Consider the following 455990-nt stretch of genomic DNA (forward strand, 5'->3'; position numbering starts at 1 on the left):
GACGATACCGTCATCGAAGGCGAAATCGTCGAGGCCGAAGAAGTCGTCGAAGCGGTTGAAGGCGAGGAGGGCGATACCCCCGAACTGGTGGCCGAGCCTACCGGTGCCTACATCTTCATGGCGACGGCCTTCGGTACGGTCAAGAAGACGCCGTTGGCACAGTTCGCCCGTCCGCGCTCCAGCGGCCTGATCGCCTTGAAACTCAAGGAAGGCGACACCCTGATCGCTGCGGCCATCACCGATGGCGCCAAGGAAGTCATGCTGTTCTCCGACGCCGGCAAGGTGATCCGCTTCGCCGAAGGCGTGGTGCGGCAGATGGGCCGTGGTGCCCGCGGTATCCGTGGCATGCGCCTGGGCAAGGGCCAGCAGCTGATTTCCATGCTGATCCCCGAGTCCGGCGCACAGATTCTCACCGCCTCCGAGCGCGGCTTCGGCAAGCGCACGCCGTTGAGCAAGTTCCCCCGTCGCGGCCGTGGCGGCCAGGGCGTGATCGCCATGGTCACCAAGGAGCGCAACGGCAAGCTGGTGGGTGCGATCCAGTCCCAGGAAGGCGAAGAGATCATGCTCATTTCCGACCAGGGCACGCTGGTGCGGACCCGTGTCGGCGAAGTCTCGAGCCTTGGCCGCAACACCCAGGGCGTGACCCTGATCAAGCTGATCACCGACGAGAAGCTGGTGGGCCTGGAGCGAGTCCAGGAGCCATCGGAAGTCGAGGATGACGAGCTGGAGGAGGGTGTCGAAGCCGTTGAGGGTGCCGAAGGCGTCGATGCGGTCGATTCCGAAGTGGACCAGGATGATGTCAAGCCCGATGCCGCCGACGATCTGCCGGAGGAGTAAGCTGTAGGGCAGGGGATTGGGCGGTGCGCCCGTTCGCGGCCGCTGACCGCTCCCACAAGGGATTCCCACAGGTGGTCTCAGATTCTGTGAGCATTCCTTGTGGGAGCGGGGCGGGCGGCGAGCCCTCTGCCCGCGAAGGCATCACTGCCGATCTTCCGGCGGACACACCCGGGCCAGCCCCGAATTCAAGCAGAGCGAGAGTGGATGTGAGCAATCGAGCCTTTAACTTCTGCGCAGGCCCCGCTGCGCTTCCCGAAGCCGTACTGCAGCGTGCCCAGGCGGAACTGCTGAACTGGCGTGGCAAGGGCCTCTCGGTGATGGAGATGAGCCATCGCAGCGAGGACTACACCGCCATCGCCGAAAAAGCCGAACAGGACCTGCGCGATCTGCTCGGGGTCCCGTCCAACTACAAGGTGCTGTTCCTGCAAGGCGGTGCCAGCCAGCAGTTCGCCGAAATCCCGCTGAACCTGCTTCCCGAGAATGGCACGGCGGACTACGTCGAAACCGGCATCTGGTCGAAGAAGGCCATCGAGGAAGCGCGTCGCTACGGCAACATCAACGTCGCTGCCAGCGCCAAGCCCTACGACTATCAGGCCATTCCGGGCCAGAACGAATGGAAACTGACGCCCGGCGCGGCCTACGTGCACTACGCCTCCAATGAAACCATCGGTGGCCTGCAGTTCGACTGGGTGCCGCAGACCGGTGATGCGCCACTGGTCGTCGACATGTCCTCGGACATTCTCTCGCGCCCTGTCGACGTGTCGCAGTTCGGCCTGATCTACGCCGGTGCGCAGAAGAACATCGGTCCCAGCGGCCTGGTCGTGGTGATCGTCCGCGAGGACCTGCTGGGCAAGGCCCGCAGCGCCTGTCCGACCATGCTCGACTACAAGATCGCTGCCGACAACGGCTCGATGTACAACACCCCGGCGACCTACTCCTGGTACCTCTCGGGCCTGGTGTTCGAGTGGCTCAAGGAGCAGGGCGGCGTTGCGGCCATGGAAGCGCGCAACCGTGCCAAGAAAGACCGCCTGTACGGCTTCATCGATGCCAGCGACTTCTACAGCAACCCAATCTCGCTCAACGCCCGGTCCTGGATGAACGTGCCGTTCCGCCTGGCCGACGAGCGTCTGGACAAGACGTTCCTGGCCGGCGCCGATGCGCGCGGCTTGCTCAACCTCAAGGGTCACCGTTCGGTCGGTGGCATGCGCGCCTCCATCTACAACGCCCTGGGCCTTGACGCCATCGAAGCGCTGGTCGGTTACATGGCGGAGTTCGAAAAGGAAAACGGCTGATGTCCGAACATGAACTCAAGGCGCTGCGGGTACGCATCGACAGCCTCGACGAAAAGATTCTCGAACTGATCAGTGATCGCGCCCGCTGCGCCGAAGAAGTCGCGCGGGTCAAGATGGCTGCGCTGGCCGAAGGCGAGGTGCCGGTGTTCTATCGGCCCGAACGCGAGGCGCAAGTGCTCAAGCGGGTGATGGAGCGCAACAAGGGGCCGCTGAGCAACGAGGAAATGGCGCGTCTGTTCCGCGAGGTCATGTCATCCTGCCTGGCGTTGGAGAACCCGCTCAAGGTCGCCTATCTGGGCCCAGAGGGCACGTTCACCCAGGCAGCCGCCATGAAGCACTTCGGTCACGCGGTGATCAGCAAGCCCATGGCGGCGATCGACGAAGTGTTCCGCGAGGTGGTTGCAGGCGCGGTGAACTTCGGTGTGGTGCCAGTGGAAAACTCCACCGAAGGCGCGGTGAACCACACCCTCGACAGCTTTCTCGAACACGACATGGTGATCTGCGGCGAAGTCGAACTGCGCATCCACCACCACCTGCTGATCGGCGACAACACCAAGACCGACAGCATCAGCCGCATCTATTCCCACGCACAGTCACTGGCGCAATGTCGCAAGTGGCTGGACGCGCACTACCCGAACGTCGAGCGCATCGCGGTCGCCAGCAATGCCGAGGCGGCCAAGCGGGTCAAGGGCGAATGGAACTCGGCGGCCATCGCCGGCGACATGGCGGCCGGCCTGTATGGCCTGGAGCGCCTGGCCGAGAAGATCGAAGACCGTCCGGACAACGCCACGCGATTCCTGATCATCGGCAGCCAGGAAGTGCCGCCCACCGGCGACGACAAGACCTCGGTCATCGTTTCCATGAGCAACCGGCCGGGTGCGCTGCACGAGCTGCTGGTGCCGTTTCACGACAACGGCATCGACCTTACCCGAATCGAGACGCGGCCATCGCGCAGCGGTAAATGGACCTACGTGTTCTTCATCGATTTCATCGGCCACCATCGCGACCCGTTGATCAAGGGCGTGCTGGAGCAGATCAGTCAGGAAGCCGTGGCACTCAAGGTGCTGGGCTCATACCCCAAAGCGGTTCTTTAACAGAAGGGTTAGTACGCATGACCGATTTCCTTGCCCTGGCCCAGACCGGCGTTCAGCAGCTGTCCCCCTACGTTCCCGGCAAGCCGGTGGATGAGCTGGCCAGAGAGCTGAACCTGGATCCCGCCAACATCATCAAGTTGGCCAGCAACGAGAACCCGTTGGGTGCAAGCCCCAAGAGCCGTGCCGCGATCGAGCGCGAACTGGCCGAGCTCACACGCTACCCCGACGGCAATGGCTTCGACCTCAAGACCCTGCTGGCGCAGCAGTGCCGCGTACAGCTCGACCAGGTGACGCTGGGCAACGGCTCCAACGACATTCTCGAACTGGTCGCGCGGGCCTACCTGGCGCCTGGCTTGAACGCGGTGTTCAGCCAGCACGCCTTCGCCGTCTATCCATTGGTCGTGCAGGCCGTGAATGCAGGTGCGCGGGTCATCCCGGCCAGGCAGTTCGGCCATGACCTGCCAGCGATGCTGGCAGCGATCGACGACAAGACCCGCGTGGTGTTCCTGGCCAACCCGAACAACCCGACCGGCACCTGGTTCGGCCCGCAGGCGCTGGAAGACTTCCTTGCTGCTGTGCCGCCCAGCGTGGTCGTGGTGCTCGACGAGGCCTATATCGAGTACGCCGTCGGTGGCGAGCTGCCCGACGGCCTCGACTACCTGGCGCGCTACCCGAACCTGCTGGTCTCGCGCACTTTTTCCAAGGCCTACGGCCTGGCCGCGCTGCGGGTGGGCTATGGCTTGTCTTCGCCGGTCATTGCCGATGTGCTCAACCGTGTCCGCCAGCCGTTCAACGTGAACAGCCTGGCATTGGCTGCCGCCTGCGCGGCGCTGACGGACACCGACTACCTGCAGCGCAGCCGCGAACTCAACAGTGCCGGCATGCAGCAGCTGGAGGCAGGTTTCGCCGAGCTGGGCCTGGAATGGATCCCCTCTAAGGGCAACTTCATTGCCGTGGACGTTGGGCGCGCTGCCGGGCCGGTGTATCAGGGCCTGCTGCGCGAAGGTGTGATCGTGCGCCCGGTGGCCGGCTATGGCATGCCCAACCACTTGCGCGTGACCATCGGCCTGGCCACGGAAAACAGCCGTTTCCTGCAGGCGTTGCGCCAGGTGCTGGCCAGTGTCTGAGTTCACGCAATTGCAACCGGGCACTGCCAGAATAGGCCGCCTGGTGGTTGTGGGGCTGGGACTGATCGGCGGCTCGTTCGCCAAGGGCATCAAGCAAAGTGGTTTGGCCGATGAAGTGGTGGGGGTCGATCTCGATTCGCGCGCCTGCCTGCGGGCAGTCGAGTTGGGCGTGGTCGACCGCTGCGAAGGGGAGTTGGCCCGTGCCTGTGTCGGCGCCGACGTGATCCAGTTGGCGGTGCCGATCCTGGGCATGGAAAAACTGCTCGCGGCCCTGGCCCGGCTAGACCTGGGCCAGGCCGTGATCACCGATGTCGGCAGCGCCAAGGGCAATGTGGTGCGGGCCTTTCGCGACGCCTTTGGCGGGGACCTTTCACGCTTCGTCCCAGGCCATCCGATTGCCGGTTCCGAGCAGAGCGGGGTGGAGGCGGCCAATGCCGAGCTGTTCAAGCGGCACAAGGTGATCCTCACGCCGCTGGCCGAAACCGCGCCCCATGCGCTGCAACGCGTCGATGGCCTGTGGCGCGCCTTGGGTGCGGACGTCGAGCACATGCAGGTCGAGCGCCACGACGAGGTGCTTGCCGCCACCAGCCACCTGCCGCACCTGCTGGCGTTCGGTCTGGTCGATTCGCTGGCCAAGCGCAGTGAAAACCTGGAAATCTTCCGCTACGCTGCTGGCGGGTTCCGTGACTTCACGAGGATCGCCGGCAGCGACCCGGTCATGTGGCACGACATCTTCCTCGCCAACCGCGAGGCTGTACTGCGCACACTCGATACATTTCGCAGCGACCTCGACGCCTTGCGCGACGCGGTCGATGCAGGGGATGGGCATCACCTGCTGGGCGTGTTCACACGCGCCAAGGTAGCCCGCGAGCATTTCAGTAAAATCCTGGCCCGTCGGGCCTATGTGGACGCTATGAACTCCAACGACGACCTGATCTTCCTGGGCAAACCCGGCGGCAGCCTTAAAGGCCGCATTCGCGTACCGGGTGACAAATCCATTTCGCACCGTTCGATCATGCTCGGCTCCCTGGCCGAGGGCACTACCGAAGTCGAAGGCTTCCTCGAAGGCGAGGACGCCCTGGCGACCCTGCAGGCCTTCCGTGACATGGGCGTGGTCATCGAAGGCCCGAACCAGGGCCGCGTGACCATCCACGGTGTCGGTCTGCACGGATTGCAGGCGCCGCCGGGGCCTATCTACCTGGGCAACTCGGGGACCTCGATGCGCCTGCTCGCCGGTATTCTTGCGGCGCAGAGCTTCGACACAACGCTGACCGGCGATGCCTCGCTGTCCAAGCGCCCGATGAACCGCGTGGCCAACCCGCTGCGGGAAATGGGCGCGGTCATCGAGACGGCTGCCGAGGGTCGTCCGCCGATGGTCATTCGCGGCGGGCAGCGGCTCAAGGCGCTCGACTACACGCTGCCGATGGCTTCCGCACAGGTCAAATCCTGCCTGCTGCTGGCCGGCTTGTGGGCCGAGGGCAAGACCACCACCACCGAGCCGGCACCGACCCGCGACCACACCGAGCGGATGCTGCGCGGCTTCGGCTATCCGGTGGAGGTCAATGGCCCGCAAGCGTCGGTCGAGTCCGGCCACACGCTAAAGGCGACCCACATCGAAGTGCCCGGCGATATCTCGTCCTCGGCATTCTTCCTGGTGGCCGCCTCGATCGCCGAGGGCTCGGACCTGACCCTGGAGCACGTGGGCATCAACCCGACGCGTACCGGTGTCATCGATATCCTGCGCCTGATGGGTGCCGACATCACCCTGGAGAACCAGCGTGAAGTGGGTGGCGAGCCGGTTGCCGACCTGCACGTGCGCGCGGCGCGCCTCAAGGGTATCGAGATTCCCGAAGCGTTGGTGCCGCTGGCGATCGACGAATTTCCGGTGCTGTTCGTGGCCGCGGCCTGCGCCGAAGGACGCACCGTGCTGCGCGGTGCCGAAGAGCTGCGGGTCAAGGAATCCGACCGTATCCAGGTCATGGCTGACGGCCTGCAGGCGCTTGGTGTGAAATGCGAGCCCACTGCCGATGGCATCGTCATCGACGGTGTCGGTCATGGCGTGCCGGCCATGGGCGGCGGCGAAGTCCACGGCCACGGCGATCACCGCATCGCCATGGCCTTCAGCGTTGCCTCGCTGCGCGCCAGTGCGCCGATCCGCATCCACGACTGTGCCAACGTCGCCACCTCGTTCCCCAACTTCCTCGGTCTCTGCGCCCAGGTGGGTATCAACGTGGCCGAAGAGGGCGCGTCGTGAACCAGGCGCCGGTCATCACCATCGACGGCCCGAGCGGTTCGGGCAAGGGCACCATTGCCGGTATCCTCGCCAAGCGCCTGGGCTGGAAGCTGCTCGATTCAGGCGCGTTGTATCGCTTGCTGGCCTACGCGGCACGCAACCATGGGGTCGACCTGAGCAACGAAGCGTCGCTGATGGTGATGGCGGCGCACCTCGATGTGCAGTTCATTGCCGCCGCCGATGGCCAGCCGCAGCGCATCGTGCTGGAAGGCGACGACGTCACCCGCGACATCCGCAACGAACAGGTCGGTGCCGGTGCCTCTCAGGTCGCGGCGCTGCCGGCGGTGCGCGACGCGCTGTTGCAGCGCCAGCGGGCATTCCAGGAGTCGCCGGGCCTGGTGGCCGACGGTCGCGACATGGGCACGGTGGTGTTCCCCGACGCGGCGCTGAAGGTGTTTCTCACCGCCAGCGCCGAGGAACGTGCCCGCAGACGTTACTTGCAGTTGAAGGCTGCGGGCAACGATGTTAGTCTGTCGAGTCTGCTAGATGAGATACGTGCACGCGATGAGCGTGACACCCAGCGCGCAGTGGCCCCGCTCAAGCCGGCGGCCGATGCCATACAGCTGGATTCCACGGAGTTGTCCATCGAGCAGGTGTTGGAACGCATCATGAGCGAGATCGCACTACGCGACATCGCCGGGTGACGAAGAAGCCATACGGGAACCCAGTCAACATCCCGGTGGCTTTCTTTTACTTGAACGAAACCCACGTTGTCTGGAGCGTGGCTGATGGGCGTATGTTTCGCCCAAATCTACAGGAATTAAAATGAGCGAAAGCTTTGCAGAACTCTTTGAAGAAAGCCTAAAAACTCTCAATCTTCAGCCAGGCGCAATCATCACCGGTATCGTTGTCGATATCGACGGTGACTGGGTTACTGTCCACGCCGGCCTGAAGTCCGAGGGTGTCATCCCGCTCGAGCAGTTCTACAACGACGCTGGCGAACTGACCATCAAGGTCGGTGACGAAGTTCACGTTGCGCTGGACGCGGTAGAAGACGGCTTTGGCGAAACCAAGCTGTCCCGCGAAAAAGCCAAGCGTGCCGAGTGCTGGATCGTTCTGGAAGCAGCTTTCGCCGCCGAGGAAGTGGTCAAGGGCGTTATCAACGGTAAGGTTAAGGGCGGCTTCACTGTCGACGTTAACGGCATCCGTGCGTTCCTGCCTGGTTCCCTGGTCGATGTCCGCCCTGTGCGCGACACCACCCACCTGGAAGGTAAAGAGCTCGAGTTCAAGGTCATCAAGCTGGACCAGAAGCGCAACAACGTTGTCGTTTCCCGTCGTAGTGTCCTGGAAGCCGAGAACTCCGCCGAGCGCGAAGCTCTGCTGGAATCCCTGCAGGAAGGTCAGCAAGTCAAGGGTATCGTCAAGAACCTCACGGATTACGGCGCATTCGTCGATCTGGGTGGCGTCGATGGCCTGCTGCACATCACCGACATGGCCTGGAAGCGCATCAAGCATCCATCGGAAATCGTCAACGTTGGCGACGAGATCGATGTCAAGGTCCTGAAGTACGACCGCGAGCGCAACCGTGTTTCCCTGGGCTTGAAGCAGCTGGGCGAAGATCCATGGGTTGCCATCAAGGCACGTTACCCAGAGAGCACCCGCGTCATGGCGCGCGTTACCAACCTGACCGACTACGGCTGCTTCGCAGAGCTGGAAGAAGGCGTGGAAGGCCTGGTACACGTTTCCGAAATGGACTGGACCAACAAGAACATCCACCCTTCGAAAGTCGTACAAGTCGGCGACGAAGTGGAAGTCATGGTTCTGGACATCGACGAAGAGCGTCGTCGTATCTCCCTGGGCATCAAGCAGTGCAAGTCGAACCCGTGGGAAGACTTCTCTGGCCAGTTCAACAAGGGTGACAAGATCTCCGGCACCATCAAGTCGATCACCGATTTCGGTATCTTCATTGGTCTGGACGGCGGCATCGACGGCTTGGTTCACCTGTCCGACATCTCCTGGAACGAAGTGGGCGAAGAAGCCGTACGTCGTTTCAAGAAGGGCGACGAGCTCGACACCGTCATCCTGTCGGTAGATCCAGAGCGCGAGCGCATCTCCCTGGGCATCAAGCAGCTGGAAGACGATCCGTTCTCCAACTACGTTGCTGTCAATGACAAAGGCGCTATCGTTCGCGGTATCGTCAAGGAAGTTGACGCCAAGGGCGCTGTAATCACCCTGGCCGACGACATCGAAGCCACTTTGAAAGCTTCCGAAATCAGCCGTGACCGCGTTGAAGACGCGCGCAACGTTCTGAAGGAAGGCGAAGAAGTCGAAGCCAAGATCATCAGCGTCGACCGCAAGTCCCGCGTCATCCAACTGTCGATCAAATCGAAAGACGTTGAAGACGAGAAAGAAGCTATCCAGAGCCTGCGCGAGAAGCCAGCCACTTCGGATATCGCTGCCGGTCCGACCACTCTGGGCGACCTGCTGCGTGCTCAGATGGAAAAGCAGAACTAAGTTCTGTTTGACCTGTAGAAAAAGGGCGACTTCGGTCGCCCTTTTTTATGCCTGCGATTTGTACCACGCCGGGGCTGAAAATAGCGGAGGCCGAACTAACCACGGCCTTGGATGCTCAAAGGTACAAGTGAATACCTAAGGATCTCCAGGGATGAAAACCGTAGTAACCGCAGTCCTGTTCGTAGTAGTTGGTTTGACGTCCGCGTGCTCCACCACCTCGGTGGTCAAACGGGATTATCGGGGCATGCAGGCATTGCAGATCAATTGCAGTGGCCTGGGCTCGTCCTGGGGCAAGTGCTATGACAAGGCGCAGCACGCCTGCCGGGCGACCGGCTACAAGGTCTTGGCAAAGACCTCGGATATCAAGGAAGAACCAGAGGATGGCTTCCTTGGCTGGAATCCGGGCATGGCCAGTCGAACCATGTTCGTGCGCTGCAATGATCAGGGTTGAGCAGCCACTGAAGATCTTGTGCGGTCCGGGCTGATGCATGGCCGCGAAGTGACATACGAATGGTTACAAACTTTCCCGTCACCTTACTGACACCCGCCTGAAGTAAATTGGCAATCGGCGACCTACTTGGATAGGGTAGGTGGCGTGTGGCTGACTGTCGATTTCGATGTCGCCCCTGAAGTCCTGCCCCTTGAACCCGTGTCCCTCCAAGAAGTAGACAAGGCCCGAGTCATGAAATTTACCCTGCTCATCGCAGCATTGCTGCTGGTGACCGCCTGCGCTGCCACCTCGACTTCCCACGGCAAGCGCGGCAGTCGTGGATTGCACATCAATTGCTCCGGGCTGACCTCGTCCTGGGCCCAGTGTGAGAAAGAAGCCGAATCGGCCTGCGGCCCTGCCGGTTATCGCACCCTTGCCAAGTCCAGCGACGTCAAGGAAGAACCGGACGACTATGTATTCGGTCTCAACCCCGCCGGTTATTCCACGCGCAGCATGATCGTCAAATGCCGCAAGAGCACTGCGTTCAAATAGTGCGCAGACAACTCATTTTCAAGAAGTCAAGAGTCGGGCTGTTCAAATCTGCCAAGCCATGCTAAAACCTTCTAAGCACTGATCTAGCTGCTTGATAAAGAAGGGAAAAATATGACGAAGTCGGAATTGATCGAACGTATTGTCACCCATCAAGGTCTACTTTCATCCAAGGATGTGGAATTGGCCATCAAGACCATGCTCGAGCAAATGTCGCAGTGCCTGGCCACAGGTGACAGGATCGAGATCCGCGGTTTCGGCAGCTTTTCCCTGCACTATCGCGCACCGCGGGTCGGGCGCAATCCGAAGACGGGTCAGTCGGTGAGCCTGGATGGCAAGTTCGTTCCGCATTTCAAGCCGGGCAAGGAATTGCGCGACCGGGTGAACGAAGACGAAGAACTCGCTTGATCGACGTTGAAGGAGAAGGCTTTGCGTAATCTCAAGAAGTTGCTGCTGGTGCTGATTTTCCTGGCAGTCGCTGCTGTCGTGCTGGTGTTCGTACTGGAGAACCAACAGGCCGTTGCGTTGAGCGCTCTTGGGTGGTCCAGCCCGTCGTTGCCGGTGTCGGTGTTCGTGCTGGCGGGAGTGCTGGCAGGCATGCTGATCGGCCCATTGTTCGGTTGGTATATCGCGCTGAGCAGCAAGCAACGTTGGCGCAAGCAGCTGCGCGCCAAGGCCCGGGCGGAGCAACGTGCAACGCTTGCGACCGCATCCACTGATCCGAATACCACTGTTGCCGCACCCCAGCAGCCAGTGGCGAAGTAACACGCCTTGGCGACACGGCGTCAAATACGGAAACATCACGTATTACCGAGTGTCCTGATTGAGCGGCATTTCCTGCGCCGTGTTTGCGTGTTCTGTTGCACAATAGCCGCAGACCGTTTTCCAGGACCCACAATGTCATTTTCATTCCGTTACGGGCGTCACCTTTCAGGTGCCATGCTGGCTCTTGCATGGCTAAGCCTGGCAGGGTGTTCTTCCCCCAAGACCGCCATCTACGAACACGAGAACTTTGCCGATTCCGGTACGTTTTCTCGCAACTACCCGGTCAGCGATATCGCCTCCTGTGAAGCCGCGCGCCGAGCATTGCTCAGCCAGGGCTACATCATCACCAGCAACGATCCGCGCCAGGTCAGTGGGCACAAGAGCTTCCAGCAGACCGGCGAGAGCCACCTGGAGATCAGTTTCAACGTGGTCTGCGTCGCCGATGCCAGCAGCGAGCACAGCTCTACGCTGTTCGCCAATGCCCTGCAGGATCGCTATGCGCTGAAGAAGGTCAACAACTCGGCGAGCGTGGGCGTGGGGGTGTTGGGTTCGGTCTCCATGCCAATCGGTTCCACCGACGATTCCATGGTCAAGGTGGCCAGTGAAACAGTGGCGTCGGATAAATTCTATGACCGCTATTTCTCTTTGGTAGAAAGCTTCATGCCGGTGTCGGCGAAAAAGACCGTATCGACCCCGCCGGCAAAGGAAGAGCTGGGTGTGCCGGACACGGCGCCTGCGCCACTTGCGGCTCCGACTGCATCTACGGCAGCTGCGACTGCGAAGCCAGTCGTGCCGGTGGCCGCGCCGCTGGTTCAGCCGACTCCAGCCGCCGCCCAGGTGCAGCAGGCAGAGGCGGTGCCCGAGCAGGAGGCTTCGCAGCCTGTCGCGCCCCCGGCACAACCGGCACCCATAGAAGTCATCCCGGTTCCCGAGGCCACTGAGGCTACGCCTGAAGTGGTACCGCAGGCGCCCGCTGTAGAGGCGCCCGTTTCGCAGCCTTGAGCGGGTGCGCTTGGGTCACTGACGGCTCGCGCGGCGGTACTCGCCGGGCGTCATGGCGCACCAGCGCTTGAAGGCACGCTGGAACGCCTCGGCCGACGTGAATCCCAGCAGATAGGCTATTTCGCCGAACGCAAGTTCGGTATCGCGGATGTAGGTCTGTGCCAGGTCACGGCGGGTGTCGTTGAGAATCGAGCGGAACTGCGTGCCCTCATGGGTCAGCTTGCGCCGCAAGGTCCAGGCCGGCATCTTCAGGCAGGCAGCGATTTCGTCCAGCGTCGGCTCGCGTCCGCCGTTGAGCAATGAGCCCAGTAGTTGTGTGACCCGCTCACCGACGCTGCGCACGCGCGTCAGCCGCTCCAGTTCCTGTTCGCACAGCTGCAACAAATGCTGCCAGGTGCTTGGGCAGTGCTCGGGGTTGCGCAGGTTCAGGCTGGCGTGGGTCAGACGCAGTTGATTGTGCTCGCAATTGAAGGCGGTATGCGCCGGGTAGTGCGCCGCGTAGCCAGGCGGGTCGAATTCGATTTCCATCCGCTGTGCAATCACGGTCTGGCCGGCAAGTGCACTCAGTTGCTGCAGCCAGCCGGTCAGCAGCGAGTCCACCACAAAACGGTTGTAGGCGTTGTAGGGGCTGATCGAATAGAACCGCAGCCAGGCGCCTTCGCGGTCTTCGTGAAAACTCGATTGCCCACGATAGTTGGCGGCGTACAGGCGTTCGAAACGAATCAGCGTGCGCGCCGCCTCGCGCACCGTCGGTGCCTGAGCGGCCGTGACGCCGGCCAGGCCTGCCTGGCTCAGGCGGCTGGCCTGGCCGATGCGCAGTCCCAGCGCCGGGTCGCCGGTAAGCGCGATCGCCGCATGGCCCAGGCGCATATAACGCGCGATGCTTAGTCGCGCTCCGGCAACGTTGAGCCGGCTTGGCTCCAACCCATACTGCGCCAACAGTGGCAATGGGTCGTGGCCGTGGCTGCGCACCGCCTGCGCCAGGCTGTGCGCGAAGCCGACCGACAGGTCACCGAGTTTGATGCGCTGGCCGCTCACGCGCCTACAGCCATAGATTGATCAGCCGCGCACCACGCCCGTCGCCGACCTGGCCGAAACGCTCGCGCTGGCGGGCAAAGCTGTGCCCTTCGTAGAACTGATTCCAGAAGTGCCCGCCCATGAACACGGTCATGCTCGCGAGCGGCGCGCTCTCTGCGACCAGCCGTTGCCAGGCCTGTGCCTCGCTGACCTCGCCGGGCAGCAGGGCGGCATCGCCTGGCGTTGGGTCAATGCGAAAGCCGCGCCAGGGTTCGGACCAGCGCCCACGACCGAGCACCGAAGCGGGCACTGCGAGCAACTGCACGTCTTGCTGGCGCAACTGTGCGTGACTCGCCGGATGCCAGCTGTCGGTGCCGATCAGCACGGCCAGTTTGCCTGCAGGGGTGTCGAACACGTTGAACGGTACATCGCCCAGGGGTTGCACGTAGCGGCGAGTGGGATGGCTGGTGAAATGCTGGAGCTGTGGCTGACCCAGGATGGAGCCATCGGCAGCGAACACGACGCTGGTGTTGTACAGCGGGCCGTTGTCGGTGCGCAGGCGACCATCAACGACCGAGGGTTTGGGCAGAATGATCGAGCCTGCCACCAAGGTCACGCCGAACTGCCTGGCGAGTCCGCCAAACAGCTGCTGGTACTGCTCGGCCATGCTCGCGGCCTTCATGCGCAGGTAGGCGTCGGCAAAGCGGTCTTCGCCCTGGGCCATGGCCCAGCCGCCAAGCAGGCGCAATGGATTACTGGCGGCCAGCCATTGTTCGGCATCGTGACGCTGCACGACCTGGTAGAACTCGTTCTTCTCGCCCACCGCCCACAACCAGGTGCCGATGTGCTCGGGCAAGACCACGATGGTCTTGCTACCGATCAAGCCTGCGTCCCGGGCATGTTGCAGGTATCCGGCCAGTTTCAGGCGCAGGCGCTCGACGCTCTGGTAGTCCGCAGGGAACAGTTCGGGCTGGATTCCCAACAGGTTGCCGCGCTCGGAAGGGACGCCGTCTACCCCATCGAGCTCGATGCGCAGGTCGGACAAGTAGTGCCCGGCGGGGCGCTGGGTCGTCCACAGCGCGTAGGTACTCAACGCCGCGAGGCAAAGCAGGGCAACCACGGACATCAGGATTTTGCGCATGAGGGACAACAACCAGCTCCTGTTCGTGAATCCGCACTAGGGTAGACGTCGCGTGCGGCATGATCAATGACTTGTCATTTCGGGTCATTGAGGCGCGCGGCTCGGGTGTCTACTGTTTGACCCTACCCGTGACCGAGCCCGCCGAAAGAGGCTTGGCACTTTTCCGTGATCCCGCCTGTGGAGTTCCCATGGCCGCTGCTTCCTACCCTCATCTGCTGGCACCGCTGGACCTGGGCTTCACCACTTTGCGCAACCGCAGCTTGATGGGCTCGATGCACACCGGCCTCGAAGAAAAGCCCGGTGGCTTCGAGCGCATGGCGGCGTACTTTGCCGAGCGTGCGCGGGGCGGGGTCGGTCTGATCGTCACCGGCGGCATCGCCCCGAACGAAGAGGGCGGGGTGTATGCCGGGGCGGCGAAGTTGAGTACGCCCGAAGAAGCCCAGCGGCATGAAATCGTCACCCAGGCGGTGCACGCGGCGGGCGGCAAGATCTGCCTGCAGATACTGCATGCCGGTCGTTACGCCTACAGCCCCAGGCTGGTGGCGCCCAGCGCCATTCAGGCGCCGATCAACCCGTTCAAGCCTCTGGAACTGGACGAGGAGGGCATTCAGAAACAGATCGCCGATTTCGTCGGCTGTGCCCGACTGGCGCAGTCGGCCGGCTACGACGGCGTTGAAATCATGGGCTCGGAAGGCTACTTCATCAACCAGTTCCTGGCGGCTCACAGCAACCAGCGCAGCGATCGCTGGGGCGGCAGCTACGCCAATCGCATGCGCCTGGCGGTGGAGATCGTCGGTCAGGTGCGGCAAGCGGTCGGGCGCGAGTTCATCATCATCTTTCGCCTGTCGATGCTTGACTTGATAGAAGGCGGCAGCATCTGGGAGGAAGTGGTCGAGCTGGCGCAAGCCATCGAGGCTGCCGGCGCCACCTTGATCAACACGGGCATCGGCTGGCACGAAGCGCGCATTCCAACCATCGCCACCAAGGTGCCACGTGCGGCGTTCAGCAAGGTCACCGCCAAGCTGCGCACGGCCGTGCGCCTGCCGTTGATCACCACCAATCGCATCAACACCCCGGAGGTGGCGGAACGCATCCTCGCCGAGGGCGACGCGGACATGGTTTCGATGGCCCGGCCGTTCTTGGCCGACCCCGAATTCATCAACAAGGCCGCGGCCAATCGCGGCGACGAGATCAACACCTGCATTGCCTGCAATCAGGCCTGTCTGGATCACACCTTCGCCGGCAAATTGACCAGTTGCCTGGTCAACCCGCGTGCCTGCCATGAGACCGAGCTCAATTACCTGCCCGTGACTCAGGTGCGCAGGATTGCCGTGGTCGGCGCCGGGCCGGCCGGGCTGGCTGCAGCGACCGTGGCAGCCGAGCGCGGTCATGCAGTGACCCTGTTCGATTCGCGCGATGAAATCGGCGGTCAGTTCAACGTGGCCAAGCGCATTCCCGGCAAGGAAGAATTCAACGAAACCCTGCGTTATTTCGACCGTCGGCTGGCGCGCCTCGGCGTCGACGTGCGCCTGGGTGCGCGGGTCGATGTTGCCGCGCTGGTGAACGGCGGTTTCGACGAGATCGTACTGGCGACCGGGATTGCCCCGCGGCTGCCCGACATCCCGGGTATCGACCACCCCATGGTGCTCGGCTACCTCGACGTGCTGCTCGAGAGGCAGCCCGTGGGCCTCCGTGTGGCGGTGATGGGTGCCGGTGGCATCGGCTTCGATGTCAGCGAATTCCTGGTCCATCAAGGACCGTTCACCAGCCTGGATCGCGAGGCGTTCTGGAAGGAGTGGGGCATCGATCTGACCCTGCAGGCCCGCGGCGGCGTGGCCGGTGTTGCCGCGCAGAGCCATGCACCGGCGCGCGAGGTGTATCTGCTGCAGCGCAAGGCCGGCAAGGTGGGCGACGGCCTGGGCAAGACCACCGGCTGGATCCATCGCGCCGGTCTGAAGAACAAGGGCGTGCGCATGGTCAACAACGTCGAGTACCTGAAGATCGACGACGACGGCCTGCACGTTCGGGTCGGCGGTGGCGAGCCGCGGCTGCTGCCAGTGGACAATGTGGTGATCTGCGCAGGGCAGGATCCGTTGCGCGAGCTGGAGCAGGGGCTGCGCGAAGCCGGGCAGCGCGTGCACCTCATCGGCGGCGCCGACGTGGCCGTCGAACTGGACGCCAAACGCGCGATCGATCAAGGCTCGCGCCTGGCGGCGGTGCTGTAGAATCCGCCGCTGCGTCGCCTTTTCTTTTCTTCGGCTGGTCAGGCATCCATGCTTCTCGATCTACCGCGTGCACCGCTGCAACCCTTGCGACTTTCCTGGCTCGGCGCGGCCGGCGTCGAGGCTGCCGTGCTGCGCCTGGACCTCGTTGATCCGCTCATCAGCGGCAACAAGGCATTCAAGTTGCAACATCACCTGCTGGCCGCCCAGGTCAGTGGCTGCAGCGGCATCATCAGCCTGGGCGGCGCCCATTCCAATCACCTGCATGCCCTGGCCGCCGCCGGCAAGCGCCTGGGCCTGCATACGGTCGGGCTGCTGCGCGGCCATGCTCAGGTCACACCGACCGTGACCGACCTGCAACGATGGGGAATGCAGCTGCACTGGTTGGGCTACGAAGGCTATCGCCAGCGCCACCGGGACGATTTCTGGGTCCCCTGGCAGGCGCGCTACCCCGATCTGCTGCCGGTACCCGAGGGCGGCGGTGGGCTGCTGGGGGCCAAGGGCTGCGCGGTCCTGCCTCCGCAGGTACAGGCGCAGCTCGCAGACATTGGGTGGGACGACTTCGATGGCTGGTGGCTGGCCGTGGGTACCGGTACGACATTGGCCGGCCTGGTCCTCGCCGAAGTCGGCCGCCGCTGGGTGTACGGGGCGGTGGCGGTAGGGCCGAAGCATGGCGTGAACGAGCAGGTGAGCGCACTGTGTGGCGACCAGGGTCACAGCTTGATCGACGCCAGTCGTGGCGGCTTTGCCAGGATGGACAGCGAACTGCTCGCGTTCATGCACGCCTGCGAAGCCGAGTCGGGCATCCCGTTGGAGCCGATATACACGGCCAAGGCGTTGTGGGCCTTGCGCGATGCCTGTGCGGCAGGCTCGCTGCGGCCAGGTTGTCGTCTGGTGTTCGTACACACCGGCGGCCTGCAGGGATGGCGCGCCGCCGCCTGAACGGTCAGTCGCGATGCGGCAGCATGCGTCGCAGGGTGTTGTCTTGGCGCAGGTAATGGTGGGCCAGGCCCAGCACGCCGTGCAGGCCGATCAACCAATAGCCCCAGCCGGCAATGCTCATGTGCCATTCCTGCAAGCGTCCGCCGAGGTCGCGGTCCTCGGCGATCAGGTGGGGCAGTTCGATGCCCCAGAACGATACGGACCTGTTCTGTGCGCTGAGGATCAGCCAGCCCAGCAGCGGCAGGCCGATCATCAGTGCGTAGAGTGCGGCGTGCATCAGGCTCGCCAGACGCGTCTGCCACACCGGCAGCGGCGGCACGATGCGCGGTGTGACACCCAGGCTGCGCACCAGCAGACGCAGCCAGACCAGCAGCCCCACGCTCAGGCCCAGCATGAAGTGGAACTGCACGATCAGCGCGCGTGCGCCACTGCCTCTGACGAACTGGCCACGCAGCTCGATGCAGGCATAGGTGGCGGCCAGCAGGACCAGCATCGACCAGTGCAGGGCAATGGACAGGCTGCCATAGCGGGCGTGGGTGTTTCTCCAGTTCATCGGGTGACTACTCGGGCGGTCATGCACAGGGTATCGGGCCGGCCATGGACATCTTTAGCCGCCCCTGCGATTCATACGCCCGGCAGGGCCGGCCAGGCATCGGCGACCAGGAAAACCCGTTCGGCTTCCTGCCAGTCGCCGTGGTCGTCGCGGGTCAAACGCACGAGCATCTGCGCCGCGGCGAGCGGGTCCAGTTGCTGCATCCAGGCCTTGAGCTGGTCGGGTGCCCAGGCGTCCGCTGCGGCGAGGCGAGCCGGCGCCAGCCAGGCATCGCGCGGCAACGGCTGCCAGCGCCCGTCCGGGCGTTGCTCGACGAAAATCGGCCAGTCGCGCTGATGCACCCAGCGTCCGCGCAGATGATCAGGGTGGGCATGCTCGGGGGCATGGGCCTGGCCGGGCCAAGGGTAGAACAGGTAGCCGCCGAGCCACAGGTGCGCGTCGAACTGCTCGATGCCCAGCGCCAGCATGGCCTCGCGACCCTCGCTGGAGGTGGAGATGGGCAACTGGTGCTCGGTCAGGTGAGTCAGCTTGCGACCCAGCCGATCCTGGCTGTTGGGGCCCAGCCACTGGAAAACATCGCGACCGTCGGCGGCCACCGGGCCCAGGTAGAGCTTGATCGCCAGTTCCAGATGATGCACCCCATCACGGTCGCGGATCACCATGTCGAGTTCGCCCAGGGTGTGCTTGTCACGGCGGATCGGCAGGTTGGCCGCCAGTGGCTCGATACCGGGAGCCTGCTGCAGGGCGAACTGCCAGAGGCGCTCGTAGTACAGGCCCAGACGCCGGGTAGGGGCCTGCGCCAGCCAGTCGAGCAGCGGTTGGCTGGCGTTGTCCAGACCCTGCAGCCACGCCTGCAGGTGCTCCGGCTGTTCGGCCCAGGTGCTGCCTGCCAGTGGATGACGTTGCTGCCAGGGCGCCGTGTGCAGCAGGGGCGGGGCGAGGATCACCCACGCCAGGTCGCGCACCTGGGGCTGGCGCAGGCGGCGCGGGAAGTCGGCAAGGGCGGCGAATGGATTCATGGGACGGTCCCGGTCAATGGCGCGGTGGTGGAAAGGGTTTTGTGCAGCAACGGCTTTACTCCATAATCCAGGTCCGTATTTGTGTCCGCAATCGACGGTTGCGCGACAGCGTTGTGGAATGTGCCTGGCGCATCCCGATAGCCAGACCAGACCCAAGCAGGAGCCTCATGGAGCAATTTCGCAACATCGGTATCATCGGCCGCCTCGGCAGCTCGCAGGTGCTCGATACCATTCGCCGCCTCAAGCGCTTCCTGCTGGACAGGCACATGCATGTCATTCTCGAGGACACGATCGCCGAAGTGCTGCCGGGGCACAACCTGCAGACGTCATCGCGCAAGATGCTGGGCGAAGTCTGTGACCTGGTCATCGTGGTCGGCGGCGACGGCAGCCTGCTGGGTGCAGCGCGGGCGCTGGCGCGACACAATACGCCGGTGCTGGGCATCAACCGCGGCAGCCTGGGGTTTCTTACCGACATCCGCCCCGACGAGCTCGAGGTCAAGGTGGCCGAGGTGCTCGATGGTCACTACCTGGTCGAAAACCGTTTTCTGCTCGAGGCCGAGGTTCGCCGCCATGGCGAGGCCATCGGCCAGGGCGACGCGCTCAACGACGTGGTGCTGCACCCCGGCAAGTCGACCCGCATGATCGAGTTCGAAATCTACATCGACGGCCAGTTCGTTTGCAGCCAGAAGGCCGACGGCCTGATCCTGGCCACGCCGACCGGCTCCACCGCCTACGCATTGTCGGCCGGCGGGCCGATCATGCATCCCAAGCTCGATGCCATCGTGATCGTACCCATGTACCCGCACACCCTGTCGGGGCGGCCGATCGTCGTCGATGGCAACAGCGAGATGAAAATCGTTGTCTCAAAGAATATGCAGATCTACCCGCAGGTCTCATGCGATGGCCAGAACCATTTCACCTGCGCCCCGGGCGACACCGTCACGGTGCGCAAGAAATCGCAGAAACTGCGCCTGATCCACCCCCTGGATCACAACTACTACGAAGTGTGCCGGACCAAACTCGGCTGGGGCAGCCGGCTCGGCAATACCGGAGGCGATTGATGCTTGACCCGGCGCGAAGTTATGACCTGATCGGCGATGTGCACGGCTGCGCGCATACCCTCGAACATCTGCTCGACCGGCTGGGCTATCACAAGCAGGGCGGCGTATGGCGGCATGCCTCGCGCCAGGCGCTGTTCCTTGGCGACATCATTGACCGCGGGCCGCGCATCCGCGAGGCGCTGCACATCGTCCACGACATGGTCGAGGCCGACCAGGCGCGCTGCATCATGGGCAATCACGAGTTCAATGCGTTGGGCTGGAGCACCCCTGCATTGCCCGGCAGCGGCAAGCAGTACGTGCGCGAGCACGTGCCGCGGCACGAGCGCCTGCTGCAGGCGACGCTGGACCAGTTCGTCCACCACCCCGGTGACTGGCACGATTTCCTCGGCTGGTTCTACGAGTTGCCGCTGTTCCTCGATGCCGAGCGCTTTCGCCTGGTGCACGCGTGCTGGGATGCTGGCCTGATCGAACCTTTGCGCCGCCAGCACCCGGATGGCTGCATCGACGCCCATTTTCTCCAGGCGTCTGCGGTCAAGGGCAGTTTTGCCTGCCAGGTCTTCGATCGACTGTTGCGCGGCACTGACATGCGCCTGCCCGACGGCCTGACCTTGACGGGCGCCGATGGCCTGAGCCGCGCGTTCTTTCGCACCAAGTTCTGGGAAGACGACCCGCAAACCTATGGCGACGTGGTATTCCAGCCCGATGCATTGCCTGACGATGTGGCCTGCGCGCCATTGAGTCAGGAACAGAAAAGCGCTCTGCTGCGTTACGGGGTCGATGAGCCGTTGCTGTTCGTCGGTCACTACTGGCGCAGCGGGCGACCGGCGGCGATACGCCCGAACCTGGCCTGCCTGGACTACAGCGCGGTGCTGTACGGCAAACTGGTGGCGTACCGCCTGGATCAGGAAACCCGCATCGATCCGCGCAAGTTCGCGTGGGTCGATGTCGAGCGCCCGGAGGCGTTTTGATGAGTGCCATTGCTGTATTGCGTCTGCCACTGAACGCCGACTTGAGTGGCTTCGTGGGTCTTCTGCGGCGTTTGAAGGTGCCCCATCGCGTCAGCGAGGAGCAGGGCAGCCAGGTGTTATGGGTACCCGACGAGCGTCTGGCGCAGGATGTTCGCGAGCTGTACCAGCGCTACCCTGAGGGCAGTGCCGAGGTCGATCCTGAATTGATGGCGCGGCATGCGCCGGTGCGCGGTCCGGGTTTCGCCCAGCAGCTCAAGGCCAGCCCTGCCACTGCCCTGGTGCTGCTGGCCTGTCTGGTGGTGGCGGGGTTGACGCTTCTAGGCGAGAACCTGGGCAACCTGCGCTGGCTGACCTTTCTCGATTTTCAGGTCAACGGTGAATACATTTATTTCACGCCTCTGGCCGATACCTTGGCCAGTGGCCAATGGTGGCGGCTGTTCAGCCCCATGCTGATTCATTTCGGCTTGCTGCATCTGGCGATGAACGCCTTGTGGTACTGGGAGCTTGGGCGACGCATCGAGGCACTGCAGGGGCGCATCAATCTGATCGGCCTCACCCTGTCTTTCAGTCTGGTCTCCAACGTGGTTCAGTACCTGGTCAGCGGGCCCAGTCTGTTCGGCGGGTTGTCGGGGGTGCTGTATGGCTTGCTGGGGCACTGCTGGCTGTACCAGTGGCTTGCGCCCAACCCGATCTACCGCCTGCCGCGCGGCGTGCTGGTGATGATGCTGGTGTGGCTGGCGCTGTGCATGAGCGGGCTGGTCAGCGTGCTGGGCTTCGGCGAAATCGCCAATGGCGCGCACGTCGGTGGCCTGCTGATCGGCTGCGCGACCGGCCTGGTCGGCGGCTTTCTGGCCCGCCGCAAGGTTCGCTGAACCCGGCTCGTGCGGCTCTGTAGCAGCGGCGCAAGCCGCGTCGGCGGTGGGTGCGGTGTGCCTGATGTTCCGCGGTGTCCGATTCGCGGTCACAGACCGCTCCTACAGAGTATCAGAAAGGATGCACCGTCCCTGTAGCAGCGGCGCAAGCCGCGTCGGCGGTGATTGCGGTGTGCCTGATGCTCCGCGGTGTCCGATTCGCGGCCACAGACCGCTCCCACAGAGTATCCGCAGGAATGCACCGTCCCCGTAGCAGCGGCGCAAGCCGCGTCGGCGGTGGGTGCGGTTGGAAACTGGTCGGCTGCTCTTTCGGTCCGGGGTAACTGCGGGCACAATGCGGGTCCTTTTTTTGGCTGGCCATGCCTGGGGCCTCGAAATGATCAACACGCCGTATTACCTCATCGACAAACAGAAGCTCTTGGGCAACCTGGAAAAGATCGCCTACGTGCGTGAACACTCCGGGGCCAAGGCGTTGCTGGCGCTCAAGTGCTTCGCCACCTGGTCGGTGTTCGACCTGATGGAGCAGTACATGGACGGCACCACGTCGTCGTCGCTGTACGAGCTCAAGCTGGGTCGGCAGAAGTTCGCCGGCGAAACCCACGCCTACAGCGTGGCCTGGGCCGACAACGAGATCGAGGAGATGCTCGCCAACTGCGACAAGATCATCTTCAACTCGATCGGCCAACTGCAGCGTTTCGCCCAGGCGTCCCAAGGCAAGACCCGCGGCCTGCGGGTCAACCCGCAGGTGAGCAGCTCCGACTACCTGCTGGCCGACCCGGCGCGTCCGTTCAGCCGTCTGGGCGAATGGGACCCGGCCAAGGTCGAGACAGTGATCGAGCAGATCTCCGGCTTCATGTTTCACAACAACTGCGAGAACGGTGATTTCGCCCTGTTCGACCAGATGCTGGGGACCATTGAAGAACGTTTCGGTCATCTGCTGCACAAGGTCGAGTGGGTCAGCCTCGGTGGCGGCATTCATTTCACCGGCGAAGGCTACGCACTTGACGAATTCTGCGCCCGGCTCAAGGCCTTTTCGCAGAAGTACGGCGTGCAGGTCTACCTGGAGCCTGGCGAGGCGGCGATCACCAACAGTGCCTCGCTGGAAGTCACCGTGCTCGACACCCTCTACAACGGCAAGCAACTGGCCGTGGTCGACAGCTCGATCGAGGCGCACATGCTCGACCTGCTGATCTACCGGCTCAATGCGAAGCTGGCGCCCAGCAGCGGCGAGCACACCTACATGGTGTGCGGAAAATCCTGCCTGGCTGGGGATATTTTCGGCGAATACCCCTTCGAGCGCCCGTTGGCCATCGGTGATCGCCTGTCATTCATCGATGCGGCGGGCTACACCATGGTCAAGAAGAACTGGTTCAACGGCTTGAAGATGCCGTCCATCGTAGTGAAACAACTCGACGGTACAGTCGAGGTGGTTCGTGAGTTTGGTTTCGAAGACTACCTGTCCAGCCTTTCGTAAGCGGACAGCCGAGGAGAAGTGAATAAATTGAAGAAGAACGTTCTTATCATTGGTGCAGGAGGTGTTGCCAAGGTGGTGGCCCACAAGTGCGCGCAGCACAACGATGAACTTGGTCGTATTGCCATCGCGTCGCGCAACATCTCCAAATGCCAGGCCATCATCGACAGCGTCAAGGCCAAGGGCAGCCTCAAGCAGCCTGCCGACATCAAGGCTTTCGCGCTCGATGCGCTGGATGTCGAGGCGACCAAGGCGCTCATCGTGGAAACCGAATCGCAGATCGTCATCAACGTCGGCTCCGCCTTTCTGAACATGTCGGTACTGCGTGCCTGCATCGACACCGGCGTGGCCTACCTGGACACCGCCATCCACGAAGAACCGGGCAAGGTCTGCGAAACGCCGCCCTGGTATGGCAACTACGAGTGGAAACACCTGGAAGAGTGCCAGCAGAAAAACGTGACGGCCATTCTGGGTGTGGGCTTCGATCCGGGCGTGGTCAATGCCTATGCCGCGCTGGCGCAGCAACAGCATTTCGATCGTATCGATTCGATCGACATCCTCGATGTCAATGCCGGCTCCCACGGCAAATATTTCGCCACCAATTTCGATCCGGAGATCAATTTCCGTGAGTTCACCGGGCAGGTCTGGAGCTGGCAGAACAGCCAGTGGACCAGCAACACCATGTTCGAAGTCAAGCGCACCGATGACCTGCCGGTGGTGGGTTCGCAGAACCTGTACCTGACCGGGCATGACGAAGTGCATTCGCTGTCGAAGAATCTCGATGTGCCCAACGTGCGCTTCTGGATGAGCTTCGGTGAGCATTACATCAATGTGTTCACGGTGCTGAAGAATCTCGGCCTGCTGTCCGAGCAGCCGGTGACGACTGCCGAAGGCTTGCAGGTGGTGCCGCTCAAGGTGGTCAAGGCAGTCTTGCCGGATCCGTCGTCGCTGGCACCGGGCTATACGGGCAAGACCTGCATCGGCGATCTGGTCAAGGGCACTCGCAACGGCCAGCCGCACGAAATGTTCATCTACAACGTGGCGGATCACGAAGACGCCTACGCCGAAACCGACAGCCAGGGTATTTCCTACACCGCGGGTGTGCCGCCCGTGGCTGCGGCCCTGCTGGTTGCCCGCGGCGAATGGGACGTGCAGCGCATGGCCAACGTCGAAGAGCTGCCGGCCGAGCCGTTCCTCAGGGCGCTCGACGCCATGGGCCTGCCGACGCGCATCAAGGACGCCTCCGGCGACCGTGCCTGGGATGCCAGTGCGTAATCTGTTGTAAATGCTGTTGTAGGAGCGGTCTGTGGCCGCGAAAAAGGGCCCCGCGGATTGTCTGGTGCACCGCGGTGCCTGGTTCGCGGCCACAGACCGCTCCCACAGAAAGCTGGGGACTGTCTGGTGTACCGCGGTGACTGCTTCGCGGCCGATGACCGCTCCCACAGGAAGCTGCGGGTTGTCTGGTGCACCGCGGTGTCTGGTTCGCGGCCACTGGCCGCTCCTACAGGACGGTGTGCAGAGTGATTCCCGAGAGCAGCAACTGGGGTCGCGGTATTTAGTGGATTAACCGTTCGTCTGGCGCGAGTCGGGAATTTTGGAACGTCAAGTTGCTATCACCGGCCTGATATTTCGTAACGTTCCCACTCTCGTGCGAGGCAATGACAATGATCAAGACTGACCGCAAATGGATGGTGGCGCTGTGCGCCGCCGGCGTGGCAATGGCGTTGAGCGGTTGCGCTCGCGATCCGGAAAAACGCTCGGTTTCCGAACTCGCCGTAAGCGGCACCAAGAGCATGTTCCGCACCGATTCGGACATGCAGACCGTTCTGAACAAATTCGCCAGCTTCGATGCCAAGGCCGTGGAGAAGATCACGGCAGTCGAGGCACGGCAGCAACCTACCATTGCCGACGCCGTGAAAGGCGTGCTCGCCGATGAGAAACGCGACAGCACTCCGACTGCACTGGTCCCCGGCGTTACCACCCGCGACATCACCGTTTCCGGCGCCGCAGGTTCGTTGCCAGCAACCGTCTACACGCCTGAAGGCACCGGCCCGTTCCCGGTGGTCCTGTATTTCCACGGTGGTGGTTGGGTATTTGCCGATCGCAAAGTGTATGACGGCGGCGCACGCGGGATCTCCAAGCAAGCCAATGCCGTGGTCGTCTCCGTGGACTACCGCCGCGCGCCCGAAAACAAGTTTCCTGCAGCTCATGAAGATGCACTGGCTGCCTATCGCTGGTTGAGCAAGAACGCCGCCTCCGTCAACGGTGACGCGAAGCGCCTGGCGCTGGCCGGTGAAAGCGCTGGCGGCAACCTCGCCGTGGCAACCGCTGTGGCCGCACACAAGGCCGGGTTGACCGCGCCCAAGCACGTGCTGTCGGTCTATCCGGTCGCTCAGTCCAACACCGAAACCGAGTCCTATCGCAAATACGCCGACGCCATGCCGCTCAACCGCCCGATGATGCTGTGGTTCATCGACAACGTGACCAAAGGTCCGGCCGACGCCAAGGATCCACGTATCGACCTGGTGCATGCCGACCTCAAAGGCCTGCCACCGGTCACCGTGATCAACGCCGAAATCGACCCACTGCGTGACGATGGTGCCCAGCTGGAACAGGCGCTGCGTACTGCAGGTGTCAGCGTCGAGCGCAAAGTCTATCCAGGCGTGACCCACGAATTCTTCGGCACCGCAGCCGTGGTGAAAAAAGCCGAAGAAGCGCAGGCCTATGCCGGTGAGCGTCTGAAAGCCGACCTGGCCAAATAACAAGAACATCCACCGTGATAAAGACCTGAACCGAGCCGAGGTGTGCACATGAGCCATTCTTCAGACACTCAATATCCAGACAGTCAATTGCCAGACAATCGACTGACCGTCACTCCACTGGTGTTTCAGCCCTCATTCGAGCAGGTGCCCGACGACGAGGAAGACACCAGCCGAGAGCTGACGGAAGTGATGCGCAGCATTCTGGACACCACGTTCGAAGATGGCGGCCACGCGTTGCGTGGCGTGCATGCCAAGGCTCATGGGTTGGTACGCGGGCACATCACGGTGCTCGATGGCCTTCCTGCGCCGTTGGCGCAGGGGGCTTTTGCCACCCCTGGAAGGTTGCCCGTGGTAATGCGTTTTTCCACCAATCCCGGTGATCTGCTGGACGACAAGGTTTCGACCCCACGGGGCCTTGGCTTGAAGATCGTTGGGGTACAGGGTGCGCGTTTGCCGGGCAGCGAGGGGGACGTCACCCAGGATTTCGTCATGCAGAACGCCAAGGCGTTCACGGCAGCCACACCCAAGGCTTTCCTGAAGAATCTCAAGCTGCTGGCCAAGACCACCGACAAAGGTCCGGGCTTGAAGAAAGCTTTTTCGGCGCTTCTGCGCGGTGTGGAGTCGGTGATCGAAACCATGGGCGGCGAGAGCGGCACGCTGAAGAGCATGGGTGGGCATCCGCTGACCCATGTGCTCGGTGAAACCTTCTACAGTGTGGTGCCGTTTCTGTATGGCGAGCATTACGCCAAGCTGGCGGTGGTGCCGGTAGCACCGACGCTGACCGAGTTGACGGATCAACCTGTCGACCTGGACGATAAACCGGACGGCCTGCGTGAAGCGGTCAGTCATTATTTTGCAAGCCATGGGGGTGCGTGGGAAGTGCGTATCCAACTGGCCACCGATCTCGACGAAATGCCGATCGAGGACGCTTCGAAAGTCTGGTCCGAAGAGTTGAGCCCCTACGTCACCGTGGCGCGAATCGAGGTGCCGGCGCAGGAGGCCTGGAGCGAAGAGGCTATTCAGACCATCAACGAGCAGATGTCATTCAGCCCGTGGCACGGTCTGGCCGCGCACCGTCCTCTGGGTGGCGTCATGCGCGTGCGCAAGCCGACCTATGAAATGTCCGCAGGCTTTCGCGCCCAGCACAACGGCTGCCCGATTCACGAGCCGCGCTGAACCATTTGGCCTGGGGTCAATGCCCGGCTGACGCGTAGGCGGGAAACCGGGTGGTAAAGGTGGTGCCGGCCTGAGCGCTGGACACTACCTCGACGATACCGCCATGGGCCTTGGCAATCTCGCTGACGATGAACAGGCCAAGGCCCACGCTGCGTACTTCGCGGCCTGCCTCCGAGCCCCGTGTCATGGGCGAGAAGATCGAGCTCAACTGCGCTTCGTCGATCGCTTTGCCCTGATTGTGCACGGTGATTTCGACTGCGCCCTGGGCTGCCGCGACTCGGACCTCGATCGGACTGGTGCCATCGCCATAGGTCATGGCGTTGGACACCAGATTGCCCAGCAACTGTGCCAGACGGTCTGCATCGGCCTGGCAGAACAATGCTTCGTCGCTGGCGCTGAAAACAATCGTTCGCTGCGGGTACAGCAGGCGCAGTGAATCCACGGCGGCGGCAATGGCGCGGTCCAGCTGCACCGGCGCCCGGCTCACGGCCAGGCCCTGGCCGATGCGAGCCTGGGTGAAGTCGAGAAGATCGTTGATCAGCCGCTGCGAACGGGCGGTGGCGTCGCTGATATGACCCAGCATCGCGCTCTGGCGCTCGGACATGTCCAGCGAACGCAGGTACTGCGCAGCCATGGATACCACTTGCAGCGGGTTGCGCAAGTCGTGGCTGACGATGCCGATCATCTGCTCGGAGAACAGGGCGCGGTCGACGGCCAGTTCACGTTGCCGATTAAGTTCGTGCTCGAGCGCGACATGACGCTGCAGGGCGTCTTCGGCCTGCCGCTTGGCTTGCAGCAGTTCCTGTTCGAAACGGATTCGGTCGGCGACGATGAACGCCGATATCTCGTCGAATACCTCGCCGCAGTGATCGCGGCGACTGGCATTGAGCACCATCGGCGTGACCTTGCCGGTGGCCGTCAGGAAGTCCAGCTTGACCTCGACAATCGAGCGCTGCATCACCAGCAACGGCATCCAGTGCGTTTGATAGAAGATGCGGCCGCCCACAGTCAGCAACTCCTGCAGCTTGCGCACCCCGATCAGTTGTTCGCAGGTATAGCCCAGCCAGTTGCAGAAGGTATGGTTGACCTTGAGAATCAAGCCTTTGTTGTCGGTCAGCAGCAGGGCGCATGGCGCTTGCTGGTAGAGCGCCTCGGCATCGGGGATGCCTGGGGGCTCGGCGATCATGCCGGCAAGCGGCCGTAGGTCTGGGTCAGGAACGCCTCGATGGCGCCGATGCAGGCTGCAGGCTGGCTAAGGTGTGGGCAGTGGCCTTCGTTCTCGATGACGACCATCCGGCAGTCGGTGATTGCTTCGGTCAGGTACTGGCCAACGGCTTTGGGCGCGATGAAGTCGTCCGAAGACTGGATCACCAGCACCGGCTCGCGTAGCGCGCGCACGTCCGTGCGGCTGTCGGTGAGGAATGTGACGCGGGCAAAACGCTTGGCGATGTCGGGGTCGGTCTGGCAGAAACTGTTGGTCAGCTCGGCGCCCAGTTCCGGGTGTTCGGGATTGCCCATGATGCTCGGCGCCATGGCGCTGGACCAGCCCAGGTAGTTGCTTTCGAGGGTCGCGAGCAGGGCGTCGATGTCGTCGCGGCTGAAGCCGCCGGGGTAGTCCGCATCGGTAATGTAGCAGGGCGATGGACCGACCATGGCATGGGCGCCGATCAATCCGGGGCTGCGGTTGGCGGCCATGGCGCCGGCCATCGCGCCGACCGAGTGACCGATGAACACCACCGGGCCCTCGCCGAACTCCTGGATGATCTCGACGATGTCGTCGGCGTAGCCTTCCAGTGTCGAGTACTTGTCGATGTCATAGGCGCTGACATCCGAGTTGCCGCAGCCGACCATGTCGAACAACACGGTCCGGTAATGCCTGGCAAACGTCGGCTCGACCAGCCGCCACATGTTCTGGTCGCAGCCAAAACCATGGGCGAACACCAGCGTCAACGGACCTTGGCCCCTGACCACCACATTGTTGCGAGCCTGAACCGACATCCGTGAAATTCCTGTTTTCGCAAGCGAGCATGCGGGGTCAATCGGACCGCTAGTCTACCGGAGCATAGCCACCAGCGTCAGGCTCGCCAGCGTTTTCAAACGGTGTTTTTTCTCACGTGTTCGAGCAACGCCTGCAGCGGGTGACGGACCGTGTGGCCTTCTTCGCGCTTGACCTGGCTGCGGCAGGAGTAACCGTCGGCAAGCAGATTGCCAGCGTCATGATAACGGGCCAGCAATGGCTGCCAGGACTGCCCGTAGATGACCTTGGAGGTGGCGACATTGCGTGCTTCATGGCCGTAGGTACCGGACATGCCGCAACAGCCACTCGCCAGCACCTGCAGGGTCGCGCCCAGGCGGCTGAACACCTGTTGCCAATGGGTGATGCTGCCAGGCTCGTTGGTTTTCTCGGTGCAGTGCGGCAACAGCTGGTAGACCCCGGCGGTGCCGGGCTGCTCGGTCTGTGGCAGCACCTGGGCAAGCCATTCCTGAGGCAACAGTACGGTAGGGGCGTTGTCCTGGCCCAGGGTCTTGGCGTACTCCTGGCGATACACCAGGGTCATGGCCGGGTCCAGGCCGACCAGGGCGATACCGCTTGCCTGAAGCTGGCGCAACGACTGCGCATTGTGCCGCGCGGCCTTGTCGAAGGCACCGAGAAAGCCCTGTACCTGTAGCGGCTTGCCGTTGGCCGCGAAGGGCGCCAGGTAGATGTCGAAACCCAGTCGTGCGATCAGTTCGAGCCAGTCGGCCATGACCGGCGTGTCGAAGTAACGGGTGAAGGCATCCTGCACCAGGACCACGCTGCGCTGACGCTGCTCGGTGGTCAGCCGGGCGAGCTGCTCGGCGCTCGCCGGGCGTACGTTCCAGTCCCGGCAGTGAGCCTGGAAATCGACCAGGCTGAGCAACGGGCTGTCGACCATGCCGGCCACGTGTTGCAGCGCATGACGCACCGGCGAGAACGACATGACCGCGTTGTAGGCCCTTGGAAAGCGTGCCAGGTACGGAATGCTGAATTCCAGCGAACCGATCAGGTAGTCCTTCAGCGGCCGTAGGTAGCGGCCATGGTAGAGCTGCAGAAAGCGCGAGCGGAATTCCGGTACGTTGACCTTCACCGGGCACTGTCCTGCGCACGACTTGCAGGCCAGGCAACCGGCCATGGCGTCGTAGACCTCATGGGAAAAATCTTCGCGGCCCATTCGCCGGGCCAGGCTGTTGCGGGCGCGTTCGAACAGGCTGCCGCTGGCGGTGTGCAGTACGTTGGCGCCGTGCAGGCCCTGCAGGCGCAGCCATTCGCGGATCAGCGAGGCGCGTCCCTTGGGCGAGTGAATGCGGTTGCGCGTGGCTTTCCATGACGGGCACATGGCGTCGTTCGGGTCGAAGTTGTAGCAGGCACCGTTGCCGTTGCAGTGCAGCGCACTGTCGTAGCTGCGCCAGACGCGCTCGTCGATGCGGCGATCCAGTTCGCCGCGCAGGGTGACCTCGTCGACTTGGGTAAGGCGTGCACTGGCAACGCTGGCCGGCGTAGCGATCTTACCCGGATTGAGCTGGTTGAACGGGTCGAAAGCGGCCTTGAGCGCCTGCAGCGCCGGGTACAGCTCGCCGAAATACTCGGGTACGTATTGCGAGCGCAGGCCCTTGCCGTGCTCGCCCCAGAGCAAGCCGCCGTGGCGTTGCGTGAGGGCCGCGACCTGGTCGGAAATGGGCCGGATCAGAGCCGCCTGGTGCGGGTCCTTCATGTCGAGGATCGGCCGCACGTGCAGCACCCCGGCATCGACATGGCCGAACATGCCGTATTGCAGGCCGTGACTGTCGAGCAAGGCGCGGAATTCGCCGATGTAGGCTGCCAGGTTGTGCGGCGGGACTGCGGTGTCCTCGACGAACGGCTGCGGCCGGGCTTCGCCCTGGACGTTGCCGAGCAAGCCGACCGCCCGCTTGCGCATGGCATACACGCGACCCACCGCCAGGGCCCCGACCGCCAGGGTGTGCCCCAGGCGCCGTACCGTGGTGTCCTGCTGCAAGTGGGCGATGAACTGCTCGACACGCTGCTCGACCACGTCGAGGTCGTCGCCGCTGAATTCCACCAGGTTGATGCCCAGGGTCGGCGCCTGTGCGTCAGTGGGGAAGTATTCGGCCACGCCATGCCAGACGATGTCGTTCATCGCCAGCAAAAGCACCTTGGAGTCGACGGTTTCGATCGACAGCGGCTGGTGCGCCATCAACGCATTGGCGTCATTGAGCGCGTCCATGAAGCCGGCGTAGCGCACGTTCACCAGAATCGAATGCTTGGGGATCGGCAGCACGTTCAACTTGGCCTCGACGATGAAGCCCAGTGAGCCTTCCGAACCGCACAGCACGCTGTTCAGGTTGAAGCGCCCGTCGGCCTCGCGCAGGTGGGCCAGGTCGTAGCCGGTGAGGCAGCGGTTGAGCTTGGGGAACACCGCGTCGATCAGCTCGGCCTGCTCGTCGGCGATCGTCGCTGCGCAGCGATAGACCTCGGCGATGCGCCCGCCGCCATCACGGTTCGCCTGCAATTGCGCGGCATCGAGGGTGTGGCTGTGCAGGCGCTCGCCACCCAGCAGCAGGGTGGTCAGTTCCAGCACATGGTCGCGGGTCTTGCCGTAGGTGCAGCTGCCCTGGCCGCTGGCGTCGGTGTTGATCATGCCGCCAATGGTTGCGCGGTTCGAGGTCGACAGCTCGGGCGCGAAGAACAGGCCGTGAGGTTTCAGAGCCGCGTTGAGCTGGTCCTTGACCACGCCGCTCTGCACCCGCACCCAGCGCTGCTCGACGTTGATCTCCAGCACTTGGTTCATGTGCCGGGAGAGGTCCACCACCAGGCCATCGGTCAGCGACTGGCCGTTGGTGCCGGTACCGCCGCCGCGGGCGGTCAGTACCACGCCGCGGTGTTCCGGCTGGCTGGCCAGACGCGCCAGCAACTGCACGTCGGCCTCATGCCGGGGAAACACCGCTGCCTGGGGCAGGCGCTGGTAGATCGAGTTGTCGGTGGCCAGGACCGTGCGGGTGGCGTAATCGTCGACGATCTCGCCCTGGAAGCCTGCACCTTCGAGCTGGCGCAGCAGTGCCTGGTAGGGCGCAAGGGGGGCTTTTTGGCGGGACAGTTCGGCGATCATGGCAGTCGGTATCCGGCTGGGTTGATGGTCTGCATTCGAAATGTGCAGGCAGGCAGGGGACACTGCTCGCCGCGGTCGCTCTGCAGAGAGGGGTCCGCTCAGGCTGCAAGTCGCTTGCAACGCTGGGGGTGTGGACGTATTTTCCCGAATGCAAGGCAAGCTGGCAAACGTATATCCTTCGGTTTTTGCATGAGTTCAATGAATGAATCCCAGACGGCTCACGCCCTCCATGTCGTTGTTGCTGGCGTTCGAAGCGGCCGGCCGCCACGGCAGTTTCACTCGGGCGGCGGCCGAATTGGCCCTGACCCAGAGTGCAGTGAGCCGACAGGTGCAGGCGCTCGAAGCGCTGCTGGAAGTGACGCTGTTCAGGCGTGAAGGCAGGCACATCGAGCTGACGGCGGCGGGCGCGCTGTATCAGCACGAACTGGCCGGAGCGCTGGCGCGCATTCGTGGCGCTACCCTGCAGACCATTTCGCACCGTACCGAGGCCGATACCCTGCACCTGGCGGTGCTGCCGACGTTCGCTTCCAAATGGCTGATGCCGCGGATGGGCGATTTCTACGCTCGTCATCCCGGCAGCCTGGTGCATATCCATTCGCGAATCGTGCGTGGAGACCTGTCCGAAGGCGCGCAGGACATGAGCGCGATCATCTGCGCGGGGTCGGGACAGTGGCCGGGTTATATGGCGCACCGGCTGCTCTCGGAGAAGCTGGTGGTGGTGGCCAGTCCCAGGGCTCTGCCTGGGCATGCGCAGGTGTCGCTGCAGGACGCCGCTCGGCAGCTGTTGCTGGGTGTGGTATCGCGCCCCCACGCCTGGTCGGACTGGTTCGCCAGCGTCGGGCTGGCAGGCTCGCCGAGCATGCGCCTTGGGCCGAGCTTCGAGCACACCGCGCATTTGATTCAGGCCGTCATCGCCGGGATCGGGATCGGCCTGGTGCCGCGCATCCTGGTGCAGGACGAGATCGCCCAGGGTGAGTTGGTGACCCTCTTCGAACCCATGGAAAGCGGGCGCGGGTACTACCTGGCGTACCCGACGCACAACCAGCACTTGCCGTCGCTGGCGGCGTTTCGCGAGTGGCTGTTGTCCATTCCGTTTCCGGACAGTTGATCGGATACCCGATCCCCTTTGGGAGCGGTCATCGGCCGCGAAGGGGCCCCCTGCGTATTATCTGTCGCGCCGCGGCGCCCCTTTCGCGGCCACAGACCGCTCCCACATGTTCTGTAGCAACTTTGTCGACAAACCATCGAAGCGGCCAGCTGTCAGAGTGCCACTGACTATGAGGAATAGCCGTGTTCCATATCTATGCGACTGTCGCCTTTCTGTACGTTGCGCTGCGCTTCGTCTACCCATTGCCGCTGGCCACCGGCTGGCGCGTGCTGATCGGCCTGGCACTGCTGGCCGCGTCCAAATACCACATGCTGATCCTCGCCTTCACCGGGACGATGTACTCGCCCGAAGTGCCGTACGCGGTCGCCTATGGCGCTGGGTGGGCCTTCACCGCGTTTGCCCTGTTGTTCGTGTTCGTGCTGGTGCTGGACCTTGGCATCCTGTTGACCCGTCTGGTCCGGCGCCATCGCCCGTCGCGTGAAGCCCTGGCCAAGTGGCGCTGCGGCGTCGCGGCCCTGGCGATAGCAGTCTCGGGTTTTGGCGTGGCCCAGGCCACCCGCGTGCCCGAGGTGCGTCAGCTGGAGCTGGAGATTCCCGGGCTTGCCGCGTCGATGGACGGCTTCAGGCTGGTGCAGCTGTCCGACCTGCACATCAGCGTGCTGTTTCCCGAGCCTTGGGTGGAGGAAGTGGTCAAGCGCAGCAACGCGCTCAAGCCGGACCTGGTGGTGATCACCGGCGACCTCATCGACGGGACCCTGCAGGCGCGTGCCACGGATGTGCGGCCGTTGGCGCAACTGCGTGCCCGCAACGGCGTGATCGCCATTCCCGGCAACCACGAATACTACTTTGGCAACGAAGGGTGGATGGCCAGGTTCCGCGAAGCCGGCATGCACAGCCTGATCAACCAGCATGAAGTGGTAGGCGAAGCGCGTGGGCAATTGGTCATCGCCGGTATCACCGACAAGGTCGCCACGCAGTACGGCGGCAGTGCGCCGGATCTGGAGCTGGCCCTGCGCGGCGCACCGGCCGGGGCACCGATCGTCTTGCTCAACCATCGTCCTGCAGGGATCGATCAGGCGATCGCCGCGGGTGTCGACCTGCAGCTTTCCGGGCACACCCATGGGGGGATGATTCGCGGCTTCGACCAAGTCGTGGCCAAGGCCAACGAAGGCTTCGTCGCGGGTCTGTATCGGCGCGCCGGCCTGCAGTTGTACGTCAGCAACGGCAGTGGGTTGTGGAACGGCTTTCCAATCCGCCTGGGCGTACCGTCCGAGATCACCGAGTTCACCTTGCGCGCAGTACCGTCCGGCCAATGAAACGGCAGCGCAGGGGAATCAACGGCGCAGGCCGTACTCACTTGTCTGACGCGTGTTCAATCACAACAGGGGCGAGCAGATGAGCAATGCATTCAAGGTCGGCGATGCGGTGCGCTGGAATTCCGAAGCAGGGGAGATTCACGGCAAGGTGACCAAGGTCCACGTCAAGGATGTGGAATTCATGGGCAAGCACCGCCCGGCGTCCAAGGACGAACCGCAGTACGAGGTGAAGAGCGACAAGACCGGGCATTCGGCGCTCCACCATGCCGATGCCCTGCACAAGGCGTGATGCGGCGCAGGGCTGTCGGCGATCTGTAGGAGCGGTCTGTGGTTGCGAACTGGGCAGCGCGGTGGGTCAGGCAGTGCGCGGGGCCTTTTCGCGGCCGCTGACCGCTCCCACAGGTGACGGGTGAGGGCGGACGCGGCTTGCGTCGCTGCTACAGGGATTGCGCAAGCCGCGGCGGGGATGCATGCCCAGGGGCAAGCCCGAGGGTTATTTGAAATCTGCGGCGCTATGACGCTCGGCCACTTGGGTCGCTTCATCGCCCCAGGTGCGGTTGACCCGCTGGCCGCGTTGCACCGCAGGACGTTGGGCGATCTCTTCGGCCCAGCGCTGTAGATGAGGGTACTCCTCGACCGACAGAAACTGCGCCGCATCGTACAGGTTGCCGCGTACCAGTTGCCCATACCAGGGCCAGATGGCGATATCGGCGACGGTGTAGTCATCACCGGCCACATAACGGGTCTTGGCCAATTGCTTGTCCAGCACATCGAGCTGGCGCTTGGCTTCCATGGTGAAGCGGTTGATCGGGTATTCCAGCTTCTCTGGCGCATAGGCGTAGAAATGCCCGAAGCCGCCGCCCAGGTAGGGGGCTGCGCCCATTTGCCAGAACAGCCAGTTCATGGCTTCGGTACGCGCCACGAGGTCTGTGGGTAGAAACGCACCGAATTTCTGCGCCAGATACAACAGGATGGATCCCGATTCGAACACACGCATGCCGCCGCCTTCGCTGCGGTCCAGCAGGGCAGGGATTTTCGAGTTCGGATTGATTTCCACGAAACCACTGGAGAACTGATCGCCGTCGCCGATGCGAATTGGCCAGGCATCGTATTCAGCCTCGGCGTGGCCCATTTCCAGCAGCTCCTCGAGCATGATGCTGACCTTCACACCATTGGGCGTCGCCAGTGAATAGAGCTGCAGCGGGTGCTTGCCCACTGGCAATGGCTGTTCGTGGGTGGCGCCGGCAGTGGGGCGATTGGTCTTGGAGAACTGGCCGCCGGAGTCTGCGTCGTTTTTCCAGACCTTGGGCGGAACGTAGGGGGTAGGGCTCATGCAGTGCGCCTCCTGATGGGCTTGAGATGTGTCTTCACGGTGCTTGAACACCCGTGCCTGACATGGGAAGTAAGTGGTGAAGATAGGACTTGGCCCGGGCCGGTACAGTTCATCCTCGTACCGTTCGGGACCCGTTACAGCACCGTCGAATAGCAACCAGCTGTTTTTCAAGAATATTTGTTGCGCATGGGGTTTCCTGTGGAAAAGAAACCTGATAAATTCCCGCTCGTTCATGCAGAGGCCAGCAATTGGCACTTCTTGCACCGGATACAGGGGCGTCGCCAAGCGGTAAGGCAGCAGGTTTTGATCCTGCCATGCGTTGGTTCGAATCCAGCCGCCCCTGCCATTAACCGGTCACATGAACCAGCCTCCTCGTTCCATCCTCTCTCGACTCACAATATACTGCGCATTGGCCACGTTGCGACCGCTTCTATTGACGGCGCCCCAAACAGTGCTTGGCGAAACGCTCGTGGGCGCTACCCTGGCGTTCTGGTACCACTTGCGTCGGGAACTGCGCGGTCAGGCCACTGCCTATAAGGCATGGCAATGCAACCGTTGATATCACCTTGATAGGGTAGTTGGAGGCGTTCTGAATCACACGACAAACGTGGCAACTGCTTCCCAGGTCGAGCGCCTGCGCCGAGTGTTGGAGGAAGCAGGTTTTGATCTGAGCGACACTCGGACTCATGCCGCGCTGGAACAGCTGCAAGCGTCGGTTGCGCATCCAAGCCTTGCAAGCGATGCCCGTGAACGCGCGGCACTCGAAAATTTCAAGGAAACCCAGGAGCGTTACCGCCTGGCCGTCAAGGCCACCAACGACGCGATCTGGGATTGGGACCTGAGCGGCAATCATGTGGTGTGGAACGAGGCGCTGGAACAGGCCTATGGGCATCGTCTGGCTTCGGTTGAAGCGACAGGGGAATGGTGGATCGAGCACATCCATCCAGATGATCGCGGCCGCGTCGACAGCTCCATCCATGCAGTGATCGACGGCACGCTGTCGGCGTGGTCCGGTGAATACCGTTTCCAGCGACACGACGGCACCTATGCCGAAGTACTCGACCGTGGCCATGTGATCCGCAACGCCGAAGGCGCGGCGGTGCGCATGATCGGCGCGATGCTCGACCTGACCCGCACCCGTGCCGCCGAGAGCGCGCTGCGCGAGAGTGAAGAGCGCTTCCGCAAGATCCTTGAAAACATCGAATCGGCCTTTGCCATCGTCGAGGTGAAGTTCGACGAGCAGGATCTGCCGGTCGATTACCGGTTCCTGGAAGCCAACCCGGCGTTCGAGCGTCAGGCCGGGGTGAACCTGCGTGGGCGCTGGGTGACCGAATTCGCCCCGGACCTGGAGCAGTTCTGGTTCGACACCTATGGCCATGTGGCCAAGACCGGCGAGCCCGCAACGTTCGAGAACTACGCCGAAGCCTTCAAGCGCTGGTTCGATGTGCGTGCGGTCAAGGTTGGTTCCAGCGACGAGCGCATCATTGCCATCATCTTCAGCGACGTCACCGAGCGGCGCAACGCCGAGGAGCGCCTGCGCACCAGCGAGGCCGTGGCTCGGGAAAACATCGAGCGCGTCCAGCTGGCACTGGCGGCCGGGGCCATCATTGGCACCTGGCACTGGCATCTGCCGACCGATCGCTTTGCCGTCGACGAGGGATTCGCCGCCGCGTTTGGCCTGGACCCTACGCTGGGCCGCGAAGGCTTGAGCCTTGAAACGATCGTGGCCACGGTGCATCCCGATGACCGGGAGGAACTGAGTGCCGCCATCAATGAAGTGATCCAGCGCGGCGGCAGTTATTCCCATCAGTATCGCGTACGCCGGGCCGACGGCCACTACTACTGGATCGAAGCCAACGGTCGCGTCGAGAACGATGCCCAAGGCAAGCCACTGCGTTTTCCAGGCGTGCTGATCGACGTCGAAGCGCGTCGCTCGGTCGAGGCCGAGCGCGATCGGGCGCTGTCTGCCTTGCGCGCGCTCAACGATACGCTGGAGCAGCGAGTGACCGAACGCACGGTGAAGCTGATCCAGGCCGAAGAGAAACTGCGTCAGTCGCAGAAAATGGAAGCGGTCGGTCAGCTCACCGGTGGCCTCGCCCATGATTTCAATAACCTGCTGGCGGGCATTTCCGGCGCGCTGGAGCTGATGAGCACGCGCATCGCCCAGGGCCGCTGGATGGAAACCGACAAGTACATCAGCACCGCGCAGGGTGCTACCAAGCGCGCGGCGGCGTTGACCCACCGTTTGCTGGCCTTCTCGCGGCGGCAGACCCTCGACCCTCGACCCACCGACGTCAACGTGCTGATGGAAGGCATGACCGAGCTGATCCAGCGCACGGTAGGCCCCAGCATTCGCGTGGAGACGGTCGGCGCCATCAACCTGTGGCCGACCCTGGTCGATGTCAGCCAGTTGGAAAACGCCCTGCTCAACCTGTGCATCAACGCCCGCGATGCCATGCCCGACGGGGGGCTGATCACCATCGAGACGGCCAACCGCTGGATGGACCGGGAGGCGGCCCGTACCCATGACATTCCCGAAGGGCAATACCTGTCGGTCAGCGTCACCGACACCGGCACGGGCATGTCGCCGGATATCATCGCCAAGGCGTTCGATCCGTTTTTCACCACCAAGCCCATCGGCCAGGGCACAGGCCTGGGCCTGTCGATGATCTATGGCTTCGCCAATCAGTCGGGTGGCCAGGTGCGGATCTATTCCGAGCTGGGGCAGGGCACCACTATGCGCATCTACCTGCCGCGCTATTATGGCCAGGTCGATGACGAACCGCCGGAAACCCGCGAATCACTGGCCGCAGCCGCCCATGCGGGAGAAACCATCCTCGTCGTGGATGACGAACCGACGGTGCGCATGCTGCTGACCGACGTGCTCGGCGATCTGGGCTACACCCTGATCGAGGCGGCAGATAGCCTGGCTGGGCTCAAGGTGTTGCAGTCGGATGTACGCATCGACCTGCTGATCACCGACGTCGGTTTGCCGGGCGGCATGAACGGTCGACAGATGGCCGATGCCGGGCGCGAGGTGCGCGCCGATCTGAAGGTGCTGTTCATCACCGGCTATGCGGAAAATGCGGCGATCGGAAACGGCTATCTGGGGCCGGACATGCAGGTCCTGACCAAACCGTTCGCCATGGACACCCTGGCTGCCAGGGTGCGGGAGCTGATGAGCCCTTGAGCCGCGCGCCCTTAGGCGCGCGCTTTCGCAGGAGTTGCCGATGAACCTACTCTGTACCGCTGCGGCAGATCTGCAACCCGGCTGGCAGTCGCGATTCCGCCTCGGTTCGGTGGAAATCCCCGTGCACTACATGCGTGGTGGTACGTCGACTGGCGTTGTCCTGTGGGAGCCGTTGCTGCCTGCCGACAGCGTGCTGCGCGAGCAGCTTTTGCGCCACTTGATGGGCGTGCCTGCCGTGGGCAGCCACCCCGGCAATCGACAGATCACCGGCCTGGGCCGTGGCCCGGCGACCAGCAATAAGGTCTTCGTGATGAACACTGAACGCGTGGGTGATGCCGTGCGTTTGGTCAGCACCCTGGCGCAGCTGGCCAGCGATCACGCGCAGGTCGACTGGAGCGTCAACTGCGGCAATATGTCCAGTGCATTGCTGCTGTGGGCACTGGACATGGGGCTGGTGGAAGCGTCGGCCGGCGGCCTGTGTGAAGTCGACATTCGCAATACCAACACCGGCGTGATCACCTCGGCGCGCATGCAGCGCGATGCGCAAGGTTGTTTCGTCGAGACGGCGATTCCCGGCGTGATGGGCGAGTACCCGGCGGTCGATCTGTTTCTCCATGCGCCGGTGGGCAACAAGACCGGCGCCCTGCTGCCGACCGGAGCGGTAATCGACCACATCGAGGGCATCGAGGTGTCCTGCGTGGACGTAGCGGTGCCGATGGTCATCGTGGAGGCGCGCAGCCTGGGCAAGACCGGCCATGAACCTGTCGCGACACTGGCGGCCGATCAGGCGTTCATGGCGAAGCTTCGCACCCTGTGGACCCAGGCCGGATTGAAAATGGGCTTGCGCCGCAAGGATGGCATGTTGATGACCGCCGCCGAACTGGCGCGCAGCGAGACCATTCCCAAGGCCTGCATCGTCGCCGCCCCGCGTGACGGCGGCAACATCGCCGTGCGCTACTTCACGCCCCAGACCGGCCACGCCTCCATGGCCGTATCCGGCGGTTGCTGCCTGGCCGCCGCCTGCCTAGTGCCGGGCACCACTGCTCACCGAGCGGCCTCGGGTATTGCCACGCCGGGTGTGTCGTGGGCGGATATCCAGGTCAGCATCGAAAACCCGGCCGGACGCCTGGACACCACCGTGGTCGCTGCGCTGGGCGATGAGCATCTGCAGATCCACAGCGCTGCCTACCGCCGCAGCACGCAGATTCTCATGCGCGGCCATGTGCCGCTGTATGGGGCTTCGAGTGAGCTGCAGCAGGCACTGCTCGCCGTTCGATCCTGAGCCACCGAGCCCTGCAGGGCCCGGCAGCAGCGGGTAGCTACGGCATGCCCAGCCAGTTCGGCAGCGCCAGGGAAATGAACGGCACGTAGGTCACCAGCAGCAGGAACATCAGCAGGATCGACAGCCACGGCAGGGCGGCGCGTATGGTCTGGCCCAGGGTCAGTCCGGTCACGGCCGAGGTGACGAACAGGTTCAGGCCTACCGGCGGATGGACCAGGCCGATCTCCATGTTGACCACCATGACGATGCCCAGGTGAATCGGGTCGATGCCCAGCTCCATGGCGATCGGAAAGAAGATCGGCGCCAGGATCAGAATGATCGCCGAAGGCTCCATGAAGCTGCCGGCCACCAGCAACACGATGTTGACCATGATCAGGAAGCCCAGTGGCGTCAGCCCTTCGGACAGCACCCAATTGGTGATCTGCTGCGGTATCTGTTCGGTGGTCAGCACGTGGGCGAAAAGCATGGCGTTGGCGATGATGAACAACAACATGATCGTCAGGCGGCCCGATTCGAGGAGCACCTTCGGGCATTCGGCAAGGCGCATGTCCTTGTATACGAACAGCGCGATGAACGCCGAGTAGACCGCCGCCACGGCGGCCGCTTCGGTGGGAGTGAACATGCCGCTGTAGATGCCGCCGAGGATGATCACCAGCAACAGCAGGCCCCAGAAGGCACGGCGGGCAGTGCTCAGCCATTCGCGGAAGGTAGCCCTTGGCTGCGCCGGCAGTTTCTTGATCCGCGCAACGATGTAGATCACCACCATCAAGATCACGCCGAGCAGGATGCCCGGAATCACCCCGGCCATGAACAGCTTGCCCACCGAGGTCTCGGTTGCCGCCGAATACACCACCATCACGATCGAAGGCGGGATGAGGATGCCCAGGGTACCGGCGTTGCAGATGATGCCGGCGCCGAACTCGCGTGGATAGCCGGAGCGCACCATGCCGGCTACGGCAATCGAACCGACCGCTGCGACGGTGGCCGGCGACGATCCGGACAGCGCGGCGAACAGCATGCACGCCAGCACCGCAGCGATCGCCAGGCCGCCGCGGATATGGCCCACGCAGGCGTTGGCGAAATCGATCAGCCGTTGTGCCACGCCGCCGGTGGTCATGAAGGCGCCGGATAGCAGAAAGAACGGGATCGCCAGAAAGGTGTAGCTGTCCGAGGTCTCGAACAGTTTGATCGCCAGCGAACTCAGCGAGTCCTGGCTGAACAGCAGGATCGACACCGCGCCGGACAGGCCCAGCGAAATGGCGATGGGCACGCCCAGGAACATGAACACGAACAGCAGCAGGAACAGGCAAATAACGGTCATCAGCGTTGCTCCTCGCCAGGGTGGGCCAGCTTGCTGGCTTCAGCAGCCTCGTCGGCCAGGCCCAGCCCGGTCTGCCGATGACTGTAGATGCGGTACATGATTTCCAGGTAGCGGGCGATGATCAGGGCGAAGCCGATCGGCACGATCAGCGCGATATGACCGACTTCGATGCCGTAGCGATCCAGGTCCTCGGCACCGATGCCGGCCACCAGAACCGCCGACACCCACTTGATGCTGGCGACCAGAAACAGACCGGCATACACCAGGCAGCAGCCGCAGGCGATCATCGCCAGGACACGCTGAGCCGGCTTGCTGGTTTTCTTGACCAGCACGTCGACTCCCAGGTGGCCGGCAGTACGCACGCCATAGGCGATGCCGAAGAAGATCAGCCAGCCGAACAGTGCTTTGGTCAGCGCGATGCTCCAGGTCATTTCCTGGGCGTAACCCATCAGGTGATCACCGATACCGGCGAACAGATCGCTGCTCCACGCCCATTTGTCGCTGAGGACGTAGAACATCGTGTAGAGGTTGTTGAGCGCGACGTAAGTGAACGTCACCAGTGTCATGGCAGCCAGCAGGAAGGCGATCATGCCTTCTTCGAAACGCTCCCAGACTTGCCTGAGCGATTGCATAGGAATTCTCCGAACGTCGTGAAAGCGACCGCCGCCCACCGGGCAGCCGCGCGTCCATCACCGCTGGCCCTGGCCAGCGGATGCAGGGTACGGGACAGGCGCTTAAGAGGCCTTGTTGGAGGCTTCGGCTGCCTTGATCAGGTCGGGTCCGATCTGCTCGGAGAATTTATCCCAGACCGGGCGCATGGCTTCTCGCCATTGCTCACGTTGCTCGGTGGTCAGTGGGTCGATCTCACTGGTCTTGGCATCGATGATCTTCTGCCGGGCGGTCTGGTTCAGGGCCTCAGCCTGCTTGTTCACCTCGACCGTGACCTGGTCCATGAGCGTTTGCAGTTCGCCGCGGACATCGTCGGGCAGGCCGTTCCAGAACTTGGAATTGGTGATCACCATGTAGTCGATCAGACCATGGTTGGTCTCGGTGAAGAACGGCTGGACCTCATGGACCTTCTGGCTTTCGTAGTTGGACCAGGTGTTCTCGGTGCCATTCACGGTGCCGGTCTGCAAGCCCTGATAGACCTCGGCGAAACTCATCTTGCGAGGGTTGGCGCGGATCGCCTTGAACTGCTCTTCGAGCACGCTGGAGGCTTGCACACGGAATTTCAGTCCGCGGGCGTCCTTGGGCAGGATCACCTTCTTGTTCGCCGACAGTTGCTTCAGGCCGTTGTGCCAATAGGCCAGGCCATGAATGCCCTTGTCGTCCATCGAGGTCAACAGTGCCTTGCCCTGAGGCCCCTGCTGGAAGCGATCGACCGCCGCCAGGTCATCGAACAGGAACGGCAGATCGAAGATCTGCACCTGTTTGGTGTAGTGCTCGAACTTGGCCAGCGATGGCGCAAGCATCTGCACGTCGCCCAGCAGCAACGCTTCCATCTCCTTGCCATCGCCGAACAACGAGGAGTTGGGATAGACCTCCACTTTCACCTTGTCCTTGAGTTTGGGGTCGGCGGCCACCAGCTTCTGGAACAGCAGCGCGCCTTGGCCCTTGGGGGTGTTCTCCGCCACCACATGGGCGAACTTGATGACGACGGGATCGGCGGCCTGGGCCAGGGTTGCCATCGAAACGGCGGCGGCGCAGAGCAGCGCCTGGGTCAGCTTGAACATCGAGATCACCTTGTTATTGTTGTAGGACAATCCATTTTCGGCGGCTGTTTCGAGCCCACCGGCCCGATGCAGCGTAGAAGTGTTTTCAGCTTCAGGGTGGCTCAATCGCGCCTGTGGCGAAAATCTGTATTTGCATAACCCGGCGTTCGGCTCCGGCGAACGCCAACGTGCAGGCTAGCCGCCCGGCGATTGCACCAGGCGTCTGGCACGCAGCAGCACCGGTGCGTCGATCATCTGGCCGTCGAACTGGAACGCCCCCGCACCGCCCGCGGCGGCACTGGCCGCCAGCACTGCATGAGCCCATTCGAGCTCCGCTGCACTGGGCGCCAGTGCGGCATGAATGACCGCCACCTGCCTGGGATGAATGCACAGTGCACCGCCGTAGCCGAGGTTGCGCGCGTGTTCGATAGCGCGCCGCAACCCCGGCGCGTCGTCCAGGGCGGCGAACACACCGTCCAGCGGCGGCAGCAGTGCGGCGGCACGCGAGTGCAGTTGCACACTCATGCGGCCCTGATCCAGAAACGCCTCCGCCGCGGGCGTACCGTGGCCCAGGCCCAGGTCCAGGGCCAGGTCCAGACTGCCGAAGCACAGGCGCTGCACCCCGGGGCCGTGAGCGATCGCCTGCAGCGCCAGCAAGCCTTTGGCGCTCTCGATGATCGGCCACAACGGTTTGCCGCTCTGGCAGGCCGTGGTGAGTTGCGCGCAGGTCTCGGTCTTGGGTAGCACCACGCCTGCCACGCCAGGATGGCTCGCGCAGAAGGCCAGGTCGTTGGCGTGCTCGGCATGCCCGGGGGCGTTCACTCGAACCATGACCTGCGCCGTGTCGGTGTGCCGCAGGAAGTGTGCAAGGTGCTCACGCGCGCGGGGTTTGAGTGCTTCTTCCACGGCGTCTTCGAAATCGACGATCACGGCGTCGGCGCCAGCGGCCAGGGCCTTGGCGAAGCGTTCGGGGCGGCTGCCCGGCACGAACAGCGCCGAGCGAAGGGTAGAGGTCGGCATGGCTCGCAATCCCGTGTTGGTCGTGGCACGCCGCGCCAGGGGCGGCGATGCCGAAGGTGCCGGTTGGCGCGTCAGATCACGCCGCTGGCGCTCATCTGCGCCTGTTGATCGGCGGAGTAACCCAGTTCCTCGAGAATCCCTGCTGTGTGCTGCCCCAGCGCGGGCACTGCGTCCATGCGCGGGACGAACGCGGTGCTGCTGGCCGGCGGCAGCAGGGCGGGAAGCTTGCCCGAGGGGCTGTCCACCTCACGCCACCGCTGGCGTGCGGCCAACTGCGGATGCCGCCAGACGCCGGCCATGTCGTTGACCTGGGCATTGGCGATCTGTGCGGCTTCCAGGCGAGCCAGCACCTGTTCGACCGACAGCTGCGCAAAGCTGTCGACGATGATCTGCCGCAGTTCATCGCGGTTGCGCGAGCGTTCGAAGTTGCTGGAAAAGCGCGCGTCATCGGTCAGCGACGCATCCAGCAGCACCTTGTCGCAGAACAGCGCCCACTCACGCTCGTTCTGCAGGCCAAGCATGATGGTCCCGCCTTGCCCGGTCGGGAACGGCCCGTACGGATAGATCGTGGAATGCGCCGCACCGGCGCGTGCGGGCGGTGGCGCACCGTTGTAGGCGTAATACAGCGGATAGCCCATCCACTCCACCAGGCTTTCGAGCATCGACACGTCGATCCGGCTGCCCACCCCAGTCTTGTCGCGCAGCATCAACGCCGAGAGCACCCCGGTGTAGGCGTACATGCCGGCGGCGATGTCGGCGATCGAGCAGCCGGCCTTGGCCCGCTCGTCTTCGCCGGGGCCGCCGGTCACCGAAAGAAAGCCGCCTTCGCTCTGGATCAACAGATCGTAGGCTTTTTTCTTCTCATAGGGGCCGCCTTCGCCGTAGCCGGAAATATCGCAGACTATCAATCGCGGATAACGCGCGTGCAACGCCTCGAACGACAGGCCCATCCGCGCTGCAGCGCCGGGTGCCAGGTTCTGCACCAGCACGTCGGCCTTGCCCAGCAGGCCGTGCAGGACTGCGTCCGCGGCTTGCTGCTTGAGGTCCAGGGTCAGGCTTTCCTTGGAGCGGTTGGTCCAGACGAAATGCGACGCCAGGCCGTCGACACGCTGATCGTAGCCACGGGCAAAGTCACCGCTGCCGGGGCGTTCGATTTTCACCACCCGCGCACCGAGGTCGGCCAGTTGGCGGGTGCAGAACGGCGCGGCGATGGCGTGTTCCAGGCTGACGACGGTGATACCGTCCAGCGGACGCGGATTGAGCTCGGTCATGGGATCACCTGTGGGTCAGAACAAATCGTTCAGGGTCGATGCGTCGCGCAGGTGCCAGATCTTGTCGATCAGCACACGCGCCTGGCTCGCCGTACGTGCACCGGAAAAGGCCAGCAGACGCAGGAACTTGTCTTCCAGTTCTGCGCGCGAAAGGGTATTGCCGGGGTCGCCCTTGGGCTCGTCGATCGCGGCGCTCAAGGTGCGGCCATCGGTGGTGGTAACGACGACCCGTCCCAGCCAGCGCGCGGGGTAGGCGGCGTCGACCTCGCGGTCCAGCTCCATGCTGACCTTCTCTCGGAAGCCGTCGACAGCAGGGTCGGTCAGCGCCAGATCGCGGAACTCGATCAATTGCGCACTGCCGTGTACGGCAATCAGGCCCAATACCGCGCCCATGGAAAACTTGGCCTGGTGCACCGTGCTGGGCTTGACCACCCGTCCGAGCACATCGAGGGCACCCTGGTGGACGCGAGTGACGACCTTGGCGATCTGTTCGTGCTGCAGGCCCTCGCGTTGCATCAAGTGCAGCAAGGCGTCGGCGGCAGGGTGGGTGTGGCGGCACGATGCGTGGAACTTGAACGAGGTCTCCGCCAGCGCCCAGCGGCTGCCGAGCCGATCGTCCAGGCGCGTGGCGTCGGCGTCGCTGGACATGCCGGCGGCCAGGCCTTGCTCGCCTTCGAGGATGTTGCGCGCACCGCTAAGACCGTCTTCGGTCATGTACGCAGCCAGCAAGCCATCGGCAGCAGCCTTGGCGGCGTGCAACTGCTTGGAATCGGCCGCATCGCGCAGGAACTCCCAGAGCCCGGCGGCCTGGGTGCCGGCAGTGCCCAACAGGTTGATGAACTGTTCGCGGTCGAACCCCAGCAGCTTGCCCACGGCCACGGCGGCAGCCAGGGTGCCGACCGTGGCCGTGGTGTGGAAGATCCGGTAGTGGGAGCGGCCCATGAACTCGCCGATGCGGATGCCGGCCTCGTAACCGGCCACGGCCGCCAGCAGCAGCTCGCGCCCGGACTTGCCGCGATCCTGCGCTGCGGCCAGGACGGCGGAAAACACCACCGTGGCCGGGTGCAATACCGAGCTGTTGTGCAGGTCATCCTGCTCGACCAGGTGCGATGCGGCACCGTTCACCAGCGCCGCGAAGTAGGCCGAAGTGCCTTGGCCGCTGCCCAGCATCCTGGCAGGGCCGTCGCCGGGCCCCATGCGCCTCGCATAGCGCTCGAACACGGGAATGGGATGGGCACCCTGGCTGGCCAGCGCCGAGCCCATCCAGTCCAGAAACAGGTCTTCGCAACGGGCGAGGACGGGCTCGGGGATGTGTTCGTAGTGAAGGTCGGCGAGAAAGGTGGCCAAACGGTGCGTGGCGTTCATCGACGGTTCCTCAGAAACTGCGTGGCAATTCGAGCAGATGCTCGGCCACGTAGGACAGGATCAAATTGGTGGAGATCGGCGCGACCTGGTACAGGCGGGTTTCGCGAAACTTGCGCTCGACGTCGTATTCACAGGCGAAACCGAAGCCGCCATGAGTCTGCAGACAGGCATTGGCGGCCTCCCACGAAGCCTTGGCCGCCAGGTACTTGGCCATGTTGGCGCTGGCGCCGGCGTTCTGCCCGCTGTCATATTCGGCACAGGCGCGCCAGCGCATCAGGTCAGCTGCTTCGATCTCGATGTGCGCTTCGGCAATCGGGAACTGCACGCCCTGGTTCTGTCCGATCGGCCGGCCGAAGACCACTCGATCGCGGGCGTAGGCACTGGCCTTTTCGATGAACCAGCGACCATCGCCGATGCATTCGGCGGCGATCAGCGTACGCTCGGCATTGAGGCCGTCGAGGATATAGCGAAACCCCTTGCCTTCTTCGCCGATGAGGCTGTCGGCGGGCAGTTCGAGGTTGTCGAAGAACAGCTCGTTGGTCTCGTGGTTGACCATGTTGGCGATCGGCTGGACGGTCAGCCCCTTGCCGATCGCTTCACGCAGATCGACCAGGAAGATCGACATGCCTTCGGATTTCTTCGTCACCTGGGCCAGCGGCGTAGTCCGCGCCAGCAGAATCATCAGGTCCGAATGCTGCACTCGGGAAATCCACACCTTCTGCCCATTGATGACGTACTTGTCGCCCTGGCGCACGGCGGTGGTCTTGATCTTGGTGGTGTCGGTGCCGGTGGTCGGCTCGGTCACCGCCATCGATTGCAGGCGCAATTCGCCACTGGCCAGCTTGGGCAGGTAGTGGCGCTTCTGCGCCTCGCTGCCGTGGCGCAGCAAGGTGAACATGTTGTACATCTGCCCATGCACGGTGCCCGAGTTGCCGCCGCAGGCGTTGACCTCTTCGAGGATCACCGAGGCCTCGGCCAGGCCCAGGCCCGAGCCACCGTATTCGCTGGGAATCATCGCCGACAGCCAGCCGGCATCGGTCAGGGCCTTGACGAAGGTTTCGGGGAAGCCCTTGTCCTCGTCGATCTTGCGCCAGTAGGCAGCGTCGAATTCTGCGCACAGGGCACGAACGCCCTCGCGGATGGCATTGAGGTCTTCTTCATCGTAGACGGGCATGGCGTGGTTCTCGGAGTCGATGATGGGTTCGCGGTCAGTGGCCGGACTGGGGCGTGGCGCTGGAATCGAAGGTGACATCGGCGCTTTGCGCGACGCCGGCCTCGTTGCCGGCCCACAGCCGCGCCTTGCCCTCTTCGAGCAGGCAGCCGCCGAGCTGGAACGGGGTGGGTAGGGTCAAGGGGCGTACGCCGCGGTAGGCGAAGTGGCGCACACGCTTTCGAGGGTTGGCGCGGATGAAGCTGCGCAGCAGCAACGTGGCGATCAGCGGCCCGTGCACCACCAGGCCAGCGTAGCCTTCGACGCCGGTCACGTAGGGGTGGTCGTAATGAATCCGATGGCCGTTGAAGGTGACGGCCGAGTAGCGAAACAGCAGGGTCGGGGTCGGCGCTACGGTTTCACTCCACTGCGCAGCGACCGGTGCAGGGTCACTGGACAGTTTGGGAGGATTCGGCTCGCGGTAGACGATGTCCTGTTCTTCGCGCAGGCACAGGCGGCCACCCTGGGTGTAGTCGTGGCGCACGGTGACGAACAGCAAAGCGCCGGTGTGGCCGTGCTTCTCCTCGATACGCAGGATGGTCGACAGGCGCTCGGCAGCGCTGCCGACCGTCAGGGGCTGGATGAACTCCAGACGGCCACCGGCCCACATGCGGTTGCGATTGTCGGCGGCGGGCAGAAAGCCGCCGCGCAGCGGGTGGCCATCCGTGCCCAGCTGGTTTTCCGCAACCGGCGCCTGGAAAAAGCACCACTGCCACAGGGGCGGCAGCGGCTCGCCGTCTGTTGGCGCAGGTTCGCCGAAGGTCGCGGCGATGCGCTCGGCGATGTTCTGGCTGAGCACATCGTGCGCCTGCTCGGTGCGGCCCATCCAGGCGCTGTAGTCGATGGCTGAATCTGATGCGCTCATGGGTGCCCTCTGCTTTTTTGTTGTGCAGCGATGATGCGAGGGCCGAGGCATTCTGTGAATTTGCATTTGCGTAAGGCGGCGTTCATATTTGCCGAACGCTTGAAGGTAGGAGCCCCACCATGCATTTCGACCTGGCCGACCTGCGCCTTTTCATCCATATCGGCGAATCACCCAGCCTGACCCAGGGCGCGCGCCGGGCGTTCCTCTCGCCGGCTGCGGCCAGTGCGCGGATCAAGGCACTGGAGCAGCAACTGGATACGCGCCTGTTGTACCGCGACAGCCGCGGCGTGGAGCTCACGCCGGCAGGGCAGAAGCTGCTCGTGCATGCCCGGCTGATCATGCGTCAGGTCGACTACCTCAAGGCCGACTTCACCCACCTGGGCGCCGACTCGGCCGGGCACATCCGCATCTTCGCCAACACCACGGCGGTGACCGAATTCCTCCCCGAAGTGCTGGCCGGCTTTCTCGCCCGGCGGCCCGGGGTAAGCGTAGATCTGCAGGAGCGCCTGTCGCGCGACATCGTTCGCGGCGTGCTCGACGGCAGTACCGACATGGGCATCATCGCCGGCCCGGTCGAAGCGGCGGGGCTGCAGGTGATGCATTTCAGCACCGACCGCCTGGTGCTCACCGTGCCTGTGGGGCACGAACTGGCTCAGTGCAAGCGCATCAGCCTGAAACAGACCCTGGCGTTTCAACACATTGCCCTGCATGAAGGCAGCACCTTGCTCAGCTTTTTGCGTGAACACGTCGAGCGAATCGGCCAGGGGCTGTCGCTGCGCATCCAGGTGTCGAGCTTCGAAGCGATCTGCCGGATGGTCGAGGCAGGGGTTGGCATCGGTATCATTCCGGAATCGGCGGCCCTGCGGCACAGCCGCACCATGCGCCTGGTGACCATCGAACTGGACGAGCCCTGGGCGATACGCGAGCGCAGCATTCTGGTACGCGAGCTCGAGGCGTTGCCCGGTACGGTTCGCGCACTGATCGCCACTTTGATGCCGACACCGGTGCCGGATTGAGATGATGCGTTGCAACTTGGCCTCAGGCTTTCTATCATCGCCGCGGGTGCACCGCTGCATACGGCAGGGGGCAGGTTAAAGTTCAGCGTTGGTCGGGCCGCCAGCGGAGAGTTACCGTGCCTGCAAAAAGACCGGCGACACCTGCCATTCCCCGTCCTCAACAGCTCACCGAACGCGCCCTGGCGGCGCTCGAACGCTTCTCGCACATCGAAGCCGTCAGCGGCATCGTGTTGCTGCTCGCCGCGATCACCGCACTGGTCTGGGCCAACAGCTCGGTCGGTGATTCCTACGAGCACTTCTGGCATACCCAGGTCACCTTGGGCCTAGGCGATTTCAGCGTTTCGCAGTCCCTGCATTTTCTGGTCAACGATGGCCTGATGACCATTTTCTTTCTGGTGGTGGGTGCCGAGATACGCCAGGAAATCAAGGATGGCGCGCTGGCCAACCTGCAGCTGGCAGCCCTGCCGCTGGGTGCGGCACTGGGTGGCGTGCTGATGCCTGCCTTGCTCTACCTTGCCCTCAACCACGGCACTCCGGCCAGTGCCGGCTGGGCAGTGCCGACCGCCACCGACATCGCCTTCGCCGTCGGCGTGCTGGCGCTGCTGGGTAAATCCATTCCCGCCAGCGTGCGGATCCTGCTGCTGGCCCTGGCGATCATCGACGATATCGTCGCCATCCTGATCATCGCGGTGTTCTATACCGCCAGCCTCGACTACCTGGGTCTGCTGGTGGCCGTGGCCGGGTTGCTGCTGGTGCTGCTGTTCCAGCGCATGGGCATCAGCAAGGCGTATGCCTATGTGTTGCCGGGCGCGATCGTCTGGTTCGGCCTGCTCAAGACGGGCGTGCATCCCACCCTGGCCGGGGTGATTCTGGGCTTGATGACGCCGGTCTATTCCAAGCCGATGAGCGAGCGCCCGGTGGATATCATCCGCCGAAACTTCAACGAGCTGATGGAACGCTTCACCCCCGGCACGGACAACCGCGAGGCGGTGGCCGAGCCGCTCAGGCAATTGCGTGATGCGCAGCGTGAAGTGCTGCCGCCGGTGCAGCGGATACAGGTCGGGCTGCACCTGTGGGTGGCGTTCGGCGTCATGCCGCTGTTTGCCCTGGCCAATGCCGGGGTCAGTTTCGCCGGCGCCAACCTCAGTGACGCGGTGTCGCAGCATGTGTTTGGCGGTGTGATGCTGGCCCTGGTGCTGGGCAAACCGCTGGGCGTGCTGCTGATGAGCTTTCTGCTGGTCAGGCTGAACATCTGCAGGCTGCCCGAGGGTGTGACCTGGAGTGGGGTAGGGTTGGTCGGTCTGCTCGCCGGGATCGGCTTCACCATGTCGATCTTCATCGCTTCGCTGGCGTTCTCCGACCCGACCCTGCTGGCTTCGGCCAAGCTCAGTGTGCTGGCGGCCTCGACAGTGGCGGCGGTGCTGGGTCTGGTCTGGGGCAAGCTCACGTTCGGCAAGAAGCGGCCTGCGTGAAATCGAAGGCCTGAGTTTGCGTTCGCCTTGGTGAAAGGCCTGAGCTTGTTCTGGCTATTCTGGGAGCGGGCTCTGCCCGCGAAGAGGCCAGCGTGGACCTCTTCGCGGGCAGAGCCCGCTCCCACATGAATCTGCTGCAGCCCGCATGAGTCTGCTTTGGCAAGAGTTTGCGTGTTCATGGAAGCTCGCGGCTGGCCGATAGCCCTGTATCGGTTCCGCGCATTCTCTTTCAGGCCACTCATGCTCAAGTCCAGCTTCACCTCTCCGGCATCCTCCGCCAGGCCCGCGAGCAGTACCTCCCTGGCGCAGGCCTCGTTGGTCACCTTTTGCGCCAGTCTCACCGTGGTCTTTGCACTGGCGGTCGCTCTGTCCCTGTATTTCGCCCACGGTCTGGATCGCACCGAGCGCGTCCAGGGTCAGTCGATGGTACAGAAAAGCATCGAGGCCGAACGCCGGCTCCTGCAACTGACCATCAAGGACTACTCGTTCTGGGGTGAGGCCTATCGGCACCTGCACCTCAAGGTGGACATGGAATGGGCCTACGTGCGGGAAAACTTCGGTCCGGCGTTGTACGACGATTTCGGCTACCAGGCCGCGTTCGTCATAGGGCCGGGCAACCGCTCGGTGTATGCCGTGATCGACGGCAAGTATGAAACCATAGCGGCTGCGGATTGGCTGGGCCGCCCCGTCGATGAGTGGGTCGCCGCCGCGCGCGGCCTGGCCGACGACGAAAAAGTCTTCACGATGCTGACCAGCCTGGCCGGTACCCCAGCCCTGGTGGTGGCGGCAGCAATCACACCCAGCACCGACCCTACGGTGCAGACCGACGACCGGCCGCCGTCAGTCATGCTGGTGGTCAATCGTCTCGATCCGCAGCGGCTTCAGGCGCTGGGCGAGAACATGGGCCTGCGCGGGCTGCGTGTGGCTCGTGCCGACGATGCCACGGCCGCCCATGCACGGCTCGAAGCCGAGCACGGCACCAGCCTGGACCTGCAATGGGACGCGGCAAGGCCTGGGCGGCAGATGATCATCGTGGTGTTGCCCCTGATCATTCTGGCGACGCTGATCATCCTCGGCATGACCTGGGTCATGTTGCGGCGCAATACCCGCGCTGCGCGCGCCCTGGACGGCAGCCACGAACTGCTGCGCGACAGCCAGGTGGCGCTGGCGCTGAGCGAGTCGCGCTTTCGCGACGTGGCCGAAGCCAGCTCCGACTGGATCTGGGAAACCGACGGCGAAGGTCATGTCACCTACCTGTCCGATCGCTTCGAGACGGTCACTGGCGTGGGCAAGGCGCAATGGCTGGGCATCTCGATCGACGACCTGGTGGAATTGCCCCAGGGCACGCTCCTGGCGTGGTTGCGCGGCAATCCAGGGCAGGGCAACCTGACCACCGAATGCAGCTATATGGACGTGCACCAGCAACGGCGTACCGCGCTGATCGCTGCGCGGACCATCGGCGATCAAGGCTTTCGGGGTACCGCCACCGATGTCACCGAGGAGATCGAAGCGCGGCGAAGGGTCGAGTACCTGTCGCGCCATGACGTGCTGACCGGCTTGCCCAACCGCAGCCAGCTGCGCGACTACCTGGAAAGCCGTCTGGAAAACGCGCTCGCCGCCCGCCAGCCCCTGGTCATGCTGACCATCGACCTGGATCGCTTCAAGCCGGTCAACGATCTGCTCGGCCATGCGACCGGCGACCGCGTGCTGTACCAGATCGGCGAGCGCATCAGGCAATGCGTGCGCAGCCAGGACATCGTCGCCCGGGTCGGTGGCGACGAGTTCGTCATGGTCGTGGCGGGCGCGGTCGGGCATGCCGAGATCGAGGCACTGTGTCGACGGCTGATCGAGCTGATCGAGCAGGTCATCGAGGTCGACGATCATGATATCCATGTCAGCGCCAGTATCGGCATTGCCGTGTCGCCGGGCGATGCGGCGCACGCCCCTGAACTGCTGCGCTATTCGGACATCGCCTTGTACGAGGCGAAGGCGAGCGGGCGCGGCACCTGGCGTTTCTATGATGGCGACATGAATGAGCGGATCATCGAGCGTCGGCGTCTGGAAAGCGACCTGCGCTATGCCATCAAGCATGGCGAGTTACGCCTGCAATACCAGCCGCGCTTCCGTATTGCCGACGGCCAGATGGTCGGGGCCGAGGCGCTGGTGCGCTGGCAGCATCCACAGCGTGGCCTGCTGGCGCCCGATGCATTCATTCCGATCGCCGAAGACACGGGCTTGATCACCGCACTTGGCGACTGGGTGATGAACGCGGCCTGCCGACAGGCCAGTCAATGGCCCGAAGAGCTGTTCGTGTCGGTCAACGTATCGTCCAAGGAATTCCAGGGCGGACAGCTGGTGGAGCGGGTCAAGGCCGCCTTGTTGCGGTCGGGTCTGGCGGCGGCGAGGCTGGAGCTTGAGGTTACCGAAAGCGTGATGCTCGAAGATGCCGACAATGCGTTGACCCTGATGCGAGCGCTGAAGGGTTTGGGCGTACGGCTGGCCATGGATGATTTCGGCACCGGCTATTCATCGCTGAGCTACCTGCGCACGTTTCCCTTCGATGGGCTCAAGATCGACCGCAGTTTCGTCGGCAGGCTGGGCGACAGCCAGCCCGACCTGGCCATCATCGAGGCCGTGATCGGCCTGGGGCGGGCACTGTCGCTGACAGTGACGGCCGAAGGCGTGGAAACGCAGGAGCAGCTGCAACTGCTGGACTCGGTGGCGTGCGACGAGGGCCAGGGTTATTACCTGAGTCGACCCCTGGACAGCGCGCGGTTCGAAGAGCTGCTGCTGGCCAGTTGTTCGCAATGATCGACCAGGCCGACCATCCAAAGCCAGCTGGTATCGCAGGCACCGCCGACGCGGCTTGCGCCGCTGCTACAGGGACTGCGGTGGTGTGTGGGGGCGCCTGCACTCTCCGTGGGAGCGGTCATCGGCCGCGAAGGGGCACTGCGGATTATCTGGCACACCACGGCGACAGCTTCGCGGCCGCAGACCGCTCCCACGAAGGCCCTCGAGGAACGCCTCCATCCCCTGTAGCAGCGGCGCAAGCCGCGTCCGGCCACGCCGCGGTGTAACAGCCGGATAGCATGCACCGCCGACGCGGCTCGCGCCGCTGCTACAGGGGCTGCGGGAGTGTGTGGGGCGCCTGCACTCTTCGTGGGAGCGGTCATCGGCCGCGAAGGGGCACCGCGGATTATCTGGCACACCGCGGCGACAGCTTCGCGGCCACAGACCGCTCCCACACGGGCCCTGCAGGAACGCCTCCATCCCCTGTAGCAGCGGTGGTGTGTGGGGGCGCCTGCACTCTCCGTGGGAGCGGTCATCGGCCGCGAAAGGGCCCTGCGGATTATCTGACACACCGCAGCGACGGCTTCGCGGCCACAGACCGCTCCCACGGAGGCCCCTGAGGAACGCCTCCATCCCCTGTAGCAGCGGGGCAAGCCGCGTCCGGCCACGCCGCGGTGTGACAGCCGAACCGCATGCACCGCCGACGCGGCTTGCGCCGCTGCTACAGGGCTGCGGTGGTGTGGGGGGCGCTTGCACGCTCCGTGGGAGCGGTCATCGGCCGCGAAGGGGCACTGCGGATTATCTGGCACACCGCGGCGCCGGCTTCGCGGCCACAGACCGCTCCCACACGGGCCCTGCAGGAACACCTCCGTCCCCTGTAGCAGCGGCGCAAGCCGCGTCCGGATACGCCGCGGTGTGACAGACGGACCGCATGCACCGCCGACGCGGCTCGTGCCGCTGCTACAGGGGCTGCGGTGGTGTGTGGGGGCGGCTGCACTCTCCGTAGGAGCGGTCATCGGCCGCGAAGGGGCACCGCGGATTATCTGGCACACCGCAGCGACGGCTTCGCGGCCACAGACCGCTCCCACGGAGGCCCTCGAGGAACACCGCCGTCCCCTGTAGCAGCGGTGGTGTAGGGGGATGTGCGTGATGAGCCCTCCGTCGCCAGCAGCCTTTGTGGGAGCGGTCATCGGCCGCGAATGGGCGCTGCGGATTATCTGGCACACCGCAGCGACAGCTTCGCGGCCACAGACCGCTCCCACGGAGGCCCTCGAGGAACGCCTCCGTCCCCTGTAGCAGCGGGGCGAGCCGCGTCCGGATACGCCGCGGTGTGACAGCCGAACCGCATGCACCGCCGACGCGGCTCGCGCCGCTGCTACAGGATTTCAGTGCATCGGTTCGCTGCGGGGTGTTGAACACCCTGCAGCACTTGGATTTACAACACCATGCTCGGCAGCCACAGGGAAATGGCCGGAATGTAGGTGACCAGCATCAACACCATGAACAGCGCCAGGTAGAACGGCAGCAGCGCCTTGACCGTGGCTTCGATGGTCACCTTGCCGACCGCCGCACCGACGAACAGCACCGCGCCCACCGGCGGCGTGATTAGGCCTATCCCCAGATTGACCAGCATGATCATGCCGAAATGCACCGGATCCACACCCACGCTGACGATCACCGGCAACAGGATCGGTGTCAGGATCAAGATCAGCGGCGCCATGTCCATGATCGTGCCCAGCATCAGCAGCATCACGTTGATGCACATCAGGATCACGTAGCGGTTGTCCGACAGCGTCAGGAACGCCGTGGTGATCTTCATCGGGATTTCCATCAGCGTCAGGATGTACCCGAAGCTGGCGGCGAAGCCGATCAGAATCATCACGATGGAAATGGTCCGTGCCGCCCGGTGCATCAGCTTGGGCAGGTCGCGCCACTTGTAGTCGCGGTAGATGAACATGGTGACGAAGAACGACCAAAGCACGGCAATCGCTGCCGACTCGGTCGCGGTGAACACGCCCGAGAGGATGCCGCCGAGAATGATCACCAGCGCCATCATTCCCCACAACGCCTCACCGGCGATCTTCAGCGCCTGGCGCATCGGAATGACTTCGCCCTTGGGATAGTTGCGCTTGCGCGCAAAGATCATGCACAAGCCCATCATCACCGCACTGAGCAACAGCCCCGGCATGATCCCGGCCATGAACAGCGAAGCGATCGACACCGAGCCGCCGGCGGCCAGCGAGTACAGCACCGAGTTGTGGCTCGGTGGCGTCAGCAGGGCCTGGACCGAACCACTGACGGTAACGGCCGTGGAAAAATCGCGCGGATAGCCGGCGCGTTCCATTTCCGGAATCAAGACCGAACCCACCGATGCGGTATCGGCGACCGACGAACCTGAGATGGCCCCGAAAAAGGTCGAAGCGACGATGTTGACCAGCGACAGGCCTCCGCGCACGAAACCCACCAGCACGCCGGCGAAGGCCACCAGCCGGCGTGACATGCCGCCTTCGGCCATGATCGCACCCGCCAGCACGAAGAACGGAATGGCCAGCAGCGAGAATTTGTTCACCCCACCGGCAATCTGGATCATCAGGGCGTCGGCCGGGATGTCGATCCACCAGGCACCGATCAACGCCGACAGGCCCAGCGCATAGGCCACCGGCATGCCCACCAGGATCAAGGCGATGAAGCTGCCCAACAGTATGAGAGCATCCATTTACGCGGCACCTTCACTGGCTTCTACGACGTCGAACCGCATCACGGCGCGGTGGCTCTGGTCACCCAGGAACAGCTTCTCGAGGATGAATACCAAAGTCACGATGCCGCCGATCGGGATGGGCAGGTAGGAAATGCCTACCCGCATGGAAGGAATTTCACCCAGGTACTGGTTCCAGGTGTTGGCGCACAGCTTGAAGCCCTTGAAGATCATGAACAGCGCGACCACCGCCATCAGGAGCTGAACCGCGAATGCCGCCACTCGGCGAATCTGCGCCGGCATGCGGTCCACGGCCATGGCTACCGCCATGTGTGCGCCGGCGCGGTAGCTGGCGGCGGCGCCGAAGAAGGTGAAGACCACCATCAGCAGGATCGCCACAGGCTCCGGCCAGCTGGAACCGCTGCCCAGTGCGTAGCGGGTAAAGATGCCCCATGGAATGATCAGGGTCATGGTCAGGACCGACAAGCCGGCGATCCCGATGCACACCCGGTAAAGCAGGTCGTTGAAACGCAGCACAGTGTTTTTCATGAGGCTCACCCAGCGGCGGGGGAGCGGGCACATGCCCGGTCCCCCGTGGTGTTGACGGACAGGCTTACTTGACGGCTTCGATGCGGGTGATCAGCTCTTTGTACGGCGCGCCATACTTGTCGCGTACTGGCTGGGTCGCATCGTAGAACGCTTTCTTCTGCTCGGGCGTCAGGGTGATGAACTCCACGCCACCGGCCTTGAGCTTGGCTTCGGCTTCGCTGGATTTCTTGTCCCACAGCACGCGCTCTTCCATCTGTGCTTCGCGGGAGAGCTTTTTCACCAGCGCCTGTTGCTCGGGGGTGAGCTTGTTCCAGGTGATCTTCGACATCACGATCGGCTCGGGGAGGATCAGGTGTTCGGTGAGCGTGTAGAACTTGGCGTTCTGGTAGTGGTTGTGTTCGAGCATGGTCGGCGGGTTGTTCTCGGCGCCGTCGATCACGCCGGTCTGCAGGGCGCTGAAGATCTCGCCGGTGGCCATGGCGATGCCGTTGCCGCCCATCTGGTTGATGGTGTCGATGAACACCGGGTTGCCTTGCACGCGGATCTTCATGCCCTTGAGGTCACCGATCTGCCGTACCGGCTTCTTGGTGTAGAGGTTGCGCGTACCGCCATCCATCCAGCCCAGCGCGACCAGGTTGAATTCGGAGTTGGTGATCTTGTCGAGAATCTCCTGACCGATCTCGCCGTCGATGATGCTGCGCATGTGGGCCTGGTCGCGAAAAATGAACGGCAGGTTGAACACGTTCACGTCCGGTACTACCGGGCCGACGATGCCCAGGCTCACGCGAGTCATCTGCACCGCGTTGCTCTGCACCTGCTCGACCACTTCCTTCTCGGAGCCCAGGACACCGCCTGCGAACATCTTGAAGCTGATCTCGCCCTTGCTCTGCTCTTCGAGTTTCTTGCCCATGGCCTGCTCGGCCACCACCGGCGGGTAGCCGGCCGGGTGCACTTCGGCGAACTTGATCTTGATCTCGGCTTGCGCCAGCCCGGACAGGCAGAAGGCGAGCGGGAGGGCGGCTACGAGTAACGTGCGTTTGAAATCCATGGAATAGCTCCAGCGTTGTTGTTGTTTTAAAGTCGCAAAGGATTCAGTTGTCGCCAAACGGCCCGGCGGCAACGAAGGCGCCGCCCTGATAGACCCTCGCCGGGTCGTCGGCGGCAGGCATCGGCTGGGCTTCGATCTTGTCGCGGAACACTTCCGAGCTGTCCTTGGGTGTGAAGCCCAGGTGCGCGGCAAAGCGGTTGTCCCACCACAGATCGCGGTTGGCCGAGGCGCCATAGACCACTGTGTGGCCGACATCCGGGGTGAACAGGCTCAGCTCGATGAGGCGGGTCAGGTCGTCGAAACTGAGCCAGGTGCTCATCATCCGGCGATTGGCTGGCTCGGGAAACGAGGAGCCGATGCGGATGCTGACGGTTTCGATGCCGTAGCGATCGAAGTAGAACGTCGCGAGGTCTTCGCCGTAGGACTTGGACAAACCGTAATAGCTGTCCGGACGCCGGGGCGAGTGGGCGTCGATGGTCTGGTCCTGCTTGTAGAAACCGATCACATGGTTGGAACTGGCGAACACCACGCGCTTGACGCCATGCCGGCGCGCGGCTTCGTAGATGTGGAAGACCCCGCAGATATTGGGCCCCAGGATGTCTTCGAACGCGTGCTCCACCGACACCCCGCCAAAATGCACGATGGCGTCCACGCCTTGCACCAGCTCGTGCACTGCCTGCTTGTCGGCGAGGTCGCACAACTGGAATTCTTCCTGGGTATCGGAACGAGTAGCTGTATCGGTAGAGGCGGGAAGCGGGACGATGTCGGAGAGCCGCAGGGTGCGGGCGAAGGGTTTCAGACTTTCTCGGAGCACCTTCCCCAGACCGCCGGCGGCGCCGGTCAGGAGAAGGCGATCGAAGGGATTCTGGACGGAGTGAGTGCCTGTCATGAGCGAGTCCTTTTATCGTTATTATTTTGTCATCTGTTGTCGTATGACTTATTTCGGATTATCGGCAGCTCTCGGCGATCTTGTCAACGCGACTAATGTAGAAATACACCAAGGTCGAATGCCGCTTGCGGTCAGCAAGGACTTGCTACAGGCGAATCCAGCGTTGGCGCATCCAACCACTCAGTGCATCCACTGCCAGCACCAGGGCCAGCATGGCCAGAATGAGCGTGCTGGCGCGTGCTTCCTGGAACAGGCTCAGGCTCACGTAGAGCATCTGTCCCAGCCCGCCGGCACCGACGAAACCGAGGATGCTGGCCATGCGAATGTTGTTTTCCCAGCGGTACAGGGTGTAGGCCAGCAATTGCGGCCACAGATTGGGCAAAGTGCCGTAACAGAAGGCCAGCCAGGCATTGCCGCCTTGCAGGCGGATGGCGGCGGCGGGTGCGGCAGGGGTGTTTTCCAGGGCCTCGGCAAACAGACGGCCGAGTACCCCGGCGGTGTGCAGCGCCAGGGCCAGGGTGCCGGCATTCGGCCCGAGGCCTGCGGCGAGCACCATCAACACCGCCCAGACCAGTTCGGGAATGGCCCGCAGGGCATTGAGCACCAGTTTTGTCACGCCTTGCGCCAGCCAGCCCAGGCGCCCGGCCGCGGGGACGGCCAGCAGCAGACCGGCGAGTGCCGCCAGCAGGGTACCCAACGCCGACATCGCCAGGGTTTCCAGCGCGCCATGGCCCACCGCTCGCAGGTGCGTCGCACTGAGGTCAGGCAACATGAAGCGTGCCGCGTCGCTGGTCATGTGCCGCAGGCTGTCGGCACTGCCCAGGGTGAACAGGTCCAGCCCCAGATAGACGAAGGAGCCGACCACTGCCAGCACCATCGCCAGTACCAGCAGCAGGTTGCCCAGGCGCCTCATGCGAAGCGTCCCCTGAGCAGGCGGCTGAGCAGGTCCGCGAGCAACACCAGGGCAATGAACGTCAGCAGCATGCTGGCCACCTCGGCCGAGGCGAACATGCGCATCGACAGGTCGATCTGCTGGCCCAGGCCGCCGGCGCCGACGAAGCCCATTACCACCGAGGCGCGCACCGCGCATTCCCAGCGGTACACGGTGTAGGAGGTCAACTCGGCGGCAGCGGCCGGGAGAATGCCATAGGCGAACGCGGCCAGCCGCCCGGCCCCGCCGCGCAGCAGCGCCTGGGCCGGGCGCTGGTCGACCGACTCGCAGATCTCGGCATACACCTTGCCGAGCATGCCGGCGTAGGTGATGGCGATGGCCAGAACGCCGGCCGTCGGGCCCAGGCCGACGGCGCGGACGAACAGCAGGGCCCAGACGATTTCCGGCACGCTGCGCAGAAAAATCAGCACGCCACGCACCGGCCAGCGTACGCAGGTGCCGGCCCAGCCGGGCCTGGCGCCGAGGCTGGCAGCGGACAGCGACAGCGCGCGGCTGGCCAGCAGGCTGGCGGGGATGGCCAAGGTCAGCGCCAGGGCCATGCCGGCCGTGGCGATGGCCAGGGTCTGCAGGGTGGCGTCCAGCAGCAGCGCGAGAAATACCGGGTCGTGGGCGGGCGGCCAGAAGTCGGCGAGAAAGGCTCCCATGGATTGGGTGCTGGCCGGGTCGAACAGCACCCATGGATCGAACTCGGCCAGGCGTATGCCCGGCCACAACAACAGTACCGCCAGGGCGGCAAGCAGAAAACGCGGCAGCGCGGCAGGGTCGCGTCGGTCCCTGCTCAGCATCGCGGCAGCCAGTGAGCAGGGGGATCGGCCGGCGTTTGCACGCGGCTCAGGTGCGCGTTGGCGTACAGCTCTTCCAGGCGCTGCGCGGTGACCTGCGTGGCCTCCAGGTCGAAAGCGATCTGGCCGTCACGCACGCCGACGATCCGTGGGAAGCAGGCCAGCGCCAGCTCCACCGTGTGCAGGCTGGCCACCAGCGTGACGTGCTGTTCGCTGGCGTGCTGACAGAGCATGTTCAGCGTGTGCCTGGCCAGTCGCGGGTCCATTGCCGAGACGGGCTCGTCGGCCAGCAACAGCTCCGGCGCCTGGTACAGGGCGCGGGCGATGCCGACGCGCTGCAACTGGCCACCGGACAATTGCTGGCACTGGGCGAACAGCTTGTCGTCCAGGTCCAACCGCGCCAGCAGCGCGCGGGCACCGTCGATGTCCACCGGGTGCAGCAGGTTGAGCAGGCTTTTGCCCAGCCCCCATTGCCCCAGCTTGCCGGCCAGCACGGCAGTCACCACCCGTTGCCGCGGGGGCAGGGGCGGGGCCTGATGGATCAGCGCGATACGTGCGCGCAGACGCTGGCGCGCGCGACTGCCGAGGCGCCAGGGCTGCATGCCCAGCACCTGCAGCTCGCCGGCGCTGGGCGGCTGGGCGGTTGCCAGCACGTTGAGCAGGCTGGACTTGCCAGCGCCCGAAGGGCCGATGATTGCCACGCGCTCGCCGGGCTCGATGCTCAGGTTGACATCGCGCAGGGCCTGCACACCGTTGCGGTGGCGCAGGTCGATGGCCGACAGGCGCAGGGTCATTTCAACAGGTCGGCAGCGCGAGCGGCGTCCTCGATGCCCTTGTAGTTCTCAGGCTTGGTGGCGATGAAGCGGCTGGCCGCCTGCAGGTCGAGAATGGCCTTGTCGTCAGGCTTGGCCGGGTCGAGGGCGAGGAAGGCCTGTTTGATCTTTTCTGCCAGGGCCGGGTCCAGGGTGCCGCGCACGGTCCAGTTGTAGTCGAAGTAGGTCGGCGTGGTGGCGAACACCTTGACCTTGTTGGTATCGACCTTGCCGCTGTTGACCAGCTTGTCCCATACGCTGGCATTGAGAACACCGGCGTCGACCTTGCCTGCCTGCACCCACGCCGCGGTGGCGTCGTGGGCGCCGGAGTAGGCAACCCGGCTGAAGTAGGTTTCCGGCTTGATGTTGTCCTGCAGCATGAAGTAGCGCGGCATCAGGCTGCCGGAGGTCGACGAGATCGAACCGAAGGCGAAGGTCTTGCCCTTGAGGTCGGCCAGCGATTTGACGTTCGGGTCGCTGGTGATGAACTTGCTGGTGAACTGCGCATCCTGCTCGCGCTGCACCAGGGGAATGGCGTTGCCGGTCTTCAGGTTTACCTGAACGAAGGTGAAACCGCCCAGCCAGGCCATGTCCAGGCGGTCGGTCGCCAGCGCCTCGACCACGGCAGGGTAGTCGGCCACCGGCACGAACTCGACCTTCATGCCGATCTTCTGCTCGAGGTAGGCACCCAGCGGCTTGAACTTGCGCAGCAGTTCGGTGGGCGCCTCGTCCGGGATGGCCGAAACCCGCAAGACATCGGCAGCGAAGCTGGTGACGGCGCTGGCGCAAAGAGCGAGGCCGGCTACCAGTGACAGGGAGCGCTTGAACATGGTGGGTCTCCGAAAGATGACGCAGGCAGCGCGGGCAAGGCCCGGCACGCGTGGCGCGTGGATAGAGGTGGCGCGATTATAAGAGTCACTGCAGGAAAGGCCAGCTTTGATAGAATTCGCAGCCTGATTCCAGGACGTCGAGAATGCTGCCATGAATTCGCCTATTCGTTTGACCCAGTACAGCCATGGAGCCGGTTGCGGCTGCAAGATTTCGCCCAAGGTATTGGAGGTGATTCTGGCCGGCAGCGGCGCACAGAACCTGGACCCGAAGTTGTGGGTCGGCAACGCCTCGCGCGACGACGCTGCGGTGTATGCCATCGACGAAGAGCGCGGGGTGGTGTCGACCACCGATTTCTTCATGCCCATCGTCGATGACCCCTTCGATTTCGGGCGCATCGCCGCTACCAACGCCATCAGCGACATCTATGCCATGGGCGGCGATCCGTTGATGGCCATCGCCATTCTCGGCTGGCCGGTCAACCTGCTGCCCCCGGAAGTAGCCCGCGAGGTGATCCGCGGCGGTCGGGCGGTGTGCGATGCGGCGGGGATTCCCCTGGCCGGTGGGCATTCGATCGACGCTCCCGAACCCATCTTCGGTCTGGCGGTGACCGGCCTGGTCGACAAGCGCCACATGAAGCGCAACGACACCGCTCAGGTCGGCGACCGCCTGTACCTGACCAAGCCGCTGGGCATCGGCATTCTTACCACTGCGGAGAAGAAATCCCGCCTGCGCGAAGAAGACGTGGGCGTGGCCCGCGACTGGATGTGCACGCTGAACAAGCCCGGCAGCCGCTTCGGCAAGCTGCGCGAGGTCACCGCGATGACCGACGTCACCGGTTTCGGCCTGCTCGGGCACCTGGTCGAAATGGCCGACGGCGCCCAACTGACTGCACGCCTGGAGTACGCCGCCGTGCCGCGCCTGCCGGGCATCGACCACTACCTGCGCGAGGGCTGCGTGCCTGGCGGCACCCAGCGCAACTTCGACAGCTACGGCGAACGCATCGCTGCCCTGAGCGACGAACAGCGTGACCTGCTCTGCGATCCGCAGACCAGTGGCGGCCTGCTGGTTGCCGTCAGCGCTGCCGGCGAAGCCGAGTTCGTCGCGCTGGCTGCCGAACTGGGTCTGCAACTGGCGCCCATCGGTACCCTGATCGAGCGTCAGCCCCACGCTGTCGAGGTGTTCTGATGCGCGACGACAGCAGCGACTACCGCGCGTTGTTCCTCGGCGAGGTGCCGATGATGGATGCGCGCGCCCCGGTCGAATTCGACAAGGGTGCATTTCCCGGCGTGCACAACCTGCCATTGATGGACGACCTGGAACGGCAGAAAGTCGGTACCTGCTACAAGCAGCACGGCCAGCAAGCCGCCATCGAACTGGGGCACCGGCTGGTGTCCGGCGAGATCAAGGCACGCCGGGTCGACGCCTGGGTGGCATTCGCCAAGGCCAATCCCGAGGGCTACCTGTATTGCTTCCGCGGCGGCCTGCGCTCGCAGACCGTACAGCGCTGGTTGCGCGAGGCGGGCGTCGAGTACCCGCGGGTACTGGGCGGCTACAAGGCCATGCGCAGCTTTCTGCTCGACACCCTGGAACAGGCCGTCGAACAGTGCCAGTTCGTCGTGCTGGGCGGCATGACCGGCACCGGCAAGACCGATGTACTGGCGCAATTGAGTAATGCCCTGGACCTGGAAGGCCACGCCAACCACCGCGGTTCCAGCTTCGGCAAGCGTGCGACCGGGCAGCCTGCGCAGATCGATTTCGAGAACAGCCTGGCGATCGACGTGTTGAAGAAGCGGGCCGCTGGCATCGAGCAGTTCGTGCTCGAGGACGAAAGCCGCCTGGTGGGCAGTTGCAACGTGCCGTTGAGCCTGCATCAGGGCATGCAGGCCTATCCGTTGGTCTGGTTGGAAGACAGCTTCCAGAATCGCGTCAAGCGTATCCTGCGCGACTACGTGGTGAACCTGTGCGCAGACTTCGTCGGGCTGTATGGCGAGCGCGGTGAAGCGCTGTTTGCCGAGCGTCTGCTGCAGAGTCTGGACCGCATCCACAAGCGCCTGGGCGGCGAGCGTCACCAGCGTCTGCAGGGCCTGATGCAGGCCGCGCTGGAAGAGCAGCGGCGCTATGGCCTGGTCGACCTGCACCGTGGCTGGATCGAAGGCTTGCTGCACGAGTACTACGACCCGATGTACACCTATCAACGCGAGAGCAAGGCGGCGCGCATCGAGTTCGCCGGCGAACAGGCCGCCGTCGTTGACTATCTGCGCGAGCGTCTGGCCAGGGGCTGAAGACGGCGAGTGCAGCCTTCAGCCTGGCCAGCCTTGGCTCAGTTGATCCGCGGGTGCTGTTGCACCAGCACTTCGCGCTTGGCTTGCAGCGCGGCGATCTCGCTGTCGATGTCCTCGATCTTCTGCTCGATGTTGTCGTGGTGCTCGACCAGCAGTTCACGCGCTTCTGCGATGTCCGAGGCCGCTGGCGCAGCACCGCGCAATGGCTTGTTGGCCGTTTCCTTCATGGTGATGGCGGTGATGAAGCCGACCACGGCGAACACCATCAGGTAATAGGCAGGCATGTACAGGTCGTCGGTGCTTTCCACCAGCCAGGCCACGGCCGTCGGTGTCAGGCCGGCGATCAGTACTGATACGTTGAATGCACTGGCCAGGGCGCTGTAGCGGATGTGCGTGGGGAACATCGCCGGCAAGGTCGAAGCCATGACGCCGATGAAGAAGTTAAGCACCACCGCCAGCATCAGCAGCCCGGCGAAGATCCAACCGATCTGGCCGCTGTTGATCAGCATGAAAGCCGGGATGGCCAGGAAGAACAGGCCGATGCTGCCGAACAGAATGAAAGGCTTGCGGCCGAACTTGTCGCTGGCGAAGCCGATCAACGGCTGGGCGAACAGCATGCCGACCATGATCGCAATGATGATCAGCACGCCATGGCTTTCACTGTAGTGCAGGTTGTGCGACAGGTAGCTGGGCATGTAGGTGAGCAGCATGTAGTAGGTGACGTTGGTCACCGCCACGATGCCGATGCAGGTCAGCAGGCTGCGCCAGTGCTTGGTCGCCACTTCCTTGAACGATACCTTCGGGCCGCCGGCCAGGCCTTCGCGGTCACCTTGTTCGAGCTTTTCGACATGCTGCTGGAAGGCTGGGGTTTCTTCCAGCGCATGGCGCAGGTAGAGGCCGATCATGCCCAGCGGCAGGGCCAGGAAAAACGGCACGCGCCAGCCCCAGTCGAGGAACTTCTCCTCGCCGATCACTGCAGAGATGCCCACCACCACGCCGGCACCGAGCACGAAACCGGCGATCGAGCCGAAGTCCAGCCAGCTGCCGAGGAAGCCGCGCTTGCGGTCCGGAGCGTACTCGGCGACGAAGATCGAGGCGCCGGTGTATTCACCGCCCACCGAGAAGCCCTGGGCCATCTTCGCCAACAGCAGCAGGATGGGTGCCCAGATACCAATGGAGGCATAGGACGGAATCAAGCCGATCGCGAACGTACTCAACGACATGATCACGATGGTGGCAGCAAGGACTTTCTGTCGTCCGTACTTGTCGCCCAGGGCGCCGAAGAACAGGCCACCCAGCGGGCGAATCAGGAAGGGCACGGAGAAGGTGGCCAAGGCCGCGATCATCTGCACGCTGGGATCGACGTCCGGGAAGAACACTTTGCCCAAGGCGTAGGCCACGAAGCCGTAGACGCCGAAGTCGAACCATTCCATGGCATTGCCAAGCGCGGCGGCGGTGATCGCCTTGCGCATCTTGACGTCGTCGACGATGGTGATGTCGTTCAACCCGATCGGGTTGACGGTTTTTCTGCGAGATTTCATGGGTGTTTCTCTTGTGTCAAAGCGGCTTGTCCCCATGAGATACAAAATGACACTAAATAATTCACTGATGACGGCGATTTAGTATCGCAGTGGTTGTCCGGGCGCCAGCGTACCCAGGGTACTGACAGATCCTCCAAGACGAAGACGACAAAAAACCGGATAATGCCGGCCATTCGTTTTAGCTGTCATCAGGTGCTGCCCCATGGAAATCAAGGTCAATTTTCTCGACAACCTTCGACTTGAAGCCAAGTTCGACGATTTCACGGTGGTGGCCGACCAACCGATCCGCTACAAGGGCGACGGCTCGGCGCCGGGCCCGTTCGACTACTTCCTGGCATCCTCGGCGTTGTGCGCGGCGTACTTCGTCAAGCTCTACTGCAGCACCCGCAATATTCCCACCGACAACATCCGCCTGTCGCAGAACAACATCGTCGACCCGGAGAACCGCTACAACCAGATCTTCAAGATCCAGGTCGAACTGCCAGCGGACATGTCGGCCAAGGATCGCCAGGGCATCCTGCGCTCGATCGACCGCTGCACCGTGAAGAAGGTCGTGCAGACCGGCCCGGACTTCATCATCGAGGAGGTCGACAACCTCGACGCCGATGCCCAGGCCTTGTTGATGCCCGCGCAGGCGGAAGGTGCGAGCACCTATGTGCTGGGCAAGGACCTGCCGCTGGAGCAGACCATCGCCGATATGTCCGCGATCCTCGCCGGGCTGGGGATGAAGATCGAGATCGCCTCTTGGCGCAACATCGTGCCCAACGTCTGGTCGTTGCACATCCGCGATGCCTACTCACCGATGTGCTTCACCAACGGCAAAGGGGCGACCAAGGAAAGCGCGCTGGCGTCGGCCCTCGGTGAATTCATCGAGCGGCTCAACTGCAACTTCTTCTACAACGACCAGTTCTGGGGCGAAGACATCGCCAATGCGGCCTTCGTGCACTACCCCGACGAGCGCTGGTTCCAGCCGGGCCGCAAGGATGCGCTGCCTGCCCAGATACTCGATGCCCACTGCCTGGCCATCTATAACGCCGACGGCGAACTGCGCGGTTCTCACCTCTACGACACCAACTCGGGCAACGTGGAGCGGGGCATCTGCTCGCTGCCTTTCGTGCGTCAGTCCGACGGCGAGACGGTGTATTTCCCGTCCAACCTGATCGAAAACCTCTACCTGAGCAACGGCATGAGCGCCGGCAACACCTTGGCCGAAGCCCAGGTGCAGTGCCTGTCGGAAATCTTCGAGCGCGCGGTCAAGCGCGAGATTCTCGAGGGCGAACTGGCGCTGCCCGACGTTCCGGCCGAGGTGCTGGCGCGCTACCCCGGCATCCAGGCCGGCATTCAGGGGCTGGAAGAGCAGGGCTTTCCGGTGCTGGTCAAGGATGCCTCTCTGGGCGGCCGTTTCCCGGTGATGTGCGTAACCTTGATGAACCCGCGCACCGGCGGCGTGTTTGCCTCGTTCGGCGCCCATCCAAGCCTGGAAGTGGCGCTCGAGCGCAGCCTCACCGAGTTGCTCCAGGGCCGCAGTTTCGAGGGGCTCAACGATTTGCCGCAGCCGACCTTCGAAAGCCATGCGCTGATGGAGCCGAACAACTTCGTCGAGCATTTCATCGATTCGAGCGGGGTGGTGTCGTGGCGCTTCTTCAGTGCCAAGGCCGATTTTGCCTTTGTCGATTGGGATTTCACCGCACAGGGTGAGAACGCCAACGCCGCGGAAGCGGCGACGTTGTTCGGGATTCTCGCCGACATGGGCAAGCAGGTGTACATGGCGGTCTATGAGCACTTGGGCGCCAAGGCGTGCCGGATCCTGGTGCCGGGGTATTCGGAGATCTATCCGATCGAAGATCTGATCTGGGACAACACCAACAAGGCGCTGTTTTTCCGCGAAGACATTCTCAACCTGCACCAGCTCGATGACGATGCACTGGGCAATCTGTTGCAGCGCCTGGAGGAGTCGGAGCTGGATGACTACACCGACATCCGCACCTTGATCGGTATCGAGTTCGACGAGAACACCGTGTGGGGGCAACTGACCATTCTCGAGTTGAAGGTGCTGATCCAGCTGGTGCTCGAGCGCTTCGACGACGCCAAGGAGCTGGTCGAGATGTTCCTGCAGTACAACGCCAATACGCTGGAGCGCGGTCTGTTCTTCCAGGCGCTGAACGTGGTGCTCGAGGTGCAGCTGGACAGCGACCTGGACATGGCCGACTACGAGGTCAATTTCCGCCGTATGTTCGGAGACGCGCGGATGGAGGCGGCGCTGGGGTCCGTGGATGGCAGCGTGCGTTTCCACGGCCTGACCCCGACCAGCATGAAGCTCGAAGGGCTGGACCGTCACCTGCGCCTGATCGACAGCTACAAGAAACTGCACAGCGCCCGCGCCAGGGCCTGATCACCGCGCTGCGCCCTTTTCGCGGCCACGGACCGCTCCCACAATAAAATGGCGGCATCCTTTGGGAGCGGTCATCGGCCGTGAAGAGCGCGCTGCGGATTGTCTGATCCCCCGCGGTGCCCTTTTCGCGGCCACGGACCGCTCGAACAATGAAATGGCGGCATCCTGTGGGAGCGGTCATCGGCCGCGAAGAACCCGCTGCGGATTGTCTGATCCACCGCGGGGCCCTTTTCGCGGCCACGGACCGCTCCCACAATAAAATGGCGGCATCCTTTGGGAGCGGTCATCGGCCGCGAAGAACCCGCTGCGGACTGTCTGATCCACCGCGGTGGCTGTTTCACGGCCACGGACCGCTCCCACAATAAAATGGCGGCATCCTGTGGGAGCGGTCATCGGCCGCGAAGAACCCGCTGCGGATTGTCTGATCCACCGCGCGGCCCTTTTCGCGGCCACGGACCGCTCCCACAATAAAATGGCGGCATCCTGTGGGAGCGGTCATCGGCCGCGAAGAACGCGCTGCGGACTGCCTGATCCACCGCGCTGCCCTTTTCGCGGCCACGGACCGCTCCCACAAAAAAATGGCGGCATCCTGTGGGAGCGGTCATCGGCCGCGAAGAACGCGCTGCGGATTGTCTGATCCACCGCGCTGCCCTTTTCACGGCCATGGACCGCTCCCACAAAAAAAGTGGCGGTATCCTGTGGGAGCGGTCATCGGCCGCGAAGAACGCGCTGCGGACTGTCTGATCCACCGCGCCACCCTTTTCGCGGCCACGGACCGCTCCCACAATAAAATGGCGGCATCCTGTGGGAGCGGTCATCGGCCGCGAAGAACCCGCTGCGGATTGTCTGATCCACCGCGCTGCCCTTTTCGCGGCCAAGGACCGCTCCCACAATAAAATGGCGGCATCCTGTGGGAGCGGTCATCGGCCGCGAAGAACGCGCTGCGGACTGTCTGATCCACCGCGCCACCCTTTTCGCGGCCACGGACCGCTCCTACGGAAAAAGGGCAGCACCGACTTCATGGCGCGGCAGGCAGGTAATGATCCAGCAGACGCTGGATGGAGCCGTTGCGGTGCAGCGTTTCCACCGCCTTGCGCAAATTGCTCACCACGCGCGGCGAGCACGTCTTCGAACACGCCAGGTAAAGGTCCGTGGTCATCAACACCGGGCTCATCAGCAGCGGCTGCTCGGAGACCTGGCGCCAGATGTACTGCGATTCGGGCACCCCGTTGAACCAGGCATCGACACGCCCCAGCAGCAGCATCTGCGCCGGGTTCTCACCGATGCGCAATGGGTAGATCTGCGACGCATCGAACCCCTCGTCGTACAGCTTGCGCTCCTGCGCGCTGCCCATGCCCACGGCGATCCGTCGATAGGTCCGGCGTGCCTGGGCAAAGCTGTCGACGCGCTTGTCGAGGGTGAAAAACGCCCGGTCCATGCTCATGATCGGGGCGATCCAGGTGTAGCTGGTTTCCCTGTCGGGAGTCCGCGACAGCGGCACGATAAGCATGTCCTGCCCATGCTGCACAGTCCGTTGCGCGCGAAGCCAGGGCAGCACGTTGGTATTCATGCGATAGCCCGCCAGCGTCATGGCCTGCCGGGCGGCGTCAGCAACGATGCCTTGCTGGCCCGCGTCGCCCGCCATGCTCAACGGCGGCGCCTCGGGCATGTACAGATCGAAGGTGCGCGGGTGCGCGGCCCAGGCAGCAGGGAGGAGGGCGCTGCACAGCAGCAGACCGCAGACAGACTTCAACAGCAATCCGCAAGTGCGGTTCAGATGACCCATGGCAACGATCCGATGACTTTCAATGGCAGGCTCCAGGACGGCCAGCATAGTCGCTAATGGCGCTACCTGCTCGCGTGGGAACCGCGTCGACCTCAGCCGCTCCATATCCGATACATACCTACGCACTGAGGACACTTCAGGTGGAGACCGAGCAAAGCTGGTCGTTCGACCCACTACAGACCGCGCAGGCGCAACGCTTCAACAAGACCCTCGAGCGTCTGCCGCGGTTCCGCATTCGTAACCGCATCACGCCGATGCTGATCCAGACACTGCTGCGTGCAGGCCAGCTGGGCAAGGCGCTCAAGCCTGTCAGGCATGGCCTGGCCATCGAGACCCGTGTGCTGGTCAGCCCCGATGGCGTACCGGTGAGCGTGCGCATCATCCGTCCGCAGGGGCCCGCCAAGGGCTTGGTGCTGGATTTCCATGGCGGCGGCTGGGTGATCGGCAACGCGCAGATGAACGATGACGTGAACATCGCCCTGGTTCAGGCCTGCGACGTGGCGGTGATATCGGTGGACTACCGGCTGGCCGTGTCGACCCCGCTGCAGGGCTTGCTCGACGACTGCCTGGCGGCTACTCGCTGCGTGCTGGGTGGCGGCTTCCCCGAGTTCGAGGATCTGCCGGTGATCATGGTCGGTGAGTCTGCCGGTGGTCACCTGGCAGCGTCCACATTGTTGCAGCTCAAGCGGTGGCCGGCGTTGCTGCAGCGCGTCTGCGGGGCGCTGCTGTATTACGGGGTATTCGATCTGACTGGCACGCCCAGCGTGCGCAATGCGGGCCCCGAGACCCTGGTGCTGGACGGGCCGGGCATGCTCGAGGCCTTCCGCCGACTGACCCCCGGCCTGGAAGACGAGCAACGGCGGCAACCCTCGCTGTCGCCGCTGTATGGCGACCTGGATGGACTGCCGCCGGCGCTGATGTTCGCAGGTGAACTGGACCCGCTGCGCGACGATACCCTGCTGATGGCCGAACGCTGGGGCAGGGTGGCGACCGTGGATCTGTGCCTGTTGCCGGCCTCGCCCCATGGCTTCATCCACTTCCCCACGCCCATGGCCGACAAGGCTTTGGCCCACAGCCGTGAGTGGATCGTCCGACGGTTGTCGGCACACGCTGCCCAGGCTCCTGCCCGATGAGTTGAAATGCCCGAGCGAGCCCGCCAGAATGCCCCCCCCTGCGGGCCTGAACGGCGCGCGTCGAACCTGGAGCATCGTTCCCTCGTGAACCCGCAGAGCTTGTCTCACCGCCTGGAGCGGGTGGCCGCCCAGGTCCCTGTTGATGCGCGTTTGGCTGACATCGGTTCGGATCATGCTTATCTGCCGGTGGCCTTGGTCCTGCGCGGCATCGTCCCTTGGGCCGTCGCCGGGGAGGTCGCCCGGACACCGTTTCTGGCGGCCCGGCGCAGCGTTGACGAGAACGGGCTGGCGCATTGCATCAGCGTGCGTCAGGCCGACGGCCTGGCGGCAATCGAGGCGAGCGACCGGATCACGGCCGTGACCCTCTGCGGAATGGGTGGCGAAACCATTCGCGACATTCTGCAGGCGGGCAAGGCGCGTTTGAGCATTCGCGAGCGGTTGATCCTGCAGCCCAATGGCGGTGAACGCCACCTGCGCCAGTGGTTGATGGACAATGGCTATGGCATCCGTCATGAAGAAGTGCTGCGGGAAAACCGCTTCGACTACGAGATCATCGTCGCCGACCCTGGCGAGTCGGTCACGTACAGTCCACGGGAACTGTTTTTCGGGCCCTTGCAACTGCAGCAGCGCACGCCGGCGTTCCTGGCCAAATGGCAACGCCTGCTGCACCTCAAACGCCGCACCCTCGAGCGCCTGGCCCACGCCCGGCAGAACGGACTCGAAGGCAAACGCTTGGAGCTGGCCGAACACATCGAGTGGATCGAATCCCTGAATCCCCGCTGACCCTACGCAACTGCCTGCTCGAGCAGATCCCGTGTGGGAGCGGTCAGCGGCCGCGAAAAGGACGCCGCGGTGTACCAGACACACCGCGGCGGCCTTTCGCGGCCGCTGACCGCTCCCACGCATACAAGCACGGATCTACCAATCAATCGCCTGGCCATCCCAGGCCCAGAAGCTGCCGGTCTGCGTCGGTCCATGTTGGCCGATCAATTCGAGCAAGCAGCGCGCGGCGAAATCGGGGTCGAACAGTTTGCCGGCCGGGACATTGGTTTGAAAGGGCTGGGACAGGCGGGTGTCGGTGGTGCCCGGGTGCAAGGCCAGGACCGTGGCGGCGGGGTTCAAACGCTTGAGCTCGATGCTGGCGGTGCGCAGCAGCTGATTGAGCGCCGCCTTGCTGGCGCGATAGCTGTACCAGCCACCCAGACGGTTGTCGCCGATCGAGCCGACCCGGGCCGACAGCGCCGCAAAGGTCGCCGGCTGTTTGCGCAATAACGGCAGCAGATGCTTGAGCAGCAGCACCGGCGCAAAGGCATTGGTGGCAAAACTGGCCTGCAGACTGCTCAGCTCCAGTTGCGCCAGACCTTTTTCCGGCCGCGCGCCGTCCTGATGCAGAATGCCCAACGTGCTGATCACTAGGTGCAAGTGCGCGCAATCCGCGCCTACCTCTGCCCCCAGCCGTTGCAAAGCCTGCTCATCGCGCGCATCGCAATCCAGGGCTGTCAGACGAGGCCCATGGCGCCCGGCCAATACCGCCAGCTCGGCGCTGGTTGTGGCCTGCCGGGAAACCGCAAACACCTTCGCCACATCGTTGCGCTGCAGCAACTGCTCGCACAATGCCAGGCCAATACCCTGGCTGGCGCCACAGACCAGCACGCAAGCATCGTCGGAGAGATCAGGTATCAAGGCCATGGTGCACCGTGCAGGAAGGGGTCAGTACCGATAGGACCCAGCGCACCCGCCGAACGTTCTCGGGTGCGCGGGCGCTTCTTGGGCGACAATTGCCAGACAGCGCGCGCTATGCAATGGTGCTCCGCCTTTTTCAGGAGAGACGCCATGGCTGCCCACATTCATATCGCCGCAGCATTGTTGCTCGATGCCCAAGGTCAAACCCTACTGGTGCGCAAGCGCGATACGCTTGCTTTCATGCAGCCCGGAGGGAAGATCGAGCCTGGCGAGCAGCCTGTCCAAGCGCTGGTTCGCGAGTTGCAGGAAGAATTGGGCATTGCTGTAGACCCCGCCGAAGCCTTCTTCCTGGGCACCTACAGCGCCCCAGCAGCCAACGAGCCGGATCATCAAGTGCACTGCGAGCTGTTTCAGGTACGCATTCAGGTCCCGGTCGCCCCTGCCGCCGAAATCGAGGAAGTCCGCTGGGTCGATGCCGCAACAGTAGGCCAGCTTGAACTGGCACCGCTGACCCGCGATTGGATACTGCCGCTGCATTTCCTGTGAGCGCTGCCCGACCCAGTGTCAGTCCGGCTCGGGGACCGGGCTCGGGGTGTCTGCCTCCAGCGCCAGTTTTGCGCGGTCCGCCTTGCTGACATAGCGGTCCTTGCTCTGCGGCGCCAGCTTGGCGCTGGCCTTCTTGGCATGTGCCTGCAACAGCTGTTTGATTTTCTTGCGGCGATTCATGGCGTGGCCCAGGCGGAAAGTGGGGCGATGATACCAGTACGGCTCATCGGCCCGCTCGCCGCGCCCGATCAGAAGCTGTACTTGGCCGTCAGCATCAGGTTGCGTGGATTGCCGTAGCTGTCGCCGCCATAGCTGGCCGAGTTGGCGATGGCATTGTAGTACTTGCGGTCGAACACGTTGTTGGCATTCACCTGCAGGTCCAGGTTGCGGTTGACCTGATAGCCGGCCATCAGATCGGTGACGGCATAGCCGCCCTGTTCCAGGCGGTAGCGGCTGCCGTCGGCCAAGTCGATGTCGTTGTACAGGCGGCTCTGCCAGGAGAAGGTGCCACCTACGCGCAGTTTTTCCAACGGGCCCTGGAAACGGTAGCTGGTGGTGACCTTGAACAGATGCTCGGGAATGTCGGTGTCGAAGCGCTGGTTTTCGTTCGCCGGGTTCGCGTTGTCCTTGAGCGTGTGTACCCGCGCGTAGGTGTAGCCACCGCCCACCTGCCAGTTCTCGGTCAGCGCCCCTTGCAGCTCGAAGTCGATACCCTGGCTGCGCACCTCGCCGGAGGCTTCGTAGCAGCTGAGCTGCGGGCAGTTCTCGACGAAGATCTGCACCGCACGGTTTTCCTGGTCGACCCGGAACAGCGCCAGGCTGGCGTTCAGCGCGCCGTCGAAATACTCACCCTTGATGCCGATCTCGTAGTTCTTGCCCACGATCGGCTTGACCGGCGTGCCGCTGGTGTCCTGCGCGCTCTGCGGGGTGAAGATATCGCTGTAGCTGGCATACACCGAGTGGTGGTCGTCCAGCGTGTAGATCAGGCCGGCGTAGCGGGTGACGTTGCGGGTCACCTTGTAGTCGCCTTCGCCGTCGCGATTGTCATAGTCGTACCAGTCCACCCGACCGCCCAGAATCAGCTTCAGCGGGTCGGCAAGGCTCAGCCGCGTGGTCAGGTAGACGCCATCCTGGGTGGTCACCTCGCGGCCGTTGTCGGTGTGGGTGAAGTTGGGTTTGCCGGCGTCGATCGGCCAGTTGGTGTCGTAGGGGTCGTAGTTGTGGGTGGTCATGTCGTAGATGCGCTTGCTGGCGCCCACGACCAGTTCGTGGGTCCGCCCGAACGCCTGGAAAGGGCCGCTGGCAAAGGCATCGAGGCCGGCCTGGTTTTCATCGTGGGCGGACTGGTACACGGTACGCGCCAGCGTGTTGTTGACCCAGCGCGATTGATACGAACCGGAGAACAAGCCGTTCTGTTCGGCATAGTTGGCGTTGACCTGCAGGTTCCAGTCGTTGGCCAGGCGCTGGCGCACCTCGGCGAACACGGTATTGATCTCCTGGTCCTTGTTCTCCCATTTGGTGCCTGGATTGTAGGACCGCGGCAGGTCCAGATGATGGCCGTCCTGACCGATCATCGAGGAACCCCAGAAGTAGTTGGTCTTGTCCTTCTGATGGGAAAAACCGAGGGTCAGCAGGGTGTCTTCACCCAGGTCCGCCTCGGTGACGGCGTAGAACAGACCATGATCCTCCTCGACGCCGTCGATGAAACTGTTCGCGTCTCGGTACGAACCCACCACTCGGCCCCGCAGCGTACCGGCCTCGTTGAGCGGGCTGGACGCGTCGATCTCGCCACGGTAGTCGTCGTGGCTGCCGGCAGCGCCGGTCAGGGTCACCTTCTGCTCGGCCAATGGCCGTTTGCGCACCAGGTTGATCGCCGCCGAGGGATTGCCGGCACCGGTGACCAGCCCCGTCGCACCGCGCACGACCTCGACCCGATCGAACATGGCCAGGTTGGGCTGGGCACCGATGGTGACGCCCGAATAGCCGCTGGGTATGCCGTCGTACATCAGGTTGTCGATGTCGAAGCCGCGTGCCGAATAGGCCTGGCGGCCGGGGCCGTTGGCATAGTTGAGGAACAGTCCCGGGGTGGCGCGCACCGCATCGTTGATGCTGGTCATGGCCTGGTCATCCATGCGCTGACGGGTGATCACGGTCACCGATTGCGGCGTTTCGCGCAGGCTCAGCGGCAGCTTGGTGGCGGTTGCCATCGCGCCGGTGGTGTAGGACTGCGAGCCTTCGGTGAAGCTGCCCAGCTGGAACGAATCCGAGGTGATCTGGCTGGCACCCAATTCGATGACGCCCGGGGCCGTCTGTCCTTGGGTCTGGGTATCGTCGGCGGCCATTGCCGGGGCCATCGTGGCCATGCAGATGGCCACGGCCAACAGATTGCGCGGAGCGTGGGGGCGTTGCAGCGGGGTAGGGCGTGACATGTAAAGCTTCCTGGCCAGACAAGGTTAATGCGAATCGTTAGCACTATTGTCTCAGAAAATTCCTACACATGGCGCAGGCGTATCAAAAAAACCATTTTCCTTTTTGCGAATTGCTCGCTGGCTTGTAGGAGCGGTCATCGGCCGCGAACCCGGCGCCGCGGTGCATCAGACGATCCGTGGCGCTCCATTCGCGGCCGATGACCGCTCCCACGGGTATCAGACGCAGCAGTGTTCGCGGCCGATGACCGCTCCTACGGGTTACCAGATAGTCCGGTGGTCGCGGCCAGGGCCTACAGGGCCGGCGCGTCACCCATATGTCACATTTCATGTCTAGCTTCAGTCATCACACCCCGGGCGCCGGCCAACTCCTCTACCGCAAAGAGCCGCCATGGAAATCGATATCTTCAAAGACCTGCTGGTCCCCGTCATCGGTGGTCTGGGCATCTTCATGCTCGGCCTGGAGTTCATGTCCGACGGCATCAACAACCTGGCGGCCAATCGCATGCGCGCCTGGCTCGCCAAGCTGGCCGGCACACCGGTCAAAGGCTTGGCCGCCGGCACCGTGATTACCGGCGTGCTGCAGTCGAGCACGGCCATGACGGTCATGGTGGTCGGCCTGGTCAACGCTGGCGTGGTCGGCCTGCGACCCGCCATCAGCGTGATCATGGGGGCCAACATCGGCACGACCCTGGGCAACGGCCTCATCGCCATGCCGCTGGGCCCACTGGGGCTGATCTTCGCCGGGGTGTTCGCCCTGGTCTATGTGTTCAGCAAGAGCGAGAAAACCCGTCATCTGGCGCTGGCCATCATTGGCTTCTCGTTGATCTTCTACGGCCTGAACCTGCTCACCGGCGGCCTCAAACCCCTGCGCGGCCTGCCCGAGGTGATGTCGGTCATTTCCAGTCTGCAGGCCGACAGCTACACCGGCCTGGCCATCTGCGTACTGACCGCCGCAGGCATCACCGCCATGATCCACTCCTCGTCGGCAACCATCGGCATCGTCATGGGCTTGGGCGCCGCGGGCATTCTGGACTGGCAGACCGCCGTGGCGTTTTCCCTGGGCGCCGATCTGGGCACCACCGTCACCTCATGGCTGGCCTCGCTGAACCTGTCGAAGAACGCCAAGCGCGCCGCTTACGCGCACATCGCCTTCAACTTCATCGGCGTGGCGGTGATGTTTCCGCTGTTCTTCCTGTCCATGGACATCCTGCAGGGCGCCATGGGCCTGTTCGGCATGGACGTCGCCCGCTCGGAAATGGTCGACGGCAAGGAAAGCTTCCCGCTGGTGCCCGTGGCGGTGGGGCTGTATTCCATTGGCTTCAATATCTTCAACACCGCGCTGATGTTTCCCTTCATCGGCGTGTTCGACCGCGTGCTGTCGCGCATCGGCGCCAGCCGCAGCGACGAAGAGGACTACGCCGTGCCGCGCTATCTCGACCGCGCCGCGCTGGCCAGCGTGAACACCGGTGTCGCGGCGGTCAGCCACGAACTGACCCGCCATGGCCAGGGCATGGGTTTGCTGCTGGATGCGGCGCGCGGCCAGTCCCGGGCGCTGAAGAACGCCACGGAACATGAGCACGCGCTGGACACCCTCAGCCAGGAGATCCGCGGCTACACCGCGCAGATGTTCAAGAACGATCTGACTGCGCGCCAGACCAACCTGCTCGCCAGCCTCATCGAGGAAGAGGATTTCAGCGCGAGCCTGACCCGGACCCTGTCGCAGATCACCCGCCGCATCGAGCGCCAGGTGTTCAGCGCCAACGCGCGCAAGATCATCGACGCCATCCTCGATATCGTCGAGCCGGCAGTGCGCAAGGGGCCGCAAGGGGTCTACCTGCCGAATGCCCACGCCAAGGACCTGCTGGCCCTGCGTGAACGTTGCCTGCAGGGCGAGCAGAAGCTTGGCTGGGATGAGCGCGGCGCCATTCTGGCGTTGCTGGGCAGCGCCGAACGGGCGTTGAATCTGGTCCAGCGCATCACTGAGGAACGCCTGTCGGTGTCACGCGAGCTGGACCAGGTCGATCCCGCCGCAGCGGCCGACCACGCCCCGACAGGGGTGTTGGCCAAGCCGCTGTAACCGACCTCGGTGCTAGCGGGCAGCGGCCGCTGGCGAGGCGTGGTACCAGGGCCGCAGCAGGCTGAGCAGGCCCAGCAGCGCCATGCCTGCACCCACCCAAAGGGGTGCTCGCAGGCCCAGGCCGGCATCGATCACCGCGCCGCCGGCCCAACTGCCCAGCGCCAACCCGGCAGTGATCACCGAGGTGTGCAAGGTATTGACCAGCGCGCCGGGCTCGGCGGCTTTCATCACCCGCGCGACCATGGCCGGGTTCAATGCCACCCCGGTCAGGCCGACCGTGAGGAAACACGCCAGGTTGAGCCAGAACACCTGGCCGGCCAGGGCGAATCCGCCCAAGGCCAGCACCAGCAGCGCCAGGCCCCAACCCAGCGCCGCGTAGGTATGCCGATCGGCGATGCGGCCCACCACCATGTTGCCGAGCACGTTGGCCACGCCGTACAGCGCCAGCAACGGCGCCACCTGGGCGGGCGCCACGCCGACCTCCTCGATGAGGATCGGCGTGCAATAGCTGAACGCAGCGAAGGTGGCGCCGATGATCAGCCCGCTGGTGACATAGGCACCCCACAGGCTGCGGTTCTTCAGGCTGATCCACTGGCTGCGCAGCGAGGGCTCGTCTCCAGCCTCGGCGCGAGGCAGGCGGGTGGCAACCAGCACCGTGCACAGCGAGGCCAGCGCCACTACCAACCAGGCACTGGCACGCCAGCCATAGTGATGTTCGACCCAAGCGGTCGCCGGCACGCCGGCCACCGGCGACAGCATGAGCCCGGCCAGCACCACCGAAATGGCCCGGCCGCGGTCCTGCAGGCTGACCAACCCCGCGCACAGGGTCATGCACAGGCCAATGCAGGCCGCGCTGGAAACCCCCATGACGATCCGGGCCAGTGCCAGCACCGTATAGGTGGGCGCGGCCGCGGCCAAGGCACCAGCCAGCACATACACCGCCAGCAGCCCGACCAACGCCCGCTGATTGCTGATCCCGCGCGACAGCAGCAGAACCGTGACCGGTGGCCCGCCCAGGGCCATGCCCAGCGCATACAGGGCAATCAGGTTGCCGACCTGAGCCAGGCTCACGGAAAACGCCGAGGCCAGGGCAGGCATCATGCCGGCTACCATGAACTCGGCGGTCACCAGCGAGAAAATCGTCAAACCCAACAGGTAGACGGTCGGCGGAAGCTTGGAACGGGTGGTCATGAGCATCTCGGACAAAAATGAAGCTGGCTACCCTAGGGATTCTTGAACGAATGGTCAAATAACCATTGGCGCTGTACCCATGCTCGACGACCGTCGGCGCCGACGCTTGCATCGCGCGGGCGGCGCGGCGATGCTCACAGGCATTTCCCACCGAGAGCGCGCTGTCATGCCCTGCGTAATGCAAAGCCCTGCCGAATTGGCCATGGATGAAACTTTCTGGAAGGACGTTGCAGCGCGTTATCCGCGCGACGACGGGCCGATCAACCTCGACGGCGGCTATTTCGGGCGCATGAGCGAAGGCGTGGTGAGCGCCTATGAGGACGCGATCCGTCACGTCAACCGCAGCAACTCGGTGCACGTGCGCCAGCACTTCGACAAGCATGAGGCCGACGCCATCCGCCAGCAGCTCGCCGAGCTGATGGGCGTGCCTGCAGGTGAACTGACCTTCGCCCGCAGCGCATCCGAAGCCCTGTATTCGCTGATCCGCAACTACACGCGCCTGCAGCCGGGCGATCAGGTGTTGATCAGCGACTTGGACTACGGCTCGGTGCAGGGTGCCTTCGACTGGTTGCAACAGGCCCGCGGCGTCGAGCTGGTGCGTCTGGTCCACGAGCACCCCGCCAGCTACGAGGGCTTGCTTCAGACCTACCGCCAGGCCTTCGCTGCCCACCCACGGCTCAAGCTCATGGCACTGACCCACGTCACCCATCGCACCGGCCTGGTCATGCCGGTCAAAGCCATCGCCGCCGAGGCCCGGGTGCACGGGATCGACGTGATTCTCGACGGCGCGCACTCACTGGGCCAGATGGAGGTCGATCTGGCCGACATGGGCGTGGAAATGGCTGGCTTCAACCTGCAGAAATGGATCGGCGCGCCGCTCAGCCTCGGGGTGATTCACGTACGCCGCGAGCGCCTGGCCGATTTCGCCCCCGACATGGGCAACCCCAGCTACCCGGCCGACGACATACGCTGTCTGACGCCCTACGGCACGCCCAATGTGCCCGCGCTGATGAGCCTGCCGACCGTGTTTGCCGAACATCAGGCGCTCGGCGGCTGGCAGGTCAAGGGTGCGCGCCTGCGCTACCTGCGCGACCTCTGGTTGCCTGCGGTGCGCGCGCTGCCCGGCATTGAAGTGCTCACGCCGGACGATCCACGGCTGGCGTGCGGCATCGCCGCGTTCCGCTTTCGCGACGTGGAGGACCAGCAAGGCAAGATCGATCAGTTGCTGGCGCAGTTCAACCTCTTCACGGTTGCCCGTGCCGGCTCGGCCTGTGGGCCCTGCATACGGGTAACGCCCGGCATCAACAGCACGCCGGCCGACATGCACGCCCTGGTGGACGCCTTGACGCTGATGAGCCAGTGAGTGAACGCGGTTGCACTACAAGATCCGCGCGGCGGGCGCCGCGCAGATCCAAATCACCCAAGGGCAGGGCGCCCCCAGGTCGGCCTCAACGGTTGGGGGTTACCCGCCAGATGGTGTTGGCCAGGTCATCGGCGATGATCAGCGCACCACGCGGATCGACCGTTACACCGACAGGGCGGCCGCGGGTCTTGCCATCGTCGCCGCGGAAGCCGGTGGCGAAGTCGATGGGCTCGCCCGCAGGTTTGTCACCGGCGAACGGCACGAAGATCACCTTGTAGCCCACGGGATTGTCGCGGTTCCAGCTGCCGTGCTCACCGACGAATGCACCCTGAGCAAATTTTTCGCCCATGGCCGGAATCGAGAAGTCCACACCCAGTGCAGCGACGTGGGAGCCCAGGCTGTAGTCGGGCTTGACCGCGGCGGCGACTTTCGCCGGATTCTGCGGCTGAGCGCGGGAATCGACGTTCTGGCCCCAATAACTGTACGGCCAGCCATAGAATTGGCCTTCACGTACCGAGCTCAGGTAGTCGGGCACCAGGTCCGGGCCCAGTTCGTCTCGTTCGTTGACCACTGCCCATAGCTGGCCGGTCCCCGGCTGAATGGTCAGCGCCGTCGGGTTGCGTATACCGGTCGCGTAGGGCTTGTGCGCACCGGTCTGCGCATCGATCTGCCAGACCATGGCGCGGTCGATCTCGACCTCCATGCCGCGTTCGGTCACATTGCTGTTGGAGCCGATGCCCACGTACAGGTAGCGCGCGTCGTCGCTGATGGCCAGCGCCTTGGTCCAGTGGTGGTTGATCGCCGAGGGCAGGTCGGCCAGTTTGGTCGGCGCCGCGCTGGCTTTGGTCTGCCCGTCGGTGTAGTCGAAGCGCACCAGCGCATCCTGGTTGGCCACGTACAGTTTGCCATTGGCATAGGCCAGGCCGTAGGGCGCGTTGAGGTTTTCCGCGAACACCGTTTTCAGCTCATAGGTGCCGTCGCCATCGGCGTCGCGCAGCAGGGTCAGGCGGTTGCCGCCTTTGACCTGGGTATTGCCCTGGGCCTTGATGTAGCTGGCGATCACGTCCTTGGGCTTGAGCTTGGCGGCGCTGCCACCGCGACCCTCGGCTACCAGGATGTCGCCGTTGGGCAAGACTAGGGTCTGCCGCGGGATGGCCAGGCCGGTGGCGATCGCGCTGATGGTATAGCCCTGCGGCACGGTCGGCTTGCTATCACCCCAGGCCACCGGCTCGGCGATCTTCATGCTCGGCAGCAGGCCGCGCTGCGCTTCCGGCAGCTTTGGGTCGGGCCCGCGTGCCTGGGTGCTGTCGGCTTCGCTGCCGCAGCCAGCGAGCAGCAACGCCACGCTCAAGGCCGTCAATGCGCCTGAATATTTCATCGAACACCTCCCGAACGCAGATTGCTCAAACCGACCCATGCCGCCACCAGCGACAGTACGGTCACCACCACCGACATGACCAACCCGGTGGGCATCACCGCCCAGGCATCCTTGGCGTGCTCGAAGGCGTTCACCAGCCCCAGCACCCACGTGACCAGCAACAGCAGAAAATACAGCACCGCACGGCCGCCCTTGTGCTCGGCACGGACCAGATTGATCAAGGCGAAGACCAGCGCCAGTCCGCAGAACACCAAACCCCCGGCGATGAGCCAGGCAGCGAAGTTGCTCCATTGGATCTGATAGCTCTGGTAGTAGGCGATATCACTGAGCAGGGCGCCGAGAAACAGCGGTACGGTGCCGGCCAGGAAAATCGCATGCAGCGGGCCTGGCCTGTGTCTATAGGCGAGTTGGGTAGAAGTGGTCACGATTGTTCCTCATCGTTGGACAACATCGGCACGGGTGTACCGGCTCGTCAGGGGCGCAGGGTGCGCATAGAAAGGGATCGTCGACGCCAACCGTTAGTTCACCAGGCTTCGTGTCGAAATATTTTGCGCGACACCTGCGCAGCCAAGCGCAATGGCCCGGGCCAGACACCACCGGCCGTCGGCCGCCGCGATCTTCCTTCAAGCAATCGCCTCGAATGGCCGATACAACGCCAGCCCATGCTTTCGCAGGGTTTCCCTTCTCGAGGTCTGTCATGTTCAAAACGTCTCTGCGCGCACAGGTCCTGGCGCTGCTGGCCAGCGGGTTGCTCATCCTGCTGCTGATTGCCCTGGGCAGCTTCAAGTTTCTTGCGGCCAGCCTGGACGACTACACGGCGCTGGTGGCGGGGCCCCTGCGCGCCACTGAACTGGTCGACCGGGCCAACGTTCAGTTCAAGACCCAGGTGCAGGAATGGAAGAACGTACTGCTGCGCGGGAAGGATGCCAAGGCGGCGGACAAGTATTGGGCGCAGTTCGAGGAGCAGGAACGCGCGGTGGCGGCGACCCTGCAAGCGCTCGGCGAGCTGCCGGGGGTGCCCGCGGGCATCAGCCAGAATGCGCAACGCCTGCGCGCCGAACATGCCACATTGGGTGCGGCCTATCGCAAGGGTCGCGATGCCTTTCTGGCCAGCGGCGCCGATGCTGCCAGCGGCGACCGCGCCGTGGCAGGCGTCGACCGCGCCACCAGCGAGCAGCTCAATGCTCTGGTAACCGAACTGCGGGCACTCGCCGACGAACAATCCCTGCTGATCAACCAGCAGGGCCACCAGGCGATCACCTGGGGCATCGTCATCATGCTGGCGTCGGGCCTGTTGATCACGGCCCTGAGCCTGTGGCTGGTCAACCGCAATCTGGTCACCCCGGTACGCGATCTGATCGACTACGTGGCACGCCTGAGCCAGGGGCAGTTGGCCGAGCGGGTGGTCAGCCATCGCCGTGACGAGCTGGGTCGCCTGGCCGTGGCGGCGAACACCTTGCGTGATTTCCTCGCCGACACCTTCACCCGCCTGCAACGCAGCACGGCCAATCTGGACCAGGCCAGCGGCGAGCTCAACACCATCGCTGCGGTCATGCTGCAAGGCACCAGCGAGCAATTCGAACGCACCGATCAGGTGGCCACGGCGATGCAGGAGATGTCTGCCACCGCCCAGGAAGTCGCACGCCATGCCGCCGGCGCGGCCACTGCGGCGGATGACGCCGACCGCGAAGCGCAGAGCGGCGAGCAGGCAATGCAGGCGACCATCCATACCATCACCCGCATGCGCGGCGAAATTGCCGTGACCGGCGACGTCATCCGCCAGTTGCGTGACGACAGCGGCCGCATCGGCAAGGTATTGGAGGTGATCCGCGGGATTGCCGACCAGACCAATCTGCTGGCGCTCAATGCGGCCATCGAAGCCGCGCGCGCGGGCGATGCCGGCCGCGGGTTTGCCGTGGTGGCCGACGAAGTGCGCATCCTGGCGCAGCGTACTGCCGCGTCCACCCAGGAAATCCATCAGATCATCGACACCGTGCAGACCGGCGCGGTGAACGCCGTGCAGGCCATTGAAAGCGGGCAGAAGCGCAGTGACGAAGGCGCCGAGCAGGTGGTCGCGGCAGGCCAGACCCTGACCCGCATCACGCAGACCATCGAAGCGATCAGAGACATGAATCGGCAGATCGCCACCGCCGCCGAGGAACAGAACGCCGTGGTCGACGACATCGCGCAGAACCTGGTGGAAATCACCGCCATCGCCACCACCAACCAGGGCAACGTCGATAGTACCCAGGCAGCCAGCAGCCACCTGCATCAATTGTCGGCGGAACTGGCTCAGGTCACCGCGCGCATCAAGGCGGCCTGATCAACCGCCTTGCCACCAGCTGGCGCTACGTGCCTTTGGGCAGCAGCCGCGCCAGCTTGCGCATTTCCACCTCGGCCTTGGCCAGTTCCGCGGCCGAGGCCTTCTCCCAGATTCGCTGCAACGGTTGCAGGTCGGTCTCGACCTTGGCCTGAATGCACCACTGGTGATGGTCGTGCCATGAACCGAGCGCCGACTGCACCGCCTTGAGGGATTTCTCCGCCTTGGGCGAGAGCGGCGACAAGTCTCCGAATGCCTGGATCAGGTAGCGCGTACGCTTGACCAGGATCCGCAGCTCGTGGCGGTCGAAGTCGCCATCCTTCAATGCCCGCCGCAGCTTGCGCACGTGTTTGTCGAGCGTTTTCACCACGCGTTTTTCGAACGCTCGCGAGCGGCTGCCCAGGTCGCTGGCGCGGAACGCGGCCGACCAGATGTCCAGAGCATCGAACAGAGCGTTCACGCTCGAATGGTCGACGATCACCCGATGCTCGCCGGCAAGGCGCGCGCGACGTTTGTCGGCCGCGTCCTGCAGCCCACGCCGTTCCAGCTCCTGGACCATGACTTCCAGATCGCGGGTGGGCGTGGTGAAGCGGCCCACGTCCTTGGCTGCGGTCAGCAGAGGCTGCATCGCCGGCAGTGAACGGACAGGTATCAACAGGCTGCGGATGCGCCGTACGGCAATGCGCAGATCGTGCAGAGCCTCTTCGTCGGTCGCTGCCTGCAGACGCACCCGCGCATGAAAGAGCGCCACTTCCAGTGCGATGATCTCTTTCACATAGCTGTCGACAAATGCCATCGAATCCTCCAGTAGATAGTCACGCAGCGTCGTCGAGAACGCCTGTTCTGGGATAGACACGGAGGCCAGAACAACGTTGCCCAAGTGCCCTGATGAATATGTTTGCAAATACATCAGTCGCAAACGGATAACCGATTTCCCCGTCTGCTAAACCTCGAGAGCCCGGTGCGGTCACACCTACACTTTCCATTGCAGGCATGCGCTGCACGTATCACCAGGAGCTTTTCGATGACTGTGAAGTCAGACCCCGTCAAACCCTCGACCTTCAACCCACCGGTATTCTGGATATCGGCAATCCTGCTGTTGCTGCTGGTACTGTTCGCCAGCTTGATGCCACAACAGGCGCAAACGTTCTTCGCCGTGGTGCAGGAATGGATCTTCACCAATGTCAGCTGGTTCTACATCCTGGCCGTGGCGATCATCCTGGGCACCGTGGTGTTCCTGGGCGTCAGCCGCTACGGCGACATCAAGCTGGGCCCGGACCACAGCACCCCCGACTACAGCAGCATGACCTGGTTCGCCATGCTCTTCTCGGCGGGCATGGGCATCGGCCTGATGTTCTTCGGCGTCGCCGAGCCCGTCATGCACTTCCTCAATCCGCCCTACGGCGAAGGTGACACCGTTGCCGCCGCGGGCGAGGCGATGAAAATCACCTTCTTCCATTGGGGACTGCACGCCTGGGCCATCTACGCCATCGTCGCCTTGATCCTGGCCTATTTCAGCTTTCGTCACGGCCTGCCGCTGACCCTGCGTTCAGCGCTTTATCCGCTGATCGGCGAGCGCATCTACGGCCCCATCGGGCATGCCGTGGACATCTTCGCCATCATCGGTACCGTGCTGGGTGTGGCCACTTCGCTGGGCTTCGGCGTGGCGCAGATCAACACCGGCCTCAACGCGCTGTTCGGCGTGCCGGTGTCGATCCCGATCCAGATCGCCCTGATCATCGGCACCACGGCGCTGGCCACTCTTTCAGTGGTGTCGGGGCTGGACAAAGGCATCCGCCGACTGTCCGAACTCAATCTCGGGCTGGCCGTTCTGCTGATGGCCATGGTGATGATTCTCGGCCCCACCGTGCTGATCCTGCAGACCTTCGTGCAGAACACCGGCGGGTACCTGAGCGAGATCGTCAGCCGCACGCTCAACCTCAACGCCTACCAGCCCACTGACTGGATCGGCGGCTGGACCCTGTTCTACTGGGGCTGGTGGCTGGCGTGGTCGCCGTTCGTGGGGCTGTTCATCGCGCGCATCTCGCGCGGCCGGACCATCCGTGAATTTGTCACCGGCGTGCTGCTGGTGCCCACCGCGTTCACCCTGTTGTGGATGACCGTGTTCGGCAATACCGCGATCCACATGATTCTCGACCAGGGCATGGTGGACCTGGGCATCGCCGTGGACAAGGACACCTCCCTGGCGCTGTTCGCGTTTCTCCAGCACTTCCCGTTTTCCGGGGTGATCAGCGCGCTGGCGATCATCATGGTGGTGGTGTTCTTCGTGACGTCGGCGGACTCCGGCGCCATGGTGGTCGACATGCTCGCGTCCGGCGGCGCGGAGAACACCCCCGTGCGCCAGCGCATTTTCTGGGCCTCGAGCATGGGCCTGGTGGCCATCGCGCTGTTGCTGGCCGGCGGCCTCAAGGCCTTGCAGACCGCGACCATCGCCAGCGCGCTGCCCTTTACCCTGGCGCTGTTGCTGAGCATGCGCGGCCTGCTGAAGGCGCTCAAACTCGACGCTACCAAGCGTGACCTGCGTCACCAGGCACTGGCCATCTCGCCAAGCACGCCGCGTACCGGCGGCACCTGGCAGCGCCGCCTGCGTACCTTGGCGATGTTTCCACGGCGTGCTCACGTGGTTCGTTTCATCGAGGACGTGGCGCGTCCGGCGTGCCTTGGCGTCGCCGAGGAGTGGCGTCTGCAGGGGTACGACTGCACCGTGGAAGACGGCGAGGAGGGCGGGGTGCGCCTGAGCGTCGGTCCCACCGACACCGCCTTCATCTACGAGATCAGGCCTCATGCCTATGCCACTCCCAGCTTCGTCATGAGCGGGCCGCCGGGCGAAGAACGCAAGTACTTCCGCGCTGAAGTGCACCTGCGCGAGGGTGGCCAGGATCACGACGTGATGGGCTGGTCCCGTGACGAGGTGATCGGCGACATTCTCGATCACTACGAGCGGCACATGCACTTCTTGCACCTGGTGGGTTGAGCTTCACGCCGTTTCATTTTGCAATGGCCGGGCGGTAACATGCCGGCCATTGCCAATCGCTGATTTGAGGAACATTCCATGGCCCATGACGACATCACGTTTCTGCCGGACCCCGACCCCGAGTCGATTTCCTCGGACGTCGCAGGTTTCGGCGGCCTGCTGGTGACCACCCAGATCCCGACCCGCTCCGACGGCAGCCTGGAGCTGGGCAGCATCACCGAACAGAGCGAGTGCACGCTGCAGGCGCTGAAAGTGGCATTGGAAGCAGCGGGCAGTTCGCTCGATCGTGTGCTGCACCTGACCATCTACCTGACCGACATGGCTGATCGTCCCGCCTTCAACGAGGTCTACCAGCGCTTCTTCGCCAAGCCTTGGCCAGTGCGCGCGGCGGTGGGCATCACCGCACTCGCTGCCCCAGGCATGCGCGTGGAAGTCACCGCCATGGCGGCCAAGGGCTGATCGGGCAGGAGAGCAGCATGATCGAAGTCACCGAGGTTTCCATCGCGCAACTGCGCGCTGCGCTGGAAAGCGGCCAGACCACCGCAGTCGAGCTGGTCCAGGCCTACCTGGACCGCATCGCCGCCTACGACGGCGCCGACACGCCCACCGCGCTGAACGCGCTCGTGGTGCCAAACCCCACGGCGCTGGCCGAAGCCCGCGCAGCCGATGCGCGCCGCGCCAGTGGCCAGCCACTGGGGCCGCTCGATGGCATCCCCTACACGGCCAAGGACAGCTACCTGGTCAAGGGCCTGACCGCAGCTTCCGGCAGCCCGGCCTTCGCCGGGCTGGTGGCGCAGCGCGATGCCTTCACCGTCGAGCGCCTGCGCGCGGCCGGGGCGATCTGCCTGGGCAAGACCAACATGCCGCCGATGGCCAATGGTGGCATGCAGCGCGGCGTCTACGGACGCGCCGAAAGCCCGTACAACGCCGACTTTCTCACGGCGCCTTTTGCGTCCGGCTCGTCGAATGGCGCCGGTACCGCAACCGCCGCGAGTTTCGCCGCCTTCGGCCTGGCCGAAGAAACCTGGTCCAGCGGGCGCGGCCCGGCGTCCAACAACGGCCTGTGCGCTTACACACCCTCGCGCGGGATCATTTCGGTGCGTGGCAACTGGCCGCTGACGCCGACCATGGACGTGGTCGTGCCCTTCGCTCGCACCATGGCCGACCTGCTGGAAATCCTCGACGTGGTGGTTGCCGACGACCCCGACACGCGTGGCGATCTGTGGCGCCTGCAACCCTGGGTGCCGATACCAAACGTCGCCAGCGTACGTCCGGTGTCCTACCTGGAACTGGCCGCGCCTGCGCAGGCACTGGCGGGCAAGCGTTTTGGCGTCCCGCGCATGTACATCAATGCCGACCCGCTGGCAGGCACGGCCGCGCAACCGGGCATCGGCGGCCCGACCGGGCAGCGCATTCACACGCGTGCTTCGGTGATCGAACTGTGGCAGCAGGCACGGCGTGCCCTCGAGGCGGCTGGCGCGGAAGTGGTCGAAGTGGACTTTCCCCTGGTATCCAATTGCGAAGGCGACCGACCGGGTGCGCCGACCGTGTTCAACCGCGGCATCGTCGACCCGGCGTTCCTCCACCATGAGCTGTGGGACCTCACGGCCTGGGCGTTCGACGATTTCCTGCGCGCCAATGGCGACCCGGCGCTCAACCGCCTGGTGGACGTCGATGGGCCGCTGATCTTTCCGCACGACCCTGGCACGCTGCCCAACCGCGAAGGCGACCTGGCCGCCGGCATGGACGAGTACGTGAAGATGGCCGAGCGGGGCATCACCCCGTGGGACCGGATCGACACCCTGGCCGACGGCCTGCGTGCACTGGAACACACCCGCAAGATCGACCTGGAAGACTGGCTGCAGGCACTGCAGCTGGATGCCGTAGTGTTCCCTACCGTCGCCGATGTGGCGCCGGCCAATGCCGATGTCGACCCGGCCGCGGCGGACATCGCCTGGAGCAATGGTGTCTGGGTGGCCAACGGCAATCTGGCGATCCGCCATTTGGGCGTTCCGACCGTGACCGTGCCGATGGGCCTGATGGCCGACATCGGCATGCCGGTGGGGCTCACGTTTGCCGGCCGCGCCTACGACGACACGCAACTGCTGCGTTTCGCTGCGGCCTTCGAAGCAACGGGCAACCGCCGGGCGATTCCGCCGCGCACGCCACCCCTGCAGCGCTGAGCGTACGGATGACACCCGGGCGTCATGGCGCTCCGGTGTCAGCCGCCGCGCTGGCCATCGGTGCGGTCCATGAGCTCGTTCCAGATGTACATGACGGCGTAGGCACGCCATGGCCGCCAGTCTTGGCTGCGCAGCCGTTGATGGCCGGGCTTGAGCAACTCGGGATGCGCGCGCGTGATCTCCTGCATGATCACCAGATCGCTGCCCGGCCACGCGTCGGCGTCGCGCCAGGCACGCATCGCCACGTATTCGACCGTCCACGGGCCAATGCCCGGCAGTGCCAGCAGGCCTTGGCGCAAGGGTTCCAGGTCGGTACGTGTGTGTTCATCGACGAACGCTTCGATTTGCAGCTGATTGCAAGCCACTGCAGCGGCGAAGTTCTGCAGCGCGGCCACGCGCTTGCCGGGCATGCCGATGCGGTCGAGGTCGACTGCGGCGAGGGCGGCCGGGGTGGGGAATTGCCATGCGACCTGAGGATGCTGGGCCTGCGCCACCGGCCGCCCGGCACGCTCGGCCAGACGCCCGGCAATGGTGGTGGCCGCCTTGACGCTGACTTGCTGGCCGACGATGGTGCGCACGATCAGCTCGAAAGTCGACCAGGTGCCAGGCACGCGCAGTCCCGGCGTCTGCAGCAGCAGACGGCCTAGCCAGGGGTCGCTGTCCAGAGCGGCGTGCAACTGCCGAGGATCCAGATCCAGATCGAACATGCGCCGCAGGCGTGGCACCAGAGCGGGCAGGTGAACGCCGGCCGGGCCCTCGATACGCGCGATCAGGCAGTCACGGGTCGGGTCCTGGCGGACACTGAGCAGGCCTTCGTCACCTCGCCATTCGACGGTACGCAGGTACACGCCGTCGATGACGGTTTCGACCAAGGCACTGGAACGCCCGCCGAAGAACCTGAGCAGGCGCTGCCAGTCGAAGGGCGGCTGGTAGAACAACTCGATGTCGGTACTGAGTGAGGGCATGGTGAAAAACTCCTTGTCGGTTCAGACCGTGCATCCCTCCAGTTTGCTGCATCCACAGCCGACGCGGCTCGCGCCGCTGCTACATTCAATTCCCGTCGACGCTGCTTGGCGCATTCCCTGTAGCAGCGGCGCAAGCCGCGTCCGGCCTCACCGCGTTCATCCAGACACACCGCCTTGCCCGCCGACGCGGCTCGCGCCGCTGCTACATTCAATCGCCGTTGAGGCTAAAGCAGCGGCGCAAGCCGCGTTCATCCAGACACACCGCTTTGCCCGCCGACGCGGCTTGCGCCGCTGCTACACTCAATCGCCGTTGAGACGGCATACCGCAGTCCCCTGTAGCAGCGGCGCAAGCCGCGTCCGGCCTCACCACGTTCATCCAGGCACACCGCCTTGCCCGCCGACGCTGCTACATTCAATCGCCGTTGGGATGGCATACCGCATTCCCCAGCAGCGGCGCAAGCCGCGTCCGGCCTCACCGCGTTCATCCAGACACACCGCCTTGCCCGCCGACGCGGCTCGCGCCGCTGCTACAGTCAATCGCTGTTGAGGCGGCTCACCGCATTCCCTGTAGCAGCGGCGCAAGCCGCGTCCGGCCTCACCGCGTTCATCCAGACACACCACCTTGCCCGCCGACGCGGCTCGCGCCGCTGCTACAGACATGTGGTTACCTGGCTGCTGCGGGGCGCTTGATCATCAGCAGCGCCACGATCAACGCCAGCACTGCCACGCCGGTGGCCAGCAGGCCCAAGGATTCCAGGCCGAATTGACGAATGCCCAGGCCACCGAAAATAGCGCCCAGACCAATGCCGGCATTGGCCGCCGAGATGTTCAGCGACGCCGCCAGGGCCTGGGCCTTGGCGCCAGCCTGCATGACGCGCACCTGGCAGATCGGAAACAGCGCCGTATAGGCGATGCCCCAGGCAATCAGCGCCGCGATCAGCCAGGCGCGCTGCTCGGCGAACGCCACGGCAGCGGTCATGCCCGCGCCCAGCACCAGCAGAAACACCACCATCGCGCCCAGCGGACGCCGGTCGACCATGCTGCCACCCAGATGATTACCCAGCATACCGACTGCGCCGAAGCCCATCAGCCACCAGCCGACCTGACCCGCTGGCACGCCGCCCAGGCGCTCGAGGATGTCGGCCAGGTAGGTGTAGGCTGTGAACATGGCGGTAAAGGTCAGCACCGACAGCAACACATGGGCCAGGAAACGTGGCTGACGCAGGATCGCCGTCTGTTTCTCGCCGACCGCGGCGGCGGGCGAGCCGGGCAGTTTCGGCATTACCAGATGCATCAACACGCCAATCAGCAACGACACCGCGGCCAACACCCAAAAGCTCCCGCGCCAGCCGATCAGGTCGGCGGCCACGGTGCCCAGCGGCACGCCGAACACCAGGGCTGCGGAAATACCCAGATAGACCTTGGCCACAGCCTTGCCCGATTGCCCAGGCGCAGCCAGTTGCCCTGCGGTTTCACTGGCGGTTCCCCAGAACACTGGCAGCGCCAGGGCCGGAATGAAGCGAGCGATGGCCAGCACCCAGATATTGGTGGACACCGCCGCCAGCACATTGGACGCCGCGAACACCAGCAGAATCAGGGTGAACAGCTTCTTGCGCTCGACGTGCGCCAGGCGCGCCGTCAGATACGGTCCGAAGAGCATCACGGTGAATGCGAACAGGGTCACCACCTGACCGGCCAGGGCAATGGAAATGTCCAGGTCCCGCGCCAGGCTCGGCAACAACCCAACGATCAGGAACTCGGTGGTCACGATGATGAAGGCCGCTACGGCCATGATCAGGATCTGCACGCCGGAAGCGCTGCTGCGCGAGGCAGACGGCGCGGCTTCGGCCATGTGGGAAGAAGACATCGAACTTAACTCCGGAAAGATTTTGTAATAGCCTATTGGGGAAGCGCTGGAAAATCCCGGCCATTAATTACCTTGTGAATTGAACTGAATTCACCAATCGGAGGTGCAATGTTTTCCTCGGAGCGCCTCAAGGGCATCGACGTCTTCGTCAGCGTCGCTGACCTGGGCAGTTTCACCGCCGCCGCCGAACGCCTGAACCTCAGCAACTCGGCGGTCAGCAAGGGCGTTGCGCGTCTGGAAGCGCGGCTCGGCGTACGGCTGTTCCAGCGCACCACGCGGCGCCTGGCGCTGACCGAGGCAGGACAGACGTTCTACCGCACCTGCACAAGCGTGCTGGCCGACCTCGAAGAGGTCGAACTGGCCATGAGCGCCGAGCAGCGCGAACCCCATGGCCGCCTGCGCGTCGACCTGCCTGCGTCCTACGGTCGATTGCACGTGCTGCCACTGATTCTCGAGTTCGCTGCCCGGCATCCGCGGCTGCAACCCCATGTGTCGTTCTCGGACCGCTTCGTCGACCCTGTCCAGGAAGGCATCGACATCGTCGTGCGCATCGGAGGTTCGGACGCCTGGCCGAGCAACGTCGGGCGACGCTTCCTCGGGCGCCAGCGGCTGGTGTTCTGCGCAGCACCCGCCTACCTGCACGCGCACGGTACGCCACAGGGCGAGCGCGAGCTGGAACAACACCGCTGCGTTGGCTATGGGCAGACCGATGGCACGGTCTATCCGTGGTACTTCAAGGGCCGCCAGGCCGGCGACATGGAGCGGCGGACCATTCATCCGCACGTGGCCGTTGGCGACGGCGAAGGGCAGGTGATGGCCGTGCTTGCCGGGCAGGGCATCGCCCAGCTGCCGACCTGGCTGATCCAGCGGCATCTGGACAGCGGCGCCTTGGTCGAAGTGCTCGCGCCATTGGCCACCGATGGCCTGGCGATGAACCTGGTGTGGCTGAAAAGCCGTGAGGCCCTGCCCAAGGTCCATGCGCTGCTGGAATTCCTCACAGCGCGACTGACCCCGGCCGGCTCGGTTGCCTAGTGGTCTATTGCCTAGGGCCGGGATTTCGCTTTACGCACTCGGTACACCGTTTAAAATGCCAGCATCCATTGGAGGCCTCCGCATGTCGTCATTCGCCCACATGATCGAAAACATCACCCCTGATATCTACGAAAGCCTCAAACTGGCCGTCGAAATCGGCAAATGGTCCGACGGCCGCAAGCTGACCGCCGAGCAGAAGGAACTGACCCTGCAGGCCATCATCGCCTGGGAAATGAAGAACCTTCCCGAAGATCAGCGTACCGGCTACATGGGTCCGCAAGAGTGCGCCTCGAAGTCCGCGCCGGTCGAAAACATCCTGTTCAAGTCGGATTCGATCCATTGACCTGCGATCTCTTTGCGCAAGACACCCTGCAGGAGCTCGGCCGCGGTGCGGCCAGCAAGATGTCCGCACAGCTCGAGGCGCCAGTGGTGCAATACCAGCTGCGTCTGGGCGATACGCAGATTGCCGTCAACCCCTTGATCGGAAGCAAGCTGCGCCTGGAGTTTCTCGGCGCCATCCACTGCGTGAACTGCGGCCGCAAGACCAAGACCAGTTTCAGCCAAGGCTACTGCTACCCTTGCATGACCAAGCTGGCCCAGTGCGACGTGTGCATCATGGCTCCGGAAAAATGCCACTACGACGCCGGGACCTGCCGCGATCCGGCCTGGGGCGAGCAGTTCTGCATGACCGATCATGTGGTCTATCTGGCCAACTCTTCAGGGGTCAAGGTCGGCATCACCCGGGCCAGCCAGCTGCCTACCCGCTGGCTCGACCAGGGCGCCAGCCAGGCACTGCCGATCATGCGCGTGGCGACCCGCCAGCAATCCGGGCTTGTCGAAGACCTGTTCCGCTCGCAGGTCGCGGACCGCACCAACTGGCGTGCGCTGCTCAAGGGTGACGCCCCGGCGGTGGATCTGGTGGCCATCCGCGAGCAACTGTTCGACAGCTGCACGGCGGGTATCCACATGCTGCAGGATCGCTTCGGCCTGCAGGCCATCCAGGCTCTGAACGATGTCGAGCCCATCGAGATCCGCTATCCGGTACACACCTACCCGAGCAAGATCGCCAGCTTCAACCTGGACAAGAACCCGATTGCCGAAGGCACGTTGCTGGGCGTCAAGGGTCAATACCTGATCTTCGATTCCGGCGTCATCAATATTCGCAAGTACACGGCTTACCAATTGGCCGTGCATCAGTAGAAGGATTTTCGCATGCGTACCGAACAACCGAAAATGATCTACCTGAAAGACTATCAGGCGCCCGATTATCTGATCGACGAGACGCACCTGACCTTTGAGTTGTTCGACGATCACAGCCTGGTCCACGCGCAGCTGGTCATGCGCCGCAACCCGGCGCATGGTGCCGGGCTGCCACCGCTGGTGCTCGACGGCGAGTTGATGGAGCTGCTCGGCGTCAAGCTCGACGACAGTGACCTGGATGCTGCCGACTACCAGCTGACGGCCGACAGCCTGACCCTGCAGCCGCGCAGCGATGCCTTCACCGTCGACACCAGCGTGCGCATCCACCCTGAAACCAACACCGCACTGGAAGGGCTGTACAAGTCCACGGGCATGTTCTGCACCCAGTGCGAAGCCGAAGGCTTCCGCAAGATCACCTACTACCTCGACCGTCCCGACGTGATGAGCCGCTTCACCACCACGTTGATCGCCGACCAGCAGCAGTACCCGATCCTGCTGTCCAACGGCAACCCGGTCGGCAACGGCCCCCAGGAAGATGGCCGCCACTGGGCCACCTGGGAAGACCCGTTCGTGAAACCGGCCTACTTGTTCGCGCTGGTGGCCGGTGACCTGTGGTGCGTGGAAGACAGTTTCACCACGGTCAGTGGTCGCGATGTGGCCCTGCGCATCTATGTCGAGCCGGAGAACATCGACAAGTGCGCTCACGCCATGACCAGCCTGAAGAAGTCCATGCGTTGGGACGAAGAAGCCTACGGCCGTGAGTACGACCTGGACATCTTCATGATCGTCGCGGTCAACGACTTCAACATGGGCGCCATGGAAAACAAGGGCCTGAACATCTTCAACTCCAGCGCCGTGCTGGCCCGCGCCGAAACCGCCACCGACGCCGCCCACCAGCGGGTCGAGGCCATCGTCGCCCACGAATATTTCCACAACTGGTCAGGCAACCGGGTGACCTGCCGCGACTGGTTCCAGTTGTCGCTCAAGGAAGGCTTCACCGTCTACCGCGATGCAGGCTTCAGCGCCGACATGCATTCGCCGACCGTCAAGCGCATCCAGGACGTCGCCTACCTGCGCACCCACCAGTTCGCCGAAGATGCCGGCCCGATGGCCCACGCGGTGCGCCCCGACAGCTTCATCGAGATCTCCAACTTCTACACCTTGACCGTGTACGAGAAGGGCTCGGAAGTAGTCGGCATGCTGCACACCCTGCTGGGCGCCGAAGGCTTCCGCAAGGGCAGCGACCTGTACTTCCAGCGTCACGATGGCCAGGCCGTGACCTGTGACGACTTCATCAGTGCGATGGAAGACGCCAACGGTGTCGAGCTCAAGCAGTTCAAGCGCTGGTACAGCCAGGCGGGTACGCCGCGCCTTCACGTCAGCGAACACTACGATGCGCAAGCTCGCACCTACAGCTTGACCCTACGCCAGAGCTGCCCCGAGACACCGGACAAGGTCGAGAAGCTGCCATTCGTGATTCCCGTGGCGCTGGGCCTGCTCGACGCCAATGGCCAGGAGCTGCCATTGCGTTTGCGCGACGAGGCCGCAGCGGTCGGTACCAGCCGTGTGCTGGCGGTGACCGAGGCCGAGCAGACCTTCACCTTCGTCGACATTGCCGAGCAACCACTGCCGTCGCTGCTGCGCGGTTTCAGTGCGCCGGTCAAACTGATCTTCCCGTATACCCGTGACCAGTTGATGTTCCTCATGCAGCACGACAGCGACGGCTTCAACCGCTGGGATGCCGGCCAGCAGCTGTCGGTGCAGGTGCTGCAGGAAATGATTGGCCAGTACCAGCGCGGCGAGCCATTGTCGATGGATTCACGCTTGCTCACGGCGTTGGCCAGTGTGCTGGAAGACACCGAACTGGATCAGGCGATGGTTGCAGAGATGCTGTCGCTGCCCAGCGAGGCCTACTTGGCCGAGATCAGCGAAGTGGCCGATGTCGACGCCATCCATGCCGCCCGCGAGTTCGCTCGCAAGCAGCTGGCCGATGGTCTGTTCGATGGGTTGTGGGCGCGCTACCAGGCCAATCGCGAGGTCTCCAGGGCTACTGCGTACGTGGCCGAGAAAGAGCATTTCGCCCGCCGCGCGCTGCAGAACATCGCGTTGTCCTACCTGATGCTCAGCGGACGTCCCGAAGTGCTCGCCGCTACCCTCGAACAATATGATGCCTGCGACAACATGACCGAGCGCCTGACGGCCCTGGCGGTGTTGGTCAATTCGCCGTTCGAAGCGGAAAGGGCGCGTGCGCTGCAAGCCTTTGCCGAACACTTCAAGGACAATCCACTGGTCATGGATCAGTGGTTCAGTGTGCAGGCGGCAAGCGGTTTGCCGGGTGGGTTGGCACGGGTCAAGGCGCTGATGCAGCATCCGGCATTCACCTTGAAGAACCCGAACAAGGTCCGTGCGCTGATCGGTGCGTTCGCGGGTCAGAACCTGATCAACTTCCATGCAGCCGATGGCTCGGGCTACCGTTTTCTGGCCGATCTGGTGATCGAGCTCAATGCCCTGAACCCGCAGATCGCCTCGCGACAACTGTCGCCGCTGACCCGCTGGAGAAAGTACGACAGCGCCCGTCAGGCACTGATGAAAGCCGAGCTTGAACGGATTCTCGCTTCCGGCCCGCTGTCCAGCGACGTCTATGAAGTGGTCAGCAAAAGCCTGGCGTAACCCGCGTGACAGCGGCGCTCCCGGACGCGGCTTGCGCCGCTGCTACAGACAACTCAATCCCTGTAGCAGCGGCGCAAGCCGCGTCGGCGGCACCCACGGTATGTCAGACTCAGACAGCACACCGTAGACCGGGACGCGGCTCGCGCCACTGCTACAGGATCAGGTACTTACCTTCAACCCCACCAACCCCAGGATGATCAGACCCACACTGACCATCCGCATCAGCGCCATCGACTCGCCGAACAGCACGATACCGGCAATCACCGTACCCACTGCACCGACCCCGGTCCAGATGGCGTAGGCTGTGCCCAAGGGCAGCTCACGCATGGCCAGGCCGAGCAGGCCGAGGCTCGCCGCCATGGCGGCAACGGTCAATACGGTAGGAAGGGGGCGGGTAAAGCCGTCGGTGTACTTCAGGCCGATGGCCCAGCACACTTCGAACAGACCGGCGAAAAACAACAGTAACCATGACATGGAAAAACCCTCATCGAAGATGGGGTCGTCCCCGTTTGCAGGAAAAGTGGCGCCGGGTCGTCCCGGCGCCGAACACCATGTTGCCCATCCTTGCCCGATGGATCAAGTGCGGCGGATCATGGTTCGGTCTTCAACGCGCCTGGCTCGGTGCCTTCCATGCGCCGGAAGTAGGTCGAGAGCAGTGCCCCGGAAATATTGTGCCAGACGCTGAACAAGGCGCTGGGCACCGCCGCCAGTGGCGAGAAGTGCGCACTGGCCAGGGCCGCGCCCAGTCCCGAGTTCTGCATCCCGACTTCCAGAGCCAATGACTTGCGCTGCGCCAGCGGCAGCTTGAACAGCTTGCCGGTGAAGTAGCCGAGCAGGAAACCGAAACTGTTGTGCAGAATCACCACCGCCATGATCAACAGGCCCGACTCGGCGATGCGTGCCTGGCTGGCCGCGACCACGGCGCAGACGATCAACACGATGCTCACCACAGATACCAGCGGCAGCACATCGACCGCCAGCTGTACCCGCGCACCGAGCAGCTTCTGCGCAACGACGCCCAGAACGATCGGCAGCATGACTAGTTGCAGGATCGACCAGAACATCTCCATGAACGATACCGGCAGCCAGGCCGAAGCCAACAGCCAGATCAGGGCAGGGGTGAGCAGCGGGGCGAGCAGGGTGGTCACTGCCGCGATCGCCACCGACAGCGCCAGGTCGCCCTTGGCCAGCCAGGTCATCACGTTGGACGAGGTGCCGCTCGGGCAGCAACCGACCAGAATCACGCCGACGGCGATCTCCGGCGGCAGATGGAACACCTGGCACAACAGCCAGGCCACGCCTGGCATGATCACGAAGTGCGCAACCACGCCCAGCGCCACGCGCCACGGATGACGCCCGACCTCGGCAAAATCGTCGAGCTTGAGTGTCAGGCCCATGCCGAACATCACCAGACCCAGCAGCGGCACGATCAGCGGCTTGAGGCCGATGAACCATTCAGGCGCCAGAAACGCCAGTATGGCGAACAGCAGAACCCAATAGGCAAACGTATTGCCGACGAAGCGACTCAAAGCGGCCAAGGCGCGCATGGGGTAGTTCCTTCTTATATAGAATCATCATGTTGGTACCGCAAGCTGCCCATGAACCCCTGTAGGAGCGGTCCATGGCCGCGAAAGCCACACCGCGGTCTGCCAGACACACCGCAGCGCCCCTTCGCGGCCGATGACCGCTCCCACAGAAAACGCGCAACCCCCGTAGGAGCGGTCCGTGGCCGCGAAAGCCACACCCCGGTCTACCAGGCACACCGCAGCGCCCTTTCGCGGCCGATGACCGCTCCCACAAAAAAATGCGCAACCCCTGTAGGAGCGGTCCATGGCCGCGAAAGCCGCACCGCGGTCTGCCAGACACACCGCAGCGCCCCTTCGCGGCCGATGACCGCTCCCACAGAAAACGCGCAACCCCCGTAGGAGCGGTCCGTGGCCGCGAAAGCCACACCACGGTCTGCCAGACGCACCGCAGCGCCCCTTCGCGGCCGATGACCGCTCCCACAGAAAACGCGCAACCCCTGTGGGAGCGGTCCGTGGCCGCGAAAGCCACACCGCGGTCTGCCAGACACACCGAAGCGCCCCATCGCGGCCGATGACCGCTCCCACAGAAAACGCGCAACCCTGTGGGAGCGGTCCGTGGCCGCGAAAGCCACGCCGCGGTCTGCCAGACACACCGCAGCGCCGCTTCGCGGCCGATGACCGCTCCCACAAAAAACGCGCAACCCCTGTGGGCGCGGGCTCTGCCCGCGAAGGGCACGCTGCCGATCAAATCCCCTGAGGCAGCTCTTCGCCACCCAGGGCCTCGAACAGCACTGGCAGGAATTCACCGAACGTCAGCATCATCAAGGTAAAGCTGGCATCCAGCTGCCCCAGCGCTTCCTCGCCACCGTCCTGCTCGGCTTGATCCTGCAGCAATTCCTCGAACTTCAGGCGCTTGACCACCATCTTGTCGTCCAGCACGAACGACAGTTTGTCCTGCCAGGCCAGCGACAGCTGGGTGACCTGCTTGCCGGTGCTCAGGTGCAGCTGGATCTCGTCGCTGGTCAGGTCCTGGCGCTTGCAGCGCACGATACCGCCATCTTCATGGGTGTCGCGCAGCTCGCACTCGTCCAGCACATGGAAGTCATCAGCCGCTTTCTGTGTCTTGACCCACTCGGTCATGGTCGCGGTCGGCGCAACCTTTACGGTCAGCGGGCGCACCGGCAACGAGCCGATCACTTCACGCAGGGTCGACAACAGGTCCTCGGCGCGTTTCGGGCTGGCCGAATTGACCAGGATCAAGCCTTGCTTGGGCGCAATGGCAGCGAAGGTCGACGAGCGACGAATGAACGCGCGCGGCAGGAAGGCCTGGATGATCTCGTCCTTGATCTGGTCGCGTTCCTTCTTGTAGACCTTGCGCATCTGCTCGGCCTCGATTTCCTCGACCTTCTCCTTGACCGCGTCACGCACGACACTGCCCGGGAGGATGCGCTCTTCCTTGCGTGCGGCGATCAGCATGAAATCCTGGCTGACATGCACGAACGGGGCGTCTTCGCCTTTGCCGAACGGCGCCACGAAACCATAGGTGGTCAGTTCCTGGCTGGCGCATGGACGTGCCGGTTTGCTCGCCAGTGCGGTTTCCAAAGCCTCGGCGTCGAAGGGGATATCCTGGGTAAGACGATAGACAAGCAGGTTTTTGAACCACATGGGGTGAAGCACTCCTCAACATTAGGCAGGCATTATTCTCCGTGTGCGGAGCTGACGCCATCCCTGTGCTAAGTGTTTGGAAGGCCTCGAAAATTTTTTTGAAAAAGTGCTTGCCAGAGTTTAGGTCGCTCCGTAGAATGCGCGCCACACCGAGAGACAAAGGGTGATTAGCTCAGCCGGGAGAGCATCTGCCTTACAAGCAGAGGGTCGGCGGTTCGATCCCGTCATCACCCACCAATCTCTCTCAGTGTTACGCGCAGCGGTAGTTCAGTCGGTTAGAATACCGGCCTGTCACGCCGGGGGTCGCGGGTTCGAGTCCCGTCCGCTGCGCCATTAATTCCGCCTCAGAGCCCTTGAACTCTCTGAAGCAAAAAACAAGCGACCTTCGGGTCGCTTTTTTTTGTCCAGAATTCCTGCCCGCAGGCAATTGGTGGGAGCGATCTGTGGGAGCGGTCAGTGGCCGCGAAGCAGGCGCTGCGGTGTGTCAGAAGCAGGCGCTGCGGTGTGTCAAAGGTACCGCAGCGCGCCCTTCGCGGCCACTGACCGCTCCCACAGGGTTTCGTGCACCCCTTCGCGGCCACTGACCGCTCCCACAGGATTTCGCGCACCCCTTCGCGGTCACGGACCGCTCCCACAGGGTTTGCTACGCTAGCTGTTTCATTCGCCCCTGATGTACTGCTGCAATTGCTCGATCAGGCTGGCCTGTTCGGCGATCGCTTCCTTGACCAGGTCACCGATGGACAGCAGCCCCAGCAGCTGGCCGTGGTCGACCACCGGCAGGTGGCGCAAGCGACCCTCGGTCATCAACGCCATGCAATGATCAATGTTCTGTTGGGGGGTCACGGTGATCACATGGGCGCTCATGATCTCGCTGACCGGCGTGCCAATGGACGAGCGCCCCAGCAGCACCATCTTGCGCGCATAGTCGCGCTCGCTGACGATACCTACCACGCGCCCCTCGACCACCACCGGCAGGGCGCCGACGTTCATCTGCGCCATGAGCTTGAGGGCGTCGAACACCATCTGTTGCGGCTCGATGGTGTGCACCTGCTGGCTGTGCTGGACTTTACTCTTCAACAGTTCCGCGACGGTTTTCATGGGCTATGGCTCCAGGGAAAGACGAGTGCAGCTAAAGCGCCCCCGTGTTCCGTGGCGCCATGTCAATTAGTCCACGTTCGACGCCGTGCGCTGCATCCCCAAAGCGAACACCACATACCCACCTGCGTATTCAGACCGCCGACGCGGCCCGGCACTGTCGGCAGACATGCTTGCCATTGCGATTGGCCCAGCCCAGCTCGGCAATGCGGGCTTGCGCTGCAGGTTTCTGCGCCTTGGTACCGAGCTTGGCGTCCACCGCAAATTCGAAGTCGAGGACCTTGCCGCAGCTGTCGCAATTGACTTTCCACTGATGGATCGCCAGTTCGCCGAACACCGGGCCGGTGGCCACGGCCACCCACTGGCCAGGCGGATTGATCAGATGACGGACCTTCTCCACCACCAGGCGCATGGACAGATCCTTGCTGCCCTTGAGGGTGACCAGCAGGGTGTCGGTATTGTGGATCGAGCCGCCGTTGCCGGTGACCTGGTAACGCCCGGGCATGAGCGCGCGGCACTCGATCAAGGTGTGCTGCGGGTTGAGCAGGCTGAAGCGGAAATCGTGTTCGACCATGGGTCCTCCAAATAGACGCGCCATGCTAGCACGCCGGCCACGGCGCGGCCTCAGGCCATCGCGCGGGCCTGCTCCTCGAGGCGAGTGATGGCTTCATCCAGTTCATCCAGCGCCGCCAGGGCTGCCGGATCGTTCTGCTTGAGCAAGGTTTCGCTGCGCAGGCAGGCAGCGCGCAATTGCGGCACCCCGCAGTAGCGGGTGGCGCCGTGCAGGCGGTGTACCCGCTCGATCATGGCGTTCTGATCGGCATTGATCCGCGCCAGTTGAATCGCTTCGCGATCGGCCTGCAGCGACGCCAGCAGCATTGCCAGCATGTCCGCGGCCAGATCGGCCTTGCCTGCCGCCAGGCGCAGGCCCTCGGCAGCATCGAGCACCTGCAGGGTATTGCTTTCCAGTGGCAGGTCCGCGGTCTTGTCCAGGCTTTGCGCGCTCAATGCCAGCCCCGTCCATTTCAGCACGACCTGGGCCAGCTGGCGTTCGCTGATGGGCTTGGTCAGGTAGTCATCCATCCCACTCTGCAGCAAGGCACGCTTTTCATTGGCCATCGCATGGGCGGTCAGCGCCACGATGGGCAGGGCGGTACCGGTCTGGGCACTTTCCCACAGGCGGATGCGCTCGGTGGTTTCGCGGCCGTCCATCTCCGGCATCTGCACATCCATCAGCACCAGGTCGAGCCCGCCTTCCTGTACCGCCTTGATCGCCGCCGCACCGTTGTCCACCGCACGCACTTCGGCGCCGAGGTCTTCGAGCAGGGTCTGCACCAGCAGCAGGTTGGCCGGGTTGTCGTCCACGCAAAGCACGCGCGGCGCGCGCTCGCCGCTGCCCTCGGGGCTTTCGTAGCGCAATTGCTTGGGGTTGATGAGGTCTGCCAGCGCGCGGCGCAGCCGGCGCGTGCAACTGGGCTTGGCCTGCAACTGACGATCCGCGTTGGGCACGGCGGCATGAAACAGCGCCTGTTCGGTCGTCGGGCACAGCACCAGCACCTGGCAGCCGCTCTGCTCGATCTCGCGGATCTGTACGGCGAGACGTTCCGGCGATATCTCGTGCGCGGTGATGCCCAGCACGGCCAGGTCCAGCGGCTGCCCTGCCTGACGCGCGGCGTGGGTGGCCAGCACCAGCTTGTCCAGCGACTTGAAGTCGGTGACGTCTAGGCCACAGTCTTCGAGCTGATGCTGCAACGCTTGGCGCGCCAGTTCATGGCCATCGACGATGGCGATGCGGCGGCCGAGCAGGGGCGCCGAGGGCAGATCTTCGGCATCGTCGCGAGCCTTGGGCAGATTCAGGCTGACCCAGAATTCGGAACCCTCGCCAGGTGTGCTGTCGACACCGATCTCGCCACCCATCTGCTCGACCAGACGCTTGGAAATCACCAGCCCCAGGCCCGTGCCGCCGGGCTGCCGCGACAGCGAGTTGTCGGCCTGGCTGAATGCCTGGAACAACGCCCGTACATCCTGACCGGACAGGCCGATACCGGTGTCCTGGACACTGATGCGCAGTTGCACGCTGTCTTCGTTCTCGTCCTCCATCATGGCGCGCGCGACGATGGTGCCCTCGCGGGTGAACTTGATGGCGTTGCTGACCAGGTTGGTCAGGATCTGCTTGAGCCGCAGCGGGTCGCCGATCAGTGACAGCGGGGTATCGCGGTAGACCAGGCTGACCAGTTCGAGCTGCTTGGCATGGGCGGCGGGTGCGAGGATGGTCAGGGTGTCCTGCAGCAGGTCGCGCAGATTGAAGGGAATGTTGTCGAGTACCAGTTTGCCGGCCTCGATTTTCGAGAAGTCGAGAATTTCGTTGATGATGCCCAGCAGGCTGTCCGCGGATTTTTCGATGGTGCCCAGGTAATCCAGCTGGCGAGGGGTGAGCTCGCTTTTCTGCAGCAGGTGGGTGAAACCCAGTATGCCGTTGAGCGGGGTGCGGATTTCGTGACTCATGTTGGCGAGGAATTCGGACTTGATCCGGCTCGCTTCCAGCGCTTCCTTGCGCGCCAGGTCCAGTTCGATGTTCTGAATCTCGATGGTTTCCAGATTCTGCCGCACGTCTTCGGTGGCCTGGTCGATGCTGTGCTGCAGTTCTTCCTGAGCATCCTGCAGGGTTTCGGCCATGCGATTGATGCCGGCGGCCAGGGCGTCCATTTCGTGGCTGCCCATGGCCGGTACGCGGCTTTCCAGATTGCCGTCCTTGATTTGCGTGACGGTGTCCTTGATCTGTCGAATCGGCGCACTGATGCTGCGGCTCATGTGCGCCGCGAGCAGCGCGGTGATGCTCAGCCCGGTGAGAATCAGCAGCAGGCTGGCGAACAGGCTGCGGTAGCCACGCAGCAAGGTGCCGTCATGAGACAGTTCCAGTTCGACCCAGCCCAGCAGATGATCGACTTCGCCGGGCACCTCGTCACTGGCCAGATCGCGATGGCGGCCGAACACGGGCATCAGATAGCGCGTGGCGTCGAAGCCGCTGCGCTGCAACGAGTGTGTGCTGTTGCCGATCGGCACGGCGTTGAGCATCATCGGCCCGGCATGGGCGAGCAGGGACCTGTCCGCACCCAGGAAGGTCACCGAGCGCACGTCCGTCAGCTCCAGGGATTGTGCGGCGATGCGCTCCAGGCGCTCGCGGTCCTTGGCCGCCAGTGCCGGGGCGGCCAGCGGCGCGAGCTGTTCGGAAATCATGTCGCCGCGCTGCAGTAACTGCCGCTGCAGGTCGGATTGCTGCATCCAGGTGAAGTAACCACCCAGGATCAGCGCCATGCAGGTGGCCGGAATGAGCGCGAGCAGCAGCACGCGGGTTTTGATACCGAGTTTCTTCAACACGCCGCAGGCGCCTTTCTGACTGAGCAATGGTGGGAAAATACAGCGGGCCGTGACGATGCGCCAGTCGCGTGCGCCGAGGGGTTGGGCTCGCGGGCATGTGCAACGTCGCGACGGGCCGAACCAGAGCCACTCAATGTCACAGGAGGGCATTCGACTTGCCGGTATAAAAGCCGCCTCCCGGCTGCTTATGCTTTCACGCTATAAGGTGCGCACTTTGCGTGATATGGGTAGGCCGCGTTTGCCGGTATGATAGGCCACCCCCGCAGTCTGGATTGCGAATACGCCATGACCCCGCAGTACCTAACCATCGCCGACTGCGTCGGCAACACGCCGCTGGTGCGCCTGCAGCGCCTGGCTGGCGAGACCAGCAACACCTTGCTGCTCAAGCTGGAAGGCAACAACCCGGCCGGTTCCGTGAAGGACCGCCCGGCGCTGTCGATGATCAGCCGCGCCGAAAGCCGTGGGCAGATCCAGCCCGGCGACACCCTGATCGAAGCGACCTCCGGCAATACCGGCATCGCCCTGGCCATGGCGGCTGCGATCAAGGGCTACAAGATGATTCTGATCATGCCCGACAACTCGACGGCCGAACGCAAGGCGGCCATGACCGCCTATGGCGCCGAGCTGATTCTGGTCACCCGCGAGCAGGGCATGGAAGGCGCGCGCGACCTCGCCGAACGCATGCAGCGGGAAGGGCACGGCAAGGTCCTCGACCAGTTCGCCAACGGCGACAATCCCGAGGCGCACTACCGCAGCACCGGTCCGGAAATCTGGCAGCAGACGGCCGGTACCATTACCCATTTCGTCAGCTCCATGGGCACCACCGGCACCATCATGGGCACTTCGCGCTTTCTCAAGGAACAGAACCCCGCGGTGCAGATCGTCGGTCTGCAACCCATGGAAGGGGCCGCCATCCCCGGCATCCGCCGCTGGCCTGAAGAGTATCTGCCGCGCATCTACGAGGCGGATCGGGTCGATCGGATCATCGACATGGCGCAGCATGAAGCCGAAGACACCACCCGCCGACTGGCGCGTGAAGAAGGCATCTTCTGCGGCGTGTCGTCCGGTGGCGCGGTGGCGGGCATGCTGCGCCTGTCGCGTGAAGTGAGCAATGCGGTCATCGTCGCGATCATTTGCGATCGCGGCGACCGCTACCTGTCCAGCGGCATCTTCGACGCGCCCAACTGATGGCCAGAACTAAACCTGGCCTGCGCTTCCAGCCGACAGGCGGCACCCGTGCGCCGCAAGTGCCGACCGGCAAGAAACAGCGCCTGCCGATCGAGCGCCTGGCCAACGACGGGCGCGGCATTGCCTTCCTCGAAGGGCGAACCTGGTTCGTCAGTGGCGCTTTGGCCGGCGAGCAGGTCGAAGCCCGGGTGCTCAATGCCCACGGCAAGATCGTCGAAGCGCGCTGCGAGCGCGTGCTCGTGGCCAGCGAGCTGCGACGACCGGCGCCTTGTCCGCACTTTGGCACCTGCGGCGGTTGCAGCATCCAGCACCTGCCGCACGACCAGCAACTGGCGCTCAAACAGCGTCTGCTGGCCGAGCAGTTGTCGCGCGTGGCCGGTGTCGAGCCGCAGGAGTGGGCAGCCCCACTGAGCGGGCCCGAGCTGGGCTATCGCCGGCGTGCCCGCCTGGCGGTACGCTGGGATCCCAAGGCGCGTCATCTGGCCGTGGGCTTTCGTGCCGCGGCGAGCCAGGACATCGTCGACATCAGCCAGTGCCAGGTCCTGGTGCCGGCGCTGCAGCCGGTCATCGAGCAGCTTCCACAGCTGCTGCGCAGCTTCGTCAAGCCCCAGGCGCTGGGGCACGTCGAGCTGTACGCGGGTACCGCACTGGCCTTGCTGCTTCGTCATACCGCCGCGCTGGCCGATACTGACCTGGCAGCCTTGCAGGCCTTCTGCACGGCGGCGAACCTGCAGCTGTGGCTGCAGGGCGAAGGCGAGCCGGCGCCGGTGCAACCGGACGCATCGCTGGGGTTCGCTCTGGCGCCCTGGAAGCTTGAGCTGGCCTACCGACCGGGCGACTTCGTCCAGGTCAATGCGGCCGTCAACGACGCAATGATCGCCCAGGCGCTGGCCTGGCTGGCACCTGAACCGCACGAGCGAGTCCTGGATCTGTTCTGCGGGCTCGGCAACTTCGCCTTGCCACTGGCACAGCGCTCGCGCGAAGTGGTGGCGGTCGAAGGCGTGGCGGCCATGGTGCAGCGCGCTGCCGACAATGCCGCTGGCAACAATTTGCATAACACCGGCTTTTACCAGAGCGACCTGTCGCAGCCTCTGGACGCCGCCGAGTGGGCCGGTGAAGGTTTTTCTGCGGTACTCTTGGATCCACCTCGCGACGGTGCTTTCGAGGTGGTGCGCACGATCCGCGCACTGGGTGCGCAACGTCTGGTGTATGTCTCCTGTAACCCGGCAACTTTGGCCCGCGATACGGTCGAATTGTTGAGGCAAGGCTACAGGCTAAAACGAGCCGGGATCCTCGACATGTTTCCGCAAACTGCGCATGTCGAGGCCATGGCGTTATTCGAAGCGGGCCAGGATGGCCCGTCCAATCCGACTGGCGCGCGAAACGCCTGATCACTGCCGGCCCAGCATTGGTCATAGCCAGCGACTGTTGATGCGCTTCGGCGTGTTGTAGGGAAAGGTAAGCAAGATGGTACAGGTGAGAGCACGCCAGCCGATCAACACCGACGGCAGTATCAATCTCGATGCATGGCTGGATCATATCGTCAGCGTGGATCTGGTGCTGGATCGCGAGGCCTTGAAGCAGGCCTGCGAGTTCGCCCAGGCCGCCGAACTGGTGGGCAATCCGGCCCAGCATTCCTGGGCCGACGGCACGTCCTGTTTCCAGGCGGGGCTCGAGATCGCCGAGATTCTCGCCGACCTCAAGCTCGACCAGGACTCACTCATGGCCGCGGTCATCTACCGCGCGGTCCGCGAGGGCAAGGCGAGCCTGGAAGAGGTCGGCAGGCGCTTCGGCAGTACGGTTTCCAAGCTCATCGACGGCGTGCTGCGCATGGCGGCCATCAGCGCCAGCCTCAGCCCGCGCCAGTCCATGGTGCTGGGGTCGCAGGTACAGGTCGAGAACCTGCGCAAGATGCTCGTGGCCATGGTCGACGATGTCCGCGTGGCGCTGATCAAGCTGGCCGAGCGTACCTGCGCGATCCGCGCGGTGAAGAGCGCCGACGACGAGAAGCGCAACCGCGTGGCCCGCGAGGTGTTCGACATCTATGCGCCGCTGGCGCATCGGCTGGGCATCGGCCACATCAAATGGGAACTCGAGGACCTGTCGTTTCGCTACCTGGAGCCCGACCAGTACAAACAGATCGCCAAGCTGTTGCACGAACGCCGCCTGGATCGCGAGCGTTTCATCACCGACGTGATGAGCCAGCTGCACAACGAGCTGCTCGACACCGGGGTCAAGGCCGACATCAGCGGGCGGGCGAAACACATCTATTCCATCTGGCGCAAGATGCAGCGCAAGGGCCTGGAGTTCAGCCAGATCTACGACGTGCGCGCGGTTCGCGTGCTGGTCCCGGAAATGCGCGACTGCTATACCGCGCTGGGTATCGTGCACACCCTCTGGCGGCACATCCCCAAGGAGTTCGACGACTACATCGCCAACCCCAAGGAGAACGGCTATCGCTCGCTGCACACCGCGGTCATCGGCCCCGAGGGCAAGGTGCTGGAAGTGCAGATTCGCACCCACGCCATGCACGAAGAGGCGGAGCTGGGTGTTTGCGCGCACTGGCGCTACAAGGGCACCGACGTCAAAGCCGGGTCCAACCAGTACGAAGAAAAGATCTCCTGGCTGCGCCAGGTGCTGGAATGGCACGAGGAACTGGGCGACATCGGTGGCCTGGCCGACCAGTTGCGGGTCGACATCGAGCCCGACCGGGTCTATGTGTTCACCCCCGACGGCCACGCCATCGACCTGCCCAAGGGCGCGACGCCCCTGGACTTCGCCTACCGCGTGCACACCGAAATTGGCCACAACTGCCGCGGCGCCAAGATCAACGGCCGCATCGTCCCGCTCAACTACAGCCTGAACACCGGCGAGCAGGTCGAGATCATCACCAGCAAGCACGGCACGCCCAGCCGTGACTGGCTCAACTCCAACCTTGGCTACGTCACCACGTCCCGCGCACGGGCGAAGATCGTCCACTGGTTCAAGCTGCAGGCGCGCGACCAGAACGTCGCCGCCGGCAAGTCGCTGCTCGAACGCGAGCTCAGCCGCCTGGGCCTGCCTCAGGTCGACTTCGACCAGCTCGCCGAAAAAGCCAACCACAAGGGCGCCGAAGACATGTTCGCCGCCCTCGGCGCGGGCGACCTGCGCCTGGCGCATCTGGTCAATTCGGCTCAGCAACTGGTCGAACCCGAGCGCGGCAACGAGCCGATGGAGCTGGTCACCCGCAAGGCCACCGGTTACAAGCCGGGCAAGCGTGGCGATATCCAGATCCAGGGCGTCGGCAACCTGATGACGCAGATGGCCGGCTGCTGCCAGCCGCTGCCCGGCGATGCCATCGTCGGCTACATCACCCAGGGTCGCGGTGTGAGCATTCACCGCCAGGACTGCGCATCGGTGCTGCAACTGGGTGGGCGCGAGCCGGAACGGATCATCCAGGTCAGCTGGGGCCCGGTGCCGGTGCTGACCTATCCGGTCGACATCATCATCCGTGCCTACGACCGCTCGGGCCTGCTGCGCGATGTTTCGCAGATCCTGCTCAACGAGCGGATCAACGTGTTGGCGGTCAATACCCGCTCGAACAAGGAAGACAACACCGCCTTGATGTCGCTGACCATCGAGATCCCCGGCCTCGACGCCCTCGGGCGCCTGCTCGGACGCATCTCGCAGTTGCCGAACATCATCGAGACACGCCGCAACCGGACGCCGTGAGCCGGCGGATCCCGACACTTTTGCAAAGAGCCCGAGCATGTACACACTGCAAGACCTGCTCAACCTCATGGCCCGGCTGCGAGACCCGCAGCACGGTTGCCCGTGGGACGTGAAGCAAACCTACGCGAGCATCGTGCCGTACACCCTGGAAGAAGCCTATGAGGTGGCCGACGCCATCGAACGCGAGGACTTCGAGCATCTTCAGGGCGAGCTTGGCGACCTGCTGTTCCAGGTGGTCTATTACAGCCAGCTGGCGCGCGAGGAGGGCCGTTTCGAGTTCGACGGCGTGGTCGATGGCATCACCCGCAAGCTGATTCGCCGCCACCCCCACGTGTTCCCCACCGGCGATCTGTACGCCGCGCTGGACACGCCGCAGCTGGACGAGCAACAGGTCAAGCAGCGCTGGGAGGAAATCAAGGCCCAGGAGCGTGCCGAGAAGGGCGGGGCGGGCGAGCAGCTGTCGCTGCTTGACGACGTGCCCGCAGCGCTGCCGGCCTTGTCGCGTGCCGCCAAGTTGCAGAAGCGTGCCGCGGTTGTCGGTTTTGACTGGCCGGGACCGCTGCCGGTGCTCGACAAGGTCCGTGAAGAACTCGACGAGGTGCTGGAGGCCATGGCCGCCGACGATGCGCCCGCGGTGGCCGAAGAAATCGGCGACCTGCTGTTCAGCGTGGTCAATCTGGCCCGCCACCTCAAGGTCGACCCGGAAAATGCCCTGCGCGGCGCCAACGTCAAGTTCGACAGGCGATTCCGCTTCATCGAGCAGGCATTGCGCGACACCCATACCAACATCCAAGATTGCACCCTGGAAGACATGGACGCCCTGTGGGGCGAGGCCAAACGTCAGGAACAGAATCTGCCCAGCTGTGGCTGAGCCGTTTTATAAGTGAGCAGAACACCATGAGCCTTTCCCTCCGCGACCAATTGTTGAAAGCTGGACTGGTCAACCAGAAGCAGGTCAAGCAAGTCAGCAAGGACAAGCAGAAGCAGAAGCGTCTGGAAAACAAGGGCCAGGTCGAGGTGGACGACACGCAGCAGCGTATCGCCCAGCAAGCCATGGCCGAGAAGGCGCGCCGCGACCAGGAGCTCAATCGCCAGCAGCAGGACAAGGTCGAGGAGAAGGCCCGTGCCGCGCAGGTCAAGCAGTTGATCGAGGCGACCCGGCTGCCCAAGCTCACCACCGAGGACTACTACAACTTCGTCGACGACAAGAAGGTCAAGCGCCTGTCGGTCAACAACCTGATGCGCAGCAAGCTGAGCAACGGTTCGCTGGCGATCGTGCAGCATGGTGGAGGCTACGAAGTCATTCCGCGCGAGGCCGCGCTCAAGGTCCAGGAGCGTGCGCCGCAGCGCATCGTCATGCTCAATGTGGCCACCGAAGAAGTCGAGTCGGCAGAAGATCCATACGCCGCCTACAAGATTCCGGACGACCTGATGTGGTAACGCCCTGAAACGACAAACCCCGCCTGAGCGGGGTTTTTCTTGCGCGGCGAACGGTCAATTCGAAGCGCGTTGGCTTTCGAGTGTTTCCAGTTCGTTCTTGTAGCTGTGGGCATCGTTCTCGTTGTGGAACATCCCTACCAACAGGTCCTGCTGGTAGACATCCCAGATCTGGATGCCTGCCGCCACGCCTTCGTGGGACATATGGGCTTCGTCGCGTTCGGTCACTTTTACAGTCATGGGAAAGCTCCTTTCTCGAATATCTGCAACTTGGCGTGTGCAGGTCTTTGTTATAGAGTTGGGTAGCTTGCTAAGTAAACAGACAAATCCTGCAACAGTTTTTTACTGAAACTGCCGCAATCGGCAAACGCCCGTGGGCCGTGCGCTGCGGCGGATTGTCGCAGTGGGTTCAGTGCTGTGAAACAAATTTCATCCAATAAAAAACCCATCCGAAGATGGGTTTTTTTATCACTGCACGGGATCAGCGCAGGGTAGTGCTCTGCGGCGCGGTGTCGGCATCACGGCCTTCGGCAACGCCCAGGTCGTCTTCCGGGCGACCGTCGACGATGGCGCGGCCACCGGAAGCCAGCTCGGTCTGCAGGACTTTCTCGTCCAGCTCGCCTACCCACTTGGCAACCACCAGGGTGGCAACCGCGTTACCGACCAGGTTGGTCAGTGCGCGTGCTTCGGACATGAAGCGGTCGATACCCAGGATCAGTGCAAGGCCGGCGACCGGCAGTTGGCCAACGGCCGACAGAGTAGCGGCCAGCACGATGAAGCCCGAACCGGTGACACCGGCAGCGCCCTTGGAAGACAGCAACAGCACCAGCAGCAGGGTGATCTGGTGAGTCAGGTCCATGGTGGTGTCGGTCGCCTGGGCGATGAACACGGCGGCCATGGTCAGGTAGATCGAGGTACCGTCCAGGTTGAACGAGTAGCCAGTCGGAATGACCAGGCCTACGACCGACTTCTGCGCGCCCAGGCGTTCCATCTTGATCAGCATGCGTGGCAGTGCCGATTCCGAGGAAGAAGTGCCCAGAACGATCAGCAGCTCTTCACGGATGTAGCGGATGACCTTGACCACGCTGAAACCGTGAGCGCGGCAGATGGCGCCCAGCACCAGCAGCACGAACAGTACGCAAGTGACGTAGAAGCAGATCATCAACTGGCCCAGCTGCACCAGCGAACCCACGCCGTAGGCGCCGATGGTGAAGGCCATGGCACCGAACGCACCCAGCGGCGCCAGCTTCATGATCATGTTGATGATGTTGAACATGGCGTGGGCGAAGCGATCGATCAGGTCCAGCAACGGCTTGCCGTAGGCACCCAGGCGATGCAGGGCGAAACCGAAGATCACCGAGAACATCAACACCTGAAGGATATCGCCGTTGGCGAAGGCGCCGACGATGGTGTTCGGGATCACGTTGAGGATGAAGCCAACGATGCTCTGGTCAGCGCCCGCCGAAACGTAGCTGGCGATCTTGCTGGCGTCCAGGGTCGATACGTCGACGTGCATGCCGGCACCGGGCTGGACCACGTTGACCACGACCAGGCCGATGATCAGCGCCAGGGTCGAGACGACTTCGAAGTACAGCAGGGCGTAGCCACCGGTCTTGCCGACCGACTTCATGCTCTGCATGCCGGCGATGCCGCTGACCACGGTGCAGAAGATGATGGGGGCGATGACCATCTTGATCAGCTTGATGAAGCCGTCGCCGAAGGGCTTGAGCTTGACCGCGAACTGAGGGTAGAAGTGGCCGATCAGAATACCGATGATGATCGCGACGATCACCTGGAAATACAGCGATTTGTACAGCGGCTGACGAGTCGTCATTTTGCAAGTTCCTCAAGTGTATCGCCTGGCACCCGTTCCGGAGTGTTCGCGACACCTAAAGCACGAACCCTCCTGTCTGGAGGGATTTGTTGTGGGCGAGTTGCACGGTGGCAAACCTCTGCGGAATGTATTGCAGGTGCCGTGCCATAGTCGCGCACTGATGGCACAACACGGGTGGCTGCGGGCTGGGCAGGGGTATGGTTGTCGTCACATAGCTGTACAAGTGGCGGGAATCCGCCCGGCGCAGCGCTGTGTGCCGAAACCATGGCGGATATCCGCCCACGAAAAAGGGCCCCGCAGGGCCCTTGGCATTACCGCAAGGCAGTTGCTCAGCTGCCCTTGACCGATTTGCCGTCCACCGTGCCGTCCTGCAGCATGATGTTGTATTCCTTGCCGTCGGTCTCGACCTGCTGCAGACGCACCAGCAGGTAGTCCCAATCCTTGGCGAACCAGAGCACGGTGATGCGCTTGCTTTGAGTGGGATCGCGCACGCGCTCGACCTTGATCGCATCGACCTGACCCGCCTTGGTCTCTACTTTCTCGGTGCCCAGCACGCGGAAATCATAGGTGTCGATTTCGTCGCCATCGACCACCTGGTAGCTCATGCTCTTCTTGCCTGCGGCGACGTCGTGCTGCAAAGCCAGCTGGTAAGTGGATTTGTCCAGCACACCCGTGTTGAGGGGCAGGCTGATCGGGTCGCCACGGTCGGTGCCGGTGACTTTCTTGGCCGCCCAGTCGAAGTCGAGGTTGACCTTGCGAGCCTTGCCCAGGCCGCCACGCTCGAAATTGTAGGTCTCGGGCAGCATGGTTTCCTTGTCGACACGCAGGGTGCTGACTTCGCTCAGGCTGGCGATCATCATGGAGGCCTTGAACGCCAGGGTCCAGTCGCCGTTGGCGCCCTTGCTCAGGCTGCGCTCGGCAGTACCGCTCATGGGCAGCTGTTTCCAGTCGGCCGTGTAGCTGGCGGAAAAGGGCTTGAGCTCTGCGGCGTGAAGTGGAAGGGCCAGCAGGGCAACGGCGAAGAGCAGGGCGCGACGCATATAAACTCCTAGAGTCGAATCAAATGGCCACAAGCCGGTAACGGCTGGCCATCGAGCAGTGCGCCCTGTTCGCCCAGGCGCACACGGCCTTCGGCGAACCAGCGCACTGCCAGCGGGTAGATCTCGTGTTCCTGGGCATGCACCCGTTGCGCCAGCGTGTCTGGCGTGTCGGTCGACTGTACCGGAATCACTGCCTGTACGACCAGTGGCCCGCCATCGAGTTCCTCGGTGACGAAGTGCACGCTGCAGCCATGCTCCCGGTCCCCTGCCTCGAGCGCGCGGCGGTGGGTGTGCAGGCCTTTGTAGCGCGGCAGCAGGGAGGGATGGATGTTGAGCAGACGGCCTTGGTAGTGGCGCACGAACGACGGGCTGAGGATGCGCATGAAGCCGGCCAGGACCACCAGATGGGGTTGATACTGGTCGACGAGGTCGATCAGGGCAGCATCGAAGGCTTCGCGGTCGGCGAAGCCCTGATGCTCGAGTACTCGTGCCTCGATGCCTGCATCGCGTGCGCGCTGCAGGCCAAGGGCATCGGCCCGGTTGGAAACCACCGCGGCGATGCGGGCGGGGTTGCCTGCCTGCAGGCTGTCCAGCAAGGCCTGCAGGTTGCTGCCGGTGCCCGACAGCAGCACCACTACGTTACAGGTCGAAGGCATCAGTGAGCCTTGAGGTTCTTCAGTTCGACCTGCGCGGCACCTTCAGCGGCCTGGGCGATTTCACCGATGACCCAAGGTTGCTCGCCGGCGGCGCGCAGGGACGCCAGGGTTTTCTCGACATCGGCCTGGGCCACGCAGATCACCATGCCGACGCCGCAGTTCAGCACGCGGTGCATCTCGTGCTCATCGACGTTGCCCTGCTGCTGCAGCCAGTCGAACACCGCAGGACGCTGCCAGCTGGCGACGTCGACCACGGCCTGGGCGCCCTTGGGCAGGACCCGCGGGATGTTGTCGAGCAGCCCGCCGCCGGTGATGTGGGCCATGGCCTTGACGGCGCCGGTGTCCTTGATCAATTGCAGCAGGGGTTTGACGTAGATGCGCGTCGGTGCCATCAGCAGGTCGGTCAACGGCTTGCCGTCGAGCTCGACGGTCTCGATGTCGGCACCGGCGACTTCGATGATCTTGCGCACCAGCGAATAGCCGTTGGAGTGAGGGCCCGAAGACGGCAGGGCGATCAACGCGTCGCCGTTGGCGACCTTGCTGCCGTCGATGATTTCGGCCTTCTCGACCACACCCACGCAGAAGCCGGCCAGGTCGTAGTCTTCGCCTTCGTACATGCCAGGCATCTCGGCCGTCTCGCCGCCTACCAGGGAACAGCCGGCCAGTTCGCAACCAGCGCCGATGCCGGTGACCACGGTGGCAGCGGTGTCGACGTTGAGCTTGCCGGTGGCGTAGTAGTCGAGGAAGAACAGCGGCTCGGCGCCACACACCACCAGGTCGTTGACGCACATGGCAACCAGGTCGATGCCGATGCTTTCATGGCGATTGAGGTTCAGTGCCAGGCGCAGCTTGGTGCCCACACCGTCGGTGCCGGACACCAGCACGGGCTGCTTGTAGCCGGCCGGGATTTCGCACAAGGCACCAAAACCGCCCAGGCCGCCCATGACCTCGGGGCGCGCGGTACGCTTGGCGACGCCTTTGATGCGTTCGACCAGTGCTTCACCGGCGTCGATGTCTACACCGGCGTCCTTGTAGCTCACGGAGGGTTTATTGCTCATGATCCAGGCCTTTAAAGGAGGGAGTCGGGGGAGTCGACCGTCGTCGATCCACGAAGGCGCGCGATTTTATCAGGCTTGTCCGAACGTCACCAGCGTGGTTCGACGGTTGTGCCATTGCCGGCCTGCGCCCGCCCGCAGCCAAGGCGCGCGCGGGCATGCTACATTGGGCGCCGAGATTGACCACTGAGCTTTTTGCCGATTGTACGGTCACAGCCTCAATCCGCTATTACCGTCGGGAAACGTCCATGCGTCTGCGCCATTACCTGCTAGCCACCTGCATCACCCTGTCGAGCGTGTCGCTGCACGCCGAAACCATCAGCAACCTGTATCAGGTGCGCGAGCCCGTGGCCAGCCAGACGCCCGAAGAGCGTACCCAGGCCACCCAGCGTGCGCTGGAAACCCTGGTGCTGCGCCTGACCGGCGATGCCAAGGCGTTTGCCAGCCCGGGCCTGGCCAGCGTGCGCAAGGATCCGCAGCAGATCATCAGCCAGTACGGCTACGATGCAGGCCCGCCCGAGTCGCTGCAGGTCGATTTCGACATGGCCAGCACCGACACCGCCTTGCGCTCGGCCGGTCTGCCGACCTGGGGCAGCAACCGTCCTTCGATCCTGGGCTGGTGGCTGAGCGACAGCGTCGAGGGCAGCAGCCTGGTCGGTGACGGCCAATCCGCTGCCGAGCCGCTGCGCCGCGCCGCCCAGCATCGCGGTCTGCCATTGCGCCTGCCGCTGGCCGACCTCGGCGAACAGGGCGTGGGTACGGCGCAGAACATCGAAGCCAGCGACCCGGCGGCGCTGCGTGGCGCGTCCGAGCGCTACGGTGCCGATGGCTTGCTGGCTGTGCATGCGCGCGAAGAAGACGGCAAATGGTCCGGCACCTGGCGCCTGTGGCTGGGCAGCCAGCGCGAACAGGGTAAAGCCGAGGGCGCCGACCAGGCCGCCCTTGCCGATGCCGTGCTGCTGGCCGTCAGTCAGCGCCTGGCCACGCGTTTCGTGGCCAAGCCCGGTGCCAGCAGCGAAATGACCCTCGCGGTCGAAGGCATGAACCTGGAGCGCTACGCGCAGATGGGTCGCCTGCTCGAATCCTACGGTGCGCGCCTGCGCACGGTGGACGGCGACAAGGTCGTCTACCGGGTGACGGGCAGTGCCGAGCAGCTGCGCGCGCAACTGGGCCTGGCCAAACTGCAGGAGGTGCCGTACCAGGCGCCCGTGGTACCGGTCGATGCCCAGGCGGTTCCCGGTACGCCATCGCCAGCGCCCCAGCCTGCGCCAGATCTAAGCTTCCGCTGGTAAGCCGACAAAGGGCGTGCGGCGCAACACTGGTGTCGCACCCCGAGCCTCCCAATTCCCGTTTTGTCTCTTCTATATATAGCTGGGCTGCCCGATGACTGATATGCGCCGTTGGTTCTGGCTGGGAGCAGTGCTGCTGCTCTGCGTGTTCTTCTACCTGCTGCATCCGATTCTCTCGCCTTTTCTGGTGGGTATCCTGCTGGCTTATCTGGCGGATCCGCTGGTCGACCGACTGGAGAAATGGAAGCTGTCGCGCACCTGGGGCGTAGTGGTGGTGTTCGCCCTGTTCACGCTGGTGTTAGTGCTGGCGCTGTTGGTGCTCATCCCCATGCTCGCCAAGCAGTTGGTCAGCCTGTACCAGATGGCCCCACAGATGCTCGACTGGTTGCAGCATTCCGCGCTGCCATGGGTACAGACGCGGCTCGGTTTGGCCGAAGGGTTCTGGAAGTTCGACCAGATCAAGGCCGCCATCAGCAGCCACATGGGGCAGACCACCGACATGGTCGGGGTCATCCTGTCCCAGGCCACGGCGTCCGGTCTCGCGTTCATGGCCTGGCTGGCCAATTTCGTGCTGATCCCCGTAGTCGCCTTCTACCTGTTGCGCGATTGGGACCTGATGATGGCGAAGATCCGCGGTCTGCTGCCACGGCAACGGGAAGGGCAGATCGTGCGCCTGGCGGGTGAGTGCCACGAGGTGCTGGGCGCGTTCGTGCGCGGCCAGCTGCTGGTGATGCTGGCCCTGGGTGTCATCTATGCCACCGGTTTGATGCTGGTGGGCCTGCAGTTGGGTCTGTTGATCGGCGTCGTGGCCGGGCTCGCGGCCATCGTGCCGTACATGGGTTTCGTCATCGGCATCGGGTCGGCGATCATCGCCGGCCTGTTCCAGTTTGGCCTGGACCCGTTTCACATGATCGCCATCGTTGCCGTGTTCATGATCGGCCAGGCACTGGAGGGCATGGTGCTCACGCCTTTGCTGGTGGGCGATCGCATAGGCCTGCACCCGGTGGCGGTGATCTTCGCCATTCTCGCCGGCGGCGAGCTGTTCGGTTTCACCGGCGTGCTGCTGGCGCTGCCGGTGGCTGCGGTGATCATGGTCCTGGTGCGGCACATGCACGACCTGTACAAGGACTCGAACATCTACGCCGGGTCCGAGGATCCAGACCTGTGAGCGCGGCGGGCCCTGCGGGGCGCGCTGCAGCCAAACTGTAAACCTTTGATTTTCCAAGCAGTGTTGCGCATTGTGCGGCTGCCCGGGCAGGTATAGACTTTGCACACTTCACATTGAGGCCCGTTGCAGCTCGATCCCAGGGCTGTTCAGCCAGCATGAAACCGATTCAGCTGCCCCTAGGTGTGCGTCTGCGGGATGACGCGACCTTCATCAATTACTATCCAGGCGCCAATGCCGCGGCACTCGGCTACGTCGAGCGCCTGTGCGAAGCCGACGCCGGCTGGACCGAAAGCCTCATCTACCTGTGGGGCAAGCACGGGGTAGGGCGCACCCATTTGCTGCACGCAGCCTGCCTGCGCTTCGAGCAACTGGGCGAGCCGGCGGTTTACCTGCCGCTGGCCGAACTGCTCGATCGCGGCGTCGGCATCCTTGATGACCTGGCCCAGTACGAGCTGGTGTGCCTGGATGACCTGCAGGTGGTGGCCGGCAAGCCGGAGTGGGAAGAAGCCCTGTTCCACCTGTTCAACCGGCTGCGTGACAGTGGCCGCCGGCTGCTGATCGCCGCCTCCCATTCGCCTCGCGAACTGCCAGTGAAGCTTGCCGACCTGAAGTCGCGCCTGACCCTCGCTCTCATTTTCCAGATGCGCCCGCTGTCCGACGAGGACAAGCTGCGCGCCCTGCAGCTGCGTGCGTCGCGTCGCGGCCTGCACCTGACCGATGAGGTCGGCCATTTCATTCTCACCCGTGGCACGCGCAGCATGAGTGCACTGTTCGAGCTGCTCGAGCGCCTCGATCAGGCCTCGTTGCAGGCGCAGCGCAAGCTGACCATTCCTTTCCTCAAGGAAACACTGGGGTGGTAGAAAGGGCGGGTCGATTCAGCCGCTCTATGACCTGTTTCATGGGTGTTCCAATCGGTTCTAAAGCTGTGATTGCAGCATGCTTATCTGTATAGGCGTCCAGTCATCATGGTGGCATTTTGAGATTATCTTTCAGCCAATGAATCCGGGGATTCAGCGTCATTATCGTGCAATTGGGTGCGAGCAGGGCTGCAAAATGGGGCGTTAGATGTCACCGTAATTCTCCTGAGTCACATTTCGTTCGATTGAATTTGCAAATAATCGCGATACAGGTATAGTCGCCTCTCCTTCACTATTCCTCGTCACGGTCGTGCCCATGCTCAATCGCTTAGCACCCCTCGTGCCCATCGCACTGTTGACCCTGTTGGTCGGTTGCGCGGCGCAAGCGCCGGTCTCCCAGCAGCAGGTTCTGGACCCAGTTACCGCCGTCCAGCCGCACCAATCCCCCTCGAAGGCTTCGCTGCTGTTCGAAGAAGAAATCACCACCGAAGACGAACTGGTCCAGTTCGACGGCAGCAAGGCGTACAGCCTGCCGATCCTGGCCGACAGCATTCTGGAGCGTGGCAAATCCCTGATCGGCACTCGCTACCGTTTCGGTGGCACCGACAAGGCTTCGGGTTTCGATTGCAGCGGTTTCATTGGTTATCTGTTTCGCGAAGAGGCGGGCATGAACCTGCCGCGCTCGACTCGTGAAATGATCAACGTCAAGGCGCCGTTGGTCGCACGCAACAAGCTCAAGCCGGGTGACCTGCTGTTCTTCAGCACCAATGGTCGTGGTCGTGTCAGCCACGCGGGCATCTACCTGGGCGATGACCAGTTCATCCACTCCAGCAGCCGCCGCAGCGGTGGCGTTCGGGTCGATAGCCTGGGCGACAGCTACTGGAGCAAGACCTTCATCGAGGCCAAGCGGGCCTTGGCCATGGCGCCGGCCACGATGATCTCCAGCAAATAACGGATGCAGTGCGACAAAGCGGCGGTGAGGTGAAAACCTCAGCGCCGTTTGTGTTTTCGGGTAATGAATCTAGTCTATTACGGCAGTCGGCTCAGGATGGTTCGGTACATGTCTACCCAGGCACGCGTTTTCGCTTCAATCGCAATGGCCGCCTTGCTTGCCGGCTGCGCCAGCGCGCCTCCGGCCAAGGTTGTCAGGCCCAAAGTCATCAATCCGATCGTCATGAACCCCAACAACGACATGGTCGGCGCTGCCGATGACGTGCTGTTCAGGGCCTTGGGATTGGTGGGCACGCCGTACCGCTGGGGTGGCAATACGCCCGACTCGGGGTTCGACTGCAGCGGCCTGATCAGCTTCGTTTATCGCGATGCGGCCGGCATTGCGCTACCGCGCTCGACGCGGGAGATGATCGTCATGCGCTCTCCTGATGTCGACCAGTCGCACCTGCAGTCCGGGGACCTGGTGTTCTTTGCCACCAGCGGTGGCTCGCAGGTCAGCCATGCCGGGATCTATGTAGGGGAGGGGCGCTTCGTCCATGCCCCGTCGAGCGGCGGCACGGTCAAGCTCGATTACCTGAACAAGCCCTATTGGCAGAAAGCCTATCTCAACGCCAAGCGGGTGCTGCAACCTGGCCAGTTGGCGCGCAATCCGTGACTGCAACAGGGCGAGTTTCCTCGCCCTGTTCAGGCCAGATCACTTGGCGGCAGTGACTCGCCAGATCTTGTTGCCCACATCGTCTGCAACCAGCACACCGCCTTTGTGGTCGGGCAATACCGCAACCGGGCGACCCATGGCTTTCTCGTCGCCATTGAGGAAGCCACTGAGCAGGTCGATGGGCTGGCCGCTCGGCTTGCCGTCCACGAACGGTACGAACACTACCTTGTAGCCGCTGTGCGGCTTGCGGTTCCACGATCCATGCTGGCCGATCAGTGCGCCGGTGGTGAAGGGGGCAGGCAGCCCGCTGCCGTCGGCGAAGCTCAAGCCCAGCGATGCCGTGTGCGGCCCGACTGCATAGTCAGGCGCGATGGCCTTGGCCACCAGGTCGGGGTTCTGCGGCTCGACCCGTACGTCCACGTGCTGACCGTAGTAGCTGTAGGGCCAGCCGTAGAAGCCGCCATCCTTGACCGAGGTGATGTAGTCCGGCACCAGGTCGCTGCCGATCTCGTCGCGCTCGTTGACCGCCGTCCACAACTTGCCGGTCTTCGGTTCCCAGGCCATGCCGTTGGGGTTGCGCAGGCCCGAGGCGAAAATCCGATGCTGGCCTGTAGCTGCATCGACTTCCCAGATCGCCGCGCGGCCTTGTTCCTGATCCATCCCGTTCTCGCCCACGTTGCTGTTGGAGCCAACGGTGACGTACAGCTTCTTGCCATCCGGGCTGGCAATGACGTTCTTGGTCCAGTGGTGGTTGAGCGTGCCACCTGGCAGGTCGGTGACCTTCTCGCCGGCGCCAGTGATCGAGGTGGCGCCATCGGTGTATTTGAAGCGCAGCAGCTTGTCGGTGTCCGCCACATAGAAATCGTTGCCGACCAAGGTCATGCCGAACGGCGAATTGAGGTTGGCGATGAAGACGGTACGGGTCTCGGCTACCCCATCACCGTCCTTGTCGCGCAGCAGCGAAATCCGGTTGGCGCTTGGCACGCCAGCGCCTGCCCGGCTCATCACTTTCTCCATGACGAAGCCGCGAATGCCCTTGCTGTCGTCGGGCTTGGCCGGCGAATTGGTTTCCGCCACCAGCACGTCACCGTTGGGCAACACATAAAGCCAGCGCGGATGGTCGAGGTCTTCGGCGAAGGCCGCCACCTGGGTGCCCGGCGCGGCCATCGGCTTGCCGCCCGCTGGCCAGCCCACCGCCGGCGCGATGTTGACGGTAGGGATCAGGGTCTTGTTGGGCTCGGGCAGCTTGGGCGAGGGGCCCGTCCCGTCGCTGACCTGCAGTGACGATGTTTCGCCACAGGCGGCGAGGCCGGCAGCCAGCAGGATCAATGTAGCGAGGCGGGTCTTGTGCATGGTCGGGCTCTCTGAGGTTTTGTTCACAGAAGGTAGAGGCACTGGCGGTTGGCAAGGTTCAACCGCGTTGCCGGTCAGCGGCAGCAGGGATCGGGTGCAGGGGATCAATTGACGCTCTTGGCGCAACCCTCTAACCTGCGCGGCTGTTCCAGGTGCTCGGCGATCGGACGATCGACGCGAGTGAAACAGGGAAGCCGGTGCGCAGCGTTCGACGCGCCATTCCGGCGCTGCCCCCGCAACGGTAGACGAGTCAAGGCCGCACACGGTGCCACTGAAGCGATTCGGGAAGGCGTGAGGCCTGGGTGTGTACAGCCCCGCTCGTGAGCCCGGAGACCGGCCTGGTCCACTTTTACGGCACACTGCAGGGCCGGCGCTCATCTTCGGGTGTCGTTGCGCCTGGGTCGTGCCCTGACCCATGTACTGTCGCGCGGGGAGAGCGGCATTGACGTTCACTGTTCGGCCAACCGGCCGCGGTGTCGCGTCGATGCTGCCTGCGTGCAGGTGTAGCGGAGAGCCACCATGAACGAAACCACCGAACGCGACGCACGTCACCTGGCGCGCATGCTGCGCAAGAAAGCCGTGATGGACGAACGCATCGCCAATTCTCCCAATGAATGTGGCTTGCTGCTGGTGCTCAGCGGTAACGGCAAAGGCAAGAGCAGTTCGGCGTTCGGCATGCTCGCGCGAGCCATGGGCCACGGCCTGCAGTGCGGCGTGGTGCAGTTCATCAAGGGGCGCAACAGCACCGGCGAGGAACTGTTCTTCCGGCGCTTTCCCGAGCAGGTGCGCTACCACGTGATGGGTGAAGGGTTCACCTGGGAAACCCAGGATCGGCAACGAGACATCGCGGCGGCCGAGGCTGCCTGGGAAGTCTCCAGGCAACTGCTGAGCGATCCGGCCATTGGCCTGGTGGTGCTCGACGAACTCAACATTGCCCTCAAGCACGGTTATCTCGACCTGGACACCGTGCTGCATGATCTGCAGGCCCGTCCGCCCATGCAGCATGTGATCGTCACCGGTCGCGGGGCCAAGCCCGAGCTGATCGAACTGGCCGACACGGTCACCGAAATGGGCGTCGTCAAGCATGCGTTCCAGGCCGGCATCCGTGCCCAGAAGGGCATCGAACTATGACCGAGCCGCGCCAGTGCCCGGCGGTGCTGATCGCCGCCCCGGCCTCCGGGCAGGGCAAGACCACCGTGACTGCCGCCCTGGCGCGCCTGCATCGCAATCAGGGTCGGCGGGTACGGGTGTTCAAGTGCGGCCCGGACTTTCTCGATCCGATGATCCTCGCCCGCGCCAGTGGCGCGCCTGTCTATCAGCTGGACATGTGGATGGTCGGTGAGCAGGACAGCCGGCGGCTGTTATGGGAAGCGGCGCAGGAAGCCGACATCATCCTCATCGAAGGCGTCATGGGCCTGTTCGACGGCACGCCGTCCAGCGCTGATCTGGCCCGTCATTTCGGCGTTCCGGTGCTGGCCGTGATCGATGGCACGGCCATGGCCCAGACCTTCGGCGCTCTTGCCCTGGGCCTGGCCTGTTACCAACCCGACCTGCCGTTCGCCGGCGTCCTGGCCAACCGGGTCGGCACGGTGCGTCACGCGCAATTGCTCGAGGGCAGCCTGACCCAGGGTCTGCGCTGGTACGGCGCGTTGTCTCGGGAAACCGGGATCGAACTGCCTAGCCGCCACCTGGGGCTGGTGCAGGCCAGCGAGCTCAACGATCTGGACGCACGCCTGGATGCCGCTGCGGCCGCCCTGGCACAGACCTGCCAGGTGGCATTGCCTCCTGCAGTTACCTTTGCAGCTCCGGCGCCACATACAGTGGCGCGCCTGCTCAATGGCGTGCGCGTCGGCGTGGCCCGTGACGCCGCGTTCGCTTTCGTCTACGACGCCAGCCTGGATGTCTTGCGCGACATGGGCGCCGAGTTGGTGTTCTTCTCGCCGCTGCACGACCCGCGTCTGCCTGCCTGCGACAGCCTTTACCTGCCCGGTGGCTATCCGGAGCTGCATCACCTGGCGCTGGCCGCCAATGCCTCGATGCTCGACGACATCCGCGCCCACCATGCCGCGGACAAGCCCCTGCTGGCCGAATGTGGCGGCATGCTCTACCTGCTCGACGCACTGACCGATGTCGAAGGGGCCCGCGCGCAACTGCTGGGTCTGCTGCCCGGCGAAGCGGTCATGCAGAAGCGTCTGGCAGCCCTGGCATTGCAAGCAGTCGAGCTGCCGGAGGGGGTACTGCGCGGGCACACCTATCACCACTCGCTGACCAGTACCGAGCTGCAGCCGATTGCCCGTGGCGTGAGCCCCAACGGCGGTCGTGGTGCCGAGGCGGTTTACCGCCAGGGGCGGATGACGGCCTCTTACGTGCATTTCTATTTTCCGTCCAATCCGACGGCGGTGGCCGCACTGTTTGCGCCCGATGAGTGCGCGCCTGCAGCCGGGCATCGGATCGCGTCATGAACCAGCCCTACAGCGACAGCGAGCGCGCCGCCATCTACCGGGTGATCGCCGAACGCCGCGACATTCGTCATTTCACCGGTGGCAGCGTGCCGCCGGCGCTGCTTGCGCGGCTGCTGGCAGCCGCCCATCAGGGGCCAAGCGTGGGCCTGATGCAGCCCTGGCGTTTCATCCGCATCAGCGATGCCGATGTGCGCGGTCGCATCCAGGCGCTGGTCGAGGAAGAGCGACTGCGCACCGCGCACGCCATGGGCGAGCGCTCGGACCAGTTCATGCAGCTCAAGGTCGAAGGGATCGCGGACTGCGCGGAGGTGCTGGTGGCGGCGCTGATGGACGATCGCGAGCGCCATGTGTTCGGCCGCCGGACCTTGCCGGAAATGGATCTGGCCTCGGTGTCCTGCGCCATCCAGAACCTGTGGCTGGCGGCGCGCGCCGAGGGTTTGGGCATGGGTTGGGTGTCGCTGTTCGATCCCCTGGCCCTGGCCGAGGTACTGGGCATGCCGGCTGGAGCCAAGCCGGTGGCGGTGCTGTGCCTGGGGCCGGTCGAGCGTTTCTATGAAGCGCCGATGCTGGAACTCGAAGGCTGGGCTGCCGCTCAGCCGCTCGAACACATGCTGTACGAAAACCAATGGGGAAAATCGTTGTGAGTATTGCGTTGATGACGGCGGCCGGGGTCGCGCTCGATGCCCTGTTGGGCGAGCCGCGCAGGCACCATCCGCTGGTTGCCTTCGGCCGCCTGGCCAACCGGATCGAAGCACGTTTCAACCGCGCCGGGCGTGGCTGGCGCAGCCACGGTGTCACCGCCTGGTTCCTGGCCGTGGTGCCCCTGACCCTGTTGGCGACATTGTTGTCCTGGCTGCCGCTGGTCGGCTGGCTGGTGGAGATTGGCGCGCTGTACCTGGCGCTGGGCATGCGCAGCCTGGGAGAGCACGTGATGCCCGTGGCCCAGGCCTTGCGCAGCGATGACCTGGCCAGCGCCCGTCAGCGTGTCGGTTATCTGGTCAGTCGGCAGACCGATGAGCTGGACGCCGAAGCAGTGGCCCGTGCCGGCATCGAATCGGTGCTGGAAAACGGCAGTGACGCGGTGTTCGCGGCGATCTTCTGGTTCGTCGTGGCCGGCGCGCCTGGGGTTGTCCTCTACCGTTTGAGCAATACCCTGGACGCCATGTGGGGCTACCGGAACGAGCGCTTCGAGCGTTTCGGTTGGGCTGCGGCGCGGATCGACGACGTGCTCAACTACATCCCGGCGCGTCTGGTCGCGCTCACCTATGCCGTGCTGGGCAAGACCCGCCTGGCCTTGCGCTGCTGGCGTCGCCAGGCACCGCAGTGGGACAGCCCCAACGCCGGCCCGGTGATGGCGGCAGGCGCCGGCGCATTGGGCGTGCAACTGGGCGGACCGGCTATCTATCACGGCGAGTTGCATGAGCGGGCCGTGCTGGGCGAGGGTGCGCCGGCAGATGCCGACAGCATCGAGCGCGGCTGGAACCTGGTCCAGCGCGGCGTGTGGCTGTGGCTGTTGGTGCTGTGTCTGGGAGGCTTGCTCGATGCTTGAACACGGAGGGCGCTTGCGCCAGGCGGTGCTCGAATACGGGATCGCCGAAGACAACTGGGTCGACCTGTCCACCGGCATCGCGCCATGGGCTTTCCCCCTGCCCGAGATCGCGGCCCGCGCCTGGGCGCGGCTGCCGGAAAACGAAGATGGCCTGGAAGATGCGGCACGCAGCTACTACGACTTCGACCACGTCTTGCCGGTACCAGGTTCCCAGGCCGCGATCCAGACCCTGCCACGGCTTCGCCGCAGCGGACGGGTGGGGGTGCTGTCGCCTTGCTACGCCGAACATGCCGAGGGCTGGCGACGGGCGGGGCACGTGGTACGGGAAATCAATGAAGACGAGGTCGAGCATTTCATCGACAGCCTCGACGTGCTGGTTGTCGTCAACCCGAACAACCCCACTGGCCGGCTGCTGTCCGCCGAATGCCTGCTGGCCTGGAATGCACGTCTGAACAGTCGTGGTGGCTGGCTGGTGGTCGATGAAGCGTTCATGGACAACACGCCGCGTGCCGGCCTGGCTCGCTACGGCGTGCAACCCGGGTTGATCGTGCTGCGCTCGTTCGGCAAGTTCTTCGGTCTCGCAGGTGTACGGCTGGGCTTCGTCCTCGGCGAGCCGCGCCTGCTGCGCCTGCTGGCCGACCTGATCGGGCCGTGGGCAGTGAGCGGGCCGACACGCCAGCTGGGGCAAGCCTGCCTGCTCGACGAGGCCACTCAGCAAGCGCAGATCGCTCGCTGCGCAGCGGCCAGCGAGCGCCTTGGCCAATGCTTGCGGCGCCACGACCTGGCGCCCCAGGGCGGCTGCGAGCTGTTCCAGTCGGTGGTGTACGAGCAGGCCGAGCACCTGCAGGATTTCCTCGCCCATCGCGGCATCCTCGTGCGGCTGTTCAAGCAGGACAGCCGCCTGCGCTTCGGTTTGCCTGCCCGCGACGGCGACTGGGCACGACTCGAGTCCGCCCTGAGCGACTATCGCAAGGAGCATGCATGAGCACATTGATGGTCCAGGGCACCACCTCCGATGCCGGGAAAAGCACGCTGGTCACCGCGCTGTGCCGCTGGCTGACCCGTCAGGGCGTGGCGGTGGTGCCGTTCAAGCCGCAGAACATGGCCCTCAACAGTGCGGTAACTGCCGACGGCGGCGAGATCGGTCGCGCCCAGGCCGTGCAGGCCCAGGCCGCGTACCTGCAGCCGCACACCGATATGAACCCGGTGTTGCTCAAGCCCAACAGCGACACCGGTGCCCAGGTGATCATCCACGGGCGCGCCGTGACCAGCATGAACGCCGTCGCGTATCACGACTACAAGGCCATCGCCATGCAGGCGGTACTGGCTTCGCACCAACGGCTGAGCGCAAGCTACCCGGTAGTGGTGGTCGAAGGGGCCGGTTCACCGGCCGAGATCAACCTGCGCGCCGGCGACATCGCCAACATGGGTTTTGCCGAGGCGGTCGACTGCCCGGTGCTGCTGATCGCCGACATCAATCGCGGCGGCGTATTCGCCCATTTGGTCGGCACCCTGGAACTGCTTTCGCCCACCGAACAGGCGCGGGTTCAGGGCTTCGTCATCAACCGCTTTCGCGGTGACATCGCCTTGCTCCAACCCGGCCTGGATTGGCTGGAGGCCCGTACCGGCAAGCCGGTGATCGGTGTGCTGCCGTATGTGATGGACCTGCACCTGGAGGCCGAAGACGGCCTGGATCGGCGTCAGTCGGGCAAGGCCGACAAGGTGCTCAAGGTGATCGTCCCGGTGCTGCCGCGCATCAGCAACCACACCGATTTCGATCCGCTGCGCCTGCACCCGCAGGTCGATCTGCAGTTCATCGGCGCGGGCGATGACATCCCCCCGGCCGACCTGATCATCCTGCCCGGCTCGAAGAGCGTGCGGGCCGACCTGGCTCACCTGCGTGCCCAGGGCTGGGAACAGGCGATCTCCCGCCACCTGCGTTATGGCGGCAAGGTACTGGGCATCTGCGGCGGGTTGCAGATGCTCGGCACGCGCATCGACGACCCGCTGGGCCTCGAAGGCGCGGCCGGTTCCAGCGCGGGCCTGGGCCTGCTGGAATTCACCACCGAACTGCAGGCGGAAAAGCAGCTGCGCAACGTGACCGGCCAGTTGACCCTCGAACAGGCCGCCGTCAGCGGCTACGAGATCCATGCCGGGGTGACCGTCGGGGCGGCGCTGGATCATCCGGCGGTGCAGCTGAGCGACGGTCGCCGCGATGGCGCGATCAGTGCCGACGGGCAGATTCTGGGCACCTATCTGCACGGCTTGTTCGAAGCGTCGCCGTCTTCGATGGCACTGCTGCGCTGGGCGGGGCTGGCCGACGTGCAGTCGGTGGATTACCACGCATTGCGCGAGGCCGACATCGAGCGCCTGGCCGACCTGGTCGAGCAGCACCTGGACACCGCGCGGTTGCGCGAGCTGTGCGGCTTGCCCGGGGGAGGGGTCTGACATGCTGCAACTGATCCTCGGCGGCGCCCGCTCGGGCAAGAGCCGCCTTGCCGAACGGCTGGCCACCGACAGCCAGCTGCACGTCGTGTACATTGCTACCAGCCAGCCGGTGGATGGCGAGCTTGACCAGCGTGTGGCCTTGCACCGCGAGCGCCGTCCCGATCATTGGGGGCTGGTGGAAGAGCCACTGGCCCTGGCCGACGTGCTGCGCGCTCAAGCGCGTAGCGATCGCTGCCTGTTGGTCGACTGCCTGACCCTGTGGCTGACCAATCTGCTCATGCTCGACGAGCCCGAACGCTTGCGGGCAGAACGTGAAGCCCTGCTCGAAACACTGCCCGGCCTGCCGGGAGAAATCCTCTTCGTCAGCAACGAAACCGGCCTGGGCGTCGTGCCTCTGGGTGAACTGACCCGCCGCTACGTCGACGAGGCGGGCCTGCTGCACCAGGCCCTGGCCGAACGCTGCGAGCGAGTGGTGCTCACCGTGGCCGGCCTCCCCATGATATTGAAAGGACCCGCGCTATGAACTCAGCCTGGTGGCTGCACACTGCCCGTACCGCCGATGCCCGCATTCATCGCGAGGCGCTGGAGCGTCAGCAGCAGTTGACCAAGCCGGCCGGCTCGCTTGGCGCACTCGAGCAGACGGCGGTGCAATTGGCGGCGCTGCAGGGTCGCCTCAAACCCTCGGTCGAGCAGGTATGGATCACGGTGTTCGCTGCCGATCACGGCATCGTCGCCGAAGGTGTCTCGCCCTATCCGCAGGAAGTCACCGCGCAAATGGTGCACAACTTCGTCAACGGCGGTGCGGCCATCAGTGTATTGGCCCGGCGCCTGCAGGCGCGCCTGGAAGTGGTGGACCTCGGCACCGCCACGCCGCTGGGCGATCTGCCTGGCGTGCAGCATGTGCGGATCGCTGCCGGTACGCGCAATTTCATCGACGCGCCGGCGATGAGTTTCGAGCAAGGCACGCAGGCACTGCAGGCCGGTCGCGACAGCGTGCTGCGGGCGAAGGCCAGCGGCACCGAGCTGTTCATCGGCGGTGAAATGGGCATCGGCAACACTACGTCGGCCACCGCGCTGGCCTGCGCCTCGCTGGGCTGCGCCGTGGTCGATCTGGCCGGGCCGGGCACCGGTCTGGACGCCGCCGGCGTGATCCGCAAGGTGCAGGTCATAGAGCGCGCCTTGCAGGCCCATGCCGGGCTGCCCGACGAACCGCTGCAACGCCTGTTCTGCTACGGTGGGTTCGAGGTTGCCGCGCTGGTCGGCGCCTACCTGGCCTGCGCCCAGGAGGGCATCGTGGCGCTGGTGGATGGTTTCATCTGCAGTGTCGCGGCGCTGCTGGCGGTGCAGTTGAACCCGTCCATCCGGCCATGGCTGTTGTTCGCTCACAACGGCGCCGAACCCGGGCACCGCCATGTACTGGCAGCCCTCGAGGCGCAACCGTTGCTGCAACTGGGCCTGCGTCTGGGCGAAGGCAGTGGCGCCGCCCTGGCGGTGCCGCTGTTGCGCCTGGCGTGTGACCTGCACGGGCAGATGGCAACCTTCGCCGAAGCGGCCGTCGCGGACCGTCCGGCATGACCCTGCACCTGGATCTGCTGCGCCATGGCGAAACCGAGATCGGCGGGTTTCGCGGCAGCCTCGATGACGCCCTGACCGAGCGCGGTTGGGCCCAGTTGCACGCTGCGGTTGCCGACCGTTCCGGTTGGGACCGCATCGTCAGCTCGCCGCTGCAGCGATGCGCACGCTTTGCCGAGGTGCTGGCCGAAGAGCGCGGGCTGCCGCTGAGCTTCGATGCCGATCTCCAGGAGCTGCATTTCGGCGCCTGGGAGGGTCTGAGTGCGGCGCAATTGATGCAGACCGACGAAGCCGGCCTGGGTCTGTTCTGGAACGACCCCTATGCGTTCACGCCGCCCGACGGCGAGCCCATGCAGGCCTTCTCCGCGCGAATCCACGACGCCTTGCACAGGTTGCAGGTCACCTACCCGGCCCAGCGGCTGCTGCTGGTGGTGCACGGTGGGGTGATGCGCTTGTTGCTGGCCGAAGCACGCGCCCTGCCACGCGAACAGCTGCTTCAAGTCGAGGTCGGACACGCTGCCTTGTTCAGTGTGGTGATGGCAGCCGATGGCAGCCTGAGCGAGCCGTCCTGAGCATGCTGCCGTTCTGGATTGCCTTGCAGTTTCTCAGCAGCTTGCCGGTGCGCTTGCCAGGCATGCCCAGTCCAGAAGCTTCCGGGCGCTCGTTGTTGTTCTATCCTGCCGTGGGGCTGCTGTTCGGCGTGCTCTTGTGGGCCGCCAGTGCGCTGCTCGCCGGAACGCCAGTGCTTCTGCACGCCGCGCTGTTGCTGGCGCTGTGGGTGGTGCTCAGCGGTGGCCTGCACCTGGACGGTCTGGCGGACAGCGCCGATGCCTGGCTGGGCGGATTCGGCGACCGCGAACGCACCTTGCTGATCATGAAGGACCCGCGCAGCGGTCCCATGGCCGTGGTAACACTGGTGCTGGTGCTGCTGCTCAAGTTCTGCGCGCTGCTGGCCTTGCTCGAGCAGGGCCAGCAGGCCGCACTGGTGCTGGCCCCGGTACTGGCGCGGGCCGCGATGCTCGGCTTGTTCATGGGTACGCCCTACGTGCGCGCTGGCGGGCTGGGCCAGGCCCTGGCCGACCACCTGCCGCGTCGTGCCGGCGCCTGGTTGCTGGCAGGCGTGGCGCTGGTCAGCCTGGCGTTCTGCGGAGTAGGGGTCAGCCTGCTGGTGCTGGCCGGCTTCATGGCGCTGCGACGCCAGATGATCAAGCGTTTGGGCGGTACCACCGGTGACACCGCCGGCGCCATGCTCGAGTTGCTCGAACTGTTGGTGCTGCTGGGCGCTGCGCTGTAGAACCTGCCTCGCAGATGCTTGCATGCGGCGCTGCCTGTCGGCGGTGAACAGGCATACAATCGAGCGGCCTGTCCCTTCCTGCCCGGAGCACACAATAATGACATCGGTATGGCGTACCAGCGGCTGGGTTCTGCTCGGCGCAGCCCTGATTCTTGCCCTGTCCCTGGGCATTCGCCACGGCTTCGGTCTGTTCCTGGCGCCCATGAGTGCGGAGTTCGGCTGGGGCAGGGGTGTATTCGCGCTGGCCATCGCGCTGCAGAACCTGATCTGGGGCCTGGTCCAACCCTTCGCCGGCGCTCTGGCGGATCGCTTCGGCGCCGGGCGCGTAGTTGCGTTGGGTGGGGTGCTCTACGCGGTCGGCCTTGGCTGCATGGGGCTGGCCAACTCCGAGTTGAGCCTGAGCCTCAGCGCTGGCCTGCTGATCGGCCTGGGGCTCTCCGGTACGTCCTTCTCGGTGATTCTGGGCGTGGTCGGGCGAGCCTTGCCCGCCGAGCACCGCAGCATGGGCATGGGGATCGCCAGCGCTGCCGGCTCGTTCGGGCAATTCGCGATGCTGCCCGGCACGCTCGGCCTCATCAGCTGGCTGGGCTGGTCGACGGCCTTGCTGGTGATGGGCGTACTGGTGGCGTTCATCGTCCCTTTGGTGCGCATGCTCAAGGACCGGCCACTGCCAGCCCAGGCCCACGATCAGACCCTTGGCCAGGCGCTGCGCGAGGCGTGCGGCCATTCAGGATTCTGGCTGCTGGCGCTGGGCTTCTTCGTCTGTGGTTTCCAGGTGGTATTCATCGGTGTACACCTGCCGTCCTACCTCGTCGACCAGCACCTCCCGGCAAGCGTGGGCACCACGGTCCTGGCGCTGATCGGACTGTTCAACATCTTCGGCACCTACATCGCCGGCTGGCTGGGTGGACGCATGTCCAAGCCGCGCCTGCTGACCGCCTTGTACCTGATGCGCGCCGTCGTGATCGTGCTGTTCCTGTGGTTCCCGGTCACTACCGTCAGCGCCTGCCTGTTCGGCATGGCGATGGGGTTGCTCTGGTTGTCCACCGTTCCCTTGACCAACGGCACCGTCGCAACGCTGTTTGGCGTGCGCAACCTGTCGATGCTCGGTGGCATCGTGTTTCTCTTCCATCAGCTGGGCGCGTTTCTGGGAGGCTGGCTGGGCGGCCTGGTGTATGACCAGACCGGCAGCTACGACCTGGTCTGGCAGCTGTCGATCGCGTTGAGCCTGCTCGCCGGTGCGCTCAACTGGCCGGTGCGCGAACGCCCCATTGCCCGGCTGCAGGCACAAGGAGCGAGTGCATGAACAGGCTTCGAAGCGTGCAGCTCGCCACGGCATGCGCACTGGCGGCGCTGCTGGGTCTGGCGTGGTGGGGCTGGCAGCAGGGCGGACTGGCCCTGCTGCAAATGAACATGAGTCTGTGCTGAGGCCACATATGAAAAAGCCCCGAACCGGTCGGGGCTTTTCGTGTTGCTCGATCAATCAGAAGCGATAGGTCATGGAAGTGCCGAAGCCATGTGCGCTGTTCTCGTACTTGGCCTGGTACGCACCCTTGGTAGCACTGACAAGATTGATCTTCGCGTCTTCTTCCTTGAGGTAGGAATAGGCGAAGTCGAAGGTCAGGTCGTCCGTTGGGCTCCACCCTGCGCCGAAGCTGAGGATGGCGCGGTCACCGGTGGGTATGCGTGGCGAACGATCGGTGTTGTTGGTCGGCGACTGGTCGACCGAGAACCCCGTACGCAGCGTCCACTGCTTGTTCAGCTTGTAGGCGGCGCCCACGGCATGGGACCAAGTGTCGTGCCAGTCCTGCTCTTCGGTGATGGTGCCGATGGAAGGGCGCAGTGGTGCAGGCACGCCGTCGTTCTCGACCGAGATTTCCTTCAGGCGGCTCCAGCGTGTCCAGGTACTGCCTGCGTATAGGGTCCAGTCCTCATTGAGCTCGTGGGTGACCGAGAAGTCCACCGACTCCGGTGTGTCGATGTCCAGCGAAGCATCGTACTTGCTGCCGTTGAACGGCCCGAACCCCGAACCCTCGACCTTGGTATGGCCGTCCAGCTTGTACTTGACCTTGGAGTGGTAGGTCAGGCCCACGCGGGTATCATCAGTGGCCTGAACGAGCACGCCGACGTTGAAGCCCACGGCGGTATCGTCGCCCTTGATCTTGACTTCGCCATCGTTGCGGCCAGGCGTAGCGCGGTTCAGCGTGGCCGAGGTCAGCTCGCCTTCGAGGCGGTTGATGGTCGGGCCGAAGCCGATGGACACGCGGTCATTGAATGCATAGCTGATGGTGGGCTGCAGGGTGACGACGGCCACATGGCTCTTGTCGCCCCAGTAGCGGCCGGCGAAACCGCTTTCGTAGTCGGTGACCAGGCCAAACGGCGCGTACATGCCGAACCCGAAGGTCCAGTTTTCATCGAGCGGCTTGACGTAGTAACCCATCGGTACGCCGACGAACGGCACCATGTCACCGTCGTTGCTGCCCCCGAACGTACCGCGCCCGCTGATGTCGGTCTTGGCGACGATGGCCGCAGCGCCGACGCTCACTTGTTCACGTTTGATGCGGGACATGCCAGCAGGGTTGCCATAGACAGTGCTGGCGTCCTCGGCAGACGACGAGCGACCGGCGAAACCGGTACCCATGCCGCTGATGCTTTGTTCATTGAGGGCGAAGCCGGCAGCGAAAAGCTGGCTGGATGCCAGGGTGACAGCGAAGCCGAGAGTGGTCTTGAGCATTGGTCTTTTCATTGTTTTAACTCTAGGGGGGCACTGAGGCGCAAGCTACCAACATTTTCACTGCAACGCTATAGCCTGAAACACTCTGGCTAGAGCGGTTTTGTAGGACAATCCGACCAGATTTTGCGACTGCCTGAAGGTTGTGATGGTGGGCTGCGCACCTGCCAACCCTGTGCCTGGGCAACGGTCGCCTGCTCGGCAGATTTCACGAAGCTGTCTAGCTCGGCCAAGAGCGGGCTGTGGGGAAGCAAAAAAATGGCGTCAGACTTTCGCTCGCACGACAACGGACGGCATCCGGGGTTCACCCGCCCAGCTTGCAAACTGTAATCTGCGTTTACAGTTGCCCCGGCGAAAGTCTTCAAATGCATGCACGCGGGTACAAATCGCAGGCATGAAAAAGCCCCGACGGGTCGAGGCTTTTCTATACAGCGCATCGTTGTGCATCGCCGCGGCGATCAGGCAACCAGGGCCTGACGCGTACGGTCGATCACGGCCTGCAGCGGTTCGGCACTGGAGTACTGTTCCGGGTACAAGCGTTCGCTGTGACGGGCGATACCGTGCTCATTGACGATGGTGAAGCTGAAGCAGCCTTTGCGCGCGGCCATGATCAGGCAGTTCATCGGAGCGAAGGCGTGGGTGAGGGTGCGGATGGCATCCTGGGTCTGGATATGAGTCATGTTGTTGTATGTTCCTGCAATGGTCACGACTTGGAGCCGTGATCGATAAAAACGTTCCAGTAGCGCGGGCCTTTGGGCCGGGCGAAGAACCTGTCTGGAACAAGACAGCCAGTGAACAGCGCTTTATCGTTTTGGCTGTTGGGCTGACTGGTAGGTACTTAGGAGGGCAGGCAACATTCCGGGCTAAGGTTCGGGGCCCTGGATGCAGATCCTGATCAATCGTAGGTTGGTCGGGGCAGAGTAATTCGCTTGATGCCGGACTTGTTCGCAAGTCGGGGGGCGTTACCTGGAGACCATCATGTTGGTCGAGCCCGTGTGAACAGGGTTGTCGACCTGAATTGACTTTCAGCTTGGTACTAACGGGTCGAAGACTATCGCATCGGCTATGAGGCGCGCAAGCGCTATTCCAAAAAAATACGTTATCAGCACCTAGAAAACCCAAACGAAGGCCTTGTCACTGCAAGTGCAAGAAGACGTGTCTGTACGGTCTGACCGTGCATCTTCGATCATGGCTACTCGGTATGACTCACGCAAGTCAATGAAAAAAAACGTCTTTTCGAGTTGGTGAAAAAATCGACAGTTTGACTTCAGGCCCCATTCCATATGGGTTTGCGAGGGGCAGGGGGGGGTTGTCCACTGACTTATCCACAGCTTCTGTGGATTGTCCCGGCGGCGCGCTCTGGGCCGGGGCTGATTGGGTTCGAGCAGGTAGACATCTGTCATGCAGGGCTAAACCCTCGGCCATTGCCGCCGATAACACGACCATGACCCTGATGCCGGTGCCTTATGTTCAACAACAAACTCAAGCAGCAACTCAGCGCACAAGCCGATGAACTGGTGGAATTGCGTCAATTGGTAGCCGGCATGACCCACGAGATGCTCAGCCTGGACATCGATGCGTCGCTGCGCATCATCGCCTGCAACGACTTGTTCGCCACCACCCTGGGTTACACCGAAGCGCAGCTGGTTGGCAGGCTGATGACCGAATTGGTCCCCACCTACGTGACCAAACTGCCGTGCTACAACAACTTCCGGGCGGCGGTGGCGGCAGGCACTTCGGTGTCGGACAACTATCGCTACCTTAAGGCGGACGGCAGCCTGGTCTGGGTCAATGCGCACTGGAAGCCCATCCGCAATGCGGCGGGTGTGCTGATGCACATCAAGTGCTTTGCCACCGATGTCACCCAGAGCATGGAGAAAGCCGCGGAGAACGCTTCGTTCATCGACGCCTTGCTGCGTTCCACGGCGGTCATCGAGTTCGACTTGAAAGGCACCGTGCTGTCGGCCAACGACCAGTTCATGCGCGGCATGGGCTATACCCTGGCGCAGGTGCAGGGCAAGCATCACCGCCTGTTCTGCCACAGCGAAGAAACCAGTTCGCCGAGCTACACCGAATTCTGGGCAAACCTGAACCGCGGTGAATTCGTCGCCGGCCGCTTCAAGCGTCTCGACAGCATGGGCCGTACCGTCTGGCTCGAGGCGACCTACAACCCGGTCTACGACACCGAAGGCAAGCTCTACAAGGTGGTCAAGTTCGCCACCGTGGTCACCGAGCAGGTCGAGCGCGAGGCCGAGGTCAATCAGGCCGCGCAGACCGCCTATGAAATCTCGCGCAGCACCGACATCAGCGCCCAGCGTGGCGCGGTGGTAGTGACCGATACCGTGCAGACCATGCGCAAGATCGCCGACGACATGCAGTCCGCGTCCAGCGGTGTCGAAGCGCTGGGCAAGCAATCGCTGCTGATCAGCTCGATCATCCAGACCATCAGCAGTATCGCGCAACAAACCAACCTTCTCGCGCTGAACGCCGCCATCGAAGCCGCACGTGCCGGCGAGCAGGGGCGCGGGTTCGCCGTGGTGGCCGACGAAGTCCGGCAACTGGCAGGTCGGACCAGCACCGCCACCGACGAGATCGCCGCCGTGGTGCAGCAGAACCAAGCGTTGGTCGATGGCACCGTGCGCGACATGGCCAACAGCAGGCAGCAGGCCGAGCAGGGCGTAGAACTGGCCGGCCAGGCCGGTGACGTCATCGTCGAAATTCAGGACGGGGCGAAGAAAGTGGTGGAGGCAGTGGCGCGTTTCACTAACCTCTGACGGCCTGTACGGCGCCTTCGCAGCGGTTGTATTAGAATGGGCCACGTTCATTCAGCGAAGGTAATCGATATGACAGTCCAGACCGAAACCGCTCTGCTGGCGGGTGGCTGCTTCTGGGGCATGCAGGACCTGATCCGTCGTTATCCGGGCGTCCTGCAGACGCGGGTCGGGTACAGCGGTGGCGATGTCGCCAATGCAACCTACCGCAACCACGGCACCCATGCCGAAGCCATCGAGATCGTGTTCGATCCCAGCGTGATCGGCTATCGCCAGATCCTCGAGTTTTTCTTCCAGATTCACGACCCGTCCACGGCCAACCGCCAGGGCAACGATGTGGGCCTGAGCTACCGCTCGGCAATCTTCTACAACACCGAGGAGCAGAAACGCGTCGCACTGGAAACAATCGCCGACGTCGATGCCTCGGACCTGTGGCCCGGCAAGGTCGTCACCGAACTGGCCCCGGCAGGTGATTTCTGGGAAGCCGAGCCCGAGCATCAGGATTACCTGGAGCGTATTCCCAACGGCTACACCTGCCATTTCATACGTCCCGACTGGGAACTTCCCGCGCGCGGCTGATCCGGTTGCGCCAATAGCTAGACATATCCAGTAATAATTTCCCGGCGGTGGTGTTCATCACTGCCGGGACATCCATCCTGACGCCCCCTGCAACGACCCCTCTCCATCGTGCAGCCCGCACGCTCTGCGCTCTTCATACGCACTCATCCAGCCTGCGCGCTCGCTGGCAAAGACCAATGCTTCTGGTTGGCAGCCGCGAATGCTTGCCAAGTGCCATGAATTATCATTTACATTTTTTTGACATTTGCATAGCCTTGCGCCGCTTCCGCATTCAACGCGGTTTCGCACACAAGTTTGCGCGGCTTCCTACAGCCCGCATTCGAGTCTTCGCCCGGGGGGGGCAGACCGCCTTGTGTGGGTTCCTGAGGTCATGCCATGAATCACTTTCCTTTGCGCAGTGTTGCGCTGTGCATCTCTTTGTCCATCGCCGGCTTGGCACAGGCTGCGCCGATCGCCGTGAACCTGCCCGCACAGCCCTTGGGCGAAGCATTGAACAAGCTGGGTCAAGCCAGCGGCCTGCAAGTGCTGGTCGAACCGGCGGCGATTGCCGGCAAGACGGCACCTTCGGTCACCGGTCGGATGGAGCCTGCCGTGGCACTGCAACGCCTGCTGGCCGGCAGCGGCCTGGTGGGTACGGTGCAGGGCGACGTGGCCAGCGTCACCGCCCCCGCTACAGCATCCAATGGCGGCGCAGTGGAGCTGGGCGCGACGGCCGTCTCGGCCGCCACCAGTTCCATTGCCGGCACGGCCACTACCGAACACTCAGGTTCCTACACCACCGGCAGCATGAGCACCTCGACCGGGCTGCCGCTGTCGATCCGCGAAACCCCGCAGTCGGTCAGCGTCATCACCCGCCAGCGCATGGACGACCAGGGCATGAACGACCTCAACGATGTGGTCAAGTACGCGCCCGGCATCACCTTGCGCAAGTTTGGCGGCGACCGTCAGGCGTTCCAGGCGCGCGGGTTCAACATCGACAACATCATGTACGACGGGCTGCCGACCAGCATTGGCCAGTTCACTCTGGACACCATTGCCGGTGCCGACCTGGCCTTGTACGACAGGGTTGAAGTGGTGCGCGGTGCCACCGGCCTGATGACCGGTGCCGGCAGCCCGTCGGCAACCCTGAACCTGGTGCGCAAGCGTCCTACCGCCACCCCTCAGGTCAGCATCACCACCAGCGCCGGCACCTGGGACCGCTACCGCACGCAGGTCGATGCATCGAACCGGCTCAACGAATCCGGCACTTTGCGGGGCCGGGTCGTGGCCGCCTACGAAGACGACAACAGCTACATCGACGAGCGTGAGAAGCAGCGCCAGACCTTCTATGGCGTGTTCGAAGCGGACTTGAGCGAGGCGACCACCCTGACCCTCGGGGCTTCCAAGCAGCGCGATGACGCCACCTCGGATTGGGGCAGCCTGCCGTCAGGCCCGAATGGCGAAGACCTGCATCTGTCGCGTTCCACCTTCCTGAGCAACGATTGGGCTTACTGGGATAGAGACAACGTCAGCGTGTTCACCGACGTCACCCACCGCTTCGACAACGGCTGGACTGCCAAGGCTGCGGCCGCGAAGATATGGGCCGAGTCCAACACCTTTTCCAGCTATCTGACGGCACCCCGCAATGGCGTGTACGGGCAGGCGACGGGCGCCTACGACACCACCGACGTGCAGACCAACGTGGATGCCTCGCTGGCTGGCCCGTTCCAATTGTTCGGTCGCGAGCATCAGTTGACCGTCGGTGCCAGTCGCCGCCAGGAGAAGTTCGACCAGACGGGTGGCTACTGGAATGACTCCACGCCTGTCGATATCTACAACTTCGATCCGGCTGTCATCGCCAAGCCTTCGCGCACTCGCAGCGATTATCGCCTCTATGAGAGCAAGAACACGGCGACTGAAAAGGGCGTCTACGCCGCCGCGCGTTTCAACCCGCTGGACCCGTTGCACATCATCGTCGGCAGCCGGGTCAGTTGGTATGACTACGATAACCGCTCGGGCATAGGTGATTACAAGGTGACCCAGGAAGTCACGCCCTATGCCGGCATCATCTACGACCTGAACGACACCTACTCGGTCTATGCCAGCTACACCGAAATCTTCAAGCCGCAGACGCAGCAGGATGTCGGCGGCACGGTGCTGGACCCGATGACCGGCGAAAGCTATGAGATCGGCATCAAGGGCGAGTACTTCGATGGCGGCCTGAATGCGTCCGTGGCCATGTTCGACATGACTCAGCAGAACCGCGCCTATGTCATTCCCGATCAGCCGGCCAGCTGCCGAGCCACCAACCGCACCTGCTATGAGGCCGCAGGCGAGGTACGCAGCCGTGGTCTGGATACCGAGATCAGTGGCGCCTTCACGCCCAACTGGCAGTTCTCGGCCGCCTATACCCTGGTGCTCAGCCAGTACGTGAAAGACCGTACCTACGAGAAGGGTAATCTGTTCGCGCCCAATCAGCCCAAGCACCTGTTCAAGGCCGCGACGACCTACCAGTTCGAAGGTGCCTTGGACCGGCTGCGTATCGGCGCCGACGTGCTGGCGCAGAGTGCGACCTATGGTCGTGTCGGAACCGGTCATGCCGAGCAGGATTCCTACGCGGTATTGGGCTTGATGGCCGGCTATCGCTTCGACGAACACTGGGACGCCCGGGTCAACTTCAACAACGTGCTGGACGAGAAGTACTGGCAGGGTATTCCCACCGCAACCGGCAGTGGCACGTACGGCGACCCGCGCAACCTGATGTTCTCGCTGAAATGGTCGCTGTGACCCAGTGAGCGAGAGGGCGGGCGTGCAATGCGCCCGCCCGTCGATCATCACAGGCATTCGTAGCAGATGCACATACGTGTAAAGGCCGAAAGGGCGTGGACAGCTGGAACTGTGCCAATTCGCGCAACCCCGTATTCACCTTGAAACGGACGCTGTAAGGTCTGGCATGCGTCAGCTGTGAAGAGAGGCCTGCATCGGCACTGCCATAGGCGCGTTGTAGTGAACTGTCCGCGGAGCACTTTTGAAAACACTTCTCATCATCGGCATCGGCGCTGGTCATCCCGAGCACATCACGGTGCAGGCGGCGCGTGCCTTGGCGCGGGTCGATGTGTTCTTCCTGATGGACAAGGGCGATCACAAAGGCAAGCTCAATGCCCTGCGCAAAGAGATCCTCGAGCGTCATGCAACGCCTGGGGCGTATCGGGTAGTCGAGGTTCTGCAGCCCGAGCGTCCGGCCGGGCCGGACTATCGGACGTCGGTGGATACCCTGAACGCGCGCAAGCAGGCGGCCTTCGAGCGGTTGCTCGATAATCAAGTGGCGGACGGGGAGTGCGCGGGCGTCCTGGTGTGGGGCGATCCGTCGCTGTACGACAGCACGCTGCGCATTGTCGAGGCGATCGCTGCCAAAGGCGCGCGAGCGGTGCAGTATGAGGTGTTTCCCGGGGTGACCAGCATTCAGGCGCTGACCGCAGCGCACCGCATCACCCTCAACAGCATCGCGGGTGCTGTGCAGATCACTACCGGTCGACGCCTGGCGGCGAGGATGCCCGAGGGGGTCGACACGGTGGTGGTCATGCTCGATGCACAGGACAGCTTCAAGGCGCTGGTCGGCCAGGATCTGGATATCTATTGGGGTGCTTACGTCGGTACGGCCGATGAAGTGCTGCTGGCCGGAAGGCTGGATGACATGGCGCAGATCATTGCCGATGCGCGGCAGCAGGCGCGCAGCCGGCATGGCTGGATCATGGACAGTTATCTGCTCAGGCGCCGTGTCTGAAGTTACGCGGGGTTGCCGGACGCGGCTCGCGCCGCTGCTACAGGGGCTGCCTGAAGTTGCGCGGGGTTGCCGGACGCGGCTCGCGCCGCTGCTACAGGGGGTGTCTGAAGTTGCGCGGGGTTGCCGGACGTGGCTCGCGCCGCTGCTACAGGGGTTGTCTGAAGTTGCGCGGGGTTGCCGGACGTGGCTTGCGCCGCTGCTACAGGGGTGGGGTTTTGTGGGTGGCGCCGTCTTTGGTTTCCGTGGGAGCGGTCAGTGGCCGCGAAAAGAGCGCTGCGGATCCCCTGGCGCACCGCGGCGTCCGTTTCGCGGCCACCGACCGCTCCCACGCAGAATCTGCCGCAGTCCATCTGCAACCGTGTACGGATTTCGCGCTGTGCAGGCTTGTATTACCCAAACGCCGACGTCACCATCAGGGCACCCTGCGTTCCGCTGCGAGCCGATATGCCGACCCAGCCTCCCGAACACCTTCGCGACCCTTTCGTACCTGAGGAGACACCTGCCCAGGATGCAGCCGAATGCCTGCAGCTGGCCCTGGATACCGGGGCCATCGTCGGTACCTGGGTGTGGGATGTGGCGGCCGACCACTTCAGTGCCGACGAGCGCTTCGCCCGCACCTTCGGTCTTTCCGGCAAGGTGTGTGCCCAGGGCCTGCTGCTGGAACAAGCGATGGCCAGCGTCCATCCGCAGGATCGCCCGCGGGTCGAGGCCGCCGTGTTCGAAACCCTCGGCAATGGCGGTCACTACCGTTGCGAGTATCGCGTGCTGCAGAGCGACGGCAGCTATCGCTGGATCGAAGCCAACGGCCATGTGGAATTCGACGAGGCGGGCCGTCCGCACCGTTTTCCCGGCGTGCTGCTGGACATCCAGCAACGCCGCAGCGCCGAGGCCGAGCGCGATCGCATGACTCACCTGCTGCGCACCTTCACCGCCGCGGTGCCAGGTGTGGTGTACGCCAAGGATCGCGAGGGGCGGATGCTGGTTGCCAATCGAGGCACCACCGAACTCATCGGCAAACCGCCCGAGCAGTACATCGGCCGCACTGATGTCGAGTTCCTGGAAGACAAGGTCCAGGCCCGGGTGATCATGGAAACCGACCGGCGCATCATGGAAGGCCGGCACACTCAGGAGGTGGAAGAAGAGGTACGCCAGGCCGACGGCACAGCGGCGACCTGGCTGTCGCTCAAGACCCCCCTGCTCGACGAAAACGGCGAAGTCATCGGGTTGATCGGCTCCTCGATCGACGTTACCGCGCGCAAGAAGGCCGAAGCTGCGGTGCGCGAACTCAATCAGACCCTGGAAGAGCGCGTGCGCATCGCCATCGCCGAACGGGAAAAAGCCGAGGCGGCGTTGCACCAGGCGCAGAAGATGGAGGCCGTGGGCCAGCTTACCGGAGGTATCGCCCACGACTTCAACAACCTGCTGGCGGGCCTGTCCGGTAGCCTCGAATTGATGCACATGCGCTTGAAACAGGGCCGTACCGATGACCTCGAACGCTACCTGGACGTAGCGCAGGGGGCGGTCAAGCGCGCCGCGTCGCTGACCCATCGGCTGCTGGCGTTCTCCCGTCGGCAGACCCTGGCCCCGGTGCCCACCGACGTCAACGCGTTGATCCACGGCCTGGAAGAACTGGTGCGGCGTTCGGTCGGACCTTCCATCGAGGTGAGCGTGCGCGATACCCAAAATCTGTGGACGGCGCTGATCGACCCGACCCAGTTGGAAAACGCCTTGCTCAACCTGTGTATCAATGCCCGCGATGCCATGCCGGCAGGTGGGCGGATCAGCATCGAAACCGGCAATCAGTGGCTGCCCCACAGCGATGCGTTCAATCATGAAGTACAGGCCGGCGAGTACCTGGTGGTTCACGTTACCGATAACGGTTCGGGGATGAGCGAAGAGGTCATGGCCAAGGCGTTCGAGCCGTTCTTCACCACCAAACCGGTCGGCGAAGGCACCGGTCTGGGTCTATCGATGATCTACGGGTTTGCCAGGCAATCCGGCGGACTGGTGAAGATCCAGTCACGGCCAGGGCTTGGCACGACGGTCAGCCTGTACCTGCCCAGGCATTGCGCAGGTCTCGAGACAGAAGCGGTCGTGCCCAGCCAGGCGCCCATCGACCTCGGTGGCAGCGGCGAGACCGTGCTGGTGGTGGACGACGAAGCCTCGGTGCGCGGTTCCGTGGCCGAACTGCTGGAAAGCCTGGGCTACGTGGTCCTGCAGGCCGGCGACAGCGCCCAGGGGCGAGAGCTGCTGCAATCGGCAGCGCGCATCGACCTGCTGGTGACGGACGTGGGCCTGCCCGGTGGCCTCAATGGTCGACAGATGGCCGAGCTGGGGCGGTCGGCCCGACCTGGCTTGCCGGTGCTGTACATCACCGGCTACGCGCAGAACCTGGCACTGGACCAATGCCATCTGCAGCCCTGCACCGAAGTCCTGACCAAGCCGTTCGCCCTGGAAGCATTGAGCGAGCGCGTGCGCACGCTGATCACGCAGCGCCAGCCGTGAAACCTGTTCTGCGGCCATGAAAAAGCCCCGCCATGGCGGGGCTGCTCACAACCAGCAGGCTCATCGAGTCAACCTGGCATTCAGGATCGCGTCGCGCACCAACGGACGGCAGGCTTCGACGAAAGCGATCAACTGACTGGCCGGGATCGAGCCCAACGCACTGACAGGGGTATGGCGGATGGTGTTATATTCCTGCGCTGACATGGCGGATACCTCTCAAGGGTTTCATTCGATGTGTCACCCGAGCCGCCGGGACTCTCACCTCCCGGTGGCTCTCCTTTACTTGGTTCGCCGGCCGCGTGAAATTGTTCAATCTTTAAGATGGCCAGTCGCCGTACGGTATGTTAGGGCCTGAGCCAGTGTGATTCGGCGATCACTCCCGCACGAACACCATTGCCTTGAGGCCGCTGGCCGGGTCTATATCGGCAAACTCCGGTGGGTTGTCCAGGCGCCGCCGCAGGCGCAGCGCAGGTGCCTCGCGGCGCAGCTCGTCGACCAGAAATTCAGGGCCCAGCGCGGGGTCGTTCATGCACGCCAGCACCACGCCCGATTCGCTGAGCAGTTCCGGCAGGCGGCGCAGTACCCGCTGGTAATCCTTGGTCAGCATAAAGCTGCCTTTCTGGAACGACGGCGGGTCGATGATCACCATGTCGTACGGACCGTCCTTGCCGACCCGGCCCCAGGACTTGAACAGATCGTGGCCCAGAAAGCTGACCTTGCCCAGGTCGTGGCCGTTGAGGTGATGGTTCTCGCGTCCTCGGGTGAGGGCGGCGCGAGACATGTCGAGGTTGACCACACGGGCCGCGCCGCCGGCGATGGCAGCCACCGAGAACCCGCAGGTGTAGGCGAACAGGTTGAGCACACGTCGACCCTGGGCGTTTTCGCGTACCCAGTCGCGACCGTGGCGCATGTCGAGAAACAAGCCGTTGTTCTGTTTACGTCCCAGGTCGATGCGGTACTGCAGGCCGTTCTCGACCAGGACCACCTGCTCTTGCGCTGCGCCGATCAACCAGTGCACGTCGCTGCCGGGCAGATAGCGGTGCTGCAGCGCCAGACCGCGCGCGCCGCTGGCTGCCCAGACCGGCTGCTGCGCGAGGCCGGCAAGCAGCTGTTGCAAGCCTTTCAGGTGTTCGGGAAGCGGCTCCTTGAACACCGACACCAGCACGATGCCCTGCAGCCAGTCCACGGTCAGTTGCTCCAGCCCCGGCCAGCGCCGACCGCGGCCGTGAAACAGCCGACGGGTTTCAACCGGCGGCTGGGCGAGGGCTTGAAGCAGGTGTTGATGCAAGGTGGCGAGGGCGTCGGCGTTCATGGCAAGGATCACGGCTACGGCTGCAAAGGGCCGGCATTCTACGTCAGCTCAGGTATTTTTCGAACCAGCCCAGCGTGCGTTCCCAGGCCAGGTCGGCTGCGGCCTTGTCATAGCGCGGGGTCGAATCGTTGTGAAAACCATGGTTGGCGCCGGGATAGATGTACGCCTCGTAGGTTTTGCCTGCCGCCTTGAGCGCGGCCTCGTACGCGGGCCAACCTTCGTTGATGCGCGTGTCCAGTTCGCCGAAATGCAGCAGCAGCGGCGCCTTGATCTTCGCTACATCCTTGGCGTCGGCTTGACGTCCATAGAACGGCACCGCGCACGCCAGCTCGGGATAGGCCACCGCCGCCGCATTGGACACACCGCCGCCATAGCAGAAGCCGGTCATGCCGACCTTGCCGGTCACACCTTCATGCGCCATCAGCCAAGGGATCGCGGCGAAGAAGTCATTCATCAATTTGGTCGGGTCGACCTTCTCCTGCAGCGCCCGGCCCTTGTCGTCGTTGCCCGGATAGCCGCCGACCGAGGTCAGGCCATCCGGGGCCAGGGCCATGTAGCCAGCCTTGGCGACCCGCCGTGCGACGTCTTCGATATAGGGGTTGAGCCCGCGGTTCTCATGCACCACCACCACGCCTGGCACCTTGCCGGTGGCCTGGGCCGGTCGCACCAGATAGCCGCGCACCTGGCCATGGCCGTTGGGCGAGGGATAGGTGACGTATTCGGCCACGATCTGCGGATCGGTGAATTCCACCTGCTGGGCCAATGCATAGTTCGGGCTCAGACTGGCCAGCAACGCGCCTGCGGTCAGTCCTCCGAAGGTGAACAGCGCCGCGCGGTCGAGGAACTCGCGGCGGTTGATCTTGCCATGGGCATAAAAGTCGTACAGTTCCAGTAACTCTGGGGAAAAATCCTTGGCACTGAGACGATCCATCGGGCACTCCTATAGGAAGACACCAAGCGGTGAGGGTTGCACTCATTAAAGCAGCGTTTCACACCCTGGCCACCGCATCGCGTCAACGCGGATGCATCAGGTTCCAGTGGTCTGCGACCTGACCCATGGTCTTGGCTTGGCCACTTTTGAGCCAGGCCATGAAAGGACGGTCGAAATGAAAGTTGGGGCCGCACGCCTCGGTCAGGAAACGCCGCACGTTCTGGGTGTTGCGGTAGCCTCTGTCCAGCGGGGTGTAACGGGTGATGGGCGCACTGTGCCAGTCGAAGTTCATGAATCGCTATCCTTCGCGAAAAGATCAAAGAGTATGGGGAGGTTGGAGCCGTACCTGCAGGCTGGCGCAGTGTACGCCATCATGCACCGGGCACTTTTCCTGTGCCGCGTTTTGCCTCAGAGTCTGTAACTCGCCAATAGTGCCAAATGTCGACGGAAGGATGATGAGCGAAGATCAGTGGACCCAACGCATGCAAGACAACGGCTGGCTGTGGAACCCCGCCCAGACCGGCGCGCAGGCGCCGTGCCTGATCCTGGCGCACGGTGCCGGCGCGCCGATGGACAGTGCCTTCATGAACAGCATGGCCGGGCGCCTGGCCGCTGGCGGTGTCAGCGTGGTGCGCTTCGAGTTTCCCTACATGGCCCAGCGCCGCAGCGGCGGTAGCAAGCGTCCGCCCAGTCCGCAGGCAAGCCTGCTGGAAAGCTGGCGACAGGCCTATGCCCTGGTGCGACCGCTGGTGACGGGCACCTTGGCAGTGGGGGGTAAATCTATGGGCGGACGGATGGCCAGCCTGCTGGCGGATGAATTGGGCGCCGATGCGCTGGTGTGCCTGGGGTATCCCTTCTACGCGGCCGGCAAGCCGGAAAAACCGCGAGTCGAACACCTGGCCGACCTGCGTACACCGACCCTGATCATCCAGGGCGAGCGCGATGCGCTGGGCAACTGCGAGACAGTGGCAGGCTATGAGTTGTCGGAGGAAATCGAGCTGTACTGGCTCAGCGCCGCCGACCATGACCTCAAACCCTTGAAGTCATCCGGGTTCAGCCACGACCAGCATATGCAGACCGCGGCTGACCGGATCGTGGCCTTCCTGTCCTGACACGCCTGGCCGACAGGCAGCCAGCCACGCAGGCTTGGCTGCCAGGGCGAGGGTCGCTCAGCGGTTGAAGCGCTCCACCAGCGAGTACTGGCTGTTGGCGGTCTTGGTCAACTCTTCACTGAGCAGTGCCGAGTTCTGCGCCTGTTCGCTGGTTTCATCGGCCAGGTGCGAGATGGTGGTGATGTTGCGGCTGATCTCCTCGGCCACTGCACTTTGCTCTTCGGTGGCTGCGGCGATCTGGGTGGTCATGTCAGTGATGTTGGCAACCGCCTCGCTGATGCCGATCAACGCTTTGTCGGCTTCCAGCACACGGGCCACGCCTTCCTCGGCCTGACGGTGGCCGGCATCCATGGTCTGCACGGCATTGTTGGCGGTCTGCTGCAGCTTGGCGATGAGCCCGTGGATCTGCCCGGTCGACTCGCTGGTGCGTTGTGCCAGTTGGCGCACTTCATCGGCGACCACGGCGAAGCCGCGGCCCATTTCACCGGCACGTGCCGCTTCGATGGCCGCGTTGAGCGCCAGCAGGTTGGTCTGGTCGGCGATGCCTTTGATCACATCCACCACGCCGCCGATTTCGTCGCTGTCCTTGGCCAGTTGGGTGACGGTCTGCCCGGTTTCCCCGACGACCACCGACAAGCGCTGGATCGCTTCGCGGGTTTCGCCGGCGATGTCGCGACCGCGGCTGGTCAGGCGGTTGGCCTCCTGGGTGGCGTCGGCAGTGCGCTGCACATGGCTGGCCACTTCCTGGGTAGTGGCCGCCATCTGGTTCACCGCAGCGGCCACCTGTTCGGTTTCCAGGCGCTGACGGTCGAGGCCCTGGGAGCTCTGGTGCGCGAGGGCGTCGGATTGTCGGGCTTGGCCGGTCAGGTGCTCGGCGGTGTCCTGCAAGCGGGTCAGGCAGGTCTTCAAGCGCGCTTCCTGGCTCAGAATGGCCATTTCCAGGCGCGCCTGGGCGCCCCGGCTGTCGGTGTACATCTGCGCGATGAGCGGATCCGAGGTGGTCTGGTCCGCCAGTTTGAGCAGGCGCTTGATACCGCGCTGCTGCCAGCTCAGGCCCATCAGGCCCAGTGGCAGCGACAGCCCGGCGGCCAGGGCGAACCCCCACGAGGTATCCAGCCAGGTGCCGATCATGAAACCAACCTGGCTGACCAGAATGAACGGCACCCAGTTCTGCAGCACCGGCATCCAGCGATCGCGGCCGGGTACTGCGGATCTGCCGTTGTTCAAGCGTTCGTAGAGCGATTGGGCACGGCGGATCTGCTCGGCCGTCGGCTTGATCCTTACCGATTCGTAACCCACCACCTGCTTGTTTTCAAGTACCGGGGTGACGTAGGCGTTGACCCAGTAGTAGTCGCCGTTCTCGCAACGGTTCTTGATGATGCCCATCCACGGCAGGCCCTGACGCAGCGTCGCCCACATGTGCTCGAACACCGCCGAAGGTACTTCCGGGTGGCGCACGGTGTTGTGTGGCGCGCGAATCAGCTGCTCGCGGGTAAACCCGCTGATCTCCACGAAAGCATCATTGCAGTAGGTGATCATTCCTTGGGTGTCGGTCGTGGAAATCAGGCGCTGCTGGGCAGGAAAAGTCCGTTCGCGCTGAGTGATAGGCTGATTGTTACGCATGAGTGTCCATTCATTCCGTGGGGCTTTGACAGGTTCTCGGCCAGGTCGGGAAAAGATTGAATCGGATATCGGCGAAGGGAAGGGGAGCGGCTTGAAAGTGGTCGCCGAGCAGGCCCGGGAACCGCAGCCTGCTCACGATAGTGAAGGGTCAAAGGGCCTGGATGACGGCGCTCATGTGAGCCTGCAGGTCGGCGATCGGGTCGTCGCTTTCCTCGGCCAGCACCAGCAGCTTGCTGCCTGCGGCCGTGATCACCGCCTTGACCGCTTCGGGCGGTTGGCGATGGTCGATGACCAGGGCTACGTCGTTGTCCTTGAGCGTCATGCTCAGGCTTTCCAGCTGTGCGGTGTCCCACTGTTCGTCGTTGAGCACCTGGGTGGCCACCGTGTCCAGATTGAGACCGGCTGCAAGGTAGGCGAAGCGATCACTGAGGCTGACCACGCTGACGTTGTCCGCCTTTGCCAGGCGTGCCTCGCTGTCGGCGCTGAGCTTGAGCAGTTGCTGCTTGAGCGCGGCCAGGTTGGCGTCGATCCGTGGTTTGGCGGTCGGGGCCAGGCGTACCAGGTCGGCAGCCATGACATCGGCCATGCGCCCCATGTTGTTGCTCGACAGCCACGGCTGGCTGTTCAGTCCGCCCACGCCTGGCTGTACCGCGATACCGGGCAGCACACCGTCGACCGGGCGCGCCGCGTCGATCTCGACGATGCGAATGTTGCTGCGGCGCGCCAGCGGGTACAGGGAATCGTCCGGCCATAGCGAACGCAGCCCGATCACCGCGTCGGCAGAGCCGGCCAGTCCGGCCAACGCTTCTGCGCCGCGGCCGGTGAAATAGGCGTTCTGCCGGGAGCCGGGCAGGTTGGCAGCGGCCGCGCGTTGCAGTTGCACGCCGCTGTCCTTGAGCAGCAGTTGGCCCAGGCCGTAGGTGATCGGCAGGCTGGCGAGGACTTTCACCGGCTCCGCCGCCTGGATCGCAGGGGCGAGCGCCGCACACAGGGCCAGGGCCGCTGTCAGTTTGCGCAGAGTAGGCATTTATCCGATGTTCCCTTTGAGGCTGGGCAAGGTGCCGCGGGCGATGGCGGCGAGAGCGAAGGCGATGCCTGCGACCAGGATGATGGCGGCCCCGGAAGGCACCGGCAGGTCGAAGAGGATCGGCAGCAGGATCCCGCACAGGGTGCTCACCGTGGCAATGATCACCGAGATCCAGAAGAAGCCCTTGAGCGACTGGCTCAGCAGCCGTGCCGCCGCTGCCGGAATCACCAGCAGCGCTCCGACCAGGATCGCGCCGATGACCTTGACCGCTGCCACGGTGATCAGCGTCACCAGAATCACGAACAGGTAATCCAGGGCTTTCACCGCCACCCCGCGCACGGCGGCCAGCTGCGGATTGAAACTGGCCAGCATGATGCGGTTGTACAGCGGCAGGCTCAGGCTCAGGACCAGGGTACCGACCACTGCCAGTACCAGCAGGTCGTTGCCGTTCACGGTCAGCACAGAGCCGAACAGCACGTTCTCGAGGATGTGCACGTTGATCTTGCCGGCCAGGGTCAACAGCAGGCTGGCACCCAAGGCCAGCGAGACCGACAGAAACACGCCGATCAGCGTGTCCGGCGCCAGGCCGGTGCGATTGCGCAGGTAATTGAGCACGATGCCGAACAACAGGCAGTAGCCGAACAAGCTGCCATAGGGCCCGGTATAGGGTTCGCCGAGCAGGATGCCGATGGCCACGCCGGTCAGCGCGGCATGCCCCACCGCTTCGGAAAAGAACGCAAAGCGCTTGACCACCACCAGCGTTCCCAGGCCTCCCAGTACCGGGCCGATCAGCAAGCCGGCGATCAAGGCGTTGACCACGAAACCATAGGCCAGTGCAGCAGGCAGATAGCCGTCCGAGGCAAGGCCCTGGATGGCCAGGCGGAACTGTTCGTAGTCCATCAGGCAAGGCCTCCGGCGCGTGGATGGGTGGAGAACAGCGTCAACAGCCGGTCTGGCGTCAGTGCATCGGCTGGCTTGGCGTCGAACAGCACGCGTCGATTGAGCCCGGTGACGTGGTCGGCCAGACGCTTGACCGCTTCCAGGTCGTGCTCGATCCACATGACCGTGATGCCAGCCTGCTGCCAGTCCAGCAACAGTCGCTCGAACACCTGGATGCCGGCTTCGTCGAGCGCCGACATGGGCTCGTCGAGGATCAGCAGCTGTGGCGCCGGGATCAACCCCTGGGCCAGCAGCACGCGCTGGCGTTCGCCGCCCGACAACGCGCCCATGCGCCGCTTGCGCTTGTCCTGCATGCCGACGCGCTCCAGCGCATCGCCAATGGCCCCGGCATAGCGTTTCGACAAGCCGAGAAAGGCTGGCCGACGCTGGCACATGGCAGCCATGAAATCGTCGACTGTCATCGGCAGGCCGCGGTCGAATTCCAGTGCCTGCGGTACGTAGCCGATCACTCCGGCACTGCCCGGCCATTCCAGGCTCAGCTGGCCACGGTGAGGCATCTGCCCCAGCAGGGTCTTGATCAACGAACTCTTGCCGCCGCCGTTGGGTCCGACCAGCGCATGCACGCTGCCGCTGGCCACGCGAAAGGAGACCTGGTCGAGAATCAGCGTGCGGCCCAGCACCAGGCCCACTTCGGCGAACTCGATGGCGGGGCCGCTGCGGGCGAGGGCGAGTGGTTCGGCCGCCGTCATGCGCCGGCCTCCTGGATGGCGCGGACCACGGTGTCGAGGTTGCCGCCCATTTCCTTCTCGTACTTGTCGGCGCTGTACTCCCCATAGGAGATGTGCGAGAGGGGGTACATCTTCACCCCCGACTCGCGCTGGATGGTTTCGACATAGGTCGAAGGGAAATCCATTTCCGAGAAGATCACCTTGACGTCCAGTTCACGCAGTTGGTCGATGGTCTTCTTCAGCTGGCTGGGGCTGGGCTTGATGCCGTGCGCCGGCTCGACCACGGCGGTCACTTCCAGACCGAACTCGCGCAGCAGGTAGTCATAGGCTGCGTGCACCGTGGCCACCCGCAGCTCGGCGTTGGGCGCCTGGGTCAGCTTGGCCAGGGCGTCGGCGCGCAGCGTGCGCAGGCGCTTGCCGTAGGCCCGGGCATTGGCGGTGTAGAACTTGGCGTTGTCCGGGTCGAGCTTGCCCAGCTCGCGGGCAATGTTGTTGACCTGGGCGATCGAGGCGCTGATCGACAGGAACGTGTGCGGGTTGACCACTTTGCCCGCGCCACGCGCCATCGTGCCGGTGGCCGCCAGCAGTGGCACATCGGCATTGGCCTCGATCACGTGGATATCGGGTTTCTCGCTGGCTTCGATCATGCGGTCGGCAAAGTCGTCGTGGCCAACGCCGTTGAGCACGATCACGTCCAGGCTGCCGATGCGTTTGATGTCGTCGGCGCGCGGCTCGTAGGCATGGGGGTTGAACCCGGCCGGGATCAACGGCACCACTTCGGCCTTGTCGCCGACGATGTTCGCCACATAGCTGTAGTAGGGGTGCAGGGTGATACCGATACGCAACGGCTTGCCGTCGGCGGCCCAGGCGGTGCTGGTGAACAGGGTGCCCAACACGGCAACGGACAGGAGTCGCAGCAACGGACGGCGGGCGATAGATCTGGGCATGAAGAATCCTGGTGAAGAGGGCGTATTCAATGGCGATGCTGGCGGGTGACACCGGTGTCGAACTGGGCGATGACCTGCTGCCAGCCGGTGTCGGCAAGCGACGTGTCATCCAGCTGCGCCGGCGCACTGGCGGAGGGTGCGCGGTTGAGCCAGACATCGGCGTCCGCGCCGTTCACGCGCAGCAGGAACGAGCCCGCCACCTCTGGCGCCTGGCTCAGGCCCACGTAGGCGCCCTGGACCATCTGCCAGGCGTGGCTGCCGCGGCTGACCGAGCTGGCGTCCTGGGCGAAGGGTGGGAAGCCCTCGCGGGCCAGTTGCTCGGGCGTGACCGGATCGGACTGTTCCTCGGCCAGCAGGCGGACCTCGTCGAGGGTCACTCGCAGGTCGGCGTAGATGCCCTGTTCGGCGGCGCTCAGGTCGCGCCTGGCGTCGAGCTGGTGGGACGGTACCGCGACGGCTTCGTGGCTGACCCCGTGCCAGGACACGACGCCGGCCGCCGCCAGCAGGATGAACAGGCAGAGCAGGCCGACGTACAGGGTTTCATGGCCCGCCCCGGCAGGGCGCACGATGTGCGTGACGGGCGTGCTCATGGTGCCTCGATGTCGGCTTGGTCGATTTCGACGACATGGCCCGGGCCGGCATCGAACAGCACGTAGAATTCGGCATCCGGACGCTTGAAGGTCACGGTCGAATCGCTGCCCAGCTTGCCGGGTACCAGGATGCTCTCGTCATAGCCGACTACGTCCAGGGTCACCCCCGGCGCGCCGCTGCCATCGGAAAATCCGCCGGTGCAGCGGATCTGCTGGTCGTCGATCTGCTTGCATTCGCACATCGGGTTGTGCGCCAGGGCCAGGCCGCTGCAGGCGGCAGCGAGCAGCCCGAGTGCCAGGGCGGGCCAGCGGATGAATGAAACGCGGGTCATGGTCGGGTTCCTTGACGGTTCAGCCAGGCCACCGTCGCGGGTGATGCCTGGCTCAATGGAATGGAGGTCTGGTGCATCGAGCCGTCCCAGCCTTCCATGGTGATCCACAGCTGAGCATCGACTTCGGTTTTGCCCGGCACCGGCAACCCGGCGAACATGCGGTAGCCACTGCCGAAGAAGATCACACCCGCAGCCCTCAGGCTGCGTGGCTTGCCGATGCGCAGGTAGGTGGCCTTGACCTGATCGACACAGGTCTTGCACAGGGCGGCGGTGAAGTACTTGATGTCCTGGCCGCTTTCGGCGGTCGGGCCTTCGATGCGGCGTTCGGCCAAGGTCAGGCTCCACGGCCCGACAGCGATGTCGCCCACTGTCCGCTCGCCCAGGCCGCTGTCGCCGCGATCCATGGCGTTCTCGGCGAAATAGTGCGGCATGAAGCTGAGCGGGATGAACACCAGCAGCACGTTGATGTGGAACCGCCACTTGCGCCAGAAACGCGACAGGGGCGAAGGCGTGGGGGCACTGAGGACTCGGCTCACAGGCTGCGCTCCGCGGTCTTGTGGGCAATCGGGTGCAGGCTGCCGGCGGGCGTCTGCGCAGTTTCGTGGCGGGCGCCGCGCTTGAACGCCTGGGCAGTGGCGAGGGCGGTGCGCTTGCTCCAGATCATCAGGCCGCTGAGCACCATCATGCTCAGCAGCAGGCCGAAGAAGGCCCAGATCAGCTTGATCCACAGCCCGCCGAAGTCACCGGTGTGCAGCGGCCGCATGGACTCGGTGACGAATTCCAGTGCATTGCGGTCGCCCAGCAGGTGCGAGCTGATCAATTGTCCGGTGTAGGGGTTGATGCTGGCGGTCTGGAACATCAGCGGGTACCAGCTGCGGCCACCTACCTCCATCGGGCTGTAGGCGTTGAGCGGCAGCGACACGTAGCTGGCATCGAGCCCCGGCACCTGTTGCTTGACCACGGCGATCGCCTGTTCTACCGGGATCATCGGCGCCGGCGTGCCGTCGGCCACCAGCGGTACGTCGGCCCGGGCGATGACGGAGGTGACCGGCGAATAGCTGGAGATGCTGATCTGGTTGTCGTAGAGGATAGCGCGAATCAGGAACCACACGCCGGTGATGGCGATCACGGCGATGAACCAGATCGACCAGATACCGCTGAGGCGGTGGAAGTCGCCCCAGAACACCCGTGCGCCCTGGTTCAGGCGCAGGGTCGGCTTGAGAAAGCCTTTCCAGAACTTTTTGTAGACCACCAGGCCGGTGATCAAGGACACCAGCAGCGGCAGGCCGAGGAACGATACCAGGTACCAGCCCCACGAGAAGCCGTTGGTGAACGGCACCAGCCACCAGCCGTGCAGGGCGCGGGTGAAGGCCGGGAAGTCGAACGCCGGGCTGACCCCTTGCAGGACGCCGGTGTAAGGGTTCACGTAGACCGTGGGCGAGCGGCCGTCCGGGTAGGTGACACTGGCATTGACGGCAAAGTAGTCGCCATCGGGGTGAATGAGGTTGCTGACCCGCAGTTCGGGATGATCGCGTTCGATGGCGGTCATCAACTGGTCGTAGTTCAACGGCTGGGCGTCGTCGGACGGTTTGTTGGCGCGCATTTCCGGGTTGATCAGCCACATGATCTCGGTGCTTACCACGGCCAGGGTGCCGGTCACACATACGATCAGCACGAAAAACCAGATCGGCAGGGCCAACCAGCTGTGCACCAGGAACCAGATTTTCGAGCGGGACTTCTTGGACATGGGAAAACATTCTCGATTCACGAAGCCGGTCGCCTGACAGGCAGGTTCCGGATCCAGCGAACAGGTGGCCACGGATTTGGATGGCGGCTATTGCACTGGATAAACAAGAATGAGAACAAGAACCAAATGAGTATTAGGTGCGTTTATTTGAAACTGAATGTTTCAATCAAGCAGTAGTACCCGGACGCGGCTTGCGCCGCTGCTACAGAAACATGATATCCCTGTAGCAGCGGCGCAAGCCGCGTCGGCGTCACACGCGGCGTCGCAGATTCACCACGTACAAACGAGGCGTGGCTCGATCACACCACCGGGTTGCCGATCAACTGCCGCAGCACATAGTGCAGGATACCGCCGGAGCGGAAATACTCCACTTCGTTGAGGGTGTCGATCCGGCACAGCAGCTCGACCGTTTCCTGCTGGCCGTCCTCACGGCGGATGTGCAGGTCCAGGCGCATGTGCGGCTGCAAGCGGGTACCACTCAAACCGATGATGTCCAGGGTCTCCCGCCCGGTCAGGGCAAGGCTCTTGCGGCTCTGCCCGTTGGTGAACTGCAGTGGCAGTACGCCCATGCCGACCAGATTGGAGCGGTGAATGCGTTCGAAGCTCTCGGCCACCACCGCTTTGACGCCCAGCAGATTGGTACCCTTGGCAGCCCAGTCGCGGCTCGAACCGGTGCCGTACTCCTGGCCGGCGATCACCACCAGCGGTGTTCCGGCCTGCTGGTAGCGCATGGCCGCATCGTAGATCGGCAGTTTCTCGCCCGTAGGAATGAACAGGGTGTTGCCTCCTTCTTCACCCCCGAGCATTTCGTTGCGGATACGGATGTTGGCGAAGGTCCCGCGCATCATCACTTCATGGTTGCCCCGGCGCGACCCGTAGGAGTTGAAATCACGCGGTTCCACGCCCTTGTCGCGCAGATAACGCCCTGCCGGACTGTCAGCCTTGATGTTGCCTGCAGGGGAGATGTGGTCGGTGGTAACCGAATCCCCCAGCAAAGCCAGAATGCTTGCGCCCTGCACGTCGGCGATGACTGGCGCAGGGCCAGCGATGTCCTCGAAAAACGGTGGATGCTGGATGTAGGTCGAATCGGCCTGCCATACATAGGTAGGCGCCTGCGGCACTTCGATTGCCTGCCATTGCGCATCGCCGGCGAACACCTCGGCGTACTCCTTGTGGAACATGGCCGTGTCGACCTTGGCCACCGCGTCGGCGATCTCCTGCTGAGTCGGCCAGATATCGCGCAGATAGACCGGCCGGCCATCGCTGCCGGTGCCCAGGGATTCACTGCTGATGTCGGTACGCACGCTGCCGGCCAGGGCGTAGGCAACCACCAGGGGCGGTGAGGCCAACCAATTGGTCTTCACCAGCGGGTGTACCCGGCCCTCGAAGTTGCGGTTGCCCGAGAGCACCGAAGCCACGGTCAGGTCCGCGCTCTGGATGGCCTGCTCGATAGGCTCGTCGAGCGGCCCCGAGTTGCCGATGCAGGTGGTGCAGCCATAACCGACCAGGGCGAAGCCCAGCGTGTCCAGATACTCCGTCAGGCCTGCGGCCCGATAGTAGTCGGTGACCACCTTGGAACCAGGGGCCAGCGAAGTCTTGACCCATGGCTTGGTGGTCAGGCCTTTCTCGACCGCCTTCTTCGCCACCAGACCGGCGGCCATCATGACGCTGGGGTTGGAGGTGTTGGTGCACGAGGTAATGGCCGCAATGACCACGGCGCCATGCTGCAGATTGTGCGTCTGGCCGCGCCAGGTATACGGCGTACCCTCGGTCTGGTCGGCGTTGCCCACCGCCACGCCGCCACCGCCCTCGCTTTCCAGGCGGCCTTCTTCCTTGCTGGTCGGCTTGAGCTGCAGGCCGATGAAATCGTCGAACGCCGCGCTGACCTTGGGCAGTGCCACGCGATCCTGCGGGCGCTTAGGTCCGGCCAGGCTGGCCTCGACCTCGCCCATGTCCAGCCCCAGGGTATCGCTGAAAACCGGCTCCTGACCGGGCAAACGCCACATGCCCTGCGCCTTGCAATAGGCCTCCACCAGTTGCACGGTGGCCTCCGGCCGTCCGGACAGGCGCAGGTAACCCAAGGTCACGTCGTCCACCGGGAAGAAACCGCAGGTGGCGCCGTACTCCGGCGCCATGTTGGCAATGGTCGCGCGATCGGCCAGGGGCAGATCGGCCAGGCCATCACCGTAGAATTCGACGAACTTGCCCACGACGCCTTTCTTGCGCAGCATCTGCGTCACGGTCAGCACCAGGTCGGTGGCCGTGATGCCTTCCTTGAGCTTGCCGGTGAGCTTGAAGCCGATCACCTCGGGAATCAGCATCGACACCGGCTGGCCAAGCATGGCGGCTTCCGCTTCGATACCACCGACGCCCCAGCCCAGTACCCCCAGGCCGTTGATCATGGTGGTGTGGGAGTCGGTGCCCACCAGGGTGTCGGGAAAGGCGTAGGTGCGGCCGTCCTCTTCCTTGGTCCAGACCGTACGGCCCAGGTATTCGAGGTTGACCTGGTGACAGATGCCGGTGCCCGGCGGGACCACGCTGAAGTTGTCGAACGCGCTCTGACCCCAGCGCAAGAACGCATAGCGCTCGCCATTGCGCTCCATCTCGATGTCGACGTTTTCCTCGAACGCCTGCCCGGTGGCATAGCGGTCGACCATCACCGAATGGTCGATCACCAGGTCGACCGGCGACAGCGGATTGATGCGCTGCGGGTCACCGCCAGCCTTGGCCACGGCGGCGCGCATGGCGGCCAGGTCGACCACCGCGGGTACCCCGGTGAAATCCTGCATCAGCACCCGTGCAGGGCGGTATTGAATCTCGCGATCGGAGCGGCGCTCCTGCAGCCAATCGGCCAGGGCCTGCAGATCGGCACCGGTCACGGTCTTCCCGTCTTCCCAGCGCAGCAGGTTTTCCAGCAGGACCTTGAGCGACATCGGCAGTTTCTGCAGGTCACCCAGGCTGTTGGCGGCATCGGGCAGGCTGAAGTAGTGATAGGACGTGCCCGCGACGTCGAGCGTCTTCAGGCTTTTCAGGCTATCGAGGGAGGACATGGATCAGCTCCTTTTCAGGCCCGCACGGCACGGGCTGGATAAACAGGTTCTTTCAGTCAGGGACTTCCAGTGCATGCTCAGGGTTCCGATTTCCTTTATCATGCGCCGATTTGAGCCCCCCGGCGGTGAAAGTCCCTTTATGAATACGCTGTTTATGCATTGCCGCCCCGGCTTCGAAGGCGAGGTCTGCTCGGAGATCGCCGAACACGCCGCACGGCTGGGGGTTGCCGGGTATGCGAAGGCGAAGCCGCTGACCGCCTGCGCCGAATTCATCTGCCATGAACCGGCCGGTCCGGCGCGGCTGATGCGTGAGTTGCGCTTTAGTGACTTGATATTTCCGCGGCAGTGGGCAAGGGGCGATTTTGTGCAGTTGCCCGAAACCGACCGCATCAGCGTGCTGCTCGACCACCTGGCGACCTATCCAGTGTGCGGCAGCCTGTGGCTGGAAGTGCTCGACACCAACGATGGCAAGGAGCTGTCGAATTTCTGCAAGAAGTTCGAGGCGCCGCTGCGCAAGGCCTTGCTCGGTGCTGGCAGGCTAGTGGACGATCCTGCCTTGCCGCGCCTGTTGCTGACGTTCAAGAGTGGTCGCGAAGTCTTCCTGGGTGTAGCCGACGCGGGTAATTTCGCCATGTGGCCCATGGGCATCCCGCGGCTCAAGTTCCCCCGCGAAGCGCCCAGCCGCTCGACCCTGAAACTCGAGGAGGCATGGCATCACTTCATTCCCCGCGAGCAATGGGACGAACGCCTGCACGGCGACATGACCGGTGTCGACCTGGGCGCCGCACCCGGTGGCTGGACCTACCAACTGGTACGCCGCGGCATGTTGGTCACTGCCATCGACAACGGGCCGATGGCGCAGAGCCTGATGGACACCGGACTGGTCACCCATCTGATGGCCGACGGGTTCACCTATCGGCCCAAGCAGACGGTGGACTGGATGGTCTGCGACATCGTCGAGAAGCCGGCGCGCAACGCCGCCTTGCTGGAAACCTGGCTGGGCGAGAACCTCTGCCGCGAAGCGGTGGTCAATCTGAAGCTGCCGATGAAGCAGCGCTATGCCGAAGTGCGGCGTTTGCTCGAACGCATCGAGGACGGTTTCAAGACGCGCGGCATCAAGGTGCAGATTGGCTGCAAGCAGCTCTACCATGACCGCGAGGAAGTCACCTGCCACCTGCGTCGACTCGACGGTGGCCGGCGCTGACCGATCCGGGCGCTGCGGCCTGACGTCGCACGCTGCGCCCGAACCGCGCGCCAGCGCTACACTATTGGTTTCGAACGTGCGCCTGAATGCCCGCTTGACCTGGAGCTTTTCATGACCCAAACCTTGCCTGCCGACCGTACCCTGGATGCCACCGGCCTGAGCTGTCCGGAACCGGTAATGATGCTGCACCAGCATGTGCGCGACCTGCCTGCGGGCGGCCTGCTGAAAGTCATTGCCACCGACCCCTCGACCCGTCGCGACATCCCCAAGTTCTGCGTATTCCTGGGCCATGAGCTGGTTCAGCAGGACGAGGAGGGCGGTACGTACCGCTACTGGATCCGCAAGAAAAGCGACTGATCGCCTCGCAGCGCCTGTCGTTCGGCGCACATACCCAGTTGCAGGCGAGCTGGGTATAATCGCCCCCTTTTTTCCAGGTGCCTGGCCATGTTGTCTGAAATTCATGCCTTTCTCGGCTGCCCCACGCCCGATGCCTGGGTCCAGGCCGCGCTGGCCGACCAGCAGACCCTGCTGATCGACCACAAGAACTGCGAATTCAAGGCAGCCTCCACGGCCCTGAGCCTGATCGCCAAGTACTGCACCCATGCCGACCTGATCAACATGATGTCGCGCCTGGCTCGCGAAGAGCTGGTGCATCACGAGCAGGTCCTGCGTCTGATGAAGCGCCGCGGAGTCGAGTTGCAGCCGCTGTCGGCGAGCCGTTATGCCTCGTCGCTGCGCAAGCAGGTGCGCAACCACGAGCCCGTCAAGCTGGTCGACACTCTGGTAGTTGGTGCTTTCATCGAAGCACGCAGCTGCGAGCGTTTCGCTGCCCTGGTGCCGCATCTGGACGAAGAGCTGGGCACCTTCTACAACGGCCTGCTCATGAGCGAAGCGCGGCATTACCAGGGCTACCTGAAACTGGCCCATCAATACGGCGATGCCGCCGATATCGCCCGCACCGTCGACAAGGTTCGCGTGGCCGAAGCCGAACTGATCGAAAGTCCCGATCCTGAATTTCGCTTCCACAGCGGTGTGCCGGCCTTCGCCTGACCGCTGCCGATGGCGCGCTCCCAGGATCGCGTCCCGAGACTTCCCGCCCCTCGATAGCACAGCTGCGTGTATTGACAGGTCTTTCGCTGACGTTTACGTTAACGTAAAGCACCAGGAAGTCGATTGACGTGAGCGCGACCTACAGCATTTCCGATATAGCCCAGTTGTTGGACGTAACGCCCAGAACCCTGCGCTTTTATGAGGAACAGGGCATGGTGACGCCCACGCGCCGTGGCCAGGAACGGATCTATGCGCCGCGCGATCTGGTGGCGATGAAACTGATCCTGCGAGGCAAGCGCATCGGTTTCTCGCTGGCCGAATGCAAAGAGCTCATCGACATGTACGACCCGTCGGGCAACCGCAAGCAACTCGACCGTTTTCTGGAGAAGATCACCGAGCGCCGGGCGCAACTGCAGCAGCAGATGCTGGACATCGAACAGATGCAGGTCGAGCTCGACACCGCTGAAGAGCGCTGCCGCGCCGCGCTGCAGACTTGACCGGAGCGCGCGCCTGCGGCGCACCGTGCACTCTGTAACACTTCCTGCAAGATCATTGTGGTCAACAGCTTTCTCCCCAAAAAAAACAACAAGTGGGTGGCGAACATGATTTCAGTACCGGGACTGGATTTCTTCCTTGGCGAAGACATCGACATGCTGCGCGACTCGGTCGCGGCTTTCGTGGCGCGTGAAATCACACCGCGTGCCGCCGAGGCCGATCGCAGCGACCAGTTTCCTGCCGACCTGTGGCGCAAGTTCGGCGACATGGGCCTGCTCGGCCTGACCGTGGCCGAAGAGTGGGGCGGGACGGGCATGGGCTACCTGGCGCACATGGTCGCCATGGAGGAGATCTCGCGCGGCTCGGGGGCCATCGGTTTGTCCTACGCCGCCCATTCCAACCTCTGCGTCAACCAGATCAACCGCAACGGCACTGCCGAACAAAAGGCCCGCTACCTGCCAAAGCTGATCAGCGGCGAACACATTGGCGCACTCGCCATGAGCGAGCCCAACGCCGGTTCGGACGTCGTCTCCATGCGCCTGCGCGCCGACCTCAAGGGCGACCGCTACGTGCTCAACGGCACCAAGATGTGGATCACCAACGGCCCGGATTGCGACGTGCTGGTGGTTTACGCCAAGACTGACATGGCGGCCGGCGCCAAGGGCATCACCGCGTTCATCCTCGAAAAAGGCGCGCCCGGCTTCAGCGTTGCGCAGAAACTCGACAAGCTCGGCATGCGCGGCTCGCACACTGGCGAGCTGGTGTTCCAGGACGTCGAAGTGCCGGTGGAGAACGTGCTGGGCCAGCCGGGGCAGGGTGTTGGCGTGCTGATGAGTGGCCTGGACTACGAGCGCGCCGTGCTCAGTGGCGGCCCGCTGGGGCTGATGCAGGCGGCCATGGACCTGGTGCTGCCGTACATCCACGACCGCCAGCAGTTCGGCCAGAGCATCGGCGAGTTCCAACTCATCCAGGGCAAGCTGGCCGACATGTACACCACCCAGCAGGCATGCCGCGCGTACCTCTACGCCGTGGGCCGGCACCTCGATGCACTGGGCCAGGCACCCGTGCGCCAGGTACGCAAGGACTGCGCCGGGGTCATTCTGTATGCCGCCGAGAAAGCCACCTGGCTGGCCGGTGAAGCGATCCAGATCCTCGGTGGCAATGGCTACATCAACGAATTTCCCGCCGGGCGGCTGTGGCGTGACGCCAAGCTGTACGAGATCGGCGCAGGCACCAGCGAGATACGTCGCATGCTGATCGGCCGCGAGCTGTTCGAGCAGACCCGCTGAGCCCGCGACCGCTGAGACGTCCCTTTGGTGCCGTATTCGCACAGGAAATGCCCATGGCCATTCTGCACACCCAGGTCAACACCCGCTCCGCCGAGTTCACCGCCAATCGTGACGCGATGCAGCGGCAGCTCGACACGCTGCAGCAATGCGCGGCGCAGATTCACCAGGGCGGCGGTGAAGCGGCGCAGGCGCGGCATGTCGCGCGCGGCAAGCTGCTGCCGCGGCAGCGTATCGACGTGCTGCTCGATCCGGGCTCGGCCTTCCTCGAAGTGGGCCTGCTGGCCGCCCACGAGGTGTACCCCGAACAGGTCGCCGCTGCCGGCTTGATCACCGGTATCGGGCGGGTATCCGGCGTGGAATGCATGATCATCGCCAACGATGCCACGGTCAAAGGCGGCAGCTATTACCCGCTGACCGTGAAGAAGCATCTGCGCGCCCAGGAAATTGCCCAGCACAACCACCTGCCCTGTTTGTACCTGGTCGACTCCGGGGGCGCCAACCTGCCGCGTCAGGACGAAGTCTTTCCAGACCGCGAGCACTTCGGGCGGATCTTCTTCAACCAGGCCAACATGAGCGCCCAGGGCATCGCCCAGATCGCCGTGGTGCTGGGCTCGTGTACGGCCGGTGGCGCCTATGTGCCGGCCATGAGTGACGAGACCATCATGGTTCGCGATCAGGCGACCATCTTTCTGGCCGGCCCGCCCCTGGTCAAGGCCGCCACCGGCGAGGTGGTCAGCGCGCAGGCGCTCGGTGGTGCCGACCTGCATTGCCGGCAGTCGGGGGTGGCGGATCACTACGCCGAAAACGACCAGCACGCACTGGCCATCGCCCGGCGCTGCGTGGCCCATTTGAACGGACGCAAGCAGGGCTGGCTGGCCTGTATCGAGCCGCGGCCGCCACGCCATGCCGCAGACGAGATCTACGGTCTGGTCCCCACTGACCCCAAGCAGCCCCTGCCGATCCACGAGATCATCGCGCGCATCGTCGACGACTCGGCCTTCGACGAGTTCAAGGCGCTGTTCGGGTCAACCCTGATCTGTGGTTTCGCCCATATCCATGGCTATCCGGTGGCGATCCTGGCGAACAACGGCGTGCTGTTCGCCGAAGCCGCGCAGAAGGGCGCGCACTTCATCGAGCTGGCGTGCCAGCGGGGAATCCCCCTGGTGTTCCTGCAGAACATCACCGGCTTCATGGTCGGCCAGAAATACGAGGCCGGCGGTATCGCCAAGCACGGCGCCAAGCTGGTCACGGCGGTGGCCTGCGCCAAGGTGCCCAAGTTCACCGTGATCATCGGCGCCAGCTACGGCGCGGGCAATTACGGGATGTGCGGGCGCGCCTACGATCCGCGCTTCCTGTGGATGTGGCCGAACGCCAGGATCGGCGTCATGGGCGCCCAGCAAGCGGCCGGCGTGCTGGTCCAGGTCAAGCAGGAGCAGGCTCAGCGCCAGGGTCAGGCGTTCAGCGACGAACAGGCCCGGCAACTGGCCAAACCATTGGTAGCGCAGTACGAACAGCAGGCCCAAGCGTTCTATTCCTCGGCACGCCTGTGGGACGACGGCGTGATCGATCCGGCGCAAACCCGAACCGTACTGGCGCTGGGCTTGTCGGCGGCGCTGAACGCACCGCTGGCCGAAACCCGCTTCGGCGTCTTCCGCATGTAGCCCATGCACTCATCAGGAATCGGGGATCAGGGTATGCACGAATTCTCCACGATACAGCTGCACATCAGCGCCGAACACGTGGCCAGCGTCTGGCTCGATCGACCGGACAAGAACAACGCATTCAATGCGCTCATGCTGGAGGAGCTGCGCCAGGCCTTCGACCACATCAGCCAGCGGCCAGGGTTGCGCTTCATGTTCCTGCGTGGCCATGGGCGACATTTCAGCGCCGGTGCCGATCTGGCCTGGATGCAGGCGAGCGCCCGTTTGAGCTACGCCGAAAATCTCGCTGAAGCCGAGCAACTGGGCCGCCTCATGGAGCAACTGCAGCAGTTGCCGCTGCCCACCGTGGCAGTGGTTCAAGGGGCTGCCTTCGCCGGGGCGATGGGCCTGGTCAGTTGCTGCGACATGGCCATCGCCGCCGACGATGCGCTGTTCAGTCTCAGCGAGGTGCGCCTGGGCCTGGCCCCGGCGGTGATCAGCCCTTACGTGGTCCAGGCCATCGGCCCGCGCGCCGCGCGTCGCTATGCGCTCAGCGCCGAGCGTTTCGATGCCGTGCGGGCCCGCGAACTGGGACTGCTCGACGAAGTGTATCCGCGCGCCGAACTTGAACACGCGGTACAGGCGTGGCAACGACGTCTGCTGGGCAACGGTCCCGACGCGATGCGCGCCTGCAAGGCGCTGCTGCTGGCTATCGGCGATGGCCAGGCCACGGCGCCACGCCAGGCCCAGGCGCAGGCCCTGATCGCTCGGCTGCGCACCGGCCCTGAGGGCCAGGAAGGCATGCAGGCGTTCTTCGACAAACGCGCGCCCGCCTGGGCGGAGGTGACCCCATGAAGCCACTCCCGCAGACCGTGGCAACGCTGCTGATCGCCAACCGTGGCGAGATCGCCTGCCGGATCATCCGCACCGCCAGGGCCATGGGCATCCGCAGCGTGGCCATCTACAGCGACGCCGACGCCGATGCCCGCCATGTGCACGAGGCCGATCTGGCCATCCCCTTGGGTGGCAGCAAACCCGCCGACAGCTACCTGCAGATCGACAAAGTGATTGCCGCAGCCTTGGCCTGTGGCGCCGACGCGGTCCATCCCGGCTACGGCTTCCTGTCGGAAAACGCCGCCTTCGCGCGGCGCCTGGCGCTTGAGGGCATCCTGTTCATCGGCCCGCCTCCCGAGGCCATCGACGCCATGGGCAGCAAGTCAGCGGCCAAGGCCCTGATGGAACGCGCCGGAGTACCGCTGGTGCCGGGATACCACGGCCAGGCCCAGGACCTGTCGACCTTCGCCGATGCGGCGCAGCGCATCGGTTACCCGGTGCTGCTCAAGGCCGCTGCCGGCGGTGGCGGCAAGGGCATGAAGGTGGCTGAGTCCGCCGCCGAACTGGCGCCTGCCCTGGACTCGGCGCGGCGAGAGGCCGTGGCAGCCTTCGGCGACGGTCATATGTTGGTCGAGAAATACCTGGCGGCGCCACGGCACGTCGAGATTCAGGTGTTTGCCGACGCACAGGGGCACTGTCTCTATCTGCACGAGCGAGACTGCTCCATCCAGCGACGGCATCAGAAAGTGCTGGAGGAAGCACCGGCACCGGGGCTCGATGCCGCCCTGCGCCAGGCCATGGGCGAAGCTGCCGTTCGCGCAGCCCAGGCGATCGGCTATGTGGGCGCAGGTACGGTCGAGTTCCTGCTCGATGAACAAGGCCGCTTCTACTTCATGGAGATGAATACCCGCCTGCAGGTCGAGCATCCGGTAACCGAAGCGATCACCGGGCTGGACCTGGTGGCCTGGCAGATTCGCGTCGCGCGCGGTGAAGCTCTGCCGCTGACTCAGGCACAGGTTCCCCTGTTCGGACACGCCATCGAGGTGCGCCTGTATGCCGAGGACCCGGCAGGCGGGTTTCTGCCCGCCAGTGGGAAGTTGGCACTGTATCGAGAACCGGCAGCTGGCCTCGGTCGGCGGGTGGACAGCGCGGTGCGCGAAGGCGACGTGATTTCGGCCTTCTATGATCCGATGATCGCCAAGCTCATCGCCTGGGGCGAAACCCGTGAAGAAGCTCGGCTGCGCCTGCTGGCGATGCTCGCCGAAACGGCGGTCGGCGGGATCAAGAGCAACCTGGCCTTGCTGCAGCGCATTCTCGCCACACCAGCTTTCGCCCAGGCCCGAATCGACACCGGTTTCATCGAGCGTCATGCCGAGGTGCTTCTGCCCACGCCCCCGGTGCTGACCGAAGCGTTCTGGCACAGCGCCGCGCGTGCCTATCTGCGCTCGGCCCCGCGTATGGCCTGTGAACAAGACCCGCATTCACCCTGGAGCGCCGCCACCGGATGGCGTCAGCTGACGCCTGCGCAAGCCACGCTCGACCTGCGCTGTGGCGCCCATACGCAGTTGTGCACGGTGGCTTTGACCAGCGCTGGCGCCGGCCCGGATGAAACGCGGCTGATCGGCCGGCGCGGCGACGTCGTCTACCTGCAGTGGCAGGGCGACCCCTACGAGGTCGCGCTGGTCGACGCCCTGGCAACGGGCGCGACCGCCCATTCGCCCAATGACTCGCTCGCCGCGCCCATGAACGGCAGTATCGTCCGGCTGTTGGTCAGCGCGGGCCAGCAGGTGGCGTTGGGCGATGGCTTGGTCGTACTGGAGGCCATGAAGATGGAGCACACCGTGCGTGCCAACCGGGCCGGGGTGATTCAGGCGCTGTGCTGCGAAGAGGGCGAGATGGTCACCGAAGGCACCGTGCTGATCGAGTTGCAGGAGGCCGAACATGCTGCCTGAACGGGTGCGAATCGTCGAGGTCGGGCCCCGTGACGGGTTGCAGAACGAGCCCGGCCGTGTGTGCGTCGAAGACAAGGTTGCGCTGGTCAATGCCTTGGTTACAGCGGGCCTGCAGCACGTCGAGGTCGGCAGTTTCGTGTCGCCGCGCTGGGTGCCGCAGATGGCTGACAGCGCAGCGGTGTTCCATGCCATCGAGCGCTCGCCGGGGGTGACCTACGCGGCACTGACGCCGAACCTGCAAGGCTTCGAGGCTGCCATCGAAGCCGGGGCATCGGAAGTTGCGGTGTTTGCCGCGGCGTCTGAATCCTTCTCCCAGCGCAACATCAATTGCTCCATCGCACAGAGCCTGCAGCGCTTCGAACCGGTGCTTGCGGCCGCTGCCCGGCGCGGCATCAAGGTGCGCGGTTACGTGTCATGCGTGCTGGGGTGTCCGTACGAAGGCGAGATCGCTCCGGCGCAGGTACGCGACGTTGCCAGCGCCATGCTGCAGATGGGCTGCTACGAGATTTCCCTGGGCGATACCCTCGGCGTCGGTACGCCTGGGGCGGCGCGACGCCTGATCGAGGTGGTTGCACAGCGCGTGCCCCGAGCGCAACTGGCCGGACACTTTCACGATACCCATGGCCAGGCTGTGGCCAACATCTACGCCTGCCTGCTGGAAGGCCTGCAGGTGTTCGACAGTTCCGTGGCGGGGCTGGGCGGCTGCCCCTACGCGCCGGGCGCCAGCGGCAATGTCGCTACCGAGGACGTCCTCTACCTGCTGCACGGGCTGGGCATCGCTACCGGCGTGGATCTGGCGCAAGTCGTGCGGGCAGGGCAGTCGATCATGCTTGCACTGGGCAGGCAGAGCGCATCGCGCGTAGCGCGGGCCCACGCCGGCACAGCGGGACCCCGTTAGCGAATCGCGCTCACAAAAAAGGCCATCCGAGGGATGGCCTTTTTCAGCGGTACATCAAGCTGCCGAGTTGATCGGCTTCTCTGGGTACCAGGCGTCCAGCAACGGGCTGACTTCGACGCGGGTCAGTTCGCTGCGACCCTTGAGCCAGGCTTCGACGATAGCGCGCTGTTCTTCGGTGACCGAACCACGGTTGGCCAGGCAAACCAGACCGAAGTCGTCGCCGCCAACATAGTCGAGGCCGTTGGCGTCCATGGCTTCGGTCAGGAACGAATCGAGGAATGCGTCGATCTGCTCGTCAGCCAAATCCTCCTTGAAGTCCAGGTTCAATTCGAAACCCAATTCCTGGAATTCGTCGACGCACAGTTTTTTGCGCAGACGACGGGAGCGGTTAGTGGCCATGAAACAATCCTCTTAGGTAATATCGCGGCGCAGTTTACCAGTTAAGCCAGGCGCCTGCCTGACTCAGTGACAAATGACTCGCCCCGCACCTACTCGTCCAGCCCGGCGAGCGTCTGCCGCAGCTGTGCCTGCAATCCCAGCAACGCCAGGTGCAGGGCCTCACGTCCTGGCCGCAGATCGTCCAGCGGGCCGCTCGTTTCCAGTGCCAGGCACGCTTCATAGACGGCGTGTGCCTGGACGATGCGAGCGGCGCCATTGATCTTGTGCGCCATCTCCACCACCCCCTGATGATCGTCGTCGGCAATGGCGAGCAGTTGCTGGCCATCGGCCGTGCAGCTGCGCAGGACTTCCTCGAGTAGTCGCCGCGTGAGCATGCTGTTGCCACCAGTCAAGGCGTCGAGTTGGTCGATCATGTTCATGCAGGCAGTCACACCAGCGCGTTGCGCTTGGCCATTTCGATAAGTTCCACCAACGAGTTCGCCTGAAGTTTCTGCATCAGACGCTTCTTGCAGTTCATCCGTATGTATACAATTGAGACTGCCACGTCTCGGAGGCATTTATGCCGACTGCATTCAGCTACGCAAGGTTTTCCAGCGTCACCCAGAAACGAGGCTCAAGCCTTGAAAGACAAGCAGCCATGGTTGCCAACTGGCATGCCCAGCACCCGGATTATCAGCGTAGTGAACTGCGGTATGAGGATCTCGGTAAGTCGGGCTGGAAGGGTGAGCACATAAAGGAGGGCGGTGGGTTTGCCAAACTCCTAGCAGCTGTCAAAGCCGGTGCGATCAAGTCCGGAGATGCTGTGTTGGTGGAGTCAGTCGACAGGGCAGGGCGTTTAGATACCCTCGCAATGCTCGACATCCTAGGGCCGATCCTCCGCAAAGGCGTAGACATCATCACGCTTGATGACAACGTGGTCTACACGCGAGAGAGCTTGAATGGTGGCCATATCTACATCCTGCTTGGGAAGATTCAGGCCGCAAGACAATACAGCGACAACCTTTCCCGCCGTCTTAAGGGCTCTTATGAGTCTCGTCGTAAGCTTGCAGCGGTGGGTACAACCCCCAAGCGAAACACTCCGGTTTGGCTCACCTCTGAGGGAGTGGTTATCCCCGAGATCGCCGCACAGGTCAAAACTGCGTTTGAGCTATACGCATCGGGCCTAGGCAAAACGGTCATCGCCAAGCGTATGAGGGATTCGGGAGTACCCCAAATCGCAAAGACTGCTGGCCCAACCGTCGAGGCGTGGCTACGTAACGAAGCCGCCATAGGCCGGTGGAACGGCAGTGATGTATACGAGCCTATTATCGACATGTCCTTGTTTCATCGTGCCCAGATCGAAGCAGCCAAACGCAAGACAGCTCCGCGAAGCAAGACACCGACCCACTTTTTGGTGGGCTTGGTGAAGTGTGGTTGCTGTGGTCACAACTTCATCATGCGAACCATTCGAGGCGTTCAGGTTTCGATGCGATGCAGGAAGCGGCAGGAGCTTCAAGGCTGCGAGAACATACGCGTCATACCAAAAGAAATCATCGACGCGGTGTACAGCTACACATCAGCTCGGGCAGCCCGAGAAGCAATAGCCCAAGAGCGCACTGGAGTTAATGAGACCGCTATCGTTGCTGCTGAGGCGAAGCTCCTCACCCTAAACAAACAGGCTGAAGACCTCGCTGCTGCGATACGTGAGATCGGTCCAGTGCCGGAGGTGCTTAGCCAGCTCAGGGCTGCGAGTGAGGAGCGGACTGAGACACAAGGAGCACTGGCGATGCTCAAGTCCACTGTAGTGCCCGTAGCTGCTGATGGATGGCTGCAACGAGGCAAGGTATGGGCAATGGAAAGGAACGATTCCCAGCGGTTGGCTGCGATGCTCAGAGGCGTCGGCTACAGCATGACGGTGCATCTGGACAAAACCATCACCTCCACGCACTCAGACACGACGTATCGTTTCGCCAGCGTTGACCGCAAGTCAGGTAGCTACCGACTCTATGCGGGCGAGGAGTTGATCTTGATCCCGAAGGGGGTAGGGGACGATGAGCGATATTCCGAGCCTTTCACGCCTGATGAACCGGCTAGTTCTACTTGGGATGATGCAGATTATGAGAATCTTCGTAGTCAATACGAGTAGGCAAGTACCGGAGATGGTTTCCTAGTTATTTTGATTGGTTCTAGGAATGCATTGGGCTAGCTGGGCTTTATACTGGAAGTTATCAAAAATAGTTGACATATTAGTTGATGTAACTATTGACAAACTGGGATTCCGGGGTAGAATAAGCTATAGGGCAAGGAAATATTCTAAACCCTCTACTAGTTCTCTGTTGCTGGCCTTCTCAACCAACAATCGCCGGTCCATCCTTACCGGCACCTTTTCGATAGTTCCACTCCACAAGTGGTGCTTCTAAGTCCTCGCTGGTTTCCGAGGCATGCCCTGCAAGAGCCTCCACTCTTGTATCCTCAGCGCCGCCAGTCTTTGGGCACACTGGTCCTAATTCCTGCATGCTAGTTCCTTCGAAAGCTTGAGACCATTTTATGGTCTTTTTTTTCGTCGAACTTAAAGAAAACACCACATCCGATATATCACGTGAATCAGAGGGAGGCATTTATGCAACCTGTAACTCGTGAGTGCGAGTGCTGCGGCGCTCCATTCATTTCACTTACCGCAAAGGGCAAAGCTTGCTCTCGCCGGTGTCAACGTATCCTAACAAAAAGGAAAAAAAGTAATGCCATTAATCTACCGCAATTGCAACTACTGCCAGCACCGCTACATCAGCATGACGTGCCGGTCTCAGTATTGCCACGAATACTGCCGGAAGGCAGCAGCCCGCAAGAGAAAACGTGATGCAGCAGCCCTTGGAGAGACAACGCGATGATGATCGCCGTTCTTCTCAGTCTCACGTTCCACACCGTATTAACAATGATCTACCTAACTCACACAAACTAATATAGGAGCAATACTCATGAACTCGTTTAATAAAGAAACTCTAGCTGAACGCCTTGCCGAAGCCAAATTTGCATACCATGTCTCTGTTGTAATGGATGGAGCGCTAGAAGCCAGTAAAGCTAAAACAATCTCCTTCGTTATGGGTTCTCCCGGACAAATGGTCGACTTCCTTCAGTCAAAAATCATAGACGGCTGGCGTAAGAATCCTAGTCACGACCCAATCGCATACCCAAACGGGGTAGGGTTTGTTTTGCATCTCGACAAGCCTTTCGATCAACAGTCAGCAGATCTCGAACAGATCTTGGGAGCGGTTGAAACTACTTATCTTGCTGAGTGCGAAGCTAAAGATGCAGAGCTAGCAGCAGCAGAGGAAGCTAGTCTGATTGCACGAGTTACGGCGGAAGTCGAAGCTGAAGAACGTGCAGAACGTATGGCGAAGATTGAAGCAGCTGCTACCGCTCAAAGAGCTGTCATCGCCGCTCGTGTAGCTGAATCCCAAACGGCCAAGCCGAATAAAGCCAGCAAGTAACAATCCTCGGGGGCATCGCCCCCACTACCTACCTGCTTTTCCCCACCTACTTTTAAGGAGATGTCACTGTGCATCAGATTCGAGAATTACCACATGTAGCTGCTCGCCACCTCATGGCTCTATTGGAGGCTGGCAAGCATTTCAATATCCACCACGTCGAAGCGACAGCCCTAGACCAGATCACCCGATCCCTTACCCGCTTCCTGAAGCAGCGGATGGGGACGTCACCTCGATTCCACCTGTTCTGGTTTGCTGTAGATGACGGATTCTATGTAGCCATCAGCAGCACCATGGCAGTACGTAGGCTCATCCCAGAGTTCTACGAGAACGGCATCAAACGGGGGTATGTCCAAGCTGCCGACCAAATTTACGTTGGCGCCAGCAAAGAGACCCTTGCGACAAAGATTCCAGCACTGCTGGCAGAGCATCGGAATGTCATAGGGAAACGTAGCATTGGCGGAACCATCGTCAGTCCCGAAGCGGACTTGAAAGCAGCTCAGCTTCTGGCAGGTGCAGCATGAGTATGCAAGCAGAGATCGCGAGACTGACAGGCAGGCTGATCTTCGACGTTGATAACCGTGGCTTGATTCGATTCCAGCGAGGGCTAGAACAGGCCCAGCAGAAGATGCAGCAGATTGGTCAGACCTACACGGCCATGGCTGCACAGCTGAGCAAGAATCTAAAGCTCACTATCGACACATCAGCTATCGACAAGGCCAAGAAGAAGCTTGATCAGGCACTGAACCGGGAGCGCCGCTCCGAGGTAGCACTAACGAATCAAAAGCGTCTGACGTTCTCAGCAGAGCTGGCACAGCAGAAGCTGAAGTATACCGGCGCCATGGAACAAGCCGGTCTGGTCAGTGCATTGGTTCGCAGTCAGCAGGAAGGCGCTGTGATAGCTGCTAAGGCGTTTGCAGCACAGACGAAGGCCAACGGTATAACCAAGCAACAATTGGCCTCCCAAGACGCTCTCACCGCCTCCAAAGCGAAGCAGGCTCGTCTAGAAGCGATCCTAGTCAAGACTCGTGCAACATCTCAGAAAGCCGATGATGCTCACCTGCTGAGCATGACCAAAACTCAGCGGATTCAAGAAGTGATGAACCGGGCAGCTAGCAAAGCTGCGACCGACCAGATCAAACATGATGCCCGAGTCCAGTCTCAGAAACGTGCTGAGGCACGTAAGACAATCGTTCAAGAGCGTCAGGACCAGCGATGGGCGTGGAGCCAGCAACGTCAGTCCCAATGGGAAGCCAATCGGAACGCTCCGAAGCCATCTGGTGGTATCGGTATAGGCGGTGGAATGATCGCTCTAAGCGGTCTTGGTGCTGCAATCGCTGGACTGACTGCCGCTGTCGGTTTGATTGGTGATCGTATCCAGAAGCGGCAGGATGATGCGTCTGAAGCTGAGCAATACACCAGTCTGTTCAAGCAAGCAGGTGGTGCGAGTCAGTTGAACGCTGACAGGCTGCGTACAGGGTACGAGAACAGTTCAAAGACCAACGGGACAATCGTCGATCTTGAGAGCGCGAAGATGTTCAGGACCTTTGCTCTGAGTGAACAGCAGCGAGGTACGAGCATTGATGACATCCTCAAGAAGTACGAGACGCAGCAGCAGGCGTACCGGATTGCAGGACTAACGACCGAAGAAATCAAACGGAGCAACATCCAGCAGCAACAGATTCGTGGGAAAGGGTATGCCGATACGGAAGACCTCAACACCCTGACTGAAGCCAACCCGCTGCTACGCCCCTACATGATGAAGGCATGGGCCGAAGCTACGAAGTATAAGAATGCTGGTGACCCCAAGAAGCTCGAAGCAGCTTTCATGCAGGCTCTGCCGAAACGTGGTCTGACGCGTGACATTCTGGACCGAGGGCAACAGCTTCTAGTCCAGGACAACAAACCCACCCTCGAACGTCAACAGCAATCTATCCAAGCCAATCAAGCTAGGAACGACAGCGAAGCCTACCTGACGAAGAATCGGATCAACACCGATCCTGAATTGGTCGACGCGGTGAAGGACAACATCGAGGCACACCGTCAGCTGGCAAAAGCTATGGAGCCGGTGAACGCAGCCCTTCGAACCTTCGATACCGTCCTCACAAAGCTTTCTGCCGGGATGCTCGGCAAGTTCTTTGGGATGGACAGTGACGGCAAACGGCTCTCACCAGAGCGACAAGCTGAAGCTGGAGCTACGGCTGGAGGGGCTGAGGGCATCGGTATCAACCCAGCAGCATTGAATGGGACGATGTCTCCACCTTCGCAGCAGCAGATTCTTGCAGCACAGGCTAACGACCCAACCAACAGGCTAGCGAACTGGCTCGGGATTGGTACACAGGCTCAAGTCCCGAAGGAATATGGTCTGGGTGCTCCGACCTCAGAATCTGATGCAAAACCCAACCCTTTCGCGATCAATCTGGAAGGATTGGATGGGATGAAAGACGGCTTCAATCGCTACAGTGCTCAAGCCGCTTCAGCGACAGCATCCAACACTTCGACCAAGCCGAGCATAGCTCCGGCCATCCAGAGCACTACCAACATCACAGTGGAACCTTCGACAGTCCATATCGAGCTGAAGGGCGAAGGCTCTGCGGTTGATCGACAGCAGGTACTGGATTCCTTCCAAGCCCAGCTCCAGCAACGAAATGAGGAGCTTCCTCAACTCATCAAGAAGGCAGTTGGTCAGGAGTTCGGAAGCATCATCAGCGAAGCTCGCTCTATGACTAAAGAAATCAGAAGATAAATACCCGCCATAACTTATGAAAAACAAGTCATCACTATGGCTTCTTGCGGCTGCTTTGTTCTTTGCTTGTTGTATCTGGTTTGGGTTCTACATCCAGAGAAGCAGTGAGATCAATAGTGCTCTGACTCTTGCCTCCTCAATGTCTTATACAGATGTGCGAGTCTCAGAGAGTCAAAGGTTAACAAATGAAGCTTTCCAAGAAGTCGCCAAATCAAACTCGGCCCTAGCCCGTATTCTTTGTGAGAAAGCGATAGGGTCTGAGAGGTGCGACGTAATCAACCAAGATAGGAGTTACGACAATGAATAAACAAACAATAGTAAAGGTGCAATATGGAGCGATCAAAGAAGCCCACTCTCTCGCTTCGTAGGAAGCGTGTAGAGCAACTTGTAGAGCCAGTCCCTACCGAAGTACCAGATACTGAGTATCGTCCTCTAGAAGAGCTTGCAGCGCTTCCTGTGCTAGAAGATATTGAGTATCTGGATTACATCACTACCCGCAAGCACAACCGTGCAATGGCCCGCAAGCGGCCAGCTTACACAGAGCCCACCCGTAAAGAGGAAAGATGGAAATGAAACCTGAATATAACCGAGAGGAGGCAGTCAAGGCGTTGATGTTCCCTGTAGCCAGTCGCCCACTCACTCAGCAACAGCTAGTAAAGCAGGCAATTAGCAAAGCCAATGATACAGGTCTTAATTTAGAACTCAACTGGGGCTCGCCTGAAGAAATTGAATCGGCCTTGCTCACTCTTGAAATACTAGGGTTGATCAGTCCCACTCAGATGAATAGTGGATTATAAATGAACCAACTTATATATGACTCCTACGGCCTCCTGCAAGACGTTATGAGGGCACTCAAAGACAATGCCAACCTCATCCCGCTCCATGTCAGAACAGAGATCGCTAGACGCTTCGTAGAGGCTCTAGGAGACGATCCAGAGGCCCTGTCAACGACGGCAATACCTACGCTGCTTCCCCACGATATCTATCGCCAGAAAGCTTCGCAGAGAGCTACAGCGAAAGATATCAACCCTCCAGAACTGTCAGTTTTGGGCAAGACCCTAGCTTACTAACCCAAGCCACATTCCGTGGCAACCCAAGGCAATATTTCCTCCAACCAATAAGAGTTGATCGACCCGTATTGCCTTCTCTTTCGAAGGAACTATAAAAATGAAATCAAGATTTGGTAACCCATCTACCCCCACCGAAGCATTTCCTCCCTCTGATGTCTACTTCACCCTTGAGGGTGTCGTATGCCTGTCCCTTGCTGAACGCTGGCAGATGATCCCTGACTTCACGCGCTACGAAGCCTCCACGGGTGGCCGTATCCGAGACAAGGCTACGGGTGAGCTGCTCAGGCTTAATTTTGATGGGAAGCAGCAATACTACCGAGTGAGCCTGAAAGGTGACGATGGCACCAGCGGCCCTCAGTTCGTCCATCGTATGGTCGCTAAGGCGTTCTCAGACTTGCCGCTGGTAAAGGGCGATGGCTGGGTGATAGATCATGTGAACCACAACGGGGAGGACAACCGTCCGTGCAACCTACGTGCGATCTCAGCCTATGCCAATGCCAGCAACCAACGCTATCAGGTGAGGTACGACTACGAGAACCAAGCCCTGACGGTTCCGTTGGTCTTCGCTAAACGCTACGGGGTTCGAATTTCAGTCGGTGGCGTCGTTCTACCAGCGTACCGAAAGGTGAGGCGTTGGTTGCAGAAGCATCCATTGGCTCAGGCATTGGCATTGTTGGAAGCAAGCGACCTACTGCCTCAGCTTTCACACCCTGAGTTTGTCATCGCATAGCCTCCAGATGTATTTCTGAAATACCATATATTCATGAATGTCAAGTCTTTTCGATTGACAGAATCACCCGATTGTGGGAGTATGCCTCCCACGCCAATAACGGCGACCTACTCCAACACGGCGACATCGCCGAGAGGATTTGCCTACTGAAATGAACTGACTATAAGGAGCCTATTCCATGCCTGCTATCGCCCCCCGTTTAGTACTACCTGCCGCTACACCTCCGGTCGACATCCGACCCATATTGAGCACACTAAGCACCATCTGTGTTGATAGCTTCGTTGCCGAAAAAATGACCTATGAGGTATTGGGTCGTTACACCACTCATAACCTCTCTCCGGTTGACTGTGATTACGAATTTCCTCAAGTCGGCACGAGACCGGCTATGCAATCATGGTTCGAACTTGATCCCGAGTCACGCCCGAATGTTATCGAAAAAGAGATGGAATCTTTGCCAGATGGCGTGGTTGATCTTGACGCCATCCGCAGCAAGCGGGGGCCTAAGCCCAAGATCTTTTCCAACCCGCACGCCAGTCATTTCAGGATTGCCCATCACGAAGGCTTTGGTTGGTTTGACGACTACGTTTACGGAGCCTGTATGACGGCAGGTCTTGTCAGTAATGGAACCATGAACGTAAGTCCATCCCATGTACAGCGGGCATGCATGCTCGAGATGATCAGTACTGAAATTGTGAAGTCGGTGATTCGCCTGGATGGTTTACGCACAATGAGTGATCAGCAGGCAAGAAGAATCTGTCAGTGTGCTCGACTCGCCATCGGCGGAATGGAGTTCTACCTCGAGCGGAATCCAGCAGTTCAGCGGCAGATCAAGTTCGAAGTGGATTTTGCTGACTCTTACTATCAGGCTCAGCCGGTCACCCAGACCGTTGGCTTACGCTAGTTGTCAATAAGGAGGTTAAGATGAGAATGACAAAAAATAAGAAGCAAGTGCTGGAAGCATTGGCCTATGTCAGTTGTGATGGATCTATGCCACCATACAATGCCCGCTGCGTCCAAGATATCCTCAAAGATGAGCTTGGTTACGGTGATTTCGACCTGCCCAACCTGACTCGCACGCTTAAAGCGCTGGTGGATCAAGGATTAGTAGAAAGCACCATTGGCGAACTTTTTGTCAGCGGAAGTACAGGGTGTGTAGAAAGCGCGATAAATATTACTCAAGACAGACCTTTATATTGGCCTGCTGATCTTGACTTGGATGCGTTGAGAATAAAGTATCACGGGTCTCCCGAGGAACGTGCATGGCGGCTTAAGAACCTATACAACCGACTTTGTGGCGCTCCCACTGTCACGAAGGAAGAGTATTTAAATACGCTCGGATATAGAGAGCGAAGCGAAGGGATATCGTCGGAGACGGGACGTCTCAACGGATGACGTGTCAGCGGAGCTGGTAGCTGACCCCCTTTGAAATGTTACTGGGGGGATTGATGGACGAAGGATAGCCCTCAGAATTCTAGAGGTTATCCGCTGTGAGCGTACGCTCACGATTTAGCACAGGACAGGCGACAGCCTGAAGCTATAGCACTCTTAGGTGGGCCATTCATGAATGAATGAAATGGCCCGAGTCACCTTCCTAGGTTGACCAGCTCACAGCGTCGCTGTGGACAATACAAGTAGGACGCTTACAACCTGCTAATAACCTGATAGGAACTGGACTTCTGTGTAGAACAACCCGACCTGAACCGAAGGTTCCAGCCTAGAGGTGCGACGAGTCGATGCCTTCGCATCCAGTATTTACGGGGGCTGGAGGCCAAATAGACCTGATTTACTAAGCAGAATGATTCTTCCCATCCTCATAAATCTGTTCTGTACAAATTTCATCCAATGTACGTGGCAGGATGCCAAGTCTGAGCCTACGATGGTAATTCACCGCCATGGCTCAAAGGATGATCACCATGCTTCTGCCAGTGCCACATACGCCACGCCTCCTGTACCTCGCCAGCCAAGGTGAGCCCTTGCCCCTAGTTGGGGAGAACCTGATGTGGGTCCAAACGCTGCTGAGGGCTGGATACATCAGAGCTGAGATCGTACCCAGTGAGGACGCAACGCAGCTTGTGTGCAGACTGACGCCGCTAGGCGAGGAGTTTCTCAAGTGGTTCGAGGAGTAGTCTCTTGTATTCTTACGGGTACACCCTAGTGACCGCTGGTCAGTGAATACACGAAAGCTTCCAAGGCTGTATTCAATAGGCTTGCTTTTGTCTATGAATACAGCGACAATGAGCACCTCTAGATCCTAATGAATACAAGGTGCCTCAAATGTCTCAAGTCGGCTATGTGCGAGTGTCTTCCGTAGACCAGAACGTTGCTCGTCAGCTTGACGGCATAGCACTGGATGAAGTCTTCACAGACAAGGTGAGCGGCGCCACCACAGACCGTCCAGCTCTCAAAGACCTGCTTCGATTCGTGCGTAAGGGTGACACTGTCCATGTCCATAGCATCGACCGCCTCGCAAGATCTCTGGAAGACCTGCTTGCACTGGTTAAGGAATTCATTAGCAAAGGCATTGCTGTCAGGTTTCACAAGGAGCAGCTCCACTTCACTGGTGAAGCCAACCCCATGCAAGAGCTGATGCTATCCCTACTGGGCAGCGTGGCTCAGTTCGAACGCTCGATGATCAAGGAGCGCCAGCGTGAGGGTATCGCCAAAGCAAAAGAGAATGGCGTCTACAAGGGTCGTATGAAGACCATAGACGATGAGGCTATCCGTAGTGCTATGACAGAGCCCAAAGCGAGCTTCCGTAAGGTTGCTGCTGCCCTCGGTGTGAGCTTGAGCACGGTACAAAGAGCTATGAAAGCATAGGGTCTAACAGACCCACGGGAGCCCGCCATGAGCGGGCTTTGTTGTCTCTGGCGTCATGGTATTGAGAGAGGTCAGTCGCGCTTCTGACAGCGTTCTAGAGCCTTCCAGTACTCACCAGCGGCACGGATATTATTTTCAGATTTGTCAGGTTTCTATCGAGGCTAGGAGGCAAGCGTTAAGTAGCTATGAGGATGAAAGGCCCACGTTATTTTCTGTTTAGAAGATTACCAGCTTATTGACGACTACAGCTTCTTTGGTGCGGCATAGGGATGATGTAGTTTGATCCGCGATCTGAAGCAGGATTTGACTAAAGAAAGCTGTTATGCAGTTATGATCTGCATTAGTCGGAGACATTGAGAATTAGTTGCGTCTCCGACTGTTAGGCCAATCTCTCTACGGTAGAGAACGGTGCATGTGCATCCGCTCTATACCTTCGGAGTCGACGGTGGTAGCTTAACAAAGTCTAAGCCTAGAATCTTTTGTTTAGCGTTATCGTCTCCGAGGCTGAGATTCCACCTCTTTTCCATGAATTTCAACATCTTTATGCCTCGGGTTAATATTAATTCAGGAGTCCAGTCCTGTTCTTTTGCAACATCATTCTCAGCATAGCAGCCATACCGATAGCCGACATGCTGATCCGGCTTTCCGTTGACTTTTTCCATAAAGGGTTTGTTTGAAAGGCTTGAGTTTTTGGGTCGGGACAGGGGCAGTAAATTACCAAGTGAGTTTCGAATTAGTTCTTTTTGCTTTTGGTTGAATGAACCAAATCGGGACGTCCAATAAGAGTGTCTCGCTTGGCGGGGGTAGATGTGTTCGACAGATATAAAATCTTTTTTATGTTCTTTGAATTCTGGCCAGAAAATCTTCGGTCTATTTGTTTTTGAGTTGGCCTGCATGTCAAGATTGTATTCAAAGAGAAAGTACCTTATACCTTCCCATGCGTAATAGCCATCGGCTCTTAGCCCGCCGAAAACATTTTGAATAAAGCCGTCGGATTTTATCCAAGAGTTAGTCGAGTCTGTCAATTGCTTTATCAGTTTTTCTGAAGTGATATTGTGCGTCTGGAGAGCGACTGCCTGTTCAAGCGACTGCATGATTCCTCGATTGAAGTAGGCGTAGCCATATCTGCTGCTAATCAAAAGAGTCAAAAATAGTCTTCTTTCCAAAGCTTGGAGAAACTCTATTCTTTTGGCTGAAGACGACTCGACGCGAAAGAATGATAACACTAGCAATCGAGTGTCCTGCCCTTCGAACCGATTAAGCTTGGCTAGCCAAAGAACCACATCTGGTGGAAAGTCCGAATCTTCGGGATTCCACATTTTGTACCATAAGACCACTGCCTCCTGCAGTGAGTTAACATAGTCATAGATATTTTTTAACGAGATCCTGCTGTCGGCAGGAGCATCTGGTCGCACATTTCTAGCGACAAACCGAATTTCCAGGAGATCAGAAGAATAGCTAATGCGATTTAAATGTCGGATGTTGGTCAGCGGAGAGTCATCCGGATCAAAACCCTCCATAAAAGAATGACCGAAATATAGTAGGTAGTGAGTTTGAAGGAATTGATCATCGTCAAGTGGCTGATCTTTGTTTCTGCCAAGATTATGATAGATTGATTTCCAGCAGTCGTTAATGGTATGCCTGAGCTTGCCTCGTTCATAATCAGGTTCATCAAACTTTAGTGATAAATAGATTAATCTGTTCTTTAATAGTTCCAGGTAGGATAGCGGCTTTCCACGATTGTTCATCGTTTCAAATGCCACGCAAACATCTACTTCTTCAGTAATGGTAAAAATGTTGAATAAGAGCTGCTGAGTGATCTTTTTATAAAGATTTTCAATGGCGGGCTTATCCAAAGTGGCCAGGCGTTCTTGGAAGAACTCTTTAGCTGCGGCCAAATTTTGGGTGTAAATGGTTTCCTCTTCGCTTGCGCTAGGTGAGTGTTCGTTGAATATTTTTGTTTTCAGAAATTCGTAACTTGGATTGTCTCTTTCATATCCAAAAGCATAGGATCTGGATATTCCACCATCTTTTGAGTCAAATATAAATTTTCGTTGAATATCTAGTTTTGCGGTAAAGTTCAATACGTCATCCGTGGCAACAGTCTCCAAAATGCTTTGGATTAACACAATGGCGGTCGTAAGGCGTTGCTGGCCATCCACCACAAAGTAAGGTTGATAGCTCTTGGCATTGATTATCCAGCGATCATCGTCCCATTTATTAAAAGTTTCTTCTGGTACGCTTTCTAGAGTAAGAACTCCAGTGTAATGATTGCTCGCAGATCCTAGTTGCTGAATGTCACTCCAAAAATCTTTTAGCTGCTTTTCTGTCCATGCATATCCTCTTTGATAGTCAGGAATTCTGAAGAGCCTTTCAGTGAATATCTTTGATAGGGTTAAGAGTTGATTGTCCATTTTTATCTCTTAGTCGATTGCGACTCTTCAAATTTTATAGGATAGCTTAGTCAATATCATAGCTTGACGATTGGTCGGCGAGGGTACCCCGAGGATCTTAACCTCTCGCATAGAATGGCACCACTGCTAAGCGAAAGATTTGTGATGTGTACATACCAAGATGTTGCTTGTAGGTACTGACCGTCTTGTTGCTGAGAAACATGCCTGTGGCAATTTCCTTGTTGCTGCGGCCCTGGGCAAATAACTGCAAGACCATCAACTCTCGGTCGTTGATGGTCTTGAACAGTTCGAGTTCCTGAAGTTGGCCTTCATCTTCGCGCGAGGGGATCAACGCTTGGCTGGGAAAGTAGTTGTAGCCCGAGAACACCGCGCGTACGGCACTGATCAACTCGCTGAGGGCTTCCTGCTTGCAGACGAAACCGGCAGCGCCCGACTGCATGCAGCGTATGGCGAACAGGGCCGGGGCCTGGGCGGTCAGTACCAGGATCTTGTAGGGGACATTCATGCCGTGGAAGCGGGTCAGTACTTCCAGCCCGTCGAGCTTGGGAATGCTGATATCGAGAATGAGCAGGTCAGGCTGACACTCGCGCACCATCTGCATGGCATCCACCCCGTTGTCGCTTTCGCCTACGACGCAATAGCCTTCGTTTTCCAGAAGCATTCTGACGGCGAGCCGAATGACAGGGTGATCATCGATGATGAATACATTACGCATGCAGCCTCTCCTGAACGATCCAGTAAAAGCGCGCACCTTAGCCCAGTTGCTTCGAAGGGCATACGAATGGACTTGGAAAAGAGTGATTCTAGGAAACTTCCTACAGATATAAACGTAACGGAATACAAAGATAGTTTGATTCCAAAGAGTCAACTATCGTTTGTATTCGTTTATTTCCGCGCTACCGACTAGAACGAGTTCGAGCGCCCGGTCATTTCGCCGGCCATTTCTGCAGCATAACTGTCGGTCATGCCTGCGATGAAATCGATCATGCGCAGGAACGACTTGTGCAACGGCCAGTCCGGCTGTGGCGCGTTATGCCCCAGCAGGTCGAGAATGCGCTGGTGCTTGAACGACAACCTGCCAGTGGTGTGCTGCTCCAGCGCCGCGCCGCAGAACGCATTGAGCAGCACTTCAAGGGTGGTGTAGGCGCCGATCTCGTGCAGGGTCTTGCGCTTGTCCTGGAAAATCTTCTTGCGCGCCATGTCCTTGGCGTCGAGCACGCAGCGCTTGGCCGGACCGTGCATGTGCTCGACCAGATCACCACTGAGCTGGCCGGCCAGCAACGCCTGCTGTTGTTCGACGAACGCGCGCGCGGCGGCGTTGGTCAGGTGCTCGATGGCCTTGCCGCGCAGGATCGCCAGTTTGCGCCGCCGTGAGTCCATTGGACCGAGCTGGCGATAGGTGTCGGGGATGTCATCGCCTACCAGGTCGAGCAACAGTGCCTCGACTTCGGCGTAGTCGAGCAACTCCATTTCCAGGCCGTCTTCCAGATCGATCAGGCCATAGCAGATGTCGTCTGCGGCCTCCATCAGGTACACCAGTGGGTGCCGGGCCCAACGCTGCTCTTCGAGCAGTGGCAGACCGAGCTTGCCGGCGATCTGTTCGAGCAGCGGCAGTTCGCTCTGGTAGCAACCGAACTTGTGCTTCTTGTAGCCCAATGCGTCGGCGTGACGCGCCGTCCACGGGTACTTGAGGTAGGTGCCCAGGGTTGCATAGGTCAGCCGGGTACCCCCGTCGAACTGGTGATACTCGAGCTGGGTCAGCACCCTGAAGCCTTGAGCGTTGCCTTCGAAATTGAGGAAGTCGTCGCGCTCCACTTCGCTCATCGCGTCGAGCCAGCCACGCCCGGCTGCCTGGCGGAACCAGTGGCGAATGGCGTCTTCACCGGAATGTCCGAAGGGCGGATTACCGATGTCGTGGGCCAGACAGGCCGATTGCACGACCATGCCCAAATCGCTTGGCTCGCACCATTGCGGCAGTTGATCACGCAGGGTTTCGCCGACGCGCATGCCCAGCGAGCGGCCCACGCAACTGACTTCCAGAGAATGGGTCAGGCGCGTATGGATGTGATCGTTGCTCGAGACTGGGTGGACCTGGGTCTTGCGCCCCAGCCGGCGGAAGGCGCCGGAAAAGATGATGCGGTCGTGGTCCTTGTGGAACGGGCTGCGGCCCAGTTCTTCAGGGCTGTGCAGGGGCTTGCCCAAGCGTTCGCGTGTAAGCAGTGTGTGCCAATCCAAGGCGATTCCTCCGGGACCCGATCGAGCCTGCAGTGTCGGCCTGCATGCGCTGGCTGGCAAGGCTGGCATCGGGCCTTGAACGTATTGAGCAGATAGGTGCAGCCAGGAAAGTCAGGCAAAAAAAAGCAACCCGGATACGTTTACGAACGCACCCGGGTTGCTTTTTCAGCCAGGTCTAGCGTCTGCGCGAAGAGCCCTGCATGGCCAGTTTGATCACTGGCAACAGCAGTGTACCGACCTTGGCCAGTCGCGAGAGACGGCCCGGACCACGCACGGGCGCGACGACCGGGGCGCGAGCGCTGTTGCCAGCCCCGCGGCCGGTCAGGAAGCCCATCAGGGTGACCCCGGCGATACCCCATAGCGAGGCGTGCTTGATACCCATGCTGGTCTGCACCGATTGGCCCAATCCGCGCAGGCGGTTGAGTGGATTGACCAGTTGTCGCGACTCATGTCGCAGCTCTTGGCGATGCATTTCCATGCGCAGGCGAATCAACGATTTGCGCATGTCGCGCCGCGACTGCGCACTGGTAGGTTCGTTTCGGCTCATGGCAGCAGGCGCTCCCGGTCATTGGCCAGTTCTTCCAGTGTTCCACTGAACGGCGAGGATTCATCGAACACAGCCGCCTTGAGACGGAATGCGCAGAAGATACCTGCCAGTACGTAGAACACCGCCAGGCCGACCATGCCGGCCATGCGGTAGTTGTCCCACAGCAGAATCAGAATGAGCCCGGACAACGCCACCAGTGCCAGCAGGGCGAAGACCAGGGCCAGGCCTGCAAACAGCAACAGGCTGACGGTTCGAGATTTCTGCTCCTGCAACTCGATGCCGAACAGTTCGACATGACTGCGAAGCAGGCCGAGCATGGCAGCACCCAGGCGCCGAGACGTGGAGCCGGTGCTGTTATCTGTGGTATCCGAGTCGAGGAGAGACATATCAGTGCCTTGTGGCCAGCAGGCCCAGAAGGAAGCCAACACCGGCAGCGATGCCGACGGACTGCCATGGGTTTTCCTGCACGTAGCCTTCGGCGGCCACTACAGCCTCCTGGCTACGCTCGGCAGCGGTTTCCTTGGTTTGCTGCAGCGACTCACGAGCCTTGAGCAGGCTTTCGTTGATCTGCGCACGCAATTCTTCGGCCTGGGTGCCGGCGATGCTGGCGGTGTGCTCGAGTAGTTTCTCGGTGTCACGGACCAGGGTCTGAAAATCGGCTTTGAGAACTTCTTGGGCTGCTTTGGTGCTCGGGGTGGCCATGTTGATCTCCATATGGGTGGCGTCTGGATATTTCGAGTGAGGGTGATCCCGAAGGTTCAGTGCCATTGCGCGGGATAATCCCTTGTATAGCCCATAATCGACATGTCGGGGCAATTGACGGGTCTTGAGTGGCTGCCTTATGCTGTATAAAGATACAGTATATGGATAATCGCTCGCCCATGCTCAACGTCGAACAACTCAAGTACAGCGTCAACCGCATGGCCCCGGACGTGGTTCGCGAAGCCGTGCTGGAACTGCGTCTGGACGGCCTGGTTACCGAAGGCAAGACCCCGTTCAGCAAGCTGCACTTCAACACCTGTTTCGCCGAGGTCGAGGCGCTGTTCCAGCGCGCCGGTTATCACCGACCGCTGGATGTGGTCGGCTACAAGGGCCTGCTGTACGCCTTGTACGACCCCACGCGCTGGGAAGCGGTCGAGGTGCTGCGTTGGCTCAAGGAATTCACCGAGGCAGCCGAGGCTGTCCACGCGCGATGACAGCCGTAGCGCCGTGGGCGATACTCGCGGCCTGAAATCATCGTGGATCAAGGCATGTCTGCACCCAAATTCGACCCTGCTGCGCATCAGGCCAGCACCTTGTGCCTGCCACCCGGTAAATGGGCAACCGTGCTGGATTGCCTGTGCGAACATTTTCCCGCCATCGACCGCGCTCAGTGGTTGAGCCGCATGGCCAGGGACCGGGTGCTGGACGCCGACGGCGTCCCCATCGGCCCCGCCCATGCCTACCGCCAGGGCCTGCGCATCCACTACTTTCGCGAAGTGCCGAACGAGCGACCGATTGCTGCGCAGGAGCAGGTGCTGCATGTCGACGAACATCTGGTGGTGGCCGACAAACCACACTTCCTGCCGGTGACCCCGACTGGCGAGTACGTCGAACACACCTTGTTGCGGCGCCTCATTCGCCGCCTCGACAACCCCCACCTGGTGCCGCTGCACCGCATTGACCGGCACACGGCGGGTCTGGTGCTGTTCTCGGCCAATCCGCAGACACGCAGTGCCTATCAGCAGTTGTTCCCCACTCGACAGATCGAAAAGCGCTACGAGGCCATCGCCCCCGCACTGCCTGAGCTGGCCTTTCCGTTGGTACATCGCAGTCGCCTGGAGCATGGCGAACCGTTTTTCCGCATGCGTGAAGCGCCGGGGATGAGCAACAGTGAAACCCGCCTGGAAGTCGCCGAGAAAGGCGAGCACTTCTGGCGCTACGTGCTCAACCCGGTCACCGGCAAGACTCACCAGTTGCGCGTCCACATGACCGCGCTGGGCGCCAGCATCTGCAACGATCCGTTCTACCCGCAGCTCAGCCATACCGAGGTGGACGACTATGCACGGCCGTTGAAACTGCTGGCACGCTCGCTGCAGTTCCACGACCCGATCGACGGTCGCCTGCGCAATTTCGAGACGCAGCTGAAGCTGACGTTCTGAAACGACAAAGCCCGCCAGAGGGCGGGCTTTGTCTCGCAGCATTGGGGCTCTTTTAATCAGAGCTCCTTGACGGTGCGAACCTGGTCCTTGTTGACACGGGTAGTCTTGCCGTCCAGCTGTTCGAATTCGTAGAAGCCAGCGTCTTCGTCGTAGGAGGGCGTGTCCACCGCCTGGATTTCACGACCGTCGTTCAGGGTGATCACGGTAGGCGATGCGCAACCGGCAAGCGATGCCAGGCCCAGCGCGAGCATGAAAGCGGGAAGGATCCGGTGAGTCATTGTGTTTCTCCACAAAACAAAAAAGGGTGCTGGCGTATACGGGGGTGAGACGCTGATTGCGCCAGCAAAGTTCCGTTGGTCCGACCGGTGCAGTCTAGCGTCTGCCGACCCGCTCAGCGACCCAGCAGTTGTGGCGTATTGAGGTTGGCCAGGCGCGGATCGTTCTCGGCACATTGCAGCGGCTGGGCGCCGAGTGCCAGCAGGACATTGCGCGGGCTTCGTTCGCCGGCATCCCAGGCTTGCTGTACGACCGGCAGATGCACCTTCTGAATGATGCACAGCAACGGCTCCCAGAACGCACCCTGGCGCACCATCAACGGCAGGGTCGGCTGCGCGTGCTGCGCATGGCGCATGGCGTCCAGCAAGGCCTCGTCCACGCCCGGCACGTCACAGGGCAATACCAGCAGCAGCGGGTGTCGAGCGGCGCTCAGGCCGGCCAGAATGCCCGCCAGTGGCCCGGGAAAGTCGCCGCTGTCGTCGTGTACCAAGCGGTCGGCGAAGGCCGCGTAGCGCGGATAATTACGGTTGCACGAGATGATCAGGTCATCGGTCAAGGGCCGCACGCGCTGCTGCAGGTGCTCGATCAAGGGCCGGCCATGCCAGTCGATCAGGCCCTTGTCGCGGCCGCCCATGCGTTGCCCGCGGCCGCCTGCCAGCAGCAGGACGGAGCAGGGGGGCAAGGTGTCGACAGGGTTCATTCGGGGCCTCGGACAGTGGCTGGGGGGCTGTGATATAACACCGTCCATCCCGCCAAACAACCGGACCCAGCCAATGAAAGCCAAGGCAGATGTACCCTTTGTGCCGCTCAATATTGCGGTGTTGACTGTCAGCGACACCCGCACCGTGGAAACCGATACCTCTGGCCAATTGTTCGTCGATCGCCTGAGCGCGGCGGGCCACGGGCTTTACGCCCGCGTACTGCTCAAGGACGACCTGTACAAAATCCGCGCCCAGGTGGCGCAGTGGATCGCCGATGACCAATGCCAGGTGGTGCTGATCACCGGTGGCACCGGCTTCACCGGCCGCGACAGCACCCCGGAAGCCGTGGCCTGCCTGCTGGACAAGCAAGTCGATGGCTTCGGCGAACTGTTCCGGCAGATCTCCGTCGCCGACATCGGCACCTCGACCGTGCAGTCGCGCGCGCTCGCCGGGCTCGCCAATGGCACCCTGGTGTGCTGCATGCCCGGTTCGACCAATGCCTGCCGTACAGGCTGGGACGGTATTCTTGCCGAGCAGTTGGACGTGCGTCACCGGCCATGCAACTTCGTCGTGCACCTCAAGCAGGCCGAGCCCTGCGCCAGCCGTGGCTGAGTTGCCGGCGGCGCAGCCGCTGCTTCCGGTAGAACAGGCGCTGGCGCAACTGCTGGCCATGGCCGATGCCACGCCTGTGCGCGAGCGTGAGCGAATCGCCCTGGCCCAAGGCAGTGGCCGCGTGCTGGCCGATGACCTGATCGCCACCCTGGACCTGCCGCCCTGGCCCAACAGCGCCATGGACGGCTACGCGCTGCGCCGCGAGGACTGGCAGGGCGAACCGCTGCGGGTCAGCCAGCGCGTGTTCGCGGGTGCCGTGCCCGCGCCTTTGGAACCCGGCACGTGCGCACGCATCTTTACCGGTGCGCCGATGCCCGAAGGCGCCGACTGCGTGGAAATGCAGGAGAACGCGCGGATCGAGCACGACCAGCGGGTGAGCTTCGACCAGCCCTTGAGGGTCGGCCAGAACATACGTCCCCAGGGCCAGGAAACCCGCATCGGTGAACGCCTGCTCGAAGCCGGTAGCCGCTTGGGTGCGATCGAACTGGGCCTGTTGGCGTCCATGGGGCATGCGTACATCGACGTGGTGCGTTGGCCACGGGTGGCGGTGCTGTCCACGGGAGATGAGTTGGTCGAGCCAGGTCAGCCGCTGGGGCCGGGACAGATCTACAACAGCAATCGTCAGGTGCTGTGCAGTGCCTTGAGCGGTTTGGGCTGTGAGGTGGTGGATGCCGGGATTCTGCCCGACGATCTGCAACAGACACGCCAGCGCCTGTCGGCCCTGGGGGATGTGGACCTGATTTTGTCCACGGGCGGGGTCTCGGTGGGTGAAGCCGACTTTCTCGGCATCGCCTTGCGCGAGGAAGGGCAGTTGGCCCTGTGGAAACTGGCGATCAAACCCGGCAAGCCGCTGACGTTCGGCCACTTTCGTGGCGTACCGGTCATCGGCCTGCCAGGCAATCCCGCGTCGACACTGGTCACTTTCACCCTGCTGGCACGGCCTTACCTGCTGCGTCGGCTGGGTGTGCGCGACGTTGCGCCACTAAGCTTTCAGGTGCCAGCCGGATTCGCCTGGCCGCGCGCCGGTACCCGTCGCGAATACCTGCGCGGGCGCATCCAGCAGGGCCGGGCGGTGATCTACCCCAACCAGAGCTCCGGCGTGCTGCTCAGCGCTGCCTGGGCCCATGGGTTGGTGGAAATACGCGAAGGCTGCACATTGAATGAAGGCGATCTGGTCGCCTTCATCCCGTTCAGCGAGCTGTTTTAAGCGTTGCTCTTGGTCGCTTCGACGGCCGCCGGTGCGCGGCCGTAGATGTCGGTGAAGCGCACGATATCGTCTTCGCCCAGGTATTCACCGCTTTGCACCTCGATCATGACCAGGTCGATCACCCCGGAGTTGACCAGGCGGTGCACGTGGCCTTGCTTGATGAAGGTCGACTCGTTGGTGTCGAGCAAAAACTCGTTGTCACCGTTGGTGACCCGGGCCATGCCGCTGACCACGATCCAGTGTTCGCTGCGGTGGTGGTGCATCTGCAGCGACAGGGTGCCGCCGGGCTTGACCACGATGCGCTTGATCTTGAAGCGCTTGCCTTCCTCGAGGATGGTGTACGTGCCCCATGGCCGGGTGACCGTGCGGTGCAGGCGGAAGGCATCGTGGCCCTGGCGCTTGAGCTGCTGGGCAAGGATCTTGACGTCCTGGGTACGGCTGCCGTCGGCGATCAGCAGTGCGTCAGGCGTGTCGATCACCACCAGGTTGTCGACGCCGACGGCGCCGACCAGGCGGCGTGGCGAGTCGATGTAGCAGTTGCTCACGTCATGCAGCACGGTTTCGCCGTTGCACTGGTTGCCCTGTGCGTCGGCCGGAGTCAGCTCGCGCACCGCCTGCCACGAACCGATGTCGCTCCAACCCATCTGACACGGAATGACCGCCACCTTGTCGGAGCGCTCGAGCAGCGCGTAGTCGATGGAAATGTCCGGTGCCAGGGCGAACGTGCTGCTGTCCAGCTCGACCTGCAGCTCGCGGTTGCCTTGCTTGCTGTGGCTGACCTGCAGGCAGGTGGTGGCAGCCAGCAGCACGTCCGGTGCGTGCTTCTCCAGTTCGCGCAGGAGCACGTCCACACGCATGCAGAACATGCCGGCGTTCCACAGGTAGTCGCCGCTGTCCAGGTAGGCCTGGGCGGTGGCCTGGTCCGGCTTTTCACGGAAGTGCGCGACTTGATAGCTGCCATCGCCCAGGTCGGCGCCGCGCTCGATGTAGCCGAAACCAGTTTCCGCCGTTTGCGGCACCAGGCCGAACGTCACCAGCCAACCCTCGTCGGCTTTCTTGCGTGCTGCGCTGACCGCAGCCTGGAAAGCGTCGATGTCGCGGATCAGGTGGTCGGCCGGCAGTACCAGCAACTGCGCCGACGCGCCGTAGTGCTTGGCGGCATGCAGGGCGGCACTGGCGATGGCTGGCGCGGTGTTGCGGCCCGCAGGTTCGAGAATGAAGTCGAGCAGGGCATCACGGTCGTTCAATTGGCGGTAGTCGTCCAGCGTGCGGAAGAACACCTCGCGGTTGGTCACGGTCAGCACACGGTCCACGCCCGGCAGATGGGCGGCACGAACGAAGGTTTTCTGCAGCAGGCTCTCGCCGTCCGGCAGGCGCATGAACGGCTTGGGCATGGCCTCGCGCGATACGGGCCACAGGCGGGTGCCGGAGCCCCCGGCGATGATGCAGGGAATCAGAGTCGTCATAGGTCGAGCCTCGAGTTGAAGGTGGCGGACGGCACCTGCGAAGGCAAGCGCACACGTCCAGCCGGGCTGGATGCATGAAAAGGTCAATAGAAGAAGGGCAGAGCGCAGGATTCAACGATTCGACAATGCTACCGCCCGCCTGGAGACGGGCTGGACGTGCAGGAATCGGGGGGTAACGGCGACTTCGATAGTGGCCAGTTGCTTCGCAGTAAAGCCTAAACGAGAACCGTTGGCGAGTGGTAAATGCACGAATGGTTAAAAACTTTTCGGTCGGGCTTTTTTTCCTGCGGCTGTGGTCACATCAGGCACAGTTCCACTTACTGGCCACCGGAGACATGCAGCATGAGCGAGCGCAAGGCAATCCTGATATTGCACGGCAAACAAGCTTCCAATGAAGACGTCCGCACTGCGGTGGAGCATTACCGGGAGCAGGGCAACGCGCTGGACGTGCGTCTGACCTGGGAAGGCGGCGACGCCCAGCGGCTGGTCGATGAGGCGCTGCAAGCCGGCTACACCCAGATCATCGCCGGCGGTGGCGACGGCACCCTGCGCGATGTCGCCGAAGCGATGGCGCTGGCCAAGACCGACGCCAGCCTGGCGTTGATGCCGCTGGGCACAGCCAACGATTTCGCTCGTGCCGCCGGCGTTCCGCTGGAGCCCGAACACGCATTGGCGCTGCTTGCCCGCGAGCCTCAGGCCATCGATCTGGGTGAGGTGGGCGGGCAAGTGTTTCTCAACATGGCAACCGGCGGCTTCGGCAGTCAGGTCACGGCCAACACCTCCGAAGACTTGAAGAAGGTGCTCGGTGGCGCCGCCTACCTGTTCACCGGGCTGTCGCGGTTCAGTGAATTGCGCGCCGCCTCCGCCTCGCTCAGTGGCCCGGACTTCCATTGGGAAGGCGATCTGCTGGCGCTGGGCATCGGCAATGGACGCCAGGCCGGTGGTGGCCACGAGCTGTGTCCCGAAGCCGTGGTCGACGACGGGCTGCTGGAGATCAGCATTTTGCCGGCACCGACCGAAGTGGTCGGCACCCTGAAAAGCCTGCTCGGCGGCGGCGGACTGGAAACCCTGTTCGTGCGTGCGCGGCTGCCGTGGATCGAAATCAACAGCAAGGAAAACCTCGACATCAACCTCGATGGCGAGCCATTGCGCGGCGAGAATCTACGCTTCAGCGCCATGCCCAAGGCATTGAAAGTTCATTTGCCCGCCGGGTCGCCGCTGCTGAGCCATGGACAACTGACTTAACGGCGCCGACGGCAGTCAAGATATTCGCGCCAGCGCCGATAGCCCGGTACCTCTTCTTTCACTTGGGCTTTGGAGTTTTACATGGCCGGCATTCTTGACTCGGTTGACCAACGTACGCAGCTGGTGGGTGAAAACCGGCTGGAGCTGCTCATGTTTCGCCTGGCCGGCAGGCAACTGTTCGCGATCAACGTGTTCAAGGTCCAGGAAGTCCTGCAGTTGCCCAAGCTGACACTGATGCCGCAGCGCCATCCGTATGTCTGCGGTGTGATCAACCTGCGCGGGCAGACCCTGCCGGTGATCGACCTGTCCCAGGCCATCGGCATGCGCCCGCTGGTGCCGGGGCCGAGCAGCACCATCATCGTCACCGAATACAACCGCTCGATCCAGGCCTTCCTGGTCGGCGGTGTCGACCGCATCGTCAACATGAACTGGGAAGCGATCCTGCCGCCTCCCGCCAGTGCCGGGCGCCAACACTATCTGACCGCGATCAGCCGGGTCGACGAGCAACTGGTCGAGATCATCGACGTGGAAAAGGTGCTCGCCGAAATCGTCCCCTACAACGCTCGCGTTTCCCGCGACAAGCTCGACGACCCCTTGCTGGCGCGTGCCCGTGGCCGAGAAGTGCTGCTGGTGGATGACTCGACCGTGGCACTGGCGCAGTTGCGCGATACCTTGTCCCAGCTGGACATCAAGATGCACGTGTCCAGCGATGGCCTGAAGGCGTTGAACAAACTCAAGGCCTGGGCCGATACCGGCGAGCGCATGACCGACAAGCTGCTCATGGTCTTCACCGACGCCGAGATGCCGGAAATGGACGGCTACCGGCTTACCACCGAGATCCGCAACGATCCGCGACTGCGCGAGCTCTACGTGGTGCTGCACACTTCGCTGTCGGGCAGCTTCAACGAATCGATGGTGAAAAAGGTCGGCTGTGACAACTTCCTGTCCAAGTTCCAGCCCGACAAGCTGGTCGACGTGGTGCGTCAGCGCCTGGAGCTGGATCAACGCTGACCGGCCCTCGTTATTGTCCCGTCGGTTCCGCTAGACTGGGCCTTTCTCAGTCCTGAGGAGCCGGGCCATGTCGAGCCTCGCCGCGCTGTACCGTTACCCGCTCAAATCGGCCATTGGCCAATCGCTGCAGCAGTCGCCAGTCGATGGCCTGGGGCTGTTCGGTGACCGCCGCTGGATGCTGGTCGATGCCCACAGCGGTCGGTTCCTCAGCCAGCGCGCCGACCCCCGCCTGGGGCAGTTGGGTACACAGGTGGTTGAAGACGCAGGCCTGCGTCTGAGCGCAGCCGGATACCCCGACCTGAACGTGCCAATCCCCGAGGCAGGCGAGCTGCGTGGTGTCACGCTGTGGAACGACAGCTTCCGCGTGCCCGACGCCGGCGAGGCAGCGGCGCGCTGGGTCAGTGATTTCGTCGGTAAGCCGACTCGGCTGGTGTATGTGCCCGTCGAGCGCGCCCGCACTGTCAGCGCCGGTTACGGCGAGGGCGGCGACAAGGTGGCTTTTGCCGATGGATTTCCACTGTTGTTGATCGGTCAGGGCTCGCTGGACGACCTGTCCGCACGGGTCGGACGGACCCTGGAGATGGCGCGCTTTCGGCCCAATCTGGTCGTTCAGGACAGCGCCGCCTTCGCCGAGGACGGCTGGAAGCGCATTCGCATTGGCAGCCTGGACTTTCGTTTGCTCAAGCCCTGCGCGCGCTGCATTCTGACCACGCTGGACCCCCAGACCGGCGAGCGCAGCGTCGATCGCGAACCCCTGGCGACCCTCAAGCGCTACCGCCAGCAGGACGGTCATGCGATGTTCGGCCAAAATCTGGTGTGCGATGGCGCCGGCGTGCTGGAAGTGGGCATGCCGATCACTGTGCTCGAGTGACGAGCCGGCAGCCGGCGGGCTGCCAGGCTTGGCTCACTGGTCGTCGAAGAAGCGTTCGTGCCAGTCCACCACCGGCTGCGGCGCGTTGAGCTTCTCGCCATAGATGACGGCGTAGGACAACACGTTCTGCACGTACTGGCGGGTTTCATCGAATGGAATGGACTCCACCCAGACATCGAAACTCAGGTGATTCGCGCCTCTGAGCCACTGCCGTACGCGCCCGGGGCCCGCATTGTAGGCGGCTGAGGCCAGTACCCGGTTGCCGTTGAACTGGCTGTGCACCTGGCTCAGGTACGCCGCACCCAGCTGGATGTTGGTGTCGGGGTCGAGTACCTGCTGCGGCGACGACAGCGGGATGCTGAACTTGCGCGAGGTCTCCTTGGCAGTGCCCGGCATCAACTGCATCAGCCCCATGGCGCCGGCGCCGGAGCGGGCGTCGTCCATGAACGCGCTTTCCTGACGGGTGATGGCAAACACCCAGCTGGTGTGCAGGCCTCGCACATTCGCTTCGCGAATCAGGGTGTCGCGGTGAGCCATCGGGAAGCGGATGTCCAGGTCGTCCCAGTACTGCGCCTGGCTGATCGTGCGAATGGCCGGGAAATACCAGCGCATGTCGTAGGCCAGCTTGGCCTGGGCGACCATCTCGTCGCGGTCGAAATGGCGGCTGACGTGATACCACTCGCGTCGCGCATCGACGATCTGGCCGCGTGCGTACAGTTCCAGCGAACGGCGGACACCGGCGGTGTTGCGCACCTTGTTGACCAGTGCCTGGCTCATCACCAGCGGCTTGTTATTGAGCGAGTAGGGCGCCTGGATGCGGTCGGCCGCCAGGAAGCCGTAGAAGTCGCGCTCCTTGGCCACCGCCTTGTACAGCGATGGCACCTTGGCACTCTGCGGCTGCGCGAGCTCCAGGCTGCGCGCCTGCCAATACTGCCAGCGGTTGGTCTTGGCCAGGTCCTTGGGCAGGCGGGTGGTGAGGTCGTAGGCCTCCTGCCAGCGGCCCAGGCGCAGCAGCAGGCGCAGGCGCCATTCGGTCACGGTGTCGTCGCGCAGCTCCGGATCGTAGCGGGTCATCAGTTCCAGCGCTCGCGGGTCGTAGCGCCGCGCCAGGGTCAGGCCGATCTCACGGGCGATGGCGACCTTCTCCTCGGCCGAGAAACGCATGCTGCTGGCATAGCTGTCGAGCATGCGCATGGCTTTTTCCGGGTCCTGACGGGCCAGACGACGCAGGCCCAGCCCGACCACGTCGGACATGGCTTCGTCGACCGGCATGAAACGCGCCGGTTGGTCGAGCAGTTCGGGTTTCTGCGCGACATCCAGCAGCAGTCGACCCTGACTCGACAGGCTGGTCAGGCTCTGTACCAGGCTGGTGGCCAACGGGTAATTGCGCTCCTGGGCCGCCAGCTTGGCGCGCTGCCAGCGCTTGTTCTCGGTCAGCTGGCCTTCGCTGGCCCAGCGCTGGAACAGCCCGTCGCAGGCCGTGGGCAGCGATTTGCCGGTGAGCCACAGTTTGTCGGCATTGGCATAGCCTTCGGCGCGCAACTGGCTGTTGCTCAGCTGGTACTGGCCGTACAGGCAGTCGAGCTCCTTGAAATTGAGCTTGGGGTCGTAGTATTTGACGAACGGCGCCCACTCGCCGCGCTCGGCCAACTGCCGCAGCCACCGCAGTTTCATCCAGTTGGCTTGGGGCAGGTCGCCGTGCTTGGCGAGAAAGCCTTCGATCTCGGCGTTGCTGGCGCTGCGCAAACGCGGGGTGAGCTCGTCGTAGGCCAGGTAGGCCTCCAGCGGGTAGTCCTGAAGCTCGGCGGCGTAGCGCATGTACGGCCCGCTGTCGCCCTTGGCCAAAGCGCGCTTGGCCTCGTCGTAGTATTGACGCTGCGTGGCCAGGTCGGCGGCCTGGACGTTGGCGACACTGGAGGCAGAGAGGATGAGGCAGGACAACAGGCTGAACAGGCGACTGCGCATGAGACTTCCAGGCAGAAAAGACGTGACAAGTGTCGGCAGTGCCAGCACTAAAGAAGTGAGCCTAGCTTAGCCTCTAGGGCAGGCGCGATGAAAGCGTTCAGGATCATTCATTTTATTGCCGCCTTCGGTCTGCCAAGGCAAAAGTCGGTTAGAATGCGCGCCCGGTTTTTGGAGAAGCTCATGACCCTGCTCAAATTCAGCGATGTGTCCCTTGCATTCGGCGCGATGCCGTTGTTGGACAAGGTGTCCTGGCAGATCGCCCGTGGTGAGCGGGTGTGCATCATCGGCCGCAACGGCACTGGCAAATCCAGCATGCTGAAGCTGGTCAAGGGCGTGCAGAAACCCGACGACGGCGCCGTCTGGCGTGCGCCGGGGCTGAAGATCGGCGAGCTGCCGCAGGAACTGCCGGTGGCCGACGACCGGACTGTGTTCGACGTGGTTGCCGAGGGCCTGGACGGGGTCGGCGCGCTGCTGGCCGAGTACCATCACCTGAGCCAGAACATCGTCACCGACGAAGACCTGAACAAGCTCATGCACGTCCAGCAGGATCTCGAAGCCCGTGACGGCTGGCGCTTGCAGCAACTGGTCGACAGCACCCTGAGCCGCCTGCAGCTGCCTGCCGACAAGACCTTGAAGCAGTTGTCCGGTGGCTGGCGCCGCCGCGTCCTGCTGGCCCAGGCGCTGGTGTCCGAACCTGACCTGCTGCTGCTCGACGAACCGACCAACCACCTGGACATCGGCGCGATCGCCTGGCTCGAAGAAGCCCTCAAGGATTTCCAGGGGGCGGTGCTGTTCATCACCCACGACCGTTCCTTCCTGCAGAATCTGGCCACGCGCATTCTCGAGCTCGATCGCGGCGGCCTGATCGACTGGAACGGCGACTACGCCAGCTTCCTGGTGCACAAAGAGGCCATGCTGTCGGCCGAGGAAACCGCCAACGCGCTGTTCGACAAGCGCCTGGCCCAGGAAGAAGTGTGGATCCGCCAGGGCATCAAGGCCCGACGCACCCGCAACGAAGGCCGGGTGCGTGCGCTCAAGGCATTGCGTGTGGAGCGTGGCGAACGCCGCGAGCGCACCGGCAAGGCCAACATCCAGCTCGATACCGCAGACAAGTCCGGCAAGCAGGTGATGGTCCTCGACAATGTCAGCTTCGCCCATCCGGGTGGGCCGATGCTGATCAAGGATTTCTCCATGGTCCTGCAGCGCGAGGACCGTATCGGCTTGCTGGGGGCGAACGGTACCGGCAAGACCACGCTGCTCAAGCTGATGCTCGACAACCTGCAGCCCACCAACGGCTCGGTCGACGTCGGCACGCGCCTGGACGTCGCCTACTTCGACCAGTTGCGACACCAGCTCGACCTGGAAAAGACCGTCATCGACAACGTTGCCGAGGGCCGCGATTTCATCGACATCGACGGTCAGAGCCGCCACGTGCTGAGCTACCTGGGCGACTTCCTGTTCAGCCCCCAGCGTGCACGCACGCCGGTCAAGGCCCTGTCGGGCGGTGAGCGTGCGCGCCTGTTGCTGGCCAAGCTGTTCAGCAAGCCGGCCAACCTGCTGGTGCTGGACGAACCGACCAACGACCTCGACGTCGAGACCCTCGAACTGCTCGAAGAAGTGCTGTCCGCTTTCAAGGGTACCGTGTTGATGGTCAGCCACGACCGGGCCTTCCTCGACAACGTGGTCACCAGCACGCTGGTGTTCGAAGGCGAGGGCAAGGTTCGCGAATACGTCGGTGGCTACCAGGACTGGATCCGCCAGGGCGGCTCGCCCAAGTTGCTCGGCGTGACCGAGAACAAGTCAGGCAAGGCCGAGCTCAACAGCGCCGTGGTCAAGACCGCAGAGCCTGCACCTGTGGAAGCACCGGCACCCGCCAAGAAGAAGCTCAGCTACAAGCTGCAGCGCGAGCTGGAAGCCCTGCCGGGCCAGATCGAAGCCAAGGAGCAGGAAATCGCTGCGCTGGAAGCCGAGATGGCCGATGCCGGGTTCTATCAGCGACCTGCCGCGCAGACGGCGGAGGTGATGGCCAAGCTGGAAACCTCGCAGGCCGAGCTGGAAGTCATGGTCGAGCGCTGGGCCGAACTCGACGCCTGAGCCTCGACCCTGGAATCATCAGCGAGGCCGCAGCTGCTGCTCGGCCCCGCTGGTGATCCTTATTCGGCGCGCTTGACCAAGCGTACCGCCAAAACGTCGCACGGCGCACCGTGCAACACGTCGTTGGCCGTCGAACCGAGCAGCAATGCCAGGCCATGACGGCCATGACTGCCGACCACCACCAGGTCGCATTCCGATTTCTTCGCCAGGTTGTGAATTTCCTGACGCGGCTGGCCGTAGGTCAGGTGGCAGTCGCCGACGACCAGGTCCGGGTACTTGACCTTCAGCGTTTCCAGGCGCTCCTTGGCCTGATCGAACTGCTGCTGCTGCAACTGTGAGAGGTCCATCGGCACGTCCCCGCCGAAAGCCATGGCCATCGGTTCGACGATGTGCACCAGCGAGAGCTTGGCGCCATTGCTGACCGCCAGCTCTCTGGCCCGCTTGATGACCGGGTCACACTCCTCGGTGAGGTCGACGGCGACCAGAATGTGTTGGTAGGGCATGAGAAGCACTCCTGACAATTGCGATAGCTTGAGTATGGACTGTTTGGGCGGGGCGCAACATGAACAACCTCGCCAATCTATTTGAAACGCTTAGCGGGTGTACTCTTTATGACGGTGTGGATAGTCGTGTCAATCCTTGCGCTGATTCTCAGCCCCATGGTATGGCTGCGGCCGTCGCGCAGCCAGAGCGGCCGTATGGCCGTGCGCCTGCAGGCGCGGCGGATGGGCCTGGCCATGCAACTGGCCCCCCAGCGGTGGCCGCACTGGCTCAGCGTCGAGCCGCCCGACCCCTGTGCGCAATACCATCGGCCACGCCGCAAGGGCAGGGTCGACAGCTGGAGCTACTGGCAGACCGAGCCGGGGGTCTGGTGCAACCAGTGGCGCGAAGCCTGCGTCGATCCGCTGCTGCTGCCTCACCTTGCCACCTTGCCCGCCGACGTCTACAAGCTCGAAGCCGGGCCGCAGATGCTCGCCTTGTACTGGGGCGAGAAGGGTGACGAAAAGGTGCTTCAGGATATTGCAAAGATCCTTCAAGCGCTCGCTTGATCGCTGTCTCGAGCTATCGTCATATGCCTGCGGCAGGCTGTCGCAGGTGCGCGTTTCTGCGCATTCCAGAAATGACCGCAAAGTCGCGTTTTTTCGCGGTGGGCGCGGCATTTGACAATCGTCTGCAATTCCGTGAATGTACACGCAGCCCAATCAAACGGGCGTATGAATCGAGCGTTTTTCAGTCACGCTCCAGCACTATCCCGACTACCGCGCTGACGGGTATGCCTGGCTACAGAGAGCGGCGGCCATGTATCGCCCCCTTTTATCCAGCGTCAGGCGTGTACTGTTCAGCTTCCATATCGTGGAGATCAGTGGATGATTTACGAAGGTAAAGCCATCACGGTGAAGGCTCTTGAAAGCGGCATCGTCGAACTGCGGTTCGACCTCAAGGGCGAGTCCGTCAACAAATTCAACCGCCTCACGCTCGAAGAGTTGCGCGCAGCGATCGCGGCAATCAAGGCCGACGCTTCGGTCAAGGGCGTGATCGTCGCCAGTGGCAAGGACGTCTTCATCGTCGGTGCGGACATCACCGAATTCGTCGAGAATTTCAAGTTGCCCGAAGCCGAGCTGGTCGCGGGCAACCTGCAGGCCAATCGCATCTTCAGCGACTTCGAGGACCTCGAAGTGCCGACGGTTGCCGCCATCAACGGCATCGCCCTGGGCGGCGGCCTGGAAATGTGCCTGGCTGCCGATTACCGGGTCATGTCCAGTGAAGCGAAGGTCGGCCTGCCCGAGGTCAAGCTGGGCATCTACCCAGGTTTCGGCGGCACGGTGCGCCTGCCGCGCATCATCGGCGCCGACAATGCCATCGAGTGGATTGCGTCGGGCAAGGAAAACGGCGCCGACGATGCGCTCAAGGTGGGTGCGGTCGATGCCGTCGTGGCGCCGGACAAGCTCGAAGCTGCTGCTTTAGACCTGGTCAAGCGCGCCATCAGCGGCGAATTCGACTACAAGGCCAAGCGTCAGCCCAAGCTGGCCAAGCTCAAGCTCAATGCCATCGAACAGATGATGGCCTTTGAAACCGCCAAGGGCTTCGTCGCAGGCCAGGCAGGGCCCAACTACCCGGCGCCGGTCGAGGCCATCAAGACCATCCAGAAGGCAGCCAGCTTCGGTCGCGAGAAAGCGCTGGAGATCGAGGCCGCCGGCTTCGCCAAGATGGCCAAGACCTCGGCTGCGCAAAGCCTCATCGGCCTGTTCCTCAACGATCAGGAGCTCAAGCGCAAGGCCCGTGGCTACGACAAGGTGGCCCGCGACGTGAGTCAGGCGGCCGTGCTGGGCGCTGGCATCATGGGCGGTGGCATCGCCTATCAGTCGGCGCTCAAGGGCACGCCGATCCTGATGAAGGACATCAACGAGAAGGGCATCGAACAGGGCCTGGCCGAGGCGTCCAAGCTGCTCGGTGCGCGCGTCGAAAAAGGTCGCCTGACTCCGGCGAAGATGGCCGAAGCGCTCAACGACATTCGTCCGACGCTGTCCTACGGCGATTTCGGCCATGTCGACATCGTCGTCGAAGCGGTGGTGGAGAACCCCAAGGTCAAGCAGGCAGTGCTGGCAGAGGTCGAGGCGCAGGTCAAGGACGACACCATCCTGGCCTCCAATACCTCGACCATTTCCATCAACCTGCTGGCTCAGGCGCTCAAGCGTCCTGAAAACTTCGTCGGCATGCACTTCTTCAACCCGGTGCACATGATGCCGCTGGTCGAAGTGATCCGTGGCGAGAAGTCCAGTGAGGTTGCCGTGGCGACCACCGTGGCCTATGCCCGCAAGATGGGCAAGAACCCCATCGTGGTCAACGATTGCCCCGGCTTCCTGGTGAACCGCGTGCTGTTCCCTTACTTCGGTGGTTTCGCCCGGCTGGTCAGTGCCGGTGTCGATTTCGTGCGCATCGACAAGGTCATGGAGAAATTCGGCTGGCCCATGGGACCGGCCTACCTGATGGACGTGGTCGGCATCGACACCGGCCATCATGGCCGTGACGTAATGGCCGAAGGCTTCCCGGATCGCATGAAAGACGAGCGCCGCTCCGCCATCGACGCGCTGTACGAGGCCAATCGCCTGGGTCAGAAGAATGGCAAGGGCTTCTATGCCTACGAAACCGACAAGCGCGGCAAGCCGAAGAAGGTGGCCGATCCTGCGGCGCTGGACGTGCTCAAGCCGGTGATCTACGAACAGCGCGAGGTCTCCGATGAGGACATCGTCAACTGGATGATGATCCCGCTGTGCCTGGAAACCGTACGCTGCCTGGAAGACGGCATCGTCGAAACCGCGGCCGAGGCCGACATGGGCCTGGTCTACGGCATCGGTTTCCCTCCGTTCCGCGGCGGCGCGCTGCGCTACATCGATTCGCTGGGCGTGGCCGAATTCGTCGAACTGGCCGACCGCTACGCCGAACTGGGTCCGCTGTACCAGCCTACGCAGAAGCTTCGTGAAATGGCGCGTGCTGGCCAGACCTTCTTCGGGCAAGCGGCCAACGTACAGAACAAGGGTGAATGACTGATGAGCTTGAATCCTAGAGACGTGGTGATCGTCGACTTCGGTCGCACTCCCATGGGCCGTTCCAAAGGCGGCATGCACCGCAACACCCGCGCCGAGGACATGTCGGCGCACCTGATCAGCAAGCTGCTGGAACGCAATGCCAAGGTCGATCCGGGCGAAGTCGAGGACGTGATCTGGGGCTGCGTCAACCAGACCCTGGAGCAGGGCTGGAACATCGCCCGGATGGCGTCGCTGATGACGCAGATCCCGCACACTGCAGCCGGCCAGACCGTCAGCCGGTTGTGCGGCTCGTCCATGAGCGCGCTGCACACTGCCGCCCAGGCGATCATGACCGGCAACGGCGATGTGTTCGTGGTCGGTGGCGTCGAGCACATGGGCCACGTCGGCATGATGCACGGCGTGGATCCGAACCCGCACATGTCGCTGTACGCCGCGAAAGCCTCGGGCATGATGGGGCTGACCGCCGAGATGCTCGGTAAAATGCACGGCATCACTCGCGAACAGCAGGATGCCTTCGGCGTGCGCTCGCACCAGCTGGCGCACCAGGCTACGGTCCAGGGCAAGTTCAAGGACGAGATCATCCCGATGCAGGGGTGCGACGAGAACGGTTTCATCAAGGTCTTCGACTACGATGAAACGATTCGCCCCGACACCACCCTGGAAAGCCTTGCGGCGCTCAAGCCTGCCTTCAATCCGAAGGGCGGTACGGTCACGGCCGGTACTTCGTCGCAGATCACCGACGGTGCCTCGTGCATGATCGTGATGTCGGCGCAGCGCGCCCAGGACCTGGGCATCACGCCATTGGCGGTGATCCGCTCGATGGCAGTGGCCGGTGTCGACCCCGCGATCATGGGCTACGGGCCGGTTCCAGCCACCCAGAAAGCGCTCAAGCGCGCAGGTCTGGGCATTGCCGACATCGACTTCATCGAGCTCAACGAAGCCTTCGCCGCACAGGCCCTGCCTGTGCTGAAGGATCTGAAAGTGCTCGACAAGATGAACGAGAAGGTTAACCTGCATGGCGGCGCGATCGCCCTGGGGCATCCTTTTGGCTGTTCAGGCGCACGAATTTCCGGCACTTTGCTCAATGTCATGAAGCAGAATGGCGGCACTTTCGGCCTGGCTACCATGTGTGTAGGCCTGGGGCAGGGCATCACCACGGTCTTCGAGCGCGTCTAGTCCTGACGAGCCAGTCGAACCAACCGGGGCCCAGTGTCCCGGTTTTGTTTTTTCCCGGTTCATTCGAAAAAGTATTTCAAGCGAGGCGCAACATGCATATACAACCAGGGCTCTATCGTCACTACAAAGGCCCCGAGTATCGTGTCTATGGCGTCGCGCGCAGTTCCGAGGACGAACAGGAAGTCGTGTTCTACCAGGCCCTTTACGGTGAATTCGGCCTCTGGGTGCGACCGCTGAGCATGTTCCTGGAGTCGGTCGAGGTTGACGGCGAGAGCGTCCCGCGCTTTGCTTTGGTGAAGGCCGAACCCAGCCTGTTTTCCGTTCCGCAGGCGCCGACCGCTTGAACCTCGGCGCTTGACCTCACGTTCTCACCACTATATATAGCGGGGCCTCGCAAGGCGCCGCATGCCTTTCATTTCAAGTATTCAGGAATTTTCCGATCCATGGGCAAATCGCTGGTCATTGTGGAATCCCCGGCTAAGGCCAAGACCATCAACAAGTATCTGGGTGACCAGTACGTGGTGAAGTCGAGTATCGGCCATATCCGAGACTTGCCCACCAGCGGTTCGGCGAGCGCCAGCAAGGAGCCGGCCGCCAAGCGCGGCAAGGCTGCGGCTGCCGACGCGCCGGCCCTGTCGCCCAAGGAAAAGGCCCGCAAGCAGTTGGTGGCCCGCATGGGCGTGGATCCGGACCAGGGCTGGAAGGCCAAGTACGAGATCCTCCCCGGCAAGGAAAAGGTCATCGAGGAGCTGCGCCGGCTGGCCAAGGATGCCGACACCATCTATCTGGCGACGGACTTGGACCGCGAGGGGGAAGCCATTGCCTGGCACCTGCGCGAAGCCATCGGTGGTGATGACAGCCGCTACAAGCGCGTGGTGTTCAACGAGATCACCAAGAAAGCCATCCAGGAAGCCTTCTCTCGCCCCGGCGAGCTGGACATCGATCGGGTCAATGCGCAGCAGGCGCGGCGCTTCCTCGATCGCGTGGTCGGCTACATGGTGTCGCCACTGCTCTGGCAGAAGATCGCCCGCGGCCTGTCCGCTGGTCGCGTGCAGTCCGTGGCAGTGAAACTGGTGGTCGAGCGTGAACGCGAGATTCGCGCGTTCAACCCCGAAGAATACTGGGAAGTGCACGCCGACCTGGCGTCGGCCAAGGCCGCCAAGGTGCGTTTCGAAGTGGCTCGCGAGAACGGCGAAGCCTTCAAGCCCCTCAACGAAGCCCAGGCCATGGCCGCGCTGGCCAAGCTCAAGGATGCCAGTTACAGCATCGTCAAGCGTGAAGACAAGCCGACCAGCAGCAAGCCGTCGGCGCCGTTCATTACTTCCACGCTGCAGCAGGCCGCGAGCAACCGTTTGGGCTACGGCGTGAAGAAAACCATGATGATGGCGCAGCGCTTGTACGAAGCTGGCTATATCACCTACATGCGTACCGACTCCACCAACCTGTCGGTCGACGCCGTGGAGATGGCTCGGGCCTACATCGAGAGCGAGTTCGGCAAGAAGTACCTGCCGGAATCGCCGATGGTCTACGGCAGCAAGCAGGGCGCCCAGGAAGCGCACGAGGCCATTCGCCCATCGGACGTGAACACTCATCCGAGCAAGCTGAACGGCATGGAACGCGATGCCGAGCGCCTCTACGAATTGATCTGGCGCCAGTTCCTCGCCTGCCAGATGCCGCCTGCCCAGTACCTGTCGACCACCGTTACCGTGGCTGCCGCTGATTTCGAGCTGCGCGCCAAGGGCCGTATCCTCAAGTTCGATGGTTACACCCGTGTGCTGCCACAGATGAGCAAGCCGGGCGACGACGACGTGCTGCCGGAAATGAACCAAGGTGAGCAACTCAAGCTGCTCCAGCTGGACCCTACCCAGCACTTCACCAAGCCGCCTGCGCGCTATTCCGAAGCCAGCCTGGTCAAGGAAATGGAAAAACGCGGCATCGGTCGTCCGTCTACCTACGCGGCGATCATCTCGACCATCCAGGACCGCGGCTACGTGGCGCTGCACAACCGCCGCTTCTATTCGGAGAAGATGGGCGACATCGTCACCGAGCGGCTGTCCGAAAGCTTCTCCAACCTCATGGACTACGGCTTTACCGCCGGCATGGAAGAGAACCTCGATGATGTGGCGCACGGTGAGCGCGACTGGAAGAACGTTCTCGACGAGTTCTACGGTGACTTCAAGGGCAAACTGGACGTTGCGGGTGCAGCCGACAGCGGCATGCGCGCCAACCTGCCGACCCTGACCAACATCGCCTGCCGCGAATGCGGCCGACCGATGATGATCCGCACCGCGTCCACCGGGGTGTTCCTGGGCTGCTCGGGCTATGCGCTGCCACCCAAGGAACGCTGCAAGGCCACCATCAACCTGATTCCGGGCGACGAGATCGCGGCTGACGACGAAGGCGAGTCCGAGTCGCAGATTCTGCGCGGCAAGCATCGCTGCCCGGTCTGCGCGACCGCCATGGATGCGTACCTGCTGGATGAAAAGCGCAAGCTGCACATCTGCGGGAACAACCCCGACTGCCCTGGCTACGAGATCGAAGAGGGCAACTACCGCATCAAGGGCTATGAAGGCCCCAGCCTTGAATGCGACAAGTGCGGCAGCGAGATGCAGTTGAAAACCGGCCGTTTCGGCAAGTTCTTCGGCTGCACCAACCCGGAGTGCAAGAACACTCGCAAGCTGCTCAAGAGTGGCGAAGCCGCACCGCCCAAGATGGACGCGGTGAAGATGCCCGAGCTCAAGTGCGAGAAGGTCAACGATACGTACGTGCTGCGCGATGGCGCATCGGGTCTGTTCCTCGCGGCCAGCCAGTTTCCGAAGAACCGCGAAACCCGCGCCCCGTTGGTGCTGGAGATTATCCCGCACAAGGATGAGATCGATCCCAAGTACAGTTTCCTGTTCGACGCGCCCATCAAGGACCCGGATGGGCGTCCGACCGTGATCCGCTACAGCCGCAAGACCAAGGAGCAGTACGTGCAGAGCGAAGTCGAGGGCAAGCCGACCGGCTGGAAGGCTTTCTACGACGGCAAGACCTGGAAGGTCGAAGACAAGCGCTGAAGCGCTTGCAGCACCGAGGCCGCACCGTCCCCAGGGCAGTGCGGCCTTTTCATTTGTGGCTTGCACTGGCTGGGCAGGTTCTCGACACTGTTGCAGTCGAGTGTTCACTGCGGAGATCGCCAGCATGGCCTATGAGCTCTATACCCGTACCAACCAGAAAATCTATTTCGCCGGGCTGGCGCTGGACGCCATGGGCAAGGCCGAACTGGGCCAGGCCATCAATGCGCAGGCTCAGTTGCAGGCTCAGCGCGAATCCGCGCTGTTCCACCTGTACGGTGCATTGTTGGGGCTGTGTCACGAGATCGCCGGCTACTACCGCCTGCCTCAGGCCGGCACTGCCCGTGCGGAAAACCTGCTGACTGCGCAGGCGCTCGACGGCACGGCCATTCCCGAGCTGGCGGAATTGGTGGAGCTGGCCCAGCATTCGCATACCTGGCTGGCGCAATTGCTTGCTGCGCACAGCGCGCTGTTCGTGCCGCCCAGGGCGCCCAAAAAACCCAAGGGCGATGTGACCCAGCCGCTGATCCAGGCAGTCAATCTGGATGAAGTCGAAGAGCCGGAACTCAGCCGCGAGATGCTCGAAAGCTGGCGTCAGCAGCTCAAGGGCTTGACCGTTCGTTTCCGCGAAGGGCTCAGTGAGTGCTGATTTGCCTTGACACTGCTACAATGCCCGCCTTTCGTGGAGAACATGTCCTTATGCCAACGTCCTTTCTTGAGATTGTCGAGCTGCCTGACGGCCGCATCGAGTTGCGTCGTGCCGAGGACGAAGGTTCGCTGGTGACGCTGAATTTTTCCGAAGATGCCAAGGCATTCCTTCAGGGCCAGCACGTGGAAGTGGCCAAGGCCATGCTCAGTGTCGGCGTGCAGATGGCCGGCAAGCTGGTGGAAGGCGAGATCGACAAGGACGACGGCCCGCACGTCCTGCACTGATCCTGCCGCGCGGCGAGCGCCTTGCGCTGGCCCGAGCGGGCAGTATCGCGTTACCGCAGGTTTATCCCAAACGAATGTTCAGGCTCTGCGCGCTGCCCTGGCGCGCCGCTGCCATCAATTGCTGCCTCGCCACGGACGGCAGCGGGTTGAGCCAGCTCACCACGGTATGGCTGCGCCCCAGGCGCAGCGCCTCGCACGCCAACTGCTGAGCGCTTTGCGTACCGCGCGGCTGCAGCAGCAGTATGCGTTCGCGATTGAGCCCTGCATCGCGCAGCCAGGCTTGCGTCAGGCTTGCCGGCGGAGCGATCAGCGTCAGCCAGCGCGCGTCCTGCTCTTCGCTCAATTCCCGCAGCATGGGCGCCAGCAGGCTCAGGCAGTTCCCCGCGGCACCACGCAGAGACATCTCGCTGAATACATCCGGGTCGGCGACGGTCCAGGGCGACTCGACGGCCTCCTTGAACAGCGGCGTTACCGGTGCAGCCATGAATGCTTCGAACAGCGACATTTGTGCTTGTTGGGGTGACAGGGGAAACTGCATGATGCCTCCTTATCGACGAATGACGCCGACGCTCAGACCTTCAATGACCAGATCCTGATCCTTGAGGTCGACTTCAATGGGTGCGAAGTCGGGGTTTTCTGCTACCAGAAAAACCTTGTTGCCTTCGCGCTGGAACCGTTTCACGGTGACCTCGTCGCCAATGCGTGCCACCACGATCTGCCCGTTGCGTACTTCGCGGCAGGTGTGCACGGCAAGCAGATCACCGTCGAGAATGCCGACGTCGCGCATGCTCATGCCCTGTACGCGCAGGAGGTAGTCGGCGCGAGGATGGAAGAAGCCCGGGTTGATCTTGCAGGACTCTTCGATGTGTTCCTGCGCCAGTATCGGTGCGCCTGCAGCAACACGCCCGACGACGGGCAGGCTGGCGTCGTCGTTGCGGGCTTCGGAGCCGGGGATGCGGATGCCGCGCGAGGCGCCCGGGGTCATTTCGATGGCGCCTTTTCGCGCCAGGGCCTTGAGGTGTTCTTCGGCCGCGTTGGGTGACTTGAACCCCAGTTCCTGAGCAATTTCCGCACGAGTAGGTGGAAAGCCATTGTCGTCAAGGCAGCGCTTGATGAAGGCCAGAATTTCAGCTTGGCGTGGCGTCAATTTCAACATGTCGATGGCTCTGTCTTTTTGTACAGTGACTGGGATTATATACAGTAGATGGCCCTTGGCAATACCGTTTTCCGGGTACGTCGCCTGCCGATTTTCGCATGCTGCGCTAAGGCGATGAATTTGTATGCTTTAATACGCGACCCCATGGCCACAAAAAGGCCGTATGGACTTGACAGTCACGCACTTTGAAACGTATGTTTCAAACAAGTGTTTGTCAGGCGGAGTTGCCATGGCCCAGTCGGAAACCGTTGAACGCATCCTCGATGCCGCAGAACAGCTTTTTGCGGAAAAAGGCTTTGCGGAAACCTCGCTGCGCCTGATCACCAGCAAAGCCGGGGTCAACCTGGCGGCAGTGAACTACCACTTCGGTTCGAAGAAGGCGCTCATCCAGGCGGTATTCTCCAGATTTCTCGGGCCGTTCTGCGCCAGCCTCGACCGAGAGCTGGAGCGGCGGCAAGCCAGCGCCATGCCCAAGGCCAGCCTGGAAGAGCTGCTGGAAATTCTGGTAGAGCAGGCACTCGTCGTTCAACCGCGCAGCGGTAACGACCTTTCCATCTTCATGCGCCTGCTGGGCCTGGCCTTCAGCCAAAGCCAGGGCCACTTGCGACGTTACCTCGAAGACATGTACGGCAAGGTCTTTCGCCGGTACATGCTGCTGGTCAACGAAGCCGCACCACGCATTCCCCCTCTGGAGCTGTTCTGGCGCGTGCATTTCATGCTGGGCGCCGCGGCGTTCAGCATGTCCGGGATCAAGGCGCTGCGTGCCATTGCGGAAACCGATTTCGGCGTCGACACCTCGATCGAGCAGGTGATGCGCTTGATGGTGCCGTTTCTTGCCGCAGGCATGCGCGCGCAGAGCGCGGTAACCGACCAGGCCATGGCCGCCGCTCAACTGCGGCCACGCAGCAAGAGCACCCCGGCCGCTGCCAAGGCCTGACGTGTGCCGGGTCGCCCTCCAGCTCCCTCTCTACAAGGAAAATCCATGAGCGCTCGTCTGCAAGGCTCCCTGATGGTCGACGTTGCCGGTACCTGGCTCAGCGCCGAGGACCGCCATCTGCTGCGCCAGCCCGAAGTTGCCGGGCTGATCATTTTCGCGCGCAACATCGAGCATCCGCGCCAGGTACGCGAGTTGACCGCTGCCATCCGCGCGGTGCGGCCCGACCTGATTCTGGCTGTGGACCAGGAGGGTGGGCGAGTGCAGCGGCTGCGCCAGGGCTTCGTGCGTCTGCCGGCCATGCGCGAGCTGGCGCACCACGCGGAGGCGGCCGGCCTGGCCGAGCACTGCGGCTGGTTGATGGCCGCCGAGGTGCTGGCGGTGGGCCTGGACCTGAGTTTTGCGCCGGTGCTGGATCTGGATCACGGGCACAGCGCCGTGGTCGGCACCCGCGCGTTCGAGGGCGACCCCGAGCGGGCCACGCTGCTGGCGGGCGCGTTCATCCGCGGCATGAACGCTGCCGGCATGGCCGCGTGCGGCAAGCATTTTCCCGGTCACGGCTGGGCGGAAGCCGATTCTCATGTGGCGATTCCTACCGACGAGCGCAGCCTCGAGCAGATTCGTGCCTGCGATCTGGTGCCATTCACGCGGCTGGCGGGCAAGCTGGCGGCAGTCATGCCGGCTCATGTCATCTACCCGCAGGTGGACAGCAACCCCGCAGGCTTCTCGCGCCGTTGGTTGCAGGACATATTGCGCGGCGAGTTGGGCTTCGATGGAGTGATTTTCAGCGACGACCTGTCGATGGCCGGCGCCCATGTGGTCGGCGACGCCGCCAGCCGTATCGAGGCAGCCCTTGGCGCCGGTTGTGACATGGGCCTGGTGTGCAACGACCGGGCGGCGGCCGAGCTGGCCTTGAGCGCCGCGCAGCGCATGGGCGTCCAGTCCTCGCCACGCATCGCCGCCATGCGCGGCCGCACCCAGGCCGACGTCGAGTACCGCCGTCATCCACGTTGGCAGCAGGCGACAGCGGCACTGCGCAATGCCGGGCTGATCGACTGATCGTTGCGGCCAGCGGGTCAGCGGGTCAGCAGGCGCACCGGCTGGCCCGAATGCCAGGCCAGTATGTCTTCGATCATCTGGCTGAAGAACAGCCGATAGTTGTTGCCGCTGACGTAGCCGATGTGCGGCGTTGCCAGCACGGTGGGTAGGGTCCGGAACGGATGGTCCGGCGCCAGCGGTTCTTCGTCGAACACGTCCAGCGCCGCGCCGCCCAGGTGGCCGTCACGCAGGGACTGAATCAACGCCGTTTCGTCGATGATGGGGCCGCGCGACGTGTTCACCAGCCGCGCGCCCAGCTTCATCCATGCCAACGCCTGGGCATCGACCAGTCCCCGGCTGCGGTCGCTCAGCACCAGGTGCACGCTCAGCACGTCGGCCTGCTCGAACAGTTGCTGCTTGCTCACGCATTCGACCCCCACCTGCGCCGCCCGCTCGGGCGTCAGGTTCTGGCTCCAGGCAATCACGCGCATGCCGAACGCCTGACCGAACCGCGCTACCTTTTCGCCGATACTGCCCAGACCCAGCAGGCCCAGTGTGCTGCCATGCAGATCGCCACCCAGGCCGACCTGCCAGCCCCCAGCGCGCAGCGAGTTGGCTTCGCCGAGCAGGTCGCGGGTCAGCGCCATCAGCAGCGCCCACGTCAGTTCCGGCGCAGCATGCTTGTAACTGTCCGTGCCGGCAACCTGGATGCCCAGCCGCGCTGCGGCCTGCAGGTCGATGGCTGCGTTGCGCATACCCCCGGTCACCAGTAGCTTGAGCAGCGGCAGTCGTTCGAGCAGGCCGGCGTCGAACTGCGTGCGTTCACGCATCACGCAAATGATGGCATAGGGCGCAAGGCGCTCGGCCAGGACTGCGCTTTCGCCGGGGTAGTCGTGAATGAAGTCGAGCTCGCCTACGGCCTGCAGCGGGGTCCAGTCGACCACGCTTTCAGCCACCGATTGCCAGTCGTCGATGACGGCTATTCGCATGGGGGTTGCCTCTTGTCACAGCGGTTTCTGGGGAGTGTCCAGCCAATCGAGCAGGGCCTTGTGGAAGCGCGCCGGCTCCTCCATTTGCGGTGCATGGCCAAGCCCGGCAAATTCCACCAGGGTGCTGTGAGGAATCAGCTGGCTGGCCTGCTTGCCCAGCACGGTGTATTTACCCAGCGTGGCCTTGACCTGGGGTGGCGCGATGTCGCTGCCGATCGCCGTGGTGTCGGCGTCACCGATCAGCAGCAGGGTCGGCACCTGCAGGTCCTTGAACTCGTAGACCACCGGCTGGGTGAAGATCATGTCGTAGATCAATGCCGAATTCCATGCCACAGAGGTATGCCCCGGGCCCTTGTTCAACCCCGCCAGCATGTCTACCCAACGGTCGTACTCAGGCTTCCAGCGACCACCGTAATAGGTGTTGCGCTCGTAGTTGCGGATGCCTTCGGCGGTGACCTTGGTCTCGCGTTCGAACCACTGGTCGACGCTGCGATAGGGCACGCCCATGGCTTTCCAGTCTTCCAGGCCGATGGGATTGACCATGGCCAGGCGCTCGGTGTCTTCGGGGAACATCAAGGCGTAGCGAGTCGCGAGCATGCCGCCGGTGGAATGACCCATGATCACCGCTTCCTTGACCCCGATGCGGGTCAGCAGGTCATGGGTATTGTTCGCCAACTGCTGGAAGCTGTATTGATAGTGCTCGGGCTTGCTCGAGGTGCAGAAGCCGATCTGGTCGGGCGCGACCACGCGGTACCCGGCATCGCTGAGCGCCTTGATCGAGCTTTCCCAGGTGGCACCGCAGAAATTCTTGCCATGCATCAGGACCACGGTGCGGCCATTGGCCTTGCCGTTGGCGGCGACGTCCATATAACCCATCTGCAGGCTTTTGCCCTGGGACTCGAAGGCGTAATGTTGCAGCGTGTACGGATAGTCGAAGCCTTGCAGTTCGGGGCCATAGCTGGGCGACGAATCGGCGGCCAGCAGTGGTTGGGCAAAGATGCCGGCGAGCGCCAGCGTGGACAGGCGAAGCATGGGGGACCTCCTGGAGTGGACTGTGATGCAGCGGGGACGCTCAGGCGCAGGGTGTTGCAGGTCAGCACCGTAGCATCCATTGGAGGTTCGCATGGGCCGGTGGTGCCCGGCTGCGGCCAAAGAATGTCCGGTATCAGGTTTCAGAATGCTACAAACACGACACGCGATCATGGGCAGTACGCCGCCCAGGGGTCGATACAACAATAATCAGCGGGGCAGAAAATGCCTCTACCTGGAGACAATGCCATGGCTTTTGAAACCATCCTCTTGGAAACACGCGGCCGCGTAGGCTTGATCACGCTCAATCGACCGCAGGCGTTGAATGCTCTCAACGCGCAGTTGATCGACGAATTGAACCAGGCCCTCGATCACCTGGAAAGCGATCGCGAGATCGGTTGCATCGTCCTCACCGGGTCTGCCAAGGCGTTTGCCGCCGGCGCCGACATCAAGGAAATGGCGGAGCTGCGCTACCCGCAGATCTACCTCGACGATCTGTTCCACGAGAGCGACCGGGTCGCCAATCGGCGCAAGCCGATGATCGCTGCCGTGGCCGGTTTTGCCTTGGGCGGAGGCTGCGAGCTGGCGTTGATGTGCGATTTCATCCTTGCCGCCGACAATGCCAAGTTCGGCCAGCCGGAGATCAAGCTCGGCGTGCTGCCGGGCATGGGCGGCACCCAGCGTCTGACCCATGCGGTGGGCAAGGCCAAGGCCATGGAGCTGTGCCTGACCGGCCGCTTGATGGGCGCCGAGGAAGCGGAGCGGGCAGGGCTGGTTGCCCGTATCGTGGCCGCCGACCGTCTGCTCGACGAGGCGCTGGAGGTTGCGCAGCAAATCGCGGCCAAGTCGCTGCCGATCGCCATGATGGTCAAGGAAAGCGTCAACCGCGCTTTCGAAGTGAGCTTGTCCGAAGGCGTGCGCTTCGAGCGGCGGGTGTTCCACGCGGCGTTTGCCAGCGAAGATCAGAAAGAAGGCATGGCGGCGTTCATCGCCAAGCGCGAGCCGCAGTTCAAGGGGCATTGAGCGAAAAGGGGGACTGGTCGTTGACCAGCCCCCCCTCGATGGCACTTGTTACATGCGGTACTACAGCAGATAGTTGCGCAGCTCGCGGGCGATCAACATCCGCTGGATCTCGCTCGAGCCTTCGTAGATCTGGGTGATGCGCGCGTCGCGGTAGTACTTTTCCACGGGATAATCTTCGAGATAACCGTAGCCCCCGTGCACCTGTACGGCGCTGGAGCAGACCCGTTCGGCCATTTCCGAGGCGAACAGCTTTGCCTGCGAGGCTTCGGACAGGCAGGGCAGACCGGCACTGCGCAGACGCGCGGCGTGCAGCACCAGCAGGCGTGCAGCGTTGACCTGCACCTGCATGTCGGCCAGCAGGTTGGCCACGCTCTGGTGTTCGATGATCGGCTTGCCGAACTGCACGCGTTCGCGGGCGTAGCCCAGTGCCGCTTCGAAAGCGGCGCGCGCGATGCCCAGCGCCTGGGCGGCGATGCCGATACGGCCGCCTTCGAGGTTGGACAGGGCGATGTTCAGGCCCTTGCCGCGTTCGCCGAGCAGATTGGCGGCGGGCACGCGGCACTGGCTCAAGGTGATTGCACAGGTGTCGGAGGCCCGGATGCCGAGCTTGTGCTCGCTGCGGTCGACGGTGAAACCTGGGGTGTCGGTGGGCACCAGGAAGGCCGACAGGCCTTTCTTGCCCAGCTCCGGGTCGGTGACCGCAAACACGATGGCCAGCTTGGCACGCCGCCCATTGGTGACGAACTGCTTGGCGCCGTCGATCACCCAATGTTCGCCGTCGAGCACGGCGCGGGTGCGCAGGTTGTTGGCTTCGGAACCGGCCTGGGGTTCGGTGAGGCAGAAACAGCCGATCACCTCGCCACTGGCCAGCGCGGCCAGCCAAGTGTCCTGCTGGGCCGGGCTGCCGTAGTTGAGCAGGGGCCCGCAGCCTACCGAGTTGTGCACGCTCATCAATGCCCCCAACGCGCCGTCGGCAGCGGAGATCTCTTCCACCGCCAGGGCATAGGCGACGTAGTCGGTATAGCTGCCGCCCCATTGTTCGGGCACCACCATGCCCAGCAGGCCGAGGGCGCCCATCTGTGCCACCAGGGCGTCGTCGATCCAGCCCGCCTGTTCCCAGGCACGGGCGTGGGGCGCCACTTCGGCACGGGCGAAGTCGCGCGCCATGTCGCGGATCATGATCTGTTCTTCGCTCAGTTCCAGGTCTTGCATGGCAGACTCCGGCCTCAGAGGCCTTGGAAGAATGGCTCGACGCGTGCGCGGGTAAGCCGGTCTAGCGTCGGTGGGTTCCAACGCGGGTTCTTGTCTTTGTCGATCAGTAAAGCACGCACGCCCTCGATCAGGTCACCCTGTTCGAACCACTGACGGTTGAGATGCAGCTCCAGGGCAAAGCAGGCTTCCAGGGTGCAGTGGCGACCGCGACGCAGCAGCTCCAGGGTAACCGCCATGGCCAGCGGTGAACGGGTGCGCATCAGCTGCGCGGTATTCTGTGCCCACGCCTGACTGTCGGCGACGTTCACGTGCTCCAGCTGTTCGACCAGGCTGGTCAGGTCGTCCTGACCGAAAAAATGATCGATCGCCGGCCGCAAGCGGTGCAGCGGCGCGTCGGCTAGCGTCTGCACGCCGAGGCGGGCAAGCACACCCTGCAGGTCCTTGAGGGCGTTGTCGCTCCATTGCAGTTTGTCCAGGCGCTCATCCAGCAGGCCCAGGCGGTCGCTTTCCACGTACCAGTCGGCCAAGCCGCAATAGAGCGCATCGGCCGCCTCGATCTGGACGCCGGTGACGCCCAGGTAGGTGCCGATTTCGCCGGGGATGCGGCTCAGGAAATAGCTGGCGCCGACATCGGGAAAATAGCCGATGGCCACTTCGGGCATGCCCAGCTTGCTGCGCTCGGTGACCACGCGCAGTTCGGCTGCCTGTGCCAGGCCCATGCCGCCGCCCAGGGTATAGCCGTCGAGCAGCGCCATGACTGGCTTGCGGTACTGATGCAGGCATTGGTCCAGGGCATATTCTTCGTTGAAGAACACTTCGCGCAAGGCGTCCTGGTTGAGATGGCTGTGGTAGAGGCTGCGGATGTCGCCACCGGCGCAGAAGCCACGCTCGCCGGCGCCGCGCAGGACGACGGCATGGATGTGCGGGTCCAAGGCCCAGGCATCCAGGTAGCCGCGCAGGGCACGGATCATGTCCAGGGTGAGCGCATTGAGACCGGCGGGACGGTTGAGGGTCACGTGACCGATGTGGTTGCGAACCTCGCCGAGCACTTGAGTGTCGAGGTCCAGCGGGGACCGCTGGAGCGGGGGAAAGACCTGAGCTGTCATCGCTGAATCCCTGCTTGTTATTGATTTCCTGAGATAAATAAGCGGACCAGGCGATCGTGACAGGCAAGTTTGCAGCTTTCAATGCAGATTAATGCAGGTGTTGCCTGCAAATTTGCACGGGTTGCACGCGCTGGTCGGCATTCAGTAGACCGACCCCAACCAGCGTTCGTTCGCCCGCGCCTCGTGGCAGCCAACCCGTAGGAGCGGTCCGTGGCCGCGAAAGGGGCACCGCGGATTGACAGATGCACCGCGCCGTCCGTTTCGCGGCCACGGACCGCTCCCACAGGGGGCCGTCACCGTAGGAGCGGTCATCGGCCGCGAAAGGGGCACCGCGGATTGCCAGATGCACGGCGCCGTCCGTTTCGCGGCCACGGACCGCTCCCACAGGGTGGAGGTAACCGTGGGAGCGGTCATCGGCCGCGAAAGGGGCACCACGGATTGCCAGATGCACCGCGGCGTCCGTTTCGCGGCCACGGACCGCTCCCACAGGGGGGGCGGTCACCGTAGGAGCGGTCATCGGCCGCGAAAGGAGCACCGCGGATTGACAGACGCACCGCGCCGTCCGTTTCGCGGCCACGGACCGCTCCCACACGGGGGGCGGTCACCGTAGGAGCGGTCATCGGCCGCGAAGGGAGTACCGCGGATTGACAGATGCACCGCGGCGTCCGTTTCGCGGCCACGGACCGCTCCCACAGGGTGGAGGTAACCGTGGGAGCGGTCATCGGCCGCGAAAGGGACACCCCGGATTGACAGATGCACCGCGGCGCTCGTTTCGCGGCCACGGACCGCTGCTACAGGGGGGTTGCATTCCCCTGTAGCAGCGGCGCGAGCCGCGTCGGCGATCAATGCGGTGGATCAGGCCACCGCTTCGATGACCTTGCCTTGCTTCTCGTAGAGGAAGCTCAACACCGCCAAGCGGTACTGGTTGTACCGCGGGTCGTCGGCCAGGGCCAGGCGGCTGCGCGGACGCGGCAGGTCGATGGTGAGGATTTCGCCGATGGTCGCCGCCGGACCGTTGGTCATCATCACGATGCGATCTGACAGCAGCACCGCCTCGTCGACATCGTGGGTAATCATCATCACCGTGTTGTGCAGCTCGCTCTGGATGCGCATCACCTCATCCTGAAGGTGCGCCCGAGTCAGTGCATCGAGGGCGCCGAACGGCTCGTCGAGCAACAGCACCTTGGGCTGCATCGCCAGCGCCCGGGCGATGCCGACGCGCTGCTTCATGCCGCCGGATATCTCGCTCGGACGCTTGTGCAGGGCGTGGGTCATGTTGACCATTTCCAGGTTGTGCAGGGTCCAGGCGTGGCGTTCGCTTTTGCTCTTGCTGCGCTTGAAGACCTTGTCCACCCCCAGCGCGACGTTTTCATAGACGGTCAGCCAGGGCAGCAGCGAGTGGTTCTGGAACACCAGGCTGCGGTCGGGCCCCGGCTGGCGCACTTCCTTGCCGTCGAGGATCACCGCGCCATTGCTCGACTCGATGAGCCCGGCGACGATGTTCAGCACCGTCGACTTGCCGCAGCCCGAGTGGCCGATGATGGAGATGTACTCACCGCGCGCAACGTTGAGGTTGATGCCGCGCAGCACCTGGCTGGTGACCCCGTCGCGCTCGAAGTGCTTGTCGACGTTTTCGATACTCAAGTAATGGCTCATGTTGCCTCCTCAGCTTTGCGAAGTGCCGCGGGTGACCAGGCGTCCGACCATCGCGACCAGGCGGTCGAGGCAGAAGCCGACCACCCCCACGTAGGCCAGGGCGAGGATGATGTCGCTGATGCGCGAGGCGTTCCAGGCGTCCCAGATGAAGAAGCCGATGCCGACGCCGCCGATCAGCATCTCGGCGGCGATGATCGCCAGCCACGACAGGCCGACGCCGATGCGCAGGCCGGAAAAGATGTAGGGCGCGGCAGCGGGCAGCATGATCTTGCTGAAGTATTCCGCGCCATTGAGGCGCAGCACCTTGGCCACGTTGCGGTAGTCCTCGGGGATGTTGCGCACGCCGACCGAGGTGTTGATGATGATCGGCCAGATGGCGGTGATGAAAATCACGAAGATCGCCGAAGGGTAGCTGTCCTTGAAGCCGGCCAGCGACAACGGCAGCCAGGCCAGGGGTGGCACGGTGCGCAGGATCTGAAACAGCGGATCGAGCCCGCGCATCGCCCAGGTCGACTGCCCCACCAGCACGCCCAGGCTGATCCCCACCACCACGGCCAGGGCGTAGCCATAGGCGACCCGCGACAGGCTCGCCAGCAACTGCCAGGCCATGCCCTTGTCATTGCCGCCGTTGTCGTAGAACGGATCGACGATCAGTTCCCAGGTGTCGGTGATCACCTGGGTAGGCGGCGGCAGCGCAGCGCCCTTGCCACTGCAGACCAATTGCCAGACAAGCAACAGCAGCGCGCCGATCACCACCGGCGGCAGACACTGCTGAAGCACGAAGCGACGGGTGTTTTTCAGCAAGCCCGCCAGTACCGGCGGCTTGACCTGAGCCTTGGCGATCGCTTGCGCGGCGCTGTGCAGCTTTTTCACTTCAGCATTCATGATGACCTCCGGTACGTGCGGGAAACATCAGGCCAGGGCCTTGATGGACAGGCTGTCGAGATAGGCCTGCGGGTTCTGTGGATCGAAGGTCTTGCCGTCGAAGAAGGTTTCGATGCCGCGCGAGTCGGAATCGGGAATCTGCGCCGCTGGCACGTTCAGTTCCGCAGCGGCCAGGCGCCACAAGTCGGAGCGATTGACCTTGGCGACCAAGGCCTGGCTGTCGAAGTCCTTGGGCAGGTAGCCCCAGCGCTTGTTCTCGGTGAGGAACCACAGGTCGTGGCTCTTGAATGGGTAGGAGGCGAAGTCATCCCAGTAGCGCATGATGTGTGGACTGTCGTTGACCACCTTGCCGTTGCCGTAATCGAAGTTGCCTTTCATGCGCTCGGTGATGTCGGCGACAGGCGCGTTGATCCAGCGCCGCTTGGCGCAGATCTGCGCGACTTCTTCCTTGTTCTGTGGCTGCTCGCAGAACATCTGCGCCTCCATCACCGCCTTGAGCAGTGCTTTGGTCGCGTTGGGGTTCTTGTCGACGTAGTCGGCGCGCAGGGCCAGGGCTTTCTCCGGATGCTTGTTCCAGATCTCGCCGGTGGTATTGGCGGTGTAGCCGATCTTCTGGTTGATGAGCTGGGCGTTCCACGGCTCGCAGACACAGAAGCTGTCCATGCTGCCGACCTTCATGTTGGCAACCATCTGCGGCGGCGGCACGACGATGGTCGACAGGTCCTTGTTCGGGTCGATCCCGCCTGCGGCCAGCCAGTAGCGCAACCACAGGTCGTGGGTGCCGCCGGGGAAGGTCATCGCCGCGTTGACGGCCTTGCCGCTGGCACGCTTGCTGGCCAGCGCCGCTTTGAACGGTGCGGAATCCAGGCCCAGCTTGAGGTCGGCGTGTTCGTTGCCCACCGAGATGCACTGGCCGGCCAGGTTCAGGCGCGCCACGATGTACATGGGTACCGGCTGGTTGTTGGGGGTGACCTTGCCGGCCGCGATCAGGTAGGGCATGGGGGTGAGAATGTGCGCACCGTCGATGCCATTGGCGGCCGAGCCGAGCACCAGGTTGTCCCGTGTGGTACCCCAGGACGACTGCTTGAGCACTTCCACTCCGGTCATGCCATGCTTGGCGAAAAAGCCTTTCTCGTCGGCGACGAACAGCGGCGCGGCGTCGGTCAGGGCGATGAAGCCCAGCTTGGCCGTGGTGGTTTCCAGGCCGTCGTTCCCCGCCGCCCACACCGCCGAAGACAGCCCCGGTGGCAGCAGGCCGAGGGCGGCGCCGGCACCGGCGACGGTCAACGACTGCTTGAGAAAGTGCCGACGCTTGGCGTCGTGTGCGCTTTCCGGGTGTCCTTTGAAAGGCTTGTCATCCATCGCTGATTCCCCTGCTGGTGGCGGCCAAAAAAATGCAAAAAAAACGGCGTTCACCCGTTCCCGGCAATGCTGTCGGGAGCGCGTGGACACCGTTGTCCAGGATTTGAAATGTCGACCACAGGTGGCTGCGGTCCTGTTGGTCTCAAAGCAGGTTGCGTGCCAAGGCGGCCTGCGCCAGGCGCTGCGGCCGTTTGCCAGCTTCAGGCCGCGTCACCGTGCACGGATGCGGAGCATGCCGCCCGTGGGATGTGCAAATAGGGCGCAATGTCGGCATCAACCCTTGCCGGCCACGGCCAGTACATTCTGCGCCATGTCGACCATGCGCAGCCCGCGCGACATCGCCGATTGCCGCAGTCGGGTGTAGGCCTCGCTCTCGCTCAACGCGTATTCGTTCATCAGCAACTGCTTGGCGCGCTCCACCAACTTGCGTTCGTTGAGCGCCTGGCGTGCTTCGTCCAGCTGCAGGTTGGCGTCCTGCAGGCGGTGGGTCTGGGCCTGCAGCAGGTCCAGCAATGAGCGGCCCATCTGCGGGCCGTGGCCGTCGGGCGCCGGGCTGTCGAGATCGCTGGCCTGCACGCTGAACAGGCGGGCATCGCCACAGCCCATGGTTTCCAGGCTGGCCAGGCGTTGCAGCAGCACGCGGTGGTTGTCCAGGTCGGCATTGGCCAGCTTGATGCTGCTCTGGCAGCTGGCGAGCAGTTGTTCGGCCAGGTGTGTCTCTACCTCGTGCATCTGGTCGATGCGCTGGCTGTGCAGCTCGAACCACAGCTGCGACAGGCCGGGGTCCACGGGGTGTTGCGCCGAGGTGCGCATACCCACTTCGCGCAGGCGTAGCAATTGTGCGGTGATCTCGCTGTGCTGCAGGTCGGCCCAGCGCTGCCCGGCCACTGGGTCGGCGAACTCGCCGAAGGTCTGGAAGCAGCGCTGCTGGCTTTGCGTCAGGTGCAGGATGCGCTCCTGCACACTGGCATCGAAGAAGCCTGCCGAGAAGCCCGCCACGCCGGTGGCGCGTTCCTGGCCGGCCAGCTCCTTGCCCTGCATGAAATTGAACAGCGCCACCAGTACGCGGGTGATACTCGGATCAATGGCGGTGTCGGCCGCTTCGAACACCACGGCCATGAGCCCACCCACCAGGCGGGTCAGGGCCGCCGTGGCGACGCTGGGGCTCAGCAGACGTTCGCGGATGCGACGGCGCAGGCCGGGCAGTTCGTCGAAGCCGTGCAGCACGTAGGCCACACGATTGAACAGGCGGGCACGGTCGGCAGCGCTGGCCGCGTTCAGGTCCATGGCCTGCAACCGCTGCAGCACGTCCTGTTCAAGTGCCCGCGCCTGTTCCGTATGCAGGTCGAGTTGGCTGCGGTAGGTTTCGACCTGGCTGCCCAGGTAGACGTTGGTGTAGCCCCGCTCGCGCTGCAACGCATGCACCAGACGGCTGATCAAGGTCACCAGCTCGCAAGTGTCGGCAAGTCCGCGCAGGCCTTCCAGCTCGCTGCGGCGGGCGGCCAGCATGAAGCGCAGGGCAGGGGGCATGGGGCGTTCAGGCAGGGCACGATCGGGCATGGCGGGCTCGCAGCTTCGGTGATGGACAGCCCGACTGCATGCAAGTCCCGGTCCGATCCCCGTTGGCCGCCTGTACGCCGCTGCGTATGCCGGCAGCCGCGTAACTGCTATAACGCCCCAGCCAAACAATAAAAAAGGAGTTCACGATGTCCCCCATTCGTCTCGGTGTGGTCGGCTACGGCAAGATCGCCCAGGATCAGCACGTGCCCGCCTTGCGCGACAACCCTGCCTTCGAGCTGGCCGCGGTGGCCACGCTAGGCGCCCCTTGCCCCGGTGTCGCGCATTTCGGCAGCCTGCGCGAACTGCTCGACCAAGGCCCGGACATCCAGGCGCTGGCCTTCTGCACGCCGCCCCAGGGCCGTTATGCACAAGTGCGTGAAGCCTTGCAGGCCGGCAAGCATGTGCTGGTGGAAAAACCACCCTGCGCAAGCCTCGGTGAGGCCATGGCATTGGTCGAACTGGCCGCCGAGAAGGGCGTGACGTGCCTGTTCGCCTGGCACTCACGCTTCGCCGCAGGCGTCGAGGCCGCGCGGGCCTGGCTGGTGGGCAAACGGCTGCAGGCGGTCACGGTCCAGTGGAAGGAGGACGTGCGCAAGTGGCACCCGGGCCAGCAGTGGATCTGGCAGGCCGGGGGCCTGGGTGTGTTCGATCCGGGTATCAACGCCCTGTCGATCATCAGCCACGTGTTGCCCGAACCGCTGTTCGTCACCCACGCCAGCCTGCGCTTTCCCGGCAATCGGCAGGCGCCGATTGCGGCCGACCTGACCATGAGTGACGCCACCGGCCTGGCGGTCAGCGCCGCGTTCGACTGGGACCACGGTCACGAGGAACTGTGGCAGATCGAGGTGCGCTGCGCCGAAGGCTGCCTGCGCCTGACCCATGGCGGTGCACACCTGCTGATCGACGACGTACCGCAGACGCTCGCGACGACGGGCGAGTACCCGTTGCTCTACCGGCACTTCGCGCAGCTGATCGAGGCCGGTCGTAGCGATACCGATCTGCAGCCTCTGCGTCTGGTGGCCGATGGGTTTATGTTGGGAGAGCGCGAAACGGTCGCCGACTTCGTCGACTGAATCCGCGTTCAGCGGCGCTGGGCAGGCGGGCTGGGCAGTGGTGCGAGCAGGGCGTCGATATCGTCGCCCTGCAGGCGCCAGTCACTGCCTTCGCGGGCATCGAGAACGCCCGCCGCCAGGGCCGACTTCTCCTGCTGCAGGCGCTGGATCTTTTCCTCCACGGTGCCACGGGTGATCAGCTTGTAGACGAACACCGGTTTCTCCTGGCCGATCCGATAGGCGCGGTCGGTGGCCTGGTGCTCGGCTGCCGGGTTCCACCACGGATCGTAATGGATGACCGTGTCCGCCGCCGTCAGATTCAGGCCCACCCCGCCGGCTTTGAGGCTGATCAGGAAGATCTGCAGTTTGCCGTCCTGGAAGTCCTTGACCGGGGCCCGGCGGTCGCGGGTGGTGCCGGTGAGCAGCGCATAGGGCACGCCGCGCTTGTGCAGCTCTTGTTCGATCAGGCCCAACATCGAGGTGAACTGGGAAAACAGCAGAATGCGCCGACCGTTGCCCAGCAGTTCGTCGAGCAATTGCAGCAGACTGGTCAGCTTGCCCGAACTGTGCCCTGGTGCAGGCGGCGCAACGCTGTTGACCAGACGCAGGTCGCAGCAGACCTGGCGCAGCTTGAGCAACGCTTCGAGAATGATGATCTGGCTGCGCGCCAGGCCCTTGCGGTCGATCTCGGCCCGGACCTTCTTGTCCATGGCCAGGCGTACCGTCTCGTACACGTCGCGCTGCGCCTCGTTGAGTTCGACCCAGTGGACGATCTCGCTCTTGGCCGGCAGCTCGGTGGCCACCTGTTCCTTGGTCCGACGCAACAGGAACGGCTTGATGCGTGCGTTCAGATGTTGCAGGCGTGCCTCGTCGCCTTGTCTTTCGATCGGCACGCGGTAGTTGCGGCTGAACTGTTTGCTGTCACCCAGCCAGCCGGGCATGAGGAAATGGAACAGCGACCACAGTTCGCCCAGATGGTTTTCCAGCGGCGTGCCGCTCAGGCACAGGCGTTGCCGCGCGTTCAGCTGGCGTGCCGTCTGCGCGGCCTTGCTGCCAGGGGTCTTTATGTACTGGGCTTCGTCGAGGACCAATACGTGCAGCGGCACCTGCTCGAGCACCTCGATGTCCTTGGGCAGCAGAGCATAGGTGGTCAGCAATACGTCGTAATCGGCCAGATGGTCGAAATGTTTCTTGCGCGTGGCACCGTGCAGCGCGAGGACCTTGAGGGTCGGCGCGAAGCGGGCAGCCTCGTCCTGCCAGTTGGGCACCAGGCTGGTGGGCATCACCACCATGGCCGGGCGATCCAGGCGCCCCGCCTGTTTTTCGATCAACAGGTGGGCGAGGGTCTGCAGGGTCTTGCCCAGACCCATGTCGTCGGCCAGGATGCCGCCCACTTCCAGCTGCCGCAGGGCCTGCATCCAACTCACGCCCTCCAGCTGGTAGGGGCGCAAGGTTGCATTCAGGCCCTCGGGCGCTGCCACCGGGCAGTGGCGAATGTCGCGCAGCCGTTCGGCGAAATGGCGTACCTGTTCGCCGCCTTGCCAGTCCAGGGACAATGCCTGCAGCCCTTCCAGGCGCGTGGCGTCGGCTGTGGCCAGGCGGATCGAGGTTTCCCCAGGCTCGCGCAGGTAGAAGTCACCCAGGGTCGCCAGCACCGGCTTCAGCCGACCATAGGGCAGGGCGACCTGCAGGGTTCGCTGGCCGCCGAGGTGGGAGGTGTGGATGGGGACCAGAATCTGCTCGTCGTCGCGCCGTCGCGCCAGGTGCGCCGGGTTGAGCAACTCAGGGTGGCTGCGCAACAGGTTGAGCAGGATCGGCAGCAGGCTCAGCGGCTCGCCGTCGACCACGATGCCCAGCTCCAGATCGAACCAGTCGCGTTCCGGTCCTTCTTCGATTGCCGCGTACCAGCGCTCGACCGGCGTCAGGTCAAAGGCGAAATCTTCGGCGTATTCGATTTCCCAGCCTTGCTCGCGCAACCCCGGCAGTTCGTTGAGGATGAAACGCAGCCAGGCGGCATCGCTGGGCAGCTCGAAGATTTCCCCGGCGCTTTCTGGCAAGGCCTTGCTCTGACGGGTGGCGAGTTTGAAACCGATGCCCTGCAACTGCTCGCGCAGGGCCCGCTCGGCAGCCGGCTGGCGCTGGATCCGGGCGCTCTGGTTGTTCCACTGGCGTGCCACGGCAGTAGGCCGCGGGCCGCTGACATACTCACCCGCGTAGCCGTAGGCCAGCGCCGCGCGGTGCTGCACGTAGCGCTGCATCTTGCCGTTGCGCGGTTCGAAAGCACTGAACTCGACACTGCCCAGCCACAACCGAGGGCGCGGTTGCAGGGTATCGATCACGCGCTCCTCGGGCATATCAACCGGCTTTCGGCGTGAGACGTTCGAACAGCGCCTCGATGACGTTGAAACGCTCCTCGGCGCGCTCCATCGGCACCATGAACTTGAACAGCGTGGCGCCTTCGAACTTGTAGCGCTTGGGCTGGCTCTGGATCAGCTTGATCAGGGTCAGCGGATCGACCGGCGTGCTGGCGCCGAACTCGATGCGTCCACCCTGCGGGCCGCCATCGACCTTGGTGATGCCCAGTTGCTCGGCTTGAAGCTTGAGCAGCGTCAGGCGCACCAGGTTCTTGGTCGGCTCCGGCAGCAGGCCGAAGCGGTCGATCATCTCCACCTGCAGATCCTTGAGGCCGTCCTCGTCCACCGCCGAGGCGATGCGCTTGTAGAGAATCAGCCGGGCGTGCACGTCGGGCAGGTAGTCCGCGGGAATCAGTGCCGGCAGACGCAGGTTGATTTCCGGCCCGCCACCCAGCGGCTGGTCGAGGTTGGGCTGCTCGCCCTTGCGGATCGACTTCACCGCGCGTTCGAGCATTTCCATGTACAGGGTAAAGCCGACTGCCTGGATCTGCCCGCTCTGGCCTTCGCCGAGGAGCTCGCCCGCACCGCGGATCTCCAGGTCGTTGGTAGCCAGAACGAAACCCGCCCCCAGGTCCTGGGTATTGGCGATGGCTTCCAGGCGCTTTTCGGCGTCCGGGGTGATCTGCTGGCGCGGCGGAGTCAGCAGGTAGGCGTAGGCCTGGTGGTGACTGCGCCCCACACGGCCGCGCAGCTGGTGCAGCTGGGCCAGGCCGAACTTGTCGGCACGCTCGATGATGATGGTGTTGGCGCTGGGCACGTCGATGCCGGTCTCGATGATGGTCGAGGCAATCAGCACGTTGAAGCGCTTGTGGTAGAAGTCGCTCATCACCTGTTCGAGCTCGCGCTCGCGCATCTGCCCGTGGCCGATGCCGATGCGTGCCTCGGGCACCAGTTCGGCGAGGTCGGCGGCGCATTTCTCGATGGTCTTCACATCATTGTGCAGGTAGTACACCTGGCCACCGCGCAACAGTTCGCGCAGCAGTGCCTCCTTCACGGTGCTCTTGTTCTGCTCCATGACGAACGTGCGCACCGACAGACGCCGTGCCGGCGGCGTGGCGATGATCGACAGGTCACGCATGCCGGCCACGGCCATGTTCAGGGTGCGCGGAATCGGCGTGGCAGTCAGGGTCAGGATGTCGACCTCGCTGCGCAGGGCCTTGAGCGCTTCTTTCTGGCGCACTCCGAAGCGGTGTTCCTCGTCGATGATCACCAGGCCCAGGTTCTTGATCTTGACGTCGTCCTGCAGCAGCTTGTGGGTGCCGATGACGATGTCGATGTTGCCTTCGGCCAACTGCTCGACGGCGGCGCCGACTTCCTTGGCCGACTTGAACCGGCTCATCACCTCGACGCTGACCGGCCAATCGGCGAAGCGGTCACGAAAGCTGTTGTAGTGCTGCTGGGCGAGCAGGGTGGTGGGCACCAGAATGGCCACCTGGCGACCACCGTGCACGGCGATGAACGCGGCGCGCATGGCCACTTCGGTCTTGCCGAAGCCGACGTCGCCGCACACCAGGCGGTCCATCGGCTTGGGTGCCAGCATGTCGTGGCGCACCGCGTCGATGGCCGATTGCTGGTCCGGGGTTTCCTCGAAGGCGAAGCCGGCACTGAATGTGGCGTAGTCCAGCGCCGGGTCGGCGAAGGCATAGCCTTTGCGGGCAGCACGGCGCGCATAAATGTCGAGCAACTCGGCGGCCACGTCGCGGACCTGCTCGGCCGCCTTGCGCTTGGCCTTCTGCCAGGTTTCCGAACCGAGCCGGTGCAGCGGCGCCAGTGCATCGTCGCTACCGGTGTAGCGGGCGATCAGGTGCAGGTTGGCCACAGGCACGTAAAGCTTGGCGTTCTCGGCGTAGGCCAGGGTCAGGAACTCGGCAACCTGATTGTCGATCTCCAGCGTCGCCAGACCCAGGTAGCGGCCCACGCCGTGGTCGATGTGCACCACCGGCGCGCCCTCACGCAATTCTGTGAGGTTCTTGATGACGTTGTCGTTGGCGGCGTCGGCACGCTTGTCGCGACGCCGACGCTGCATGACGCGCTGGCCGAACAACGGGCTTTCGGCGATCAGGGCCAGGGCCGGGTCGAGAATCTGCAGGCCCTCGTCCAGTGGCGCGATGGTGATCGCCAGGCGCTCCTTGCCCTGGGCAAACTCTTCCCAACCGTCTACGGTTCTCGGGCGGACCTTGAGCCGCTCGAGCAACTCCAGCAGCACTTCGCGGCGACCAGCCGATTCGGCGGTGAACAACACCCGTCCGGGGAACTGGTCGAGGAATCCGGCCAGTGCAGCGAGGGGCTGGCTGGCCTTGGCCTCGATGGCCAGGTCGGGCAGTTGCGCCGCGGCGAAGCGTTCGCGGCCCGGCCCCGGTTCCAGATCGTCCTGGCTGACGATGACCCGCGGCCAGGTCTTGAGCTGGGCAAAGCAGTCTTCCACCGGCATGAACAGTTCGGCGGGCGGCAGCAAGGGCCGCGCGGGGTCGACCCGGCGCTCTTCATAGCGGTTGCGCACATCGCTCCAGAAATGCTCGGCGGCCTGTTCGATGCCGGGCAGGGAAAACACCTGGGTGTCCTGGGGCAGGTAGTCGAACAGGGTCGAGGTTTCTTCGAAGAACAGCGGCAGGTAGTACTCGATGCCGGCCGGCGTGATGCCGCTGCTCAGGTCCTGGAAGATCGGGCAGCGCCGGAAGTCGACGTCGAAGCGTTCGCGAAAGCGCGCCTTGAAGCGGGTCACCGCCTCTTTCTGCAGGGGGAACTCGCGCGCCGGCAGCAGGCGGATCGATTCGACCTTGTCGATGGAACGCTGGGTTTCCGGGTCGAAGGTGCGCAGGGTCTCGATCTCGTCGTCGAACAGGTCGATCCGGTAGGGCAGTTTGCTGCCCATGGGGAACAGGTCGATCAGCGCGCCGCGCACGGCGAACTCGCCGTGCTCATAGACCGTGTCGACATAGCGATAGCCGCTGGCTTCCAGGCGCGTGCGCATCTGCTCCACATCCAGGCGCTGGCCAACATCCAGCACCAGGCTGCTGCCGAGCAAAAACTGGGTCGGTGCCAGCCTGTGTAGGGCAGTGGTGATGGGCACTACCAAAACCCCGTGCGCCAGCTCGGGCAGGCGGTAGAGGGCGGCGATGCGCTGGGAGATGATGTCCTGGTGCGGCGAGAACAGGTCGTAGGGCAGGGTTTCCCAGTCGGGGAAATGCAGCACCGGCAACTGCGGGGCGAAAAAGCGCAGTTCCTGTTCCAGCCGATCGGCGCTCTGGCTGTCGGCGGTCAGCAGGAGGGTGAAGCGCTTGGCGGCATTGGCCGCTTCGGCGATCGCCAGGCTCAGGGCGGCCCCGGGCAGGTTGCCCCAGGCATGTTTGCCTGCCGAGGCAGGGAGTTGCGGAAGGCGCAGAACAGGCACGGGAGGTTGAGCTCCAAGCGTTGCGGCGGAAAACGGGGATTGTACCGGGGCGGCCGTGGGCTGTCAGGTGCTGTTATGGCGTTGTACCCATGCGGCTGCCTTTGCGGGCGGATCCCATAGGTTCCGGGTGGTGCGCTTCGCTTTTTCTGGCAGCGGGCAGCGCCTGCGAAGCACACGCATCGTCTCTCGCCATAAAACCGCCGGGTATGATCTACACCATTGGCACCTATAGGTTTTTTGACGGCCCCATTCGCCAAACTTCACGACGCCGATAAGCGCGGATTGCTCCAGCCGCGCGGCGAAGTCATAATGTAGCCCGTTTTCTCAGCCCCTACATGTGGAAGGTTACCGTGACTCAGAAGCCCGACCAGTGTCTTGGTGAATGGATCGATCGTGAAGCACTCGCCGAAGCGATGATTCCATTGATCGGCCAGCTCTACCGCAATAACAACGTAGTCACCTCCATCTACGGCCGCAGTCTGATCAACCGTTCGGTGATCGAACTGCTCAAGGCGCACCGCTTCGCTCGCCACCGCCAGTCCGATTCCTCGGAGTTGTCGGTGCACGAGACGTTCCCGCTGATCAAGGCGATGAGCGAACTCAAGCTGGGCGCCGCCTCCGTCGATCTGGGCAAACTCGCGGTCAAGTTCAAGGAAAGCGGCAACGGGCGCAGTGCCGAACAGTTCGTGCGTGAAGAGCTGGCGGACGTGGTCGGCAAGCAGAACGAAGGCGAGCGGACCGGCACCGACGTTGTACTGTACGGTTTCGGCCGCATCGGTCGCCTGCTGGCGCGGATTCTGGTCGAGAAGGCCGGGGCTGGCGATGGTCTGCGTCTGCGCGCCATCGTCGTGCGCAAGGGCGCCGACAACGACCTGGTCAAGCGCGCCAGCCTGCTACGTCGCGACTCGGTGCACGGTTCGTTCGACGGCATCATCCATGTCGACGAAGCCAACAGCACCCTGACGGTGAACGGCAACCTGATCCAGGTCATCTACGCCAAGAATCCGAGCGAAGTCGACTACACCCAGTACGGCATCAAGAATGCCCTGCTGGTCGACAACACCGGCGTATGGCGCGATGCCGACGGCCTCGGCCAGCACCTGGCCTGCCCCGGCATCGACCGCGTGGTGCTGACCGCACCGGGCAAGGGCAAGCTGAAGAACATCGTGCACGGCATCAACCACGGCCAGATCACCGCTGACGACAAGATCGTTTCGGCGGCGTCCTGCACCACCAATGCCATCGTGCCCGTGCTCAAGGCGGTCAACGACAAGTTCGGCATCGTCAACGGCCACGTCGAAACCGTTCACTCGTACACCAACGACCAGAACCTGATCGACAACTTCCACAAGGGCGACCGTCGCGGCCGTTCCGCGGCGTTGAACATGGTCATCACCGAGACCGGCGCTGCCACCGCTGCCGCCAAGGCGCTGCCCGAACTGGCCGGCAAGCTGACCGGCAACGCCATCCGCGTGCCGACGCCGAACGTCTCCATGGCCATCCTCAACCTGAACCTGGAGAAGGCCAGCACTCGCGAAGAAATGAACGAGTACCTGCGCTACATGGCGCTGCATTCGGACCTGTCCCGGCAGATCGACTTCGTCAACTCGCAGGAAGTGGTATCGACCGACTTCGTCGGCTCGCGCTACGCCGGTGTGGTCGATGCCGAAGCCACCATCTGCAACGACAACCGTGTCGTGCTGTACGTCTGGTACGACAACGAGTTCGGCTACAGCTGCCAGGTCGTGCGCGTGATGGAAGACATGGCGGGCGTCAACCCTCCGGCCTTTCCTCACTGAGCCTGACCGCTGAATGAAAACGCCCCGACTGGTTCGGGGCGTTTTTTTTGCGGGGTGTCTGTCAGGACCTCGTCACGGGCAGAGTCCGCGTGCCCTTGTGGGAGCGGGTCTCTGCCCGCGAAGGCCGCGCCACCGTTTCAAGCCTGCGCCGCCAACGCAGTACGCTGCGCATGGCGGTCGCCGCGAAACAGCACCAGGGTCGCCACCAACCCCAACAGCGCCGCGCCACTGAGCCAGATGCCCGGTGCCGCCTTGTTGTCTAGGGCATGAATCAGGTAGGTGCAGGCTACCGGGGTGAACCCGCCAAACGTGGCCGTGGCCAGGCTGTAGGCCAGGGAAAACCCGGTGGTCCGCACGTCCAGCGGCATGATCTCGGTCAGCGCCACGACCATGGCACCGTTATACGAGCCATACAGGAACGACAACCACAACTCGACCGTCAGCAGACGCGCGAAGCTGGGGTCAGCCACCAACCATGACAAGGTCGGATAGGCCGTCAGAATCGCCAGCACCGTGGCCGCAAGCAGCAACGGTTTGCGTCCGATGCGGTCCGACAGCGCGCCCATGATCGGCAACCAGATGAAGTTGGAAATGCCTACCGCCATGGTTACCAGCAACGCATCCATGTCGGACAGGTGCAGCTCGTTCTTGCCGAATGTCGGCGTGTAGGCGGTAATCAGGTAGAACGACACGGTGGTCATCACCACCAACGCCATGCCCGCCAGCACCAGACGAAAATTCTGCGCCACCGAATGTACGACTTGCTTGAGCGTAGGCCGGTGAGTACGGGCCTCGAACTCGGGCGTCTCTTCCAGCGAACGGCGAATGAAAAAGATCACCGGCACGATCATGCAGCCCACCAGGAACGGCCCCCGCCAGCCCCATTCGCCCATCTGCCGTGCATCGAGAAACTGATTGAGCAATACCCCCAGCAGGCCGGCGAAGACCACGGCGACCTGCTGACTGGCAGACTGCCAACTGACGAAAAAGCCCTTGCGCCCTGGTGTGGCGATTTCGGCCAGATACACCGACACGCCGCCAAGCTCGACACCCGCCGAAAACCCCTGCAGCAGCCGGCCGAGCAGCACCAGCAGCGGCGCCGCCACGCCCAGGGTCGCGTAGCCCGGTACACAGGCAATCAACACCGTGCCCATGGCCATCAACGCCAGGGTCACGATCAGCCCTTTGCGGCGCCCGTGCCGGTCGATGTAGGCACCCAGAAAGATTGCCCCGAGCGGGCGCATCAGAAAGCCGGCACCGAAGGTGGCCAGCGATAGCATCAACGAAGCGAAGGCGCTGTCGGCCGGGAAGAAGGTCTTGGCGATTGCCGTGGCGTAGAAGCCGTAGACCATGAAATCGAACATTTCCAGGAAATTGCCGCTGACAACGCGAAAGATCGCCTTGCCTTTACCCACCTCAGATGTCATGGCCGTGCTCACTCTACTTGATCTTGTTGGTGATCCCTGGATTCGAACACCTGGCCCATCAAGCACGGGTATCCAGCACCGGGAACATATCTTGTAACGATATGTTGCAGATCGACCTCAGGTAAAGTGAATTCGTTCGCTAGCTAAGTAACAGAATGGGGCAGTGACTGCCGACTTCGCTCAGGCGGGGCGCCAGCTCACTGCGTGAATGCCGAATTTTTCCGCCGAGGGCTGGCTGGTCTTGGCCACGTGCTCACGGCCGAATCGACCGATGCGGCCCACCCCGGCGTCGCAGCTCGCCCAGTGCCAGGCTTCGCTGGCGTCCATTTTTTCAGCTCTGATGACGAATGACTTGGGATCGCCGTGCAGGGTGTAGTCGATGACGAACAGTTTCGCGTTGTTCATGGGGCCGGGGTTCTTCCTTGTGATGTGCGGCGTGATGTGCGTCGGAGTATGGCCCGGCAGAAAAATTCCGTCGGATCGGCGCGCTCGCGCCAATCCGCAGATTGCACGGCAGCTCTCTCAGCCCAGGTCGGCCTGGCGGGCCAGCGCGGTTGCCAGGCTCGGGGCCAGTGGCAAGGTCGGCAACAACGTCGCCTGGTAGGCATGATAGAGATCGGGCTTGCCCGGCCAGATGGTCCCTGCCGGTCGATTGTGTGCGTCGAGTTCGTGGTGCCAGCTGCCGTGCTCGCGGTCGATCAGGTAAAGGTCGATGTAGTCCCAGAACTCGCGATACCAGTGCTCGTAACGGCTATCCCCGGTGCGCTGGTACAACGCTGCGGCGGCAGCCACCGCCTCGGCCAGCGTCCAGTGCAGGCGTTGAGCGACCACTGGCCGGTGCTGCCAGTCGATGGTGTAGACAATCCCCGGCTGGCCGTCCACAGCCCAGCCCAAGTCGCAGGCTGCGGCGAACAGGCGCTGGGCGTCGTCAGCCAGCCAGCTTGGGTTGGCCAGGCCGATGCGGTGCCGGGCGGCTTCCAGGTGCAGCAGCAACCGGGCCCACTCGAATGCGTGCCCTGGAGTTTGCCCGTATGGGCGAAATTCGTCCGCCGGGCGCTCGTGGTTATAGTCCGCCAGGGGTTGCCAGCAGGCGTCGAAATGTTCGACCGGCAGGTAACTGGCAGCGGCCGCGTGGTGGTGAATCAATCGTTCACTGATCGCCAGTGCACGGGCCAGCCATTTATCGTCGTTGCAGACGTCGGCTAGCGCCAGGCAGGCTTCCACGCCGTGCATGTTGCTGTTGCCACCGCGGTAGCTTTCCCGGTCGGTCCAGTCCTGGGCGAAGGACTCCAGGAATGCCTGCTCCTCCTCGCACCAGAAGCGTCGTTCCAGCACATCGACCGCATCCGCCAGCAACGCTGCGGCGCCGGGCCGGCCGGCGGCAACCGCCGAACTCGCCGCCAGGGCGACGAACGCGTGCAGGTAGGCTTGCTTGCGCTCTGCAGACTCGGGTTTTTCGCTGGCATGCCAGCCGCCGTGTCGTGCATCGCGCAGCGGGCCCTGCAGCGCGCAAATACCGTGGTCGACCATGGCCGCGCTGCCTGGGAGTCCCTGCAGGCAGGCGAGGGCGAAGCTGTGGGTCATGCGCGCGGTCTGAATGGTCAATGCACCGCGGGACAGCACCGGTTGGCCGCGGTGGTCGAGGTCGGCGAAGCCGTTCTCGATCCGCGCGGCCTTGGCAAACTCCAGCAATCGCTGGCCTTGCAGGGCCAGCCACTGGCGGTGGGCGGGAAGGGTCAACCAACTGTTCGCGGCGGGAGTAAGGGGCTCCATCTGTACCAATGCCTCGCTGGGGAATGCAGGAAGCATCCAGCATAGCGGGGCGCATTGACGCTTGGACGGCACCGACCCGCAGAGTCAGGCTTGTGGCCGATTCGGCCTATTGATAGGACTCTTCATCCTCGTCATCTTCTTCTTTAAGCGGCACGGTGGCATCTTTGGTGGTCACCGAGCCAGGATCCTCGCTGCCTGGATCGTTGATGAAGGGCAAACCGGTGGGGCCTTTTTCTTCTTTGCCTTCTGTTTCAGGTGTCATGGTCATTCTCCTGTTGGCGACCAGCAGGCGGTCGACTCAGGCATTGGACGCCCGGGCACGCACGACGTTCATGCTGACCATGGCCACCACCGCAACCAGGGCAACCAGCACGCTGAAAAACTCGGCCGAATGATGCAGGCCGAACTGTGGAATGCTCACGCCGACCGCGATCACCGGCACCGACATGGACAGGTAGTAAACGATGAACAGCGCCGAGGTCACGCCGGCTTTCTGGCCGGCAGGCGCGGCATTGGCCACTGCACCCATGCCGGCGCGGAAAGTCACGCCCTGGCCGATGCCGCTCAAGGCGCCGCCCAGTACCAATAGCCACAGCTGCGCGCTGGCGATACTCATGCCCAGGCAGGCCACGCCCACGATCAGCACGCTGCAGCCGATGCTCATTTGCGCAGTGTCGCGGATCCGCCGGACCCAGGCCTGGCCGACGACCGAGCCGGCAAACAGCACGAAGATCACGGCGCCGATCACAACCCCGCCGTCGTGACCCATGATCTGACGCATGATCGACGGCACCAGCGAGGTGAACAGTCCCGTCACGCTGAAACCGGCGAGGCCGGCAATGGCCGCAGGAATGAACGGCCCGCGCACCGCCGCTGGCAGGCTCGGACGCTGGAAGGCGAGCCGCGGCTTGGCCGGGCGTTGTGCGGTCTCTCTGACAGCCAGGATGGCTGCGGTAGCTGCCAACAGCAGCAGCAGGTGGACGATGAACGCCAGGTGTACGGGCCAGGGCAGGAATTGCGAAGTCACCCCGGCCAGCAATGGCCCGAGGCCCAGGCCGAGCATGTTGGCTGCGGTGGCGACCAGGGTCGCAGTGCCCTGCCAGCGCTTGGGGGCCGCCTCGATCACAGCCACCGTGCCGGTACCGGTCATGATGCCGGCCGAGAAGCCCGAGATCAGCCGCCCGACCAGCAGTCCGCCGATGGAGTCGGTGCAAAGGAAGATCAGCGCACTGAGCGCGCCCATGGCCAGGCCGGCCAGCAGCATCGGTCGCCGGCCCAGTTGGTCGGACCAACTGCCGACTGCCAGCAGCGCGAAGATCACGCCGGCGGCGTAGATGGCGAAGATCAAGGTCACCCAGGTCGGACCGAAACCCAGGTGCTGTTGATACAAGGCATACAGCGGCGTTGGCAGGGTGGTGCCGATCATGGTGATCAGAAAGGCCAGGGCGATCAGCCAGAAGCCCGTCTGGTCAGTGCAGGTGCCGTCTGTGACGCCAGGGTGTTGGGCAGGTGTTCGAGTCATCGGTTTCAGCCAGATCGGAGAGGGCGGTCGGAGTAACCGCGTGTGGCAATCAGCCGTACGCCCGTGAACAGCGGCGTCCGGGTTTGCCTCACGGGTGCTTGAAATGCGCGCCGCGACGCAACCGGATCGGCCCTTCGGGTTCGCTGTCCGGGTCGAGCCGCACGTCGCCTTGAGTCACGTCGATGATTCGAGCAGCGGCCAGGGCCCTGGCCACCCGGCGAACCTCGGGCATCAACGCGCGCCACTGCGGCTCATCCGCCTCCAGCGAGCGAGCCACCTCGGAGGGGCAGATCGAAGCGCTGGGAGCGCGCTGTTCCAGCAGTTGCAGGACGCGGCTGGCGATGACGTCGTCGGGATGGCTCATGGAGGGCGTTCGTCCTTGCAGGCGACATGGCGAATATGAAAACAACTTCAGCCATGTTACCTGCAACGTCCCGCAGTGGACATCTCGACCCGTTCGCGATTCAGGCGCTGGCGGCCTCGTCCGGGGTGAACTCCTTCTCCATGTGCCGTTCGATCTGCTCCAGCGACTTGCCCCGGGTTTCCGGCACGCACGTCATCACGAAGATCAGCGACATGACGTTGATCACCGCGAACAACATGAAGGTGTAAGGGCCGAAGCCGGCCAGCGCGATCGGGAACATGAACGCCACCGACGCATTGCACAGCCACTGGAAGCACACCGCCGTGCCGGTCATCAGGCCACGCAGGTGCGAAGGAAACAGCTCGGACATCAGCAGCCAGTAGACCGGGGCGATGAAGGTCTGCATGAACAGCAGGAACATCAGGATGCAGGCCAGCGCCAGGTAGCTCTGCAGCAGCGAGGCCGGCAGCATGGTCAGCACACAGCAGAGCAGCACCTGCGCGAGGATCACGAAGCACAGGCCGGTCATCAGCATCGGCCGCCGGCCATGGCGCCCGACCAGCCAGATGCCGATCAACGTGGCGATCACCGAAGCCACGCCGTTGCCGATGGTGGCGGTGAGTGCCGCGTTGGTCCCCAGCCCGGTGGACTTGAGGATGACCGGAGTGAAATACATGAACGCATTCACCCCCGTGAGCTGAGCCACGAAGCCCAGCCCCATGCCCACCAGCAACAGGCGACGCAGCCAGGGCTCGGCCCAGATCGAGGACCAACTGACATCGGCGCGTTGTTCTTCGTTCTGGGCAATGATCTCCTTCATTTCCTTGTCGACCTGCTTCTTGCTCGATCGCAGTCTTTCCAGCACTTCGCGCGCCTCGTCCATGCGCCCCTTGCTGGCCAGCCAGCGCGGTGAGGTGGGCACGAAGTGCATGCCGATCCACAGCAGGGCCGCCGGGATCACCGCGATGGCGAGCATCCAGCGCCATACATCCGGGGTGTGGGCGAAATGCGCGAGCAGGGCGTTGGAGACGTAGGCCACCAACTGCCCGGTGACGATCATCAACTCATTCTGGCTGACCAGCCGCGCCCGCTTGTTGGGGCCGGCGATCTCGGCAATGAACATCGGCACGATCGCCGATGCCCCGCCGACTGCCAGCCCCAGCACGAAGCGTGTGGCGATCATGATCGCGACCGTCGGCGCGAGGGCGGAACCCAGGGCGCCGATCATGAACAAAATGGCCAGGCCCTTGAGCGCCGTCAGCCGCCCGTATTTGTCGGCCAGGTGCCCGGCGAACAATGAGCCGAAGGCGGCGCCCAGAATCAGCGAGGAAGCCACCAGGCCCTCGGTGAACGGAGTGAGGCCCAGGCCACCTTGGTCCGGTCCCTGCGTCATGAAGGGGAGGGCTCCGGAGATCACCCCCGTGTCGTAGCCGAAGGCCAGGGCGCCCATGGTGGCGATGATCGCCACCCGCACCACTATCTGGCCAGGAGAGGTGCGTGTAGCGTCGTTTTCCTCGCCCGCAGGCGAAGTCTCGGGTGCTGTGGTGTTGGAACTGGACAAGGCTCATTCCTTTCATTGCACGCAGGCAATGCGTAGTGATGCGCCACGCAGGATCGCGCACGAAAGGAGCAGGGCAGGTATCAGCGTTCGGTGTTGCGATGCCGGCCCGGGAAAGGGTCACTCCCAAAGGCCGTCGGCTCCAGCGGATATTATGATTATGTCGAACTGCTTTGATGTTGAAGTCTTCGAACCGCATTCGATCACGCTGCCGAAGACACTGCCTGTGCGCTTTTCGCGACCATCTGCCGGTATGGCGCTGGGCTGTGAGTCTTATGAACGAAGTGGTTACAAAAAGTTTTGTATCGTTTGAAATTAAATGATGTCGGCGTGCGCCGCACAGGCACGGCAGCGGCGCTCTGCTAGCATAGAGGCTCGAATCGCAGGAGAAACCCGTGAGCCGCAAGAATCTGAACCGCACCCCCGAGCAAGTCGCCATGGCCCGCCGCGCCGGGGCGCTTGCCGCTGACGTACTGCGCATGATTGCACCGCACGTACAGGCCGGCGTGACCACGCAGTACCTGGACGAGCTGTGCAATGCCTACATCGTCAACGAATTGAAAGTGATCCCGGCCAACGTTGGCTATCACGGGTTCACCAAGACGGTGTGCATTTCGGTGAACGAGGTGGTTTGCCACGGTGTGCCCAGCAACGATGTGGTGCTGGCCGACGGCGACATCGTCAATATCGATGTGGCCGTCATCAAGGACCGCTGGTTCGGCGACACCAGCCGCATGTACTACGTCGGTGAACCCAGCGCGCTGGCAAAACGGCTTGTGGACACCACTTACGAGGCAATGCTGGCCGGTATCGAAGTGGTCAAGCCGGGTGCGACCTTGGGCGACATCGGCCACGCCATCCAGAGCGTGGCGCACCGTGAAGGGTTCAGCGTAGTGCGCGAGTACTGCGGACATGGCATCGGACAGATCTACCACGACGATCCGCAAGTGCTGCACTACGGCCGCAAGGGCGAGGGGATGCGCTTGACCCAGGGCATGATTTTCACTGTCGAGCCGATGATCAACGCCGGGAAGGCTGGCACCCGCCAGTTGGCAGATGGCTGGACTGTGGTGACCCGCGATCAGTCATTGTCCGCGCAATGGGAGCACATGGTGGCAGTGACTGCCGATGGCTACGAGATTCTCACGCTGTAACGCGCGAGCGGCGGCTTTTGCGCCTAGACCGGATCCAGCGGGACCAATTCGCGCACGCGTGCCACTACTTCGTTGATGTCGAAGGGCTTGTCGTATACGGCGTTGAAAAGTTCGGGCGTTGCCCGACCGACGTTGCCTTGGGCGCCACTCATCAAAAGAATGGGCACAGACTCGAACGAGGCGTGACTACGGATCTTCTGCGCCAGTTCGAGGCCGTTCATCCCAGGCATCATGAAGTCGGTAATGACCAATGCCGGACGCTCACGATCGAGGATCTCAAGCGCACGCTTGCCATTACCGGCCTTGACGGCCATATAGCCTTCGTCTTCCAACGCGTAACCAAGAATGTCGGCGATGAGATACTCATCGTCGACGATCAGGATAGTGGCCATGTCAGTTCGACCCCGGCAGCATCACGGATTCGAAATCGTGGAGGCACTACCTGATAACACTGCCTCTGCATTTGTGAACGCCTTTCTCAGGTCGATTCCATGACCATGAATGACCAGCTCCAATAGCGACGGATCATAGTAGCTGTCTCTGACTTTAAGAATGGACAGCAGGCGCTTTAGTTCAGACTCATGTTCGACAAATCGCGTCAGCAGGATGTTGTCGACGATGCTGGAGAGGTCTGGCGCCGGCGAGGTGATCTCCGGGCCGAACAGGCCGCGAACCTCCCAGGTGGCGAATACCGTCACGCCGCGGGCGCGCAGCTCGCTCATCAGGGTGCTGAAGAACTCGGTCAGGCGTACCGTACTGGTCGCCGTGCGGGCCATGCCGCCCAGGCTGTCGATGAGCAGGCGCTTGATGCCATGGACTTCGACGTGGCGCAACAGCCGTAATCCCAGACCGTCGAGCAGCCCTTCTGTAGTGGGCTGCCAGCACACGTGCAGAGCACCGCTGGCTTGCAGCGCCTCGAAGTCATGACCCAGCGATCGTGCCTTGACCTGCAAACGGCGCTCGGACTCGTACATGCCAAACAGCATGCCCGGCTGTTCGGGCGTGGACGCGGCGAGGAAGTTGATCCCCAGGCTGGTCTTGCCGATGCCCGACGGCCCCATCACCAGCGTCACCGAAGAGCGCGGCAGACCACCGCCAATCAGGTTGTCCAGCGCGGGAATGCCGCTGGGTATGCGGCTGAGATCGGTGGGGTCGGGGCAGGACGGGCGGCTGTAGAGGCTTTCCAGGCGTGGATAGACCACCAGCCCATCGTCGGTGATCTCGCACTCATGCAGACCCGACAGCGCGCCGCTGCCTCGGGTCTTGCGCAGCTGGATGCGGCGCACCGAACGGGTGTTGAACAGCTCTTCGCCCAGTTCGATCACGCCATCGACCATGGTGTGTTCGGGGCTGCCGTCGTCCAGTCGCGAGCTGGTCAGGAACAGCACCGTGCACCCGGCGAACGCGGCATGACCCTGCAGTTCGGAGATGAACTTCTTGGTGTCGATCTGCGAGTCAGCCTTGGAGCGGGCGTTGAGTACCCCGTCGACGATCAACACCGTCGCTTTCTGCCGACTGATCTCGCGGCGCAGCAGCTTGACCACTTCGTCCAGGCCTTCGTTTTCCAGGGTGTCGAACGCACTGACGAACTGGATTTCGTTGCCTATCTTCGAGGCATCGAAAAAGCTCAAGGTGGACAAGTATTGGAACAGCCGCTCGTGGGATTCCGCGAGCAGCGTGGCGACCAGGACCCGGCCGCCCTGGCTCACGTGATTGAAGCCCAATTGGTTGGCCAGGATGGTCTTGCCCGAACCCGGACGGCCCTGCACGATGTATGACGCACCGGCCACCAGCCCACCCTTGAGCAACAAATCGAGCCCTTCAATCCCGCTCGCGAGGCGCTTTAGCTGTTCCAATATCCGATCTGCCTGTATGGGTTGTGCGTGATCGACCGCGTCTGGACGACGGTGACCGATCCTTCAAATGCTGGGGATTCTATACCTTTTTGACCAAGCCGGTGCATCCGAACCCATACCCTGTAACAGCGGCGCAAGCCGCGTCAGGTGTCACCGCATCCATTCAGATACATCGCATACACTGTCGACGCGGCTTGCGCCAACGGTATGGCATGTGTTCGCACTCCCTGTAGCAGCGGCGCAAGTCGCGTCCGGCAGCACCGCGCAGCCCCTGATCCACCTCAACCACCGCTAGACGGACTTGCGCCGACGTTCGTAATGCTCCAGCAATGGCTGGGTGCTGATGCCATGCACCAGAATGCTCAAGGCCACCACCGACAACGTCAGGCTGATGCACACCTGCTCGACCGACTCCGGCAGTTCCTGAGCCAGGGCGTAGCACAGGTAGTAGATCGAACCGATCCCGCGGATGCCGAACCAGCCCAGCAACGCCCGCTGGTGCCCATCGAGCAGACGGCGGCTGACCAGCAGCCATACGCTCAGCGGGCGGATCACGCAGAACAGTGCCGCCGCCAGGCCGACCGCTCGCCAGTCCCAGTAGGCAGACAACGTCGCTCCCAGAATGGTGATCAGCAGCACTTCCATCGACCGCTCCACCAGGTTGCCGAACACCAGGATGTCGCCCATCATCACCCCAGCGGCCAATTGCCCGTCCTCCAGATCCTTGGGATGGGTGACGGTACCTTCCTCGGGCGCCAGGTCCCGGTGACCCACGATCGGCTTGGCCAGATGCTCCGAAGGGACCTCGGATCCCGACGTACGCACCTCTGCCTGACGCAGCCCCAGGCCGGCCGCGAACACCGCGAGAAATCCGAAGGCGCCCAGAGACGCGGCGCCGAAGTACGACAGCGCGATCAGTGCCAGCGCCAGAAAATCGTTGGGCGAGTTGGTGCTGTCGGCATTGCGCACGCGCAGGTAGATCATCAGGTGACCGATGGCCCGGCCCATCCCGTAACCGACCAGCAGCCCGACCGGCACGCCCCACAGCAGGTTTTCCAAGGCCCACTGGCCTAGCCAGTGGCTGTCCAGGCTGCCATGGTGCAGCATCAGCAGGCTCAGGATCACGAAGGGAAAGGCCGTACCGTCGTTGAGCCCGGCCTCACCCGACAGCCCGAAGCGCACGCGGTCGAAGTCCTGCGCGCTGTTCACCTGAACCATGGACGCCAGCACCGGATCGGTCGGCGCCAGCATCGCCCCAAGCAGGGTACTCACGCCCCAGGACAAGCCCAGGCCGTAGTGCGCCACCAGGCAGACGCCCAGAATCGACACCAGCATGACCGGACCCGACAGCATATAGGCCGCTCGCCACGCGCTGCGCCCCAGGCTAAGCCGCAGCTTGATGCCGGTACTGAACAGCGAGAACAGCACTGCGGCCTCCGCCAGCCGCTCGAGCCACGAGGCGGTGTCCTTGAAGTCGGTGGTGAACAGACCCAGCCCCATGGGACCGATGGCCACGCCGAATGCCAGGCACACTGCAGAGGTCGTCACCGGCAGCCAGCGCAAATAGGACGCCGTCAGCGCCAGCATCAACAGCAGGACGCCAAGAACAGCCATCCACAAGATAAAGCTCATCAGGCCTCGCCGGGCTTGCACCCATAAAATGGCTACAAAATGTAACCGCTTCAGCTGTGACTGCCAGCGAGGGCGTTAGTTGAGTGGCAAAACGTCGCGGCCCCGCCGCACGGCCACGTGCTGCAAAAGGCGACGAGCTGGCGTCATGGATTGCCGGAGAGACCATAGCTCTGTTTGACGCGGTCCATGATCCCCGTGCGATTCGACGCGTTCACTGTCTTCATCTGCCCCATGAGGTTTTCACCTGTCTTGCTGGCAAGCAGATCCTCATGGGTTTTGGCAATCTCGCCGAGCTCTTCTGCGCCATGCACCACACCGGTCACGGTCCACGCCGTCGACAACACCTTGAGTCCGAACCTTGCCATTGGATGAGGCACCACTGCAGCCGCTCCGTCCAGGCCTGCCTTGACCGTAGCACCGAACGACAAGCCGGTGATCAGCTTGTCTTGCGTCAGCTCCTGCAGATCGTGCAGTGACGCTTGGAGCTCCTCGGCCTTGGTATCGGAAAGCGTTGCCAGCTCGGCAGTGCCTTTCACGGCTTTCTGGGTATTTTTGATGGTGGCCTTGATGCTGTGCGCAACACCGGTGACTGCATCCGTGGCAATTGCTCCCGCCAGAGGCGCTTTGCTGATTTGCGAGAGGTCGCCGGTCTGGCTGAATTCGACGACGGTGCCGACACCTTTAGCGCCCTTGAGCACTGCACCGACGCCCGGCACTTGCCCGTGCGCGAGGTGATCTGCCGTCTGCGCACGGCCCTTGGCACTGTTCAGGATCTGTTGCCCAGGGCTGAATTGTTCCTTCATGCGCTGAACCTTGCCCATGGCGTTGTCCGCCCGCTGGTCGCCCATCGAGGTGCTTGTCGGAGCAGCAGCTGGCTGTGCTGGCGCTTGCGACTGGCGCTCGTGGTACTTGTACGCTTCGTAGCCGATCCCGGCTGCGCCGACGCCGCCCTTGAACACGGCGCGCAACATCCGGCCATCGTCATCCACTGCAGACGACGGCGAGTTGCGCACCATGGCATACAGATTGAGCCCATCCACTGTCCCTGCCGGATCAGCGCTCAGCCAGCGTCCGGCCCAAGGCTGATAGTAGCGGTAGCCATAGTAGTAGAGCCCGGTGTCGTCGCGTTCCTTGCCCGAGTAACGGACGGTCTTGTAGCTCGCCTCGACCTGATGGCGGCAGGCCCAGACCGCCGTGGCGCCGAACGGGAAGAATTCCTCGCGGCTGATGACTTGACCGTCGCCATCGAGCTCCAGGCCATGACTGCCCAGCAGGTCGGTGTAGCTATAGCGCAACTGGTCGTTGGCCAGACCCTCGGGGCTGCCGTCGGGCCAGTGCAGCAAGCGAATATGTTCGGCCACCTTGAGGCAATGCAGGGTCTGGCCGTCCTGCTGGCGCAACTCCAGCCCCGGCAGGTAGCAGGTGCTTCCCTGCGCGTGGGTCTTGCGCAGTCGCTGGTGCTGCTGGCCGTAGAGGTAGTGCTCGGTGCCTGCCCCGGTGCGTGTCACGCTGGCCAGCTGCATACGACTGTTCCAGGCCGTAGATTGGGCGCCGTCCAGTGCGCGTTGCTGCCCGGCGGCATCGAACTGGCGATCGATCAGTGCCGGGTCATCGCACACGCTGCTCAGGACGGCCCGGTTGCTGCACGCCGAGGTCGTCAGCCTGACGGTGTAGCCGGCATTGGTTGTTGGCACGGTGTGCCGAATGCTCAGCAGGTTGCCGGCCTCGTCGTACGCATAGCGACGCTGGTACGAGGCGTAGGCGCGGGTGTCGACGGGCAGCGCAGAGGGCAGGTTGCTCTGCATCTGGCCGTGTGCAGCCATCTGCCGACCGCTGGCCAGGATCAGCTGGGACAGCGAATCGTAACGGTAGTCCTGCTGCGGATCGATTTTCTGATTGCGCCAGAAGCGTGTCTGCTCGGCTTCGTTGCGCACCTGAGTCACCCGGCCCGTCGGGTCATACTGGTAGCGCAGGTCCTGCAAGGTCTGGCGGTCGCTGGCGCGCTGGGTACGCAAACCGACCAGGCGTTGGGTGTCGGCTGCATAGGTATGGGTGATGACGATGCCGTTGGCGTGCCGCTCGACCTCTTTCTGCCCCCCGGCGTCGTAGGTCACGTCCAGCACGACAGGCGTCTCCAAGCTGTCATTGCACGTGACCCAACTGGCCCGGTACTGCCCGCAACGGTCATGGCCGTGGCGTTGACGATGGCCTCTGGCGTCCTCGCTGGCGATGATTGCGCCGCAGGCATCGAAGCTCGCCGTACTGGTCAAGGCTTGCGGTTCCAGGCACCGCCCCCCTTGAATATTGTCCTGCGCCCAATCGCATTCGGTGTGACCTGCGAGCAGTTGCAGGGTCTCGCCGGCAATTGCGCCGAGCAGGCTGCGCGCTTGCACGACGTGTCTGCCAGCGCTGTCGAAACGCGTCTGGCAGTGCCCGGCCAGGTTGAACGCTTTGGCCTGTGCGTCAACGTCCGCCCATTGCCAGCGCTCGGCGGTGCGAAAGGTGCGTTGGGCAGAGCGTTCCCGGATCGACAGCAGCCGGCCGGGTAACGACGCCGTTTCGTAGCAGCGCGTCTGCTCGACACCGTTGGCCTGCCAAGTCACCGCCTCGCGGCCACAGGCATCGTACAGCGTGCGGGTAGTGCCGGCGTCGACACTGTGGATGCGCAGGCATCGACCGCTCAAGCTGTGCCGTTGCACCAGGTTGGCGGCCACGTCGGGTCGTTCGGCCTGGGCTGCGTGAAGGCGCGGATCGATACTGCTGATCAGTTGTCCGCCGGCGTCATGGCTGTAACGGGTGATGCGGGCTTGTGCGGGACCCGCTTGGTCGCGGTGGTAGGCGATGTCGCGCAGCACCCGCGCACGGCCGTCGAAGCAGCGCAGGGCAGGGGTGGCGGTATGGATGAGGTGAGAAGCAGGGTCAGTCATGGCAGTACCGATAAACAGAAATCAGGGGCGGGTTTCCTGCAGTTGTAACCTGCCGTGTTTCTGCCCGCCCCGAGTGGGCGCTGTGATGACCCGTGCTACAGCGCTCGGCACCGATTGACAATTCCCCGATCCCTGACCATAGTTCCTCTCACGCAAACGTTTGCGGGTTTCCGCAGGCTGCGCTCGAAAACAATCATAAGATCGGAGTAACCCCATGAAGCTGCCCTTCGCCGGACGCCTGCTCGCTGTCTCCCTGATGGCTGCCATCGGCGCCATCGCCCCGTTGCAATCCTCTTTCGCCGATACCCAGAAGCCCAAGGTCGCGCTGGTCATGAAGTCCCTGGCCAACGAGTTTTTCCTGACCATGGAAGACGGCGCCAAGAGCTACCAGAAAGAGCACGCTGCCGATTTCGATCTGGTGTCCAACGGCATCAAGGATGAGTCCGACACCGCCAACCAGATCCGTATCGTCGAGCAGATGATCGTCGCCAAGGTCGACGCGCTGGTCATTGCGCCGGCAGACTCCAAGGCGCTGGTACCCATCATCAAGAAAGCCATGGATGCTGGCATCAAGGTCGTCAACATCGACAACCAGCTCGATGCCGGGGTGCTGAAAAGCAAAGGTATCACCGTACCGTTCGTGGGCCCCGACAACCGCAAGGGCGCCAAGTTGGTGGGTGATTATCTGGCCACCCGCCTGAGCGCCGGCGACCAGGTCGGCATCATCGAAGGCGTACCGACCACCACCAACGCGCAGATGCGCACCGCCGGTTTCAAGGACGCCATGCAAGCGGCGCAGATGAAGATCGTCTCGGTGCAGTCGGGTAACTGGGAAATCGACAAGGGCAATGCCGTCGCTTCGGCCATGCTCAACGAATACCCGGACCTCAAGGCCCTGCTGGCCGGCAACGACAGCATGGCGCTGGGCGCGGTGTCCGCAGTGCGCTCCGCCGGCAAGGCGGGCAAGGTCCAGGTGGTCGGCTACGACAACATCAATGCTATCAAGCCGATGCTGAAAGACGGCCGCATCCTGGCCACGGCCGACCAGTTCGCCGCCCGCCAGGCGGTGTTCGGCATCCAGAATGCCCTGGCGCTGGTCAAGGGCGACAAGCTCGACGTCGACGCCAACGGTGTCATCCAGACCCCGGTCGAGCTCGTCACCCAGCCTTGATGCAGTGCACCTCGCGGGCAGGTCCGGCCAGTGCCGGCCTGTCGCCCGCAGGTGTGCCTGGAGAAACCTATGACATCCAACGTTGTGCTGTCGGTCAGTGGCATCGGCAAGACTTATGCCCAGCCGGTGCTGTGGGACATCGACCTGCAACTGCACCGCGGCGAAGTGCTTGCCCTGACCGGCGAGAACGGCGCAGGCAAGAGCACCCTGTCGAAGATAATCGGTGGGCTGGAAGCACCCACCACCGGCCAGATGCAGTTCCAGGGCCAGCCATGGCTGCCGGGCAGTCGCACCGCAGCCGAGCGCGGCGGGGTGCGCATGGTCATGCAGGAGCTTAACCTGCTGCCTACCCTGACCGTCGCGGAAAACCTGTTCCTCCATGATCTGCCCAGCCGTGCTGGCTGGATCGACCGTCGCCGCCTGCGTGAACAGGCCCGCCAGGCCATGGCACAGGTGGGCCTGGATGCCATCGACCCGGACACCCTGGTCAGCGATCTGGGCATCGGCCATCAGCAAATGGTCGAAATCGCCCGCAACCTGATCGGCGACTGCCAGGTGCTGGTGCTCGACGAACCCACCGCCATGCTCACCGCGCGCGAGGTCGACATGCTGTTCGCGCAGATCCTGCGGCTGCGCGAACGCGGGGTGGCGATCATCTACATTTCCCACCGTCTGGAAGAACTGGCGCAGGTCGCGCAACGCATCGCCGTGCTGCGCGACGGACGCCTGGTGTGTGTCGAACCGATGGCGCGCTACGACAGCGAGCAACTGGTGAACCTCATGGTCGGGCGCGAGCTGGGCGAGCGTATCGACCTTGGCGAGCGACGCATCGGTGCGCCGATGTTCAAGGTGCAGGGCATGACCCGTGGCGACAAGGTCAAGGACGTATCCTTCGAGGTGCGCCAGGGTGAGATCTTCGGTATTTCCGGATTGATCGGGGCAGGACGTACCGAACTGCTCAGGCTGATTTTCGGCGCCGATGCCAGCGATGCCGGTACCGTTGCGATCGGCCAGCCGCCCGTGCCGGTGAGCATTCGCAGCCCTGCCGATGCCGTTGCCCACGGTATCGCGCTGATCACCGAAGACCGCAAGGGCGAAGGCCTGCTGCTGTCGCAGTCGATCAGCGCCAATATCGCCCTGGGCAACATGCCGGCGATTTCTGCGGCCGGCATCGTCGACAGCAAGGCCGAGCGAGCCTTGGCCCAACGCCAGATCGAGGCCATGCGCATCCGCAGCTCCAGCCCGGCGCAAACGGTGGCCGAACTTTCCGGCGGCAATCAGCAGAAGGTGGTGATCGGCCGCTGGCTGGAGCGTGACTGCAATGTGCTGCTATTCGACGAGCCGACCCGCGGCATCGACGTGGGTGCCAAGTTCGACATCTACGCCCTGCTGGGCGAGCTCACCCGCCAAGGCAAGGCACTGGTCGTGGTGTCCAGCGACCTGCGCGAGCTGATGCTGATCTGCGATCGCATCGCAGTGCTCTCGGCGGGCCGCCTGATCGACACCTTCGAGCGCGAACACTGGAGCCAGGATGAATTGCTGGCGGCCGCGTTCGCCGGTTATCAAAAACGCGATGCGCTGCTGGCCGAGCCTGCAGCAAGGACCCCTGCATGAAAACTTCGACACTGCCCAAAGACACTCCCGGCGCTAAGACCGGTGGCACTTATCTGGGCCTTGGCACCTACCTCGGCCTGGCTGGCGCATTGCTGGCCATGATCGTGCTGTTCTCCCTGCTCAGCAGCCATTTCCTCTCGTACAGCACCTTCAGCACCATTGCCAACCAGATCCCCGACCTCATGGTGCTGGCCGTCGGCATGACCTTCGTGCTGATCATCGGCGGCATCGACCTGTCGGTGGGGTCGGTGCTGGCGCTGGCGGCCTCGGCAGTGAGTGTGGCGATTCTCGGCTGGGGCTGGAGCGTATTGCCCGCAGCCTTGCTCGGCATGGGTTGCGCCGCGCTCGCCGGCACCATCACCGGCTCGATCACCGTGGCCTGGCGCATTCCGTCGTTCATCGTCTCCCTGGGCGTGCTGGAAATGGCCCGCGGGGTCGCTTACCAGATGACCGATTCGCGCACTGCCTACATCGGCGATGCCTTCGCCTGGCTGTCGGATCCGGTAGCGTTCGGCATCGCACCCTCGTTCCTGATCGCCCTCGGCGTGATCGCCATCGCGCACCTGACCCTGACCCGTACCGTCTTTGGCCGCTACCTGATCGGCATCGGTACCAACGAAGAAGCCGTGCGCCTGGCCGGGATCAACCCCAAGCCGTACAAAGTGCTGGTGTTTTCGCTCATGGGCCTGCTGGCGGGCGTGGCGGCGCTGTTCCAGATATCCCGGCTGGAGGCGGCCGACCCGAATGCCGGTGCTGGCCTGGAACTGCAGGTGATTGCCGCCGTGGTGATCGGCGGAACAAGCTTGATGGGCGGGCGCGGCTCGGTCATCAGCACCTTTTTCGGCGTGCTGATCATTTCCGTGCTGGCGGCCGGGCTGGCGCAGATCGGCGCAACCGAGCCGACCAAGCGCATCATCACCGGCGCGGTGATCGTCATCGCCGTGGTGCTCGACACTTATCGCAGCCAACGCGCGCGCAAGCGGGGCTAGCATGGCGACCATCAAGGACGTCGCGGCGCGAGCCGGTATCTCCTACACCACTGTCTCGCACGTCGTGAACAACAGCCGGCCGGTCAGCGCCCACGTGCGGCGCAAGGTCGAATCAGCGATCGCCGAGCTCAACTACGTTCCCAGTGCGGTGGCGCGCTCCTTGAAAGCGCGCAGCACAGCGACCATCGGCTTGTTGGTGCCCAACAGCGTCAACCCGTATTTCGCCGAGCTGGCGCGCGGTATCGAGGACTGCTGCGAGCGCAACGGCTACTGCGTGATCCTCTGCAACTGCGACGACGATCCGCAGAAACAGCGCAACTACCTGCGCGTGCTGCTGGAGAAGCGCGTCGACGGTATCGTCTTCGCCTCGGTGGGCGGCGATGCCGCGCTGACCGATATGCTCGCGGCAGTGCGCACGCCCATGGTCATCGTCGACCGTGGCCTGCAGCAGGTGGCAGCCGACCTGGTGTGCATCGATCATGAGCAGGGTGGCTACCTGGCCACCCGGCATCTGCTCGAGTTGGGCCACCGCGCCATCGCCTGCATCAGCGGGCCGCAACGTACCCACGTGGCGCAGTTGCGCCTGGACGGCTACCGCCGTGCGCTTGCCGAGTACGCCGTGCAACCCGCGCCCGAGCATGTCCTGCACAGCGATTTCACCAGTCCGGGTGGCTACCATGCGGCCGTCAAGTTGCTGGCGGGATCGGCGCCCACGGCGATCTTTGCCGCCAACGACATGATCGGCCTGGGGGTGCTGCGCGCGGCCGCCGAGCGTGGTATCCGGGTGCCCGAACAGCTGTCGGTCATCGGTTTCGACGATATCCAGCTCAGTCGCTATGTGTACCCGGCCCTGACCACCGTCGGCCAGCGTATCGGCGAATTGGGCGAGGTCGCTGCCGAGCGGCTTCTGGCTCGCATCGCCGGAGCGGCCGGTGCGGCTGCCACGCAACAGGTCATCGCGCCACAGATCGTGGTGCGCGAGTCCACGGCGCGATACGCCGGTCTTTCCCATGAATTGCGCTGAGAGTGGTAGATGATGCAAGCAAACGTATTGGTAATAGGCAGTCTGAACATGGACCTGGTGGCACAGGCCGAGCGTTTGCCGCAGGCGGGAGAAACCCTGCTGGGCCAGTCCTTCGCGACGGTGCCGGGCGGCAAGGGCGCCAACCAGGCAGTCGCGGCCGCGCGGTTGGGCGGGCAAGTGGCGATGATCGGCTGCGTCGGCGCCGACGCCTATGGCCAGGCGCTGCGCCAGGCACTGGCCGATGAAGGTATCGACTGCCAGGGCGTGCGTGTGGCTGAGGCCGTGGCGACCGGGATCGCGATGATCGTGGTCGATGCCAACAGCCAGAATGCGATCGTCATTGTCGCGGGCGGCAACGGCCAGCTCGACTGCGCCGACATCGAGCGTTTCGATCGCCTGCTGCTGGGCGCCGATGTGGTGGTGTGCCAGCTGGAAATCCCCTATGACGTGGTGGCTTTCGCCTTGCAGCGCGCTCACGAAGCAGGCAAGACCGTCATTCTCAATCCGGCGCCGGTCAGCGGGCCGTTACCGCAGCAATGGCTGGGCTGGGTCGATTACCTGATCCCCAACGAAACCGAAGCGCAGGCGCTCACCGGCCTGAGCGTCAGCTCGGTGGCCGAGGCCGAGCAGGCAGCCAGTCTTCTGCGCCAGGCCGGCGCCAGCAAGGTGCTCATCACCTTGGGTGAGCAGGGCCTGCTGTTTGCCGATGGCGCGCAGCCCCGGCATTATCCTGGGCGCAAGGTACAGGCGGTGGATACCACGGCGGCCGGCGATACGTTCGTCGGTGGCTTTGCCGCAGCGCTGGCTCGAGGCCTGGACGAATCGCAGGCCATCGCGTTCGGTCAGGCCGCCGCTGCACTTTCGGTCACCCGCGCTGGCGCACAGCCTTCCATCCCGACCCTGACGCAAGTGGAGCAGGTTGCATCGTGAAAAAGACAGCCTTGTTGAACATCTCGCTCTCCCAGCTGGTTGCGTCCCTGGGCCATGGTGACATCGTCGTGATCGGCGATGCCGGCCTGCCGGTACCACCGGGCGTACCTTTGATAGATCTCGCCCTGACGCCGGGCATTCCCAGCTTCGTCAGTACCCTGGACGCGTTGCTCAGCGAAATGCAGGTGGAAAGCCACGTGATCGCCGAGGAGATGCTGCAGGTCCTGCCGCCGGCGTCGGCACGAATCCAGCAGTTGCACGAACAGGGCGCCCTCGGTGTGCGCCAGTCTGTCAGCCATGCGCGTTTCAAGGAGCTGTCCCGAAGCGCTCGGGCCATCGTGCGCACAGGCGAATGCCAGCCCTACAGCAATATCGCCTTGTTGGCAGGCGTCACTTTCTAGACTTACCACTGAGCACAAGGAGTGCGACATGCAACGTTTCCTGCTGACCCTGTTTCGAGGATTCTCATTGATGGCCCTGCTCACCAGCGCTGCCGCCACCGCGGCCGACAAGATCGATCTGATCATCGACACCGACCCCGGCGCCGACGATGTCGTCGCCTTGCTGCTGGCCCTGGCCTCGCCCGAGCAGATCAACGTCCGCGCCCTCACGACCGTGGCCGGCAACGTGCGCCTCGACAAGACCTCGCGAAATGCCCGCCTGGCCCGTGAGTGGTCAGGGCGCGAGGACGTGCCGGTCTATGCCGGCGCGCCCAAGCCGCTGGTCCGCGAGCCGATCTATGCCGCCAACGTACATGGCGAGGAGGGCGTGCCCGGTATCGCCGTGCATGAGCCGAGCAAGGGGCTGGCCGAGGGCAATGCGGTTCAGTACTTGATCGACACCCTCAGCCATGCCGAACCGCACAGCATCACCCTGGCGATGTTGGGGCCGCAGACCAACCTGGCGCTGGCACTGATCCAGGCGCCCGGCATTACCCAAGGCATCAAGGAAGTGATCGTCATGGGCGGCGCGCATTTCAATGGCGGCAATATCACCCCGGTGGCCGAGTTCAACCTGTTCGCAGACCCGCACGCCGCCCAGGTGGTGCTGGCCAGCGGCGTCAAGCTCACCTACTTACCACTGGATGTCACCCACAAGGTCCTGACCAGCCCGGCGCGCCTGCAGCAGTTGGCTGCCTTGCAGAACAAGGCAGGGCCGCGGGTGGTGGATATTCTGCAGGCGTACTTCAAGGCAGACATGGAGCACTACGGGTTGCCCGGCGGCCCGGTTCACGATGCCAGCGTGATTGCCTATCTGCTGGCGCCAGAGCTGTTCAGCGGGCGCAAGGTCAACCTGACCATCGACAGCCGGGACGGCCCGACCTTCGGCCAGACCGTGGCCGACTGGTACGGCACGCTCGAGCAGCCTGCCAACGTGTTCTGGGTGAACGAGGGAAATGCGCAGGGCTTCTTCGATCTACTGGCGCAACGGCTGCAGCGCCTGCCCTGACCGGCCCATGCGCCGGTCTACGCAAGCGGGCTATGGCGTTGGCACATTCTTCAGCGGATGCGCCACGGTATTGCCCGTCGCTGCCACGTGATCGTGGGCGTAACGCTCGAACACCTGCATGACGAAGCTGCGCGCAGCTTCGGTGCCCAACGCCTTGACCAGTACGTCGACGCCGATGATCGCCAGCTCCTCGGGAGTGCCAGGGCTGAAGGAGCTCTGGCCTTGCGGCCACTGGACCTTGATGTCCGCCTTGATTGATACGTTTGCCATGCTGCTCTCGCCAACGGTCACGAGCGAACGACGTTCGCTCCATGTGGCCAAGTAAAGCATTTTCGCCAATGCATTACACCGGCCCGTGGGCAGATGGCAGGGTGCGTGTCAAACTTCGGTCAATTCTTCGGCATGGAGGCTCTTGTGCACATCGACCTCAAACAAAGCGACTCACTCACCCTGGACGCGGTCCGTGCCCTGATCGCCTCGGGCAATCCGGCCATCCACAACCAGCTGCGCGTGACCCGTGACGGCATCGCCTTCCTCTCCACCGAGGCGGTCGGCGGCACGAATATAGAGGGCCTGTGTTTCCGCCTGGAAACCTGGGCTGCCGGATCCGGTTACGTAGGCGCTGCTGCGGCCTCCGACGCCACCTGGGTGCAGCAGATCCACGCCGCCCTCCAGACCCACTGGCCAGTGCCCCTGTCCGACTATATCGACCTGTACTGATCGGCGAACACACATCCGGTGACGATTTCTCTGACACCGCGTGGCGGTGCGCTCGGGCAGACTAAGCCGATGTGCAACCAAATCGGCTACAGGCGGTCGCACAACCTTACCTACCTGAAAAACCCACTGAAAAGAGGAGGCTGCATGCCTTTCCCGCGCAAGACCTTGTTGATCCTGATGGCGGCCCTGACTGTAACGGGCTGTTCTACATCCGGAACCTCGACCGGACAGTCTGCCGCTGCCGCCCCCGCATTCGACGGGCGCTGCAACGCCGATGGCGCACGCTATACCGTTGGCAAGCCGGTTTCGGCAGACCTGCTCGAACAGGCCAGGGTCAAGGCAGGTGCACAGGTCGCCCGTGTGCTGCGTCCGCACGACATGGTAACCCTGGAATACCGTTCCGACCGCCTCAACCTCAACGCCGATGACAGCGGCCAGATCACTCGCGTCAACTGCGGCTGAGCAGACGCCTCACTCGACACGAATCGCAGGCGAAAAAAAACCCGTCACATGGACGGGTTTTTTCAGTTGCCGAGATTACTCTGGGCGAACTTGAGCAGCTTGCATGCCCTTTTGGCCTTTCTCAGCCACGAACGAAACGGTCTGGCCTTCTTTCAGGCTTTTGAAACCGTCGGATTCGATAGCTTTGAAGTGTACGAACAGGTCGTCACCGCCACCTGAAGGAGTGATGAAGCCGAAGCCTTTCTCATCGTTGAACCATTTTACGGTGCCGGTCTGGCGATTAGACATGGTGAATCTCCAAGAAACATAATATTCAGTAGTGCTGTGCTGCTCAGGCCAACTGGGCACACGGGGCCTATCATAGTCCAAAACCTGGACTGTGAACCCCTTTTGATTGGGCCAAGAACCAAAGTTGTCGCAAATTGACCTGTCTGAAACTGCTAAGCCCCTTATTTCATTGAGGTTTGCAGCTGAAAAATGTTTTAAAAAAAAACCGCATTCCGTCGTGCGTGATTCGCTTGACCGAAGCGGCCGACCCCAAGAACGCCGTTGGCGTCCCTTGGGGCAGTCCTGCATCGCCTCCGGCAGGGCTACTGGTTATTGCAAACCAGCACTTCCTTTCTCAGCTTCTGGCGCAGCGCCATTGGCGGCTCGACCTGTTTGTCAGTGAGCTGGTCGATCTCGGCTTTGCTGAATTTCTCTTCGATCACTTTCGCGCCGCAGCTGCAGTGTGCCTGCGCCTTGGCGGCGTCAACACCTTGCTTCAGGGCCTCGGCCTGGCACTGCGTTGTGTACTCGGCCTTGGCATCGGCAGACAGCGCGGCAGCGTGGGCCGCGAATGGAAGCACCAGGGCCAGGCAGGCACTCAGGGGAAGAAGTCGTTTGAGACCCATAATGAATAGCTCCTTGTTCTCAGGCGGTTTTGACTCATCTCATCTGAGGGGTGAAGAGGGCAGCAAGTTCAGCCAATGGCCCAGTTGCCGTATCGTGCACATGACGCAGCAAGTCGACGCATCTTCTGTGCTAGGATGTTCGGCCCTGCGTTCGGCGCCGCCTTGAGTAGGCACCGAGGCGCGGGATTCACCTTTTTCGATTGCTCCAGTCACTCTGGTTCGTGCTCCGGTCGGCCGCAAGGCTCCTGCCAACGTAAGGCGGGCATACCGGGCGAATCGCGTACTGGCTCATCCCAACCCATGTGACCTTTGGTAGGGGTCACCACTAGGAGAGGAGGCGCCATGCCCACCATTACTCTTCCCGACGGCAGTCAGCGTTCGTTCGATCACCCGGTTTCGGTCGCCGAGGTCGCCGCGTCCATCGGCGCCGGCCTGGCCAAGGCCACCGTTGCCGGCAAGGTCAACGGCCAACTGGTCGATGCCTGTGACCTGATCGCCGCCGACGCCACCTTGCAGATCATCACGCCAAAGGACGAAGAGGGGCTGGAGATCATTCGCCACTCCTGCGCCCACCTGGTCGGCCATGCGGTCAAGCAGCTGTACCCCACTGCGCGCATGGTGATCGGTCCGGTCATTGAAGAAGGCTTCTACTACGACATCGCCTACGAGCGGCCTTTCACGCCAGACGACATGGCCGCGATCGAGCAGCGCATGCAGCAGTTGATCGACACCGAATACGATGTGGTCAAGAAAGTCACCCCGCGTGCCGAAGTCATCGACGTGTTCACCGCACGTGGCGAGGACTACAAGCTGCGCCTGGTCGAAGACATGCCGGATGAGCAGGCCATGGGCCTTTACTATCATGAAGAATACGTCGACATGTGCCGTGGTCCCCACGTGCCGAACACGCGCTTCCTGAAGTCCTTCAAGCTCACCAAGCTGTCGGGCGCCTACTGGCGCGGCGATGCCAAGAACGAGCAACTGCAGCGCGTGTATGGCACGGCGTGGGCCGACAAGAAGCAGCTGGCGGCCTACGTCAAGCGCATCGAAGAAGCCGAAAAGCGCGATCACCGCAAGATCGGCAAGCGCCTTGGCCTGTTCCACCTCCAGGAAGAAGCGCCAGGCATGGTCTTCTGGCACCCCAACGGCTGGACCGTGTACCAGGTGCTCGAGCAGTACATGCGCAAGATCCAGCAGCAGAACGGCTACCTGGAAATCAAGACGCCCCAGGTGGTCGACCGCAGCCTCTGGGAGAAATCAGGGCACTGGGCCAACTACGCCGAGAACATGTTCACCACGGAGTCGGAAAACCGCGACTACGCCATCAAGCCGATGAACTGCCCGTGCCACGTGCAGGTGTTCAACCAGGGCTTGAAAAGCTACCGCGAGTTGCCGCTGCGCCTGGCCGAGTTCGGTGCCTGCCACCGCAACGAGCCTTCGGGTGCGCTGCACGGCATCATGCGCGTGCGTGGCTTCGTGCAGGACGATGCGCACATCTTCTGCACCGAAGAGCAGATGCAGTCCGAATCCGCAGCCTTCATCAAGCTGACCATGGACGTCTACGCCGACTTCGGCTTCAAGGACATCCAGCTCAAGCTGTCGACGCGTCCTGAAAAGCGTGTCGGTTCCGACGAGCTGTGGGATCGCGCCGAGTCAGCCTTGGCCGCCGCCCTCGACGCGGCCGGGCTTCCCTACGACCTGCAGCCGGGCGAGGGCGCCTTCTATGGCCCCAAGATCGAATTCTCGTTGAAGGATTGTCTGGGTCGCGTCTGGCAATGCGGTACACTGCAGCTCGATTTCAACCTGCCGATCCGCCTGGGCGCCGAATACGTCACCGAAGACAACGGTCGCAAGCATCCCGTGATGCTGCACCGGGCGATCCTGGGTTCGTTCGAGCGATTCGTCGGGATCCTGATTGAGCACTACGAGGGCGCATTTCCGGCCTGGCTGGCGCCGACACAGGCAGTGGTGATGAATATCACTGATAAACAAGCCGATTTTGTACAGCTTGTCGAAAAAAATCTGACGGAAAGCGGGTTTCGTGCCAAGTCCGACTTGAGAAATGAAAAGATCGGCTTTAAAATCCGTGAGCATACTTTGCTCAAGGTTCCTTATCTCCTGGTCATCGGGGACAAGGAAGTTGAAACGCAAACTGTCGCTGTGCGTACCCGTGAAGGCGCTGACCTGGGCTCCATGCCCATCGCGCAGTTCACCGAGTACCTTGCACAAGCGGTTTCCCGGCGTGGTCGCCCAGATTCGGAGTAATTATTATTAAGCGTGAAATGAGACAAGATAAACGAGCTGCACCGAAAGCCCCGATCAACGAGAATATCTCGGCACGCGAGGTTCGGTTAATTGGCGCTGACGGCGAGCAGATTGGCATCGTCTCTATCGATGAAGCGCTTCGTATCGCTGAAGAATCGAAGCTGGATCTGGTGGAAATCTCCGCTGACGCCATCCCACCCGTATGCCGGGTGATGGACTACGGCAAATCGATCTTCGAGAAGAAGAAGCAGGTTGCCGCGGCGAAGAAGAACCAGAAACAGATTCAGGTTAAAGAAATCAAGTTTCGTCCAGGGACGGAAGAAGGGGATTACCAGGTAAAACTCCGCAACCTGGTACGTTTCCTGAGTGATGGGGACAGGGCCAAGGTATCCTTGCGATTCCGCGGCCGTGAGATGGCGCATCAGGAGCTGGGTATGGAGCTGTTGAAGCGGGTCGAAGGTGACCTGCTCGAATACGGTTCCGTCGAACAGCATCCGAAGATGGAAGGACGCCAGCTGATCATGGTCATCGCCCCCAAGAAAAAGAAGTAACCACCAGGGCACGGCAGGCCTTGCGGTTATGTTTATCAATTGAATGTGGAGTACCCGAACATGCCAAAGATGAAAACCAAGAGTGGTGCAGCTAAGCGGTTTTTGAAAACCGCTAACGGCATCAAGCACAAGCACGCTTTCAAGAGCCACATCCTGACCAAAATGTCGACCAAGCGTAAGCGTCAACTGCGCGGTAGCAGCTTGCTGCATCCGTCTGACGTGGCAAAAGTCGAGCGCATGCTGCGCCTTCGTTAATTTCGGTCAAAGATAGAGGACTAACTCATGGCTCGTGTTAAGCGTGGCGTCATTGCCCGTAAGCGTCACAAGAAAATTCTGAAACTGGCTAAAGGCTACTACGGCGCTCGTTCGCGCGTATTCCGTGTTGCCAAGCAAGCGGTAATCAAGGCAGGCCAATACGCCTACCGTGACCGTCGTCAGAAAAAACGTCAGTTCCGCGCCCTGTGGATCGCTCGTATCAACGCCGGTGCTCGTGTTAACGGTCTGTCCTACAGCCGTTTCATCGCTGGCCTGAAGAAAGCGTCCATCGAGATCGACCGCAAGGTTCTGGCTGATCTGGCAGTGAACGAAAAAGCGGCGTTTGCTGCGATTGTCGAGAAAGCTAAAGCCTCGCTGGCCTAAGTACCCCGACAATCACCTCAGCCTGCCGTCGGCGGGCTTGGGTGTTAAACGTCATGAATAGGGGAAGAGCCTTCAAGCTCTTCCCCTATTTCGTATCTGGAGTCTGTACATGGAAAACCTGGATGCGCTGGTCTCTCAAGCTTTGGAGGCCGTGCAACACGCTGAAGACATCAATGCCCTGGAGCAGATCCGGGTTCAATTCCTTGGCAAGAAAGGCGAACTGACCCAGGTGATGAAGACCTTGGGCAACCTGCCTGCCGATGAGCGGCCCAAGGTGGGCGCGCTGATCAACGAAGCCAAGGAACGTGTCACAGATGTCCTCAATGCGCGCAAGACGGCTTTCGAAGAAGCCGAACTGAGCGCCAAGCTCGCCGCCGAGCAGATCGACGTCACCTTGCCTGGCCGTGGCCAGACCACTGGCGGCCTGCATCCGGTCACCCGGACGCTGGAGCGTATCGAGCAGTTTTTCACCCATATCGGCTACGGCATCGCCGAAGGCCCCGAGGTGGAAGACGACTACCACAACTTCGAAGCGCTCAACATCCCAGGCCATCACCCGGCCCGTGCGATGCATGACACCTTCTATTTCAATGCCAACATGTTGCTGCGTACCCACACCTCACCGGTGCAGGCGCGGACCATGGAGTCGCAACAGCCGCCGATTCGGGTTGTCTGCCCGGGCCGGGTCTATCGCTGCGACTCGGATATCACCCACTCGCCGATGTTTCATCAGGTCGAGGGGTTGCTGATCGACCGCGATATCAACTTCGCGGACTTGAAAGGCACCATCGAGGAATTCCTGCGGGTGTTTTTCGAAAAAGAGTTGGCGGTACGCTTCCGCCCCTCGTTCTTCCCCTTCACCGAGCCTTCGGCTGAAGTCGATATCCAATGCGTGATGTGCAGCGGCAAGGGCTGCCGGGTCTGCAAGCAGACCGGCTGGCTGGAAGTGCTGGGCTGCGGCATGGTGCACCCGAACGTGCTGCGCATGTCGGGTATCGACCCCGAAGAGTTCCAGGGTTTTGCTTTCGGCATGGGCGCAGAACGTCTGGCCATGCTGCGTTACGGCGTCAACGACTTGCGCCTGTTCTTCGACAACGACTTGCGGTTCCTCGCGCAATTTCGCTAGCCGTAACGAATCTTTCAGGAGAGCAGGATGAAATTCAGTGAACAATGGCTGCGCGGCTGGGTAAGCCCGCAGGCCTCGCGAGACGAGCTGGTTGCACGTCTGTCGATGGCAGGTCTGGAAGTGGACAGTGTGACCCTGGCCGCAGGTGAGTTCAGCGGCGTGGTGGTGGGTGAAGTGCTTGCCACCGAGCAGCACCCGGACGCCGACAAACTGCGCGTGTGTCAGGTCAGCGATGGCAGCGAAACCTTTCAGGTGGTTTGCGGTGCGCCGAACGTGCGCCCCGGCCTGAAGATTCCGTTCGCCAAGCTCGGCGCCCAGTTGCCGGGCGATTTCAAGATCAAGAAAGCCAAGCTGCGCGGTGTCGAGTCCAATGGCATGCTCTGCTCGCAGTCCGAGCTGCAGGTTGGCGAAGGCAACGACGGCCTGATGGAGTTGCCGGCAGATGCCCCAGCGGGTGAGGATTTCCGGGTGTACCTGGGCTTGGACGATGCCAGCATCGAGGTCGACCTGACGCCCAACCGTGGCGATTGCCTGTCGCTGGCAGGTCTGGCGCGGGAAGTGGGCGCGCTCTATGCCGCGCCGGTGACCCGTCCGGACATCGCCGCAGTAGCCCCGGTCAGCGCAGACGTGCTGGCGGTGGAGGTATCGGCGCCTGCCGCCTGCCCGCGCTTCCTCGGCCGTGTGGTGCGCAACGTCGACCTGTCCAGGGCTACCCCGCTGTGGATGGTCGAGCGTCTGCGCCGCAGCGAAGTGCGCAGCATCGATGCCGCGGTAGACATCACCAACTACGTGATGATCGAGCTGGGCCAGCCGATGCATGCCTACGACCTTGCCGAAATCGACGGCGGCATCCGCGTGCGCATGGCCGAGGAGGGCGAGAAGATCACCCTGCTCGACGGTCAGGAAGTTGCACTGCGTGGCGACACGTTGGTCATTGCCGACCACGCGCGCCTGCTGGGCATCGCTGGCGTCATGGGCGGCGAGAACAGCGGCGTGACCGCCAAGACCCGCGACGTGTTCCTCGAGGCGGCGTTTTTCGAACCGATCTCGGTGGCCGGCAAGGCCCGCTCGTACGGGCTGCACACCGACGCGTCCCATCGTTTCGAGCGTGGTGTCGATTCGAACCTGGCCCGTGAAGCCATGGAGCGTGCGACCGCGCTGTTGCTGGAAATCGCCGGCGGCGAACCGGGTCCGATCGTCGAACACGTCAGCCAGGAACATCTCCCGCAGATTGCGCCGATCACCTTGCGTGCCGACCGGGTCAGCCAGATGCTGGGCCTGGAAATGGGCTGCCGCGAAATCGAAGGGCTGCTGACCGGCCTGGGGCTGGGTGTCACGGCCAGCGGGGAAGGGCAGTGGTCCGTGGGGGTGCCGAGCCATCGCTTCGACATCAGCCTGGAAGTCGATCTGATCGAGGAACTGGCGCGTCTCTATGGCTACAACCGCCTGCCCGTGCGCTACCCGCAAGCGCGGCTGGCGCCTCAGGCCGCTCCCGAGGCACGCTCCGACCTGCCGGCCTTGCGCCGACTGCTGGTTGCCCGTGGTTACCAGGAAGCTATCACCTACAGCTTCATCGATCCCAAGCTGTTCGAACTGTTCAGCCCTGGCGTCGAGCCGCTGCTGCTGGCCAACCCGATCTCGGCCGACATGGCAGCCATGCGCTCGTCGCTGTGGCCAGGCCTGGTCAAGGCCCTGCAGCACAACCTCAATCGCCAACAGGATCGCGTGCGCCTGTTCGAGAGCGGCCTGCGTTTCGTAGGTCAGCTCGAGGGCTTGAAGCAGGAGCCCATGCTGGCTGGCGTGGTCTGCGGCAGTCGCTTGCCCGAAGGCTGGGCGCAGGGTCGCGAGACTGTGGACTTCTTCGACGTCAAGGCCGACGTGGAAGCTGTGCTCGGCTTCGCCGGTGCGCTGGATGCCTTCACCTTCGTTCCGGGGCAGCATCCTGCTCTGCATCCGGGCCAGACCGCGCGTATCGAGCGCGATGGTCAGTTGGTCGGTTATCTGGGCGCATTGCACCCGGAACTGGTGAAGTCGCTGGGTCTGGATCGCGCTGTCTTCGTCTTCGAGCTGGTGCTTGCCGAAGTGTCCGAAGGTCGTCTGCCGAAATTCCAGGAGCTGTCGCGCTTCCCCGAAGTGCGCCGCGACCTGGCGCTGCTGGCGGACCGGGACGTTGCCGCCAGCGCAGTGCTCGCGGTCATTCGCGAGAATGCAGGGGAATGGCTCACGGACCTCAGGCTGTTTGACGTCTACCAGGGTAAAGGCATTGATCCTCATAGAAAAAGCCTGGCTGTTGGCTTGACCTGGCAGCATCCATCGCGCACTCTTAATGACGATGAGGTGAATGCCACGACTCAAACAATCCTCACCTCGCTCGAACAAAGGTTGAACGCCACGTTAAGGAAGTAGCGCATGGGGGCTTTGACGAAAGCTGAAATGGCGGAACGTCTTTATGAAGAGTTGGGCCTGAACAAACGAGAGGCCAAGGAATTGGTCGAGCTTTTCTTCGAAGAAATCAGGCACGCTCTTGAAGACAACGAGCAGGTCAAATTGTCCGGTTTCGGCAATTTTGACCTTCGGGACAAACGCCAGCGGCCTGGCCGCAATCCGAAAACCGGTGAAGAAATCCCGATCACGGCTCGCCGCGTGGTCACCTTTCGTCCAGGGCAGAAGTTGAAAGCCCGAGTTGAGGCCTATGCTGGAACCAAGTCATAACGACGAGCTCCCGCCCATTCCCGGCAAGCGCTACTTCACCATCGGTGAAGTCAGCGACTTGTGCGCCGTCAAGCCACACGTGCTGCGGTACTGGGAGCAGGAGTTTCCTCAGCTCAACCCCGTGAAGCGTCGCGGAAACCGTCGGTATTACCAGCGCCAGGATGTGCTGATGATCCGCCAGATCCGCGCGCTGCTGTATGACCAGGGCTTCACCATCGGCGGCGCGCGTCTGCGCCTGTCCGGCGACGAGGCCAAGGATGACACCACGCAGTACAAGCAACTGATCCGCCAGACGATCTCCGAGCTCGAAGATGTGCTGAGTGTCCTCAAGAAGTGAATTTCTGGAAAAGAATACTTCCATAATTCAAATGCTTAAGGTATATTCCTCGACGTTCTCAGAGGTTCTGGAACAGCTTTACGCTCGGTCGGGGCGTAGCGCAGCCCGGTAGCGCACTTGCATGGGGTGCAAGGGGTCGAGTGTTCGAATCACTCCGTCCCGACCACTTATTTCTGATTAAAATCAGACAAAAAAAGCCACTTCTCGAAAGTGGCTTTTTTGTGTCTGCATTTTCACACGAGCCCTTATATCGAGGGCAGGCCTAGCGCTAGGGCTGCTTGTTGTGCTCCTGATTCGATACAGCCGCAGGTGGTTGGAGAACTTCGCCACTATCACCAGACGAGTGAGTTTTCAGCGGCGCAACAGGAGCGCCATGGAAGGTCAGAATAAAGCGCCTGAGTCTGCGCGTGTCTGAAGCCCGCCCTTGGCGGGCATCTGGATTTATTTCAAGCAACCAGGCGCTGTACCGCTGCAATCGCATCTCCATGCTCCAGCTCTGCCTTACGTAACTCGTACGCTGTTTGCAGGTTGAGCCAGAACTCTGCAGTGGTATCCAGGCAGACGGCCAAGCGCAAGGCCATGTCAGCCGATACGCCACCACGCTCAAGCAGAATGTTATTCACGGTCGGCGTAGATACGCCTAAAGCACGTGCCAGAGCAGCGGCACTGAAGCCCATTTCGTGCTGGAAATCCTCGCGAAGAATCTCGCCGGGATGTATGGGACGCATGCCATTCTTGAACATGATGCACCTCAGTGATAGTCGACAATTTCAACGTTTTCAGGGCCGTTCTGGGTCCATATGAAGCATACCCGCCACTGCATGTTGATGCTGATGCTATGCTGGCCGGCTCTGTCACCTTCCAAGGCGTGAAGCCGGTTTCCGGGCGGTGAGCGCAAGTCTCGAAGCTCCTTCGCAGCATGCAGCGCGGCCAGTTTACGCTCCGCGACTGACTTGATGTCTGCCCAGCGCCTTGTCCTGCCGGTGGTGAAAAGTACTTCCGTATCGGCGCATGCAAAGCTGCGAATCATGGATTGAACGCTTAACGTTATTCGTTAAGATCGAGCATACGCCTTTTAACGCCGTATTCAACTCATTGTTGAACAGGGTGTCCGGCAATCCTTCGAACAACTATTTCGAGGTGGGTTTCGGCGATACTTTCTAGCGAGGTGGCGATGAAACAGCTCCGCTCATGCTCATTGAAGCCATTACCTAACCAAGTCAAACGCTCTCAAAACCTGTTCAAAGGAATCTTCAAGCTGCACAACCCGCTTTCATCGGCAGGGGGCAGATTCCCGGCGCGGATATTCACCTGGATCGCCGGCAGCAACAGCGCCGGGACCGACAGGCTGACATCGCGGGCTGTGCGCATGCGTACGAACGACTCGAGATCGGACGCGTCACCGACATGAATGTTGTTCGCGCGCTGCTCGGCAACGGTGGTGATCCAGGACGCTTCCCGGTTGGCAGGAGGATAGTCGTGGCACATGAACAGTGTGGTCTGGGGGGGCAGGCTCAGCAGCCGTTTGATCGAGTCATACATCTGTACGGCGTCCCCGCCGGGGAAATCGCATCGGGCAGTACCGACATCCGGCATGAACAGCGTATCGCCGACGAAGACCTGTGTGTCTCCAACTTGATAGGCGACATCCGCTGGCGTGTGGCCAGGCACGTGCAGAACCTGCACCGGTATGCTGCCGATGTGGAAGATCTGGTCCGCTTCGAACAGCGTGTCGAACTGCGAGCCATCCAGCAGGAAGTCGGGTTCGAGGTTGTAGATATCCCGAAACGCGCTCTGCACCACCGTGATCTGCGCGCCGATGCCGATTTTGCCGCCGCGCTTGCCTTTGAGGTAGGCACTGGCCGACAAGTGATCGGCATGCGCGTGTGTTTCCAGCAGCCACTGTACCTGCAACCCACGGCTGTCCACGAAGGCGATGATACGGTCGGCATTATCGGTGCGGATTCGCCCGGCTTTGGCATCGTAATCCAGCACCGGATCCACGATTGCACATGCCCCCCCTGGCGCTTCGAAAATGACATAGCTCACCGTGGAGGTGGCGGTGTCGTAGAAACCTTCAATCTGGGCAGTCATTGGGCAACCTCTTCGATTCACGTCGTTACACTATATTGAAACATATACTATTCAATCGTAGACTGTCGACCGATCAACCATCGGGGCTTTCCATGACTGCTCAATTGTCCACCGAAGAAATCGGTCTGTTGCGCGATTCCGCGTCCAAGGCGTGTGCCTTGCTCAAAGCCTTGGCGAATGAAGACCGTCTGTTGCTGCTGTGCCAACTGACCCAGGGCGAGCGAAATGTCGGGGAGTTGGAGGCACTGTCCGGGATCAGGCAGCCGACACTGTCGCAGCAGTTGGGTGTGCTGCGCGACGAAGGAATGGTCAACACCCGCAGAATGGGCAAGTACATCTACTACTCGTTGGCCAGCTTCGAGGTGGTCTCGCTGATGCAGACCTTGTCGGGACTTTACTGTGGCCAGGCGCTGAAGAAGTAAGCCTCTGCACGACCCGTTGCTTGTCGCTGTGCCATCGCACCTTGCGTGGCTCGGCCGGGGCGCGGTGTTGGAACTCTCACACGGCGGCTAAGCCCGGGGTTTGTAATGGAGCAAGTGATAAAGCGAATAGACGCATCGTTCTCGGTGGCGGGCCAACTCGATCCGCAGGACGTGCCTGAGGTGCGAGATCAAGGGTTCGCCAGCCTGATCTGCAATCGCCCTGACGATGAAGGTGGGGCTGAGCAACCCAGCCACCTGGCCATGCACCGAGCGGCTGTCGCGTCGGGGCTGGAGTTCCGATATCTACCGGTGGCGAGCTCCGGTGCTACGGCAGCCCAGGCTCAAGCGCTGAACGCGCTTCTGGAGCAGTTGCCCAAGCCGGTGCTTGCCTACTGCCGTACCGGCAATCGGTCCGCCAAGTTGTACGAGGCGGCAACCAAAGGCAGCCCCCGGACCCAGCAGTACGATGTAGTCGTCATGGGCGGAGGTTCTGCTGGCATCGCTGTAGCGGCCAGTCTGCTCAAGCGTGATTCATCGTTACGCGTTGCGATCGTCGAGCCCGCCACCGAGCATTACTATCAGCCCGCCTGGACGCTCGTGGGCGGGGGCGCTTACCCCATCGATGCCACCGTCCGCCCAATGCAAAGCGTCATTCCCCAAGGCGCATGCTGGATCAGGGCGTCGGTGTCAGCCTTCGCTCCCGACCGCAAGCTGGTGTTGCTCAGCGACGGCAGCGAGCTGGCGTACCAGCAACTCATCGTCTGCCCGGGTCTGCAACTGGCCTGGGAAGAAATCCAAGGGCTTGAAGACACCCTCGGCAAGAACGGCGTGACGTCGAACTACCGTCACGACCTGGCCCCTTATACCTGGGAACTGGTTCGCTCGCTGCGCAGTGGGAAGGTCTTGTTCAGCCAGCCTCCAATGCCGATCAAATGTGCAGGCGCGCCGCAGAAGGCGATGTACCTGTCCTGTGATCACTGGCGCAAGGAGGGCGTGCTGTCGTCGATTTCGGTCGAGTTCAACCTGGCAGCTCCCGTGTTGTTCGGGGTCGCCACGTTCGTCGCCCCGCTGATGAAGTATGTCGAAGCCTACGGCTCGAAACTCGCCTTCCAGTCCAATCTGGTCAGGGTCGATGGCCCGAGCAAGACCGCATGGTTCGATGTGACAGACACGGCCGGAAACGTGACGCGCGTGGAAAAACGCTTCGATGTACTGCACGTCGTGCCACCACAGCAAGCGCCGGATGTGATTCGCCGCAGCGAGCTCGCCGACAAGGCCGGATGGTTGGAGGTCGATCCAGCCACGTTGCAGCACCCGCGCTACCCTGAAATATTTGCCCTGGGGGATGTCTGCGGCACCACCAACGCCAAAACCGCAGCGGCTGCGCGCAAGCAGGCGGTAGTGGTCGCAGACAACCTCATCGCACTGCGCAAAGGCCTGGAACAGCCTCGCCGTTATGACGGTTACGGCTCCTGTCCGCTCACTGTCGAAAACGGCAAGGTCATATTGGCCGAGTTTGGCTATGGTGGAAAATTGTTACCCACGTTCCCGATGGACCCGACGATCCCGCGCAGGTCGGCGTGGTTCCTCAAGGCACGATTGCTGCCATGGTTCTATTGGAACGGCATGCTCAAGGGGCGCGAGTGGTTCACCGACTGCTCTTCGAAGTGATCGGATGCTGACCTTCCTGTTGGGGGCCTGCGTGGGCCTGGTGCTGGGGCTCACCGGCGCAGGCGGTGGCATCCTGGCGATTCCGGCGCTGACCCTGGGTCTGGGTTGGTCGGTGACGCAGGCCACGCCCGTCGCCTTGCTCGCGGTCGGCAGTGCTGCCTTGATCGGCGCGATTCAAGGACTGCGCCAAGGCCTGGTGCGCTACAAGGCCGCAGCCACGATGGCAGCCGCCGGATGGGTGGTGGCCCCTGTGGGCATTTACGTGGCCGCACGCGTGCCCGGTACAGCATTGATGGCAGTGTTCGCCGTGGTCATGCTGATTGTGGCGTGTCGAATGTACCTGCAGGCAAGACGCGACGACGAGGCCCGAGGCGCACTGCAGCGCAACTGTATGCTCGATCCTGCAACGGGCCGACTCGACTGGAATGCCCGCTGCCTCGCGACGCTGGCATCGATTGGCGCGACTTCGGGGTTCCTGACCGGCTTGCTGGGAGTCGGGGGAGGGTTTTTCATCGTTCCCGCCTTTCGAACGTTCAGCGACGTGCGCATGCATGGCGTGGTAGCCACCTCGTTGATGGTGGTCACGCTGGTCTCGCTGGGTACCTTGGCCCATCTGTTCAATCAGGGCGTTACATTGACTTGGGCGGGTGCCTTGTTCACCGTTTCGGCGCTGGTCGGGATGATCGCTGGTCGACTCGCGGCGCCGAACATACCCGCGCCGCTCTTGCAGCAAGGGTTCTCCCTGCTGTGTGTGGGCGTGAGTTTGATGATGCTGGGCAGGGCATTCTGTGGGGTTGGTTGAGCTATTGATGCACTACCTTGCCGTTGCGTGATCAGGTCGTCATCACTACGAGGCTTGGTTTCGACGCGTCACTGTGTCGGCGCCCACTCTGCAGGTATAGGGTTCAAGGACAGCCCGGTATGTTTGACACCTCTTGGGAGGCTTGTTGAAGCATGTCATTGAGTTCGACCGCATCGCGGCTTGCGTAAATTCGTCCGCCGGTGTGTTCAGCCATGCAGTTGGAAAGAGCGTTTTTACCGATGTTGACGACGTTGACCTTCAGCCTCGGCTGGTTCTGCGCGATACGTTGGGATACGGCACAGGCATCCTGCTGACAGTTGTCTTCGCCGTCAATGAACATCACGACATAGGCATCGCGATTGCGTCCGTCAACTTTTGATGCCGCTTGCGCAAGGCTCTGGGCCAATGGCGTTCCTTGGTCGGCCTCCAGGCCGTGGATGCCTTTGATCAGCCGTAGTCGTTGTGAAGTAGGGAATACTCCGTAGTCCGCGACTCTGCCGCAGCCTTCGAATGCCATGAAACCCACGTCGATCTGCGGCTGTAGGTTACCGATCATTTTGGCCAGCGACGCTTTGGCCACTTCAAGCCGAGTGGGCCGGGTCAGCAGTGGTGCCACTTGCGGGTCGCGAGGATCGAGACGAGCGCCAACTTCGCCGTACCATCGATCGTCAGCGGGTGAGGTTTTGACGTTGAGGTTCATCGAGCCTGATGTGTCTAGCACTACGACGAATTGCGGCGGCAACGCCGGGTCCACCGGTTTAGGGCAGGCCTTTGCCGACTTGGGCTCCTCGGCGGTTTCAGGTATTGGTGCCCGGGGTGGCGCTGGGGGATGCTGGGGTTCAGATTCCACAATCGGCTGAGGCGCCGGTTCGGGCAGAGGATCAGGTGGCCGAGCCACGACTTCAGGCTCGATTGCCGAGAGCAATGTTGCCGGCTGCGTGTACAAGGCCGGTGCCTGTAGGAACCACCAGGCGAGCAAGGCCAGCATCGGCAACAGCAGCAATGCTAGCAACATCCATGGCCATCTCTGCCAGCGAACCGGGGCATGTACGGCGACGGCCGTGGCAGCTGAGCTGAGGGGCGGCACATGCCTGGGTTTGAGCATATGCCAGCGGACAACTAGCGGTTCGCCGTTGAGGCTGTAAAGATTTTCGGGCAGTGGTTCGCCGATGAGGCTGCGCAGGCTGGCGGCGATGTCGGGCTCGCCCCGGCTGTGCAGTGCATCGGCGGTTAGGCCAAGCGAGTGCTGGCGCTGCTGATAGGTTTGCATCAGTTGGCGTTGCTGGTCTTCGCTCAAGGCGCTGAACCCGAAGGCCTGGCCACCCAGCTCGGTCCACCACTCCGGCACCGTACCGCTGCCAGCACGTGGAATGGCGTACAGGCTGGCGATGTTGGATGCGCAATGCTTGCGAACGATCTCCATCCTGGCGTCGAGTGCGGGCATGATATCCGCAGGCGTGCTGGCATCTCGGATGATCCGCTGCATGTCAGTTATCTCTTGGGAAGGCACAGACGCTCCTTGCGGAGCGCTGCTTGGTTTTATTGGTCGAAGCCGAGGCTGAGCTGGAGCTTGCTGACTTTTTTCTGCAGCGCTTTTAGCTCTTCTTGCTTGGCCGCAAGCTGCGCGGGGTTGCCGCTCGCAGGCTGGTTCTGTGCGGCTTGCAGTTGGCTTTGGAGCGCGTTGATTTGTTTCTGCACACCGGCCTTGTCGGCATGGCGAGTCTTGAGCGTAGATAGCAGTTGCCCTAACGACAGGTTCAGCGACGCTTGAGCTTGCTGTTGTGACTGCAGGTCCTTGCGAGTCGACGCTTGCTCGGCGGCTATGCCGTCGTAGACACGTTTGAACATTGCATTTTCATTACGAGCGGCGGTCAGCTCGTTTTCCTTGCTTCTGACTTGATCACTGTAGCCACCGGTGTAGTCGCAGTTCATCTTGGTGATCATGCTTGCGTCACGGTCGGTGGCGTCGCATGAGCCGGGAGCCGTGGCGCATCCGGAAAGCGCTATTGCGCCTCCCAGGCAAATAAGCAGGCGAGCGGTCGTGTTCATGAGATCAACCCAAGGTGATTGCGGAGCGTTGGCTGTACAGACCGTCGACTTCTTTCTGCAGCGTGGCGACCTTTTCATTCATTTTCAGAATGTTGATATCGACTGTCTTGAGCTCGGCGCTGGTGCCCTGCGCGCGTTCGGCGTCGGCGACCTTGGTGTACTCGGTCACCTTGCTGCGCATGTTGCCCAGTTCTTTTCGCAGATAAGTGATGTTTTCATCGATGCCCGCGATGTCGGTCTGGGCCTTGGCTTTGTCTAGTTTCTTGGCAGCGATGTCACGCTTGATCTGAGCGATGTTCTGTTGATCGTCGGCGATGACCTGCTGCGCGACCGCTGTACGGGCAACTACTTTGTCGGTGTCGGCCTGAACGTCCCTGGTCATGACCTGCAGGCGCTCGGTGGTATTGGAGTATTGGCTGCGTCGCTGATCCAGATAGTAGTTGGCCCCCATCGCTACGCCGCAGGCCGCGATGCCGGCAACGACGGCGCACGCTGCCTTGTTGCCCGAGTTGGATAAGGCGCAGGCCAACACGCCAGCGCCAGCGGCGACGGCACAGGCCTGATAGCCGGACTTGGTGAAAAACTCGGCCGATGCTCCTTGCGTCAGGCGCGGGTCAGGCGAGTTGCCTGTCAGGCTGCTGCCGGTGGACGCACACCCGGTCAGCAGAATGCTGCCTGCCACGACGAAGCTGATCAACAGCTTGGAATGGAAACGCAGGCCTTGAGTCATGGTGTAGCTCCTTGATGTGTACGGATAGGTTATTGCTTGACGGCTTTGCAAGCGGTTAGCCAAGCATCGGCGTCGATTTTCTGCTTTTGCAGGAAGATTTTCTGATTGCTCCAGTGGGCCTTCAGGTAAGGCTTGAGCGCTTGCAACTGCTTGTTGCGGTCCATGATCTCGTCCATGACCGGAACCTGTTTTTCCAGCAGCGGCTGGCCGTACAGCGAAGCGGATTCCACCAGACTACTGGCGTAGTAAAGCCCGAGCTTGTGGACGCGGTTCTTCTGCTCTTCGAGTTTGGTTTGACGCATGTCGCAGGTGGGGTCTTTCTCTGAGCCTTCGCAGTTGAGCGCGTAGTTCTTTTGCATGAAGTCCAGATATTGGCCATCATCGAGCATCTTGGTGCATAGGAATGCACCCAGATTCAGACTGGCACGGATGGCCTGGTCACGGTTTTCTTCCTGCAGCAGGTTGGCAGCACGCAACTGGTTTTCCAGCGCCTGTAGCTTTTCCTTCAATGCCTTGTCATCGACGCTGGAAGCGAGGCTGTTCAGCGCCTGGACGGTACCTTTGCCGTCGCTCTGGGCAGGCTCCTCGCTGCCGGTTCCCAGGGTTTTCCAACTGTTTTCGATCGCCTTGACGCGCTCGCGAGAGGTCAGGGTCTGCGAAACCATGGCCAGCCTGAAACCGGTGGTCTTGGTTTTCATCTGGCCATCGGCGTTGTAATACGGATCTTCCTGGCGCAACGAAGTACGGATATCTGCTGATGCTGTCAGGTAGTTGCCACCTCGCACTACATAGCCGCCCGCCTGACCGTGCTGACGATCAAGTTTGTTCAGCCGAAAAGGCTCGAACATCATCTCATCGACATTGCCGAGCAGGTCGTGAAGGCCCAGCGGGTTGGGCTTGAGCAAACCGCCAAGCTGCAGCTGCCCGTTCGAAGACTGAGATCCGGCGAACCATTCGTAGGCGTTGATGTTATCCGGCATGGGGTAGCGGGTGTCGCGAAACTCCGCCGCGTTGACGTCGACGCCACCTCGTGCAGCGAACTCCCATTCCACTTCTGTGGGCAGGCGCAGGAAACCTGCGGAGCCGTCTTCTTTGGGCAATTTGTCTGCCGCATTTCTGCGCAGCCAAAGGTTGTATTTGTCTGCTGTCTGCATCGCGTCGAACCAGCTCACGTTGACTTGGGGCAGGCGCAACTTGTTGGACGGCTCGGGGCACTTTTCATCCGTCAGCGCGCGGTATTGCAGTTGGGTCAGTTCGTATTTGGCCATCAGGTAGTAACGGGATTTGTCGGTCTTGGCACCGGTGAAACTACCCGCGATGAAGGCAGGGCGGGTCTGTTCCACGTAGCCATATTCAGCACCGTCCTGACCCATCTTGATCGGAAAGTCATCCAATGGTCCGGCGAGCGGGATGTAGACTTTGCGAAATACCATGGCTCCGTCGCATGGCATGGGCAGAACCACGTCTTCCTTGTCCGGCAAGGGGTTGAATTGCTTTTCTCCCCAGGCAACCGCTGAGGCGTCGAGCCAAGGGAGCATTGTCAAAGGCAGTAGCAAGGCAATACGTTTAAAGTTCACGCAGACTCTCCGCGGGTTGAATACCGATAGCTCGAACGGCGCCGATGAGGGCGACCAGGACAGCCACAAGTAGGGACAGGACCAACGCGGTAAGCGCGTGCCAGGGCGTGATGTGGCAGACGAAAGCGCCTGTGCTCTGAGTGATGCCGAGCAATTGATCGAACAATCGACTGCCCGCCAGGTAGAACGCCAGTCCGCCAGCGTAGCCGACCAGGCTCAGCATGACGGCCTGCAGGATCACGAACCCAGCGACGGCCGGGCTGCTGAACCCCAGCAGACGCAGGACTGCCAGGCTCTTGCGCTTGCGATCGATGTTGGCCAGAAACGCGCCGACCAGCGAGGCGATACAGCCGGTCAGCGCGGCGGCTGCGATGACGCCAAAAATCAGGCCTAGCACACGGTTGATGGCTTTCACGTTTTCTATGTCGGCCAGCCGACTCGATGTTTGAATGTTCTGTCCTGTCAGCCACTGCTCGAGCGCGGCCACGCTGTCGATATTTCGCGCATACACCCTGGCCCGCGCGTAAAGCGGCTGGAGCGCGCCTAACGGCCTGCCGGAGTTCAGGCCGAACGCCGGAACCTGATAACCGTCGCGAAAATGTTCAAGCGATAGCAGCAGGGTCGGTGCGATGAAAGCTGCCGCGCGACCGAAGCGCGAGGCATCTAGAATTGCCACGACGTTGAGGTTGATTTCGCCCAGTTCGCTGACGCCATCCAGGCGGCGTGCGGCCCGCAGTCGAACGCTGCTGCCGATCTCGGCCTGCAGGCGTTGTGCGGCGGAAGCGCTCAGGATCAAATCGTTGCCCTGCAGCGAGCTGGCTGGCGTGTTCAGCAAGGGATCGCCGGCCTGAGTGGGAATAATTTCTGCGTTTTCGACAAACCGCTGCAGACCGATCTGCAAATCAGCCTGGGCGTTGAGCGAACGGGTCTGACCAATCGCGAAACCTGTCTCGGGCATTTGTTGCAAGCGAATAACCCATGGCTCGTCGAAGCTGCCGCTGCTGAGCATCTTCACTTCCAGATTGCGCGGATCGCGCATGAGTTCATTCTGCAACTGGCTCACCACGCCGTGCTTGAGCCCGAACAACAGCAGCAACGGTGCGATCACCGCGACCAGGGACGCTGCGATACAGAGCGAAACTTTGCGGTCGTGCCACAGATCTTCGACCGCGAGCTTGCAAAGCAGACGCAGCCTATCAATCCATAGGTTCAAAGCGTGTCTCCCCGGCATGGCTGATGGCGCCCATGCGATTTAGCCCGAAGTCCCGGACCAGCGCCCAGTCGTGGGACACCACCAAGGCGCTCAGACCCAGTTCCGCTACCAGACTCAACAGCAGCTCGAACAAACGCTGGGCGCTGTGCGGGTCCAGCGCTGCGGTCGGCTCATCGGCCAACAGCAACTGCGGTTCGTGCGCAATCGCCCGCACGCAGGCCACGCGCTGCCGCTCGCCGATGGACAGCGCGTGTGGAAGTTTGTCGAGTAGAGCATCGAGCCGCAACGCACCGATCGCCCCCTCTACGTGACTGCTGTGTTCGCTCATGCCGAGCAGGCGGCGCGGCAGACTGATGTTGTCGCGCACTTTGAGAAACGGCAGCAGGCCGCCACTTTGCAGAATGAAACCCAAATCACGAGAGCGGACCTGAGTCAGCGCGGCCTGATCGTCTGCCGCAAGCATCTGCCCGATGTCCAGTCCATCGCGCCCGAGCCGGAATTGCCCCAGTTGTGAAGGTGCCAACAGCAAACCGATTGCCTCCAGCAAGGTGCTTTTGCCACAGCCGCTTTCCCCGGTGATCGCGAGGATTTCGCCGGCACCGAGCTGCAGGCTTGGCAGGCACACACGGTGGGCTTGTGCACCGTGTCCACGTTGCACAAGCAAATCTTGAATGTCGAGCATGGGCTGAACGATCTCGCTACGGCATCATTTCAAGGGGTACTGGATAGACGTTGTCCCTTGCATCGCTGTCTTTGGCCAAGGCGACCCAACGGTCGACGTCGGCGTTATAGCGCTGGTAATGGCGAAGCTTGGTGCTCAGGTTGCGGATGAATTTTTCCTGCGCAAGTCCGTCCCAACTTTTCCATGTCTCCTCATCTAGATTGAGCACTTCGCTGTGATAGGGCAGGTCTTCAAGGTATTCACCCAGCACACCCAGCTCTGCGACCTTGGCGTTGTTGTTTTGCTTGAGCTGGTTGGGGTCGGCACCCATGGTCGCAGCCACTGCGCGCAATTTTTCGAACATGTCCGTGGGTGAAATCAGACCTTCGTTGGCGGCGTCGAGAATCTGCTTCATCACGTCACTCAGGTCACTGAGCTGAGATTTGGTCAGCAACACGCGCACGTCTGTAGTGGGGATGTTCTGCTTGATCAAATCGCGGTCGGTGATCCATGCCTTGAACACCGGCGGCGCCTGGGTTTGGTTCTTTTCACCCAGATAGGCCAGTTGCATGGCATAGCCGATCAGGGCTGCGTCCTCCAGCATTTTCTTATCGGCGGGATCCTGCTTGGCGTTCGCTGCACTGCCTATCGCCTCGTCGCCCCTGTAAGCGGCCTTGACCTGAGAGGTGATAGCGGTTGCAAGCGAGTCCACCTTGCGGCCGAACTCTTGGACATCTCCGGCATTCACCGGGTAGTACAGGGAGGTATTGGTGCCCGGATAAGTCGATAGATTGCGGTATTGCGCCTCCGCCCGAGCGTGATCCTTGACGCCCGCTGGGGTCTTGAGATGCAGCGTGTACACGGCAACCCCTGGATTGGCTGCTTCGAGACGCACCTGATCGGCGTTCAGCCCCGTGTTGGAAAGTTTGTCAGTGCCTTCCAGCGCGCCGGCGTCGGTAATCAGTACCACATAGCGCGCGCCGAATTGACTCCAGTCCACTTTGTCGATGCTGTGCATGACGCCTGCGTAAGCGTCTTCATCGAAGGCGCCACTGGAAACCTTCGCCTGCTTGAGGTCCGCCACTTTAGCCAGGAAGTCAGCACTGTCCTGCACCTGATTGGGATCCGCGTACATTTTGCTCACGTATTCCAGGCCGGGGACGGCCTTGGTGCTGGAGCGGAACGCGACCAGACCGAATTTCACCTGCTTGCCGAGGTTCTCTTTTTCGATCTGTTGATAGACCTTCCGAATGGCTTCCCGTGTCCGATCAATGTACGGGTCCATGGAAATGGTCGAATCGATGACGAACACCACAGCCGCGCTGAACTCCTTCAACTGGCTCGGGGCAGGGGTGTTGGCAGTACCTGCTGCGCCGGTTGCAGTCTCTGCACCAGCGCTGGCCGTCGCTGGTTTTTCATCGGTCTTGCTGACCGACGCAACGTTGAGAATGCGGGTGCGAAAACCCGTTTCAGTCATCACCTCTTCGCCGCTCAATACCGGTAGCAAATAGAACTGCTTCTGCATGTCGACGAAATATTCAGGCTCCTGGGCCAAAACGCCTGGGGCCAGCGCACCTTGCTTGAGCTTGGCACGCAGCGGGGCGACCTTGCTCACAGGATCTGGTGCATCGAGTATACCTTCCAGCGTCGGACGTTCCTTGAAGAACAACAGACGATCACGGTTCGCGGGATTGGTGAACGCCAATGTCAGCTGCATCTTCCATTCTACGGTGCAGGCAGACGGTAGCCAGCCAATGGTTTTGCCGTAGCTGTCCGCCCCGACCTTGAGCCATTCCGCGTTGGCCGCCTGTGCGCGCTCGTACACGTAGAAACGGCTGAAGGTCGGTTGAGCGATGCCATCCGTGGCGCCGGCAGCGGAGCTCAACTGGCAGCCCGGCGTGGTCAAGACACGTTGGAACAGGGTTTTCTTGCCGGCCTGAATCAGCGGTTTATCGGCCGCATAGGCCCAAGGACCGACAGCACAAAGCGTCATTAGCGCGAAGCTACCCAGCGTGCGTTGAAACGCACTCATGGCTTGAGCTCCTCGAAACGTTGCTTGGCATCGGCATTGTTCGGCTTAAGCCCAAGAATGGTTTCGTACCAATAGGCGGCGGTGGCTTTATCCGGTTCGGCAAAGCAGTCGCTGGGCTGATGGTATTTGGGGTCGTATTCATGGGCGTAGGCAGTAGCGATCAATAGATCGCCTGCCTGCGAGCGGTTGGCGTACAGACGTTGGGCAATGCCGCAATGCTTGCTGGCCTTCGCCGTCTCGATGATCTTCAATAACTCGGCACTGGCAGGCGCCTGCTTGATGCATGCTTGAACGAAGGCCAGTTCAGGTTGGCTGTTCATGCTTTCCAAAGTGCACGCGGCAACCGCCGAGGGCCTCGCGGGTTCGACAGTAACTTCCGGCGTCGCAGGGGCTTGGGTTTTGCCATTGAGGAAAAACCAGAAGCCTGCCGCTGCGAGTATCAATACCAGCAAGCCAAGAATGATCGGCAGCAACCGGCTCTTTTGCGGCGGTAGTGCGACTGCAGGTCGCTCCACCGTCTTGCTTTGAATCGGTTCGGATCGAGGCTCGACCTCAGGCGTGGTGGGCGTAACGGTTACAGGCACTGCCGGGATGTCCAGCGGCTCGCTTGGCACCGTCGGGGTGGCCAGGTCAATGCCGCCATAGATACCTCGGGTTTCACCACCCGCGCTGGACGCGAGCAGCCCTGCTCCGGGACGGACCACGCCACGGTCGCTAAAACTCAATCCTTGCTCGCGCAGCTCGATCTGGAAGTTGGAGTTGGCGCTGCCTTCGAGTAACGGATCGACAACGTCGGGGCCAACCAGAGTTTCCAGCGACTCACCACTGGCCCCTTCGCTGAAATGTGGCACCTTGAACCAGAATGGATTACTGCTCCATTGCTTGTGTTCTTGCAGGTAAAACCCATCCTGGTTGCGCTGGATGGAAAACTCCAGACGCTCGTGGGAGCCTTGCCATTTCTTCACCGTCAGGCAGGCCTGCCCTGGCACGGCGGGTTCCAGGCCCAATAGATCAACTCGAATCGACATCGCTTATCTCGCTTTCAACGCGGCGAGCACATGGCCCAGCCGTTCATTCTGTTCGGATGTGATTTCCCGGCCCGCGCTGTGACCTGCGTTGCCCAAAGTAAGTGCGGCCAGACCTGACAACCAATCGCCGACGAACAGTTTCGCCTGGTTGGCCGGTTGCGCCGGCAAAACCGGCAGCTGCCCCGGTACCACATCGCCGTAAAACGCATAGAGGTGGTCTTTGCTTCCTACCAGACTTTTCGGACGCTGCTCTAAAGGTGTCTGGATAAAGCCGAACCACGAAACGAAATCACGCAACACCAGCTGCACCTCAAGTACCTGACGCTCTACCAATTGATCGCGGCGCGCCCCGCTCTGAGCCCGCTTCAATACGGCTTTGGTCAGTTGTCCGGGTACATTCTGTCGGTAAGCTGCAGTGATCAGTTCGTCGGCCACCGCTTCGATGACCGGTTTGCTCAGACCTAGCAGGTTCAGCAAATTCTGTCGGTTGGCAAGCTCACGAAGATGAGCGATCCAGGCGTTGAACACAGCCTTGGCGAAGCGATGATCGGTACCCTCCAATTCAGGTGCGACCGACCAAGGCTCTGCGCCATTATTATTGCCGTCGTCTGCATCGAAAGCCGCGCCAAAATCGGCGAAGTCGAAGCCCCCGCTATTGCCGTAGAGGCTGGTTGGCGGGGTATCGAGTGGAACGTCCTCAATAGCGTGTGCGCTTTGTTCCTCATAAATGCCGCTGAGATACAGATCGCGCACGCCATCGGAAGTCAATTGCAGGTTGTCGATTAATTCGCCAACAATTGCCTGGTTCCTGCCTACGTGTTGCAGAATCGACTGGGCCTGGCTGCGTTTGGCCGCCATCGCGCCGTCACCGTCGCACTGATACCAACTGCTCAGGCCGTGCGTGGTGAGATCTTCGAGGCATTCGGTCAATTGGTCGCGGATACGTGACAGCTTGAACTCGGTATTGGCGACATCCTTGAAGCTTTCGCTGAAGCGCTTGATGCCGCCATCGTTTATTTGCAGCAGCGCTGCCCACGCCTGCGCGGGCTGGTAGATATGCCTGCCGACCAAGCTGTTTGCGCTGAAAGTCTGGCCTAGCAGATCGATGCGCTCCTGTGAGCGTTCGAGGATGCGCAACTCGTCGCCTGTCTGGCCATGAAGCTCGATGAAAGGTGTTTCCATGCGCGGCTTGCGCACCAGATAAGTATTCTGGAAGGGCAGGCCAGCCCAGTCGGTCATCCAGGGGAAGCCGCCGAATCGCTCGATCATGGTCAGCTTGACCATACCTTCCCAGCCGGCATCGAGCATATTGGCCGGCGTGTTCAGTGCGCCGGAGATACGTTTGTCGAGCATAGTCAGTGCCCAGATCAAACCGACGCCTGGGCGTTTGCTCCGTTCGTTAGCATTCACGCCTTGGGTTTTTTCGATCCAGCGGGTGAGGACAGGGCCAACATCCGGAACGTCACTTTGTTTGTCCGATGCAGTGCACACCACCAAAGCGTTCATTTCCTGGCAATCGGTGTAGCGCTCGAACAGGTAAGCGACTTTGCCGCGCAACAACAACTGTGCAACCACATTGTCGTCAGCACCGCTGGAGTCCTTCAGTTCGCGCAGTTTCATTCGGCCGCGATAACCGGGGAAGTCCAGTAGGTCGACTGTGTTGACCACCGCATCTTTGGGTTCATTTATCAGGCAGAACGTCATCTCGGTCGTCAACGCAGCCAGTTGCGCCACGGTGACTGACGTGCTGGCGCCCAACCGCCCCTCGCGCTGAGGCCGAACGTCAATCGACAGGTCGGCACTGGTGTCGAACCGATTAAGTATGTCGACGTTCATGATGCTGTCGGCCTGGCTGTAGTCGCCGTGCCCGTCGCGACTGACCAATGCAGCAAGGGGTACGAACACTGCACGTGGGTGACCCAGTTTGGCCAGCGCCGCACTGAGCTTTTCGTAAACGCGGGTCAACGCGGGTTGCTCGCCCCATAAGATCGAAAACACCTCGGCACGCTGCTGAACGCTCAGGCGTGGCGCCAGGCGCAGCACCTGCGGCCAGTACAGGTGCTGCAGTTTCTTGACCGAGCCTTTGAAATTATCGTTGAGGTAGTCCCATAGCGAAACCACGTCATCGGCGCTGAGGCCAGGCACGTCCACAGGACTTTCCCGGCCTTCGACAGCCTTGAGGATCCGCTGGATGCGTGCCTCGTCGATTTCGTACTCGATCTGCTCCAGATCGAAATCTTTAAACCACGCATTGGCCAGAATCTTGGCAATTTCAATCTCGTTGAATAGCTTAAGTTCTACCGGGAACGCCGGATCCGGGCTCGGCAATGCCGCGCGGCTGAATCGCGTGACCAGCCCGGTCGCTTCCTTGCCACCACCCACCGGATTGATGTGGGCGATGAAGTCCAGAGTCTCGGTACCGAAGCGCGTTTCCAATTGGCCACTTTCACCTGCGGCCAACGCCGAAATCAGGTACGACTTGCCTGCCTGGGAAAGGCCGAAAAAACCAATCGTCATGGGCGTACTGGCGACCCGCTCCAGATTGCCCGCAAGATTGCGGGCGCGATGCAGACGTACGTTGAGGTTGTCGGCTTCACCGTCCAGGCGCGGCGCATTGGCGCGTGTCTGCTCGATCCATTGCAGCGCCTGGCCAGCCCCGTTATGCACCGCAGCCCAGCTGGCTGCCAGCTCGGTTTGTTGTTTGCTCAGGTCGCTCATTTGCGTTTCACACTTCCACTGTCGAGCCAATACTTGGTCTCGCTCAGGCCTGCGTCGAGCATGGTGTTGAGTTCCAGCTCCAGGTCACTGCGCGGGTTGAAGTTGACGTTGTTGCTATTGGATTCAATGCCCGCCACCGTTAATCGGTCGCTGACCAGTCCATGCTTGCGAGTGTGCTTGTCCGGCGCTTTGACTTCGAACCGCACCTTGAGCAGCGGCGCCTGATCGTCGGTGCCGACGGCCCTGGAGAATTTGTCGCGACCTGCCGCCGTGAAACGCAGCGTGTACAGCGGCGATGCCGCCCAGCGCTCGGCAGCGAGCTGGCGGAAGCCCAGGCGCAGATCGCCGCGCATTTCCAGTTGTGGACTGTCGGCGTCATCACCGGTACCCACCAGCGGTAGCTGGATCTTGCCGTCGTGGGATTGAACATCGCGGTAAAGGACATCGGCGTCTTTGATGACGTTGTTCAAGTCGATCACGCCAATATGCTTGACTGTCGAGTAGGGCTTGAGCGCTGAAGACCGGAAGTAGAAGTTCGGCACGCTGTGGTTGGCACACAGCAGGCACAGCATCGCCCCTACGGAAGCTGTGCTCTTCGGGTCGTCGATCAAGCCGCTCTTGTGAAACGGGTACCAGCCGCCGGTGCGATAGTTCTGCAGCGGCAGGATTCGTCCTGGGGGTAGCGGCAGCATTTTGCGAATGAACGCCTGTACACCAGGCAGCCGGGACGGTCTACCGGTCAGCAACAGTACGTCACAGGGGTAGTGAAAGATCACCTCGCACAACGCACCAAGAATTTTGCTAATGTTGATTTGGTCGTTGAGAAACGCCGCGTGCAGCTTCTGCAGGTCAAAGGTGATCGATGTATCGAACAACTCGAACGTACAGAGTGCACCGACTTCGCGGCGTACGGCTCCCTGTACGTACTCAAGTACGGCCTGGCCAATCGCTTTGTCGCCCAATAGGTCCCGGTAGCTATGAACGCAGATGTCCGCAGGGGTCTCTGGATCGTACTGCTCGTAAGCCTTGAGTAGTGCCAGGCCTAGGGGTGTGAACACTTGCAGGTTCAACTGCTGGCGTAGAATCATGTCTTGTGCGCTGGCCGTTTCATCGCCGCACAGGCGCGACATCAACGAGCCGGGGGATTGGACGCCCGCGCCGAGCAGCGCTTTTTCAAAGCTGGGCAGCACGAAATCCTGGATGACGTCGAGCAAGATATCGTCGCCGGCCACCTTGAAACCGTCGCGGAAGCGCTGTTCTGGCACGATATGGACATTGCTGCCACTGCCCACACTGCCGGCACGGTCCAGACGATAGTCGGTGATCACCAGGTCGGTGGTGCCACCGCCGATATCGATAGTAGCCAGGGTGATGCGTTCGCGATCGGTTTTATCCGGACGGGCGAGGGTGTCGAAAAACTCCTCCGGGTGTCCGGCAAAATTTTCGTTGATCTCGGTATACAGATACACGAGCTGACCGCACGAGGCCTCATCCCACTCCACGCGGACGCTGGGTACCGGTGTACGCGGTGGGGTGAGTTCATCGGTCTGCGGGTCTTCTTCGCCAGCGTGCCAGCCCATGCTTTTCCATACCAGACCAATAGCTTGTTGCACCCGCTCGTTAAGAATGTTGCGTTCGGCCTGGGGCATGCCAGGCGGCACGGTCAGGGTGATGCTTTTGAGCTGGCGCGGCACACGGGTGTGGCCTTGACGCGAACGCTGCGCGGGGCTGTTGATCTGCGACAGTGCCTGCGCCAGGACCTCGGCAAGCATGAATGTCATCAAAGAACTGCGCGAGTAACGCGGCATGAACACTGGCAACCGGTCGTCGTCATCCAAGGTGTACAGGGCTTCGCCGGTTTCGTTGATTAGATGTGAAAATGGTGCGGCGGTGGCATAGGGCTCGTTGTCGGTCTTGATATACGAGCAATTGAAACGCCAGCCATGGCCGTACGGGTTTTCGTCCCATAAGTAGCGTTTCGGGCTGGAAAGCCCGGTTGAGCCTTCGGTCCCACGACGGCGACTGGCCAGTCGACTGGCTTCACTGCCCACACGGGCAATCGTTGCCCATTGGAAGGCATCGTGTCGCCCGCTTTTGACCGAACAGTGGTCTTTGCCGAAGTACGCCTGGGAAAACTCGACGCGACTTTCGAACGGCTGGTTGTAGGTGTGCTCCGGCGTGATGAGGTCTCGCAGCTCCAGCACGTAATTCTGTTTGAGCCCGGAACCTGCCTGGCCGTGGTTCTCGATCAGAATGCCGCAGGTACGCGAATTGCCGACATCGAGCACCAGATCCACTGGAATCGGCTTGACCTGGCCCCTGCTGTCGTTGGCGACTACTTTCAACTCGGGAATCTCAACCCGGGTCTTGTTTTGCTGACGTGCATGCGTAGCGCTACCGAGCAGGCTCAGCACGTTCAGGTAATGCGCGAGGTGATGACCGGCACGTATGTCGATGTCCAGTTCTTCGCGAGAGCGGTGTGCATTGCCCTCGTTGAAGACCTCCAGCAACCATTCGTTGACCCAACCCTGCGCCAGGAACCACCGCGTTTCGCGCGCTTTGGTTGCCAACTTGAAAGACACACCCGAGCTGATGTCCTCTTCGTTCGGGGCCAGATAGGCAGTGCCGTCGCGTTTAGGCATCACGCGGCTGTCGAACGCCATGGTCAGACGGTGGCTGTTGCCATCGATGTCAGGTACCGGCAACTTGACAATACGCATCCTGGCCCAGTTGGTTGGGCCTTCATCGAAGCGGTGGGGCGGCATGAACCGAAAGAACGGCAGCGGTAACCAGAGACCGTCCAGCAATTCCAGACTGCTGCGCATGTCGATGCTGAACACCGGTTTGGTCTTCTCGATTCTCTCGGCCTCTGGTTCGTAGAAGAAAAAGTCCTTTTCTTCGTTGTAGACCAACCGGCAGATGAGCCCATCGGTCATGGGCGCGAACTCGCCGGCTTGTTCTTTTCGCACGTCGAGCCGCAACGCGAAATCCAGGAACTGGACACCTGTGTCGCTGACCAGTGAAACGGTATCTTCGAATTGCGTAACTTCAGTCAACATGTCAGTTCTTCCAGTCTTATTCGGTCAACTGCCGCATGGACATGGGAAATTTCTCGGTACCATAACCGCCGGTGCAATCAGCGATGTTTCTGGCACCTTTCCCACATTCGATCTTTGGCATGTCGTAAGTGCTGCCGTCGCCGCAGGCGGCCTGGGCGCTGCTTTCGATGGACAGATTTCCGTTGTTCATCGCCGCCGTAACCGGTCCGGAACAACTGACGCCGTTCGCCTGGCGAACAGTGACTTCGCCCCTGCCATCCTTGAACTGATATTCCAGACGTAGCGGTCTGCCGGTGCGCCGATCCTGAATCCCTGCGCCTGCCCGGTAGTGACCGTCGAGGAAGTCTGCAGCACCGTCTCGCGCGTTTTCAGGAATGCTCAAGGGCGAAGCCGGTTTGTCGACAGCCGCCTGTGTAGGTTTGAATTCGGGCTTTCCGGCGGACTCGTCGGCTGGTGTCGGCTGTGTTTGCGCGACCGCGTCCTGTGCAGATACCGGAGGCAGCGCCTGGGGCTCGATGTTGGTGGCTTTGTGCGGATCGGGCGCAGCACCGCCGGCTTCATTGGTCACCGCGCCGTTACGGTCGACAACGGGTGCGTTCAATTCGCCAGCGCCATCGAGCTTTGCATGGGGCAGGCTAGGTAAGTAAGACACCTCTGGCAAAGCCGGGGCTGGCATGCCTGGAATTGCCAAAGTCGGTACGCAGCTGCGCAGCCCAAATAGCAACAACAGCAATAGCAGCAGCAAAAGAGGTAACAGCCACCACCAGCGCCGCCACCAGGATCGGCGAACCGGCATGGATGCCGCCGGCTCGACGACAGGCGCCGGCGCAGGTGTAACGGCTGGCTCTACAGTGTCTTCAGGTGGGTACAAACAGCGTAGCGGGTTACGACCCGGGTCGGCGTTGGCGTGTTGAAAGCCCCAAAACGTCAAGACCGGCTTGCCGGCGACCAGGTAGACGAAATTTTCGTCAGGGAAGTGAACGACGCGCTTGAGCAGTTTGCCGAAAACCGCTTTGTCGCCTTGCTGCTGGACAGAGTCCGCGCCCAGAAAGCGTTCACTCAATTGCTTCAGTGCAGCGTCGAGTGCTTCCAGCTGCAGACGAGCAGGCGCGCGTTCCTCTTCGGTTGCTGCGCTCCAGGGAATGACATCGCCGTCGACGCTGCTGTACCAGTCGATCTTGTTGCCCAGCTCATCGCTTTGAGGGATTGCCAGGTGCTCGACCAGCGTGGGGTTCTTGCGTCGAATCGCTTCGAGTAATTGCAATGCGGCTCGGTACACTGGCTGACCTGTTTCGCCAAGCGCAGTGAATGACTCGCTCTTGCCACTACGTAATAGTGCGCCTTGCATCCTTGCTCCAAACGACAGTTAAGATGGGTAAGCGTTAGCGAAAGGCTCCTTGCTACCCCTGTAACTCGGGACAGTACTGGCAAAGGGCTGGCGCCGTCAATTATGCATGTCGCCAGCATTCACTAAAACCACAAGACCAGGAACTGCAACGGGAATCGCCCTGACCATTCACCGAGCCTTGCTCAGTGAACACGGTGTTAAAGTTGCTTGAACAACTTTTGTCCGTAGCGGCCTTCATGAGCCGCGTATAGGATAGAACGTCATCACACCCGCAATACGTTGATTAATCATTTCATTGCATTACGCCTGACTCATCGCTTTCATGTCATGCCCTTGAATCCGGAAACCCGATGGCAAAGAAACCTGGCACGAAGTCCGCCACCCACGACGTCTCTGAGCGCAAGAAAGCGTCGAGCCTGACTTTGATCGATGTGGCCAAGATTGCTGGCGTTTCCCCTATTACCGTTTCCCGAGCGCTGCATCGCCCTGAAGTGGTGAGTAAACAGGCGAGGGAAAAAGTCTTGGAAGCGGTGCGCGTCACCGGTTATGTATCCAACATGTTGGCCGGGGGGCTGGCGAGCAGCAAGTCGCGGCTGGTGGCGATCTTCCTGCCCACCATTGCCAACTCCATTTTCGCCGACACGGTGCAAGCCTTGATGGACCGTCTTGCCCAGGCAGGCTATCAAACCCTGCTGGGCTTGACGGGCTACTCTGCCGAACAGGAAGAGAAGCTTCTTGAAGCCGTCCTCGGTCGTCGGCCTGACGGCATCGTCCTGACCGGAACCCTGCACACCGACTCCAGCCGCCTGCGTCTGGCCCAATCGGGTATTCCGGTAGTCGAAGCGTGGGACTTGAGCGAGGAGCCGCTGGACATGCTGGTCGGGTTTTCCCACGAAGAGGTAGGGAAAGCTACGGCTGTACACCTGCTCGCCAAAGGCTACAAGCGCTTTTCAGTGATCACCATCAGCGATCCACGCGGCCTTCGCCGTTGCGAGAGTCTGATTGCCGAGTTGCAGCGTCAGGGTGCGGCCGAGGTCCCGATGCAGATCATGACACCGCCCGCCACCCTGGAAGTCGGTCGTGCGGGCCTGCGGCAGCTTTTCGAGCAGGGGGCGACACCTGACGTTGTGGTCTGCAGTTCTGACACCATCGCTCAAGGTGTGCTCGCCGAGGCCGCCAGCCGTGGTCTGCACGTGCCCGCCGACCTGGCGGTAATGGGCTTCGGCGACTTGAGCAGCGCTGCCCATGTGTATCCAGCGCTGTCGACAGTGTGTGTAGACGGCAAACGCATTGGCGATCAGATTGCCAGAGCACTGCTGGAGCGCTTCCACTACCCGGCCGGCAGCACTGCGCCCGTTCGAATCGACACTGGATTTACCCTGGTCGATCGACAAAGCACCTAATTCATTTTGTCTGAAAACCGACGAACGCGCTCTTGAATGATTGCGCAATCAGCGTAGGATTTTCGGCAAGATCATCCTGGGCGAGGCAAGAATGACTTTTTTCGATCTTGAAATGATTGCGCAATCACTCGGTCTTCATGCAGTCGACGTCAAGCTCGCACCGCGACAAACACAATAAGGATAATAAAAGTGAAGACACCCGCATCGGCGACGCCAAGACGCCCTTCAGTTGGAAGAATGTTCGCGCCATTGGTGCCAATCGGATGATGCTGGGTATCTACTTGGGTCAGTTCTGTTTGACTTCCATTACCTGGTTCTTCCTGACCTGGTTCCCCACCTATCTGATCGAAGCCAAGGGCATGACCATGCTCAAGGTCGGTCTGGTTCCGGCTATTCCCCCCATCGCCGGTTGCCTGGGCTGGTGCATCGTCGGTGATGTCTCGCCAAAGCGTGCCATGGGCATCAGCGGCGCGATGTTCAACTTCTGCGGCAACATCGCCAGCATCGTTACCCCGATTGCAATCGGCGTGCTGGTCACTCAGCTGGGTTCCTTCGATGCGGCGTTGATGTATGTGGCTGCCATGGGGCTGCTCGGCGCCTTCGCCTACTTGTTCATCGTTGGCCCGCTCAAGCGCATGGACATCGACGAACTCAACGACTCGCCGACGCCTGTATCCGAGCCACTGAAGAGCTAACTGGCTCATGCACGCTCTTGATGACGCATAACCCACTTTCACAACAAGGAAAGCACCATGCTCGGACAACAAACCATGCCTGGACAACAACAAAACCACACATCATCCGACGGCGACCGAATCGCCTACGTCAAGGTCTCCTCGGTCTTTCTGCCCCTGGCCAACCCTATCAGCGACGCCAAGGTGCTCACGGGCCGGCAGAAACCGATGACTGAAATTGCGATTCTTTTCGCCGAAATCGAGACGGTCGATGGCCATAAGGGCCTAGGCTTCAGCTATTCGAAACGGGCCGGTGGTCCGGGGCAATTTGCCCACGCCAAGGAGATCGCGCCGGCGTTGATCGGTGAGAACCCGAGCGACATTGCAAAGCTGTGGACCAAACTGTGCTGGGCAGGAGCTTCGGTTGGCCGCAGTGGCTTGTCAACTCAGGCCATCGGTGCATTCGATGTGGCACTGTGGGACCTCAAAGCCAAACGTGCCAACCTGTCTCTGGCTCGTCTTCTGGGCGCGCAACGTGACTCGGTACGTTGCTACAACACCTCAGGTGGCTTTTTGCACACACCGCTGGACCAACTGTTGAAAAATACGGACCTGTCGCGGGAAAAGGGCATTGGCGGCATCAAACTCAAAGTCGGCCAGCCTGATTGCGCCATTGATGTCGAGCGAGTCAGTACTGTGCGTAGGCACCTCGGCGACAACTTCCCGCTGATGGTGGATGCCAATCAGCAATGGGATCGTCCGACGGCGCAGCGCATGTGTCGGCGATTCGAGGAGTTCAATCTGACCTGGATCGAAGAACCGCTGGACTGCTACGACGCCGAAGGCCACGCTGCGCTCGCGCAACAGTTCGACACACCGATCGCTACGGGGGAGATGCTGACCAGCGTCGCCGAGCACGCCGAATTCATCCGGCTGCGAGGTGCGGATTTCCTGATGCCCGATGCTCCCCGGGTTGGGGGTATCACCCCCTATCTGAAAGTCGCCGCGATGGCCGAACAGGCTGGGGTGATGTTGGCTCCCCATTTTGCCATGGAGCTGCACGTGCACCTGGCGGCGGCTTATCCGACCGAGCCCTGGGTCGAGCACTTCGAATGGCTCGAGCCACTTTTCAACGAACGCCTCGAAACGCGCGAAGGCCGCATGTTGGTGCCGACGCGCCCCGGCCTGGGGCTTTCCCTGAGCGAGCAGGTCGTTCCTTGGACCGCACAGGTGGCTGAAGCGGGCAATCGTCCATAGTGGGGTCACGGACACGCCAGTGGAGCCTGCGCGATGAACTGATTTATGTCTCCTCTATTCGGCCCTGTGTTCTGCACTACCTGCCCCAGGACGCACTTGGCGTTTTACCGACGTTCAACGCGTCGCGCAAAGATCGCCGATCACCTCGGCGCGCGGCAATTGCTCCATGCGCATGAGGGTATCGATCAAGGTTGCAACGGCTTGCGTATCCAAGGCCTTGGCCGCGTTGTGGTTGAACTTGGTCATGATGCTCTCCAGAGGGGCTGGCTGGTCGGCGGTCCTGCCGGCCGGACTGTGCGCTCGCACGGTCAGCCGCGTCCCGTTGTGCAATCGAATGTGCAACTCGGTCAGGTAGTTGCCTGGTCTGGCTAGAGAGGGAGTGGGGTGAGGCAGGGCATGTATGCGTTGCATGAGCGCCAGCGCTTCGGCGTCGTTGAAGGCGTTTTCGCTGAAGCTGTCAAGTACGATGCGGCCGTCGATCAGGGCGCGGGCCAGGCAATATTGCACGCTGAATTTGGCATCCAGGCTGGTCCGTAGCAGAGAGCGGTCGACATGGGTCAGACGCAGTGGATGCAGGTAGACCTCGATGCCTGCAACGTCGCGAACCTCGAAAGGGTGGTCACGGCGCAGCGTGAACAAGGCATCGAGGCTGGTGTGTGTGCTGTCGCAGCAGGGGTAGAGCTTGATGCCGATACCTGGCTCCACGATGTCCAGGGGAGCAGCCCAATTCTGCAATGCCAGTGCTGGCGTATAGTTTCCGGGGCCGTTGAACACTTCGAAGAAACCTTGGCGATGTTCGAAGGCATCCAGGCTTGCGGTGAAACCGTTGCGGGTCAAAAGCGCTGCCATCAAGCCGTTCCTGGCGGCATGGCCGACGTGGTAGGGCTTGGCCATGGTGCCGAAGTTGGCCTTGACACCCGAGGCCAACGACACACACAGCGCCAAGGCCATCGAGGTCTGCTGTTCATCGAGGCCAAGCAACCGAGCACTGGCCGCAGCTGCGCCGAACACGCCTAAGGTGGCAGTTGGGTGCCAGCCCTTGTCGTAGTGATGAAAATTGACGCTCTGTGCCAGGCGTGCCTGCGTTTCGAAGCCGGCCACGTAAGCCAGCAACAGCTGGCGGCCGGTGTGTCCCCCTTCTGCAGCCAAGGCCAACAAGGCCGGCAGGATCGGCGCGGTAGGGTGCCCGCCCATGGCGATGTTCACGTCGTCGAAATCCAGCGCATGGGCTGCAGCACCGTTGACCAGGGCCGCGCACAGCGGGTCCAGTCGTTCGTGTCTGCCCAGTACCGGTACTGCGCCGAGGGTGTTCAGTCCCCCGGTCTGCAGCAGCGTGTGCACCACGGGTTCACGTGCGCCTGCCAAGGCACAGCCCACGGTGTCGAGGATGGCGAGCTTGGCATTCCATAAGGCCTGTGGGGATAAGTGCTCGAAGGTCAGACTGCAGGTGCGTGCTGCGATGGCAGAGGTCAGTTTCATTGTGAGTCCAATCGTGAAGGGAGGTATCGACCAGGCGTGTCGGTACCTCGTTCAAGGCCGCATTGCCGGGATGGAGTCAAATTCGCCATGCAGAGCGTGATCTACCTGGAGACGGAGATTGCCCCGGTCAGGACGGCAAAAGTCATGTAGGCCAGCGATGCCAGCAGCACCCATTTCCAGGCAAATTTCTGGAAGTCGCCCAGGTCTGCCTTGATGATGCCGAGCAAGGCCCACAAGGGCGCCGAGGCCGGGCCTATCGAATGGGCCATCTGGCCGATGACGGCGGCACGAGCGATCTCCATGGCGGGGATGTCGTAGCGCGCGGCCATTTCCGCCAGTACCGGCACGATGCCAAAGAAGTACGCGTCGTTGGCCATGAAGAAGCTCAGGGGGATGCCGATCAGCGCGGTGGCCAGTGGGATCAAGGAGCCGAGGTGGCTGGGCAGACTGCCCACGAAGGCTTCGGCCATCGCCGTGGTCATGCCGGTTTGAGTCAAAATCCCCGTGAAGACCCCTGCGCCTAATACCAGCATCACCACAGGCACGGCACTTGCTGCATGCCGCTGAATGACAGCGCCTTGGTCGGCAGCACGTGGCACATTGACGAACAGTGCGATGACGAAACCGGCGATGAACAACACCATGAGGTTGGCTACACCCAAGACCAGGCAAACCAGCAGCAGGACGGTCAGTGCAGCGTTCAATGCCGTCTGCCAGTTGGCGGCGTGCTCGACCTGGCAGCTCTCGGCGATGATCTGCGCTGAAACCTGCGCACTGTGCTGCGGATCGATTGCCTTGCGCGCTTTGCGCCCCAGCACGTAGGCAATGAGGCAGACGAAGGCGCAGGACAGGATCATCGGGCCGAGCATTGCCGCGAAATACTCGCTGGCGTCCAGGTGCAGGATACTGACGGCCCGTGTTGCAGCGCCGCCCCAAGGGGTCGTCCCGGACACGGTACCCAGCGCCATGGTGGCGATGGTCGCGATGATCAACGGGTTGATGTGAAGCCTTTTGTAGAGCGGCAGGAAAGCCGAGCAGATGATCATGTAGCTGGTGGTTCCGTCGCCATCCAGGGCGACCAGACAGGCGAGGACGGCGGTGCCCACGCAGATATTGACTGGGTCGCCTTTGGATATGCGGATGATCAGTCGCGATAGCGGATCGAACAAGCGCGCATCCATCATCAAGCCGAAATACAGCACGGCGAACAACAGCAACACGGCAGTGGGTGCTACCGTCTTGATGCCGGCGGCGATCATTTCGCCCAGCTGTGCGCCCTGGCCGGTAAACAGCAGGAAAAATGCTGGCACGACTATGATCGCGACGAAGGCCGTCATCCATTTGCGGATGACGCATAGCATGAACACACCCAAGGTGGCAAAACCGAGGAGAGCCAACATGTTGGTGCTCCTCAGCAGGCGTCGAATGGGACAGGAACAATAAAGGGGACGGGCGGATGGGGCAGGCAGTGATCTGTCTGCGAGACCAGGTTGTGTCGTGGGTTCATGAGCGGTGCCTTTTGTTTTTATTGTGTCTGGGTAGTGCTGCTGACGAGAATTGCAGCGCTTGATAAAAAGATATCAACGCCAGGTCGTTAAGCCTAACGACAAATGCTAAACACAGATTGAAGTCTGGCTTAATAGCTAATAGGCTCTTTTCATGAAGCTCGATATCGAAAAACTCAGAGTGGTGGCACAAGTCGGCAGAGTCGGCTCGATGACCGCTGCCGCACGCAGCTTGCACCTGACCCCCTCCGCGGTTTCTCAAACGGTACAGCGTGTGGAAAGCGTCATCGGGCTGCCACTGTTCGAGCGTCGACCCCATGGCATGGCGCTTACCGATGCCGGGGAGCGGGTCATGCGCCGGGTCAACCTGATCGAGGCACAGATGGCGCAGCTCGAGACGGAACTGCGCAGTGTTGCCGAAGGCCGCGCCGGCCACCTGTCGCTGGGGGTGTTTCCGACGCTGGGGTCTTCATTGTTGCCGCGAATTGTCATGCAGTTCAGGGCGCGGCATCCGACCATCACCTTGGATGTGCGCAGCACTCGTCTGGTGGCGCTGCGTCAACTCATCGGCTCGGGTGAGCTCGATCTGGCCATTACTTGGACATACCCGTGGCTGAACGAACCTGGGTCGACCTTGCAGCTACGCACGGACCCTACGGTGGTATTGCTGCCAGCAGGGCACGCAATGGCGCAGGAGGCAGGACCTCTGAACCTGGCTCAGCTCGCCAAGGAGGCTTGGGTGTGCCGGTCCGATGGTCATGAAATCACCGAGCTGCTGCACCGCACCGCTGCCCAGTGCAAGTTCACGCCACGCATCGCCCTGTTGGCCAACGACTATCAGGAAACCCAGGCAATGGTCGCTGCAGGGTTGGGCGTGGCGCTTGCACCGAAACTGTCCACCACCACCTGCAGGGCGGATATAGTCGTTCGCGATCTGGATGATTCCGTGGCGTCAAGGCAATTGCATCTGGTGCAGGCACCCAATCGAAGCAGCCCGGCGGTCGAGCCTATGATCGAGCTGCTGCGCACGCTCTTGAGTGAATAGACACCCGACACCAATCGATGGGCCACACCATGGTAGGGGCCTCACGGCCCTGACAGGCTCAGCACCGCCTGGGCGAATGCCTCCGGTGCCTCCTGCGGGACGTTGTGGCCCACGCCTTCGAGGATTGATCGACGAACAGGGGCGCTGAATCGGCGTAGCGCCTGCTGCTCATCCTGAACCGGGGTGACACCGTCGCAAGCACCGGCCAGGATGACCGTTGGCACGGCAATGACGGGTTGCTTCGCCAGCCTCTGTTCGATGGCCGCGTACTGCGCATCGCCGTCGACCAGTCCGAAGCGATGGCGATAGGAGTGCGTGACCACGTCGACGAAGTCGAGAGTGTGGAACGACTGCGCCGAGGCTAAAAACACCTCATCGGTGAATGCCCAGGTCGGCGACCATAGTTGCCACAGCAGCTTGCAGAAGGCATCCCGGTCGGCTTCAAGGCCTGCGTAGCCACGGGCGCCGTGCAGGTAGTATTGATACCACAAGCGCTGTTCGGCTTGCGGGGCGGCGGGGCGGGTCGCATGGGCAATGTCTTGGATGTTGTAGCCCGGCTCGCAACTGACCAGTCCCACGACGCGCTCGGGCCACAGGGCGGACACCACGCACGCTGCGCGGCCACCCCAGTCGTAGCCGGCAAGTACGGCCTGGGGAATTTTCAAAGCATCCAATAATGCCAGCAGGTCCGACCCCAAGGCTGCTTGCTCACCCGAGCGAGGCGTGTTTGCGTCGACGAAATGCGTGCCCCCGTATCCGCGCAGGTAGGGAACGATGCATCGGCAACCGGCAGCGGTGATCCGTTCGGCCACCGCGTCGTAGGCGCGGATGTCGTAGGGGAAGCCATGCAACAGCACGACCGCAGGCCCATCGGCTGGGCCAAGGTCCCGGTACGCGACGTTGAGCACGCCTGCTTGAATCTGTTTCACTGGCTCATCCTCCTTTGGGTGATAAAGCTGTGACAACGGCGCGACTAACACATCTCGTTGGATCATGGGCGTGGTTATTGATATGTTATGTTATATCTATTCATATCCTCCACTGATGCGATGTATGCCATGCCCGCCACCCCCCATTACATTCAGTCGCCCGAGCCCGCCGTGCTGGCGGAGATCCTGCGCGACGACATAAACCTGGCCATCTGGACGCGGCAATTTTCGCCCGCGATCGCGAGTTTCACTGATGCGTTGTTGTGCCGTGACGATCCACTATCGGAGTCGCGAGTGATTGAGTTACAGGGGGAAGAGCCCCCGGATCTGGTCGGGCTGGCTGCCGCTTTCGCTCGGTGTGAGGGTTACGCCGAGTTCGTCGAGGACGTTGCCTGGTTGATCCAGGCCTACGGTTGCCTGTTGGGCGCCGAGCGTATCGGCCTGCGTCTGCGCATTCTGGACAAGGCGATGTGTCCGCGTTATCACGTCGATCGGGTCTCCGTGCGCTTGATCACGACGTACGCTGGCCGGGGCAGCGAATGGCTCGAAGAGGGTGCGATGCCCAGGGCGGGGCTGGGGCAGGCCGGGTCCGAACCGGTGGATGCACCGCACAAGCTGCTGGCGGCTGACGTGGCCTTGTTCAAGGGTGAGCGATGGATGAGCAACGAAGGGCGCGGAATCATTCATCGCTCGCCGCAGGCACGGGCTGGCGAGCGCCGCCTGATCATGACGCTGGATTGGTTGAAATGAAGGGTGGCTCGCGGACTCAGTGTTGGTGTGCCTTGCCGACAAAGGTCAGCGAGGTGAAGAGGCTGCGCTCTGAAACGTCCTTGCGATCGACCGCGGCTACCTTGGCTTGAGCCGCGATGACGTTCAACCCGGCGTTGCGCACGGTCACGGTGGCGCGACCTCGTGCATCGGTGACGACGCTACTGGCGTCCGACATGCCTCGGTAGTCATCGAGCAGGGCAATGCCACCGGCCGGCTTGCCGTCGATCGTCAGTTCAACGGGTAATGGATTACCGACGCCTACTTCGCTCGGATCTTTCAACGGCCGAATGACCATGGCCAATTTCAGCGCGTCGGGCACCTGCGCGTGTGCTTTCAGGATCGCCAGGCTGTACTTGTAGCTGTGACTGGCGCTGACGGCGCCAGGTACGTCAGCCATGGGCTTGTTCACCGATTCTCCCTGAGCGTTCTTGCTCCAGACACCGTTGTCCAGGGCAACGGCGAGCACGGCGGGCTGCGCGGCTGGATGCAGGCGCGCGTGGTCGCCGAGCTTCTCGACCGTCACCGGGATCATTTGTCCGCGTTCATCGTAGGCCCATGCGCCTTTGACCTTATCCGCGGCATAGGCCTGGTCTTCTGCGCCGTGCCCGTAGACGACGTCCAACTGGCCGTAGCGTTGTTCGGTCCAGATACCATGGGCATACGCACCTTGGGCGCTGAGAAGGGTTGCAGCGGCAAGCAATGACAAAGCAATTTTCATGGGTTTTCCCGAGTGTTCTGCAGGGGTTGAGCCGTGCGCTCGAACGATGCCGATAGGCATCGCGGGTGCAGCATGGCAATCGTGTAGGGCGTTTCTGGTCAACGGACAATTTCGGTTGTAATATTGTCACGTTATATCATAACGTAAACAGGATTGTTCATGTACGGATATGCGAATCACTTCAGGCGCCTGGCATTCGCTGGCGCGGCGCTGACTGGCAGCGTTGGTTTCTACACGCCGCTGGCGGCACAGGAGTCGGAACCACCAGGGCCTACCGAGTTGGGCCTTGTCGAGATTTCAGGCGATCGATACGGCACGGGTATAGCGCAACCGCTGGTGCGCAATCGGATCAGCACGGCCTCGCAAAGCCTGCCGACTGCCGTCTCGACGATAACCGAAGAAGAGATCCGCACCCTCAACGTGGATCGCGATATCTCCAACATCTACCGACGGGTGCCGGGCGTGGTAGCCAACAACATCGATCAGGGGGACACCGGTAACGGTTTTCGCATGCGCGGGTTCGCCACCAATGGCACCCACGGGGCCGACGTGGCGGTGTCGGTGGACGGGGTGCCGCAGAACATTCCCTCAAGTCAGGGCGGGGCAGGGCATGGTCCCGTATTTCTGGAATGGCTCACGCCGCAGATGATCAAGCGTGTGGACGTCATCAAAGGCCCGGTGTCGGCACTGTACGGCGATCAGAATCGGGCAGGCGCCGTGAACATCGAAACCTTGGACGGCAGTGACGTCGCGTCCAGCATCGGGGTGGATGTCGCCAGCTTCGATGGCCAGCGGACTAACTTGGTACTAGGCGGTGAACATGAAGGCCTCGAGTCACTGTTGGTGACTGACCTCTACAGGACCAACGGATACCGCAAGGCCGCCGAAAACCAGCGCGGCACCTATTTCTGGAAGCTTTCCAAAGTCATTGGCGATGCGAAATACTCGGCGCGGTTCAGCCATTACGAATCGGACTTCAGGAATGACGGCTATCTGAGCCTGCCCGCATTGAAGGCGGGCACCGTCGGCCGCCGCGATACCGACAACCTGTATGGCTTCGGCAACGCCAATCGCAATACCTACGTGTTCAATCGGTCGCCGGCCGAGGGCGAGGCGGGCCTGTACTACACGGCCTATTACGAAGACTTCAGGCGCGTACGCGGCATCTCCAACGGTACGAACACACATAACTATGGCAAGGACGATCGTGACATCTACGGTGGGCGCCTGGCCTATAACTTCGTGTATGAAGACACGGTATCGCTCATGGTCGGGACGGACGTGCGTCGCGACAAAGGCGATGCGTTTCGCCAGCAGTACCGCAACTTCCAGCCCACGCAAAACTTCTACTACGACTTCGACATGGACCTCATCACCTATGGGGTCTTCGCGCAGGGCCAGTACAAGCCCATCGATTCGCTCAAGTTGCTCGCCGGTATCCGTCACGATCGGTTCGACTACGATATCGACAACCTGAAGTTTCGAGACGCCAGTACCGGCTACAACAGCTCGGTGACAACGCCCAGGTTCGGCGTGGCATGGACACCGATCGATCAGCTCGAACTGTTCACCAATGTGGCTCAGGGTTTCCGCTCCCCAGCGGCGGAGTACATCAGTTCAGGCAGCAGCAGTGCGCTTCCGCTCAGGGACACGGGTGGACAGATAAACGGCAGCGTACGCCCCAGCAAGGTCAAGTCCTACGACGTGGGTTTTACCCTGCGGCCTACCGATAGCCTGTCCAGTACCACCGAGTTCTATTACATCCAGAACGACAGCGAGACCGTGCAAACCTCGCCGGGTGTGTACGAGCAAGTAGGTGACACCACGCGCAAAGGGCTGGAGACCAGTGTCAACTATCAAGCCACGTCGACCGTCAGTACCTACATCAGTTATGGCCGGATCATCGATGCGGTCATCACCAACCCGGCGCCGGGTATCGGTGCGCGACTGGTCGTGCCGGAGCACACCTACAAGGCGGGCGTTCAGTATCGAGACGGGTTGATGGGTGGGCAAGTTACATTGAATGCCGATGCTTATCATCTGGGCGGCATTCCCTATTACGTCGGCACTGGCAGGAAGACCATGCCTGCCTACACGCGCTATGACTTGCGCGCCAGCTACGACTACAGCGATTACCAGTTCAGTGTCTACGGCACTTTTCAGCCCCACCGGTATGGCAGCGAAGTGGCCTATGGCACCAACAGCGGCCTGGTGATCGTGCCTCAGCCATCAACCACCCTGGGCGCATCGGTAAGGTACTTTTTCTGACGGCCAGGGTCGGCCCAAGCGATGCGAGGCTACCACAGCCCGGCTTGTCCGATATGCCGCCGCGCCTTGTCCCGATACTCCAGCAATACTTCGTAATCGGCGAAGGCCGTTACCTGCACGGTCGTTATAGCCAACACTGCCGCAACCTCTGGCAGATGTGCCAGTGCCGCATTCATGGCCTCGCGCAGCAAGCCTGGCTCTGGCCCGTGGAGGCTGGTGATATAGGGCAATGTCGGCGCATTGGCCGTGCGTTCCACGACCCGCACGCCGGCGACTTCATTCGGCGCATGGCGAGCCAGGTAGGCAAAGGTCACGCTGTCGATGGCCGCCAGGTCGGCGATGCCTGTGGCGACGTGGGCAATGCTCTGGCGATGACTGCCAGTCGCTTGAACGCTTTTGAAGAACCGACCCTCCCGCACATGGGGGATCAGCGCATGGCGCAGCAGGTTCATGCCACTGTTGGAGTCGAGGCTGTTGTAGGCGCCCCGGCAATCGAAGAATTCGGCGAGGGTCTGCCGTGGGTCATTGAGGCGAGCGATCAGCAGGCTGCAATGTTGTCCGGCCTGTGCCTCGGGTAGCGCGAAATGAGGTCGGCCGACGATACGGACCCGATGCTTGAGTTCGGTGATCAAAGGCAAGCCGCAGGTCTGCGCCAACAGCAGTCGTGGATGCAGCCACAGCTCCGCGAGTGAACCCGGCCAGGGCGTGGGGCGGTCGGTGCCCAGCAACTGCAGGGTTTCCTCCAGCCAGCGGCGGTACGCCTCGCCGACTACGGCGGGCGCAGGATACATGGGCAGTGCAGCGATCACGTCGGTGCTCATGGCTGGGTGCCTCCGCCGCGAGGGTGCAGGGGGCTGTCGACGGGGGACACGGCATAACGCCGAAACAGCTCGCTGTAGCCATTGACCAAAAAATGTCCGCTGCGTTGCAGCCAGTCCGTGCGGCGCTCGCGGTACACGCGGGGCAGGTAGTACCAAGGCAACCCCGGCAGGTCGTGATGCACCAGGTGCAGGTTGAGGTTGAGAAACAGCCAGCGCCAGGGCCAGCCCGCTTCGTTGAGCACCGAGCGCTGCTCGGGTGCCTCGGCAGGGCGATGTTCGTAGTAGGAACGGACCATGGACAGCGCCAGCGCCAGAACGCTCGCCAGCAGGTAATCGAAGACAGCCACGCCTTGGGCGCTGATGAACCCGAACAGCGCCAGCACGCAGAGCAGATGAGTGCCCCACATCAGCCACGCTTGCGCCTCGCCGCGCGACAGGCGGGCGCACTGCTCGTGAATCAAACCGGCAAGCGCCAGGGCCGGGCCTACGCAGAGACGGCCCAGCAGGGTCTTGTTCAGCCAGTGCAGCGTCCGGCCGGGCCCCGCGCTGCCCGACCAGGCCCGGGCATCGAGGTAACGGCTTTCCGGGTCGTCGCGTGGCAGCGTGATCGTCTCGTCGCGGTGATGGGCCAGATGGCTGTCGCGGTACAGGGTGTAGGGATACCAGATAGCCAGCGGGGCATAGCCCAGGACCTTGTTGACGCTGCGCCAGCGGGTAGGGTGGCCGTGCAGAAGTTCATGCTGCAGCGACATCCACAAGGTAAGCAGCGGCACCAGCAGCAGTACGGTGAGCGGTCGCCCGATGAACGAACCGAATTCGATCAGCGCCCACCAGGCGCCATAGGTGCCGAGCAGCAGTAACCAGGTCGGCCAGTCGCTGCGCGCGGTCCAGGTGTTCTGCAGTTGCAGGATCGACTGGCGGTGACGGGAATCGAGATAATTGGGCATAAGGACGACACGAATGCTGATCGGTATGTCGTCGACACTAGCATTGGTGCTTATGCCTGGATAATCACTAAATGGTTTCAGTAAATTCCTGAATGGAATAAGAGGCTTGTATACTGGACTTTGTAGGATACGAGGCTTTTCGAGCTACGCCGCCTTGGCCATCCTGGATGCGGCCCCTTTTAGATCTTGAATGGACAGGGCCAGAGCGCCCGCCTGGTTTTCAACGAGCAAGACATCATCTATGAGATGGTCGATGTTTCTGCTGCGCAGAAACAGGGCGTGGCCGCGGAGCATTTGGTAGATCATTTCCAACTGACGTGCCGCGTCATGGACGTCTTCCTGCATTTCAGTGATGTGTGTGGTGGGCATGCGGTGCTCCGAGGGCTCTATCGGTGTTTTGGCGTCCTGGCCACTGGATGAGCGTTTTTTCATTTGAGTGTGATCAGTCTATCGGCCTGAGCCCGCGCAGCTTAAATAGTCTTTTTCCATAGAGGCTATAGGCCATCATGTTGCTGGATGGGATCGGATAAGCCAGCATCAATGGACAGGGCCGTGCACGGCCGGCTGTTTTGCTAAAAGAGGAGTTTTCGATGAGCGACGTCAGATACCGCCGCCTGGGCTGCCATGGCCTGCAGGTTTCCGAAATCACCCTGGGTACGATGATGTTCGGCGGCCAGACCGACGACGCCACCGCCAAGCGTATCGTCGACGATGCCTTGGAGCAGGGCATCAATGCCATCGACACGGCGAACAACTACAACGACGGCGCTTCGGAAATCGCGGTGGGCAAGCTGATCGCCGGCCAGCGCTCGCGTTGGGTGCTGTCGAGCAAGTTCGTCAACCCCAACCCCGGCGTGCAAGGGCCGAATGGACGTGGGGCTTCGCGCCACAGCGTGATCGAGTCGGTGGAGGGCAGTCTGCGGCGCTTGCAGACCGATTACCTCGACCTCTATTACGTGCACCGTGAAGACCCTTTCACGCCGGTGGAAGAGACCGTGCGCGCCTTGGCCGATCTGATTCGCGCCGGCAAGATCCGCGGCTACGGGCTGTCGAACCACAGCAGTTGGAAGCTTGCCGAATTCTGCCGGGTGGCAGACCTGCTGGGCGTCGAGCGGCCGACCGTGAGCCAGCCGCTGTACAACCTGGCCAATCGGCAGATCGAAGCCGAGCATCTGCCGGCAGCCGAGCATTATGGCATCGGCGTGGTGTCCTACAGCCCTCTGGCGCGAGGCGTGCTCACCGCCAAGTACGACCCCGGTGCCGAACCGGGTGTCGACACGCGGGCGGGGCGCAGCGATCCGCGCCTGCAGCAGACCGAGTGGCGCTCAGAGTCGCTGAACCTGGCGCAACGTATCAAGGATCACGCCCAGGCCCGCGGCATTACCTCGGGGCAATTTGCCCTGGCGTGGGTGCTCAACAACCAATTGATCAGCTCGGCCATCGCCGGACCTCGCACCGAACAGCAATGGCGCGACTATGTGCCGGCGTTGCAGTACCGGTTCACTGCAGAGGACGAGGCGTTCATCGACGCGCTGGTGGTGGCGGGCCATAGCTCGACGCCTGGCTACACCGACCCGAGCTACCCGGTGACCGGGCGTCGCGTTCAGTTCTGAGCCGCGGCGCAGACCGTCAACGGCGCCTGGACGGCAGTGGCGATCGTGCTTCCCGCCTGTGGGCGGCCGTATAGATAGCCCTGGGCATAGTGGCAACCATTTTCCGCCAGCCATTTCGGCAGGTAGGGCAGGTGGAAGTCCTCGATGCCTTCGGCCGTGACCTTCATTTTCAGGCTGCGTGCCATCCCCAGGATGGCTTCCACCATGGGCAGGTGGTCAATGCTCCCGGCCTCGAAGAAGGAGCGGTCAATCTTGATCTTGTCGATGGACAACCGCGTCAGATGGTACAGACCCGAATAGCCGATGCCGAAGTCGTCCAGCGCCACGCTGATGCCGTAGGCGTGCAGCTTGCTCAGGTTCCGCTGGGCGGCGTCGAGGTTGCCCACCAGCGCTTCTTCAGTGATCTCCACTTCGAAGCGCTCGTAGGGGAAGCGTTCATGCCTGAGTTGCTCGGCCAGGCGATCGGGGAACAGCTCATCGGTGATCATGGTGGCGCTGACGTTGAGCGATAGGTGCAGTGTATCGTCCCAGAAGCTGGCCGCCCTGCAGGCTTGCTTGACCAGCGAGCGGGTCATGGCCGGAATCAGGCCAAGGCGTTCGAGTATCGGGATGAAGTCGCTAGGCATGCCGGTGCTGCCGTCGGGCCGGGCCCAGCGTGCAAGCACCTCGAAGCCCACGATCGTCTGCGACGGAAGGGTGACAATGGGCTGGAAGAACGGCACGATTTCCTCGCGCTCCACCGCGTGCCTGAGGGCTTGGTCGAGGTCGGCTTGCGCACGCAGCTGCCGCTCGTATTCGTTGTCGTAGAAATTGAACATGGAGCGGCCGGCGTTCTTGCCTCGGTACATCGCCGTATCGGCGCAGTGCAGCAGTGCGGACGCCTCGGTGGCATCGATCCAGGAACGCGATATGCCAATGGTCGCTCCCAGCCGCACGGGGGTTGAGGGTTCGACAAAGGCTTCGCTGACCTGCTGGATGGTCGTTGCGGCAATGTCGCTCAGCTCGCGCTCATCCCTGTAATCCAGAAACAGCAGGCAGAACTCATCCCCACCCAGCCGGGCGGCAGTGCCACCGTGCAGGCGTGCGATGTGCTTGAGCCGGTCGGCCACCTCGACCAGCACGCTGTCTCCGCCAGAGTGGCCGTGCTGGTCGTTGATGGCTTTGAAGTGGTCCAGGTCGATCAGCATGATCGATACGCAGCGATGCTGCGCAAGCCGTTCGCACAGCAGGTCCATGAAGCCGCGGCGGTTGATCAAGGCGCTGAGGGAGTCGTACCTGGCCAGGGTTTCGGTCTGAAACTGGATCCGCTGCAGACGCTTGTAGCTGAGTTGAGTGTTGGTGACCATGCGCTTGAGCACGATGGTCGGCACGATCAGCGAAATCATCGAGAACCCCGAGGACGTCAGTACGAACCGCCAGCGTTCGGCGTCTTCGAAGTCCCCGTCGTAGGGCAGGTTCAGCCAATGCATCACATAGGCTTCGAGGTGAAACTCCCACAGAATGGAGAGCCCCACGATCGTGAGCAGCGTCAGCGATAGAAGCATCGGCAAGCGGCATGGATTACGGCGGTTGAGGTCGTTCATGGGTGGCATCGCAAGGTCTTGCGGATAGAGTGATGTCAGACAGCCATCATCTCATAAGCGTTCATACCGCTGATCGTATGGCAGGTGCATTTGGTCGCCACGACAGAAGGTAGGCCCAAGTGGCCACACGGCCTGCGAACACTATTCAAGCTTCCTGCGGCGATGCCGATAGCGGGTTCATACCGCCCACGACGCTAAGGAAAGTGCCGAACCCGGGGCTTTTTTTGGTGGACCTGACAGGATACCTGTATGACGTGGCTTCGCGATGCAAAGTTATCTTCCAAACTGATTGCGGCCTTCGGGTTGTGTGCGTTCATTACCTTGGGCGTCGGCCTGCTGGGGGGGCGCGGCGTCAGCCAGCTGTCGGACAGCCTCAAAGGGGTGTTCTCTAACAACCTGGTCTCGGTTGCCAAGACGGCCGAAGCCAAGAGCAAGGCCATTGCCCAGCTCAAAGACCTCTACGCCCTGATCGCCGCCCATGCGGAGAACGATTCGCAAAGCGTCAAGGACTCGATTCGCCAGAGTATGAATACCAACCTGGCGGACAGCGAGAAGGCTTTTTCGACGTACCGCAAGACGCCACAGGCCGACGACGAGCGTGCCGCCGGCGACAAGATGGAACGTGACTGGCCGCTGTATCAGGCGCAGCTGCAGAAAGTGCTGTCGGTGCTGGACGCCGGTGACGTTTCGGCTGCGCGCTCGCTCATGTCGGGCGAGATCCAGCCGGCCTATCGCACCGTCATGGACGAGCTGACCGTGATGGTCGAGTCGAACAACCGGCAGATCCAGGAAGGCGCGCGTGATGCCGACGAGCAGGAGCGGGCGGCGATCACCGTGCTCTACATCGGCATCGCGCTGGCCTTTCTTGCAGCACTGGCACTGGGGCTGTTCATGAGCCGCCTGATCAGCAGGCCCATCGCTACCGCGGTGGCCAGCGCGAAATTGATCGCCAAGGGTGATCTGACCCACAGCATCGGCAGCTCGGCCCGTGACGAAACCGGACAGCTGCTCGCCGCACTCGGCGAAATGCAGGAAGGTCTGAAGGCGACCATTCACCAGATTGCCGACGCCTCGAACCAGCTCGCGTCGGCAGCCGAAGAGTTGAACGCGGTCACTGAAGACGGCAGCCGTGGGCTACTGCGTCAGAACGACGAGATTCAGCAAGCGGCCACGGCCGTCACCGAGATGACGTCGGCCGTGGAAGAGGTCGCGCGCAACGCCATTTCCACCTCGGAAGCCTCGAAGACCGCCAGCAGCCAGGCCACCGATGGCCTGACGCAGGCGCGCAATGCTGTAGAAGCGGTAAACAATGCCACTATCGAAATCCAGTCCTCGACCACCATCGTGGAAGACCTGGCGGTTCAGGTGCGCGATATCGGCAAGGTGCTCGACGTGATTCGCGGTATCGCCGAACAGACCAATCTGCTGGCCCTCAACGCGGCCATCGAAGCGGCCCGTGCCGGCGAGCAGGGGCGTGGTTTCGCCGTGGTTGCCGACGAGGTCAGGGCGCTGGCGGCACGTACCCAGTCGTCCACGGGCGAGATCGAAAGCATGATCGGCGCGGTGCGTTCGCGGGCAGACCAGGCAGTCGCTGCCATGGGCAAGAGCCAGGGGCTGGTGGGGGACACCCAGGTACTGGCCAAGGCCACTGGCGATGCGCTGCAATCCATCGCCACCGGGATCGCACAGATCAACGACCGCAACCTGGTCATCGCCAGCGCCTGCGAAGAACAGGCCCACGTGGCTCGTGAGGTCGACCGGAATCTGATCAACATCCAGGACCTGTCGACGCAGACGGCCGCAGGCGCTCACCAGACCAGCGCATCGACCCAGGATCTGTCGCGCCTGGCCATCTCGTTCAACGATCTGGTGGGTCGCTTCCGTCTCTGAATTCGTCTGCGAGGTAGTCAAAAATCGTACAACCGATTCAGCAAATGATCACAATAGTCCGTACAATTGAGATGGGACGCATTCGCGTCTTCTATCCAGTACGGAGTTACACGCGTGGTCAAGTCGTTGAATCGGGCCCATTCCTGGGTGCTGTTGTGCTCAGTCCTGCCTTGCCTGGCCATGGCGGCCACCGAGCTGCCCTCCAGTGTCATCCAGGCCACCGGCGAAGGTGAGGGCGATGACGGCTACGCCCGCGTGCGCGGCGAAACCGCCAGCAAGAGCGCCACGCAGAACCGTGATGAGGCACAGACCATCAATTCGGTTACGGCACGCACGCTTGACGACTACCAGGTCAAGGATTTGAACGACGCGATGCGCTTCGTCAGCGGTGTCACCCAGACCAACACCCTGGGCGGCACCAAGGATGCGCTGATCAAGCGCGGCTTTGGCAGCAACGACGACAACTCGATCCTGCGCGACGGCATCCGCTCGGCCATCGGTCGCAACCTGGGGGCGACCACCGATCATGTGGAAGTGCTCAAGGGGCCGGCCTCGCTGATGTATGGCGCGCTCGAACCGGGCGGGGTCATCAACGTTGTCAGCAAGCAGCCGCAGTTCACCCGCAGCACCACCCTCGGCGCATCCGGCTTCAGCGAGGGTGGCGGTTCGCTGTCGCTGGACACCACCGGCCCGCTTGGCGATACCGATCTGGCCTACCGGCTGGTGGCCGAGCGCAGCCACGAGGATTACTGGCGCAACTATGGGACCGACGAGCACACCCTGATCGCTCCGTCGATTGCCTGGGTCGGTGAGCGGGCGAGTGCTTCGCTGGCCTATACGTACAACGACTACGCCAGCCCGTTCGATCGTGGCACCGTGTTCGTCGCTGGGCGACCCGCCGACATCAGCTACCGCGACCGTCTCGACGAGCGCTGGGCCAAGACCGTGGGCATCAGCCAGAGCACCACGGCGAAGTTCGAATACCAGCTGGGAGACGCCTGGCGCAGTCGTCTGACCTACGGTTGGACCCAGGATCGCTACAGCCTGGCCATCGCTCAACCCAACACGCTCACCGGCAACACCTTGCGGCGCATCGCCAATGGCGGTCACTACGATTACGAAAGCCGCTACACGGCGCTGGATCTGATCGGCGACCAGCAGCTGTTCGGCCAGCGGCATGAAATCGTGGTGGGCCTGGACAACGAGTCGCTGGACAAATACCGCGGCAAGACCTACCGCAACGCCAACACCGCCGCCGGCAATATCGACATCCGCAACCCGGTCTATGGCCGTCTGGCCGAGCCGGTCACGGTCAGCGCGGCGCAGAGCAATGCCGAGAACAACCTGGTCACCACATCCCTGTACTTCAAGGACAATTGGCACCTGAACGATCGCTGGATCCTGGTGTTCGGTGGGCGCCAGGCGCATTGGGACCAATACAGCGATCAGGGCCTGGGCCGCTCGTACGCGCCCGGTGCCGATTCCAACGGCGACGAATTCATTCCGTTCGGCGGGATCGTCTACCAGCCCAGCGAAACGGTGGCACTGTATGCCAACTACAGCCGCTCGTTCGTGCCCAACGATGCCGACGATGCGGGCAACAGCTTCAAGCCCACCGAGGGTCGCAGCTACGAAGCCGGGGTCAAGTACACGCCAACCGCTGCGCTGAACGTGAACCTGGCGGTGTATGACATCGAGAAGAAGAACCTGGTCAACAGCGTGCTGCAGAGCAATGGCGACCGCCTCGACGAGGCGGTCGGCAAGGCGCGCTCGCGCGGTGTCGAGCTGGATGTCACCGGTCGGATAGCCGAGAACTGGAGTGTGATCGGCACTTATGCCTACAGCCACACCGAAGTGCTGCAAAACGCCGAAGCGCCCGAGCAGGAAGGCAATCGGCTGCCCAACGCGCCGATGCACACAGCCAGCCTGTACCTGACCCATCATCTGGCCATGCCCGCGCAGACCGGGCAGTGGCATGTAGGTGCGGGCGCGCGCTACGTGGGTGAGCGGCCGGGCGACAGCGCCAACAGCTTCTGGATGGACAGCTACACCTTGGCCGATGCTTTCGTGCGTTGGGACTTGCCTACCCAGGGTTACGAAACGCGCCTGCAGCTGAACATCGACAACCTGTTCAACAAGCAGTATTACCCAGCGACCACCGGCAGCAGCACGCTGCAGGTGGAAGAGGGCGCGTTGCGCACGGCGCGTCTGACGGCGACCGTGAAATTCTAAAACGCTGATACGCCTGCGGCCCTCACAGCAGCCACAGGGCGGCGATCAGGGCCGGCGGCATGACCACGGCGCCGAGCTTGAGGAACGTCCAGGCGCTGATTTCGACCCCTTCGCGGCGCACCGCGATCAACCACAGCAAGGTCGCCAGGGAGCCGGTGACCGATAGGTTGGGGCCCAGGTCGACGCCGACCACCAGCGCGCCGGTGACGTTGGGCGGCAGGTGCGCCAGTTCGTTGATGGATCCGCTGAGCAGGCCCACCGGCAGGTTGTTGCCGATGTTGCAGGCCAGCGCCACCAGGCCCCCTGCCCACCAGTGCGCCTGGGCCGGCGCGTGCCTTGCGGCCTGTTCCAGCCAGTTGGCCAACTGACCGGTCACGCCGGTCTGGCCAATGCCTTCCACCAGCACGAACAGCCCCGCTACCAGCGGCAGCACGCCCCACGCCACGCCCTTGCACACTGGCCAGGGATTGCTTCTCTGGTACAGGTGGACGACGGCGAGGGTAGTGATGGCCGCCAGGAACGTCGGCAGGCCCAGCGCTTCATCCAGAGCCGATACGGTCAACAGCAGCACGGCCGTGACGGCCAGCCCGCAGGCGGTGAGTCGAGCACCTGCGCTCAGGTGGGGCAGTTGTTCGACAAGTTCCAGGCGCTGCTGCAGATGCCGACGCTGGGTCAGGCGCAAAACCAGATAGGTCATGGCGATGGCCGCCACGGACGGCAGGCTGAACATGGCCAGCCAATCGAGCAGCGGCGGCATGTGCTTGCCGAATATCACCAGATTGGCCGGGTTGGAAATCGGCAGGACGAAACTGGCCGCATTGGCAATGAACGCGCAGACGAACAGATACGGCAGGGGGTTGACGCGCGCCGCCCGGGTGGCCGCGTACACCGCCGGGGTCAGCACCACGGCAGTGGCATCGTTGGACAGGAAAACAGTCACTACGGTGCCGACCACGAACACCAGATCGAACAGCCGTTGCGCACTGCCGCGGGCTTGGCGGGCAGCGACGGTCGCCAGCCAGTCGAACAAACCTTCACGGCGGGCCAGTTCGGCCAGCAGCATCATGCCCACCAGAAACAGGTAGACATCGGTACCCTTGAGTACCGCTGCCAGTGCCGAAGACCAGGCGATCAGGCCGCCAGCGACCAGACCGATCGCTGCCGCCAGCGCCCAGACGTATTCGGGAATCCGCAGCGGTCTGGTGATGATGCCCAACGTCGCGAGGAGGCTGACGCCCCAGATGATCAAGCTGGCGTGGGGCAAGGCGTGGCTTCCTGTTCAGTGGCGCGGCGCAGGGTTTCCGGCATGGCGGTGAGCAGCAGGACGAAGGCCGCAGCAGCGACCCCGGCCAGGGTCAGGAAGGCCGCGCTGTAGCCAGCCTCCTGCACGACCAGGCCGGCCAAACCGTTGCTCAGCGCAGCGCCCAGGCCGAAGGCGGTGGTCAGGGCGCCCAGGCTGACGTTGAAACGCCCGGTACCGTGGGTGAGGTCTTTGACCACCAGCGGAAACAGTGCACCGAACAGGCCGGCGCCGATGCCGTCGAGCAGTTGCACGCCCACCAGCCAGTACGGATCGTTGGAAAATGTATAGAGCACACCGCGAATCGGCAGGATCAGGAAGCCGGCCAGCAGCAAGGGTTTGCGCCCCCATTGATCGGCACGCGCGCCCACCAGCAGGGCTGCAGGCACCATCACCAGTTGCGCGGCGACGATGCAGGCCGAGGTCAATGGGGTGGCCATGCTCAGGTCGATCTGCGACAGCTTCTGGCTCACCAGCGGCAGCATCGCCGCGTTGGCCAGGTGGAACAGCGCGCAACAGACCGCGAACACCAGCAGCGCACGATTGCCCAGCAGCACCTTGAAGCCGGAGGGCTGTTCGTGCCCATCCTTGTGGTGGGCTTCCAGCCCACGGGCGACGTCGTGGTCGATGGCATCGGCCTTCACGCAGCTCACCGCCAGCACGCTGGCCAAGGCCATGGCGGCCATCAGGTAGAACACCGCGACCGGTCCGGACAGGTAGGCGAACCCGCCCGCCAGCAGGGCGGCGAAGGCATTGCCGGCATGGTTGTAGGTTTCGTTGCGACCGGTGCGCCGGGTGAAGGCCTTGGGCCCAGTGATGCCCAGGGAGATGGCGGCGATGGCCGGAGCGAACACCGAGCCGGCGATGGCGCCAAGCGCCTGGGTAGCGGCGACCAGCCCGAACGAGGTAATGAAAGGCAGGACCACGCAGCTAGCGGTAACCAGCAGGGCGGCGACCACCACCACCGCACGTTTGTGCCGGGTCTTGTCGATCAGGGCGCCGGCGGGGGTTTGGGTGAGCAGCGCCGCCAGCCCGGCCAGGGTCATTACCAGGCCAATACTGCCGGGGTCCCATTTGTGCACCGCCAGCAAGTAGATCGCCAGATAGGGTCCGAGCCCGTCACGGACATCGGCCAGGAAGAAATTCAGGCCGTCGAGAGACAGCGCGTTACGCCGCGAAGTGGCAGATGTGGCCAAGGCAGTGGTCTCGAATGAGGGCAGGCAGGTACAGAACTGAGTGGGCGGATCGAGCGTAAGTTCCGGGCTCCGCAGCGCAATCGAATGAAGATTCTGCTAGCGGGTTTTGGGCCTGAGAAATATCGCCAGAAAGGCAGGCAGGGCAAAGGCGAAAAGGGCACCGTTGACACCCATGGCGCCCATCGCCGCACCGAACAACGGCGCGCCGGCCGTCTGCCCGAGTGCCAGGCACAGGAACGGAAAACCCAGGCCCAGGTTGGGTCGATCCGGCAGCAGTGCAGTGCCCTGGATCAGGTATGCACCCGAGGACATGATATAGGCCGCGCCGAACAGGCCCATGGCAACGAAGCCATAGGCGATGCTGAATCCGCTTGCCGCCAGGGTCAGGATCGCCGCGACGATGGCCAACAGCGAGCCGCCATGGATGACGGCCGTACCGAAGCGGTCGATCAGCACGCCGGTGGCTGCGCCGCTGACCCCGGCCGCTCCGAGTACGATCCAGGCCCAGGCGATGCCGCTGTCGCTGACCCCGAACGCGCCGCGCAGGATGTCGGCGCCGAAGGTCCAGATGGCGGTGCTCGACAGGCCCATGGCGAAGGCACTCAGGCAGAGCAGGGCCAGCCCCGGTCGGCCGAGCAGTTTCAGGGATATGCCAGCGCCGGTTTCACTGCCACTACCCTGCGGCAGGGCCCGCCACAGCCAGACGGTGATCGCTGCGCCAATCAGGGCGAACAGTGCATAAAGCTCACGCCAGGCGTCCACGGTCATGACTGCAGCGGCACCCGAGAAGACGATGCCGGCAGCCGTGCCTGCGTTGATCGCCGCATTGGCCTTTGCGCGGCCGGCAGCGTTGAACCGAGCGGCGACTGCACTCGCCAGCGGTGGTGAGGTCAGTCCGGTGCTCAGCCCGGCAAGCGCCACTCCCGCACCCAGCATCCAGCCCGATGAAGCGACCACGATGCAGGTCATTCCAGCCGTGGCGGCCAGACCCGCGAGCACCGCAAGGGTGCGCGGAGTGAGCGCGCCGTTGCATACGAACGTCAGGACGATGCCGGCGCAGTAGGCCGCGAACGCGCCGCTGCCGATCCAGCCTGCTGCCGTGGCGTCCAGCGACAGCTCCACGCGCATCTGCGGCAACAGCAGGCCATAGGCGAAACGCGCCAGCCCGTACGAAAGCGCGGTGAGGGCAAATGCCGCAGCGACCAGGTTGCGACCGGAGTTCATGATGCCCGCACCTTTGCGTGAATCGTTAAGGGCAGCGCCGCCTGCCTGGCCTTACCGATGGCAGCCACGCCAGCCACTCTGGCGGCAGCCGCGGCAGTGTCGAACAACCGCTGGAATTTCTGAGTTCTTGTCCATCAAGCGAATGTAAAGCGATGGTTTTGAGTGTCAACAGAATGATACAACTCAGAGCGGGATTAGTTTGATAGCGTTTAGCTATCATTGCTTCGCGAAATGCCAATTGGCTTCCTTGCCAACAGCGCCGTAACGTCCGCCGCTTCGGCGCGACTGCACCTTCGGATCGCGCGTCTTTTCCGTCCTCATCGGGCGAACTTTCGAGCCTGCCATGAAAAAACCTCTGTCTCTGGCCACGCGCATAGCCCTGAGCTTCGCGGCCATTCTCGCCTTGTTGGTGATGATCACCGCCATCGGCATCCAGCGCGTTGCGTTCATTGATTCCACGTTGAGTGACGTGAGCGAGAACGCGGCAAAGATCCAGCGTTACGCCATCAATTTTCGTGGCAGCGTGCACAACCGCGCCATCGCCATCCGTGACGCGGTGTTGGTGGACAACGATCGCGACCTGGAAAAACACCTGGCGCAGGTGGCCTCACTGGAAAAAGACTATGTCGATTCCGCGGCGCCGATGGAGCAGCTGTTCCAGAGCGCTGGCGTAACCGGCGAGGAGCGTCAGTTGCTGGCGGCCATCAAGGGCATCGAGCGGCAGACCCTGGAGTCCACCCGCACGCTCATCGAGCTGCGTCGGGGCGGTGATGTCCAAGGTGCCCAGGCTTTGCTGCTGCGCCAGACTTCGGCTGACTACAGCGAATGGCTCAAGCGCATCAACGCACTGATCGACTACGAGGAGGCCGCGATCAAGGCCAAGCTGGGTGATGTGCAGGCCACTGCCAGCCAGTTCAGCACGTTGATGCTGGTGGCCACCGGTATCGCGCTGCTGCTGAGTATCGTGCTGTCGACCGTGATCATTCGTTTCGTCAAATCGACGCTGGGCGGTGAGCCGGCCGAAGTGGCTCTGGCAATCGAGCAGCTTGCTGCGGGCAACCTGAACCAGACCATCGTGACCGATCACCCCAACAGCGTGATGGGCGTATTGAAAACCGCCTTGGGCCATTTGCGCGAAACCATCGAGCAGGTGCGTACGGCGGCGCGGGAAGTCAATCACTCTTCGGCCCAGCTGTCGGCGACCTCCACCGCCAACGACGCGCATATTCGCCTGCAGACCCGCGAGGCCGAACAGGTGGCCACCGCCATCACGCAGATGGCGGCGACCGTGGGCGAGGTGTCCGGTTACGCCGCCCAGGCCGCAGATGCCTCGCGCCTGGCGGACATCGAAGTGGAAAGCGGCAATCGGCTGGTGGCCAGCACCACGCAGGCTATCGAGCAGTTGGCGCTGACCCTGGAGCAGACCACGGACACCGTCGACCAGGTGTCGCGCCACAGCGAAAAGATCGAATCGGTCATCGACGTGATCAATTCGATCGCCGCGCAGACCAACCTGCTGGCCCTCAATGCCGCCATCGAGGCCGCCCGCGCCGGCGAGCACGGCCGTGGCTTTGCAGTGGTCGCTGACGAAGTGCGCTCGCTGGCCAATCGCACCCAACAGTCGACCGAAGAGATCCGCGAGATGATCAGCACCCTCCAGTCAGGCACCGAGATGGCCGCGCAGACCATGCGCAACAGCTGCGAACTGGTGGGGCACACCGTCACCCAGACGCGCAGTGCGCAGCAAGCCCTGGCCAAGATCAGCGAGCAGGTGGGCGCGATCAACCTGATGAACGCACAGATTGCCAGCGCGTCGGTGCAACAGAACGCAGTCGCCGACGACGTCTCGCAGAACATCACGCGCATCCATGGCTCGACGGTGCAGTCAGCGACCGGCTCGCAGCAGGTCGCGACCGCCAGCACCGAGCTGGCTCGCCTGGCGGACCGGCTTTCGCAGAAGGTGGCCTTCTTCGGCGCTGTCTAGGGAGACGAAGGGCAGTGGTGCTCTCGGGGCAAAGATGTATACAGTTCCTGGCAAGGCTGCCGATACAGGGATGCAGCCTTGTCTTGAGTGCCTCCCTTTGCGACTGACCATCGGGCAATGAATACCGTGATGACCCACTTCGCTCCACCTTTCCCGGACAACGAGCGCGAGCGCGTTCGCCGCGTAGCCGAGCTCTGCTACCGCGATGCGGTCGACGACGAGGTGCTGGACCGGATCGTGGCGCTGGCCGCTGAAGTCTTTGGCGCGCCGATAGCGCTCATTTCCATTCTCGAAGAACAGCAGCAGTGGTTTCGGGCGAAAGTCGGCATCACCGTTTCATCCACGCCGCGGGATGTGTCCTTCTGCGGTCACACCATTCTGGTCGACGACTTCTTCGAAGTGCCGGACACCCACCACGACCCCCGGTTTCGACACAACGTGCTGGTCACCGGACCGCCGGGCATACGCTACTACGCCGGGGTGCCGCTGCTGACCGATGACGGTCACGCCCTGGGCAGTCTGTGTGTCATCGACAAGCAGCCGCGCGCGCCGATGTCCACTGGCCAGCGGGCGAGCCTGCGGCACCTGGCGCAGTTGGTGGTGCACCGGCTGCACGACCTGCGCGCCGACTCGTTCATCGACCGGCCCACCCGCCTGATGAACCGTATTCGCCTGGAAGACGACATCCATCGGCACCTGAGCGCGAGGGAAGAGCCGTTGCTGATCGCGGTCGACTTCCTCTCGCCCAGTTTCGTCAACGATATCGTCAAGGCGCTGGGCTATTCGTTTTCCCAGCGTCTGGTCAGCGAAATCAGCCGTCGCGTGGCGGGCTTGATCGGACACGACTGCGTGCTGTACCGGATCGGTCTCACCCGTTTCGCATTCATCAAGCCGCGGGACGAATGCCTGGCGACCTTGTACGCGAGGTTTTCCACGGCCTTCGCCACCCCGGTCGAACATGACGGGATTCCCATTCGCACGCAGATCGGCATGGGCGCGCTCGAGTTGGACTGCCACACGATCCACGACCGTGACTGGGTGCGTCTGGTGGTCAGTGCCGCCGATTACGCGCGTGACCGCGGGATCGGCTGGGCCAGGTACCAGGCCGAACTGGACATCGCCCAGCAACGTGCCTTCGTGCTGCTCAGTTCATTGTCGTACGCCCTGGAAGAGTCCGAGCAACTGAGCCTGGTGTTCCAGCCGCGCATCGACTTCGCCAGCGGACGCTGCTGCGCGGTCGAGGCGCTGTTGCGTTGGACCCACCCGACTTTGGGGCCGATAGGACCGGACGAATTCATCCCGCTGGCGGAGAAGACCGACCTGATCCGGCTGTTGAGCGTGTGGGTGGTCGAGGCGGCCATCAAGCAGACCCGGCACTGGCGCGATGCGGGGTACGACTTCAAGGTCGCGATCAATATCAGCCCCTGCGATCTCGAGGGGCCGGCTTTCACCGACCGGCTGATCCAGACCCTGGAACGCTATGGCGTCGAGGCTGCGACCCTGGAGATCGAGTTCACCGAAGGCGCGTTGATCAAGAACCCCGCCGAATGCCGGAACCAGCTGACCCGCCTGCGTGCGCTGGGCATCGAGATATCCATTGACGACTTCGGTACCGGCTACAGTAACTGGACCTACCTGCGCGAACTGCCTGCCACCTCGGTAAAGCTCGACCGTTCGCTGCTCAAGGACATCGAAAGCCAGGAAAAGGATCGTCGCCTGGTCACCACACTCATTGATCTGGCGCAGCGTCTGGGCTACAAGGTGGTGGCCGAGGGCATCGAGAACCAGGCCAGTTTCGACGCAGTGAAAGGCTGGGGTTGCGACGAGGGGCAGGGTTACTTCATTGCTGCGCCGATGGCCAGCGAACGACTGATCGAGTGGATCGAGCGCGAAGGCGGTGCCACTGCCGTCGCACAGACCGCACGCGAAGTGTCTTGCTGAGGCCTGAGATCATATCCAGCCGAGGAACCTGAATGCCTTTCCCGAGTGCAAGCCAAGCGTTCATCCAGGGCATACGTGCACTGCTGCCGTTGACCCCTGGGGTGATTCCGTTCGGCCTGGTCACTGGGGTGATGGCGGTCGAGCTGGGTCTGTCGCCGGGCACCAGTATCGGCATGACGTTGCTCTTCTACTCGGGTTCAGCGCAGATGGTCGCCTTGCAGCTGCTGCACGTCGGTGTTCTGCCCGTGGCGATCGTCGCTACGGCATTGATCATCAACCTGCGCTTCATCATGTACAGCGCGTCGCTGGCGCCGCATTTTCACGGCCTGCCGCGGCGCTGGACCTGGCCGCTGTGCTACCTGCTGTCGGACCAGGCCTACGCGCTGTGCACACTGAAGTTCGACAGCGGGGAACTGGGCCGCCATGCTCACCATTACTACGCTGGCACCGCAGTGGGCATGTGGCTGGCGTGGCAGGTCTCGGTACTGGCAGGTGTGTACCTGGGCGCGAGCATCCCGCAGAGCTGGTCATTGAGCTTTGCCATACCCTTGTCCTTCCTGGCGCTGCTGGTGCCTGGCATCCGCAGTCCGGCGACCTTGGGCGCGGCCGTGGTAGGCGGGGTGCTTGCCGTGCTGGCGGTGAACCTGCCTTACAACCTTGGACTGGTCATCGCTGCGGTGGGTGGCATCGCTGCGGGCCTCGCCATCGAAACCTGGCGCGACCGGGTGGCCTCGCGTGCTGGCGCCGACCCTGAGGAGCGAGCCTCGTGAGCGACCTGGGCCTGTGGGCGCTGTTCGTTGCTGTGGGCGTGGGGACCTTCGCCATGCGTCTGTGCTTCGTCGAGCTGCACGGCCGCTGGCGCATGCCGGAGCTGCTCAGTCGCGCCTTGCGCTACGTGCCAGCCAGCGTCCTCGCCGCGCTGGTGCTGCCGGCGGTGATCTACCCGAACGGACAGGGTGCACCGGTGCTGGACAATCCGCAGATTCCGGCGGCGATCGCCGCCGCGGTAGTGGCCTGGAAGTTCAAGAGCACGGTGCTGACCCTGGCGGTCGGAATGGCTGTGCTCTGGGGATTGAAGGCTCTGGCGAGCTAGTGGATTACACGCCGCGCGCGCCTGCCGAATGCACCGTTCTTCGCAAAACCGCCCATCGCAACCCACGAGTGCGCCATTAAGTGGCAGAATCTGCGCCACTTGATTCCGATGGAGACCCCCATGCTTCGTGCATTCGAACGAAGGCTCGACCCTTTCCCTCCCGATGAAGTACCGCCGCCACCCGATGGCCTGGCCCGTTTTCTCTGGGCCTGCACCCGCGGTGCGCGCGGCTATATCCTGGCATTTGCGGTGCTCAGCGCTGCGGTGTCGGTCTATGAAGCCTGGCTGTTTTCCTTTCTTGGCCAGGTCGTTGACCTGCTCACCACCTGGCAGCAGGGCGGCGATGCCGCTGCCCAGGAAAGCCGCGTGTTGTGGGGCATGGGCCTGGTGATGGTGGGCAGCATCGCCCTGGTCGCCTTGCGCACCATGGTCCAGCACCAGATTCTGGCGATCAACCTGCCGCTCAGGCTGCGTTGGGACTTCCACCGGCTGATGCTGCGGCAAAGCCTGTCGTTCTTCTCCGACGAGTTTTCCGGGCGGGTCACCACCAAGGTGATGCAGACCGCCCTGGCCGTGCGCGACGTGCTGTTCACCTTGATCGAGATTCTGCCGGGTATCGGCGTGTATTTCATCGCCATCATCGCCCTGGCCGGTGGCTTTGCGCCGAAGCTGATGCTGCCGTTCGTGGCCTGGCTGGTACTGTTCGGCCTGGCCATGCTGTATTTCGTGCCACGCCTGGGCAAGGTCGGGCAAGAGCAGGCCCACGCGCGTTCGTCGATGACCGGACGCATTTCCGATGCCTACACCAACATCGCCACGGTCAAGCTGTTCTCCCACTCCAACCGCGAGGCGCACTTCGCCCGCGCGGCCATGGAAGACTTCAAGAACACCGGCTTCCGCCAGATGCGCCTGGTCAGCCAGTTCGAGATCGTCAACCAGGCGCTGGTAGTCGGCTTGCTCATGGCTGCCGGTGGCTACGCGCTGTGGCTTTGGCATCTGGGCGAAATCGGGACCGGCGCCGTCGCGGCGATCACCGCCATGGCGCTGCGCATAAATGGCATGTCGCACTGGATCATGTGGCAGATGACCTCGTTGTTCGAAAACATCGGCACGCTGCAGGATGGCATGGGCACGCTGACCCGCGGGGCGAAGGTGCAGGACGCGCCCGACGCAGGTGCGCTGACGACTTCCGGCGGGGCGGTGACGTTCGACAACGTGAGCTTCAACTACAACGGCGAACGCCAGGTGCTCGACGGTTTGAGCCTGGACATCCGTCCGGGCGAGAAGATCGGCCTGGTCGGGCGCTCGGGTGCGGGCAAGTCGACGCTGATCAACCTGCTGCTGCGTTTCTACGATGTCGACAGCGGCGAGATCCGCATCGATGGGCAGAACATCGCCCATGTGACCCAGGACAGTCTGCGCAGCGCGATCGGCATGGTGACCCAGGACACCTCGCTGCTGCACCGCTCCATTCGCGACAACATCGCCTATGGCCGTCCCGATGCCACCGATGAACAGGTGCGCAGTGCGGCCGCCAGCGCTCAGGCCGATGAGTTCATCAGCCAGCTGAGCGACCGTCAGGGCCACAGCGGCTACGACACCCTGGTGGGCGAGCGGGGCATCAAGCTGTCCGGCGGCCAGCGCCAACGCGTGGCAATTGCACGGGTGATGCTCAAGAATGCGCCGATCCTGTTGCTCGACGAAGCCACCAGCGCGCTGGACTCGGAAGTCGAAGTGGCCATCCAGGAAAGCCTCGATCACATGATGCAGGGCAAGACCGTGATCGCCATTGCCCACCGCCTGTCGACCATCGCCGCCATGGACCGGCTCATCGTCATGGACCAGGGGCGCATTCTCGAACAGGGCACCCATGCCCAACTGCTGGCGAAAAACGGTATCTATGCACGGCTCTGGCAGCACCAGAGCGGCGGTTTCCTTGGCGAGGACCAGCAACTGACCGAGGGCGTCAATCAGGACTGAGTGGCGCGCCATGTCCCCTGCGCCGCATCGCAGATCATCCTTTTCCAACAGACATCGAGGCTGCTCCATGACTGCTCTAAGCGGAATCCGTGTCATCGAGATCGGAACCCTCATCGCTGCGCCGTTCGCTGCGCGCATGATGGGCGAGTTCGGTGCCGAGGTGATCAAGATCGAAAGCCTGGGGCAGGGCGACCCCCTTCGCAAGTGGCGAAAACTCCACGAAGGCACTTCGTTGTGGTGGTACCTGCAATCGCGCAACAAGAAATCTCTGGCGCTGAACCTCAAGTCTGCCGAAGGCATCGAGATCGTCAAGCAACTGGCCGAAAGCGCCGACGTACTGATCGAGAACCTGCGTCCCGGCGCCTTGGAGAAACTGGGCCTGGGCTGGGACGTCTTGCATGCACTGAACCCCAAGCTGACGCTGGTGCGCATCTCCGGCTATGGCCAGTCCGGCCCTTATCGCGACCGGCCAGGTTTCGGCGCGATCGGCGAGGCCATGGGCGGCATTCGCTACACCACCGGCCACCCGGACTCACCACCGGCACGGGTGGGGGTCAGCCTGGGCGATTCGCTGGCGTCCATGCATGCGGTGATGGGCGCGCTGATGTCGTTGCTGCGGGTCAAGACCGGTCAGGGTGACGGTCAGGTGGTCGATGTCTCCCTGGCCGAAAGCGTCTTCAACGTGATGGAAAGCCTGGTGCCCGAGTACGCCATGCTCGGCCATGTGCGCGAGCGCAGCGGCGGCGCCTTGCCCGGTATCGCTCCGTCCAATACCTATCCGACTGCCGATGGCGGTTATGTGGTGATCGCGGGCAACAGCGATCCCATTTTCAAGCGCCTGATGAACGCCATCGGTCGAGCCGATCTGGGCGACGACCCGGCGTTCGCGCACAACGATGGCCGAGCTGCGCAGAGCGATCTGCTCGATGGCGCCATCAGTACCTGGAGCGCCCGGCGCCCCATCGAGGATGTGTTGCAGGCACTGGAAAGCGCCGAGGTGCCTGCCGGGCGCATCTACTCGGTCGCCGATATCGTCGCCGACCCGCACTATCAGGCCCGCGATATGATTCTCGATGCGCAGCTGCCCGGTGGCGTGGCAACGAAAATGCCCGGCATCGTGCCCAAGCTCTCCGCCACGCCGGGTGTGGTCAATTGGCAGGGGCCGAGCCTGGGACAGCACACCCAGGCCGTGCTGACCGAGCTGGGCCTTAGCGAGAGCGCTATCCAGCGCCTGAAGGATGAGGGGATCGTGCAATGATCAACGACTACTCGCAACGTCTCGTCGTTCAGGAAGTGGCGCCGCGTGATGGTCTGCAGATCGAGCCGACCTGGGTTGCCACCGCAGACAAGATTGCCTTGATCGACCAGCTTTCGCTGGCGGGCTTCAGCCGCATCGAGGCCGGTTCCTTCGTTTCGCCCAAGGCCATTCCGGCCCTGCGCGATGGCGAACAGGTGTTCCATGGCATCGCCCGCCAGCCGGGTGTCACCTACGTGGCGCTGATTCCCAATCTCAAGGGGGCGCAGCGCGCGCTCGCCGCCAAGGCGGATGAACTCAACCTGGTGTTGTCTGCCAGCCAGAGCCACAACCGCGCCAACATGCGAATGAGCCGTGAACAATCCCTGGCAGGCTTCACCGAAGTGCTCGAGCTGGCCCGCGGTACGTCGGTCAGCCTTAATGGCACCATCGCCACGACCTTCGGCTGCCCGTTCGAAGGCGCTATCGATGAACGCGTGGTGATGGGCCTGGTCGATGACTACCAACGGTTCGGCATGCAGGGCGTGACCCTGGCCGACACCACGGGCATGGCCAACCCGCGCCAGGTCTACGCATTGGTCCGGCGGGTGCTGGAACAGTTGCCCGCCGAAGCGCTGACCCTGCATTTCCACAATACCCGCGGCCTGGGATTGAGCAACGTTCTGGCGGCGTACGAAGCCGGTGCGCGGCGCTTCGATGCGTCGCTCGGTGGTTTGGGCGGATGCCCGTTCGCGCCGGGTGCCTCGGGCAACATCTGCACCGAAGACCTGGTGAACCTGTGTGAGGAGATGGGCATTCCCACCGGCATCGATCTGCCCCGTCTGCTCGACCTTTCCCGCACCTTGCCAGCGCTGCTTGGGCATGAAATGCCGGGGCAGGTGGCGAAGGCGGGGCGTAACGCAGACCTTCATCCGCTGCCGCCGGGACTTGGCTGAGCAGCACCGCAGCATCGTCGTTCGTTACCCAGACGACAACATAAGAGCACCCCCGCTTTGGGGGTTCGCCTGGAGAAAAACGGATCGCGATCGAACGTGGGAGCGGTCCGTGGCCGCGAAGGGGGCGCTGCGGTGCATCAGGCATACCGCGTAACGGCTTTCGCGGCCGATGACCGCTCCCACATGAGGACCGCGATCTGATGTGGGGGCGGTCGGTGCGTGATCAGCCTACGCGGTCCAGGCGGGTGTCGAGGTTTTCGCCGTCGCCTTTGTAGTCGTCATGCTTGACGTCGTCGAAGCCTTCTTCCGGCAGATGACCTTCCTCGGCGTAGAACGCGTACTCGCCGTCGCGATACTCGAAGATGCTTTTATCGTCGGGCGCGTCGCGCTGGCCGTAGTTGTACATGTAGGTGTCGAGGAATTCGAAGCGCTTGTCGCCATCTTCGGTCAGCAGACCCTGTTCGGACAGGTCGGCAAACAGCGCTTGCAGGTCATCGCGGTGGTCATCCATGCGGTTGTTGTGCTTGATGTCTTCGACGATCAGGAACGGCGTCAGCGCCAGGGTGAGGGCAGCACCGGCCCACAACAGTGGCCCGGTCAACGCCCTGGCGACGTTGGAACCCACCAGCGCGGCCATCTGCGCACCCCCGCCGGCCACGTTGAAGGCCCCGGCGGCCACGGTGATCGCGCCCTGTGCGACTACCGTCTGGTCATTGCTGTTGAGCCCGCTCTTGATCTTGAGACCGCCCAGCACCAGATCAGCGACACCGGTAAAGGTATTGGCGCCGGCGTCCATGATCCGCAGGAAAGCCGAAACCGCGCGGGTGCTTGGCGTGCTGCCAACGAGCCCGGGATTCTTGGCGAAGCCGTCGCGGAAGCCCTCGGTCAGGGTCTTCATGTTGTTTTCGGAAAGGTTGAGTTTTTCCGCCAGCTTCTTCTTGTCGTCAATCGGCGCTGCATCGACGGCTGCATTGAAGTCCTCGAACAGCTTCTTCAGATCGCCTTCCACCACACTGAACGGCCGCCCGCCGCCCTGGGGCTGGTCCTTGCCGAAGATCTGCGGCAGCGACTTGTCCAGGCCCAGCATCTGGTTGACCTGAGTGCCACGCACGCTGTCGACGATATTGGAGCCCAGATTGACGAAGTGCTGGCCGGCGCCGAGCACGCTGACCATGTCCTTGGCGATGGCCAGTCGCTCTTCCGGGGTATCGGCCAGGCTGCCGCCCTTGCCGACCAGCTGGTAGATACCCGAGGCCAGGGAGATCAGTCCGCCGGCCGATCCCAGCACGCCGTTGCCGTTGAGCTCGCTCAGGGTGCGCAGCATGCTGCCATGGGCGCCTTCGCCGAGGGTTTTGTAGACGTCCTTGCCCATGACCTTTTCGATATCGGTCTGGGTCACCGTGCCGTTCTGGCTGAACGTGGCACCTAGTTCCTTCAAGGCACTGGCGAAGGTTTTGGCGGTTTGCTTGTTGCCGAGAAATTCCTGGACGAAACGTTCGGTTTCCACGGTACGTCGAGGGATGTCCACGCCGCCTTTCTTCAGGGCCGTCAGCAGCGTCTTGATCGTATCCTGGGTGGCCAGCGCCGTGTTCTGATCGTTGATGCCCGACGGATCGGCCAGCAGCTTGTCCAGGTCCATGGTGGTCGCGTCGATCATCATGTGTTGGGAAAACTGTGCGGCCTTTTCTGGATCGAAGGCAGCCAGGGCGGCGTAGGTCTTGCTGATGTCGGCTTCGGCCAGGCCTTCCTTGCCGCTGTTCTTCAGGTCGGCGATGTAGCGCGAGTAGTCTTCGGAGAACGCCATGCCTTCAAGCTTTTCGCGCACGGCGGTCTTGTCCGGCAGGGCGTCGAGGGACTTGGCCTGCTGCGCCTGGAAGTCCTTCTGCACGCTTTCGGCGCCGAACAGTTCGGCCGTGCGTTCGTCGACCTTGACCCGGTCGATGATCGACGACAGATCGTCGCCGCTGACCTTGGCGGTGTTCTGACCCATGGACATGTCCAGCACCACCATGTCCAGACCGCCGTCACTGGCGGCCTGCGCGCGCAACGCCGTGTAGAGTTTGGCGCGGTCGTCATCCTTGCCGATGCTGCCATCCTCCACGCCGGTTTTCCATTGCGCGATCAGGTTCTGCCAGGTCTGCTCACTGACGGTGAGCTTGCGGTTCGCATCGTTGGGGTCGACCGTGCCGGTCTCCAGATTGCCCACATCCAGTTCGGTCATGGCGGGCAGGTCGGCGTCCTTGCGCGCATCGTCCAGCTTGCCGTCGTCGTTGCGGCGGCCCTCATCCACGGCGACGAAGCGCTCGTACAGCTGCGGATTGCTCTCTTTCGACACGATGACCTTGCGACTGCCGCCGTCGGCATCGAACACCTCGGCGCGAACCAGGCCCGGACCGACCTCGTCCTTGACCCCGATGGTCGCGCCGTCGATGTCGGCGTCGGTGAACGGGTTGTCCTTGACCTGCTGGTAACCCTCGTCTTCGCTGGTCTTGATACCGTCCAGGGTCTTGCCCATGTCGTCCAGGGTATCGAACGCCTCTGGAGTCAACTCGCGGGTAACCACCACCACGCTGTCGTCATGCTTGTACACCATCAGCACGTCCGGGTTGCTGGGGTCACGTTCGATGGTGCGCACCTGATCCAGGCTCGGTGCCTCTTCAGTGCGCAGCACGCTGGCGTCGTGCAGTTTTTCCTGCAGCTCGATCATCTCCCGGGTTGCGGGGTTCTCGATGGGCAGAGGCTTGGGCTGCTGCTGGGCGATGCTCTTGGCGATCGCGATCAAGGCATCGAAGGTCAGCTCGGGATTGGTTTGCGGTGCGACCGGATCGGTCGACGTGGCAGGCTGAAGGGTATCGGTCATCGACTTGCTTCCTTGTGAGGTGAATGAGCGCGGCGCGACAGCCAGACAGACGCCGAATGTCTACCGTACAGCCCGAGTGTTTAACTTTTGGGTCACCGCCTAGATCAGCCGTGCACCGACCAGAATGTCGGCCACTTCCTGGAACGTGGCATCCGGTACCGCGTCGCCGGCCGCGCGCACGGCAATGCGACGCGCCAGCCGCGCGTTCACGGCATGGGCGATGCCCAGCGCGCGTGCCTGTTCCAGCATCGCTGTCGATTCCTCCGCGCCCGCGCGGCTGACGATCACCGGCACTGGTGTCTCGCCGCGGATGTAGCGCAGGCCCACCGCCCATTGGCCCGCTTCGCCGATCACCAGCGTGGCGTTGTGCAGACCACGCTTGGTGGCCAGCGCGTGCATCTGCTTGCGCTGGCGCTGGCGCGCCTGGCGGATCAGGGGGTCGCCGTCGCTGTCCTTGGTCTCGCGCTTGCGGTCGCTCTTGGTCATGCGCATTTCCCGCCCGAACAGCCACCGCTGCATGAGCACATCCAGCCCGCCCACCAACACAAAGGCGATGATCACGGTGGCCAGCAGCGGCCGGAACATTTCCACAAACGAAGCCCGTACGCATTCGGCGCCGCAGCCGGAGGACTGCATCAGGCTCTGCATGCCGGCGCGATACACCAGGACGAAGACGACGGTCAAAGCGCCTAGCTTGAACAGCCCCTTGAGCAGCTCGATGAGGCTGCGCAACGAGAAGATCCGCTTGAACCCCGCGACCGGGCTGATGCGCTCGAACTCGGGTTTTATCGGGTCGGCGCTGAACACCGGGCCGCCCATTGTCACCAGGTTGCTCAGCACCACGGTGATCACCGTCACCGCCAGCAGCGGCAGGGTGACGCTCAGCAACAGGTCTACCGCAGTGCTCTGCACCCGTGGCCAGAGGAGGGCGAACGGTTCGCTCCAGACCTGGGCAACCAGCTCGACGAAGGCCATGCAACGTTGCTGCAGGCCTTCGGCGACGCTGATCAGGTACAGGCTGCAAGTCAGGATGACCATGGCGGTGACCATGTCCTGGCTCTTCGGCAACTGGCCCTTGTTGCGCGCATCGCGCAGTTTCTTCTGCGAGGCGGGCAGTGACTTCTCTTCACTGGGTTGCTCGCTCACGGCGCACCTGTCTGCAGGCCGGCCTGCACCGTCGACTCGACCACGTCGAACCAGCCGCGCAGCGCGCCCAGCTGGCTGAGCATGTAGGGAATCATGAAGCTGACATAGACGACCATCAGGAACGAGAACAGCAGGTTCTTCACCGACAGCGACAGGTCGAACACATGCAGCTGCGGCGCCATGCGTGCCAGGTAGGCCAGCAGCAGGTCGGCGGTGAGGATGGCGATCACCACCGGGGCAATCATCAGCACGCCGATCTGCATGACCTTGTCCAACACGCCGACGATCTCCATGACGCTGTTCGCGCCCAGTGCCGGCGCCGCTGCCAGTGCCGGCCACAACTGGTAGCTGCGGTACAGCCCGTCGAGCATCAGGGTGAACCCCCCGGACATGAAGAACAGCGTGATCAAGGTGATGCTCAGCAGAGTCGAGGTGACGCTCGATTCGCCTGAGCTCAGCGGGTCGAGCAGCTGCGCCATGGTCGAACCACGTTGCAGGTCGATCAGCTCGCCGGCGACCTCGGCGGCCCAGAACGGGATACCGAAGATCAACCCGATGACCACGCCGATGACCATTTCCTTGATCAGCAGCGCCATCAACATCAGGGTCGACGGTGCCTGCTCGCCTGCCAGGGCGATGAAGATGTCCGGGGCGATCGGAATCGACACCACCACCGCGACCGCGCTGCGGATCATGCCGGTCAGGCCCAGCCGGTTGAACGCCGGGGTGATGATGATCATGCCCAGGGCGCGGGCCACGGCCATGCCGAAGGCGCTGAGCAGGGGGTAGGCGAGGTCGAAGAACCCTGCCAGTTGCTCACCGAGCATGGGCCACCGTCAGCGTGTCCACGCGGGAAAGTTGTCGAGCATCTGCCCGGCCAGGTTGACCACCTGGCTCGCCAGCAGCGGACCGAGTACCAGCAGCACCAGCATGACAGCGACCAGTTTGATTGCCTGTGGCAGGGTCTGGTCCTGGATCTGGGTCAGCGCCTGTACCAGGCCGACGCCGAAGCCCACCACGATGGCCACCAGCAAGGCCGGCGCGGACAGCAGCAATACCGTCATCAGCGCGTCTTTCATCACTGTCAGGAAGATGTCCTGGCCCATGACTGCTACCTCGCGAGGGTTGGGTGGTCGACGTTCATGCGCCGTAGCTCATGATCAGTCCGTGCATGAGGCGCGACCAACCGCTGACGGCCACGAACAGAAAGATCTTCAACGGGATCGAGATCAGCGTCGGCGAAACCATCATCATGCCCATCGCCATGAGGATGTTGGAGACGATCAGGTCGATCACCAGGAATGGGATGTAGAGCAGGAAACCGATCTCGAAGGCACGGGTCAGCTCGGAGCTGACGAACGCCGGGATCAACACCACCAGATCGTCTTCGCGAAGATCGGCGCGGGCTTCCTCCGACCAGATGCTTTCGGTCGCCTGCAGAAAGAACGCGCGCTCATCCGGATTGGCGTAGCGCGACAGGTGCGCCTGCAACGGTGCGCGCAGCACGTCGCCGGCTTCGCGAATGCCGTCCACGCTCTGCAGGCTGATGGGCTGGGCTTCGAGGCGGTGGAGCATTTCCCCCACCAGCGGCGTGGTGATGTAGACGGTGAGGATCAGCGCGATGCCGTACAGCACCAGGTTGGGCGGCGTCTGCTGCACGCCCAGAGCGTTGCGGATGAGAAACAGCACCACGGAAATCTTCAGGAAGCCGGTCATGGTGACCACCACCAACGGCACCAGGCCGATGGTGGAGACCACGATGATGATTTCGATCAGATTGGGTTGCAGCTCATTCATGGGCTGTACGGCTCGTCAGGCGCACCCCCAGGCCTTCGCCCAGGGTGACCAGTTCGCCTTGGCCGAAGGCTTTGCCATTGGCATGCAGCATGACCTGCTGACCCTCTCGGTCCGGCAGGGGCAACACGCTGCCGCAGACCAGTGCGCCAAGGGTCTGCACCGTCACCTCGAGGTGCCCGACTTCGCAGACCAGGGTGACGGGCAAATGCGCTGCAAGGTTGTCGGGGGATTGCGCCATGGTGGATTCTCCTGAGGAACGCGAAAGAAACGGAAAGGGGGCAGGCGACGGTGAACCGTCCAGGCGCAGGCCGCCGGGGATGAGCGTGGCGAACGCGTGCAGGCGCTCGGCGATGCGTACCAGCACGCCTTCGCAAGGTCGATCGAGCATGACCACGTCGCCCGGCGCCAGGCTGTGCAGTTCGTCCAGGGACAGCAGCTGCCAACCGCAGGCGACCGATACCGGCAGGGGCAGCCAGCCAGGGTGCTCCGGCACGCGTGGTACCTGGGTATCGAGCAGGGCCAATAGACGTCGGGCGGCGCCCGGGTCGAGCGCCAGACCCAGGGTGGCGTGCCACGCTCCTTGGCTGACGCTTAACCCCAGCCGAACCGGCAGCGAATCGTCGGCAAATTGTTCAGGGGTGCATTGCAAAGGCTGAGCGGTCAATTTTTCCAGGGCTTCGACGAGGTCGAGCAGCAGGTACTCGAGCAGCAGGCAACGCTGTTCCGGGTTCGCCTGTTGCAGGCTCGTGCTCGCTTCGAGGCCAAACGCATTGGCCAGCGAGCCCATGGGCAGGTAAAGGGCACCTGTGTCCTGGCCCAGCCTGAAGGCGACGTCGAGGTGGTCGTCGAGTGGCTGCGGCCAGGCTCGCACAGCCATCTGGCAGGCGTGCCCGCCCAGTGCGAACTCGATGACGGCGCGCGGGTGCAACCATTGGTTGATCAGCTCGCAGGCGGTGGCATCGACCGAAGGAAAACAGGCAAGCACCCCGGGCAGCACCGGCGTGCGTCGGATGGGGCGGACGTCACCCATGGGGCAAGCCACCGGGCCGATCTTCGGCTTCCGCTTCGGCGTGTTCGTGCGCGCGCAGGCGGACCCCGCGGACTTCCTGGGCCAGCAATTGGGCCATGGCGTCACACTGCCGCTGGTGCTGCCGACGTTGCTGCGTCAGGGTCTCCAGGCGCGCGTGCACCTGGCTCCGTTCCTCGCCGAGGGCTTGCAGCTGCTGCGCAAACTGTCGATCCAGGTGAACCCGCTCGGAGGCCTGCTGCTGGTAGCGCTGGACCTGCCAATGATCGACGATTTCACCCAACAGCGCCGCGCCGTTGCGTGCGTCGCGGCGGGCCAGGGCTTCGCTGTGCAGGCAGTGCGACTGGGTCAGGTTGTCTATCCGCTGTTCCAACTCGTCACGGCTGCGCGCCTGGCGGGCGGCAGCCATCCGTGCTTTGCGTTCGCGCAACTCGCGCAGTCGCAGCAGCGCCTGCAAGCGCTCGGCGCCGGTCACTCGAGCAACTCGAACAGCGCACGCACGGTCTGTTCATAGTCGCTGCAACTGTCGGCCTGCTGGCACAGGAATCGCTCGATAGCCCCCTGCCGCGCGATGGCGGCATCGGTCTGCGGATCGCTGCCAGCGCTGTACTCGCCCACCTGCAACAATAGCTGGACATCGGCGTACAGCGCCATGGACTGACGAATCTGCGCCGCGCTCTGGCGTTGCAGCGGCCGCACCACGGCGTCCATCAGGCGGCTGCGACTGCGCAGTATGTCGATGGCCGGGAAGTGGTTCTTCTGCGCCAGGGCGGCGCTGAGCACGATGTGCCCGTCCAGGATCGAGGTGACTTCTTCGGCCACCGGATCCTGGCTGCCGTCGCCTTCGGTAAGGACCGTGTACAGGCCGGTGATGCTGCCGCGCGCGGCCGGTCCCGCGCGCTCCAGCAGGCGCGGCAGGGCGGCGAAGAACGAAGGTGGAAAGCCGCGCCGGGTCGGCGGTTCGCCAGCCGCCAGGCCGACCTCGCGCTGGGCGCGGGCGAAGCGCGTGATGCTGTCCATCAACAGCAGCACATGCAGGCCCTGATCGCGAAAATATTCGGCAATGCTGGTTGCTACGTGAGCCGCCTGAACCCGCTCCATGGCCGGACGGTCGGACGTGGCGACCACCGCGACCGTGCGTGCGCGGGCCTGCGCGCCGAGCTGGACGTCGAGCAGTTCGCGTACCTCGCGTCCACGTTCGCCGATCAGTCCGAGCACGATGACGTCGGCGGCGGTGCCGCGCACGATGCTGGTCAGCAGCGAAGACTTGCCCACCCCCGGCTCGCCGAAGATGCCCACCCGCTGGCCACGGGCGACAGTCAGCAGGCCGTCTATGGCGCGGATACCCAGTGCCAGCGGTTGCTCGATCAGGCTGCGCGAGAACGCCGCCGGCGGCTCGCCATGCACCGGGTAGTGACGTGCCGGCCCCGGCGCCAGGGGCGGCGGTGGACCGTCGAGAAAGTGGCCCAGCGGGTCGATGACCCGGCCCAGCAGATGCTCGCCCACACTGACCTTCAGGGGCGCACCGGTGGGGATAACTTCGCAGCGGGTGGACATGCCTTGCAGCTCGCCGATCGGCGTGAGCAGGGCTTCGTCGCCTTCGAACCCGATGACCTGAGCCGCGACCAGGCGCTGGTCGAGGGGGTCGCGCAGGTAACACAGCTCACCGATGCGGGCCATTGGCAGGCTGGCGTAGACCATGATTCCGCGAATTCGCCGGACTTTGCCGCGCATCGGTCGGGGTATGGCAGTCGTGGCGCGCGCGAGCAATTCCGGCAGGGCGCTGTCGAGCACAGTGTTCACCGGGCAGACCCGACGCTTGCAGGCGCGTCCGGCAGACCCAGTGCAAGGCGCAGGCCGCGCAACTGCTCGTCGACGTCCAGGTCGACCAGCGCGGCCGGGCTCGACAGCGTGGCCTGACGCGGCCCCAGGCTGGCGTCGCCCTGGACTTGTACCGTGCCGAGCAGTCCCTGCAGCAAACTTGCGACCGCCGCCAATTGGGCCGGCGGCACGCGCAGGGTCAGTTGCTGTTGGTCGCGGAAGTCGTGCAGGGCGCGCTGGCACAGCTGCGCGATCAGGGGCGCGGCGTCGAGGTCGTCCAATACCTGGCGCACCAATGTCAGGCTCAGCTCGGCCAGTTGCACCTGCACCGTGGCCAGATAGCGCTCGACGGCGGCGGCGGTCTCGATCAGCTGTCGGCCCGCCGCCGCCTGGCCCTCGGCAAGTCCTTCGGCGCGGGCGGCAATGCGCAGGTCCCGGGCCTGCCGCTCGGCCAGCTCGAGCAGCTGTCGAGCCTGCTCGCGGGCGTTCTGCAGATATTCCTGACCGTCGATCCAATGCGCGGCTTCATCGGCACGCACGATGCGCTTGCCAGGGGTTGGCAATGGGCTGGCTTCACTCATTCATGGCCCCCTGGGTCGGCGGATCGCTGCGCACTACCCGCCGCACGATCATAGGCCCGTACTGCTCGATGCGCGGGGTAATTGGCGTGGCGGCGGCCGGGTCATCGATTTTCAATCGGTACCAGGCGGCCAGTGCGCGAGGTTGTTCGGCCAGCCAGGCGTTGACGCAGGCCTGGCCATCTCGTTCGACCACAGCGTCCAGTTCCTCGAGAGAAGCCGGCAGCTCGTGGCTGGCCAGCGGGCAAGCCAAGGCATGTTCGGCCAAGGCCAATTCAAACAGCGCATTACCGAAGTGCTCGCGCAGCGCACGGACTGCCGGTGCGCGAATCTCCCGAACCAGCGCCTCGGCCCAGAACACCACCCCGCAGCGCCGCGCCAGTTGTTTCAGTTGCGTGCAGTCCAGGGTCGCCACCGGCACATCCTCGGCTGCTGGGGCCTGTATCGCCTCGAGGGGTTGCAAGGCAAAGCGTTGCTCGAGCATGCGCGTCAACCGCTCGCGCAGGCGTGGCTGGGCCAGCATCGCGTCCAGGGTGGCGGCGGGCAGGTCGAGGTTGTCGAAGCAGGCCTGCAGGCGTGCCCGGTGCACGTTGTGCAGGGGGCGGGCGGTAAAGGTTTGCCAGCGGCGTTCGTGTTCGGCTGCAGCGATCGTGTGTTCCGGCGTGCTCATGTGACATCCACCAAGGTGTAGCTGCGCGGCCGACGTGCCTGCCACAGCACATAACCCAGCACCCCGGCCAGCGCCACGATGGCCAGCAGCATCACGCCGATCAGGGTTGCGGCGCGGGCCTGACTGCTGTCCAGCACCCAGATGCCCATGACCGAGGAAAACGCAGGTGCCTGGCGTGCGCGCTCGCGAACGGCGGCCTGTACGGGAATGACCGAGACACCGTCGTAGCCCAACCCGGCGATACCGTTGGCGACCAGGGTCTTGATCTGCGGTATCAGTGCATTGATATCCAGCCCGGCTTCGTAGCGCACGAACACCGAGGCCGAAGAGGGGGTGATGTTGCGCTTGAGCAGATCGTTGTCCGGCAGCACCACATGCACGCGGGCCGAGACCACGCCGTCGACCTGCGATACGGTGTGCGCCAGTTCCTCGCTCAACGCGTAGATCAGCTGGGCGCGTTCTTGGGTGGGCGACGAAACCAGGCCGTTGCTCTTGAACACCTCGCCCATGCTGGCGAAGGTCTGCTCCGGCAGGCCGGCCTGTTCCAGGATCGCCATGGCTTCGGCAAAGCGCTCCTGCGCCACGTTGACGGTCAAGCGCCCGTCCTTCTGCACCACGCGGTCGGCGGGGATGCCTTCGTGCAACAGCGCCGCGACCATGGTGTTGGCCTCGCGCTCACTGAGATTGGTGTACAGCTGGGTCTTGCAGCCCTGCATCAGGCAGGCGAGCAGGACGATGGCCAGCAGGCGGCGTGCCGTGCGCTGCAGTATCGGGAGAGGCAGTATCGAGACAGGCAGTATCGAGAAAGGCGTAAGGTTCATCATTGACCCTTGAGCAAGGTGTTGGCGGCGCCGGATACCTGGGTGGCACCGCGCACCACCATCTGCGTCTCGATGGAGTGATCGAACATCAGGCTCAACGATTCCACGACTTTTTGCAGTTGCGGGTCGGCAGCGGCCTGCGCCGGGGCCGGGTGACCGGCCCCGGCAGGGTCGGTCTGTCTGGCGCCGAGGTCGGCGGCGCGCTCGGCGAAGCGCTGGGTGCGATTGAAGAAGCCGTCGAGGTTGTCCAGAACACCGGCCCCTAACTGCGCAGGGCTGGTGCCGGTGGGTGCGACGGCGGGTTGCCGGGCCATGTGCTCGAAAAGGTTCTGCGATACCTGGCCGGTGCCCACTGCATCGGCGATGGGTGGCTGTGCCGGTACGGCAGTGGCGGCAATGGGCAGCATGGTCAGGCTCCTGTTCGACGATGGGAAGGTTCAGCGCGACGCAATCACTCGTCGGACATCGCTTCGTTCAGCATTTCGTTGGCCTTGGGCATGATGATCATCTGGCCGGCCACGGTGACCGCGCCGCTGACCAGTTGATCGGTGAACTCGGCGTCGCTGAGTTCCGTGGAGCTGTCCAGCGCAGCGTTGAATTGCGCTTCGCCGTTCGTGCCGGAGGAGGGGTCGAGGTTCGGATCGATAGCGTTTGTAGCCATGGTCGTTCTCCTTGCAGGTGAGCCCGAAGGCGGGGTTGAACTCAGTCCAGGCCCGAGACCACCTGGGTCTCGGCGCCGCCACGAAAGATCCGCACACTGCGGGCGGCAGGTTGGCTAGCGGCCGTGTGGCGCAGCGGCGGCCGCAGGGCGGCGAGTTGCTCGTCGATCAGGCTCAGGTAGCCTGGCGCACCGGCGGCGCTCACCCTGCGAGCGCTGGCATCGACGCTCAGCCGGGCGCGTGGGCCACCGGCGAGCAGCGGGGCCAGTGCGCCTTGAACCGCAGCGGCCGACAGCGTGCCGGTGTCGAAGGTGCGTGCCGCGGTGTCGTTGGCGCTGTCGACGAACAGCGTGCTGCCATCGAAGTACCAGCCAAGCCCGTTGGCCGTGCTCAACGCAGCGAGGAAATCGGCGGCGCTGTCGCCAGCCACCTTGCCGCGGACCTTGCCTTTGACGGCGTCAGAGATGACCACTGCAAAGCCAAGGTTGCTGCCCATTTCCTGCAGCACACCGCGTACATCCTGGTCGATGATCAGGTAGGGATAGGGCTGTGCGGTCCAGGCCAGCGTGGCAGCCGCCGATGCGCAGGCATCGGGTCCGGCCAGCATGGCGAGGATCAGCAATGCGCATGGCAGCCCCGGCGTACTGCGCAAGCGCTGGCTGGATCTGGCGGTGATGTCCGGGCCGTGCTGGCTCATGCGCTGTGCGTTCCTGCCGATTGTTTGAACGGGGCGAGTGTAGCCGCGCGCACTTTGCGTTTTTGTGACGGTCGGCAAACGCGCCACGCACTGCAAGCCTTGCACCCCATGCAAGTGCGTGTTGTCACCGGACTGTCATCTGGGTAGGGTTCACTCAGCCCTTTGTCAGCCTTCAGGGGAGGGGTGTAGTGGGTTTTTCAAGACCTGGAAAGTCTCTAGCGATCACGGCGCTGGCGGCGTCCTGCGTGCTGTTGGGCGGCTGCGCAACGCAGACCCCGCCCAGCGATGACGGCGCGCGATTGATGCAACTGGCGGCCGAGGTCGATCGTCGCGGCGATCCTTCTTCGGCGGTGGCGCTCTACGAGCGCGCCGCCGTACTCTCCAAGGAGGCGCCCGAGGTCATGCTGCAGTTGGGTGAAGCGCGTTTGGCCAGCGGCGATCCTCAAGGCGCGGCGCGGGCCTTCCGTGGCGTGCTGGTCAACCAGAGCAAGGAGCCGCGGGCGCTGCTGGGCCTGGGCACCGCGTTGCTGCAGAGCGGCGAAGTCAGCCGCGCCAGTGACACCCTGGCGCAGGCAGCGCCGCTGATCGGCACGGCCACTGCCTACAATCGCCTGGGTACCGCTGCGATGCTCGCGGGCCGGCAGGCACAGGGCATTGCCGCGCTGCGCCAGGCCCATGACCTGGCCCCGCAGAACCTGGATATCAGTACCAACCTGGCCTTGGCTCATGCGCTTGGCAGTCAGCCGAACCAGGCCGTCGAGCGCATGGCACAGGTGGTACGCTCGCCACTGGCACGTCCCAGTCACCTGCGTCAGCAATTGCTGGTGCTGACCTTGGCCGGCCAGGAGCAGCGCATCGCTGCCGAACTGCCCGACCTGAGCGAAAGCGAGCGGATGGCGTTGATCGGCAAGGCACGGGCCATCAAGGTGCTGCAGGATCCGGCCGACCGCGCTCGCGCCCTCGGCATTCTCGCGCGCCAGGCGCGCTGAACTTCAAGGCGCTGGCGCGGCGAGGCGTTCACGCTCCAGCTCGCGCCGGCGCTCCAGATCGGCCGTTTCCCCAAGCAGGTACTGTTGCGCAGCGCGACCCACCGGCGCCGCCAGGGTCGGCCCCATGGCTTGCCCCCGATGCAGGTCGCGGGTGTCTTGCACCATGCGCTGCAGGTTCAGGGCATTGGCACACCCCAGCGGCAAGCGCGCTCGGCCTGCGATGTTATCGACACCCGTGCACGCTGCCGGCACGGTGCGCGCAGCGCCCGTCGACGGATCGTCGCGCAGCTGCAAGTAATCCACGGAGTCATCCGCGGTTTCCAGTTCGGTGGCGCACCCGCCAAGCATCAGCAGGGACGCGACACAGGCCAATGTTCTGCAGCAGGCCATCCATCGACGATGAGCCCTTACAGGTTTACTGCACACAGGTTCAGTCCACATAGAAGCCGAACTCCGTGTGGGCGGTGAGCGCAACGTTGCCTCCCGCCAGCCGCCAGGCCGGGTTGTCGCTGGCCGGGTCGAGCGGTGTGGCCAGGCTGCGGTCAGCCACCGGTTCGACGATGTAGGGCGTGATCAGGATGACCAGTTCGGTTTCACTGCGCTGGAAGCGTTTGGACCGGAACAGATTGCCCAGCACCGGCACGTCGCCCAGCAGTGGCAGCTTGTCGATGTCCTGCGAACTGCTGCGCTGAAACAGCCCGGCGATGGCGAAGGTCTGTCCGCTGCCGACTTCGACCCGGGTGTCGGCCCGGCGGACCTGGAAACTGGGGACGCTGAACCCGCTGATCTGTACCTGGCTGGTGGTCGACGGGCTGCTGACTTCCGGCCGGACCTGCAGGCCGATGCGTTTGTTGGGCAACAAGGTCGGGGTGAACTGCAAGGAAACGCCGAACGATTTGTAGTCGATGCCGATCAACTGGTTGCCGACCGGGACGGGTACGGGAATCTCGCCACCGGCCAGGAAGCTGGCGGTCTGACCGCTCAGAGCGGTGATGTTCGGCTCCGCGAGGATTTCCAGGAAACCGTTGCTCTGCAAGGCGTCGAGCAGCACATCGACGCTGGCGCTGCTGGAGTTGAACCCGGCCGACAACAGGTTGGTGGCGCCGGCCACCGCCGAACTGGCCAGCGGGCCGCCGGTGATCAGGCCGAAGGAAAACGAGCCGCTGTTGATCAAGGCATTCCAGTTGACGCCGTAACGCAGCAACTGCTCGCGGGAGACCTCGGCAAAGCGCACGCGGATATTGACCTGGGGCGAGCCGTTGTAGGTCGCGGCGTTGATCGGCGGCACGCCCGCCGGAGCGCTGCTGACCAGCAGGGCGTTGAGTTCGATGGCGCTGTCGATGTCGGCCACCGCACCGTCGGCCAGCAAGCGCTTGCCCTGGCTGCGCACCTGCACCTGATTGTCCGGGTTGTGCTGCTGCAGCGCTGTGCCGATGGGAGGGCGGACGCTCACGCCCACGCTGCCCTGCGATGCTTGTTGGGCGTCCAGCGCAATCAGGTTGGTCTGGCCGTCCGTCTTGCCGAACACATAGGCTACGCCGGGCGAAACGATGCGAATGTCGGCGACCGCGTTGTCAGCGACGAACACCGATTCCACGGGCGCGGCAAAGCGCAGGATCCGCCCCTCACCCACGTTCAACTGCACCGTTTCGCTGGGCACCGGATCGAAGTTCATCCCCTGTGCCGGCCCGGCCAGCGCAAGCGCCAGCCATGCGCCGGCGCACGGCACTCGGCGTGCCAGACCCAGCAGCCGGTGGGTGGGCATCGACAGCCGGTTCATGCCAGGACTCCTGCATCGGGAGCGGCGAGCGCAGCAGCGGGGCTGCCGGGCAGGGCGATGGAGCGCAATGTATGCAAGGTGAATTCTCGGGTCAGGTCTTGATAGGACAGCACGGGGATTTCCAGGTCGTGGCGCACCAGCCACTGGCGCAGATAGCGGCGCAGATCGGCCGACACCATCAACACCACTTGAAAGTCGTCGTCCGTGCGGTTGAACGCTTGACGCAGTTGCTCCAGCAACGCTTGGCCGAGCGCTTCCGGCAGGCCCGCGCTGCGGCTTGTTTCGCTGCGGCGCAGCGCCTGGCGAATCGCGTCCTCGGCAGGTCGGGCGAGGACGAAGGCGGCGATGACCCGGTGCTCGTCGGCGTAGCGATGACAGATCTGGCGTGACAGCGCGCCGCGGGCGTGTTCGCTCAGCACATGCAGTTCGAGATCGCGCGGGCCCCATTCCACCAAGGCTTCGAGCAGGCCACGCAAGTTGCGCAAGGCAATGCCCTCGTCGAGCAGGCGGCGCAGAATGTCCGCCAGGCGCTGGAGCGAGGTGTGCCGCAAGGTTTCGCGCACCAGTTCCGGATAATCGGCTTCGATACGGTCGAGCAGACGGCGGGTTTCCTGAATGCCGATGAAGTCCGCTGCGTAACGCGTCAGCACGGTCTGCAGATGTGCGCCCAGCGCCTGTTCCAGCCCATGAAAACCGATGCCGGCCTGTTCCAGCGCCTCGCGGTGAACCTGGTCGACCCACAGCGTGTCGCTGCGCCCCACCAAGGCCATGCCGTGCTGCGGCTCGACGTCGAGCAACTGCAAGTGCAGCGGGTCGTCGCGCACCCACAGGTGGGCGGCAGGCAACGGACCGGCGCTGATTGGAATGCCTTCGAGCAGGACCGCGAACTGATCGGCGGCCATGCCGGGATCGATCCGCGTTCCCACCTCGGGCAGCTCGATGCCCAGTTGCTGCATCACTGCCTGGCGCGCGTCCTCGGCGTGCTCGCGCAGTTCGTCCGCAGTAAGGTGCAGGGCCAGGGTCTGGCCGACCCGCAGCATGATGCGCCGCTCGGGCTCCACGGGCTCCGGCAGGCGTTCGACGGAAGCCGTGGCACCGGCAACGCTGGCCTGTTCGGTTGCCGTGGCGGGCAGGCTCTGGGTCAGGACGTGGCGCGCCTGGCGCCGGTGCAGGGCCCATGCGGCGGCGCCCAGGATCGCCGAGATGACCACGAACACCAGCGCAGGGAAACCGGGAATGAACGCCACTGCCAGCAGGATAACGGCAGTCAGGGTCAATGCGCGTTGGTTCGAGCCCAGCTGGCCGATGATCTCGCTGCCCAGGTCCTGGTCGTCATCGCTGGCAACGCGGGTCACCACGATGCCGGCGGCCACCGCGATCAGCAGCGCCGGGATCTGCGCGATCAGGCCATCGCCGACGGTCAACAGCGAATAGGTATGGCTGGCTTCGCTGAACGAAAGCCCGCGTTTGGCCATGCCGATGGCCATGCCGCCGAGCAGATTGACGAACAGGATCACCAGGCTGGCGATCGCGTCGCCCTTGACGAACTTCATGGCCCCGTCCATGGCCCCGTACAGCTGACTCTCGCGCTCCAGCAAAGAACGCCGCTGTTTGGCTTGCGCCGGTTCTATGTCGCCGTTGCGCAGGTCATTGTCGATGCTCATCTGCTTGCCCGGCATGGCGTCCAGGGTGAAGCGTGCGGCCACCTCGGCGACCCGTTCGGCGCCCTTGGTGATCACCAGGAACTGGGCCACGGTAATGATCAGGAACACTACCAGACCGATCACCACCTCTCCGGCAATCACGAACTCGCCGAAGGCCGCGACAATCTCGCCCGCGTCGCCCTGCAGCAGAATCAAGCGCGTGGTGGTGATCGACAGCGACAGGCGCAACAGGGTGCTCAGCAGGATGATCGGCGGCAAGGCGGAAAAATCCACCGAACGCGAAACGTAGAAGGCCACCACCAGCACCAGCAGGCTGAAGGCGATGTTCACCGCAATCAGCGCGTCGACCATGATCGTCGGCAACGGAATGATCATCATCACCACGGCCAGCATCATGAAGGCGGCAATGACCACGTCGCTGCGCTGCGATGCCAACACCGCCAGGCGGTTGAGTGGGGCGAGATTCATGGGTTCGAAGTCCTTGGCGGGGCAGGCCCCAGCAGGTGACGGGAAAAGCACTCGCGTGCGCCGGCATGATCGCCGCTGACCCACAGGGCACGGCTGCGCAGCAGTGAGTGGCACGGGTGCTCGCCTTCCAGGCCGATCAGGTAGTCGAGTGCATTGAGCGCTCGGCGTCCGTCACCCGATTGAGTGAACAAGCCGATCAGGCTGCGCAGGATATGAATGTCGTCCGGGCAGATTCGATAGGCCATCAGCAGGTAGGTCAGGCCGCGTCGCTCCTGGCCGCTGCGTGCATACGACTGCCCGCGGCTGTGCAGCCACTGGGCGCAGTCACGCGCCGACGGCGCCGCGCGGCTCATTTCCATCTCGCCTGCCAGTTCGTGTTCAGCGGTCATGGTCAACCCCGGTTTCCAGGTGGGCCTCGATGTCGCGCTGCAGTTGCATCTCTTCGTGCAGCAACGCCAGCGCCACTGCTTCGGTTTCCGCATCGGCGCCCAAGTGCGGCACGATGACGTCGATCAGGTGCTGGAGAATCTGCGCGGTGCGGTGCGGGCTGAATATCGTCGGGTCCTGAACCTGAACCTGCGTCAGTTGCTCGAGCCGTCCGCGCAGCAATTTGCCGACATCGGCACGCCGGTTGCGAATGGCTTTCTCGAAGGCCTCGCGGGTAGCCGTCGCGGCACTGGCGGCGGCTGGCTGCACCGGCTCGCTGCGCAGACTGCCGGCCGTGGGCTCCGGCCCCTTGCGCGCCTCAACCTTCAAGCCGGTCGCTCCCGCTTGGCCAGCACGGTCATAGGGTCAACTCGAATTCCTTGCCCTGGCGGGCAAGAATCAGCCGATCGTGTTCGATACGCTGCAGGACCCAGCCATCGGCCAGCGCCGCACCGGGGTAGAGTCGCTCGCCGCGCTCGCCCACCACATAGGGCTGCGGGCCCAGCCAGACCGCTCGGAAATGCACCCGCGGCGGAACCAGCGGCGGCGCCGGCAGAACATCGTTGCGCAGCACCGGCGCATTGCCCCAGGTGCGGTCATACCAGCTCTGTACCTCGATCCAGCGGGTACGCTGATCACTGTCGACCAGGCCACTGACCCGCAGCGTGTTGCCCTGGGCGTCGATGGACAACGGTTGCAGGCCCGCTTGATCCAGGCGATCACGCAGCGCCGCCAGTGCCCGAGGCTGTGCGCCGGCGATTGCGGGCGGGGCATCGGCAGTCGGGGCATTGCTCGCGGCGGCCAGCGCTGGCGCGGCATCGGTCCATGGCTGCCACAGGTACCCTGCGAGGATCAGCAGGCACGCCACGGCGAGCAGCGTCCAGCGAACGGTTCCCGGCGGACGCGGTGGTTCGCTGCCGGGCGGATGCGCCAGGCGCAGGGAGGTCTGGCCAACGCCCAGTTGCACCGGCAGGCTGCAGCGGTAGCCGTGGCCTTGGGCAACGCGCACATCGCCCACCATGACATCGCCGCCGGTGGCCTCGATCGCCAGGAAGCGCCGGTGCACGTGAACGGTGAGGTGGGTTGCATGGATCTGGGGGTCGCTCAGGACGATGTCGCAGTCTTCATGGGCGCCGATGCGACAGACACTGCTTTCAAGCGCAACGACCGCACCGGCATGGGGGCCGCTCAGTACGTTGAGCTCGGGAAGAAGGGGGTGGGCAGTCAATGGCAGGGAGCGGTGTGCAGCAATCACAGGCATTCATCACTCGGCGTCGACAAGAACGGGTGGGTGGCGCAGCACGCCACCCACCAGCGAATCAGTTCTGCGGACGCTGCTTGGCGGCGTCGAGCTCGGACTTCTTCTCGGTGGTGATCTCAGTCACCTTGGCCGATTTCTCGATGGCCGAGTCGAAGGCCGCGGTCATTTTCTCGATCGCTGCGTCGGCGCTGCTGGTGCTTGCTGCTGGGGTAGTGGTGCTCATGGTGTCTCTCCTTGTTGAGGGGATTAATGTCTGATTCGCTGCTACTGCACAGATGCAGACGGCATGTCACCACAGCCACCTTGAGGTGAGTCCCGGTGGCTGCAGGGGTACCCTACAGGCAAGGCGGTTAAGGAATTGTGTCAGCGGCGAAATGCGCAGCGCTCAGTTGTAGCGGCCATACGGTGGTTGTCGGATAATGACGCGCAGCCCCGCCAGCTTGGTCGGGGGATCGCCACTGAGGATTGTCTGATGGTAAAAGCGCGCCCGCGTCCGGCGGTAAATGGAGTCGCTTCGGCCGATCGGGTGCTCACGGTGCTTTCCGCGTTCGCCATCGGCGACACGGCGCTGAGTCTGGTCGAGTTGGTGAACCGTACCGGATTGATCAAAAGCACCATCATGCGGCTGATGGTTTCGCTGGAAGACCATGGCTACATCACCCGCATGGCCGACGGACGCTATCAGCTCGCCAGCGAAGTCATGCGACTGAACGCGGTGTATCAAGAGGCGCTGGACCTGGAGCGCCACGTGATGCCCCGGCTGCACCTGTTGGCTGAACAAACCGGCGAGACCGCCTCGTTCTACGTGCGCCACGGCGCCTACCGAATGTGCCAGTTCCGGGTGAACTCGGCGCATCGGCTCAGGCTCAACCTGCAGCCCGGCGACATGCGCCCGATGGACGAAGCGGCGGGGGCACAGGCACTGCGCGTGCCGGTCCAGATCGGCACGTCGCTGGACAAACCCTATTTCTCCAAGGGCGCTACCGACCCACACGCCGCGTCGATTGCCTTGCCGGTGTATGGCGCGCAGCGCGAGCTGATGGGCGCGCTGGTGATCTCCGGACCTGCCAGCCGCCTGACCGAAGAAGCGGCTGAAAGCCACTGGGCGCTGCTGTTCGACACCGCGCGCGACCTCATGCGCAGCCTGGGTTTCAAGCCGGCGGACGAGCAGGCGTCCAGCGCTGAGCCAACCGCCGCCCAATAGCGTTCCTCGCAGGGCCGCCCTTCATCGGCAGCGCCCGACGACGATCAATGGCCCAGCAGGTGGCGGTTGACCACGCAGCGTGGGTCCAGCTGCGCACCGTTCCAGACGGCCAGAATCTGCTGCAGCGCCACCAGGCCCACCCGGTCGCGTGCTTCGCTGGTGTTGGCGCCGACGTGGGGCGTGGCGACCAGCGTCGGCAGGTCCCATAGCGCGCTGTCCGCAGGCGGCGGCTCGGGGCTGAACGTGTCCAGCCCGGCACCGGCGATCTGCCCTTGTTTCAATGCCTTCACCAACGCCTGGGTATCCACCAGCTCGCCGCGCGCGGTGTTGATCAGCACGCTGCCCGGGCGCATGCGCGCCAGTTGCGCCGCACCGATCAGGTGATGGTTGCTGTCGGTCAGCGGGCAGTGAAGGCTGATCACATCGCTGTCGGCCAGCAGCTTGTCGAGGTTTTCTTCGCGCTCGACATGGGCCCGCAGTGGCAGCTCGCGCAGGTAGGGGTCGTAGACCTTGACGCGCATCCGTAGCGGCGCCACCAGGTCCATCAGGATGCGGCCGATAGCGCCCAGGCCGATCAGCCCCAGGGTTTTGCCGAACAATTCGATGCCGTTGGCCGATGACTTGTCCCAATGGCCGGCGCGCAGGCGTGCGTCCAGCCGGGCAGTCTGCCGCGCGACGCTGAACATCAGGGCAAATGCATGTTCGGCCACCGACTGCGCGTTGGCCCCGGCGGCAATGGTGACGGGAATGCCCCTCTCGGCGGCCGCCTGGATGTCGATGGTGTTATAGCCCACGCCGTGCTTGGCGATGATTTTCAGCGAGTGCGCAGCGTCGATCATTGCCCGAGTCAGTTGGCCCTGGCGGACGATAATTGCGTCGGGCTGCTCGGTCGCGATGGTCGCCAGCAGCTCGGGCTCGGGCAGATAGGGCGTGGTGGCGATGATCCTGAGGCCCTCTGCGGCGGCCAGGCGCATGGCCTCGGGGGCAAGTTCGGGACCAGTCAGCAAGACGGTGCGGGGCATCGTGAATACCTTGTTTTTATGGGTGAGTGGTTCCAGCCGGGACGCGGTGCGCGAGCAGGTCTAGACGGGCACTCGAATCTATCATAATGAAACGACGTTGCGATAATACTTAAAATAAAGTCCTGTTCCTCTTCGGATCAGGTGCAATTGGGTATTGATTTGGTATTTATGAAATGCAATTCTAAAAAAACAATTGTCCATGACATCGAATAACATCAAGCAGAGGTATGTCACATGAGCATCGGTTTTCAGGTTGTGCAGCGTTCACGCCGCGTGAGCCCGCAATGGGTCGAGCGCTTCCGCGAGCTTCCCGTAGCCAACGTCAGCGATTCGATGAATCGCATGACCGCCGGTGGCGCCCGCCTGCGGCCCATGCACCGTCAAGGCGTGCTGGCCGGACCTGCGCTGACGGTCAAGGCGCGGCCTGGCGACAACCTGATGCTGCACTACGCACTGGACATCGCCGAGCCGGGCGATGTGATCGTGGTCGACGCCGGTGGCGACCTGACCAATGCGCTGATCGGCGAAATGATGGTGGCCTACGCCATCAAGCGCGGCGTGGCGGGGATCGTCATCAATGGCGCCATTCGTGATGCGGCCAACATCGCCTCAGGCGACTTTCCATTGTTCGCCGCCGGTGTGTCCCACCGCGGGCCGTACAAGGATGGCCCCGGTGAGGTCAACGTTCCGATCGCCATCGACGGCATGGTGGTGGAGCCCGGCGATCTGGTGATCGGCGATGAGGACGGCTTGCTGTGTGTGCCCTTCGAGCATGTCGAGCAGGTGTACGCGCGGGCGGCTGCCAAGTACGCCGCCGAGCACAAGCAGATGGAGCAGATCGCGCAGGGCAGCAATGACCGCACGTGGGTAATCGCGGCGCTCAAGGCCAAGGGTTGCGTGCTGCCGGGTCAAACATGATGTATGCGTTCATCTGCGTGAAGCACTGGCTGTCCGCCAGTCATTAATCGCTTTTAAAATGACGTTCTATTCTGCTAGATTCGAAATCCTGCCTACTTGCATCACCCGAAGAAGCTGACAGATACGCCCCGAACACGCTTGTTGCCTCACATAAAAACAACAGAGGAACACTTCATGAATCACTGCAAATCCGTTTTGTCCGCAACGCTTGTGGGTTTGGCCCTGAGCTCTTTCAGTGCTCACGCGGCTTGGCCGGAAGACCGTCCAATCGAATTTCTCGTGGCCTATGCGCCCGGTGGCAGCACCGACGTGATGGCGCGCACCATGCAGCCGTACCTGGAAAAACGTCTCGGGGCGAAAGTCGTCATCGTCAATCGGCCCGGTGCCGCTGGCGAAATCGCCTACACCGCATTGAGCAAGGCACGGCCCGATGGCTACACCTTCGCGTTCATCAACACCCCGGGTTTTCTCAGCACCCGAGTGCAGCGCAAGGTGGGCTATGCGGCCGACTCCATTCGCCCGGTGGCACGTATCGTCGACGACCCCACCGTGCTCGCCGTGCCCAACGATTCGCCCTACAAAACCCTCAACGATTTCATCCAGGCTGCCAAGGCTGCACCCGGCAAGCTGTCGGTGGGCACCTCGGGCGTGGGCACCGACGATCACCTGATGATGGTGCAACTGGACCAGCTTGCAGGCATCGAGCTGACCCACGTTCCCTTCGGTGGCGCATCGGAGTCCAGCACCGCCTTGATGGGCGGGCACATCAGCGCGGCCGGTCAGAACATCAGCGAGCTCAGCGATGACACCAAGTACCGCGTGCTGGCGCAGTTTTCGGCCGAACGCATGCCCCAGGAACCCGACCTGCCCACGGCCAGGGAGCAGGGCGTCGACCTGGTGATGACCTCCGAGCGCGGCATTGCCGCGCCTGCCAAAGTCCCGGTGGAGATCGCCGCGCGCATGTCCGTGGCCGTCAAGGAGGTGCTCGAGGATCCGGCCTTTCTCAAGCAAGCCAAGGACCTGTCGTTGCCTATCGCCTACCTGTCCGGTGAGGACTGGGCGGCCCAGATGCCTGCGCAGACGGAGCGTTTCCAGCAGCTCTGGAGCGCGTCGCCATGGGTGAAATGAGCTTGACCGCACGGGGCAACCGCCCCGATCTGCTGGCCAGCGCGATCTTCATCGGCCTCGGCGCGCTGGTGCTGTGGTCGACGCGCGACCTGCCGGCCGGCAGCGCTGCCATGATGGGGCCCGGGTTCATGCCGCTGACGATCGGCTCGCTGATCATCATTCTCGGCTTGATCGTGGGGCTGATGGGCTTGTTCAAACAGGTGGAGTCGATTGACCCGGTCAAGCTGCGACCGCTGTTGATCCTGCTGGCAGCAGTGGGCGGGTTCGCCCTGGCCGCCGAGCTGGCCGGGTTCGTCATCGCCGCGGCAGGGTTGATCATCTTCGGCAGCATGGCCGACAAGGCGTGGCGGGTCCGTGAGGTACTCATCTCCAGTACCGTGCTGACCCTGTTCGGGCTGCTCGTATTCATCTACGGACTCGACGTCCAAATGCCGGTGGGGCCCTTCTGATGGACATGTTCGACGCGCTGTACCTGGGCTTTTCCGAAGCGTTGAGCCCGACCAACCTGGCGTTCTGCCTGATCGGTGCGCTGCTGGGTACCTTGATCGGCGTCCTGCCGGGCATCGGCCCGACAGCGACCGTGGCGATCCTGCTGCCGATTACCTACTTCCTGCCGCCGCTAGCCGCGCTGATCATGCTGGCAGGGATTTTCTACGGCGCTCAATACGGGGGATCGACCACAGCCATTCTGGTCAATTTGCCGGGTGAAGCCTCGGCGGTCGTCACGGCGCTGGACGGCCATGCCATGGCCAAGCAGGGCAGAGCTGGCGCGGCACTGGCCACCGCAGCGCTGGCGTCGTTCTTCGCTGGCACCGTGGCGACCGTGGCCCTGGCCGTTGCAGGGCCGCTGCTGTCGAAGTTCGCGCTGTCATTCGGCCCTGCCGAGTATGTGGCGTTGACCGTGTTCGGGTTGTTGGCGGCGACCATCCTGGCCAGCGGCTCGGTGATCAAGGCCGTCGGCATGGTCTGCATCGGTCTGTTGCTGGGCATGATCGGCATCGACGTGAGCAGCGGTTCGACCCGGCTGACATTCGGCAGCACCGACCTGTACGACGGTATCGATTTCGTGGTCATCGCGGTCGGCCTGTTCGGCATCGCCGAGATCGCAGTCAACCTGGAGTCTGGCGAGGCCAAGACCTCACTGGCCGGCAAGATCACGCGCCTGTGGCCCACCCGTGAGGATTTCCGCCGGGCCTGGCCGGCCACGTTGCGGGGCACGGCGCTGGGGACGTTTCTCGGTGTACTGCCGGGCGGCGGTGCAACGTTGAGCGCCTTCAGTGCCTATTCCCTGGAAAAGAAGATGTCGAAGACTCCGGAGAAGTTCGGCACAGGCCTGGTCGAAGGGGTGGCCGCACCGGAAGCCGCCAACAACGCCGGCGCGCAGTCTTCGTTCATTCCGCTGCTGACCCTGGGCATTCCGTCCAACTCGATCATGGCAATGATGCTCGGGGCCATGATGATCCACGGCATCACCCCCGGCCCGTCGGTCATCACCAACCAACCGGCTTTGTTCTGGGGACTGATCGCCAGTATGTGGATCGGCAACGTCATGCTGTTGGTCATCAACCTGCCGTTGATCGGCCTTTGGGTGCGTCTGCTACGGGTACCGTACCGTCTGTTGTTTCCGGCCATCCTGTTGTTCTGCTGCGTCGGCGTGTACAGCGTGAACAACCGCGGTTTCGACGTGGCCCTGGTGATCATCTTCGGTCTGCTGGGGTATCTGTTCCGCAAGGCCAAGTGCGAGCCAGGGCCGCTGCTGCTCGGCTTCGTGCTGGGGCCGCTGCTGGAGACCAACCTGCGCCGCGCGCTGTTGATCTCTCAGGGCGACCCCGCCGTGTTGATCGAGCGACCCATCAGTGCCGTGCTGTTCGCCGCGTCCGCCATTCTGCTGGTAATGATGGTGCTGCCAGCGTTTCGCAAGAAACGCGAAGAGGCCTTTCAGGACGAAGAGGTCTGAAGAGCTGAGGGGCCGCCGAGCGTCGATCGAGCACGCTTCAGCCGTTGAGATGGCGGCAGATGTGCTCGACGACGCAGGCCTCGACCTCGCCTTCGCTGGTGTCCTGGGCGAACGCTGCATAACTGGCGCAGACGTTACCCAGACAGCCTCGGTACACCGCGACGACGCTGCCGGGCCCGCACCCAGTATGCCCTGCCAACACCACACCGCCGTCCACCGGACCGCGCATCAGTCCCAGTGCATAGCCCGGTGCCCGCCAGGGTCTGCCGGCAATCGGGCCGCCCAGGGTGTGCGTTTCCTGCATCGCCTGCAGCAAGTCGGCCGGCAGCAGGTGTTCGCTGAACAGACGGTCAAGCAACAGCACGGCCTGTGACAGCGGGCCGATCAGCAAGCCGTGATACACCCAGCCTGGGTCGTAGGTGGCGAGGCCGGTGCAGGCTTGCTGCAGATCGGCTCGAGCGGTGGCGAAACGCACGTTGGCGATGCCCAATGGCAACAGCACGCGCGCGTGCACTGCATCGGCCAGCGGCAGGTCGGTGGTGCGTTCGATCAGCCTGGCCACCATCAGGTAGCCGACGTTGGAATAACGCCAGCCCGCGCCAGGGCTGTAGCGAAGCCGATCGGCCTGCAAGCGCTGCAGCATCTCTTGTGTCGACCAGGCCGGCTCATGGTTGGCGACGGCGGTATGGTATTCGGCCAGCTCGGCATAGTCTGCCAATCCCGCCTCATGGCGCAGCAGCTGGCGCAACGTGTAGTCGTTGCCCGTCAACGGCTCGTCCAGGTCCAGCCTCCCGTCACGGACCAGGGTCAGTGCGGTGGCGGCAAGCACCGTTTTGGTGAAGCTCCACCACGGCAGCATCGGCTCGGGGTGCTCTGCCAGCAGCAAGGGCTGGCCGTTGAGGACTGCGGAAATCAGCATGCTGTTCTCTTGGGCGAATGATTGGGCGGATGCAGGCTTCGCGACTGGCGCATTGCCTGCGCCCGTCCTATGGTAGACCAGACCCGACCGCACTGTGCCTACCCATTTTCGATGTCATGCGGCCCTGCAGATCGCCAGCAAGCTCCGTCTGCTGATCGGCTGCAACGGAACAATGAATGCATGCACGGGAGATTCAGCATTGAAAAAATACTGGACGCGCTATCTGGATCTGCTCGACAACGACTTGAACACCCGAATTTTCGACAGCTTCAAGAACATGGTGCTGTGCGCGCTGTTGTTCGCAGCAGGCACGAACGCGGTGCAGACTGACCACCGCGTCTTCTTGAGTCTCACTGCGTTGAATCTGGCCGGGTGGGGGATCATTGCAGTGTCTGCCGCACTGATGGTCCTGAACATGAGCGACGGTATCCGGCGGCTGGGCAAGCTGCGCTATCACCTCGTCCTGCAGATCCTGATCGTCGTGATCTACCTGGTCATCTCCGAACGTGTTGTGGAAATCGTGTGGAGTTTTCGAGCGACTTAGCTTTGCGGCGGCAGCTTCGCTATCACCTTGATCTCGAAATCGAACCCATACAGCCACGTCACACCCACGCAGGTGATGTTCGGGAAGGGGGCTTGTCCCCAGTATTCGGGCACCACTTCCCAGATGGTCTCGAACCTGGACTGCGGATCGACGATGAACACCGTCACGTCCACCACGTCATCGAATGTGCAGTCGGCTGCCTGCAATACGGCGTTGAGGTTCTGGAATGCCAGCCGCACCTGGTCCCGCAGGTCGGGCTCGGGCGAGCCATCCTCGCGGCTGCCGACCTGGCCGGACACGAACAGCAGGCCATTGCTGCGAACGGCGGGGGAGTAGCGGTTGCGCTCGTAGAGCGCTTGGCGACCGGCTGGGAAAACGACGTCACGCTGAGTCATGGGATTGCCTCCTGGAGCGGGTCGGGTGACCCGTCATCTATCGTGCGGCCAGAGTAGAGGCTTGCCAGGGCTGTATAAACGAGCAAGTCTGGCCAGAACTGTTTGGATTTCCCAAACAATGGCCAGTCAGAACGAGGTGCCGATGGACCGTTTCGATGCCATGCAGGCCTTCGCGCGGGTGGTGGAGACGGGCAGCTTTACCCAGGCGGCGCAGACCTTGCACATGAGCAAGACCACGGTGACCCAACTGGTGCAGCAGCTCGAAGCGCGCCTGCGGGTGAAGCTGCTGAACCGCACCACGCGCAGGGTCAACGTCACCGCCGACGGTGCCGTCTACTACGAGCGAGTGATACGCCTGCTGGCCGATCTGGACGATGCCGAAACCGGCCTCTCCAGCGCCGCGATCGCGCCGCGCGGCAGGTTGCGGGTAGACGTGCCGAGTCCGTTCGCCAGTCATGTGCTGATGCCGGCGATGCCCGACTTTCATCGGCGCTATCCGGATATCCAGATCGACATGGGCGTCAGCGACCGCATGGTCGATATCATCGGCGAGAACGTCGACTGCGTCGTGCGCGGCGGTGAGCTGACCGATCAATCGCTGATGGCGCGTCGCCTGGGTGATCTGCAACTGGGGGTCTATGCCTCACCTGGTTATTTGCACCGGCTCGGCACGCCGCAACATCCCAGCGAACTCGACGCCACGCAGCACCGCGTGATCGGTTTCCTCTGGGCGCGCACGGGCAGGGCGCTGGCCTACACCCTGCACCGTGCCGTCGAGAGCATCACGGTGCGCGGCCAGCCGGTGCTTTCGGTCGACGACGGCAATGCCCACCTGGCTGCCGGTCTGGCCGGAATGGGGGTGTTGTGGCTGCCGGAGTACATGGCCAGGGCGCCACTGGCCCGAGGCGAGCTCGTTCCGCTGTTCCAGGACTGGCAGCTCGATACCATGCCGATGTACATCGCCTATCCGCCCAACCGACACATCAGTTTGAAGTTGCGGGTGTTCATCGATTGGGTGGTGGAGTTGTTGCCATTCGAGGGGCCTGCACAAGGGCGCTGACCTGGCGCGCTCAGCCGATGATCACCGTACCCAGCGCGATTACCGTACAGGCCAGCACCTTGCGCACGGTCAGGCTTTCACCGAGGAAAAAATAACCGATCAACGCGGCAAACAGCACGCTGGTTTCACGCAGTGCCGAGACCATGCCCATGGGAGCATCGGTCATGGCATAAATGACGATACCGTAGGCCAGCAGCGAGACCAGCCCGCCGGCTGCAGCAGTCGCCATTCCAGGCCGCCAGGCGAACAGGCCGCGCGCGCCACGACGTGCGATATACACCGCTGGCATCAGCACACCCCACAGTGCACACATCCAGACGGTATAGGCCATGGGCGCGCCAGACAGGCGCGCGCCGATGCCATCGGTGACGCTGTAGGCCGCGATGAAGGCGCCTGTGCCCAAGGCGTAGGGCAGGCTAGGCACAGCGAGTTTGCCCTTGCTGAACGCCAGCAGGATGATCCCGCCCGAGACCAGAAAAATGCCCAACAGGGCACTGGCCTGGATCTGTTCCCCGGCGAACAGGGCTGCGCCAAGGGTGATCAGAATCGGCGATGAGCCGCGTGCTACCGGATAGGTCTGGCCAAGATCGCCCGCCCGGTAGCTGCGCACCAGGAACAGGTTGTAGCCAACGTGCAGCACACCCGACAGCACCGCATACGGCCAACTCGCCTGGGCTGGCGCGACCATGAACAAAGCCAGGGCGATGCAGGTGACCGCCACGGCCAGGCACATGACGGTCATGGACCACAGTCGGTCCTCGCCGCCGCGCAACAGCGCGTTCCAACCGGCATGCAGCAGGGCGGCGAACAGTACGAGGGAGATGATAGAGATAGGCATGCGCCATGTTAAGCCGCCCATCAGTGGATGTAACAGAGAAGTCTGCTCATTGCGTCATGAGCAAAACCTCATAGGACATCACGATCGTAGGCCAGTTGTGCTTGCGTTGACTGCTCGCTCAACCATTGCCGGAATGAAACCACATGGGGTTGGGTTTCGATACCTTTCGGGCAGACGAAGTAGTACGCCACCGGCGAGGGGAATGGCACCTCGAAGAGCCTGACGAGGCTGCCATCGGCGATCTGTGACTCGACGTGGCCGCTGCGAACCAGAGCGATGCCTTGTCCCAGCAGGGCAGCGTCAACGGTCATGTTGGTGTCGGCGAACCGGACATTTTCCTTGAGCGTGGAAATGCTCAGGCCGACGTGCTGGAACCACACTTCCCACCGTGGTACCAGATCGTTTCCGTCACGGGTCAGCAGCGGGTAGCGCAGCAGCTCGCCAGGGTGCTGCGGCAGCCCGAAGCGCGCGAGCAAGGCGGGGCTCGCGACGGGGAAGATATGTTCGCGGAACAGAAACTCGGAATAAAGGCCGGGGTAGTTACCGGTGCCCAGGCGGATCGCAACGTCAGGGTCGGTGCCAGAGAACTTGATTGCCGTATCGGTGGTGTCCAGCGTCACCAATATGTCCGGGTGCTGCTGGGCCAGACTCGGCAATCGCGGCAGCAGCCACTTCAGTGCATAGGAGTAGGTGGTGCTGACCTTGAGCCGAACTCTTCCCTTATGCTCCCTCAGTTCGGCGAGCATCGCCTCCAGGTCCGCGAAAAAACCACGGACGATGGGCGCCAGAGCCGCTCCGGCGGGTGTCAGGGTGAGCGACTTGCCCCGTTCGAACAGCTTCAACCCCCACAGATCCTCCAAGTGCCTGAGCTGATGGCTGACGGCGCTTTGGGTTACATGCAGTTCTTCGGAGGCCGAGGTGAAGGTGGCATGCCGCGTTGCCACCTCGAAGGCGCGCAGGCTGGCGGTTGGTGGCAGGTCTTTCATGGCAGGCTCATGACTGATGCACAGGTGGGCAATATGAGTGAATGCTCATGATAGGCGTCTGGCGGAAACGCATCAATGCACGGCCTGGGACTGTTGGGCAGGGATACCGCGCGCGTTGGTAAAACACAGTACGACGGGCCGTCTCTAAGCTGGGTGCCAGGCTTGCCGACATCGATTTCTTCTTGAGCATCATCACGCAATTTGGTTGCGGTTTCCAAGAAGATGGACCTGCAGTTGGACAAAGAGCGTAACCTGACTCAGATCCCCGTCTCGTTGCCCACGGGGTGGGCCGAGATACAGAGCGTGAAACCTGACCCGAGATCGCCACCATGCCGCCAAGACGCTTCGCCGCTCACGACATGGACTTCGATCTGGGCCCAGACGATGCCGCCAACTGGTCCGAGGTGATGCTCGAACACCACGGGCTCTACTGCCGGCTCGACAAAGCCCGCTCGAAAGGTTCGACATCGAGAAGCTGGACATTGGGCCACATCGGTCTGACCCAGGCCGACCTGGCGTGCGTCGTGCTGGCGCCGGTGGGCGAGGAGCGCTCCTCGTGGCAGGGCGATTGGCTGTACTTGAAGCTGATGACGCAAGGGCATGTCGACATCGAGGAAGCCGGGCAGCAGCACCGATTCGATGCCGGGAGCATGTTTTTCATCGACCCCGAACGGTCTTTTCAAGAGTCTTTCACTGAACGCGCCCAGATGACGGTGCTGCGTATTCCCAAGAGCAATCTGCGCGAACGCGGGCTCAGGCATTCCCTGCCCAGGCCGGTGATTACCGATTCGAGCTCGGCCGACACGCGCGCCGCCTGCGCCCTCATTCACTGCATCGCACAGCAACAAGTAGCGCCCAGCCCCGTGATTCGCGATCTGATGGGTCGACAACTGCTGGAGTTGATCGACGCGTTACTAGGTGCTCCGGGGGACAAGGCCACTTCGCGCAGTGCGGAAGTCGTACTGCTGCGGGCCCGCCGCTACATCCACACAAGCCTGGCGCACACCGGGCTGGACACTTCGGCGATCGCCGCCGCCGCGCACGTATCGGTCAAGCACCTGCAACACGTGTTCAGAAGCCAGGGCACTACCGTCATGGGCCATGTCTGGCACGTTCGGCTGCAACAAGCGCAGCGCCTGCTGAGCGCCAGTCAGACGCTCACCCCCAGCGCTCAGGAAGTCGCCTGGCAATGCGGATTCGCGACCGCCGCCCATTTCAGCCGGGCCTATCGCGCCGAATTCGGCATTTGCCCCTCGCAGGTCCGAGCCAGTACTCGCTGAACGCCTTTACCTTCGGCCTGCACTCTTCAAACGCATTGAAAAGCGCCTTCCGGACAAGCAGCAAGCGCCTCTCGGGTAACGGGTCGGGGTTCTTCGCGCCCTAGAATCGGTCGTGTCTTCGCAGACGGATTGTTTCCCCGGCGGCTGTGTCAGCGCCCTTGGTCGTACACATGCACCTCCTTGCAATGGCTGGCAATGTCGTTCGTTGTCACCCGCTTGAGGGGTGTTCAAAGGCACCTACATGAACAGCTATACAAGCGCTATGCACACCGCAGACTTCTCGCGTCGTGTCGAACACAATCAACGTCAGTTGAAGGCCAGGCTGGCTGAGACCTATGACTACATCGTCTGTGGCTCGGGTACGTCCGGATCGGTGGTTGCCCGCCGCCTGGCGGAGAACCTCGCCGTCAGAGTGTTGCTGATCGAGGCCGGCGGCACGGACGAGGTGCCCAGTGTCATCGATGCCAGCCAGTGGTTCGTCAACCTGGGCGGCGAACGCGATTGGCAGTTTCAGGCACAACCCAACCCCCATCTCCATGATCGAGCCATTCCCCTGTCCATGGGCAAGGTGCTCGGCGGTGGTGCATCGATCAACGTCATGGTCTGGTCGCGCGGTCACAGCAGCGACTGGGACTATTTTGCCAGGGAGGCTGACGATCCAGCCTGGAACTACGCTTCGGCTCTGGCAACCTTTCGACGTATCGAAGACTGGCAAGGCGCACCGGATCCGCTGCGGCGCGGCACGGGAGGGCCGGTTTTCGTCCAGACTGCGCCAGACCCCAATCCGGTTGCACCGGCCATGCTGCGCGCCGCCGCATCGCTTGGCCTGCCGGTCTACGACGATCAGAACGGCGCCATGATGGAGGGGCCCGGAGGCGCCGCGTTGGCCAATCTGTGCCTTGAAGACGGCCGCCGCCGTTCGATCTTTCGCAGCTATGTGTACCCCTTGATGGCTCAGCCCAACCTGACCGTGCTGACGCATACTCATGTGCTGCGGGTGCTGCTGGACGGTAAGCGGGCGGTGGGGGTGGAGGTGCTTCACGAGGGCAAAGTCATCAGGCTGGGGGCTCGACACGAGGTCGTGCTGTCTCTGGGCGCCATCAATACACCCAAGGTTCTGATGCTCTCCGGAATCGGCGACACGCGGCAGTTGAACGCGCAATGTATCGACGTGGTTCAGGACCTTCCGGGTGTCGGTCAGAACTATCAGGACCACATCATGGTTTCCGGGTGCATCTGGGAGTATGAGCGACCCCAGCCACCGCGCAACAACGCCGGCGAGTCGACGTTCTTCTGGAAAAGCGATCCATCCCTGGATGTCCCGGACATCCAGACCTTTCTCGCGCAAATCCCCATAGCCACGCCCGAGGCCCAGGCCATGTTCCAGCCACCTGCGGCTGCGTGGTCGCTGCTACCTGGGCTGGTGCGGCCCAAAAGCCGGGGCGCGATCACCCTGGCGAGTGCCAATCCCATGGATGCGCCGCTCATCGACAGTGCCGCGCTGTCGGATCCCGAAGACCTGCAGGCCCTGGTACGGGCAGTCGAGTTTTGTCGCGAGCTCGGCAACAGTTCGGCAATGGCACCGTTTGTACGGCGCGAAGTCATGCCGGGGGCCATGAGCCGCAACGCGCTGGAGTCATTCGTGCGCAATACCGCCTCAACCGTGTGGCACCAGTCGTGTACGGCCAAGATGGGCAGGGATGCCATGTCCGTAGTGGATTCACAGTTGCGGGTCTACGGCATCAGCGGCCTGAGGGTGGCAGACGCCTCGATCATGCCGCGGGTGACCACGGGAAACACCATGGCGCCTTGCGTGATCATCGGAGAACGCTTGGGCAGTTTGCTGACCCAGACCGTGGGGGCCAAGGGTGAAACAGCAAACGCCCGGCCTACAGGTCGAGCGTTTGCCGTTCAGAGGGAGAGAGCCGTCGATTGACGGCTCTCTGTATCCAGCTGAGGCAGCACCTCAGGCGGATGAGCGGTTCAGACGGTGACGTGCAGACGAACATCCACATTCCCGCGCGTGGCGTTGGAGTACGGGCACACCTGGTGGGCGGCTTCGACCAACGCCTGGGCATCGGCCTGCTCCAGACCCGGCAGGTTGATGTTCAGGTCGATGTCCAGGCCAAACCCGCCCGGAATCTGGCCGATGCCCACCTGGGCAGTGATCGAAGTGTCGGCCGGGATGCTGCGTTTGTTCTGGCCGGCGACGAATTTCAGAGCACCGATGAAGCAGGCAGAGTAGCCGGCAGCGAACAGTTGCTCGGGGTTGGTGGCTTCACCGCCGGCGCCACCCAGTTCTTTGGGTGTAGCCAATGCCACGTCGAGAATCTTGTCGCTGGAAACGGCACGGCCATCACGGCCACCGGTGGCAGTTGCAGTTGCGGTGTAGAGAACGTTCATGGCTTTTTTCCGTTGATGGCTGGAGGAGGTGCCGTCAGCCATGTATTCGCACGCTGACTGGCTGGGCTTAATCTATCGCGCTAATATTTAGTGCGCAAGATATATTTCGTGATGATGTAGTTTGCGTTGTGACGCTGGCTGCCAGGTGCCATGCCCGAAACTCGGCATGTCGCCGTTCAGTCGGAGGTATTGATCGTCTGGGTGTTTCTGCCCAGATAGTCAGTGGTCACTGATACACGGGCTGGGCGAGCAGGGGGCGCCGCGCCTGGAACGCCCCTGTGACTCGGCCCTTCGAGCTCAGGGCTTCAAGGCAGCGCTGACGGACTGTGCAATCGGTGTCGTGGGGCGTCCCAACAGTTGGCTCAACTGTCGGCGGCCGTCGTACAGATCGCCCTTGGCTGCTGCTGCATCCGAGTCAGCCAGCATTGCCGCCAATTCATCGGGTAATCCAATGCTGACGAGGGCCTCTTTGTACTGAGCTTCCGGCAAGTCGTTGTAGGCAACCGCCTTACCCGATTGCTGCGCCACCTCTGCGGCCAACTCAGACAAGGTGTAGCTGTCGTCGCCGGCCAGTTCGTAGATCTTGCCGGCTTGGTCGTCTTGGGTCAGTACATTCGCGGCGGCCTCGGCGTAGTCCACTCGAGCCGCCGAGGAGATTCGACCTTCCTTTGCGCTGCCCAGGATCACGCCATGCTCGACAGCCGATGCAACGCTGGCGGTGTAGTTTTCGTTGTACCAGCCATTTCGCAAAAGCACATGGCTCAAACCGGATTCGGCCAGTGCTTGTTCGGTGTCGCGATGCTCCGCTGCCAATCCCAATGTCGATGTGTCTGCGTGCAGCAAGCTGGTGTAGGCCAACAATGCCACGCCTTCTGCCTGCGCGGCGGCGATGACGGCGCGGTGTTGTGCACGGCGCTGTCCCACCTCGCTGGAGGAGATCAGCAACAGGCGGTCAACACCTTTCAACGCGCTGGCCAGGGTTTCAGGCTTGTTGTAATCCGCCGCTCGGATCTCGATGCCTTTGGCGCGCAGATCGGTTGCCTTTGCCGGGTCACGTACCAGCGCGATCAGCTCGGCAGGGTCGATGGTTTTCAGCAGCGAGTCGAGAACCAGGCGGCCCAGTTGGCCGTTTGCACCGGTGATAGCAATCATGACAGCACCTTCGTTCGAGTTTGAGAACGTCCGATGCTAGAATATAAGCTTACGAAAAGTAAGTACGTACATAAAGGTAAGTGCAATGGTTGATCTTAAATCCGCTTCCCATACGTTCTCCGAGAAAGTCCGCCGCGGCGAAGTGCTGCAGGCCGATTGTCCGTCCCGGGAAATCCTCCAGCACATGACCAGTCGATGGGGCGTTCTGGTGATGGTGGTCTTGTTGGGCGGCACGCATCGGTTTAGCGAACTGCGACGCAAGATCGGCGGCGTCAGCGAGAAGATGCTCGCCCATACCCTGCAACGGCTCGAAGGGGATGGACTGGTGCTGCGCGTGGCCCGGCCGGTGGTGCCACCGTACGTCGAGTACAGCCTGACGCCACTGGGGACGGCGGCGGCTGCGAAACTGGAGATCGTCGTCGATTGGATCGAGGACAACCTGTCTGCAATCCTGGCATTCAGACGAGCGCACGAACCGGGGGATGAAGGCCAGGTGTGACTCCGGGCAGGCCCTATAAGTCCTGGGTGTCGACCTCAAGCTCGGTCAGCAAGCCTGACATCGCCTCCCTGAGTTTTTCCTCATTGCGCCGGTAGTAGGTCCACTTGCCAACCTTGCTGGCCTCGACGAAGCCTTGGTCGAGCAAGGCCTTGAGGCAGATCGAGGTGGCCGGCTGCGAGAGGCCGGCTTTGTCCTGGATCAGGCTGGCACAGACGCCATGCACGCTGAAATCGTACAGCTGGCTGTAGCCTTCGAACGAGCGATGCGGGTCCTTGAGCCAGGTCAGAACGGCCCGTCGCGTGGGGCTGGATAGAACCTTGAGTGCCTCGTTCAATGCCGTCATTTCGCTGCCTGACCCTTTTGACCGGCGGGAGTTATCCCACCGAGGAGTGGCTATTTTAGGGCGTCGCGAAGGGATAGTCGACGTAACCTGTCTCACCGCCGCCGTAAAGAGTGGCGTAGTCGACGGGATTGAGCGGCAGGCCCCGTTCGAATCGCTTCGGCAGATCGGGGTTGGCGATGAACGTGCGGCCGAAACCGAACAGGTCGCCATGGCCGTCGGCAAGCACGCGCTCGGCCTTTTCCTGGGTGTAGCAACCCGAGTACATGATCGGCCGGGTGAACGTCTCGCGCAGCGCCTTGCGAAAAGACTCGGGCAGTTCCGGGGCGTTGTCCCAGTCGGCCTCGGCAATGGACAGGTAACCGATACCCAGCTCATTCAACATGGCCGCCGCCTGGATGTAGGTAGCCTGCGGGTCGCGTTCCACCAGGCCCAGGTAGACGCGTTCTTCAGCGGTTGTCTCGAACAGTGGCGCGAAACGTACGCCGACACGCTCGCTGCCGAACACCGAGATCACCGCTTCGGTCACCTCGCGCAGGAAGCGCAGGCGATTGTCCAGCGAACCGCCATATTCGTCGGTGCGCTGGTTGGTGTGTTCCGAGATGAACTGATTGAGCAGGTAGCCATTGGCCGAGTGCAGCTCGACGCCGTCGAATCCCGCTTCCCTGGCGTTGACTGCCGCGACCCGATACAACTCGACCAGCGCCTGGACCTCCGCAGTTTCCAAGGCCCTTGGCATGCTCGGGTCGGCCAGCGCACCGGTGTCAGGACCGGTTTCGATGAAGACCTTCACGGCCGTTGCGCGAATGGCGGAGGGGGCGACGGGGGGCTGGTTGTCAGGTTGCAGGCTGTCATGAGACACGCGCCCGACATGCCAGAGCTGACAGAAAATCACTCCGCCTTGTTCATGGACGGCGCGGGTGACCTGCTGCCAGCCAGCGATCTGTTCCTGGCTGTAGATGCCTGGCGTCCAGGCATAGCCCTGGCCACGCGGCTCTATCTGGGTGCCCTCGGTGATCATGAACCCGGCGCTGGCGCGTTGCCGGTAATAGTCGCTCATCAAGACGTTGGGCACGTCACCGGGCTGAGTACTTCTGGACCGCGTGAGCGGGGGCAGGGCAATCCGGTTCTTGAGGGTCAGGCCACCGAGTGCGAGGGGGGTGAACAGGCTGGAGTCGTTCATGTCAGTTCCGTAGGACAACGAGAGTTGCAACACATTAACACATTCGAATGTATAAATGTATTGCCCGTCGATGTCCATGAGACCCAGGCGCTAGCTCGCCTTGGATGCAACCCCAGGCACCTGCGCGCGCGTCACCAGGCCGATACCTGCGCACACGAGCACCAAAGCTGCCAGGTTCTTCCATTCGAAAATGCTCTCGCCGAGGAACACCGCCGACAGCCCGGCCCCGAACACCGGCACCAGGAATGCGAACACACTGACCCTGCCGACCGGGTTGTATTTGAGGAGCAGGCTCCACAGCGTGAACGCTACCGCCGACAGCAGCGCCAGGTAGATGAGCAAAAGGGTCGAGGTGGGCGTCATGTGACCCAAGGTCCCGCCCGTCGCATAGCCGCCCACAAGCAACGCCAGGCCGCCAATGGCCAGCTGCCAACCCGTCATCACCATCGCATCCATACGGTGGGAGACGTATTTCCCATAGATGGACGCAGCCGACAGCACGAACGCGGCGATCACGATGAAGCCCTCGCCATGCACGGACGGCAAGGCATCGAGCGGACCCGCACCGGCGTTCACTGTCAATACACCGGCAAAACCGAGCAGGCAGCCGACGCTCTTGCGCGTGGACAGTTTGTCGTTGTGGTAGACGAAGTGCGCCAGCAGCACGCTGAAGAAGGTGGTGGTGGCATTCAGAATCGACGCGCGGACGCCCGTCGTGTACGCCAGGCCAATGTAAAAGAACACGTATTGCAGCCCTGTTTGCACCAGCCCCAGCAGCGCCACCTGACCGAACGTGCGCGGGCTCAAGCGCAAGACGGGCTTGCGCATCATGACCGCGAGCAGCAACAGGCACAGGCCGGCCAGAAGGAAACGATAACCTGCGAAAATCAGCTTGGACGACACGTCATGCGGGGCAATCTGCAGCAGCTCGTAGCCGTTCTTGATCGCCGGGTAAGAGCTGCCCCAAAGGGCGCAACACAGGGTAGCCAAAAGCAATACGGTTCTGGGGTCGGAAAGAAACTGCGACACGGGGCGCGTGGCGGGTGCGTTCATGGGTGGCTCATCGAAGGGCAGAAGTAAGGGCGTCGCCGCACATGGCTGTCTGTGCGGCTTTGGCTACTGGGGAGTCTGTCGCGGGACCGACAGGATCGCTACGCGCTGAACGTCGTGCCGCGCGTGTTCACGAACAGCGAGTAGATCGAATGACTGCTGGCCATGAACAGTCGGTTGCCTTCCCGTCCGCCGAAGCACAGGTTTGCGCAGCGTTCTGGCAGCGAAATGTGTCCGATCGCCTTGCCTTGAGGGTTGAACACGCGCACGCCGTCCAGCTTTTCCAGATCGGCCTTGGGATCGCCATTGCCGCCCCAGCCACACCACAGATTGCCTTCTTCATCACATTTGATCCCGTCGATGGCAGCGTACTCGAGCCCCTCGATATGCTTGCGGCGCTCGCCCAGGGTGCCGTCGTCCTTGACCGCAATGGCCCAGACCAGGCGGTTGGGTTTGGCCCGGCCTTCGACGACGTACAGGGTTTTTTCATCGGCGGAGAAGCACAGGCCGTTGGGGCCATCGAGGTTGTCGATGACCCGAGTGACCTTTCCACTGTCACCGTCGATGCGGTAAACGGCATGGGGTTGAACCGGCGTGACCTTGTGGCCTTCGTAGTTGTTGTGGGTCTGAAAAGGCGGGTCGGTGAACCAGATCGAGCCGTCGCTTCTACAGACGATATCGTTGGGCGAGTTGAAGGGCTTGCCGTCGTAGCTGTCGGCCAGCACGGTGATCGTTCCGTTGTATTCGGTGCGCGTGACCCGGCGACCTTCGGCAGTGGTGGTCGACCCTTCGCAGACCAGCAACCGCCCTTGGCGATCGCGACACATGCCATTGGAAAAGTTGGCGTGCTCGCGGTACACCGAGAAGCCCTCGGTGGCTTCGTCCCAACGCATGATGCGATTGTTGGGAATGTCACTGACCAGCAAGTAGCGGCCATCGCCCACCCAGACCGGGCCTTCTGCCCAGCGCATACCGGTGGCGAGCTTTTCCACGCTGGCGTTGAACACACGCAACGCCATGAAGCTATCGTCGAGGGCGTGAACCAACGGGTCGGGGTAACGGGAGCTCAGTGGTTCGGCTGCATTCGACAGTTGGGGCAGGGCGGCGGCGCCCATTGTCGCCAGCGAGGCAGAGACGGCGAGGGACTTCTGCAGGAAGCTGCGGCGGGTATTGCCTTGAGCAGTGCGTTCAGGCAAAGCGGACAGGGTTGAGTCCATGTAGCGATCTCCGTGATCTTGTTTTTTTTGGAGATGCAGTAATACCGCGTGATAAGACATCGTACAAGTTTGGATGAGCTATACCGGTAGTGCGCCGGTGCAGCCTCGCCTCACATCCGATGCTGAGCGAGCAAAAAATCCACGAATACCCGCACCCTTGCCGGCATCGTTGCGCCGCCGACTTGAGCCGCGCAACGTACGCCGAACAGTCACGCATATTCTCGGTTGTGTGATGCGCTTTCGTAGCTCACGCTGTAAGCAACAGACGTCCGCTCCTGTGTATCGAACAGCAGCAGCCGGCGGCCAGCGCTCTGCCCCCAAACAAACCGCTATGCAAAGCCTGTCAAGGGGCAGTTCACGTGGAACCAGATATTTCGGATTGATGTAGAATGATATTGTACCTAGCACGAGTAAGAGGGCAGTTCAATGACCCAAACAGCCGCTAACAGCGTTGCCAGTGAAGTCCGCCAGCTGGCTAAGGTCCACAAAGTAACCGCGACACGAGATGGCATCAGCCGTATGGCTACGTGCATCACTTCACTGTCCGGCGACACGGTCGCCCTGGACGCAGTTGAACAGTTGCTAGTGAATTTGAAGCGTAAAGGGGTGATGAGTACATCCGATCTGCTCGCGATGCAGGTGCGATACCTGCAAGAGAAAAGCGCTAGCAAATCCAAATCCAAGAAGAAGCTGAAGGCGTGATGTTCGACCCCTTCGGCGATTTTGAGGCCGCCGGTTATCTGCGCAACCGCTTCCGGCTCAGTGATCTCGACACTGTTAAGCGTCTGGAGCACTCGTCTTTCGAAGCTAACATCGAACAAGCTCTAAGCTATATGGCCCGCCTTGCTGACATTGAGTACGCATCCATCCTTGATGTTCATCGGATGTTGTTCCAGGAAATTTACCCATGGGCCGGCCAAGATCGAGTGCAACTGACGCCAGACCTGCGAATCAGTAAAGGCCAAAAAGGTGAGCCAGGCCATACCGAATTTGCTGATGCTGAAGACATCGTCCGCGCCGCTGAATACGCTCTATCTTCCGCGAACAAGCACGCTCGGTTTCGAGACAGGCCTGGCGAAGTCATGGGCCTGCTGGCTTTGGCTCACCCGTTCCTTGATGGCAACGGTAGAACCATCCTTCTCATCTTTACAGAGCTGTGCTATCGAGCAGGCTTTAGCATTGATTGGAGCAAGACCACCAAAGACACTTACTTGACAGCTCTGAGCGCCGAAATCCTCGACCCAAGCCAGCGCTTGCTGGACGAGTATCTCAAGCCCCACATCGTCGCCGCTGCCAAACGCAAAGACTGGCCCGCTCTCATCGGGGGAATTGAAGGGTTGGACGGGCTCGACAAAGAAGATCTTGATTTCCAGAAGCTCGATGGTTCACAGCCACAACCGCACTACAAAGGCTACCTGGCCGAACGCACCCAAGCCTTGTAGCGCAGCAGAAATCACCCTTAACCTCCTCGATATCGCAATGCCTCGACCAGCAACGTAAACGCCGGCGACGCTTGCCGGCGGCTTGGGTAATACAGGTGGTACCCCGGGTACCAGGGGCACCAGTCCTCGAGTACGACCTGCAGCTGCCCGCTGGCAACGTAGGGCGCAGCCATGTCGTCAGGAATGAAGCTCAAGCCGAACCCGTCCAGGGCGGCGTCGAGCAGTTGCAAGGTTCGGGTCGATGCGCCGTTCAAAGGCACCGACGGTGCTCGCATCGGCGGCGCCACGGTCACCTTCGAGCCCGGCGCCCGTACCGCCTGGCACACCCACCCGCTGGGGCAGACGCTGATCGTGACCGCAGGCGCCGGCTACGTGCAGCAGGAGGCCCATGTCCAGCGTTCATTGGCAACGATCACCTGTCCACCGAACGGCTGCTGACTGCGAACCCGACTTGCTATAAAATCGATGCCAAAGTGCCATGCCGCTGGACGCTCAGTCGACAACCGGACAGCGGCACGTCCTTGCTCTGACAGGGCACATCGATAGCAAAGGCGGGGAGCCTTGGTATGCCGCTCAGTCGCCAGGAGTTGGGGAGAAGTTTCGCGCGCCGCATCTACGGGCCGCGCTCGATAGGGTGCCTGCTCAGTGCGCTCTTCATCGGTGCAGTGTTGCTGGATCAGCCCGGCACGCCCACGTGGGTATGGGCAGCGATGTTGGCCAACCTCGTGGCCTGGCCAACCGGTGCGTACCTGCTCGCACGCAATGCCTCGGATCCCTTCGCTGCCGAACAGCGCAACCTCATGCTGGACGCCCTGTTCGCCGGCGGCTGGGCAGGGCTGATGGCGTTCAACCTGTTGCCGTCGGTGCTGCTGCTTGCCATGGTCGCCATGAACGCGATGGCCGCAGGCGGTTGGCGCCTGTTACGGGCCAGCGTTGCGCTGCAAGTTGTGGGTGTGCTTATGACGCTGAGCCTGAATGGGTTCGAGTTGTCGATGGCGACCACGGCGCTGCAGCAACTGGCCTGTCTGCCGATGCTGATCATCTACCCGCTGATCGTGGCCCGCGCCAGCTACGGCGTGTCGGTGCAACTGGCAGTGCACAAGAAGGCCTTCAAGCTCATCAGTAAACTGGACGGGATGACCCGCCTGCTCCATCACGCTTCGTGGAGGGAAAAGCTTGACGAAATCTTCCCTCGCTGCAGGAGGGGCGAGGTGATGGCAATGCTGGCCTTGATAGACATCGACAACTTCAAGCGCATCAACGATGAGCATGGTCATCTGGTAGGCGATGCAATCATCGGCCGCCTGGCCAACCTGCTGCGTTCAGGGCTGGGAACTTCCGCCGTGCCGGGACGCTACGGCGGCGACGAGTTCTGTTTGTTGCTGTTCGATGTCAGCGTCGGGGAAGCGGCCCGGCAGTTGGACGACATTCGCCAACGATTCGCCGACTGGGCCGACCTGACCGTGCCCGTAAAAGTGACCCTGAGCATTGGCCTGGTGCCTTACTCCCACGAATACGCCAGCGAGCGAGACTGGATAAAAGCCACGGACGAAGCACTGTACCGGGCCAAGCGCAGTGGCAAGAATCGGCTTTGTGTGCAGCCGTGGCCGGCCAGCGTTGAGGGCTGATGGCTGCTCATGCTGCAAGCCCGGTTTGCCTATACATCTGCAGTAACCCGGCATAGCCCGATCACAAATGCCTGCGTTGAGATTCAATATCGCAACCTTTAACCAAGCGCGAGCTTGGGCAGTGAAACCGTAGGATCGCCCAGGATTACCAAGGTCTGGCGATCCATAGCCACCAGTTGCCGATACAGCGCCCAGTTGCGCATGCCCGGTACGTTTTTATCGATCTGGTCAATCGCTTCTTGCCAGGCCCCGTAAAAGTGGCCTGCTTCTTTGTAGACCCCGCTCAGGGCATAACCTATCGGCGTGCGCGGGGCCTGACGATACAAGGCCGGGTAAAGTGCGTCACACACGGCGTAGGCCTGCGATTGGCCTGTCAGAGGGTCCTTGAGGGTCCAATCGAATGTCGGCTCTACATGGCCCACGAATGCGCGTAGCGGCGACGGTGCTCCAAGCAAGGCACGCGGCAGCGGTGCGATACTTGGCCCGGCGCCCTCGGCGACGGCATTGAGCATTTGGCCGATGCGATTATCTGCATCAAACAGGCCGCGATACCGGGACTTCCCGTCTGCACCGGCCGAGCAACAGGCGTGTGCGTACCAAATCGCGCCATTGGCCTTCCAGGGTAAAAGACCTGCAAGCGCGATGGGGCTGCCTGTTACATCTACGGGCAGCCCAAGCTGCGCGGCCAACGCGGTTTTATCGTCGAGTGGGCCGGTCATACCATGGCTGGTAGTCACCACCAACCCAGGCTGCCGTTCGCTCAGCGCAGCGTACAGCGAGGCGGCGGTGGCCGCGTCTTCCTTGAGCTGATGACGCCTGGGCAAGTCTGGATCGCTGCCGAAGCTTTCCCAGACCTTGTCCGCCACCACTCGGCACATCAGAGCCGTGATATCCCCCGCGCCTTGATTGACCTGCCAGATCAAGGGTGCGGCTGGATCGCAAGGTTGATGTTCCGCCCAATCGCCAATAAGTGCATTGACATAGTTCGCCAGACCTTCACCGGTCAAATCGAGGCGTCCTACGAACGTCGAGATGTTCAGAGCGTATTGGACGGCCCACGGAATTTGCCGCGGGCTGGCGTAGATCAACAGGTAGCGAGGTATGTGGCCTTCTTTGATCCCCGGTTTGAGCGAAAGCGACGAAAGATCTTCTGGTGATTTGCCGTCGGCGTAATATCGGCGCAAATAACCTTGCTGCAAGTCCTGCCGCCAGCGCAGGACCGGCGAGCCGGGTCTCGATGCCAGGAGCTGCTGGATAGGGAGTGGCGCATCTTCGGCGCCTGCTCGCTCGTGAGGCGACAGGTCGTCATTGTCGGGCAGCACCAACCCCCAGCCTACTTCTGGATGTCGCCACTCGCGCAGGTCGACCTCGCCAGGCGCCGCCAGCCACTGCGGCGGCTTATCGCCTTGGCGGCGCTGGGCGAAAGGCGTGGTGGCACTCAAGTCACCTTCGACAGTGTGCTTGCCGCTCCAGGCGTTCACCTGGAGGGTTACAGGCCGCTCGATAAGGGTCATCAGATATTCCCATTGAGGTCAGGCCAAAGCTGCGCAGGTATCGATGGTTCGTTGGCGAGCAAACCAAGGACATCGGAACGCACTTGTGGCGGCGTGTCGGATGAAAAACCTTGCAAGACCTTTGCTATAGCGTCGATGCGTGTCTTGGTCTTCTCGTCTATCTGCGTGATTTTCAATGGGATGTCGCGCAGATAGACTATCGGCAAGCACCACCGGGCGAAGCCGTTGGGCAGGTTCCTGCTCGCACACGCCGTGTCATACAGCACCACGCGTGCGGCTTTGACGGCCACACTCAGGTCGATGATGATGGACTGACCTGGGGTGAGGCTTGCAGTGGCTTGATGAATGGTTTTAAGTGCGGATTCATAAAAAGATTCGGCGAACAGCTTGGCGTCCCGATAGTCGATGGGGTCTGCCATGCCGATCGTGATGGGGGATACCGACTTGGCCAGTGTCGCGGCCATGGATGAGAGTTTGGACACCGAGGCTGCGCCCGAACAGCAGTTGAGCAAGGTAAACCAAGTGGTACCGGTCGCCGCCAGGCTTTGTTCGAGACGGTCGAGTGAAAGCCGTATCGAGCCTGGAGCGATGTCAGGATGATCAGGGTCCGCATTTCTATCGTGATCGCTGATCGAAGCGAACTCGAGAAAAGCCTCGCCTTCACGGATATCACCGTGGGCCAAGAAATGCAGGAGCTGGGCACGATCAGCCTTGAGAGACGCTTCAAACGCCAATGCATTGGCAGGGATAGGACGGAGCTCGATAGCCTGCGTGCCGTTCAATAGGCTGGCAGCGGTATCGAGTAGTTGCTGTTCACCTACATAGAGATACGTTCGAATGTTCAGGCCTGACTGGCGTATGGTTTTCACCGCCTCGATCAGCGCCTTGCATTCATCAAAAGCGTAGATACCGCTAGCGGACAGATACGCACTGAACGTGATAGTGCCGGAATATTCGCGGGATTCGCTCAGAACAGGTGACCTGCCGCTGGCGATACGAAACATGCTGCAGTTGTTCTGGGCTGATAGAAAGCGGTTCGATACCGGATTGTAAAGTGCCTCCCAGCGATAGAGAGCTGCGGTCGAAGTGGTCATGTAAAAGGTCAGCGTCGTCGCGATTTGGTATTGGCTGAACAGGCCTGCCAACTCCAATGCAATCGGTCCATGGGCGTTCAGCGCATCCAGAAGCGCTCGACCGTGGCCTGCTGCATCGCCCAAGGTGCTGAGCGACATGGATAATGGCAACCTTTGCGCCGGCATCGATGCGAATCGAAGCATTTGATCTGGATCATGCAGGCCGTGCCCTGTAAGTAAACGTACGCCCAAGGATGCGCCCGAATCGCAGATTTCCACCGTAACAAGATGGCTCATGGTCAAGACTCCTTGTCGTCGTGTTTGATATAGGACGCCACCACCGAGGAGATTTCGCTCAACGTTCGTTGTAGGGTCGTCGTGTCCACTCCGGCGGCTGAGTGTTTCGCAAGTGCGCTTCTGGACAAGGTGTCGTGACTGGCGAGTACATCGGTCGAAAGTCTACGAAGCTCCTCGAGGGCTGTGGACTCCAGAAACCGTTGGTAGGCGATTGCCCACCCGGGAGCCTGTTCAGGGATCGCGCTGGCTTTCGAAGTATCGACCGCCAAGCTGGCCCGTGTGGCAAGGCTGGGGAGCGACGCCCGCTCTATCAGGGCTGTGTTCGTCACCAGCGCGTCGAAAGACCAGGCTGCACGCTTTGACTTGTCTTCGCGGGTGAAATCGGGATGGCAATAAACGAACCCATCCTCAAGCTTGGGCACCTCGTAACTCTGCTGGTCGAACAACAGTTTGCAGGCTTGTCGATAGCCATCGCGGTCATTCAGGCGGTGATACATCACAGCCCCTGTCTGGCGCTGTGCGAAAGTGTCGGCAACGTTAGCCATGGCCTGTGCATGTTCTGGGGCGGACGGCACGAATACCGTGGCCCAACTTCCGGCGCGGTTGAGCTGCAGATTCAGCTCATCGAGTTCCAGTGTGTGGTTGTACACCTGCATATCGCGTGAAGAGGGAGAGCTCGATAACACCAGTTCCGCCCCCGATTCATTCCATCGGCTGCGCCCGACCAGATACACCACATCAAGTGTGCTTCCATTCAGGCCCTGGATAATCCAGTTGACCCAGGCAATCGAAGCCATAGGCATGCCTGGAATGCTGAGATCCTGTTTGACCGCCTCATCACGTGTTGGAGCCAAAGAAGGTTCATGCAAGGTGATCTTGGGGTTATTGCCAAGTATGCGTAGACATTCGAAGGCTGGCGCTGCGGCGAACACATGGACGTGGGTCAGCTCCCTCGAGGATTGCTCGATAATTCCCAGGCAAATGGTTTCGATCATCGATAGCAGGGCCGTAGGATCGACAGGTGCGCAGGCATCAACGATAACTGCGCACTCGAGTACGTAAGGGCGCTGCGTGGGGCTGATCGGGGAGTCGGGCAGACGCAGGAGCGGTCTGCCCAATGCCGTACCGATTTGCTTCTCCCAATCCAGTGCGCCCAATATCCCGTAGGGCCTGCACAGGTCTAGCCAAAGTAGATTGGGTGTGCCGTTCTCCAGGCTTTGCAGGCGGTAGCGAAGATCTTCTTCGAGCGTGGGAGGAAGGCAGAGGGTGTAGTTGCGTACCTGATCGGCATTACGCTCGTGGCCGGCTTTCACAACGTCGGCGAATGGGAACTCCCAGGCAAGTGCTTCGGGCGTTTCGTCGGACTCCGGCCTGGTTTGGCCGGGCGCGTAATGGCTGGCGGCCAGCTTGAAGTGGAGCATGGCGGGCTGGGTGAGTGCCAGCTTGATTGACAAGACGCTGGAACCGGGGCTTTCGACCGGCTTTGAACCCCTGTAAGCGCTGACGGCATCCAGCATTTTGCGTCGTCTTCTGCTGCTCATGGTTGCACCCCCGCGCGTAGTTGCAGGTACAACAGCCACGCAGTGATTGGGGTTGCGACATCGCCATGACCGTTAATGCGTTTGTCGATGGTGCCATCGAGGGCGAGCGGAGGATCGCCAAGGTGAATGCGCAAGGAGGTATCACCCGCCTCAGGCACGTTAGCGTGCGGAGCATCCGAGCCAGGTGGCCCATATCCGCCCAGCGCAGCGTACTTGTTGGGAGGCTTACCCGCCTGTTCGGACGGAGAGGCGGGGCGAGGCGCGAATTCTCCTACATCCTTGTCTCGCAACAGAGCGAGGTGAAAGAAATCGTGCAGCGGCACATCGTGGCCGCTGTACGTGATCATCAGGGCTTGCCGAGCGTTTGTCGCAACGTCACGGAAGGCACCATGTCGGTCGGGCTCGTCGGGTAAGGCCCGGGCCATGCACAAATAGGAAATCGCTGGCTGCAACAACAACACGGATTCGATTTTCCCGCCCTGATAGGAGGCCAGCGCCGACATCACGACTTTGGCACCGAACGAGTGGCCAACCAGATGCAGAGGTACGAGCGGCGCGGCGGCTTTCAACTGGCTGAGCAGGGCGCTTACGCCATTGGTCCCTACCGTGCCAGCACGGTCTTTCATCTGATAGAGGGAGGCGATCCGGATAGCATTGCGTGGATCGAAGATATCCAGGAGGCCGGCCGACTGCGGGTCGCCTAAAGAACCGATCAAGGCATGCGCCTCGTCATTGGTGTCATCGGCGCTAACGCTCGACATTGTCAGGCGCTGGACCGAAGTGAGTGCCTTGAACAACTCACCTGCGTCCGGCGCTGTACTTTCCAAAGCCTCAGGAACATGCCCTCCGATGTTGCGCAATGCCTGGCTCAGCAGATCGGTCAGTTGTTTGGCCTGTGCTTGATCGAGTCGGGTGCTGGCCAGTAGCGATATCAGCCTCTGCCGATCGGGCACGGCTAAGTTGGCTGCCCATTCTTCGGCCAGACGTTGGTTCAGTTGCTCTTGCGAATCAGGCAGCGGTGTACCCGCGCTCCCGATATGCGGGCCGGTATCGAAGGACATCCATGTGCTGGGCCAGATAACGCCGACAAACAACAATGGGATATTCGGCGGATGGTCTGCAAAGTGGTCTTGAAGATGAAGAAGAAAGCGACGATATAAACCCGTTGCATCGCCGTACTCGTTATTCCAGCCGTGGGAGAATAAAACAATGGCCGGGGGAGGTGTGTCGCGCAGATGTTGTAAAAGTGCCTGTTGCGTCTTTTTCGATTCGCAGTTGCCGTGCTTATCAAACTTCAACAACCACGTTTGGAAGTTGACGCCGTCAAGTTTGACGGGTCCGATGATTGGATCGGACATGGTCCGAACTCCTTCGATCGAAGGCAGCGTCCAGCTGTCGTGGACTGCGGGTATTTCGGGCGTTGCATATTCTAGAAGTGTTCGACATGCCAGACGTGCGCTTCATGAAACCACGTAGAGTCATGGCGAATGGCGCTGGGCGGGTATCTGGCATCCTGATTATAGACAGTGGTTCCAAATAGCAAGGACGACCGGCTGTCACGCTGACCAACGGTTACAGTGACTACACGGCGTCTCCTGCTGAATGCCGCAGGCTGACCCTTGCTGCGTGATGTTTACACAGCCGCCGAATCAGCCCCCACGGCAAACTCTGGAAGCACATACTCCTGCAGTTCCGCAATCACCTCCAGCGCCGGGCGCCGTGTTGGCTTGAGGTTCAAGGCAACATGGTTGACGCCGGCATCGCGTTGGCGCGCGAAGAACGCCTTGAGGGCATGACGGCCGCCGCGCAGCACTCGACCGGTCTGCAACGGTGCGTCGGCATCGGTGTCCAGGTCGAACATCGCGCCATAGCCAAACGGTACGAAACCCCGGGACGCGGTCATTTCACGCCAGTGCGGCACCACCTCCGGCATACGCTGGGCATCGCCATGCCAGATCCACGCGTCGACGTGCTCTGCCAGCCATTCCAGGCTCTGGCCCGCCCGGCCGATGGCAATGATGGGAATACGCGAGGCCGCTGGTTTGGGTACCAAGTCGATGTCGCCGCGCAAATGGCCGAAATGCTCGGTTTGCAAACGCGGGAAGGACACCGAGGTCAGCGTCTTGATCAAGGCCACCGCTTCGCGGTAGCGCTCGACGCGGGTGGCGAAATCGACGCCGAAGGCCGGGTATTCGGTGGGCCGGTCGCCGGAGGCCATGCCGGCCAGGAAGCGCCCGCCCAACAGTTGGTCGGCGGTGGTGATCTGCTTGGCGGTGATGACCGGCTCGCGCAGGGGCGTGACGAACCCGGCCGTGCCTATGGCGATCCGTTGGGTGAGTGCGGCCAGCCAGCCGGCGTATACCAGCGGGTCCAGCACCTGGCCGGTGTCACCGAACGAAGGGTCGTAGAACGGCACATCGCGAAGCCACAGGGCTGCAGCGTCACTGCGGTCGAGGCTTTGTACGATCTCGGCCTGATCGGACAAATCCGGAAAGGGGCTATCGGGGTAGCCACTGGCCGGGGAAATGAAACCAATGGTCAATTGACCCTGTTGGAAAGTGCGACTGAATGCTTCGTGGTCAGCCAGATCGTGCGATTGATTGCCCTGATTCATAGTGCCTGCCCCAAAATCCAAGAGATGGCACCAGTCTAACGCCCGGCCTGATGCCTGTTTCCGACCTTTTGGATCGACACTGATGAATAACTTTCCTCAATCGGCGGGGAAAATCGACTCGAGATACACTGATGCCAAATGGACATCACCTGCTCTGAAAAGTTCAAAACCTTTACAGAAATAAATATATGTACAACTTTCTGTAAAGTTCTTTGGATCACTACCGATACGCACGTTTGACCGCAGAACAATTGTGCGCAGCCACATGGGCCGAACAGAGCCCAGGCGTCGGAGAAATGGACCGTTCTCACCCCAAGACCCATTACGAACCGTCCCATTTCGGGCTGTGAGAACCTCATGAACATCCTTGCTCCTGCCGTAGCACTGGCCAACCGATTACGCTTTCCGACGAAGTTTGCGGTACTGGCCATCATCGTCCTGGTTCCCCTGGCGCTGCTGGGCACCCGTTTCATCATTCAAATCAACGACAGCCTTGCAGTCATCCGTTCGGAGCAGGCAGGCCAGCGTTACCTGCTGGACGTCACGCCCGTCTTGCGCTTGTCCATGCTCCAGCGCGCCTTGAGCAATCGTCTGCTCAGCGGCGATTCGACTGCGCAAGCCGATGTACTGGCCAACCAGGCGAAGCTGGAGGACGCATTCTCGAAGCTGGCCGCCACGGACCGCGAGTTCAATGAGGCACTGGAAACCGGTGACCGCGTCCAGGATCTGCACGCAGCAGCCACGCGGTTGATGGCGCAGGCCAAGCCGGGTGCCGACCAGAGCGGCGTGTTCGATGCGTGGAACGACCAACTCACCGAGACGCTGAATTTCGTCTATTACGTGTCGGCCACGTCGGGGATGGTGCTGGATGAAGATTACGCTTCGCTGTTCATGATCGATCAGAGCACCCTGCGCCTGCCTCGCCAGATCAACATCGTCGGGCAACTGCGTGGGCTCGCCAGCGGCCTGCGTGAAGGGCAGGTGTTGAGCCCGGCTACGCGCGGCGTAATCAAGTCGATGCTCAAGAACGAACTGCTCATCCACAAGGAGCTGCAGCAAAGCCTGGCACTGCTACGTCGCCGTGAGCCCGCGCTCGCCGATCGGATCCAGGCACCGATCAACAGCGCTTTCGCAAGCCTCGAGGGCTTCCGTGCGGACCTCGACGCGGTGACGTCCTCTACCAGCGATACACTGGGCAACGTGCAGAACGTACCCGCCAAGGGCAATGCGGTCGTGGCTGAGTTGTACAAGGCCCAGGACACTTTGCAGGAGGAGTTGCTGAACCGGCTGGAGCATCGTGTCGAGGAAAAGAATGCTCAGCGCCAGTTCATCATTGGCATGTTCGCGCTCGTCGGCCTGCTGCTGGTCTACGTGTTCTGCGGCATCTACAGCGCCATGCGCCGTACCATTCAGGATGTCCTGTTGGCCACCCAGCTCATTGCCCAAGGCGACCTGAGCACGCGCGTCCAGGTCCGCGGCAAGGATGAAATGGCCGACGTGGGCAACAGCCTGAACCATATGGTGCAGGCCTTCAGTGGCTCGCTGGCTCAGGTCGAGCGCAGCTCGCAGTCGGTGTCCGATGCCGCCACGCGCATGGGTGTATCCATCGACCGCGCCAAACGCTCGATGAATACCCAGCAAAGCGAAACCGAGCAGGTGGCCACGGCCATCAACGAAATGACCACCAGCGTTGCCGACGTCGCGCAGAACACCGAAGGTGCCGCCCACGCCGCCGAACAGGCCAGCCAGTCGTCCCATGCCGGGCTGGCGCAGATGCACGAAACCAAGGTCACCATCGAGGCCTTGGCCGACGAAGTGGAGCGCAGCGCGCAGAAGGTCTCGGCGCTTGCCCAGCACAGCCAGCAGATCGGCGGGGTCATCGAAGTGATCCGCAACATTGCCGACCAGACCAACCTGCTGGCCTTGAACGCGGCCATCGAAGCCGCCCGCGCGGGTGAGCAGGGCCGCGGCTTCGCGGTGGTCGCCGACGAAGTGAGGACCCTGGCATCGCGTACGCAAAACTCCACCGAAGAGATCCGCCGGATCATTCAGGAACTGCAATTGGCTACCGCTGCTGCCGTCGAGCAGATGAAGGCTGGAAAGCAGCGCGCCCAGGAATGCCTGCAGTCCGCCGATGCGGCCTCGACCAGCCTGGATGCCATCAGCGATGGCGTCGAGCAGATCGTCGGCATGAACACCCAGATCGCCAGCGCGGCCGTTCAGCAGCACGCCGTGTCGGAGGACATCAACCGCAACGTGACCGAGATTCGCAATGGCAGCCTGGCGTTGATGGAAGGTATCGAAGACAACGCCGTGACTGCAGAAGAGCTATCACTGCTTGCAACCGAGCTGCGCACCGTGGTGGCGCGGTTCAAGCTATAGGAAGGCGCCCCGAGGGAGGCGCCGATCTGCGCCCAGGGGCAAATCGGCGCGCTCTGGTCCATCGAGGCTAGCGGTCGGAGCGCTACAGCGATGCAGCCAGCTTGGTGGCTGCATCCAGGGCGGCGTTGAAGCTGGCCTCGGCCGTTGCGGCATCGCCCAGCGTCGCTTCCGACTCCACCGTGTCGATGGCTGGAATTCCCACCATGCGTGCCCAGGTCCTGAGGAATGCAACTTGATGGTCGTAGTCCTCGGTGGGGTAGTCCTCGCCCAGCACCACCCCACGTGTGGCGAGCACCACCACCTTCTTGCCCTTGAGCAGGCCGCACATGCCCTGTTCATCGAAATCGAACAGCACGCCGCGCTGTGACACCGAGTCGATCAGGTGCTTGAGACGATAGGGCACACCGAAATTCCACATCGGCACACTGAAAACAATCACGTCCGCACGATGGAAGCGCTCGCCCAAGGCGTGGATCTGTTTCCACACGGCCGCCTGTTCGGCAGTCATTTCCACGCCTTCGAGGTCGGCGTACTTGGCATTCAACGCGGGACCGTCGAAAGGCAGCAGATCGGTGGTCCACACATCCAGCACGTCGACGGTTGCGTCAGGCTGATGGGAGGCGACGGTTTCCAGGTAGCGAGCGGCCAGTTTCAGCGAGGCGGAACGCTCGCCACGCGGGGAGCTGGCAATGTGAAGAATATGCATACTGGGGTTTCCTTTGTGGCGCAGCTGCGAGGGGTTTGGATTTAGTCCCGTGCGCGGCCGCCGATGTTCAATTCTGCAAAGCGTACCGTCGGCAGTGCTCCAGGTACCCTTGCTCATGACTGCCCACCAGATGAACCACGCTGGACCACAGCCAGGACGGCGCGTCCAGCGTGTTCGAACGATTCGTCTGCAGCTCGCGCATCCAGTCAGCCCTGGTCGAAAGGTCCATCTGCCGTGCATGGGCGGCACCCACGACTCTGGCCAGGTAGCTCGCCGCGCGCATGGCTTGGGTTTCGCTCAACTGGTCGAGCTCAAGCTTCATGTCCTGAGGCAGCAGTTCACGAATGAAGAAGCCATGGTCGAGCATCCGCGTGGCCAGCATCCGGTTGCCCAAGCCGGGCGACAGATGCCGGGCGCCTTCGACCACGCGCCGGCCGTTATCGCGCGGCATGCCTGCACGAACGGTGCGCGGCGCTGCGGCAGCGACCGCTTCCTTGATGTCCAGCAGACACAGTTCCTGGTCATCGTCGTCGCCCACGCCGAGCAGCACGGCATAGCGCTTGAGGCCCAGAGAGCTGCAACCTTTGACCCAATAAGCCGAATCCAGCAGTTCTACGCTGTCACTCCCCGAGCGCCCTTTGAGGGACGTGACCAAAGCATGGATCTCGTCGGTGCCGCACAGGGTCTTGATAGCGCTGCGCTCGGTCTTGGACAGGGCCCAGAAGTGCTTGCCCAGCGGAATCGTCGGGCGCATGTCTTCGATGCGTTCCTGCGCCAGATGCTTCCACGTGCGCTGCACCGCGCTGCGCATGCCAGCCTTGACCTGCGCGGGACGCTGCGGCTGTTCTTCCTGGTTGTTTTCGAAGGCTTGCTCGTAGCCCACCATCATCTCTTCGAGCATGCGCGCGGTGGCCACGCCGGGCAGGTCGGAACCGCGAGCCGCGGTCGCCAGCGACAGGCCGAGCCGGACCAGGTCGTGGACAGGGTTGCCGATCACGGTCTGGTCCAGGTCGCGGATGTGGATATCGATGCGACCCTTCAAATCGCCGGTCGGGCCGAGGTTGCCGGCGTGACAGTCGCCACAGATCCACACCGGCGGCCCACTGGGCAAGCGCCGACCGGACTGGGACTGCAGCCATTCATAGAACTGCACGGTACTGCCGCGCACATAGGCATGCGCGGATCGGGCCATCTTCAAATTGCGCAGTTGCTCGAGCGGTTCCAGGCGTGCGGCAGGACGGGGCGTTTTCATGGAATAGTCTTTGGGGGAAAGACGTTGGAGTGGGTATCCAAGGTGCATGTTTCAAAATGTTTCTAGTTTTTTCTCCGGGCAAAAACACGACGAGAAGTGCATATCGCTTTGGCAGGCGCTGAGCTGTTCGATGCCAGCAGATAGGGGGATTACGCCTAGGAAGGCTGCAACGGCTAGGTCGCTGCCTCCTGACTGCCCCATTGACGAGCCGGGCGATCTACCCTCAACGCGGTCCGGACGGTGGCCGCTTTTGCCCGGCGCTGTCCGCTTCGGGAACTGCACAACTGCCGTTCCTGCAGCGGGCACTGCCGTCCGGGTGGGGCAGCCAGGCCAGGTGCGGACGCCATCGGCAGAACAGGCGATAGCCAACGTTGAACAGCGGTCTTGCCCATCGCCACGACAACGGCGCGGCCCAAACACCAAGGCCCGCAGCTCGCCAACTCCAGAGTGTCGCGTCCAGGCCGGTGACCCATGTTCCATCGCTGAACCGGGCATGAAGCAACGACTCCATGTGCGCACGGGTGAAGCCCATGGATTGCGCATCGAACGCCGGATCGCTGATATCGGCGAAACGAAGGCGCTCGGGCAAGGCGCGCGCCCTCAGAACCTTGATTTCGTGGGCACAGAGAGGGCAGTCGCCGTCGAAGTAGAGGGTCAATGGCCACTTAATGTTCTCGTACATCCTCTTCTCCCAGTGTGAGGGCATCGCCAGTAATGGCATCACTGCCCCATCCGCTCAAGCGTATTGCGCATTGGTGCAACCGAGACTTTGACCAGGCCGTCCAAGGGTCTGCTCATTTCTTCGATCATGAAAACGGCCGCCGCGACGCTCAAGGCGCACATCAGCAGTGCGACCATGACGGTGCCATTGGCCTTGGCGAACAAACCGAAGCAGCCAAAGATAGTTGAAAGCCATGCGACCAGCACCATCAATAGCGGCATGGGAATCGAGCCCTGTACTTGCAAGAGGACGAGCCAGCGGGCGGCGAAAATCTGGTCTACGAGTTGCAGCGATTGCGCCTTCGCGTTCTGCTGCGATGGGTTGGCAGGCGTGAGCGCTTCGATCGCGGCCTGCAACGTTTCCGATCGAGCGATTGCCTGGGGGCCACCGAGCAGCGACAGTGTTGCACTTTCGCCGGATTCCAGTATGTCGACGGCCTGTGCGTAGTTGTGCTTGAGCAAGGTCCGCACAGCGTTTGTCTGAGGGCCGTAACGGGCGAGATCACGGTCAAGATGGATCACCATGGCCGCATTGTGAATGACCTCGCTGGCCGTGGTGTCGTAGGTTGCCTTTGCCGACGAAATAAGCAGGCTCAACACCAGGGCGGCCAACGTGGCGATCAAGCCGGTTGCCAACTTCACCACTGAAACGGAATCGTCACCCAAATGATGTTCGGGAAGCTTGTGGCGCAGATACAGGCCGATGAGTGCACTGCCGAATACGCACAGGAAAACAGCCAGGGCGATCACGTAATGGGTCAAGTCGATATGCCTGCAGGTAATAAGGAAGGCCCGATTCGGGAAGTTGTCGATGACGCACGGCGTTGAATGTTCGAGTCGAGACAGGCCCGATCGCCTGGAATACCTGGCATTGCTTGAAGTAAATAATAAATCTTCAAGGATTTCAAAGGCGTCGCATGTTTCAGGGAAAATAGCCGTTGCTTTCTCATTTTACGTGCTAAATTCTTTCTTGCCGAACATTTAATGACTTCTCAGGTTGTTCTCTTTGACACGCTCGTCCAGGCAGTCAAGGTGTCGCTTGTTGGGTGTTTGTTGAGTTGTTCATTGCCGCTGTGCTCGGCTTCTTTCTATTGCGTGAGTTCTTTTGAATACCGATGCCTTGAATATCTCGATGGTTTTTCAAGGGGGAGAGTATTGATCGGCTCGCAAAATATATCGCTGTCCATTCAGTGCAAATAAGGCGCCCTGTTAAAAACGCCTGACTTTATTTGCCGGCCTATTGCCAGTTTGGGAAGTCGCGAGCTCGGAAAGCCTGCGCTCACGCGGTAACACGCGATGAGCGGATCAACTCGTTACAGACAACCAGCACAGGGCACTCACATGGACAGAAAACTAGTGACAGGGCTGGCGCTCGCCACCCTGTACTGCGCGATGACTGGCGTAAGCGTGCAGGCCGCAGATCCCGTAAAACCCAATATCGTAGTGATCATGGCTGACGATGTGGGGTGGTTCAATATTGGTGCCTACAACCAGGGCATGATGGCCGGGCGCACGCCCAATATCGATTCCATTGCCGCACAGGGCATGCGCTTCACCGATTATTACGCCGAGGCCAGTTGTACCGCGGGTCGAGCAAACTTCATCACGGGCGAACTTCCCATTCGTACTGGCATGACGACAGTGGGCCAGCCGGGCTCTCCCATCGGCATTCCGGCACAGGCTTTGACGATTGCCACGACCCTCAAGTCGATGGGTTACGCCACCGGCCAGTTCGGCAAGAATCATTTGGGCGATTTGAACGAGTTCCTGCCGACCGTGCATGGCTTCGATGAGTTTTTTGGTTATCTCTATCATCTCGATGCGATGGAAGACCCGTCGCATCCGACGTACCCGCAAAATCTGCGCGACCAGGTCGGCCCCCGCAACATGATCCACTCCTGGGCAACGACGACGGAAGATGCCACGGTGCAGCCGCGCTGGGGCAAAGTGGGCAAGCAGAAGATCGAGGACGCCGGTGAACTGTTCCCCAAGCGCATGGAAACCGTCGACGAAGAAATTCGTGACAAAGCACTGACTTTTCTGGACAGCGCCAAGCAACAGAACAAACCTTTCTTCCTCTGGTTGAACCCCACCCGCATGCACGTCACTACCCACTTGTCTGCCAAGTACGATGCGCTGCGCAACTCCGACAACAACTGGAGTCAACAAGAGGCCGGCATGGCTCAACTCGATGACATCGTGGGAGATGTCATGAAGAAGCTCGACGAGATGGGCGTCGCCGATAACACCATCGTGGTATTCACCACTGACAATGGCGCGGAGAACTTCACCTGGCCCGACGGCGGGCAAACGCCTTTTGCCGGCGGCAAGGGTACTGCGCTCGAAGGCGGCTTCCGCGTTCCCGCCGTGATCAGTTGGCCAGGCAAGATAGCACCCGGCAGTGTCGCCAACGGCATCATGTCGGGCATGGACTGGTTCCCGACCTTCGTGGCCGCCGCCGGCAACCCTACGCTCACCCAAGAGTTGCTGAAGGGTAAAAGCATCGATGGGCAAGACTATAAAGTGCATCTGGACGGCTATGACCAGACCGCAATGCTGACCGGCAAGGGGCCTTCCCCGCGTCGTGAGTTGCTGTACTTCACCGAAGGGACGCTGGCGGCTGTCCGTATAGATGACTTCAAATATCGGTTCACCGACCAGCCCGATGGTTGGATTGGAAATACGGTATCGGTCGATATGCCGATTCTGACCAACTTGCGCCTCGACCCTTTCGAACGGACCGGCTTTCCCAACGGGGCAAAGGGTTCCTATATGTACATGAACTGGTTCATGTATGAATTCTGGCGTTTTCAGTTCGTGCAGCAGGAGGTGGCCAAGGTAGCGATGACCGCCATCGAGTTCCCGCCGATGCAAAAGGGCGCGTCGTTCAATATGGATGCCGTCAAGGCCCAGATCCAGAAAGCCATTGCCGCCCACGCTGGGCGCTAAGCCATCGGTACTGACCCTGAACGCGTCAGCGCTTTCAGGGTCGTGGAGCTCGTATGCATCGCACTTCCAAAACGCTACCTGTTGCGATCCTTTCGCTCTGCACGCTGGTCTGTGTTCACCCGGCGTTCGCTGGCGGCATCATGCTGTATGAGGTGGGCAGCGACAATACCGGGCTGGTCAATGCTGGCGCGGCGGCGCGGGCCCAGGGGCCTTCGACGATTGCCAGCAACCCTGCCGGCATTGGTTATCTGAACGGCACGCAGATATCGGCGGGTGCACAGCTTATCTACGGCAACGTCGAGTTCGACCGCGACGCCGACACCAACGTACCGGGCAGCGGCAGTGGCAATGCGATCACGCCGACGCCGGGGGGAAGTTTTTTCGTGTCCCACCGGATCGACGATCACTGGAGTGCAGGCTTCGGTGCCTACGGCGATTTCGGGTTGGCACTGGATTACAACAACAACTGGTCGGGACGCTATTTCAGCCAGTACGGCAGCATTGCCGGGCTGTCACTGGTGCCCACGGTGGCCTACACGTTCAACGAGCAATGGTCAGTGGGCGTTGGCGTGAAAGCCATGTACGCCACGCTGCAAACCGAAGCGGCCATAGATCGCTCGCCCTTCGGGCTGACTGACCGAAGCGATGGGCAATACAAGTACAAGAACAACGATTGGGGGGCGGGCGCGAACCTGGGGGTCATCTACTCGCCACAAGCGGGCACGCGTTTTGGCCTGACCTATACCAGCGCGATCGACCTGCATTTCGAAGACAGGCTGAAGGTGCAGGGCGGCGGGGTTTTTCTCGACAGAGCCAATGCAACGGCAATCGGACTGGACGTGCGCGTTCCGCAGACAGCCACTTTCAGCGTGTTTCACCAGTTGGATGCCCGTTGGGCCGTTCTGGCAACGGTCAACTGGCAGGACTGGTCGCGCTTCGGAGACATCAATGTCGATATCGACACCTCGCAGGCAGGGTCGGCGTCGACCGTTGTCGAAGCCCAGTACAAAGACACCTATCAATTGGCGATCGGCACCCAGTATCAAGCCACGCCCAAGCTGCTCTGGAGCGCTGGGGTTGCCTACGATACCTCGGCGGTGTCCAGCGACAATCGCACCTTGGCCAATCCCATGAGCGCGCAATGGCGTCTGGGGACTGGCATTACCTATCTGTTCGACAGAAACACCGAGCTCAACCTGAGCTGGGACATGGTCTGGATGGGCGATCTGTCGGTAGACCAGAGCAAGTCACTGTCGAGCGACCGCACCAGCGGCGAATTCGCAGACGCGTGGCTGCAAACCCTCAGCGGTGCAGTGACATGGCGCTTCTAAAACACGCTTTGTTGGACACGGTAGTAATCAATCCACGGCTCAGACGACCACAGGACACACCGACATGAATAGATCGCATCAATGGATGAGCGGCTTGGCTTTGAGCACGCTGTTGCTTGTGGGCTGTGTCTCCAAGGTGACGGAGAAGGAGCAGTATTCCGGCTATCTGGATCGCTATGACGTGCTCAAGCCTGCCGTTTCCGCTTCAGGGGCGCCGACCCTGCGGTGGGTCTCGAGCACGTTCAACCCGTCGGCCTATGACACCGCTATATTCGATGAGCTGGTTCTCTACCCAGCACCCAAGGCGACCGATCGGGTCAACGTGCAGACGCTGGAGCAACTTCGCAGCACCGCAAGCCAGGGCGCCATGAGCGCGTTGTCAAAACGCTATCGTGTGGTCGATTCTTCCCGGCAGGTGCCTGCTGGGGGCCGTGCATTGATTTTGCGGGCAGCGATCACCGGCGTCAGTGCTTCGAACGAAGGCATGAAGTGGTACGAAGTGATTCCCGTTGCGGCCGTAGTGGGGACGGTCAGTGCGGCCTCGGGCCATCGTGACCAGAACTCCGAGCTGTATCTGGAAGCGGCTTTGCTGGACGCCCAGACCAATGAACCGCTTGCTCGGGTGGTGCGCAAGGTGTTCGGCAAACAGCTGAACAATGCCTCTACCCAGATTACCGCGAGCGATTTCGATCAGGCCATTAAGGACCTGACCAATGACCTGGGCGCGTTCATCAAGTAAGTACGGGCTGGTTGCGCGACTGGTCTTGCTGTGGCTAGACGTCGTCACGGTTTCTTCTGCCGCCACCTTGGTAGAGGAGCGTACGTGTGCGGGTTGCCATGCGAGTCAGATCCAGGACTGGCAGGGAAGCCACCACCAATTGGCGATGCAGGCTGCCGACGAGTCAAGCGTGAAAGGCGACTTCAACGACGTTACTTTCCACGGCGAACGAGAGCTGACGGTTTTCTTTCGCCGTGGGGAGGAGTTCTGGGTCAAGGCTACCGATGCGCAGGGTATCGCCAATGATTTCAAGGTGGCTTACGCGTTCGGCGTTGCGCCGCTGCAGCAGTACCTGCTGGAAACTTCCGGCGGACGTCTTCAGGCGTTGAATGTTGCCTGGGACACAGCCAAGGGGGGCTGGTTCACGATCTACCCGGGGCAGGGGGTCGACTTTCGCGACCCGTTGCACTGGAGCAAGCCAGGCCAGAATGCCAACTTCATGTGTGTGGAGTGCCATACAACGGGTTTCAAACGCAACTTCGACGCCAGCACCAATACTTTCGACAGCCAGTGGAACAGTCTGGGTGTGGGTTGCCAGGCGTGCCATGGACCGGGCTCAGATCACGTGACATGGGCTGGCAGTGGCGCGCAGCGCAGCGCTGCCACCGGCGTGGGCTTTGCTGTCGACCTGACACAGGCGGATAACGCGGCTCAGGCCGACACCTGCGCGCGATGTCACTCGCGCCGTGCTTCATTGGCGGATGACAGTCTGCCCGGCAAGCCTTTGCTGGACGCCTACCTGCCCAGCGCGCTGACCGCCGAGCTGTACGAGGTCGACGGCAAGATCAAGGGTGAAGTCTTCGAACACGGCTCGTTTCTGCAAAGCAAGATGTTCGCCAAGGGCGTCGCTTGCACCGCGTGTCACAATCCCCACAGCACCGAGCTCAAAGCTTCGGGCGATGCGGTCTGTCTGCAATGTCACAACACGGTCGGCAAGACGGTCGTGCCTGGCGTCGATGCGCGAGGGCTGAAAGCCAAGGACTACCTGTCGCCGGAGCATCACCATCACGTACCTGGCAGTGCCGGCAGCCAGTGCATCGCCTGTCACATGCCCGGAAAACTCTTCATGGTCAACGATCTGCGTCACGACCACAGTTTCAGCCTGCCCAATCCCGCGCTCGCGCAGCGTCTGGGTACCCCGGACGCCTGCATCGGTTGTCATCGGGACATGCCCGCCGAACAGCTGATCGAGCGCTACACCCAGTGGTACGGGACACCACGGAACCCGACATTCAACTACGCAGAGTCGCTCTGGCTGGCTCGCGCCGGCCTTCCCGGCGCCGCGGATGCGCTTTTCGGCGAGTTGGCCACGCCCACGCTGTCGGCCATTCGCCGCACCACCTTGCTCGCCGAAGTTGCCGATTACCCAAGCGAACGTGCCTTGGCATCTGCCGTCGAGGCGTTGACGGACGCCGATGCCCAGGTCCGCGAAACTGCTGTGAAAACCGTGGCCGCGCAGTTGCCCGGCGCTCGGCGCGCTGCTGTGCTGGGGGCCTCGTTGAGCGATCCGATTCTGGCTGTGCGACTGGCCAGCGCGTCGGCACTGCTTGAGGCGGGACCGAGCCTGGGACGGTGGCAGAGCGCATTCGATAAGGCCCTGGCTGAGTACGAAACGACGCAGTTGCAGTTGCAGGAGCGCGCCGAAGCGAACCTGAATCTGGCTTTGCTTTATCAATCGCAAGGGCAGATCGCCAAAGTCGAGCCTTACCTGCGCACGGCTATCGAACGCGATCCGGACTTTGCGCCCGCGGTGGTCGCCCTGGGGCAATGGCTGGAGTCTCAGCGTCTGCCCGAGGAGGCACTGGCGCTGTTGAGCGCGCACTTGCTGAGAACGCCAAACAGCGCACTGTTGCAATTTACCCAGGGTCTGACGCTGATACGTCAACGGCAGGCAGGTATGGCATTGCTGGCGCTGCGCGAAGCCAATCGTCTGGAGCCCAGCAACGCCCGCTACGCCTACGTTCTTGCGCTGGCAATGCAAAGCCTGGGCGAGGTTGCCGCAGCCGATGCCTTGCTTGCTGAAACCCTGCAACTGCATCCTCAGGATCGAGAAGTTCGCATGGCGATCATCGTGCGCAAACGCAGCAGTGGAGACGCGCAAAGCGTGCGGCAATTGATCGAGGATCTGCGCGCGATCAATCCGGGCGACCCGTTGGTGCTCATGCGTTAGGCGACCGGGCTTTGCCAGCAGATCCCCGGGCCTGGCGCAGCGACGCTTACCTGGAAAGCGCCTTGCCCCATCCCTGATCCTTGGCGTGGCGCCAATCGCGGTCTTCCTTGCTGTCGATGCCGACATGCCGTTGGAAGTCAGCGATGGCGCTGGCTTGGCATTGCCGGAAGCCGTCGTCCCAGCCGGTGGCGTATTGACGATCCGAAAGGTAGACAGGCACATTCTTGCGAAATTCGCCCAAGGCTTGCGCGGCGTGCCGACCACTGCCGCAGCCGTCTTCGAAGCCGGTGGCGAAGGGGGCAGGGTAGCCCTCGGCCAATAGCCGCTCCCGGGTCGTTTGGCAGGCGCTCAACAATACTGCCGATAAGGCTAGGCTCAGCAGCACCCCAGTTCGTCTATCGTGCATCCATAGGGCGTTCATCGCCGGTGTCCCTCGGGCACCAGGGCCGCATCCGGCACAGGTGAAGGCTGTGTCGAGGGGCGGTAGAGAATCCAGCGATAACACAGCACGCAAATCACCCAATCGATCAGCAGCGTCCAGATGTTATGGGAAAGGAAGTGCGCACCTTGCGCCATTCGTCCCAGCGAAAAGACCGATCCCAGTGTCAGCGCCACCGCCAGTGCGATTCGCGCAGTGCGTGGGCGGCGATCGCGCCAGAAAAAGAACAGGGCAAGCAGCGAGAAGCCGCTCGACGCATGGCCGCCGGGCCAGCACAGACCGGGTTTTTCCGTCGCGGCACGGGGGCTGAGCAACGGTGTATAGGTTTCCTGACCGCCGAACTCTTTCAGGCTCCAGGGACAATGCACGGCTGTCAGCACCTTGAGCGGCGTCACCACCGACGTTGTCAGCGCCATCGCCAGCACCACATACCCCAGTGGGCGACGCCATTGGCGCAGGCGCGTGGCCCACAGACTTGCCACGAAACCTGCAAGTGCAAGTACCGCAAAGGCGATCACCGCCTGCTTGGCGCGATCATGCAGAATGTTTTCCAGCCAGTAGCTCTGGCGTCCGATGAAGCCCACCCCCGGCACGTAGAAGATCTGCGCCAGGGCGAAGTCGAGGGCAGGGGGGTACAGCCACAGCATCGTTGCCATCAGCACGAGCGGAATGCCCAGCGCCAATCGAAAGTCAAAATGGCGGGACGCAGGAACAGGTAATGCGATAGCCATGACAGGCTCCGATCCAGTGATGAAGAACAAGTGAAAGTTACGTGGGGAAGTAACGACGGCGGCCTGTCATCAATGGATCCAGTAGCCGCTTGCGTTAAGCGCGACGATAAGTTTGCGCCGTTCAGAACGAAGTGAACGAACTGTGAAAAATACGTGGAAAGTAGCTGTCACCTCGGCTGAATGAAGCGACCGCATTGCTGTGTTCCAGCGCATGCCATGAAACGGACTCGCGACGAGCTTTTCCTCGCGAATCTTTCACGAAAATTTGAATTATCCGCGTCTAGAGTCCGCGCCATCGACAACCGTAGCACGGCGCACGGCTCGCTTCTTTGCCCGACGGCAGACTCCCATGTTCAAACTCAAACCTGTACGCCCGGAAACCGCGACGTTGCTTGCCAGTGTCTTTCTGCTGGTGGTGTTCAATGTGCCGCTCTGGCAGCATCTGGCTGCAATCACCGGGGAGGGTGGCGCAGGAACACAACTTGCCCTTGCGTTTGCCATCATGTTGTTGGGCGTGTTCAATATCGTACTGACGATAGTGGCTTTTCCAATCATATTCAAACCGGTATTGACGGTGCTGTTTCTCACCAGTGCAAGTGTCACCTACTTCATGAGTCACTACGGTGTGCTCATGGACGTTGGCATGCTTCGCAATCTGGTGGAAACCAATATCACCGAAGTACAAGGCTTGTTGTCTCCGATGCTCTGGGTCTATGTTTTGCTGTTGGGCGTATTGCCTTCGGTGCTGTTGTGGAAAACACCCATCGCCTACCGCAAAGTGCATCGCCAGTTGGTCAGCAAGGCACTGGTCGGCGCAGGCTCTGCGGCGGTCATTGCCGTGGTCGCGCTGATGGACTATCAGGGGCTGTCGTCACTGTTGCGCAATCATCACGAGTTGCGCCTGATGGTGGTGCCGAGCAATTACATTGGTGCCTCGATCGCCTATGTACGCGAACAAGTGTCGACGGCACGACAGCCATTCCGGGCCATCGGCGAAGACGCCGTGCGAGCCGTCAACGTGGCCAGCAATGCGCCCAAGTCACTGACGGTACTGGTGGTGGGCGAAAGTGCGCGCGCCGAGAACTTCGGCATCCTGGGGTACGAGCGCGAGACCACGCCGCAACTTGCCCAGGAACAAGGGCTGGTGGCCTTTACCGACGTGCACTCCTGCGGCACCGAAACGGCTGTCTCTGTGCCATGCATGTTCTCCAACATGGGCCGCAAGCAGTACAAGGCGGACATCGCGAAAAACCAGGAAGGCTTGCTGGACGTGCTCAAACGCGCGGGGCTGGATGTGGTGTGGTGGGACAACCAGTCTGGCTGCAAGGGGACGTGCGACCGAGTCACTTTGCTGGACGTCAGCCATGACAAGGATCCCGAGTTGTGCGCGGACAACGAGTGCAGGGATGAAATTCTGCTGCAAGGTCTGCAGGCCTTCATCGACCATTTGAGCAAGGATACCGTTCTGGTATTGCACCAGATGGGCAGCCACGGGCCCGAATATTTCAAGCGTTACCCCCAGGCGTTCGAGAAATTCACGCCCGTGTGCAAGAGCAATGCGCTGGATGCGTGCAGCAGGGAGAGTATCGTCAACGGATATGACAACACCTTGCTGTACACCGATCATGTGCTGGCTCGGCTCATCGATGTACTGCGCAGCAACCAGGATCATCTGGCCACCGCGATGATCTATCTGTCGGATCATGGCGAGTCGCTGGGCGAGTACAACCTGTTCCTGCATGGCACGCCTTACATGCTTGCACCCGAGCAGCAGAAACATGTGCCACTGCTGGTATGGCTTTCCGACAGTTATCAGCATGCACTCGCCGTCGATACTCGCTGCCTGCAACAGACGCGCAACGAACCGCTGAGTCAGGACAATCTCTTTCACTCGATGCTAGGCTTGTTGCGAGTACAGACTCGGGTATACAGCCCTGCGCTGGATATGTTTGCCAGTTGTAGAGGTACCCGCGTTGCCGTCGATGCCAAAGCCAGCCAGGTAGCATTGGGCGAATGAATTGCAGCGTTCGGTCGTGTTCGAACCCGATATCACCAAGAGAATCCCATGCGCATACTGGTCATCGAAGATCACGCCGATATCCTCGCCAACATCTCCGAGTATTTCACGCTCAAGGGCTGTGAGGTTACCGGGGCCCTAGATGGCGTGACCGGGCTGCATCTGGCGATGACCGGCAAGTTCGATGCCATCATTCTTGACGTGATGCTGCCCGGCATGGACGGCAATCGGGTGTGTCAAAAGTTGCGCTCGGTCTCCAGGCAGAACACGCCCATCCTGATGCTCACTGCCCGTGACGAATTGGAGGACCGCTTGACCGGCTTCAGCGTCGGTGCCGACGACTACATTATCAAACCCTTCGCGCTGTCCGAGCTGTTTGCTCGCGTCGAGACGGTGAGTCGGCGGTCGGCAGGAGTGCGGAAAAACGTGCTTCAGGTCCATGACCTGACTTTCGATCTGGATTCGCTGGAGGTGAAGCGGGCGGGCAAGCTGCTCAAGCTCAACCCCACCACCCTCGTGCTGCTGGAGTTGCTGATGCGCAAAAGCCCCGCGATAGTGAAGCGTCGCGAGTTCGAGCTGGCGCTGTGGGGGCAGGAGACGCCCGATTCCGACAGTTTGCGGACCGGCATCTACATGCTGCGCAGAACCATCGACAAAACCTTCGATGTACCCCTGCTGCACACCGTGCACAGCATGGGCTACAAGCTTCAGGCGCCGTCCGGTGGCGAGGCGTCGATCGACCGGCACTGACCCCGGGCCGAGCCATGCGGCGCCAGGTGCATGCCAGCTCTGGCGCTGCCGGCGACGCGGCCCAGGCGCTCGCACGGGTCGGCGCGCGCGCGCCTTGCTCAAGATTCCTCCCCGCAGGCCGATGATCGTTGTCATCAACCTCTGATCGCAATGGAATCCTGCATGATCATCCGACGCCTCAATCTCGCCCCTCGGGCGATCGCTTTCTTCTCGGCCGTAGTCGCGGTCGTGATCCTTCTGGGCAGTATCTCCATCGTTCAGATGAACAGGCTGTACCAGGCCGAGCAGGACGTGGAAACCAACTGGATGCTCGGCATTCGCGATGCGGGTCAGATGAACAGCGGCCTGCTGAGGTTGCGGCTCGAAAGCATGCGCGGTGCCACCACCACCGATGCCGCGCTTCGTGCACAGACGATTGCTGCGTTTCCGGGCTATCGTCGTACTTTTCAGGAAACCATCAAGCACTACGAAAGCACCGTTGCGAGCGACGATGACCGTAAACTTTACGAATCCATACGCTCCGATGCGGCAGCGTATGACCAACTGCTGGGTCAGCTCGAACCTATGCTGCGTGCTGCCGACACCACTGCGGCAACTGCCCTGATCAACACGGCCATTCGCCCGCTGACCAATACCCTCGAAGGCAAGGTCAACCAGCTCATGGCGCTGAACGACCGCGGTGCCAAGGATGCCGGCGATGCGGCGCTGGCGATTTTCGAGTCGGGACGCAACTGGGTCATCGGGCTGATGGCTGCGGCCGTGCTGGCGACCATCGTGCTCGCTGCGCTATTGATCCGCAGCATCACCCAGCCCATCAAGGAGGCCGTGCTGATCGCCCAGCGCATCGCACGCAAGGACCTGACCGAAACGATCGTCGTGGTCGGGCAGGACGAGGCCGCCAGCATGCTCACCGCGCTGGCCCAGATGCAGGCCAACCTGCGCCAGACCATTGCGCACATTTCCGACAGTTCCAGCCAGTTGGCTGCCGCCTCGGAAGAGATGAGCGCCGTGACCGAGGAATCCAGCCGCGGTCTGGCACGCCAGAACGATGAGGTCAATCAGGCTGCCAGCGCCGTCACCCAGATGAGCTCGGCCGTCGATGAGGTGGCGCGCAATGCGGCAGAGGCCGCCGACGCGTCGGCAACCACCCAGTCCCTGGCCAGGGATGGCTTGGGCAAGGTCGAGCAGACTCTGACGGCCATTCAGGCACTGGCAACCAACGTGGGCAGCACCAGCACCCAGGTCAAGCAACTGTCGTCACGGGCGCGCGAGATCAACACGGTGGTCGAGGTGATCCGCGCCATCGCCGAACAGACCAACCTGCTGGCATTGAACGCGGCCATCGAAGCGGCCCGCGCCGGAGAGCAGGGTCGCGGCTTTGCCGTGGTGGCGGATGAAGTGCGCGCCCTGGCTCACCGCACGCAGCAGTCGACCCAGGAAATCGAAAAGATGATCGGCTCCATGCAGACCGATTCGGTGCAGGCCGTGCAAGCCATGGAGCAGAGTCAGCAGATGGCCAGCGATTCTTCGGCCGTGGCGCAGCACGCCAGCGCATCGCTCAGCCAGATATCGGCATCGATCAACCTCATCAGCGAACGCAATACCGTAATCGCCACCGCAGCCGAGGAGCAGGCACAGGTGGCGCGGGAAATCGACCGCAACATCACCAGCATCCGCGACCTTTCGATCCAGAGCGCAGCCGGCGCCACGCAAACGGCCACCGCCAGCGGAGAAGTGTCGAGACTGGCGGTCGGGCTGACCGCATTGGTCGGGGCATTCGCGATCTGATCGTGGCCGAGTGGGAGCGGCGCAACCGTAGCGTCAGCGATTATTGCGCAGAATCGAGAAGTTCAGCGCCGCTGCCACGCAGAGCCAGGCCAGGTAAGGGAACAGGATCAGCCCGGTGATGACGTCCAGGCGCATTGCCAGGGCAACCATGGCGGCGGTCACCAGCCACAAGACCACGATGATCACCATTCCGGCGAGCAGGCGATGGGCGCCGAAGAATACCGGCGTCCACAGGGTGTTGAGGGCGATCTGCGCGGCCCACAGCGCCAGGACGGTCTCGCTGCCCGGCAGTTGCGTCAGTCGATAGCCCGCCCAGGCGAGCAGCAGGTAGATGACCGTCCAGGCCACGGGAAATGCCCAGTTGGGCGGGGTGAAACGTGGCTTGACCAGCGAGGCGTACCATTCGCCGGGCTTGAAGATGACACCGGTGCTGGCTGCGGCGGCGCAGGCCAGCAGGAAGATGAAGAAAACCATGGTGAGTCCTTGTGCAAGGGCAGGGGGACGCTGCAATAGCGAGATGTGCTATCAAGCTGACGCCTGAACCACGGAAAAGTTTGCGCAGGCGCGCAGCGCGTTCAGCCTTCCTCCCGCTGTCCTGCCTGGCCAACCGCAGCGCTCAGGTGACCAATGGGACGTAGCGGCACGAATCGAACCCCAGCTGAAATTGTGCAAGACAGCCCTGATCATTGTGGTAGGTTTCGATGATTCCCTGCTGCCAAGCTGTTCAATCGACCCTGCGTTTCAGTCCGGAGAATCACCATGTCCCAGAGCAACGTTTCCAAGGCGCCGCGTCAGACCCTGACCGAACAAGTCCTGCAGGCCAAGGCCACGCACAATCTGACCTGGGCGGCGCTGTCCGAGGGGACCGGCCTGAGTACGGTGTATGTGACGGCCGCGCTGCTGGGCCAACACCCGCTGCCGCAGGCGGTTGCCGAAGTGGTGGCCGAGCGTCTGGGCCTCGACGCGCAAGCGGTCGTTCAGTTGCAGACCATACCGTTGCGCGGCAACGCCGAAGACGTGTCCAACGACCCGACCATCTATCGTTTTCACGAAATGGTCCAGGTCTACGGCACTACCTTGAAGGCTCTGGTGCATGAGCAATTCGGCGACGGCATCATCAGTGCGATCAATTTCAAACTCGACATCAAGAAAGTCGAAGATCCAGAAGGCGGATCGCGTGCTGTGATCACCCTGGACGGCAAGTTTCTGCCCTACAAGCCTTTCTAGGATTCTCGACATGAACCAGGAAAACCGCCCACCGTTGCCGCCTTTCACCCTCGAAACCGCCATTCAGAAAGTGCGTGGCGCCGAGGATGGCTGGAACTCCCGGGACGCCGCCAAAGTGGCGCTGGCCTATACCCAAGACACCTACTGGCGCAACCGCAGCGAGTTCATCGAGGGTCGAGCCCAAGCCCAGGCGTTTCTCGAACGCAAGTGGTGCAAGGAACTGGACTACCGCCTGATCAAGGAGCTGTGGGCCTTTGCCGACAACCGCATTGCCGTGCGGTACGCCTACGAGTGGCACGACGATTCGGGCAACTGGTTCCGCTCATACGGCAACGAGAACTGGGAGTTCGCCGCCAACGGACTCATGCATCGACGCTTCGCTTGCATCAACGACCTGCCGATTGCCGAGTCCGAACGCAAATATCACTGGCCCTTGGGGCGGCGCCCCGACGATCACCCAGGCTTGAGTGATCTGGGGCTTTGATGGCGCGCTGAGATAACGCGCTGACGAAGCTCGTCAGCGCAACGTGCTCAGGCCAGTTTGCCGCGCGACACGCCCGTTTGTTCCGAGGCCGCCACGCGTGCGGCGGCTTCGGCATCGACCGTGCGCAACGACTTGCCACGGGTTTCACGGGTCAGGCTGACGGCGACGATGGAGATTACCGCAGCCCCGACGAGGTACCAGGCGATGGGCGTGGAGCTGTTGTATTTGTTCAGCAGGGTGATTGCGATCAGCGGCGCCAGCGAACCGGCGAAGATCGGCGCCACCTGATAGCACAGCGACAGCGCCGTGTAGCGCACATGGGTCGGGAACATCTCTGCCATGAGTGCCGAGTAGGGCGCATAGGTCATTGATTCGATGGCCAGGCCCAGGGTGATCGCCGCCATGATCAGCCAGTTGTTGCCGGTGTCCATCATCGGGAAACCGACGAAACCCCAGAACGCCGTCAGTACCGCGCCGGTCAGGTACACCGGTTTGCGGCCGATCAGGTCGGACAGGTAGCCCATCAGCGGAATCATGAAGAAGTGCAGGAAGTGCGCGCCGAACATCAGCAGCAGAATCTGCGAGGTGTCTTTGTGAACCACCAGTTTGAGGTAGGTGATGGAAAAGGTCACCACCGTGTAATACAGAATGTTCTCGGCAAACCGCGCGCCGATTCCCACCAACACTGAACGCCAGTGGTGACGCAGTACTTCGACCACACCCAGCTGTTCGGATTGAATTGATGCCTGGCGCGCCTGGGCTTCCTTGAAGATAGGCGCATCGTCGACGCTGCTGCGAATCCAGTAGCCGATCAGTACCACAATGGCCGACAGCCAGAACGCCACGCGCCAGCCCCAGGCCAGGAACTGCTCCTCGGAAAGCCCGGTGGACAGCCCCAGCAATGCGACCGTCGCAATCAGGTTGCCCGCCGGCACGCCCGCCTGTGGCCAACTGGCCCAGAAGCCGCGACGGTTGTCGGGGCAGTGCTCGGACACCAGCAGGATTGCACCGCCCCATTCGCCGCCGAACGCGAAGCCCTGGATCAGCCGCAACAGCACCAGCAGCACCGGGGCCGCGTAGCCGATGGTGGCAAAACCTGGCAGGCAGCCCATCAGGAACGTTGTGATGCCCACCACTACCAGGCTCAGTTGCAGCAGGCGCTTGCGGCCGAACTTGTCGCCGTAGTGGCCGAACACCAGCCCGCCCAGGGGTCGGGCCAGAAAGCCCACTGCGTAGAGTGCGAAAGCGGCAATGATGCCGTCGATGGGGCTATCGGTCTGGCGAAAGAACAGCTGGCCGAACACCAGCGCGGAAGCCGTTCCATAGAGGAAGAATTCGTACCATTCGGCGACGGTTCCGGCCATGGCGGCCGCCACGACACGCTTGAGTCCCGCTGGGGTAGTCGCGTTGGAAGAAGTGGGCATGATCAGGCTTCCTGGGAGTGGCAATGACAGATACCCGGGCCTGGCGGATACGCCTGGCCCGGTCGTGATTCAAAGACCGACGTCGGGCAGGGTGGGGCGGTTGGCCAGGGCCTTGGCCATGATGCGTTCGACGAACAAGCGGTCTTCGTCGGGCAGGGCCAGGCGCGGTGGGCGAGTCAGGGCGCTGCCGCGGCCCATGATCGCTTCGCACAGCTTGATGCACTGAACCAGGTCCGCACGGGCGTCCAGGTGCAGGATCGGCATCAGCCACCGGTAGATTTCCATGGCCTCGGCAAAGCGTCCGGCCTTGGCCAGGCGGAAGATGGTTTCGCCTTCTTGCGGGAAGACGTTGGACATGCCCGACACCCAGCCTTCGGCGCCCACCGCGATGCTTTCCAGAACGACGTCGTCGAGGCCGGCGAACAGCACGAAGCGGTCGCCCACTTCGTTGCGCACGTCGATGAAGCGCCGGGTATCGCCGGAGGAGTCCTTGAAGCACACCACGTTGTCGCAGTCGGCCAGGGAAATCAGGATCTCGGCGGTGACATCGTTCTTGTAGATGGGTGGGTTGTTGTAGACCATCAAGGGCACGTCGGCGTGCTTGGCTACGTAGCGAAAATGCTCGGCGGTTTCGAAGGGCTTGGAGCCGTAGACCAGCGCCGGCATCAGCATGACGCCGTCCACCCCGGCCTTGCGTACGGCGTTCGCGGTTTTCGCGGCAGCGACACTGGTGAATTCCGCCACCCCGCAGATGACCGGCACGCGCCCGCCGGAGGCGTCGACGGCCACTTCGGTGACGGCAATCTTCTCTTCGGCGGTCAACGAGGTGTTTTCACCTACCGAGCCGCAGACCACCAAGCCTGACACGCCGTCGCGAATCACATTGGAAATGACCTGATGAGTCTTTTCCAGATTGATGGAAAAGTCATCGTTGAATTGAGTGGTGACCGCCGGGAATACGCCACTCCAGTTGATGCGCTTGCTCATTCGAGTTACTCCGTTGATTGATGGTATTTCGTATACGTTTTGGTTCGGTTGTATGTTGGACAGGGTGCTGCGGTTCAAGACCTTGGATGCAATCGGGCGCAATACCGAAAGACGCATCGGCGCCGCCTATTTGACCGACTTCAGGAACGCGGCCGTTTCCGGCTGCAACGGGTTGCCGATGACCTGGTCCGGGCTGCCGATTTCATGCACCAGGCCGTTGCGGAAAAACGCCACGCGATCGGACACATCGCGGGCGAAACGAATCTCGTGGGTCACCAGCACCATGGTCATGCCGTCTTCGGCGAGCATGCGCATGGTGTCGAGCACTTCGCCCACCAGTTGCGGATCGAGCGCCGAGGTGGCCTCGTCGAACAGCATGTAGTCCGGTGACATGGCCAGCGCGCGGGCAATCGCCATGCGCTGTTGCTGGCCACCCGAGAGCTTGCCGGGAAAGGTATTGAGTTTGTCGCTCAGGCCGACATGGGTCAGTTGCTGCACGGCCAGCGCCTCGGCCTGCTCCTTGCTCTTGCCCAGTACCTTGCGTGGCGCCAGCATTACGTTTTCCAGCACGGTGAGGTGGGGAAAGGCATTCCATTGCTGGAAGACGATGCCGATTCGCTGGCGCAGCTGGTTGAGGTTGGTACTGCTGCCGTGGACTTCGACCCCGTCGACCCGAATGCTGCCTTTCTGGATCGGCTCCAGGCCGTTGATGCACATCAGCAAGGTGGATTTTCCCGAACCCGAGCCGCCGATGATCGACACCACCTCGCCCTTGCTCACCGTCAGGCTGACGCCCTTGATGACCTCCAGTTCGCCGAAGGATTTGTGTACGTTGTCGATCTCAATCATTTTCCTGCCACCTTCTTTCCAGACGAGCGCCCAGGCGAGCGACCACCAGGCTCATGACGTAGTAGATGAGCCCGGCGATGCACAGCACCAGCAGCGGCTCCTGTATGCGCGTGACGATGGTCTGCGAGGCGCGCAGCAGTTCGACGATGCCGATCCACATCACCAGCGCGGTGTCTTTCATCACGCCGAGCACCAGGTTGAGCCAGCCGGGGAAGGCGACCCGGGTGGCCATCGGCAGGACGATGTAGCGCAGGTCCTGCCAGTAGCTCAGGCCGAGCGAGCGGCTGGCCCGGCGAACGGATGGCGACACGGCCAGCACCCCACTGCGCACGATCTCGGTGAAGTACGCCGCCGCGTAGACACCCAGCACGATGCAGCCGACGCTGAACGCGCTGATGTTCAATCCGACGATGCTCTTGAGCGAATTGAGCAGCACGAACTGGATCAGCAGCGGTACGCTGCGAAACACGTCCAGCACCCAGGCCAGCGGAAGGCTGGCGCGCGGTGCCAGGGCCCGCAGCAGGCCGCACAGCAAGCCGCCGAAGGAGCCCAGCAGGATTGCCCAGAAGGTCAGTTGCAGGGTGACCCAGGCGCCATCGAGCATGTACAGGAGGTCAGTCGCGGTGAGGCTGGTGGAAAACATGCGCCGCTCCTCAGTAGCGAAACAGACGCCAGCTCAACAGCCGGGCGAGGCCGACGATCAGCTTGGCGATCAGGTAATAGAGCACCGCGGCCATCGCGAAATATTCGAAGGTGCGGAAGGTCTTCACGTTGTAGTCCTGGGTGACCCCGGTGAGGTCGTCGTTGAGCCCGACCACCACGCCGAGGGACGTCATTAGCACCGCCCAGACCATCTGGTTGCTCAGCGGGTAGAACACCACGCGCAACAATTGCGGAACGATGATCATGCGGTAGGCCTGGAAGGCACTCATGCCCAACGATCGCGCGGCGCGCATCTGCGTGTCCGGCACCGCCTTGAGACCGCCGCGGAAATTTTCCGCCAGGTAGCCGGCGTTGTTGAAGGTGATGCCGGCCAGCAGTGCCAGCCAGGAGCTGACGTGCAGGCCTAGCGAGCCGAGACCGAAATACAGGATGTAGATCTGGAACAGCGACGGGGTATTGCGCGCAATCGACACCCAGCCGTCGCCGATGCCGCACAGCGCCCGGCCGCGGAACGTCCGTTCGGAGCCTGCACGCATCACGGTCAGGAGCAGGGCAATGAGCACACCGAAAATCATCGACAGCGCCGCGGTTTCGAACGTCACCCACGCGCCTTGCAGCATGTCGGGCAGGGCGCGCCACGCAGCCCGCCATTGGAAGGTGTAGTCAAACATGCTCCGCGCCCTCCGCTGCACAGGTGGCCAGCCAGGCGGGCGGTCGAGCGCTGGTGGCGCCGCTGCACGCACTGTCGACACAGACGCCGAGGCTGGCGAAGTGAACGCTGCGCCCGACCAGGCCGGGCGCGTAGTGGGCGTATTTGCCCGAGTTGGTCATCAGGCTGCGCACGCCTGCGGGAATGACCGGCTCGCCGAGCATGCACCAGCAGGTGTCGGTGATCAGCGTGGCGCCGAAGGCCTCGAGCACGGCGACATGACCCGCTGCCCGTGCCTGTTCCAGCACCGCTCTACCGCAGGTGATGGCCAGTACCACGTCCGGGTGCCTGCGCAGGCCGCGGCAGAGTTCGGCCAGGCGGGCGAATTCGGTCAGGGAGAAGTGCGGGTTGCCCAGGGATACCATCCTGACCTGGTTGTCCCGCGCGCTGTTGAGCTCCATCCAACTGGCGTGCAGGTCTTGCAGGGAAATCGAGACGCGCGGCAGCGTATCCGGTGAGTCACTCGAATGAGCGAGGTTCAAGGCTTCCGGAGTGACGCCGGCGATATGAAACATTGATGCAGCGCTGGTGGTGGCGAACGCGGCGCCGAATGCCTTGAGGTCGTCCAGACTGGGGCTGAGGTGCTGCAGACCGCTGATCAATGGAATGCGGCTGCCGCAGAGAGCGCCGATGTGATAGCCGAGCAGCGGGTAGAAGCTGTCATCTGGTTCAGCCAGCACCGGTACGTCGATAAGCAACTGCGCCTTGCGCTGCCTCTCAAGATGACAGCCGATCAGCGGCGCACGGCCAGTCAATGCAATGCAGATGTCCAGGTAGTCCGGGTACTTGAGTGTGCGCGCGCCGAGCACGCTGTTGGCGTAGACCACAGCGTTGGACTCGGCCCACACCACTTGCTCGCCGAGGGCTGGCGCGCTGTCGAGCAGATAGGGCGCGCAGGTGAAACTTGCGCGCGCACCCATGGCCGTGTACGCATCGCCCAAGGCGCTGGCAGGCTTGCCCAGGGCCGGGTCGATACCCAGTTCGCGCCAGCGGCGCTGGTCCACCGAGATGGCGTTAAGGGTAGTGGGCACCCGCACCCGTGCGCCCCATTGCACCAGTTGTTCGGCGAAACGCAGGCTGGCGGGGCCGGTGTAGATGCAGCCGTCGATGTGCGCCTGGGTGATATCGACCAGTTCCCGCGCGCCCTGGAGACGGGCCATGCGCAGGACGATCTGCATCGCCACCTGCGCCGCCTTGCCGTGGCTGCCGGACAGCAACGCTTGGTCAAGGCTATTCAGTTCGAAGCCGTCATCCATCGGCTCGGGCTGGCCTACTGACGGCTGCGGCTGCCAGTCGTCCGTCGGCGCATGGGTGTAGAGGCCAAGCGTTGGCCCCTCCAGACGAGCCCATGCCGCGCCACGCAGCGTATCGAAGGCTTCCTGGCCGATGCACAGCACCGGCAGCGAGCGGGCGAAGAAGTGCTGTGCCACCAGCACGCCCAAGGTGAGTATTTCATCGGCTTCGGCCAGTACCAGCGCCGCCGGTGCGTGGCCGTTGCTGATCAGTTCCATCATGACGCTGCTGCCGGTGCAGGACCCGCGACTGCCGGGAATTGCCAGGATACGGCCCGCCACCCGCTGACCACTGAGCGGATGGTGGCGGTCGATCACCTCGCCACTGCTGGGGTCGACCCCGCCCCAGAAACTCAGGCCGGTGTCGGCAAACAACAGGGCGCCTTGTGCGCTGCCGTCGATCAGGCTGCGTCCACCGACGCTGCGTGGCATGGTCGTCACCTCAGTAGTAGACGTTGGGTACGGTGAGGTTGGCGGGCGCAATGTCGGTGCCGACCCATTTGACGAACAACTCGTTGTAACGGCCGCTGCGTACTTGCTGGTTGACGAACAGGTTGAGGTAGTTGAGCAGACCGTATTCGGTGCGCTTGGCACCCAGGGAAACGTAGTCGATCACGTAGGGCGCATTGCCGGCGACCTTGAGGTTCTTGTATTTGCCGGATTTCAGAGTGGCGGCTGCCACGGTGTTGGTGACCACGGTGGCCTGGATATGGCCTTGGGCGACGGCCAGGATGGTGTCGTTCTGCGATTGATACGCACGGAAACTGCCGCTACCCCAGCCCTTCACATCCTTTTCCAGCGCGATGGCCTCGTAGGTGCCGCTGGTATTGCCCACTGCCTTGCCCTTGAGGTCGTCGAAGCTGTTGACGCCGGTGTCGTCGCGGGTCAGCACGACCATCTGGAAGGCGAAGTAGGGCACGCTGAGGCCGACGGTCTTGGCCCGTTCAAGGGTGTCGGAAGTGGAGGCCACGATCACATCGGCACGGCCCGAAATGAGCGCCGGGATCCGGTCCGGAAACGGCGTCTCGATGACTTCGGCATCGACGCCCAGCACCTTCGCCAGGTCGTTGCAGTAATCGACGTCGAACCCGGCAGGCTTGTTGGCGCTGTCGCGCATGCCCATGGGCGGGAAGTCCAGTGTCACCGCACAGCGCAGCTTGCCGGAACCAATGATGTCGTCCAGCTTGTCGGCCTGGGCAGTCGCCATGAAAGAAGTACTGAGCACAGCGGTTAGGGCTACAGCGAAGGCAGGAGTTTTCATGGAGGCCTCGGAATGGAGTGAGCACTGAAATGCATCTGAGAATTTCGTATACGATATTTCAAATGCAACAGGCGTGCCTGTTTCTGTCCATGTTCGTACTGTCGTCGTAAGCCCCTGAATCAGGGCGCATTCATTCAGGATCGACGGCGGAGGAAGAGTTGGGTGTGATGCGGTGGGGTGTTACATAAGGGAGCATTGCTCTGCTGACTGCCCGCTAACGGAACATCAGCGGTGGCTTTCGCGGTACAGACTGGGCGAAAGGTGCGTCAGCGCGCGGAACTGCCGGCTGAACGCACTGTGGTCGGTGTAGCCACAGCGCAGGGCGACCTCCGTGATGGGCAGGTCTTCCTCGCGCAGCAGGCGCGAGGCCTCCTCGAGACGCGCCTTGTGAATCAGCTGGCGCGGGGTCAGGTGGAAGATCCGCTTGCAGTGGCGCTCCAGTTGCGCGACCGACAGCCCGGCAATGGCGGTCAGCTCCGCGAGGCTGATTGGGCGATGAAAGTGGGTACGGATGTGCGCGTCGACCGCCGCCAGTTTCGCGAAGGCCGGGTGGCTGGACTGAGGCAACTGCAGGTCGCGGGAGATGCCGGCCAGGCCGATGATCCGCCCTTGTTCATCGTGCAGGGCGATCTTGTGGGTCAGGCACCACACGGGCTGGTTGCCATAGTAGAGGTGCAGCTCCAGCTGATTGGCCAATTCGCGGCCGCTGCCAAGGACCTTGCGGTCCTGTTCGGTGTACAGCGTGCCGAAGCGCGCCGGGAACACTTGCTCGGCGGTCAACCCCAGCAGCTGCTGACTGGTCTTGAAGCCGCAACGCTTGGCCAGGGTGGCATTGACGAAGGCATAGCGGGCGGCGTCGTCCTTGATGAAGAACACCACGTCGGTCAAGGCGTCGAGCAAGGGGGCCAAGGGTTGCAGGCTGCCCAGCAGGTTCGGTAGTTGGCACGGGCTGGCGCTGAGGAATGCGGCGAGCATGGGGTCGAGGTCCGGAAGTGACTCCCGCAGGATAGTGCTGCCGGGCTGCTGCGCAAAGCCCGAACACTGTGTTCAGCAGAGCGGGGTTCAGCAGGGCGGGTGGCCGTCGAGGTGCAGCAGGGTCTCGATCCGGGCCGGGCTGAAGGGCGGTCGCGGTGCCGAGGGTTGCCAGCCGAACAGGTGCGCGGTGGCGGCGCCACACACCCGCCCCTGGCAGGCGCCCATGCCGCAGCGGGTGGCGAGTTTGGCCTCGCGCCAGTTGCAATGGGCGGCGAGCGCCGCAAACGGCACGTCTTCGCAGCGACAGGCCAGAGTGTCCGGCGCGCACAGGGCAGCGAGCGCAGGCTCGAGGGCAAACGCCCGGTTCAGCACGGCGGCGAAGCCTTGCCAACGGGTGCGCTGTGGCCAAAGCCGCTGCGCCGCCGCCTGGTCGCCAGCTGCGACGTGCCCGGCGATGCTGCCTTCCACCGAGGCCAACTCGCTGCCGCCGAAGCCGGTGCATTCGCCTGCGGCAAAATGGTCCGGCTGGCTGCTCGCCTGCCAGGCATCGACGGCGATGGCCCGGTCCTGCAGCGCACAACCAAGGGCCTCGCCCAGCTGCGTGTTGGGCACCAGGCCGAAGCCGCAGGCCAGCCGATCGCAGGGCAGCTCGCTGATGCGCCCCTGTTGCATCACTCGCACGCCTTCCAGGCGGTCGTCACCCAGAGCGGCCAGCACATGGCTGCCGGTGCGATAGGCGGGTGAAAACAGTTGCAACGACTGCAGCCATTTGTGTGGCCAGCGTGGCAGCTGCGCGGCAAATCCTGCCACGGCGCGGGTGCTGGCCTGCTCGGCGATGCGCAGCACCCGTGCGCCGTTCTTCGTTGCACTGTGCGCGCTGGCCAGCAGCAGCGGGCCACTGCCGGCGACCACCACGCGTTCGCCCGCAACGGGCAGGCCGCCCTTGATCAACGCTTGCAGGCCACCGGCACCGGTCACGCCAGGCAGCGTCCAGCCGGGGAAGGGCAACAGCAACTCGCGGGCCCCGGTACACAGGATCAGCTTCGCATAGCCGATGATCCAGCCGCGCTCGTCGTTCTCCAACAGCAACTGATGAGGCGCAGGCCGGGCAATCACCCGGGTCGAACCCTGGACCTGCACGTTGGCACACGCCTGCAGGCGCTCGCGCAGCCGTGTGGCCTGGGGGGGCAACGAGGCCTGTGGGCCATCGCGCCAGATCTGCCCGCCGGGCACCGGATTGTCGTCCAGCACCACGATGCGCTGGCCGCTGGGTGCCGCTGCCAGCGCCGCATGGATGCCGGCCGGCCCGGCACCGATGATGAGAATGTCGACGTGCTCGATCATGGCAGGCTCCGTACCTGCATGCCGTCGCGGCAGGACGTCTGGCACGCCAGGCGCCGCGCGCCGTCGATGGTCACACGGCATTCCTGGCAGATACCCATGCCGCACAGCGGCGCACGCCGTTGGCCGCTGACCGAGGTGCGCGTGCAGCCGTCACCGGCCATCGCCAGTGCCGCGGCGACGCTGGTGCCGACTGCGACCTGCAGCGTGCGTCCATCGACCGTCAATTCAAGCATGGCTGGATACTCCGAGAAAGCGTTGCGGCAGGTAGGGCGCTGCCGCCAGCGGCAGTGATTCGTCGAACAGTTGCGCCACCAGCAAATCGGCGGTCGCCGGCGCAGTGGTCACCCCCAGGCCTTCGTGACCCACTGCCAGCCACAGGCCCGGACGCTGGGGGTGTTCGCCTACCAGGGGCAGGCCATCCGGGCTGGCGGCACGAAAACCGGTCCAGGCACGGATCACGTTCAGCGTCTTCAGCGCAGGCACGTACTCTGCCGCGCGCCTGAGCATCTTGGCGAGCATCCAGGCCTCGACTTCAGGATCGGTGGTGTTGAACTGCCGCGACGCGCCGATGAACAATTGTCCGGTCGGACGCGGCTGGATGTTGCAGGCTGTGGACGGCCCACTGGCGTTGTGGGCGCTGGTGACATAGCCCAGCTCCACCAGCGTGTGGGTGATCTGCGCCGGGTAGCGGTCGGTGATCGCCAGATGGCCTTTCTTGGCCTGGATCGGCAGCTCGGGGCACAGCTCGCTGGCCTGGATGCCGTTGGCTAACAGCACCATGCCAGCACTGAGCCATTGGCCGTCGGCCAGACGCACACGGTTACCGTCCACCTCGCTGACCGTGGCGCGTTGCTGGCGGATCAACGGATGGTCAAGCATCCACTGGGCGGCAGCCGGCGCATACACAATGCCGTCCCCCTTGATCAACAGGCCACCCTCCAGCCCTTCGCGAAGCAGCGGCTCGCGCTCGCGCAGGGCTTTGCCAGCGAGGATTTCGCAGGCCTCGCCATGCTCGCGCAACACCTCGAGCTTGTGCTCGGCCACGGCCATTTCCTCAGCGTTGGCGGCCAGCCACAGGGTGCCGTTGCTGCGGTAGGCACAACCGTCGGGCAACGACCTGGCGATGGCGCGCCAGCGTTGCAGCGAATATTGACTCAAGGCCAGTTCGGCCGCGTTGTCGTCGAGCACCAGCAGGTGGCCCATGCCGGCGGCCGTGGCACCGGGCGTGCCGGCGTCCAGCACCCGTACACTCAGCCCGCGCTGGGCCAGGGCCTGGGCGCAGGCAGCGCCGACGATGCCTGCGCCGATGACGATGGCGTCGGCCACGGCCGTGGGGTTCACAAGCGGATACCCCAGGCGAAGGGGTCGTCGGCCTGCAGGATCAGTGTGGCTTCGGCGCTGATGTAGGCCCGGCCGCGAATGGTCGGTACAACGGGCCCCTCGCTGCCGTCTTCCATAGTTTCATAGGAACCCTCGAACTCGCTGCCGATGACGCTGGCCTGACGCCAGATCTGCCCGGGCTGCAGTTTGCCGTCGGCGGCCAGGCACGCCAGCTTGGCGCTGGTCCCGGTTCCGCAAGGCGAGCGATCGTAGGCTTTGCCGGGGCACAGCACGAAGTTGCGGCTATCGGCCCGTTGGTCTTCGGCGAACAACTCGATGTGGTCGATCAGGCCGCCGTCCTCGCCTCGTATGCCTTGGTCCTCCAGCGCTTGCTGCACGGCGACGGTGTAGGCCGTGAGGGCGTCGAGGTTGTCACCGCTGACCGCCAGGCCATGCTCGGCGACCAGGAAAAACCAGTTGCCGCCCCAGGCGATGTCGCCGGTGACCGAACCGATTCCCGGCACCTGCAGGGCGACGTCCTTGCGGTAACGATAGGCCGGCACATTGCGCACGCTCACCGAACCGTCCTCGTGCAGCGTGGCCTGGACGGTGCCGACCGGCGTTTCGACGGCGTGCACCCCCGGCCCGATCCGGCCCAGATGGGCCAGCGAGGCGATCAAGCCGATGGTGCCGTGGCCGCACATGCCGAGGTAGCCGGTGTTATTGAAGAAGATCACCCCGGCGCAGGCGTTCGGGTCTACCGGCGTGCACAACAGTGCGCCTACCAGCACATCGCTGCCCCGTGGCTCCAGTACACAAGCGGCGCGCCAGGCGTCGTGCCGCTCGGCGAGCAATTGCTTGCGCTCGGCCATGCTGCCGGCGCCCAGCTCGGGGAAGCCGTCGATCACCAGGCGGGTGGGTTCACCACCGGTGTGCGAGTCGATCACTTGGATGCGGGTCATGGGGCCACTCGTCGGGTCGGTAAAGTGACCCTTAGAATGGCGCAGATAGCCCACCGGGGCTTGAGCGATTTAGCTCATGGCAATGACGAATTCGGCACAGTGCCGGTGCTCAGCGGGCGCTGGGCAGATGTTCGAACAGGGTCTGGCAGACACCGGCGATGTGTTCGTCGAGCAGGCGCACGGCCAGCTCCACGTTACGCTCACGGCAGGCCTGGAGAATTTCCCGGTGCTCGTGGTCGGCGCGATCCTTGCCGGCCGACAGGCTCATCTGCATGCGCAAATAGCGCTCCAGTTTATCGTTGACCGAACGAATCATGCCCACCAGGAACGGCCGTTGCGCGGGCTCGTAGAGGCAGGCGTGCAGCGCCCAGTTCAGCTCGGCCCAGCGGCCCACGTCGTTTTCACCGATGAACTCGCGGCAGATGCTCTCGGCGCGGGCGAAAGTCGCCTCGGTCATGTTCGGGATGGCCAGGCGCAGCACCTTGTCTTCGAGCAGCATGCGCACTTCGAACATTTGCGCCAACTCCGACTCCGACAGGCGCGTGACCATCGCCCCGCGATTGCGCTGGAACATGACCAGACCCTCTGCTTCGAGGCGCTTGAGCGCTTCGCGGACGGGGATCTTGCTGACATTGAACTGGCGGGCGATATCATCCTGGCGGATCGGTTCGTCCTCGGCAAAGTGCCCGGCAACGATCGCATCGCGCAGGTGCCGGGTAATGATCTCCGAGGTCGAGGGAGAATTGCCGAGGTCCGGCGCGTTGAGTTTGGTCTGGGCCACGGTGCTGGGTCATTCGAGGGATGGAGCGCATATGGTATACAGTTTTGCGGCGGCTTGAACCGGCTTCTACGCGGCTAGGGCATCAGGCCCTGCCGTCGATGGCGCCGCTGCAGTTTCATCAGCACCCATGCCAGCAGTGCGCCGTAGCCCAGCGCTACCGCTTCCACACCTGCGCGCTGCCAGTCCCCGGCGGCAGCGTAACGCCACAGGTTCTGCCCCGTGGTCCAGTGATTGAGCAGCGGCAGGCACAGGCACAGCAGCGCCGCCAAGCCTAGCTGTTCGGCCCATGCGCAGTGGCGGGGCCGAGACAATGCGTGCAGCAGGGTCGCCAGCCAGATCAGCAGGAAACAGCGTATCTCCCAGTTGGCCCGGTCCGGCAACTGCAGTGGCAGCAACCGGTTGGCGTAGAAGTAGGCACAGCACGCCAGGCCAATGCCCGCACTGCACGCCACGTTGAGCGCTTCGACACAGTGATAGAAGCGCCGAGTCGCAGCGCCGAATTCGTGTTGCCCCTTGATCCGTCGCTTGATCGAGAACAGCAGCGTGCCGGCGACCATCATCAGCGTGCCCAGCAGGCCGCTGGCGAAGTACACCCACCTCAATGCCCAACTGCCGAAATCGGCGAAATGCAGGGCACGCATTACGCCCTCGATGCGTGCGCCCATGGACACGCTGTCCGGGTCAGGCCGGTTGAGTTGCAGCACCTCGCCACTGGCCGCGTCGAACAGCACGCTGGCCTGGGGCGTGAACAGATCGGACGAAGGCTGGCCGGGGTCGAGACGACCGATGACGCGCACGCTGGCACTGGCGGTGCCGGGCTTGTCCACCAGCAGCATCTGCGCCGGTTGCCCGGTCAATGCGTGGGCCTGTTCAAGCAGCCGCTCCCAGGAGGGTGCCGGTGCGTCCAGCGCTGCGCGGGTGCGCACCGTCGGCGCCTGCAGCGCCAGGTCGGCGCTGAAGCGTGCATGGGCACCGTCGTTCGAACCGTACACGGCGTGCACCGGCCACGGCATGTAACTGCTGGCAAAAATGCACAGGCCTGTGTAGGCGATCATCAATTGGAACGGCAAGGTCAGCACGGCCGCGGCGTTGTGCGCATCGAGCCAGGCACGCGGTCCGCGGCCGGGTCGGAAGGTAAAGAAGTCGGCGAAGATACGTCGGTGAATCACTACCCCCGACACCAGTGCGACCAGAAAGCCGACGGTCAGCGCGCCGACGATCCAGAAGCCCAGCACCGGCAGTTGCAGCATGTAGTGGAACGACATGAAATGCCGGCCGCCTTCGGTCTTGCGCAGCGCCCCGGGCACCACCGGGTTACCGGTTGCAGGGTCGAGGGCGACCTGCGACGTGCCGCTTGCGTCCCGCCACAGCAGGCGTATGGCTTCGCCCGCGTGCGTTGGCAGCTCCACCCGCCACAGTCGCGCGCTGGCTCCGTGTGCTATGAGGTAGCGCTGCGCTTGCCAGGCAGCAGAACCTTGATCCAGCGGCCCCCCGGCGTCGAGCAGGGCGATGGGCTGCGCCTCCATCCAGCGGGTGATGGGTTCGCGGAACACGCTCAACGAGCCGGTCAGGAAGATCACGCACAGCAGCCAGCCGCAGACCAGGCCGCACCAGGTGTGCAGCCAGCCCAGGGAGCGGCGCAGGGAGCCGTTCAGCGCACTGATCCCGAGGTCGACGCGATCAGAAATCGCCTCGCAGGGTCAGCATGTAGCTGCGCGGCTCGCCGAACACGTTCGAGCGGTCGACCGCTACCGCAGTGGTGTAGTAACGCTTGTCGAACAGGTTCTCGGCGTTGAGTTGCACCTTCCAGTGCTCGTCCAGCTTCCAGGCCACCCGCGCATCCCAGATAGCGTAGCCCTGGCTGCCGAAGTCCAGCCCGGTGGTCGACGAGGCCTTGTAGTAGGACTGCGCCGACACGCCGCCGCCGACGGTCAGCCGGTCCCAGGCACCGGGCGGGTTGTAGCTGGTCTGCAGGCGCAGCATGTGCTTGGGCGTCTCGTAGGCCACCTCGACGTCTTCGGTATTGTTGCGCAGCAGGTTGAAGGTGTAGCCACCGAATACCTGCCAGCCTGGCAGGATCTCGCCGCTGGCTTCCAGGTCGACGCCCTTGCTGCGCTTGATGGTGCCGTTGACGTAGCAGGTGCCCTCGGAGTCGTTGCTGGTGCAATTGGTATTGGCCAGGTCGACCAGAGCGACATTGGTCTGCTTGATGTAGAACAGCGCCATCGACAGGTTCAGGCGATTGTCGAACAGCGCGCCCTTGATGCCGGTCTCGTAGTTGTCGCCTTCGGAGGGTGAGAGTGGCGTACCGCTGGTATCGACGTAATTGCCTTGGGCGTTGAAGATTTCCGCATAGCTGGCGTACCACGCCCAGTCGTCGCTGATGTCGTAGATCACGCCGGCGTAGGGGGTGACCTTGCGTGTCACCTTGGACTCGTAGGGCAGGGCAGCGCCGCGCTTGATGTCGTAGGTGTAGTCGTACCAGCTGGTGCGACCACCCAGTACCAGGCTCAGCGGTTCAGTGAGGCGCAGCCGCGAGTTGGCGTACAGGCCCGCGCGCTCCTCGGTCATGTCGATATCGGTGCTCCATGCCGGCCTGGCAGGCTTGGCGATGGCATGGTGGTCGACATTGAAGATGTTCAGTGGCCGGTTGCCCAGGCTGGCGGTGGCCTGCTGGGTGTTCGCTTCCTGGCGCGACCAGGTGCCGCCCACGGTGACGTCATGGGTCAGGCCGAAGGCATCGAAATTGCCGCTGACATGGCTGTCCACCCCGGTGCTGGTGACCTTGTCCTGGCGAAACAGTGCGGCCTGAAACACCGAGCCGGTATTGGTCACCGGGCTGATGGTGCGTCGCGCATAGGCGATCTGTTGATCGAAGCTGCCTTCGGAAACGGTCACCGAGGTGGTGCTAGACCAGCGTTCGTTGAAGCGGTGCTCGATTTCCGCGAACGCTTCGCTCATCTCGCTTTGGTGGCGGTTCCAATCCTGCACCAGGGAAGTGGAGCGGGAGATGTCCAGGGCGTTGCCGTTGCTGTAGCGCGGCAGGCCGTAGATCGAATAGCCGTTGATGACGTTTTCCTGGTGGCGCAGGCTCAGGCTCACGGTGGTGTCCGGGTCGATATCGGCTTCGACGATGCCATACACCAGCGGCGTGCGGGTGTTGCGTTCATCGAGGTAGGAACCGTTGTCTTCGTAGGCGGTGACCAGTCGGCCACGCACGCTGCCGGTTTCGTTGAGCTTGCCGCTGGCGTCCAGGTCCATGCGGTAGCGGTCCCACGAACCGGCGCTGGCCTGTACCGTCAGTCGCGGTTCGGCGGTCGGCCGCTTGCGTACCAGGTTCACCGCGCCGCCGGGCTCGCCTGCACCGACCAGCAGGCCGGCCGCGCCGCGCAGCACTTCGACCCGGTCGTAGATGGCGGTGTCGGGCTTCATCCACCCGGTGATCTGATAGCCCTGGCCAGGCACACCGTCCACCAGAAAGCTCTCCGCCAGCAACGAAAAACCGCGGGAGGTGTACACATGCCCGCCGAAGTTTCGGTACTGGAACGTGATGCCCGGGGTCTGTTCCAGCACCTTGTCCAGGCTGGTGAGTTTCTTGTCGTCCATCAGCTGACGTGTGACCACGCTGACGGTCTGCGGGGTGTCCTTGAGGCTCAGGTTCAGTTTCGCGGCGGTGCTGCTGCTACCGGTGGTGTACGAACCCGTGCCGTCGGTGCTGCTGCCCAGATCGTTCATGGCATTGACGGTGGTGGCGCCCAGCGCCATGGCGGGATCGTCGCGCGCGGGCAGCTTCTGCAGCACCAGGGTGCGTGCATCGAGCATCTGCCAGCCGAAGCCGCTGCCGCGCAGCAGCGTCTCTAGGGCCTGGTCGAGGGTGTATCGGCCTTTCAAGGCCGGTGCGCGCAGGTTGGCCACATCCGAGGAGTTGAAGATCAGACGCACGTTGGCCTGGTCTGCCAGCCGCGTAAGCGCCTGATCCAGGGACTGCTCTGCCGATTGCAGGTCCAGGGCAGTGGTCGCCTCTGCGCCATGGGCCAGAGGTGCAAGCGCCGGCAGGCCTGCCGTCATGGCCAGCATCAGCGCCAGGCTCAGGGTGCGACCGGTGGCGGGAGTGAACAACGGGAAACGTGCCTGCATCTGAAAAACGTCCGTAAGCCAATGGAGGTGGAATGCCCGAGAATCATGCTTCTCACTCCAACGACGACCGACAGGGCACGACCTTGCCGTCCAGATTGAAAATATTTTCATTATCATCCGCGTTTCTGATGATAACTGTTCTCAGCTGGGATAGGATGCGCGCCTCAATTGCCGGGGCCGTGCGCATGTCCGTGTCACCCAACTCCAACCCTCTGCTGATGGTCTTTCAGGAGCACTACGCCGACCTGTTGGCCTTTCTGGCACGGCGCCTGGGGAATGTGGAGAAGGCGGCCGACGTGGCGCAGGACACCTACGTGCGCCTGGCCGGCCTGGCCGACACGGCGCAGATTCTCGAGCCCCGCGCCTTCGTGTTCCGCGTGGCCGGCAACCTGGCCATCGACCGCCTGCGCCAGGAACGGCGCTATTGCGCGCTGCAGGTCGATGAGCCCGACGAGGAACCCTGCGATCCAATGGCCTCGCCGGAACGCTCCTTTCTTGCCGCCGAAGCCATCGAGCAGTTGGACAAGGCCTTGCAGTGCCTGCCCAGCAATGCCCGCCTGGCGTTGCTGCTCAGCCGCCTGGAAGGCCTCACCCACGCACAGATCGCTACGCGCCTTGGGGTGTCGGAAAGTTCGGTGGGCAAGTACATGGTGCACGCCATGCGGCACTGCCGCGATTGGCTTCGTCAGTCGGAGTGCCTTTAGAATGCAAGGCATTGACGCCTATGCGGCGGCGCCCGCGAGCCCAACACCATGAACGAGCCCATCAAGCCAAGCGCTTCTGCCATCGACCTGGAAGATCAGGCCATCGAGCAGTGGGTGCACCTGACATCGGGCCGAGCCAGCGAGGCGGATCGCCGCGCCTTTGCCCGCTGGCGCCGGCGCAGCGCGGAGCATGAGGCAGCGGCACGCCTGGCCGAGCGGATGTGGCAGGCACTTCCCGAGACGCGCTCCGCGCAGAGCTTCGTCGCACCCGCCAGGGTCGCGCGCAGGCCGCTGCGCTGGGCAGCGCTGGCAGCGGGAGTGGGCGCCCTGGCCCTGACCGGGTTGAGCGAGCCGGCCAAGGTGTATTTCGCCGACTATGCCACGCCGGTCGGTGAGCGCCGCGCACTGACCCTCGAAGACGGCAGCCAGGTCTGGTTGAACAGCGGCTCGGCGCTGTCGGTTCACTATTCTTCCATGCGGCGCGAGATCAGCCTGATCAAGGGCGAAGCGCTGTTTCAGGTCAGCAAGGACGCCTCGCGACCGTTCGTGGTACAGGCCTCGGGCGGTAGCGTGCAGGCCGTGGGGACGCGCTTCGACGTTGATCGCCAGGGTGAACAGGTGCGTGTAGGTGTGACGGAGGGAGAAGTGAAGGTTTCGTCTGGCGGGGCCGTGGTACCCCTGAAGGCAGCCCAGCGTCTTGAATACGCTGCCGGAGCAGCACCCTCGGCGGCCGGCGCTCTGGACCTGGGTACCGCGTCGGCCTGGCAGCGCGGCAAGTTGATCTTCAACCGTCAGCCGTTGGCCGAGGTGTTTGCGGACATCGAACGTTATCTGCCCGGTTCACTGGTGATCGCCGGCAGCCTGCCGAGCACCGCAGTGAGTGGCGTGTTCAACCTCGACGACATTCCCGGCATGCTCGACATGCTCGCGCGTACCCAGCCGGTGCGGATCTATCGGATGCCTTGGTTGACCGTAGTGGTCGTGCGCGCGTAGGCCTTGCGTGAAGGCTTGGCTGTCGAGACACGCGTGGTTTTGGGGGGAACAGGGGTATCGAGGGGGGGGGTAGAGCGCAAGGACGCTAGGGCACAAGGCCCTAGCAGACAACGGATATCACTTTTTCTTCTTCGCAGGCTTTTCTGCTTTTTCGATCTTGTCCGACTTCTTGGCCTTTTCCGGCTTGCTGTCGGCTTTCTTGGCAGTTTTCTTCGGCTCGGCGTCTTTCTTCTTGTCTTTTTTCTCCTTGTCGGAGGACTTCGAAAGCGCGGAGGCTGCGGCAGATTTCTTTTCCGGTGACGACTTTTTGTCCTTCATTTCCTTGCTGGCTTTCGAAGCATCGCTTTTGGTTTTCTTCTCGTCTTTAGCCACGTTGACCACCTCTGGGGAAAGTGCCGATATTGACACAGTGCCTGTGGGAATATTCACAAGCTGATCATTAGGTGAACGGCTGGAAAAGCAGTTCAACTTTTTTTGCGCGGTCCACTCCTGCGCCGACGACCTGCTGGCAACTGTCGGCGCAGTTGGGTTCAGGCGGGTTGAGCCACCACGTTGTTGCTGACATTGCGGCCCAACACCAACACCGTGGCGAAGCCTGCGCCGACCAGGGCCGTGGCCAGGCTCAGCAACACCGAACTGCCCAACTGATCGACAATCTGCCCGCCGAAGAACGAACCCAGGGCGATGATCACCTGAAACAGCGCAACGAACAGCGGCATGCCACGCTCCACATCCTTGGGCGCGACCACAAACATCCAGATGCTGGCGCATGCCGGGAAGGCGCCGAAGGCAAAGCCCCACAGGGCTATCAGCATGGCGGCCCCAGTGATACCGGTGGCGAAGTGGGGGAACAGGGCGGTGCTGGTGCCGATCATCAGCGCCACCAGCAACAGCGTGTTGCGCACGCTGCGGTTGGCGGCGAAGCCGGCGAATACATTGCCGAGCACGCCGGCCATGCCATAGAGCAGCAACAGCGAGCCGATGGTGGACCCATCGAAGCCGGCGCTCTGCTTGAAGAACGGCGCCACGTAGGTGTATGCGGCGAAGTGCGCCAGGCCGATCAGCAATACGGCGATCAAGCCGACCCGCGCCTGCGCATTGGTGAACAGTGCAGGCAGGTCCCTGACGCGAATGGCTCGGTCCGGGTACAGCGGCGGCAACAGGAAGATCTGCGCCAGCAGCACCGGCACGCCCACCAGCGCGGTGACCAGGAAGGTCATGCGCCAGCCCATCAGGCCACTGAGCCAGGTGCCGACGGGTACGCCCAGTACCGTGGCCAGGGTCACACCCATCATGATGATCGACGTTGCCTTGGCCACGCCGACGCCCTTGGGCGCCAGTCGACCGCTCAAGGCGATTGCGGTGGCCCAGAAGCCGCCGATGCTCACCCCGAGCAACACGCGGCCGATCAGCAGAACGTTGAAGTCGCTGGCGAAGGCCACGATGGTGTTGGCGATGATCATGATCAGCGTCAGACCGGTCAGCAGGTAGCGGCGGTCCATCGCACCGATGCCCACCGACAGCAATGGCGCCGCAAGGGCGGCCATGATTCCGGGCAGGGTGACCATCAGGCCGGCACGACCGGCAGTGATGCCCAGGTCGCTGGCAACATCGTTGAGCACGCCCACGGGCAGGAATTCGCTGGTCACCAGAGCGAAGGCGCCGACGGCGACCGACAGGATCGCCAGCCACTGTTGCTTGACGCTTTGCGGGTTACGTTCGGAAAGGCCGGGGGAGGCCGATTGGGGGGTGGGCATGGGCATCGGTTCCAAAGGGGTATGTCGCCAGAGTGCAGGCGTGTGGAGCGGGGGATTGCCGGCGATTATAGGGGAGGCCCGCCGCAGCCTGGGAGGCGCAGCGCTTGATAGTGATCATCAGTGAGATCAATGCGCCGCTCCCCCCTTGTGGGAGCGGTGCATGCCTCGCCCCTTGTGGGAGCGGGTCTCTGCCCGCGAAGGGCGCACCGAGGTCTGCCTGATTCACCGCAGCGCCTTTTCGCGGCCACGGACCGCTCCTACGGGTTGGCCAGGCAGACGGCTATCGGCCCTCCCAGCGCCGGAACAATGCACTGGCGTTGACGCCGCCGAAGCCGAAGCCGTTGGACAGGGCGTAGGTCATCGCTGTCTTGCGTGCAGTCGGGCCGACCAGATCGAGCCCGTCGGCCGCTTCATCGGGGGTCTGCAGGTTCAGCGTCGGCGGCGCGATTTGATCGCGCAAGGCCAGCACGGTGAAGATGGCCTCGATCCCGCCAGCAGCGCCGAGAAGATGGCCGGTCGCCGATTTTGTCGAAGTAACCGCCAGACCGCTGCGGGTGCCGAACAAGGCGCGAATGGCCGCCAGTTCACCCTTGTCGCCGACTGGCGTAGACGTCGCGTGGGCATTGATGTGCTGCACATCCTGGGCGTCGATGCCGCCCTGGCGCAGGGCCTGTTCCATGGCCCGGCGGGCTCCGCTGCCATCCTCCGGGCCGGCCGTCAGGTGATAGGCGTCGGCACTGGTGCCGTAGCCCACCAGTTCCGCCAGCGGCGTGGCGCCTCGGGCCAACGCGTGTTCGAGCGATTCGATCACCAGCAGGCCCGCACCCTCGGACATCACGAACCCGTCGCGATCCTGGTCGAACGGCCGCGATGCCTCGCTCGGCCGGTCGTTGAAACCCGTGGACAGCGCACGCGCGGCCGCGAAACAGCCCAGGGTGACGCGGTCGATGGCCGCCTCGGTTCCGCCACAGATGGCAATGTCGGCTTCACCGCTGCGGATCAGCCGTGCGGCATCGCCGATCGCCTGCACGCCCGCGGCGCACGCGGTGACCGGGGCGCCCAGGGGGCCTTTGAATCCGTTGCTGATGGACACGTGCCCGGCCGCCATGTTGGCCAGGAACGATGGCGCCGTGAACGGTGACAACCGTCGCGGTCCGCGCTCGTCGGTCGTGCGCACGGCCCCGGCGAGCGCGCCGAAGCCGCCCACGCCCGAGCCGATGACAGTCGCCGTGCGCTGCTGCTGGGCTTCACCGGTGGGATGCCATCTGGCCTGGGACAGCGCTTCATGCGCGGCGACCAGAGCGAACTCGATGAAGCGGTCCATCTTCTTGCGCTCCTTGGCCGGTATCAGCGCCTGCGCATCGTAGCCTGCCACCGGGTCGGCCTCCAGCGTGGGAACCTGCCCGGCCACGGCGACCCCGGTACCTTCACCGATGTGCGCAGGCAGCGGGCTGATGCCCGACGCACCCGCCAACAGCCGCCGCCAGACCTCGTAGACGCCGCATCCCAGCGGCGTTACCAGCCCGGTACCGGTGACGACGATGCGTTTCTGACCCTGTCGATTGTTCATGGGTGTTTCTCCAAGCCTGTCATTGGATGACGTGTTGAACGGGTATCCGGACGAATGCGGAACCAGATGGAATACATCGCGGGGAGGAATATCAGGGTCATGACCGTCCCGCCGAACGTGCCCCCTATGAGTGTGTAGGCCAAGGTGCCCCAGAACACCGAATGGGTCAGCGGGATGAACGCCAGGATCGCCGCCAGCGCCGTCAGCAGCACCGGTCGCGCGCGCTGCACGGTGGCTTCGACCACGGCGTGAAAGGGTTTTAGACCAGCCTTTTGATTGAGGTCGATCTGCCCGATCAGGATCAGTGTGTTGCGCATCAGAATCCCAGACAGCGCGATCAGCCCGACCAGGGCATTGATGCCGAACGGCTGGTTGAACAGCAGCAGTGTAGGCACTACGCCGATCAGCCCCAGGGGGGCGGTGAGGAACACCATGGTCATGGCCGACATCGAGCGGGTCTGCAGGATGATGATCAGCAGGGTGATGGCGATCATGATCGGAAACAGCGGCGCCAGCGCGGCGGTTGCCTTGGACGACTCTTCGATGGAGCCTGCCTGTTCGATACGGTAGCCGTCTGGAAGCTCGGCGATGATTGGTTGCAGGGCTTTTGTCAGTTGGCTGGAGACATCCGGCGGCTGCAGGTGCTCGGCGATGTCGCCGCGCACGGTCAGGGTCGGCACGCGATCGCGGCGGCGCAGAATCGGATCTTCCATGCGGACCTCGACAGCGCCTATCTGCGACAGCGGGATGCGCTGGCCATTGCCGCCGACGAGGGTGAAGCCTCCGATTTTCGCCGGGTCGAGGCGGATCCCCCCGGCTGCCCGGCCCACTACCTGCACCGAACGAATGTCCTCGCGCACGGCGGTGATCGGTACCCCGGACAACAGGAACTGCAGCTGCTCGGCAACCGCAGCGGAACTCAGGCCCAGAGCCTGCAGGCGATCCTGATCGAGGACGAAATGCAACGTCGGCACCCGCGGCCCCCAGTCGAGGTTCACGGTGCGCATCATCGCGCTGCCCTGCATGACCGTCTGTACCCTGCCGGCGATTTCGCGCAGCACTTGCGGATCCGGCCCCGTGACGCGGTAGGCCACCGGGTAGGGCGAGTAGGGCCCGAACACCAGTTGGGTCACCCGCACCCGCGCTTCGGGTGCCAGGCCGCCCGCCACCGCCGCGCGGATCTTCAGCTTCAGGGCCTCGCGCGCCGCCTGGCTGTCGGTCAGCACGACGATCTTGGCGAACGAGGGGTCCGGAAGTTCGGGCGCCATCGCCAGATAGAACCGCGGCGAGCCCTGCCCGATGTAGGCAGTCACGACCTTTGCCGCTTCCTCCTGGCGCAGCCAGGCCTCGATCTTGGCAGTGGCTGCGCTGGTCTGCTCGATGGCCGTGCCATAGGGCATCTGCACCTCGATCAGCACTTCCGGTCGATCTGAGGTGGGGAAGAACTGCTTCTTGACCTGTGCCATGCCCACGATCGCCAGGGCGAAAGACAGGAGCACCAGGCCTGCCACCGGCCATTTCCAGCGAATGACCTGATTCAGGAACCGGCGAAAACGGTTGTAGTGAGGGGTGTCGTAGATCGCCGCATGACCGCCTTCGACGGCCCTGATCGCCGGCAGCAGCTTCACCCCCAGATAGGGTGTGAACACCACTGCCACCACCCAGGATGCGATCAGCGCGATGCCGACGATCCAGAACATGTTGCTGGTGTACTCGCCGGCCGTGGACTGGGCGAAGCCGTTGGGCATGAAGCCGACAGCGGTCACCAGCGTGCCGGCCAGCATGGGCGCCGCGGTGTGGCTCCAGGCATAGGCCGACGCCTCGATGCGGTCGTAGCCTTCCTCCATTTTCACCACCATCATCTCGATGGCGATGATTGCGTCGTCCACCAGCAGCCCCAGTGCCAGGATCAGCGAGCCCAGGGTGATGCGGTCGAAATGTTTGCCGGTGGCTTCCATGACCACGAACACGATCGCCAGCGTCAGCGGCACCGCCGCCGCAACCACCACGCCAACGCGCCAGCCCATGCTCACGAAGCACACCACCATCACTACCAGCAGGGCAATGAAGAACTTGATCATGAACTCGTTCACTGCCGAACCGATGTTCACCGACTGATCGGTAACCTGCGAAAAAGTCATGCCCAATGGCATCCCGGCGTTGATTTTCGCGGTTTCGGCGGCCAGCGCCTTGCCCAGATCCAGCCCGTTCCAGCCATCACGCATGACCACGCCGAGAAGCAGCGCCGGCTCACCCTGATGGCGCACCATGAACGTGGCCGGGTCTTCGTAGCCGCGCGCAACCGTGGCCACATCGCCCAGCTTGAGCGTGCGCCCGCTGGCGATCACCGGCGTGTCGCGAATGGCGTCCAGCGTGTCGAAGGCACCGTCGAGTCGCACCACCACCTGGGGGCCTTGGGTTTCTATGGCGCCTGCGGCGGTCAGCCTGTTCTGTCCGTTCAGGCTGGCGAAGATGTCTTGGGGTGCAACGCCCAGTGTCGCCAGGCGCTCATGGAAAAAGGATACGAAAATCCGCTCGGACTGCTCGCCGATGATGTTGACCTTCTTCACCCCAGGCACATGCAGCAGACGCTGACGCAGTGATTCGGCCTCACGCACCAGCAGGCGTTGCGGCTCACCTGGGGCCTTGAGCGCGAACAGGGCGAAAGTGACGTCGGCGAACTCGTCGTTGACCATGGGCCCGACCACCCCGGCCGGCAGGCTGCTGGCCGCATCGCCGAGTTTTTTCCGGGCCTGGTAGAACTCGTCCTCGACCTGGGCAGGCGGGGTCTTGTCCTGCAGAAAGAGGAGGGTGAAGGCCAGGCCCGGCCGGGTGTAGGTTTCGCTGCGCTCGTACCATTTCAATTCCTGCAGACGCTTCTCCAGAGGCTCGGCCACCAGGTCCTGCATCTGCTGCGCGGTCGCGCCGGGCCAGGCCGTGACCACGGTCATCTGCTTTACCGTGAAGGGCGGATCCTCGGCGCGGCCCAGCTTGAAAAACGACAGGGTGCCGACGATAGCGATCAGGAAAATCAGGAACAGCGTCACCGACCGCTCGCGCACGGCGAGGGCGGACAGATTGAAGCGACTGCCGCTCATGGCTGAGACCCGGCCTGGGCGCGCAGATCCTGCGGTGCCACCAGCACTTCCTCTGCTTCATGGAGCAGGTGAGGGCCTAGGGCAACCAGCCGCTCGCCTGGCTGCACGCCGCGCACCGTGGCTGTGTCATCACTCAGGCCAACGACCTGGATGGCCCGCCACGCGACCTTCGCCGGGGTACCGGCGACGATCCACACACCAGGTCCGTTGCCTGGGTCGTGGATGGCCGCCATGGGCACGCTCAGGGCGTCGGCTACCGAAGGCGTCGGGGCAATGGCAAGGGTCACAGTCGAGCCCAGCGGCGCATTGGCCTGTTCGCCGGTCAGCACATAGCGCGCTTCGAAGGTGCGGGTCAGCGGGTCGGCAGCGTCGGCCAACTGTCGCAGCGTGGCGCTGACGCTGTTGCCTGGACTGCCGAACAGCCTGGCTTGGGCGGTACTGCCCGGCGCCGGCCGCAGGGTCTCGGGCAGTTGCACGACCGCTTCGCGCAGGCCTGCCTTGGCCAGCCTCACCACAGGTTGTCCGGCGCTCACGACCTGGCCTGGTTCGGCCAGGGTGGCCACGACCACACCGTCGGAATCCGCCGTCAGGGTAGCGTAGCCCGCTTCGTTGCGGCCCACCGCTGCCTGCGCCTGCAGTGCCACCAGATCGGCTCGGGCAGTGTCGGCCGCTGACTTGAAGCGGTCGTAGTTGGCAGCGGAAATGGCGCCGCTGGCAACCAGTTGGCGATTGCGCCGCTCATCGTTCGCAGTCTGCGTGGCCAGCGCCTGAGCGGCTGCAACGGCTTGCTCGCGGGCGGTGGACTGCAGCGTCAGGTCGGCGGGGTCGAGCCGCATCAACCGCTGTCCGCGGCTGACCGACTGGCCGGCATCGACGAAACGCTCCACGACCTTGCCGCCCACTCGAAAGCCCAGGTCGCTTTGCACGCGCGCTGCCACCACACCGGTAAACACGCGGTCGACATCCGTTGCGTGGTCGGCCTCGATCACCCTCACCAAAGGTGGCTGCGTGCGTGGGTCGACGGTACTAGGCTGGCCGTCGCAGGCGGTCAGAAGCACAGGCAGCAGGCAAATACCGAGCACGGGAGCGCGAAGCCGAGACATGGGATTCCTTACGCAGCGGGGAGAAGGAATCCGAGTTTGCTACTAGTGACCAAATCAGTCAATGGTCACAAATCAAGGTGCCAGACTTCTCAGTATCAACGCGGGCAGTTGCACGGCGGCGAGCGTGGCGCTCTCGAGGTTGTATTGCAGCTGCACTGGACTTATGTAGGGCCGCATCACCAGAAAGATCCCGTGGCTCGATTCGTCCAAAGGTGTCTGGTGTTCGAACTCGCCGGTTTCCCTGCCTTCGCGCAGGATCTGCTCGATCAGCGCGTGCAGGCGTTGGCCGTGCGCCGCCGCCGAGGGCCAGTTGTCCCGGGCTGCCACGGCGGCGATGTCGTAGAGCTTGCGATCATGGAAGAACAGCTCGCTGCCGGCTTCCACCAAGGCCTTGAACAAGCGAGTCAGCTTGTCGGAGGGGCTGCTGGCTTGGTCCATGGCCTGGTCGACCACGGTCATGATCATGGCCAGCCGGCTGGCGCAGATCATCTCGCCGATAGCTTGCTTGGATTCAAAAAATTTGTAGATGTAGGCTTTGGAAAAGCCGATGGCTTTGGCAAGGTCCGACACCGTGGTCTTTTCATAGCCGTAATGGCCGAAATGGGCCATGGCGGCCTCGACGATCTGATCGCGAACGCTGTGATCGGAGGGGCCTCGCGAGGGAAACGTGGGGGACTGACGGGTCATGGCGGCTGTTGGGCTCGATGGGCGGAAATCGACAAAGAGTGACTGTAACCGTCCGTGGTCACAAGTTCATTTGCACTGAGTCGAGTACCCGAGTGGCCGCTCCCACACAACGAGCGTCGCCCTTGTGTGAGCGGCCGGTGGCCGCGAAAGGCCCCTGGGCCGGCACGTTGACCCGCGCCCAGGGACGCAAGTGCCGACGGGCCGGCCTGGTTCTAGAAATCGACGCTGGCCGACAGCTCATAGGTGCGCGGCGCGCCCAGGCCCAGGCTCTGCGTCAGCGGCATGCCCCAGTAATCCTTGTTGGTCAGGTTGCGCACGTTGGCACGCAAGGTCACGGGTTTGTTGGAGACATGCGTGGTGTAACGCGCACCCGCATCGAAGAGGGTGTAGCCGGGGACGGAAAGGCTGTTGTCGGCATTGATGTATTGCTCGGAGACGGCCGTGGCATTGGCGGTCAGCGTCAGGCCTTCAAGCAGGGGCGTGTCCCATTCGATGCCGAGCTTGCCCTGCAGTTTGGGATAACCGGTGGCCTTCTTGCCGTCGGTGGCGCCACCGGCACTCTTGGTCACTTCCGGGTCGACGTAGGCGACACCGCCCATCAGCCGCACATCCATCATCGGCGAGCCGAAGAAACCCCACTCCACGCCGCGGTTGCGCTGTTCACCGCCGAACGAATAGATATTGGTGGCCGGGTCGGTGTAGGCGTTCGGGCGCTTGATCTCGAACACCGCCAGGGTGTGGGTGAAGGTGCCCAGGTCGAGCTTGAGGCCGACTTCCTTCTGCTTGGACTTGAACGGCGCGAATACGTCACCGGCGTTGGCGGCGCTCGCAGGCGCCGAGGCACCCTTGCTCAGGCCCTCGATGTAGTTGGCATACAGCGACAAATTGTCGGTGAGCTTGAACAGGATGGCGCCTGCCGGGGAGGTGGCATGGGTATCGTAATTGGGTCGGTTGCGCGCGCCGGTGACGACGCTGAACGTATCGGTGACCACTTCCTGACGGCGTACGCCCGCAGTGACCTGCAGGCGATTGTCGAACATCGACAGGGTGTCGGCGATGCCGTAGCTCTTCAGGTCGTTTTCGGTGTGCGAAACCGGCGGCCAGGACTCGGGCGATTTCGGCCCCCAGACAGGGTGGTAGATGTTGGTAGTGATGATGGAATTGGGTACCGCACGAAGACCGAAGTTTTTTTCCTTGTCACTGTATTGGGTCGCGTTCACCGACCACTGGTGATTGATGCCGAACGTATCGAAATGACCACGCAGGCCGACCTCGGCCGAGGTTTTCTCGATTTCGGTTTTCAGCAGCCCCATGGTCGTTCTGAAATCACCCGCCGCATTGATCACGGCCGAGGATATCGCCCCGCTGTATTGGTAATGGGTTTTGCTGGTGCCCACCGCACCGTAGGCCATCACGGCGTCGCTGAGGTCGTACTCGCCGCGCAGGATGACGCCTTTGTCCTTGGTTTCGACGTAGGCCCAGTCGGGGTTGAGCAGCGTTCCCGCTTTCGGCGGCTTGGGAATGCCGACGCCGGCAGCCAGGCCAATGCCGCGGTTCTGACCGTTGACACGGTCGTCGGCGTCGAAGAGGTCGACGGACAGCCGGGCGCGTTCGCCGCGCCAGTCCAGCGCCAGCGAAGACAGCACGTTGCGCGACGACTGGTCATCGGTGGCGGTGTCGCCGTCACGGTAGACACCGTTGAAGCGCACGCCGAACTGGTTGCCTTCGCCGAAGCGTCGAGCGATGTCCAGATGCCCACCGAACTGCGCATCCGATTGGTAGGTGCCGGTCAGACGTGTCAGCGGGGTATCGCCAGCGCGCTTTGGAATCAAGTTGACGATGCCGCCCACCGAGCCGCCGGGTGGCATGCCATTGAGCAGCGCCGAGGGGCCCTTGAGCACTTCGATACGCTCGTACATTTCCGGTGATGCCCGGTAGAAGGGTGCCATGCCGTAGAGGCCGTCGACGGTCATGTCGCTGACGCTCACGCCGAAACCGCGGATCGAATAGTTCTCGCCGTAGGTGCCCTTGATACCGTTGTTGAAGACGGACGGGTCGGTGGCGGCGATCACGTCGGTGATGTCCTTTGCCTGCCTGTCCCGAATGTATTTGTCGGTGTAGCTGATGGTGCTGAAGGGCGTCTCCATGATGTCTTTGTTGCCGAGCAGACCGACCCGCCCACCGGTCGCCACTTGTCCGCCGGCGTACTCGGGCATCAGGGTGCCGAGCGTGTCCTGGGTGCCTTCGATAGTGGTCTCGGACAGTACCAGGCTGCCTTGGCCGGCCGCTGTGCGAGCTTTTTCCGCCTGCTCTTGAGTCTCGGCGAGGGCGCCCATCGAAACGCCGCTCAGGCCGAACAGCAAGGCCATGTGCACGGCGGTGCAGGTACGGCTCAAGGCGAATTTCGGCGCTGGATTCACGGGTCGCGGGTGACTGTGTGGCAACATGCTGGATTCCTTTCGATTCGGGAATGAGTGGAGGCTCACTAGGGTTCCGAAACAAAACGAAATATCCTCAATGCAAATGGTTGGCATTCGATAAAAATTCTCGTCTTCGTGACGATTCGTCTCCGATGGGCCCACACTTGCCGCGTCGGATCAGTGCGAATAGCCCTGCATCACCTCATCGGCCATGCGCGAAAGACAGGTCACGCTGGCGGTGCACAGGTACCAGGTGCGGGCGTCGACGAAGATCACCCGGCCCTGGGTCCATGCCTTGGTCTTGCGCAGCAGGGGGTTGTCCAGGCTGTCCAGATTCAGCGCCGGACGGCGTTCCATCACTGCCGTGCGGTCTATGACATAGAGGATGTCCGGGTCGGCCTGCTGAATGAATTCGTTGGAGATCGGCTGGCCGTGCAACCCGGCTTCGATGTCGCTGCTGGCGGGCTTCACGCCCAGGGTGTCGAAGATGAAGCCGTAGCGCGATTTCACGCCGTATGAGGTGAAGGCGCCATTGTTGTGCAGCACGATCAGCGCTTTCTCGGGACGCCCCTCGGTGACCTTGCGCGTCTGCGCGACCTTGGCATCCATCAGCGCGACCTTTTCCTCGGCCAATGCCGGTTTGTTCAGGATGCGGCCGAGCAGGGTCAGGTGACGCTTCGCGGTTTCGATGAAATTGCCCTGTTTGTTGGTCAGGTCGATGTCGTCGTAGACCGTGGGTGCGATCTGGCTGAGTTCGTCATAGCTGCGCGCCTGCAACGGCGAGATCAGGATCAGGTCGGGCTTGAGCGCGTGCAGGCGTTCGAGGTTGGGTTCGATGGTGGTACCGACATCGGCTATGGTCGGATCATCGCGGTACTTGAGCAGAAAGTCGGCGACGTAGTCCTTGGCGATGCCCACCACTGGCGCGCCGAGTTGGTCGAGGCTGTCCAGCTCGCTCATGTCGAAGGCCACGACACGTTGCGGCAGCGTGTCGATGGTGGTCGTCCCCAAGGCATGCTCTACGGTGACTGAGGTGTAGTCGGTACCAGCAGGCGCGGCTTGAACGGCGGCGGGCGGTGTGGCCCCCGCTGTAGGCTTGTCGCAGCCATACAGCGCGCTGATGGCCAATGCCAGCAGGGCACCGGCGACCTTGTGGTGTGCGGTGTTCATATCGGTTGCCTTAATGTCGAGGAGTTGAAGTAGTTGCAGACGAACCCGCGTTCGCTGCGCAGGATTTCGAAATCCAGTTCGTAGAGATCGCGCAGGCCCGCTTCGTTGACCACCTGCGCTACCGAGCCCTGGCTGTGAACGGCACCGTGTTTCATGGCCACGATGTGGTCGGAATAATTGGCGGCAAAATTGATGTCGTGCACCACCAGAATCACCGTGCGGCCCTGTTCGTCGCACAGCCTGCGCAGGGCGCCCATGATCATCACGGCGTGTTTCATGTCGAGGTTGTTGAGTGGTTCGTCCAGCAGGAGGTAGTCGGTCTGCTGGGCGATGGTCATGGCCAGGAACGCCAGCTGGCGCTGCCCGCCGCTCAGCTCGTCGATGTAGCAGGTGCGCAGTGCCTGCAAGGACAGAAAACCGATGGCCTGGTCGATCGCCGCGTGGTCGGCGTCGGTGAGGTTGCCCTGGCTGTAGGGGAAGCGGCCGAAGGCCACCAGCTCTTCGACCGTCAGGCGCAGGCTGAATGCCTGGGTCTGACGCAAGGTGGCGACGCGCCTGGCGTAATCGCGCACGGCAATGCAGGCGCTGTCGCGTCCATTCAGGGTCAAGGTGCCCTGCGACGGCTTCTGCAGGCGGGCAATGAGCATCAGCAGGGTGGTCTTGCCGGCGCCATTGGGGCCTATCAACGAGGTCACCTTGCCGGACGGAAACTGTACGCTGACATCGTTCAGCACCTGAGTGCTGCCGTAGGATTTATGCACGTGGCTGAGGGCGATCATGGGCTGCCTCGGGTGCGGATCATCAGCGTGAGGAAGTACACGCCACACACCAGGTTGATGAGAATGCTGACGGAGGTGTTGTAGTTGAACAGCTGCTCGACCAGGTACTGGGCGACGATGAACACGCCGATGGCCACGCCGCAGGCGGTCGGCAGGGTGGCGCGGTGGCGCGCGGTGCGGGCCAGGGCATAGCTGATGTTGGCGACGATCACTCCCATGAAAGCGGTGGGGCCGACCAGGCTGGTGGACACGGCCACCAGCACCGCGATCAGCGCCAGTTGCAGGCGCACGCTGGGTGCGTAGTCGACGCCCAGCGAGACAGCCTGGTCGCGGCCCAGTGCCAGCACATCGAGTACCGGCAGCGTGCGGTGCACCAGCAGGCATGCGCCAACGACCAGCACGCCGCCATAGATCACCTGGTCCAGCCGTGCCCTGTTGAACGAGGCATAGCTGAAGCCCTGCAGTATCGAGAACTCGCCCGGACTGATCTTCAGCTGGATGAACTGGGTGAAAGTGGTCATCACCATGCTCAACACCAGCCCCAGCAACAACAGCAGGTAGACGTTGTTGCGCCCATCGCGGAACAGCCAACGGTGGATCAGCCACGAATAGCCGAGCATCAGCACGATCGACAACAGCGCATTGCCGCCACGGCCCAGCACTACCAGGCTGTGCGTGCCCAGGCAGAGGATCAACAGGGCCTGGAACAGCAGGTAGATGGACTCGTAACCCATGACCGCCGGAGTCAGGATGCGGTTGCCGACGATCGTCTGGAAAATCACCGAGGAGTAGGCGATGCAGACCCCGGCGATGACCATGGCGGCCAGCCGAATCAGGCGCCGCGGGATCACGTAGGCGAAATCCATTCCCGAGCCCAGCAGCACGAAACCCACGGCCAATGCCAGCACCGAGAGCCAGAGTCCGTAGCGGACCGCGCCCGGGCTCATGTGTACTTTCTCAGCAGCACGATCAGGAACATCACACCGCCGATGCTGCCTGCGGTGAGGCCGATCGGCACCTCGAACGGGTAGATCAGCAGGCGCCCGATGATGTCGCAGACCAGCAGCAGTGCGGCCCCGCACAGCGCCACGGTGGGCAGCGTGCGTTGCAGGTTTTCGCCGTGGTAGAGCGCCACCAGGTTGGGCACCACCAGGCCTACGAAGGGTATCGCCCCCACGGTGATCACCGTCGCCGATACGCACACGGCCACCAGCATCAGGCCCAGCGCGGCGTTGGCGGCGTAGTTCACGCCCAGGCTGCTGGCCATGCCTTCGCCCATGCCCAGAATGGTGAAGCGCTGGGCGAACAGGTAGGTGAGCAGCACGATCGGCAGTATCAGATAGATGACTTCGTAGTTGCCCTGCACGATCTTCGAGAAGTCACCGAGCATCCAGCCCTGCATGCTCTGCAGAAGGTTGTGGCGATAGGCATGGAATTCGGCCAGCGCGCTGAGCACGCTGCCGTACATCAGGCCGACCACGGGCACCAGCACCACGCTCTTGAACTGGATGCGGCGAATGATCGCCACGAAGAGCACGCTGGCCAGAAAGCAGAAGCCCAGGGCGAACAGCATCCTGACCGTGCTGCTCGAGGCCGGAGCGACGGTCAGCGAGACCAGGATTCCCAGCTTGGCTGCATCCAGGCCGCCGCAGGTGGCCGGCTCGACGAAGCGGTTGCGCACGATCTGCTGCAGGATCACCCCGCACATGGCCAGCCCGGCACCGGTCAACACCAGCGCCGCCAGACGCGGCAGACGGCTGGCGGTGAGGGTCAGCCAGGCATCGCCGGAAAAATTCCACAGTTCGCTCCAGGACACCTCCTTGATCCCCAGCGTCAAGGACAGGCCGCACAGCAGCGCGAACGCAACCGGCCAGCTCGCCGCCCTCACGTAGCGTCCTCATCCGCCGCTGCCGCGGCCAACCGCCAACCCTTGGCGGCGCGTCGCTGCGCCAGGAAGCGCGCGTAGGGCCCGGCCTGGCGGCTGAGTTGGGCATGGCTGCCTTGTTCGGCGATACGCCCGTCCGCCAGCACCACGATCTGGTCGGCCATTTCCACCGTAGACAGCTGGTGCGCGATCACCACCAGCGTGCGCTTGCCGCGCAACCGCGCCAGGGTCTGCGCGATGGCTGCCTGGTTCTCGGCATCGAGGGCCGAGGTAGCTTCGTCGATCAGCAGGATCGGTGCATCCTTGAGCAGCGCCCGGGCAATCGCGATGCGCTGGCGCTCGCCGCCGGACAGCCGCGCGCCGCCTTCGCCGACCTGGGTGTCGAGCCCCTGCGGCAAACGCGCGACGATCTCCAGCACGCCGGCCTGCTCGGCTGCCTGCAGGATCTGCTCGCGACTGGCATCGGCCCTGCCGACGCCGATGTTGGCGGCGATGCTGCCCTGGAACAGGTAGGCGTCCTGGAATATCTGGCTGGTCAGCGCCGCCAGCCGGGTACTGGACAGTTGCCGCACATCCACTCCGCCGACCTGCACGCTGCCCTGGTCGACGTCGAAGAAGCGCGCGATCAGCCGCACCAGCGTGGTCTTGCCCGATCCTGAGGCACCGACCACAGCGGTCATGCTTCCCGCTGGGATGTGCAGGCTGATCCCCTCCAGCAGGTGCGGCGAGTCTGCGCTGTAGCCGAAGCTGACGTCGTGGAATGCGACGCTGTTGTCGGCAGGCTCCGCCGCTGTTGGCGGGATTGGCAGTGGCAGCGGCTGCACGGCGAACAGCTCATCGACCACGGCCAGTTGGCCGCGCGCGCCGCGCAATATTTCGCTGTAGCTGGCGACTTCCAGCAACGGGTCGATGAACCGGCTGACCAGCATCAGCGCCACCACCAGCGCTGCCATCGACGCGGGTGTCATGCTGCCGCCAGACGTGTGCAATGCCCACCCGGCCGCCGCCAGCAGTGCTGCGAAGCTGACCTGTACGGCCCAGCTGTTGAGCACAACCGACATGGCCGAGACGTGAATCAGTTGCCGGGCCGACTGCTGCTGGCCGGCGATCGCCTGCTGCAGAAACCGCGTGCCGCCGTCTTCGCCGTTGAAGGCGCGCAGGACCGACTGGGCCTGGGCGAACTCCACCATGCGCCGACTGGCTCGAGCGGTGCTGGCATGGAATTGGACATCGCTGCGTTGCCCCATGCGCGCCGTCAGGGTGAACACGGCAAGCAACAGCGGCAGGGTCACCAAGGCGATCAGGGCCATCTGCAGGTTCAGCAAGAACAGCCCAGCCACCACTGCCAACGGGGTGATGACGCTGGTGATCAGGGGTGTAAGGACATGGGCAGGCAGTTGCGCCAGAGCCATCATGCCCTGGGTCGAGACGTGGCTCAGGCGGGCAGTGTTGTCCGGGTCGAACCAGCCGACCGGCAGGCGCGCGACGTGCTCGCTCAGGCGATGACGGCCGGCTTGCAGCACGGCCATGCCGAAGCGCACGCCGGCTTTCTCGACCACCCGACGCAGCGCCCAGCACAACGCTACGCCCACCAGCATCGGGACCAACCCGCGGGTGGCGGCTGTGATGTCGTGACCCAGCAAGCCGGTGAGCACCGGTATCACGGCGACGATGGTCAGCCCGTTGAGCAGTCCGTACAGCAGAGTCAGCCCCAGGTAGCGATAGAGCACGTCGGTGTCGTTGCCCAGCAGTCGCAGGAAGGTATTCAGCATGGGCCGTGCTCCGTGTGCTGGTTGTTCGGGTAGTCGCCCGCTCGCCAGAGACGCGCATACCGGCTGCCGCTGGCGAGCAATTGCGCGTGGGTGCCTTGCTCCTGAATGCGGCCATGGTCGATCACAATGATGTGGTCGGCGTGCATCACCGTATCCAGGCGGTGGGCGATCACCAGCACGGTGCGACCCTGGGCGAAGCGTGAAAGAGCCTGCTGGATGTGCACTTCGTTCTCGGCGTCGGCGGCGGCGGTGGCTTCGTCGAGCACCAGGATGGCCGGGTCGAGCAGCATGGCGCGGGCAATGCTGACGCGCTGCAGTTCGCCCCCGGACAGTTGCGCGTCTTCGCCCACCACCGAATCGTAGCCACGAGGCAGGGCGATGATCCGCTCGTGCACGTTGGCCAGGCGCGCGGCCTGCTCGATCTCTTCAAGGCTGGCCGAGGCGCGGCCCAGGGCGATGTTGTCGCGCAGGCTGGCATGGATGAGGCGCACGTCCTGCAGCACGAACCCGATATGCCGATACAACTGCGTGCTGTCGATCTGGCGCAGGTCGACGCCGCCCAGGGTGATGCGCCCGGCATCCGGGTCGAAGAAGCGCAGCAGCAGGCTCGCCAGGGTCGACTTGCCCGCGCCGGACGGCCCCACCACGGCCGTCACCGTGCCGGGCCTGAGGGTCAGATCGATATTGCTCAGTACCGCTGTTTCGCCGTCATAGCTGTAGCTCAGGTTCTCCACTTGCAGTTCGGCCCGTGCCGGCAGGACAGTGGTTGCCTGCGTGGGCCTGGCCAGTTCCGGGGTGGCCAGCAATTGCTGAATGCGCAGGGCCGCGGCCGTCGCGTTGTGCAGGTCATGAGTGATGTAGCTGAGCAGCAGCAACGGCGCACACAGGCTGGGCGCCACCAGAACGAAGGGCAGCAGGTCGATGGCTTCGATCCAGCCCAGCCAGGTGAACAGTGTGCCGAACGCCAGCACAATGCCGAGCACCGCGACCGGAGTGATCAGCGCATGGGCGTTGGCCATGGCACCGACCAGGGGGCGGGTGAAATCCTCGAACGCCAGCGCGAAGCCGTCCACGGCATCACGGTAGTTCGCCTGGGCCTTGCCCTCGATACCGAAGGACTTGACCACGGTGATGCCGTTGACGAACTCCACCACGGCGTTGTTGATGCGCGCCATTCCGGCGCCAAACGCCTGCATGTTGGCGCTGCTCGCGCGGGTGGCTCTGGAAACGAAGAGAAAAAACAGCGGAAAGGGCAGCAGGGAGATGACCGCCATGCGCCAGTTCATGGCGAACAGGTACACCGTGGCGAACGACACCGCCCCCAGCGACCGGCCAACCGTGGTGTAGAAGTGCGCGGTCAGGCTGTGCAGGGTATCGACGTCATCCTGCATCGCTTGCTTGACCTCGCCCGAGGCCCGCGCGGTGAACCAGCCCAACGGCACCTTGCCCAGCCTGCGGGTAATGGCCAGGCGCAGGTGTGAAGTGATCTGGTTATCGAGCAGATGGGCGAGCATCTCGCCCAAGGACACCAGGATCATGCCCAGCACGAGGCAGCCCAGGCTGCCGCCGATCACGGGCCACACGTGCGCAGCCGCATCCGTCGTCCAGATACCGCCGTCGGCAGGGGCCAGCGCCAGCTCGGCGAGGTAGGCGATTGCGGCCAGTGGCAGCAGGGTCAGTGCGGTGCCCAGGCTGGCCAGGATGGCCGCCACGATCAGGCGTCCACGAACGGGCCTGAGCAACTGGGCTATCGCGCCTTCGGCGACAGGGGGTTCGGTAGCGGGTGCGGCGCTCATTGAATCTCCGTAAGGGGGCAGGGCCCTCGGCTGGGTGTGCAGGCTTGGCACGGGTCGTGGGCACACGGTGCTTACCGTGTATTACGAACGACGGCGAAAAATCCTCAATGGGTGCAGCGATCGCGAGGGCGATCGCTGGCGAAGGGCTGGCAGGCGCGCATCGCACTGGCGATGTACTTCTCCACGGAAGACACCGACACATTGATCTGGCTGGCGATTTCGCGATGGCCCATTCCGCTCAGACGATGCAACAGCAGGGCCTGGCGGGCCTTGGCCGGTTGAAGGTTGATGGCGGCGTCGACCTGGGTCAGTGCTTCGAACGCAAGGGCGCGGCTCTCTTCCGATGGCCCCAGCGGCACCTCTTGTTGCCTCAGGCGTTCGAGGTGCCCGGCCTCCAGGCTGCGACGACGGTAGAGGTCGATGAGCATGCCCTTGGCGATCTGCGTGAGGTAGCAGCGGCAGTGCTCGGGTGCCGGCAAGGCGCCCTTGCGGATGAGGTTGAGGTAGATGTCGTGCGCCAGGTCAGCGGCGTCCGTCGGGTTGCCCAGCTTGCGTCGCAAAAGGCCGCTGAGCCAGCCGTGATGGTCTTTGTAGAGCCGCTCCACTTGTTGTCTGAGCGCGAACGATCCGTTGTCCACGATGCCTTTCCCCAACCCCATGTCGATGCTGTGTTTTTGACGAATGCTAATAAGTATGATTATCATTTGCACGATACGGTGTTTGCTTCACGAGTGCAAACGCACTGCTCACCCTCACCGTTCTGTCGCGTGCATGCCTCGGCCGCGGCCTCGTTTTCCCCTGTCAACCAAGGTGCTTATTTCCATGATGGAACCCCGTCCCGACAACGCATTGCAGACGCCGCTCACGCCCCATGAAGAGCAGGTCTGGCTGCTCCAGCAGCAGTATCCCGAGCAGCGCCGCAAGCATTTCAGCGCCTGGTCGCTGGGCTGCGCATTCGATACCCAGCGCCTGGAGGCCGCCCTCAGAGCGGTCATCGATGCACTGCCGGCGCTCAATGCCCGTTATCTGTTCGACGATGAAGGCGAGTTGCGCAAGGTCACGGCCGAGGATTGGCAAGCCTGTGTCGCCGTGCTGCAGGTCGACACCCCGGCGCGGGCAGGTGACCTGCTGCTCGACCGCCAGGCGTCGCCCTGGGACGCCGAAACCCAGGCGCCGCTCGCCGCCTTGGTGATCCAGACCGGGCAGGGTGTGATCCTCGGGTTCGTGCTGCATGAGGTGCTGGACCAGACCTGTCGCGAAGACGACCTGTATCGGCTGGTCATGGACGCCTACGACGGACGTCCCGTGGGCGTGCCGCACCTGCCGTGGCTGGTACGTCAGGCCATCGACGGCCCATCGGTGGCCTCGCCCCCGGCCGATCCCCGAGTGTCGAGCGACGCCGACGCCATGGGCGCGCTGATCCTCGCCGAATTCCGCAACACGCTGGCGGAGCCCGGCATGACGCTGGAAGACGACTTCTTCGAATTCGGCGGTCATTCCCTGTTGGCGACGCGGATCATCGGCAAACTTGCAGACAGCCACGGCGTGGAAGTGGACTTCAACGACTTCTTCAGCGCGTCCACGGCCGCTGCGCTGGCGCAACGCGCGCGGCGGCGCGAGCAGCGTGCATTGGCCACTGCGGCCTCGTCGTCATCCGTGCAAACCGCGCCTTTCGCACCCGCGCAGGCATCGCTGGGACGTGCCTACGCGGCCTTCGATTTCGGCACGATCTTCAACCTGCCGTTCGCCGTGGCGTTTCGCGAGCCGGTCGACGAGGCCGTCTTCGAGCAGGCCTTCCACGATCTGGTCGAGCGCCATGCCAGCCTGCGCACGACCTTCCATTTCGATGAGGGCGAACCCTACCAACGGCAGGTACCCGTCGAGCGCTTGGGTCAGTACCGCTGGTTCTGGTCCAGCCAGCACAGCGAGGGTGCGAGCCTGGCCAGCGAAGCGCAGCATGTGTTCGACCTCTCCCGCGAGCTGCCGATGCGCGTGCGCTTCCTGCGTGACGGGCAGCAGGCGGGGCAGACGCTTTCGTTGCTGGTCCACCACATGGCCATCGACGAGTGGTCGCTCAACGTGATGATGCAGGACCTGAGCCAGGCCTACGCCGCGCGCGCCGCCGACCGGGCACCGGTCTGGCACGAGCCGGCGCCGGCCTTCCACGAGTACGCCACGCGCGCCCGAATCGCGGGCATCGACCCACGCCACCTGGCCTACTGGACCGACATGCTGGCCGCCGCCACGCGTGGCCTGCAGCTGCCTGACCATGCCAATGCGAGCGGCGCGCGCTCGACCGAATCCGGCACCCAGGCCCAGTGGTTCGAGATCTTGCCGAACCAGGCCCTGACCGATGACCTGCAGCGTTTTGCCAGGCACAACAATGCTTCCCTGTTCGGTGTGCTGTACACCGCCATTGCCTTGGCCTTGCACAAGGTCGGCGGGCTCGAGGAACTGGTGATCGGTACCTCGGCTTCCGGGCGCACCGATCCGGCCTACTACAACACGGTCGGCTACTTCACCACCATGGTCGCCCATCGCGTGCGCTTCGATGCGCAGCAGGCACTGGGGTCGGTGGTCGAGGCGGTCAGCAGCCTGATCAATGATTCCATGGCCTACGCCGACGTGCCGCTGGAGCAGATCCAGCAGGCGTTGGGCATGACGCCTGCGGACGGCCTGCTGTTCGACGTCTACATTCAGATCCACGCCAACAACGCCTTGAATGGCGCGCTGCGCGGGGCCGACGGCGAGGCGATTCGCTACCGGCAGATCGACCCGGAGAAGAGCCAGTCGATGTTCGGCATGCAGTTCGAAATCATGGAAAACATGGTTCAGGGCCAGCGCTCGCTGCGTCTGGTCGTCACCTATCAAACCGCGCGCTACAGCGCCGCGCAGATGGACCGGGTCAGCCGGGCGATCGAGCAGGTGTTGGCCGCATTCACGGACAGGGAAGGAGCAAAAGCGTCGGTGGGGCAGTTGAGCGTCTAGCGCGCCCCCCCTTGTGGGAGCGGGTCTCTGCCCGCGAAAGGTTCACCGCGGTGTGTCAGGCTGACCGCGGTGTGATTTTCGCGGCCACAGACCGCTCCTACGGAGGGGCGCGATGGTGCGGTTCAGTCCTGATGCATGCCGTAGCGCTGGAACGACGAGCGTTTCGGCAGTCGGTAGCGGGCACGCCCCAGCAGTTGGTTGACGATGGTGGCGTTGCGCGTCGGGGCGATGCCCAGGTCGGGTGAGCCGACACCGTGCTGAAAGATTTCCGCGTTCTGGATGAAGATCTTGCCGGCGCCGTCGTCACGGCGGCGCGCGGTGAAGTCCGCCTGCACCACGCAGTCACCATAGCTGTCGGTGTCCAGCAGCGTGTCCTTGAGCCGTTCGAACCACTGCGGCCAGGTGTGCCGGTAGCCGGTCGCCGCAACGATGGCGTCAGCTTCGAGCATGCCGGTCTGGTCCAGTTCGCGGTGCCGGTAGGCGATACGCAGCGCGCCGTGAACGTCCTCCACACGCTGTACCTCGCAGTTCGACAGCAATGTCAGCCCCGGATCGCGCCCGCCGATGGAGCGTTCGTAGATCAGGTCGTACAGGGCGCCGATGGTGGAAAAACTGATGCCCTTGTACAGCAACCCTTGCCCGGCAACGACTTCGCGCCGTCGCTCGGGCGCCAGACTATGGAAATAGTCCATATAGGCAGGGGTGAAGCATTCCTGGCCCAGCTTGGAGTATTCCATCGGATGAAAGCCCGGGGAGCGCGTGATCCAGCGGATCGAGGCGCCGGTCGCGACCCGTGCCGGAGTCAGTTCGCTGAACAGCGCCAGCACGCACTCCGCTGCGCTTTGCCCGGAACCGATGACGGTAACCTGACGGCACTCGGCCAGCTCCGCCTGGCGTTTGCCGAACTGCGCCGAATGCATGATCGGCGCGGTGCTCTTGACTTGTGCCCACTGGGGCAGCAGGGGCTGGGTGCCGATGCCGACGGCCAGGTGTCGGCTGCGGTAATGACGCTTGAACCCCGAGATCGACTGGCTCTGGATCAGGAAGCGCTGGGTGTCGGCGTCATAAGTAACCTCGCAGACTTCTTCGTCGAAGCGGCAGGTACCCAGGCGCTGCGCGGCCCAGCGGCAGTAATGATCGTATTCCAGGCGAGGCACCTGGAAGTTGTCGTAGTAATAGAACGCGTGCAGCCGATCGTGATGATGCAGGTAATTAAGGTAGCTCAGAGGGTGGGTCGGATCGGCCATGGTCACCAGGTCCGCCAGAAAGGGCACCTGCAGAGTGGTGCCGGGCAGGAGCAGGCCCTCGTGCCAGCGAAACTCGCTCTTGCGTTCCAGGAACAGATGGCTCACCTCGGGGTGGCCATCGAGCAGTGCGGCCAGGCCCAGATTGAACGGGCCGATGCCTATGCCCGCAATGTCTATCGTCGTTACATCCGTCATCCCGTCTCTCCATGAGCATTGTCGGGTAGGCGCGGCGCCGCTGCAGGGCGCCGCAATCGATTCAGTGGGCCTGCCCAACCGCGTCTTTTGCGAGCAGGCGCTGCACGTCGTGGGCGTTGCGGCACTGCAGCAGCTGGCCGGGCGACAGCGTCACCGCGAAACGCTCGCGCAGTCCGGCCACAATGGCTTTCAGGTGCTGTGGTCGCAAGCCCAGGCTGATGAAGCCGGTGGCCGCGTCGTCGGCGTGCTGCGCCGGGCGGCCCAACACGTTCAGGTAGACCTGCAGCACGGACAGCGCCACCGTGTCCGCGCCCGGCGCCGACTCGGTGGCCGGTACGGCGAGCAGCTCGCGTGCTCGCCGGCGGTCGACCTTGCCATTCTGCGACAGCGGCAGTTGAGTAACGGCCAGCAGGCGCGTCGGCAGGTGAGAAGGCTGCAAATGTTCGCGGGCGTAATTGCGCAATTGGACGACGCTGATTGCCTGCGTGCCGGCAGTGCTCACATACAGCGCGCCGAGATTGGTTTCGCCCTGGCCGAGGTCCTGGTAATCCACCACCAGCACCTGGCGCAGCGCGGGGTGGTGGCTCAAAACCTTCTCGACATCGGGCAGCGACACCCGCACGCCGCGCACTTTCACATAGCCGTTGACCCGGCTGTCGAAGATCAGCGTGCCATCCGCGCGGTAGCGTCCGCGGTCACCGCTGCGGAAGGCCCTGATCGGCTGGCCCTGTTCATCATCGACCGTGATGAAATCGGTCTGCGCATACTCGCCGCCGTCCAGGTAACCCAGCGCCAGGTTCACGCCCGCGGTATGGATACGGCCGACAACGCCCGGCGGGCAATGCCGGCCGTGTTCATCGAGCACCAGGTAGCGATTGCCCGGCAACGGCTGTCCATAGGGAATCAGCGTGCGGTCGTCGCTGCCGATCTCGTGCCAGATGCTCCAGATGGTGGTCTCGGTGGGCCCGCCCAGGGAGATCAGGCGGGCGTGCGGCAGGCATTCGCGCAACTGGGCGATCACCACCGGCTTGATGTAGTCGCCACCCTGGGCGATCAGGCGCAGGCTGCGCAGGTCATGCTCGCCGCGACCGGCCAGAAGCATTTCCACGATCGCCGGCACCGAGCACCAGAGGCTGACCCGATGCTCGGCGATCAACTGGTTCCAACGCACCGCGTCCTTGTCCTCGTTCACCGCCGGCAGCACCAACGTGGCACCGGCACTCAGGCTGCCGAACACGTCGAACAGCGACATGTCGTGGTGCAGCGGCGTCACTGACATGAGCACGTCGTTCTGGCTGACCTGCCACCGTGCCAGCGTGCTGCCGATGACGCTGGCGGTCGCGCGGTTGTTCAGCACGACGCATTTGGGCTGGCCCGTGGTGCCCGAGGTGTACAGATAATAGGCGGGTGCTTCACTCAGGGAAAAATCAGGCAACGACGCGGGGAAGGGCGCGTCTTGGGCGAGCAGCTCGGAGATGACGGCCACCGGCTGATCGATGGGTTCCAGTTCCGCCAGCACGACCAGATCGGGTTGGCAGTTATCCAGCAGGTAGCGGCGACGGTGCTCGGGCGCCTGAGCGTCGATGGGCACCCAGATCACCCCCGTCAGCGCGCAGGCCAGGGTCAGCATCGTGTGCTCCGGGCTGCGCGGCAGACAGATCGCGACCACCTGACCGCGGGTGAGACCTCGGGCCTGCAAGGCGGCGATCACCCGTGCCACGCCGTCGCCCAGTTCGGCATAGCTCAGCCGCCTGGCTCCGCAGATGAGTGCAGTGCGGGTGTTGTCGGCATCGAACACATGCTCGGCAATGCGGGCCAGGAAGGGCGCCTGGCAGGCATCGCGTTCAGGGCTGTTGGAGCGGTAATGGCCGGTGTCGAGCAGCGGCGCCGTGGTCAGGGTGAAGCTGTCGTGGGCGGCAACCTGGCTGACGGCTTTGTCCAGCATGCGCAGGATGTCGCCGACCTGCGTCGAATCCAGCACCTCGTGCGCATAGTCGATATCGACCCGCAGTGAGCCTTCAGTGTCCGTCGACAGGCGAATGTCCATGGCCACCTGCGGCGTCTGGGTCAGCCCGGTGTGCAGGCGCATGGGGCTGTCGGCAGGCATCACCGGCCAGGACAGGCCGCTGGTGATCACTACCGGCAGCACCGGCCCGGGGCCGTGTCGCTCGAACAGCAGCCGGGTCAGGTCGACAGCGGAATACGCCAGGTGCTGCAACCCCTCCAGCACATCCACCTGCAACGCCTTGGCGCGCTCGATGAACGGGCGTTTATCGACGGCCCAGTTGATGGCGATGAAACTCGAGTGGTTGGCCAGGTCGGCGCCGCTGTTGGGGGCGACCGGCAGGGCAACGCACAGGTCGCCCTCCGCGAGCCAGTGCGAGAGCACTTCCAGAACCACCGCCATGAGTGCGGAGTTCTTGAACAGACGCTGCTGTGCGGCCCGCCGGCTCAGCGCTGCAAAGCGCGATTGCGGCACCTGCAGACTCTGCCGTTGATAGCGAGACGGGCCGGCCTTGGCAAGCGGTTGTTTCCACGGCAGGCAGGGCGGCCCGCTGACGGCCGCCAGCTTGTCGCGCCAGTAGGCCATGTCTGCCTTGCGTTGCTCGGTCGCGGCCGGCGCCGGTAGCGAGGCCGCTGTTTCCGAGTGCTGCGCGGGCGTGCCGGTGAACAGCTCCACCAGCAAGGCGGCGATGGAGTGGCCGTCAAGAATCAGGGCGTCCATGCGCACGAACACGACGTGCTGGTCCTGCGCCAGCTCGAACAGCGTGACGTTCCACGGTGCCGCGTGCAGACCGGACACGGCATGTGCGTAGGCTTCGCGGCGCTCTTCCACCTCGCGCAGGCCATCGCTCAGGGGTAAGTGGCGCAGGTCGATTTCATCCAGATGGGGCTCGACCACATCGCTGACGTACTGCACACAGTGCTGGGCATCGATGTGGGTACGCAGGCTCGGATGGCGCCGGACCATGTCGGCCAGGCGCGTACGCAGCAGGACTGTATCGATGTGCCCGCGGTATTCACGGAATTCCTGCATGGCCACGCCGCCCAGCGGCATGTGTGCGCCGCGCCCCAGCAGGTAGGCCTGCTGCAGAGCGTTCAACGGCCGTCGAGCCGGCGGCGACAGGGGTTGATCCAGGCATGCCGGATCGGCGGCAACCGCTTGCACCAGCGCGACGAAGCGCTCGAACAGGGTGGACACCCAGGTCAGCGGCAGGGCATCGACACGGATGTCCCAGTTGATCGAAAGCCCCTGGTCGATGTGAGCGACCTGAACGTCCAGGGCCACCTGCGGGCCTTGCGAGATCACCCAGTTCATCGGGCCGAACACCCGTCGCACACGGTCGGACAACAGCTCGCCCTGGCTGCGCTCCAGGGCAGCGGTGAAAACCACCGGCGCCAGTTGCGCCGAGCCCGTATGCCGCGACAGGTCGCGCATCAGGTCGACGCCGGAATAGGCGCAGTGCTCCAGGGCCTGGATCAAGCTGTCACCCAGCTGCCGGCACAGCGTCGCCGGGCTGCTGGCGCGGGCCATATCCACGTCGACGATCAGCACGTTGGCGAACTCGCCGATGGTGCCCTGCACCTGCACCTGCGGCTGCAGCGGCGCGCGCCAGAAGCTGGGGACATTGAGGCGAAAGCGTGGATCGCCGGTGCGCTCGCCGAGCACCGACGCGAACAGCCCCAGCATCAGATTGGACAGGGTCAGTCGGCGCTCCCGCGCCAGCCTCTGCAGGGCCTGGTAGTGCCCGGCGTCGAGCCAGGTGTGCAGGCGCTGGCTGTGTGGCTGCGCTGCGCTTGATTCGAGCAGGGGCAGGGTAGGGGCGGGTGCGATGTGGTCCAGGCGCTGGCGCCACCAGTGGCGGTCGCGGTCGCGGGCGGCCTTCGCCGCGGGGTCTGCCCTCAAGGTGTCCAGCCACTGGAAAAACGTCGGCGGCGTCGACGGCGGCTGCCCAGGTGCTTCGTAGCCGGCGGCCAGGTCTTCCATCAGCGTGGGAAAACTGGACGGGTCGATGGCGATCATGTCGCTGTCGACGTGCAGGCGAAAGCGATCCTCGGGCAGCAGGCTGACGCCCACGCGCAGCCCGCCGACGTGGACCAGGTCCAGCTGCTGATGGGTCCAGGCTTCGCGTTTGCGCTGCAGCGCCTGTTGCATTTGCACGGCCGGCAGATCGGTCAAGTCGTCGACTTCAAGCGACGGCGCGCGAGCCGTTGGCGGGGTGTGTTGCAAGCCCTCGGGGCTGACTCGCAGCCGCAACATCGGGTGACGGCTACAGGCATCTTCCAGCGCCGAGCGCAGGCGTTCGAGGTCGATTCCCTGGCCATCGAACTCGGCGTACAGGTGAGCTGACACGTTCCCCAAGGCCGCATGAGCAGTGCGCCCGATCCAGCAGGCGGCTTGCATTGAAGTTAACTCTCGCATGGCTCACTCGTCTCACGTGATTGACAACGTTCCGTTTATGTCGTCACCATTAGAAACAATAATCATTCACATTCGCAATTAAAAATTACAGTTCAGGGCAGGGAGGCGACACCGAAGATGAGATCAGCCATCGTCAGGGCGACTGCGCCGCAAGACGTGCAACACGTTGTGAAAGATGACAATTTTTCGTTCATGTCGGGTCAGCGCGAGTTGCGGGCCCATGGGTTGCTGCAACGCATCGAGGCGCCGGCGGTAGGCGGACAGGACGCGCAAGGTCGCTTCCAGCAGGCGGTCCAGCGCGCTTTCGAGCAGGCTCGAAAGGCCGGGCAGGCCGTGCCGATGGTGGTCGGCGCAATTCCCTTCGACCCGTCCGAAGCGTCGTGCCTCTTCGTTCCGGAGCAGGCGCAGTGGCACGATCTGCAGCCGGACGCGGCGGGCACGCCGAGCCCCATGCCGTCGCTGCTGGAGCAACGCAACCTGCCCGACGAGCACGCATTCATGCGCTCGGTGGAGCACGCCGTGGCCAACTTCGGCTACAGCGACGTGCGCAAGGCGGTGCTGTCGGTGCAGCGCGAACTGGTGTTCAGCCAGGACATCGACGTGAACGCCCTGGCCCATAACCTGCGCGTGCAGAATCCCAGCGGCTATCACTTCCGCGTGCCCATGGCCGACGGCGCCACCTTGCTGGGCGTGAGCCCCGAGTTGCTGGTGCGCAAGCACGGCGCCTCGTTCGTCTCCAATCCGCTGGCCGGTTCGGCCAAGCGCATGGCCGATGCCGACGCCGACCGCCGCAATGCCCAGTGGCTGTCCGAGTCGGACAAGGACCACTACGAGCATGGCTTCGTCACCTCGGATATCGCCGCACGGGTCAGCGAGCTGTGTACCCGCCTCGACGTACCGCAACGGCCCTCGCTGATCAGCACCCCGACCCTCTGGCACCTGTCGACGCGCATCGAAGGCACCCTTGCCGACCCCTCGGTGTCGGCCCTGCAACTGGCCTGTCGCCTGCACCCCACGCCTGCCGTGTGCGGTTTCCCCACCGAATTGGCGCGGCGTCTGATTCGTTTCGTCGAACCCACCGAGCGCGGCCTGTTCACCGGCATGGTCGGCTGGTGCGACTCCCAGGGCAACGGCGAATGGGTCGTGACCATTCGCTGCGGCACGGTTTCAGGCCCGCGGGTCAGGCTGTTCGCCGGCGCCGGTATCGTCGAAGCCTCGCAACCGGCGGCGGAATGGGCCGAGGTCCAGACCAAGCTGCGCACCATGCTCCAGGCGTGCGGACTGCACGCGTGATTCCCCCTTCCTCATGACGAGTGAAACCATGACTATCGAATTCACCCGCTGGCCGCAGGACCGTGCCCAGGCCTATCGCGACCTCGGCTACTGGCTCGACCAGCCACTGACGCGCATTCTCGATGAGCGCTGCGAGGCACAACCCGACGCGCCGGCGATCATCTGCGGCGAGCGCAGCTTCACCTACGCCGAGCTTGACCGTCTCTCGTCCAACCTGGCCTCGCGCCTGGCTGCACGCGGCCTGGGTCGTGGCGATGCGGCGCTGGTCCAGCTGCCCAACATTGCCGAGTTCTACGTCGTATTGTTTGCCTTGTTCAAGGCCGGCATCGTGCCGCTCAACGCATTGTTCAGCCACCGCAAGCTGGAGCTGGGCGCTTACGTCAAGCAGCTGTCGCCGCAATTGTTGATCGCCTCGCGCGAGCACGAAGTGTTTCGCGATGACAGCTATGAAAGCCTGTTCGAGCAGGCCACGGCCCAGCCTCGGGTAGCTCTGTTTCTGGGCGATTCGCGCAGCGAACACAGCCTTGCCGAATGGATCGAGACGCCGGCCACCGAACAGGTCACCTATGCACCCACGGCCGCCGATGAAGTGGCGCTGTTCCAGCTGTCCGGCGGCAGCACCGGTACGCCGAAATTGATCCCGCGCACCCACAACGACTACCACTACAACGCGCGAGCCTGCGCCGAGGTCTGCGCCCTTACCGCGCAGACGCGCTTTCTGTGTGCCTTGCCGGCTGCGCACAATTTCCTGCTCAGCTCGCCAGGCGCGCTGGGCGTGTTTCACGCCGGTGGCTGCGTGATCATGGCCGACAACCCCGAGCCGCTGGCGTGCTTCGCCCTCATCCAGCGGCATGCGGTCAATACCGTGGCCCTGGTGCCCAGTGCCGTTGCCCTGTGGCTGCAGGCCGCGCCACAGCATCGCGCGCAGTTGCAATCGCTGCACTACCTGCAGGTGGGCGGCGCGGTGTTCGCCGACTCGTTGGCGCGCCAGGTGCCGGCGGTGCTGGGCTGCCAGTTGCAGCAAGTGTTCGGCATGGCCGAAGGGTTGATCAACTACACCCGCCTGGACGACAGCGACGAGCAGGTGTTCACCACCCAGGGGCGTCCGGTGAGCCCCGGTGATGAAATCAAAATCGTCGACGAGCAGGGCGCCGAGGTGCCCAGCGGCCAGCCGGGAATGCTCGCTACCCGAGGTCCGTACACTTTCTGCGGCTACTACAACAGTCCGCAGCAGAACGCCCAGGCGTTCGACGAACAGGGCTATTACTATTCCGGCGACCTGGTGCAGCGTCTGCCCAGTGGTGACCTGCGCGTGGTCGGCCGGATCAAGGATCAGGTCAACCGTGGTGGCGAGAAGATCGCTTCCGAAGAGATCGAAAACCTCATCGTGCTGCACCCGGACGTGACCCACGCCGGGCTGGTGGCAATGCCGGACCAGGCCTTGGGCGAGAAGAGCTGCGCGTTCGTGGTCACCCGCGATCCGACGCTCAAGGCGCCCGCGCTGCGCCGTCACCTGCTGGCGCTGGGCATCGCCGAATACAAGTTGCCCGATCGCATTCGGATGATCCCGAGCATGCCGTTGACGGCCGTGGGCAAGATCGACAAGAAGCGGCTGCGCCAACTGCTGGCGGTGGAAGACAACCGCACTTGGCTGCAGACACGTCTGCTGCAGCTGATCGAGGACGGTGACGCCCTCGACCCTCAGGAAAACCTGATTTTCTACGGGCTGGATTCCCTCCAGGTGATGCGCCTGGCGGCCGAGCTCAAAGAGCGCGGCGTGGCCGTGAGCTTCGAGGAACTGGCCACCGAACCGACCCTGGCCAACTGGTGGGCGCTGGTCGAGAGCCGTCAGAAAGCTGCCTGATTCAAACGGCGAGCCGTGCCGGTGCAGTGCGGCTCGCCTGGTCATTCCAGAAAGGATCCACGATGACATTGTCTACTGCCGACACCGCTCGACTCGATGATTTCTGGCGACACTGCCTGGAGCATCAGTTCTTCAACATTGGCTACCCGGAAAATGCCGATTTCGACTACAGCACGCTCGAGCGCTTCCTGCGCTTTTCCATCAACAACTGCGGCGACTGGGGCGAACACAGCAACTACGTGCTCAACTCCTTTGACTTCGAAAAGGACGTCATGGCGTACTTCGCCGATCTGTTCGATATTCGCCGCGAGGACAGCTGGGGCTATGTCACCAACGGCGGCACCGAAGGCAACATGTTCGGCTGCTATCTGGCGCGAGAGCTGTTTCCCGATGGCACCTTGTACTATTCGCGGGACACCCACTATTCGGTGGCCAAGATCGTCAAGCTGCTGCGCATCAAATGCCGCGCCGTGGACGCGTTGCCCAATGGCGAGATCGACTATGACGACTTGCTGGCGAAGATCGCGGCGGACGGGGAAAGGCACCCGATCATCTTTGCCAACATCGGCACTACCATGCGCGGCGCCGTCGACGACATCGCGATCATCCAGGCGCGCCTGCAACAGGCAGGTATTGCGCGGCGTGACTACTACCTGCATGCCGATGCCGCGCTGAGCGGGATGATTCTGCCGTTCGTTGATACGCCGCAGCCATTCACCTTCGCCGCGGGCATCGATTCCATCTGCGTATCCGGGCACAAGATGATCGGCTCGCCGATTCCCTGCGGCATCGTTGTGGCCAAACGCAGGAACGTCGAGCGCATCTCGGTGGAGGTGGACTACATTTCGGCGAGCGACAAGACCATCAGCGGCTCGCGCAACGGCCACACGCCGATGATCATGTGGGCGGCGCTGCGCACCCATTCGCCAGCCCAGTGGCGCCGTCGGGTGGCGCACAGCCTGAAGAGTGCCCAATACGCGGTCAATCGGTTGCGTGCCGGCGGCATCGACGCGTGGCGCAACCCGAACTCCATCACTGTGGTGTTTCCCTGCCCGTCGCCGGGGATTGCCCGCAAGTACGGCCTGGCCACCTCGGGCGATACCGCGCACCTGATCACAACGCCGCATCACCGCGACACCCAGGTCATCGATGCGTTGATCGACGAGGTGATCGCCGAGGCGCGTCCGGAGGCCTGGCGCGCCACCTTGCAGCGCAGCTGGCATTCGAACACCCAGCCGCCACCGCGCAGCGCGTCCTGGACTGTCGGGGCCGGCCTCGACCGTGCGTGATACCCGGCTCATTGGACACCACCTTGCCCATTCCACCTGACGAACGAGAGCGACCATCTTGAATCAGCCACCTACACCCCAGGACTGTGCCCACCTGGACGACATCCGCTGCGGCATCGACTGGCACGACCGGCAGATCTTCGACGCCTTGGTGCAGCGTTTGCAGTACGTCAAGGCCGCAGCGCAATTCAAACCCAGCGAGGAATCGATCCCGGCCCCCGAGCGAGTCGCGGCCATGCTCGAACAGCGCCTGGAATGGGCCGCTTTGGCCGGCTTCGACCCCGCGTTCACCCAGGCACTGTTCGAACGGATCATCCACTGGAACATTGAGCAGCAAATCGCCCACTGGCGTGCGACCCGATCAGGCAATGCCTGATCCACCGCGGCGTTCTTTTCGCGGGCAGAGCCCGCTCCCACAGGGTGTGAGTGAACCTTCGTGGGAGCGGTCATCGGCCGCGAACGGCGCATCGCGTTACGGCTGATTCACCGCGGCGTTCTTTTCGCGGCCACGGACCGCTCCCACAGGGTGTGAGTGAACCTTTGTGGGAGCGGTCATTGGCCGCGAAGGGCGCATCGCGTTACGGCTGATTCACCGCGGCGTTCTTCTCGCGGGCAGAGCCCGCTCCTACAGGGTGTGAGTGAACCTTTGTGGGAGCGGTCATTGGCCGCGAAAGGGCGCATCGCGTTACGGCTGATTCACCGCGGCGTTCTTCTCGCGGGCAGAGCCCGCTCCCACAGGGTGTGAGTGAACCTTCGTGGGAGCGGTCATTGGCCGCGAAAGGGCATGCTGCGGTCCGACTGATGTTCTACGGCAGCACGATGTATTCATTGCGCTGTTCGATGCCTTGATGCGGGCCCTCGACCAGGTGCACGTAGCGACCGCCGACCTGGTCGATCGGCACGCAATCGTCCACGTCCAATACGGCGTCGGTGTGGGGCTGGTGCCAGTGTTCGAGGCACTGGCGGCGGGCGCGATTCTTGGCGTCTCGAGCCGTGTGCGCCACCACCAGCACATAGTGGTGCGCTTCGCCGAACGACCGCGCCTCGTAGCCGCCAAGGTTGATCACATACAGCCGCGGCATGCCGGCGCTGGGCGCCAGCGGGCTGAACTCGACCTTCCACTGGTCGATACCGTCCACCGCCATCCAGGCATCGACGTGCAAACCTTTCTGACTGCCGAACCAGTCTGCCCTCAGCTGCGGATAGGTCGCTTCGAGCGAGTCGGCGACGACGCAGGCGATGTCGTGCACTTCGATGCGTGCCTTGGGGTGCTTGCCGCCAAGCAGAACGACGTAGAGCATGGATGCGGGTCCTTGGTGGGAGGTGCTGGTACGACAGCATCCTGCCACCTATTGCTCAATACCGTCTCGCTCGGCGGCGCGTTCGGCAACGACCCCTCAACGAACGTTCTTGTCGAGAAACTCGCGGATAACCGGAATGATCTCCCGGCCATGGGTTTCCAAGGCGAAGTGGCCGGTGTCGTAGAAGCGAATGTCCGCCTGGGGCAGGTCACGCTTCCAGGCCTGCGCACCGGCCGGAAGGAAGAACGGGTCATGCTCGCCCCACACTGCCAGCAGGGGCGGCTGGTACTGGCGGAAGTAGTCCTGAAAGGCCGGGTACAGCGCCACGTTGGAGGCGTAATCCAGTACCAGGTCGAGCTGGATGTCGGCATTGCCGGGCCGCGAGATCTGCAGGCCTTCCAGGGTGTAGCCGTCCGGTGAAACCGCGCTCGGGTCGCTGACGCCTTCCAGGTACTGCCATTTGATCGAAGCCGGGGTCGGGAAGTCCCGCAGGGCATCGCGGTGCTCTTGGGTGGGCTCGCGCCAGTAGGTCTGGATGGGTGCCCAACCAGCGCCCAAACCTTCCTCATAGGCGTTGCCGTTCTGCGAAATGATCGCACTCACGCGTTCGGGGTGAGCCACGGCCAGGCGCCAACCCACCGGGGCACCGTAGTCGTGGACCATCAGCGCGTAGCGGTCCAGCTCGAGCTGCTCGGTGAACTGGCCGATGGTCTGCGCCAGTTGGCGGAAGGTGTAGGCGTATTGGCCTCTGGCGGGTGCTTCGGTGAAGCCGAATGCAGGCAGATCCGGCGCGATCACATGGTAGCGGTCGGCCAGTTGCGGAATCAGGTCGCGAAACATGAATGAAGAGGCGGCAAAACCGTGCAGCAGCAACACCGTGGGCGCGCCCGGATCGCCGGCTTCTCGGTAGAACACGTTGACATCGCCGACCTGCTCGTAACGGTAGTGCACCGTGCGGTCGGCATGGGCGTTCGGCGCGGCGCTGGTCAGCAGCGAAGCGGCAAGCGCGGCTGCGGATTTCGAAATGGTCATGACGGCTCCTTAAGTAACCCTTTATCTGTGTGTTTGAAGGTTACGTATGATTTTGGTAACCTGTCAAACTAATTTTATAAGTTACGGTGCGTCATGGATCTCACCCTTACCACGCCCGACACGTTGTTCGTGGCCGACAACCTTGCGCTGGATTTCATCAATACCGAATACGGCGTGGGCGATCAGCAGCACGATTGCCTGCGCGACGACGAGAACGTACTGAAGTGGCTCGAGGCTGCCGGCCTGCCCGCGCGACATGACCAGACGGACACTGCGCGCGGGCTATTGACCCAGGCCCGTGCGCTGCGCGCGTGTGCCAGGGCATTGGTGAGCGCCGCGATGACCGGCGCAGAAGCCGACCCTGGCGTGGTCAACCAGGTCCTCGAGGCCGGGCGCCCGGTCAGCCGCGTGCAGTGGAATGGCGCCGCTCAGGCGTTTCGCATCGAGGTCGAGCCGAGGGATGCCGGCTCGGCAAGCCTGCTGTGGCCGGTGGCCGACGCTCTGGCCAGACTGGTCACGGGGGACACATTCGAGTTCGTTCGGCAATGCGAAGCCCATGACTGCGTGCTGTTCTTTCACGACCTGAGCAAGTCCCATCGACGCCGCTGGTGCAGCATGGCGACTTGTGGCAATCGCATGAAAGTGGCGGCGTTTCGGTCCAGGCAGAAACCCCAATAGAGTTGTTTCAGCGGCTTTGCAGCGCCGGGAAATGCAGCGCAAACCGGATGCGTCCGGGCTGGGGTTGGGTCACGCTGGCCTCACCGGCGTGCAGTTGCATGATCGCCGCGACAATGGCCAGTCCCAGGCCATTGGAGTCCGAATTCTGCTGGCGCGACGCGTCGCCCCGGTAGAAGCGATCGAACAGGTTGCTCAGCGCCGAAGGCTCCAACGCAGGGCCTTGATTTTCTACCACGATCACGCATTGCCCCTCTGCCGACTCGACGCTGATCAGTACATCGCTGTGCGGGTCGGCGTAGCGGATCGCGTTGGCGACCAGGTTGCTCAACGCGCGCCGCAACAGCAGCGGGTCGGCGTGAAGGGTGGCGTCGCCCGAGATCAGCAGGCGAATCTTTCGCTCTTCGGCGAGACCTTCGAAATAGTCGGTGACCCGCTCCAGCTCGTCGTGCACCTGCAGCGGCTGGCGCTGCACCACCGCCTGGGCGTCGTCGGCACGTGCGAGGAACAGGATGCTTTCGACGATGCGCGAAATACGCTCGAGCTCCTCCAGATTCGACGCCAGCAGCGTCTGGTATTCGTCCGCACTGCGGCCCTGGCGCAGGGCGACCTGACAGTGCCCCATCAACGAGCCCACCGGGGTGCGGATCTCGTGGGCAAGGTCGGCGGAGAACTGGGTCAGGCGCTGATAGCCCTCGGCCAGGCGATCGAGCATGGCATTGTAGGCGTCGCTCAACTGTTGCAGTTCGACCGGCGTGTTGTCGCTGCTCATGCGGCTGTGCAGGCGCGCCGGAGAGATGTCGGTGGCGTGCGCCGCCATCTCGCGCAGTGGCCGCAAGCCGCGGCGCAGCAGCACGAAGCCGAGCAGCGCGGTGAGCAGGAAAGCCATGCCCACGGCCAGGTAGATCCGTTGGCGAAACTCGCCGAGCATGGCCATCTCCTTGACCATGATGTGCGCAGCCGTGAGCTTCACTTCGCGGCCGCCGGAGGTGGTCAATACGCTTGCGGCCCGCAACGGTATGCCCGAAGGCGCCATTCCGGTGCGCAGGTCGGCGCTGCCGGGGACGGCGTCATGGGCGACCGCAGGCAGTGAGGGCAGGGTCGCGTGCAGCGGATTGACCTGAATCACCGGTGGCTGACCGGTCTCGGCAATGACGAAGATATCGTCTTCGCTGCCGAGCATGTTCTGGAAGATCTGTGGGCTGCTCGACAGCTTGTCCAGGGTCAGGTCGTAGTGCAGCAGTTTGCGGAAGTGGTCGAGGCGCCCCAGCACCGCGTTGTCGCTGCGCTGCAGCACCGACGCTTTCATCGATTCGTACAGGTACCAGCCGGCGCCGGCCACGGTAAGCATGGCCACAAGAGAGAAGGCCAGGGTCGAGCGCAGGGTCAGGGAAGGTTGGCGTCGGCTTCGCATGCCCGCACCTCGCAGACGTAACCGATGCCGCGCACGGTGTGGATGAGCTTGACCGGGTAAGGCTGGTCGACCTTGCTGCGCAGGCGCTTGACCGCGACGTCGACGACATTGGTATCGCTGTCGAAATTCATGTCCCACACTTCCGAAGCGATCTGGGTGCGCGAGAGTACGTCGCCTTCGCGACGCAGCAGCAGGTGCAGCAGGGCGAACTCCTTGTTGGTCAGGGTGATCACTTCCTGTTGCCGGGTCACCCGGCGGCGCAGCAGGTCCAGTTCGAGGTCGGCGAGGTGGAAGCGATCGGCCTCACGGGCGCTGCCACGACGCAGGATGGTGCGAATGCGCAACAGCAGTTCGGTGAACGAAAAGGGCTTTACCAGGTAGTCGTCGGCGCCCAGTTCCAGGCCACGAATGCGGTCTTGCAGCTGGTCGCGGGCGGTCAGAAACAGCACCGGTACATTCTGCCGCGCGCGCAGCACCTCCATGATCTGGAAACCGTCGATGCCGGGCAGCATGACGTCGAGCACCAGCAGGTCGTAGGGGTTTTCCAGCGCCAGGTGCAGGCCATCGGCACCGTGCTGCGCCCAGTCGACGTTGTAGCCGGATTCGCCGAGACCCTTTTTCAGGTACTCGCCGGTCTTGGTGTCGTCTTCGATCAAGAGGATATGCATCGATCAGGCTCGCTCGGGCGTTCACGGTTCGCGTTGTTGAGGGTTCGCGGCGGATGGCTTCGCACAAGGCAGTCTAACCAAGCGGCGCGGCGCTGTCGGTTACATTACTGTCATCGAGGCGCATGCCGCGCGAATGACAGAAATGTCATCGAGCGGTCATGCGCGCGTGCGGGTTGGTGGCCGAGGATGGGTGCACACCTACCGCAAGGAGTCGTACCGATGAAGATCAAAACTGCCCTGTCGACCACTCTCGGCACGTTGCTGCTCAGTGCCGCCGTGATGGCTTCGGCTGCAGACATGCCGGTGGTCAAGCCGATGCGTGGCACGGTCGATGGCCTGGACAACAACACCTTGTCTTTCACCACCCGCAGCGGCGCGCACCAGACCATCGGCCTGACCGACAAGACCGGCATCCGCCTGGTGTCCAAGGCCAACATCGACTCGATCAAGGCTGACAGCTTCATCGGCTCGGCGGCTACTCCCCAGGCAGACGGCACGTTGAAGGCGCTGGAAGTGACCGTGTTCGAACCTAGCCTGAAAGGCAGCGGGGAAGGGCACTACGGTTGGGAAAACGCTGACGGTACTACCGGCACCATGACCAACGGCACGGTGGGCAAGCTGGCCCAGGCCAATGGTCGGACCCTGACCGTGAACTACAAGGGCGGCGAGAAACAGGTCGTCGTGCCTGAAGATGTGCCGATTGCCTATGTCGAAGCCGGCAAGTCGGAGCAACTGGTGAAAGGCGCCAAGATCGTCGTGTTCCCTGCCGAAGACGGCAAGATCGCCCGCGGCGTGGCTGTAGGCAAGGATGGCTTCCAGCCACCGATGTAACCTGGGCCTTACCCGCGCAGTCACCGCGTCAATGTGGGAGCGGGTCTCTGCCCGCGAATGGCGCACCGCGGTATATCTGATTCTCCGCGGCGTCCTTTTCGCGGCCACGGACCGCTCCCACAGGGGATTGGCGCATCCTGCCCCTTGTGGGAGCGGTCATCGGCCGCGAATGGCGCACCGCGGTATATCTGATTCTCCGCAGCGCCCTTTTCGCGGCCACGGACCGCGCCTACAGGGGGTTGGCGCATCCTGCCCCCTTGTGGGAGCGGTCATCGGCCGTGAAGGGCGCACCGCGGTATATCTGATTCTCCGCGGCGTCCTTTTCGCGGCCACGGACCGCTCCCACAGGGGATTGGCGCATCCTGCCCCTTGTGGGAGCGGTCATCGGCCGCAAATGGCGCACCGCGGTATATCTGATTCTCCGCAGCGCCCTTTTCGCGGCCACGGACCGCTCCTACAGGGGGTTGGCGCATCCTGCCCCTTGTGGGAGCGGTCATCGGCCGCGAAGGGCGCGGTGGTGTGTTTCTTTGACATGGGAGGGCCATTCCATGGCCGTGCGTCGCATACATTCACTGACGGTACGCCTCACTCACTGGATCAATGCCTTCGGCATGACCTGCATGTTCATGAGTGGCTGGGGTATCTACAACGCCTCCCCACTGTTCGCGTTCCGTTTTCCGACCTCGTTCACTCTGGGTGGTTGGCTGGGCGGCGCGATAGCTTGGCATTTCGCGGTGATGTGGCTGTTGGTCATCAATGGCCTCATCTATGTCCTCTACGGATTGATCAGCCGCCATTTCAAGCGCGATTTGCTGCCGATCACCCCCAGCGCGGTCAAACGCGACCTGCGCGATGCGCTGCGTCTGCGGCTGATCCATGAAAAGGGCGTCTACAACGCCGTACAGCGCTTGATGTACTGGCTGGTACTGGCGGCCGGCGTGCTGATCCTGGTATCCGGGGTAGCCATCTGGAAGCCCATCCAGTTCCAGGAATTGGTAGCACTGCTGGGCGGCTACGATTTCGCTCGCTACGTCCATTTCGCCGCCATGTCTGCCATCGGCGCCTTCACAGTCGTGCACTTGGCCCTGGTGCTGCTGGTGCCCAAGACGCTGCCGCCGATGATCACCGGCGGGGTAAGGCCTTCGACCACCGGGAAGAACGATCATGACTGAACCCAAATCTCGCCGGGGCGCCCCGATAACGCTGGAGCCCGCCCAGCGTAGCCAGCTCGAAAACCTGCAACGCCGACACTTTCTGCGCGGCGGCCTTACCGTCGGCGCCATGGCGATGCTCAGCGGCTGCAATCTGCAGGATGGCGATCAGGTCGACAAGGTGCTCTGGGCCATGTCGCGCTGGAACGATCGGGTGCAAGCCTGGCTGTTCAACGGCCAGCGTCTGGCGCCTACCTACAGCAAGGCACAGATGACCCAACCCTTTCCGTTCAACGCTTTCTACAGCGAAGACGACATCCCGGACATCGACGTGCCGGGTTACGCCCTGGCGGTATCCGGCCTGGTTCGCGACAAGGCGGCGTGGACACTCGAAGGCCTGCGCAAGCTTCCGCAGCAGACAGACATCACCCGGCTGATCTGCGTCGAAGGCTGGAGCGCCATTGGCCAGTGGGGCGGGGTGCCGCTGAAAACCTTCCTCGAGCACATTGGCGCCGATACCACGGCCAAATTCGTCGGATTCAAGTGCGCCGACCGCTACTACTCGAGCCTGGACATGCCCACCGCGCTGCACCCACAGACCCTCCTTGCGCTGGACTACGCCGAAGTGGCGCTGCCGCCTGAATACGGCTATCCGTTAAGAGTCCGGGTGCCGACCAAGCTGGGTTTCAAGAATCCCAAGCACATCGTCGAGATCTTCGTCAGCAACGACTACCCCGGCGGCTACTGGGAAGACCAGGGTTACAACTGGTTCAGCGGCATATAGCAGCGCGCATCACCCTGTAGCAGCGGCGCAAGCCGCGTCGGCGGTGAATGCGTTCAGCCTGACACACCGCAGTGAGGCCGGACGCGGCTCGCGCCGCTGCTACAGGGGTTCAGCGGCATCCAGACGCGCGCATCACCCGTGTAGCAGCGGCGCAAGCCGCGTCGGCGGTGGATGCGTTCAGCCTGACACACCGCAGTGACCCCGGACGCGGCTCGCGCCGCTGCTATAGGGCTTTGCAAGGTCATCGGAGGGTCAGGTTCTGGTGACGGTGAGGACCACGGCGGCGATTCGTTCGGCCTGGCGATACCCAGGGGTTTCCAACTCTTCACCGAATACGTCCGGGTCCACCTCTTCGTAGCTCCATTGAAACCCTGATACGTCCACCAGCGGTTGCACCTGACTCAGAAACAGGTCGACGCCCGCCACCGACGGCGCGCCGGTGTAGAGGACCAGGCTGCCGCCGGGTGCCAATCGACCCAACGCCTCGCTGGCGATGCGCACCGACAACGCCGAGCCCATTTCACCTCCGCCATCGCGATACGCCCGCGCCTGGGGATCCTGCATATAGGGAGGGTTGGCAACGATCAGATCGAAGTCCCCGCTGGTGCCCTGCAGCACGTCGCTGTGCCAGGCCGCTACATTGGTGACGCCCGCAAGTGCCGCATTGACGGCGGTAAAACGCAACGCCGTAGGATTGATATCGACCGCCTGAACCTGCGCCTCGCGGCACGCCAACGCAATCAGAATCGCACCCACGCCGCTGCCGCAACCGATATCGACCGCACTACGGATCGGCTGCCTGACCTCGCGCAGGTGCTTCTCGATTGCCCGTGCAAAACGATAGGTATCGGGCCCAAAGAAAACCGAATCGTGGGCGACAGTCGGAAAGGCCGAGTGAACGAACAACTGTCCGCCCAGGCTGGACCAGCGCACCTCGCTGCGCAGCAGCCCCGACTGCTCGCTGACGATGGCATTTTCCAGCAACGCCGCCGTCTCCACTTCGGGCAACAGGTCGGATGCGAACGGGCGACTCCAACCGAACACGTCACGCAGGTTTCGGGCGATCGCGTTGTCAGGCCGCTCGTTGTTGCGCTGATGGGTCAGTGGCGTCACCGTCACGAAGCGGTAGCCGTCTGCTTGCAAGCGGCGCCCCAACTGGAGCAGCACCTGGTCCAGTTCTGCCGCCTCCACGGCTGGGCAAGCATTCGCCTGGGTCATGTCCGATCCTCGCACCTCAATATTCATGGCTCAGCACCCCTTCGCTCAGCCGCTGAGTGAACGCGCGGGTCGCTTCCAACCCCTCGGGCGATGCGTGCAGGGACGGCGACATCTTGCGGATCAGTGCCTGGGTCGACTCCGCGGGGCTGGTCACGCCAGTGGGATTTGCCACAAGGGGTCCGCGCCGACGGAATCGTGCCCTGAAGGGATTGCTGACGCCGGACTTGTCGTCCAGCCAATCGCCGGCGATCCAGTCCTTGAGCAGCTGCCGTTCGTAACCGTTGAACACGCCGAACATGGGCGCTCCCGGCCCATCGAGCATCTGCCAGAAGCGGCTGGCCTTGGGGTCCTGGTGTCGCTTGATCCAGCCCTTGTTTTCCAGCGCGGTCAAAAAATCGTCGCAATGGCCCGGCTTGGCCAGCCACTCGTTGACGGTCTTGCCTTCAAGGCGGCAGTAGTCCGAATGCATGTACTGACCAAAGCCGCGCTTGCGCTCCAGCATTTGCACCACTTCATGGTCCAGATCGAAGCCCTCGATCACTGCGGTAGAACCGATACCCAGGTCATTGAGGTTGTAACCTGCCCGCAGCTTCTGCAGAAACGCCGCGTTGTCGGCACCGCCTGGCAGCATATCGAGAACAGCCGCTACCGCTTTGTGCGCATGCCCGGTACCGGCGTTGTCGATGGTTACGTGCAAGGTGAAATAGTAAGGGTCGATGCCCAGCTCGTTCAGTTCGAACGCAGTGATCAGCAGGTGCAGCGGCAGTTGCTCGTAGCCCAGGTTGTAGCCGATCACCTCGGGCAGAAAGTCCTCGCTGGCTTGCCCCAGGGCCAACTGAATGGCGCCTTGCAGGTACAGCTCGTCGGCCAGCTCGTGGGTCGCCAGGCAGTCGTGCTCGGCCAGCAGCGCGCGGTACAGCGTGACATGGTTGAGCGAGGGATCACCGTCGCCCAACTCTTCGAGGTAGGTGCGGATCAGCCCGTGATAGCGCCAGTCCGCGGCATGCCTGACGGTGCCGAACAACCACGCGCCATCCACCAGCTTGCTCGGCGCCACCTGTTGCAGAAAATACAGCGCGTGGGCCTTGTTGCTGAAAAACCGTCGGGGCGCGCCGGCGTGGCGCAGGGCTAGATACTCGGAATACTGGCGACCCACCGCCGCGGCGTTGTCGGCCACCCACTGCAACAACTGCGCAGGGTTCGAGGGCATCGGGTAGGGCAGCTCGGCCGCCAGCGCCAGTTGTTCTTCGAGAAACTGCTTCGCCAGACCTGGCTCGGTGGCGTCGGGCTCGTCGAGCAGCGACCGGTAGAGCGGCAGGGCAGTGCGCTCGGGCCTGGCCCCTGAATGCGGAAGGCCAGTGGATTCAAGCGGGATCATGACAGCACCCATCGTGTTTTTTGTGTCTGGTTTCGAGTGAGTCCGCCTGCAGAAATTCACCCGGACCGACGAACCGCCCGCACCGATCACGCCGCCTGGCTGTGGGTATGCCCATGGCGATGCAGCGCCACCCAGATCACTACGCTGAGGACCCCGATCAAGGTCGCCGCCGATCCCAGCACGAGGTTATGCGAAGTGCTGAACGCGGCTTGGCCAGCGGCGACCAGCTCGGCAGCCTGTGGGCCGCCCAGCGCTTGCGCTGCGCTCATGGTTTCGCCGATCGAATGCCGGGCCGTCTCCGCAATAGCCAGGGGCAGACCTTCGGGCAGCTGGATGGAGCGAGTGTAGCCACTGCCCAGGACGATACCGAACCCGGTGATGCCCAGCCCTGTGCCCAGGTCATAGCTGGTGGCTTCGAGCGCGCCGGCCGAGCCGGCCTTGTGCGGCGGGGTACTGCTCATGATTGCCACCGACGACGCCGTCAGGCCAATGCTCAGGGACAAACCCAGCACCACCAACAGGCCGATCACGGCCCATCCGCTGTGGTGCAGGTCAGCCATGGCCAGCCCTGCCAGGCTGGCGCTGGCAGCAGCCAGCGACAGACTGCCGACCCAGCGCAGGCCGATGGCACGTAACAGCAGACCTGCCATCGGCCCGCCCACCGCCGAGGCGATCATCAAGGGCAACAGAAACATGCCCGCCTGGAGCGGTGTCTGGCCCAGAACGAATTGCAGCTCCTGGGCCAGCATCAATTCGACCCCGGCCAGTGCACCCATTACCACCAACGCCATGACCACGCCTGCGCTGATCGCCGGTGAGCGGAACAGGCTGAGGTCCAGCATGGGTTGTGTCGCGTGCAGTTGCTTGTGCCCGAACCAGCCCAGCATGGTCAGGCCGAGCAGCGCCGAAGCGGTAGTGAGGGACGCCGAACTGCCCGGTTTGAACCCGGACTTGAGCGCATAGACAGTGGCCATGATGCCCAGCATCAGGATCAATGCCTGAGCGATGGTCCAGTTGCCGTTGCCGGTGATGGAGGTGCGCGGGACATGCTTGAGCACCAGCGGCATCACCACCAGCATCACCGGCACATTGACCAGAAACACCGCACCCCACCAGAAGTGCTCCAGCAGTGCGCCGCCCACCAATGGCCCGATGGCCGCACCTGCCGAACCGGTGGAACCCCAGATGCCCAGCGCCAGGGCGCGCTCGCGCTCGTCGTCGAAGGTCTGGCGGATGATCGCCAGGGTGCAGGGAATGATCATCGCCGAGCCGAAGGCCATGAACGCCCGGGCGGCGATCAGTGCTGCCACGCTGGGCGAGAACGCCGCAAGCACCGAGCCGAGGCTGAAGATGCACAACCCGGTGATCAACAGCTGGCGGTGGCCGATCCGATCGGCGAGGGTACCCATGGGAATCAGCAGGCTGGCCATGATCAACGGGTAGATATCGATGATCCACAGCACTTCGGTGCCAGTGGCCTGCAGCGCCAGGGTCAGTGAAGGGACGGCCACGTGCAGGATGGTCACGTCCAGCACCACGGGCAGAAACACCATCATGACCGCGACCAGCACCCACCAGCGTTTTGCAGATTGAGACGACGACACGGGACTTCCTTGAATTATCCAACGGGCCACAGGTGCAGCGCCCCGGCACGCGCTGATACCATCACGCCATTGATCCTGAAGCAAGCTGAGGCACGCGGCACACCATGACGGCAAAGCAACCGGGCAGCAAGGGACGCAGTACCCGCGGCACCACGTTGGTGGATGTCGCGCGTCTGGCAGGTGTGGCGCCGATGACCGTCTCGCGTTATCTGAACGCACCGGACGCGGTGCGCGAGGAAACCCGGCTGAAGATTCAGCAGGCCATCGTCCAGACCGGCTACGTGCAGAACCGCTTGGCCAGCTCCCTGGCGAGCAATCGCAGCCGCCTGGTCGCGGTGGTCCTGCCGATGGTGACCAACCCGCTGTTTTCCGACACCTTCCAGGCGATCAACGAGCGCCTTATGCAGGCAGGCTACCAGGTGCTGCTGGGCGTTTCCGGTTACCACAGCGAGCAGGAGCAGCAGCTGCTCGATGTCATCCTCAGCCGCCGTCCAGACGGCATCATCCTCACCGGCACCCTGCACACCCAGGCCAGTCGCGAGCGCCTGCGCGCCGCGGCTGTACCCGTGGTGGAGACCTGGGACCTGACCGACGATCCCATCGACATGCTGGTGGGGTTTTCCCACGACCGGGTGGGCAGCGATGTCGCGCAACGCCTGCTACGACTGGGCTACCGTCGATTCGCCTTGCTCGCGGTGGACGATCCGCGCGGATTGCGCCGCGCGCACAGCCTGCTGGACGCCCTCGCGCAGGCGGGCATCGACGATGTTCGACAGCAGATCTTCGCAGGCTTGCCGACCCTGGAGCAGGGCCGGCGCGGGCTCGATACGCTGCTCGAGCACGATCGGCTTGACCCGCAGACGCCGCCATTGATGGTGGTCTGTACCTCCGACACCTTGGCCCATGGCGTACTCACCGAAGCGGCTGCGCGCGGATTGCCGGTGCCCGAGCGACTGGGTGTGATGGGCTTTGGCGACATGAACTTCGCCAGCCATACCTTTCCGGCCTTGTCCACAGTGCGCATCGACGGTGCACACCTGGGTGCCTGTGCGGCTGACCTGTTGCTGCGGCGTCTGCAGCAATCCGAACAAGTAGACGGGATCGTCGATATCGGCTTCTCTCTCGTCGAGCGGCAGACCACTCGCGCAGTGTCCTGATTCAACACAGCTGGAAGTCTTCTGCGTCTGCCGAAGTGACTGAAACCGATCTGAAGGGGTGGTTTCAGTAACGCACCCACGGTGCCTGGTCTTGGCATAGCGCTGCGCCCGCAAGTCAAGTCCCGTGCCGATGCACTGATTCAGGAGACGCGCTAAGTCGGTTTACTGGCGATTGTGCCATCGCGAACGGCCAGGGTCCTGGCGGTATGGCCGCAAACCTGTTTCGTGCGCGTTGCACAGTGTTCGACGGACAATGGGCGCAGCCCTCGGCCACCGGGGGCTGTAGCGTGTCGATCGTCGGGCGGTGGGCAATTTCGCCAATGAACCGTCGCTTTGCGCTGGCTATTTGCCATACACTGTTGCCATTAGCTTCATTGACGCCAATAAAATTGACGAAATGGGCCTGCAGATATTTGGCGCCATCAATCCAGTTTGTATAAATGATTGATTTATAAGTAATTTTTAAAAAAATTCAGCCCTGATAATTTATTTACATGCGTGTGATAGCACTCGGCTTGCACTGACGGACTTCTGCCACCTAGTATCACCTCGCCTCACCGATGCCGCCCCAGAGTCGGCACTGACAAACAGCGACCTTCTGGTCGCACGAGATCGCCAATGCCTGGGTCACACCGATTCGTTTCAGCGCCTTTGAGGACTAAACGGGACGTGTACCTGTTTTTTTTGCGCCGATGCTGCGTTTAAACGACGTCCGGACTGAACCTTGTCGCAATAGCTTGTCCAAGGTCAGCTTCGCAGGATGTGCCGTTGGCGTTGCACCGGTCGTTGTTGCTTACCAAAGACTCTGGAGATTTGCATGAAAGCGATTGTCACCGGTGTAACCGGCCAGGATGGAGCCTACCTGACGCAGCTTTTGCTGGAAAAAGGCTACACCGTCTACGGTACCTACCGACGCACCAGTTCGGTGAACTTCTGGCGCCTCGAAGAGCTGGGTGTCGCTACCCATGCCAACCTGCACCTGGTCGAGTACGACCTCACCGACCTGTCGGCCAGCATTCGCCTGCTGCAGAACACCGAAGCCACCGAAGTCTACAACCTTGCGGCGCAGAGTTTCGTCGGCGTGTCGTTCGACCAGCCGTTGACCACCGCCGAGATCACTGGGGTAGGGGTGGTCAACCTGCTCGAAGCGATCCGCATCGTCAACCCGAAGATCCGCTTCTACCAGGCGTCTACCTCGGAAATGTTCGGCAAGGTGCAGGCGATCCCGCAGATCGAGAGCACGCCGTTCTATCCGCGCAGCCCGTACGGTGTCGCCAAGCTCTACGCCCACTGGATGACCATCAACTACCGCGAGTCCTACGGGCTGTTCGCCACCAGCGGCATCCTCTTCAACCACGAGTCGCCATTGCGCGGCCGTGAGTTCGTGACCCGCAAGATCACCGACAGCGTTGCCAAGATCAAGCTCGGCAAGCTCGACGTGCTCGAACTGGGCAACCTCGACGCCAAGCGCGACTGGGGTTTCGCCAAGGAATACGTGGAAGGCATGTGGCGCATGCTGCAGGCCGACGAACCCGACACGTTCGTGCTGGCGACCAACCGTACCGAAACCGTGCGCGATTTCGTCAGCATGGCGTTCAAGGCGGTGGACATCAGCCTGGACTGGTCGGGCAAGGATGATGCGGAATGCGGCACCTGCCGCGCGACCGGCAAGGTGCTGGTCAAGGTCAACCCGATGTTTCACCGTCCGGCCGAAGTCGATCTGCTGATCGGCGACCCGGCCAAGGCGCGTGAGATACTGGGCTGGCAGCCGCAGACCAGTCTCGAAGAGCTGTGCCGAATGATGGTCGAGGCAGATCTGCGACGCAACGAAATCGGCTTTTCTTTCTAGGCGCCCTTGGCGTCTACCCCGAATCACGGCAGTGGGAATGGATATGAATAAACAACAGTGGATGGCATGCCTGGCGCTGGCGCCTTGGCCCTTGAGCGCTTGGGCGTTGGAACCGGCAAAAGTCGAGCTTGGTCCCGTGAACTTCACTCCGACATTGGAGATAAGCGAACGCTACGACGACAACTTTCGTGCAGTGGATCGCAATGAGGACGCATCGTGGATCACCTCGGTCAAGCCGACCCTGTTGTTTACCCGCGAAACCCGCAACACCGGCTACAAGTTCCAGTATTCGGCCGACAGCCAGACCTACCTGGACCACGCCGACGCCAGTCACATCGATCACGATGCCGAGCTGAGCGGCGTGTGGGCATTCGATTCGCGTAATCGTCTGGACGCCATTCTCGATTACAAGCGTGGTGAAGAAACCGTCGATTCCGCCGACGAGCGCGAAAACGACAAGTACACCCGTCAGGGCGGTCGCCTCAAGTACACCTTTGGCGCACTCAGCGCCATGAACCAGATCGAACTGGGCGGCGGCTACCGTCAGCAGCGCTATCGCAATGCCGAAGGCATCAACGACGACAAGGAATATGACGCTACCAGCGTCAGCGGTACCTGGTTCCATCGCCTGGGCGGCAGCACCCGTGCCCTGGTCGAGCTGAACCACGTCGACTACGACTACCTGGACTTCGATCGTCGCAACAGCAAGGGCAACCGCGTGCTGTTCGGTATCGACCGCGATGTCACCGCCAAGCTCAGCGGTACCGCCCGCCTGGGTTACGAGCGCAAGGATTTCGAAAGCTCGCAGAGCAACGACTACGGCAGCGGTACCTGGGAAGTGGGCATGGACTACAAGCCACGCACCTATTCCACCATCTCGGTGAACATGCGCCGCGCCTTCGACGAAGGTGACGACGGTGCCAACACCGTGCACGTGACCAGCAGCCGCCTGGGCTGGCGCCACAGCTGGTCGTCGTTCTTCGCCACCGACGTCAACTATCGCTACGCAGATCGCGAGTACCTGGGCACGGGCGGTCGCGACGACAAGCAGAACGCCGCCGGCGCCGAGATCATCTACACCGCCAGCCGCTGGGCCGAGGTTGGCCTGGGCTACAGCCGCGTGGACAACAACTCGAACGTGAACAGCGAAGACTACGTTCGCAACATCTACCTGCTCAGCCTCAAGCTGTCCCTGTGAACTCAACCCAAAGGGGAGAAGCCACCATGTTCAAGCATGCATTGATTGTCGTACTGGCACTGTTCAGCCTGGGAGCCCAGGCCGATGCCTACAAACTCGCTTCGGGCGATGTCATCCGGGTGTCCGTACTGGGTGAACCCGATCTGACCAACGAAGAAGTCCACCTCAACGATTCCGGTACCTTTTCCTATCCCTTTCTCGGCAACGTGAAAGCCCTGGGCAAGACCACCGACGAGATCGAACGCGTCATCACCAAGGGTCTGAGCGGTGATTACCTCAAAGATCCGAAAGTGACCGTGAGCGTGGTCGAATACCGCCCCTTCTACATTGGCGGCGAAGTCAAGGCGCCGGGTGGGTATCCCTACAAGCCGGGCCTGACCATGGACCGTGCCATCGCGCTGGCCGGCGGCCTGACCGAGCGTGCTTCGGTCAACCGCATCAACATCAATCGCGGCGGCAGTGCCAAAGCGGCCCAGTTGGCAACACCGGTAGAACCGGGCGACACCATCACCATTGACCAGGGGTTCTTCTGACATGAGCCAGATTGCCGTAAGAAACAGCCAGGGCGTTGCTCCCTGGCAGGCTGTGCCCGCGTCAGAAGAACGCGATGCGCTGGATTCGCGCAAACTGTGGCGCACGCTGTGGCGTCGCCGCGGCATGATCCTCGGCGTGTTCGCGGTAGGCACCGCCGCCGCCGTGATCTACGCGCTGAACATGACCCCGACCTATCGCTCCGTCGCCACTCTGGTCATCGAGCCCAGCGGTAACCAGGTCATCACGTTCCAGCAGACGCCGGACCGTCCCGATCCCAACAGTGATTACCTGCAGACCCAGATGGGCCTGATCCAGAGCCGCGAAGTGGCCGAGCGCGCCGTGCGCGAACTCGACCTGTCGCACCACGAGGAACTGGACCCACGGCAGAAGCAGTCGCGCCTGGCCAAGATCAAGGCCCAGCTGTCCAACTGGCATGCCGACTGGTTCCCGCAGAGTTGGCACCAGGAGCTCAACTACACCGAGCAGCAGGCGTTCAACAGCGCCGTGATGGAACTGCGCCAGCGCACCAGCGTGACCGTCGTGGGCAAGAGCCACCTGGTCAGCATCGGCGTGACCATGGCCGATGCCGAAACCGGTGCGGCCACCGCCAACGCCCTGGCCCAGGGTTACCTGGCCAGCCGGCAGAACTCGCAGCAGCAGGAATCGCTGACCGCCAGCCGCTGGATGAACACCCGCATGGTCGAGCTGCGTACCCAGCTGCAGCAGGCTGAAAGCAAGTTGCAGGCCTATCGCGATGGCCAGGGCCTGGTCGATGTCGGCGGCGTGGCTACCATCACCGCCAACGAACTGGCCCGTACCAGCGACCGTCTGGTCGATGCGCGCCGCGAACGTGCCGATGCCCAGAGCCAGTACCGTCAGGTGCAGGGTCTGTTGGCCCGCGGTGGCAACCTGGACCTGTCCAGCGTGCCTGCGGTCATCAACAACCCGGTGATCCAGCAGTTCCAGGCCGTGGCCGCTACTGCCCAGGCGCGGGTCGACGAGTACAGCCAGCGCTACGGCGACAAGCATCCGCAGATGGTTGCCGCACGCTCCGAACTGCAAGCCGCCCAGGCCAGCCTGCGCAGCCAGGTCAGCCAGGTCGTCGCCGGCCTGCAGCACAACTATCAGTTGGCGCAGGACAACGAGAACTCGTTGCGCTCCTCGTTCAACACCAACAAGCAGGAAATCCAGGACATCTCCCGCAAGGAGTTCGCCCTGCGTGAACTGCAGCGCGATGTCGACAGCAACCGTGACGTGTACAACACGTTCATGACCAAGCTGCGCGAAACCATGGCGACGGCCGACCTGGTATCGGGCAATGCCCGCGTGGTCGACCCTGCCATCGCGCCGCTGTTCCCGACCACGCCGCGCAAGGCCATTCTGGTTGTGCTGGCCGCGCTGCTGTCGCTGATCGCCGGTTGCGCCATTGCCCTGCTGCGTGAAGCCCTGAACAACAGCTTCAAGAACAGCGCCGACGTCGAGCGTGCCCTGCAGCTGCCGGTACTCAGCGTGGTGCCGTTGCTCAAGCGCCGCAACCGTTCGCGCATCCACCGCCAGTTCGAGCGCAACGACGACGCGGCATTCGCCGAAGCCGTACGTACCCTGCGCACCGGCGTGATGCTCAACGACGACGATGTACGTCGCAAGACCCTGGTCCTGACCTCGACCACTCCGGGCGAAGGCAAGACCACCCTGGCGATCAACCTGGCCGGTGCCATGGCTCGCGTCGAACGCGTGCTGTTGGTGGAAGCCGACCTGCGCCGTCCGAAAGTGGCCACCAACCTGGGCCTGGACGCTCAGCACATCGGCCTGGCCGAGTTGCTGGCGGGTAAGGCAGGCGTCGATGACTGCCTGCAGACCATCGGTAGCCTGGACGTGATCTGCGCCGGTGAAATGCCGTACAACCCACAGGAACTGCTGGCCAGCACGCGCATGCAGACCTTCCTGGAGTGGGCACGCCACCGCTACGACCGCGTGATTCTGGACACCCCGGCCAGCCAGTCGGTGAGCGACGCAGCACTGCTGTGCGGCATGGCCGATTCGGTGATCTACGTGATCAAGTCCGAAGCCACCAGCATGCCGCTCGTGCGCAAGAGCATCGGTCAGCTGTTGCAGACCGGTGCGCCGATCACCGGTGTGGTGCTCAACCAGGTGTCGCGTCCCGAACCCGGTCAGCGTCGCGACCACTACTATGACTACCTGCCGGCAGCCCCGGCCCAGTAAACCTTTCCGACCTTGCAGCCGCGCCGCTCTCCCTTCGGGGCGAGCCGTGCGCACGGCTGGTCGCGTTACGGAAAATGCCCAACTACGCCGCACTTGTCTGCAGAGGATACATCTATGATTGCGCCTCGCTTGCACCCGATGGTAAATCGTCGGGGCCTGACGTTCTGGACCATGTGGCTCGCGGGTGCCACCCTGGCATGCGCGCTGACATTCAGTGTCCTGTACGCACACTTCAACGAATTCCCGCCCCAGTATCGGGTCCTGATGATGATCGGGGTTCTCGCCTCGGTTCCCGTCTACAGTTTCCTGCACGTCTACCACAAGCGCTTGAACTACCTCAGCGGCCTGTTGCGCCTGCTCGGCGGCTGGCTGACCCTGGTCGCGGCCCTGGCCGTGGTCATCTGGCTCAGCGGCAGCCCGCAGACGCTGGCGCCCGGCATGGCCGTCAAGCTGATCGCCTACGGTTTCCTGGCCCAGGCGGCAACGTTCATCCCGCTGCGCTTCCTGCTCAACCGCCACAACCAGCGCCTGAAGAACGAGCGCAAGGCCGTGATCATCGGCGCCGGTGAACTGGCCGGCAAGCTGGCTCGCCAGCTCAAGCCGCGCGTCCCGGTGCTGGGCGTGATCGCGCCGGACGCCGAAGTCGACGCCGACTGGGTACCGGTGCCGGGTGTGCCGCACCTGGGCGGTTTCGACGAACTGCGCGACATCGTTCAGCGCGAGCAAGTGCGCCGGGTGTACATCGCTCTGCCGCTGGATCGCATGGTGCAGATCGAATCGATCTACGTCGACCTGCTCGACCTGGCGGTGGACGTGGTCTGGGTGCCGGACTTCGGCAGCATGATGCTGCTCAACCAGTCGATCTCGCAGATCGAGCAGTTCCCGGCCATCTACCTCAACGAAACCCCGCTGAGCTCGCACCCTGCTGCGGCCATGGCCAAAGACCTGATCGACCGCAGCCTGGCGCTGCTGGCGATCATCGCCCTGGCACCGGTGCTGATCAGTTGCGCAGTGGCGGTCAAGCTGTCCTCGCCAGGCCCGGTGTTTTTCCGCCAGGGTCGCGACGGTTGCAACGGCACCGTGATTCACGTCTACAAGTTCCGTTCGATGCGCATGCACGACGACCAGGAAGTGAAGCAGGCTACCCGCAACGATTCGCGCGTCACCCGCGTCGGTGCGTTCCTGCGTCGTTCTTCGCTCGACGAGCTGCCGCAGCTGATCAACGTGTTGCGCGGCGAAATGGCCCTGGTCGGTCCGCGTCCCCACGCCATCGCCCACAACCACTACTACTGCGACAAGTTGATGGCCTACATGGCACGTCATCGCATCAAGCCGGGCATCACCGGCCTGGCCCAGGTCAGCGGTTTCCGTGGCGAAACCGATACCCTGGACAAGATGCAGGGGCGCCTGGAGCGTGACCTGGCCTACATCAATCACTGGTCGTTGTGGCTGGACATCAAGATCCTGATCAAGACCCCGTTCACCCTGTTCTCACGGAACATCTATTGAGCCCGGAGGCTGGGATGGAACACGATTTGAGCCAGGGGCCGGCACCGGCCCCCGGCCTCATTCAACAGCTGCGCCAGAACCGCATGGTGCGGAATCTGGCGACCGCGCTCGGCGGCTCCGCCGGCGCGCAGCTGATCAACCTCGCACTGATCCCGGTGATCATGCGGATCTACGGCCCCGAAGCGTTCGGGGTGGTGGGTACCTTCCTCAGCCTGACGATCATTCTGATTCCGGCCTGCAGCCTGACCTGGTCGATGGCCATCGTCCTGCCGCAGACCCACCGCGACGCCAGCGGACTGGCCAAGCTGGCGACCGTGGTCGCCTTGTTGGTTTCCATACTGGTTGCCGGCGTGCTGTTGTGGTGGGGGCCGATGCTGGCCGAACGCTGGAACCTGTCACTGCTCACCCCATACTTGATGCTGCTGCCGCTGGTGATGTTCAGCTCGGCGGTGCTCGAAGTGCTGCAGCAGTGGCTCTACCGCCATGGTCGCTATCGCCTGACCGCCCGAGCCGCCACCAGCCATGCCCTGGTGTACAACGGCATGCGCAGTGTCGGCGGCCTGTTCAACAACAGCGCAACCATGCTGGTGGTTACCAGCGCCCTGTACTACGTGGTGCACAGCCTGCTGATCCTGATCGGCATGGCCATGAGCAAACCGGCGCCGGCCGAGGTTGCCGAAACCGACGAAGCGCCGCGCAAGACCCTGCGCCAACTGGCCAGCGAATACCGCGACTTCCCACTTTTCCGTGCCCCGCAGGTGTTGATCAACGCCTTGTCGGTGCACATGCCCACACTGGTACTGGCCTCGCTGTTCGGCGCTATACCGGCCGGCTATTTCGCCCTGTGCCTGCAAGTACTGGCGATGCCCAGCAACTTCATCGGCAAGGCCATGGGCAGCGTCTTCTACCCGCGCATCGCCGCCGCCGTTCACGCGCGTGAAGCGGTGGTCGGCCTGCTGCTCAAGGGCGTCGGCGCGATGACGGCGATCGGCTCGGCAGGTTTCCTGATCCTGGTCATCGCCGGGCCCTGGCTGTTCACCG

398 protein-coding genes, 4 tRNA genes, 8 pseudogenes and 1 riboswitch (2 of these 411 only partly in view) are annotated in these 455990 nt (G+C 62.8%); of the genes and pseudogenes, 199 read left to right on the forward strand and 211 right to left on the reverse strand.

Annotation, left to right across the window (positions count from 1 at the left end; all coding sequences use genetic code 11):
- The 12 genes from gyrA to IFT98_RS01580 form a co-directional block, all read left to right on the forward strand.
- A protein-coding gene (gene gyrA, locus IFT98_RS01525) for a DNA gyrase subunit A (protein ID WP_192049551.1) crosses the window boundary here: on the forward strand, positions 1–837 show its end. It extends 1968 nt beyond the left edge of the window; the window shows 837 of its 2805 coding nt (coding positions 1969–2805); the start codon falls outside the window, past its left edge; the stop codon is at positions 835–837.
- 206 nt (positions 838–1043) lie between these two features.
- Positions 1044–2129 carry a 3-phosphoserine/phosphohydroxythreonine transaminase gene (gene serC / locus IFT98_RS01530; protein WP_192049549.1) on the forward strand — a complete coding sequence of 362 codons (1086 nt, stop codon included), beginning with the start codon at positions 1044–1046 and terminating at the stop codon, positions 2127–2129.
- Positions 2129–3223, forward strand: a complete 1095-nt coding sequence (gene pheA, locus IFT98_RS01535; RefSeq protein WP_192049547.1) for a prephenate dehydratase — start codon at positions 2129–2131, stop codon at positions 3221–3223. The genes serC and pheA overlap by 1 nt, the downstream gene beginning before the upstream one ends.
- A 17-nt stretch (positions 3224–3240) precedes the next feature.
- On the forward strand, positions 3241–4350 hold the full coding sequence (gene hisC / locus IFT98_RS01540) for a histidinol-phosphate transaminase (protein WP_192049546.1): 1110 nt from the start codon (positions 3241–3243) through the stop codon (positions 4348–4350).
- Positions 4343–6604 carry a bifunctional prephenate dehydrogenase/3-phosphoshikimate 1-carboxyvinyltransferase gene (locus IFT98_RS01545; RefSeq protein WP_446730836.1) on the forward strand — a complete coding sequence of 754 codons (2262 nt, stop codon included), beginning with the start codon at positions 4343–4345 and terminating at the stop codon, positions 6602–6604. Before hisC ends, IFT98_RS01545 begins: the two co-directional genes overlap by 8 nt.
- Positions 6601–7287 carry a (d)CMP kinase gene (cmk, locus tag IFT98_RS01550; RefSeq protein WP_122713098.1) on the forward strand — a complete coding sequence of 229 codons (687 nt, stop codon included), beginning with the start codon at positions 6601–6603 and terminating at the stop codon, positions 7285–7287. Before IFT98_RS01545 ends, cmk begins: the two co-directional genes overlap by 4 nt.
- Before the next feature lie 121 nt (positions 7288–7408).
- A complete protein-coding gene (rpsA, locus tag IFT98_RS01555) occupies positions 7409–9097 on the forward strand; it encodes a 30S ribosomal protein S1 (protein ID WP_192049544.1) in 1689 nt (562 codons plus the stop codon).
- Between the two features lie 151 nt (positions 9098–9248).
- Entirely contained in the window at positions 9249–9548 is a 300-nt protein-coding gene (locus IFT98_RS01560; protein ID WP_192049542.1) for a hypothetical protein, read from the forward strand.
- Positions 9549–9779: 231 nt separating this feature from the next.
- A complete protein-coding gene (locus IFT98_RS01565; protein WP_122797396.1) occupies positions 9780–10079 on the forward strand; it encodes a hypothetical protein in 300 nt (99 codons plus the stop codon).
- A gap of 111 nt (positions 10080–10190) precedes the next feature.
- Positions 10191–10484, forward strand: a complete 294-nt coding sequence (ihfB, locus tag IFT98_RS01570; protein ID WP_043187734.1) for an integration host factor subunit beta — start codon at positions 10191–10193, stop codon at positions 10482–10484.
- Positions 10485–10505: 21 nt separating this feature from the next.
- Positions 10506–10841, forward strand: a complete 336-nt coding sequence (locus IFT98_RS01575; protein ID WP_192049540.1) for a lipopolysaccharide assembly protein LapA domain-containing protein — start codon at positions 10506–10508, stop codon at positions 10839–10841.
- Positions 10842–10973: 132 nt separating this feature from the next.
- Positions 10974–11843 (forward strand): DUF2242 domain-containing protein, encoded by an 870-nt coding sequence (locus tag IFT98_RS01580; RefSeq protein ID WP_446730835.1) that lies wholly within the window; start codon positions 10974–10976, stop codon positions 11841–11843.
- 15 nt (positions 11844–11858) lie between these two features.
- Here the strand turns inward: IFT98_RS01580 and IFT98_RS01585 are convergent, their stop codons facing one another.
- Together IFT98_RS01585 and IFT98_RS01590 are read right to left on the reverse strand one after the other, a co-directional pair.
- Positions 11859–12881 carry an AraC family transcriptional regulator ligand-binding domain-containing protein gene (locus IFT98_RS01585; RefSeq protein ID WP_192049517.1) on the reverse strand — a complete coding sequence of 341 codons (1023 nt, stop codon included), beginning with the start codon at positions 12879–12881 and terminating at the stop codon, positions 11859–11861.
- Between the two features lie 4 nt (positions 12882–12885).
- Positions 12886–14001 carry a nitrilase-related carbon-nitrogen hydrolase gene (locus tag IFT98_RS01590; RefSeq protein WP_192049950.1) on the reverse strand — a complete coding sequence of 372 codons (1116 nt, stop codon included), beginning with the start codon at positions 13999–14001 and terminating at the stop codon, positions 12886–12888.
- 188 nt (positions 14002–14189) lie between these two features.
- Here IFT98_RS01590 and IFT98_RS01595 point away from each other — a divergent pair, with 188 nt between their 5' ends.
- Together IFT98_RS01595 and IFT98_RS01600 are read left to right on the forward strand one after the other, a co-directional pair.
- Entirely contained in the window at positions 14190–16226 is a 2037-nt protein-coding gene (locus IFT98_RS01595; RefSeq protein ID WP_192049515.1) for an NADPH-dependent 2,4-dienoyl-CoA reductase, read from the forward strand.
- Positions 16227–16274: 48 nt separating this feature from the next.
- Complete coding sequence (locus IFT98_RS01600) at positions 16275–17165, forward strand: 1-aminocyclopropane-1-carboxylate deaminase/D-cysteine desulfhydrase (RefSeq protein ID WP_192049513.1); 891 nt, start codon at positions 16275–16277, stop codon at positions 17163–17165.
- A 4-nt stretch (positions 17166–17169) separates the two neighbouring features.
- On the opposite strand, the gene IFT98_RS01605 is transcribed toward IFT98_RS01600, so the two are convergent.
- Positions 17170–17718, reverse strand: coding sequence for a cytochrome b (locus IFT98_RS01605; protein ID WP_192049511.1), 549 nt, complete (start codon positions 17716–17718; stop codon positions 17170–17172).
- A 71-nt stretch (positions 17719–17789) separates the two neighbouring features.
- Positions 17790–18737 carry a DUF1853 family protein gene (locus IFT98_RS01610; protein WP_192049509.1) on the reverse strand — a complete coding sequence of 316 codons (948 nt, stop codon included), beginning with the start codon at positions 18735–18737 and terminating at the stop codon, positions 17790–17792.
- Positions 18738–18904: 167 nt separating this feature from the next.
- On the opposite strand from IFT98_RS01610, the gene IFT98_RS01615 reads away from it, so the two are divergent.
- The 7 genes from IFT98_RS01615 to IFT98_RS01645 all read left to right on the forward strand — a co-directional run bounded on the left by IFT98_RS01615 (position 18905) and on the right by IFT98_RS01645 (position 27047).
- Positions 18905–19798: an NAD(+) kinase gene (locus IFT98_RS01615; protein WP_122479037.1), complete on the forward strand. Its 894-nt coding sequence runs from the start codon at positions 18905–18907 to the stop codon at positions 19796–19798.
- Entirely contained in the window at positions 19798–20766 is a 969-nt protein-coding gene (locus IFT98_RS01620; protein WP_192049508.1) for a metallophosphoesterase, read from the forward strand. The genes IFT98_RS01615 and IFT98_RS01620 overlap by 1 nt, the downstream gene beginning before the upstream one ends.
- The gene (locus IFT98_RS01625; protein ID WP_192049506.1) at positions 20766–21638 is read left to right on the forward strand and encodes a rhomboid family intramembrane serine protease; all 873 of its coding nucleotides are present in this window, start codon (positions 20766–20768) and stop codon (positions 21636–21638) included. The genes IFT98_RS01620 and IFT98_RS01625 overlap by 1 nt, the downstream gene beginning before the upstream one ends.
- 376 nt (positions 21639–22014) lie before the next feature.
- On the forward strand, positions 22015–23112 hold the full coding sequence (locus tag IFT98_RS01630; RefSeq protein WP_192049504.1) for a carboxynorspermidine decarboxylase: 1098 nt from the start codon (positions 22015–22017) through the stop codon (positions 23110–23112).
- Between the two features lie 27 nt (positions 23113–23139).
- Entirely contained in the window at positions 23140–24384 is a 1245-nt protein-coding gene (locus IFT98_RS01635; RefSeq protein WP_122797405.1) for a saccharopine dehydrogenase family protein, read from the forward strand.
- A 389-nt stretch (positions 24385–24773) separates the two neighbouring features.
- A complete protein-coding gene (locus IFT98_RS01640; protein WP_244650974.1) occupies positions 24774–25871 on the forward strand; it encodes an alpha/beta hydrolase in 1098 nt (365 codons plus the stop codon).
- Between the two features lie 48 nt (positions 25872–25919).
- Complete coding sequence (locus IFT98_RS01645; protein WP_192049502.1) at positions 25920–27047, forward strand: catalase family protein; 1128 nt, start codon at positions 25920–25922, stop codon at positions 27045–27047.
- Between the two features lie 16 nt (positions 27048–27063).
- Here the strand turns inward: IFT98_RS01645 and IFT98_RS01650 are convergent, their stop codons facing one another.
- The 3 genes from IFT98_RS01650 to ydiJ all read right to left on the reverse strand — a co-directional run bounded on the left by IFT98_RS01650 (position 27064) and on the right by ydiJ (position 32170).
- Positions 27064–28233: a PAS domain-containing sensor histidine kinase gene (locus tag IFT98_RS01650; protein ID WP_192049500.1), complete on the reverse strand. Its 1170-nt coding sequence runs from the start codon at positions 28231–28233 to the stop codon at positions 27064–27066.
- Positions 28230–29045 carry an alpha/beta fold hydrolase gene (locus tag IFT98_RS01655; protein ID WP_192049498.1) on the reverse strand — a complete coding sequence of 272 codons (816 nt, stop codon included), beginning with the start codon at positions 29043–29045 and terminating at the stop codon, positions 28230–28232. Before IFT98_RS01655 ends, IFT98_RS01650 begins: the two co-directional genes overlap by 4 nt.
- Before the next feature lie 95 nt (positions 29046–29140).
- The gene (gene ydiJ, locus IFT98_RS01660; RefSeq protein ID WP_192049496.1) at positions 29141–32170 is read right to left on the reverse strand and encodes a D-2-hydroxyglutarate dehydrogenase YdiJ; all 3030 of its coding nucleotides are present in this window, start codon (positions 32168–32170) and stop codon (positions 29141–29143) included.
- A gap of 202 nt (positions 32171–32372) precedes the next feature.
- On the opposite strand from ydiJ, the gene IFT98_RS01665 reads away from it, so the two are divergent.
- The 3 genes from IFT98_RS01665 to IFT98_RS01675 all read left to right on the forward strand — a co-directional run bounded on the left by IFT98_RS01665 (position 32373) and on the right by IFT98_RS01675 (position 34883).
- Positions 32373–33278 (forward strand): LysR substrate-binding domain-containing protein, encoded by a 906-nt coding sequence (locus tag IFT98_RS01665; protein WP_192049495.1) that lies wholly within the window; start codon positions 32373–32375, stop codon positions 33276–33278.
- A gap of 182 nt (positions 33279–33460) precedes the next feature.
- Positions 33461–34594 (forward strand): metallophosphoesterase, encoded by a 1134-nt coding sequence (locus tag IFT98_RS01670; protein WP_192049493.1) that lies wholly within the window; start codon positions 33461–33463, stop codon positions 34592–34594.
- A 79-nt stretch (positions 34595–34673) separates the two neighbouring features.
- The gene (locus tag IFT98_RS01675) at positions 34674–34883 is read left to right on the forward strand and encodes a DUF2945 domain-containing protein (protein WP_122713597.1); all 210 of its coding nucleotides are present in this window, start codon (positions 34674–34676) and stop codon (positions 34881–34883) included.
- Between the two features lie 204 nt (positions 34884–35087).
- Here the strand turns inward: IFT98_RS01675 and yghU are convergent, their stop codons facing one another.
- The gene (gene yghU, locus IFT98_RS01680) at positions 35088–35927 is read right to left on the reverse strand and encodes a glutathione-dependent disulfide-bond oxidoreductase (protein WP_192049491.1); all 840 of its coding nucleotides are present in this window, start codon (positions 35925–35927) and stop codon (positions 35088–35090) included.
- Between the two features lie 271 nt (positions 35928–36198).
- Between yghU and IFT98_RS01685 the strand changes: the two genes are divergently transcribed.
- From IFT98_RS01685 to IFT98_RS01695, 3 genes are all read left to right on the forward strand, one after another.
- Positions 36199–36273: transfer RNA gene (locus tag IFT98_RS01685), tRNA-Gln, on the forward strand.
- Positions 36274–36534: 261 nt separating this feature from the next.
- Complete coding sequence (locus IFT98_RS01690; RefSeq protein WP_342214113.1) at positions 36535–39117, forward strand: PAS domain-containing protein; 2583 nt, start codon at positions 36535–36537, stop codon at positions 39115–39117.
- Positions 39118–39157: 40 nt separating this feature from the next.
- Positions 39158–40399 (forward strand): PrpF domain-containing protein, encoded by a 1242-nt coding sequence (locus tag IFT98_RS01695; RefSeq protein ID WP_192049490.1) that lies wholly within the window; start codon positions 39158–39160, stop codon positions 40397–40399.
- Between the two features lie 37 nt (positions 40400–40436).
- On the opposite strand, the gene dctM is transcribed toward IFT98_RS01695, so the two are convergent.
- The 8 genes from dctM to IFT98_RS01735 form a co-directional block, all read right to left on the reverse strand.
- Positions 40437–41720: a C4-dicarboxylate TRAP transporter large permease protein DctM gene (dctM, locus tag IFT98_RS01700; protein WP_122479017.1), complete on the reverse strand. Its 1284-nt coding sequence runs from the start codon at positions 41718–41720 to the stop codon at positions 40437–40439.
- Positions 41720–42352, reverse strand: a complete 633-nt coding sequence (locus tag IFT98_RS01705; RefSeq protein ID WP_192049488.1) for a TRAP transporter small permease — start codon at positions 42350–42352, stop codon at positions 41720–41722. The genes dctM and IFT98_RS01705 overlap by 1 nt, the downstream gene beginning before the upstream one ends.
- A gap of 102 nt (positions 42353–42454) precedes the next feature.
- Complete coding sequence (locus IFT98_RS01710; protein WP_192049486.1) at positions 42455–43453, reverse strand: TRAP transporter substrate-binding protein; 999 nt, start codon at positions 43451–43453, stop codon at positions 42455–42457.
- A gap of 174 nt (positions 43454–43627) precedes the next feature.
- Positions 43628–44452, reverse strand: a complete 825-nt coding sequence (locus tag IFT98_RS01715; RefSeq protein ID WP_192049484.1) for an HpcH/HpaI aldolase/citrate lyase family protein — start codon at positions 44450–44452, stop codon at positions 43628–43630.
- 71 nt (positions 44453–44523) lie between these two features.
- A complete protein-coding gene (locus tag IFT98_RS01720) occupies positions 44524–45723 on the reverse strand; it encodes a CaiB/BaiF CoA transferase family protein (RefSeq protein WP_192049482.1) in 1200 nt (399 codons plus the stop codon).
- A 15-nt stretch (positions 45724–45738) separates the two neighbouring features.
- Positions 45739–47088 (reverse strand): MmgE/PrpD family protein, encoded by a 1350-nt coding sequence (locus IFT98_RS01725; protein WP_192049480.1) that lies wholly within the window; start codon positions 47086–47088, stop codon positions 45739–45741.
- A 10-nt stretch (positions 47089–47098) separates the two neighbouring features.
- Complete coding sequence (locus tag IFT98_RS01730) at positions 47099–48262, reverse strand: acyl-CoA dehydrogenase family protein (RefSeq protein ID WP_192049479.1); 1164 nt, start codon at positions 48260–48262, stop codon at positions 47099–47101.
- A gap of 34 nt (positions 48263–48296) precedes the next feature.
- A complete protein-coding gene (locus IFT98_RS01735; RefSeq protein WP_192049477.1) occupies positions 48297–49163 on the reverse strand; it encodes an FAS1-like dehydratase domain-containing protein in 867 nt (288 codons plus the stop codon).
- Positions 49164–49282: 119 nt separating this feature from the next.
- Between IFT98_RS01735 and IFT98_RS01740 the strand changes: the two genes are divergently transcribed.
- The 3 genes from IFT98_RS01740 (at position 49283) to IFT98_RS01750 (ending at position 54462) form a co-directional block, all read left to right on the forward strand.
- Complete coding sequence (locus tag IFT98_RS01740) at positions 49283–50179, forward strand: LysR family transcriptional regulator (RefSeq protein ID WP_122479005.1); 897 nt, start codon at positions 49283–49285, stop codon at positions 50177–50179.
- 116 nt (positions 50180–50295) lie between these two features.
- Complete coding sequence (gene nhaA, locus IFT98_RS01745) at positions 50296–51651, forward strand: Na+/H+ antiporter NhaA (RefSeq protein WP_192049475.1); 1356 nt, start codon at positions 50296–50298, stop codon at positions 51649–51651.
- 240 nt (positions 51652–51891) lie between these two features.
- Positions 51892–54462: a bifunctional diguanylate cyclase/phosphodiesterase gene (locus tag IFT98_RS01750; protein ID WP_192049473.1), complete on the forward strand. Its 2571-nt coding sequence runs from the start codon at positions 51892–51894 to the stop codon at positions 54460–54462.
- A gap of 1414 nt (positions 54463–55876) precedes the next feature.
- Here the strand turns inward: IFT98_RS01750 and IFT98_RS01755 are convergent.
- From IFT98_RS01755 to IFT98_RS01790, 8 genes are all read right to left on the reverse strand, one after another.
- Positions 55877–57157, reverse strand: coding sequence for a TRAP transporter large permease (locus IFT98_RS01755; protein WP_192049471.1), 1281 nt, complete (start codon positions 57155–57157; stop codon positions 55877–55879).
- Positions 57158–57685: a TRAP transporter small permease gene (locus IFT98_RS01760; protein WP_192049469.1), complete on the reverse strand. Its 528-nt coding sequence runs from the start codon at positions 57683–57685 to the stop codon at positions 57158–57160. It abuts the gene before it with no gap.
- Positions 57686–57749: 64 nt separating this feature from the next.
- Entirely contained in the window at positions 57750–58733 is a 984-nt protein-coding gene (locus IFT98_RS01765) for a TRAP transporter substrate-binding protein (protein WP_192049468.1), read from the reverse strand.
- A gap of 43 nt (positions 58734–58776) precedes the next feature.
- Positions 58777–59622, reverse strand: coding sequence for an NAD-dependent epimerase/dehydratase family protein (locus tag IFT98_RS01770; RefSeq protein ID WP_192049466.1), 846 nt, complete (start codon positions 59620–59622; stop codon positions 58777–58779).
- A 145-nt stretch (positions 59623–59767) separates the two neighbouring features.
- Positions 59768–60535 (reverse strand): phosphonate ABC transporter, permease protein PhnE, encoded by a 768-nt coding sequence (gene phnE / locus IFT98_RS01775; protein WP_192049464.1) that lies wholly within the window; start codon positions 60533–60535, stop codon positions 59768–59770.
- Positions 60532–61359, reverse strand: a complete 828-nt coding sequence (locus tag IFT98_RS01780; protein ID WP_192049462.1) for a PhnE/PtxC family ABC transporter permease — start codon at positions 61357–61359, stop codon at positions 60532–60534. The genes phnE and IFT98_RS01780 overlap by 4 nt, the downstream gene beginning before the upstream one ends.
- Positions 61353–62150 (reverse strand): phosphonate ABC transporter ATP-binding protein, encoded by a 798-nt coding sequence (locus tag IFT98_RS01785; protein WP_192049460.1) that lies wholly within the window; start codon positions 62148–62150, stop codon positions 61353–61355. Before IFT98_RS01785 ends, IFT98_RS01780 begins: the two co-directional genes overlap by 7 nt.
- Entirely contained in the window at positions 62147–62998 is an 852-nt protein-coding gene (locus IFT98_RS01790) for a putative selenate ABC transporter substrate-binding protein (protein WP_122713062.1), read from the reverse strand. Before IFT98_RS01790 ends, IFT98_RS01785 begins: the two co-directional genes overlap by 4 nt.
- 151 nt (positions 62999–63149) lie before the next feature.
- On the opposite strand from IFT98_RS01790, the gene selD reads away from it, so the two are divergent.
- The gene (gene selD, locus IFT98_RS01795; protein WP_192049459.1) at positions 63150–64184 is read left to right on the forward strand and encodes a selenide, water dikinase SelD; all 1035 of its coding nucleotides are present in this window, start codon (positions 63150–63152) and stop codon (positions 64182–64184) included.
- Positions 64184–65281 (forward strand): tRNA 2-selenouridine(34) synthase MnmH, encoded by a 1098-nt coding sequence (gene mnmH, locus IFT98_RS01800; protein ID WP_192049457.1) that lies wholly within the window; start codon positions 64184–64186, stop codon positions 65279–65281. Before selD ends, mnmH begins: the two co-directional genes overlap by 1 nt.
- A gap of 38 nt (positions 65282–65319) precedes the next feature.
- On the opposite strand, the gene proP is transcribed toward mnmH, so the two are convergent.
- A complete protein-coding gene (gene proP / locus IFT98_RS01805) occupies positions 65320–66822 on the reverse strand; it encodes a glycine betaine/L-proline transporter ProP (protein WP_122713059.1) in 1503 nt (500 codons plus the stop codon).
- A gap of 202 nt (positions 66823–67024) precedes the next feature.
- Here proP and IFT98_RS01810 point away from each other — a divergent pair, with 202 nt between their 5' ends.
- A complete protein-coding gene (locus IFT98_RS01810) occupies positions 67025–69214 on the forward strand; it encodes an OsmC domain/YcaO domain-containing protein (protein WP_192049455.1) in 2190 nt (729 codons plus the stop codon).
- Between the two features lie 1018 nt (positions 69215–70232).
- Here the strand turns inward: IFT98_RS01810 and IFT98_RS01815 are convergent.
- Entirely contained in the window at positions 70233–71000 is a 768-nt protein-coding gene (locus IFT98_RS01815; RefSeq protein ID WP_192047535.1) for a substrate-binding periplasmic protein, read from the reverse strand.
- 140 nt (positions 71001–71140) lie between these two features.
- Between IFT98_RS01815 and IFT98_RS01820 the strand changes: the two genes are divergently transcribed.
- Both IFT98_RS01820 and IFT98_RS01825 read left to right on the forward strand, forming a co-directional pair.
- Positions 71141–72133 carry an alpha/beta hydrolase gene (locus IFT98_RS01820; protein ID WP_342214114.1) on the forward strand — a complete coding sequence of 331 codons (993 nt, stop codon included), beginning with the start codon at positions 71141–71143 and terminating at the stop codon, positions 72131–72133.
- An 84-nt stretch (positions 72134–72217) separates the two neighbouring features.
- Complete coding sequence (locus IFT98_RS01825; RefSeq protein ID WP_342214115.1) at positions 72218–72916, forward strand: tRNA (adenine(22)-N(1))-methyltransferase; 699 nt, start codon at positions 72218–72220, stop codon at positions 72914–72916.
- Between the two features lie 135 nt (positions 72917–73051).
- On the opposite strand, the gene IFT98_RS01830 is transcribed toward IFT98_RS01825, so the two are convergent.
- Positions 73052–73822 (reverse strand): SDR family NAD(P)-dependent oxidoreductase, encoded by a 771-nt coding sequence (locus IFT98_RS01830; RefSeq protein WP_192047532.1) that lies wholly within the window; start codon positions 73820–73822, stop codon positions 73052–73054.
- A gap of 144 nt (positions 73823–73966) precedes the next feature.
- On the opposite strand from IFT98_RS01830, the gene IFT98_RS01835 reads away from it, so the two are divergent.
- Positions 73967–74362: an NUDIX hydrolase gene (locus IFT98_RS01835; RefSeq protein ID WP_192047531.1), complete on the forward strand. Its 396-nt coding sequence runs from the start codon at positions 73967–73969 to the stop codon at positions 74360–74362.
- An 18-nt stretch (positions 74363–74380) separates the two neighbouring features.
- Here IFT98_RS01835 and IFT98_RS01840 read toward each other — a convergent pair whose 3' ends face one another.
- Positions 74381–74542 (reverse strand): DUF2986 domain-containing protein, encoded by a 162-nt coding sequence (locus IFT98_RS01840; RefSeq protein WP_192047530.1) that lies wholly within the window; start codon positions 74540–74542, stop codon positions 74381–74383.
- Between the two features lie 68 nt (positions 74543–74610).
- Positions 74611–76791 carry a TonB-dependent siderophore receptor gene (locus IFT98_RS01845; protein ID WP_192047529.1) on the reverse strand — a complete coding sequence of 727 codons (2181 nt, stop codon included), beginning with the start codon at positions 76789–76791 and terminating at the stop codon, positions 74611–74613.
- A 388-nt stretch (positions 76792–77179) separates the two neighbouring features.
- On the opposite strand from IFT98_RS01845, the gene IFT98_RS01850 reads away from it, so the two are divergent.
- Complete coding sequence (locus IFT98_RS01850; protein WP_192047528.1) at positions 77180–78868, forward strand: Na/Pi cotransporter family protein; 1689 nt, start codon at positions 77180–77182, stop codon at positions 78866–78868.
- 12 nt (positions 78869–78880) lie between these two features.
- Here IFT98_RS01850 and IFT98_RS01855 read toward each other — a convergent pair whose 3' ends face one another.
- Positions 78881–80059 (reverse strand): MFS transporter, encoded by a 1179-nt coding sequence (locus tag IFT98_RS01855; RefSeq protein ID WP_192047527.1) that lies wholly within the window; start codon positions 80057–80059, stop codon positions 78881–78883.
- A 178-nt stretch (positions 80060–80237) separates the two neighbouring features.
- Between IFT98_RS01855 and IFT98_RS01860 the strand changes: the two genes are divergently transcribed.
- A complete protein-coding gene (locus tag IFT98_RS01860) occupies positions 80238–81422 on the forward strand; it encodes an aminotransferase class V-fold PLP-dependent enzyme (RefSeq protein WP_192047526.1) in 1185 nt (394 codons plus the stop codon).
- Positions 81423–81507: 85 nt separating this feature from the next.
- On the opposite strand, the gene IFT98_RS01865 is transcribed toward IFT98_RS01860, so the two are convergent.
- Both IFT98_RS01865 and IFT98_RS01870 read right to left on the reverse strand, forming a co-directional pair.
- Positions 81508–82800 (reverse strand): PQQ-dependent sugar dehydrogenase, encoded by a 1293-nt coding sequence (locus IFT98_RS01865; RefSeq protein WP_122799796.1) that lies wholly within the window; start codon positions 82798–82800, stop codon positions 81508–81510.
- Positions 82797–83225 carry a DUF2231 domain-containing protein gene (locus tag IFT98_RS01870; protein ID WP_122713049.1) on the reverse strand — a complete coding sequence of 143 codons (429 nt, stop codon included), beginning with the start codon at positions 83223–83225 and terminating at the stop codon, positions 82797–82799. The genes IFT98_RS01865 and IFT98_RS01870 overlap by 4 nt, the downstream gene beginning before the upstream one ends.
- Before the next feature lie 272 nt (positions 83226–83497).
- On the opposite strand from IFT98_RS01870, the gene IFT98_RS01875 reads away from it, so the two are divergent.
- Positions 83498–85123 (forward strand): methyl-accepting chemotaxis protein, encoded by a 1626-nt coding sequence (locus IFT98_RS01875; protein ID WP_192047525.1) that lies wholly within the window; start codon positions 83498–83500, stop codon positions 85121–85123.
- 25 nt (positions 85124–85148) lie between these two features.
- On the opposite strand, the gene IFT98_RS01880 is transcribed toward IFT98_RS01875, so the two are convergent.
- Positions 85149–85916, reverse strand: a complete 768-nt coding sequence (locus IFT98_RS01880; protein WP_192047524.1) for a CHAD domain-containing protein — start codon at positions 85914–85916, stop codon at positions 85149–85151.
- Positions 85917–86144: 228 nt separating this feature from the next.
- On the opposite strand from IFT98_RS01880, the gene IFT98_RS01885 reads away from it, so the two are divergent.
- The 3 genes from IFT98_RS01885 to IFT98_RS01895 all read left to right on the forward strand — a co-directional run bounded on the left by IFT98_RS01885 (position 86145) and on the right by IFT98_RS01895 (position 90298).
- Positions 86145–88115 carry a BCCT family transporter gene (locus IFT98_RS01885; protein ID WP_192047523.1) on the forward strand — a complete coding sequence of 657 codons (1971 nt, stop codon included), beginning with the start codon at positions 86145–86147 and terminating at the stop codon, positions 88113–88115.
- 78 nt (positions 88116–88193) lie between these two features.
- The gene (locus tag IFT98_RS01890; RefSeq protein WP_192047522.1) at positions 88194–88574 is read left to right on the forward strand and encodes a RidA family protein; all 381 of its coding nucleotides are present in this window, start codon (positions 88194–88196) and stop codon (positions 88572–88574) included.
- A gap of 17 nt (positions 88575–88591) precedes the next feature.
- Positions 88592–90298, forward strand: a complete 1707-nt coding sequence (locus tag IFT98_RS01895) for an amidase (RefSeq protein WP_192047521.1) — start codon at positions 88592–88594, stop codon at positions 90296–90298.
- Positions 90299–90336: 38 nt separating this feature from the next.
- Here the strand turns inward: IFT98_RS01895 and IFT98_RS01900 are convergent, their stop codons facing one another.
- Together IFT98_RS01900 and IFT98_RS01905 are read right to left on the reverse strand one after the other, a co-directional pair.
- A complete protein-coding gene (locus IFT98_RS01900; RefSeq protein WP_192047520.1) occupies positions 90337–91263 on the reverse strand; it encodes a DNA-3-methyladenine glycosylase family protein in 927 nt (308 codons plus the stop codon).
- Positions 91264–91927: 664 nt separating this feature from the next.
- Positions 91928–93130, reverse strand: coding sequence for an MFS transporter (locus IFT98_RS01905; protein ID WP_192047519.1), 1203 nt, complete (start codon positions 93128–93130; stop codon positions 91928–91930).
- A 108-nt stretch (positions 93131–93238) separates the two neighbouring features.
- Between IFT98_RS01905 and IFT98_RS01910 the strand changes: the two genes are divergently transcribed.
- The 4 genes from IFT98_RS01910 (at position 93239) to pepN (ending at position 98032) form a co-directional block, all read left to right on the forward strand.
- Complete coding sequence (locus tag IFT98_RS01910; RefSeq protein WP_192047518.1) at positions 93239–94162, forward strand: LysR family transcriptional regulator; 924 nt, start codon at positions 93239–93241, stop codon at positions 94160–94162.
- A gap of 82 nt (positions 94163–94244) precedes the next feature.
- On the forward strand, positions 94245–94505 hold the full coding sequence (locus IFT98_RS01915; RefSeq protein WP_192047517.1) for a YeaC family protein: 261 nt from the start codon (positions 94245–94247) through the stop codon (positions 94503–94505).
- A gap of 26 nt (positions 94506–94531) precedes the next feature.
- The gene (locus IFT98_RS01920) at positions 94532–95362 is read left to right on the forward strand and encodes a DUF2797 domain-containing protein (RefSeq protein ID WP_192047586.1); all 831 of its coding nucleotides are present in this window, start codon (positions 94532–94534) and stop codon (positions 95360–95362) included.
- Between the two features lie 12 nt (positions 95363–95374).
- Complete coding sequence (pepN, locus tag IFT98_RS01925; RefSeq protein WP_192047516.1) at positions 95375–98032, forward strand: aminopeptidase N; 2658 nt, start codon at positions 95375–95377, stop codon at positions 98030–98032.
- Between the two features lie 159 nt (positions 98033–98191).
- Here the strand turns inward: pepN and sugE are convergent, their stop codons facing one another.
- From sugE to rdgC, 3 genes are all read right to left on the reverse strand, one after another.
- Positions 98192–98506, reverse strand: a complete 315-nt coding sequence (gene sugE / locus IFT98_RS01930; RefSeq protein WP_122478945.1) for a quaternary ammonium compound efflux SMR transporter SugE — start codon at positions 98504–98506, stop codon at positions 98192–98194.
- Positions 98507–98622: 116 nt separating this feature from the next.
- Entirely contained in the window at positions 98623–99579 is a 957-nt protein-coding gene (locus IFT98_RS01935; RefSeq protein WP_122713038.1) for a bile acid:sodium symporter family protein, read from the reverse strand.
- Between the two features lie 723 nt (positions 99580–100302).
- Positions 100303–101223 (reverse strand): recombination-associated protein RdgC, encoded by a 921-nt coding sequence (gene rdgC, locus IFT98_RS01940; protein WP_122478941.1) that lies wholly within the window; start codon positions 101221–101223, stop codon positions 100303–100305.
- Between the two features lie 161 nt (positions 101224–101384).
- On the opposite strand from rdgC, the gene IFT98_RS01945 reads away from it, so the two are divergent.
- Together IFT98_RS01945 and IFT98_RS01950 are read left to right on the forward strand one after the other, a co-directional pair.
- Positions 101385–101460, forward strand: a tRNA-Val gene (locus IFT98_RS01945).
- Between the two features lie 19 nt (positions 101461–101479).
- Positions 101480–101556 (forward strand) — tRNA-Asp (locus IFT98_RS01950).
- A gap of 324 nt (positions 101557–101880) precedes the next feature.
- On the opposite strand, the gene IFT98_RS01955 is transcribed toward IFT98_RS01950, so the two are convergent.
- The 3 genes from IFT98_RS01955 to IFT98_RS01965 form a co-directional block, all read right to left on the reverse strand.
- Complete coding sequence (locus tag IFT98_RS01955; protein ID WP_192047515.1) at positions 101881–102321, reverse strand: CBS domain-containing protein; 441 nt, start codon at positions 102319–102321, stop codon at positions 101881–101883.
- Positions 102322–102451: 130 nt separating this feature from the next.
- The gene (locus tag IFT98_RS01960) at positions 102452–102892 is read right to left on the reverse strand and encodes a hypothetical protein (protein ID WP_192047514.1); all 441 of its coding nucleotides are present in this window, start codon (positions 102890–102892) and stop codon (positions 102452–102454) included.
- Between the two features lie 50 nt (positions 102893–102942).
- Positions 102943–105696, reverse strand: coding sequence for a response regulator (locus IFT98_RS01965; RefSeq protein WP_192047513.1), 2754 nt, complete (start codon positions 105694–105696; stop codon positions 102943–102945).
- 285 nt (positions 105697–105981) lie between these two features.
- Between IFT98_RS01965 and cysM the strand changes: the two genes are divergently transcribed.
- The 5 genes from cysM to IFT98_RS01990 all read left to right on the forward strand — a co-directional run bounded on the left by cysM (position 105982) and on the right by IFT98_RS01990 (position 112035).
- Entirely contained in the window at positions 105982–106884 is a 903-nt protein-coding gene (cysM, locus tag IFT98_RS01970; protein ID WP_192047512.1) for a cysteine synthase CysM, read from the forward strand.
- Positions 106884–108275, forward strand: a complete 1392-nt coding sequence (gene rlmD / locus IFT98_RS01975) for a 23S rRNA (uracil(1939)-C(5))-methyltransferase RlmD (protein WP_192047511.1) — start codon at positions 106884–106886, stop codon at positions 108273–108275. Before cysM ends, rlmD begins: the two co-directional genes overlap by 1 nt.
- A gap of 76 nt (positions 108276–108351) precedes the next feature.
- Positions 108352–110595, forward strand: a complete 2244-nt coding sequence (relA, locus tag IFT98_RS01980; protein ID WP_192047510.1) for a GTP diphosphokinase — start codon at positions 108352–108354, stop codon at positions 110593–110595.
- Positions 110596–110632: 37 nt separating this feature from the next.
- Positions 110633–111466 (forward strand): nucleoside triphosphate pyrophosphohydrolase, encoded by an 834-nt coding sequence (gene mazG / locus IFT98_RS01985; protein WP_192047509.1) that lies wholly within the window; start codon positions 110633–110635, stop codon positions 111464–111466.
- 26 nt (positions 111467–111492) lie between these two features.
- A complete protein-coding gene (locus IFT98_RS01990; protein ID WP_122797447.1) occupies positions 111493–112035 on the forward strand; it encodes a DUF2058 domain-containing protein in 543 nt (180 codons plus the stop codon).
- Between the two features lie 54 nt (positions 112036–112089).
- Here IFT98_RS01990 and IFT98_RS01995 read toward each other — a convergent pair whose 3' ends face one another.
- The 5 genes from IFT98_RS01995 to purM all read right to left on the reverse strand — a co-directional run bounded on the left by IFT98_RS01995 (position 112090) and on the right by purM (position 116620).
- Positions 112090–112272: a hypothetical protein gene (locus IFT98_RS01995; RefSeq protein ID WP_122478927.1), complete on the reverse strand. Its 183-nt coding sequence runs from the start codon at positions 112270–112272 to the stop codon at positions 112090–112092.
- Positions 112273–112513: 241 nt separating this feature from the next.
- The gene (locus IFT98_RS02000; RefSeq protein WP_192047508.1) at positions 112514–113866 is read right to left on the reverse strand and encodes a dicarboxylate/amino acid:cation symporter; all 1353 of its coding nucleotides are present in this window, start codon (positions 113864–113866) and stop codon (positions 112514–112516) included.
- Between the two features lie 329 nt (positions 113867–114195).
- Positions 114196–114906 carry a DUF3108 domain-containing protein gene (locus tag IFT98_RS02005; protein WP_192047507.1) on the reverse strand — a complete coding sequence of 237 codons (711 nt, stop codon included), beginning with the start codon at positions 114904–114906 and terminating at the stop codon, positions 114196–114198.
- An 8-nt stretch (positions 114907–114914) separates the two neighbouring features.
- Positions 114915–115562, reverse strand: a complete 648-nt coding sequence (purN, locus tag IFT98_RS02010; protein ID WP_192047506.1) for a phosphoribosylglycinamide formyltransferase — start codon at positions 115560–115562, stop codon at positions 114915–114917.
- Positions 115562–116620, reverse strand: coding sequence for a phosphoribosylformylglycinamidine cyclo-ligase (gene purM / locus IFT98_RS02015; RefSeq protein WP_122478920.1), 1059 nt, complete (start codon positions 116618–116620; stop codon positions 115562–115564). Before purM ends, purN begins: the two co-directional genes overlap by 1 nt.
- Positions 116621–116865: 245 nt before the next feature.
- Here purM and IFT98_RS02020 point away from each other — a divergent pair, with 245 nt between their 5' ends.
- From IFT98_RS02020 to IFT98_RS02040, 5 genes are all read left to right on the forward strand, one after another.
- Positions 116866–117909 (forward strand): DUF2066 domain-containing protein, encoded by a 1044-nt coding sequence (locus tag IFT98_RS02020; RefSeq protein WP_192047505.1) that lies wholly within the window; start codon positions 116866–116868, stop codon positions 117907–117909.
- A gap of 91 nt (positions 117910–118000) precedes the next feature.
- A complete protein-coding gene (locus IFT98_RS02025; protein ID WP_192047504.1) occupies positions 118001–119074 on the forward strand; it encodes an AI-2E family transporter in 1074 nt (357 codons plus the stop codon).
- A gap of 155 nt (positions 119075–119229) precedes the next feature.
- On the forward strand, positions 119230–119934 hold the full coding sequence (gene hda / locus IFT98_RS02030; protein WP_043187952.1) for a DnaA regulatory inactivator Hda: 705 nt from the start codon (positions 119230–119232) through the stop codon (positions 119932–119934).
- A gap of 313 nt (positions 119935–120247) precedes the next feature.
- Positions 120248–120883, forward strand: a complete 636-nt coding sequence (locus tag IFT98_RS02035) for a C40 family peptidase (protein WP_122713025.1) — start codon at positions 120248–120250, stop codon at positions 120881–120883.
- A 108-nt stretch (positions 120884–120991) separates the two neighbouring features.
- A complete protein-coding gene (locus IFT98_RS02040) occupies positions 120992–121537 on the forward strand; it encodes a C40 family peptidase (protein WP_192047503.1) in 546 nt (181 codons plus the stop codon).
- Between the two features lie 39 nt (positions 121538–121576).
- Here IFT98_RS02040 and IFT98_RS02045 read toward each other — a convergent pair whose 3' ends face one another.
- Positions 121577–122890 carry a PQQ-dependent sugar dehydrogenase gene (locus IFT98_RS02045; protein ID WP_192047502.1) on the reverse strand — a complete coding sequence of 438 codons (1314 nt, stop codon included), beginning with the start codon at positions 122888–122890 and terminating at the stop codon, positions 121577–121579.
- A gap of 133 nt (positions 122891–123023) precedes the next feature.
- Positions 123024–123246, forward strand: a riboswitch (cobalamin riboswitch).
- A 163-nt stretch (positions 123247–123409) separates the two neighbouring features.
- Between IFT98_RS02045 and cobO the strand changes: the two genes are divergently transcribed.
- The 12 genes from cobO (at position 123410) to IFT98_RS21060 (ending at position 133643) form a co-directional block, all read left to right on the forward strand.
- Complete coding sequence (cobO, locus tag IFT98_RS02050) at positions 123410–124021, forward strand: cob(I)yrinic acid a,c-diamide adenosyltransferase (protein WP_122713022.1); 612 nt, start codon at positions 123410–123412, stop codon at positions 124019–124021.
- Complete coding sequence (locus IFT98_RS02055; protein WP_192047501.1) at positions 124018–125352, forward strand: cobyrinate a,c-diamide synthase; 1335 nt, start codon at positions 124018–124020, stop codon at positions 125350–125352. The genes cobO and IFT98_RS02055 overlap by 4 nt, the downstream gene beginning before the upstream one ends.
- Positions 125349–125996, forward strand: coding sequence for a 5,6-dimethylbenzimidazole synthase (gene bluB, locus IFT98_RS02060; RefSeq protein ID WP_192047500.1), 648 nt, complete (start codon positions 125349–125351; stop codon positions 125994–125996). The genes IFT98_RS02055 and bluB overlap by 4 nt, the downstream gene beginning before the upstream one ends.
- Complete coding sequence (gene cbiB / locus IFT98_RS02065) at positions 125993–126901, forward strand: adenosylcobinamide-phosphate synthase CbiB (RefSeq protein WP_192047499.1); 909 nt, start codon at positions 125993–125995, stop codon at positions 126899–126901. The genes bluB and cbiB overlap by 4 nt, the downstream gene beginning before the upstream one ends.
- Positions 126894–127886, forward strand: coding sequence for a threonine-phosphate decarboxylase CobD (gene cobD / locus IFT98_RS02070; protein ID WP_192047498.1), 993 nt, complete (start codon positions 126894–126896; stop codon positions 127884–127886). The genes cbiB and cobD overlap by 8 nt, the downstream gene beginning before the upstream one ends.
- The gene (locus IFT98_RS02075) at positions 127883–129349 is read left to right on the forward strand and encodes a cobyric acid synthase (protein WP_192047497.1); all 1467 of its coding nucleotides are present in this window, start codon (positions 127883–127885) and stop codon (positions 129347–129349) included. Before cobD ends, IFT98_RS02075 begins: the two co-directional genes overlap by 4 nt.
- 1 nt (position 129350) lies before the next feature.
- Complete coding sequence (cobU, locus tag IFT98_RS02080) at positions 129351–129872, forward strand: bifunctional adenosylcobinamide kinase/adenosylcobinamide-phosphate guanylyltransferase (RefSeq protein ID WP_192047496.1); 522 nt, start codon at positions 129351–129353, stop codon at positions 129870–129872.
- Positions 129869–130924, forward strand: coding sequence for a nicotinate-nucleotide--dimethylbenzimidazole phosphoribosyltransferase (gene cobT, locus IFT98_RS02085; protein ID WP_192047495.1), 1056 nt, complete (start codon positions 129869–129871; stop codon positions 130922–130924). Before cobU ends, cobT begins: the two co-directional genes overlap by 4 nt.
- Positions 130921–131493, forward strand: coding sequence for an alpha-ribazole phosphatase family protein (gene cobC, locus IFT98_RS02090; RefSeq protein WP_192047494.1), 573 nt, complete (start codon positions 130921–130923; stop codon positions 131491–131493). Before cobT ends, cobC begins: the two co-directional genes overlap by 4 nt.
- 2 nt (positions 131494–131495) lie before the next feature.
- Positions 131496–132215 (forward strand): adenosylcobinamide-GDP ribazoletransferase, encoded by a 720-nt coding sequence (locus IFT98_RS02095; RefSeq protein WP_192047493.1) that lies wholly within the window; start codon positions 131496–131498, stop codon positions 132213–132215.
- 97 nt (positions 132216–132312) lie between these two features.
- The gene (locus IFT98_RS02100; RefSeq protein WP_192047492.1) at positions 132313–133521 is read left to right on the forward strand and encodes an MFS transporter; all 1209 of its coding nucleotides are present in this window, start codon (positions 132313–132315) and stop codon (positions 133519–133521) included.
- Positions 133518–133643, forward strand: coding sequence for a hypothetical protein (locus IFT98_RS21060; RefSeq protein ID WP_274603743.1), 126 nt, complete (start codon positions 133518–133520; stop codon positions 133641–133643). The genes IFT98_RS02100 and IFT98_RS21060 overlap by 4 nt, the downstream gene beginning before the upstream one ends.
- Positions 133644–133698: 55 nt before the next feature.
- Here IFT98_RS21060 and IFT98_RS02105 read toward each other — a convergent pair whose 3' ends face one another.
- Together IFT98_RS02105 and IFT98_RS02110 are read right to left on the reverse strand one after the other, a co-directional pair.
- Positions 133699–134961 carry an OmpP1/FadL family transporter gene (locus IFT98_RS02105; RefSeq protein WP_192047491.1) on the reverse strand — a complete coding sequence of 421 codons (1263 nt, stop codon included), beginning with the start codon at positions 134959–134961 and terminating at the stop codon, positions 133699–133701.
- 443 nt (positions 134962–135404) lie between these two features.
- Positions 135405–135626 (reverse strand): hypothetical protein, encoded by a 222-nt coding sequence (locus IFT98_RS02110; protein WP_122478886.1) that lies wholly within the window; start codon positions 135624–135626, stop codon positions 135405–135407.
- 876 nt (positions 135627–136502) lie between these two features.
- Here IFT98_RS02110 and IFT98_RS21140 point away from each other — a divergent pair.
- The 6 genes and pseudogenes from IFT98_RS21140 to IFT98_RS02135 form a co-directional block, all read left to right on the forward strand.
- Positions 136503–137189: pseudogene (locus IFT98_RS21140) on the forward strand (PAS domain-containing protein); the annotation flags it as partial.
- A 102-nt stretch (positions 137190–137291) separates the two neighbouring features.
- Positions 137292–137720: pseudogene (locus IFT98_RS21145) on the forward strand (methyl-accepting chemotaxis protein); the annotation flags it as partial.
- Between the two features lie 69 nt (positions 137721–137789).
- Positions 137790–138296, forward strand: a complete 507-nt coding sequence (gene msrA, locus IFT98_RS02120; protein ID WP_192047489.1) for a peptide-methionine (S)-S-oxide reductase MsrA — start codon at positions 137790–137792, stop codon at positions 138294–138296.
- A 375-nt stretch (positions 138297–138671) separates the two neighbouring features.
- Complete coding sequence (locus IFT98_RS02125; protein ID WP_192047488.1) at positions 138672–141062, forward strand: TonB-dependent siderophore receptor; 2391 nt, start codon at positions 138672–138674, stop codon at positions 141060–141062.
- A gap of 241 nt (positions 141063–141303) precedes the next feature.
- On the forward strand, positions 141304–142059 hold the full coding sequence (cobF, locus tag IFT98_RS02130; protein ID WP_192047487.1) for a precorrin-6A synthase (deacetylating): 756 nt from the start codon (positions 141304–141306) through the stop codon (positions 142057–142059).
- Between the two features lie 444 nt (positions 142060–142503).
- Complete coding sequence (locus tag IFT98_RS02135) at positions 142504–144564, forward strand: hybrid sensor histidine kinase/response regulator (RefSeq protein ID WP_192047486.1); 2061 nt, start codon at positions 142504–142506, stop codon at positions 144562–144564.
- Positions 144565–144624: 60 nt separating this feature from the next.
- On the opposite strand, the gene IFT98_RS02140 is transcribed toward IFT98_RS02135, so the two are convergent.
- From IFT98_RS02140 to IFT98_RS02155, 4 genes are all read right to left on the reverse strand, one after another.
- Positions 144625–144768: a hypothetical protein gene (locus tag IFT98_RS02140; protein WP_156463138.1), complete on the reverse strand. Its 144-nt coding sequence runs from the start codon at positions 144766–144768 to the stop codon at positions 144625–144627.
- Between the two features lie 169 nt (positions 144769–144937).
- Complete coding sequence (locus tag IFT98_RS02145; protein WP_192047485.1) at positions 144938–145876, reverse strand: class I SAM-dependent methyltransferase; 939 nt, start codon at positions 145874–145876, stop codon at positions 144938–144940.
- Between the two features lie 43 nt (positions 145877–145919).
- On the reverse strand, positions 145920–146807 hold the full coding sequence (yghX, locus tag IFT98_RS02150) for a YghX family hydrolase (RefSeq protein WP_192047484.1): 888 nt from the start codon (positions 146805–146807) through the stop codon (positions 145920–145922).
- 82 nt (positions 146808–146889) lie between these two features.
- On the reverse strand, positions 146890–147099 hold the full coding sequence (locus tag IFT98_RS02155; RefSeq protein ID WP_192047483.1) for a DUF6434 domain-containing protein: 210 nt from the start codon (positions 147097–147099) through the stop codon (positions 146890–146892).
- A gap of 163 nt (positions 147100–147262) precedes the next feature.
- Here IFT98_RS02155 and IFT98_RS02160 point away from each other — a divergent pair, with 163 nt between their 5' ends.
- Complete coding sequence (locus IFT98_RS02160; protein WP_244650820.1) at positions 147263–147919, forward strand: alpha/beta family hydrolase; 657 nt, start codon at positions 147263–147265, stop codon at positions 147917–147919.
- Positions 147920–147976: 57 nt separating this feature from the next.
- Here the strand turns inward: IFT98_RS02160 and IFT98_RS02165 are convergent, their stop codons facing one another.
- The 10 genes from IFT98_RS02165 to acnA form a co-directional block, all read right to left on the reverse strand.
- Positions 147977–149542 carry a methyl-accepting chemotaxis protein gene (locus tag IFT98_RS02165; RefSeq protein WP_192047481.1) on the reverse strand — a complete coding sequence of 522 codons (1566 nt, stop codon included), beginning with the start codon at positions 149540–149542 and terminating at the stop codon, positions 147977–147979.
- Between the two features lie 148 nt (positions 149543–149690).
- Complete coding sequence (locus tag IFT98_RS02170; RefSeq protein WP_192047480.1) at positions 149691–150569, reverse strand: metal ABC transporter substrate-binding protein; 879 nt, start codon at positions 150567–150569, stop codon at positions 149691–149693.
- Positions 150570–151469, reverse strand: a complete 900-nt coding sequence (locus tag IFT98_RS02175) for a metal ABC transporter permease (protein ID WP_446730807.1) — start codon at positions 151467–151469, stop codon at positions 150570–150572.
- Complete coding sequence (locus IFT98_RS02180; RefSeq protein WP_192047479.1) at positions 151469–152218, reverse strand: metal ABC transporter ATP-binding protein; 750 nt, start codon at positions 152216–152218, stop codon at positions 151469–151471. Before IFT98_RS02180 ends, IFT98_RS02175 begins: the two co-directional genes overlap by 1 nt.
- Positions 152215–153144, reverse strand: a complete 930-nt coding sequence (locus tag IFT98_RS02185; RefSeq protein ID WP_192047478.1) for a metal ABC transporter substrate-binding protein — start codon at positions 153142–153144, stop codon at positions 152215–152217. Before IFT98_RS02185 ends, IFT98_RS02180 begins: the two co-directional genes overlap by 4 nt.
- A gap of 26 nt (positions 153145–153170) precedes the next feature.
- Entirely contained in the window at positions 153171–153734 is a 564-nt protein-coding gene (locus tag IFT98_RS02190; protein WP_192047477.1) for a DUF6162 family protein, read from the reverse strand.
- On the reverse strand, positions 153731–154066 hold the full coding sequence (locus IFT98_RS02195) for a hypothetical protein (RefSeq protein ID WP_244650819.1): 336 nt from the start codon (positions 154064–154066) through the stop codon (positions 153731–153733). Before IFT98_RS02195 ends, IFT98_RS02190 begins: the two co-directional genes overlap by 4 nt.
- Entirely contained in the window at positions 154063–154602 is a 540-nt protein-coding gene (locus IFT98_RS02200) for a thiamine pyrophosphate-binding protein (protein WP_192047476.1), read from the reverse strand. The genes IFT98_RS02195 and IFT98_RS02200 overlap by 4 nt, the downstream gene beginning before the upstream one ends.
- Positions 154599–155813, reverse strand: a complete 1215-nt coding sequence (locus IFT98_RS02205; protein WP_192047475.1) for a PepSY-associated TM helix domain-containing protein — start codon at positions 155811–155813, stop codon at positions 154599–154601. The genes IFT98_RS02200 and IFT98_RS02205 overlap by 4 nt, the downstream gene beginning before the upstream one ends.
- Positions 155814–156112: 299 nt before the next feature.
- A complete protein-coding gene (gene acnA, locus IFT98_RS02210) occupies positions 156113–158863 on the reverse strand; it encodes an aconitate hydratase AcnA (protein WP_192047474.1) in 2751 nt (916 codons plus the stop codon).
- Positions 158864–159002: 139 nt separating this feature from the next.
- On the opposite strand from acnA, the gene rlmM reads away from it, so the two are divergent.
- The 9 genes from rlmM to IFT98_RS02255 all read left to right on the forward strand — a co-directional run bounded on the left by rlmM (position 159003) and on the right by IFT98_RS02255 (position 168225).
- Entirely contained in the window at positions 159003–160067 is a 1065-nt protein-coding gene (gene rlmM, locus IFT98_RS02215; RefSeq protein ID WP_192047473.1) for a 23S rRNA (cytidine(2498)-2'-O)-methyltransferase RlmM, read from the forward strand.
- Between the two features lie 111 nt (positions 160068–160178).
- Complete coding sequence (gene tusA, locus IFT98_RS02220; RefSeq protein WP_122712992.1) at positions 160179–160424, forward strand: sulfurtransferase TusA; 246 nt, start codon at positions 160179–160181, stop codon at positions 160422–160424.
- 87 nt (positions 160425–160511) lie between these two features.
- Entirely contained in the window at positions 160512–161117 is a 606-nt protein-coding gene (gene miaE / locus IFT98_RS02225; protein WP_446730806.1) for a tRNA isopentenyl-2-thiomethyl-A-37 hydroxylase MiaE, read from the forward strand.
- A gap of 128 nt (positions 161118–161245) precedes the next feature.
- Complete coding sequence (locus IFT98_RS02230) at positions 161246–161614, forward strand: MerR family transcriptional regulator (RefSeq protein ID WP_122478842.1); 369 nt, start codon at positions 161246–161248, stop codon at positions 161612–161614.
- A 108-nt stretch (positions 161615–161722) separates the two neighbouring features.
- Positions 161723–162901, forward strand: a complete 1179-nt coding sequence (locus tag IFT98_RS02235) for an isovaleryl-CoA dehydrogenase (protein ID WP_342214127.1) — start codon at positions 161723–161725, stop codon at positions 162899–162901.
- Between the two features lie 53 nt (positions 162902–162954).
- Positions 162955–164562 (forward strand): carboxyl transferase domain-containing protein, encoded by a 1608-nt coding sequence (locus IFT98_RS02240; protein ID WP_192047471.1) that lies wholly within the window; start codon positions 162955–162957, stop codon positions 164560–164562.
- A 33-nt stretch (positions 164563–164595) separates the two neighbouring features.
- Positions 164596–165396, forward strand: coding sequence for an enoyl-CoA hydratase-related protein (locus tag IFT98_RS02245; RefSeq protein ID WP_192047470.1), 801 nt, complete (start codon positions 164596–164598; stop codon positions 165394–165396).
- Entirely contained in the window at positions 165393–167327 is a 1935-nt protein-coding gene (locus tag IFT98_RS02250) for an acetyl/propionyl/methylcrotonyl-CoA carboxylase subunit alpha (protein ID WP_192047469.1), read from the forward strand. Before IFT98_RS02245 ends, IFT98_RS02250 begins: the two co-directional genes overlap by 4 nt.
- Complete coding sequence (locus tag IFT98_RS02255) at positions 167317–168225, forward strand: hydroxymethylglutaryl-CoA lyase (RefSeq protein WP_192047468.1); 909 nt, start codon at positions 167317–167319, stop codon at positions 168223–168225. Before IFT98_RS02250 ends, IFT98_RS02255 begins: the two co-directional genes overlap by 11 nt.
- Before the next feature lie 54 nt (positions 168226–168279).
- On the opposite strand, the gene IFT98_RS02260 is transcribed toward IFT98_RS02255, so the two are convergent.
- From IFT98_RS02260 to IFT98_RS02270, 3 genes and pseudogenes are all read right to left on the reverse strand, one after another.
- Positions 168280–168624, reverse strand: a complete 345-nt coding sequence (locus IFT98_RS02260) for a YggL family protein (RefSeq protein WP_192047467.1) — start codon at positions 168622–168624, stop codon at positions 168280–168282.
- An 89-nt stretch (positions 168625–168713) separates the two neighbouring features.
- Positions 168714–169043: an Hpt domain-containing protein gene (locus tag IFT98_RS02265; RefSeq protein WP_192047466.1), complete on the reverse strand. Its 330-nt coding sequence runs from the start codon at positions 169041–169043 to the stop codon at positions 168714–168716.
- 8 nt (positions 169044–169051) lie between these two features.
- Positions 169052–169132, reverse strand: a pseudogene (locus IFT98_RS02270) (DNA-binding response regulator); the annotation flags it as partial.
- A 51-nt stretch (positions 169133–169183) separates the two neighbouring features.
- Between IFT98_RS02270 and IFT98_RS02275 the strand changes: the two are divergent.
- Entirely contained in the window at positions 169184–170749 is a 1566-nt protein-coding gene (locus tag IFT98_RS02275; protein WP_192047465.1) for a recombinase family protein, read from the forward strand.
- A gap of 202 nt (positions 170750–170951) precedes the next feature.
- On the opposite strand, the gene IFT98_RS02280 is transcribed toward IFT98_RS02275, so the two are convergent.
- On the reverse strand, positions 170952–171221 hold the full coding sequence (locus IFT98_RS02280; protein WP_192047464.1) for a hypothetical protein: 270 nt from the start codon (positions 171219–171221) through the stop codon (positions 170952–170954).
- 357 nt (positions 171222–171578) lie between these two features.
- On the opposite strand from IFT98_RS02280, the gene IFT98_RS02285 reads away from it, so the two are divergent.
- The 8 genes from IFT98_RS02285 to IFT98_RS02320 all read left to right on the forward strand — a co-directional run bounded on the left by IFT98_RS02285 (position 171579) and on the right by IFT98_RS02320 (position 179451).
- Positions 171579–172091, forward strand: a complete 513-nt coding sequence (locus IFT98_RS02285) for a hypothetical protein (protein WP_192047463.1) — start codon at positions 171579–171581, stop codon at positions 172089–172091.
- Positions 172092–172159: 68 nt separating this feature from the next.
- Positions 172160–172612, forward strand: a complete 453-nt coding sequence (locus tag IFT98_RS02290) for a hypothetical protein (protein WP_192047462.1) — start codon at positions 172160–172162, stop codon at positions 172610–172612.
- Complete coding sequence (locus IFT98_RS02295; protein WP_192047461.1) at positions 172609–174834, forward strand: hypothetical protein; 2226 nt, start codon at positions 172609–172611, stop codon at positions 174832–174834. Before IFT98_RS02290 ends, IFT98_RS02295 begins: the two co-directional genes overlap by 4 nt.
- A gap of 563 nt (positions 174835–175397) precedes the next feature.
- Positions 175398–175631, forward strand: coding sequence for a hypothetical protein (locus IFT98_RS02300; protein WP_192047460.1), 234 nt, complete (start codon positions 175398–175400; stop codon positions 175629–175631).
- Positions 175632–176001: 370 nt separating this feature from the next.
- Positions 176002–176634 carry an NUMOD4 domain-containing protein gene (locus IFT98_RS02305; protein ID WP_192047459.1) on the forward strand — a complete coding sequence of 211 codons (633 nt, stop codon included), beginning with the start codon at positions 176002–176004 and terminating at the stop codon, positions 176632–176634.
- 178 nt (positions 176635–176812) lie between these two features.
- Entirely contained in the window at positions 176813–177535 is a 723-nt protein-coding gene (locus IFT98_RS02310; RefSeq protein WP_192047458.1) for a hypothetical protein, read from the forward strand.
- Between the two features lie 20 nt (positions 177536–177555).
- Positions 177556–178026 (forward strand): hypothetical protein, encoded by a 471-nt coding sequence (locus IFT98_RS02315; RefSeq protein ID WP_192047457.1) that lies wholly within the window; start codon positions 177556–177558, stop codon positions 178024–178026.
- 882 nt (positions 178027–178908) lie between these two features.
- Positions 178909–179451 (forward strand): recombinase family protein, encoded by a 543-nt coding sequence (locus IFT98_RS02320; RefSeq protein ID WP_192047456.1) that lies wholly within the window; start codon positions 178909–178911, stop codon positions 179449–179451.
- A gap of 425 nt (positions 179452–179876) precedes the next feature.
- Here the strand turns inward: IFT98_RS02320 and IFT98_RS02325 are convergent, their stop codons facing one another.
- From IFT98_RS02325 to IFT98_RS02350, 6 genes are all read right to left on the reverse strand, one after another.
- Complete coding sequence (locus tag IFT98_RS02325; protein WP_192047455.1) at positions 179877–181865, reverse strand: DUF262 domain-containing protein; 1989 nt, start codon at positions 181863–181865, stop codon at positions 179877–179879.
- A 97-nt stretch (positions 181866–181962) separates the two neighbouring features.
- Complete coding sequence (locus tag IFT98_RS02330; protein WP_192047454.1) at positions 181963–182580, reverse strand: response regulator transcription factor; 618 nt, start codon at positions 182578–182580, stop codon at positions 181963–181965.
- A gap of 188 nt (positions 182581–182768) precedes the next feature.
- Positions 182769–184100: a deoxyguanosinetriphosphate triphosphohydrolase gene (locus tag IFT98_RS02335; protein ID WP_122712981.1), complete on the reverse strand. Its 1332-nt coding sequence runs from the start codon at positions 184098–184100 to the stop codon at positions 182769–182771.
- Positions 184101–184275: 175 nt separating this feature from the next.
- Positions 184276–184647, reverse strand: coding sequence for a hypothetical protein (locus IFT98_RS02340; RefSeq protein WP_122796874.1), 372 nt, complete (start codon positions 184645–184647; stop codon positions 184276–184278).
- Complete coding sequence (locus IFT98_RS02345) at positions 184644–185033, reverse strand: phage holin family protein (RefSeq protein ID WP_049859111.1); 390 nt, start codon at positions 185031–185033, stop codon at positions 184644–184646. The genes IFT98_RS02340 and IFT98_RS02345 overlap by 4 nt, the downstream gene beginning before the upstream one ends.
- Before the next feature lies 1 nt (position 185034).
- Positions 185035–185349: a DUF883 family protein gene (locus IFT98_RS02350; RefSeq protein ID WP_122478822.1), complete on the reverse strand. Its 315-nt coding sequence runs from the start codon at positions 185347–185349 to the stop codon at positions 185035–185037.
- A gap of 179 nt (positions 185350–185528) precedes the next feature.
- On the opposite strand from IFT98_RS02350, the gene IFT98_RS02355 reads away from it, so the two are divergent.
- Together IFT98_RS02355 and IFT98_RS02360 are read left to right on the forward strand one after the other, a co-directional pair.
- Complete coding sequence (locus IFT98_RS02355) at positions 185529–185843, forward strand: transcriptional regulator (protein WP_122478820.1); 315 nt, start codon at positions 185529–185531, stop codon at positions 185841–185843.
- A gap of 54 nt (positions 185844–185897) precedes the next feature.
- Positions 185898–186788 (forward strand): pseudouridine synthase, encoded by an 891-nt coding sequence (locus tag IFT98_RS02360; RefSeq protein ID WP_192047453.1) that lies wholly within the window; start codon positions 185898–185900, stop codon positions 186786–186788.
- Between the two features lie 56 nt (positions 186789–186844).
- On the opposite strand, the gene IFT98_RS02365 is transcribed toward IFT98_RS02360, so the two are convergent.
- Together IFT98_RS02365 and mobA are read right to left on the reverse strand one after the other, a co-directional pair.
- The gene (locus IFT98_RS02365; protein WP_043188230.1) at positions 186845–187066 is read right to left on the reverse strand and encodes a YgdI/YgdR family lipoprotein; all 222 of its coding nucleotides are present in this window, start codon (positions 187064–187066) and stop codon (positions 186845–186847) included.
- Between the two features lie 113 nt (positions 187067–187179).
- Entirely contained in the window at positions 187180–187764 is a 585-nt protein-coding gene (mobA, locus tag IFT98_RS02370; RefSeq protein ID WP_192047452.1) for a molybdenum cofactor guanylyltransferase MobA, read from the reverse strand.
- Positions 187765–187837: 73 nt separating this feature from the next.
- Here mobA and moaB point away from each other — a divergent pair, with 73 nt between their 5' ends.
- Both moaB and IFT98_RS02380 read left to right on the forward strand, forming a co-directional pair.
- A complete protein-coding gene (gene moaB, locus IFT98_RS02375; RefSeq protein ID WP_192047451.1) occupies positions 187838–188377 on the forward strand; it encodes a molybdenum cofactor biosynthesis protein B in 540 nt (179 codons plus the stop codon).
- Entirely contained in the window at positions 188370–189584 is a 1215-nt protein-coding gene (locus IFT98_RS02380; protein WP_342214116.1) for a molybdopterin molybdotransferase MoeA, read from the forward strand. Before moaB ends, IFT98_RS02380 begins: the two co-directional genes overlap by 8 nt.
- On the opposite strand, the gene IFT98_RS02385 is transcribed toward IFT98_RS02380, so the two are convergent.
- Complete coding sequence (locus IFT98_RS02385; protein WP_192047449.1) at positions 189581–191050, reverse strand: mannose-1-phosphate guanylyltransferase/mannose-6-phosphate isomerase; 1470 nt, start codon at positions 191048–191050, stop codon at positions 189581–189583. The two genes, IFT98_RS02380 and IFT98_RS02385, sit on opposite strands and share 4 nt — an antisense overlap.
- A gap of 342 nt (positions 191051–191392) precedes the next feature.
- Here IFT98_RS02385 and yegS point away from each other — a divergent pair, with 342 nt between their 5' ends.
- From yegS to IFT98_RS02400, 3 genes are all read left to right on the forward strand, one after another.
- Positions 191393–192295, forward strand: coding sequence for a lipid kinase YegS (gene yegS, locus IFT98_RS02390; RefSeq protein ID WP_192047448.1), 903 nt, complete (start codon positions 191393–191395; stop codon positions 192293–192295).
- 81 nt (positions 192296–192376) lie between these two features.
- On the forward strand, positions 192377–193306 hold the full coding sequence (locus IFT98_RS02395; RefSeq protein WP_192047447.1) for a chemotaxis protein CheV: 930 nt from the start codon (positions 192377–192379) through the stop codon (positions 193304–193306).
- 67 nt (positions 193307–193373) lie between these two features.
- Positions 193374–194177, forward strand: coding sequence for an MOSC domain-containing protein (locus IFT98_RS02400; RefSeq protein WP_192047446.1), 804 nt, complete (start codon positions 193374–193376; stop codon positions 194175–194177).
- Between the two features lie 33 nt (positions 194178–194210).
- Here the strand turns inward: IFT98_RS02400 and IFT98_RS02405 are convergent, their stop codons facing one another.
- Positions 194211–196142, reverse strand: a complete 1932-nt coding sequence (locus IFT98_RS02405) for a transglycosylase SLT domain-containing protein (RefSeq protein WP_192047445.1) — start codon at positions 196140–196142, stop codon at positions 194211–194213.
- Between the two features lie 180 nt (positions 196143–196322).
- Between IFT98_RS02405 and IFT98_RS02410 the strand changes: the two genes are divergently transcribed.
- Positions 196323–198236 carry an ATP-binding cassette domain-containing protein gene (locus tag IFT98_RS02410; RefSeq protein ID WP_192047444.1) on the forward strand — a complete coding sequence of 638 codons (1914 nt, stop codon included), beginning with the start codon at positions 196323–196325 and terminating at the stop codon, positions 198234–198236.
- A gap of 59 nt (positions 198237–198295) precedes the next feature.
- Here IFT98_RS02410 and IFT98_RS02415 read toward each other — a convergent pair whose 3' ends face one another.
- A complete protein-coding gene (locus tag IFT98_RS02415; RefSeq protein ID WP_043188257.1) occupies positions 198296–198739 on the reverse strand; it encodes a universal stress protein in 444 nt (147 codons plus the stop codon).
- A 108-nt stretch (positions 198740–198847) separates the two neighbouring features.
- On the opposite strand from IFT98_RS02415, the gene IFT98_RS02420 reads away from it, so the two are divergent.
- The 7 genes from IFT98_RS02420 to IFT98_RS02450 all read left to right on the forward strand — a co-directional run bounded on the left by IFT98_RS02420 (position 198848) and on the right by IFT98_RS02450 (position 206946).
- Positions 198848–199285: a hypothetical protein gene (locus IFT98_RS02420; RefSeq protein ID WP_192047443.1), complete on the forward strand. Its 438-nt coding sequence runs from the start codon at positions 198848–198850 to the stop codon at positions 199283–199285.
- A 318-nt stretch (positions 199286–199603) separates the two neighbouring features.
- Positions 199604–201781 (forward strand): fatty acid oxidation complex subunit alpha FadB, encoded by a 2178-nt coding sequence (fadB, locus tag IFT98_RS02425; RefSeq protein WP_192047442.1) that lies wholly within the window; start codon positions 199604–199606, stop codon positions 201779–201781.
- A gap of 3 nt (positions 201782–201784) precedes the next feature.
- Entirely contained in the window at positions 201785–202960 is a 1176-nt protein-coding gene (gene fadA / locus IFT98_RS02430) for an acetyl-CoA C-acyltransferase FadA (protein ID WP_192047441.1), read from the forward strand.
- A gap of 92 nt (positions 202961–203052) precedes the next feature.
- The gene (locus IFT98_RS02435; protein WP_122478796.1) at positions 203053–203304 is read left to right on the forward strand and encodes a DUF1653 domain-containing protein; all 252 of its coding nucleotides are present in this window, start codon (positions 203053–203055) and stop codon (positions 203302–203304) included.
- 99 nt (positions 203305–203403) lie between these two features.
- A complete protein-coding gene (gene topA / locus IFT98_RS02440) occupies positions 203404–206016 on the forward strand; it encodes a type I DNA topoisomerase (protein WP_192047440.1) in 2613 nt (870 codons plus the stop codon).
- A gap of 124 nt (positions 206017–206140) precedes the next feature.
- Entirely contained in the window at positions 206141–206662 is a 522-nt protein-coding gene (locus IFT98_RS02445) for a DUF6586 family protein (RefSeq protein WP_192047439.1), read from the forward strand.
- A 50-nt stretch (positions 206663–206712) separates the two neighbouring features.
- Entirely contained in the window at positions 206713–206946 is a 234-nt protein-coding gene (locus IFT98_RS02450) for a hypothetical protein (RefSeq protein ID WP_163007598.1), read from the forward strand.
- Between the two features lie 61 nt (positions 206947–207007).
- On the opposite strand, the gene sulA is transcribed toward IFT98_RS02450, so the two are convergent.
- Both sulA and lexA read right to left on the reverse strand, forming a co-directional pair.
- Positions 207008–207484 (reverse strand): SOS-induced cell division inhibitor SulA, encoded by a 477-nt coding sequence (sulA, locus tag IFT98_RS02455; RefSeq protein WP_192047438.1) that lies wholly within the window; start codon positions 207482–207484, stop codon positions 207008–207010.
- A gap of 9 nt (positions 207485–207493) precedes the next feature.
- Positions 207494–208102, reverse strand: a complete 609-nt coding sequence (gene lexA, locus IFT98_RS02460; protein ID WP_043188277.1) for a transcriptional repressor LexA — start codon at positions 208100–208102, stop codon at positions 207494–207496.
- A gap of 229 nt (positions 208103–208331) precedes the next feature.
- On the opposite strand from lexA, the gene IFT98_RS02465 reads away from it, so the two are divergent.
- On the forward strand, positions 208332–209039 hold the full coding sequence (locus IFT98_RS02465; RefSeq protein WP_122800541.1) for a TetR/AcrR family transcriptional regulator: 708 nt from the start codon (positions 208332–208334) through the stop codon (positions 209037–209039).
- Between the two features lie 45 nt (positions 209040–209084).
- Entirely contained in the window at positions 209085–210095 is a 1011-nt protein-coding gene (nagZ, locus tag IFT98_RS02470) for a beta-N-acetylhexosaminidase (protein ID WP_192047437.1), read from the forward strand.
- Positions 210096–210112: 17 nt separating this feature from the next.
- Here nagZ and IFT98_RS02475 read toward each other — a convergent pair whose 3' ends face one another.
- Complete coding sequence (locus IFT98_RS02475; protein WP_192047436.1) at positions 210113–211063, reverse strand: D-2-hydroxyacid dehydrogenase family protein; 951 nt, start codon at positions 211061–211063, stop codon at positions 210113–210115.
- A gap of 15 nt (positions 211064–211078) precedes the next feature.
- Positions 211079–212095: an alpha/beta fold hydrolase gene (locus IFT98_RS02480; RefSeq protein ID WP_192047435.1), complete on the reverse strand. Its 1017-nt coding sequence runs from the start codon at positions 212093–212095 to the stop codon at positions 211079–211081.
- Between the two features lie 246 nt (positions 212096–212341).
- Between IFT98_RS02480 and IFT98_RS02485 the strand changes: the two genes are divergently transcribed.
- A complete protein-coding gene (locus IFT98_RS02485) occupies positions 212342–213115 on the forward strand; it encodes an enoyl-CoA hydratase (protein WP_192047434.1) in 774 nt (257 codons plus the stop codon).
- Positions 213116–213175: 60 nt separating this feature from the next.
- Here IFT98_RS02485 and IFT98_RS02490 read toward each other — a convergent pair whose 3' ends face one another.
- The 6 genes from IFT98_RS02490 to IFT98_RS02515 form a co-directional block, all read right to left on the reverse strand.
- Positions 213176–214327, reverse strand: a complete 1152-nt coding sequence (locus tag IFT98_RS02490) for an acyl-CoA dehydrogenase family protein (RefSeq protein WP_122712960.1) — start codon at positions 214325–214327, stop codon at positions 213176–213178.
- Between the two features lie 14 nt (positions 214328–214341).
- Positions 214342–215433 (reverse strand): enoyl-CoA hydratase/isomerase family protein, encoded by a 1092-nt coding sequence (locus tag IFT98_RS02495; RefSeq protein ID WP_192047433.1) that lies wholly within the window; start codon positions 215431–215433, stop codon positions 214342–214344.
- Between the two features lie 855 nt (positions 215434–216288).
- Positions 216289–217089, reverse strand: a complete 801-nt coding sequence (locus IFT98_RS02500; protein ID WP_122712958.1) for an ABC transporter ATP-binding protein — start codon at positions 217087–217089, stop codon at positions 216289–216291.
- 9 nt (positions 217090–217098) lie between these two features.
- The gene (gene ntrB, locus IFT98_RS02505; protein WP_192047432.1) at positions 217099–217974 is read right to left on the reverse strand and encodes a nitrate ABC transporter permease; all 876 of its coding nucleotides are present in this window, start codon (positions 217972–217974) and stop codon (positions 217099–217101) included.
- A 27-nt stretch (positions 217975–218001) separates the two neighbouring features.
- The gene (locus tag IFT98_RS02510) at positions 218002–219336 is read right to left on the reverse strand and encodes a CmpA/NrtA family ABC transporter substrate-binding protein (protein WP_192047431.1); all 1335 of its coding nucleotides are present in this window, start codon (positions 219334–219336) and stop codon (positions 218002–218004) included.
- Positions 219337–219609: 273 nt separating this feature from the next.
- Positions 219610–220896, reverse strand: a complete 1287-nt coding sequence (locus tag IFT98_RS02515; RefSeq protein WP_244650817.1) for a nitrate regulatory protein — start codon at positions 220894–220896, stop codon at positions 219610–219612.
- Between the two features lie 146 nt (positions 220897–221042).
- Between IFT98_RS02515 and IFT98_RS02520 the strand changes: the two genes are divergently transcribed.
- Positions 221043–221969 carry a Gfo/Idh/MocA family protein gene (locus tag IFT98_RS02520; RefSeq protein WP_192047430.1) on the forward strand — a complete coding sequence of 309 codons (927 nt, stop codon included), beginning with the start codon at positions 221043–221045 and terminating at the stop codon, positions 221967–221969.
- An 8-nt stretch (positions 221970–221977) separates the two neighbouring features.
- Here the strand turns inward: IFT98_RS02520 and IFT98_RS02525 are convergent, their stop codons facing one another.
- Positions 221978–224302 (reverse strand): DEAD/DEAH box helicase, encoded by a 2325-nt coding sequence (locus IFT98_RS02525; protein WP_192047429.1) that lies wholly within the window; start codon positions 224300–224302, stop codon positions 221978–221980.
- 1 nt (position 224303) lies between these two features.
- Complete coding sequence (gene mfd / locus IFT98_RS02530) at positions 224304–227753, reverse strand: transcription-repair coupling factor (RefSeq protein ID WP_192047428.1); 3450 nt, start codon at positions 227751–227753, stop codon at positions 224304–224306.
- A gap of 335 nt (positions 227754–228088) precedes the next feature.
- Between mfd and IFT98_RS02535 the strand changes: the two genes are divergently transcribed.
- Entirely contained in the window at positions 228089–229552 is a 1464-nt protein-coding gene (locus tag IFT98_RS02535; protein WP_122712953.1) for a glyceraldehyde-3-phosphate dehydrogenase, read from the forward strand.
- Between the two features lie 137 nt (positions 229553–229689).
- Here IFT98_RS02535 and tcuC read toward each other — a convergent pair whose 3' ends face one another.
- The 7 genes from tcuC to IFT98_RS02570 all read right to left on the reverse strand — a co-directional run bounded on the left by tcuC (position 229690) and on the right by IFT98_RS02570 (position 236199).
- Positions 229690–230979, reverse strand: a complete 1290-nt coding sequence (gene tcuC, locus IFT98_RS02540; RefSeq protein ID WP_192047427.1) for an MFS transporter — start codon at positions 230977–230979, stop codon at positions 229690–229692.
- 180 nt (positions 230980–231159) lie between these two features.
- Positions 231160–231384: a DUF6555 family protein gene (locus tag IFT98_RS02545; protein WP_192047426.1), complete on the reverse strand. Its 225-nt coding sequence runs from the start codon at positions 231382–231384 to the stop codon at positions 231160–231162.
- Between the two features lie 117 nt (positions 231385–231501).
- Positions 231502–232752, reverse strand: coding sequence for a D-mannose isomerase (locus IFT98_RS02550; protein ID WP_192047425.1), 1251 nt, complete (start codon positions 232750–232752; stop codon positions 231502–231504).
- A gap of 106 nt (positions 232753–232858) precedes the next feature.
- Positions 232859–233014, reverse strand: a complete 156-nt coding sequence (locus IFT98_RS02555; protein WP_192047424.1) for a hypothetical protein — start codon at positions 233012–233014, stop codon at positions 232859–232861.
- 36 nt (positions 233015–233050) lie between these two features.
- Entirely contained in the window at positions 233051–234274 is a 1224-nt protein-coding gene (locus IFT98_RS02560) for an MFS transporter (RefSeq protein ID WP_192047423.1), read from the reverse strand.
- Positions 234275–234362: 88 nt separating this feature from the next.
- Positions 234363–234638, reverse strand: a complete 276-nt coding sequence (locus IFT98_RS02565; protein ID WP_122796839.1) for a DUF3253 domain-containing protein — start codon at positions 234636–234638, stop codon at positions 234363–234365.
- A gap of 100 nt (positions 234639–234738) precedes the next feature.
- A complete protein-coding gene (locus tag IFT98_RS02570; protein ID WP_274603742.1) occupies positions 234739–236199 on the reverse strand; it encodes a sugar porter family MFS transporter in 1461 nt (486 codons plus the stop codon).
- A 392-nt stretch (positions 236200–236591) separates the two neighbouring features.
- On the opposite strand from IFT98_RS02570, the gene map reads away from it, so the two are divergent.
- Positions 236592–237350 carry a type I methionyl aminopeptidase gene (map, locus tag IFT98_RS02575; protein WP_342214117.1) on the forward strand — a complete coding sequence of 253 codons (759 nt, stop codon included), beginning with the start codon at positions 236592–236594 and terminating at the stop codon, positions 237348–237350.
- A gap of 23 nt (positions 237351–237373) precedes the next feature.
- Here map and IFT98_RS02580 read toward each other — a convergent pair whose 3' ends face one another.
- From IFT98_RS02580 to IFT98_RS02595, 4 genes are all read right to left on the reverse strand, one after another.
- Positions 237374–237742 (reverse strand): response regulator, encoded by a 369-nt coding sequence (locus IFT98_RS02580; protein WP_122796837.1) that lies wholly within the window; start codon positions 237740–237742, stop codon positions 237374–237376.
- 21 nt (positions 237743–237763) lie between these two features.
- Positions 237764–239209 (reverse strand): ATPase domain-containing protein, encoded by a 1446-nt coding sequence (locus IFT98_RS02585; protein ID WP_192047581.1) that lies wholly within the window; start codon positions 239207–239209, stop codon positions 237764–237766.
- A gap of 288 nt (positions 239210–239497) precedes the next feature.
- Positions 239498–240838: a cation:proton antiporter gene (locus IFT98_RS02590; protein ID WP_192047422.1), complete on the reverse strand. Its 1341-nt coding sequence runs from the start codon at positions 240836–240838 to the stop codon at positions 239498–239500.
- A gap of 143 nt (positions 240839–240981) precedes the next feature.
- Positions 240982–243765: an RHS repeat protein gene (locus IFT98_RS02595; RefSeq protein WP_192047421.1), complete on the reverse strand. Its 2784-nt coding sequence runs from the start codon at positions 243763–243765 to the stop codon at positions 240982–240984.
- Between the two features lie 214 nt (positions 243766–243979).
- Here IFT98_RS02595 and IFT98_RS02600 point away from each other — a divergent pair, with 214 nt between their 5' ends.
- From IFT98_RS02600 to IFT98_RS02630, 7 genes are all read left to right on the forward strand, one after another.
- The gene (locus tag IFT98_RS02600) at positions 243980–244936 is read left to right on the forward strand and encodes a sugar ABC transporter substrate-binding protein (RefSeq protein WP_192047420.1); all 957 of its coding nucleotides are present in this window, start codon (positions 243980–243982) and stop codon (positions 244934–244936) included.
- A 69-nt stretch (positions 244937–245005) separates the two neighbouring features.
- Positions 245006–246550, forward strand: a complete 1545-nt coding sequence (locus IFT98_RS02605) for a sugar ABC transporter ATP-binding protein (protein ID WP_192047419.1) — start codon at positions 245006–245008, stop codon at positions 246548–246550.
- Positions 246547–247539 carry an ABC transporter permease gene (locus IFT98_RS02610; RefSeq protein ID WP_185793690.1) on the forward strand — a complete coding sequence of 331 codons (993 nt, stop codon included), beginning with the start codon at positions 246547–246549 and terminating at the stop codon, positions 247537–247539. The genes IFT98_RS02605 and IFT98_RS02610 overlap by 4 nt, the downstream gene beginning before the upstream one ends.
- Before the next feature lies 1 nt (position 247540).
- The gene (locus IFT98_RS02615; RefSeq protein ID WP_192047418.1) at positions 247541–248563 is read left to right on the forward strand and encodes a LacI family DNA-binding transcriptional regulator; all 1023 of its coding nucleotides are present in this window, start codon (positions 247541–247543) and stop codon (positions 248561–248563) included.
- 12 nt (positions 248564–248575) lie between these two features.
- Positions 248576–249493 (forward strand): ribokinase, encoded by a 918-nt coding sequence (gene rbsK, locus IFT98_RS02620; RefSeq protein WP_192047580.1) that lies wholly within the window; start codon positions 248576–248578, stop codon positions 249491–249493.
- The gene (gene rbsD, locus IFT98_RS02625; protein WP_192047417.1) at positions 249490–249894 is read left to right on the forward strand and encodes a D-ribose pyranase; all 405 of its coding nucleotides are present in this window, start codon (positions 249490–249492) and stop codon (positions 249892–249894) included. The genes rbsK and rbsD overlap by 4 nt, the downstream gene beginning before the upstream one ends.
- A gap of 28 nt (positions 249895–249922) precedes the next feature.
- Complete coding sequence (locus IFT98_RS02630) at positions 249923–250942, forward strand: nucleoside hydrolase (protein WP_244650815.1); 1020 nt, start codon at positions 249923–249925, stop codon at positions 250940–250942.
- Between the two features lie 30 nt (positions 250943–250972).
- Here the strand turns inward: IFT98_RS02630 and IFT98_RS02635 are convergent, their stop codons facing one another.
- Positions 250973–251212 (reverse strand): hypothetical protein, encoded by a 240-nt coding sequence (locus IFT98_RS02635; RefSeq protein ID WP_122796929.1) that lies wholly within the window; start codon positions 251210–251212, stop codon positions 250973–250975.
- Between the two features lie 144 nt (positions 251213–251356).
- On the opposite strand from IFT98_RS02635, the gene IFT98_RS02640 reads away from it, so the two are divergent.
- Both IFT98_RS02640 and IFT98_RS02645 read left to right on the forward strand, forming a co-directional pair.
- A complete protein-coding gene (locus tag IFT98_RS02640; RefSeq protein ID WP_192047578.1) occupies positions 251357–251662 on the forward strand; it encodes a hypothetical protein in 306 nt (101 codons plus the stop codon).
- 144 nt (positions 251663–251806) lie between these two features.
- Positions 251807–252124 (forward strand): I78 family peptidase inhibitor, encoded by a 318-nt coding sequence (locus IFT98_RS02645; protein WP_192047416.1) that lies wholly within the window; start codon positions 251807–251809, stop codon positions 252122–252124.
- 75 nt (positions 252125–252199) lie between these two features.
- On the opposite strand, the gene IFT98_RS02650 is transcribed toward IFT98_RS02645, so the two are convergent.
- Positions 252200–252412 (reverse strand): cold-shock protein, encoded by a 213-nt coding sequence (locus tag IFT98_RS02650; protein ID WP_122478726.1) that lies wholly within the window; start codon positions 252410–252412, stop codon positions 252200–252202.
- Between the two features lie 176 nt (positions 252413–252588).
- Here IFT98_RS02650 and IFT98_RS02655 point away from each other — a divergent pair, with 176 nt between their 5' ends.
- The 10 genes from IFT98_RS02655 to IFT98_RS02700 all read left to right on the forward strand — a co-directional run bounded on the left by IFT98_RS02655 (position 252589) and on the right by IFT98_RS02700 (position 260813).
- Positions 252589–253026 carry a hypothetical protein gene (locus IFT98_RS02655; protein WP_192047415.1) on the forward strand — a complete coding sequence of 146 codons (438 nt, stop codon included), beginning with the start codon at positions 252589–252591 and terminating at the stop codon, positions 253024–253026.
- 333 nt (positions 253027–253359) lie between these two features.
- Positions 253360–255282, forward strand: a complete 1923-nt coding sequence (gene thrS / locus IFT98_RS02660) for a threonine--tRNA ligase (protein ID WP_192047414.1) — start codon at positions 253360–253362, stop codon at positions 255280–255282.
- Complete coding sequence (gene infC, locus IFT98_RS02665) at positions 255282–255833, forward strand: translation initiation factor IF-3 (protein WP_172979313.1); 552 nt, start codon at positions 255282–255284, stop codon at positions 255831–255833. Before thrS ends, infC begins: the two co-directional genes overlap by 1 nt.
- A 60-nt stretch (positions 255834–255893) precedes the next feature.
- Positions 255894–256088 (forward strand): 50S ribosomal protein L35, encoded by a 195-nt coding sequence (gene rpmI / locus IFT98_RS02670; protein ID WP_002553160.1) that lies wholly within the window; start codon positions 255894–255896, stop codon positions 256086–256088.
- 27 nt (positions 256089–256115) lie between these two features.
- Entirely contained in the window at positions 256116–256472 is a 357-nt protein-coding gene (gene rplT / locus IFT98_RS02675) for a 50S ribosomal protein L20 (RefSeq protein ID WP_043188388.1), read from the forward strand.
- Positions 256473–256581: 109 nt separating this feature from the next.
- Positions 256582–257598, forward strand: a complete 1017-nt coding sequence (pheS, locus tag IFT98_RS02680; protein WP_049859168.1) for a phenylalanine--tRNA ligase subunit alpha — start codon at positions 256582–256584, stop codon at positions 257596–257598.
- Between the two features lie 27 nt (positions 257599–257625).
- Positions 257626–260004, forward strand: coding sequence for a phenylalanine--tRNA ligase subunit beta (pheT, locus tag IFT98_RS02685; protein ID WP_192047413.1), 2379 nt, complete (start codon positions 257626–257628; stop codon positions 260002–260004).
- Positions 260005–260007: 3 nt separating this feature from the next.
- Complete coding sequence (gene ihfA, locus IFT98_RS02690; RefSeq protein ID WP_002553164.1) at positions 260008–260310, forward strand: integration host factor subunit alpha; 303 nt, start codon at positions 260008–260010, stop codon at positions 260308–260310.
- Positions 260291–260647 carry a MerR family transcriptional regulator gene (locus tag IFT98_RS02695; protein WP_043188397.1) on the forward strand — a complete coding sequence of 119 codons (357 nt, stop codon included), beginning with the start codon at positions 260291–260293 and terminating at the stop codon, positions 260645–260647. Before ihfA ends, IFT98_RS02695 begins: the two co-directional genes overlap by 20 nt.
- A gap of 89 nt (positions 260648–260736) precedes the next feature.
- Positions 260737–260813 (forward strand) — tRNA-Pro (locus IFT98_RS02700).
- Between the two features lie 280 nt (positions 260814–261093).
- Here the strand turns inward: IFT98_RS02700 and IFT98_RS02705 are convergent.
- The 3 genes from IFT98_RS02705 to IFT98_RS02715 form a co-directional block, all read right to left on the reverse strand.
- The gene (locus tag IFT98_RS02705) at positions 261094–261390 is read right to left on the reverse strand and encodes a HigA family addiction module antitoxin (protein WP_122478697.1); all 297 of its coding nucleotides are present in this window, start codon (positions 261388–261390) and stop codon (positions 261094–261096) included.
- A gap of 8 nt (positions 261391–261398) precedes the next feature.
- The gene (locus IFT98_RS02710; RefSeq protein ID WP_192047412.1) at positions 261399–261677 is read right to left on the reverse strand and encodes a type II toxin-antitoxin system RelE/ParE family toxin; all 279 of its coding nucleotides are present in this window, start codon (positions 261675–261677) and stop codon (positions 261399–261401) included.
- Positions 261678–261877: 200 nt separating this feature from the next.
- Complete coding sequence (locus IFT98_RS02715) at positions 261878–262741, reverse strand: MBL fold metallo-hydrolase (protein WP_192047411.1); 864 nt, start codon at positions 262739–262741, stop codon at positions 261878–261880.
- A 92-nt stretch (positions 262742–262833) separates the two neighbouring features.
- On the opposite strand from IFT98_RS02715, the gene IFT98_RS02720 reads away from it, so the two are divergent.
- The 3 genes from IFT98_RS02720 to IFT98_RS02730 all read left to right on the forward strand — a co-directional run bounded on the left by IFT98_RS02720 (position 262834) and on the right by IFT98_RS02730 (position 265636).
- The gene (locus IFT98_RS02720) at positions 262834–263163 is read left to right on the forward strand and encodes an ArsR/SmtB family transcription factor (protein WP_122478691.1); all 330 of its coding nucleotides are present in this window, start codon (positions 262834–262836) and stop codon (positions 263161–263163) included.
- 105 nt (positions 263164–263268) lie between these two features.
- Positions 263269–264834, forward strand: coding sequence for a bifunctional protein tyrosine phosphatase family protein/NAD(P)/FAD-dependent oxidoreductase (locus IFT98_RS02725; RefSeq protein WP_192047410.1), 1566 nt, complete (start codon positions 263269–263271; stop codon positions 264832–264834).
- A gap of 4 nt (positions 264835–264838) precedes the next feature.
- Positions 264839–265636 carry a sulfite exporter TauE/SafE family protein gene (locus IFT98_RS02730; protein ID WP_192047409.1) on the forward strand — a complete coding sequence of 266 codons (798 nt, stop codon included), beginning with the start codon at positions 264839–264841 and terminating at the stop codon, positions 265634–265636.
- 103 nt (positions 265637–265739) lie between these two features.
- On the opposite strand, the gene IFT98_RS02735 is transcribed toward IFT98_RS02730, so the two are convergent.
- Genes IFT98_RS02735 through IFT98_RS02785 form a run of 11 tightly spaced genes read right to left on the reverse strand, consistent with a single transcriptional unit; the run spans position 265740 to position 282051 of the window.
- Positions 265740–267122, reverse strand: coding sequence for a vWA domain-containing protein (locus IFT98_RS02735; RefSeq protein WP_192047408.1), 1383 nt, complete (start codon positions 267120–267122; stop codon positions 265740–265742).
- A gap of 53 nt (positions 267123–267175) precedes the next feature.
- On the reverse strand, positions 267176–267685 hold the full coding sequence (locus IFT98_RS02740) for a hypothetical protein (RefSeq protein WP_192047407.1): 510 nt from the start codon (positions 267683–267685) through the stop codon (positions 267176–267178).
- Positions 267686–267689: 4 nt separating this feature from the next.
- Positions 267690–268415 (reverse strand): hypothetical protein, encoded by a 726-nt coding sequence (locus IFT98_RS02745; RefSeq protein ID WP_192063045.1) that lies wholly within the window; start codon positions 268413–268415, stop codon positions 267690–267692.
- 29 nt (positions 268416–268444) lie between these two features.
- Positions 268445–269953 carry an SUMF1/EgtB/PvdO family nonheme iron enzyme gene (locus IFT98_RS02750; protein ID WP_192047577.1) on the reverse strand — a complete coding sequence of 503 codons (1509 nt, stop codon included), beginning with the start codon at positions 269951–269953 and terminating at the stop codon, positions 268445–268447.
- A 28-nt stretch (positions 269954–269981) separates the two neighbouring features.
- A complete protein-coding gene (locus IFT98_RS02755) occupies positions 269982–271205 on the reverse strand; it encodes an ABC transporter permease (RefSeq protein WP_192047405.1) in 1224 nt (407 codons plus the stop codon).
- Positions 271189–271887, reverse strand: a complete 699-nt coding sequence (locus tag IFT98_RS02760) for an ABC transporter ATP-binding protein (protein WP_192047404.1) — start codon at positions 271885–271887, stop codon at positions 271189–271191. Before IFT98_RS02760 ends, IFT98_RS02755 begins: the two co-directional genes overlap by 17 nt.
- Positions 271888–271903: 16 nt before the next feature.
- Positions 271904–273859: a vWA domain-containing protein gene (locus IFT98_RS02765; RefSeq protein WP_192047576.1), complete on the reverse strand. Its 1956-nt coding sequence runs from the start codon at positions 273857–273859 to the stop codon at positions 271904–271906.
- 35 nt (positions 273860–273894) lie between these two features.
- Positions 273895–274926 carry a hypothetical protein gene (locus tag IFT98_RS02770; protein ID WP_192047403.1) on the reverse strand — a complete coding sequence of 344 codons (1032 nt, stop codon included), beginning with the start codon at positions 274924–274926 and terminating at the stop codon, positions 273895–273897.
- Positions 274927–274929: 3 nt separating this feature from the next.
- Entirely contained in the window at positions 274930–277644 is a 2715-nt protein-coding gene (locus IFT98_RS02775; protein WP_192047402.1) for a putative virulence factor, read from the reverse strand.
- Positions 277641–280703, reverse strand: coding sequence for a virulence factor SrfB (locus IFT98_RS02780; protein ID WP_192047401.1), 3063 nt, complete (start codon positions 280701–280703; stop codon positions 277641–277643). The genes IFT98_RS02775 and IFT98_RS02780 overlap by 4 nt, the downstream gene beginning before the upstream one ends.
- 16 nt (positions 280704–280719) lie before the next feature.
- Positions 280720–282051, reverse strand: coding sequence for an SrfA family protein (locus IFT98_RS02785; RefSeq protein WP_192047400.1), 1332 nt, complete (start codon positions 282049–282051; stop codon positions 280720–280722).
- A gap of 350 nt (positions 282052–282401) precedes the next feature.
- Between IFT98_RS02785 and IFT98_RS02790 the strand changes: the two genes are divergently transcribed.
- From IFT98_RS02790 to IFT98_RS02800, 3 genes are all read left to right on the forward strand, one after another.
- Complete coding sequence (locus tag IFT98_RS02790; protein WP_192047399.1) at positions 282402–283454, forward strand: LacI family DNA-binding transcriptional regulator; 1053 nt, start codon at positions 282402–282404, stop codon at positions 283452–283454.
- Positions 283455–283591: 137 nt separating this feature from the next.
- Positions 283592–284149, forward strand: coding sequence for a hypothetical protein (locus IFT98_RS02795; protein ID WP_244650813.1), 558 nt, complete (start codon positions 283592–283594; stop codon positions 284147–284149).
- 75 nt (positions 284150–284224) lie between these two features.
- Positions 284225–285385: an L-talarate/galactarate dehydratase gene (locus IFT98_RS02800; protein ID WP_192047575.1), complete on the forward strand. Its 1161-nt coding sequence runs from the start codon at positions 284225–284227 to the stop codon at positions 285383–285385.
- A gap of 114 nt (positions 285386–285499) precedes the next feature.
- On the opposite strand, the gene IFT98_RS02805 is transcribed toward IFT98_RS02800, so the two are convergent.
- On the reverse strand, positions 285500–286864 hold the full coding sequence (locus IFT98_RS02805) for an MmgE/PrpD family protein (RefSeq protein ID WP_192047398.1): 1365 nt from the start codon (positions 286862–286864) through the stop codon (positions 285500–285502).
- Between the two features lie 101 nt (positions 286865–286965).
- Entirely contained in the window at positions 286966–288264 is a 1299-nt protein-coding gene (locus IFT98_RS02810; protein WP_192047397.1) for a CitMHS family transporter, read from the reverse strand.
- A gap of 259 nt (positions 288265–288523) precedes the next feature.
- On the opposite strand from IFT98_RS02810, the gene IFT98_RS02815 reads away from it, so the two are divergent.
- Complete coding sequence (locus IFT98_RS02815) at positions 288524–289414, forward strand: LysR family transcriptional regulator (protein WP_122712926.1); 891 nt, start codon at positions 288524–288526, stop codon at positions 289412–289414.
- 41 nt (positions 289415–289455) lie between these two features.
- Here IFT98_RS02815 and IFT98_RS02820 read toward each other — a convergent pair whose 3' ends face one another.
- Positions 289456–290343, reverse strand: coding sequence for an alpha/beta fold hydrolase (locus IFT98_RS02820; protein ID WP_192047396.1), 888 nt, complete (start codon positions 290341–290343; stop codon positions 289456–289458).
- Between the two features lie 120 nt (positions 290344–290463).
- Between IFT98_RS02820 and IFT98_RS02825 the strand changes: the two genes are divergently transcribed.
- Positions 290464–291093, forward strand: a complete 630-nt coding sequence (locus tag IFT98_RS02825; RefSeq protein WP_192047574.1) for a DUF1826 domain-containing protein — start codon at positions 290464–290466, stop codon at positions 291091–291093.
- A 16-nt stretch (positions 291094–291109) separates the two neighbouring features.
- On the opposite strand, the gene IFT98_RS02830 is transcribed toward IFT98_RS02825, so the two are convergent.
- Entirely contained in the window at positions 291110–291832 is a 723-nt protein-coding gene (locus tag IFT98_RS02830; protein ID WP_122712924.1) for a DUF4198 domain-containing protein, read from the reverse strand.
- A 159-nt stretch (positions 291833–291991) separates the two neighbouring features.
- Between IFT98_RS02830 and IFT98_RS02835 the strand changes: the two genes are divergently transcribed.
- Entirely contained in the window at positions 291992–294100 is a 2109-nt protein-coding gene (locus IFT98_RS02835) for a TonB-dependent receptor (protein ID WP_192047395.1), read from the forward strand.
- Positions 294101–294129: 29 nt separating this feature from the next.
- Here IFT98_RS02835 and IFT98_RS02840 read toward each other — a convergent pair whose 3' ends face one another.
- From IFT98_RS02840 to IFT98_RS02850, 3 genes are all read right to left on the reverse strand, one after another.
- Positions 294130–294921: a phosphate/phosphite/phosphonate ABC transporter substrate-binding protein gene (locus tag IFT98_RS02840; protein WP_192047394.1), complete on the reverse strand. Its 792-nt coding sequence runs from the start codon at positions 294919–294921 to the stop codon at positions 294130–294132.
- Entirely contained in the window at positions 294918–295868 is a 951-nt protein-coding gene (locus tag IFT98_RS02845; protein ID WP_192047393.1) for a fatty acid desaturase, read from the reverse strand. Before IFT98_RS02845 ends, IFT98_RS02840 begins: the two co-directional genes overlap by 4 nt.
- 144 nt (positions 295869–296012) lie before the next feature.
- On the reverse strand, positions 296013–296237 hold the full coding sequence (locus IFT98_RS02850) for a hypothetical protein (RefSeq protein WP_122712920.1): 225 nt from the start codon (positions 296235–296237) through the stop codon (positions 296013–296015).
- Between the two features lie 221 nt (positions 296238–296458).
- On the opposite strand from IFT98_RS02850, the gene IFT98_RS02855 reads away from it, so the two are divergent.
- Positions 296459–297481, forward strand: a complete 1023-nt coding sequence (locus IFT98_RS02855) for an aldo/keto reductase (protein ID WP_192047392.1) — start codon at positions 296459–296461, stop codon at positions 297479–297481.
- Here IFT98_RS02855 and IFT98_RS02860 read toward each other — a convergent pair.
- A complete protein-coding gene (locus IFT98_RS02860; RefSeq protein ID WP_192047391.1) occupies positions 297472–299064 on the reverse strand; it encodes a putative bifunctional diguanylate cyclase/phosphodiesterase in 1593 nt (530 codons plus the stop codon). The genes IFT98_RS02855 and IFT98_RS02860 overlap by 10 nt on opposite strands.
- 249 nt (positions 299065–299313) lie before the next feature.
- Here IFT98_RS02860 and IFT98_RS21150 point away from each other — a divergent pair.
- The 3 genes and pseudogenes from IFT98_RS21150 to IFT98_RS02870 all read left to right on the forward strand — a co-directional run.
- Positions 299314–300096 (forward strand): annotated as a pseudogene (locus tag IFT98_RS21150) (MCP four helix bundle domain-containing protein); the annotation flags it as partial.
- Positions 300091–300954, forward strand: a complete 864-nt coding sequence (locus IFT98_RS21155) for a methyl-accepting chemotaxis protein (RefSeq protein ID WP_425311990.1) — start codon at positions 300091–300093, stop codon at positions 300952–300954. The pseudogene IFT98_RS21150 and the gene IFT98_RS21155, both read left to right, overlap by 6 nt.
- A 180-nt stretch (positions 300955–301134) precedes the next feature.
- Positions 301135–303186, forward strand: coding sequence for a TonB-dependent siderophore receptor (locus IFT98_RS02870; RefSeq protein ID WP_192047573.1), 2052 nt, complete (start codon positions 301135–301137; stop codon positions 303184–303186).
- A 22-nt stretch (positions 303187–303208) separates the two neighbouring features.
- Here IFT98_RS02870 and IFT98_RS02875 read toward each other — a convergent pair whose 3' ends face one another.
- The 3 genes from IFT98_RS02875 to IFT98_RS02885 all read right to left on the reverse strand — a co-directional run bounded on the left by IFT98_RS02875 (position 303209) and on the right by IFT98_RS02885 (position 306906).
- The gene (locus tag IFT98_RS02875; RefSeq protein ID WP_192047389.1) at positions 303209–304450 is read right to left on the reverse strand and encodes an arsenic transporter; all 1242 of its coding nucleotides are present in this window, start codon (positions 304448–304450) and stop codon (positions 303209–303211) included.
- The gene (locus tag IFT98_RS02880; protein ID WP_192047388.1) at positions 304432–305682 is read right to left on the reverse strand and encodes an MFS transporter; all 1251 of its coding nucleotides are present in this window, start codon (positions 305680–305682) and stop codon (positions 304432–304434) included. Before IFT98_RS02880 ends, IFT98_RS02875 begins: the two co-directional genes overlap by 19 nt.
- Before the next feature lie 96 nt (positions 305683–305778).
- The gene (locus IFT98_RS02885; protein WP_192047387.1) at positions 305779–306906 is read right to left on the reverse strand and encodes an MFS transporter; all 1128 of its coding nucleotides are present in this window, start codon (positions 306904–306906) and stop codon (positions 305779–305781) included.
- Positions 306907–307249: 343 nt separating this feature from the next.
- Between IFT98_RS02885 and IFT98_RS02890 the strand changes: the two genes are divergently transcribed.
- From IFT98_RS02890 to IFT98_RS02920, 7 genes are all read left to right on the forward strand, one after another.
- Positions 307250–308890: a methyl-accepting chemotaxis protein gene (locus IFT98_RS02890; RefSeq protein WP_192047386.1), complete on the forward strand. Its 1641-nt coding sequence runs from the start codon at positions 307250–307252 to the stop codon at positions 308888–308890.
- 129 nt (positions 308891–309019) lie between these two features.
- A complete protein-coding gene (locus IFT98_RS02895; protein ID WP_192047385.1) occupies positions 309020–310831 on the forward strand; it encodes a putative bifunctional diguanylate cyclase/phosphodiesterase in 1812 nt (603 codons plus the stop codon).
- A gap of 32 nt (positions 310832–310863) precedes the next feature.
- On the forward strand, positions 310864–311601 hold the full coding sequence (locus tag IFT98_RS02900) for an AzlC family ABC transporter permease (RefSeq protein ID WP_185793654.1): 738 nt from the start codon (positions 310864–310866) through the stop codon (positions 311599–311601).
- Complete coding sequence (locus IFT98_RS02905; protein WP_185793653.1) at positions 311598–311924, forward strand: AzlD domain-containing protein; 327 nt, start codon at positions 311598–311600, stop codon at positions 311922–311924. Before IFT98_RS02900 ends, IFT98_RS02905 begins: the two co-directional genes overlap by 4 nt.
- Before the next feature lie 120 nt (positions 311925–312044).
- On the forward strand, positions 312045–313904 hold the full coding sequence (locus IFT98_RS02910; protein WP_122478667.1) for an ABC transporter ATP-binding protein: 1860 nt from the start codon (positions 312045–312047) through the stop codon (positions 313902–313904).
- 67 nt (positions 313905–313971) lie between these two features.
- On the forward strand, positions 313972–315162 hold the full coding sequence (locus IFT98_RS02915; protein WP_192047384.1) for a CaiB/BaiF CoA transferase family protein: 1191 nt from the start codon (positions 313972–313974) through the stop codon (positions 315160–315162).
- The gene (locus tag IFT98_RS02920; protein ID WP_192047383.1) at positions 315159–316094 is read left to right on the forward strand and encodes a hydroxymethylglutaryl-CoA lyase; all 936 of its coding nucleotides are present in this window, start codon (positions 315159–315161) and stop codon (positions 316092–316094) included. Before IFT98_RS02915 ends, IFT98_RS02920 begins: the two co-directional genes overlap by 4 nt.
- Before the next feature lie 223 nt (positions 316095–316317).
- Here IFT98_RS02920 and IFT98_RS02925 read toward each other — a convergent pair whose 3' ends face one another.
- The 14 genes from IFT98_RS02925 to IFT98_RS02990 form a co-directional block, all read right to left on the reverse strand.
- Positions 316318–318954 carry a hypothetical protein gene (locus IFT98_RS02925; protein ID WP_192047382.1) on the reverse strand — a complete coding sequence of 879 codons (2637 nt, stop codon included), beginning with the start codon at positions 318952–318954 and terminating at the stop codon, positions 316318–316320.
- Positions 318955–319053: 99 nt separating this feature from the next.
- Positions 319054–320100 (reverse strand): EscU/YscU/HrcU family type III secretion system export apparatus switch protein, encoded by a 1047-nt coding sequence (locus tag IFT98_RS02930; RefSeq protein ID WP_192047381.1) that lies wholly within the window; start codon positions 320098–320100, stop codon positions 319054–319056.
- A complete protein-coding gene (gene sctT, locus IFT98_RS02935) occupies positions 320097–320927 on the reverse strand; it encodes a type III secretion system export apparatus subunit SctT (protein ID WP_192047380.1) in 831 nt (276 codons plus the stop codon). Before sctT ends, IFT98_RS02930 begins: the two co-directional genes overlap by 4 nt.
- Positions 320928–320936: 9 nt before the next feature.
- Complete coding sequence (locus tag IFT98_RS02940) at positions 320937–321206, reverse strand: EscS/YscS/HrcS family type III secretion system export apparatus protein (RefSeq protein WP_122741901.1); 270 nt, start codon at positions 321204–321206, stop codon at positions 320937–320939.
- 34 nt (positions 321207–321240) lie between these two features.
- Positions 321241–321897 carry a type III secretion system export apparatus subunit SctR gene (sctR, locus tag IFT98_RS02945; protein WP_122796795.1) on the reverse strand — a complete coding sequence of 219 codons (657 nt, stop codon included), beginning with the start codon at positions 321895–321897 and terminating at the stop codon, positions 321241–321243.
- Entirely contained in the window at positions 321890–322927 is a 1038-nt protein-coding gene (gene sctQ / locus IFT98_RS02950; protein WP_192047379.1) for a type III secretion system cytoplasmic ring protein SctQ, read from the reverse strand. The genes sctR and sctQ overlap by 8 nt, the downstream gene beginning before the upstream one ends.
- Positions 322920–323399 (reverse strand): hypothetical protein, encoded by a 480-nt coding sequence (locus IFT98_RS02955; RefSeq protein ID WP_192047378.1) that lies wholly within the window; start codon positions 323397–323399, stop codon positions 322920–322922. The genes sctQ and IFT98_RS02955 overlap by 8 nt, the downstream gene beginning before the upstream one ends.
- Positions 323396–324727 carry a FliI/YscN family ATPase gene (locus IFT98_RS02960; protein ID WP_446730805.1) on the reverse strand — a complete coding sequence of 444 codons (1332 nt, stop codon included), beginning with the start codon at positions 324725–324727 and terminating at the stop codon, positions 323396–323398. The genes IFT98_RS02955 and IFT98_RS02960 overlap by 4 nt, the downstream gene beginning before the upstream one ends.
- Positions 324724–325326: a FliH/SctL family protein gene (locus IFT98_RS02965; protein ID WP_192047377.1), complete on the reverse strand. Its 603-nt coding sequence runs from the start codon at positions 325324–325326 to the stop codon at positions 324724–324726. Before IFT98_RS02965 ends, IFT98_RS02960 begins: the two co-directional genes overlap by 4 nt.
- Positions 325319–325993, reverse strand: coding sequence for a type III secretion protein (locus IFT98_RS02970; RefSeq protein ID WP_192047376.1), 675 nt, complete (start codon positions 325991–325993; stop codon positions 325319–325321). The genes IFT98_RS02965 and IFT98_RS02970 overlap by 8 nt, the downstream gene beginning before the upstream one ends.
- Complete coding sequence (gene sctJ, locus IFT98_RS02975; protein WP_192047375.1) at positions 325990–326814, reverse strand: type III secretion system inner membrane ring lipoprotein SctJ; 825 nt, start codon at positions 326812–326814, stop codon at positions 325990–325992. Before sctJ ends, IFT98_RS02970 begins: the two co-directional genes overlap by 4 nt.
- On the reverse strand, positions 326814–327221 hold the full coding sequence (locus IFT98_RS02980; RefSeq protein WP_244650810.1) for a hypothetical protein: 408 nt from the start codon (positions 327219–327221) through the stop codon (positions 326814–326816). Before IFT98_RS02980 ends, sctJ begins: the two co-directional genes overlap by 1 nt.
- Positions 327222–327265: 44 nt before the next feature.
- Positions 327266–327475, reverse strand: a complete 210-nt coding sequence (locus IFT98_RS02985) for a hypothetical protein (RefSeq protein ID WP_192047374.1) — start codon at positions 327473–327475, stop codon at positions 327266–327268.
- A 41-nt stretch (positions 327476–327516) separates the two neighbouring features.
- The gene (locus tag IFT98_RS02990) at positions 327517–328170 is read right to left on the reverse strand and encodes a type III secretion protein (RefSeq protein ID WP_192047373.1); all 654 of its coding nucleotides are present in this window, start codon (positions 328168–328170) and stop codon (positions 327517–327519) included.
- Between the two features lie 188 nt (positions 328171–328358).
- Between IFT98_RS02990 and IFT98_RS02995 the strand changes: the two genes are divergently transcribed.
- Positions 328359–329159, forward strand: coding sequence for a tetratricopeptide repeat protein (locus tag IFT98_RS02995; RefSeq protein ID WP_192047372.1), 801 nt, complete (start codon positions 328359–328361; stop codon positions 329157–329159).
- 3 nt (positions 329160–329162) lie between these two features.
- Here the strand turns inward: IFT98_RS02995 and IFT98_RS03000 are convergent, their stop codons facing one another.
- The 7 genes from IFT98_RS03000 to IFT98_RS03030 all read right to left on the reverse strand — a co-directional run bounded on the left by IFT98_RS03000 (position 329163) and on the right by IFT98_RS03030 (position 334981).
- Positions 329163–329462: a hypothetical protein gene (locus tag IFT98_RS03000; protein WP_192047371.1), complete on the reverse strand. Its 300-nt coding sequence runs from the start codon at positions 329460–329462 to the stop codon at positions 329163–329165.
- A 127-nt stretch (positions 329463–329589) separates the two neighbouring features.
- Complete coding sequence (locus tag IFT98_RS03005) at positions 329590–330834, reverse strand: type II and III secretion system protein family protein (protein WP_192047570.1); 1245 nt, start codon at positions 330832–330834, stop codon at positions 329590–329592.
- A 101-nt stretch (positions 330835–330935) separates the two neighbouring features.
- Positions 330936–333071 carry a type III secretion system export apparatus subunit SctV gene (gene sctV, locus IFT98_RS03010; RefSeq protein ID WP_192047370.1) on the reverse strand — a complete coding sequence of 712 codons (2136 nt, stop codon included), beginning with the start codon at positions 333069–333071 and terminating at the stop codon, positions 330936–330938.
- Entirely contained in the window at positions 333068–333460 is a 393-nt protein-coding gene (locus IFT98_RS03015; RefSeq protein WP_244650809.1) for a tetratricopeptide repeat protein, read from the reverse strand. Before IFT98_RS03015 ends, sctV begins: the two co-directional genes overlap by 4 nt.
- Positions 333450–333827 carry a hypothetical protein gene (locus IFT98_RS03020; RefSeq protein WP_192047369.1) on the reverse strand — a complete coding sequence of 126 codons (378 nt, stop codon included), beginning with the start codon at positions 333825–333827 and terminating at the stop codon, positions 333450–333452. The genes IFT98_RS03015 and IFT98_RS03020 overlap by 11 nt, the downstream gene beginning before the upstream one ends.
- A 28-nt stretch (positions 333828–333855) precedes the next feature.
- Positions 333856–334758 (reverse strand): SctD/MshK family protein, encoded by a 903-nt coding sequence (locus IFT98_RS03025; protein ID WP_192047368.1) that lies wholly within the window; start codon positions 334756–334758, stop codon positions 333856–333858.
- Between the two features lie 58 nt (positions 334759–334816).
- Positions 334817–334981, reverse strand: a complete 165-nt coding sequence (locus IFT98_RS03030) for a hypothetical protein (protein WP_167335519.1) — start codon at positions 334979–334981, stop codon at positions 334817–334819.
- Positions 334982–335230: 249 nt separating this feature from the next.
- On the opposite strand from IFT98_RS03030, the gene IFT98_RS03035 reads away from it, so the two are divergent.
- Positions 335231–335962, forward strand: coding sequence for an IclR family transcriptional regulator (locus IFT98_RS03035; RefSeq protein WP_185793634.1), 732 nt, complete (start codon positions 335231–335233; stop codon positions 335960–335962).
- A gap of 44 nt (positions 335963–336006) precedes the next feature.
- Here IFT98_RS03035 and IFT98_RS03040 read toward each other — a convergent pair whose 3' ends face one another.
- On the reverse strand, positions 336007–336984 hold the full coding sequence (locus IFT98_RS03040; RefSeq protein ID WP_192047367.1) for a hydroxyacid dehydrogenase: 978 nt from the start codon (positions 336982–336984) through the stop codon (positions 336007–336009).
- A 234-nt stretch (positions 336985–337218) separates the two neighbouring features.
- Between IFT98_RS03040 and IFT98_RS03045 the strand changes: the two genes are divergently transcribed.
- The 4 genes from IFT98_RS03045 to IFT98_RS03060 all read left to right on the forward strand — a co-directional run bounded on the left by IFT98_RS03045 (position 337219) and on the right by IFT98_RS03060 (position 340987).
- Positions 337219–337902, forward strand: a complete 684-nt coding sequence (locus IFT98_RS03045; RefSeq protein WP_192047366.1) for an RraA family protein — start codon at positions 337219–337221, stop codon at positions 337900–337902.
- Positions 337903–338181: 279 nt separating this feature from the next.
- A complete protein-coding gene (locus tag IFT98_RS03050; protein ID WP_197976543.1) occupies positions 338182–339030 on the forward strand; it encodes a tripartite tricarboxylate transporter substrate-binding protein in 849 nt (282 codons plus the stop codon).
- Positions 339018–339479: a tripartite tricarboxylate transporter TctB family protein gene (locus IFT98_RS03055; protein WP_192047364.1), complete on the forward strand. Its 462-nt coding sequence runs from the start codon at positions 339018–339020 to the stop codon at positions 339477–339479. Before IFT98_RS03050 ends, IFT98_RS03055 begins: the two co-directional genes overlap by 13 nt.
- Positions 339479–340987, forward strand: a complete 1509-nt coding sequence (locus IFT98_RS03060; RefSeq protein WP_122712902.1) for a tripartite tricarboxylate transporter permease — start codon at positions 339479–339481, stop codon at positions 340985–340987. Before IFT98_RS03055 ends, IFT98_RS03060 begins: the two co-directional genes overlap by 1 nt.
- Before the next feature lie 37 nt (positions 340988–341024).
- On the opposite strand, the gene IFT98_RS03065 is transcribed toward IFT98_RS03060, so the two are convergent.
- A complete protein-coding gene (locus tag IFT98_RS03065; protein ID WP_192047363.1) occupies positions 341025–341906 on the reverse strand; it encodes a serine hydrolase domain-containing protein in 882 nt (293 codons plus the stop codon).
- 199 nt (positions 341907–342105) lie between these two features.
- Here IFT98_RS03065 and IFT98_RS03070 point away from each other — a divergent pair, with 199 nt between their 5' ends.
- Positions 342106–342450, forward strand: a complete 345-nt coding sequence (locus tag IFT98_RS03070) for a hypothetical protein (RefSeq protein ID WP_192047568.1) — start codon at positions 342106–342108, stop codon at positions 342448–342450.
- On the opposite strand, the gene IFT98_RS03075 is transcribed toward IFT98_RS03070, so the two are convergent.
- Positions 342447–342845, reverse strand: a complete 399-nt coding sequence (locus IFT98_RS03075) for a RidA family protein (protein ID WP_192047362.1) — start codon at positions 342843–342845, stop codon at positions 342447–342449. The genes IFT98_RS03070 and IFT98_RS03075 overlap by 4 nt on opposite strands.
- Positions 342846–342987: 142 nt before the next feature.
- Here IFT98_RS03075 and IFT98_RS03080 point away from each other — a divergent pair, with 142 nt between their 5' ends.
- On the forward strand, positions 342988–343905 hold the full coding sequence (locus IFT98_RS03080; protein ID WP_192047361.1) for a LysR family transcriptional regulator: 918 nt from the start codon (positions 342988–342990) through the stop codon (positions 343903–343905).
- Between the two features lie 10 nt (positions 343906–343915).
- Here the strand turns inward: IFT98_RS03080 and IFT98_RS03085 are convergent, their stop codons facing one another.
- Together IFT98_RS03085 and gcvA are read right to left on the reverse strand one after the other, a co-directional pair.
- Positions 343916–344743 carry an EamA family transporter gene (locus IFT98_RS03085; protein WP_192047360.1) on the reverse strand — a complete coding sequence of 276 codons (828 nt, stop codon included), beginning with the start codon at positions 344741–344743 and terminating at the stop codon, positions 343916–343918.
- Between the two features lie 68 nt (positions 344744–344811).
- The gene (gene gcvA / locus IFT98_RS03090; RefSeq protein ID WP_192047359.1) at positions 344812–345729 is read right to left on the reverse strand and encodes a transcriptional regulator GcvA; all 918 of its coding nucleotides are present in this window, start codon (positions 345727–345729) and stop codon (positions 344812–344814) included.
- A gap of 329 nt (positions 345730–346058) precedes the next feature.
- Between gcvA and IFT98_RS03095 the strand changes: the two genes are divergently transcribed.
- Positions 346059–347009 (forward strand): AraC family transcriptional regulator, encoded by a 951-nt coding sequence (locus tag IFT98_RS03095; protein ID WP_192047358.1) that lies wholly within the window; start codon positions 346059–346061, stop codon positions 347007–347009.
- 241 nt (positions 347010–347250) lie between these two features.
- Complete coding sequence (locus IFT98_RS03100; RefSeq protein ID WP_192047357.1) at positions 347251–348945, forward strand: GMC family oxidoreductase; 1695 nt, start codon at positions 347251–347253, stop codon at positions 348943–348945.
- A gap of 47 nt (positions 348946–348992) precedes the next feature.
- Here the strand turns inward: IFT98_RS03100 and IFT98_RS03105 are convergent, their stop codons facing one another.
- Together IFT98_RS03105 and IFT98_RS03110 are read right to left on the reverse strand one after the other, a co-directional pair.
- On the reverse strand, positions 348993–349412 hold the full coding sequence (locus IFT98_RS03105; RefSeq protein ID WP_192047356.1) for an organic hydroperoxide resistance protein: 420 nt from the start codon (positions 349410–349412) through the stop codon (positions 348993–348995).
- 297 nt (positions 349413–349709) lie between these two features.
- Entirely contained in the window at positions 349710–350564 is an 855-nt protein-coding gene (locus IFT98_RS03110) for an SDR family oxidoreductase (protein ID WP_192047355.1), read from the reverse strand.
- Between the two features lie 85 nt (positions 350565–350649).
- Between IFT98_RS03110 and IFT98_RS03115 the strand changes: the two genes are divergently transcribed.
- Positions 350650–351063: a winged helix-turn-helix transcriptional regulator gene (locus IFT98_RS03115; RefSeq protein ID WP_192047354.1), complete on the forward strand. Its 414-nt coding sequence runs from the start codon at positions 350650–350652 to the stop codon at positions 351061–351063.
- Positions 351064–351076: 13 nt separating this feature from the next.
- Here IFT98_RS03115 and IFT98_RS03120 read toward each other — a convergent pair whose 3' ends face one another.
- The 4 genes from IFT98_RS03120 to IFT98_RS03135 form a co-directional block, all read right to left on the reverse strand.
- Positions 351077–351406 (reverse strand): ArsR/SmtB family transcription factor, encoded by a 330-nt coding sequence (locus IFT98_RS03120; RefSeq protein ID WP_192047353.1) that lies wholly within the window; start codon positions 351404–351406, stop codon positions 351077–351079.
- Positions 351407–351461: 55 nt separating this feature from the next.
- Positions 351462–352586 (reverse strand): alkene reductase, encoded by a 1125-nt coding sequence (locus IFT98_RS03125; RefSeq protein WP_192047352.1) that lies wholly within the window; start codon positions 352584–352586, stop codon positions 351462–351464.
- Between the two features lie 90 nt (positions 352587–352676).
- Entirely contained in the window at positions 352677–353639 is a 963-nt protein-coding gene (locus tag IFT98_RS03130; RefSeq protein WP_192047351.1) for a DMT family transporter, read from the reverse strand.
- 98 nt (positions 353640–353737) lie between these two features.
- A complete protein-coding gene (locus IFT98_RS03135) occupies positions 353738–354853 on the reverse strand; it encodes an SMP-30/gluconolactonase/LRE family protein (RefSeq protein ID WP_192047350.1) in 1116 nt (371 codons plus the stop codon).
- Positions 354854–355279: 426 nt separating this feature from the next.
- On the opposite strand from IFT98_RS03135, the gene IFT98_RS03140 reads away from it, so the two are divergent.
- Complete coding sequence (locus IFT98_RS03140; RefSeq protein WP_192047349.1) at positions 355280–355555, forward strand: hypothetical protein; 276 nt, start codon at positions 355280–355282, stop codon at positions 355553–355555.
- A complete protein-coding gene (locus IFT98_RS03145) occupies positions 355552–356295 on the forward strand; it encodes a Fic family protein (protein ID WP_192047348.1) in 744 nt (247 codons plus the stop codon). Before IFT98_RS03140 ends, IFT98_RS03145 begins: the two co-directional genes overlap by 4 nt.
- 17 nt (positions 356296–356312) lie before the next feature.
- On the opposite strand, the pseudogene IFT98_RS03150 reads toward IFT98_RS03145, so the two are convergent.
- A pseudogene (locus tag IFT98_RS03150) lies at positions 356313–356516 on the reverse strand (LysR substrate-binding domain-containing protein); the annotation flags it as partial.
- On the opposite strand from IFT98_RS03150, the pseudogene IFT98_RS03155 reads away from it, so the two are divergent.
- Positions 356467–356679, forward strand: a pseudogene (locus IFT98_RS03155) (hypothetical protein); the annotation flags it as partial. The pseudogenes IFT98_RS03150 and IFT98_RS03155 sit on opposite strands and share 50 nt — an antisense overlap.
- Positions 356680–356861: 182 nt before the next feature.
- Entirely contained in the window at positions 356862–357923 is a 1062-nt protein-coding gene (locus IFT98_RS03160; protein ID WP_192047346.1) for a diguanylate cyclase, read from the forward strand.
- Between the two features lie 98 nt (positions 357924–358021).
- Here IFT98_RS03160 and IFT98_RS03165 read toward each other — a convergent pair whose 3' ends face one another.
- The 5 genes from IFT98_RS03165 to IFT98_RS03185 form a co-directional block, all read right to left on the reverse strand.
- Positions 358022–359437: a hypothetical protein gene (locus tag IFT98_RS03165; RefSeq protein WP_192047345.1), complete on the reverse strand. Its 1416-nt coding sequence runs from the start codon at positions 359435–359437 to the stop codon at positions 358022–358024.
- On the reverse strand, positions 359437–360807 hold the full coding sequence (locus tag IFT98_RS03170) for a CHAT domain-containing protein (RefSeq protein ID WP_192047344.1): 1371 nt from the start codon (positions 360805–360807) through the stop codon (positions 359437–359439). Before IFT98_RS03170 ends, IFT98_RS03165 begins: the two co-directional genes overlap by 1 nt.
- Before the next feature lie 2 nt (positions 360808–360809).
- Complete coding sequence (locus IFT98_RS03175) at positions 360810–362324, reverse strand: hypothetical protein (RefSeq protein WP_192047343.1); 1515 nt, start codon at positions 362322–362324, stop codon at positions 360810–360812.
- A gap of 20 nt (positions 362325–362344) precedes the next feature.
- Positions 362345–363706, reverse strand: coding sequence for a hypothetical protein (locus IFT98_RS03180; protein WP_192047342.1), 1362 nt, complete (start codon positions 363704–363706; stop codon positions 362345–362347).
- 275 nt (positions 363707–363981) lie between these two features.
- Positions 363982–364962: an LLM class oxidoreductase gene (locus IFT98_RS03185; RefSeq protein WP_192047341.1), complete on the reverse strand. Its 981-nt coding sequence runs from the start codon at positions 364960–364962 to the stop codon at positions 363982–363984.
- A gap of 357 nt (positions 364963–365319) precedes the next feature.
- On the opposite strand from IFT98_RS03185, the gene IFT98_RS03190 reads away from it, so the two are divergent.
- The gene (locus tag IFT98_RS03190; protein ID WP_192047340.1) at positions 365320–367344 is read left to right on the forward strand and encodes a methyl-accepting chemotaxis protein; all 2025 of its coding nucleotides are present in this window, start codon (positions 365320–365322) and stop codon (positions 367342–367344) included.
- An 82-nt stretch (positions 367345–367426) separates the two neighbouring features.
- Here IFT98_RS03190 and IFT98_RS03195 read toward each other — a convergent pair whose 3' ends face one another.
- The 4 genes from IFT98_RS03195 to IFT98_RS03210 form a co-directional block, all read right to left on the reverse strand.
- Entirely contained in the window at positions 367427–368050 is a 624-nt protein-coding gene (locus tag IFT98_RS03195; RefSeq protein WP_122712882.1) for an FMN-dependent NADH-azoreductase, read from the reverse strand.
- Positions 368051–368117: 67 nt separating this feature from the next.
- The gene (locus tag IFT98_RS03200) at positions 368118–369302 is read right to left on the reverse strand and encodes a DUF2252 domain-containing protein (RefSeq protein ID WP_192047339.1); all 1185 of its coding nucleotides are present in this window, start codon (positions 369300–369302) and stop codon (positions 368118–368120) included.
- Positions 369303–369525: 223 nt separating this feature from the next.
- Positions 369526–369984 carry a thiol-disulfide oxidoreductase DCC family protein gene (locus IFT98_RS03205; RefSeq protein WP_192047338.1) on the reverse strand — a complete coding sequence of 153 codons (459 nt, stop codon included), beginning with the start codon at positions 369982–369984 and terminating at the stop codon, positions 369526–369528.
- Positions 369985–370022: 38 nt separating this feature from the next.
- Positions 370023–370784, reverse strand: coding sequence for a bestrophin-like domain (locus IFT98_RS03210; protein WP_192047337.1), 762 nt, complete (start codon positions 370782–370784; stop codon positions 370023–370025).
- Between the two features lie 630 nt (positions 370785–371414).
- Here IFT98_RS03210 and IFT98_RS03215 point away from each other — a divergent pair.
- The 4 genes from IFT98_RS03215 (at position 371415) to IFT98_RS03230 (ending at position 377250) form a co-directional block, all read left to right on the forward strand.
- Positions 371415–372971, forward strand: coding sequence for an arylsulfatase (locus IFT98_RS03215; RefSeq protein WP_244650851.1), 1557 nt, complete (start codon positions 371415–371417; stop codon positions 372969–372971).
- Between the two features lie 53 nt (positions 372972–373024).
- The gene (locus IFT98_RS03220; protein WP_192047335.1) at positions 373025–374302 is read left to right on the forward strand and encodes an OmpP1/FadL family transporter; all 1278 of its coding nucleotides are present in this window, start codon (positions 373025–373027) and stop codon (positions 374300–374302) included.
- Between the two features lie 64 nt (positions 374303–374366).
- Positions 374367–375041 (forward strand): DUF3313 domain-containing protein, encoded by a 675-nt coding sequence (locus tag IFT98_RS03225; RefSeq protein WP_192047334.1) that lies wholly within the window; start codon positions 374367–374369, stop codon positions 375039–375041.
- Positions 375016–377250, forward strand: a complete 2235-nt coding sequence (locus IFT98_RS03230) for a cytochrome c3 family protein (protein WP_192047333.1) — start codon at positions 375016–375018, stop codon at positions 377248–377250. Before IFT98_RS03225 ends, IFT98_RS03230 begins: the two co-directional genes overlap by 26 nt.
- Positions 377251–377296: 46 nt before the next feature.
- On the opposite strand, the gene IFT98_RS03235 is transcribed toward IFT98_RS03230, so the two are convergent.
- On the reverse strand, positions 377297–377656 hold the full coding sequence (locus tag IFT98_RS03235) for a hypothetical protein (protein WP_192047332.1): 360 nt from the start codon (positions 377654–377656) through the stop codon (positions 377297–377299).
- A gap of 11 nt (positions 377657–377667) precedes the next feature.
- Entirely contained in the window at positions 377668–378420 is a 753-nt protein-coding gene (locus IFT98_RS03240) for a phosphatase PAP2 family protein (protein WP_192047567.1), read from the reverse strand.
- Positions 378421–378769: 349 nt separating this feature from the next.
- Between IFT98_RS03240 and IFT98_RS03245 the strand changes: the two genes are divergently transcribed.
- The 4 genes and pseudogenes from IFT98_RS03245 (at position 378770) to IFT98_RS21165 (ending at position 382975) form a co-directional block, all read left to right on the forward strand.
- Positions 378770–380437 carry a phosphoethanolamine transferase gene (locus tag IFT98_RS03245; protein ID WP_192047331.1) on the forward strand — a complete coding sequence of 556 codons (1668 nt, stop codon included), beginning with the start codon at positions 378770–378772 and terminating at the stop codon, positions 380435–380437.
- 48 nt (positions 380438–380485) lie between these two features.
- Complete coding sequence (locus IFT98_RS03250; RefSeq protein ID WP_192047330.1) at positions 380486–381187, forward strand: response regulator transcription factor; 702 nt, start codon at positions 380486–380488, stop codon at positions 381185–381187.
- A gap of 162 nt (positions 381188–381349) precedes the next feature.
- Positions 381350–382120: pseudogene (locus tag IFT98_RS21160) on the forward strand (MCP four helix bundle domain-containing protein); the annotation flags it as partial.
- A 66-nt stretch (positions 382121–382186) separates the two neighbouring features.
- Entirely contained in the window at positions 382187–382975 is a 789-nt protein-coding gene (locus IFT98_RS21165; protein ID WP_446730937.1) for a methyl-accepting chemotaxis protein, read from the forward strand.
- A 33-nt stretch (positions 382976–383008) separates the two neighbouring features.
- Here IFT98_RS21165 and tspO read toward each other — a convergent pair whose 3' ends face one another.
- Positions 383009–383449 (reverse strand): tryptophan-rich sensory protein TspO, encoded by a 441-nt coding sequence (gene tspO / locus IFT98_RS03260; RefSeq protein ID WP_122712873.1) that lies wholly within the window; start codon positions 383447–383449, stop codon positions 383009–383011.
- Positions 383450–383734: 285 nt separating this feature from the next.
- Here tspO and cynS point away from each other — a divergent pair, with 285 nt between their 5' ends.
- Both cynS and IFT98_RS03270 read left to right on the forward strand, forming a co-directional pair.
- The gene (gene cynS / locus IFT98_RS03265) at positions 383735–384202 is read left to right on the forward strand and encodes a cyanase (RefSeq protein ID WP_122712872.1); all 468 of its coding nucleotides are present in this window, start codon (positions 383735–383737) and stop codon (positions 384200–384202) included.
- 10 nt (positions 384203–384212) lie between these two features.
- On the forward strand, positions 384213–384686 hold the full coding sequence (locus IFT98_RS03270; RefSeq protein WP_192047328.1) for a nuclear transport factor 2 family protein: 474 nt from the start codon (positions 384213–384215) through the stop codon (positions 384684–384686).
- Positions 384687–384733: 47 nt separating this feature from the next.
- On the opposite strand, the gene abaF is transcribed toward IFT98_RS03270, so the two are convergent.
- The 15 genes and pseudogenes from abaF to IFT98_RS03345 form a co-directional block, all read right to left on the reverse strand.
- Complete coding sequence (gene abaF, locus IFT98_RS03275) at positions 384734–386110, reverse strand: fosfomycin efflux MFS transporter AbaF (RefSeq protein ID WP_192047327.1); 1377 nt, start codon at positions 386108–386110, stop codon at positions 384734–384736.
- A gap of 69 nt (positions 386111–386179) precedes the next feature.
- Positions 386180–387097: a dihydrodipicolinate synthase family protein gene (locus IFT98_RS03280; protein WP_122478602.1), complete on the reverse strand. Its 918-nt coding sequence runs from the start codon at positions 387095–387097 to the stop codon at positions 386180–386182.
- Positions 387098–387223: 126 nt separating this feature from the next.
- On the reverse strand, positions 387224–387946 hold the full coding sequence (locus IFT98_RS03285; protein WP_192047326.1) for an amino acid ABC transporter ATP-binding protein: 723 nt from the start codon (positions 387944–387946) through the stop codon (positions 387224–387226).
- Complete coding sequence (locus IFT98_RS03290; protein WP_192047325.1) at positions 387939–388589, reverse strand: amino acid ABC transporter permease; 651 nt, start codon at positions 388587–388589, stop codon at positions 387939–387941. Before IFT98_RS03290 ends, IFT98_RS03285 begins: the two co-directional genes overlap by 8 nt.
- 10 nt (positions 388590–388599) lie before the next feature.
- Positions 388600–389280: an amino acid ABC transporter permease gene (locus IFT98_RS03295; RefSeq protein ID WP_192047324.1), complete on the reverse strand. Its 681-nt coding sequence runs from the start codon at positions 389278–389280 to the stop codon at positions 388600–388602.
- Positions 389273–391042, reverse strand: coding sequence for a cis-3-hydroxy-L-proline dehydratase (gene lhpI / locus IFT98_RS03300; protein WP_192047323.1), 1770 nt, complete (start codon positions 391040–391042; stop codon positions 389273–389275). Before lhpI ends, IFT98_RS03295 begins: the two co-directional genes overlap by 8 nt.
- A gap of 10 nt (positions 391043–391052) precedes the next feature.
- Entirely contained in the window at positions 391053–391871 is an 819-nt protein-coding gene (locus IFT98_RS03305) for an ABC transporter substrate-binding protein (RefSeq protein WP_122712864.1), read from the reverse strand.
- 225 nt (positions 391872–392096) lie between these two features.
- Entirely contained in the window at positions 392097–392846 is a 750-nt protein-coding gene (locus IFT98_RS03310; protein WP_192047322.1) for an AraC family transcriptional regulator, read from the reverse strand.
- A gap of 87 nt (positions 392847–392933) precedes the next feature.
- Positions 392934–394190 (reverse strand): NAD(P)/FAD-dependent oxidoreductase, encoded by a 1257-nt coding sequence (locus IFT98_RS03315; protein WP_192047321.1) that lies wholly within the window; start codon positions 394188–394190, stop codon positions 392934–392936.
- Entirely contained in the window at positions 394187–394423 is a 237-nt protein-coding gene (locus tag IFT98_RS03320; RefSeq protein WP_192047320.1) for a (2Fe-2S)-binding protein, read from the reverse strand. The genes IFT98_RS03315 and IFT98_RS03320 overlap by 4 nt, the downstream gene beginning before the upstream one ends.
- On the reverse strand, positions 394416–395531 hold the full coding sequence (locus IFT98_RS03325) for an FAD-dependent oxidoreductase (protein ID WP_192047319.1): 1116 nt from the start codon (positions 395529–395531) through the stop codon (positions 394416–394418). The genes IFT98_RS03320 and IFT98_RS03325 overlap by 8 nt, the downstream gene beginning before the upstream one ends.
- Entirely contained in the window at positions 395528–396472 is a 945-nt protein-coding gene (locus IFT98_RS03330; protein WP_192047318.1) for a 4-hydroxyproline epimerase, read from the reverse strand. The genes IFT98_RS03325 and IFT98_RS03330 overlap by 4 nt, the downstream gene beginning before the upstream one ends.
- Before the next feature lie 74 nt (positions 396473–396546).
- A pseudogene (locus IFT98_RS03335) lies at positions 396547–397253 on the reverse strand (GntR family transcriptional regulator).
- Between the two features lie 74 nt (positions 397254–397327).
- On the reverse strand, positions 397328–398941 hold the full coding sequence (locus tag IFT98_RS03340; RefSeq protein WP_342214129.1) for a PepSY-associated TM helix domain-containing protein: 1614 nt from the start codon (positions 398939–398941) through the stop codon (positions 397328–397330).
- A complete protein-coding gene (locus IFT98_RS03345; protein WP_244650808.1) occupies positions 398934–401390 on the reverse strand; it encodes a TonB-dependent siderophore receptor in 2457 nt (818 codons plus the stop codon). The genes IFT98_RS03340 and IFT98_RS03345 overlap by 8 nt, the downstream gene beginning before the upstream one ends.
- Before the next feature lie 185 nt (positions 401391–401575).
- Here IFT98_RS03345 and IFT98_RS03350 point away from each other — a divergent pair, with 185 nt between their 5' ends.
- A complete protein-coding gene (locus IFT98_RS03350) occupies positions 401576–402094 on the forward strand; it encodes a sigma-70 family RNA polymerase sigma factor (protein WP_192047316.1) in 519 nt (172 codons plus the stop codon).
- A gap of 48 nt (positions 402095–402142) precedes the next feature.
- Positions 402143–403087, forward strand: coding sequence for a FecR family protein (locus IFT98_RS03355; RefSeq protein WP_192047315.1), 945 nt, complete (start codon positions 402143–402145; stop codon positions 403085–403087).
- A gap of 117 nt (positions 403088–403204) precedes the next feature.
- On the opposite strand, the gene IFT98_RS03360 is transcribed toward IFT98_RS03355, so the two are convergent.
- From IFT98_RS03360 to IFT98_RS03425, 14 genes are all read right to left on the reverse strand, one after another.
- A complete protein-coding gene (locus IFT98_RS03360) occupies positions 403205–403468 on the reverse strand; it encodes a hypothetical protein (RefSeq protein ID WP_192047565.1) in 264 nt (87 codons plus the stop codon).
- 149 nt (positions 403469–403617) lie between these two features.
- Positions 403618–404844, reverse strand: a complete 1227-nt coding sequence (locus IFT98_RS03365; protein ID WP_192047314.1) for an MFS transporter — start codon at positions 404842–404844, stop codon at positions 403618–403620.
- A 280-nt stretch (positions 404845–405124) separates the two neighbouring features.
- Positions 405125–406414 carry a beta-ketoacyl-ACP synthase II gene (fabF, locus tag IFT98_RS03370; protein WP_192047313.1) on the reverse strand — a complete coding sequence of 430 codons (1290 nt, stop codon included), beginning with the start codon at positions 406412–406414 and terminating at the stop codon, positions 405125–405127.
- Positions 406411–409512: an efflux RND transporter permease subunit gene (locus IFT98_RS03375; protein WP_192047312.1), complete on the reverse strand. Its 3102-nt coding sequence runs from the start codon at positions 409510–409512 to the stop codon at positions 406411–406413. Before IFT98_RS03375 ends, fabF begins: the two co-directional genes overlap by 4 nt.
- The gene (locus IFT98_RS03380) at positions 409509–410615 is read right to left on the reverse strand and encodes an efflux RND transporter periplasmic adaptor subunit (protein ID WP_192047311.1); all 1107 of its coding nucleotides are present in this window, start codon (positions 410613–410615) and stop codon (positions 409509–409511) included. Before IFT98_RS03380 ends, IFT98_RS03375 begins: the two co-directional genes overlap by 4 nt.
- A 72-nt stretch (positions 410616–410687) precedes the next feature.
- The gene (locus IFT98_RS03385) at positions 410688–411302 is read right to left on the reverse strand and encodes a TetR/AcrR family transcriptional regulator (protein WP_192047310.1); all 615 of its coding nucleotides are present in this window, start codon (positions 411300–411302) and stop codon (positions 410688–410690) included.
- Between the two features lie 212 nt (positions 411303–411514).
- The gene (locus tag IFT98_RS03390) at positions 411515–413749 is read right to left on the reverse strand and encodes a TonB-dependent receptor (RefSeq protein WP_244650806.1); all 2235 of its coding nucleotides are present in this window, start codon (positions 413747–413749) and stop codon (positions 411515–411517) included.
- Positions 413750–413899: 150 nt separating this feature from the next.
- Positions 413900–414892, reverse strand: coding sequence for a siderophore ABC transporter substrate-binding protein (locus IFT98_RS03395; RefSeq protein WP_192047309.1), 993 nt, complete (start codon positions 414890–414892; stop codon positions 413900–413902).
- A complete protein-coding gene (locus IFT98_RS03400) occupies positions 414889–415671 on the reverse strand; it encodes an iron ABC transporter ATP-binding protein (protein WP_192047308.1) in 783 nt (260 codons plus the stop codon). The genes IFT98_RS03395 and IFT98_RS03400 overlap by 4 nt, the downstream gene beginning before the upstream one ends.
- Complete coding sequence (locus IFT98_RS03405; RefSeq protein WP_192047307.1) at positions 415668–416618, reverse strand: iron chelate uptake ABC transporter family permease subunit; 951 nt, start codon at positions 416616–416618, stop codon at positions 415668–415670. Before IFT98_RS03405 ends, IFT98_RS03400 begins: the two co-directional genes overlap by 4 nt.
- Positions 416615–417559 carry an iron chelate uptake ABC transporter family permease subunit gene (locus IFT98_RS03410; protein WP_192047306.1) on the reverse strand — a complete coding sequence of 315 codons (945 nt, stop codon included), beginning with the start codon at positions 417557–417559 and terminating at the stop codon, positions 416615–416617. The genes IFT98_RS03405 and IFT98_RS03410 overlap by 4 nt, the downstream gene beginning before the upstream one ends.
- Positions 417556–419328, reverse strand: a complete 1773-nt coding sequence (locus tag IFT98_RS03415) for an ABC transporter ATP-binding protein (RefSeq protein WP_192047305.1) — start codon at positions 419326–419328, stop codon at positions 417556–417558. Before IFT98_RS03415 ends, IFT98_RS03410 begins: the two co-directional genes overlap by 4 nt.
- The gene (locus IFT98_RS03420; protein WP_192047304.1) at positions 419322–421124 is read right to left on the reverse strand and encodes an ABC transporter ATP-binding protein; all 1803 of its coding nucleotides are present in this window, start codon (positions 421122–421124) and stop codon (positions 419322–419324) included. The genes IFT98_RS03415 and IFT98_RS03420 overlap by 7 nt, the downstream gene beginning before the upstream one ends.
- 104 nt (positions 421125–421228) lie before the next feature.
- Positions 421229–421762 carry a sigma-70 family RNA polymerase sigma factor gene (locus IFT98_RS03425; RefSeq protein ID WP_192047303.1) on the reverse strand — a complete coding sequence of 178 codons (534 nt, stop codon included), beginning with the start codon at positions 421760–421762 and terminating at the stop codon, positions 421229–421231.
- A gap of 184 nt (positions 421763–421946) precedes the next feature.
- Between IFT98_RS03425 and IFT98_RS03430 the strand changes: the two genes are divergently transcribed.
- Positions 421947–424112, forward strand: a complete 2166-nt coding sequence (locus IFT98_RS03430) for a condensation domain-containing protein (protein WP_192047302.1) — start codon at positions 421947–421949, stop codon at positions 424110–424112.
- 122 nt (positions 424113–424234) lie between these two features.
- On the opposite strand, the gene basC is transcribed toward IFT98_RS03430, so the two are convergent.
- Positions 424235–425554, reverse strand: a complete 1320-nt coding sequence (basC, locus tag IFT98_RS03435; RefSeq protein ID WP_192047301.1) for a putative histamine N-monooxygenase — start codon at positions 425552–425554, stop codon at positions 424235–424237.
- A gap of 61 nt (positions 425555–425615) precedes the next feature.
- Positions 425616–429977: an amino acid adenylation domain-containing protein gene (locus IFT98_RS03440; protein ID WP_192047300.1), complete on the reverse strand. Its 4362-nt coding sequence runs from the start codon at positions 429975–429977 to the stop codon at positions 425616–425618.
- A gap of 192 nt (positions 429978–430169) precedes the next feature.
- On the opposite strand from IFT98_RS03440, the gene IFT98_RS03445 reads away from it, so the two are divergent.
- From IFT98_RS03445 to IFT98_RS03460, 4 genes are all read left to right on the forward strand, one after another.
- A complete protein-coding gene (locus tag IFT98_RS03445; protein ID WP_244650845.1) occupies positions 430170–431270 on the forward strand; it encodes an isochorismate synthase in 1101 nt (366 codons plus the stop codon).
- A gap of 28 nt (positions 431271–431298) precedes the next feature.
- Complete coding sequence (locus IFT98_RS03450; protein ID WP_192047298.1) at positions 431299–433134, forward strand: (2,3-dihydroxybenzoyl)adenylate synthase; 1836 nt, start codon at positions 431299–431301, stop codon at positions 433132–433134.
- Positions 433135–433196: 62 nt separating this feature from the next.
- Positions 433197–434423, forward strand: a complete 1227-nt coding sequence (locus IFT98_RS03455; RefSeq protein ID WP_192047297.1) for a histidine decarboxylase — start codon at positions 433197–433199, stop codon at positions 434421–434423.
- A 58-nt stretch (positions 434424–434481) separates the two neighbouring features.
- The gene (locus IFT98_RS03460) at positions 434482–434799 is read left to right on the forward strand and encodes an isochorismate lyase (protein ID WP_197976540.1); all 318 of its coding nucleotides are present in this window, start codon (positions 434482–434484) and stop codon (positions 434797–434799) included.
- 430 nt (positions 434800–435229) lie between these two features.
- Here IFT98_RS03460 and IFT98_RS03465 read toward each other — a convergent pair whose 3' ends face one another.
- Positions 435230–435724, reverse strand: coding sequence for a DUF1543 domain-containing protein (locus tag IFT98_RS03465; RefSeq protein WP_192047296.1), 495 nt, complete (start codon positions 435722–435724; stop codon positions 435230–435232).
- Between the two features lie 96 nt (positions 435725–435820).
- Positions 435821–436756, reverse strand: coding sequence for an alpha/beta fold hydrolase (locus IFT98_RS03470; RefSeq protein ID WP_192047295.1), 936 nt, complete (start codon positions 436754–436756; stop codon positions 435821–435823).
- Between the two features lie 93 nt (positions 436757–436849).
- Between IFT98_RS03470 and IFT98_RS03475 the strand changes: the two genes are divergently transcribed.
- Entirely contained in the window at positions 436850–437434 is a 585-nt protein-coding gene (locus tag IFT98_RS03475; RefSeq protein WP_192047294.1) for a CGNR zinc finger domain-containing protein, read from the forward strand.
- A gap of 7 nt (positions 437435–437441) precedes the next feature.
- On the opposite strand, the gene IFT98_RS03480 is transcribed toward IFT98_RS03475, so the two are convergent.
- Both IFT98_RS03480 and IFT98_RS03485 read right to left on the reverse strand, forming a co-directional pair.
- Entirely contained in the window at positions 437442–438845 is a 1404-nt protein-coding gene (locus tag IFT98_RS03480) for a heavy metal sensor histidine kinase (protein ID WP_192047293.1), read from the reverse strand.
- Positions 438818–439513, reverse strand: a complete 696-nt coding sequence (locus IFT98_RS03485) for a heavy metal response regulator transcription factor (RefSeq protein WP_122796709.1) — start codon at positions 439511–439513, stop codon at positions 438818–438820. The genes IFT98_RS03480 and IFT98_RS03485 overlap by 28 nt, the downstream gene beginning before the upstream one ends.
- Before the next feature lie 225 nt (positions 439514–439738).
- Here IFT98_RS03485 and IFT98_RS03490 point away from each other — a divergent pair, with 225 nt between their 5' ends.
- The 3 genes from IFT98_RS03490 to IFT98_RS03500 all read left to right on the forward strand — a co-directional run bounded on the left by IFT98_RS03490 (position 439739) and on the right by IFT98_RS03500 (position 442279).
- Positions 439739–440344, forward strand: coding sequence for a hypothetical protein (locus IFT98_RS03490; RefSeq protein WP_122796911.1), 606 nt, complete (start codon positions 439739–439741; stop codon positions 440342–440344).
- Positions 440345–440892: 548 nt separating this feature from the next.
- Positions 440893–441516 (forward strand): cytochrome b/b6 domain-containing protein, encoded by a 624-nt coding sequence (locus IFT98_RS03495; protein ID WP_192047292.1) that lies wholly within the window; start codon positions 440893–440895, stop codon positions 441514–441516.
- On the forward strand, positions 441509–442279 hold the full coding sequence (locus IFT98_RS03500) for a molybdopterin-dependent oxidoreductase (protein ID WP_192047291.1): 771 nt from the start codon (positions 441509–441511) through the stop codon (positions 442277–442279). The genes IFT98_RS03495 and IFT98_RS03500 overlap by 8 nt, the downstream gene beginning before the upstream one ends.
- 252 nt (positions 442280–442531) lie before the next feature.
- On the opposite strand, the gene IFT98_RS03505 is transcribed toward IFT98_RS03500, so the two are convergent.
- From IFT98_RS03505 to IFT98_RS03515, 3 genes are all read right to left on the reverse strand, one after another.
- Positions 442532–443497: a methyltransferase gene (locus IFT98_RS03505; RefSeq protein ID WP_192047290.1), complete on the reverse strand. Its 966-nt coding sequence runs from the start codon at positions 443495–443497 to the stop codon at positions 442532–442534.
- Between the two features lie 16 nt (positions 443498–443513).
- Positions 443514–444875, reverse strand: coding sequence for an iron-containing redox enzyme family protein (locus IFT98_RS03510; protein ID WP_192047289.1), 1362 nt, complete (start codon positions 444873–444875; stop codon positions 443514–443516).
- 86 nt (positions 444876–444961) lie between these two features.
- Positions 444962–446479 carry an MFS transporter gene (locus IFT98_RS03515; protein WP_342214118.1) on the reverse strand — a complete coding sequence of 506 codons (1518 nt, stop codon included), beginning with the start codon at positions 446477–446479 and terminating at the stop codon, positions 444962–444964.
- Between the two features lie 104 nt (positions 446480–446583).
- Between IFT98_RS03515 and IFT98_RS03520 the strand changes: the two genes are divergently transcribed.
- The 7 genes from IFT98_RS03520 to IFT98_RS03550 all read left to right on the forward strand — a co-directional run.
- Positions 446584–447636, forward strand: coding sequence for a LacI family DNA-binding transcriptional regulator (locus IFT98_RS03520; protein WP_192047288.1), 1053 nt, complete (start codon positions 446584–446586; stop codon positions 447634–447636).
- A gap of 817 nt (positions 447637–448453) precedes the next feature.
- The gene (gmd, locus tag IFT98_RS03525) at positions 448454–449485 is read left to right on the forward strand and encodes a GDP-mannose 4,6-dehydratase (RefSeq protein WP_122795594.1); all 1032 of its coding nucleotides are present in this window, start codon (positions 448454–448456) and stop codon (positions 449483–449485) included.
- 43 nt (positions 449486–449528) lie between these two features.
- Positions 449529–450683, forward strand: a complete 1155-nt coding sequence (locus tag IFT98_RS03530; protein ID WP_192047287.1) for an outer membrane beta-barrel protein — start codon at positions 449529–449531, stop codon at positions 450681–450683.
- 26 nt (positions 450684–450709) lie between these two features.
- On the forward strand, positions 450710–451216 hold the full coding sequence (locus IFT98_RS03535; protein ID WP_122478517.1) for a polysaccharide biosynthesis/export family protein: 507 nt from the start codon (positions 450710–450712) through the stop codon (positions 451214–451216).
- A 1-nt stretch (position 451217) separates the two neighbouring features.
- A complete protein-coding gene (locus IFT98_RS03540) occupies positions 451218–453440 on the forward strand; it encodes a GumC family protein (protein ID WP_122478515.1) in 2223 nt (740 codons plus the stop codon).
- Positions 453441–453554: 114 nt separating this feature from the next.
- Positions 453555–454949 (forward strand): undecaprenyl-phosphate glucose phosphotransferase, encoded by a 1395-nt coding sequence (locus IFT98_RS03545; RefSeq protein ID WP_122478513.1) that lies wholly within the window; start codon positions 453555–453557, stop codon positions 454947–454949.
- Between the two features lie 14 nt (positions 454950–454963).
- A protein-coding gene (locus IFT98_RS03550; protein WP_192047286.1) for a lipopolysaccharide biosynthesis protein crosses the window boundary here: on the forward strand, positions 454964–455990 show its 5' portion. 332 nt of this gene lie beyond the right edge of the window; the window shows 1027 of its 1359 coding nt (coding positions 1–1027); the start codon lies at positions 454964–454966; its stop codon lies off the right edge, out of view.

This window comes from Pseudomonas sp. CFBP 8770, assembly GCF_014841705.1.
In the GTDB taxonomy this organism is placed as follows: domain Bacteria; phylum Pseudomonadota; class Gammaproteobacteria; order Pseudomonadales; family Pseudomonadaceae; genus Aquipseudomonas.

What these genes read in the sequence shown, in the direction of transcription:
- hda (WP_043187952.1), top strand. Translation starts at nt 119,230, where the DNA reads ATGAAACCGATTCAGCTGCCCCTAGGTGTGCGTCTGCGGGATGACGCG.
- IFT98_RS01645 (WP_192049502.1), top strand. Translation starts at nt 25,920, where the DNA reads ATGAGCCATTCTTCAGACACTCAATATCCAGACAGTCAATTGCCAGAC.
- acnA (WP_192047474.1), bottom strand. Translation starts at nt 158,863, where the DNA reads ATGTCCTCCCTCGATAGCCTGAAAAGCCTGAAGACGCTCGACGTCGCG.
- IFT98_RS03430 (WP_192047302.1), top strand. Translation starts at nt 421,947, where the DNA reads ATGATGGAACCCCGTCCCGACAACGCATTGCAGACGCCGCTCACGCCC.
- IFT98_RS01615 (WP_122479037.1), top strand. Translation starts at nt 18,905, where the DNA reads ATGGAGCAATTTCGCAACATCGGTATCATCGGCCGCCTCGGCAGCTCG.
- thrS (WP_192047414.1), top strand. Translation starts at nt 253,360, where the DNA reads ATGCCCACCATTACTCTTCCCGACGGCAGTCAGCGTTCGTTCGATCAC.
- IFT98_RS03135 (WP_192047350.1), bottom strand. Translation starts at nt 354,853, where the DNA reads ATGGACTCAACCCTGTCCGCTTTGCCTGAACGCACTGCTCAAGGCAAT.
- IFT98_RS01810 (WP_192049455.1), top strand. Translation starts at nt 67,025, where the DNA reads ATGGAAATCAAGGTCAATTTTCTCGACAACCTTCGACTTGAAGCCAAG.
- sctR (WP_122796795.1), bottom strand. Translation starts at nt 321,897, where the DNA reads ATGAATGAGCTGCAACCCAATCTGATCGAAATCATCATCGTGGTCTCC.
- IFT98_RS01600 (WP_192049513.1), top strand. Translation starts at nt 16,275, where the DNA reads ATGCTTCTCGATCTACCGCGTGCACCGCTGCAACCCTTGCGACTTTCC.
- rpsA (WP_192049544.1), top strand. Translation starts at nt 7,409, where the DNA reads ATGAGCGAAAGCTTTGCAGAACTCTTTGAAGAAAGCCTAAAAACTCTC.
- IFT98_RS03225 (WP_192047334.1), top strand. Translation starts at nt 374,367, where the DNA reads ATGAATAGATCGCATCAATGGATGAGCGGCTTGGCTTTGAGCACGCTG.
- IFT98_RS02595 (WP_192047421.1), bottom strand. Translation starts at nt 243,765, where the DNA reads ATGACTGACCCTGCTTCTCACCTCATCCATACCGCCACCCCTGCCCTG.
- IFT98_RS02135 (WP_192047486.1), top strand. Translation starts at nt 142,504, where the DNA reads ATGCCGACCCAGCCTCCCGAACACCTTCGCGACCCTTTCGTACCTGAG.
- IFT98_RS03530 (WP_192047287.1), top strand. Translation starts at nt 449,529, where the DNA reads ATGAATAAACAACAGTGGATGGCATGCCTGGCGCTGGCGCCTTGGCCC.
- IFT98_RS01830 (WP_192047532.1), bottom strand. Translation starts at nt 73,822, where the DNA reads ATGGCCTTGATACCTGATCTCTCCGACGATGCTTGCGTGCTGGTCTGT.
- IFT98_RS03520 (WP_192047288.1), top strand. Translation starts at nt 446,584, where the DNA reads ATGACGGCAAAGCAACCGGGCAGCAAGGGACGCAGTACCCGCGGCACC.
- IFT98_RS01590 (WP_192049950.1), bottom strand. Translation starts at nt 14,001, where the DNA reads ATGCGCAAAATCCTGATGTCCGTGGTTGCCCTGCTTTGCCTCGCGGCG.
- IFT98_RS03470 (WP_192047295.1), bottom strand. Translation starts at nt 436,756, where the DNA reads ATGACCATTTCGAAATCCGCAGCCGCGCTTGCCGCTTCGCTGCTGACC.
- IFT98_RS02260 (WP_192047467.1), bottom strand. Translation starts at nt 168,624, where the DNA reads ATGGCCACTAACCGCTCCCGTCGTCTGCGCAAAAAACTGTGCGTCGAC.
- IFT98_RS03415 (WP_192047305.1), bottom strand. Translation starts at nt 419,328, where the DNA reads ATGCTGAATACCTTCCTGCGACTGCTGGGCAACGACACCGACGTGCTC.
- IFT98_RS02765 (WP_192047576.1), bottom strand. Translation starts at nt 273,859, where the DNA reads ATGACGCTTTGTGCTGTCGGTCCTTGGGCCTATGCGGCCGATAAACCG.
- IFT98_RS01785 (WP_192049460.1), bottom strand. Translation starts at nt 62,150, where the DNA reads ATGACCCTGCGCCTGTCGGCCATCGACCTGCGCCACCGCAACGGTGTG.
- IFT98_RS02330 (WP_192047454.1), bottom strand. Translation starts at nt 182,580, where the DNA reads ATGCGTAATGTATTCATCATCGATGATCACCCTGTCATTCGGCTCGCC.
- cobC (WP_192047494.1), top strand. Translation starts at nt 130,921, where the DNA reads ATGACCCTGCACCTGGATCTGCTGCGCCATGGCGAAACCGAGATCGGC.
- IFT98_RS02160 (WP_244650820.1), top strand. Translation starts at nt 147,263, where the DNA reads ATGAGCGAAGATCAGTGGACCCAACGCATGCAAGACAACGGCTGGCTG.
- moaB (WP_192047451.1), top strand. Translation starts at nt 187,838, where the DNA reads ATGAAAGCCAAGGCAGATGTACCCTTTGTGCCGCTCAATATTGCGGTG.
- IFT98_RS02400 (WP_192047446.1), top strand. Translation starts at nt 193,374, where the DNA reads ATGTCGAGCCTCGCCGCGCTGTACCGTTACCCGCTCAAATCGGCCATT.
- IFT98_RS02420 (WP_192047443.1), top strand. Translation starts at nt 198,848, where the DNA reads ATGACGGTGTGGATAGTCGTGTCAATCCTTGCGCTGATTCTCAGCCCC.
- ydiJ (WP_192049496.1), bottom strand. Translation starts at nt 32,170, where the DNA reads ATGATCGCCGAACTGTCCCGCCAAAAAGCCCCCCTTGCGCCCTACCAG.
- gmd (WP_122795594.1), top strand. Translation starts at nt 448,454, where the DNA reads ATGAAAGCGATTGTCACCGGTGTAACCGGCCAGGATGGAGCCTACCTG.
- IFT98_RS02645 (WP_192047416.1), top strand. Translation starts at nt 251,807, where the DNA reads ATGCCTTTCCCGCGCAAGACCTTGTTGATCCTGATGGCGGCCCTGACT.
- IFT98_RS01990 (WP_122797447.1), top strand. Translation starts at nt 111,493, where the DNA reads ATGAGCCTTTCCCTCCGCGACCAATTGTTGAAAGCTGGACTGGTCAAC.
- IFT98_RS21060 (WP_274603743.1), top strand. Translation starts at nt 133,518, where the DNA reads ATGAACAGGCTTCGAAGCGTGCAGCTCGCCACGGCATGCGCACTGGCG.
- miaE (WP_446730806.1), top strand. Translation starts at nt 160,512, where the DNA reads ATGTTGTCTGAAATTCATGCCTTTCTCGGCTGCCCCACGCCCGATGCC.
- IFT98_RS21155 (WP_425311990.1), top strand. Translation starts at nt 300,091, where the DNA reads ATGCAGGAAGGTCTGAAGGCGACCATTCACCAGATTGCCGACGCCTCG.
- IFT98_RS03165 (WP_192047345.1), bottom strand. Translation starts at nt 359,437, where the DNA reads ATGACCCTTATCGAGCGGCCTGTAACCCTCCAGGTGAACGCCTGGAGC.
- IFT98_RS03270 (WP_192047328.1), top strand. Translation starts at nt 384,213, where the DNA reads ATGAACCAGGAAAACCGCCCACCGTTGCCGCCTTTCACCCTCGAAACC.
- IFT98_RS02910 (WP_122478667.1), top strand. Translation starts at nt 312,045, where the DNA reads ATGCTTCGTGCATTCGAACGAAGGCTCGACCCTTTCCCTCCCGATGAA.
- nagZ (WP_192047437.1), top strand. Translation starts at nt 209,085, where the DNA reads ATGAGCGCTCGTCTGCAAGGCTCCCTGATGGTCGACGTTGCCGGTACC.
- yegS (WP_192047448.1), top strand. Translation starts at nt 191,393, where the DNA reads ATGAGCGAGCGCAAGGCAATCCTGATATTGCACGGCAAACAAGCTTCC.
- IFT98_RS03455 (WP_192047297.1), top strand. Translation starts at nt 433,197, where the DNA reads ATGACATTGTCTACTGCCGACACCGCTCGACTCGATGATTTCTGGCGA.
- sulA (WP_192047438.1), bottom strand. Translation starts at nt 207,484, where the DNA reads ATGCAGTTTCCCCTGTCACCCCAACAAGCACAAATGTCGCTGTTCGAA.
- IFT98_RS01760 (WP_192049469.1), bottom strand. Translation starts at nt 57,685, where the DNA reads ATGAAAAACACTGTGCTGCGTTTCAACGACCTGCTTTACCGGGTGTGC.
- IFT98_RS01905 (WP_192047519.1), bottom strand. Translation starts at nt 93,130, where the DNA reads ATGTCTTCTTCCCACATGGCCGAAGCCGCGCCGTCTGCCTCGCGCAGC.
- IFT98_RS02320 (WP_192047456.1), top strand. Translation starts at nt 178,909, where the DNA reads ATGTCTCAAGTCGGCTATGTGCGAGTGTCTTCCGTAGACCAGAACGTT.
- IFT98_RS02560 (WP_192047423.1), bottom strand. Translation starts at nt 234,274, where the DNA reads ATGACTCGAACACCTGCCCAACACCCTGGCGTCACAGACGGCACCTGC.
- IFT98_RS02340 (WP_122796874.1), bottom strand. Translation starts at nt 184,647, where the DNA reads ATGAGCCGAAACGAACCTACCAGTGCGCAGTCGCGGCGCGACATGCGC.
- tspO (WP_122712873.1), bottom strand. Translation starts at nt 383,449, where the DNA reads ATGGTTTTCTTCATCTTCCTGCTGGCCTGCGCCGCCGCAGCCAGCACC.
- IFT98_RS02405 (WP_192047445.1), bottom strand. Translation starts at nt 196,142, where the DNA reads ATGCGCAGTCGCCTGTTCAGCCTGTTGTCCTGCCTCATCCTCTCTGCC.
- IFT98_RS02580 (WP_122796837.1), bottom strand. Translation starts at nt 237,742, where the DNA reads ATGGCCACTATCCTGATCGTCGACGATGAGTATCTCATCGCCGACATT.
- IFT98_RS02140 (WP_156463138.1), bottom strand. Translation starts at nt 144,768, where the DNA reads ATGTCAGCGCAGGAATATAACACCATCCGCCATACCCCTGTCAGTGCG.
- IFT98_RS03230 (WP_192047333.1), top strand. Translation starts at nt 375,016, where the DNA reads ATGACCTGGGCGCGTTCATCAAGTAAGTACGGGCTGGTTGCGCGACTG.
- IFT98_RS01675 (WP_122713597.1), top strand. Translation starts at nt 34,674, where the DNA reads ATGAGCAATGCATTCAAGGTCGGCGATGCGGTGCGCTGGAATTCCGAA.
- IFT98_RS03480 (WP_192047293.1), bottom strand. Translation starts at nt 438,845, where the DNA reads ATGCGAAGCCGACGCCAACCTTCCCTGACCCTGCGCTCGACCCTGGCC.
- IFT98_RS03180 (WP_192047342.1), bottom strand. Translation starts at nt 363,706, where the DNA reads ATGTCCGATCCAATCATCGGACCCGTCAAACTTGACGGCGTCAACTTC.
- IFT98_RS02715 (WP_192047411.1), bottom strand. Translation starts at nt 262,741, where the DNA reads ATGACTGCCCAGATTGAAGGTTTCTACGACACCGCCACCTCCACGGTG.
- cobD (WP_192047498.1), top strand. Translation starts at nt 126,894, where the DNA reads ATGCTTGAACACGGAGGGCGCTTGCGCCAGGCGGTGCTCGAATACGGG.
- IFT98_RS03295 (WP_192047324.1), bottom strand. Translation starts at nt 389,280, where the DNA reads ATGTTTGACTACACCTTCCAATGGCGGGCTGCGTGGCGCGCCCTGCCC.
- fadB (WP_192047442.1), top strand. Translation starts at nt 199,604, where the DNA reads ATGATTTACGAAGGTAAAGCCATCACGGTGAAGGCTCTTGAAAGCGGC.
- IFT98_RS03115 (WP_192047354.1), top strand. Translation starts at nt 350,650, where the DNA reads ATGGTTGATCTTAAATCCGCTTCCCATACGTTCTCCGAGAAAGTCCGC.
- lexA (WP_043188277.1), bottom strand. Translation starts at nt 208,102, where the DNA reads ATGTTGAAATTGACGCCACGCCAAGCTGAAATTCTGGCCTTCATCAAG.
- IFT98_RS02190 (WP_192047477.1), bottom strand. Translation starts at nt 153,734, where the DNA reads ATGAGCACGCCCGTCACGCACATCGTGCGCCCTGCCGGGGCGGGCCAT.
- IFT98_RS03510 (WP_192047289.1), bottom strand. Translation starts at nt 444,875, where the DNA reads ATGATCCCGCTTGAATCCACTGGCCTTCCGCATTCAGGGGCCAGGCCC.
- IFT98_RS03440 (WP_192047300.1), bottom strand. Translation starts at nt 429,977, where the DNA reads ATGCGAGAGTTAACTTCAATGCAAGCCGCCTGCTGGATCGGGCGCACT.
- pheS (WP_049859168.1), top strand. Translation starts at nt 256,582, where the DNA reads ATGGAAAACCTGGATGCGCTGGTCTCTCAAGCTTTGGAGGCCGTGCAA.
- IFT98_RS02610 (WP_185793690.1), top strand. Translation starts at nt 246,547, where the DNA reads ATGAAAACTTCGACACTGCCCAAAGACACTCCCGGCGCTAAGACCGGT.
- IFT98_RS02775 (WP_192047402.1), bottom strand. Translation starts at nt 277,644, where the DNA reads ATGAGCGACCTGAGCAAACAACAAACCGAGCTGGCAGCCAGCTGGGCT.
- IFT98_RS02000 (WP_192047508.1), bottom strand. Translation starts at nt 113,866, where the DNA reads ATGACGACTCGTCAGCCGCTGTACAAATCGCTGTATTTCCAGGTGATC.
- IFT98_RS02055 (WP_192047501.1), top strand. Translation starts at nt 124,018, where the DNA reads ATGACCGAGCCGCGCCAGTGCCCGGCGGTGCTGATCGCCGCCCCGGCC.
- IFT98_RS03030 (WP_167335519.1), bottom strand. Translation starts at nt 334,981, where the DNA reads ATGAGCACCACTACCCCAGCAGCAAGCACCAGCAGCGCCGACGCAGCG.
- IFT98_RS02490 (WP_122712960.1), bottom strand. Translation starts at nt 214,327, where the DNA reads ATGCAAGACCTGGAACTGAGCGAAGAACAGATCATGATCCGCGACATG.
- IFT98_RS01815 (WP_192047535.1), bottom strand. Translation starts at nt 71,000, where the DNA reads ATGGGTCATCTGAACCGCACTTGCGGATTGCTGTTGAAGTCTGTCTGC.
- IFT98_RS03320 (WP_192047320.1), bottom strand. Translation starts at nt 394,423, where the DNA reads ATGCTTGAATTGACGGTCGATGGACGCACGCTGCAGGTCGCAGTCGGC.
- IFT98_RS02800 (WP_192047575.1), top strand. Translation starts at nt 284,225, where the DNA reads ATGCCTGGACAACAACAAAACCACACATCATCCGACGGCGACCGAATC.
- IFT98_RS03310 (WP_192047322.1), bottom strand. Translation starts at nt 392,846, where the DNA reads ATGCTCGCCGCATTCCTCAGCGCCAGCCCGTGCCAACTACCGAACCTG.
- IFT98_RS21165 (WP_446730937.1), top strand. Translation starts at nt 382,187, where the DNA reads ATGAGCGCCGTGACCGAGGAATCCAGCCGCGGTCTGGCACGCCAGAAC.
- IFT98_RS02900 (WP_185793654.1), top strand. Translation starts at nt 310,864, where the DNA reads ATGCCTTTCCCGAGTGCAAGCCAAGCGTTCATCCAGGGCATACGTGCA.
- IFT98_RS02635 (WP_122796929.1), bottom strand. Translation starts at nt 251,212, where the DNA reads ATGGCAAACGTATCAATCAAGGCGGACATCAAGGTCCAGTGGCCGCAA.
- IFT98_RS03365 (WP_192047314.1), bottom strand. Translation starts at nt 404,844, where the DNA reads ATGCCCACCCCCCAATCGGCCTCCCCCGGCCTTTCCGAACGTAACCCG.
- ihfB (WP_043187734.1), top strand. Translation starts at nt 10,191, where the DNA reads ATGACGAAGTCGGAATTGATCGAACGTATTGTCACCCATCAAGGTCTA.
- IFT98_RS02840 (WP_192047394.1), bottom strand. Translation starts at nt 294,921, where the DNA reads ATGAGCACCGACGTGATCGCTGCACTGCCCATGTATCCTGCGCCCGCC.
- cobT (WP_192047495.1), top strand. Translation starts at nt 129,869, where the DNA reads ATGAACTCAGCCTGGTGGCTGCACACTGCCCGTACCGCCGATGCCCGC.
- IFT98_RS02345 (WP_049859111.1), bottom strand. Translation starts at nt 185,033, where the DNA reads ATGTCTCTCCTCGACTCGGATACCACAGATAACAGCACCGGCTCCACG.
- IFT98_RS02110 (WP_122478886.1), bottom strand. Translation starts at nt 135,626, where the DNA reads ATGACTCATATCCAGACCCAGGATGCCATCCGCACCCTCACCCACGCC.
- IFT98_RS03540 (WP_122478515.1), top strand. Translation starts at nt 451,218, where the DNA reads ATGAGCCAGATTGCCGTAAGAAACAGCCAGGGCGTTGCTCCCTGGCAG.
- IFT98_RS02195 (WP_244650819.1), bottom strand. Translation starts at nt 154,066, where the DNA reads ATGACCCGCGTTTCATTCATCCGCTGGCCCGCCCTGGCACTCGGGCTG.
- IFT98_RS03045 (WP_192047366.1), top strand. Translation starts at nt 337,219, where the DNA reads ATGAGCATCGGTTTTCAGGTTGTGCAGCGTTCACGCCGCGTGAGCCCG.
- IFT98_RS02555 (WP_192047424.1), bottom strand. Translation starts at nt 233,014, where the DNA reads ATGACACCTGAAACAGAAGGCAAAGAAGAAAAAGGCCCCACCGGTTTG.
- IFT98_RS03080 (WP_192047361.1), top strand. Translation starts at nt 342,988, where the DNA reads ATGGACCGTTTCGATGCCATGCAGGCCTTCGCGCGGGTGGTGGAGACG.
- IFT98_RS03405 (WP_192047307.1), bottom strand. Translation starts at nt 416,618, where the DNA reads ATGAGCCCGGGCGCGGTCCGCTACGGACTCTGGCTCTCGGTGCTGGCA.
- IFT98_RS02325 (WP_192047455.1), bottom strand. Translation starts at nt 181,865, where the DNA reads ATGGACAATCAACTCTTAACCCTATCAAAGATATTCACTGAAAGGCTC.
- IFT98_RS01955 (WP_192047515.1), bottom strand. Translation starts at nt 102,321, where the DNA reads ATGAAAACCGTCGCGGAACTGTTGAAGAGTAAAGTCCAGCACAGCCAG.
- IFT98_RS02365 (WP_043188230.1), bottom strand. Translation starts at nt 187,066, where the DNA reads ATGACTCACCGGATCCTTCCCGCTTTCATGCTCGCGCTGGGCCTGGCA.
- IFT98_RS02250 (WP_192047469.1), top strand. Translation starts at nt 165,393, where the DNA reads ATGAAGCCACTCCCGCAGACCGTGGCAACGCTGCTGATCGCCAACCGT.
- IFT98_RS02850 (WP_122712920.1), bottom strand. Translation starts at nt 296,237, where the DNA reads ATGCCCACCACACACATCACTGAAATGCAGGAAGACGTCCATGACGCG.
- IFT98_RS01695 (WP_192049490.1), top strand. Translation starts at nt 39,158, where the DNA reads ATGAACCTACTCTGTACCGCTGCGGCAGATCTGCAACCCGGCTGGCAG.
- IFT98_RS02500 (WP_122712958.1), bottom strand. Translation starts at nt 217,089, where the DNA reads ATGAGCCATTACTTGAGTATCGAAAACGTCGACAAGCACTTCGAGCGC.
- IFT98_RS02300 (WP_192047460.1), top strand. Translation starts at nt 175,398, where the DNA reads ATGGAAATGAAACCTGAATATAACCGAGAGGAGGCAGTCAAGGCGTTG.
- IFT98_RS01595 (WP_192049515.1), top strand. Translation starts at nt 14,190, where the DNA reads ATGGCCGCTGCTTCCTACCCTCATCTGCTGGCACCGCTGGACCTGGGC.
- IFT98_RS02735 (WP_192047408.1), bottom strand. Translation starts at nt 267,122, where the DNA reads ATGCAGCGGATCATCCGAGATGCCAGCACGCCTGCGGATATCATGCCC.
- IFT98_RS02710 (WP_192047412.1), bottom strand. Translation starts at nt 261,677, where the DNA reads ATGATTCGCAGCTTTGCATGCGCCGATACGGAAGTACTTTTCACCACC.
- IFT98_RS02815 (WP_122712926.1), top strand. Translation starts at nt 288,524, where the DNA reads ATGAAGCTCGATATCGAAAAACTCAGAGTGGTGGCACAAGTCGGCAGA.
- IFT98_RS03200 (WP_192047339.1), bottom strand. Translation starts at nt 369,302, where the DNA reads ATGAAAACGCCCCGTCCTGCCGCACGCCTGGAACCGCTCGAGCAACTG.
- selD (WP_192049459.1), top strand. Translation starts at nt 63,150, where the DNA reads ATGAATTCGCCTATTCGTTTGACCCAGTACAGCCATGGAGCCGGTTGC.
- hisC (WP_192049546.1), top strand. Translation starts at nt 3,241, where the DNA reads ATGACCGATTTCCTTGCCCTGGCCCAGACCGGCGTTCAGCAGCTGTCC.
- fabF (WP_192047313.1), bottom strand. Translation starts at nt 406,414, where the DNA reads ATGAACAATCGACAGGGTCAGAAACGCATCGTCGTCACCGGTACCGGG.
- dctM (WP_122479017.1), bottom strand. Translation starts at nt 41,720, where the DNA reads ATGACCGTTATTTGCCTGTTCCTGCTGCTGTTCGTGTTCATGTTCCTG.
- IFT98_RS01650 (WP_192049500.1), bottom strand. Translation starts at nt 28,233, where the DNA reads ATGATCGCCGAGCCCCCAGGCATCCCCGATGCCGAGGCGCTCTACCAG.
- IFT98_RS01665 (WP_192049495.1), top strand. Translation starts at nt 32,373, where the DNA reads ATGAATCCCAGACGGCTCACGCCCTCCATGTCGTTGTTGCTGGCGTTC.
- IFT98_RS03170 (WP_192047344.1), bottom strand. Translation starts at nt 360,807, where the DNA reads ATGAGCCATCTTGTTACGGTGGAAATCTGCGATTCGGGCGCATCCTTG.
- IFT98_RS01705 (WP_192049488.1), bottom strand. Translation starts at nt 42,352, where the DNA reads ATGCAATCGCTCAGGCAAGTCTGGGAGCGTTTCGAAGAAGGCATGATC.
- relA (WP_192047510.1), top strand. Translation starts at nt 108,352, where the DNA reads ATGGTACAGGTGAGAGCACGCCAGCCGATCAACACCGACGGCAGTATC.
- IFT98_RS02835 (WP_192047395.1), top strand. Translation starts at nt 291,992, where the DNA reads ATGTACGGATATGCGAATCACTTCAGGCGCCTGGCATTCGCTGGCGCG.
- IFT98_RS01885 (WP_192047523.1), top strand. Translation starts at nt 86,145, where the DNA reads ATGACTGTGAAGTCAGACCCCGTCAAACCCTCGACCTTCAACCCACCG.
- IFT98_RS02275 (WP_192047465.1), top strand. Translation starts at nt 169,184, where the DNA reads ATGCCGACTGCATTCAGCTACGCAAGGTTTTCCAGCGTCACCCAGAAA.
- IFT98_RS02240 (WP_192047471.1), top strand. Translation starts at nt 162,955, where the DNA reads ATGGCCATTCTGCACACCCAGGTCAACACCCGCTCCGCCGAGTTCACC.
- IFT98_RS01565 (WP_122797396.1), top strand. Translation starts at nt 9,780, where the DNA reads ATGAAATTTACCCTGCTCATCGCAGCATTGCTGCTGGTGACCGCCTGC.
- IFT98_RS03105 (WP_192047356.1), bottom strand. Translation starts at nt 349,412, where the DNA reads ATGAACGTTCTCTACACCGCAACTGCAACTGCCACCGGTGGCCGTGAT.
- rdgC (WP_122478941.1), bottom strand. Translation starts at nt 101,223, where the DNA reads ATGTGGTTCAAAAACCTGCTTGTCTATCGTCTTACCCAGGATATCCCC.
- IFT98_RS03075 (WP_192047362.1), bottom strand. Translation starts at nt 342,845, where the DNA reads ATGACTCAGCGTGACGTCGTTTTCCCAGCCGGTCGCCAAGCGCTCTAC.
- IFT98_RS02180 (WP_192047479.1), bottom strand. Translation starts at nt 152,218, where the DNA reads ATGACGGCGGCCGAACCACTCGCCCTCGCCCGCAGCGGCCCCGCCATC.
- IFT98_RS03240 (WP_192047567.1), bottom strand. Translation starts at nt 378,420, where the DNA reads ATGGCTATCGCATTACCTGTTCCTGCGTCCCGCCATTTTGACTTTCGA.
- IFT98_RS02040 (WP_192047503.1), top strand. Translation starts at nt 120,992, where the DNA reads ATGTCTACCCAGGCACGCGTTTTCGCTTCAATCGCAATGGCCGCCTTG.
- sctV (WP_192047370.1), bottom strand. Translation starts at nt 333,071, where the DNA reads ATGAATCTCGCCCCACTCAACCGCCTGGCGGTGTTGGCATCGCAGCGC.
- IFT98_RS03190 (WP_192047340.1), top strand. Translation starts at nt 365,320, where the DNA reads ATGAACATCCTTGCTCCTGCCGTAGCACTGGCCAACCGATTACGCTTT.
- IFT98_RS02895 (WP_192047385.1), top strand. Translation starts at nt 309,020, where the DNA reads ATGACCCACTTCGCTCCACCTTTCCCGGACAACGAGCGCGAGCGCGTT.
- sctT (WP_192047380.1), bottom strand. Translation starts at nt 320,927, where the DNA reads ATGCTCGGTGAGCAACTGGCAGGGTTCTTCGACCTCGCCTACCCCCTG.
- IFT98_RS01580 (WP_446730835.1), top strand. Translation starts at nt 10,974, where the DNA reads ATGTCATTTTCATTCCGTTACGGGCGTCACCTTTCAGGTGCCATGCTG.
- IFT98_RS02105 (WP_192047491.1), bottom strand. Translation starts at nt 134,961, where the DNA reads ATGAAAAGACCAATGCTCAAGACCACTCTCGGCTTCGCTGTCACCCTG.
- IFT98_RS02515 (WP_244650817.1), bottom strand. Translation starts at nt 220,896, where the DNA reads ATGCCCGATCGTGCCCTGCCTGAACGCCCCATGCCCCCTGCCCTGCGC.
- IFT98_RS01865 (WP_122799796.1), bottom strand. Translation starts at nt 82,800, where the DNA reads ATGAAATATTCAGGCGCATTGACGGCCTTGAGCGTGGCGTTGCTGCTC.
- IFT98_RS03285 (WP_192047326.1), bottom strand. Translation starts at nt 387,946, where the DNA reads ATGATTGAGATCGACAACGTACACAAATCCTTCGGCGAACTGGAGGTC.
- IFT98_RS03400 (WP_192047308.1), bottom strand. Translation starts at nt 415,671, where the DNA reads ATGATCGCCCTCAGCCACGTGCATAAATCCTACGGCAGCACTCAGGTG.
- purN (WP_192047506.1), bottom strand. Translation starts at nt 115,562, where the DNA reads ATGCCTTCGACCTGTAACGTAGTGGTGCTGCTGTCGGGCACCGGCAGC.
- IFT98_RS02205 (WP_192047475.1), bottom strand. Translation starts at nt 155,813, where the DNA reads ATGTCCAAGAAGTCCCGCTCGAAAATCTGGTTCCTGGTGCACAGCTGG.
- tcuC (WP_192047427.1), bottom strand. Translation starts at nt 230,979, where the DNA reads ATGACATCTGAGGTGGGTAAAGGCAAGGCGATCTTTCGCGTTGTCAGC.
- IFT98_RS01620 (WP_192049508.1), top strand. Translation starts at nt 19,798, where the DNA reads ATGCTTGACCCGGCGCGAAGTTATGACCTGATCGGCGATGTGCACGGC.
- IFT98_RS01735 (WP_192049477.1), bottom strand. Translation starts at nt 49,163, where the DNA reads ATGAGCGCATCAGATTCAGCCATCGACTACAGCGCCTGGATGGGCCGC.
- cynS (WP_122712872.1), top strand. Translation starts at nt 383,735, where the DNA reads ATGTCCCAGAGCAACGTTTCCAAGGCGCCGCGTCAGACCCTGACCGAA.
- IFT98_RS02305 (WP_192047459.1), top strand. Translation starts at nt 176,002, where the DNA reads ATGAAATCAAGATTTGGTAACCCATCTACCCCCACCGAAGCATTTCCT.
- IFT98_RS02750 (WP_192047577.1), bottom strand. Translation starts at nt 269,953, where the DNA reads ATGCTCCCTTGGCTCGACGCCTCAGCGGTTGCCTGGGGAGAAAAGCAA.
- IFT98_RS02785 (WP_192047400.1), bottom strand. Translation starts at nt 282,051, where the DNA reads ATGCAAGGCGCACTATTACGTAGTGGCAAGAGCGAGTCATTCACTGCG.
- abaF (WP_192047327.1), bottom strand. Translation starts at nt 386,110, where the DNA reads ATGCCCACTTCTTCCAACGCGACTACCCCAGCGGGACTCAAGCGTGTC.
- IFT98_RS03195 (WP_122712882.1), bottom strand. Translation starts at nt 368,050, where the DNA reads ATGCATATTCTTCACATTGCCAGCTCCCCGCGTGGCGAGCGTTCCGCC.
- IFT98_RS03025 (WP_192047368.1), bottom strand. Translation starts at nt 334,758, where the DNA reads ATGCCTGTGATTGCTGCACACCGCTCCCTGCCATTGACTGCCCACCCC.
- rpmI (WP_002553160.1), top strand. Translation starts at nt 255,894, where the DNA reads ATGCCAAAGATGAAAACCAAGAGTGGTGCAGCTAAGCGGTTTTTGAAA.
- IFT98_RS02770 (WP_192047403.1), bottom strand. Translation starts at nt 274,926, where the DNA reads ATGTCGATTCGAGTTGATCTATTGGGCCTGGAACCCGCCGTGCCAGGG.
- IFT98_RS02170 (WP_192047480.1), bottom strand. Translation starts at nt 150,569, where the DNA reads ATGCCTACTCTGCGCAAACTGACAGCGGCCCTGGCCCTGTGTGCGGCG.
- IFT98_RS02870 (WP_192047573.1), top strand. Translation starts at nt 301,135, where the DNA reads ATGGCGGCCACCGAGCTGCCCTCCAGTGTCATCCAGGCCACCGGCGAA.
- IFT98_RS03385 (WP_192047310.1), bottom strand. Translation starts at nt 411,302, where the DNA reads ATGACCCGTCAGTCCCCCACGTTTCCCTCGCGAGGCCCCTCCGATCAC.
- IFT98_RS03345 (WP_244650808.1), bottom strand. Translation starts at nt 401,390, where the DNA reads ATGCAGGCACGTTTCCCGTTGTTCACTCCCGCCACCGGTCGCACCCTG.
- IFT98_RS03380 (WP_192047311.1), bottom strand. Translation starts at nt 410,615, where the DNA reads ATGTCTCGGCTTCGCGCTCCCGTGCTCGGTATTTGCCTGCTGCCTGTG.
- IFT98_RS02860 (WP_192047391.1), bottom strand. Translation starts at nt 299,064, where the DNA reads ATGAACGACCTCAACCGCCGTAATCCATGCCGCTTGCCGATGCTTCTA.
- IFT98_RS03245 (WP_192047331.1), top strand. Translation starts at nt 378,770, where the DNA reads ATGTTCAAACTCAAACCTGTACGCCCGGAAACCGCGACGTTGCTTGCC.
- IFT98_RS01790 (WP_122713062.1), bottom strand. Translation starts at nt 62,998, where the DNA reads ATGTTCAAGCGCTCCCTGTCACTGGTAGCCGGCCTCGCTCTTTGCGCC.
- IFT98_RS03160 (WP_192047346.1), top strand. Translation starts at nt 356,862, where the DNA reads ATGCCGCTCAGTCGCCAGGAGTTGGGGAGAAGTTTCGCGCGCCGCATC.
- IFT98_RS01875 (WP_192047525.1), top strand. Translation starts at nt 83,498, where the DNA reads ATGTTCAAAACGTCTCTGCGCGCACAGGTCCTGGCGCTGCTGGCCAGC.
- IFT98_RS02355 (WP_122478820.1), top strand. Translation starts at nt 185,529, where the DNA reads ATGCTCAACGTCGAACAACTCAAGTACAGCGTCAACCGCATGGCCCCG.
- IFT98_RS01880 (WP_192047524.1), bottom strand. Translation starts at nt 85,916, where the DNA reads ATGGCATTTGTCGACAGCTATGTGAAAGAGATCATCGCACTGGAAGTG.
- IFT98_RS03175 (WP_192047343.1), bottom strand. Translation starts at nt 362,324, where the DNA reads ATGCTGGATGCCGTCAGCGCTTACAGGGGTTCAAAGCCGGTCGAAAGC.
- IFT98_RS03465 (WP_192047296.1), bottom strand. Translation starts at nt 435,724, where the DNA reads ATGCTCTACGTCGTTCTGCTTGGCGGCAAGCACCCCAAGGCACGCATC.
- IFT98_RS02285 (WP_192047463.1), top strand. Translation starts at nt 171,579, where the DNA reads ATGAACTCGTTTAATAAAGAAACTCTAGCTGAACGCCTTGCCGAAGCC.
- yghX (WP_192047484.1), bottom strand. Translation starts at nt 146,807, where the DNA reads ATGGATCGTCTCAGTGCCAAGGATTTTTCCCCAGAGTTACTGGAACTG.
- IFT98_RS01755 (WP_192049471.1), bottom strand. Translation starts at nt 57,157, where the DNA reads ATGGATGCTCTCATACTGTTGGGCAGCTTCATCGCCTTGATCCTGGTG.
- IFT98_RS02795 (WP_244650813.1), top strand. Translation starts at nt 283,592, where the DNA reads ATGCAGTCGACGTCAAGCTCGCACCGCGACAAACACAATAAGGATAAT.
- IFT98_RS02825 (WP_192047574.1), top strand. Translation starts at nt 290,464, where the DNA reads ATGTATGCCATGCCCGCCACCCCCCATTACATTCAGTCGCCCGAGCCC.
- basC (WP_192047301.1), bottom strand. Translation starts at nt 425,554, where the DNA reads ATGACGGATGTAACGACGATAGACATTGCGGGCATAGGCATCGGCCCG.
- IFT98_RS01845 (WP_192047529.1), bottom strand. Translation starts at nt 76,791, where the DNA reads ATGTCACGCCCTACCCCGCTGCAACGCCCCCACGCTCCGCGCAATCTG.
- IFT98_RS02630 (WP_244650815.1), top strand. Translation starts at nt 249,923, where the DNA reads ATGCAACGTTTCCTGCTGACCCTGTTTCGAGGATTCTCATTGATGGCC.
- sugE (WP_122478945.1), bottom strand. Translation starts at nt 98,506, where the DNA reads ATGTCATGGTTACTGTTGTTTTTCGCCGGTCTGTTCGAAGTGTGCTGG.
- IFT98_RS02095 (WP_192047493.1), top strand. Translation starts at nt 131,496, where the DNA reads ATGCTGCCGTTCTGGATTGCCTTGCAGTTTCTCAGCAGCTTGCCGGTG.
- fadA (WP_192047441.1), top strand. Translation starts at nt 201,785, where the DNA reads ATGAGCTTGAATCCTAGAGACGTGGTGATCGTCGACTTCGGTCGCACT.
- IFT98_RS01710 (WP_192049486.1), bottom strand. Translation starts at nt 43,453, where the DNA reads ATGTTCAAGCTGACCCAGGCGCTGCTCTGCGCCGCCGCCGTTTCGATG.
- IFT98_RS01640 (WP_244650974.1), top strand. Translation starts at nt 24,774, where the DNA reads ATGATCAAGACTGACCGCAAATGGATGGTGGCGCTGTGCGCCGCCGGC.
- IFT98_RS02535 (WP_122712953.1), top strand. Translation starts at nt 228,089, where the DNA reads ATGTGGAAGGTTACCGTGACTCAGAAGCCCGACCAGTGTCTTGGTGAA.
- pheT (WP_192047413.1), top strand. Translation starts at nt 257,626, where the DNA reads ATGAAATTCAGTGAACAATGGCTGCGCGGCTGGGTAAGCCCGCAGGCC.
- IFT98_RS01715 (WP_192049484.1), bottom strand. Translation starts at nt 44,452, where the DNA reads ATGCCGACCTCTACCCTTCGCTCGGCGCTGTTCGTGCCGGGCAGCCGC.
- proP (WP_122713059.1), bottom strand. Translation starts at nt 66,822, where the DNA reads ATGAAATCTCGCAGAAAAACCGTCAACCCGATCGGGTTGAACGACATC.
- IFT98_RS03205 (WP_192047338.1), bottom strand. Translation starts at nt 369,984, where the DNA reads ATGTACGAGAACATTAAGTGGCCATTGACCCTCTACTTCGACGGCGAC.
- rbsK (WP_192047580.1), top strand. Translation starts at nt 248,576, where the DNA reads ATGCAAGCAAACGTATTGGTAATAGGCAGTCTGAACATGGACCTGGTG.
- IFT98_RS03065 (WP_192047363.1), bottom strand. Translation starts at nt 341,906, where the DNA reads ATGCTGATTTCCGCAGTCCTCAACGGCCAGCCCTTGCTGCTGGCAGAG.
- IFT98_RS02730 (WP_192047409.1), top strand. Translation starts at nt 264,839, where the DNA reads ATGCTGACCTTCCTGTTGGGGGCCTGCGTGGGCCTGGTGCTGGGGCTC.
- IFT98_RS01770 (WP_192049466.1), bottom strand. Translation starts at nt 59,622, where the DNA reads ATGACAGGCACTCACTCCGTCCAGAATCCCTTCGATCGCCTTCTCCTG.
- IFT98_RS02510 (WP_192047431.1), bottom strand. Translation starts at nt 219,336, where the DNA reads ATGGATGACAAGCCTTTCAAAGGACACCCGGAAAGCGCACACGACGCC.
- IFT98_RS03120 (WP_192047353.1), bottom strand. Translation starts at nt 351,406, where the DNA reads ATGACGGCATTGAACGAGGCACTCAAGGTTCTATCCAGCCCCACGCGA.
- IFT98_RS02805 (WP_192047398.1), bottom strand. Translation starts at nt 286,864, where the DNA reads ATGAAACTGACCTCTGCCATCGCAGCACGCACCTGCAGTCTGACCTTC.
- IFT98_RS02980 (WP_244650810.1), bottom strand. Translation starts at nt 327,221, where the DNA reads ATGCTGCCCATTGCCGCCACTGCCGTACCGGCACAGCCACCCATCGCC.
- IFT98_RS01900 (WP_192047520.1), bottom strand. Translation starts at nt 91,263, where the DNA reads ATGCCCTCACTCAGTACCGACATCGAGTTGTTCTACCAGCCGCCCTTC.
- IFT98_RS02720 (WP_122478691.1), top strand. Translation starts at nt 262,834, where the DNA reads ATGACTGCTCAATTGTCCACCGAAGAAATCGGTCTGTTGCGCGATTCC.
- IFT98_RS02695 (WP_043188397.1), top strand. Translation starts at nt 260,291, where the DNA reads ATGCTGGAACCAAGTCATAACGACGAGCTCCCGCCCATTCCCGGCAAG.
- IFT98_RS02745 (WP_192063045.1), bottom strand. Translation starts at nt 268,415, where the DNA reads ATGACTCAAGGCCTGCGTTTCCATTCCAAGCTGTTGATCAGCTTCGTC.
- IFT98_RS02125 (WP_192047488.1), top strand. Translation starts at nt 138,672, where the DNA reads ATGAATCACTTTCCTTTGCGCAGTGTTGCGCTGTGCATCTCTTTGTCC.
- IFT98_RS02550 (WP_192047425.1), bottom strand. Translation starts at nt 232,752, where the DNA reads ATGGAGCCCCTTACTCCCGCCGCGAACAGTTGGTTGACCCTTCCCGCC.
- tusA (WP_122712992.1), top strand. Translation starts at nt 160,179, where the DNA reads ATGACCCAAACCTTGCCTGCCGACCGTACCCTGGATGCCACCGGCCTG.
- IFT98_RS02890 (WP_192047386.1), top strand. Translation starts at nt 307,250, where the DNA reads ATGAAAAAACCTCTGTCTCTGGCCACGCGCATAGCCCTGAGCTTCGCG.
- IFT98_RS01995 (WP_122478927.1), bottom strand. Translation starts at nt 112,272, where the DNA reads ATGACTGTAAAAGTGACCGAACGCGACGAAGCCCATATGTCCCACGAA.
- yghU (WP_192049491.1), bottom strand. Translation starts at nt 35,927, where the DNA reads ATGAGCCCTACCCCCTACGTTCCGCCCAAGGTCTGGAAAAACGACGCA.
- IFT98_RS03250 (WP_192047330.1), top strand. Translation starts at nt 380,486, where the DNA reads ATGCGCATACTGGTCATCGAAGATCACGCCGATATCCTCGCCAACATC.
- IFT98_RS02245 (WP_192047470.1), top strand. Translation starts at nt 164,596, where the DNA reads ATGCACGAATTCTCCACGATACAGCTGCACATCAGCGCCGAACACGTG.
- IFT98_RS01850 (WP_192047528.1), top strand. Translation starts at nt 77,180, where the DNA reads ATGGAAATCGATATCTTCAAAGACCTGCTGGTCCCCGTCATCGGTGGT.
- IFT98_RS01895 (WP_192047521.1), top strand. Translation starts at nt 88,592, where the DNA reads ATGATCGAAGTCACCGAGGTTTCCATCGCGCAACTGCGCGCTGCGCTG.
- IFT98_RS03130 (WP_192047351.1), bottom strand. Translation starts at nt 353,639, where the DNA reads ATGAACGCACCCGCCACGCGCCCCGTGTCGCAGTTTCTTTCCGACCCC.
- IFT98_RS02280 (WP_192047464.1), bottom strand. Translation starts at nt 171,221, where the DNA reads ATGCCTCCCTCTGATTCACGTGATATATCGGATGTGGTGTTTTCTTTA.
- IFT98_RS02385 (WP_192047449.1), bottom strand. Translation starts at nt 191,050, where the DNA reads ATGACGACTCTGATTCCCTGCATCATCGCCGGGGGCTCCGGCACCCGC.
- cobO (WP_122713022.1), top strand. Translation starts at nt 123,410, where the DNA reads ATGAACGAAACCACCGAACGCGACGCACGTCACCTGGCGCGCATGCTG.
- IFT98_RS02155 (WP_192047483.1), bottom strand. Translation starts at nt 147,099, where the DNA reads ATGAACTTCGACTGGCACAGTGCGCCCATCACCCGTTACACCCCGCTG.
- IFT98_RS01630 (WP_192049504.1), top strand. Translation starts at nt 22,015, where the DNA reads ATGATCAACACGCCGTATTACCTCATCGACAAACAGAAGCTCTTGGGC.
- IFT98_RS03280 (WP_122478602.1), bottom strand. Translation starts at nt 387,097, where the DNA reads ATGAGCAAGCGCATCAACTGGAGTGGCGTATTCCCGGCGGTCACCACT.
- IFT98_RS02615 (WP_192047418.1), top strand. Translation starts at nt 247,541, where the DNA reads ATGGCGACCATCAAGGACGTCGCGGCGCGAGCCGGTATCTCCTACACC.
- mobA (WP_192047452.1), bottom strand. Translation starts at nt 187,764, where the DNA reads ATGAACCCTGTCGACACCTTGCCCCCCTGCTCCGTCCTGCTGCTGGCA.
- IFT98_RS02295 (WP_192047461.1), top strand. Translation starts at nt 172,609, where the DNA reads ATGAGTATGCAAGCAGAGATCGCGAGACTGACAGGCAGGCTGATCTTC.
- IFT98_RS01725 (WP_192049480.1), bottom strand. Translation starts at nt 47,088, where the DNA reads ATGAACGCCACGCACCGTTTGGCCACCTTTCTCGCCGACCTTCACTAC.
- IFT98_RS02830 (WP_122712924.1), bottom strand. Translation starts at nt 291,832, where the DNA reads ATGAAAATTGCTTTGTCATTGCTTGCCGCTGCAACCCTTCTCAGCGCC.
- IFT98_RS01765 (WP_192049468.1), bottom strand. Translation starts at nt 58,733, where the DNA reads ATGGATTTCAAACGCACGTTACTCGTAGCCGCCCTCCCGCTCGCCTTC.
- IFT98_RS03085 (WP_192047360.1), bottom strand. Translation starts at nt 344,743, where the DNA reads ATGCCTATCTCTATCATCTCCCTCGTACTGTTCGCCGCCCTGCTGCAT.
- IFT98_RS03500 (WP_192047291.1), top strand. Translation starts at nt 441,509, where the DNA reads ATGACTGAACCCAAATCTCGCCGGGGCGCCCCGATAACGCTGGAGCCC.
- IFT98_RS02760 (WP_192047404.1), bottom strand. Translation starts at nt 271,887, where the DNA reads ATGCTCGACATTCAAGATTTGCTTGTGCAACGTGGACACGGTGCACAA.
- IFT98_RS02175 (WP_446730807.1), bottom strand. Translation starts at nt 151,469, where the DNA reads ATGGACTACGAACAGTTCCGCCTGGCCATCCAGGGCCTTGCCTCGGAC.
- IFT98_RS02035 (WP_122713025.1), top strand. Translation starts at nt 120,248, where the DNA reads ATGCTCAATCGCTTAGCACCCCTCGTGCCCATCGCACTGTTGACCCTG.
- IFT98_RS02565 (WP_122796839.1), bottom strand. Translation starts at nt 234,638, where the DNA reads ATGAGCCATCCCGACGACGTCATCGCCAGCCGCGTCCTGCAACTGCTG.
- IFT98_RS03305 (WP_122712864.1), bottom strand. Translation starts at nt 391,871, where the DNA reads ATGAAAACTCCTGCCTTCGCTGTAGCCCTAACCGCTGTGCTCAGTACT.
- IFT98_RS02920 (WP_192047383.1), top strand. Translation starts at nt 315,159, where the DNA reads ATGATCAACGACTACTCGCAACGTCTCGTCGTTCAGGAAGTGGCGCCG.
- IFT98_RS02315 (WP_192047457.1), top strand. Translation starts at nt 177,556, where the DNA reads ATGAGAATGACAAAAAATAAGAAGCAAGTGCTGGAAGCATTGGCCTAT.
- IFT98_RS03035 (WP_185793634.1), top strand. Translation starts at nt 335,231, where the DNA reads ATGGTAAAAGCGCGCCCGCGTCCGGCGGTAAATGGAGTCGCTTCGGCC.
- mnmH (WP_192049457.1), top strand. Translation starts at nt 64,184, where the DNA reads ATGCGCGACGACAGCAGCGACTACCGCGCGTTGTTCCTCGGCGAGGTG.
- IFT98_RS01855 (WP_192047527.1), bottom strand. Translation starts at nt 80,059, where the DNA reads ATGACCACCCGTTCCAAGCTTCCGCCGACCGTCTACCTGTTGGGTTTG.
- IFT98_RS01730 (WP_192049479.1), bottom strand. Translation starts at nt 48,262, where the DNA reads ATGCCCGTCTACGATGAAGAAGACCTCAATGCCATCCGCGAGGGCGTT.
- IFT98_RS02075 (WP_192047497.1), top strand. Translation starts at nt 127,883, where the DNA reads ATGAGCACATTGATGGTCCAGGGCACCACCTCCGATGCCGGGAAAAGC.
- IFT98_RS03315 (WP_192047321.1), bottom strand. Translation starts at nt 394,190, where the DNA reads ATGATCGAGCACGTCGACATTCTCATCATCGGTGCCGGGCCGGCCGGC.
- lhpI (WP_192047323.1), bottom strand. Translation starts at nt 391,042, where the DNA reads ATGCCACGCAGCGTCGGTGGACGCAGCCTGATCGACGGCAGCGCACAA.
- IFT98_RS02465 (WP_122800541.1), top strand. Translation starts at nt 208,332, where the DNA reads ATGGCCCAGTCGGAAACCGTTGAACGCATCCTCGATGCCGCAGAACAG.
- IFT98_RS02925 (WP_192047382.1), bottom strand. Translation starts at nt 318,954, where the DNA reads ATGACCGATACCCTTCAGCCTGCCACGTCGACCGATCCGGTCGCACCG.
- IFT98_RS02450 (WP_163007598.1), top strand. Translation starts at nt 206,713, where the DNA reads ATGCCAACGTCCTTTCTTGAGATTGTCGAGCTGCCTGACGGCCGCATC.
- IFT98_RS01720 (WP_192049482.1), bottom strand. Translation starts at nt 45,723, where the DNA reads ATGACCGAGCTCAATCCGCGTCCGCTGGACGGTATCACCGTCGTCAGC.
- IFT98_RS01625 (WP_192049506.1), top strand. Translation starts at nt 20,766, where the DNA reads ATGAGTGCCATTGCTGTATTGCGTCTGCCACTGAACGCCGACTTGAGT.
- IFT98_RS03040 (WP_192047367.1), bottom strand. Translation starts at nt 336,984, where the DNA reads ATGCCCCGCACCGTCTTGCTGACTGGTCCCGAACTTGCCCCCGAGGCC.
- IFT98_RS03100 (WP_192047357.1), top strand. Translation starts at nt 347,251, where the DNA reads ATGAACAGCTATACAAGCGCTATGCACACCGCAGACTTCTCGCGTCGT.
- pepN (WP_192047516.1), top strand. Translation starts at nt 95,375, where the DNA reads ATGCGTACCGAACAACCGAAAATGATCTACCTGAAAGACTATCAGGCG.
- IFT98_RS01890 (WP_192047522.1), top strand. Translation starts at nt 88,194, where the DNA reads ATGGCCCATGACGACATCACGTTTCTGCCGGACCCCGACCCCGAGTCG.
- IFT98_RS02600 (WP_192047420.1), top strand. Translation starts at nt 243,980, where the DNA reads ATGAAGCTGCCCTTCGCCGGACGCCTGCTCGCTGTCTCCCTGATGGCT.
- IFT98_RS02990 (WP_192047373.1), bottom strand. Translation starts at nt 328,170, where the DNA reads ATGAGCCAGCACGGCCCGGACATCACCGCCAGATCCAGCCAGCGCTTG.
- IFT98_RS03140 (WP_192047349.1), top strand. Translation starts at nt 355,280, where the DNA reads ATGACCCAAACAGCCGCTAACAGCGTTGCCAGTGAAGTCCGCCAGCTG.
- IFT98_RS02045 (WP_192047502.1), bottom strand. Translation starts at nt 122,890, where the DNA reads ATGCACAAGACCCGCCTCGCTACATTGATCCTGCTGGCTGCCGGCCTC.
- IFT98_RS03015 (WP_244650809.1), bottom strand. Translation starts at nt 333,460, where the DNA reads ATGACCGCTGAACACGAACTGGCAGGCGAGATGGAAATGAGCCGCGCG.
- rlmD (WP_192047511.1), top strand. Translation starts at nt 106,884, where the DNA reads ATGGCCAGAACTAAACCTGGCCTGCGCTTCCAGCCGACAGGCGGCACC.
- purM (WP_122478920.1), bottom strand. Translation starts at nt 116,620, where the DNA reads ATGAGCAATAAACCCTCCGTGAGCTACAAGGACGCCGGTGTAGACATC.
- IFT98_RS03485 (WP_122796709.1), bottom strand. Translation starts at nt 439,513, where the DNA reads ATGCATATCCTCTTGATCGAAGACGACACCAAGACCGGCGAGTACCTG.
- IFT98_RS02415 (WP_043188257.1), bottom strand. Translation starts at nt 198,739, where the DNA reads ATGCCCTACCAACACATTCTGGTCGCCGTCGACCTCACCGAGGAGTGT.
- IFT98_RS01655 (WP_192049498.1), bottom strand. Translation starts at nt 29,045, where the DNA reads ATGTCGGTTCAGGCTCGCAACAATGTGGTGGTCAGGGGCCAAGGTCCG.
- IFT98_RS03535 (WP_122478517.1), top strand. Translation starts at nt 450,710, where the DNA reads ATGTTCAAGCATGCATTGATTGTCGTACTGGCACTGTTCAGCCTGGGA.
- IFT98_RS03055 (WP_192047364.1), top strand. Translation starts at nt 339,018, where the DNA reads ATGGGTGAAATGAGCTTGACCGCACGGGGCAACCGCCCCGATCTGCTG.
- IFT98_RS02395 (WP_192047447.1), top strand. Translation starts at nt 192,377, where the DNA reads ATGGCCGGCATTCTTGACTCGGTTGACCAACGTACGCAGCTGGTGGGT.
- IFT98_RS02445 (WP_192047439.1), top strand. Translation starts at nt 206,141, where the DNA reads ATGGCCTATGAGCTCTATACCCGTACCAACCAGAAAATCTATTTCGCC.
- sctJ (WP_192047375.1), bottom strand. Translation starts at nt 326,814, where the DNA reads ATGAACCTTACGCCTTTCTCGATACTGCCTGTCTCGATACTGCCTCTC.
- IFT98_RS03545 (WP_122478513.1), top strand. Translation starts at nt 453,555, where the DNA reads ATGATTGCGCCTCGCTTGCACCCGATGGTAAATCGTCGGGGCCTGACG.
- IFT98_RS02885 (WP_192047387.1), bottom strand. Translation starts at nt 306,906, where the DNA reads ATGAACTCCGGTCGCAACCTGGTCGCTGCGGCATTTGCCCTCACCGCG.
- IFT98_RS02520 (WP_192047430.1), top strand. Translation starts at nt 221,043, where the DNA reads ATGTCCCCCATTCGTCTCGGTGTGGTCGGCTACGGCAAGATCGCCCAG.
- IFT98_RS02005 (WP_192047507.1), bottom strand. Translation starts at nt 114,906, where the DNA reads ATGCGTCGCGCCCTGCTCTTCGCCGTTGCCCTGCTGGCCCTTCCACTT.
- ihfA (WP_002553164.1), top strand. Translation starts at nt 260,008, where the DNA reads ATGGGGGCTTTGACGAAAGCTGAAATGGCGGAACGTCTTTATGAAGAG.
- IFT98_RS02855 (WP_192047392.1), top strand. Translation starts at nt 296,459, where the DNA reads ATGAGCGACGTCAGATACCGCCGCCTGGGCTGCCATGGCCTGCAGGTT.
- IFT98_RS01740 (WP_122479005.1), top strand. Translation starts at nt 49,283, where the DNA reads ATGCATTTCGACCTGGCCGACCTGCGCCTTTTCATCCATATCGGCGAA.
- IFT98_RS03505 (WP_192047290.1), bottom strand. Translation starts at nt 443,497, where the DNA reads ATGACCCAGGCGAATGCTTGCCCAGCCGTGGAGGCGGCAGAACTGGAC.
- IFT98_RS02525 (WP_192047429.1), bottom strand. Translation starts at nt 224,302, where the DNA reads ATGCCCGAGGAGCGCGTGATCGATACCCTGCAACCGCGCCCTCGGTTG.
- IFT98_RS03395 (WP_192047309.1), bottom strand. Translation starts at nt 414,892, where the DNA reads ATGAACACCGCACACCACAAGGTCGCCGGTGCCCTGCTGGCATTGGCC.
- IFT98_RS02020 (WP_192047505.1), top strand. Translation starts at nt 116,866, where the DNA reads ATGCGTCTGCGCCATTACCTGCTAGCCACCTGCATCACCCTGTCGAGC.
- IFT98_RS01835 (WP_192047531.1), top strand. Translation starts at nt 73,967, where the DNA reads ATGGCTGCCCACATTCATATCGCCGCAGCATTGTTGCTCGATGCCCAA.
- IFT98_RS03390 (WP_244650806.1), bottom strand. Translation starts at nt 413,749, where the DNA reads ATGTTGCCACACAGTCACCCGCGACCCGTGAATCCAGCGCCGAAATTC.
- IFT98_RS03445 (WP_244650845.1), top strand. Translation starts at nt 430,170, where the DNA reads ATGTCGGGTCAGCGCGAGTTGCGGGCCCATGGGTTGCTGCAACGCATC.
- IFT98_RS01840 (WP_192047530.1), bottom strand. Translation starts at nt 74,542, where the DNA reads ATGAATCGCCGCAAGAAAATCAAACAGCTGTTGCAGGCACATGCCAAG.
- IFT98_RS02545 (WP_192047426.1), bottom strand. Translation starts at nt 231,384, where the DNA reads ATGAACAACGCGAAACTGTTCGTCATCGACTACACCCTGCACGGCGAT.
- IFT98_RS02145 (WP_192047485.1), bottom strand. Translation starts at nt 145,876, where the DNA reads ATGAACGCCGACGCCCTCGCCACCTTGCATCAACACCTGCTTCAAGCC.
- IFT98_RS02360 (WP_192047453.1), top strand. Translation starts at nt 185,898, where the DNA reads ATGTCTGCACCCAAATTCGACCCTGCTGCGCATCAGGCCAGCACCTTG.
- IFT98_RS03355 (WP_192047315.1), top strand. Translation starts at nt 402,143, where the DNA reads ATGAACGAGCCCATCAAGCCAAGCGCTTCTGCCATCGACCTGGAAGAT.
- IFT98_RS02185 (WP_192047478.1), bottom strand. Translation starts at nt 153,144, where the DNA reads ATGCCCAGATCTATCGCCCGCCGTCCGTTGCTGCGACTCCTGTCCGTT.
- IFT98_RS02265 (WP_192047466.1), bottom strand. Translation starts at nt 169,043, where the DNA reads ATGAACATGATCGACCAACTCGACGCCTTGACTGGTGGCAACAGCATG.
- IFT98_RS01560 (WP_192049542.1), top strand. Translation starts at nt 9,249, where the DNA reads ATGAAAACCGTAGTAACCGCAGTCCTGTTCGTAGTAGTTGGTTTGACG.
- IFT98_RS02965 (WP_192047377.1), bottom strand. Translation starts at nt 325,326, where the DNA reads ATGAGTGAAGCCAGCCCATTGCCAACCCCTGGCAAGCGCATCGTGCGT.
- IFT98_RS02790 (WP_192047399.1), top strand. Translation starts at nt 282,402, where the DNA reads ATGGCAAAGAAACCTGGCACGAAGTCCGCCACCCACGACGTCTCTGAG.
- IFT98_RS03110 (WP_192047355.1), bottom strand. Translation starts at nt 350,564, where the DNA reads ATGATTGCTATCACCGGTGCAAACGGCCAACTGGGCCGCCTGGTTCTC.
- IFT98_RS03220 (WP_192047335.1), top strand. Translation starts at nt 373,025, where the DNA reads ATGCATCGCACTTCCAAAACGCTACCTGTTGCGATCCTTTCGCTCTGC.
- IFT98_RS02590 (WP_192047422.1), bottom strand. Translation starts at nt 240,838, where the DNA reads ATGAGCTTTATCTTGTGGATGGCTGTTCTTGGCGTCCTGCTGTTGATG.
- IFT98_RS03495 (WP_192047292.1), top strand. Translation starts at nt 440,893, where the DNA reads ATGGCCGTGCGTCGCATACATTCACTGACGGTACGCCTCACTCACTGG.
- mazG (WP_192047509.1), top strand. Translation starts at nt 110,633, where the DNA reads ATGTACACACTGCAAGACCTGCTCAACCTCATGGCCCGGCTGCGAGAC.
- IFT98_RS03095 (WP_192047358.1), top strand. Translation starts at nt 346,059, where the DNA reads ATGCCGCCAAGACGCTTCGCCGCTCACGACATGGACTTCGATCTGGGC.
- IFT98_RS01935 (WP_122713038.1), bottom strand. Translation starts at nt 99,579, where the DNA reads ATGCGCGCCTTGGCCGCTTTGAGTCGCTTCGTCGGCAATACGTTTGCC.
- IFT98_RS02495 (WP_192047433.1), bottom strand. Translation starts at nt 215,433, where the DNA reads ATGACAGCTCAGGTCTTTCCCCCGCTCCAGCGGTCCCCGCTGGACCTC.
- IFT98_RS02485 (WP_192047434.1), top strand. Translation starts at nt 212,342, where the DNA reads ATGGCTTTTGAAACCATCCTCTTGGAAACACGCGGCCGCGTAGGCTTG.
- IFT98_RS02165 (WP_192047481.1), bottom strand. Translation starts at nt 149,542, where the DNA reads ATGCGTAACAATCAGCCTATCACTCAGCGCGAACGGACTTTTCCTGCC.
- IFT98_RS02740 (WP_192047407.1), bottom strand. Translation starts at nt 267,685, where the DNA reads ATGAACACGACCGCTCGCCTGCTTATTTGCCTGGGAGGCGCAATAGCG.
- topA (WP_192047440.1), top strand. Translation starts at nt 203,404, where the DNA reads ATGGGCAAATCGCTGGTCATTGTGGAATCCCCGGCTAAGGCCAAGACC.
- IFT98_RS02435 (WP_122478796.1), top strand. Translation starts at nt 203,053, where the DNA reads ATGCATATACAACCAGGGCTCTATCGTCACTACAAAGGCCCCGAGTAT.
- cobU (WP_192047496.1), top strand. Translation starts at nt 129,351, where the DNA reads ATGCTGCAACTGATCCTCGGCGGCGCCCGCTCGGGCAAGAGCCGCCTT.
- IFT98_RS02705 (WP_122478697.1), bottom strand. Translation starts at nt 261,390, where the DNA reads ATGTTCAAGAATGGCATGCGTCCCATACATCCCGGCGAGATTCTTCGC.
- IFT98_RS02915 (WP_192047384.1), top strand. Translation starts at nt 313,972, where the DNA reads ATGACTGCTCTAAGCGGAATCCGTGTCATCGAGATCGGAACCCTCATC.
- IFT98_RS03215 (WP_244650851.1), top strand. Translation starts at nt 371,415, where the DNA reads ATGACTGGCGTAAGCGTGCAGGCCGCAGATCCCGTAAAACCCAATATC.
- sctQ (WP_192047379.1), bottom strand. Translation starts at nt 322,927, where the DNA reads ATGGGTGACGTCCGCCCCATCCGACGCACGCCGGTGCTGCCCGGGGTG.
- ntrB (WP_192047432.1), bottom strand. Translation starts at nt 217,974, where the DNA reads ATGAATGCTGAAGTGAAAAAGCTGCACAGCGCCGCGCAAGCGATCGCC.
- IFT98_RS02845 (WP_192047393.1), bottom strand. Translation starts at nt 295,868, where the DNA reads ATGCCCAATTATCTCGATTCCCGTCACCGCCAGTCGATCCTGCAACTG.
- IFT98_RS02255 (WP_192047468.1), top strand. Translation starts at nt 167,317, where the DNA reads ATGCTGCCTGAACGGGTGCGAATCGTCGAGGTCGGGCCCCGTGACGGG.
- IFT98_RS02650 (WP_122478726.1), bottom strand. Translation starts at nt 252,412, where the DNA reads ATGTCTAATCGCCAGACCGGCACCGTAAAATGGTTCAACGATGAGAAA.
- IFT98_RS01610 (WP_192049509.1), bottom strand. Translation starts at nt 18,737, where the DNA reads ATGAATCCATTCGCCGCCCTTGCCGACTTCCCGCGCCGCCTGCGCCAG.
- IFT98_RS03350 (WP_192047316.1), top strand. Translation starts at nt 401,576, where the DNA reads ATGTCCGTGTCACCCAACTCCAACCCTCTGCTGATGGTCTTTCAGGAG.
- IFT98_RS02970 (WP_192047376.1), bottom strand. Translation starts at nt 325,993, where the DNA reads ATGAGCACGCCGGAACACACGATCGCTGCAGCCGAACACGAACGCCGC.
- IFT98_RS02725 (WP_192047410.1), top strand. Translation starts at nt 263,269, where the DNA reads ATGGAGCAAGTGATAAAGCGAATAGACGCATCGTTCTCGGTGGCGGGC.
- IFT98_RS03375 (WP_192047312.1), bottom strand. Translation starts at nt 409,512, where the DNA reads ATGAGCGGCAGTCGCTTCAATCTGTCCGCCCTCGCCGTGCGCGAGCGG.
- IFT98_RS03235 (WP_192047332.1), bottom strand. Translation starts at nt 377,656, where the DNA reads ATGCACGATAGACGAACTGGGGTGCTGCTGAGCCTAGCCTTATCGGCA.
- IFT98_RS01915 (WP_192047517.1), top strand. Translation starts at nt 94,245, where the DNA reads ATGTCGTCATTCGCCCACATGATCGAAAACATCACCCCTGATATCTAC.
- IFT98_RS01910 (WP_192047518.1), top strand. Translation starts at nt 93,239, where the DNA reads ATGTTTTCCTCGGAGCGCCTCAAGGGCATCGACGTCTTCGTCAGCGTC.
- IFT98_RS02985 (WP_192047374.1), bottom strand. Translation starts at nt 327,475, where the DNA reads ATGGCTACAAACGCTATCGATCCGAACCTCGACCCCTCCTCCGGCACG.
- IFT98_RS03185 (WP_192047341.1), bottom strand. Translation starts at nt 364,962, where the DNA reads ATGAATCAGGGCAATCAATCGCACGATCTGGCTGACCACGAAGCATTC.
- IFT98_RS02605 (WP_192047419.1), top strand. Translation starts at nt 245,006, where the DNA reads ATGACATCCAACGTTGTGCTGTCGGTCAGTGGCATCGGCAAGACTTAT.
- IFT98_RS03450 (WP_192047298.1), top strand. Translation starts at nt 431,299, where the DNA reads ATGACTATCGAATTCACCCGCTGGCCGCAGGACCGTGCCCAGGCCTAT.
- IFT98_RS03475 (WP_192047294.1), top strand. Translation starts at nt 436,850, where the DNA reads ATGGATCTCACCCTTACCACGCCCGACACGTTGTTCGTGGCCGACAAC.
- IFT98_RS02480 (WP_192047435.1), bottom strand. Translation starts at nt 212,095, where the DNA reads ATGCTTCGCCTGTCCACGCTGGCGCTCGCCGGCATCTTTGCCCAACCA.
- IFT98_RS02025 (WP_192047504.1), top strand. Translation starts at nt 118,001, where the DNA reads ATGACTGATATGCGCCGTTGGTTCTGGCTGGGAGCAGTGCTGCTGCTC.
- IFT98_RS02810 (WP_192047397.1), bottom strand. Translation starts at nt 288,264, where the DNA reads ATGTTGGCTCTCCTCGGTTTTGCCACCTTGGGTGTGTTCATGCTATGC.
- IFT98_RS01960 (WP_192047514.1), bottom strand. Translation starts at nt 102,892, where the DNA reads ATGGTCGAACACGATTTCCGCTTCAGCCTGCTCAACCCGCAGCACACC.
- IFT98_RS03005 (WP_192047570.1), bottom strand. Translation starts at nt 330,834, where the DNA reads ATGAACTTCGATCCGGTGCCCAGCGAAACGGTGCAGTTGAACGTGGGT.
- cysM (WP_192047512.1), top strand. Translation starts at nt 105,982, where the DNA reads ATGACCCCGCAGTACCTAACCATCGCCGACTGCGTCGGCAACACGCCG.
- IFT98_RS02410 (WP_192047444.1), top strand. Translation starts at nt 196,323, where the DNA reads ATGACCCTGCTCAAATTCAGCGATGTGTCCCTTGCATTCGGCGCGATG.
- IFT98_RS02350 (WP_122478822.1), bottom strand. Translation starts at nt 185,349, where the DNA reads ATGGCCACCCCGAGCACCAAAGCAGCCCAAGAAGTTCTCAAAGCCGAT.
- IFT98_RS01605 (WP_192049511.1), bottom strand. Translation starts at nt 17,718, where the DNA reads ATGAACTGGAGAAACACCCACGCCCGCTATGGCAGCCTGTCCATTGCC.
- IFT98_RS01860 (WP_192047526.1), top strand. Translation starts at nt 80,238, where the DNA reads ATGCAAAGCCCTGCCGAATTGGCCATGGATGAAACTTTCTGGAAGGAC.
- IFT98_RS03330 (WP_192047318.1), bottom strand. Translation starts at nt 396,472, where the DNA reads ATGACCCGCATCCAAGTGATCGACTCGCACACCGGTGGTGAACCCACC.
- IFT98_RS02940 (WP_122741901.1), bottom strand. Translation starts at nt 321,206, where the DNA reads ATGGGCCAGGACATCTTCCTGACAGTGATGAAAGACGCGCTGATGACG.
- IFT98_RS02310 (WP_192047458.1), top strand. Translation starts at nt 176,813, where the DNA reads ATGCCTGCTATCGCCCCCCGTTTAGTACTACCTGCCGCTACACCTCCG.
- IFT98_RS02475 (WP_192047436.1), bottom strand. Translation starts at nt 211,063, where the DNA reads ATGCGAATAGCCGTCATCGACGACTGGCAATCGGTGGCTGAAAGCGTG.
- rlmM (WP_192047473.1), top strand. Translation starts at nt 159,003, where the DNA reads ATGAATACGCTGTTTATGCATTGCCGCCCCGGCTTCGAAGGCGAGGTC.
- IFT98_RS01750 (WP_192049473.1), top strand. Translation starts at nt 51,892, where the DNA reads ATGCTCAAGTCCAGCTTCACCTCTCCGGCATCCTCCGCCAGGCCCGCG.
- rplT (WP_043188388.1), top strand. Translation starts at nt 256,116, where the DNA reads ATGGCTCGTGTTAAGCGTGGCGTCATTGCCCGTAAGCGTCACAAGAAA.
- gcvA (WP_192047359.1), bottom strand. Translation starts at nt 345,729, where the DNA reads ATGAAAGACCTGCCACCAACCGCCAGCCTGCGCGCCTTCGAGGTGGCA.
- IFT98_RS03290 (WP_192047325.1), bottom strand. Translation starts at nt 388,589, where the DNA reads ATGTTTTCCACCAGCCTCACCGCGACTGACCTCCTGTACATGCTCGAT.
- IFT98_RS02780 (WP_192047401.1), bottom strand. Translation starts at nt 280,703, where the DNA reads ATGTTGACTGAAGTTACGCAATTCGAAGATACCGTTTCACTGGTCAGC.
- msrA (WP_192047489.1), top strand. Translation starts at nt 137,790, where the DNA reads ATGACAGTCCAGACCGAAACCGCTCTGCTGGCGGGTGGCTGCTTCTGG.
- bluB (WP_192047500.1), top strand. Translation starts at nt 125,349, where the DNA reads ATGAACCAGCCCTACAGCGACAGCGAGCGCGCCGCCATCTACCGGGTG.
- IFT98_RS03125 (WP_192047352.1), bottom strand. Translation starts at nt 352,586, where the DNA reads ATGAACGACTCCAGCCTGTTCACCCCCCTCGCACTCGGTGGCCTGACC.
- IFT98_RS02100 (WP_192047492.1), top strand. Translation starts at nt 132,313, where the DNA reads ATGACATCGGTATGGCGTACCAGCGGCTGGGTTCTGCTCGGCGCAGCC.
- IFT98_RS03420 (WP_192047304.1), bottom strand. Translation starts at nt 421,124, where the DNA reads ATGAGCGCCGCACCCGCTACCGAACCCCCTGTCGCCGAAGGCGCGATA.
- pheA (WP_192049547.1), top strand. Translation starts at nt 2,129, where the DNA reads ATGTCCGAACATGAACTCAAGGCGCTGCGGGTACGCATCGACAGCCTC.
- phnE (WP_192049464.1), bottom strand. Translation starts at nt 60,535, where the DNA reads ATGAGGCGCCTGGGCAACCTGCTGCTGGTACTGGCGATGGTGCTGGCA.
- IFT98_RS03060 (WP_122712902.1), top strand. Translation starts at nt 339,479, where the DNA reads ATGGACATGTTCGACGCGCTGTACCTGGGCTTTTCCGAAGCGTTGAGC.
- IFT98_RS01780 (WP_192049462.1), bottom strand. Translation starts at nt 61,359, where the DNA reads ATGCTGAGCAGGGACCGACGCGACCCTGCCGCGCTGCCGCGTTTTCTG.